At 43.9% G+C, this 426921-nt stretch carries 412 protein-coding genes, 4 tRNA genes, 1 other RNA gene, 9 pseudogenes, 2 riboswitches and 7 other annotated features (2 of these 435 running past the window's edge); of the genes and pseudogenes, 328 read left to right on the top strand and 98 right to left on the bottom strand.

All coding sequences use genetic code 11. The features are described from left to right. The 8 genes from NST56_RS16465 to glgP all read left to right on the top strand — a co-directional run. Positions 1–40 (top strand) — tRNA-Asn (locus NST56_RS16465) (it extends 35 nt beyond the left edge of the window). A gap of 3 nt (positions 41–43) precedes the next feature. After that, positions 44–134, top strand: a tRNA-Ser gene (locus NST56_RS16460). Positions 135–138: 4 nt separating this feature from the next. Further along, positions 139–210 (top strand) — tRNA-Glu (locus tag NST56_RS16455). A 238-nt stretch (positions 211–448) separates the two neighbouring features. Beyond that, on the top strand, positions 449–2329 hold the full coding sequence (gene glgB / locus NST56_RS16450; RefSeq protein WP_339177837.1) for a 1,4-alpha-glucan branching enzyme: 1881 nt from the start codon (positions 449–451) through the stop codon (positions 2327–2329). After that, positions 2329–3471, top strand: coding sequence for a glucose-1-phosphate adenylyltransferase (locus NST56_RS16445; RefSeq protein ID WP_326196386.1), 1143 nt, complete (start codon positions 2329–2331; stop codon positions 3469–3471). The genes glgB and NST56_RS16445 overlap by 1 nt, the downstream gene beginning before the upstream one ends. Positions 3472–3495: 24 nt before the next feature. After that, positions 3496–4527, top strand: coding sequence for a glucose-1-phosphate adenylyltransferase subunit GlgD (gene glgD, locus NST56_RS16440; protein ID WP_010331611.1), 1032 nt, complete (start codon positions 3496–3498; stop codon positions 4525–4527). Beyond that, a complete protein-coding gene (gene glgA / locus NST56_RS16435; protein WP_326331656.1) occupies positions 4524–5978 on the top strand; it encodes a glycogen synthase GlgA in 1455 nt (484 codons plus the stop codon). Before glgD ends, glgA begins: the two co-directional genes overlap by 4 nt. After that, positions 5965–8361 (top strand): glycogen phosphorylase GlgP, encoded by a 2397-nt coding sequence (glgP, locus tag NST56_RS16430; RefSeq protein ID WP_339177828.1) that lies wholly within the window; start codon positions 5965–5967, stop codon positions 8359–8361. The genes glgA and glgP overlap by 14 nt, the downstream gene beginning before the upstream one ends. 30 nt (positions 8362–8391) lie before the next feature. Here glgP and NST56_RS16425 read toward each other — a convergent pair whose 3' ends face one another. Together NST56_RS16425 and NST56_RS16420 are read right to left on the bottom strand one after the other, a co-directional pair. Continuing rightward, positions 8392–8859: a tryptophan-rich sensory protein gene (locus NST56_RS16425; RefSeq protein WP_339177825.1), complete on the bottom strand. Its 468-nt coding sequence runs from the start codon at positions 8857–8859 to the stop codon at positions 8392–8394. A gap of 170 nt (positions 8860–9029) precedes the next feature. Further along, the gene (locus tag NST56_RS16420; RefSeq protein WP_010331607.1) at positions 9030–9749 is read right to left on the bottom strand and encodes a yteA family sporulation protein; all 720 of its coding nucleotides are present in this window, start codon (positions 9747–9749) and stop codon (positions 9030–9032) included. A gap of 291 nt (positions 9750–10040) precedes the next feature. On the opposite strand from NST56_RS16420, the gene NST56_RS16415 reads away from it, so the two are divergent. From NST56_RS16415 to NST56_RS16370, 10 genes are all read left to right on the top strand, one after another. Next, a complete protein-coding gene (locus NST56_RS16415) occupies positions 10041–11456 on the top strand; it encodes an isochorismate synthase MenF (RefSeq protein WP_339177822.1) in 1416 nt (471 codons plus the stop codon). Then, entirely contained in the window at positions 11453–13195 is a 1743-nt protein-coding gene (gene menD, locus NST56_RS16410) for a 2-succinyl-5-enolpyruvyl-6-hydroxy-3-cyclohexene-1-carboxylic-acid synthase (protein WP_339177820.1), read from the top strand. The genes NST56_RS16415 and menD overlap by 4 nt, the downstream gene beginning before the upstream one ends. Continuing rightward, positions 13183–14007: a 2-succinyl-6-hydroxy-2,4-cyclohexadiene-1-carboxylate synthase gene (gene menH, locus NST56_RS16405; protein ID WP_339177818.1), complete on the top strand. Its 825-nt coding sequence runs from the start codon at positions 13183–13185 to the stop codon at positions 14005–14007. The genes menD and menH overlap by 13 nt, the downstream gene beginning before the upstream one ends. A gap of 33 nt (positions 14008–14040) precedes the next feature. After that, positions 14041–14859 (top strand): 1,4-dihydroxy-2-naphthoyl-CoA synthase, encoded by an 819-nt coding sequence (gene menB / locus NST56_RS16400; protein WP_010331603.1) that lies wholly within the window; start codon positions 14041–14043, stop codon positions 14857–14859. Positions 14860–14952: 93 nt separating this feature from the next. Continuing rightward, positions 14953–16413: an o-succinylbenzoate--CoA ligase gene (locus NST56_RS16395; protein WP_268445259.1), complete on the top strand. Its 1461-nt coding sequence runs from the start codon at positions 14953–14955 to the stop codon at positions 16411–16413. Then, positions 16410–17525, top strand: a complete 1116-nt coding sequence (gene menC, locus NST56_RS16390) for an o-succinylbenzoate synthase (protein ID WP_326218200.1) — start codon at positions 16410–16412, stop codon at positions 17523–17525. The genes NST56_RS16395 and menC overlap by 4 nt, the downstream gene beginning before the upstream one ends. A gap of 276 nt (positions 17526–17801) precedes the next feature. Then, entirely contained in the window at positions 17802–18725 is a 924-nt protein-coding gene (locus NST56_RS16385; protein ID WP_229146398.1) for a zinc ABC transporter substrate-binding protein, read from the top strand. A gap of 18 nt (positions 18726–18743) precedes the next feature. Continuing rightward, a complete protein-coding gene (locus NST56_RS16380) occupies positions 18744–19496 on the top strand; it encodes a metal ABC transporter ATP-binding protein (protein ID WP_010331599.1) in 753 nt (250 codons plus the stop codon). 5 nt (positions 19497–19501) lie between these two features. Beyond that, complete coding sequence (locus tag NST56_RS16375; RefSeq protein ID WP_326332241.1) at positions 19502–20809, top strand: metal ABC transporter permease; 1308 nt, start codon at positions 19502–19504, stop codon at positions 20807–20809. Beyond that, positions 20799–21686, top strand: coding sequence for a metal ABC transporter permease (locus NST56_RS16370; RefSeq protein ID WP_339177811.1), 888 nt, complete (start codon positions 20799–20801; stop codon positions 21684–21686). Before NST56_RS16375 ends, NST56_RS16370 begins: the two co-directional genes overlap by 11 nt. 22 nt (positions 21687–21708) lie before the next feature. Here NST56_RS16370 and NST56_RS16365 read toward each other — a convergent pair whose 3' ends face one another. From NST56_RS16365 to NST56_RS16355, 3 genes are read right to left on the bottom strand one after another with little or no spacing between them, the layout of a single operon-like run. Further along, positions 21709–21867, bottom strand: a complete 159-nt coding sequence (locus NST56_RS16365; RefSeq protein ID WP_010331596.1) for a DUF1540 domain-containing protein — start codon at positions 21865–21867, stop codon at positions 21709–21711. 53 nt (positions 21868–21920) lie between these two features. After that, positions 21921–22964: a cytochrome d ubiquinol oxidase subunit II gene (locus NST56_RS16360; RefSeq protein WP_339177809.1), complete on the bottom strand. Its 1044-nt coding sequence runs from the start codon at positions 22962–22964 to the stop codon at positions 21921–21923. Between the two features lie 42 nt (positions 22965–23006). Beyond that, positions 23007–24338 carry a cytochrome ubiquinol oxidase subunit I gene (locus NST56_RS16355; protein ID WP_010331594.1) on the bottom strand — a complete coding sequence of 444 codons (1332 nt, stop codon included), beginning with the start codon at positions 24336–24338 and terminating at the stop codon, positions 23007–23009. A gap of 201 nt (positions 24339–24539) precedes the next feature. On the opposite strand from NST56_RS16355, the gene NST56_RS16350 reads away from it, so the two are divergent. Then, entirely contained in the window at positions 24540–24788 is a 249-nt protein-coding gene (locus NST56_RS16350; RefSeq protein ID WP_010331593.1) for a type B 50S ribosomal protein L31, read from the top strand. Between the two features lie 110 nt (positions 24789–24898). After that, positions 24899–25462 (top strand): carbonic anhydrase, encoded by a 564-nt coding sequence (locus tag NST56_RS16345; protein ID WP_010331592.1) that lies wholly within the window; start codon positions 24899–24901, stop codon positions 25460–25462. Here NST56_RS16345 and yidD read toward each other — a convergent pair. After that, entirely contained in the window at positions 25459–25686 is a 228-nt protein-coding gene (gene yidD / locus NST56_RS16340; RefSeq protein ID WP_010331591.1) for a membrane protein insertion efficiency factor YidD, read from the bottom strand. The two genes, NST56_RS16345 and yidD, sit on opposite strands and share 4 nt — an antisense overlap. 127 nt (positions 25687–25813) lie before the next feature. On the opposite strand from yidD, the gene NST56_RS16335 reads away from it, so the two are divergent. Beyond that, on the top strand, positions 25814–26287 hold the full coding sequence (locus NST56_RS16335) for an S-ribosylhomocysteine lyase (protein ID WP_339177806.1): 474 nt from the start codon (positions 25814–25816) through the stop codon (positions 26285–26287). A 120-nt stretch (positions 26288–26407) separates the two neighbouring features. After that, entirely contained in the window at positions 26408–26851 is a 444-nt protein-coding gene (locus NST56_RS16330) for a FixH family protein (protein ID WP_339177805.1), read from the top strand. Here NST56_RS16330 and ytzI read toward each other — a convergent pair. Then, positions 26845–26994, bottom strand: coding sequence for a YtzI protein (gene ytzI, locus NST56_RS16325; RefSeq protein WP_326157631.1), 150 nt, complete (start codon positions 26992–26994; stop codon positions 26845–26847). The two genes, NST56_RS16330 and ytzI, sit on opposite strands and share 7 nt — an antisense overlap. A gap of 124 nt (positions 26995–27118) precedes the next feature. Here ytzI and NST56_RS16320 point away from each other — a divergent pair, with 124 nt between their 5' ends. The 3 genes from NST56_RS16320 to ytkD all read left to right on the top strand — a co-directional run bounded on the left by NST56_RS16320 (position 27119) and on the right by ytkD (position 28809). Beyond that, on the top strand, positions 27119–27556 hold the full coding sequence (locus NST56_RS16320; RefSeq protein WP_010331587.1) for a Dps family protein: 438 nt from the start codon (positions 27119–27121) through the stop codon (positions 27554–27556). Positions 27557–27713: 157 nt separating this feature from the next. Next, positions 27714–28118 (top strand): holin family protein, encoded by a 405-nt coding sequence (locus tag NST56_RS16315; protein ID WP_010331586.1) that lies wholly within the window; start codon positions 27714–27716, stop codon positions 28116–28118. A 214-nt stretch (positions 28119–28332) separates the two neighbouring features. Beyond that, a complete protein-coding gene (ytkD, locus tag NST56_RS16310; RefSeq protein ID WP_168748590.1) occupies positions 28333–28809 on the top strand; it encodes an RNA deprotection pyrophosphohydrolase in 477 nt (158 codons plus the stop codon). A 24-nt stretch (positions 28810–28833) separates the two neighbouring features. Here ytkD and NST56_RS16305 read toward each other — a convergent pair whose 3' ends face one another. The 3 genes from NST56_RS16305 to NST56_RS16295 are packed head-to-tail and all read right to left on the bottom strand — an operon-like array spanning position 28834 to position 31420. Further along, positions 28834–29646, bottom strand: a complete 813-nt coding sequence (locus tag NST56_RS16305) for an ABC transporter permease (RefSeq protein WP_339177800.1) — start codon at positions 29644–29646, stop codon at positions 28834–28836. After that, a complete protein-coding gene (locus NST56_RS16300) occupies positions 29621–30403 on the bottom strand; it encodes an ABC transporter ATP-binding protein (protein WP_010331583.1) in 783 nt (260 codons plus the stop codon). The genes NST56_RS16305 and NST56_RS16300 overlap by 26 nt, the downstream gene beginning before the upstream one ends. A 12-nt stretch (positions 30404–30415) precedes the next feature. Further along, positions 30416–31420 (bottom strand): ABC transporter substrate-binding protein, encoded by a 1005-nt coding sequence (locus tag NST56_RS16295; protein ID WP_339177797.1) that lies wholly within the window; start codon positions 31418–31420, stop codon positions 30416–30418. Positions 31421–31569: 149 nt separating this feature from the next. On the opposite strand from NST56_RS16295, the gene NST56_RS16290 reads away from it, so the two are divergent. Then, positions 31570–32343 (top strand): prolyl oligopeptidase family serine peptidase, encoded by a 774-nt coding sequence (locus tag NST56_RS16290; protein WP_339177794.1) that lies wholly within the window; start codon positions 31570–31572, stop codon positions 32341–32343. 51 nt (positions 32344–32394) lie between these two features. Next, positions 32395–32637: a DUF2584 domain-containing protein gene (locus NST56_RS16285; RefSeq protein WP_024122585.1), complete on the top strand. Its 243-nt coding sequence runs from the start codon at positions 32395–32397 to the stop codon at positions 32635–32637. A 38-nt stretch (positions 32638–32675) separates the two neighbouring features. Here the strand turns inward: NST56_RS16285 and pckA are convergent, their stop codons facing one another. Beyond that, on the bottom strand, positions 32676–34259 hold the full coding sequence (gene pckA, locus NST56_RS16280; protein WP_339177791.1) for a phosphoenolpyruvate carboxykinase (ATP): 1584 nt from the start codon (positions 34257–34259) through the stop codon (positions 32676–32678). Positions 34260–34456: 197 nt separating this feature from the next. Further along, positions 34457–34596, top strand: a riboswitch (SAM riboswitch). 168 nt (positions 34597–34764) lie between these two features. On the opposite strand from pckA, the gene metK reads away from it, so the two are divergent. The 3 genes from metK (at position 34765) to alaP (ending at position 39543) form a co-directional block, all read left to right on the top strand. Then, positions 34765–35967 (top strand): methionine adenosyltransferase, encoded by a 1203-nt coding sequence (metK, locus tag NST56_RS16275; RefSeq protein ID WP_010331578.1) that lies wholly within the window; start codon positions 34765–34767, stop codon positions 35965–35967. Between the two features lie 149 nt (positions 35968–36116). Continuing rightward, complete coding sequence (gene asnB, locus NST56_RS16270; RefSeq protein WP_010331577.1) at positions 36117–38015, top strand: asparagine synthase (glutamine-hydrolyzing); 1899 nt, start codon at positions 36117–36119, stop codon at positions 38013–38015. A gap of 136 nt (positions 38016–38151) precedes the next feature. Continuing rightward, positions 38152–39543, top strand: coding sequence for an alanine permease AlaP (alaP, locus tag NST56_RS16265; protein ID WP_339177787.1), 1392 nt, complete (start codon positions 38152–38154; stop codon positions 39541–39543). 256 nt (positions 39544–39799) lie between these two features. On the opposite strand, the gene NST56_RS16260 is transcribed toward alaP, so the two are convergent. Further along, positions 39800–40315, bottom strand: coding sequence for a gamma carbonic anhydrase family protein (locus tag NST56_RS16260; RefSeq protein ID WP_339177786.1), 516 nt, complete (start codon positions 40313–40315; stop codon positions 39800–39802). A 50-nt stretch (positions 40316–40365) separates the two neighbouring features. Here NST56_RS16260 and NST56_RS16255 point away from each other — a divergent pair, with 50 nt between their 5' ends. Further along, the gene (locus NST56_RS16255; protein ID WP_168748584.1) at positions 40366–41145 is read left to right on the top strand and encodes an alpha/beta hydrolase; all 780 of its coding nucleotides are present in this window, start codon (positions 40366–40368) and stop codon (positions 41143–41145) included. Positions 41146–41162: 17 nt separating this feature from the next. Further along, positions 41163–42266: a tetraprenyl-beta-curcumene synthase gene (gene tbcS / locus NST56_RS16250; RefSeq protein WP_268445282.1), complete on the top strand. Its 1104-nt coding sequence runs from the start codon at positions 41163–41165 to the stop codon at positions 42264–42266. Here tbcS and NST56_RS16245 read toward each other — a convergent pair. Further along, entirely contained in the window at positions 42256–42840 is a 585-nt protein-coding gene (locus NST56_RS16245) for a class I SAM-dependent methyltransferase (RefSeq protein WP_010331572.1), read from the bottom strand. The two genes, tbcS and NST56_RS16245, sit on opposite strands and share 11 nt — an antisense overlap. Continuing rightward, a complete protein-coding gene (locus tag NST56_RS16240; RefSeq protein WP_339177781.1) occupies positions 42837–43805 on the bottom strand; it encodes a TIGR01212 family radical SAM protein in 969 nt (322 codons plus the stop codon). The genes NST56_RS16245 and NST56_RS16240 overlap by 4 nt, the downstream gene beginning before the upstream one ends. Before the next feature lie 161 nt (positions 43806–43966). Between NST56_RS16240 and NST56_RS16235 the strand changes: the two genes are divergently transcribed. The 12 genes from NST56_RS16235 (at position 43967) to NST56_RS16180 (ending at position 54416) form a co-directional block, all read left to right on the top strand. Continuing rightward, positions 43967–44239 (top strand): YtzC family protein, encoded by a 273-nt coding sequence (locus NST56_RS16235; RefSeq protein WP_010331570.1) that lies wholly within the window; start codon positions 43967–43969, stop codon positions 44237–44239. 153 nt (positions 44240–44392) lie between these two features. Then, positions 44393–44530: a hypothetical protein gene (locus NST56_RS16230; RefSeq protein WP_010331569.1), complete on the top strand. Its 138-nt coding sequence runs from the start codon at positions 44393–44395 to the stop codon at positions 44528–44530. A gap of 33 nt (positions 44531–44563) precedes the next feature. Next, positions 44564–44956: a GntR family transcriptional regulator YtrA gene (gene ytrA / locus NST56_RS16225; RefSeq protein WP_168748581.1), complete on the top strand. Its 393-nt coding sequence runs from the start codon at positions 44564–44566 to the stop codon at positions 44954–44956. Then, the gene (gene ytrB, locus NST56_RS16220; RefSeq protein WP_010331567.1) at positions 44949–45827 is read left to right on the top strand and encodes an ABC transporter ATP-binding protein YtrB; all 879 of its coding nucleotides are present in this window, start codon (positions 44949–44951) and stop codon (positions 45825–45827) included. The genes ytrA and ytrB overlap by 8 nt, the downstream gene beginning before the upstream one ends. Continuing rightward, positions 45821–46807, top strand: coding sequence for an ABC transporter permease subunit (locus tag NST56_RS16215; protein ID WP_010331566.1), 987 nt, complete (start codon positions 45821–45823; stop codon positions 46805–46807). The genes ytrB and NST56_RS16215 overlap by 7 nt, the downstream gene beginning before the upstream one ends. Before the next feature lie 31 nt (positions 46808–46838). Further along, on the top strand, positions 46839–47819 hold the full coding sequence (gene ytrD, locus NST56_RS16210; protein ID WP_010331565.1) for an ABC transporter permease YtrD: 981 nt from the start codon (positions 46839–46841) through the stop codon (positions 47817–47819). A gap of 14 nt (positions 47820–47833) precedes the next feature. Beyond that, positions 47834–48529, top strand: coding sequence for an ABC transporter ATP-binding protein YtrE (ytrE, locus tag NST56_RS16205; protein WP_339177773.1), 696 nt, complete (start codon positions 47834–47836; stop codon positions 48527–48529). Next, positions 48519–49829 carry an ABC transporter permease YtrF gene (gene ytrF / locus NST56_RS16200; RefSeq protein WP_339177771.1) on the top strand — a complete coding sequence of 437 codons (1311 nt, stop codon included), beginning with the start codon at positions 48519–48521 and terminating at the stop codon, positions 49827–49829. Before ytrE ends, ytrF begins: the two co-directional genes overlap by 11 nt. A gap of 101 nt (positions 49830–49930) precedes the next feature. Continuing rightward, complete coding sequence (locus tag NST56_RS16195; protein ID WP_010331562.1) at positions 49931–50626, top strand: response regulator transcription factor; 696 nt, start codon at positions 49931–49933, stop codon at positions 50624–50626. Further along, positions 50619–51623: a sensor histidine kinase gene (locus NST56_RS16190; protein WP_010331561.1), complete on the top strand. Its 1005-nt coding sequence runs from the start codon at positions 50619–50621 to the stop codon at positions 51621–51623. Before NST56_RS16195 ends, NST56_RS16190 begins: the two co-directional genes overlap by 8 nt. Positions 51624–51724: 101 nt before the next feature. Then, positions 51725–52486, top strand: coding sequence for a bacitracin ABC transporter ATP-binding protein BceA (gene bceA, locus NST56_RS16185; RefSeq protein WP_168748575.1), 762 nt, complete (start codon positions 51725–51727; stop codon positions 52484–52486). Beyond that, the gene (locus NST56_RS16180) at positions 52476–54416 is read left to right on the top strand and encodes an FtsX-like permease family protein (RefSeq protein WP_339177767.1); all 1941 of its coding nucleotides are present in this window, start codon (positions 52476–52478) and stop codon (positions 54414–54416) included. The genes bceA and NST56_RS16180 overlap by 11 nt, the downstream gene beginning before the upstream one ends. A 38-nt stretch (positions 54417–54454) precedes the next feature. Here NST56_RS16180 and NST56_RS16175 read toward each other — a convergent pair whose 3' ends face one another. After that, the gene (locus NST56_RS16175) at positions 54455–55201 is read right to left on the bottom strand and encodes an LMBR1 domain-containing protein (protein ID WP_339177764.1); all 747 of its coding nucleotides are present in this window, start codon (positions 55199–55201) and stop codon (positions 54455–54457) included. A gap of 189 nt (positions 55202–55390) precedes the next feature. Here NST56_RS16175 and NST56_RS16170 point away from each other — a divergent pair, with 189 nt between their 5' ends. After that, positions 55391–56584, top strand: a complete 1194-nt coding sequence (locus tag NST56_RS16170) for an MFS transporter (protein ID WP_268472164.1) — start codon at positions 55391–55393, stop codon at positions 56582–56584. 30 nt (positions 56585–56614) lie between these two features. Here NST56_RS16170 and NST56_RS16165 read toward each other — a convergent pair whose 3' ends face one another. Further along, the gene (locus NST56_RS16165; RefSeq protein WP_095714559.1) at positions 56615–57400 is read right to left on the bottom strand and encodes a blue-light photoreceptor; all 786 of its coding nucleotides are present in this window, start codon (positions 57398–57400) and stop codon (positions 56615–56617) included. 402 nt (positions 57401–57802) lie between these two features. On the opposite strand from NST56_RS16165, the gene NST56_RS16160 reads away from it, so the two are divergent. The 3 genes from NST56_RS16160 (at position 57803) to NST56_RS16150 (ending at position 61409) form a co-directional block, all read left to right on the top strand. Then, on the top strand, positions 57803–58138 hold the full coding sequence (locus NST56_RS16160; protein WP_003223352.1) for a DUF4257 domain-containing protein: 336 nt from the start codon (positions 57803–57805) through the stop codon (positions 58136–58138). A gap of 103 nt (positions 58139–58241) precedes the next feature. Further along, positions 58242–58456: a binding site (T-box leader), on the top strand. 109 nt (positions 58457–58565) lie between these two features. Continuing rightward, positions 58566–60980 carry a leucine--tRNA ligase gene (leuS, locus tag NST56_RS16155; protein ID WP_326190905.1) on the top strand — a complete coding sequence of 805 codons (2415 nt, stop codon included), beginning with the start codon at positions 58566–58568 and terminating at the stop codon, positions 60978–60980. A gap of 117 nt (positions 60981–61097) precedes the next feature. After that, the gene (locus tag NST56_RS16150) at positions 61098–61409 is read left to right on the top strand and encodes a rhodanese-like domain-containing protein (protein WP_229146448.1); all 312 of its coding nucleotides are present in this window, start codon (positions 61098–61100) and stop codon (positions 61407–61409) included. 23 nt (positions 61410–61432) lie between these two features. Here the strand turns inward: NST56_RS16150 and melA are convergent, their stop codons facing one another. From melA to NST56_RS16125, 5 genes are read right to left on the bottom strand one after another with little or no spacing between them, the layout of a single operon-like run. Next, positions 61433–62731, bottom strand: a complete 1299-nt coding sequence (melA, locus tag NST56_RS16145) for an alpha-galactosidase MelA (protein WP_339177757.1) — start codon at positions 62729–62731, stop codon at positions 61433–61435. Between the two features lie 21 nt (positions 62732–62752). Further along, positions 62753–63583, bottom strand: a complete 831-nt coding sequence (locus tag NST56_RS16140) for a carbohydrate ABC transporter permease (protein WP_268472169.1) — start codon at positions 63581–63583, stop codon at positions 62753–62755. Continuing rightward, positions 63580–64491 (bottom strand): sugar ABC transporter permease, encoded by a 912-nt coding sequence (locus tag NST56_RS16135; RefSeq protein ID WP_168748569.1) that lies wholly within the window; start codon positions 64489–64491, stop codon positions 63580–63582. Before NST56_RS16135 ends, NST56_RS16140 begins: the two co-directional genes overlap by 4 nt. Then, complete coding sequence (locus tag NST56_RS16130; protein ID WP_168748568.1) at positions 64484–65761, bottom strand: ABC transporter substrate-binding protein; 1278 nt, start codon at positions 65759–65761, stop codon at positions 64484–64486. The genes NST56_RS16135 and NST56_RS16130 overlap by 8 nt, the downstream gene beginning before the upstream one ends. Positions 65762–65771: 10 nt before the next feature. Beyond that, positions 65772–66830, bottom strand: a complete 1059-nt coding sequence (locus tag NST56_RS16125) for a LacI family DNA-binding transcriptional regulator (RefSeq protein WP_339177749.1) — start codon at positions 66828–66830, stop codon at positions 65772–65774. A gap of 246 nt (positions 66831–67076) precedes the next feature. Between NST56_RS16125 and NST56_RS16120 the strand changes: the two genes are divergently transcribed. The 10 genes from NST56_RS16120 (at position 67077) to NST56_RS16075 (ending at position 77935) form a co-directional block, all read left to right on the top strand. Continuing rightward, the gene (locus NST56_RS16120) at positions 67077–67976 is read left to right on the top strand and encodes an alpha/beta fold hydrolase (RefSeq protein ID WP_339177746.1); all 900 of its coding nucleotides are present in this window, start codon (positions 67077–67079) and stop codon (positions 67974–67976) included. Between the two features lie 265 nt (positions 67977–68241). Beyond that, positions 68242–69036, top strand: a complete 795-nt coding sequence (bioW, locus tag NST56_RS16115; protein ID WP_268447718.1) for a 6-carboxyhexanoate--CoA ligase — start codon at positions 68242–68244, stop codon at positions 69034–69036. Next, the gene (gene bioA / locus NST56_RS16110) at positions 69008–70354 is read left to right on the top strand and encodes an adenosylmethionine--8-amino-7-oxononanoate transaminase (protein WP_268447717.1); all 1347 of its coding nucleotides are present in this window, start codon (positions 69008–69010) and stop codon (positions 70352–70354) included. Before bioW ends, bioA begins: the two co-directional genes overlap by 29 nt. Continuing rightward, positions 70344–71516 carry an 8-amino-7-oxononanoate synthase gene (bioF, locus tag NST56_RS16105; RefSeq protein WP_268472181.1) on the top strand — a complete coding sequence of 391 codons (1173 nt, stop codon included), beginning with the start codon at positions 70344–70346 and terminating at the stop codon, positions 71514–71516. The genes bioA and bioF overlap by 11 nt, the downstream gene beginning before the upstream one ends. Beyond that, positions 71513–72214 (top strand): dethiobiotin synthase, encoded by a 702-nt coding sequence (bioD, locus tag NST56_RS16100; protein WP_268472183.1) that lies wholly within the window; start codon positions 71513–71515, stop codon positions 72212–72214. The genes bioF and bioD overlap by 4 nt, the downstream gene beginning before the upstream one ends. Continuing rightward, complete coding sequence (gene bioB, locus NST56_RS16095; protein ID WP_268447714.1) at positions 72211–73218, top strand: biotin synthase BioB; 1008 nt, start codon at positions 72211–72213, stop codon at positions 73216–73218. Before bioD ends, bioB begins: the two co-directional genes overlap by 4 nt. Before the next feature lie 89 nt (positions 73219–73307). Then, positions 73308–74492, top strand: coding sequence for a cytochrome P450 (locus tag NST56_RS16090; RefSeq protein ID WP_339177740.1), 1185 nt, complete (start codon positions 73308–73310; stop codon positions 74490–74492). 85 nt (positions 74493–74577) lie between these two features. Beyond that, on the top strand, positions 74578–75351 hold the full coding sequence (locus NST56_RS16085) for an NAD(P)-dependent oxidoreductase (RefSeq protein WP_339177739.1): 774 nt from the start codon (positions 74578–74580) through the stop codon (positions 75349–75351). 203 nt (positions 75352–75554) lie between these two features. Then, a complete protein-coding gene (locus tag NST56_RS16080) occupies positions 75555–76415 on the top strand; it encodes a carbohydrate ABC transporter permease (protein WP_168749488.1) in 861 nt (286 codons plus the stop codon). A gap of 23 nt (positions 76416–76438) precedes the next feature. Then, positions 76439–77935 (top strand): extracellular solute-binding protein, encoded by a 1497-nt coding sequence (locus NST56_RS16075; RefSeq protein ID WP_339177736.1) that lies wholly within the window; start codon positions 76439–76441, stop codon positions 77933–77935. Positions 77936–77976: 41 nt separating this feature from the next. On the opposite strand, the gene NST56_RS16070 is transcribed toward NST56_RS16075, so the two are convergent. Further along, a complete protein-coding gene (locus tag NST56_RS16070) occupies positions 77977–80292 on the bottom strand; it encodes a helix-turn-helix domain-containing protein (protein ID WP_268472190.1) in 2316 nt (771 codons plus the stop codon). 206 nt (positions 80293–80498) lie between these two features. Here NST56_RS16070 and rmgP point away from each other — a divergent pair, with 206 nt between their 5' ends. From rmgP to NST56_RS16040, 6 genes are all read left to right on the top strand, one after another. Beyond that, positions 80499–81464, top strand: coding sequence for a polygalacturonan/rhamnogalacturonan ABC transporter permease (rmgP, locus tag NST56_RS16065; protein ID WP_229146464.1), 966 nt, complete (start codon positions 80499–80501; stop codon positions 81462–81464). 7 nt (positions 81465–81471) lie between these two features. Next, positions 81472–82593, top strand: coding sequence for an unsaturated rhamnogalacturonyl hydrolase (gene rmgQ, locus NST56_RS16060; protein WP_268472192.1), 1122 nt, complete (start codon positions 81472–81474; stop codon positions 82591–82593). Continuing rightward, entirely contained in the window at positions 82590–83093 is a 504-nt protein-coding gene (locus NST56_RS16055) for a lipoprotein YteS (RefSeq protein ID WP_268472194.1), read from the top strand. The genes rmgQ and NST56_RS16055 overlap by 4 nt, the downstream gene beginning before the upstream one ends. A gap of 12 nt (positions 83094–83105) precedes the next feature. Continuing rightward, positions 83106–84395, top strand: coding sequence for a Gfo/Idh/MocA family oxidoreductase (locus tag NST56_RS16050; protein WP_268472196.1), 1290 nt, complete (start codon positions 83106–83108; stop codon positions 84393–84395). A 21-nt stretch (positions 84396–84416) separates the two neighbouring features. After that, positions 84417–85085, top strand: coding sequence for a YesL family protein (locus tag NST56_RS16045; protein WP_268472198.1), 669 nt, complete (start codon positions 84417–84419; stop codon positions 85083–85085). 63 nt (positions 85086–85148) lie between these two features. Further along, positions 85149–85331: a sporulation protein Cse60 gene (locus tag NST56_RS16040; protein WP_003325003.1), complete on the top strand. Its 183-nt coding sequence runs from the start codon at positions 85149–85151 to the stop codon at positions 85329–85331. Between the two features lie 41 nt (positions 85332–85372). Here NST56_RS16040 and NST56_RS16035 read toward each other — a convergent pair whose 3' ends face one another. Then, entirely contained in the window at positions 85373–86905 is a 1533-nt protein-coding gene (locus tag NST56_RS16035; protein ID WP_069487046.1) for a BCCT family transporter, read from the bottom strand. Positions 86906–87098: 193 nt separating this feature from the next. Further along, positions 87099–88361 carry an NAD(P)/FAD-dependent oxidoreductase gene (locus NST56_RS16030; RefSeq protein ID WP_010331531.1) on the bottom strand — a complete coding sequence of 421 codons (1263 nt, stop codon included), beginning with the start codon at positions 88359–88361 and terminating at the stop codon, positions 87099–87101. Between the two features lie 205 nt (positions 88362–88566). Here NST56_RS16030 and NST56_RS16025 point away from each other — a divergent pair, with 205 nt between their 5' ends. After that, positions 88567–90204 (top strand): polysaccharide biosynthesis protein, encoded by a 1638-nt coding sequence (locus NST56_RS16025; RefSeq protein ID WP_010331530.1) that lies wholly within the window; start codon positions 88567–88569, stop codon positions 90202–90204. Positions 90205–90270: 66 nt separating this feature from the next. Continuing rightward, entirely contained in the window at positions 90271–90990 is a 720-nt protein-coding gene (locus NST56_RS16020; RefSeq protein WP_339177724.1) for a pseudouridine synthase, read from the top strand. Positions 90991–91113: 123 nt separating this feature from the next. Here NST56_RS16020 and NST56_RS16015 read toward each other — a convergent pair whose 3' ends face one another. Continuing rightward, complete coding sequence (locus NST56_RS16015) at positions 91114–91335, bottom strand: DeoR family transcriptional regulator (RefSeq protein ID WP_003152337.1); 222 nt, start codon at positions 91333–91335, stop codon at positions 91114–91116. A 285-nt stretch (positions 91336–91620) separates the two neighbouring features. On the opposite strand from NST56_RS16015, the gene NST56_RS16010 reads away from it, so the two are divergent. Both NST56_RS16010 and NST56_RS16005 read left to right on the top strand, forming a co-directional pair. After that, on the top strand, positions 91621–92331 hold the full coding sequence (locus NST56_RS16010; RefSeq protein WP_168748550.1) for an ABC transporter ATP-binding protein: 711 nt from the start codon (positions 91621–91623) through the stop codon (positions 92329–92331). Next, positions 92328–93485: an ABC transporter permease gene (locus tag NST56_RS16005; protein ID WP_339177722.1), complete on the top strand. Its 1158-nt coding sequence runs from the start codon at positions 92328–92330 to the stop codon at positions 93483–93485. Before NST56_RS16010 ends, NST56_RS16005 begins: the two co-directional genes overlap by 4 nt. Positions 93486–93520: 35 nt before the next feature. On the opposite strand, the gene NST56_RS16000 is transcribed toward NST56_RS16005, so the two are convergent. Next, complete coding sequence (locus NST56_RS16000; RefSeq protein ID WP_168748548.1) at positions 93521–94819, bottom strand: NCS2 family permease; 1299 nt, start codon at positions 94817–94819, stop codon at positions 93521–93523. Between the two features lie 96 nt (positions 94820–94915). Here NST56_RS16000 and pepV point away from each other — a divergent pair, with 96 nt between their 5' ends. Further along, entirely contained in the window at positions 94916–96310 is a 1395-nt protein-coding gene (pepV, locus tag NST56_RS15995) for a dipeptidase PepV (RefSeq protein ID WP_168748547.1), read from the top strand. Between the two features lie 33 nt (positions 96311–96343). On the opposite strand, the gene cysK is transcribed toward pepV, so the two are convergent. Further along, positions 96344–97279, bottom strand: coding sequence for a cysteine synthase A (gene cysK, locus NST56_RS15990; protein WP_029441392.1), 936 nt, complete (start codon positions 97277–97279; stop codon positions 96344–96346). A 148-nt stretch (positions 97280–97427) separates the two neighbouring features. Here cysK and thpR point away from each other — a divergent pair, with 148 nt between their 5' ends. The 5 genes from thpR to NST56_RS15965 all read left to right on the top strand — a co-directional run bounded on the left by thpR (position 97428) and on the right by NST56_RS15965 (position 103055). Continuing rightward, positions 97428–97979 carry an RNA 2',3'-cyclic phosphodiesterase gene (gene thpR, locus NST56_RS15985; RefSeq protein ID WP_168748546.1) on the top strand — a complete coding sequence of 184 codons (552 nt, stop codon included), beginning with the start codon at positions 97428–97430 and terminating at the stop codon, positions 97977–97979. 23 nt (positions 97980–98002) lie between these two features. Then, positions 98003–98917 (top strand): hypothetical protein, encoded by a 915-nt coding sequence (locus tag NST56_RS15980; RefSeq protein ID WP_029441391.1) that lies wholly within the window; start codon positions 98003–98005, stop codon positions 98915–98917. Between the two features lie 48 nt (positions 98918–98965). Continuing rightward, the gene (locus tag NST56_RS15975; RefSeq protein WP_339177712.1) at positions 98966–99895 is read left to right on the top strand and encodes a YegS/Rv2252/BmrU family lipid kinase; all 930 of its coding nucleotides are present in this window, start codon (positions 98966–98968) and stop codon (positions 99893–99895) included. A 25-nt stretch (positions 99896–99920) separates the two neighbouring features. Then, entirely contained in the window at positions 99921–102056 is a 2136-nt protein-coding gene (gene pulA / locus NST56_RS15970) for a type I pullulanase (protein WP_168748544.1), read from the top strand. Between the two features lie 201 nt (positions 102057–102257). Next, positions 102258–103055: a phosphotransferase family protein gene (locus NST56_RS15965; protein WP_168748543.1), complete on the top strand. Its 798-nt coding sequence runs from the start codon at positions 102258–102260 to the stop codon at positions 103053–103055. Here the strand turns inward: NST56_RS15965 and NST56_RS15960 are convergent, their stop codons facing one another. Further along, positions 103056–103334 carry a YtzH-like family protein gene (locus tag NST56_RS15960; protein ID WP_010331520.1) on the bottom strand — a complete coding sequence of 93 codons (279 nt, stop codon included), beginning with the start codon at positions 103332–103334 and terminating at the stop codon, positions 103056–103058. 196 nt (positions 103335–103530) lie between these two features. Here NST56_RS15960 and trmB point away from each other — a divergent pair, with 196 nt between their 5' ends. The 3 genes from trmB (at position 103531) to NST56_RS15945 (ending at position 106871) form a co-directional block, all read left to right on the top strand. Further along, a complete protein-coding gene (gene trmB / locus NST56_RS15955) occupies positions 103531–104172 on the top strand; it encodes a tRNA (guanosine(46)-N7)-methyltransferase TrmB (RefSeq protein WP_168748542.1) in 642 nt (213 codons plus the stop codon). Positions 104173–104242: 70 nt separating this feature from the next. Then, positions 104243–105088 carry an MBL fold metallo-hydrolase gene (locus NST56_RS15950; RefSeq protein WP_268445393.1) on the top strand — a complete coding sequence of 282 codons (846 nt, stop codon included), beginning with the start codon at positions 104243–104245 and terminating at the stop codon, positions 105086–105088. An 82-nt stretch (positions 105089–105170) separates the two neighbouring features. Further along, on the top strand, positions 105171–106871 hold the full coding sequence (locus NST56_RS15945; protein WP_326218163.1) for an NAD-dependent malic enzyme: 1701 nt from the start codon (positions 105171–105173) through the stop codon (positions 106869–106871). Positions 106872–106924: 53 nt separating this feature from the next. Here NST56_RS15945 and NST56_RS15940 read toward each other — a convergent pair whose 3' ends face one another. Then, positions 106925–107242: a PepSY domain-containing protein gene (locus tag NST56_RS15940; protein ID WP_010331516.1), complete on the bottom strand. Its 318-nt coding sequence runs from the start codon at positions 107240–107242 to the stop codon at positions 106925–106927. A gap of 157 nt (positions 107243–107399) precedes the next feature. Here NST56_RS15940 and NST56_RS15935 point away from each other — a divergent pair, with 157 nt between their 5' ends. After that, positions 107400–108473: a M42 family metallopeptidase gene (locus NST56_RS15935; protein WP_168748539.1), complete on the top strand. Its 1074-nt coding sequence runs from the start codon at positions 107400–107402 to the stop codon at positions 108471–108473. A gap of 58 nt (positions 108474–108531) precedes the next feature. Here NST56_RS15935 and NST56_RS15930 read toward each other — a convergent pair whose 3' ends face one another. Then, the gene (locus tag NST56_RS15930; RefSeq protein WP_010331514.1) at positions 108532–108978 is read right to left on the bottom strand and encodes a YtoQ family protein; all 447 of its coding nucleotides are present in this window, start codon (positions 108976–108978) and stop codon (positions 108532–108534) included. A gap of 77 nt (positions 108979–109055) precedes the next feature. Here NST56_RS15930 and NST56_RS15925 point away from each other — a divergent pair, with 77 nt between their 5' ends. From NST56_RS15925 to motS, 13 genes are all read left to right on the top strand, one after another. Next, a complete protein-coding gene (locus NST56_RS15925) occupies positions 109056–109172 on the top strand; it encodes a hypothetical protein (RefSeq protein WP_125825412.1) in 117 nt (38 codons plus the stop codon). Positions 109173–109211: 39 nt separating this feature from the next. Continuing rightward, positions 109212–109535, top strand: coding sequence for a thioredoxin family protein (locus NST56_RS15920; RefSeq protein WP_010331513.1), 324 nt, complete (start codon positions 109212–109214; stop codon positions 109533–109535). Positions 109536–109550: 15 nt separating this feature from the next. Further along, positions 109551–110360 (top strand): DUF1444 domain-containing protein, encoded by an 810-nt coding sequence (locus NST56_RS15915; RefSeq protein WP_026014592.1) that lies wholly within the window; start codon positions 109551–109553, stop codon positions 110358–110360. Between the two features lie 16 nt (positions 110361–110376). Further along, positions 110377–110982 carry a YtpR family tRNA-binding protein gene (ytpR, locus tag NST56_RS15910; RefSeq protein WP_168748537.1) on the top strand — a complete coding sequence of 202 codons (606 nt, stop codon included), beginning with the start codon at positions 110377–110379 and terminating at the stop codon, positions 110980–110982. A gap of 160 nt (positions 110983–111142) precedes the next feature. After that, a complete protein-coding gene (locus NST56_RS15905; RefSeq protein WP_339177699.1) occupies positions 111143–114019 on the top strand; it encodes a DNA translocase FtsK in 2877 nt (958 codons plus the stop codon). 245 nt (positions 114020–114264) lie between these two features. Beyond that, positions 114265–115563, top strand: a complete 1299-nt coding sequence (gene murC / locus NST56_RS15900; RefSeq protein ID WP_339177696.1) for a UDP-N-acetylmuramate--L-alanine ligase — start codon at positions 114265–114267, stop codon at positions 115561–115563. A gap of 161 nt (positions 115564–115724) precedes the next feature. Further along, positions 115725–116147 carry a DUF948 domain-containing protein gene (locus NST56_RS15895; protein ID WP_148962358.1) on the top strand — a complete coding sequence of 141 codons (423 nt, stop codon included), beginning with the start codon at positions 115725–115727 and terminating at the stop codon, positions 116145–116147. Positions 116148–116177: 30 nt separating this feature from the next. Further along, on the top strand, positions 116178–116633 hold the full coding sequence (locus NST56_RS15890) for a YtxH domain-containing protein (protein ID WP_010331507.1): 456 nt from the start codon (positions 116178–116180) through the stop codon (positions 116631–116633). Between the two features lie 24 nt (positions 116634–116657). Then, positions 116658–116984, top strand: coding sequence for a bacillithiol system redox-active protein YtxJ (gene ytxJ, locus NST56_RS15885; RefSeq protein WP_010331506.1), 327 nt, complete (start codon positions 116658–116660; stop codon positions 116982–116984). Between the two features lie 234 nt (positions 116985–117218). Then, entirely contained in the window at positions 117219–118295 is a 1077-nt protein-coding gene (locus NST56_RS15880) for a bifunctional 3-deoxy-7-phosphoheptulonate synthase/chorismate mutase (protein ID WP_024122514.1), read from the top strand. 281 nt (positions 118296–118576) lie between these two features. Next, entirely contained in the window at positions 118577–119581 is a 1005-nt protein-coding gene (gene ccpA, locus NST56_RS15875) for a catabolite control protein A (RefSeq protein WP_024122513.1), read from the top strand. 69 nt (positions 119582–119650) lie between these two features. Further along, complete coding sequence (gene motP / locus NST56_RS15870; RefSeq protein WP_168748534.1) at positions 119651–120469, top strand: flagellar motor protein MotP; 819 nt, start codon at positions 119651–119653, stop codon at positions 120467–120469. Beyond that, a complete protein-coding gene (gene motS, locus NST56_RS15865) occupies positions 120459–121169 on the top strand; it encodes a flagellar motor protein MotS (RefSeq protein ID WP_168748533.1) in 711 nt (236 codons plus the stop codon). Before motP ends, motS begins: the two co-directional genes overlap by 11 nt. Positions 121170–121198: 29 nt before the next feature. Here motS and NST56_RS15860 read toward each other — a convergent pair whose 3' ends face one another. From NST56_RS15860 to acuA, 3 genes are read right to left on the bottom strand one after another with little or no spacing between them, the layout of a single operon-like run. Beyond that, positions 121199–122365, bottom strand: a complete 1167-nt coding sequence (locus tag NST56_RS15860; RefSeq protein ID WP_168748532.1) for an acetoin utilization protein AcuC — start codon at positions 122363–122365, stop codon at positions 121199–121201. Beyond that, the gene (locus tag NST56_RS15855) at positions 122362–123006 is read right to left on the bottom strand and encodes an acetoin utilization AcuB family protein (RefSeq protein ID WP_168748531.1); all 645 of its coding nucleotides are present in this window, start codon (positions 123004–123006) and stop codon (positions 122362–122364) included. Before NST56_RS15855 ends, NST56_RS15860 begins: the two co-directional genes overlap by 4 nt. Before the next feature lie 26 nt (positions 123007–123032). Continuing rightward, positions 123033–123665 (bottom strand): acetoin utilization protein acetyltransferase AcuA, encoded by a 633-nt coding sequence (gene acuA / locus NST56_RS15850; protein ID WP_168748530.1) that lies wholly within the window; start codon positions 123663–123665, stop codon positions 123033–123035. Between the two features lie 160 nt (positions 123666–123825). Here acuA and acsA point away from each other — a divergent pair, with 160 nt between their 5' ends. From acsA to NST56_RS15835, 3 genes are all read left to right on the top strand, one after another. Next, complete coding sequence (gene acsA, locus NST56_RS15845) at positions 123826–125547, top strand: acetate--CoA ligase (protein WP_339177684.1); 1722 nt, start codon at positions 123826–123828, stop codon at positions 125545–125547. 54 nt (positions 125548–125601) lie between these two features. Then, positions 125602–125843, top strand: a binding site (T-box leader). A gap of 48 nt (positions 125844–125891) precedes the next feature. Continuing rightward, the gene (tyrS, locus tag NST56_RS15840; RefSeq protein ID WP_168748528.1) at positions 125892–127160 is read left to right on the top strand and encodes a tyrosine--tRNA ligase; all 1269 of its coding nucleotides are present in this window, start codon (positions 125892–125894) and stop codon (positions 127158–127160) included. A 131-nt stretch (positions 127161–127291) separates the two neighbouring features. Next, a complete protein-coding gene (locus tag NST56_RS15835; protein ID WP_268448336.1) occupies positions 127292–127420 on the top strand; it encodes a hypothetical protein in 129 nt (42 codons plus the stop codon). 21 nt (positions 127421–127441) lie between these two features. On the opposite strand, the gene rpsD is transcribed toward NST56_RS15835, so the two are convergent. Next, the gene (rpsD, locus tag NST56_RS15830; RefSeq protein ID WP_010335313.1) at positions 127442–128044 is read right to left on the bottom strand and encodes a 30S ribosomal protein S4; all 603 of its coding nucleotides are present in this window, start codon (positions 128042–128044) and stop codon (positions 127442–127444) included. A gap of 292 nt (positions 128045–128336) precedes the next feature. Here rpsD and NST56_RS15825 point away from each other — a divergent pair, with 292 nt between their 5' ends. Further along, on the top strand, positions 128337–130082 hold the full coding sequence (locus NST56_RS15825) for a diguanylate cyclase (RefSeq protein WP_339177680.1): 1746 nt from the start codon (positions 128337–128339) through the stop codon (positions 130080–130082). 44 nt (positions 130083–130126) lie between these two features. On the opposite strand, the gene NST56_RS15820 is transcribed toward NST56_RS15825, so the two are convergent. After that, a complete protein-coding gene (locus NST56_RS15820) occupies positions 130127–130615 on the bottom strand; it encodes a GAF domain-containing protein (RefSeq protein ID WP_168748526.1) in 489 nt (162 codons plus the stop codon). 129 nt (positions 130616–130744) lie between these two features. Here NST56_RS15820 and refZ point away from each other — a divergent pair, with 129 nt between their 5' ends. Next, a complete protein-coding gene (gene refZ, locus NST56_RS15815; RefSeq protein ID WP_010335311.1) occupies positions 130745–131380 on the top strand; it encodes a transcriptional regulator RefZ in 636 nt (211 codons plus the stop codon). On the opposite strand, the gene hisJ is transcribed toward refZ, so the two are convergent. After that, positions 131364–132170, bottom strand: coding sequence for a histidinol-phosphatase HisJ (gene hisJ / locus NST56_RS15810; RefSeq protein WP_339177672.1), 807 nt, complete (start codon positions 132168–132170; stop codon positions 131364–131366). The genes refZ and hisJ overlap by 17 nt on opposite strands. Positions 132171–132366: 196 nt before the next feature. On the opposite strand from hisJ, the gene ezrA reads away from it, so the two are divergent. Continuing rightward, positions 132367–134055: a septation ring formation regulator EzrA gene (ezrA, locus tag NST56_RS15805; RefSeq protein WP_168748524.1), complete on the top strand. Its 1689-nt coding sequence runs from the start codon at positions 132367–132369 to the stop codon at positions 134053–134055. A gap of 89 nt (positions 134056–134144) precedes the next feature. Here ezrA and brnQ read toward each other — a convergent pair whose 3' ends face one another. Continuing rightward, entirely contained in the window at positions 134145–135485 is a 1341-nt protein-coding gene (gene brnQ, locus NST56_RS15800; RefSeq protein ID WP_168748523.1) for a branched-chain amino acid transport system II carrier protein, read from the bottom strand. 192 nt (positions 135486–135677) lie between these two features. Between brnQ and NST56_RS15795 the strand changes: the two genes are divergently transcribed. The 5 genes from NST56_RS15795 (at position 135678) to NST56_RS15775 (ending at position 141719) form a co-directional block, all read left to right on the top strand. Further along, positions 135678–136823, top strand: a complete 1146-nt coding sequence (locus tag NST56_RS15795) for a cysteine desulfurase family protein (RefSeq protein ID WP_268472230.1) — start codon at positions 135678–135680, stop codon at positions 136821–136823. A gap of 3 nt (positions 136824–136826) precedes the next feature. Further along, entirely contained in the window at positions 136827–138032 is a 1206-nt protein-coding gene (thiI, locus tag NST56_RS15790; protein ID WP_010335307.1) for a tRNA uracil 4-sulfurtransferase ThiI, read from the top strand. 92 nt (positions 138033–138124) lie between these two features. Next, on the top strand, positions 138125–138340 hold the full coding sequence (locus NST56_RS15785; RefSeq protein ID WP_010335306.1) for an alpha/beta-type small acid-soluble spore protein: 216 nt from the start codon (positions 138125–138127) through the stop codon (positions 138338–138340). Between the two features lie 177 nt (positions 138341–138517). Then, positions 138518–140107 (top strand): acyl--CoA ligase, encoded by a 1590-nt coding sequence (locus NST56_RS15780; protein ID WP_168748520.1) that lies wholly within the window; start codon positions 138518–138520, stop codon positions 140105–140107. A gap of 19 nt (positions 140108–140126) precedes the next feature. Then, the gene (locus tag NST56_RS15775) at positions 140127–141719 is read left to right on the top strand and encodes an amidohydrolase (RefSeq protein WP_339177663.1); all 1593 of its coding nucleotides are present in this window, start codon (positions 140127–140129) and stop codon (positions 141717–141719) included. A gap of 35 nt (positions 141720–141754) precedes the next feature. Here NST56_RS15775 and NST56_RS15770 read toward each other — a convergent pair whose 3' ends face one another. After that, the gene (locus NST56_RS15770) at positions 141755–142558 is read right to left on the bottom strand and encodes an NAD kinase (protein WP_010335303.1); all 804 of its coding nucleotides are present in this window, start codon (positions 142556–142558) and stop codon (positions 141755–141757) included. A gap of 184 nt (positions 142559–142742) precedes the next feature. Here NST56_RS15770 and sppA point away from each other — a divergent pair, with 184 nt between their 5' ends. From sppA to NST56_RS15700, 14 genes are all read left to right on the top strand, one after another. Next, positions 142743–143750, top strand: a complete 1008-nt coding sequence (gene sppA / locus NST56_RS15765) for a signal peptide peptidase SppA (RefSeq protein WP_268472236.1) — start codon at positions 142743–142745, stop codon at positions 143748–143750. 12 nt (positions 143751–143762) lie between these two features. Then, the gene (locus NST56_RS15760) at positions 143763–144257 is read left to right on the top strand and encodes an RDD family protein (protein ID WP_010335301.1); all 495 of its coding nucleotides are present in this window, start codon (positions 143763–143765) and stop codon (positions 144255–144257) included. Between the two features lie 75 nt (positions 144258–144332). Then, positions 144333–145013, top strand: coding sequence for a DUF2953 domain-containing protein (locus NST56_RS15755; RefSeq protein ID WP_339177659.1), 681 nt, complete (start codon positions 144333–144335; stop codon positions 145011–145013). A 13-nt stretch (positions 145014–145026) separates the two neighbouring features. Next, on the top strand, positions 145027–145482 hold the full coding sequence (gene ytfJ / locus NST56_RS15750; RefSeq protein WP_168748516.1) for a GerW family sporulation protein: 456 nt from the start codon (positions 145027–145029) through the stop codon (positions 145480–145482). A gap of 109 nt (positions 145483–145591) precedes the next feature. Continuing rightward, positions 145592–146095 carry a thiol peroxidase gene (gene tpx / locus NST56_RS15745; RefSeq protein ID WP_010335298.1) on the top strand — a complete coding sequence of 168 codons (504 nt, stop codon included), beginning with the start codon at positions 145592–145594 and terminating at the stop codon, positions 146093–146095. Between the two features lie 61 nt (positions 146096–146156). Beyond that, positions 146157–147143 (top strand): class I SAM-dependent methyltransferase, encoded by a 987-nt coding sequence (locus NST56_RS15740; protein WP_268445448.1) that lies wholly within the window; start codon positions 146157–146159, stop codon positions 147141–147143. A 343-nt stretch (positions 147144–147486) separates the two neighbouring features. Next, positions 147487–148674, top strand: a complete 1188-nt coding sequence (locus NST56_RS15735) for an acetate kinase (protein ID WP_268445451.1) — start codon at positions 147487–147489, stop codon at positions 148672–148674. Positions 148675–148754: 80 nt separating this feature from the next. Next, the gene (locus tag NST56_RS15730) at positions 148755–149267 is read left to right on the top strand and encodes a molybdenum cofactor biosynthesis protein B (protein WP_339177652.1); all 513 of its coding nucleotides are present in this window, start codon (positions 148755–148757) and stop codon (positions 149265–149267) included. A gap of 167 nt (positions 149268–149434) precedes the next feature. Beyond that, positions 149435–150646, top strand: a complete 1212-nt coding sequence (locus NST56_RS15725) for an argininosuccinate synthase (RefSeq protein WP_010335293.1) — start codon at positions 149435–149437, stop codon at positions 150644–150646. Next, entirely contained in the window at positions 150643–152028 is a 1386-nt protein-coding gene (gene argH / locus NST56_RS15720; RefSeq protein ID WP_168748514.1) for an argininosuccinate lyase, read from the top strand. The genes NST56_RS15725 and argH overlap by 4 nt, the downstream gene beginning before the upstream one ends. Positions 152029–152092: 64 nt before the next feature. Continuing rightward, positions 152093–152224: a hypothetical protein gene (locus NST56_RS15715; protein ID WP_010335290.1), complete on the top strand. Its 132-nt coding sequence runs from the start codon at positions 152093–152095 to the stop codon at positions 152222–152224. A gap of 128 nt (positions 152225–152352) precedes the next feature. After that, positions 152353–153120, top strand: a complete 768-nt coding sequence (locus NST56_RS15710) for an SDR family oxidoreductase (protein ID WP_010335289.1) — start codon at positions 152353–152355, stop codon at positions 153118–153120. A gap of 63 nt (positions 153121–153183) precedes the next feature. Beyond that, complete coding sequence (locus tag NST56_RS15705) at positions 153184–153867, top strand: metal-dependent hydrolase (protein WP_010335288.1); 684 nt, start codon at positions 153184–153186, stop codon at positions 153865–153867. A 117-nt stretch (positions 153868–153984) separates the two neighbouring features. Next, positions 153985–155304, top strand: coding sequence for a CBS domain-containing protein (locus NST56_RS15700; RefSeq protein WP_010335287.1), 1320 nt, complete (start codon positions 153985–153987; stop codon positions 155302–155304). A gap of 19 nt (positions 155305–155323) precedes the next feature. On the opposite strand, the gene NST56_RS15695 is transcribed toward NST56_RS15700, so the two are convergent. Beyond that, positions 155324–155626 carry a YtpI family protein gene (locus NST56_RS15695; protein ID WP_010335286.1) on the bottom strand — a complete coding sequence of 101 codons (303 nt, stop codon included), beginning with the start codon at positions 155624–155626 and terminating at the stop codon, positions 155324–155326. A gap of 130 nt (positions 155627–155756) precedes the next feature. Between NST56_RS15695 and nrnA the strand changes: the two genes are divergently transcribed. Further along, positions 155757–156698, top strand: a complete 942-nt coding sequence (nrnA, locus tag NST56_RS15690) for a bifunctional oligoribonuclease/PAP phosphatase NrnA (RefSeq protein ID WP_010335285.1) — start codon at positions 155757–155759, stop codon at positions 156696–156698. A 17-nt stretch (positions 156699–156715) separates the two neighbouring features. Here nrnA and NST56_RS15685 read toward each other — a convergent pair whose 3' ends face one another. The 3 genes from NST56_RS15685 to ytrH form a co-directional block, all read right to left on the bottom strand. Further along, complete coding sequence (locus NST56_RS15685) at positions 156716–156907, bottom strand: hypothetical protein (RefSeq protein ID WP_010335284.1); 192 nt, start codon at positions 156905–156907, stop codon at positions 156716–156718. Between the two features lie 100 nt (positions 156908–157007). Next, positions 157008–157511 (bottom strand): sporulation membrane protein YtrI, encoded by a 504-nt coding sequence (gene ytrI, locus NST56_RS15680; RefSeq protein ID WP_010335283.1) that lies wholly within the window; start codon positions 157509–157511, stop codon positions 157008–157010. After that, positions 157508–157849, bottom strand: coding sequence for a sporulation membrane protein YtrH (gene ytrH / locus NST56_RS15675; RefSeq protein WP_010335282.1), 342 nt, complete (start codon positions 157847–157849; stop codon positions 157508–157510). Before ytrH ends, ytrI begins: the two co-directional genes overlap by 4 nt. A gap of 140 nt (positions 157850–157989) precedes the next feature. On the opposite strand from ytrH, the gene dnaE reads away from it, so the two are divergent. The 7 genes from dnaE (at position 157990) to NST56_RS15640 (ending at position 168300) form a co-directional block, all read left to right on the top strand. Next, the gene (gene dnaE / locus NST56_RS15670; RefSeq protein WP_339177646.1) at positions 157990–161337 is read left to right on the top strand and encodes a DNA polymerase III subunit alpha; all 3348 of its coding nucleotides are present in this window, start codon (positions 157990–157992) and stop codon (positions 161335–161337) included. A gap of 136 nt (positions 161338–161473) precedes the next feature. Next, a complete protein-coding gene (maeB, locus tag NST56_RS15665) occupies positions 161474–162706 on the top strand; it encodes an NADP-dependent malic enzyme (RefSeq protein WP_268448319.1) in 1233 nt (410 codons plus the stop codon). 333 nt (positions 162707–163039) lie between these two features. After that, positions 163040–163912, top strand: coding sequence for an acetyl-CoA carboxylase, carboxyltransferase subunit beta (gene accD / locus NST56_RS15660; RefSeq protein WP_010335280.1), 873 nt, complete (start codon positions 163040–163042; stop codon positions 163910–163912). After that, entirely contained in the window at positions 163897–164874 is a 978-nt protein-coding gene (gene accA / locus NST56_RS15655; RefSeq protein WP_010335279.1) for an acetyl-CoA carboxylase carboxyl transferase subunit alpha, read from the top strand. The genes accD and accA overlap by 16 nt, the downstream gene beginning before the upstream one ends. Positions 164875–165059: 185 nt before the next feature. Then, positions 165060–166019 carry a 6-phosphofructokinase gene (gene pfkA / locus NST56_RS15650; RefSeq protein ID WP_010335278.1) on the top strand — a complete coding sequence of 320 codons (960 nt, stop codon included), beginning with the start codon at positions 165060–165062 and terminating at the stop codon, positions 166017–166019. Between the two features lie 43 nt (positions 166020–166062). Next, complete coding sequence (pyk, locus tag NST56_RS15645; protein ID WP_339177641.1) at positions 166063–167820, top strand: pyruvate kinase; 1758 nt, start codon at positions 166063–166065, stop codon at positions 167818–167820. Between the two features lie 96 nt (positions 167821–167916). Next, complete coding sequence (locus tag NST56_RS15640; protein WP_024122457.1) at positions 167917–168300, top strand: FxsA family protein; 384 nt, start codon at positions 167917–167919, stop codon at positions 168298–168300. Between the two features lie 31 nt (positions 168301–168331). Here the strand turns inward: NST56_RS15640 and ytvI are convergent, their stop codons facing one another. Further along, on the bottom strand, positions 168332–169447 hold the full coding sequence (gene ytvI, locus NST56_RS15635; RefSeq protein WP_339177639.1) for a sporulation integral membrane protein YtvI: 1116 nt from the start codon (positions 169445–169447) through the stop codon (positions 168332–168334). Between the two features lie 95 nt (positions 169448–169542). Between ytvI and NST56_RS15630 the strand changes: the two genes are divergently transcribed. From NST56_RS15630 to coaE, 10 genes and pseudogenes are all read left to right on the top strand, one after another. After that, positions 169543–170007, top strand: a complete 465-nt coding sequence (locus NST56_RS15630) for a DUF441 domain-containing protein (protein WP_010335274.1) — start codon at positions 169543–169545, stop codon at positions 170005–170007. 330 nt (positions 170008–170337) lie between these two features. Further along, complete coding sequence (gene citZ, locus NST56_RS15625; RefSeq protein WP_010335272.1) at positions 170338–171456, top strand: citrate synthase; 1119 nt, start codon at positions 170338–170340, stop codon at positions 171454–171456. Positions 171457–171616: 160 nt separating this feature from the next. After that, on the top strand, positions 171617–172888 hold the full coding sequence (icd, locus tag NST56_RS15620; protein WP_010335271.1) for an NADP-dependent isocitrate dehydrogenase: 1272 nt from the start codon (positions 171617–171619) through the stop codon (positions 172886–172888). Between the two features lie 43 nt (positions 172889–172931). After that, on the top strand, positions 172932–173870 hold the full coding sequence (gene mdh / locus NST56_RS15615; protein ID WP_010335270.1) for a malate dehydrogenase: 939 nt from the start codon (positions 172932–172934) through the stop codon (positions 173868–173870). Positions 173871–174096: 226 nt separating this feature from the next. Beyond that, the gene (gene phoP / locus NST56_RS15610; RefSeq protein ID WP_010335269.1) at positions 174097–174819 is read left to right on the top strand and encodes a two-component system response regulator PhoP; all 723 of its coding nucleotides are present in this window, start codon (positions 174097–174099) and stop codon (positions 174817–174819) included. Further along, positions 174812–176551, top strand: a complete 1740-nt coding sequence (locus tag NST56_RS15605; protein ID WP_339177636.1) for an ATP-binding protein — start codon at positions 174812–174814, stop codon at positions 176549–176551. Before phoP ends, NST56_RS15605 begins: the two co-directional genes overlap by 8 nt. 249 nt (positions 176552–176800) lie before the next feature. Further along, positions 176801–179443 (top strand): DNA polymerase I, encoded by a 2643-nt coding sequence (gene polA / locus NST56_RS15600; RefSeq protein WP_339177633.1) that lies wholly within the window; start codon positions 176801–176803, stop codon positions 179441–179443. 24 nt (positions 179444–179467) lie between these two features. Beyond that, positions 179468–180295, top strand: a complete 828-nt coding sequence (gene mutM / locus NST56_RS15595; RefSeq protein ID WP_010335266.1) for a DNA-formamidopyrimidine glycosylase — start codon at positions 179468–179470, stop codon at positions 180293–180295. A 153-nt stretch (positions 180296–180448) separates the two neighbouring features. Continuing rightward, a pseudogene (gene ytaF, locus NST56_RS15590) lies at positions 180449–181099 on the top strand (sporulation membrane protein YtaF); the annotation flags it as partial. Positions 181100–181114: 15 nt separating this feature from the next. Continuing rightward, positions 181115–181708, top strand: a complete 594-nt coding sequence (gene coaE / locus NST56_RS15585; RefSeq protein ID WP_268505236.1) for a dephospho-CoA kinase — start codon at positions 181115–181117, stop codon at positions 181706–181708. 36 nt (positions 181709–181744) lie between these two features. Here coaE and NST56_RS15580 read toward each other — a convergent pair whose 3' ends face one another. Both NST56_RS15580 and NST56_RS15575 read right to left on the bottom strand, forming a co-directional pair. Beyond that, the gene (locus NST56_RS15580) at positions 181745–182587 is read right to left on the bottom strand and encodes an aldo/keto reductase (protein WP_168748504.1); all 843 of its coding nucleotides are present in this window, start codon (positions 182585–182587) and stop codon (positions 181745–181747) included. Between the two features lie 24 nt (positions 182588–182611). Next, the gene (locus NST56_RS15575; protein ID WP_339177628.1) at positions 182612–183802 is read right to left on the bottom strand and encodes an MFS transporter; all 1191 of its coding nucleotides are present in this window, start codon (positions 183800–183802) and stop codon (positions 182612–182614) included. 184 nt (positions 183803–183986) lie between these two features. Here NST56_RS15575 and NST56_RS15570 point away from each other — a divergent pair, with 184 nt between their 5' ends. The 9 genes from NST56_RS15570 to thrS all read left to right on the top strand — a co-directional run bounded on the left by NST56_RS15570 (position 183987) and on the right by thrS (position 193373). After that, complete coding sequence (locus NST56_RS15570; RefSeq protein WP_339177626.1) at positions 183987–184367, top strand: winged helix-turn-helix transcriptional regulator; 381 nt, start codon at positions 183987–183989, stop codon at positions 184365–184367. A 206-nt stretch (positions 184368–184573) separates the two neighbouring features. After that, a complete protein-coding gene (locus NST56_RS15565) occupies positions 184574–185596 on the top strand; it encodes a glyceraldehyde-3-phosphate dehydrogenase (RefSeq protein WP_010335261.1) in 1023 nt (340 codons plus the stop codon). 237 nt (positions 185597–185833) lie between these two features. Continuing rightward, positions 185834–186214 carry an adenosylmethionine decarboxylase gene (gene speD / locus NST56_RS15560; protein ID WP_003223584.1) on the top strand — a complete coding sequence of 127 codons (381 nt, stop codon included), beginning with the start codon at positions 185834–185836 and terminating at the stop codon, positions 186212–186214. A gap of 275 nt (positions 186215–186489) precedes the next feature. Next, positions 186490–186948 (top strand): transcriptional regulator NrdR, encoded by a 459-nt coding sequence (gene nrdR / locus NST56_RS15555; RefSeq protein ID WP_010335260.1) that lies wholly within the window; start codon positions 186490–186492, stop codon positions 186946–186948. A 112-nt stretch (positions 186949–187060) separates the two neighbouring features. Then, positions 187061–188482, top strand: a complete 1422-nt coding sequence (gene dnaB, locus NST56_RS15550; RefSeq protein WP_268472253.1) for a replication initiation membrane attachment protein DnaB — start codon at positions 187061–187063, stop codon at positions 188480–188482. 27 nt (positions 188483–188509) lie between these two features. Beyond that, positions 188510–189442, top strand: a complete 933-nt coding sequence (dnaI, locus tag NST56_RS15545) for a primosomal protein DnaI (RefSeq protein WP_095714234.1) — start codon at positions 188510–188512, stop codon at positions 189440–189442. A 38-nt stretch (positions 189443–189480) separates the two neighbouring features. Beyond that, entirely contained in the window at positions 189481–190122 is a 642-nt protein-coding gene (locus NST56_RS15540) for a TVP38/TMEM64 family protein (protein ID WP_168748501.1), read from the top strand. A 78-nt stretch (positions 190123–190200) separates the two neighbouring features. Beyond that, positions 190201–191046, top strand: a complete 846-nt coding sequence (gene ytxC, locus NST56_RS15535; RefSeq protein ID WP_010335258.1) for a putative sporulation protein YtxC — start codon at positions 190201–190203, stop codon at positions 191044–191046. 395 nt (positions 191047–191441) lie between these two features. Beyond that, positions 191442–193373 carry a threonine--tRNA ligase gene (gene thrS / locus NST56_RS15530; RefSeq protein ID WP_010335257.1) on the top strand — a complete coding sequence of 644 codons (1932 nt, stop codon included), beginning with the start codon at positions 191442–191444 and terminating at the stop codon, positions 193371–193373. Positions 193374–193411: 38 nt separating this feature from the next. On the opposite strand, the gene NST56_RS15525 is transcribed toward thrS, so the two are convergent. After that, entirely contained in the window at positions 193412–194197 is a 786-nt protein-coding gene (locus NST56_RS15525; RefSeq protein ID WP_339177619.1) for an HAD family hydrolase, read from the bottom strand. A 172-nt stretch (positions 194198–194369) separates the two neighbouring features. Between NST56_RS15525 and lytS the strand changes: the two genes are divergently transcribed. From lytS to lrgB, 4 genes are all read left to right on the top strand, one after another. Then, on the top strand, positions 194370–196151 hold the full coding sequence (gene lytS / locus NST56_RS15520; protein WP_268445487.1) for a two-component system sensor histidine kinase LytS: 1782 nt from the start codon (positions 194370–194372) through the stop codon (positions 196149–196151). Continuing rightward, entirely contained in the window at positions 196129–196854 is a 726-nt protein-coding gene (locus tag NST56_RS15515; RefSeq protein ID WP_229146524.1) for a LytTR family DNA-binding domain-containing protein, read from the top strand. The genes lytS and NST56_RS15515 overlap by 23 nt, the downstream gene beginning before the upstream one ends. A gap of 134 nt (positions 196855–196988) precedes the next feature. Next, on the top strand, positions 196989–197429 hold the full coding sequence (lrgA, locus tag NST56_RS15510; RefSeq protein WP_010335253.1) for an antiholin-like murein hydrolase modulator LrgA: 441 nt from the start codon (positions 196989–196991) through the stop codon (positions 197427–197429). A gap of 21 nt (positions 197430–197450) precedes the next feature. Continuing rightward, positions 197451–198146 (top strand): antiholin-like protein LrgB, encoded by a 696-nt coding sequence (gene lrgB, locus NST56_RS15505; protein ID WP_010335252.1) that lies wholly within the window; start codon positions 197451–197453, stop codon positions 198144–198146. A 31-nt stretch (positions 198147–198177) separates the two neighbouring features. On the opposite strand, the gene NST56_RS15500 is transcribed toward lrgB, so the two are convergent. Next, complete coding sequence (locus NST56_RS15500; RefSeq protein WP_229146527.1) at positions 198178–198810, bottom strand: hypothetical protein; 633 nt, start codon at positions 198808–198810, stop codon at positions 198178–198180. A 340-nt stretch (positions 198811–199150) separates the two neighbouring features. Then, positions 199151–199281: a sequence feature (ribosomal protein L20 leader region), on the top strand. 56 nt (positions 199282–199337) lie between these two features. Between NST56_RS15500 and infC the strand changes: the two genes are divergently transcribed. The 4 genes from infC to NST56_RS15480 are packed head-to-tail and all read left to right on the top strand — an operon-like array spanning position 199338 to position 200786. Beyond that, positions 199338–199859, top strand: a complete 522-nt coding sequence (gene infC / locus NST56_RS15495) for a translation initiation factor IF-3 (RefSeq protein WP_071543361.1) — start codon at positions 199338–199340, stop codon at positions 199857–199859. A 12-nt stretch (positions 199860–199871) separates the two neighbouring features. Next, the gene (rpmI, locus tag NST56_RS15490) at positions 199872–200072 is read left to right on the top strand and encodes a 50S ribosomal protein L35 (protein WP_003222418.1); all 201 of its coding nucleotides are present in this window, start codon (positions 199872–199874) and stop codon (positions 200070–200072) included. Between the two features lie 31 nt (positions 200073–200103). After that, positions 200104–200463 (top strand): 50S ribosomal protein L20, encoded by a 360-nt coding sequence (gene rplT, locus NST56_RS15485; protein WP_003222420.1) that lies wholly within the window; start codon positions 200104–200106, stop codon positions 200461–200463. Between the two features lie 53 nt (positions 200464–200516). Further along, complete coding sequence (locus NST56_RS15480; protein WP_339177609.1) at positions 200517–200786, top strand: DUF1294 domain-containing protein; 270 nt, start codon at positions 200517–200519, stop codon at positions 200784–200786. Between the two features lie 16 nt (positions 200787–200802). On the opposite strand, the gene ysdB is transcribed toward NST56_RS15480, so the two are convergent. Continuing rightward, positions 200803–201195: a sigma W pathway protein YsdB gene (gene ysdB / locus NST56_RS15475; protein ID WP_010335249.1), complete on the bottom strand. Its 393-nt coding sequence runs from the start codon at positions 201193–201195 to the stop codon at positions 200803–200805. Between the two features lie 187 nt (positions 201196–201382). Between ysdB and NST56_RS15470 the strand changes: the two genes are divergently transcribed. From NST56_RS15470 to NST56_RS15395, 16 genes are all read left to right on the top strand, one after another. Continuing rightward, entirely contained in the window at positions 201383–202468 is a 1086-nt protein-coding gene (locus tag NST56_RS15470) for a M42 family metallopeptidase (protein WP_339177606.1), read from the top strand. A 198-nt stretch (positions 202469–202666) separates the two neighbouring features. Continuing rightward, positions 202667–203638: a glycoside hydrolase family 43 protein gene (locus NST56_RS15465; protein WP_339177603.1), complete on the top strand. Its 972-nt coding sequence runs from the start codon at positions 202667–202669 to the stop codon at positions 203636–203638. A gap of 179 nt (positions 203639–203817) precedes the next feature. Then, positions 203818–205308, top strand: coding sequence for an L-arabinose isomerase (gene araA / locus NST56_RS15460; RefSeq protein ID WP_268472258.1), 1491 nt, complete (start codon positions 203818–203820; stop codon positions 205306–205308). 15 nt (positions 205309–205323) lie between these two features. Beyond that, the gene (araB, locus tag NST56_RS15455; protein ID WP_339177599.1) at positions 205324–207009 is read left to right on the top strand and encodes a ribulokinase; all 1686 of its coding nucleotides are present in this window, start codon (positions 205324–205326) and stop codon (positions 207007–207009) included. Between the two features lie 12 nt (positions 207010–207021). Further along, complete coding sequence (gene araD, locus NST56_RS15450; protein ID WP_326128780.1) at positions 207022–207711, top strand: L-ribulose-5-phosphate 4-epimerase; 690 nt, start codon at positions 207022–207024, stop codon at positions 207709–207711. Then, complete coding sequence (locus tag NST56_RS15445; RefSeq protein ID WP_333512126.1) at positions 207689–208507, top strand: HAD-IIA family hydrolase; 819 nt, start codon at positions 207689–207691, stop codon at positions 208505–208507. The genes araD and NST56_RS15445 overlap by 23 nt, the downstream gene beginning before the upstream one ends. Continuing rightward, on the top strand, positions 208504–209688 hold the full coding sequence (gene egsA / locus NST56_RS15440; protein ID WP_339177591.1) for a sn-glycerol-1-phosphate dehydrogenase: 1185 nt from the start codon (positions 208504–208506) through the stop codon (positions 209686–209688). The genes NST56_RS15445 and egsA overlap by 4 nt, the downstream gene beginning before the upstream one ends. 30 nt (positions 209689–209718) lie before the next feature. After that, positions 209719–211020, top strand: a complete 1302-nt coding sequence (locus NST56_RS15435; protein ID WP_339177589.1) for an ABC transporter substrate-binding protein — start codon at positions 209719–209721, stop codon at positions 211018–211020. A 35-nt stretch (positions 211021–211055) separates the two neighbouring features. Further along, positions 211056–211997: a sugar ABC transporter permease gene (locus NST56_RS15430; RefSeq protein WP_010335239.1), complete on the top strand. Its 942-nt coding sequence runs from the start codon at positions 211056–211058 to the stop codon at positions 211995–211997. Then, positions 211998–212843 (top strand): arabinose ABC transporter permease AraQ, encoded by an 846-nt coding sequence (gene araQ, locus NST56_RS15425; protein WP_026014752.1) that lies wholly within the window; start codon positions 211998–212000, stop codon positions 212841–212843. Between the two features lie 18 nt (positions 212844–212861). Then, positions 212862–214364, top strand: coding sequence for an alpha-L-arabinofuranosidase AbfA (gene abfA, locus NST56_RS15420; protein WP_339177585.1), 1503 nt, complete (start codon positions 212862–212864; stop codon positions 214362–214364). 153 nt (positions 214365–214517) lie between these two features. Further along, a complete protein-coding gene (locus NST56_RS15415; RefSeq protein ID WP_003222447.1) occupies positions 214518–214844 on the top strand; it encodes a PadR family transcriptional regulator in 327 nt (108 codons plus the stop codon). After that, positions 214841–215395 (top strand): DUF1700 domain-containing protein, encoded by a 555-nt coding sequence (locus NST56_RS15410; RefSeq protein WP_326190963.1) that lies wholly within the window; start codon positions 214841–214843, stop codon positions 215393–215395. Before NST56_RS15415 ends, NST56_RS15410 begins: the two co-directional genes overlap by 4 nt. Further along, positions 215392–216285 carry a DUF4097 family beta strand repeat-containing protein gene (locus NST56_RS15405; protein ID WP_339177581.1) on the top strand — a complete coding sequence of 298 codons (894 nt, stop codon included), beginning with the start codon at positions 215392–215394 and terminating at the stop codon, positions 216283–216285. The genes NST56_RS15410 and NST56_RS15405 overlap by 4 nt, the downstream gene beginning before the upstream one ends. Before the next feature lie 110 nt (positions 216286–216395). Continuing rightward, complete coding sequence (gene cstA / locus NST56_RS15400; protein WP_339177578.1) at positions 216396–218192, top strand: carbon starvation protein CstA; 1797 nt, start codon at positions 216396–216398, stop codon at positions 218190–218192. 33 nt (positions 218193–218225) lie between these two features. Next, entirely contained in the window at positions 218226–218609 is a 384-nt protein-coding gene (locus NST56_RS15395) for a VOC family protein (RefSeq protein ID WP_010335233.1), read from the top strand. A 37-nt stretch (positions 218610–218646) separates the two neighbouring features. Here NST56_RS15395 and NST56_RS15390 read toward each other — a convergent pair whose 3' ends face one another. The 4 genes from NST56_RS15390 to sspI all read right to left on the bottom strand — a co-directional run bounded on the left by NST56_RS15390 (position 218647) and on the right by sspI (position 222884). Beyond that, complete coding sequence (locus NST56_RS15390) at positions 218647–219981, bottom strand: (Fe-S)-binding protein (RefSeq protein ID WP_339177575.1); 1335 nt, start codon at positions 219979–219981, stop codon at positions 218647–218649. Next, positions 219978–221390, bottom strand: coding sequence for a glycolate oxidase subunit GlcD (gene glcD, locus NST56_RS15385; RefSeq protein ID WP_339177572.1), 1413 nt, complete (start codon positions 221388–221390; stop codon positions 219978–219980). Before glcD ends, NST56_RS15390 begins: the two co-directional genes overlap by 4 nt. Before the next feature lie 103 nt (positions 221391–221493). Beyond that, a complete protein-coding gene (locus NST56_RS15380; protein WP_339177570.1) occupies positions 221494–222600 on the bottom strand; it encodes a sugar diacid recognition domain-containing protein in 1107 nt (368 codons plus the stop codon). Positions 222601–222668: 68 nt separating this feature from the next. Next, positions 222669–222884 (bottom strand): small acid-soluble spore protein SspI, encoded by a 216-nt coding sequence (sspI, locus tag NST56_RS15375; RefSeq protein WP_010335228.1) that lies wholly within the window; start codon positions 222882–222884, stop codon positions 222669–222671. Between the two features lie 120 nt (positions 222885–223004). On the opposite strand from sspI, the gene NST56_RS15370 reads away from it, so the two are divergent. Further along, positions 223005–223751, top strand: a complete 747-nt coding sequence (locus tag NST56_RS15370) for an RNA methyltransferase (protein ID WP_168748483.1) — start codon at positions 223005–223007, stop codon at positions 223749–223751. Positions 223752–223775: 24 nt separating this feature from the next. Here the strand turns inward: NST56_RS15370 and NST56_RS15365 are convergent, their stop codons facing one another. Further along, the gene (locus NST56_RS15365) at positions 223776–224024 is read right to left on the bottom strand and encodes a hypothetical protein (RefSeq protein ID WP_081720845.1); all 249 of its coding nucleotides are present in this window, start codon (positions 224022–224024) and stop codon (positions 223776–223778) included. 83 nt (positions 224025–224107) lie between these two features. Here NST56_RS15365 and pheS point away from each other — a divergent pair, with 83 nt between their 5' ends. Both pheS and pheT read left to right on the top strand, forming a co-directional pair. Continuing rightward, positions 224108–225142: a phenylalanine--tRNA ligase subunit alpha gene (pheS, locus tag NST56_RS15360; RefSeq protein WP_059335559.1), complete on the top strand. Its 1035-nt coding sequence runs from the start codon at positions 224108–224110 to the stop codon at positions 225140–225142. 15 nt (positions 225143–225157) lie between these two features. Next, complete coding sequence (pheT, locus tag NST56_RS15355; protein ID WP_339177566.1) at positions 225158–227572, top strand: phenylalanine--tRNA ligase subunit beta; 2415 nt, start codon at positions 225158–225160, stop codon at positions 227570–227572. A gap of 36 nt (positions 227573–227608) precedes the next feature. Here pheT and rnhC read toward each other — a convergent pair whose 3' ends face one another. Next, positions 227609–228550, bottom strand: a complete 942-nt coding sequence (rnhC, locus tag NST56_RS15350) for a ribonuclease HIII (protein WP_268445530.1) — start codon at positions 228548–228550, stop codon at positions 227609–227611. Positions 228551–228683: 133 nt separating this feature from the next. Here rnhC and zapA point away from each other — a divergent pair, with 133 nt between their 5' ends. The 14 genes from zapA to NST56_RS15280 all read left to right on the top strand — a co-directional run bounded on the left by zapA (position 228684) and on the right by NST56_RS15280 (position 245059). Beyond that, on the top strand, positions 228684–228941 hold the full coding sequence (zapA, locus tag NST56_RS15345; RefSeq protein ID WP_010335221.1) for a cell division protein ZapA: 258 nt from the start codon (positions 228684–228686) through the stop codon (positions 228939–228941). 6 nt (positions 228942–228947) lie between these two features. Beyond that, positions 228948–229481 (top strand): CvpA family protein, encoded by a 534-nt coding sequence (locus tag NST56_RS15340; protein ID WP_010335220.1) that lies wholly within the window; start codon positions 228948–228950, stop codon positions 229479–229481. Positions 229482–229554: 73 nt separating this feature from the next. Beyond that, on the top strand, positions 229555–231267 hold the full coding sequence (gene polX / locus NST56_RS15335) for a DNA polymerase/3'-5' exonuclease PolX (RefSeq protein ID WP_103671721.1): 1713 nt from the start codon (positions 229555–229557) through the stop codon (positions 231265–231267). 20 nt (positions 231268–231287) lie between these two features. Beyond that, complete coding sequence (locus NST56_RS15330; protein ID WP_339177559.1) at positions 231288–233645, top strand: endonuclease MutS2; 2358 nt, start codon at positions 231288–231290, stop codon at positions 233643–233645. 14 nt (positions 233646–233659) lie between these two features. Then, entirely contained in the window at positions 233660–234064 is a 405-nt protein-coding gene (locus NST56_RS15325; RefSeq protein WP_010335217.1) for a DUF350 domain-containing protein, read from the top strand. A gap of 187 nt (positions 234065–234251) precedes the next feature. Then, on the top strand, positions 234252–235934 hold the full coding sequence (locus NST56_RS15320; RefSeq protein ID WP_339177556.1) for an AMP-binding protein: 1683 nt from the start codon (positions 234252–234254) through the stop codon (positions 235932–235934). A 118-nt stretch (positions 235935–236052) separates the two neighbouring features. Beyond that, on the top strand, positions 236053–236637 hold the full coding sequence (gene fadR / locus NST56_RS15315) for a fatty acid metabolism transcriptional regulator FadR (protein WP_251187590.1): 585 nt from the start codon (positions 236053–236055) through the stop codon (positions 236635–236637). Between the two features lie 14 nt (positions 236638–236651). Further along, positions 236652–237428, top strand: a complete 777-nt coding sequence (locus tag NST56_RS15310; RefSeq protein ID WP_010335214.1) for an enoyl-CoA hydratase — start codon at positions 236652–236654, stop codon at positions 237426–237428. Between the two features lie 14 nt (positions 237429–237442). After that, positions 237443–238216 (top strand): electron transfer flavoprotein subunit beta, encoded by a 774-nt coding sequence (gene etfB / locus NST56_RS15305; protein ID WP_168748476.1) that lies wholly within the window; start codon positions 237443–237445, stop codon positions 238214–238216. A 35-nt stretch (positions 238217–238251) separates the two neighbouring features. Continuing rightward, positions 238252–239229 (top strand): electron transfer flavoprotein subunit alpha/FixB family protein, encoded by a 978-nt coding sequence (locus NST56_RS15300; RefSeq protein WP_339177551.1) that lies wholly within the window; start codon positions 238252–238254, stop codon positions 239227–239229. A 205-nt stretch (positions 239230–239434) separates the two neighbouring features. Continuing rightward, positions 239435–240922, top strand: coding sequence for an alpha-N-arabinofuranosidase (locus tag NST56_RS15295; protein ID WP_326332317.1), 1488 nt, complete (start codon positions 239435–239437; stop codon positions 240920–240922). Between the two features lie 313 nt (positions 240923–241235). Next, complete coding sequence (gene trxA, locus NST56_RS15290) at positions 241236–241550, top strand: thioredoxin (RefSeq protein ID WP_003222500.1); 315 nt, start codon at positions 241236–241238, stop codon at positions 241548–241550. Between the two features lie 135 nt (positions 241551–241685). Next, positions 241686–243458: an excinuclease ABC subunit UvrC gene (gene uvrC / locus NST56_RS15285; protein WP_010335210.1), complete on the top strand. Its 1773-nt coding sequence runs from the start codon at positions 241686–241688 to the stop codon at positions 243456–243458. 64 nt (positions 243459–243522) lie between these two features. Beyond that, a riboswitch (Lysine riboswitch) is annotated at positions 243523–243702 on the top strand. Positions 243703–243826: 124 nt separating this feature from the next. After that, entirely contained in the window at positions 243827–245059 is a 1233-nt protein-coding gene (locus NST56_RS15280) for an aspartate kinase (protein WP_095714268.1), read from the top strand. Between the two features lie 41 nt (positions 245060–245100). Here the strand turns inward: NST56_RS15280 and NST56_RS15275 are convergent, their stop codons facing one another. Next, positions 245101–245547, bottom strand: coding sequence for a YslB family protein (locus tag NST56_RS15275; RefSeq protein WP_010335208.1), 447 nt, complete (start codon positions 245545–245547; stop codon positions 245101–245103). 292 nt (positions 245548–245839) lie between these two features. Between NST56_RS15275 and sdhC the strand changes: the two genes are divergently transcribed. From sdhC to NST56_RS15215, 12 genes are all read left to right on the top strand, one after another. Next, positions 245840–246448 carry a succinate dehydrogenase cytochrome B558 gene (gene sdhC / locus NST56_RS15270; protein ID WP_003237652.1) on the top strand — a complete coding sequence of 203 codons (609 nt, stop codon included), beginning with the start codon at positions 245840–245842 and terminating at the stop codon, positions 246446–246448. 35 nt (positions 246449–246483) lie between these two features. Continuing rightward, positions 246484–248244 (top strand): succinate dehydrogenase flavoprotein subunit, encoded by a 1761-nt coding sequence (gene sdhA / locus NST56_RS15265; RefSeq protein ID WP_326227478.1) that lies wholly within the window; start codon positions 246484–246486, stop codon positions 248242–248244. A 2-nt stretch (positions 248245–248246) separates the two neighbouring features. Then, positions 248247–249008, top strand: coding sequence for a succinate dehydrogenase iron-sulfur subunit (gene sdhB / locus NST56_RS15260; protein WP_010335203.1), 762 nt, complete (start codon positions 248247–248249; stop codon positions 249006–249008). A gap of 57 nt (positions 249009–249065) precedes the next feature. After that, positions 249066–249509 carry a thioesterase family protein gene (locus tag NST56_RS15255; RefSeq protein ID WP_229146566.1) on the top strand — a complete coding sequence of 148 codons (444 nt, stop codon included), beginning with the start codon at positions 249066–249068 and terminating at the stop codon, positions 249507–249509. A 115-nt stretch (positions 249510–249624) separates the two neighbouring features. Beyond that, the gene (gene gerE / locus NST56_RS15250; RefSeq protein ID WP_003184172.1) at positions 249625–249849 is read left to right on the top strand and encodes a spore germination transcription factor GerE; all 225 of its coding nucleotides are present in this window, start codon (positions 249625–249627) and stop codon (positions 249847–249849) included. A 238-nt stretch (positions 249850–250087) separates the two neighbouring features. Beyond that, positions 250088–250528, top strand: a complete 441-nt coding sequence (locus tag NST56_RS15245; RefSeq protein ID WP_010335201.1) for a MarR family transcriptional regulator — start codon at positions 250088–250090, stop codon at positions 250526–250528. Positions 250529–250535: 7 nt separating this feature from the next. Continuing rightward, positions 250536–251354 carry a glutamate racemase gene (gene racE / locus NST56_RS15240; RefSeq protein WP_339177541.1) on the top strand — a complete coding sequence of 273 codons (819 nt, stop codon included), beginning with the start codon at positions 250536–250538 and terminating at the stop codon, positions 251352–251354. A gap of 115 nt (positions 251355–251469) precedes the next feature. Then, positions 251470–252570: a spore germination protein GerM gene (gene gerM, locus NST56_RS15235; RefSeq protein ID WP_029441379.1), complete on the top strand. Its 1101-nt coding sequence runs from the start codon at positions 251470–251472 to the stop codon at positions 252568–252570. A 110-nt stretch (positions 252571–252680) separates the two neighbouring features. Then, positions 252681–253418, top strand: a complete 738-nt coding sequence (rph, locus tag NST56_RS15230; RefSeq protein WP_010335199.1) for a ribonuclease PH — start codon at positions 252681–252683, stop codon at positions 253416–253418. 12 nt (positions 253419–253430) lie between these two features. Further along, positions 253431–254027: an XTP/dITP diphosphatase gene (locus NST56_RS15225; protein WP_168748466.1), complete on the top strand. Its 597-nt coding sequence runs from the start codon at positions 253431–253433 to the stop codon at positions 254025–254027. 14 nt (positions 254028–254041) lie between these two features. Next, positions 254042–254551 (top strand): YfcE family phosphodiesterase, encoded by a 510-nt coding sequence (locus NST56_RS15220; RefSeq protein ID WP_010335197.1) that lies wholly within the window; start codon positions 254042–254044, stop codon positions 254549–254551. A gap of 130 nt (positions 254552–254681) precedes the next feature. Then, positions 254682–254755: transfer RNA gene (locus NST56_RS15215), tRNA-Arg, on the top strand. A 57-nt stretch (positions 254756–254812) separates the two neighbouring features. Here NST56_RS15215 and NST56_RS15210 read toward each other — a convergent pair. Further along, a complete protein-coding gene (locus NST56_RS15210; RefSeq protein WP_339177535.1) occupies positions 254813–255640 on the bottom strand; it encodes a YsnF/AvaK domain-containing protein in 828 nt (275 codons plus the stop codon). A 217-nt stretch (positions 255641–255857) separates the two neighbouring features. On the opposite strand from NST56_RS15210, the gene NST56_RS15205 reads away from it, so the two are divergent. Then, positions 255858–257123 (top strand): DUF1668 domain-containing protein, encoded by a 1266-nt coding sequence (locus tag NST56_RS15205; protein WP_326190981.1) that lies wholly within the window; start codon positions 255858–255860, stop codon positions 257121–257123. Between the two features lie 190 nt (positions 257124–257313). Here the strand turns inward: NST56_RS15205 and NST56_RS15200 are convergent, their stop codons facing one another. Next, entirely contained in the window at positions 257314–257769 is a 456-nt protein-coding gene (locus NST56_RS15200) for a GNAT family N-acetyltransferase (protein ID WP_268505195.1), read from the bottom strand. 170 nt (positions 257770–257939) lie between these two features. After that, the gene (gene cotQ, locus NST56_RS15195) at positions 257940–258266 is read right to left on the bottom strand and encodes an inner spore coat protein CotQ (RefSeq protein WP_326190983.1); all 327 of its coding nucleotides are present in this window, start codon (positions 258264–258266) and stop codon (positions 257940–257942) included. 450 nt (positions 258267–258716) lie between these two features. Continuing rightward, positions 258717–258966, top strand: a binding site (T-box leader). A 121-nt stretch (positions 258967–259087) separates the two neighbouring features. On the opposite strand from cotQ, the gene ilvB reads away from it, so the two are divergent. The 13 genes from ilvB to yihA all read left to right on the top strand — a co-directional run bounded on the left by ilvB (position 259088) and on the right by yihA (position 276183). Continuing rightward, positions 259088–260812 (top strand): acetolactate synthase large subunit, encoded by a 1725-nt coding sequence (gene ilvB / locus NST56_RS15190; protein ID WP_326203188.1) that lies wholly within the window; start codon positions 259088–259090, stop codon positions 260810–260812. Beyond that, positions 260809–261327: an acetolactate synthase small subunit gene (gene ilvN, locus NST56_RS15185; protein WP_010335192.1), complete on the top strand. Its 519-nt coding sequence runs from the start codon at positions 260809–260811 to the stop codon at positions 261325–261327. The genes ilvB and ilvN overlap by 4 nt, the downstream gene beginning before the upstream one ends. A 23-nt stretch (positions 261328–261350) precedes the next feature. Further along, positions 261351–262379 carry a ketol-acid reductoisomerase gene (ilvC, locus tag NST56_RS15180; protein WP_010335191.1) on the top strand — a complete coding sequence of 343 codons (1029 nt, stop codon included), beginning with the start codon at positions 261351–261353 and terminating at the stop codon, positions 262377–262379. Beyond that, positions 262366–263922, top strand: coding sequence for a 2-isopropylmalate synthase (locus NST56_RS15175; RefSeq protein ID WP_326205670.1), 1557 nt, complete (start codon positions 262366–262368; stop codon positions 263920–263922). Before ilvC ends, NST56_RS15175 begins: the two co-directional genes overlap by 14 nt. Before the next feature lie 20 nt (positions 263923–263942). Then, entirely contained in the window at positions 263943–265040 is a 1098-nt protein-coding gene (gene leuB / locus NST56_RS15170; RefSeq protein ID WP_339177525.1) for a 3-isopropylmalate dehydrogenase, read from the top strand. 51 nt (positions 265041–265091) lie between these two features. Then, positions 265092–266510 carry a 3-isopropylmalate dehydratase large subunit gene (gene leuC, locus NST56_RS15165; protein ID WP_010335188.1) on the top strand — a complete coding sequence of 473 codons (1419 nt, stop codon included), beginning with the start codon at positions 265092–265094 and terminating at the stop codon, positions 266508–266510. Positions 266511–266522: 12 nt separating this feature from the next. Continuing rightward, positions 266523–267122, top strand: a complete 600-nt coding sequence (leuD, locus tag NST56_RS15160) for a 3-isopropylmalate dehydratase small subunit (protein WP_339177521.1) — start codon at positions 266523–266525, stop codon at positions 267120–267122. A gap of 121 nt (positions 267123–267243) precedes the next feature. Then, positions 267244–268248 carry a DNA damage checkpoint antagonist DdcA gene (gene ddcA, locus NST56_RS15155; protein ID WP_339177519.1) on the top strand — a complete coding sequence of 335 codons (1005 nt, stop codon included), beginning with the start codon at positions 267244–267246 and terminating at the stop codon, positions 268246–268248. 227 nt (positions 268249–268475) lie between these two features. Then, on the top strand, positions 268476–269750 hold the full coding sequence (gene tig / locus NST56_RS15150) for a trigger factor (RefSeq protein ID WP_326333886.1): 1275 nt from the start codon (positions 268476–268478) through the stop codon (positions 269748–269750). 271 nt (positions 269751–270021) lie between these two features. Continuing rightward, positions 270022–271284, top strand: a complete 1263-nt coding sequence (gene clpX, locus NST56_RS15145) for an ATP-dependent protease ATP-binding subunit ClpX (protein WP_010335184.1) — start codon at positions 270022–270024, stop codon at positions 271282–271284. A 151-nt stretch (positions 271285–271435) separates the two neighbouring features. After that, positions 271436–273094: an ATP-dependent protease LonB gene (lonB, locus tag NST56_RS15140; protein WP_010335183.1), complete on the top strand. Its 1659-nt coding sequence runs from the start codon at positions 271436–271438 to the stop codon at positions 273092–273094. A gap of 180 nt (positions 273095–273274) precedes the next feature. Continuing rightward, positions 273275–275599, top strand: coding sequence for an endopeptidase La (lon, locus tag NST56_RS15135; RefSeq protein WP_168748380.1), 2325 nt, complete (start codon positions 273275–273277; stop codon positions 275597–275599). After that, positions 275596–276183 carry a ribosome biogenesis GTP-binding protein YihA/YsxC gene (gene yihA / locus NST56_RS15130; RefSeq protein WP_010335181.1) on the top strand — a complete coding sequence of 196 codons (588 nt, stop codon included), beginning with the start codon at positions 275596–275598 and terminating at the stop codon, positions 276181–276183. Before lon ends, yihA begins: the two co-directional genes overlap by 4 nt. Positions 276184–276208: 25 nt before the next feature. Here yihA and NST56_RS15125 read toward each other — a convergent pair whose 3' ends face one another. Then, positions 276209–276706 carry a hypothetical protein gene (locus NST56_RS15125; RefSeq protein WP_229146585.1) on the bottom strand — a complete coding sequence of 166 codons (498 nt, stop codon included), beginning with the start codon at positions 276704–276706 and terminating at the stop codon, positions 276209–276211. Positions 276707–276935: 229 nt separating this feature from the next. Here NST56_RS15125 and hemA point away from each other — a divergent pair, with 229 nt between their 5' ends. The 8 genes from hemA (at position 276936) to cotN (ending at position 286588) form a co-directional block, all read left to right on the top strand. Beyond that, the gene (gene hemA / locus NST56_RS15120; protein WP_010335179.1) at positions 276936–278303 is read left to right on the top strand and encodes a glutamyl-tRNA reductase; all 1368 of its coding nucleotides are present in this window, start codon (positions 276936–276938) and stop codon (positions 278301–278303) included. A gap of 7 nt (positions 278304–278310) precedes the next feature. After that, on the top strand, positions 278311–279141 hold the full coding sequence (locus NST56_RS15115) for a cytochrome c biogenesis protein (protein ID WP_010335178.1): 831 nt from the start codon (positions 278311–278313) through the stop codon (positions 279139–279141). Between the two features lie 36 nt (positions 279142–279177). After that, positions 279178–280119, top strand: coding sequence for a hydroxymethylbilane synthase (hemC, locus tag NST56_RS15110; RefSeq protein WP_010335177.1), 942 nt, complete (start codon positions 279178–279180; stop codon positions 280117–280119). After that, on the top strand, positions 280109–280897 hold the full coding sequence (hemD, locus tag NST56_RS15105) for a uroporphyrinogen-III synthase (protein ID WP_268445594.1): 789 nt from the start codon (positions 280109–280111) through the stop codon (positions 280895–280897). The genes hemC and hemD overlap by 11 nt, the downstream gene beginning before the upstream one ends. Continuing rightward, positions 280894–281868: a porphobilinogen synthase gene (hemB, locus tag NST56_RS15100; protein ID WP_010335175.1), complete on the top strand. Its 975-nt coding sequence runs from the start codon at positions 280894–280896 to the stop codon at positions 281866–281868. Before hemD ends, hemB begins: the two co-directional genes overlap by 4 nt. A gap of 29 nt (positions 281869–281897) precedes the next feature. Next, positions 281898–283190, top strand: coding sequence for a glutamate-1-semialdehyde 2,1-aminomutase (gene hemL / locus NST56_RS15095; protein ID WP_268472285.1), 1293 nt, complete (start codon positions 281898–281900; stop codon positions 283188–283190). Between the two features lie 135 nt (positions 283191–283325). Further along, positions 283326–285530: a LysM peptidoglycan-binding domain-containing protein gene (locus NST56_RS15090; protein ID WP_339177512.1), complete on the top strand. Its 2205-nt coding sequence runs from the start codon at positions 283326–283328 to the stop codon at positions 285528–285530. A 32-nt stretch (positions 285531–285562) separates the two neighbouring features. After that, on the top strand, positions 285563–286588 hold the full coding sequence (gene cotN, locus NST56_RS15085; RefSeq protein WP_168748373.1) for a spore coat protein CotN: 1026 nt from the start codon (positions 285563–285565) through the stop codon (positions 286586–286588). Positions 286589–286607: 19 nt separating this feature from the next. Here the strand turns inward: cotN and NST56_RS15080 are convergent, their stop codons facing one another. After that, entirely contained in the window at positions 286608–286799 is a 192-nt protein-coding gene (locus NST56_RS15080) for a hypothetical protein (RefSeq protein WP_010335171.1), read from the bottom strand. Between the two features lie 166 nt (positions 286800–286965). Continuing rightward, positions 286966–287187: a binding site (T-box leader), on the top strand. A gap of 59 nt (positions 287188–287246) precedes the next feature. On the opposite strand from NST56_RS15080, the gene valS reads away from it, so the two are divergent. The 16 genes from valS to rpmA all read left to right on the top strand — a co-directional run bounded on the left by valS (position 287247) and on the right by rpmA (position 301677). Then, a complete protein-coding gene (valS, locus tag NST56_RS15075) occupies positions 287247–289889 on the top strand; it encodes a valine--tRNA ligase (protein ID WP_010335170.1) in 2643 nt (880 codons plus the stop codon). Positions 289890–289948: 59 nt separating this feature from the next. Beyond that, the gene (locus NST56_RS15070; RefSeq protein ID WP_339177507.1) at positions 289949–291241 is read left to right on the top strand and encodes a folylpolyglutamate synthase/dihydrofolate synthase family protein; all 1293 of its coding nucleotides are present in this window, start codon (positions 289949–289951) and stop codon (positions 291239–291241) included. A 140-nt stretch (positions 291242–291381) separates the two neighbouring features. Next, positions 291382–292128, top strand: a complete 747-nt coding sequence (locus NST56_RS15065) for an A24 family peptidase (protein WP_339177506.1) — start codon at positions 291382–291384, stop codon at positions 292126–292128. Between the two features lie 132 nt (positions 292129–292260). Continuing rightward, entirely contained in the window at positions 292261–293259 is a 999-nt protein-coding gene (locus tag NST56_RS15060) for an SPOR domain-containing protein (protein ID WP_010335167.1), read from the top strand. 150 nt (positions 293260–293409) lie between these two features. After that, positions 293410–293979, top strand: coding sequence for a Maf family nucleotide pyrophosphatase (locus tag NST56_RS15055; RefSeq protein ID WP_010335166.1), 570 nt, complete (start codon positions 293410–293412; stop codon positions 293977–293979). 36 nt (positions 293980–294015) lie between these two features. Further along, the gene (gene radC, locus NST56_RS15050; RefSeq protein WP_168748368.1) at positions 294016–294711 is read left to right on the top strand and encodes a DNA repair protein RadC; all 696 of its coding nucleotides are present in this window, start codon (positions 294016–294018) and stop codon (positions 294709–294711) included. A 91-nt stretch (positions 294712–294802) separates the two neighbouring features. After that, the gene (gene mreB / locus NST56_RS15045) at positions 294803–295816 is read left to right on the top strand and encodes a cell shape-determining protein MreB (protein ID WP_010335164.1); all 1014 of its coding nucleotides are present in this window, start codon (positions 294803–294805) and stop codon (positions 295814–295816) included. A gap of 30 nt (positions 295817–295846) precedes the next feature. Continuing rightward, positions 295847–296719 (top strand): rod shape-determining protein MreC, encoded by an 873-nt coding sequence (gene mreC, locus NST56_RS15040; RefSeq protein WP_010335163.1) that lies wholly within the window; start codon positions 295847–295849, stop codon positions 296717–296719. After that, the gene (mreD, locus tag NST56_RS15035) at positions 296716–297234 is read left to right on the top strand and encodes a rod shape-determining protein MreD (protein WP_010335162.1); all 519 of its coding nucleotides are present in this window, start codon (positions 296716–296718) and stop codon (positions 297232–297234) included. Before mreC ends, mreD begins: the two co-directional genes overlap by 4 nt. A 52-nt stretch (positions 297235–297286) precedes the next feature. Next, positions 297287–297967, top strand: coding sequence for a septum site-determining protein MinC (minC, locus tag NST56_RS15030; RefSeq protein ID WP_168748367.1), 681 nt, complete (start codon positions 297287–297289; stop codon positions 297965–297967). Position 297968: 1 nt separating this feature from the next. Beyond that, on the top strand, positions 297969–298775 hold the full coding sequence (gene minD / locus NST56_RS15025) for a septum site-determining protein MinD (RefSeq protein ID WP_010335160.1): 807 nt from the start codon (positions 297969–297971) through the stop codon (positions 298773–298775). Between the two features lie 149 nt (positions 298776–298924). Beyond that, positions 298925–299719, top strand: coding sequence for a M23 family metallopeptidase (locus NST56_RS15020; RefSeq protein WP_268448728.1), 795 nt, complete (start codon positions 298925–298927; stop codon positions 299717–299719). Further along, entirely contained in the window at positions 299712–300578 is an 867-nt protein-coding gene (locus NST56_RS15015) for a M50 family metallopeptidase (RefSeq protein ID WP_010335158.1), read from the top strand. The genes NST56_RS15020 and NST56_RS15015 overlap by 8 nt, the downstream gene beginning before the upstream one ends. 57 nt (positions 300579–300635) lie before the next feature. Beyond that, positions 300636–300713, top strand: a sequence feature (ribosomal protein L21 leader region). 13 nt (positions 300714–300726) lie between these two features. Then, positions 300727–301035 carry a 50S ribosomal protein L21 gene (rplU, locus tag NST56_RS15010; RefSeq protein ID WP_003222620.1) on the top strand — a complete coding sequence of 103 codons (309 nt, stop codon included), beginning with the start codon at positions 300727–300729 and terminating at the stop codon, positions 301033–301035. A gap of 3 nt (positions 301036–301038) precedes the next feature. Then, positions 301039–301380, top strand: a complete 342-nt coding sequence (locus NST56_RS15005) for a ribosomal-processing cysteine protease Prp (RefSeq protein ID WP_026014751.1) — start codon at positions 301039–301041, stop codon at positions 301378–301380. Positions 301381–301392: 12 nt separating this feature from the next. Then, entirely contained in the window at positions 301393–301677 is a 285-nt protein-coding gene (gene rpmA / locus NST56_RS15000) for a 50S ribosomal protein L27 (protein WP_003222623.1), read from the top strand. 119 nt (positions 301678–301796) lie between these two features. On the opposite strand, the pseudogene NST56_RS14995 reads toward rpmA, so the two are convergent. Next, positions 301797–301919: pseudogene (locus tag NST56_RS14995) on the bottom strand (hypothetical protein). 77 nt (positions 301920–301996) lie between these two features. Here NST56_RS14995 and NST56_RS14990 point away from each other — a divergent pair. Genes NST56_RS14990 through pheA form a run of 4 tightly spaced genes read left to right on the top strand, consistent with a single transcriptional unit; the run spans position 301997 to position 305269 of the window. Continuing rightward, on the top strand, positions 301997–302575 hold the full coding sequence (locus tag NST56_RS14990) for a sporulation initiation phosphotransferase B (protein ID WP_168748364.1): 579 nt from the start codon (positions 301997–301999) through the stop codon (positions 302573–302575). A 34-nt stretch (positions 302576–302609) separates the two neighbouring features. Further along, the gene (gene obgE, locus NST56_RS14985) at positions 302610–303896 is read left to right on the top strand and encodes a GTPase ObgE (RefSeq protein ID WP_268445625.1); all 1287 of its coding nucleotides are present in this window, start codon (positions 302610–302612) and stop codon (positions 303894–303896) included. A 54-nt stretch (positions 303897–303950) separates the two neighbouring features. Continuing rightward, the gene (gene thrR / locus NST56_RS14980) at positions 303951–304394 is read left to right on the top strand and encodes a transcriptional regulator ThrR (protein ID WP_010335153.1); all 444 of its coding nucleotides are present in this window, start codon (positions 303951–303953) and stop codon (positions 304392–304394) included. A 17-nt stretch (positions 304395–304411) separates the two neighbouring features. After that, on the top strand, positions 304412–305269 hold the full coding sequence (pheA, locus tag NST56_RS14975) for a prephenate dehydratase (protein WP_010335152.1): 858 nt from the start codon (positions 304412–304414) through the stop codon (positions 305267–305269). Between the two features lie 21 nt (positions 305270–305290). Here the strand turns inward: pheA and NST56_RS14970 are convergent, their stop codons facing one another. After that, complete coding sequence (locus NST56_RS14970) at positions 305291–305833, bottom strand: transcription repressor NadR (protein WP_339177492.1); 543 nt, start codon at positions 305831–305833, stop codon at positions 305291–305293. After that, entirely contained in the window at positions 305799–306980 is a 1182-nt protein-coding gene (locus NST56_RS14965; RefSeq protein WP_339177490.1) for an IscS subfamily cysteine desulfurase, read from the bottom strand. The genes NST56_RS14970 and NST56_RS14965 overlap by 35 nt, the downstream gene beginning before the upstream one ends. Positions 306981–307082: 102 nt before the next feature. Here NST56_RS14965 and nadB point away from each other — a divergent pair, with 102 nt between their 5' ends. The 6 genes from nadB (at position 307083) to NST56_RS14935 (ending at position 313446) form a co-directional block, all read left to right on the top strand. After that, positions 307083–308678 carry an L-aspartate oxidase gene (nadB, locus tag NST56_RS14960; RefSeq protein ID WP_339177487.1) on the top strand — a complete coding sequence of 532 codons (1596 nt, stop codon included), beginning with the start codon at positions 307083–307085 and terminating at the stop codon, positions 308676–308678. Then, positions 308632–309501, top strand: coding sequence for a carboxylating nicotinate-nucleotide diphosphorylase (gene nadC / locus NST56_RS14955; RefSeq protein WP_326218089.1), 870 nt, complete (start codon positions 308632–308634; stop codon positions 309499–309501). The genes nadB and nadC overlap by 47 nt, the downstream gene beginning before the upstream one ends. Further along, positions 309488–310591, top strand: coding sequence for a quinolinate synthase NadA (gene nadA, locus NST56_RS14950; protein ID WP_339177483.1), 1104 nt, complete (start codon positions 309488–309490; stop codon positions 310589–310591). The genes nadC and nadA overlap by 14 nt, the downstream gene beginning before the upstream one ends. A 117-nt stretch (positions 310592–310708) precedes the next feature. After that, on the top strand, positions 310709–311872 hold the full coding sequence (safA, locus tag NST56_RS14945; protein WP_010335146.1) for a spore coat assembly protein SafA: 1164 nt from the start codon (positions 310709–310711) through the stop codon (positions 311870–311872). 148 nt (positions 311873–312020) lie between these two features. After that, a complete protein-coding gene (locus tag NST56_RS14940; protein ID WP_339177479.1) occupies positions 312021–312623 on the top strand; it encodes a YhcN/YlaJ family sporulation lipoprotein in 603 nt (200 codons plus the stop codon). A 103-nt stretch (positions 312624–312726) separates the two neighbouring features. After that, entirely contained in the window at positions 312727–313446 is a 720-nt protein-coding gene (locus NST56_RS14935; RefSeq protein ID WP_339177477.1) for a YebC/PmpR family DNA-binding transcriptional regulator, read from the top strand. A 46-nt stretch (positions 313447–313492) separates the two neighbouring features. Here the strand turns inward: NST56_RS14935 and NST56_RS14930 are convergent, their stop codons facing one another. Both NST56_RS14930 and NST56_RS14925 read right to left on the bottom strand, forming a co-directional pair. Then, complete coding sequence (locus tag NST56_RS14930; RefSeq protein ID WP_268445646.1) at positions 313493–314947, bottom strand: alanine/glycine:cation symporter family protein; 1455 nt, start codon at positions 314945–314947, stop codon at positions 313493–313495. A gap of 268 nt (positions 314948–315215) precedes the next feature. Then, positions 315216–315542, bottom strand: coding sequence for a DUF5412 family protein (locus NST56_RS14925; protein ID WP_268505345.1), 327 nt, complete (start codon positions 315540–315542; stop codon positions 315216–315218). 204 nt (positions 315543–315746) lie between these two features. Between NST56_RS14925 and NST56_RS14920 the strand changes: the two genes are divergently transcribed. Further along, positions 315747–315869 carry a hypothetical protein gene (locus NST56_RS14920; protein WP_339177470.1) on the top strand — a complete coding sequence of 41 codons (123 nt, stop codon included), beginning with the start codon at positions 315747–315749 and terminating at the stop codon, positions 315867–315869. Between the two features lie 41 nt (positions 315870–315910). On the opposite strand, the gene NST56_RS14915 is transcribed toward NST56_RS14920, so the two are convergent. Next, entirely contained in the window at positions 315911–316561 is a 651-nt protein-coding gene (locus NST56_RS14915) for a phosphotransferase (protein WP_339177467.1), read from the bottom strand. 237 nt (positions 316562–316798) lie between these two features. On the opposite strand from NST56_RS14915, the gene iolG reads away from it, so the two are divergent. From iolG to yajC, 9 genes are all read left to right on the top strand, one after another. Continuing rightward, positions 316799–317824 (top strand): inositol 2-dehydrogenase, encoded by a 1026-nt coding sequence (gene iolG, locus NST56_RS14910; protein ID WP_010335139.1) that lies wholly within the window; start codon positions 316799–316801, stop codon positions 317822–317824. 84 nt (positions 317825–317908) lie between these two features. After that, entirely contained in the window at positions 317909–319216 is a 1308-nt protein-coding gene (locus NST56_RS14905; RefSeq protein WP_168748356.1) for an MFS transporter, read from the top strand. Between the two features lie 47 nt (positions 319217–319263). Then, a complete protein-coding gene (locus NST56_RS14900; protein WP_268448746.1) occupies positions 319264–319773 on the top strand; it encodes an intercompartmental signaling factor BofC in 510 nt (169 codons plus the stop codon). Positions 319774–319911: 138 nt separating this feature from the next. Then, the gene (gene ruvA / locus NST56_RS14895) at positions 319912–320517 is read left to right on the top strand and encodes a Holliday junction branch migration protein RuvA (RefSeq protein ID WP_010335136.1); all 606 of its coding nucleotides are present in this window, start codon (positions 319912–319914) and stop codon (positions 320515–320517) included. 10 nt (positions 320518–320527) lie between these two features. Then, the gene (gene ruvB / locus NST56_RS14890; RefSeq protein ID WP_010335135.1) at positions 320528–321532 is read left to right on the top strand and encodes a Holliday junction branch migration DNA helicase RuvB; all 1005 of its coding nucleotides are present in this window, start codon (positions 320528–320530) and stop codon (positions 321530–321532) included. Next, entirely contained in the window at positions 321525–321725 is a 201-nt protein-coding gene (locus tag NST56_RS14885) for a DUF2905 domain-containing protein (RefSeq protein WP_010335134.1), read from the top strand. Before ruvB ends, NST56_RS14885 begins: the two co-directional genes overlap by 8 nt. Positions 321726–321751: 26 nt before the next feature. Further along, positions 321752–322780 carry a tRNA preQ1(34) S-adenosylmethionine ribosyltransferase-isomerase QueA gene (gene queA / locus NST56_RS14880; protein ID WP_339177457.1) on the top strand — a complete coding sequence of 343 codons (1029 nt, stop codon included), beginning with the start codon at positions 321752–321754 and terminating at the stop codon, positions 322778–322780. A 26-nt stretch (positions 322781–322806) separates the two neighbouring features. Next, on the top strand, positions 322807–323952 hold the full coding sequence (tgt, locus tag NST56_RS14875) for a tRNA guanosine(34) transglycosylase Tgt (RefSeq protein ID WP_010335131.1): 1146 nt from the start codon (positions 322807–322809) through the stop codon (positions 323950–323952). A 47-nt stretch (positions 323953–323999) separates the two neighbouring features. Beyond that, positions 324000–324266, top strand: a complete 267-nt coding sequence (gene yajC / locus NST56_RS14870; protein ID WP_010335130.1) for a preprotein translocase subunit YajC — start codon at positions 324000–324002, stop codon at positions 324264–324266. Between the two features lie 55 nt (positions 324267–324321). Here yajC and NST56_RS14865 read toward each other — a convergent pair whose 3' ends face one another. After that, the gene (locus tag NST56_RS14865) at positions 324322–324711 is read right to left on the bottom strand and encodes a TIGR04086 family membrane protein (RefSeq protein WP_229146619.1); all 390 of its coding nucleotides are present in this window, start codon (positions 324709–324711) and stop codon (positions 324322–324324) included. A gap of 196 nt (positions 324712–324907) precedes the next feature. On the opposite strand from NST56_RS14865, the gene NST56_RS14860 reads away from it, so the two are divergent. Beyond that, entirely contained in the window at positions 324908–325564 is a 657-nt protein-coding gene (locus NST56_RS14860; protein WP_010335128.1) for a DUF421 domain-containing protein, read from the top strand. Positions 325565–325566: 2 nt separating this feature from the next. On the opposite strand, the gene spoVB is transcribed toward NST56_RS14860, so the two are convergent. Further along, a complete protein-coding gene (gene spoVB, locus NST56_RS14855; protein WP_339177452.1) occupies positions 325567–327123 on the bottom strand; it encodes a stage V sporulation protein B in 1557 nt (518 codons plus the stop codon). Between the two features lie 115 nt (positions 327124–327238). Here spoVB and NST56_RS14850 point away from each other — a divergent pair, with 115 nt between their 5' ends. The 8 genes from NST56_RS14850 (at position 327239) to dtd (ending at position 336626) form a co-directional block, all read left to right on the top strand. Then, positions 327239–327535 (top strand): post-transcriptional regulator, encoded by a 297-nt coding sequence (locus NST56_RS14850; protein WP_010335127.1) that lies wholly within the window; start codon positions 327239–327241, stop codon positions 327533–327535. A 37-nt stretch (positions 327536–327572) separates the two neighbouring features. After that, positions 327573–329786 (top strand): protein translocase subunit SecDF, encoded by a 2214-nt coding sequence (gene secDF, locus NST56_RS14845; RefSeq protein WP_339177449.1) that lies wholly within the window; start codon positions 327573–327575, stop codon positions 329784–329786. Between the two features lie 160 nt (positions 329787–329946). Then, complete coding sequence (locus NST56_RS14840; protein WP_010335126.1) at positions 329947–330444, top strand: cation:proton antiporter regulatory subunit; 498 nt, start codon at positions 329947–329949, stop codon at positions 330442–330444. Positions 330445–330520: 76 nt separating this feature from the next. Further along, positions 330521–330856, top strand: coding sequence for a lipopolysaccharide assembly LapA domain-containing protein (locus NST56_RS14835; protein WP_010335125.1), 336 nt, complete (start codon positions 330521–330523; stop codon positions 330854–330856). A 66-nt stretch (positions 330857–330922) separates the two neighbouring features. Further along, positions 330923–333283, top strand: coding sequence for a single-stranded-DNA-specific exonuclease RecJ (recJ, locus tag NST56_RS14830; RefSeq protein WP_339177444.1), 2361 nt, complete (start codon positions 330923–330925; stop codon positions 333281–333283). A gap of 5 nt (positions 333284–333288) precedes the next feature. Further along, a complete protein-coding gene (locus tag NST56_RS14825; protein ID WP_010335123.1) occupies positions 333289–333801 on the top strand; it encodes an adenine phosphoribosyltransferase in 513 nt (170 codons plus the stop codon). A gap of 167 nt (positions 333802–333968) precedes the next feature. Beyond that, the gene (gene relA / locus NST56_RS14820) at positions 333969–336173 is read left to right on the top strand and encodes a GTP diphosphokinase (protein WP_010335122.1); all 2205 of its coding nucleotides are present in this window, start codon (positions 333969–333971) and stop codon (positions 336171–336173) included. Positions 336174–336185: 12 nt separating this feature from the next. Then, positions 336186–336626, top strand: a complete 441-nt coding sequence (dtd, locus tag NST56_RS14815) for a D-aminoacyl-tRNA deacylase (protein ID WP_229146639.1) — start codon at positions 336186–336188, stop codon at positions 336624–336626. A 27-nt stretch (positions 336627–336653) separates the two neighbouring features. On the opposite strand, the gene NST56_RS14810 is transcribed toward dtd, so the two are convergent. Further along, complete coding sequence (locus NST56_RS14810; protein ID WP_339177438.1) at positions 336654–338207, bottom strand: SH3 domain-containing protein; 1554 nt, start codon at positions 338205–338207, stop codon at positions 336654–336656. A 132-nt stretch (positions 338208–338339) separates the two neighbouring features. Here NST56_RS14810 and NST56_RS14805 point away from each other — a divergent pair, with 132 nt between their 5' ends. The 5 genes from NST56_RS14805 (at position 338340) to NST56_RS14785 (ending at position 343054) form a co-directional block, all read left to right on the top strand. Further along, on the top strand, positions 338340–338510 hold the full coding sequence (locus NST56_RS14805) for a YrzK family protein (RefSeq protein ID WP_010335119.1): 171 nt from the start codon (positions 338340–338342) through the stop codon (positions 338508–338510). Positions 338511–338566: 56 nt separating this feature from the next. Beyond that, positions 338567–338797, top strand: a binding site (T-box leader). A gap of 89 nt (positions 338798–338886) precedes the next feature. Beyond that, the gene (gene hisS, locus NST56_RS14800; protein WP_339177435.1) at positions 338887–340161 is read left to right on the top strand and encodes a histidine--tRNA ligase; all 1275 of its coding nucleotides are present in this window, start codon (positions 338887–338889) and stop codon (positions 340159–340161) included. A gap of 13 nt (positions 340162–340174) precedes the next feature. After that, positions 340175–341953, top strand: coding sequence for an aspartate--tRNA ligase (gene aspS / locus NST56_RS14795; protein WP_339177432.1), 1779 nt, complete (start codon positions 340175–340177; stop codon positions 341951–341953). A gap of 60 nt (positions 341954–342013) precedes the next feature. Beyond that, positions 342014–342206: non-coding RNA, 6S RNA (gene ssrS, locus NST56_RS14790), on the top strand. 83 nt (positions 342207–342289) lie between these two features. Next, the gene (locus NST56_RS14785) at positions 342290–343054 is read left to right on the top strand and encodes a tRNA threonylcarbamoyladenosine dehydratase (RefSeq protein ID WP_229146653.1); all 765 of its coding nucleotides are present in this window, start codon (positions 342290–342292) and stop codon (positions 343052–343054) included. A 42-nt stretch (positions 343055–343096) separates the two neighbouring features. On the opposite strand, the gene NST56_RS14780 is transcribed toward NST56_RS14785, so the two are convergent. Next, positions 343097–344362, bottom strand: coding sequence for a replication-associated recombination protein A (locus tag NST56_RS14780; protein ID WP_326218079.1), 1266 nt, complete (start codon positions 344360–344362; stop codon positions 343097–343099). 201 nt (positions 344363–344563) lie between these two features. Here NST56_RS14780 and cymR point away from each other — a divergent pair, with 201 nt between their 5' ends. From cymR to NST56_RS14675, 21 genes are all read left to right on the top strand, one after another. Beyond that, complete coding sequence (cymR, locus tag NST56_RS14775) at positions 344564–344980, top strand: cysteine metabolism transcriptional regulator CymR (protein WP_003225879.1); 417 nt, start codon at positions 344564–344566, stop codon at positions 344978–344980. A gap of 19 nt (positions 344981–344999) precedes the next feature. After that, positions 345000–346142, top strand: coding sequence for a cysteine desulfurase family protein (locus NST56_RS14770; RefSeq protein WP_268445692.1), 1143 nt, complete (start codon positions 345000–345002; stop codon positions 346140–346142). Positions 346143–346170: 28 nt separating this feature from the next. Next, on the top strand, positions 346171–347286 hold the full coding sequence (gene mnmA, locus NST56_RS14765) for a tRNA 2-thiouridine(34) synthase MnmA (RefSeq protein WP_286058251.1): 1116 nt from the start codon (positions 346171–346173) through the stop codon (positions 347284–347286). A 47-nt stretch (positions 347287–347333) separates the two neighbouring features. Continuing rightward, positions 347334–347990, top strand: coding sequence for a tetratricopeptide repeat protein (locus NST56_RS14760; RefSeq protein WP_081720842.1), 657 nt, complete (start codon positions 347334–347336; stop codon positions 347988–347990). A 24-nt stretch (positions 347991–348014) separates the two neighbouring features. Continuing rightward, complete coding sequence (locus NST56_RS14755) at positions 348015–350411, top strand: ATP-dependent RecD-like DNA helicase (RefSeq protein ID WP_339177426.1); 2397 nt, start codon at positions 348015–348017, stop codon at positions 350409–350411. Positions 350412–350514: 103 nt separating this feature from the next. Then, on the top strand, positions 350515–350994 hold the full coding sequence (locus NST56_RS14750; protein WP_229146667.1) for a PRC-barrel domain-containing protein: 480 nt from the start codon (positions 350515–350517) through the stop codon (positions 350992–350994). A gap of 10 nt (positions 350995–351004) precedes the next feature. Next, a complete protein-coding gene (locus NST56_RS14745; RefSeq protein ID WP_010335110.1) occupies positions 351005–351196 on the top strand; it encodes a hypothetical protein in 192 nt (63 codons plus the stop codon). Positions 351197–351217: 21 nt separating this feature from the next. After that, on the top strand, positions 351218–351352 hold the full coding sequence (locus NST56_RS14740; RefSeq protein ID WP_010335109.1) for a YrzQ family protein: 135 nt from the start codon (positions 351218–351220) through the stop codon (positions 351350–351352). A gap of 114 nt (positions 351353–351466) precedes the next feature. After that, positions 351467–352528: an AI-2E family transporter gene (locus tag NST56_RS14735; protein WP_326333912.1), complete on the top strand. Its 1062-nt coding sequence runs from the start codon at positions 351467–351469 to the stop codon at positions 352526–352528. A gap of 333 nt (positions 352529–352861) precedes the next feature. Continuing rightward, the gene (gene alaS, locus NST56_RS14730; RefSeq protein ID WP_268445706.1) at positions 352862–355498 is read left to right on the top strand and encodes an alanine--tRNA ligase; all 2637 of its coding nucleotides are present in this window, start codon (positions 352862–352864) and stop codon (positions 355496–355498) included. 84 nt (positions 355499–355582) lie between these two features. After that, positions 355583–355849, top strand: coding sequence for an IreB family regulatory phosphoprotein (locus tag NST56_RS14725; RefSeq protein ID WP_003225903.1), 267 nt, complete (start codon positions 355583–355585; stop codon positions 355847–355849). Between the two features lie 7 nt (positions 355850–355856). Further along, positions 355857–356273 (top strand): Holliday junction resolvase RuvX, encoded by a 417-nt coding sequence (ruvX, locus tag NST56_RS14720; protein ID WP_010335106.1) that lies wholly within the window; start codon positions 355857–355859, stop codon positions 356271–356273. Between the two features lie 17 nt (positions 356274–356290). Next, complete coding sequence (locus NST56_RS14715; RefSeq protein ID WP_010335105.1) at positions 356291–356572, top strand: DUF1292 domain-containing protein; 282 nt, start codon at positions 356291–356293, stop codon at positions 356570–356572. A 126-nt stretch (positions 356573–356698) separates the two neighbouring features. Further along, positions 356699–357781, top strand: coding sequence for an endolytic transglycosylase MltG (mltG, locus tag NST56_RS14710; protein ID WP_339177418.1), 1083 nt, complete (start codon positions 356699–356701; stop codon positions 357779–357781). A gap of 151 nt (positions 357782–357932) precedes the next feature. After that, the gene (locus tag NST56_RS14705; protein WP_168748337.1) at positions 357933–358586 is read left to right on the top strand and encodes an O-methyltransferase; all 654 of its coding nucleotides are present in this window, start codon (positions 357933–357935) and stop codon (positions 358584–358586) included. A gap of 5 nt (positions 358587–358591) precedes the next feature. Then, positions 358592–359521, top strand: a complete 930-nt coding sequence (locus NST56_RS14700; protein WP_268445710.1) for a peptidase U32 family protein — start codon at positions 358592–358594, stop codon at positions 359519–359521. An 18-nt stretch (positions 359522–359539) separates the two neighbouring features. After that, positions 359540–360808 (top strand): U32 family peptidase, encoded by a 1269-nt coding sequence (locus tag NST56_RS14695; RefSeq protein WP_095714641.1) that lies wholly within the window; start codon positions 359540–359542, stop codon positions 360806–360808. A 6-nt stretch (positions 360809–360814) separates the two neighbouring features. After that, the gene (gene udk, locus NST56_RS14690; protein ID WP_010335100.1) at positions 360815–361450 is read left to right on the top strand and encodes a uridine kinase; all 636 of its coding nucleotides are present in this window, start codon (positions 360815–360817) and stop codon (positions 361448–361450) included. 248 nt (positions 361451–361698) lie between these two features. Then, positions 361699–362172, top strand: coding sequence for a transcription elongation factor GreA (gene greA / locus NST56_RS14685; protein WP_010335099.1), 474 nt, complete (start codon positions 361699–361701; stop codon positions 362170–362172). A gap of 53 nt (positions 362173–362225) precedes the next feature. After that, positions 362226–363980, top strand: a complete 1755-nt coding sequence (locus tag NST56_RS14680; protein ID WP_326330907.1) for a penicillin-binding protein 2 — start codon at positions 362226–362228, stop codon at positions 363978–363980. A 64-nt stretch (positions 363981–364044) separates the two neighbouring features. Continuing rightward, positions 364045–364755, top strand: a complete 711-nt coding sequence (locus tag NST56_RS14675; RefSeq protein ID WP_229146681.1) for a YrrS family protein — start codon at positions 364045–364047, stop codon at positions 364753–364755. A gap of 34 nt (positions 364756–364789) precedes the next feature. Here the strand turns inward: NST56_RS14675 and NST56_RS14670 are convergent, their stop codons facing one another. After that, positions 364790–364993, bottom strand: coding sequence for a YrzA family protein (locus tag NST56_RS14670; protein WP_010335096.1), 204 nt, complete (start codon positions 364991–364993; stop codon positions 364790–364792). 192 nt (positions 364994–365185) lie between these two features. Here NST56_RS14670 and NST56_RS14665 point away from each other — a divergent pair, with 192 nt between their 5' ends. The 5 genes from NST56_RS14665 (at position 365186) to NST56_RS14645 (ending at position 368985) form a co-directional block, all read left to right on the top strand. Beyond that, positions 365186–365827 carry a class I SAM-dependent methyltransferase gene (locus tag NST56_RS14665; protein WP_268505168.1) on the top strand — a complete coding sequence of 214 codons (642 nt, stop codon included), beginning with the start codon at positions 365186–365188 and terminating at the stop codon, positions 365825–365827. 20 nt (positions 365828–365847) lie between these two features. Next, complete coding sequence (mtnN, locus tag NST56_RS14660) at positions 365848–366543, top strand: 5'-methylthioadenosine/S-adenosylhomocysteine nucleosidase (RefSeq protein ID WP_168748332.1); 696 nt, start codon at positions 365848–365850, stop codon at positions 366541–366543. A 62-nt stretch (positions 366544–366605) separates the two neighbouring features. Further along, on the top strand, positions 366606–367529 hold the full coding sequence (locus NST56_RS14655) for an O-acetylserine dependent cystathionine beta-synthase (protein WP_168748331.1): 924 nt from the start codon (positions 366606–366608) through the stop codon (positions 367527–367529). A 1-nt stretch (position 367530) separates the two neighbouring features. Continuing rightward, the gene (locus NST56_RS14650; protein WP_339177406.1) at positions 367531–368670 is read left to right on the top strand and encodes a bifunctional cystathionine gamma-lyase/homocysteine desulfhydrase; all 1140 of its coding nucleotides are present in this window, start codon (positions 367531–367533) and stop codon (positions 368668–368670) included. Between the two features lie 84 nt (positions 368671–368754). After that, positions 368755–368985 (top strand): YrhC family protein, encoded by a 231-nt coding sequence (locus NST56_RS14645; RefSeq protein WP_339177402.1) that lies wholly within the window; start codon positions 368755–368757, stop codon positions 368983–368985. A gap of 32 nt (positions 368986–369017) precedes the next feature. Here the strand turns inward: NST56_RS14645 and NST56_RS14640 are convergent, their stop codons facing one another. Together NST56_RS14640 and fdhF are read right to left on the bottom strand one after the other, a co-directional pair. Continuing rightward, positions 369018–369500: a DUF1641 domain-containing protein gene (locus tag NST56_RS14640; RefSeq protein WP_010335090.1), complete on the bottom strand. Its 483-nt coding sequence runs from the start codon at positions 369498–369500 to the stop codon at positions 369018–369020. 19 nt (positions 369501–369519) lie between these two features. Then, positions 369520–372462 carry a formate dehydrogenase subunit alpha gene (gene fdhF / locus NST56_RS14635; RefSeq protein ID WP_339177399.1) on the bottom strand — a complete coding sequence of 981 codons (2943 nt, stop codon included), beginning with the start codon at positions 372460–372462 and terminating at the stop codon, positions 369520–369522. Positions 372463–372779: 317 nt separating this feature from the next. Here fdhF and NST56_RS14630 point away from each other — a divergent pair, with 317 nt between their 5' ends. The 7 genes from NST56_RS14630 (at position 372780) to cypB (ending at position 379813) form a co-directional block, all read left to right on the top strand. Further along, entirely contained in the window at positions 372780–373148 is a 369-nt protein-coding gene (locus NST56_RS14630) for a DUF2294 domain-containing protein (protein WP_010335088.1), read from the top strand. 263 nt (positions 373149–373411) lie between these two features. After that, positions 373412–374212 carry a formate/nitrite transporter family protein gene (locus NST56_RS14625; protein ID WP_339177395.1) on the top strand — a complete coding sequence of 267 codons (801 nt, stop codon included), beginning with the start codon at positions 373412–373414 and terminating at the stop codon, positions 374210–374212. 395 nt (positions 374213–374607) lie between these two features. After that, on the top strand, positions 374608–374757 hold the full coding sequence (locus NST56_RS14620; protein WP_003237348.1) for a YrzI family small protein: 150 nt from the start codon (positions 374608–374610) through the stop codon (positions 374755–374757). Positions 374758–374924: 167 nt separating this feature from the next. Then, on the top strand, positions 374925–375080 hold the full coding sequence (locus NST56_RS14615) for a hypothetical protein (RefSeq protein ID WP_128568485.1): 156 nt from the start codon (positions 374925–374927) through the stop codon (positions 375078–375080). 178 nt (positions 375081–375258) lie between these two features. Next, the gene (locus NST56_RS14610; protein ID WP_339177392.1) at positions 375259–375816 is read left to right on the top strand and encodes a class I SAM-dependent methyltransferase; all 558 of its coding nucleotides are present in this window, start codon (positions 375259–375261) and stop codon (positions 375814–375816) included. Positions 375817–376038: 222 nt separating this feature from the next. Next, entirely contained in the window at positions 376039–376629 is a 591-nt protein-coding gene (locus NST56_RS14605) for a TetR/AcrR family transcriptional regulator (protein WP_168748327.1), read from the top strand. Positions 376630–376645: 16 nt separating this feature from the next. Continuing rightward, entirely contained in the window at positions 376646–379813 is a 3168-nt protein-coding gene (gene cypB / locus NST56_RS14600) for a bifunctional cytochrome P450/NADPH--P450 reductase CypB (protein WP_339177390.1), read from the top strand. Between the two features lie 324 nt (positions 379814–380137). Here cypB and NST56_RS14595 read toward each other — a convergent pair whose 3' ends face one another. The 5 genes from NST56_RS14595 to NST56_RS14575 form a co-directional block, all read right to left on the bottom strand. Then, positions 380138–380425, bottom strand: a complete 288-nt coding sequence (locus NST56_RS14595; RefSeq protein ID WP_268445734.1) for a YrhK family protein — start codon at positions 380423–380425, stop codon at positions 380138–380140. 448 nt (positions 380426–380873) lie between these two features. Next, on the bottom strand, positions 380874–382781 hold the full coding sequence (locus NST56_RS14590) for an acyltransferase family protein (RefSeq protein WP_339177384.1): 1908 nt from the start codon (positions 382779–382781) through the stop codon (positions 380874–380876). A 129-nt stretch (positions 382782–382910) separates the two neighbouring features. Further along, a complete protein-coding gene (rsiV, locus tag NST56_RS14585; RefSeq protein WP_229146698.1) occupies positions 382911–383768 on the bottom strand; it encodes an anti-sigma-V factor RsiV in 858 nt (285 codons plus the stop codon). Next, on the bottom strand, positions 383768–384268 hold the full coding sequence (sigV, locus tag NST56_RS14580; RefSeq protein WP_010335079.1) for an RNA polymerase sigma factor SigV: 501 nt from the start codon (positions 384266–384268) through the stop codon (positions 383768–383770). The genes rsiV and sigV overlap by 1 nt, the downstream gene beginning before the upstream one ends. 247 nt (positions 384269–384515) lie before the next feature. Further along, positions 384516–385343: a TrmB family transcriptional regulator gene (locus tag NST56_RS14575; protein WP_010335078.1), complete on the bottom strand. Its 828-nt coding sequence runs from the start codon at positions 385341–385343 to the stop codon at positions 384516–384518. Positions 385344–385495: 152 nt separating this feature from the next. Here NST56_RS14575 and NST56_RS14570 point away from each other — a divergent pair, with 152 nt between their 5' ends. Then, positions 385496–386128, top strand: coding sequence for a LysE family transporter (locus NST56_RS14570; RefSeq protein ID WP_010335077.1), 633 nt, complete (start codon positions 385496–385498; stop codon positions 386126–386128). 301 nt (positions 386129–386429) lie between these two features. Here the strand turns inward: NST56_RS14570 and NST56_RS14565 are convergent, their stop codons facing one another. Further along, positions 386430–387803 carry an amino acid permease gene (locus tag NST56_RS14565; protein WP_229146701.1) on the bottom strand — a complete coding sequence of 458 codons (1374 nt, stop codon included), beginning with the start codon at positions 387801–387803 and terminating at the stop codon, positions 386430–386432. A gap of 692 nt (positions 387804–388495) precedes the next feature. On the opposite strand from NST56_RS14565, the gene NST56_RS14560 reads away from it, so the two are divergent. The 6 genes from NST56_RS14560 (at position 388496) to NST56_RS14535 (ending at position 396285) form a co-directional block, all read left to right on the top strand. Next, entirely contained in the window at positions 388496–391306 is a 2811-nt protein-coding gene (locus NST56_RS14560) for a sigma 54-interacting transcriptional regulator (protein ID WP_339177379.1), read from the top strand. 191 nt (positions 391307–391497) lie between these two features. Continuing rightward, on the top strand, positions 391498–391938 hold the full coding sequence (levD, locus tag NST56_RS14555) for a PTS fructose transporter subunit IIA (RefSeq protein WP_010335074.1): 441 nt from the start codon (positions 391498–391500) through the stop codon (positions 391936–391938). Continuing rightward, positions 391938–392438 carry a mannose/fructose/sorbose PTS transporter subunit IIB gene (locus NST56_RS14550; RefSeq protein ID WP_010335073.1) on the top strand — a complete coding sequence of 167 codons (501 nt, stop codon included), beginning with the start codon at positions 391938–391940 and terminating at the stop codon, positions 392436–392438. Before levD ends, NST56_RS14550 begins: the two co-directional genes overlap by 1 nt. 4 nt (positions 392439–392442) lie before the next feature. Next, positions 392443–393246, top strand: coding sequence for a PTS fructose transporter subunit IIC (gene levF, locus NST56_RS14545; protein WP_339182248.1), 804 nt, complete (start codon positions 392443–392445; stop codon positions 393244–393246). A 20-nt stretch (positions 393247–393266) separates the two neighbouring features. Beyond that, the gene (gene levG, locus NST56_RS14540) at positions 393267–394094 is read left to right on the top strand and encodes a PTS fructose transporter subunit IID (protein ID WP_168748318.1); all 828 of its coding nucleotides are present in this window, start codon (positions 393267–393269) and stop codon (positions 394092–394094) included. 142 nt (positions 394095–394236) lie between these two features. After that, complete coding sequence (locus tag NST56_RS14535) at positions 394237–396285, top strand: GH32 C-terminal domain-containing protein (RefSeq protein WP_268450287.1); 2049 nt, start codon at positions 394237–394239, stop codon at positions 396283–396285. Between the two features lie 105 nt (positions 396286–396390). On the opposite strand, the gene yraA is transcribed toward NST56_RS14535, so the two are convergent. Together yraA and NST56_RS14525 are read right to left on the bottom strand one after the other, a co-directional pair. Then, complete coding sequence (gene yraA / locus NST56_RS14530) at positions 396391–396900, bottom strand: cysteine protease YraA (RefSeq protein ID WP_010335069.1); 510 nt, start codon at positions 396898–396900, stop codon at positions 396391–396393. Between the two features lie 307 nt (positions 396901–397207). Beyond that, the gene (locus NST56_RS14525; protein WP_339177371.1) at positions 397208–398257 is read right to left on the bottom strand and encodes an NAD(P)-dependent alcohol dehydrogenase; all 1050 of its coding nucleotides are present in this window, start codon (positions 398255–398257) and stop codon (positions 397208–397210) included. Positions 398258–398741: 484 nt separating this feature from the next. Here NST56_RS14525 and NST56_RS14520 point away from each other — a divergent pair, with 484 nt between their 5' ends. From NST56_RS14520 to NST56_RS14510, 3 genes and pseudogenes are all read left to right on the top strand, one after another. Next, entirely contained in the window at positions 398742–399146 is a 405-nt protein-coding gene (locus NST56_RS14520; RefSeq protein ID WP_010335066.1) for a MerR family transcriptional regulator, read from the top strand. A 70-nt stretch (positions 399147–399216) separates the two neighbouring features. Then, positions 399217–399410 (top strand): annotated as a pseudogene (locus NST56_RS14515) (aldo/keto reductase); the annotation flags it as partial. A 135-nt stretch (positions 399411–399545) separates the two neighbouring features. Next, a complete protein-coding gene (locus tag NST56_RS14510) occupies positions 399546–399824 on the top strand; it encodes an HPr family phosphocarrier protein (RefSeq protein ID WP_010335065.1) in 279 nt (92 codons plus the stop codon). A gap of 200 nt (positions 399825–400024) precedes the next feature. Here NST56_RS14510 and NST56_RS14505 read toward each other — a convergent pair whose 3' ends face one another. Next, positions 400025–400429, bottom strand: coding sequence for a CotD family spore coat protein (locus tag NST56_RS14505; protein WP_339177364.1), 405 nt, complete (start codon positions 400427–400429; stop codon positions 400025–400027). Between the two features lie 290 nt (positions 400430–400719). Between NST56_RS14505 and NST56_RS14500 the strand changes: the two genes are divergently transcribed. The 4 genes from NST56_RS14500 (at position 400720) to NST56_RS14485 (ending at position 403616) form a co-directional block, all read left to right on the top strand. Continuing rightward, a complete protein-coding gene (locus NST56_RS14500) occupies positions 400720–401418 on the top strand; it encodes an aspartate/glutamate racemase family protein (protein ID WP_229146726.1) in 699 nt (232 codons plus the stop codon). 526 nt (positions 401419–401944) lie between these two features. Then, the gene (locus NST56_RS14495; protein WP_339177361.1) at positions 401945–402598 is read left to right on the top strand and encodes a VOC family protein; all 654 of its coding nucleotides are present in this window, start codon (positions 401945–401947) and stop codon (positions 402596–402598) included. A 250-nt stretch (positions 402599–402848) separates the two neighbouring features. Next, positions 402849–403208 (top strand): SH3 domain-containing protein, encoded by a 360-nt coding sequence (locus tag NST56_RS14490; RefSeq protein ID WP_010335061.1) that lies wholly within the window; start codon positions 402849–402851, stop codon positions 403206–403208. A 51-nt stretch (positions 403209–403259) separates the two neighbouring features. Continuing rightward, a complete protein-coding gene (locus NST56_RS14485; RefSeq protein ID WP_024122261.1) occupies positions 403260–403616 on the top strand; it encodes an SH3 domain-containing protein in 357 nt (118 codons plus the stop codon). Between the two features lie 442 nt (positions 403617–404058). On the opposite strand, the gene NST56_RS14480 is transcribed toward NST56_RS14485, so the two are convergent. Next, positions 404059–405162: a 2-methylaconitate cis-trans isomerase PrpF family protein gene (locus NST56_RS14480; RefSeq protein ID WP_198098302.1), complete on the bottom strand. Its 1104-nt coding sequence runs from the start codon at positions 405160–405162 to the stop codon at positions 404059–404061. Between the two features lie 142 nt (positions 405163–405304). On the opposite strand from NST56_RS14480, the gene NST56_RS14475 reads away from it, so the two are divergent. Both NST56_RS14475 and NST56_RS14470 read left to right on the top strand, forming a co-directional pair. Further along, complete coding sequence (locus NST56_RS14475; RefSeq protein WP_198098303.1) at positions 405305–406174, top strand: LysR family transcriptional regulator; 870 nt, start codon at positions 405305–405307, stop codon at positions 406172–406174. 114 nt (positions 406175–406288) lie between these two features. Next, positions 406289–407605 (top strand): citrate:proton symporter, encoded by a 1317-nt coding sequence (locus NST56_RS14470; protein ID WP_339177355.1) that lies wholly within the window; start codon positions 406289–406291, stop codon positions 407603–407605. A gap of 276 nt (positions 407606–407881) precedes the next feature. On the opposite strand, the pseudogene NST56_RS14465 reads toward NST56_RS14470, so the two are convergent. Further along, positions 407882–408883, bottom strand: a pseudogene (locus tag NST56_RS14465) (aldo/keto reductase). Between the two features lie 114 nt (positions 408884–408997). Between NST56_RS14465 and sigZ the strand changes: the two are divergent. Then, positions 408998–409559 (top strand): annotated as a pseudogene (gene sigZ, locus NST56_RS14460) (RNA polymerase sigma factor SigZ). Positions 409560–409644: 85 nt separating this feature from the next. Continuing rightward, positions 409645–410400 (top strand): metal-binding protein ZinT, encoded by a 756-nt coding sequence (locus tag NST56_RS14455; RefSeq protein WP_339177352.1) that lies wholly within the window; start codon positions 409645–409647, stop codon positions 410398–410400. Between the two features lie 635 nt (positions 410401–411035). Here NST56_RS14455 and nikE read toward each other — a convergent pair. The 7 genes from nikE to NST56_RS14420 all read right to left on the bottom strand — a co-directional run bounded on the left by nikE (position 411036) and on the right by NST56_RS14420 (position 416894). Further along, positions 411036–411872 (bottom strand): nickel import ATP-binding protein NikE, encoded by an 837-nt coding sequence (gene nikE, locus NST56_RS14450; protein WP_339177350.1) that lies wholly within the window; start codon positions 411870–411872, stop codon positions 411036–411038. A gap of 31 nt (positions 411873–411903) precedes the next feature. Then, positions 411904–412731 (bottom strand): nickel import ATP-binding protein NikD, encoded by an 828-nt coding sequence (gene nikD / locus NST56_RS14445; protein WP_339177347.1) that lies wholly within the window; start codon positions 412729–412731, stop codon positions 411904–411906. Between the two features lie 18 nt (positions 412732–412749). After that, complete coding sequence (gene nikC, locus NST56_RS14440) at positions 412750–413580, bottom strand: nickel ABC transporter permease subunit NikC (protein ID WP_339177345.1); 831 nt, start codon at positions 413578–413580, stop codon at positions 412750–412752. After that, positions 413577–414521 (bottom strand): nickel ABC transporter permease subunit NikB, encoded by a 945-nt coding sequence (gene nikB / locus NST56_RS14435; RefSeq protein ID WP_268472326.1) that lies wholly within the window; start codon positions 414519–414521, stop codon positions 413577–413579. Before nikB ends, nikC begins: the two co-directional genes overlap by 4 nt. 9 nt (positions 414522–414530) lie before the next feature. Continuing rightward, positions 414531–416147: a nickel ABC transporter substrate-binding protein gene (gene nikA, locus NST56_RS14430; RefSeq protein ID WP_339177342.1), complete on the bottom strand. Its 1617-nt coding sequence runs from the start codon at positions 416145–416147 to the stop codon at positions 414531–414533. 370 nt (positions 416148–416517) lie between these two features. After that, a complete protein-coding gene (locus tag NST56_RS14425; protein WP_024122253.1) occupies positions 416518–416607 on the bottom strand; it encodes a YjcZ family sporulation protein in 90 nt (29 codons plus the stop codon). Between the two features lie 170 nt (positions 416608–416777). Beyond that, the gene (locus tag NST56_RS14420) at positions 416778–416894 is read right to left on the bottom strand and encodes a YjcZ family sporulation protein (RefSeq protein WP_010335054.1); all 117 of its coding nucleotides are present in this window, start codon (positions 416892–416894) and stop codon (positions 416778–416780) included. Between the two features lie 758 nt (positions 416895–417652). Between NST56_RS14420 and NST56_RS14415 the strand changes: the two genes are divergently transcribed. The 4 genes and pseudogenes from NST56_RS14415 to NST56_RS14400 form a co-directional block, all read left to right on the top strand. After that, positions 417653–418030 carry a GntR family transcriptional regulator gene (locus NST56_RS14415; protein ID WP_010335052.1) on the top strand — a complete coding sequence of 126 codons (378 nt, stop codon included), beginning with the start codon at positions 417653–417655 and terminating at the stop codon, positions 418028–418030. Beyond that, on the top strand, positions 418030–418890 hold the full coding sequence (locus NST56_RS14410; RefSeq protein ID WP_339177338.1) for an ABC transporter ATP-binding protein: 861 nt from the start codon (positions 418030–418032) through the stop codon (positions 418888–418890). Before NST56_RS14415 ends, NST56_RS14410 begins: the two co-directional genes overlap by 1 nt. 1 nt (position 418891) lies before the next feature. Then, complete coding sequence (locus NST56_RS14405; RefSeq protein WP_326227305.1) at positions 418892–419500, top strand: ABC-2 transporter permease; 609 nt, start codon at positions 418892–418894, stop codon at positions 419498–419500. Positions 419501–419724: 224 nt separating this feature from the next. Continuing rightward, positions 419725–419862, top strand: a pseudogene (locus NST56_RS14400) (XtrA/YqaO family protein); the annotation flags it as partial. Between the two features lie 11 nt (positions 419863–419873). Here NST56_RS14400 and NST56_RS14395 read toward each other — a convergent pair. Further along, the gene (locus NST56_RS14395; RefSeq protein WP_010789291.1) at positions 419874–420140 is read right to left on the bottom strand and encodes a hypothetical protein; all 267 of its coding nucleotides are present in this window, start codon (positions 420138–420140) and stop codon (positions 419874–419876) included. A 203-nt stretch (positions 420141–420343) separates the two neighbouring features. On the opposite strand from NST56_RS14395, the gene NST56_RS14390 reads away from it, so the two are divergent. Together NST56_RS14390 and NST56_RS14385 are read left to right on the top strand one after the other, a co-directional pair. Continuing rightward, positions 420344–420631, top strand: coding sequence for a ribonuclease domain-containing protein (locus NST56_RS14390; RefSeq protein WP_339182245.1), 288 nt, complete (start codon positions 420344–420346; stop codon positions 420629–420631). Continuing rightward, a complete protein-coding gene (locus NST56_RS14385; protein ID WP_010335048.1) occupies positions 420597–420872 on the top strand; it encodes a barstar family protein in 276 nt (91 codons plus the stop codon). Before NST56_RS14390 ends, NST56_RS14385 begins: the two co-directional genes overlap by 35 nt. A 32-nt stretch (positions 420873–420904) precedes the next feature. Here the strand turns inward: NST56_RS14385 and NST56_RS14380 are convergent. Further along, positions 420905–421177 (bottom strand): annotated as a pseudogene (locus tag NST56_RS14380) (ImmA/IrrE family metallo-endopeptidase); the annotation flags it as partial. A gap of 239 nt (positions 421178–421416) precedes the next feature. Here NST56_RS14380 and ant(6) point away from each other — a divergent pair. Further along, a complete protein-coding gene (gene ant(6) / locus NST56_RS14375) occupies positions 421417–422271 on the top strand; it encodes an aminoglycoside 6-adenylyltransferase (protein WP_326227303.1) in 855 nt (284 codons plus the stop codon). Positions 422272–422365: 94 nt separating this feature from the next. Here the strand turns inward: ant(6) and NST56_RS14370 are convergent, their stop codons facing one another. The 3 genes from NST56_RS14370 to NST56_RS14360 all read right to left on the bottom strand — a co-directional run bounded on the left by NST56_RS14370 (position 422366) and on the right by NST56_RS14360 (position 424384). Beyond that, positions 422366–422680: a hypothetical protein gene (locus tag NST56_RS14370; RefSeq protein ID WP_326227301.1), complete on the bottom strand. Its 315-nt coding sequence runs from the start codon at positions 422678–422680 to the stop codon at positions 422366–422368. 337 nt (positions 422681–423017) lie between these two features. Then, entirely contained in the window at positions 423018–423545 is a 528-nt protein-coding gene (locus tag NST56_RS14365; protein WP_339182243.1) for a PadR family transcriptional regulator, read from the bottom strand. Then, complete coding sequence (locus NST56_RS14360; protein ID WP_339182241.1) at positions 423542–424384, bottom strand: sialate O-acetylesterase; 843 nt, start codon at positions 424382–424384, stop codon at positions 423542–423544. The genes NST56_RS14365 and NST56_RS14360 overlap by 4 nt, the downstream gene beginning before the upstream one ends. Positions 424385–424609: 225 nt before the next feature. On the opposite strand from NST56_RS14360, the pseudogene NST56_RS14355 reads away from it, so the two are divergent. After that, positions 424610–424735, top strand: a pseudogene (locus tag NST56_RS14355) (hypothetical protein); the annotation flags it as partial. Continuing rightward, positions 424731–424868 (top strand): annotated as a pseudogene (locus tag NST56_RS14350) (phage terminase large subunit); the annotation flags it as partial. The pseudogenes NST56_RS14355 and NST56_RS14350, both read left to right, overlap by 5 nt. A 75-nt stretch (positions 424869–424943) precedes the next feature. On the opposite strand, the gene NST56_RS14345 reads toward NST56_RS14350, so the two are convergent. Together NST56_RS14345 and NST56_RS14340 are read right to left on the bottom strand one after the other, a co-directional pair. Beyond that, positions 424944–425405: an SMI1/KNR4 family protein gene (locus tag NST56_RS14345; protein WP_010335042.1), complete on the bottom strand. Its 462-nt coding sequence runs from the start codon at positions 425403–425405 to the stop codon at positions 424944–424946. A 12-nt stretch (positions 425406–425417) separates the two neighbouring features. Beyond that, positions 425418–426921: the 3' portion of a T7SS effector LXG polymorphic toxin gene (locus NST56_RS14340; protein ID WP_339177331.1), read on the bottom strand. It continues 269 nt past the right edge of the window; 1504 of the gene's 1773 nt are visible here — the last part of the coding sequence; its start codon lies beyond the right edge, outside the window — the gene reads right to left on this strand; it ends in the stop codon at positions 425418–425420.

The raw sequence follows: 426921 nt of genomic DNA, 5'->3' as shown, positions 1-426921 counted from the left end.
AACCGATCGGTCGCAGGTTCGAATCCTGCCTGTGGAGCCATATGGAGAAGTACTCAAGTGGCTGAAGAGGCGCCCCTGCTAAGGGTGTAGGTCGTGTAAGCGGCGCGAGGGTTCAAATCCCTCCTTCTCCGCCATGACGGCCCGTTGGTCAAGCGGTTAAGACACCGCCCTTTCACGGCGGTAACACGGGTTCGAATCCCGTACGGGTCATCTTGAAACCTTGCATATCCTGCAAGGTTTTTTTATTTTCCTAAAACGATATAATATACATCTGATTTTGTTTTTTATTTTTATACAGATTTACAACAAAAAACTCCATATCTCTTGTTTTTCTTCAGAAAATGAAGTTTTATGTCAATAAATATAAGCGCTTTCTAGAAAGGGCTTTTTTTTATTTCTCCGAATAAATAATATAAATGAAAACTATGATGTCAGAAAGGATGATTACATGGCCGCTGCCAGCCCAACAGCACATGATGTTTATCTTTTTCACGAAGGCAGTCTGTTTAAAAGCTATCAGCTGTTTGGCTCGCATTATCGCGAGCTGAATGGCCAAACTGGGTATGAGTTTTGTGTGTGGGCGCCTCATGCGTCAGAAGTTCGAGTGGCTGGGGATTTTAACAGTTGGTCAGGTGAGCTTCATGTGATGCAAAAAGTTAATGATAACGGCATTTGGACATTATTTGTTCCAGGTTTGAAAGAAAAGGAACGATATAAGTATGAAATCGTGACAAATAGCGGAAAGACTATGCTGAAGGCAGACCCGTATGCTTTTTATTCAGAGGTGAGACCGAATACGGCGTCTCTTACTTACGATCTTGCAGGGTACAGCTGGCATGATCAAAAGTGGCAAAAGAAGCAGAAAGATAAAACGATATATGAAAAGCCGGTTTTTATTTATGAGCTTCACCTTGGTTCATGGAAGAAGCATTCCGATGGCACGCTTTACTCCTATGAAGAATTAGGCCAGTCTCTTATTCCTTATATCAAAGAGCAGGGGTTTACCCATATCGAGCTGCTGCCCGTTTATGAACATCCTTATGATCGCTCTTGGGGTTATCAAGCAACGGGGTATTACAGCCCGACAAGCCGATTTGGCACGCCTCATGATTTGATGAGGTTTGTGGATGAATGCCATCAGGCAAACATCGGCGTCATACTTGATTGGGTCCCCGGACATTTTTGTGAAGATTCTCATGGGCTTTATATGTTTGATGGAGCGCCTCTTTACGAATATCAAGAAGAGCGTGACCGGGAGAACTGGCTGTGGGGCACCGCTAACTTTGATTTAGGAAAACCGGAAGTTCAAAGTTTTTTAATTTCTAATGCGTTGTACTGGGCGGAATTCTATCATATAGATGGTTTTAGGGTCGATGCCGTGGCCAATATGCTGTATTGGCCAAATCAGGCTGAACGCCATATGAATCCCTATGCAGTTGCATTTTTAAAGAAGCTGAATCAAACAATGCGGGAGGCATATCCGCATGTCATGATGATAGCGGAAGATTCCACCGAATGGCCTCAAGTAACAGGTTCTGTTGAGGAAGGGGGACTCGGCTTTCATTTTAAATGGAACATGGGCTGGATGAATGATGTGCTGAGATACATGGAGACGCCTTTTGAACAAAGGCGGCACTGCCATCAGCTCGTGTCTTTTTCCTTGCTTTATGCTTTTAGTGAACATTTTGTCTTGCCATTTTCTCATGATGAAGTCGTGTATGGGAAAAAATCACTTCTTCATAAAATGCCTGGTGACTATTGGCAGAAATTTGCCCAATATCGGCTTTTACTCGGTTATATGACCGCTCATCCCGGTAAAAAACTCATTTTTATGGGTTCGGAATTTGCTCAATTCGATGAATGGAAAGATACAGAACAGCTTGATTGGTTTTTGAACACCTTCCCCATGCATCAGAAAGCAAGTGTTTTTACTCAAGATCTTCTCCGCTTTTATCAAAAAAGCAAAATCCTTTATGAAAATGACCATCGTGCTCAATCATTTGAATGGATTGATGTCCACAATGAGGAGCAATCAATTTTCTCTTTTATTCGGTACGGCAGACGGCACGGTGAGGCGCTTATCATCTTATGTAATTTTACACCCTCGGTCTATCATCAATACGATGTAGGCGTTCCCTTTCTTACCCAATATATCGAAATGTTGAACAGTGACAATGAAAAATATGGGGGCTCAGGTCAATTGAATAAAAAGCCGTTAGCAGCCAAATCTGGAGCTGTTCATCAAAAACCGTACTATATCACGATGACAATCCCCCCTTATGGCATTTCGATAATGCGGGCGGTGAAAAAAAGAGGAGAGATAAAATAATGAAAAAACAATGTGTGGCTATGCTCCTTGCCGGCGGAAAGGGCAGCCGTCTCAGCGGGTTAACAAAAAATATGGCAAAACCGGCCGTATCTTTTGGGGGAAAATACCGGATTATTGATTTTACGCTCAGCAACTGCTCGAATTCAGGCATAGACACAGTAGGCATCTTAACGCAATATCAGCCATTGGAGCTGAATTCCTATATTGGCATTGGCAGTGCATGGGACCTTGACAGGCACAATGGGGGCGTTACAGTATTGCCTCCTTATGCTGAGTCATCCGAAGTGAAATGGTATAAAGGGACGGCAAGCGCAATTTATGAAAATCTCAATTACCTGAACCAGTATGATCCCGAGTATGTGTTGATCTTATCAGGCGATCACATTTATAAAATGGACTACGGCAAGATGCTTGATTTTCATATAGAAAAGAAAGCGGATGTGACCATCTCCGTGATTGAAGTGGGATGGGAAGAAGCAAGCCGATTCGGCATCATGAAAGCAAATGAAGACGGGGTCATCACACATTTTGATGAAAAGCCTAAATTCCCAAAGAGCAATTTGGCATCCATGGGTATTTATATTTTCAATTGGCCGCTCTTGAAGCAATATCTTGAGATAGATGACCGGAATCCGTATTCAAGCCATGACTTCGGCAAAGATATCATTCCTCTGCTTTTGGAGGAGAAAAAGAAGCTTTCCGCTTATCCGTTTAAAGGATATTGGAAGGATGTCGGAACGGTGCAGAGCTTATGGGAGGCTAATATGGATTTGCTGAAAGACCAGTCTGAGCTGGGGCTGTTTGAACGCAATTGGAAGATTTACTCTGTCAACCCGAATCAGCCTCCGCAATTTATTTCCCCTGAGGCGCAGGTTCATGACTCACTTGTGAATGAGGGGTGTGTTGTTTATGGGAATGTGTCTCACTCCGTTCTTTTTCAAGGGGTCACCGTCGGTAAGCACGCAACGGTCAAGCGTTCAGTGATTATGCCGGATGTGACAATCGGTGAGCATGTCGTGATTGAGAATGCCATCGTGCCTAAGGGATTGGTGCTTCCAGATGGCGCTGTGATTAAATCTGAAACAGACATTCAGGAGGTGCTGCTTGTATCGGAGGAATTTGTAGAGAAAGAATTGATTTAATGACTGAAGAGGAGGCAGAATCAGTTGATCAATAATCAAATGTTAGGTGTTATAGATGAAACCACATATAAGCATTCTCTTCAGGATTTAACCGCACAGCGGTCACTTGGTGCGATTCCTTTTGCTGGCAGGTACCGTTTGATAGATTTTATGCTGTCCAATATGGTGAATGCGAATATTAGGAGTGTAGCGATTTTTCCGAAGTATCGCTACCGGTCTCTTATGGATCATCTTGGAGCCGGGAAGGAATGGGATTTGCACCGAAAAAAGGACGGCCTCTTTTTTTTCCCGTCACCGCATTTGCATGATGAGTATGATGAATTCGGTTCATTCCGCCAGTTTTCTGATCATCTCGATTACTTTCATAGAAGTACACAGCAATATGCCATCATCACTAACAGCCATACTGTATGCAACATTCAATTTCAATATGTGTTAAAAAGACATCAGGAGGTGGGCTGTGACATTACCGAGGTCTTTCAGGACGGTCAGTCGCTCCAAATCTATATCATGTCTTCTAAACTCTTGAAAGAATTGATCTACGGACATGTTGAAAAAGGATATAGAACCATTCAAGAAGTTGTTGAAAAAGAAGCTTCCGCATTGACCATTTGCCCATACGAATATTCGGGGTATGCGGCCGTTATTGATTCTGTAGAAAAGTATTATACCCATAGCATGGAGCTTATTCAGCCGCGTTTTTGGCAGCAGGTGTTTTTGCCACAGCAGCCGATTTATACAAAAGTGAAGGATGAGCCCCCAACAAAATACGGGAAGTACAATACCGTTAGAAATTCTTTAGTGGCAAACGGCTGTGTGCTTGAGGGAGAGGTCGAAAACTGCATCTTGTTCAGGGCGGTGCATGTCGGGAAAGGCACGAAGCTGAAAAATTGCATTATTATGCAAAAAACGCAGATTGGTGAGAATTGTTTGCTGGAGCAGGTGATTGCTGATAAGGATGTCAAAATCGGCAATGCGACTGAAGTCTCGGGAACGGAGGAGCAGCCGCTCGTATTAAAAAAAGGATTGGTGCAAGGAGAGCTGATGAATTCTTGAAGGTGTTATTTGCTGTCTCAGAATGTACCCCGTTTGTAAAATCAGGAGGCTTGGCCGATGTGGCCGGCGCGCTGCCCAAAGTGCTTTCTCGTCTTGGGAACGACGTAGCGGTGATCATGCCGAAATACAGTCAAATCCCTGAGGCCTGGCAAAAACGCATGAAGAAAACAGCTGAATGTACAGTTGCTGTTGGCTGGCGTCAGCAATATTGCGGAATTGAACATTTGGCTGAAGATGGTGTGAATTATTATTTTATTGACAATAAATATTATTTTTCAAGAGACTCCCTTTACGGGCATTTTGACGACGGGGAGCGGTTTGCTTATTTTTCAAGAGCTGTGCTGGAAGCGGCAGAAGCAGTAAATTTTCAAGCTCATATCATTCATACTCATGACTGGCATACAGCTATGGTCAATTACTTGTTGAAAGAGGAATACAGCAAGCACCCCTTTTATGAGCAGATGAAAAGTGTGCTCACGATCCATAACTTGCAGTTTCAAGGTGTTTTCCCGCCTGAGGTGACACATGACTTGCTCGGGCTGGACATGAGTCATTTTCATTATGAAAGATTAGAATGCAATGGATTTGTTAATTTTATGAAAGCGGGGATTATTGCTGCTGATCATGTAACAACGGTGAGCCCGACTTATAGAAATGAAATCTTAACGCCTTATTACGGCGAGCAGCTTGAGCCAGTTTTGCAGTATAGGGAAAAGGATTTAACAGGGATCTTAAACGGTATTGACGACTCTTTCTATCAGACAGAGAGCAATCCGTATATTGAAGTGCATTACGATCCTGAACATCTTGATTTAAAGGAAGAAAATAAAACGAAGCTCCAGCAGCGGATGGGCCTTCCGGTACGGGAAGATATTCCGCTGATCAGTATGGTAACAAGGCTGACCAAACAGAAGGGGCTTGATCTTGTTAAGAGAATGATGCACGAGCTGCTGGAGGAGAGAGACATACAGCTGATTGTGCTCGGTACGGGGGAACGGGAATTTGAGGACTACTTCCGGTACATTGAATTTGCATTTCACGATAAATGCAGGGCGTATATTGGGTTTGATGAGCCGCTCGCCCATCAGATTTATGCGGGCTCAGATTTGTTTTTGATGCCCTCGAAATTTGAGCCGTGCGGTCTGGGGCAGATGATTGCGCTTCAATATGGCACTATTCCGATTGTCAGAGAAACGGGCGGGCTTTATGATACAGTCCGTTCCTACCGGGAGGAAGAGGGAACAGGCAACGGTTTTACGTTCTCAGCCTTTAATGCTCATGATCTGAAATTTACGATCGAGAGGGCGCTGTCGTTTTATCGCCAAAAGGATGTATGGAAGAGCATCATGAAAACTGCAATGAATACAGATTACAGCTGGAAACAATCAGCAAAACAATATCAGCGCATTTTCGAGCATGTGACAAGGAGTGGACGGGATGTTCTCGAGTAAAGAACGCTTTGCAGCCTTATTTTTAAAGCGTCTGGAAATGACGTGCGGGAAAAGCTTTCAAGAATCTTCCAAGCTTGATCAATATAAAACCTTAGGCAATATGATCAGAGAGTACATCAGCGCTGATTGGATTCAGACAAATGAAAGAAGCAGGTCCAATTCCGGAAAGCAGACATATTATTTGTCGATTGAATTTCTTCTCGGGCAGCTCCTTGAACAGAATTTAATGAATCTCGGTATTCGGGATGTAGTGGAAGCGGGTCTGAAAGAGATCGGCATCAGTCTAGACGAGATCCTTTATATGGAGAGCGATGCGGGGTTGGGGAATGGCGGTCTGGGGCGATTGGCTGCTTGCTTCTTAGATTCTCTGGCTTCGTTAAATTTGCCTGGGCATGGGATGGGTATTCGGTATAAGCATGGCTTATTTGAACAAAAGATTGTTGACGGGCATCAAGTTGAGCTGCCTGAGCAATGGCTGAAAAACGGAAATGTATGGGAAGTAAGAAATGCTGATCAGGCGGTTGACGTGCCGTTTTGGGGCGAGGTGCATATGACTGAAAAAAACGGCCGTCTGCATTTTCGTCATGAACAAGCAACAATCATTACCGCCGTTCCTTACGATATCCCGATCATCGGATATGATACGGGCACAGTCAACACGTTAAGACTTTGGAACGCCGAGCCTTATGCGCATTATCACGGCGGCAATATTTTGTCTTATAAACGGGAAACAGAAGCTGTATCTGAATTTTTGTATCCTGATGACACGCATGACGAGGGTAAGATATTACGGCTGAAGCAGCAGTACTTTTTAGTGTGTGCCAGTTTAAAAAGCATAGTGAACAATTATCGCAAAACGAATCAATTATTATATAGCCTGCATAAAAAAGTAAGCATTCATATTAATGACACCCATCCTGCACTTGCTGTGCCAGAGCTGATGCGGATTTTGCTTGATGAAGAGAACATGAGCTGGGAAGATGCCTGGCATATCACGGTACATACAATTTCCTATACGAATCATACGACACTGTCAGAAGCGCTTGAAAAATGGCCGATTCATTTATTTAAGCCGTTACTCCCGCGAATGTATATGATTATTGAAGAGATTAATGAGAGGTTTTGCAGAGCGGTTTGGGAGAAGTATCCCGGTGACTGGAAAAGGATAGAGGATATGGCGATTACGGCCCACGGAGTTGTCAAAATGGCTCACCTCGCAATAGTGGGAAGCTACAGTGTCAACGGAGTTGCCAAAATTCATTCCGACATATTAAAGGAACGGGAAATGCGTAATTTTCATTTGATGTTTCCGAATCGGTTTAACAATAAAACAAATGGAATTGCCCATAGACGCTGGCTGTTAAAAGCCAACCCCGGCTTGTCCGCCATGATAACAGATGCGATAGGCAATGAATGGATAAAACATCCGGAATCCCTGATTCAGCTCGAACCGTACGCTACTGACCCCGCTTTTATTGAGCAGTTCCAAAATAACAAAAGCAGAAAAAAGCAAGAGCTTGCTGATCTGATTTTTTGCACGGCCGGAGTGGCAGTGAATCCGGACAGCATATTTGACGTGCAGGTGAAACGGCTTCATGCGTATAAACGGCAGCTGCTGAATGTTCTTCATATTATGTATTTGTATAACCGCCTGAAGGAGGATTCGGGATTTTCAATTTATCCGCAAACCTTTATTTTCGGAGCAAAGGCTTCACCAAGCTATCATTACGCGAAGAAAATCATTAAACTGATTCATTCCGTTGCGGAGAAGGTAAATTATGATCCGGCGGTGAGGCAACTGCTCAAGGTCGTTTTTTTAGAAAATTACAGGGTTTCTATGGCGGAGCAGATTTTTCCGGCATCAGATGTAAGTGAACAAATCTCGACTGCAAGCAAGGAGGCGTCCGGTACAGGAAATATGAAGTTTATGATGAATGGCGCGCTGACAATCGGCACGCATGACGGGGCGAATATTGAAATTCTGCAACGCGTCGGAGCTGATTGTGTTTACACATTTGGTTTGAAGGCGGATGACGTTCTTTCCTACCAGGAAAACGGAGGCTACAGATCAAGGGAATATTATCAGCATGACCGCAGAATCAGGCAGGTTGCCGATCAGCTGATCAACGGCTTTTTTGAAGGTGAACCTGATGAATTTGAATCCATTTATGATTCGCTGCTGCCGCATAATGACGAGTATTTTGTGTTGAAGGATTTCAGCTCATACGCGGATGCTCAGGAGCGTGTTCAAGCTGATTATCAAGATCGGCGAAAATGGTCAGAGCGTTCAATCTTAAACATTGCCCATTCAGGCTATTTTTCAAGCGACCGGACAATTCATGAATATGCGAAACACATTTGGAGAATTAAGCCGATGGTGTAAAAAAGCCGCTATTTGAGCGGCTTTTTTTGTTCAAAGATTCATTGAATAGATCGTAAAGGATAAGACTGTTGCAAAGGCACTCCATAAAAAATAAGGCACAAGAAGCCAGCTTGCGGCCCTGCTGTATACTTTTGCAATGATGATCACAACCAGTGCTGTTATGGTGACAAGCAGGCAGTCAATGGATGCGGCAAGGAGATTCTTTTGCGTAAACTGAAAATAACTGAATGCCTGATTCAGCACATAATTGATCAAAAACGCCAGCCAAAAGCTTTTCGCTTGTCTAAATGACCTTTTGGCATAAACAATGGCAGCCGAAAGAGAAATCAGTGCAAACAGGATGGCCCAGATGATGCCGATCGTTGACCCGTTTGGTGTCCAGTCTGGCTTTTTCAGTGAATGATACCAATTTTGGTCGATCGGAAATAGATAGTCTGCGGCTGAAAACAGCACGTATGTAAGGATAAAAACCACGATTGCGCCGATCATCTTTTTCATGTGTTTCCTCCGGTATGTATTTATTTTACATGTACTTTCTCTTTATCTTGGATAGACACCCCCGCGGTATGCGGGGGTGATGATGTAGATGAGCTGAAGTTATACGGTTTGTATACAAATGCAGACATTAACTTTTGAAAACATAAAAGCGAACCTCTTTCCCGGGGGTGTCAATCTGCATGGAGGTCGCCAAACGTCGTCATGATGCCTTCTTCATCCAGCTCTTCCTCATAACGTTCATGTGCCCTGCTTGGATACACCGTAATTTCTTTGCCTGTAATATCTGTGGCAATGAAATTCTCATATGATTCTGTATTGCCGATATTTTCTTCGGCATTCATTGTCATATCATCATAGCTGAGCGGCGGATTTTCCATGTCCTGCGGTGTTTCTGAGTTTCCATATTTTTCAACGTCCTGGTAGGAGTCTTCACTGTCATAAGGCGCTCTGATTTCTTCATCATCGTCAAATTCAAATTGACCGAAGGGTGTTTCTTCCTCAATCGGACGGTCTTTGGAAACGACATCCTGTGATGAATACTCTGCGAGCGTCGTGGCAGTCGGAAGCGCTTCAAGACGTTCATAAGGGATTTCTTTTCCGCTGACCTCACAAATCCCGTACGTGCCGTTTTCTATGGCCTTCAATGAATGCTCAATGTCCCGGAGGTGCTCCCGTTCATGCAAATCAAGAGCAATGTCTTTTTCACGCTCATAAAGCTCTGTCGCCTGATCGCCTGGGTGGTTGTCATATGCAGAAAGCTCACCCCATGAATCATACGGAAAGGCAGAATTGAGCTGAAAGTGGTCATTGTCTTTGAAGCGGTTCAATATATCTTCCTTCGTTTCTTCAAGTTCCTTTTTTAAATGCTGAAGCTGTTCGTTTGTAAGCAATATAATCGCCTCGTTTCTCTGTAATGCATACCTTTAGTATGGACAGATCGCCTGAGAACTTTCATAAATCCCTTGTGGAGGAATATAGGAGATTTTCCTTATATGGTAAGCGGATACAACCTTTGCTATCAGTGGAGAAAGAAATTTAAGGTTTGTTTCTTTTTCATTTCTGGAATTAGGTTTATAATAGGTAAGGCAGGCCATTTGGACTGCATGATCTGTGTATTTGACACAATGTAGACACAGGTGTATGGTATTAAAAGCATTTTAAGAATTATGGAGGAATGTCTCATGGTGACAACGGTGCAGCGTACGTTCCGAAAGGAAGTTCTACATGCATTATATAAAGCCAAAGAAGTCAACCATGCTGTCTTAATAAGCTATTCGAGACAAATTGAGTCTCTTGACCCTCTATCATTTTTCAATTACGGAGCAAAAAAATATACAGGCAATCGATTTTTTTGGTCAGAACCTGAAAGTGAATTGACAATAGTCGGTCTTGGCAAAGAAGCTGTTTTCCATACGAATCAAAAAAACGACGAGCGGTATCGTGAGGTTTTTGAACAATGGGAGCGCTTTAAAAAGACGGCTTTTCATATTTATGAAGAAGAAAAGCTGCAGCACTCTGCAGTGGGACCTGTTTTATTCGGAGGATTTTCCTTCGACCCTTACGAAGAAAGAGGTACTGAATGGGACCATTTCTCGGAAGGGGATTTCTTTGTGCCTTCGCTTATGCTGACGATAACTGCTGAAGGCCCATTCCTGACAGTTAACAGATGGGTAAGCGGAGAAGATGATGCAGAAGCTGTTTTGGAAGGCTTAAAATCTTTTGCAGCGGAATTTATGATCCCTGATTTCAATCAAGAAGATCAGGCTGTGATGACAGCATCTCAGGAGCTGGATAAGTCTGATTGGCTGAAAGCAATCGAAACGGCAACAAGCCAAATTAAAGAGAAACAATATGATAAAGTGGTTCTTGCCAGAGAGCTGCTGCTCACGTTTGATGGTCCGGTCAAAATTGAACCGGTGCTTAAAACGCTTTTGACCGATCAGCAGACAAGCTATGTTTTTGCAATCGAACAAGAAGGCAAAACCTTTGTCGGCGCTTCTCCGGAAAGACTAATCAAAAGAGACGGGAACACTGTCATGTCTACTTGTCTGGCAGGTTCTATAAAGCGCGGCTCCGATGAAGAAGAAGACCGCCGCATCGGCCTTGAATTATTAAACGATGAGAAAAATCTGCTGGAGCATGATATTGTTGTAGGCATGATTCATAACGCTTTTGTATCAAGCTGTTCGGACGTTGAAAAGCCTGACAAACCTGTATTGTACAAAACGAAAAGCGTCCAGCACTTATTTACGCCGATTGTCGGGCAGCTTCGTGATTCGGCTTCGCTATTTGACTTAATAGAGAAATTGCATCCTACTCCGGCGCTTGGGGGAGCACCTCAGAAAAAAGCGGGAGAAGTGATTAGAGAGATCGAACCGATGTCCCGCGGCTGGTATGCGGCTCCTGTCGGCTGGATTGACAGTCAGGATAACGGAGAATTTGCTGTTGCCATCCGTTCAGGGCTGATTGAAGGCAGCACAGCACGCCTGTTTGCCGGGTGCGGCATTGTGGAAGACTCTGAACCGCAATCGGAATACGAAGAAACACAGATGAAATTAAAGCCGATGATCTCTGCACTGGGAGGTGAGAGACGTTGACAGTGAACCCGATTACTCATTACATCGGAAGTTTTATTGATGAATTCGCCCTTTCCGGAATTACGGACGCTGTCGTTTGTCCAGGCTCAAGATCCACACCGCTGGCAATTCTTGCAGCCGCGCATCCGGATATCAACGTCCATATCCAAATTGATGAAAGATCTGCCGGATTTTTTGCATTGGGGCTGGCAAAAGCACAGCAGCGTCCCGTGCTTCTGATTTGCACATCAGGAACGGCCGCGGCCAACTTTTATCCGGCTGTAATTGAAGCCCATTATTCAAGAGTACCGATTATAGTGTTAACTGCTGATCGGCCGCACGAGCTGCGTGAAGTAGGCGCACCGCAGGCCATTAATCAGCACTTCTTATTCGGTAACTTTGTTAAGTTTTTCACAGACTCTGCTCTTCCCGAAGAGTCGCCGCATATGCTGAGATATATCCGAACGCTGGCAGGACGTGCCGCCGGGGAAGCACAAAAGCGTCCAATGGGTCCTGTGCACGTGAATGTACCGCTTCGTGAGCCGCTGATGCCTGATCTTTCTGATCAGCCGTTTGAAAGAATGAGAACTGGGCGTCACGTGTCAGTGAAAACGGGTACGCAATCGGTGGACCGGAACTCTCTGTCTGACGTGGCTGCAATGCTGAAAGAGGCCGAAAAAGGCATGATCGTCTGCGGAGAACTTCACAGTGATGCTGATAAACAAAACATTGTGGAGCTGTCAAAAGCGCTGCATTATCCAATTTTAGCTGACCCGCTGTCTAACCTGCGGAACGGCGTCCATGATAAAAGCACCGTTATTGATGCGTATGACTCATTTTTAAAAGATGATGAGCTGAAGTCAGCACTGCGGCCTGATGTCGTGATCCGTTTCGGACCGATGCCTGTTTCAAAGCCGGTTTTCTTGTGGCTGAAGGATGACCCAGCCATTCAGCAGATTGTGATTGATGAGGATGGCGGCTGGAGAGACCCGACACAGGCAAGCGCACATATGATTCACTGCAGCCCGTCTAGTTTTGCCGAGGCGATCATGGCTGAACATACTGGAGTGGACCGAACTTTGGAATGGCTGGAAAAATGGCAGATTGTGAACCAGCGTTTCCGTGAGCATTTGCAAACGATCAGCAAAGAAGAGGTTTCATTTGAGGGCAACCTCTACCGAATCCTCCAGCATCTTGTGCCCGAAAATAGCTCGCTGTTTGTCGGAAACAGCATGCCAATCAGGGATGTTGATACGTTTTTCGAAAATCAGGACCGCAATTTCCGTATCTATTCAAACCGTGGCGCAAATGGGATTGATGGTGTCGTCTCTTCTGCCATGGGTGTTTGTGAAGGAACAAAAGCGCCTGTGACACTCGTGATCGGGGATTTGTCTTTTTATCATGATTTAAACGGGCTGCTGGCGGCTAAAAAATTGGACATTCCGCTTACTGTGATCCTCGTGAACAATGACGGCGGAGGGATTTTTTCATTTTTACCGCAGGCATCTGAAAAGACACACTTTGAAGATTTGTTCGGCACGCCGACCGGGCTCGATTTCAAGCATGCTGCTGAGCTTTACGGAGGCACGTATTCATGCCCGGCTTCGTGGGATGAATTCAAATCATCATACGCACCGCAGGCTGACAAGCCCGGCCTTCACATTATAGAAATCAAAACGGATCGCCAATCAAGGGTTCAGCTTCATCGTGATATGCTGAATGAGGCTGTGCGGGAAGTGAAAAAACAATGGGAACTGTAAACATAACTGTTGCAGACGGCGTCCGATATGCTGTGACAGACGATCGGCCCAGTGCTTCTGATGCCGTAGTCTGTCTGCACGGGTTTACCGGCAGCAAAGAATCCTGGGCCTTTCTCGACCAGTTGCTGCCTAATTCTCGTGTCATCAAAATTGATTGCTTAGGGCACGGGGAAAGTGATGCCCCGCTGAATGGAAAAAGATATAGCACGAGCCGGCAAGTTTCAGACCTTGCCGAGATATTTGATCATTTAAAACTTCACAAAGTGAAACTTATTGGTTATTCTATGGGGGGAAGGCTTGCTTATTCCTTTGCCATGACATACCCCAAACAGATATCAGCGCTTGTCTTCGAAAGCACGACGCCCGGCCTTAAAACCCTCGGGGAACGGAAAGAACGAATCTTGCGGGATCGGAAGCTTGCGGATTTTATTTTGCGTGACGGGATCAAAGCCTTTGTGGACTATTGGGAAGGCATCCCTTTGTTTTCGACGCAGCAGCGGCTTGCTGATGAGGTTCGGCAAAGGATACGATTGGGCCGTCTGAGAAACAATAACATTGGGCTGGCCAACAGTTTAATCGGTATGGGCACCGGTTCACAGCCTTCCTGGTGGAGCCGGTTAAAAGATGTTGCGGCGCCTGTGCTTCTCATCTGCGGAGAATGGGACGAAAAGTTTTGCGCCATTAATCAAGAGGTGCATAAGAAGCTTCCATCTAGTAGAATAGAGATTGTTCCTGAAGCAGGCCATACAGTGCATGTGGAACAGCCGCATTTTTTTGGTAAAATAGTGAGTGAGTTTTTAACAAATGTATAACTCGGTACATGGAAAAATAGAGGAGGTCATATCATGGCTGTAGAATGGAAAACTGAACGTACATACGATGAAATATTGTATGAAACGTATAATGGTATTGCAAAAATAACAATCAACCGCCCTGAGGTACATAACGCCTTTACACCTAAAACGGTTGCTGAAATGATTGATGCATTTGCTCGCGCGAGAGATGATCAAAACATCGGCGTTATCGTGCTTGCCGGTGCCGGAGACAAAGCGTTTTGTTCTGGCGGAGACCAAAAAGTGCGCGGACACGGCGGTTATGTAGGCGACGACCAAATTCCGCGTTTAAACGTACTGGATCTTCAGCGTTTAATTCGTGTCATTCCGAAACCTGTTGTTGCGATGGTATCCGGATATGCGATTGGCGGAGGACACGTGCTTCACATCGTATGTGACTTGACAATCGCTGCCGACAATGCGATTTTCGGACAAACCGGCCCTAAAGTGGGAAGCTTTGACGCAGGTTACGGTTCAGGCTACCTGGCTCGCATCGTAGGACATAAAAAAGCCCGTGAAATCTGGTACCTTTGCCGTCAGTACAACGCGCAGGAAGCGCTGGATATGGGACTTGTCAACACAGTTGTTCCTTTGGAACAGCTTGAAGAAGAAACGATTAAATGGTGTGAAGAAATGCTTGAGAAAAGCCCGACCGCACTTCGTTTTCTTAAAGCTGCGTTTAACGCGGACACAGACGGACTTGCTGGAATTCAGCAGTTTGCAGGGGATGCAACCCTTCTTTACTACACTACTGATGAAGCGAAAGAAGGCCGTGATTCCTTTAAGGAGAAACGCAAACCGGATTTCGGCCAATTCCCGCGTTTTCCGTGATCAGCAGATACGTATGAAACTAACAGCTTGAGCCATTGCGGTCCAAGCTGTTTTCTCTTTTAAATCAAGTAATTTCACCTCGGAGATGATGACATGCTGACAGAACAGCCCAACTGGCTCCTGCAACGGGCACAGCTAACACCTGATAGAATCGCTCTCATTTATGGAGATCAAACCGTGACATTTGCTGAATTATTTGCCGCATCCAAACGAATGGCGTCACAGCTTTCAGCTCATTCTTTTCGAAAAGGGGACACCGCGGCTCTTCTGCTCGGAAACCGGGCGGAGATGGTATATGCTGTTCACGCTTGCTTTTTGCTCGGCGTAAAAGCGGTCTTGCTGAATACAAAGCTGTCTAAACATGAAAGGCTGTTCCAACTGGAGGATTCCGGCGCCCGCTTTTTACTGACGGACGAAAGTTTTGACATGCAGGATTATGAGCAAATGGTTGAAACCATTAATGTCGATGAACTGGTAAAAGAAGAGGCACAGGATATTGAAATTGAGCCGTACATGCAAATGGACGCAACGGCGACGCTCATGTATACCTCCGGGACAACGGGCAAGCCCAAGGGAGTTCAGCAAACGTTTGGAAATCATTATTTCAGTGCGGTGTCTTCTGCTCTTAATTTGGGTATAACAGAAAAAGACCGCTGGCTTATCGCGCTGCCGCTCTTTCATATCAGCGGACTGTCAGCGTTATTTAAATCTGTGATTTATGGTATGACGGTCGTGCTTCACCAGCGTTTTTCAGTAAGTGATGTATTGGATTCTATCGACAGGCATCAAGTTACGATTATTTCTGCGGTGCAGACAATGCTGGCAAGTCTTTTGGCAGAAACAAACCGCTGCCCGTCATCCATCAGATGCATCCTGCTCGGCGGAGGTCCTGCGCCGCTTCCTTTGCTAGAAGAATGCCGAGAGAAAGACTTCCCCGTTTTTCAATCATATGGAATGACGGAGACATGCTCACAAATCGTTACTCTCTCGCCGGAATTCAGTATGGAAAAGCTCGGATCAGCAGGAAAACCGCTGTTTTCATGCGAAATCAAAATTGAGCGGGACGGAAAAGCGTGTGAGCCGTTTGAACACGGTGAAATTATGGTGAAAGGCCCGAATGTCATGAAGAGCTATTTCAACCGGGAAAGCGCAAATAAAGCATCCTTTCAAAATGGCTGGCTGAAAACAGGCGATCTCGGTTATTTGGACGGTGAAGGATTTTTATATGTATTGGACAGGCGTTCAGATCTTATCATTTCAGGCGGAGAAAATATTTATCCCGCTGAAGTGGAGTCTGTGCTGCTTTCTCATCCGGCTGTTGCAGAAGCCGGCGTTGCAGGCGCGGAGGACATAAAATGGGGAAAAGTGCCTCATGCTTATCTTGTGCTCCAGCAGCCTGTCAGAGCTGAAGAACTGACCGCATTTTGCAAAGAACGATTGGCGAAATATAAAGTTCCGGCAAAATTCTTTGTATTAGACCGCCTGCCGCGCAATGCGTCGAATAAGCTATTGCGAAATCAGCTGAAGGATGCGCGTAAAGGAGAACTGTTATGATCGAAATAGAAAAAATTACGCTTTATCATTTGAGCATGAATCTAAAAAAACCGTTTAAAAACAGTATTGAGACACTTCAGGAGCGCAAATTTTTGATCGTGGAAGCCATCGATATATCCGGAGTTACAGGATGGGGGGAAGTATCTGCGTTCTCCTCACCGTGGTACACCGAGGAAACGATTGGTACTTGTCTGCATATGCTGAAGGATTTTTTTATTCCTAATGTCGTCGGACGTGAATTTAGCCACCCATCTGAAGTGCCGGACAGCTTGGCGCGCTACAAAGGTAATAGGATGGCAAAAGCGGGGCTTGAATCAGCTGTTTGGGATATTTATGCAAAAAAGAAGGGAATTCCTCTTGCGGAGGCATTAGGTGGGACAAGAGACAAAGTCCCTGCCGGGGTTGTTGTCAGCTTAGCGCCTCTTGAGGATATGCTGAAAGAAATTGAGGCTTATCAAAAAGAAGGCTATCAAAGAATTAAAATTAAAATTCAGCCAGGACAAGATGTGGAACTGGTAAAAGCCATCCGCTGCCGCTTCCCTGGCATCCCGCTGATGGCTGATGCGAATTCCTCTTATGAACTCAAGGATATCAGCCGCTTAAAGGAGCTTGATGAATATCATTTAATGATGATTGAACAGCCGCTCCAAGCTGACGATATTGTTGATCACCGCCACTTGCAGAAGCATATGAAAACGGCGATTTGCCTTGATGAAAGCATTTGCTCAGCTGATGACGCGAGACGGGCGATTGAGCTGGGAAGCTGTAAAGTAATTAATATCAAGCCTTCTCGCGTCGGCGGATTGACGGAAGCTCTAAAAATCCATGATCTGTGCAAAGAGCACAATATGCCGGTTTGGTGCGGAGGAATGCTGGAGACTGGCATTTCAAGAGCGCAAAACGTGGCGCTGGCTTCCTTGCCTCAATTTACAATACCGGGCGATATTTCGTCATCTTCAAGGTATTGGGATGAGGATATTGTGACCCCTGATATCCGTATCGATAACGGATTTATTTCTGTGTCGAAACAGCCTGGTTTAGGGGTTGAAGTAAATCAGGAAATAATGAGAAAATATGTGACCAAAATGGATGTTTTCACACAGCATGGATGAGAAAAAGACATTTTATCAATTTGAGAGAATGTGAGTGTGCTGTTATAGTAAAAGCGTTGAATACATCCCTTCTCGTTTAGACCGGCTGCTGAACCAGCCGGTTTTTTTATGTGAAAATGTCTTGACAGAAATGGACAAACGCGATAATTTTGCACTAAGGAAACTTTTTGTCCTGTATAAACAAAACATGCTTATGTCTAATTAAATGTCACATGTCTAAGAAAACACATCATATGATAAAACAACAGGACATCGATGGCAAAGAGGAGGGAGCAAATGAAAAAACGAGGGCTGATAGCGGCATTGATCCTTGCATGCCTTGCGTTATCGGGCTGTGGATCAGAGTCTTCCGGTAAAAGCTTTGATCAGGGACTGCAAGTGACGGCAACGACATCTCAGATTGCGGACGCTGCTGAAAAAATCGGCGGAACGCATGTTAAGGTCACTTCTTTAATGGGACCGGGAGTAGACCCCCATCTTTACAAAGCGTCACAAGGTGATACGAGAAAATTAACATCAGCAGACGTTGTGCTTTACAGCGGCTTGCATCTCGAAGGGAAGATGGAAGACATTCTCCGTAAAATCGGTGAACAAAAACAAGCTGCAGCGGTCGCCGAAGCGATTCCGAAAAGCAAGCTTATTTCTGCGGGGAAAGGGAAGATGTATGACCCTCACGTCTGGTTCAGCATCCCATTATGGATTTACGCAATTGATGAAATCGAAAAGCAATTCAGCAAAGCGATGCCTGAGCATGCAGATGACTTTAAGAAGAACGCAAAAGAGTACAAAGATAATTTGCAAAATTTAGATAAATGGGCGCGTCAGGAGATTGCGAATATTCCGGAGAAAAGCCGTGTCCTTGTAACCGCCCACGATGCGTTTGCGTATTTTGGGAAAGAGTATGGATTTAAAGTAGAAGGCCTGCAGGGACTCAGCACAGATTCAGATTATGGCTTAAAGGATGTACAGGACCTGGTTGAGCTTTTGGCAGAAAAACAAATTAAGGCTGTTTTTGTAGAAAGCAGCGTGTCTGAAAAATCAATTAATGCTGTGGTGGAAGGAGCTAAAGAAAAAGGCCATTCGGTGTCAATCGGCGGTCAGCTCTATTCAGATGCAATGGGTGAAAAGGGGACAAAAGAAGGCACATACGAAGGCATGTTCCGCCATAATATCAACACGATTACGGAAGCGCTTAAATAAGGAATAGAGGTGAAAAAAATGTTTCCTGTTGAGCTGGAAAATGTAACAGTCGCTTATGATAAAAAGCCCGTTCTGCAAGAGATTTCGCTGCAGGTGCCGGAGGGGAAATTAATCGGTATTATCGGCCCAAACGGCGCTGGAAAGTCCACCTTGATCAAAACGATTCTCGGTCTTGTGCCCCGTGCCTCAGGAGACATCTCCATTTACGGCGAAACTTATAAACAACAGCGGACAAGAATCGGATATGTGCCGCAGCGAGGTTCGGTTGATTGGGATTTTCCTACCAGCGCTCTCGATGTCGTGCTGATGGGAAGGTACGGACGAATCGGCCTGCTGAAAAGACCGAAAAAGGCAGATGTGGAAATGGCTGAATCGGCTTTAGAAAAAGTCGGCATGCTCGATTATGCGAAAAGGCAGATCAGCCAGCTGTCAGGGGGCCAGCAGCAGCGGGTATTTCTTGCCCGGGCACTTTGTCAGGACGCCGACATTTACTTTATGGATGAACCGTTTGCCGGCGTGGATGCAGCGACGGAGCGGGCAATTATGACTCTTTTGGCGGAGCTTAAGGATAAAGGCAAAACCGTACTTGTCGTCCACCACGACCTGCAAACCGCCGAAGACTATTTCGATTGGATATTGCTGCTTCATTTAAGGAAAATCGCCTTCGGACCGGCAGAGGACGTGTTTTCGATTGAAAACCTTCAAAAAACGTATGGAGGAAGGCTGACATTTCTAAAAGATAAAGTGCTGGCAGAAGGTAATAAGGGGTGAGCGCATTGATAGAAAGTTTGTGGCTGCAGCTCCAGCATCCGAATACACAGTGGGTGTTGGCTGGGACGCTTTTGCTCGGCGCAGCAAGCGGCGTGTTGGGGAGCTTTGTGCTGCTTAGAAAACAAAGTTTAATCGGAGATGCGATGGCCCATTCTGCCCTGCCGGGTGTGTGTCTCGCTTTTCTGTTCACCGGAGAAAAATCGCTCCCTTTCTTTTTGCTCGGTGCGGCGCTTGCAGGGCTTCTCGGAACGTGGATGATTCAGCTGATACCGCGGCTTTCAAAAACAAAAGAGGACTCGGCAATCGGGATCGTTCTCTCTGTGTTCTTTGGCGTCGGCATTATACTGCTGACATATATTCAGCAGCTGGGCTCGGGAAGCCAAAGCGGACTTGATTCCTTTCTGTTCGGCCAGGCTGCTTCATTAGTCAGACAGGATATCATTCTTATTGCGGGAGTATCCGCCGTTTTATTGCTGCTTTGTACGGTCTTTTTTAAGGAATTTAAAATCATTACCTTTGATATCGCATTTGCAAAGGGATTGGGATTGCCGGTGCGTTTTTTAAACGGACTATTGGCCTGTCTTATTGTCTGCGCTGTTGTGATAGGGCTTCAAACTGTAGGTGTTATCTTAATGGCAGCTATGCTCATTACTCCTGCGATTGCCGCAAGATATTGGACCGAGCGTTTAACGGGCATGATCATAATTGCCGGGATGGCAGGCGGGATGAGCGGCGTGTCCGGAACGTTGCTGAGCACAACAATGGAGGGCATGGCGACAGGGCCTTTGATGATTTTATCGGCGACGATCATTTTTCTTTTTTCAATGATTTGCGCACCTAAGCGGGGATTGGCTGCTAAAGGGATAAGATTAATAAGGCTGCGAAGAAAAACAAACCGGGAGCAGGTGCTTCTAACGATTTTTGAGCAGTATGAACATAGTGAAATATATGTAACAGAGGAAAGTGTACGAAAGAAGAGGCGGCTTTCACCTTCATTATGTCATAAAGTTTTGGAAGATTTGGAAAAAGAGAGGTGCGTTGTGCGGATTGGAAACGGGATTTGGCAAGTGACACAGGCTGGGATAGAAAAAGGTTATCTTACGGCTTTAAAATATCGGATGTATGAAATGTACCTCATGCATGAAATGGATATGGAAAATGCAGATGCGGATCAGGATGATTTTGTGCCGGACCGGTTGCCGGAGGCCACAAGAGATAGACTTCTTTCACTTTTGAAGCTGCATGGCAGGATGCCTGAGCTCCGTCAGCCATACCCTGAAATTGAAAAGGGGAAGATTGCCAATGAGCTTTGAAGCGTGGATTATAGCGACGGGCATACTAGTCGGTGTCAGCTGTGCGTTGATCGGAACTTTTCTTGTATTAAGGAGAATGGCAATGCTGGCCGATGCCATCAGCCATACTGTTTTGCTTGGAATTGTTGGTGCTTTTCTTGTGACAAAAAGCCTGGACGGGATTCCTATGTTCATCGGGGCAGCCGTGTCAGGACTGTTAACAGCATTTTTGGTACAGCTTCTTCACAGCAAAGGGGTTCAATCAGATGCCGCCATAGGAGTTGTTTTTACCTCCTTATTTGCAGTTGGTGTCATTTTGTTATCAGTATATGGAGCGAATGTCCATCTCGATATTGAACATTCGCTAATGGGAGAAATCGCTTTTGTGCCATGGAATACGGTCACGATATTCGGAGTGGACATCGGGCCAAAAGCGTTTTGGATGCTGGTTGCTGTGCTGCTTATCAACATAACGATGGTCAGTGTGTGTTATAAGGAGTTTAAAATTGCTTCGTTTGATCCGCAAATGGCTTTGGCCATCGGGATACCGGTTATGCTGATTCATTACCTCCAGATGGGTATGCTGTCGCTAACGACCGTTGCCTCCTTTGATTCGGTCGGCGCCATATTGGTTGTGGCGATGCTGATTGTACCGCCTGCTGCTGCCCATCTATTAACGGACCGGCTGCTTTATATGCTGATTATCAGCGCGGTCATCGGAGGGCTGTCAGCTCTATTGGGCTATATCTGCGCAACATGGCTCAATGTTTCCATTTCCGGAGCGATGGCGGCAATGACAGGGTTTTTTTATGCTGGTGCCTTTTTATTTTCGCCATCAAACGGAGTGATGACGAAAAAGATGAGAACGCTCAAAGCACAAAAAGAAAGAGCTGTCTAATGCCAGCTCTTTCTTTTCATTTTTATAAATCTTGTGGTTTAAACGTTTTGCAGTCTGTTTCCCGGCTGTTTTCGGCAGTTTCGCCAGTATGGCTGACAACATAAATGGCATCGGCTGTGCATCTGTTGCCTTTGTCCCAATAAGAACAGTTGTTGACCTCGCATAGGATTTTCTGGTCCATGCCATCCCCTCCTTATAAAGGTTCAAGCTTAGTATAGCCGGTGGGCTTGGGCCCTATTCCTCCTGCTGGCGGATATACCGTTTATCCTTCATAAACAGCTTCCAGAAGAAATAGAAGCCCGGGAAGAGGATAATGAATGCAACGATATATGTCATAAACAGCGCTCTGAACGTGGCGGGCTCGGTGAAACCGGACATGATCGTCACGTCAGGATAAATCATATAAGGGAGGTGGGCGCGGCCGTACGCGTAGCTTGCCAGGAAATACTGTATCGCAATCGCGACAAGCGCCAGTCTGGGTTTCCCAATCTTTTTGCCGAAGCTTTTGTTAGGCAGAAAAAGAGCCATGCCTGCGATGATGAATGTAATAAACGACGCAATAATCCAGGAAAAATCATTCATCATTCCAGTATAAAGCCAGTTTGCTTCATTCCGCATCGTTAGCATAATGCATATGGCAAATAGAAGCGATATCGGACCGGTGATTAAGGCGCTTTTTCTGTATGCCGTGTAGGCGTCCTGTTCCTCAGCCACATTCGAAACATCCGCAAGCAGCAGGGAGGATAAAAATAAAGTGCTTAAAATCGCAAACCCTATAAATGAATAGGCGTTTGGGCTTGTCAAAATGGTAGACATATTCAAGCTGTATACCCCGTCTGTTCTTTCGATAAATCCACCATGTGTCACCGGAAGAACCAAAATCAGAACAGCGGGAATAATAAAACCGGAGATGCCGGAAATATATCTGAGCAATTTCCTTTCCTTCGCTGTGTTTGAAAAAACGAGAAAACCGCTTCGGATTGCTAAAAGCAATAAAATAATGCTGCCGGGAATTAATAAAACAGTTCCGAGCACAAACGTTGCACCTGGAAAAAAGCTGAAAAGCGCAACGACGATGGCCACGATAAAGACGTTAGTGACCTCCCAAGTCGGCGACAGAAAGCGATTCGCGATATCAGTCGCCTTCATATGCTCCTTGTTTAAGTAGATCATAGACCAAAATCCCGCTCCAAAATCCATTGTGGCCATGACGGCGTAAATAAACACAAAACCCCAAATAATTGAGATGGCGATCAGAGCGTCCGTTGAAATGTCCATTTGTCGATCTTCCTTCCATTTAGTTTCCTGCTTGCGAAGCTATTAAGACTCCGCCGTATTTAAATCCTCATCCACAGGGTGCTTTTTGAAATAGTAAAGCAGTACATAAACGACAGCTGCGCCCAACACGGCGTAAACGAAGGTGAAAAACAGGAAAAGCACTCCGATCGAGCCTGTCGTCGTGACAACATCTGATGTCTTCAGCAGATGATAGATGACCCACGGCTGTCTCCCCGTACATGCGAAAATCCAGCCAAATTCAATACCAATCATGCTGAGAGGACCGGCTGTCATGAAAATCACCAGCAGCCAGGTTGGAAAACGATCTTTCTTTAATACTTTTCTCCAGACGACACCGATAATGGAATAAAGAATAAGAAGCATTCCGACACCGACCATCGCATTAAATAACGTGTGAATAAAAAGCGGCGGCCATTCGTCTCTCGGAAACGCATTTAATCCTTTTACAACAGTGTCAAAACTGTTGGCTGCCAAAAAGCTTAATGCCCACGGAATCTCGATTGCCCATTTCACTTTTTCCTCCTCCGGATCGGTAAATCCTCCGATTGCAAGCGGGGCATGGGATCTTGTTTCAAAAAGGCCCTCTGCTCCGGCGAGCTTTTCCGGCTGATATTCATGCAGCATTTGTGCTGATTCGTGCCCGTTTAAGGCAGTTATCAATGAAAAGATACCGCCGACCGTCAGCGCGAGCAGCAGGGCTTTCCGGTGAAAGCGATAGACGTTTTCTTTTTTTCTGGACCGGATCATTTTGTATGCGGCAACAGAAGCAACGATAAAGGCTCCTGTCATGAACGCAGACAGAACGACATGGCCGGCGGTTACAAAAAAGCTTGGGTTAAAAAACGCGGCCCACGGATCAACATCAGTTATCTTTCCGTTTGTCATTTTAAATCCGGCTGGTGTTCCTTCAAAGGCATGGACATTCGTGATCAGAATGGCGGACGCCGCGGCCCCGATCAGCACAAAAACAACAGCGATAATCCTCATAACCGGCGATAAACGGTCTGCGGCATATACATAAATCGACATAAAAAGGGCTTCGATAAAAAAAGCGTAGATTTCAATTTGGAATGGCAGCGACATGACCCGGCCGACGACTTCCATAAAACCCGGCCATAAAAGCGCGAGCTGAGTACCGGCAATGGTTCCGGTCGGAATGGCGACCCCCAGCAAAACAGCCTGTGCTTTCGTCCATCTCTTCGCCATGATGGCATAATGGTCATCCTTCGTTTTTTGATAGATCAATTCAGCTATTAAAATCATGAGCGGCAGACCGACTCCCAAGGTTGCGAAAATGATATGAAAGCCCATTGTCGTACCAAAAAGACTCCTAGCCAAAACTAAATCATCCACAATAATAAACCACCTTTCACAAAACGATCTGTATGTAATATGGGTTTATTATTTGCTTCCTCGGTTAGATTATTCTTCCTGTTCTTAAAAGCTTGAGGTTTATGAAGCGAAAGATCGGGAAACATGTAAGGAGATTGACAAAATGTTTGTTAGGTTATAAAATAAAACGTAATTATTACGATTTAATAAGGAGAGATAGACATGAAGGAAGGAATTCATCCAAAGAATCACAAAGTAATATTTCAGGATGTAAACAGCGGATACCGCTTTTTGAGCAGGTCTACCAAAACATCGGAAGAAACAGCGGAGTGGGAAGATGGAAACACATATCCGGTTATTAAAGTAGAGGTAAGCTCAGATACTCATCCGTTTTATACAGGCCGCCAGAAATTCAATGAAAAAGGCGGAAGAGTCGAGCAGTTCAACAAAAGATACAACATGGGAAAATGAGGCAGCCGCAGGGCATGCCTTTTTTTCTGGTCTCAACATCATGCCGGTAGGATGACGAAAGGCAGTGGCTGTGATATATTGGAGAAAAAAGACCGGAAAGGAATACCGCTATGAGTCTTCTCAATGATATTCTTGAATTTAATAAAACTTTTATTGAACATAAAGATTATGAAAAGTATCAAACATCAAAATTCCCAGATAAAAAAATGGCGATTCTTTCTTGCATGGACACTCGTTTGGTTGAATTGCTGCCGCATGCGATGAATATGCGAAATGGTGACATCAAAATTATAAAAAGTGCCGGTGCGCTTGTCACTCACCCGTTCGGAAGCATTATGAGAAGTTTACTGGTAGCAGTGTACGAACTGAACGCCGATGAAGTCTGTGTAATCGGACACCACGATTGCGGCATGAGCAAAATCAGCAGCGAAAGCATGCTCAATAAAATAAAGGAAAGAGGAATACCGGAAGAACGCATCGAAACATTGAAATACTCCGGAGTCGACTTTGATCAATGGTTTAAAAGCTTCGATTCAGTAGAAGCGAGCGTAAAAGACAGCGTGGACGTCATTAAACATCATCCGCTGTTCCCGGAAACTGTGCCTGTCCATGGTTTAGTCATTAATCCTGAGACAGGAAAACTGGATGTTGTCGTAAATGGCTATAACGATTAATCTTTGCGCTTTTTTTCTGGGACGGGGTCGACACCGCCCGGATGAAATGGATGGCATTTTAAAATCCGTATGAGAGTCAGCCATCCGCCTTTAAGGGCGCCGTGTGTTTTAATGGCTTCGATTCCATATTGTGAACAAGTCGGATAAAAGCGGCATGTTGGCGGCGTCAGCGGCGAGATGAATTTTTGGTACCCTCTGATCAGAGCAATAAATATGGTTTTCATGTGTCTTCAGCAACCTTTCTGATGCAAGTATAAGAAAAATAACGCGGTTTGAAAAGTTATTCGATAATTCTTATCGGAAAGGTATGTTATAATAAATATACATTTTAAAAAAAGGGAGAGTGCCATTATGCCTTCAGTAGAAAGTTTTGAACTTGATCATAATGCTGTTGTTGCCCCATACGTAAGACATTGCGGTGTGCATAAAGTAGGAACAGACGGCGTTGTAAATAAATTTGATATTCGTTTTTGCCAGCCGAATAAACAGGCAATGAAGCCTGATACAATCCATACCCTCGAGCATTTGCTTGCGTTTACGATTCGCACTCATGCTGAGAAATATGATCATTTTGATATTATTGATATTTCACCAATGGGCTGCCAAACCGGATACTATCTTGTTGTCAGCGGAGAGCCGACTCCTGCGGAAATCGTTGATCTGCTTGAAGACACAATGAAGGAAGCGGTAGAAATTACCGAAATTCCGGCTGCCAATGAAAAGCAGTGCGGCCAGGCGAAGCTTCATGACCTGGAAGGCGCAAAACGTTTGATGCGTTTCTGGCTGTCACAGGGTAAAGAAGAATTGCTAAAAGTATTTGGCTAAATAGAAAAAAGACCTTTTTGCTTTCGGGCAAAAAGGTCTTTTTTGTGACGTTGCAGATTTTGTATACCATTTGCTGTAAGCGTTTGCTACTATTGAGGTAAACACGAAAAGGGTGATGGAATGAAAAAGATGGTCGCTGCAGTACTTTTTTCTGCTGTTTTTTTATTGAATGGGTGCGGATCAGAGGAGAACAAAGCACATACAGCAGCTGAGACGCCTGAGGTATTAGATGTAAAACTCACCGGGCCGGAAAAAGTGAAGCCGGGAGAGAATGCTGCTTATGAAGCGGCGGTTTCTTACGGAGATGAAGCGGTGACAGATGCTGATGAAGTGGAATTTGAGGTATGGAAAGACGGAGAAAAAAATGACAGCAAGATTTTTAAAGCCAAACAGGAAGATGGCGTATACCGATTGGAGACGGAGTTTAAGGAAGATGGCGTATACACTGTACAATCTCATGTAACTGCAAAAAAACAGCACAGCATGCCAACCTTAAAAGTCGAAGTCGGAGACGCCGATGCTGCCATCAAGAAACCTGAAGAAAATCAATCACACCATCATTGACCTTTTGGATCTGAACCGGGAGCATTTTCTTCTTGAGGAGGGTCAATCGTGTGCTTTACATTATAGGCTTTTACAGTCGTCCAAACGCTTACGAGCAAAACAGCCAGCACAATCAGAATACTTATCGTGATGAGAAGCGTCATGATTCCACCTCCCGTTTTCAATAATTGTAACATAGTGGAAGACATTGTGTCAGACGGGTAAAATAAAGGTTTTAGCGTACGATATGAAGGGTATACACTTCATATAAACAAGGAGGACGATAATATGTCAGAACAATTAATTCAAGCCGTGAACAAACAAGTAGCCAACTGGACAGTCATGTATGTGAAACTACATAATTATCACTGGTATGTAAAAGGAAAAGATTTCTTTACACTTCATGAAAAATTTGAGGAGCTTTATAACGAGACTGCAACTTATATTGATGATTTGGCAGAGCGTCTTTTGGCTTTGAACGGAAAACCGATCGCGACAATGAAAGAATCTTTGGAAACTGCTTCAGTAAAAGAAGCGAACGGGAACGAAACAGCAGAACAAATGGTTCAGAGTGTGTATGATGATTTTACAGTTATCGCGGAAGAACTGAAAAGCGGCATGGACTTAGCCGATGAGGTCGGAGACGAAACAACAGGGGACATGCTTCTTGCAATTCATCAAAATATTGAAAAACATAACTGGATGCTGAAAGCTTACCTTGGATAATAGAAAAGAAAGGCCGGATATCTTGTGAAGATGTCCGGTTTTTGTTTGCTCGCAAAAATAGGCGACAACTAGTCCATTTTTCTGAAAAATCCAATCCGTTCGGCATGCTTTCCATAGAATATGGTAAGGCCGTTTCTGTGAAAGGATGTTGGGATAAATGGATAGAGACTTTGGCATCTTTTCGTTAATTGCAGTCAGCGTTTCAGCAGCGGGGTTTTTCTTCGGAGGTTTTCAGTACTCATTCCTCATATTGCTGTCTCTTATGGCAATTGAATTTATCAGTACGACCTTGAAGGAAACAATTATTCACAAACTGGTGTTAAAGAAGGTTTTTGCCCGTTTTGTCAAAAAATTAGTTACGTTGGCTCTGATCTCTGTCTGCCACTTTTTTGACCAGCTGCTAAATACACAGGGATCGATACGTGACTTGGCCATTATGTTTTATATTCTTTATGAATCTGTGCAAATTGTTGTGACAGCCAGCTCTCTCGGTATACCCGTTCCAGAAATGCTTGTGGATCTATTAGAAACGCTAAAAAATAAATTCAGACGCAAACCGTAACTTTTAACTGTTCGCGGGTCATAATAAAGCCCAGAGCGCCAGTCATTTACACATTTTAACAAGAGATGGGGCCGAAAGCTGTACGAGCTGGTCTAACGTTTCAGATCCGGATGGCGCGCTGGGTTTCCCTTATTTTTTGATAAAAAGCTACCGAAGAAACGTAACTGTGGTATGATGTATGGAAGATAGCTAGGAACGGATTTGAGGGATAAACATGTACGAGTTTAAAGATTATTATCAGAATACTGTTCAGCTCTCCTTTGACAATCAGCCCTTTTCGGACAGCCCGAAGCATGTCTGGGTCATCTGCCGTTTTGGTGACAAATGGCTTTTGACAGAACATGAGGACAGAGGCTTTGAGTTTCCGGGCGGGAAAGTGGAACCGATGGAGTGCGCGGAAGAGGCGGCGCTTCGAGAAGTAAAGGAAGAAACAGGGGCGAGAGTGAAAAGCCTCAAGTATCTCGGACAGTATAAAGTTCTCGGAAAAGAAAAGGTTATTGTGAAAAATATATATTTTGCAGATATAGAGAAGCTTGAAAAGCAAGCCGATTACTTTGAAACGAAAGGACCGGTTCTGTTTCAAGAACTTCCGGAAAACCTGCCCCGTAATAAAAAATTCAGCTTTATTATGAAGGATTCTGTGCTTCCCATCAGTTTGAAAAAGCTGAAAGAAGCGGGATGGATCAATTAAAAACCCGGCTATCTGCCGGGTTTTTTATGTTCTGCCCTTCGTCCATTTCTTTTCTAACAGTTCTACGGCCTGATACATCAGAGTGGCAAATATAGCAATAATCAACAAGCTTAAGAAGACGAGTGTAAAATTGAAGACTTGGAATCCGTAAATAATCATGTATCCTAATCCGACCTTTGAAACAAGAAATTCGCCTACGATGACACCGACCCACGATAAACCGACGTTTACCTTCAATGTTGAAATAATAGCGGGCGAAGATGCGGGAAGAATCGCTTCTTTAAAAATAACCCACTTGTTTGCGCCGAATGTTCTCATTACTTTAATATAGTTCTCATCCACCTCTTGAAAGGCGGTATAAACGACGATGGTTGTAATAATGACGCTAATGACCGCTCCCATCGCGATAATGCTGACAAAGCCGGGACCGAGCGCGACAATCAGAATAGGTCCGAGCGCCACTTTCGGCATAGCATTTAAAATGACCAGATATGGATCTAATATCCTGGCAAGCCGATTGGACCACCATAACAACGCGGCAAGACACGTGCCCAGGAAAGTCCCCAGTAAAAAGCCAAGCACCGTCTCAAATAAAGTAACGCCGATATGCGACAGCAATGAGCCGTCAGCAAGCTTTTCAATCAGTAAGCGCCACACGGCTGACGGCGAGCTGAAGATCAGAGGATCAATCCAGCCCTGTCTGCTTGCGATTTCCCATCCGGAGAAAAAGAGGATAAATATCGCCAGCTGAAAAGAATGCACATTCCATTTCTCTTTTTTCTGTTTGAATTGAAATTGCTCATGAAGCAGATCAATTGTTTCTTTGCTGTTTCTCAAGAGAATTCAGCTCCTTCCATATCGTTTGAAACAGCGTCTGGAAGGATGGCTCCTGACGGGCGTCAAAAGGCATCATCGCAGCCAATTCTCTAGGGATTGTAAAAATTTGATGAATGGTGCCCGGCTGATTAGAAAATAAAAAGATGGTATCACTCATCGCAATCGCTTCCCCTATATCATGAGTGACAAGCACCGCTGTTTTTTGATACTCCTTTAATGTGCGGAAAACGAGGTTTTCCAAAGACAGCTTCGTCTGAAAATCAAGCGCGGAAAATGGCTCATCAAGCAAAAGCAGACTAGGGTTTGGGGCAAGAGTTCTTGCTAGAGCGGCCCGCTGCCTCATCCCGCCTGACAGCTCCTTAGGGTATTTCTTTTCAACATCAACGAGACCCAGCTCCGGCAAAAGACCGAGTGCCGCGGCCTTGTTTTCTTCAGTAAGTGTGTCGGCGATTTTCAAACCGAGGAGCACATTTTCCTCAATGGATTTCCAGGGAAATAAGTAATCCTGCTGAAGCATGTAGCCAATGTTATGTTCTTTTTGATTCGGCTCACGGCCTTCAATCAGAACTCTGCCTTCCGAAGGTTCGATCAGGCCTGCAATTATGGAAAGCAGTGTTGTTTTTCCGCAGCCGCTCGGACCGAGAAAGGAGATGAAATCGCCTTTATCGGCATCGAAATGAATGTCTTGTACGGCCGTCGTTTTTTCTTTCATAGAAAAATAAGTATGGGTTACATGGTCGACATGTAAAAAAGACATAGATGGCGCCTCCTATTTTTCTGAGGTGACTTTTTCGGCGATTTGTTTGTTCACAAGTTCACTGTATGGAATATGCTTTGGCAGTTCACCTGACTGATCCATAATCGTTTGGAGCAGTTCCCATTCTTTTTCGTTGAGAAGCGGGTCTGGAGAATACGAATGTTGTTTTTTGTAGCGTCCGATGGACATTTCGATGACATCTGGATCTGTATCGTCAAATTCATTTTTAATCGCTTCTGTAATGTCCTTTGCTGAGTGTTTACCTATCCACTGCTGCGCTTTATAAATAGCTCTCGTAAATTTGACGGCTGTATCCTCGTGTTTCTTTAAATAGCTTTGTTTTGCCATAAATGTCGTATAAGGAACCTGGCCTGATTCTTCTCCGAACGAAGCAACGATGTGGCCGATGCCTTCTTTCTCAAAGAGTGAAGCAGTTGGCTCAAAAAGCTGGACATAATCACCGGTTCCAGAAGCAAAGGCATTGGATATATTGGCGAAGTCTATGTTTTGGATAAGGTCAATATCCTTATGCGGGTCAATGTGATGTTGATTCAGCACATACTCGCCGACCATTTGCGGCATACCGCCTTTCCTCTGGCCGAGAAACGTCTTCCCTTTCAGCTGGTCCCAGTTGAAATTTTCGGCATCTTCCCTTGCGACAAGGAACGTTCCGTCTGTCTGTGTCAGCTGTGCGAAGTTAATGACAGGGTCTTTAGCTCCTTGCGCTTTGACATAAATGGATGTTTCTGATCCGACAAGCGCAATGTCCGAGCCGTTTGAAAGAAGCGAAGTCATCGTTTTGTCGCCGCCCCAGGTCGTATTGACGTCGACATCAAGGCCTTCATCCTTGAAAAAGCCTTTAGATTCTGCAACATATAAAGGTGCATAAAAAATGGAATGGGTCACTTCGGCTACTTTTACTTTCGTGAGTGTTTCTTCCTGCTTGCAAGCACTCAGGGCAATGATGAGAAACACACTGCAAACGCAGAAACAGCCCAGCCTTAACCATTTGTTCACATGACAACCTCCTTATTTAGCATCAAGTTAATATCCTTTTTTGCTTTACATATCGTATGATGGGTATAAAAATGTGTGAATGCCTAATTCGGCGTGACAGGATTTATTTTTAAAGACAGGAAAGAATAAAGAAAAAGGAGGCGGGCGCATTGATTGTTGAGAAAAGAAGATTTCCGTCGCCGAGCAAGCATGTGCGCTTGTATTCCATCTGCTACCTTTCAAATGGCTTAAAAGTGAAAGGGCTGCTGGCGGAGCCGGCGGCACCTGGGCGATATGACGGATTTTTATATCTGCGCGGCGGCATCAAGAGCGTTGGAATGGTCAGACCGGGCCGAATTATCCAGTTTGCGTCCCAAGGATTTGTTGTATTTGCCCCATTTTACAGGGGGAACCAGGGAGGAGAAGGCAACGAGGATTTTGCAGGAGAAGACAGAGAGGATGCTTTTTCTGCTTTTCGCCTGCTTCAGCAGCATCCTCAAGTAAAAAAGGGCAGAATTCATATCTTCGGTTTCTCCCGAGGCGGCATAATGGGAATGCTTACTGCGATTGAAATGGGACGGCATGCGGCTTCATTCGTTTCGTGGGGAGGCGTCAGTGATATGAATCTTACATATGAGGAGCGGCAGGATTTGCGCAGAATGATGAAAAGAGTAATTGGGGGAACGCCGAAAAAAGTGCCTGACGAATACAAATGGCGAACGCCTTTTGATCAAGTGAACAAAATTGAAGCCCCCGTTTTATTAATTCACGGAGAAAAAGATCAAAACGTTTCCATTCAGCATTCCTATTTATTTGAGGAGAAATTAAAACAGCTGCACAAGCCTGTAGAGACGTGGTATTACAGTACATTCACACATTATTTTCCGCCGAAGGAAAACCGGCGTATTGTGCGGCAGCTCATGCAGTGGATGAAAAACCGCTGACGGTGAAATATGTTATGATATAGAAAAAAGAGAACGAAAGGGGATTTCAATTTGGGAATGCCTGTGGAATTTAATACATTAATTGTGACAAAAGGAAAAGAAGTTCGTATAGATGAAAATATATTCAGATTAGAGAAAGACGGGTATCGCATTTATCCGATGGAGATTCCGATGGATGTGAGCAAAACAAAGTTTGGTGAAAAGTCAGGCACAGCTGAAGTGCAGAAGCTTGAATGGACAGACGGGCGGACAATCATTACGTACAAGCTGACTTCCTTGCATACAGTCAATTAAAACAAGCCAAGAGCTGAATTGCTCTTGGCTTTTGCTTTTTAAACGAGTGGCCCGCCTGCTTGCGCAATGGCATCTGTATTTGTGAACTTTTTGAAGTTTTCTTTGAATTCGTTTGCCAGATACGCAGCCTTTTCTCTGTATTCCTCTTTGTTATTCCACGTGTTTTCCGGCAGAAGGATGTGATCGGGAACACCTGGAACATGAACCGGGATGTGCAGGCCGAAAATATCGTCAGTGGTCATTTGTACATTTTCTAATTTGCCTTCAATCGCTGCTTTTACCATCGCCCGTGTGTATGAAAGCTTCATGCGTTCCCCTGTGCCATAGCCGCCGCCGGTCCAGCCTGTGTTGACAAGGTAAACGTCTGCGCCGTGTTCGTCGATCTTTTTGCCGAGCATTTCCGCATATACATGAGCCGGGAGCGGAAGGAACGGTGAACCGAAGCATGTGGAGAATGTCGTCTCAGGAGACGTGACGCCGCGTTCGGTTCCGGCTAGTTTACTCGTATAACCGCTTAAGAAGTGGTACATAGCCTGCTCCTTCGTCAGCTTGCTGATTGGCGGCAGAACGCCGAATGCATCAGCCGTCAAAAATACAATCGCTGACGGGTGGCCCGCAATGCTTGGAGACACAATGTTGTCGATCATATGAATCGGGTAAGCGGCACGTGTGTTTTCTGTATAGAAGGAATCATCGTAATTGGCTACACGCGTATCTTCATCTACAACAACATTTTCGAGAACGGATCCAAACCGAATCGCTTTAAAAATCTGCGGTTCCTTTTCTTCGCTTAAATGAATGCACTTGGCATAGCATCCGCCTTCGATATTGAAGACACCAGTATCCGACCAGCCGTGTTCATCATCACCGATCAGTTTCCGGTCAGCATCCGCCGAAAGGGTGGTCTTTCCTGTTCCCGACAGGCCGAAGAAAAGCGCGACATCGCCTTTTTCACCGACATTAGCGGAGCAATGCATGGATAAAATATCTCGCTCAGGCAGCAGGAAATTCATGATGGAGAAAATCGATTTTTTCATTTCTCCGGCATACTCCGTTCCGCCGATTAAAATCGTCCGCTTTTCGAAAGAAACAATAATAAAGGTTTCTGAATGTGTGCCGTCTGTTTTTGGGTCCGCTTTGAAATGCGGAGCGGAAAGAATGGTAAACGGCTGTTCGACTGTTTTTTTATCATTGTCTTCAGGACGGATAAACAGCTGTCTGGCAAATAAATTGTGCCATGCAAATTCATTAACGACCGTGATCGGCAGTCTGTATTTTTCATCAGCACCGGCAAATCCTTCAAAAACAAACAGCTCATCTCGTTGTTTCAGATAGCTGACAACTTTCGTGTACAGCCGGTCAAATGCTTCCTCGGAAATAGGCTGATTCACCGGACCCCAATCGACCTTACTCTTTGTGCTTGCTTCTTCTACAATGAATTTATCTTTCGGCGAACGTCCAGTGTAAGCGCCTGTGGTCGCCCGGACAGCACCCGTGGATGTCAAAATGCCTTCGTTACGGGAAAGTACTTTTTCTGTAAGCTGAGCTGCAGATAAATTATGCTGCACATTAGGACTTGTTAATAAGGCTTGCAAATCAGCGGTTAAATCAACTGAGTTCATAAGAAACCTTCCTTTATCATTTTATTTGTGTTTTGCTAATTGTGAATTAGTATAACATATATTTTCAAATAGTCTATACTATTTATCGTTTTTTGTGTGTGCACTTCCATTGTTTTCCGCAATAAAGGCGTCTATTTCTCCTGATTCATATTGACATTGCAAACCCTTTTACGATAAGATATTTCATTGAGCGGATACTCTTATCCCGAGCTGGCGGAGGGACAGGCCCTATGAAGCCCAGCAACCGGTTTCTCTATTATTCATTATGTTCAAACTGCGTGAGACAACCAAGGTGCTAACCTGATGCAAGGTTGAATGATTCCTTGAGCGATAAGAGTGAAAGGCACAAAGACCAAACCCTTTCCTCGAACGGAAAAGGTTTTTTTATTTCATAAATATGCCAATTAACATCTCTAATATAAACGTAACATTGTATAAGAGGGAGCGAGTTCCGTATCATATATATAAGGTCTTTCGGGAGGCCTTGTGCAGGAGGAAGCAAATCATGAGTAAAAATCGTCGTTTATTTACATCAGAATCTGTTACGGAAGGGCATCCGGATAAAATCTGTGACCAGATTTCTGACAGCATCTTAGATGAAATTTTAAAGAAAGACCCTAACGCGCGTGTTGCTTGTGAAACGTCTGTGACAACTGGTTTGGTTCTTGTCAGCGGAGAAATCACAACTTCTACGTATGTTGATATTCCAAAAACGGTTCGTGAAACGATTAAAGAAATCGGATACACACGTGCAAAATACGGATTTGATGCGGAAACATGTGCGGTCCTGACATCAATTGACGAGCAGTCTGCTGATATTGCAATGGGTGTAGACCAAGCGCTTGAAGCCCGTGAAGGCACAATGAGCGACGAAGAAATCGAAGCAATCGGAGCGGGTGACCAAGGTTTAATGTTCGGTTATGCGTGCAACGAAACGAAAGAGCTTATGCCTCTTCCGATTTCACTTGCTCATAAACTAGCCCGCCGCTTGAGTGAAGTGCGTAAAGAAGATGTTCTTCCTTACCTTCGCCCTGACGGCAAAACACAGGTAACGGTTGAGTATGATGAAAATAACAAACCTGTCCGCATTGACGCGATTGTTATTTCAACTCAGCACCATCCTGAAATTACGCTTGAGCAAATTCAGCGCAACATTAAAGAACATGTCATCAATCCGGTTGTTCCTGAAGAATTAATTGATGAAGAAACAAAATACTTCATTAACCCTACAGGCCGATTCGTCATTGGAGGACCTCAAGGGGATGCGGGGCTTACAGGACGTAAAATTATCGTTGATACGTACGGCGGCTACGCACGTCACGGCGGCGGCGCGTTCTCTGGTAAAGATGCGACGAAAGTAGACCGTTCAGCTGCTTATGCTGCAAGATACGTTGCGAAAAACATCGTTGCGGCTGAGCTTGCAGATTCATGCGAAGTGCAGCTTGCATACGCGATCGGTGTTGCACAGCCTGTGTCCATCTCAATCAATACATTTGGTTCCGGAAAAGCTTCAGAGGAAAAACTGATTGAAGTTGTTCGCAATAACTTTGATTTACGACCTGCCGGCATTATCAAAATGCTTGATTTACGCCGTCCGATCTACAAACAGACTGCTGCGTACGGCCACTTTGGACGCCACGATGTTGACCTTCCGTGGGAGCGTACAGACAAAGCGGAACAGCTGCGTAAAGAAGCGTTAGGAGAATAATTTTATAGCCGCTTACTGGTTAAGCGGCTTTCCCTTTTTTATCGATGTATCCATGTTTATTTTTTTACATAACTGTGAAACCAAATACTGTTCACAGCGTCTATAAATAGGGGTTCAATGATGACAATTTTAAATATGGAGGCAATACTATGTGTGGATTTGTCGGGGTTTTTAACAAGCATCCGTTAACTCAAACCGCTGATCAAGAAGAACTAATCAAACAAATGAACCAAATGATCGTTCACCGCGGTCCTGACAGTGATGGATATTACCATGATGAGCACGTTGGATTCGGATTCAGACGGCTCAGCATTATTGATGTGGAAAATGGCGGACAGCCTTTATCATATGAAGATGAGAAATATTGGATTATTTTTAACGGGGAAATCTATAACTATATCGAACTGAGAGAAGAGCTTGAAGCAAAGGGCTATACTTTCAACACAGATTCGGACACAGAGGTTCTTCTTGCGACTTACCGTCACTATAAAGAAGAAGCGGCTTCCAAGCTGCGCGGCATGTTTGCCTTTCTGATTTGGAATAAAAACGATCATGTGCTTTATGGAGCAAGAGATCCATTCGGCATTAAGCCGTTGTATTACACAACGATCAATGATCAGGTTTATTTTGCCTCAGAGAGAAAAAGTTTAATGGCAGCTCAAAATGATATTGAAATAGATAAAGAAGCATTACAGCAGTATATGTCTTTCCAATTCGTTCCTGAGCCAAGCACGCTTGATATTGATGTGAAAAAAGTAGAGCCGGGTTCTCAGTTTACAATCCGCCCTGACGGCGATATCACATTCAAAACGTATTTCAAGGCGCGTTTCCAGCCTGTTCAGACGGAAGAAGATAAACTTGTCAAAGAAGTCAGAGACGCTATCTATGACTCTGTAAAAGTTCATATGAGAAGTGATGTGCCTGTCGGTTCATTCCTTTCAGGCGGAATCGATTCTTCGTTTATTGTATCCGTTGCGAAAGAATTTCATCCAAGCTTAAAAACATTTTCAGTCGGATTTGAACAGCAGGGCTTCAGTGAAGTTGATGTAGCGAAAGAAACTGCCGCTGCACTGGGCATTGAAAATATCAGCAAAGTCATTTCTCCGGAAGAATATATGAACGAGCTTCCTAAAATCGTATGGCACTTTGATGATCCGCTTGCAGACCCGGCTGCGATTCCATTGTATTTCGTGGCGAAAGAAGCGAAAAAACACGTAACAGTTGCGTTATCTGGCGAAGGTGCGGACGAGCTATTTGGCGGATACAACATCTACCGTGAACCGCTTTCTCTTAAACCGTTTGAACGCATTCCGTCCGGCTTGAAAAAGATGCTTCTGCACGTAGCGGCGGTTATGCCTGAGGGAATGAGAGGAAAGAGCCTGCTTGAGCGCGGCTGCACTCCGCTTCCGGAGCGTTATATCGGCAACGCGAAGATCTTTGAAGAATCCGTGAAGGAACAGCTGCTGAAGCACTATGATTCTAGCCTTTCGTATCGCGATGTGACGAAGCCTTACTTTACAGAAAGCAGCTCATACAGCGATATTAACAAAATGCAGTATGTCGATATCCACACTTGGATGCGAGGCGACATTTTGCTAAAAGCGGATAAAATGACAATGGCGAATTCTTTGGAATTGCGTGTGCCGTTCCTTGATAAAGTCGTATTTGACGTTGCTTCTAAAATTCCTGATGAATTGAAAACAAAGAATGGTACGACGAAGTATCTCCTTCGCAAAGCTGCTGAAGGAATTGTGCCGGATCACGTATTGAACCGCAAAAAGCTCGGTTTCCCTGTACCGATCCGTCATTGGCTGAAAAACGAAATGAACGAATGGGTGCGCAGCATTATTCAAGAAAGCCAAACGGACGCTTATATCCATAAGGATTACGTTCTTCAGCTTCTTGAAGACCATTGTGCCGACAAGGCTGATAACAGCCGTAAAATTTGGACAGTGCTCATCTTTATGATCTGGCACAGCATCAATATCGAAAAACGGTATATGCCTGAAGAGTTGAGCCATCAGCCTAAAGAAGTCATCTTTGTTTAACAGATAAGGCTTTCGATTCGTCGAAAGCCTTGTTATTATACCAGTATTTCTCCATCATCATTGATTACCCTGCACATTCGTGCGAAATATTCAGAAGAATGATTTAATGATATTTTTTTCTAGGGGAGAAGGGAACATGCAAAAACAAAAACAAGAATTGCATCGCGGTCTTGAAGAAAGGCATATTTCTTTAATGTCTTTAGGGGCTGCCATAGGAGTGGGACTCTTCCTTGGCTCCGCATCAGCTATCCAATTAGCAGGGCCAGGTATTTTGGTGGCATATGCCTGCAGCGGTCTGGTTATGTTTTTTATTATGAGGGCGCTTGGGGAAATGGCCATTCAAAAGCCGGTCGCGGGCTCCTTCAGCAGGTACGCACGTGACTACTTAGGTCCGCTCGCAGGCTACTTAACCGGGTGGAATTACTGGTTCTTATGGGTTGTAACCTGTATGGCGGAAATCACCGCTGTCGGAATTTATATGGGATACTGGTTTCCGGATGTGCCAAATTGGATTTGGGCATTGTCGGCGCTGGTGATTATGACTGGTGTCAATTTCCTGGCCGTGAAGGCGTATGGAGAGCTGGAGTTTTGGTTCGCTTTGATTAAAATTGTCGCGATCCTTTCTATGATTGCTGTCGGTTTATTAATGATCATTGCAGGCGTCGGCAATGGAGGCATTGCTACAGGCATCAGTAATTTATGGAGCAACGGTGGATTTTTTCCTCATGGAATAAAAGGGGTTTTATTGTCACTTCAAATGGTGATGTTCGCGTATTTAGGCATTGAGATGATAGGGGTGACGGCCGGCGAAGTCAAAAACCCGCAAAAGTCATTAGCGAAAGCGATTGATACGGTATTTTGGCGTATCCTGATTTTTTACGTCGGTGCTTTATTTGTGATCATGTCCATTTATCCGTGGCAGGAAATCGGCTCACAAGGAAGCCCTTTTGTACTCACGTTTGAAAAAGTGGGGATTCCATATGCGGCAGGCATCATTAACTTTGTCGTTCTGACGGCAGCGCTGTCTTCTTGCAACAGCGGCATATTCAGCACCGGACGTATGCTCTTTAACTTAGCGGAGCAGAGCGAGGCGCCAAAAGCATACGGTAAGCTGACCAAAGGCGGCATTCCGGGTAAGGCCGTACTGGCTTCTGCGGGTGCGTTATTAGTCGGTGTGCTGTTAAACTATATTGTGCCTGCGAAGGTATTTACTTGGGTCACAAGCATTGCCACGTTCGGGGCGATTTGGACATGGGCGATCATCTTGCTTTCTCAGATCAAATATCGTAAGGGCATGCAGCCAAAGGATCAAAAGCAATTAAAATATAAAATGCCTTTTTACCCATTCACGTCCTATTTATCATTGGCCTTTTTAGCATTTGTCATTATCCTGATGGCTTATAGTCCGGAAACAAGAGTCGCCGTTATTATCGGTCCGATTTGGTTTCTGATTTTGATAGCCGTTTATTATGGCAAAGGCTTTCATAAGAAAAACGCAGCTGTGTCAACTGAACAACAGATCAGCTGACAAAGAGAGCTCCCGGCGGGCTCTTTTTTGTTTAAGTAAAGCTACTCATAGAGAGCAGAGAATAGGAATAAGTTTTTTGCAGAGACTGCTTACAGTGGCGTCTCATTTTTTATGATAAGATAAAAGTCACACGTTTGTTTTGATATGTGAACGTTTTATGGAAAATTAAAAACCCGAACTGCTATTTGGTTCGGGTCAGCGATGGTTATCGCTTAAATAATATTTTGAAAAATGGTAAAGTAAAACGAAGCTGGTCTTACATTTGCTGAAGTGATTTATAATATTGACCTTTTGTTACATATTCAGACCGTATTCTTTGCATGTCTTTTCGGTCTTCATCCGTCAAAGGGCGGATGACTTTTGCCGGGCGGCCGAAGGCAAGATGGCGTGGCGGAATGATTTTTCCCGGTGGAACAAGACTGCCGGCACCGATAAAGGCGCCTTCACCGATTTCGGCTCCATCTAAGATGATTGAACCCATGCCGATTAAGGCGTTCTTGCGGATCACGGCGCTATGGAGTGTAACCTGATGGCCTATCGTGGCGTCATCTTCAATGAAAAGCGTCCGGTTCGGGCTTTGATGGAGGCAGCTTAAATCTTGGATATTGACTCTGTTACCGATTCTGGTCGGGGCTACATCTCCTCTTATGACCACTGAGAACCAAATGCTGGATTGTTCTCCGATGACCACATCACCGGTAATTGTTGCATTATCGGCTACAAAAGCCGTTGGGTGGATTTTTGGCGTGTATTCCTTATAAGGGTAAATCATATATCTTTCATCCTTCTTTCTCTATTTAATTTTTGTATGAGGTGAACCGCATGTGGACCTGGAAAGCAGACAGACCTGTGGCAGTGATTGTTATAATCCACGGGGCAAGTGAACATCATGGACGGTATAAATGGCTGAGTGAAATGTGGAGATCTTCGGGTTATCACGTTGTAATGGGTGATCTGCCGGGACAAGGGACAACCACCCGGGCCAGGGGTCATATTCACTCATTTCAAGAATACATTGATGAAGTAGATACTTGGATCGATAAAGCGCGAACCTTTGAACTGCCTGTTTTTCTTCTCGGCCACAGCATGGGCGGCCTGATCGCGATTGAATGGTTTAAACAGCAGAGAAACCCCCGCATTACGGGAATTATTTTATCATCACCGTGTCTCGGGCTGCAAATTAAAGTCAATAAAGTGCTTGACCTTGCATCAAAGGGGCTGAATGTCATCGCTCCGTCGCTTAAAGTTGATTCAGGATTATCGATTGATATGGCGACACGGAATGAAGATGTCATCGAAGCAGGCCAGAACGATCCTCTTTTTGTCACGAAGGTTTCTGTCAGATGGTACAGAGAGCTGTTAAAAACTATCGAGTCTGCCATGGTGCCGACAGAGGCTTTTCTAAGGGTGCCGCTTCTAGTCATGCAGGCCGGAGATGACAAGCTGGTCGACAAAACGAAGGTCATCAAGTGGTTTTCAGGGGTTGCTTCCCACAATAAGTCATATAGGGAATGGGAAGGGCTTTATCATGAAATATTTAATGAACCGGAAAGAGAAGACGTTTTTAAAGCCGCAAGAGCATTTACTGATCAATATATTTGAACTGGGGGGTGCATGTGTTGACAGTACCGGAACATCCTTTTGGACTGATGGCCAAAGTATATCGTGAAATTTTTCCGCTCGTTCATCAAGAACTGAACATATGGAAGCAAAAATCAGAAGCAATTAAGAACAGTGAATTAAAAGCACAGGCAACCGCAAGTATTCGAGATAAAACGTTTCACTGTGAAGGCGGCGGCATATTGGCCTTATTGTCAGGGAATCATAAGCAGAAATGTGTTGAGTTCATCATCGCATACCAAACGATTAGCGACTACCTAGACAATTTGTGCGACCGCAGCACCTCACTTGACCCGGAAGATTTCCGAATGCTTCACACTTCTATGCAGGACGCATTGACAGTGGGGGCTGAACCACAAAATTATTATCAATTCAGGGACGAGCAGGATGACGGCGGATATTTGCAGGAATTGGTGAAAACGTGCCAGCGTGTCCTTGGGTCTATTGAACACTACGACATGATTAAACCTTATCTGCTTGAGCTTTGCGGCTATTATTGCGATTTGCAGGTGCATAAGCACGTTGTAGAGCATGAGCGCGTCCCGCGCCTTGAAAAGTGGTTTACCCAATATGAATCAGAGCTTCCTGAGATGGAATGGTATGAATTCTCAGCTTGTGCAGGCTCCACGCTGGGCATTTTCTGTCTTGTCGCATATTCGTTTCAGCCTGATTTTACTGAAAGCACCGCAAAAAAAATCCGCAACAGTTATTTTCCTTACATACAAGGTCTTCATATTCTGCTTGATTATTTGATTGACCAGGAGGAGGACTTGCTTGAAGGGGATTTGAATTTCTGCTCGTATTATCAGTCGCATGAAGAAATGATGAATCGGCTGCAGCACTTTATTCAGAAAGCCGATGAACATCTGCACGGCATTCCGCACGAAAACTTCCACCGCTTAATCAACCGCGGCTTGCTGGGTGTCTATTTGTCTGATGATAAAGTGGCGGGCCAAAAGGAAATGGGCCGGCTCGCGAAGAAGCTGATCAAAGCAAGCGGAAAAACCTCCTTTTTCTTTTATATCAACGGCAGAGCCTACAGAAAGTTTCAAAAGATAGCCTGGATGAAAAACTCAAAGAAAAAAGCTCAAATCATTTGCTGATTTGAGCTTTTTTTTCGATCGCAATAATAAACGGCGGGTCATTTTGCTGATTGATAAATCCGTATGTTAAGACACGGGCTGCTTGCTGATCCAAGTCCCGGCAAAAGTCGAGCACGTCGTTTTTTTCAGTTTTGCCTTCCGGATGGCCGTGATAGACGACCAAAACAATCAGGCCTTCATCTTTCATGATGCTGAGAAGCTGTTCAATTGCTTGAATCGTTGAATTGCCGTTTGTCGTAATCGATTTGTCCCCGCCTGGCAGATAGCCAAGGTTAAACACAGCGGCCGCTACTTTCCCGTGTGTTTCCTGCGGTAGTGATTCAGCAATTTTGTCATGGCTTTTATGAAATAAAGTTGTCCGGTTTTGATAGGTGTCACCGAGCCGCTCCTTCGTATTGGCCACTGCTGATTCTTGTATATCAAATGCGTATACATGGCCGTTTTCACCGACAAGTTCAGCTAAAAACAGGGTGTCGTGCCCGTTCCCCATTGTGGCGTCAACAACAATGTCTCCGTCCCCTGCGGCCATTTTCAGCAGCTCTTTACTGTAGGGAAGAATCTTTTTCAGAATCATAAGGCTGATTCCTCCTGGAGACGCTGAAAGAACTTACCTTGGTAGCTGCCGCGATTTTCAAGTTCTTTATTGATAGCGCCGAGCACTTCCCATTTGTTCACACTCCACATTGGCCCAATCATCAATTCAATCGGCCCGTCACCAGTGATACGGTGTACGATCATTTCTGGCGGGATGACCTCAAGCTGGTCACAGACGAGCTGCACATAATCGTCTTGAGAGAGGAATTCCAGCTTTCCCTTTTCGTATTGTTTCACCATCGGCGTGCCCTTCAGCAGGTGCAGCAAATGGATTTTAATACCCTGTACGTCCAAATTTGCCACTGCTTTTGCCGTTTCCATCATCATGTCCCGGTCTTCAAGAGGAAGTCCATTAATAATATGCGAGCAGACGCGTATGCCGTGTTTTCTTAGCTTATTCACACCTTCAACGTAGCAGTCAAAGTCATGTGCCCGATTGATCAGAAGAGCTGTCCGTTCGTGAACTGTCTGAAGCCCGAGCTCCACCCAAAGATACGTGCGTTCATTGAGTTCTGCCAAATACTCAACAACGTCATCCGGCAGGCAGTCCGGCCGTGTGGCGATTGAAAGGCCGACCACATCGTCGAGCGCGAGAACAGACTCGAATTTCTCTCGAAGCACGTCAACTGGCGCATGTGTATTGGTGAAAGCCTGGAAATAAGCGATATATTTCCCGTCCTTCCATTTTTCGTGCATGCGGTTTTTAATGTCGTGGAATTGCGTCATTAAATCATCGGCCCGGTTTCCTGCAAAATCACCGGAGCCCGCAGCGCTGCAAAAGGTACAGCCGCCGTGAGCGACAGTGCCGTCACGGTTCGGGCAGTCAAAGCCGCCGTCAAGCGCTACTTTAAATACCTTATGCCCGAAATGATCTCTGAGATGATAATTTAATGTATGATAGCGTTTTTCCGTATTTGAATAAGGAAAAGGATTGTTCTGAATCACGATTAATGTGCCTCCTTGCGTACAATTGCATCCTAAAATTGTAGCACGCATTTCAGATGAGAACAAATGAATATCGACCATAAATTTCTTTATTGAATCATGTCTGATGAGGCTACACTATGGATGATGGATTGTTTCCATTACCAAGAGGAGGGGTTACTGTGGCAACAAGACAATCAGTAGATGAACATCTCCAACAATGTATGCAGGCGTATGATTATGCTGAAGAACAGCTGAAAATCGCTTCTAAACAAGAGCATTATAACGACCAAGAATACAGCGATGCGCAAATGCAGATTGAAAATGCGGTAAATGCCTTGAATAAACTATGGCTGTCATCAAATGATCAGCAGAGAGAACAGCTGTACAGAATGAGGCTTCAGCTTCAAGCTTTGCAAAATAATATGATCTTGCAGCACCCTCTTGATGTGTAAGAAACGGACCCTTTTGATAAGGGTCCGTTTTTTTGTAAAAAAGGATTGACTTTGCACTGCAAAGTATTTATTGTATTAAGTGTACTAATTGGAGTAATACACTATAGACACTAATGAAAAGTCATTTATATATTGAATTTAAGGGAGGCAGTTATGAAACATAAAAAACAAAACAAACGTAACGTGCCAATGCTGATCGCGGCATCTATGATCGCTTGTTCTTTTTTTCTTGTCCTTGTGATGATCGGTTTTGAATGGCAAAAAAGTATAATTGATTCGTTTTATTTATGAAAGGTTCAGATCGTATAGAAAGTAGGGAAGTAAATGATTCAAATCGATCCAAGAAGCTCAACGCCCATTTACGAACAAATTATTCAGCAAATGAAAGAGCTTTGTTTGAAAGGGATCATGAAGCCTGGTGATAAGCTTCCTTCTGTCAGAGAATTGGCGACGATCATTATTGCGAATCCGAATACTGTCAGCAAAGCGTACAAAGAGCTTGAGCGAGAGGGTATTATTGAAACGCTGCGGGGCAGAGGGACCTATATATCGGAAAATGCAAAAACGACACTGGTTGAAGGGAAGATGACGATGATTAAAGAGCAACTTAAACAGCTCATCATCGATGCACATTATGCGGGGGTTGAGCTGGAGAAACTGCAAGAATGGATAAAGGAAATCAGCGCTGATGTGAAAGGGGGTAAGAGTGATGATTGAATTAAGACAGCTGTCAAAGACGATTGACGGCAATCAAGTATTAAAAGACGTTTCTTTAACAATTGAAAAAGGGGAAATTTTCGGGCTGCTCGGCCGGAACGGATCGGGTAAAACGACGATGCTCCGTTTAATCCAACAAATTATTTTCGCGGACAGCGGAACGATTCTGTTTGACGGCGTAGAAATCAAAAAGCATCCGAAGGTGAAACAGAATATCATCTACATGCCTGTTCAAAATCCTTTTTATGACAAGTATACATACAAGCAGCTTGTTGACATCCTGAGAAGGATTTATCCGAAGTTTGATGTCACCTACGCGAATGAGCTGATGAACAGATACGAAATTCCGGAAACGAAAAAGTACCGTGAGCTGTCGACGGGCTTGAAAAAACAGCTGTCACTCGTTCTATCGTTTGCGGCGAGACCGGCGCTGATTCTTCTTGATGAGCCGACGGACGGAATAGATGCAGTGACAAGGCATGATGTACTGCAGCTGATGGTCGATGAAGTGGCTGAGCGTGATACGAGCATCCTGATCACCTCCCATCGCCTTGAGGATATTGAACGGATGTGCAACCGAATTGGTTTTCTCGAAGATAACAGACTGACCAACGTCATGGATATTGATGAGTTAAAAGAAGAATACATTAAAATTCAAATGGCCTTCGATACAGATGTCAATTTGGCCATCAGAGAGCAAAACATTCCGATGCTCGATCAGGCCGGTGTGTTCTATACGGTGCTGATCCCGAAAAGCGATGAGAAGAAAAAGAGCTTTTTGAGAGAGCTGAAGCCAAAAGTGTGGAATGAGCTTCCTGTCAACCTGGAAGAAGTGTTCATTGCGAAGTTTGGAGGGAAGCGGAGATGGTAGACCGAGGTCTCCTCTATCGAGAGTGGAAGCAGAATCAAGTGGTGATTTTGTTAAGTATTGTGTTTTTGGTGCTGGCAAATCCTTTAACGATTTATCACTCATATTCTTTAAACGAGTCATGCCTAGCACATTCAGATCCAAAACTATGTGCATTTTTTGTAGATTACCACATAGACAGCATGATTCAAATCAATTGGGTGATAGGGATTATACTGGCAGTATGTTTGGTTGGGCTTGAACGTTCGAGAGGTACGATGGACTTTTTGTTAGGTCTTCCATATAAAAGAAGCCAAATTTTTCAAACGAAATTTTGGCTAGGCGCAGTTGTCCTTGTGCTTTCGCAATTAGTCGGATTTTTATTAGCATGGCTGCTTATTCTTTTCTTAAAACCTGAACAAGTAAACTTTTTTGAACATGGAAGCATTGGTGTTATGATCACTAGCATTATGTTTTACTCATTAGTAATGGCCGCTGGGACGTTAACTGGAAACGCTTTTGCTCAGTTGTTGACAGCTTTTGCAACTTCTGTATTGCCATATTTGATTATCGTTTTGCCATTTTCTAATATTGAGATTATCTCAGGGGTTCAAATTTGGAAAATATTACCTAATATTGAATATTACTTCGATTTTGAAAATAATTTGATGGACTTTTCCCCAATTGCTTATGTGGATTCAAGTTGGGTGGCGGAAAGTAAATACTTATTACTAATCCCTGCAGTAATGAGTATTCTCTTTTATTTCATTGGTTATAAAAGTTTTATAAAACATCATAATGAGCGTAATGGATACTTTTTCTTATGGAAAACATTAGATCGACCTATCCAAATCCTTGTCATCGTGTTAGGAATCCTGGGTTTTGGTATAGTGGGGCATTCTGCTGGTGAATCCATAGCGGGTTACATTATCGGAATGATTATCGGAGGAATTGTAGGATTTTTGATCAGTTATTTTTCCATCTTTAAAAAAGTAAGACATTAAGATAACGGCTTAAAGTTTGGAGGGAAGTAAAATGCCGGATTCCGGTCTGCTTTATAAGGAGTGGAAACAAAATAAAGTCGCCTTAGTTATCACCATTTTGGTTTTTATACTAGGTAATCCCTTATCGATTTTAAATATGTATCTCATCTATCAAGGCTGTGTCACTGGAAAAGAAAATTGGGTCGGCCCCTGCGTATTCAGCGTTGATTATTTAAACAGCACATTTATCTCAGTATTTTGGATTTGGGGAGTCGTTTTGGCGGTCAGCCAGCTGGGGATTGAACGAAGCAAGGGCTTGTTTGATTTTACTTTAAGTCTTCCATATACACGCGGGCAGATATTTAACGCAAAGTTTGTGCTCGGCGGAATGATGATTGTGGTTCCGCAATTCATAGGATATGTTTTATCCGTTCTGCTGCTATTGCTTTTGAAACCTGATCAGGCCGTTTATTTTCACAACTACAGCTTGGGAATGATCATTGTCAGCATGCTGGCTTATTCTTTGGTTATGGCTGGCGGAGCTCTGACGGGCAATACTTTTGCACAGCTTTTGGTTTCAGCTACTGTTACGATTTTGCCTTTTTTGCTCATGACTCTTCCTGCTATCAACCTGGAAATCCTTCTTGGCGGAACAGTAGAGTTTATACATGGTCCTGTGCCCGAATGGGTGCAGTATCTATTCCCGGTTACTTACGTTGTGCCGAACTGGGTTGAGGATTCTCCATATTATTTAGTGATTCCAGCCATCATGACGATCATCTTTTACATTATCGGCTACATCAGTTTTGTCAAACTGTCTAATGAACGGAACGGATATTTCTTTTTATGGAAACCGCTTGACCGCCCGGTACAGGTCATTGTCATTATCATTGGAATCATGGGCTTCGGGTATTTTGGATTTGCCGCAACGGAAAGCTTCGCCGGCTACATATTTGGCATGGCTGCTGGCGCCGTGATTGGTTTTCTTATCAGCTATTTTGCGATTTATAAAAAAAACAAAAAACATTTATAAGGGAGAGAGAAAAGATGATTGATGTTCAGCATATTAACCATTCTTTCACGATCGGAAAAAAGGGCCGTGAGAATGAAGTGCCTGTCTTAAAAGATGTCTCGTTGACTGTGGCGAAAGGAGAAATCGCCTGTATCGTCGGACGAAGCGGGTCAGGGAAATCAACGCTTCTGAATTTAATATCAGGCTACATCTCACCGACTAAGGGGCGGATTGTGATTAACGGAACTGATGGCACGGGCTTTAATGAAAAGGAATGGGCTACGTTCCGCCTTGAACACTTTGGGTTTATATTTCAAAGCTTTCAGCTCATCCCGGGCTTAACGACGTATGAAAATGTGGAAATGCCGCTGGCGTTAAAAGGGATCAAGCCGTCAGAGCGCAAGAAAAAGGTACAGGATATGCTGAAACGCGTCGGTCTTGAAAACCATGCTGCTCACTATCCTAATGAACTGTCGGGCGGACAGCAGCAGCGTGTCAGCATTGCGAGAGCGCTGATTTTAAATCCGTCGATTATTTTAGCGGATGAGCCGACGGGAAGCCTTGATTCAGAAACGGAACAGGAAGTGCTTGAATTGATTCAGCAGCTGAACCGTGAGCGGGGCATTACATTTGTGATTATTACCCATGATGATGAAGTAGCTTCAATCGGACACTCAAAATTCCAGCTGCATGACGGTGTGTTAAAAGGAGGTATTACCGTTGAGATTTAAGGATCAGGTTCATTTTATCAGAAGAAATATGAAGAAAAACAGGCTCCGCGTCTTTATGACCATTCTTGCGACAACAATGGCGTGTGCGTTTTTAGTTGTGCTGTCGTCGGTTGGATTCGGGATTCAAAAGACAATCACAGATATGACAATGAGCCAGCAAATTGTGACTAAAGTCAGTGTAATGGGCAAGGAAGGGGATAAGCCTATTAATAAAGCTGATTTAGAGAAGTATGATCATGTAAGGTCAGTTGTAGAACGAACGCAAGTGTATGAACCAAACAAAGCAACTTTAGGAAATCGCACAAATGAAAGCTCTAATCTCATCTTTACCAATATGAACGATGAATTAAAAGCAAATATGGAATTAGAAAAAGGAAGAGTCGCAAAGTCGGAAAATGAAATCGTAGTAGGATACGACTTTGCAAAGAGATTATTGACGAAAAAAGAATCTGAAGAATATAACAAAAAAATCGAGGAAGCAAATGGAAACCCCGAGGATATAGAAGAACCAAAGGGTTATACGAAAGACATCCTGAACAAAACGATTGAATTAAGTGTATCAAAAACAGACCCTAAAACAGGGGATGTTACGAAAACAAAAACATATGACTTTAAAATTGTCGGTATTACAAAAAAACCATCTCAAGATTGGATGGAGGATTCAAACATCTTCCTTAGTGACCAGTTCAAGAAGGACTTTTCGGAATTTTTGGACTTCAAGGGCGGGAATGTTGAAAAAAATGTTGGCGTTTATGCTGATAAATTTGAGAATGTGGAACAGCTGACAAATGATCTAACAGATGACGGATACTATGTCACATCAGTTACTACCGAGCTTGAAGGAGCCAACACGTTCTTCATGGTCTTTAAAATCGGCCTGATCTTTGTCGGATGTATCGCGGTTATCATTTCAGCCATTGGAATATTTAACACGATGACGATGGCGGTTACAGAAAGAACGCAGGAGATCGGCATTATGAAAGCCATTGGGGCAAGTCCGTCTATCATTCGCCGAATGTTCTTGATGGAAAGTGCGTATATCGGAATTTTAGGCTGTGTGATCGGGATTATCATTTCTTACGGCGTGAGTTACCTTGTCAATCTGGCCGTTCCGATGATTCTCGCGGCGACAAGCGGAGGCGAAGCGGGCGATCTGAATTATACGTTTTCTTATATTCCGCTCAGCCTTGTCATCATTGCGGTTGTGATTTGCGGCGGTGTCGCTGTGATCTCGGGTATGAACCCAGCCCGAAAAGCAACAAAAACCAACGTGCTGACAGCATTAAGAAGAGAGTTGTAATCAAGAAAAGCCGGCTGAACCAGCCGGCTTTTCTGTATAGCGCATCAACAAGATTTGCTATACACTTGACATAAAAAAAAGGAAAAAGTGCGGTGAGTCCATTGTTTAAACTTTTGCTGATAGAAGATGATAAATCGCTGTTTCATGAAATCAAGGAGCGTTTAACGGGATGGTCCTATGATGTATACGGCATTCAGGATTTCAGCCAAGTGATGCAGGAATTTGCGTCAATCAAACCCGATTGCGTCATTATTGATGTTCAGCTCCCTAAATTTGACGGGTTTCATTGGTGCCGGCTGATCCGTTCCCGGTCAAATGTTCCGATTCTCTTTTTATCCTCCCGTGACCACCCTGCTGATATGGTCATGTCGATGCAGCTGGGAGCGGATGACTTTATTCAAAAGCCGTTTCATTTTGATGTGCTGATTGCGAAAATCCAAGCCATTTTCCGGCGTGTATACCACTATAATACGGAGCCCGGCACGCTGAAAACATGGTGCGGGGCTGCTGTAGACGCGGAGCAGAACCTCGTCAGCAATGACAAAGGCTCTATTGAACTGACTAAAAATGAAATGTTTATTTTAAAACACTTAATTGAACAAAAAAACAAGATTGTCAGCCGCGATGAGTTAATCAGAAGCCTGTGGAACGATGAGCGCTTTGTCAGCGATAATACGCTGACCGTCAATGTCAACCGCCTGCGGAAAAAATTGGACGAATTGCAGCTTGGAACATATATCGAGACGAAGGTCGGCCAAGGCTACATGGCGAAGGAAGAGGATCATTTCTATGATTAAAGCATTCCTGATCGAAAGACGAAGCTGGATTGCCGCATTTTTGCTGCAGCAAATTCTGATTTTGTTGATTGCCTTTGTCGATCCGTCTATTCCATTTAAAAATGTTCTTTATATTGTTTATTTGTGTGTCCTGATCTTTGTTGTGTTTGTTATCATCCGTTTTCGGAAAGAAACCGCATTCTTTAAAAGCCTCGAAGAATGGGAAAATAATCTTGATGTCACAGCCATAAGTGAACCGGAGACGCCGTTTGAAGAGTTGATTGAAAAAAGCATCTCCGGACAAACAGAACATTTGAAGCACTCTGCATTGCGGAATCGCATGGCATTAGAAAACGAAAAAGATGAACTGATGGCGTGGATACATGAGGTCAAAACACCATTAACAGCGCTGCATTTAATCATCGATCGGATGGAAGACCCTTCATTAAAAGCCCAGCTATCGTATGAGTGGCTGCGCATCCATCTGCTTCTTGATCAGCAGCTTCATCAAAAGCGCATGTCCTTTATCGAAAATGATCTGTCTTTAGAGATGATCAAGCTTAAGCCCTTGATTATCAAAGAGATCAGAGACTTGCAATCGTGGTGTATACAGAAAGGAATCGGGTTTGATATTCAGCTGGAGGCAGAGAAAGTCTTGAGCGATGCGAAATGGCTGGCTTTTATCATCAGGCAGCTGCTGACCAACGCCGTAAAATACAGTGAAGCAGCTGATATTGTGATCAACAGCTATGAGAAAGACGAGCGGAAGGTTCTTGAGGTAAAAGATTTTGGAAGGGGCATTGACAGGAAAGACGTCTCACGAATTTTTGAAAAAGGGTTTACATCTACAACCGATCATCATAATCAATCTTCTACGGGCATGGGGCTGTATCTGGCAAAGAGAGCCGCAGAACCGTTGCTGATCGATATCGATGTGCATTCAGAGCTTGGAGCTGGAACAACCTTTACCTTAACCTTTCCGAAACGAAATCAATTCGAACGTGTCATTAGCGTGTGACGAAAATGTCACATGCTTTTCTTTTTTATTCGCCTAATCGAAGGAAAAGCCCGTCGATCCTTTTTATAATAACAGTATCCAATATAAAGGAGACTACGGACATGATGATTTTAGAAGCAAATAAAATTCGAAAAAGCTATGGTAACAAGCTGAATAAACAGGAAGTGCTGAAGGGCATCGATATTCACATTGAAAAGGGCGAATTCGTCAGCATTATGGGTGCCTCAGGGTCGGGCAAAACCACTTTGCTTAACGTTCTGTCCTCGATAGATAAGGTCAGTCACGGAACGATCAACATTAACGGAAACGAAATGACGTCCTTGAAGGAAAAGCAGCTGGCTGAATTTAGAAAACAGCACTTAGGCTTTATCTTTCAGGATTACAATTTGTTAGACACATTAACAGTGAAAGAAAATATCCTTCTGCCGTTATCGATCACGAAAATATCAAAAAAGGAAGCACACCGCAAGTTTGAGGAAGTGGCGAAGGAATTGGGAATTTATGAATTGCGGGATAAGTACCCGAATGAAATTTCCGGCGGCCAGAAGCAGAGAACATCCGCCGCAAGAGCGTTTATTCATGACCCGAGCATTATTTTCGCTGATGAGCCGACTGGCGCGCTCGATTCGAAATCAGCCTCTGATTTATTAAATAAACTGAGCCAGCTCAATCAAAAACGCAGCGCCACAATTATTATGGTTACCCATGATCCCGTTGCAGCGAGTTACTGCGGCAGAGTCATTTTTATTAAGGATGGTTTGATGTATACGCAGCTGAATAAAGGGGGCCAAGACAGGCAGACGTTTTTCCAGGATATCATGAAAACACAAGGCGTGTTAGGCGGGGTGCAGCATGAACATTAATCAGCTCATTCTGCGAAATCTGAAAAAGAATATCAGGAATTATTACCTCTATGTGTTTGCCTTAATCTTTAGTGTGGCGCTTTATTTCGCATTTGTCACACTCCAATATGACCCGTCCATTAATGAAGTAAAAGCTTCTATTAAAGGCGCCGCGGCTATTAAAACCGCTTCAATTTTGCTTGTGGCTGTTGTATCAATCTTTATTTTGTATGCCAATACCATTTTTATTAAAAGACGGAGTAAAGAGATCGGGCTGTTTCAACTAATCGGAATGACAAAGCACAAGATCTTTCGTATCTTAAGTGCGGAAAATATCATGCTGTATTTCGGCTCGTTAGCCATCGGGGTTTTTGCCGGATTTTCAATATCAAAGCTTGTGCTCATGATCTTGTTCAAAATCGTAGATGTCAAAGCTGATGCGAAACTGCATTTTTCTGGGCAAGCCTTGGTGCAAACAATCATTGTGTTCTGCGGCATTTATCTTTTGATTATGATCATGAATTATACGTTTATCAAAAAACAAAGCATTTTATCTTTGTTTAACGTAACGTCTTCCACTGAGGATAAAGTGAAGAGAATCTCTTTTTTCCAGATGCTGATTGGTGCGTTGGGCATCGTGTTGATTTTAACGGGATACTACGTGTCTTCTGAGCTGTTTAGCGGAAAATTCAAGACCATAAACGAACTGTTTTTCGCAATGAGTCTTATCTTAGGTTCCGTCATTATCGGGACATTTCTCTTTTATAAAGGATCGGTTACGTTTATCTCGAACATCATTCGGAAAAGCAAGGGCGGCTACTTGAATATCTCAGAGGTTCTGTCACTGTCATCAATTATGTTCAGAATGAAATCGAACGCGTTGCTGCTGACGATTATCACAACCGTTTCAGCGCTCGCCATCGGGCTGTTATCCCTTGCTTATATTTCGTATTACTCGGCAGAAAAAACTGCTGAACAAAATGTAGCGGCGGATTTTTCATTCATGAATGAGAAAGATGCCAAACGATTTGAAAGCAGTTTGAGTGAAAATGACATGTCGTACGTCAAAAAAGAAATGCCTGTCCTGCAATCGTCTTTTGATCTCACAAATATCATGGATGGAACTTCGAAAGAGATGCAGAGCGATCCCGCCAACACACAACTCGCTGTTGTTAGCGATAAAGATGTAAAAGGCGTGGATGTGGCGGCTGGGGAAGCGGTTTTCTCAGGCTACACCGACTTGCTGCAAAGAATAATGGTTTTAAAAGACTCCGGCAGCATTAAAGTCAAAAGCAAGCATGAGACACAATCATTACACTATAAAGGATTAAGAGAAGAGTTTCTTGTATCCTACACGTTTACAAGCGGGGGAATGCCTGCAGTCATAGTAGATGACAACCTGTTTAAACAGCTGAACAAAGATAAAGACCCTCGCATTCAGCTGGCGCAATCTGAATTTATCGGCATCAATATGAAACATGGAGATCAGCTTGAAAAAGCAAATGAGCTTTTTCAAAAGGTGAACAAGAAAGATCTACATTTATCAAGGCTGGATACAAGTATTGCGCAAAAATCTCTTTTTGGTATGGTCATGTTCATCGTTGGTTTCTTAGGATTAACATTTCTCATCACCTCAGGGTGTATCCTTTACTTTAAACAAATGGGTGAAAGTGAAGAAGAAAAACCGAACTATACCATCCTAAGAAAACTCGGTTTTACACAGGGAGACCTGCTGAAGGGGATACGCATCAAACAAATGTATAACTTCGGCATTCCATTGGTGATCGGCCTCTTTCACAGTTACTTTGCCGTTCAATCCGGCTGGTTCTTATTCGGATCAGAGGTATGGTCGCCGATGATTATGGTGATGGTGTTATATACTGCACTCTATTCTATTTTCGGTATTCTGTCGGTTCTTTATTATAAAAAGGTGATTAAGTCGGCATTGTAAAACAGTAAAAGCTCCAGAGAAACTGGAGCTTTTACTGTTTATCGTTTCGGCGCCCGATACCCGGCTGCCTCAGCCTCTTCCACTGAACAAAACATGTCAGCAGGGTCTGTCGTCCGGTCATAGTATGTACTGCCCGGCGTATGATAGATGCCGTTTTTGCTGCCTTTGATAAGACAGCCTTCTGCTGTATCAGCTGAGCTGGTTTCGTTGCTTTTATTCGTGCTGGTTGAAGAATGTTCGCTGTTTTCTTTCGTGCTGGCTGTTCGGTTTTGTGCCTCTTTTAATTGCTTTTCAAGTTTTGTTTTATCTTGTTGAAGGGTTTCATTTTCAGCCTTTGCTGTTTTGGTATCTTCTTTGAGCTGTTTTTGTTTTTCTTGAAGTTCTTTATTTTCTGCTTTTAATGATTTCTGAGTCTTTTTTAATTCACTATTTTCTTTCTCCAGTTGCTTGAGCTTGTCTTGATCTTTTGTATTGTCTTTCAGTTTCTTTGCTTCAGAGCTGATGGCTTCATACTCTTTCTCAAGTGCTTCATGCTCTTTTTTAAGACTTTTATATTCAGTGTTTAGAGCTGAATATTTTTTATCAGCATTTGCTGTGGCAGCGTAAGGTTCTGACAAAGCTGCTCCGGTGAAGAGCAGAATGAGGCCTCCAATGAAAAGCGGCCAAAAGAGTTTTTTAGAGAATCGTTTTTCCTTTTTCAGCACATATCTGACGAGATGGTATACTCCATAGCCAAGTGAAAAGAGAAATGCAAAAAAACCGAGGAATGCGAATGCCATTTCCATGAAATTTACCCCTTTTTCTATTTATTTTACAATTTTTGAGTAATATTTGTTAGATTTTTTCACACTCATCTGTTGAAAAATATGAGATAGACAGATAGAATGAATGTGCTATGATAACTGGATTCGTACGGAGCCTTTTGAGGTTTCCGTTTTTTCATGAGCTTTTATAGATAAGAAAGGGGGATCAGTATGCCGCGCGCATTGAAAATTTTAGTGATAGGGATGTTTATTAATGTGACGGGGGCATCCTTTTTATGGCCGCTTAACACGATCTATATTCATAATCATTTAGGAAAGTCGTTAACGGTCGCGGGGATTGTCCTTATGCTGAATTCCGGCGCCAGTGTGGCAGGGAATTTATGCGGCGGGTTTTTGTTTGATAAAATCGGCGGGTTTAAATCCATCATGCTCGGAATTGCGATTACGTTAGCAAGTCTGGTGGGTCTCGTCTTTTTTCATGATTGGCCGTTTTATATTGTGCTGCTTACAATTGTAGGGTTTGGTTCGGGTGTTGTTTTTCCGGCCAGTTACGCAATGGCTGGATCAGTGTGGCCTGAAGGGGGAAGAAGGGCATTTAATGCGATTTATGTCGCGCAAAACGCAGGCGTTGCCGTCGGTTCTGCGCTTGGCGGCGTGGTGGCGTCTTTCTCGTTTTCATACGTATTTTTGGCGAATGCCGCGTTGTATGTGGTTTTTTTCTTTATCGTATATTTCGGATTTCGAAACATTCAGACGAAGGATGTGTCTCAAACGTCTGTGCTTGATTATGACGCTGTAAGCAGCAAAACGAAATTTACGGCTCTGGTCATATTGAGCAGCGGGTATGTGCTCGGGTGGCTGGCATATTCTCAATGGTCTACCACCATCGCATCGTACACGCAAAGTATCGGAATGTCTCTTTCTTTATATAGTGTGCTGTGGACGATTAACGGAATTTTAATTGTGGTTGGACAGCCGCTTGTCAGCTTTTTTGTGAAAAAATGGGCTGAATCGCTAAAAGCGCAAATGATCATTGGTTTTGTCATTTTTATTGTGTCTTACAGCATGCTGCTGACTGCGAAGCAATTTCCAATGTTTTTGGCTGCCATGGTGATCTTGACCATCGGGGAAATGCTTGTTTGGCCTGCGGTGCCAACGATTGCCAACAAGCTTGCGCCTAAAGGGAAAGAAGGGTTTTATCAAGGGTTTGTGAACAGCGCTGCGACAGGTGGCAGAATGATAGGGCCTTTGTTCGGAGGTGTGCTCGTCGATCATTCCGGCATTCACGCTCTCGTTTTATCTCTTTTGGTTTTGCTTATGATCAGCATAGTCACGACGATTTTATACGACAAACGATTAAAATCAGCTGATAAAGCGAATAAGCAGGCTTCAGTTTCTTCATAAGAAAGATCCCGCCGGATGAGCGGGATCTTTTTACATAATCGGAAGCACGTTCACGGCATCCTTTACATTAGAATATGTTTTCAGCGATGAGAAATTAGCATCCAGTTTATTCATCTTCATGGCCAATTCGGGCTTTATGCCGGTAATGATTAATTCTGTTCCGGTCAATTTCAGCAAATGGCTCAGCTTGAAAATCTGGTCGGCGGTTTGTTCATTTACTTGGGCCAATCCTGATAGATCAATAATCAAATAATCATCTTTGGATGTTGATAAAATATTCGTCAATGTGCTGACGATGGAATTAAATCGCTCCTCTGTCAGGTTGCCGACTAGCGGAAGAGCCGAAATGCCGTTGCGAATCGGCACAATAGGAGTTGAAAGTGCAGTAATTTCTGTGAGGGAATCCTCGAGAAGCTGTTCATACTCTTTTTGCTTGGTAATGTCATTTTGAATTCCGACAAAATAGGTTTTGTCTTCTATTTCCAGCGGATCAATATATAACTCATTCCAGAACATCGTTCCGTCTTTTTTGTAGTTTTGAATCTGAACTGTAACCGGCTCTTTATTTTGTAAACCGGCTCTGATGTTATCCACTTCACCAGCGTCTGTATCTTTCCCCTGTAAGAAGCGGCAGTTCTTTCCTAAAATTTCCTCGGCCTCATAGCCGGTCATTTGAACAAAGCCTTGGTTTACGTAGACAATCGGATTATCTTCAAGTGCAGGATCTGTAATCACTACACCGACTCGCGCGTGATCAAGCGCTTTTTTGATAACGTCCAGCTGTCCTTTTATTCCGAATGATTGAAAACTACCCATATAATTCCCCCTTAGGCCGCCAGCTTGCTGTGCGAAAGCCTGATATTCCCCTTTTTTTAATGAATTCTACAGTAACCGTAGCACAACACATGTTCTGATTCAAGCAAGCGCAGTTTGTTGTTTGTCATTCGGGCTTGTCCTCGTATACACTAAAAATAAGAACAGAGTTTGAACATATGAACGGAAAGGTTTCTACATGCTAAATAGGTGACTAGGTAAATGTCACTGGGTGAAAAATGAATCTAATGCATCAAGCTTACCGATCATGTGTTCACATATAATGGAAGAAACAAGCTTTTTTCAGATTTGCCAGTATGTAGATATCGAAAATCATCGGAATCGTTTAAGGGGGCTGGATGGCCTGAAGTCGCTTTACGAAATAAGGGCTTTAGGAAGGTGATGATGAAGATGCTGCATCAGGTATTAATTGCTTGTGTAATTGGAGGAATCATGGGGATTCTCGGTCATGTGAAAAAGAGAGGCAGACTGGAGAAACCCAGGATGACAAAGCGGTTTATCTATCTTGGATTTTTGGAAGATTGGTTTATCGGCATGACGGCTTCCATTTTACTTGTACTATCCGCTGACCCCGATTCAGGAATTCAACTTGTCATCTTATCCATAATCTCAGGCTACGGCGGTGAAGCTGTTCTTAGAAGCTTTGATTTTGTAAGAGAAATGAACAGCGGCGGCGAACCGGCCGAGTCGAAACGTCAAACCAAAACTCCACCAGAATAATTGTCCTCAATCTTCGCCCGTTCAGGGTACATTCCCATTGTATACAAACCTGCTTGCACTTATGAACAGAATTCTATAAAATACAGTTAAGATTACGGTTGCGAAAAGAACAATGAAGAGGAGCAGTAAGAAGCAGATATTGTTTCAGAGAGTTGACGGCTGGTGAAAGTCAATCAAGTTTGTTTCCGAACTCACCTCAGAGTTGCAGCGGTGAAAAGCCGCTGACGCATAACTGCGTTAAAAGTATCAAGTGAGTGCGGCGTCTGCCGCGCTAACGAGGGTGGTACCGCGGGAAAACGAAAGTCTCTCGTCCCTTTTAGGGATGAGGGAGTTTTTTTTAGTTTGGGAATATTCTGAATATAATCCTCCCTGTCCCGTCAATACTTGAACATAAAACGCCGTATTCAATCAGAAGGAGGTTTTTACTTTGAGTTTTCAGCACAAAGAGATAGAAAAGAAATGGCAAAATTATTGGCTGGAAAACAAAACATTTGCCACTCTTGATCATAATGAGAAACAAAAATTTTACGCGCTGGACATGTTTCCTTATCCGTCTGGAGCGGGTCTTCACGTCGGACACCCTGAGGGCTATACAGCGACGGATATCCTCTCTCGCATGAAGCGTATGCAGGGGTATGACGTCCTTCATCCGATGGGCTGGGACGCATTCGGTCTGCCGGCTGAGCAATACGCCCTCGACACCGGGAATGATCCGGCAGTGTTTACGAAGCAGAATATCGATAATTTCCGCCGCCAAATTCAGGCGCTCGGTTTTTCATATGATTGGGATCGTGAAATCAACACGACAGATCCTGAATACTATAAATGGACACAATGGATTTTCTTAAAACTATACGAAAAGGGTCTTGCTTACGTTGATGAAGTGCCGGTTAACTGGTGCCCCGCACTCGGTACGGTTCTAGCCAACGAAGAAGTCATTGACGGAAAGAGTGAACGCGGCGGCCACCCGGTCGAAAGACGCCCGATGAAGCAGTGGATGCTGAAAATCACAGCTTATGCGGACAGGCTTCTTGATGACTTGGAAGAGCTTGATTGGCCGGAAAGCATTAAAGACATGCAGCGCAACTGGATCGGCCGTTCTGAAGGTGCGCACGTTCATTTTGGCATAGATGGACATGATGAATCATTTACGGTGTTTACAACAAGACCTGATACATTGTTCGGCGCTACATACACTGTCCTTGCTCCGGAGCATGCTTTGGTAGAAAAAATCACAGCTGCTGAGCAAAAAGAAGCTGTCGAAGCTTATATCAAAGAAATTCAATCAAAGAGTGACCTTGAGCGCACGGATCTCGCGAAAACAAAGACAGGCGTCTTCACTGGAGCTTATGCGATCAATCCTGTAAACGGTGAAAAACTGCCGATCTGGATCGCAGATTACGTTCTTGCTTCATACGGAACTGGTGCAGTCATGGCTGTTCCCGGTCACGATGAGCGTGATTTTGAATTCGCCAACACATTCGGCCTTCCAGTCAAGGAAGTCGTGAAAGGCGGAAATGTTGAAGAAGAAGCGTACACAGGTGACGGCGAGCATGTGAACTCTGATTTTCTGAATGGACTTACTAAACAGGAAGCGATTGAAAAAATGATCGCTTGGCTGGAAGAAACGAAAAACGGCGAAAAGAAAGTCACTTACCGTCTGCGCGACTGGCTCTTCAGTCGCCAGCGCTACTGGGGCGAGCCGATTCCGATCATTCATTGGGAGGACGGAACGTCAACAGCTGTGCCGGAGGAAGAACTGCCGCTGATTCTGCCGAAAACAAACGAAATCAAACCGAGCGGCACCGGCGAATCACCGCTTGCGAACATTAAAGAGTGGGTTGAAGTCACAGACCCTGAAACAGGGAAAAAAGGAAGAAGAGAAACGAATACAATGCCGCAATGGGCGGGAAGCTGCTGGTATTTCTTGCGCTACATTGATCCGCACAATCCGGATCAGCTGGCATCACCTGAGAAAATGGAAAAATGGCTTCCGGTTGATATGTATATCGGCGGCGCGGAGCATGCTGTGCTTCACCTTCTGTATGCCCGTTTCTGGCACAAGTTCCTATACGATATCGGTGTAGTGCCGACGAAAGAACCGTTCCAAAAGCTGTATAACCAAGGAATGATTCTCGGTGAAAACAACGAGAAAATGAGTAAATCAAAAGGGAACGTTGTCAACCCTGATGAAATCGTTGCATCTCACGGCGCTGATACGCTGAGATTGTACGAAATGTTCATGGGACCGCTTGATGCTTCAATTGCCTGGTCTGAATCAGGCTTAGACGGCGCACGCCGCTTCCTTGACCGCGTATGGCGTCTGTTTGTTGAAGACAGCGGAGAGCTAAATGGCAAAATCGTTGAAGGCGCCGGTGAAACATTGGAGCGCGTCTATCATGAAACAGTCATGAAAGTGACAGATCACTATGAGGGCCTGCGTTTTAACACAGGTATTTCTCAGCTGATGGTCTTTATCAACGAGGCCTATAAAGCGTCAGAGCTGCCGAAGGAATATATGGAAGGCTTTGTGAAGCTCCTATCTCCAATCGCGCCTCATCTCGCGGAAGAGCTGTGGGAGAAATTGGGCCATAGCGGTACGATTGCATATGAGGCTTGGCCTGTATATGATGAAGCTAAACTTGTTGACGATGAAGTTGAAATTGTTGTTCAGCTGAACGGAAAAGTGAAAGCGAAACTACAGGTTCCTGCAGATGCGACGAAGGAACAGCTGGAACAGCTTGCTCAAGCAGATGAAAAGGTCAAAGAGCAGCTTGAAGGCAAAACCATTCGAAAAATTATCGCAGTGCCTGGCAAGCTTGTCAATATTGTGGCAAACTAATCTTGGAAAAATCCCCTTTGTCAAAAAGGGGATTTTTTTCATCAGTTCTCTGAATAGCAATCGTCCGGCTGAGTTTGATATACTGAACATGATTATTGGTGAATAGGAGTGTTTTCTTTGGAAATAAAAGAAATCAGCACAGCTGCTTTGAAAGAAAAAATCGAGGCGGATGAAGAATTGTATTTGATTGATGTCAGAGAAGATGAAGAGGTTGCGGAAGGCATGATCCCGCAAGCGGTTCATATTCGCATGGGAGATATTCCTGAAAAAATGGACACCCTCGATAAAGACAAAGAGTACACTTTTATCTGCCGCTCAGGAATGCGCAGCATGAATGTCTGCAAGTATTTGGATGAGCAAGGCTTTAAAACAGTCAACGTAGAAGGCGGCATGATGGCCTGGGAAGGCGAAACGAAACCGAAAAACTAGGGGAGAGATCACCCCTAGTTTTTTTATTTGTATGCTGGAAGCCAATCGCCGTGCGCTTCAAATAAATCATCACACATCGAAATAATGTCATTGATGGACAGCTCTGCACTTGTATGCGGGTCAAGCATAGCTGCCTGGTAGACAGCTTCTTTTTTCCGTGTAACAGCAGCTTCAATGGTCATCAGCTGTGTGTTGATATTCGTTCTGTTTAACGCTGCGAGCTGCTCAGGCAGTTCTCCTGCAAAGCATGGGGTTATCTTTTTTCTGTCGGCAACGCATGTCACTTCGACGACCGCTTTGGAAGGAAGGTTTGTGATAAGCCCGGTATTTAACACGTTTCCTCCGAAGGTGAATGGCTGATTCGTTTCCATCGCTTCTATTATTCTTGAGCCATATTCTTTTGAACGTTTATGGGTGAGGTTTTTATTGTTAACAATGTCATCCCTCATTTTCTCCCAATCTTCTATCTGTTTCACGCATCTTCTTGGATATTCGTCTAGCGGGATCTGCAGCTCGTTGATTAATTCAGGATAGTTTCGCTTAATAAAATAAGGATGGTATTCTGCGTTGTGCTCTGATGATTCCGTGACGTAATAACCGAACTTATCCATCAATTCAAACCGCACCATATCTTGATGCTTTGTTTTTTGCTTTTCTCTCGCTCTCTTTTTGATTTCGGGATATAAATCAGCGCCGTCCTTTTTCACTTCCAACAGCCATGCCATATGATTGATGCCTGCGATTCGTTCTTCAATCCCAGCGTGCTCCATACCGAGAGATTTAAATAAATCTCTTGTACACACTTGGACGCTGTGGCACAGCCCGATCGTTTTCACATCCGTATAGCGAAGCATAGCGCCAGTCAGGGAGGCCATTGGGTTTGTATAGTTTAAAAACCAGGCGTCGGGGCACATTTCCTCAATATCTCTTGCGATATCAAATAACACAGGGATAGTCCTGAGTGATCTGAATATCCCGCCGATGCCCACCGTGTCGGCAATTGTCTGCCGTAATCCGTATCGTTTAGGAATCTCAAAATCGATGACTGTGCTTGGTTTATAGCCTCCGACCTGTATGGCATTAATCACATAGCCCGCATGCTGCAAAGCCAGTTTTCTGTCATCATAGCTGTTGATAACGACGCTCGGATTATAGCGGTCTCTCAAATTTTCGAGCATAAGCTGAGATTCCTGCAAGCGTTTTGCATCAATGTCGTAAAGCGCAAATTCAAACCCATTTAACGCCTCCGTTAACAAGCAGTCTCCTAAAACATTTTTTGCGAAAATTGTGCTCCCTGCACCGATAAATGTGATTTTTTTCATGTCGCTTCCTCCTTTAATTCATTATCCTTTTACCGCTCCTGATGACAGTCCGGCAATAAAGTATTTTTGCAGCGCCAGAAACAGAATGACCATCGGCAGCATCGCCATGATGGCAGCTGCGGCGACCAAATGCAGATTGTTGGCGTTTTCTCCGAAAAACCCGGCCATTGCGACGGTGAGTGTCTGCACCTTCTGATCCTGTAAAAAGAAAATAGCAAATTGATAGTCATTCCATATAAAGACACAAGAAATAATACAGATGGTGGCAGTGATCGGCTTCAGCAAAGGAAACACGATCATAAAAAAGATTTTCAGCATTCCCGCTCCATCCATTCTTGCCGCTTCTTCAAGCTCTTTTGGAATGGTTGAACGGATAAAGCCGGAATACAAAAACACGGTTAACGGCATATACGCCGCTGTATTGATCAAAATGGCGACTGCGTGTGTATTGACCATACCGGCGTCCACGACCATTCTGTATAAAGGCACCATGGACGTTAACGGAGGGATGATCATAATTGAAATCAGCAGCGCGAAAACGGCTTTATTCAGCTTGGTTTCCCGCCTGGCAAGAGGGTAGGCGGCAAGTGAGCCGAATATGATTAATAACAATGCCGAAACGCCTGTGATGATGATTGTGTTGATAAACGAGTTGCCTAGTGAAGCACGCTCCCATGCCTCAGAAAAATTTTGAAAGGAAATATCAGCTGGAAACAGCCATTTGGAACTGTAATCTCCTTTTGCTTTCAATGAAGTGGTCAGCAGAATATAAAAAGGAATGAAATGCGCACAGGCTACAATGGCAGCGAGAAGTGTAATCAACCGCAGTTTGTTTGAGCGGGCGGCTCTCATGACATTTCCGTCTCCTTTCTTTTAAAGTACGCAAGCGCACAAAAGCTGATGATCAAAATGACAAATGCCATAAATATGCCTTGTGTCGCAGCGTAACCGGCATCCTGCCGTTTAAAATACAGGTCATACATAAATGTTGACATCGATTGCGACGCGTTTCCGGGTCCGCCTGCAGTAAGCGCGATGATCACGTCAAACAGCTTTAAGCCCCCAATAATGTTGATGACCATATTGATCGTAATCGATGGCATTAACAGGGGCAGGGTGATGCCGAAAAACTGCTGGCCCCGTGTTGCGCCATCCATTTCCGCTGCTTCGTAGTAATCTTTCGGAATGCTTTGCAGGCCTGCCAAATAGACAATCATGGCGATGCCGACATATTGGTACGTGTTAATCATGACGATGATCCATGGGTTCGAAGACGGACTGGCAAGCGCGTTGATCGGGCTGATGCCGAAAACGCCAAGCAGGTCATTAAGCGCGCCACCGTCATAAGAAAAGAAGAAGTACCAAATGTAGCCCATAATGAGCGGACTGATCATAACCGGCAAATACACAATTGTTCTTGTTATCGCTTTCATTTTTATGCCTTGATTCAATAGCAGAGCGTACAGGAGCCCAATAACGTTTTGAAAAAAGGTGCTCCCGAGTCCGTATAGCAACGTGTTTTTTAAGATATGCCATGTGTCCGGATCAGCAAACAGCCTTTCATACTGAGCGAAACCGACCCACTGATAAACCTGAGAAAATCCGTTCCAGTTTGTAAAGGTGATAAAAGCGCCTTTTATAAACGGATAAATCATAAAGATCAAAACGGAGAGCAGAGCCGGAATATACATCCACCAAAGTGAGGACTGTTTATTCGGCTTGACCTGTTTCACATGTGCGTCTCTGGCGATCTCACTCATTGTTTTCAGCTCCCTGTGTTTCAGATTGCTCCCGGAGTCGTTTATATTCTCTTCCCAGCTTTTTAGAAATCTCGTTGGGTGTCAAAATGTCTGCCACAAGCTCCTGGCCGACCGTTCCCATCACATCCCACATCCCGTTCGGCAAGTACAATCGGTCGAAGTAAGGTTCGACTTTCATATTCTGATAATGCTGATAGTCTTTGGCATAGAAAATGTCAGCTTTTACATTGGCCAGCCCTGAAGGAAGCGAGGTGGCTTCAGCCATTTCTTTCGCATGGGCGGGACGAGCCATAAAGGCGATAAATTGCTTTGCTTCCTTTAAATGAGGCGAGTCTTTCCATGCTGCCAGTGTATAGCGCTCGCCGCCAATCCATATCGGGTCATCACCGGAGTGTATAGCTGGTGTCGGGATAATCCCAACCTTTACATTCGGGTTAATTTGGGCGACGTCTTGACCAAGAGTGCCGCCCTGCATGGTAAAAGCGATTTTATTTTGAGCCATTAATTCAATGAGCTGTGATTTTTTTGCTGTTACGGCATCGATATTGATGAGTTTTTCTTTCTGCATTTGTTTGAGGGTATCTGATAGATAAGTAAATTTGCTCCAATTGAAGGTGCCGTCAATGAGCTGTTTCTTTTCATTATGGGCAGGGTCTGTGATGAGAAGAGGTGTTGCGAATTGGTCATAATATTGGGCGAAAGAGCTTTTGTCATATCCGGCGAACCAGAAAGGAACGATTTCTCCATTGCTTTTTTCTTTAATCGTTCTCAATGCTTTTATAAAATCATCCATCGTTTCGGGCGGATCGATGCCGAAGCGGTCTAATATATTGCGGTTGTATGCCAGGCCGTCCTTTGCCTGATTGATCGGATATGCGTATACCTTTCCGCTCTTGTTTTTAAGGATGCTGTTTAAATTCGGGTCAAGTTTCTGAGTCCAGTCCATATCCCGGAGATCGGCTGTATACTCCCCGTACCTGATTTTCCCCCAGCCATGAGTATCAAAGAGGTCAGGCAGATCATTGGCGGCCATTCTGACACGCATCATATTTTCATAGTCATTGCCTGGGAAATGAATGCTAACGCGAATGCCGCTTTCCTTTTCGAACGCTGCGGCTAGTTTTCTGAATGTGTTTCTTTCACTGTCCGTTGACATCGTAGAATAAATGGTTAACGTCTTTTTGCCCGTATCTGCAGTGCTTTCTTCAGATGAGCAGCCCGGCAAAATCAGCAGAATAAGAGAGAGAAATAAAACAAATATGTGTTTCATCTTTTCCTCCTTATGATCTTGATGAACGTTTTTCTTGCGTCACCTCCTTAGCTGTGTATCCGCAGCTTTGCCTGATGATCAGTGTTGTCGGCAGGGTGACTTGATGAGGAATTGTTCGTCCCTTAAAGCGGTCGAGAAGCTGTTTTACGCCTGTGCGGCCCATTTCCTCTGTATACACTTTCACCGTGGTTAAAGGTGTGCTGGCAAACTCGGCTTCTTCAATGCCGTTAAAGCTGACAATGGCTGTATCCCGCGGCACATGCAGATCGGCTTCCCGAAGTGCTTTTAATGCCCCGATAGCCATAGAATCACTTGCGATAAAAAAGGCTTCCGGCAGATTGCCTTGATTGATGGCTTTTTTCATCAGACGATAGCCCTCGCGCATGCTGTAATCGCCGACCAAGACGTGTTCAGGCTGAGGATGGGCGGACTGCAAAAAGGCAGTCTGGCGTTTGTCTTCAATTGTTCTGCGAATGCTTTGGCCGTCCCTCAGTGTATGCTCCTTCTCCTGCCCGCCGATATAGCCTAGTCGTTTGTAACCTAAATCGAAAAGGTGATCAATTGCCTGGTGTGCGGCGGCTTCAAAATCAATCCCAATCGAGTCGTATATCTGCGGATCTGGAGAATGATTGATAAACACGGCATGCTCCAATCGGCCGCTGATATGTTGAACGGCTTCGTCATGGACACGGCCGATCACAATGATACCGTCTAATTCCCGAAACATATGCTCCTGGAAGGAACCGAGATGGATGGAGTTTGTAATGAAAATTTCCTGTTCAAAGCATTCTTTTTCAATCCCTTTGCGAATAGAAGAAAAATAAGGATCCTGCCGTTCTTCATCGGGAGATAAGCAGCTCAGGACCCCGATAAGCGGCTGGGCGCGCTGTTTTTGTCCGCGGGCTTTTCGGCGTTTAGCGACAGTTTGATAGCCTAGCTCTTCAGCGATACTGATTACTCTTTGCCTCGTTTCACCCGCAACAGAAAGCGAATGATCTTCATTTAAAATTCTCGAAACAGTAGCACTTGAAACGTTGGCTTTTAAGGCGATATCTTTTATCCGAACCATGGTTGCTCCCTTTCATTTGATGAGATTTACTAAAACGAAAGACATATTTTACTCATGCGTTTTTGATAAATTGATACTATCATATGAAAGTAAGCGGTTACAATAATGAATTTCAGAATATTTTGTTGTATTTAGTGAAAGTTTAGTAAACTACGATTTTTGTTTCTATATGCTGTGTGAAGAAAATAAAGGGAAAAACAAATCTGTCTCGTACATTGAAGATAAGCGAAGAGGAAGGGTGATGGGATGAGTAACGAAAAAAGAGAGCTGTTGTTTCGATTGCTTGGTGATTTGCCTGATTGGAAGGATACGGGTGCGGAAACGCTGCGTATTGAGGAAAAAGAGGAATATATGATGGAAACGCTGTTGCTTGATATAAATGGGCTTGAAAAGGTGCCTGCATATTTTGTGAAGCCGAAAGCGGCAAAAGGACGGTGCCCGGTTATATTCTTTCAGCATTCACATGGAGGGCAGTATGACCGGGGAAAAAGTGAACTGCTTGAGGGAGCAGATTATTTGAAGGCGCCCTCGTTTGCTCGGGAGCTGACTTCTCTCGGATATGCGGTATTGGCAATCGACCATTGGGGATTTGGAGACAGACGGGGAAAAACAGAAAGCGAGATTTTTAAAGAGATGCTTCTCACAGGCAGGGTGATGTGGGGCATGATGATTTACGACAGTATAAGAGCCATTGATTATGTGCAGAGCCGTCCTGATATTCAGCCTGACAGAATCGGAACGATCGGCATGTCTATGGGGGGCTTGATGGCTTGGTGGACAGCGGCGCTTGATGAACGGGTTAAGGCATGTGTGGATTTATGCAGTCAGGTTGACCATCATGTACTGATTGAAACACAGAACCTTGACCGGCATGGCTTTTATTATTACGTTCCGGCGCTTGCCAAGCACTTTTCTGCATCAGATATCCAAAGCCTGATCGCACCACGTCCGCACCTTAGTCTTGTCGGCATACATGATCGGTTAACACCGGTTGAGGGTGTGAACAAAATCGAAATTGAATTAACAGCTTTGTATGCTGAGAAAGGGGCTTCTGATCGTTACCGTATGGTGCGCTCCGCTTCAGGGCATTTTGAGACAGCTATGATGAGACATGAAGCCCTTCGGTTTTTGAGAAAGTGGCTGTGACAGTGACAGTGAAAAAGGGCAGGCTTTGAGTGTTTGTCTGAAATGATTCTATACAGGTGAGGAGGCGAGCGTCTGCCCGTCTCTTCTTTTTCTAGTGGATTAATACAGGTATTAGGAATTTACATGATAAATAGATTTTTAATGGCGTTCTGATATTGACAGAATTGTATATACATAATAGTATTCTATTTGTTAACCTCGATTTATAAATGGTTAACAAATAGTCTGCTTTCTTCTGTAATCAAAGCTGAAAGGGCGAGAAGGTATGCAAGAAGAAACATTTTACAGTGTCAGAATGAGAGCTTCTATGAATGGGTCTCACGAAGATGGTGGAAAGCATATATCCGGCGGAGAACGGCTTATCACGTTCGATAATATGAAACATACGGTGAATGCCTTACTAGAAAAAGGCTTATCCCACTCAAGAGGAAAACCGGATTTTATGCAAATTCAATTTGAAGAGGTTCATGAGCCTGTAAAGACGATTCACCCATTACCAATCAAGACAAATGAAGTGGAATCCCCAGAAGAGGGACAAAGTCTTGCCCGATTCTTATTGGAGAGAGCGGGTGTTTCAAAAAAAGTGATTGAAAAAGCATATAAACACATTCCTGAATGGCGGGGTATCAGGGGAGCGGTGGTGGTTGATATTCACTCTGGCAACCGAATTGATCAAACACTAGAAAAAGGTGTACGGGTGTCCAGAATGGATTGGCCGGACGCCAATTTTGAAAATTGGGCGCTCCGCAATAACATGCCTTCCAATTCAAGAATAAAAGAGGCCCTTGCGCTTGCTTCAAAGGTGAGTGATCATCCGGCCGCTGTTGCAGAATTATGCTGGTCGGATGACCCTGATTACATAACAGGCTATGTTGCAAGTCATAAACTGGGCTATCAGCGTATTACAGCAATGAAAGAATACGGAAATGAAGAGGGCTGCCGCATCTTTTTTGCTAACGGCTCAGAAGATGTAAATAGTTACATAAACTATCTGGTAAAGCAGCCTATTTTCATTGATTGGGGGGAAGATGATGACTCAAGATTTGATAGAAAAAAGTAAAAAGCATCTTTGGCTGCCTTTTACTCAAATGAAAGACTATGATGAACATCCCTTGATCATAGAGAGCGGCAACGGAATCAAAGTAAAAGACATAAACGGCAAGGAATATTATGACGGCTTTTCTTCCGTTTGGCTTAATGTGCACGGGCACCGCAAAAAGGAATTAGATGAGGCCATCATAAAACAGCTTGGAAAAATTGCTCACTCCACATTATTGGGCATGACCAACGTTCCGGCGACCGAACTTGCCGAGACATTAATTGAGATCAGTCCGGAGAAGCTAACGCGTGTTTTTTATTCAGACAGCGGTGCAGAAGCGATGGAAATTGCTTTAAAAATGGCGTTTCAATATTGGAAGAACATCGGAAAGCCTGAGAAACAAAAATTTATCGCAATGAAAAATGGATATCACGGCGATACGATTGGTGCCGTCAGTGTTGGTTCTATTGAACTGTTCCACCACGTCTATGGCCCGTTAATGTTTGACAGTTATAAAGCTCCGATCCCTTATGTATACCGCTCTGAAAGCGGTGATCCTGTGCAGAGCCGTGATGAGTGTCTCTATGCGCTTGAACAGCTGCTAAAGGAACACCATCGCGAAATTGCAGCGCTTTCTATTGAATCAATGGTTCAAGGAGCATCCGGAATGATTGTGATGCCGGAAGGATACTTGTCAGGGGTGCGCCAGCTTTGTACAGCTTACGATGTCTTAATGATTGTTGATGAAGTTGCCACTGGTTTTGGCCGGACGGGGAAAATGTTTGCATGTGAGCACGAAAATGTTCAGCCTGATCTAATGGCTGCCGGAAAAGGCATTACAGGAGGCTATTTGCCGATAGCTGTCACCTTTGCCACCGAAGACATCTACCATGCATTCTACGATGATTATAAAGAACAAAAAACCTTTTTCCACGGTCACTCCTATACAGGAAATCAGCTTGGCTGTGCGGTTGCTCTTGAAAACCTGAGATTATTTGAATCTGAAAACATCGTTGAACAAGTTGCGCTAAAAAGTGAAAAGCTCCATTTGCTTCTTCAAGACTTGCATACTCTTCCTCATGTTGGGGATATTCGGCAGCTCGGCTTTATGTGCGGTGCAGAGCTTGTTCAATCAAAGGAAACTAAACAGCCTTATCCTGCTGATCGGCGTGTGGGGTACAAAGTTTCTTTGAAAATGAGAGAGCTGGGGATGCTGACAAGACCGCTCGGCGATGTGATTGCATTTCTGCCTCCGCTTGCCAGTACAGCTGAAGAGCTAGAAGCAATGGTGTCTATTATGAAAGAAGCGATCCAAGAGGTAACGAGCCTTGAGCATTGACAGCTGGTTAAGCAGCCGGTTAGACAAAGCGAAGGGAGCCGGCGTATACCGTACACTCAGAACAATGAACGGGCCTCCAATTCCAGAGGGAACGATGAATGGCAAAAATCAAACGGTCTGGTCGTCAAACAATTATTTAGGTCTGGCAAACCATAACCGTTTGATCTCTGCAGCCCAAGCAGCACTGCAGCAATTTGGAGCAGGAAGCAGCGGCTCGCGTTTAACGACAGGCAATTCGATCTGGCATGAAAAACTCGAAAAAAAGATTGCCGGTTTTAAACGGACAGAAGCGGCTTTACTGTTTTCAAGCGGCTATTTAGCCAATGTCGGTGTTCTTTCTTCGTTACCTGAAAAAGGCGATGTCATTTTAAGTGATCAGTTAAATCATGCAAGTATTATCGATGGCTGCCGCCTGTCTAAGGCTGATACGTGTATTTATCGTCATATCGATATGGCGGATCTTGAAGAAAAGCTGAGAGAAACACAGCGGTACCAGCGCCGTTTTATCGTCACAGACGGGGTATTCAGCATGGATGGCACGATTGCCCCTCTTCGTCAGATCATCGCCCTTGCTAAACGCTATCATGCTTATGTCATTGTTGATGATGCGCATGCAACAGGTGTTTTGGGTGAATCAGGAGGAGGGACGAGTGACCATTTCGGTGTGTGTCCTGACATTGTCATCGGCACGCTAAGCAAAGCTGCCGGAGTGGAAGGAGGTTTTGCTGCCGGTTCAGCTGTAATCATCGACTTTCTGCTGAACCATGCCAGAACGTTTATCTTTCAAACCGCTATTCCGCCGGCAAGCTGTGCAGCTGCCCATGAGGCGTTAGACATCATTGAAGCCAGCAAGGATAAACGGGAGCTTTTATTTTCTTATATCCAGATGATCAAAACGAATCTGAAGCACATGGGCTATACGGTGAAGGGGCATCATACACCGATTATTCCGGTGGTCATGGGCGATACCCGAAAAACGGTCACATTTGCTGAAAAATTGCAGGACAAGGGAATCTACGCCCCTGCCATTCGGCCGCCGACCGTAGCGCCAGGAGAGAGCCGTATCCGCTTAACCATCACAGCTGGGCACAGTATAAGGGATATTGATCATTTGCTGGAAGCATTTCGTTCAATTGGAAAGGAGCTGAACATCATTCCATGAGAGGTTTTTTTGTAACAGGAACAGATACAGAAGTTGGGAAAACGGTGATATCCAGCGGTCTTGCAGCTTTATTGCGAGAAAATAAGATGGATGTCGGAGTATTTAAACCATTTTTAAGCGGGATTTCTCGTCATCATCCGAATAGTGACACAAGCCTGCTGAAAGAGTTGTCGCAAACGAGTCTCTCACATGAAGAGATTACGCCTTTTGCATTCAAAGAGCCGCTAGCTCCATACGTTGCAGGAAAGATGGAGGGAAAGGCTGTCAAAATGCAAGAAGTCTTACGCCATTGGGAGCGGATAAGAGAAAAACATGAATGCTTCATCGTAGAAGGTGCGGGCGGAATTTCTGTGCCATTGGGAGAGGATTTTTTAGTCAGTCATGTCATGAAAGCGTTGCAGCTTCCTCTGATCATTGTGGCGCGTCCTCATCTCGGAACAATTAATCATACCTTTTTAACTGTCCAATATGCGAAAAGGATGAGTCTTCCAATTGCCGGAATTGTCATCAATGGGATCAGTGATTCTCCTGATCATGATGAAAAAACCAATCCTGAGATGATTGAGCGCTTATGCGGTGTGCCGATTTTAGGGGTAACGCCTAAGCTTGCCAACGTGACGAAAGAAACGGTTCTTCATATGGTAAAAGACCATATCGATCTATCATTACTGATGAATCAAGTGGGGGTAGGAGAATGAATCAATGGATGGAACTCGCAAACAGGGTGCTGGGCGGAGCAGAGGTGACCAACGAAGAGGCGCTTTCTATTTTAAACTGTCCAGATGAAGACATCTTGCTTTTGATGCATGGAGCTTTTCACATCAGAAAACGATTTTATGGAAAAAAAGTGAAGCTCAATATGATTATGAATGCAAAATCAGGGCTCTGTCCGGAGAATTGCGGCTATTGTTCCCAGTCTGCGATTTCGAAAGCGCCGATTGAGACTTACCGGATGGTGAAAAAGGAAACCCTTCTGGAAGGCGCAAAGCGGGCGCATGATTTGAACATAGGTACATACTGTATCGTGGCAAGCGGCAGGGGGCCGTCCAACAGAGAGGTCGATCAGGTCGTAGAAGCAGTACAGGAAATAAAAGAGACGTATGGGCTGAAAGTTTGTGCGTGTCTCGGGCTGTTAAAGCCGGAGCAGGCGAAACGGCTGAAAGCAGCCGGAGTAGACCGCTATAATCATAATGTCAATACATCTCAGAGAAATCATTCAAACATTACCACGTCACATACGTACGAGGACAGGGTCAATACGGTTGAGATTGCAAAAACCTCCGGCATGTCTCCATGTTCAGGCGCCATTATTGGGATGAAGGAAACGAAACAGGATGTCATCGATATCGCACAAAGCTTGAAGGTCCTTGACGCCGATTCCATTCCAGTGAATTTTTTGCATGCGATTGACGGCACACCATTAGAAGGCGTAAATGAATTAAACCCGCTGTATTGTTTAAAAGTGCTGGCGCTGTTCCGTTATATTAATCCGTCAAAAGAAATCCGCATTTCTGGTGGAAGAGAGGTCAATCTCCGCTCATTGCAGCCATTGGGGCTGTACGCCGCCAACTCCATCTTTGTCGGAGATTATTTAACGACTTCTGGACAGGAGGAGACGGAGGATCATAAAATGCTGAGTGATTTAGGATTTGAAGTAGAATCGGTCGAAGAAATGAAAGCCAGTTTAAGTGCAAATAGCTGAAAGCAAGAATAGAAGCAATCGGTGTCATGTCGATTGCTTTTATTTTTATAGAGTCAAAATGATGATGTCAGAATCATGAGAGGGAGCATATGACAATTCCAATTTCACTTACACCTTCTGCGTTTTTTAAAAACCCTTATCCTTATTACGACACATTACGTTCTGCACACCCTTTATATAAAGGGAATGTTTTAAAGTATCCAGGCTGGTATGTCACGGGATATGAGGAAGCGGCAGCAATTCTGAAAGATACCAGATTCAAAACACGTGTCCCGCTGCCCGAGACGTCTATGAAATATAAGGATCTAAATCATGTCCAGAAGCAGATGATGCTGTTTCAGAATCAGCCTGATCATAGGCGTCTGCGTCTACCGGTCAGCGGGGTATTTACTCCGAGAATGACAGAGTGCTATCGCCCATTTATAAATGAAACTGTCCATCATTTGCTTGATCAAGTGCAAGGTGAAAAAAAGATGGAGCTGATTTCTGACTTTGCTTTTCCTTTGGCAAGCTGCATTATAGCTAAGATCATAGGTGTGCCGGCAGAAGAAAGGGATCAATGTAAAGAGTGGGCGTCAAGCCTCGTTCAAACAATTGATCTAACCCGATCAAGAAAGGTGTTAACAGACGGCAATCAGATTACAGCAAAGATGAAGGAGTATTTTAGAGAGCTCATTCAAAAACGGAAACAAAATCCGCAGCATGATGTGATCAGCATGCTGCTGAAGGAAGAACAGGCTGATAAGCTGACGGAAGAGGAAGTGGCATCAACGTGTATATTGCTGGCAATCGCCGGACACGAAACAACAGTGAATCTCATCAGCAACTCAATTCTTTGTCTGCTGCAGCATCGAGAACAGTTTTTGCAGCTCAAAGAAAACCCAGCTCTAATTCATACCGCAGTTGAGGAATGCTTACGCTATGAAAGCCCCACACAAATGACAGCCCGTGTTGCGTCAGAAGAGATTGAAATGAATGGCGTAACGATTCGTCAAGGGGAGCAAGTCTATGTTCTGCTGGGGGCTGCCAATCGAGATCCAAAAGTATTCGCGCATGCCAATGAGTTCGATATCACCAGAAGCCCTAATCCCCATCTTTCATTCGGGCAGGGCCACCATATTTGTATAGGTTCTTCGCTGGCACGGTTAGAAGCACAAATTGCAATCAACACTCTTCTGCAGCGCATGCCAAGCCTGCAGCTCGCTGTTTCTGAAGTGCGATACCGGAAGCTAATTGGTTTTAGAGCGCTTATGGAGCTGCCAGTTACTTTTTAATGAAGGCTAAAGGAAGCCATGTGAATGCTGAAAAAGTGTCATCCCCTGGGAAAATGGGCAATCTATAAAAAAGGGGAGTGAACATATGAGAAAAGTGCTGATCGCTGGCGGAAATGGTGTGATTGGGCGGATATTGGCTGAAGGGCTTATGTCTGAGTACGAGGTGACGGTGCTGGATAAAGACCGTTACGATGGCATAACACACGCTATTCAGGCAGACGCGTCAAACTATGAAGATCTATTGAAGAAGATTCCGAGAGATACAGATGTGATCGTGAATTTACTCGCTGTCAAAATCAAATATAATGTCATGGATGTAGCTGAATTTGAAAAAATGACGGATATTTTTTATAGAGCAAGCTACTATTTGTGCCGAGCGGCAGCAGAACTTGGGATTCCAAAGGTTGTTTTCGCCAGCAGCAATCATGTGACAGATGTGTACGAAAAGGACGGGCATTCACTCTTAGGGCGGGAAATCACAACCGACGACTATCCGCTGTCAAAGAATCTCTACGGCGTCCTAAAGCTGACCTCGGAACATATCGGCCACCTGTTTTATCTGGAAAATAAGCTTTCTGTTATCAACCTTCGAATCGGAACTGTCGTTACAGATGAAATGGATACACTGCATGAGAAAGACCGGACGAAAAAAACGCTTCTTTCCCATCCGGACCTGCTGTCGATTTTTAAAGCAGCCATTGAGACGAATATCCGTTACGGCACTTATTACGCCGTCTCTGACAATCCCGGCAGGCCGTGGTCAATAGAATCCGCGGTTCAGGAGCTTGGGTTTACACCTCAAATCAATACGGCCGAGCTTCTGAAAGAGGAAGAAGAGAACGGCAATAACAGAGCATAATCATTTTCTAAGATTATGCTCTTTTTCTTTTATGATCGGTTTCAAGCCAATTCCGATGCCGCTGGGCAAGGGACAGTGTTCAAATGATTATAGACATGGCAATCACACATTTGCTACATTTTAGACACGATATCGTCACATGCTGCAGCTCGTTTTAACAAAATGACAACGCTTACAAAGGGGTGGGAACGATCGCACATTCACTGAAAAATCGCCTGTTTGATATTTTGATTTACGGATTTTTGCTGATGTTCGCTTTAATATGCATACTTCCGTTTATTCATGTCATTGCGGCATCCTTTGCCACAGTAGAGGAAGTGGTTTCAAAAAAGTTCATTTTAATACCGACCACTTTTTCGCTCGATGCCTATCGTTACATTTTTTCGACAGATATCATTTATAAAAGCTTGCTCGTTTCTGTGTTTGTGACAGTTGTAGGCACGGCGGTCAGCATGTTTCTTTCTTCACTGATGGCTTACGGTTTATCTCGCCGCGACTTAATTGGGCGGCAGCCGCTCATGTTTCTCGTCGTATTTACGATGCTCTTCAGCGGCGGAATGATTCCGACTTTCCTGGTGGTCAAATCGCTTGGATTGCTTGATTCTTACTGGGCCCTTATTTTGCCGACAGCGATTAATGCCTTTAACTTGATCATTCTGAAAAACTTCTTTCAAAACATCCCGGAGAGCCTGGAAGAGTCCGCAAAAATTGACGGCTGCAATGACTTGGGCATTTTCTTCAAAATTGTGCTGCCGCTGTCTCTTCCAGCGATCGCAACGATTTCACTGTTTTATGCGGTGACGTACTGGAATACGTATATGACGGCGATCTTGTACTTAAATGATTCAGCTAAGTGGCCGATTCAGGTGCTTTTGCGCCAAATCGTTATTGTATCAAGCGGGGTACAAGGGGATATGTCGGAAATGGGCTCGGGCAGCCCGCCGCCTGAGCAAACGATCAAAATGGCAGTGATAGTGGTAGCGACCATTCCGGTTCTGCTGGTCTATCCATTTATTCAAAAGCATTTTGCAAAAGGCGCTTTACTGGGTTCTGTCAAAGGATAAAAAATATGAAACGGAGGGGTATGATGGGAAACAAATGGAGGGTGCTTTTGTTTGTACTTGTGTTTGCTTTTGGAGGAGTGCTGGCGGGCTGTAAAGGGGCTGATCAATCATCAGCTGAAGGCAAGACGGACTCGGATTCAAAGGTAAAGCTGTCTATGATGGCGATTTTGTATCACCAGCAGCCGCCGAAAGACAGGGCGATCAAAGAAATTGAAAAGCTGACAAATACGGAACTGGACATCACGTGGGTTCCTGATGCGGTGAAAGAAGACAGACTGAATGCGGCGCTTGCAGCAGGCAATCTCCCGCAAATCGTGACAATTCAAGACATTAAAAATTCGTCTGTCATGAATGCCTTCAGATCGGGAATGTTCTGGGAAATAGGCGATTATATCAAAGATTATTCGAATTTAAACAAGATGAATAAACTCATTAATAAAAATGTCACAATCGATGGCAAGCTTTACGGGATATACAGAGAGCGTCCCCTCTCGAGACAAGGCATTGTCATACGGAAGGACTGGCTGGACAATTTGAATTTGAAAACGCCGGAAACGCTGGATGATCTTTATGAGGTTGCCAAAGCGTTTACAGAGAAAGACCCGGACAAGGATGGAAAAGATGATACATTCGGATTGACTGACCGAAATGATCTAATTTACGGCGCTTTTAAGACGCTTGGCTCATATGAAGGCATGCCGACAGACTGGAAGGAATCAAATGGAAAATTTACGCCTGATTTCATGACGAAAGAATACAAAGACACAATGGATTACATGAAAAAACTGCGTGATAACGGCTACATGAATAAAGACTTTCCAGTCACAAGCAAAACCCAGCAGCAGGAGCTGTTTTCTCAAGGCAAGGCCGGCATCTATATCGGGAATATGGTGGACGCTGTTAATTTGCGTGACAATGCCTCTGATAAATCAATGGAGCTGGAGATCATTAACCGCATAAAAGGCCCTGACGGAAAAGAGCGTGTATGGGCGTCAGGAGGGCATAACGGTGTATTTGCTTTCCCGAAAACGAGTGTGAAATCAGAAGCCGAGCTGAAACGGATTTTAGCGTTCTTCGACCGAATAGCCGAAGAGGATGTCTACAGTCTGATGACTTACGGCATTGACGGGGTCCATTACAATAAAGGAAAAGGCAAAACATTCACAAGAAAAGAAAGCCAGGTAAAAGATTGGCAGACTGATATTCAGCCGCTGTCCGCCTTAATCGCCATTGATAAAGCTTACTTAAAAAACACCGGTGATCCGCTGCGGACAGCGTACGAGGAGCTGACGGAAGACAATGAAAACATCATCGTCTCCAATCCGGCAGAGAGCTTGTATTCCGCCGCGGAGTCAGAACGCGGAGATGAACTGAAAAAAATGATAGACGATGCCACCTATAAATATATGATTGGAGAAATCACAGAAAGCCAGTTTGATAAAGAGGTTGAAAAATGGGAATCAAGCGGTGGAAAGCAGATTATTCAGGAATACGAGGAAGCGTTTAAAAAAACAAAGTAATAGTGAAAAAACCCAAAACATGCAAGCGCGGTTTTGGGTTTTTATATGCTTCTTTTTTGCTGGCGATAATTGCCGGGTGTGATGCCTTCCAGCTTCTTAAAGGATCTGATAAAGTTTTGCGAGTTTTTGTATTTGAGCTTTTCCGCTATGTCTTTCACCGCCATGTCGGATTCAGCCAGCCAGCTTTTTGCCATATGGTGACGGTAATTCGAGACATACTCGCTGAATGAAATGCCCATTTCTTTTTTGAAAATGCTGCTTAAGTAGTTCGGGTTGTAGTGCAGCCTGCGGGCAATTTCGTCCAGCGTTAAATCGGATTCAAACTCATGGTGGATGATATGGATAATGTTGTCGGAAATATTTTTGTACTGTGCATCGGCCCGGGCATTTACTTTGTCTGTCATCGGATCAATGAACTCTTGCTTCAGCCAGTTTTCGGTATCCTCGAATGTCTTCAGCTCAAAAATTTGGTCATACAGCATTTTGTTTTCTTCAAGCTCGAATAGTTCAATTCCGAGCACATGCATCAGCTCAATGACATGGTTCAGAAAACGGGCGATTGCAATCTGAAATTGGTACGGATTGGTGTTGTGTGTAAAAATCGACTGTAAAATCGCGTGCAGGCATTTGTCTGCTTTCTCCTTGTCACCGGCTTTTACAGCATCGAACAGCTCATGCTGAAGCTGCTTCGGAAAGTGGGTTTTGAACGTTTTTTTCTGATCCAGATCTTCATAAAAGATAATCGATTTGTTTTCTGCTTTCAGCCGGTATTTTAACGCTTCTGAGCCTTCCGCATAAGCGTTTTTTGCCATAGCTAATGCACCAAACGGCTGGCTGACGCCGATGCTGACAGACAGGTGCAGCTCAGCTTCAACTGTATCCTGAATCATCCGGGCAGTATCATTCAGCTCGGCTATAAATTCCTCTTTTGTCCCGCTTTCATTCATCAATATGGTTGCCTGCTGTTTATCAACTACCGCTGGTGCAAGACGTTTTTCCGCCGGGATGTTCCGCTCAATCAGGCTGTTGACGGCAAACAACAGAAGATCCATATCTTTTTTCTCATACGGTGTCTGATTCAGCGTGTCAATTTGGAGCACCAGCAAGGCGAGGTGACGCCAATTTTGTTTTAAGCCGAGGCTTTCAAAGCGGTTATTGACCTCCTCATCCGTCAGCTTTCCAAGCATAAGCCTGACCATAAAATATTGCTGAAGATGAGTGGCCTGCTGTCTCATTGTTTCTTCAAGGTCGTCATTTCTGTTTTTGAGATGCTTGAAGCTTTGCTCGATTAATTCAAACTCATTTTGATGAGGCTGTTTTTCTGGGAAGGCGCCGTGCCGCGCAAATGAGTCATAAAGCAGCCGGATCGGTTTATAAAAATGCCGGGAGCCCAGCCAAGAAAACAACAATGAAAGCGCTAACAAAATAGAGCATACCGTAAAGGTGATCCAGCCGATTGACTTGGCTTCTTTTTTTAGTTCGGGCAGAGAAACGAGAGAAAAATAAGTCCATGTGTTATAGTCTGATTTTTGATAGGTCACTTTATATTGAATGCGGTCAATGACTGTTTCAAACTGTCCGCTTTTGGAGTTTTCCGCCAGCATTTTTTTGACAAAGTCGTCGTTCTGAAGAGAATCACCTATTTCAGACATGTTGTTGTGAAGGATGATACGGCCTTTTTCATCAATGATAAACACGCTGTTTGCGCTTGAATAATCAGGCATATTTTTAACGAGCGAACAGCTTGGGATGCTTGCGGCTGCCAGTCCCTTTGTGTTTGTGCTGTTCAGCGGGAGCTGCTTAATCAAATTGATATTATACCGGCAGCTTTCTGAAGCGCCTTCCTTTGTGGAGATCAAACGGTTGTTTTTTTCCAGCGTCCAATAGGACCGGCTCGCTTTGTTTTTCGAATAGGCTTCGGCTGCTTCATGAAGGGAGTCCGTATTCATGCGGTATAAACCGGAATTGTTCATGTACCAGTTTTTCATATAGCTAACAAGCGTCATGTTGGACAAATCGGTATCAAAGCTTTGCAAATAGTTGAGCTCTTGGTTCACTTGGTCATAAATTTGAAATTGGTCAGAGTGCAAAGGCTCGGACAGTGTGCGGAGGAGAGGCGGCGAACTCACATAGTGGGTTAAAGAATGATCGACGGTTTTTAGGATGTGCTCGATGCTTAGCTGGGTCTGCTGGAGTGTGTCGAGTTTTTCCTCCGAAACGTTGGAGATGGCCGTTTTCTGAGAGTGCTCGTACGAAAACAAACCGACCAAAATGACGGGAATGGTGCTGAGTAAACAAAAAAACGTGATGAGTTTGTAATAAAACTTGTATTGACTTCTTTTCATAAAACCCCCCATTTCATAACACCTTAATACAATTAATCCAAAGATTGATAGATATTGTCAATAATCATTTTCTAATATCGGTGTCTTTTCTTCAGGTAGAGAGGCGGAACCCTTGATGACAAAGGGCTCAGGCAGAATGTGATCATATGATTGTAGACGGACTTTTGCAGGCTGCGCTACAGTGAAAACAAGAACCCGTGAAAGGAGGCTTTGAAACGATGAAAACAGCAGAAGCGCAAGCACCGGCTGTTGACGCAGTCATGTTTAAAAAAGAAAAAAGAAAGCGCTTACTAAATAAGCTGATGCAGCAGAAGTATTTGTACTTTATGATTTTGCCGGGATGTATTTATTTTTTGCTTTTTAAGTATGTTCCAATGTGGGGAATCGTGATTGCGTTTCAGGATTACCAGCCGTTTCTCGGCATTTGGGGCAGTGAGTGGGTCGGGCTGAAGCATTTTATCAGGCTGTTTACTGAGCCTACCTTTTTTGTCCTGTTAAAAAATACGCTCGTGCTCTTTGCCTTGAACCTGGTCATCTTTTTTCCGGTGCCGATTTTATTAGCGCTTCTTCTAAACGAAGTGCGGATCGCACTCTTTAAAAAATTCGTTCAGACGCTGATTTATATTCCGCACTTTATGTCCTGGGTCATTGTTGTATCGCTGTCATTTGTGCTTTTGACAGTAGACGGAGGCCTGATTAATGAACTGATTACGTTTTTTGGCGGCGAAAAAATCAATTTTCTGCTGAATGAAGAATGGTTCCGTCCGCTGTATATTCTGCAGGTCATCTGGAGAGAAGCGGGCTGGTCAACGATCATCTACTTGGCTGCAATGACAGCGGTTGATCCCCAGCTTTATGAAGCGGCAAAAATGGACGGAGCGGGGCGGCTGCGGCAAATGTGGCATATTACGCTGCCGGCTATCAAAAGCGTCATCGTCGTTTTGCTGATTTTGAAAATCGGGGACACGCTGGAACTTGGCTTTGAGCATGTATATTTGCTGTTAAACGCCACAAACAGAGAAGTCGCGGAAATTTTTGATACGTACGTTTATACTGCAGGGCTGAAACAGGGCCAATTCAGCTACAGTACAGCGGTCGGCGTATTTAAAGCAGCGGTCGGGCTGATTTTGGTCATGCTTGCGAATCGTTTGGCAAAGAAATTCGGCGAGGAAGGAATCTATTAAGAAAGGGATGGGATCAATGGATCGATCAATCGCTGTAAAATCACCTCTTACGTACGCGGAGGCATTGGCAAAAACCATTATGAACACGTACACAGTGGAGGAGCTGCCGCCTGCAAACCGCTGGCACTACCATCAAGGTGTTTTCTTATGCGGTGTATTGCGGCTGTGGGAAGCAACCGGACAAAAGCGATATTTTGAGTATGCGAAAGCTTATGCAGATCTCTTAATTGATGATTATGGCAATCTATTATTCAGAAGAGATGAGCTGGACGCCATTCAAGCTGGTCTTATTCTTTTTCCATTATACGAACATACGAGTGATGAGCGGTATGTAAATGCCGCAAAAAGGCTGCGAGGACTATATGGAACGCTGAACCGGACGTCTGAGCAGGGGTTCTGGCATAAAGACGGCTATCCTTATCAGATGTGGCTTGACGGCTTATATATGGGCGGGCCGTTTGCGCTGAAATATGCCAATCTGAAGCAGGAGCCAGAGCTGTTTGATCAGGTCGTGCTGCAGGAATCACTGATGAGGAAGCATACGAAGGACTCAAAAACAGGACTCTATTATCACGCCTGGGATGAAGCGAAAAAAATGCCTTGGGCGAATGAAGAAACAGGCTGTTCGCCAGAATTCTGGGCGCGTTCTATCGGCTGGTACGTCATGTCTCTCGCTGACATGATTGAAGAGCTGCCGAAGAAGCATCCAAACCGTCGCGTATGGGAAAAAACGCTTCAGGACATGATTGAAAGCATTTGCCGCTATCAAGACAAGGAGACGGGGTTATGGTACCAAATCGTTGATAAGGGCGACAGGTCCGATAACTGGCTGGAAAGCTCAGGATCCTGCCTGTACATGTACGCAATCGCAAAAGGAATCAATAAAGGATATCTTGACAGAGGTTACGAAACAACACTGTTAAAGGCGTATCAAGGCTTGATTCAGCATAAAACCGAAACAACAGAAGACGGTGCGTTTCTCGTCAAAGATATTTGTGTCGGAACGTCTGCCGGTTTCTATGACTATTATGTCAGCCGCGAAAGAAGCACAAACGATCTGCACGGGGCCGGTGCGTTTATTTTGGCCATGACAGAGACGGAGACTCTTTTTAGGACAGCAGAAAAATGACGACAGGTTTACGTACGGCTTTCTGTGTGATCGTCTCAGTGCTCTTTTTGGCATCATGCTCAAGCAGGCCGGACGGATTGCATGTCATCCTCTTTTCTGATCTCCAGGCAGGCGTACAAGAAAAAATAAAAGAGGCAGCTGGGCAGGGGACCGGGAAGGTGGATATCTTTCCCGCTTTGCCGGAAAAGCTGCTGACTGAAGTTACGGCTCACGAGGGTGACGTCTTTATCGTGCCTGAAGACTTGTTTGCAGCATACGATGATCCAGAAAATTTTCAGCCGTTAGACGAATTGCCAGTGGGAAAAACATCTCCTTATACAGCCGTAAATCAAAAAACGGGAGAAAAAACAGTCTATGCCGTTCGGATTGAGAAAGGGGAAAAACAGCTGAACGGCTATTCTTTTCGGCTGAATCGAAATATGGCGGCGTTTATCCCTGTATACTCCGAAAAAACAGAGGAAGCGCTGCAGCTGATTTCCCAATTAACAGAAGTCCGATAGGGGTGGGGACCATTGAAAAGCATCGTCATTTGCGGAGTAAGCAGCAGAGCCCTCAGCATGTTTATCAAACCGCTGCTCAAACAGTTTTCAACCATTTATGAAATTACGGGATTACTGGATGCCGATCCGAAACGATTCGCCGTCTGCAAAGAGGCATTTCCGGAGCTTGCACACGTACCGGAGTATAAAGAAGAAGATTTTGACAGTATGATGAGCGTTTCGAAGCCAGACATTGTTATTGTGACAGGAAGGGATGACACCCATGTCACCTATATATTGAGAAGCCTTCAGTGGGATACGGATGTCATAACGGAAAAACCGATGGTAACGACGGTGCAGGATGCAAAGCGGGTGCTTGAGGCAGAAACGAAAAGCAAAGGGAAGGTTACTGTCGCGTTTAATTACCGCTACAGCCCGTATCACCGGAAAATCAAAGAGATGATTTTAGAAGGAAAAATAGGAAGGGTCACCTCTGTGGATTTGAATTGGTATATTGATACCTATCACGGCGCCAGCTATTTTAAACGCTGGAACCGATCCAGGCAATTTTCCGGCGGTCTTTCTGTCCATAAATCCACTCATCATTTCGATCTGGTGAATTGGTGGCTCGGCCAAAACCCGGCGGAGGTATTTGCTTACGGCGAGTTGAATTACTACGGGCCGGACAGTGAGTGGAATCCGCTGCCGGAAGAAGATGGGCGTTTTTGCGGCACATGCCGGGTCAAAGAGAAATGCCATTACTATGCAAGATGGCATCCCCGTGCTTCTAAAGCTTCTGTAAAGGATGATCATCTCAAGGCGGATGCAGACCAATCAAGCTTATATACCGCATATCGCCCTGACGCGTGCATTTTTGACGATGAGATCGACATTGAGGATACCTATGTGGCGGCTGTCAAATATGACGGCGGTGCGCTGTTAAGCTACTCGATCATATTTTCCGCTCCATACGAAGGCTATCGCCTTACGATAAACGGCACAAAAGGACGTATTGAATCAAATGAATTCCATGAGCCTTCCAGAATCCCGTTTGCTTTTCCCGAGCAGACAATTGAGTATTATCCGCTTTTTGAATCGAAGCAAACCATTCAAGTCGTCAAAAATGAGGGAGGGCACGGCGGAGGAGATCCGCTTTTGCTCGCTGATCTATTTATAGGCAAAGATCCGCTGCGCCAGTATGACATTTTGGCCGGAGCCGAAGCCGGAGCCTATTCTATCGCGGTCGGTGAGGGAATATGGCGCTCCGTTGTTGAAAAGAAACCAATTGATATTAAACAGCTTTTCCACATGCAAAATGTATAAAAGCGAAAAGGAGGGGCTTTCGTGGAGCATGACGGATCAATGGCACGGGTGCTGCGTTTTTGTGAATGGATCATGAGGTTTGCGTATACCAATTTGCTTTGGCTGCTTTTTACCATCATCGGTCTCGGAGTGTTCGGTGTCATGCCCGCGACTGCTGCTTTGTTCGCTGTCATGCGAAAATGGATTCAGGGTCAGGATCACATTCCGGTGCTGCCGACATTTTGGCGGGAATACAAAGCTGAGTTTCTCCGTTCCAATTTGATCGGTGCTGTATTGGTATTAATCGGTTTGATCATTTATATCGATTTGGCCTTTATTTACCCGAGCCACTTCTTATTGCATATCCTGCGCTTTGCTATTATGATATTCGGCTTTCTGTTTGTATCAATGCTTTTTTATGTGTTTCCGCTGCTCGTCCACTTTGAATGGAAGAAGCGCCTGTATTTTAAGTTTTCCCTCTTGCTGAGTGTGGCGTACTTACAATATACCCTCGTCATGCTTGCGCTGACTGTTGCGCTCTTTTTCCTGCTTGCTTATCTGCCGGGAATTGTCCCTTTTTTCAGCGTCAGTCTCATCAGCTACTGCCACATGAGGATTGCTTATGCCGTCTTGGTGAAGCTGGAGCAGCAGGATCATGAGCCGGCAAAGAAACATCCTACACCAGAAGCTTTATATCCGGAGACGAGATAAACATTTCTCTATCATATATTGATTCCAAACGGAATAGAGTGATAGAGAAAGGAGAGCGGATAAATGCTGAAGGTGGCAGTGTTTGATGAAGAGCATGAAAAAGATTTGCAAACGGAGATCAATTCGTTTTTAAAAGGAATATCGGAAGAGCAGCTGGTTGATATCAAATATACGGTTTCAGCGGCGTGCGACCCTGAAGGCGAGCAGCTCTACTGTTTTTCCGCACTCATTCTATATCGAAAATAAAAAAGATCTTTCCGCGTACTGCGGGAAGATCTTTTTTATGGTTAAGCCTTTTTCACTCTTGGGCTTCTCGGTTTCTGGAATTTCTCTGCTGCTCTGATTTCTCTTCGTTCTCTTGCCAATGCTTTATAAAGAGCAGCAATCATGAGCAGGATAACAATTGAAAACGGCAGTGCCGCCAAAATCGCTGTGTTTTGCAAAGCAGCAAGTCCACCGGAATACAAGAGCGCAGCTGCCATAGCAGACTGAATGATACCCCAGCTGAGTTTGACTGAATTAGCCGGGTTTAATGAACCGTATGTCGTCTGCATACCAAGGACAAATGTCGCTGAATCAGCTGATGTAATAAAGAACACGGCGATCAGAATCAATGCCAGGATAGACGTGATCATTGTCAGCGGATAGTGATCCAGTGTTCCGAACAGCATCGTTTCGGAAGACTGCTTCGCCACATTAAAGATACCTTTTTGCTGAAGGTCCATTGCGGAAACACCGAAAATGGAGAACCATAGGAAAGCCAAAATACATGGTGCCACCAGGACGCCGATCAAAAATTCACGGATTGTCCGGCCTCGGGATACACGAGCGATGAAAATGCCGACAAATGGAGACCAGGAAATCCACCATGCCCAATAGAAAATCGTCCAGCCGTTGATCCATTCACGTTTGCCTGGATCGTTCGGCGCCAGTCTGAAGCTCATTTGAACAATGTTTTGAATATACTGCCCAATTGAATCTGTAAGTGAGTTCATGATCAAAACGGTAGGTCCGACAACCAGCATAAACAGCATCAGCAATCCGGCTAGTACCATATTGGTGTTGCTTAAATACTTAATGCCTTTTCCGAGTCCGCTCCAAGCCGATAGTAAAAAGAGCACTGTTACAATAACAATCAAAATCAATTGAACGATAAAATGATTCGGAATTCCGAATAGGTAATTCAATCCGCCGTTAATTTGAGTTGCGCCGATCCCCAGACTCGTTGCAACGCCGACAACTGTAGCGAAAACAGCGATACAGTCAATCAGTTTACCGATCGGGCCGTTTACTTTATCGCCGAGAATCGGAGTCAGTGTGCTGCTGATTAATCCAGGCGCGTCTTTGCGGAATTGAAAATATGCGATACATAATGCCACGACGGCATAAATGGCCCAAGCGTGCAGTCCCCAGTGGAAAAACGTGTACCGGAGCGCATCTCTGAAGGCTTGGGGGGTTTCTGTTTCACCTGATGGAGAGCTAATTGCGTAATGGCTGATCGGTTCAGCCGCACCATAGAATACTAAGCCGATTCCCATGCCTGCACTGAACAGCATGGCAAACCAAGATAATAACCCGAATTCCGGTTTTTCATCCGGTTTCCCCAGTTTAATTTTTCCAATCGGGCTGACAATTAAAAAGAGACAGAACCCGACAAACAAAGAGACAACTAATAGATAATACCAACCAAATGAATCTGTTATAAACGATTGTGCCGATTGAGACACGTTTTGCAGGCTGTCCGGAGAAATAACGCCCCACAAAACGGCAGCGGCTGTGATGACAATCACAATCCAAAATACACTAGAAATATTCTTCAAACATTCTCACCCTCTGACTTTTTTGTGTACGCCTATATCTTCCTCGCAGGCTTAGTATGGTCGTACGATGGCAGATCATTCCTTCCTGTAAATTACCCCGCAATCAGGTGAAACAAAACAAATCTCACCCTATCATTTTTGCGGGAAATTTTCAAATGTCCGGCATGCTGTAAGTGTTTGGGAAATCTCGTGTTTAAGTAAGGGAAAATCGTCCGGCATTCAGTCCGGCAAGTCTGCCTGTGACGAGCGCAGATGTAATATTGTATCCGCCTGTATAACCGTGAATATCTAAGATTTCGCCGCAAAAATACAGGCCGTCCATTTTTTTAGACGCCATCTTTTTCGGGTCAATCTCCTTCACCGATACACCGCCTCCTGTGACAAACGCTTTGTCAAGTGACAGCGTGCCGTTTGCGAGAACGGTAAATTGCTTGCAGTCTTTGACAAATTGTCTGAAAGGCTCCTTCGGCAGCTCAGAAAATGATATGTTTGGCGAAATGCCGTTTTTTTCGAGCAGGAAAAGGAGGTAGCGCTCCTGCATCCAAGGCTTCAGCACATTTTTTAACGCTTTTTTCGGCGCATCCTTCAGCTCCTTGTGCATCTTTTGGAATAACGTTTCTTCATTGATATCCGGAAACAAATCAATTCTGACGGGCACTTCCGGCTGTTTTTTCAGCTCTTTCACGATAAACTGGCTGCACCTGAGTATGGCGGGGCCTGAGAGGCCGAAATGAGTAAACAGCATGTCCATCTTATGTGTGACAATGGCTTTGCCCTTTTTGTTTAACACACTGACGGCGACATCTCTGAGCGATAAACCCTGCAGTGTTTTTTTCTTAATAAACGGCTCGGCAGATGTGACGGGCACCTCTGTCGGGAACAGCTCTGTTATTGTGTGGCCTGCGGCTTCGGCCCATTCATAGCCGTCACCCGTGCTGCCGGTATGAGGAACGCTTTTTCCGCCAACCGCGATAATGACTGCCTGACTATGAATCACTTCGCCATTATTCGTCACAATGCCTGCCGCATGTCCATCTTCATATGTAACAGATTTGATTTTTTCGTTCGTTCTAATCGTCACACGCAGCTGTTTCAGCCTGTTTAACAGCGCGTCGACAACACTTTGCGCTTTGTCTGTCACCGGAAACATCCGGCCGTGATCCTCTTCCTTCAGTTTGATCCCGAGATTTTCAAAAAACTTGATAATATCTTCATTATTAAATTCGGAAAACGCACTGTATAAAAAACGGCCGTTGCCGGGGATGTGCTTAATAATTTCTTCGACAGGAAGGCGGTTCGTCACATTGCAGCGGCCGCCACCGGATATGGCAAGTTTGCGGCCTAACTTGTTTCCTTTATCTATTAACAAAACGTCAGCGCCCTGTTCCCCGGCTGCAATGGCAGCCATCAGACCTGAAGGGCCTCCGCCGATTACAATTACGTCATACTGCTTCATCTTTATCATCAACTTTCTTTTTACATTTCGTGTGCGGAACGCTGTCCGCAGTACTATTATAGCGAAAGACAGGTTCTGCTTAAACGTATTTTGCCGCAAACTTGTATTCTTCCCTGAGATTGCTTTTGTATTTATTACCGTCTATATGCCCATTTGTGGTAAAATAGAAAAGTTGAATCTTCGTAGAAAATGGTGATGAGGAAACATGTCAAGCAAACTGTTAAGAGGCACGTTTGTGTTAACGCTCGGTACATATATTTCACGGATACTGGGAATGGTTTATTTAATTCCTTTCAGCATCATGGTCGGAGCGACAGGCGGTGCGTTATTTCAATACGGATACAATCAATATACTTTATTTTTGAACATTGCCACAATGGGCTTTCCAGCCGCCGTTTCTAAATTTGTTTCCAAATATAATTCCAAAGGGGATTATGAAACAAGCAGAAAAATGCTGAAGGCGGGCATGTCGGTTATGCTTGTAACGGGAATGATTGCCTTTTTCATATTATATTTATCTGCTCCGTTTTTTGCGGAAATATCGCTAGGGGGCAAAGATAATAACGGTTTGACGATTGATCATGTCGTATATGTCATCCGCATGGTCAGCTTAGCGCTTTTAGTTGTGCCGATTATGAGTCTTGTGCGCGGATTTTTCCAAGGTCATCAAATGATGGGGCCGACGGCTGTCTCTCAAGTTGTTGAGCAGATTGTCCGTATTATCTTCTTATTGAGTGCTACCTTCTTGATTTTGAAAGTCTTAAACGGCGGCCTTGTGATCGCTGTCGGTTATGCAACCTTCGCAGCGCTGATCGGTGCCTTCGGCGGGCTGATCGTATTGTATATTTATTGGAACAAGCGAAAAGGCAATCTGCTGGCGATGATGCCGAATACGGGGCCTACAGCAGATTTAAGCTACAAGAAAATGTTTTTCGAGCTCTTCAGCTATGCCGCTCCCTACGTGTTTGTCGGACTAGCTATCCCTTTGTATAACTATATTGATACAAATACGTTTAACAAAGCGATGATTGAAGCGGGACATCAAGCGATCAGTCAGGACATGATGGCCATTCTGACACTTTACGTGCAGAAGCTCGTGATGATCCCGGTTTCTCTAGCGACGGCATTCGGACTGACCTTAATTCCGACGATCACAGAATCGTTTACAAGCAGAAACTACAAGCTGTTAAATCAGCAGATCAATCAGTCGATGCAGACGATCCTGTTTTTAATTATTCCGGCTGTTGTCGGTATATCGGTATTAGCAGGTCCTGTGTATACGTTCTTTTACGGATCAGAGAGCCTTCATCCTGAATTGGGGAAAGACATCCTGTTTTGGTATTCGCCGGTTGCGATCTTGTTCTCTTTGTTTACTGTCAACGCCGCCATATTGCAGGGCATCAATAAGCAAAAATTTGCGGTTGTCAGTCTGGTGATCGGTGTCGTGATCAAACTTGTGCTGAATGTCCCGCTGATTAAGCTGATGCAGGCTGACGGCGCTATTTTAGCTACGGCACTCGGGTATACTGCCTCACTGATATACGGATTTACCATGATCAAACGGCATGCCGGCTATTCGTACAAAATATTAGTGAAGCGGGGCCTTCTGATGCTGCTCTTGTCAGCAGTGATGGGGATAGCCGTTAAAGTCGTCCAGTGGGTGTTAAGCTTTTTCATCTCCTTCGAGGATGGCCAGCTGCACGCTGCGATCGTCGTGCTGATTGCGGCTGTGATCGGCGGAGCTGTCTACCTGTATTGCGCTTATCGTTTAGGTTTTTTACAGAAAATATTCGGCCGCCGTTTACCGGGGTTCTTAAAGAAAGGCAGACATGCCGCTGAGTAACAGAATATGTTGAAACGAGAGGGCTCGCTTGATGCGGGCTTTCTTTTATAGAAAGGAGAGATTGGCATGAGACTAGATAAGCTGCTTGCCAACAGCGGGTATGGCTCGAGAAAAGAGGTCAAATTGATTGTAAAAGCGGGAGCCGTCATGGTCGACGGAAAGCCGGCAAAAGATGTCAAGGCACACGTGGACCCTGATGCACAGGAGGTGACCGTTTATGGCGAGCCGATTGATTACCGCGAGTTTATTTATATCATGATGAATAAACCGCAGGGCGTGCTGTCAGCGACTGAGGACAGCCGGCAAAAGACAGTGGTCGATTTGCTGACGCCGGATGAACTTAGATTTGAGCCGTTTCCTGCCGGCCGGCTAGATAAGGATACAGAAGGATTTCTTTTGCTGACAAATGACGGTCAGCTCGCTCACAGGCTTCTATCGCCGAAAAAGCATGTTCCGAAAACGTATGAAGTCCACTTAAAGTCGCAAATTTCGCCAGAAGATATCACCAGCTTAGAGAATGGGGTATTTATTGAAGGCGGCTACAAAACAAAACCGGCACAAGCAGAAATAAAGGCAAACGACAAAGAGCATACCGTGATATATCTGACGATAACAGAAGGAAAATTTCATCAAGTCAAACAGATGGCAAATGCTGTCGGCAATGAAGTCATTTATCTGAAGCGGCTCTCAATGGGACGCGTATCCTTGGATCCTGATCTAGCGCCGGGAGAATATCGTGAGCTTACAGAAGAAGAACTTGAAAGGCTGAACGAGCCGCAAGTATGAAAAAATCCCGCATCTCACATGCGGGATTTTTATTATATATAAGCATACAAAAACAAGGCTGAGAACGTCCTCGCCCTGTATCTATCAGGCCGCTCACAGGGCGGCCCTATGTAATTTTTAATGTTATGAGGTAATCTTTACTTTCTTTCTCGTTGTCTCCCATTTGCCACGGCTTGGACTATGAACAAGATCATTATATGCTAACACATTTAAGTCTCTTTGAATCGTTCTAGGTGTAATGCCGAATTCGTCAACCAGTTCCTGTGTTGTCACAAGACCTTTTTCTTGGATAAACATGTAAACTGATTTAATTCGAGTTAGCATACGGTTTGTTGAAGGTTTCAAAAAACCACTCCCTATCATAAGATCGGATGGACTTGACTAACCACAACTCACGAAATCAACTGCGTACGAATAGCAACTAAGGCAGACATCTGTAATGTTTAAATAATTCGCCTTCATTATACACGATTTCGCCGCAGTGAATCTAGGAATAAGTATGATAAATTTTTTCCAATTTGAGTTTGGCTGCCATCCTTGTTGGATTACTATGTACTGCAGCACAATATTATTATGGTTAAAGAAACTTTTTTTATTCTGTTTCGTATGTGACTTAGGGGGTGAGTGAGAGTGAGAATGTTGTTGGAAGCATCGATAGAGCAAGCAGGGTATACAAGCCGAAAAAAAGTGCTCACCGATGTTTTATTGGAAGTCAGAGAAGGGGAGCTTGTCGGATTAATTGGAGCGAACGGAGCTGGGAAAAGTACAGCCATCAAGGCGATACTCGGCCTCTCGCAAGACTTTAAAGGGACGATTGCTTGGAATGATTGCTCGTTTGCTTATATTCCAGAGCACCCGTCCTTTTATGAGGAATTAACGCTATGGGAGCATCTCGATCTGATCAGCACTTTGCACGGCATTGATCAGAGTGAATTCGAATATCGGTCTCAAAGTCTTCTTGAAACCTTTTCGCTTGATCATGTCAAGCATGAGCTGCCGGTGACATTTTCAAAGGGCATGCAGCAAAAGCTGATGCTGATTCAGGCCTTTCTTTCTAAGCCTGATATGTATGTGATTGATGAACCGTTTATCGGCCTTGACCCGATTTCGACAAAACGCTTTGTGGACATGCTGAAGGCTGAGAAAGAAAGGGGAGCTGGCATTCTCATGTGCACACACGTACTTGATACCGCTGAAAAAATCTGCGACAGGTTTTACATGATTGATAAAGGTTCTTTGTTTCTTCATGGAACTTTAAAGGATATTCAAGCGCAGACAGGGTTAGACGGGCAGTCATTGCTTGACTGTTTTTATACGGCGATTCAAGGAGGAAAGGCATGAAGGGGCGGTCTCTCTTTATTCGAAGATGGCTGGATTTTTATCGATATCAGTTTAAGGTGCTGCATGCTGTCATTGATTGGACGGTTGCGCTCTACATTGTCCTGCCGGCGCTTGCTTTTGTGATTTATCAGTATGTGGAGTGGGCGAACGGAAGCGGCCTTCTTTACGAGTGGTCTGAGAGGGTCGAATGGAGATGGTTATACGCTGTCGGTATACTGATTGTTTGTACAGGCTCCATACATACGTTTTTACTGGAAGCGGACCAAGTGTTTTTACTGCAAAAGAAAGCGATCATACGCCAGATGAAACAATACGCATTGGTGTATTCCTTATTGTTCACGCTCGCCAAATGGCTCCTGCTCTTTTTTCTTTTACTTCCCTTTATCATTGATTCTGTACGGGTCACGATTTCAGAAAGCGCTTCTCTATTGATCTATGCATTCGGTCTTCATACGGTCTTTTTATCCTTGAAGCAGGAAAGGATCAGAAAACCAAGATCTATTTGGAGGCAGATCACGGACTTTATTCTCAAGGCTGTGCTTTTTGCGTGTTCGTTTCTCATGATTACCTTTACTGAGTGGCACTTGCTTTCGCTTGTCGGTGTTTTGTTTTTTATTTTTGCTTACATACGCAGTTTGAAAAAGACGGCTTCGTTTTCGGCTTTTGAGGCTGAGGTGCTTGAGGAGAGAAAAATCAGGCTCACTCTTGCAGGTCTTGTAATGATGACAAGCCAGGATGTGAGAATGCCGAGAGTAAAGGACAGGATGAGGAGAAAACCACTATTATTCCGGAATTCAAAAAGGATATTTAAGAAACGGACAACGTATACAATCTATAAAGAACTGTTTTTTAAAGTCATGCTGAGGAATGGGGAGTATGCGAGGCATCTGTATATGCTTTTGTCGGCTTTTACAATTTTAACAGTCGTTTCCCCCATCTTTCTTAAGGTGATGGCGCTGCTGGTTTATACAGGTGTTTGCCGTTACGTGCTTTCGCTAATTTTTGACAAAGTGATGGATGCGCCGATCTTAATTGGAGCTGATAAGGAAAGTGACGAATATTACCGGGCCAGAAAAAGCTGTGTGAACACGCTGCACTATGCTTGTGTTTCCTGCTGCTTTTTAGCGGCCGTTATCTCTTTTTTGATGAAATAAAAACCCAAACGGATGCCGTTTGGGTTTTCTGTATGTTATAGAATAAATAGCTGGATGAAAAACAGAACGGCAAAAACAAGGACGAGCGGATGAATGTCTCTCCATTTTCCCCGTGCTGCTTTCACAATCGGATACGAAATAAAGCCAAGGGCAATTCCTGTGGAAATGCTTGATGTAAGAGGCATGGTCAGAACAACGAGAAATGCCGGAAATGCCTCGTCCATCTCCTCCCAGTTAATATTCGACACCGAACCCATCATCAGGCTGCCGACAATAATCAAAGCCGGTGAGGTGATGGCGGATATGCCGGATAAGGCGCTGACAAGCGGACTGAAAAACATCGAAGCTGCAAACAATACCGCGACAGTGAAAGACGTAAGACCTGTTCTTCCCCCGGCTGCGACGCCAGCTGAAGATTCGATAAACGCGGTTGTCGGACTTGTGCCGAAAACAGCACCGACTGTGGTCGCCGTTGAATCAGCCAGCAGCGCTTTTCGCGCGTTCGGGAGCTTGTTGTTTTTCATCAATCCGGCCTGCTCGGCCACACCGATCATTGTACCGGTCGTATCAAAAATCGTTACCAGCAGAAATGAAAACACGACAGCGTACAGGCCGTGATGGATCACATCGCCAAAAGCGGAGAACGGATTTGAAATAATCAATCCCTCAGGCAAATGCGGAAAAGACATAAAGCCTTTAGGAAAATGCAGCTGGCCGGTAAAAAACGCAATCAAAGCGGTAGCCGCCATTCCGATAAATAACGCTCCGCTTACATTCAGCACCATCAAGATCACACTGATCAATAAGCCGATCAGCGTTAAGGTAACCGCTGGCGAATGAAGGTTGCCGAGTGTGACCAAATTTGATTTATCAGCTGTAATAATTCCCGCCTGCCGTAAACCGATAAACGCAATAAAAAGCCCGATCCCTGTTGTGATGCCGTATTTTAAATTGTTTGGAATCGCTTCTATCAGTTGTTTTCTTAAAGGCGTTAACGATAGAATAATGAAGAGAACCCCCGCTGTGAATACTGCGCTGAAAGCTGTTGCGTACGTGATGCCGCCGCCGCTTGCGCCTACAACGTGATAGGCTAAGTAAGCGTTTAAGCCCATGCCGGGCGCAATGGCAATCGGATAATTTGCAGCCAGGGCCATCCACAGCGTTCCGACAATGGAGGCGATAATCGTTGCGGTAAAGACCTGGTCAAAAGGAACTCCGGCATTAGCTAAAATAACCGGATTCACCACTACAATATAGACCATCGTGAAAAAGGTCGTCAGTCCAGCTATGATTTCTTGTTTAATCGATGTTTGCTGCTCTTTTAGATGAAACATAGTATCCTCCAATTACGAACGTTTTAACAAAACACCATTAATATTATTCGTTTTATTTAGTTTTTGCAAGTGATTTATTGCAGAAAGGGGATCGTTATGAACTGGGAAGTCGAAGTGATCAGAAAAAAAGATGATTTGATTCGCGATACGCAGGAATTCTTGAGAATCAACAGTGTAATGGACGAGTCAACAGCCGGGCCCGGCAAACCATTTGGAGAAGGGGTAAATGCCAGCTTGACCTCTTTGCTTGAGCTTGGAGAAAAAGAAGGATTTACCACAAAAAATCTTGACGGGTTCGCCGGTCATATCGAATGGGGTGAGGGTGAAGACATTGTCGGCGTTCTATGCCATGTTGATGTTGTACCGCCCGGAGACGGATGGACAAGTGACCCGTTTTCAGCGGACATCCGAAACGGACGGATTTATGCAAGGGGTGCCATTGACGACAAAGGTCCGACGATGGCTGCGTTCTACGCGCTGAAAATCGTCAAAGACATGAATCTGCCGCTGTCCAAACGTGTCAGAATCATTATCGGAACAGATGAAGAAAGTGATTGGAGATGTGTGGAGCATTATTTCAAGCACGAAGAAATGCCGACTCTCGGTTTTGCGCCAGATGCTGACTTCCCGATTATTAACGCGGAAAAAGGGATTATTGATGCTTCACTTCTCATCCCGCACCACCATACAAATAAAGCCGCTTCAGAAACAGTTCTTGCCTCGTTTACATCAGGTCTTCGCTTAAACATGGTGCCAGACGCTGCGGAAGCCGTTCTCGAAGGATCAAATATAGAAGAGGTTCTTGCCTCATTTCAAGACATGCTCCGCGTGACGGATCAAAAAGGTGCAGCTGAGATTGAGAACGGTCAGCTGATATTGCGCATGCACGGACTTTCCTGCCATGCGATGGAACCAAACAATGGAGTGAATGCCGGCATCAAACTGGCAGAATTTTTAAGCCAAACTGAGCTGGATGAAGCAGGACAGCGTTTTGTTCAAGTTGTGACAGATAAATTCTCAGATGATACAAGAGGAAAGAAACTGAATATCGCCTGTGAGGATGACATTAGCGGAGAGCTGACATTAAATGTCGGAACACTGCGCTATACAGAAGGGCAAGGAGGCGAGCTCGGAATCAATATCCGCTATCCTGTAACAGCAGAAAGCAAAATGATCCGCGATGCATTTGAAAGCGCAAGTGAATTTGAGCTTGGAGAATTTAAAGACAGCAAGCCCCATCATGTATCAGCAGACCATCCGCTAGTCAAAACGCTGCAAAAGGTATATGAAGGCCAATTGGGCAAAAAAGCTGATTTAATTTCAATCGGCGGGGGAACTTACGCGAGATCTTTGGAGGCCGGCGTTGCATTCGGACCGCTGTTCCCCGGACGTCCCGACAGTGCGCATCAAAAGGACGAATATATTGAAATTGATGACCTCCTCAGAGCGACTGCTTTATATGCGCAGGCCATCTACGAACTTGCAAAATAAAAGGACCGGCTTCTTCTGAAGCCAGTCCTTTTTTTACACAAATGACCATAAATCAGTTGATAAATAGCGTTCTCCGGTATCAGCTGTCATACAGACAACAACTTGATCAGGAGAGAGACGTTTGGCTGCTTCAATCGCTGCGAAGCAGGCAGCGCCTGAAGAAGGCCCGACGAGAATTCCTTCCTCCGCAGCAAGGCGTCTGGTTGTCGTATACGCATCCTCATCAGTAATTTTGATAATTTCATCATACACATCTTGATTTAAAACGGGAGGAATGAAGCCTGGGCTTGTCCCTACCAGCTTATGTGCACCCGGTTTTCCGCCAGATAATACCGGGGACCCCGCAGGCTCGACAACATGAACCAAAATATCCGGAAACAGTTCTTTTAGCGCTTCACCGGTTCCTGTAATGGTTCCGCCAGTACCGGAAGAAGCTACAAAAGCGCCTAGCGGTTTTCCGATTTCTTTTATTGCCCGGGCAATTTCAAGAGCAGTTGTCTTTCGATGCGCATCAGGATTAGCAGTATTATCAAACTGCATTGGAATGAAGCTGTTCGGAATTTGTTCGGCGAGCTCTTTTGCTTTTTTTATGCTGCCGGGCATTCTTTCCGATCCGGGAGTTAACACAACCTCTGCACCGTAGGCTTTGAGGAGGTTGATCCGCTCCTTCGTCATTGTATCGGGCATTACTAAAATCGCTTTATAGCCGCGAGCCGCCGCATTCATGGCGAGTCCGATTCCAGTATTTCCGCTGGTCGGCTCAATGATAACTGAGCCAGGCTTGAGTAAGCCGTTTTGTTCTGCTTCTATGATCATATTGTAAGCGGCTCTGTCTTTCACACTGCCGCTTGGATTGAAAAATTCAAGTTTTAAATAGACTTGTGCTGCGTTTTCCGGCTGAAGCCGATTCAATCTCACAAGCGGAGTATCTCCTATAAGATCAGAAGTGTTTTCAACGATTTTCAACATTGTCATTCCTTTCTGAATAAAACAAGTGTCATATAATATCCTAACATAATAAACGTTTGCGCGAGAGTGTTTTCATATGCGGTTCCTCTATTCGCGCAGCCTCTTTATTGATAAAATAATAGCAATCAAAGAAGGGAGTGTCAGACGGATGTCAGATATCCGGCCTCATTATTTCATCGGCGTGCCCATTCCGCCGGAAATTGCAAATCCGATTTACCAGGCTGCAAAAAACGAGCCAGCGCTCACATTTCAAAAATGGGTGCACCCGCTTGACTACCATATCACGTTACTTTTTCTCGGTGCGGCGGATGAAGCGCAAATCAATCAGCTTGAAGGCTCGCTTGCCGAGATCGCTTTAGATGCCAATCCGTTTACAATTGAATTTGACAAAATAGATGTGTTCGGAGACCGAAGGCAGCCGCGCGTATTGCATTTGGAGCCGAAGAAGAATACAGCGCTCGAAACACTGAGGGCGCATACAAAACAAGCTGTTCTTCAAGCAGGCTTTAAAGTGGAAAAGAGAGCGTATCATCCCCATATGACGCTGGCAAGAAAATGGACAGGTCAAGAGGGATTTCCGGCGCATGTCCCGTTTAAAAGCGGTGAAGTTTCAACGGCTATTGAACGATTTTCACTATTTCAGATACACTTAAATCAATCACCAAAATATGAGGAAAAATTCAAATTTCCTTTAACTTAATTCATGCGGAGTGGAGAAACAAAATGGCACAAATCATCAAAATATATGATTATATATCGAGATACGAACTTGATCCGTACCATTATATGAATCAGTTTATACGGTTGAAAAAAGAGCGCTGGCTTTCACTATTAGAAGCAGCGGAGCGCCAGCATGAAGAAAGACAAGCCAATGCTGAACAGCCGGAACCGGTGCAGAAACGTAAGAAATTTTCATTGAAAAGAAAAAAAGAAGAGATAGAAGCCGATATACAAGAAGAGAGACACCAATGGTTTGAGGAAGAAGACGATCTAAATGTAAGGCTGCCGAAAAGCAGGATGGCGCTTGCTTCCTTTTATAAAAGACATTTATATGAATTTCAGCTCAAATGGGCAAGCTCTACGCTTTCCGAGATGTCAAATCTGTCAAACCAGGTGAAGCAGGACCGCATTTTGCTTTTTCTGGCCCAGCAGCTTCCAGATTCTTATTTTATTATGTATAAGCCTGTGCTCAAAATTCAGCAGGCGGCAGTAGAATTAAGCATAGTGATCATTTCACCTCTTGACATTTACTGCGTTTCTTTTATAGATGCAGAGGAAGACAGTGTGTACATAGGATCTAAACATCGTTTTTGGGAGAAGAAAACAGGCTCTCAGACTGAATCGGTATTAAATCCGGCGTTGAGTCTGTTTCGGACGGGATCTGTTGTGTCGAAGATCGTAAAGGAAAAAGGCGCTGATATTCCGGTATCGAAATTACTCCTGAGCAGAACGTCATACATCGATTACCCCGAACCGCCGTACGGTCTGGAAATAGTGGACAAACGGGGCTTGGCGGAATGGATGGAGAAGCAGAAGAAAAACACTGCTCCGATAAAACATCATCAATTAAAGGCTGCAAAGGCTATGTTGTCTTATTGCCTGTCAGACTCCTATCGCAGGCAAGAGTGGCTGGAGTAAAGCAGAACGATTTGAGCGGTTTTCTCATAACATAAGCAGGTGAGAAAGATGAGCCAATGGTTTTTTATTATTAATCCGGCAGCAGGGCACCGAAAAGGCCTGCGTGTTTGGAAGTCGATACAAAAGGAATTACTGAAACGAAAGATTGAGCACCGCTCATTTTTAACTGAGCATCCGGGACACGCCGAGGTTCTCGCCCGGCAAATTTCAACGATGCAGGAATATAAGCTGAAACGCCTGATTGTTATTGGCGGAGACGGAACGATGCACGAAGTCGTCAACGGACTGAAAGATGTTGATGATATCGAACTGAGTTTTGTGCCGGCTGGCGCGTACAATGATTTTTCCAGAGGATTCTCGATTAAGAAAATAGACCTGATTCAGGAAATCAGACAGCTGAAGCGTCCGTTAACGCGAACGTTTCATTTAGGAAGCGTTAATTTGCTTCAGGATAAATCGCAGGTTCTTTATTTTTTGAATCATATCGGAATCGGCTTTGACGCATACGTCAATAAAAAGGCATTAGAATTTCCATTCAAACGGGCGATCCATTTTCTGCGCCTCCGCTTTCTTGTCTATCCGCTATCCCATTTGTACGCGTCGGCTACCTTTAGGCCGTTTTCGTTGGCTTGTACAATTGAAGGAGAGACACAGGAATTTCATCATGTCTGGTTTGCGGTCGTCTCCAATCATCCGTTTTACGGAGGCGGCATGAAGGCGGCCCCGCTTGCGAATCCTCGCGAACAGGCATTTGATATCATCATTGTTGAGAATCTGCCGTTTTTGAAAAAGTATTGGTTTTTATGCTTGATGACATTTGGAAAACACACCAAAATGGACGGCGTGACGATGTTTAAAGCGAAAGACATTTTGTTTTACACGAAGGACAAAATTCCGTTCCATGCTGACGGAGAAATCATGGGTACAACCCCATTCCGTCTGGCATCGAGCCCCTCACCGTTACGGATCAAAACATAAACGTTTTTGGAGGAGAGAGATTCTGATGGTCAGTATCCAACGCCGCTTTGAAGCGTATGCCGATGAAATGAATATCATTACGGTTTTGATCCCTGCTGATCAAAAAGATACCTTTACGCCGCCTTTTCAGTTAGAGACAGATACAGGGGAAATTCCTCTGACAGTCACGCAGGAATGGAAAATAGAAGGGAAATACAAGTATGTATGTGTAGCTGAGCAGCCGGTCACTTTCGGGAAAACGCATTATGTCAAAGCATCCTGCGGCGGAGTAACGGATCTCCAAATCGGGGCGGTGATCAGGACGGACCCGTTTGATGCTGCATTTTATTATGACGGAGAGCTCGGAGCTGTTTACACTTCGGATTATACTGAATTTAAAGTATGGGCGCCTGCTGCGACGTCAGCTGCCGTCAAGCTGTCGCATCCCGAAAAAAGCGGGCATACGTTCCAAATGACAAGAATGGAAAATGGAGTATACGCCGTTACAGTGGCTGGAGATCTGCACGGCTATGAGTATGTGTACCGGATCTGCAACAATTTAGAATGGACAGAAACGGTGGATCCGTATGCAAAGGCTGTGACGGTCAACGGAGAGAAGGGGGTCGTGCTACGCCCAGATCAAGCAAACTCGGCTCCTTCGCTTACACCATTTTCAGACCCCGTTGATGCCATTATTTATGAGATGCACATCCGTGACTTCTCCATTCATGGAAACAGCGGTATGAAGAACAAGGGGAAGTATGCGGCGCTTGCTGAAACTGGCACTCAAACGAAAAATGGCAGTTCTACAGGACTTTCTTATTTAAAAGAGCTTGGCGTTACGCATATCGAGCTTTTGCCGGTAAACGATTATGCCGGAGTTGATGAAGAAACCCCGCTTGCCGCCTACAATTGGGGCTATAATCCGCTTCATTTTTTCGCCCCGGAGGGAAGCTATGCCTCCAATCCTCACGACCCTCAGACAAGAAACAAAGAAGTTAAACAAATGATTCACACCCTGCATCGGCATGGCCTGCGTGTCATCCTGGATGTTGTTTATAACCATGTATACCAAAGAGAGCACTCGCCCTTTGAAAAAACGGTGCCCGGTTATTTCTTCCGGCATGATCAATTCGGGATGCCTTCAAATGGCACCGGCGTCGGGAATGACATCGCCTCAGAAAGGCGGATGGCGAGAAAATTCATTACGGATTGCGTCATGTATTGGCTCAAGGAATACGATGTCGACGGCTTCCGCTTTGATCTGCTCGGCATTTTGGATATCGAAACGGTTCTTCATATAAAAGAAAAAGCATCTGAGGTAAAGCCCGGAATCCTTCTCTTTGGGGAAGGCTGGGATTTGGCAACACCGCTGCCGCCTGATCAGAAAGCGACATTGGCGAATGCCTCAAAAATGCCGGGCGTCGGTTTTTTTAATGATTCGTTTCGTGACGCTGTTAAAGGGAATACCTTTCAAATCGCGGCAGCGGGTTTTGCCCTTGGGAACGGCGAAAAAGCGGAAACAGTCATGCATGGGATTGCCGGATCTTCCGGATGGAAAGAGACCGCTCCGCTTGTGTCGGCGCCGAGCCAATCTATCAATTATGTAGAGTCGCATGACAACCACACATTTTGGGATAAAATGAGCCTCGCGCTTCCACAAGAAAGTGACAGCCGAAAGAGAAGCCGGCAAAAGCTGGCGACTGCAATCATTCTGCTGGCCCAGGGAGTTCCGTTTATTCACAGCGGACAGGAATTTTTCCGGACGAAGCAGGGGGTGGAAAACAGCTATCAATCCAGTGACAGCATCAACCAGCTGGACTGGTCGCGGCGTGAAACATTCAAGCAAGATGCTGATTATGTCCGCAGGCTGATTTCGCTCAGAAAAGCGCATCCGGCATTCCGGCTTACGTCATCAGCGGATATTCAGCGCAGCCTTGAATGCCTGGCTCTCAAAGAGCACCTTATTGTATACCGGCTGTTTGGCCTCGGCGCAATCGACGAATGGGAAGAAATCATTGTCATCCATCATGCCAGCCCTGATTCTGTTACATGGCAGCTGCCGAAAGATAAGGCTTACCGGCTTCTATGTGATACTGACGGGTTTTGCGCTGATCCGGGAGAAATCAAGAAAGCGGTTGCTGTAAACGGCATTGGAACGGTTATCTTATATTTAGCATGAGATCTTACGAGTTTTGCTTGACGAAGTTTGTGCTATAGCGCTAAAATTTAAAAGACGGCTATTGATTAGCATATGAGACTCTCAATAGCTGTCTTTTTTATTTTTCATACGATTCGTACGAAAAAGGCATTCGCTGGATACACTGAAGACGAATAGGCCTTATTCTAAAATATTTTAAGAAATGATGGGTTGAACATTGATATGAACTGGTTGGGACAATTACTAGGTAGCGATTGGGAGATCTTCCCCGCCGGAGGAGCTACAGGAGATGCATATTATGCGAAACATAACGGGCAGCAGCTTTTTTTAAAACGTAATAGCTCACCTTTTTTAGCTGTTTTATCCGCCGAAGGCATTGTTCCTAAGCTGGTTTGGACAAAACGGATGGAGAATGGGGATGTCATTACGGCCCAGCACTGGATGACCGGCAGAGAGCTGAAGCCGAAAGACATGAGCGGACGGTCCGTTGCTGAATTGCTTCGTAAAATACACACATCAAAGGCCTTGCTGGACATGCTGAAGAGACTTGGAAAGGAACCGCTGAATCCAGGGGCTCTGCTGTCTCAGCTTAAACAGGCTGTATTTGCTGTGCAGCAAACTTCGCCGCTGATTCAAGAAGGGATTACGTATTTAGAAGATCATCTGCATGAAGTGCATTTCGGTGAGAAAGTCGTTTGCCATTGTGATGTCAATCATAATAACTGGCTATTGTCTGAAGACAACCAGCTGTATTTAATTGACTGGGACGGCGCCATGATCGCTGACCCGGCGATGGATCTAGGGCCATTGCTGTACCACTACGTTGAAAAGCCAGCTTGGGAGAGCTGGCTGGGCATGTACGGCATCGAGTTAACGGAAAGCCTTCGGTTAAGAATGGCATGGTATGTGCTATCTGAAACAATCACTTACATTGCCTGGCATAAATCCAAAGGAAACGATAAAGAATTCCATGATGCAATGGAAGAACTGCATATGCTGATGAAGCGGATTGTTCAATAATCAGGAATATGAATCCATTTCCTCTACCCATTGAGACAAGCTGTTCTGATGCTCTTGTATGTGTGAGTCGATGGATTTGGACGATATTCCTGATTGGCTGTATCGGTACACATCTTCCAGCACGTTTTTTAAGTGTGAATCGATCTCGGTGTTTGCCATCAGCGATTTAATCACACGTTCAAGCTGTTCGTACTCTGCGACGGTTCCGCAGCAGTCTAATTGATGGTCAGTCAAAATGTCCTTCAATAGATCAACTTGATTCTCGTAATTTAAACCCATAAAACGGTACACATCCCTTCAGTATCTTACGGGTTAAATTGTTCAAAACAGGATGGTTTTATGCATGAGACACGAGTGTTCCGACAGACGGGAACCTCTTTTTTTATGTGAAGGCACACCTTTAAAAACAAGCTTGCGGGTCTTTTTAATTCATGGTATGTTGTTAGTCGAAATAATAGATAGAGGTGTCAATCATATGAGAATGCGCCACAAGCCTTGGGCTGATGACTTTTTGGCTGAAAACGCAGATATTGCCATCAGCAATCCTGCTGATTATAAAGGAAAATGGAATACAGTGTTTGGCAACGACAATCCGATCCATATCGAGGTCGGTACAGGAAAAGGGCAATTTATTTCCGGAATGGCCAAACAAAATCCCGACATTAATTATATTGGCATTGAGTTATTTAAAAGCGTCATTGTAACTGCTGTCCAGAAAGTAAAAGATAGCGAAGCGCCGAATGTGAAACTTTTGAATATAGACGCGGACATGCTGACAGACGTGTTTGAGCCGGGTGAAGTCAAACGGGTGTACTTAAACTTTTCTGATCCTTGGCCGAAAAAACGCCACGAAAAACGCCGTCTCACGTATTCCCATTTTATCAAGAAATATGAAGAAGTGATGGGGAAAGGCGGAGCAATTCATTTTAAAACAGACAACCGCGGTCTGTTTGAGTACTCGCTGAAAAGCTTCTCGGAATACGGATTGCTGCTGACATATGTCAGTCTTGATCTGCATAACAGCGATATGGAAGATAACATCATGACAGAATATGAAGAAAAATTCTCAGCACTCGGCCAGCCGATTTATCGGGCTGAAGTTGAATGGAGAGCGTAAAACAGACTCTGACGCAGGAGTCTGTTTTTTTTATGCGCTGTTTGCTACGATGATGACAGGGGGGATGAAGATGGAAACGATGAAAATTGGAAACACGACGTTAACCTGGCTTGACGGAGGGGTGACTCACATGGACGGAGGAGCCATGTTTGGTGTTGTTCCAAAGCCGTTATGGTCAAAAAAATATCCAGTCAATGAAAAAAACCAGATTGAACTAAGGACAGATCCGATTCTTATTCAAAAGGACGGGAAAAACGTGATCGTCGATGCCGGTATCGGGTCCGGCAAGCTGACTGAAAAACAAAAAAGAAACTACGGTGTGACTCAAGAATCCAATGTGAAAACATCATTAGCAGCGCTCGGATTAACAGTTGAAGATATTCACGTGATCGCCATGACACACCTTCATTTTGATCATGCGTGCGGATTGACGGAATACGAAGGCGATAAACTGGTTCCGGTTTTTCCAAATGCCGTTATTTATGCTTCATCTGTTGAATGGTATGAAATGCGCCATCCGAATATCAGATCGAAAAATACCTACTGGAAAGAAAACTGGGAGGCTGTTGCCGCCCAAGTGAAAACCTTTGAAAACACCTGCACCATAACAGAGGGGGTTACACTGCATCATACCGGGGGCCACAGTGACGGCCACTGTGTTCTTGTATGTGAGGATGCGGGTGAAACCGCGGTACATATGGCGGATTTGATGCCGACACACGCCCACCGCAATCCATTATGGGTGCTGGCTTATGATGATTATCCGATGACCTCTATACCGCAAAAGCAAAAGTGGCAGGCGTATGCAGCGGAAAAAGACGCATGGTTTATTTTTTATCATGATGCCGAATATCGCGCATTGAAATGGGATGGGGACGAAAGGATTACAGAATCACTCAAACGAAAGAAACAATAGCATATTTTCATGTTTACCCTGCATGATTTCCGGCTAATAAAGCAAACCTAGTACTAATTATGCTCAGAAAGGAAGAGGCAGGGTGAAACAATTCGAAGTAACGAACGAAGGAGAAATTCAGACAACATTAAGAGGCCTTGAAGTACTCTCTGTTCCTTTTTTGAACAAAGGAGTAGCTTTTACAAAGGAGGAAAGAAAAGCGCTCGGATTGAATGGCTTTTTGCCGCCGAAGGTATTAACCATTGATGAACAGGCAAAAAGAGCGTACGAACAGTTTTCCTCACAGCCGGATGATTTAAGTAAAAATGTTTATTTGACAGCACTGCACGATCGAAATGAAACGCTGTTTTACCGTTTGTTAAATGACCACTTAGGGGAAATGCTCCCGATTGTATACACGCCGACAGTAGGTACGGCCATTCAGAGATACAGCCATGAATACAGGAAGCCGAGAGGGCTCTATCTGTCAATTGATGACCCGGAAGGAATGAAAGAGGCCTTTAAACAGTTTAAAGACAAAAGTGATGCCATTGATTTAATTGTGGCAACCGATGCGGAAGGGATTTTAGGAATCGGAGACTGGGGAGTAGGCGGTATCGCGATATCAATTGGCAAGCTTGCAGTATACACGGCAGCTGCGGGAATTGATCCAAGCAGAGTGCTGGCTGTCGTTTTGGATGCGGGCACAAATCAAGAGAGCCTCCTGAACGACCCGCTTTATGTCGGCAACCAGCATTCCAGAGTGCGCGGTGAACGCTATGACCAATTTATTGATGAATATGTCTCACTTGCGAGAGAGACATTCCCGAATGCATTGCTTCACTGGGAGGATTTCGGAGCGAAAAATGCGCGCAGCATCCTGAAACGCTATAAAGATAAAGTGTGTACGTTTAATGATGATATCCAAGGGACAGGCGCTGTCTCACTTGCGGCAGTTTTATCCTGCGCAAAAGCATCAAAAGTGCCGCTGAAGGATCACAGAGTCGTGATATTCGGGGCGGGTACGGCCGGAATCGGAATTGCTGAACAGCTGCGTGAAGCATTGGTGCGCGAGGGGCTTAGTGAGGAAGAATCATACCAGCGCTTTTGGTGCATAGACCGGAACGGGCTGTTAACAGATGATATGGATCAGCTTCTTGATTTTCAAAAGTCTTATGCCCGTCAGGCTGATGAGGTGAAAGATTATCAGCGCAACGGAGAAGGCGGAGGTATTGATCTCCTTGAGGTGGTCCGTCAGGCGAAACCGACGATTCTCATCGGTACATCAACAGTTTCCGGTGCATTTACTGAAGAAATTGTAAAAGAAATGGCTTCACACGTAAAACGGCCGGCGATTTTGCCAATGTCGAATCCGACGACTCTTTCTGAAGCAAAACCGCAAGATTTAATTGAATGGACGGAAGGCCGTGCGCTTATCACGACAGGCAGTCCGTTCCCGCCTGTGGATTATAACGGCGTGACGTATCATATCGGACAGGCCAACAACGCACTTGTCTTCCCGGGGCTTGGGCTTGGTACAATTGTCACCAAATCAAAATTGATTACAGACAGCATGTTTGAAGCGTGTGCCCGTGCGATCGCAAGTATGGTCAATGTTGGAGTGCCTGGCGCACCGATGCTTCCGAAGGTGGAAGATTTACGGACTGTATCGGCAACGGTTGCAGTTGAAGTTGCTAAAACCGCCATTAAGGAAGGCGTGGCCACTGAAGAGCCTGAGGACATCATTCAGGCTGTGCAGGACGCGATGTGGTATCCGGTATACAAACCGATTCGAGCGATATAATATAAAGAGCCGCTGCATGGGCAGCGGCTCCTCTCTTTTACGCTTGTCCGGTGTTAAGACGCGATTGTATCAATGACATCTACAATTCTCCCCGTTTTCGCATCCACCATCACTTCATATTGCTCTAGTTCTCCAAAAGCTGACCGTGTAACACCGGTCTTGTACACCTGCACGGTTTCCCCATTCACATTGTAGGGCTCCGGCTGGGTGTAGATCCATGATCCATCAATCGGCCCACGCTGTTTAAAAGCGGATTTTACGATACGAAGCGCTCTTTCTGAAGAAATATAAGGCTTCATCACATATTGTTTCACAACAACAGCCGTACAAATGCCAAGTCCTGCTCCTAAAAGAAGATGACGCAATTTCAAAATAAAGCACCTCCTGATTGATCGTACTTTCATTATACAGAAACCGCCAAATCCTGTTAAGCGATACGCGGCTCATTGAGCAGATTCAATCAGAGTGCTTGGAAAACAGAATTTTTTCTAATAAAATAAAAGAACTACATAGAAATGAGGGGAAAACATGAATCAAGAAACGAAAGCGCTTTTCCAAACACTGACGCAGCTTCCCGGAGCGCCGGGCAATGAGCATCAGGTCCGTGCGTTTATGAAGCAGGAGCTTGCCAAATATGCCGATGATATCGTTCAGGACAGACTGGGAAGTGTTTTCGGAGTCAGAAAAGGCGGAGAGGACGCGCCGAAAATCATGGTGGCTGGACATATGGATGAAGTCGGATTTATGGTGACATCCATTACAGATAACGGATTACTGAGGTTCCAAACGCTCGGCGGCTGGTGGAGTCAGGTACTGCTGGCGCAAAGAGTAGAAATACAAACAGATAACGGCCCTGTTCCGGGGGTTATTTCAAGCATACCGCCGCATCTGTTAACAGATGCTCAGCGAAACCGTCCGATGGATATCAAAAATATGATGATTGATATCGGAGCAGATGATAAGGAAGACGCCATCAAAATCGGTATTAAACCGGGCCAGCAGGTAGTCCCTGTATGCCCGTTTACCATTATGGCCAATGAAAAGAAAATATTATCAAAAGCGTGGGATAACCGGTACGGCTGCGGATTGAGCATTGAATTGCTGAAGGAATTGCAAGGAAAAGAACTGCCGAATACGCTTTACGCTGGCGCAACCGTTCAGGAAGAAGTCGGCTTAAGAGGCGCGCAAACAGCGTCTCATATGATCAAACCGGATTTGTTCTTCGCGCTTGACGCCAGTCCGGCAAACGACATGAGCGGCGATAAACAGCAGTTTGGGCAGCTTGGGAAGGGCTTTTTGCTGCGCATCCTTGACAGAACAACTGTTATGCACCGAGGAATGAGAGAATTTGTTTTGGATATGGCTGAAACGCATCAGATTCCATATCAATACTTTGTTTCCGGCGGCGGTACAGATGCAGGCAGAGTGCATATTTCAAACAGCGGCGTTCCGTCGGCAGTTATCGGAGTCTGCTCCCGCTACATTCATACAAATGCGTCTATTATCCATATTGATGATTACGCCGCGGCAAAAGAAATGCTGATAAAGCTCGTAACTGCCTGTGACAAGCAGACGGTTGAAGCAATTAAAGAAAATATGTAAAACCTGTAGAAAAAGCTTGTTGAGCAAGGCTTGTAAGCCATGTCGACAAGCTTTTTTCTTATTTTGTTTCAAATACATACGAAAGTGCTTTAATCGCTTGGTTCACCGTTTCAACGGTAATATTCGCTTTGTTTGAAAGCTCTTTTAATGGGTGATGGAGCGATTCAGGACGAATAATGATCAGGGGTTTACCTTTTGCGATAGCATAGGAAGCATCCATTGCTGTGTTCCATTGTTTGTACTTTTCGCCAAACAAGGCAATCACAAAGTCTGCTTTATTCATCAAGACAGCCGTTCTGAAGTTATTGATATCAGAAGCCTTGTCGTCCTTATAGACTGCGTTTGGCTGAGCGCCCATAATTTCTTCTCCGATATTGTCCGAACGGTCGTGGTGCTCCATCGGGCCGACAAACGTAATCGGAAGCTTCAGTGATTTTGTTTTCTCCTTGATTTCCTCACGCCAATTGCTATGGATTTCCCCGGCTAAATAGACGATAAACTCCAAACGGGATCCCTCCTTTTGTATGTCCATTTGTCAATTTTACCCTCATGTACAAAATGTTAAACGAAACGTGCTTGATAATGCAAATAAAATATGATAATGATAATGGGAAAGCTTATCTTACATATTCATTCGTTGCATATAAGTGGTTTTGCCGCAAGCAGTTTGGTATGATCCAAATGGACGAGTATCGATAAATTAACATGTAAGAACATAAACAACTGGAGGGATATGTGATGAAAAAAATCGAGACAACGCAAGAACTGGAAAAAGCGGTAAAGGATGATTGGGCTGTATTTATGTTTTCTGCCGACTGGTGCCCGGACTGCCGTTTTGTAGAGCCTTTTCTACCGGAATTGGAAGCAGATTTTCCTGAATTCACTTACTACTATGTAGACCGCGACAAATTTATTGATACATGCGCAGAGTGGGAGATTTACGGCATTCCAAGCTTTGTTGTGTTTAATGAAGGAAAAGAAGTGAATCGTTTTGTGAGCAAAGACCGTAAAACAAAAGAAGAAATTGAACAGTTTTTAACTGACTCTCTCGCAAAAGCGTAAAGGAGGATATCCGGTTTGAAAATGACCTCAAGGAAGCTGTCAGACATATTGAAACAGCGCCTTCAGCACGAGAATCGCTCCTTTTTATTTGACAGAGAAAAAGACACCCTCCGTGTTGAGGATGAAACAACTAAAAAAGGAATTACGCTTGACCTGCCGCCGATTATTGCAAAATGGGAACTGAAAAAAGACGAAGCCATTGACGAGATCGTTTATTATGTATCAGAAGCCATGGCAGCTATGGAAGGAAAGTCGCAGGAAATAACCGGGAAGGAAAGCCGTATTTATCCGGTCATCCGCTCAACCTCTTTTCCGGACAAGTCCAGCGAAGAGATTCCGCTTATTTATGACGAGCATACCGCAGAAACAAGAATTTATTACGCGCTTGATCTGGGCAAAACCTATCGTTTAATTGATCAGCGCATGCTGGAGAAAGAAAACTGGACGAAGGAGCGTATCAGAGAAACGGCTGCGTTTAACCTCCGCTCCCTGCCGACGGTTGTCAAAGAGGATACTGTTGCCGGCAATCTCTTTTACTTCTTTAGAGCAAACGACGGTTACGACGCTAGCCGGATTCTGAACGAAGCCATTTTAAATGAGTATAAACAAAATGCTAAAGGTGAGCTAGCGATCTCTGTTCCGCATCAGGACGTTCTGATACTTGCTGACATTCGGAATGAATCAGGGTATGATATTTTAGGACAAATGTCGATGAGCTTCTTTGCAGGCGGCACCGTTCCGATTACGGCGCTTTCTTTCCTATACAATGAAGGAAAGCTGGAGCCGGTGTTTATCTTGGCAAAAAGCCGTCCGAAAAAGGATTAGAAAGGATTTTTTACTTATGAACGCTTTTTATAATAAAGAAGGTGTGGGAGATACACTTCTGATCTCTCTAAAAGACGTAACACGCGAGCAAGTAGGCTATGAAAAATACGGCGACGTCGTCAAAATTTACAATAGCGAAACAAATGAAACGACGGGTTTTAACATCTTTAACGCGTCTTCATACTTAACCATTGATGAAAACGGCCCTGTTGCCCTTTCAGAAACATTCGTTCAAGATGTGAATGAAACGTTAAACAGAAACGGCATTGAAGAAACATTAGTCGTTGATTTATCGCCAAAGTTTGTCGTCGGATATGTTGAATCAAAAGAAAAACATCCGAATGCTGATAAACTAAGCGTTTGTAAAGTCAATGTAGGGGACGAAACGCTTCAGATCGTATGCGGCGCGCCTAACGTTGACCAAGGCCAAAAAGTTGTTGTTGCCAAAGTCGGCGCTGTGATGCCGAGCGGGCTTGTCATCAAGGATGCTGAGCTTCGAGGCGTACCGTCCAGCGGAATGATCTGCTCCGCAAAAGAGCTTGCATTGCCTGACGCTCCTGCTGAAAAAGGAATTCTTGTATTAGAAGGAGACCATGAGGCTGGAGACGCATTTCAGTTTTAGACTCCCATAAATACGCCGAAAAAATCGAATCATGTAAAAAAAGCCGCTAAGCTCTTGTTTAGCGGCTTTGTTTTGCTGAAAGCTTAATCTTTTCTGGGCCGACAAGCAGTGGTATACTAAAAATCGTCCCAGAAAACTATAAGGGAGTTAGAGATGACTTATGAGTTGGCTTCATAAATTTTTTGATTTGTTTTTAGGAGAGAGTGAGGAGGATGCTGAACGGGAGACAAAACCCGCTCAAGTTCCGAAACAGCAAGAATCGCATCACTCCGAAGGACAATTAAAACGATTGGAAGATCCTAAAATATATTACGAATATCCTAAAGGCAAGTTCCGTTTTCCGGTTGTGCCTGACGGATACCAAAAAAATGATTTGAGAAGGCGCCGCCCGCCATCGGAGGAACCGCAAGCCGCGCCTCGTTCGGGAGCTGCTCAGCACAGAGACCGCACAAATAATGAAAAAGAGCACCGTACATATGAAAAATCAGAGCCGGCCAAGAAACCGTTTAAACCGACAAATATCCCTTCGCCTGTATATGGATTTAATCAAAAACCATCTGTGAAAAAGGACATGCCGAAACAATCTGCGGAAAAAAAAGGTGAGCAAAAGAAGCCGGAACCTGTGAAGGTAACACTGCTTTCAGAAGAAATCGAACGCGAACGCAGCTATTCGATGCCGGACCGGCCGCCGCAGCAACAGAAGGAACCCCTCTTTTCACATGTCCGATTGGATGAAGAGCCTTCTGGCGTCCAAAAAAGTACGAATGAAACAATGGCAAAGCACTCAGCAGAGGAGCTGTCAGACAAAAAAGTAACCGCTGGAGAAAAAATGGCTCCAAAAGCTGCTGAGATGCCGTCAGAAGAAACAGAGCAAATGAATGATCAGCAGGAAGAATCTTTCTTGCACGAAGAAACATCTTGGGAAGAGACTGTGACAGGTACCGGAATGGAGGCAGAAACCCTGTCAGCCAACGGTGTAAATCCCCATGAAGAAGCTGTGCTAGAAACTGCTGACACCGTCTCAACTAAACAAACAGAGATCCAAGAGCCTGAAAAGGAAGAGCATTTCTTACCCGATGAGCGGTATGGGGAAGAGACTGTGACTGGTGCTGGAACTGAGGCGGAAGAGCCGTCAGCCAACGAAGGAAACGTTCATCCAGAAACTGCTGAAACCTTCTCAGCCCCAGCAGAACAAATGGAAATCCATGAGCATGAAAAGCCTCTTGTGCATAATGAACGATACGAGGAAGAGGCTGTGCCAGAAGAAGCCCTGCAAGAAGCAGAGGAACAGTCAGACAGCGATACAGCTGTTCACGAAGAAAGCATTCCGGAAGTTGCATCAGCTCAAATGATAGAGGAAAACAACCAGCCTGAAGCATCCGTGGCCCAGATAGAAGGTGATTCACAACCGGAACATAGCACAGAAGAGGGTTCTCCATCCTATTCTGCGGCGGATGATAGCCCTGCGGCAGAAAGACGCACGGCTACAGCAGAACAGCAGAACAGAGCCAAGAAGCCTAGTGACAATCCTAAACGAAGTCCGGCACTTCAGAAGGGACCGTCTGTTCCTTTTAATGTTATGATGCTGAAAAGCGATACGCATAAACAGCAAAAAGCAGGGGAGCGCCGCGGAAGCTATGTGTTCCCGAATGTCTCACTGCTTGATGTGCCGCCAGCACAAGTTCAGGACGATGCTGCGTGGATAGAAGAGCAGCGTCAGCTCCTTGATTTAACTTTGAAAAACTTTAACGTTCGGGCCAATGTGGTTCATGTAACGCAAGGGCCGTCAGTCACAAGATTTGAAGTACACCCTGAACCAGGTGTAAAGGTAAATAAAATCACCAATCTGTCTGATGACATTAAACTCAGCCTGTCCGCAAAAGATATTCGAATTGAGGCGCCGATTCCGGGGAAAAACACGATCGGAATTGAAGTGCCGAACCGTACGAGCAAGGTGGTTGATTTGCGCCAGATGATTCGCAGTTCCGCTTTCAGGACGAGCACATCACCGCTTACGTCAGCACTCGGATTGGATATTTCGGGGAATCCTGTTGTCATTGATCTGAAAAAAATGCCGCACGGTCTTATCGCCGGAGCTACAGGATCGGGAAAAAGCGTGTGCATCAATACCATTTTAGTGAGTCTGCTTTATAAAGCTGATCCGAGTGAAGTGAAGGTGCTGCTGATTGATCCGAAAATGGTGGAGCTTGCGCCTTACAACAAGATTCCTCACCTCGTCAGCCCTGTCATTACAGACGCCAAAGCGGCCACAGCTGCTTTAAAATGGGTTGTTGAGGAAATGGAGCGGCGCTATGAACTGTTTGCCCATTCCGGTGTTCGCGATATTGACCGTTTTAATCAATTAACCTCCGATCACCAAACGGGCGAAAAACTGCCGTATTTAGTTGTGGTCATTGACGAGCTTGCGGATTTGATGATGGTAGCTCCAAATGATGTAGAAGAAAGCATTGCCCGGATTGCTCAAAAAGCAAGAGCCTGCGGAATTCATTTGCTTGTCGCGACTCAGCGCCCGTCAGTCGATGTCATTACCGGTCTGATAAAAGCGAATATCCCGACGAGAATTGCGTTTTCTGTCTCCAGCCAGGTTGATTCCCGAACAATCATTGACATGGCTGGTGCGGAAAAACTTCTCGGTAAAGGAGACATGCTCTTTTTAGAGAACGGTTCTGGAAAACCGGTCCGTCTTCAAGGCAACTTTGTATCGGACCGAGAAATTGACCGTGTTGTTTCCCATGTCAGAAACCAGCTGCCGCCAGCTTATTTGTTTGAACAAGAAGAATTGGTCAGACAAGGCTCTGCCTTAAAGGAAGAGGATGAACTGTTTTATGAGGCGTGTGAATTTGTTGTTGAGCAAAACAGTGCAAGCACGTCAAGCCTGCAAAGAAGATTCAGAATCGGATATAATCGGGCTGCAAGGCTGATTGACATGATGGAAGCAGAAGGTATGATCTCTGAAGCGAAAGGAAGCAAGCCTCGAGAGGTGCTGATCACTGCAAGTGATTTAATAAACGAATAATATAGGTTCATTTTCACAGCAAACATGGTATGATAATGGATAGATCATTAAACACCTATGCCGCTTTACAGCAGATGGGCATAGAAATTGTGATATTCAGGTTTAATCGGAAAGAAATAACCGGATACTGAACATAACAAAAAATATAAGGATACGCCGCAGGCGGCTTTTCAGCCGCCGCGGTCGCAAATTGAAATGAACGTCATATACTGGGGAACAGATAGACGTTTGTTGGAGGTACAATTATGACTGTTTATCATTTTGTTGGAATAAAAGGGACGGGTATGAGTCCGCTTGCCCAAATACTTCATGATAATGGATATACTGTCCAAGGATCGGATATCGAAAAATTCATTTTCACACAAACGGCGCTTGAAAAGAGAAACATCACCGTTCTTCCTTTTAGCGCGGATAACATCAAACCCGGCATGACAGTTATCGCTGGAAACGCATTCCCAGACACGCATCCTGAGATTGAAAAAGCGCTGTCTGACGGAATTCCGGTGATTCGTTATCATAAGTTTTTAGGTGACTATATGAAAAAGTTCACCAGTGTCGCGGTTACTGGTGCGCACGGCAAAACGTCAACTACGGGGCTGCTGGCACACGTCATCCAAAACGCAAAGCCAACGTCTTTCTTAATCGGGGACGGAACAGGCGCAGGAAATGAAAACAGCGAATACTTCGTATTTGAAGCGTGTGAATACCGCCGTCATTTCTTAAGCTATCAGCCTGACTACGCAATTATGACAAATATTGATTTTGATCATCCTGATTACTTCTCAAATATTGACGATGTGTTTGACGCTTTTCAGGAGATGGCTCTTCAAGTTAACAAAGGCATTATTGCCTGCGGTGACGATGAGTATCTGCCGAAAATCCATGCGAACGTGCCTGTCGTTTATTACGGCACGGGAGAAGAAAATGATTTTCAAGCGAGAAACATCGTAAAAAGTACAGAAGGGACAACTTTCGATGTCTTTGTCCGCAATACATTCTATGACACATTTTATATTCCTGCGTACGGCCATCATAATGTATTGAACTCATTGGCGGTCATCGCGTTGTGCCATTATGAAGAAATTGACGCCAGTGTTATTAAGCATGGCCTCAAATCATTTGGCGGCGTGAAACGCAGATTCAATGAGAAACAGCTCGGAAACCAAGTGTTAATTGATGACTACGCTCACCATCCGACAGAAATAAAAGTGACGATTGAGGCGGCAAGACAGAAATATCCTGATCGTGAAATTGTTGCGGTATTCCAGCCTCATACATTTACGCGGACACAGCAATTCCTTGATGAATTTGCAGATAGCCTGAGTGCGGCAGACTGTGTGTATTTATGCGATATTTTCGGGTCAGCCCGGGAAAACGCAGGGAAGCTGACGATCGGCGACCTGCAGGGAAAAATTAATAATGCCAAGCTGATTGAAGAAGATGATACATCTGTTTTAAAAGCTCATGATAAAGCCGTTCTTATCTTTATGGGAGCAGGAGATATTCAAAAATATATGAAAGCCTACGAAAACGTCATGGCATAATAAAAAGCAGTGATCTCACTGCTTTTTATTTATCTGAAGAGAAATCCTCTTAAAGGATTTTCAACTGGAATGGAGAATAATATGTATACAGCCCAACACATATGTTTATGATTTTACATAACGGGTAAACAGCAGTATATCCTGCAGCAAGGAGGCCTAAGATGATAATCATTCTTTATTTAAGCGTTGCATTAATCGCTGTAGCATTTCTTGTCTTAGTGATCTATTTGTCTAAAACATTAAAGTCACTGCAGCTGACATTAAAACATGTCGCATCCACGCTAGAAGGGCTGGAGGGACAAATGAAAGGCATTACCACTGAAACTGCCGAGCTTTTACATAAGACCAACCGCTTGGCTGAAGACATTCAGGAAAAATCAGAAAAGCTGAACACGGTCGTTCATGCTGTTCAAGGGGTGGGAACCTCTGTACAGCAGTTCAATACATCAATGAAGCAGGCGGCAGGTTCTGTATCGGCATCAGTGAGAGAAAACCAAGATAAAATCAATCAGGTTGTAACCTGGAGCCAAGCAGCGATGGAAATTTGGGAGAAGTGGAAGCAAAAGAAAAAATCAGCTCTTTAAGAGAGAAAAACACTTTGAGGAGGAATAATGATGAGCAAAGATGGAATTAATAGTAAAGATTTTTTAATCGGTACTTTAATCGGAGGAATCATCGGAGCCACCACTGCGCTTTTCCTAGCACCTAAATCTGGGAAAGAACTTCGCGACGATCTCGGAAATCAAGCTGTCGCTCTGCGGGATAAAACAGATAAAATGACGGCAGACGCAAAAGAAAAAGGCACTCAATATGTCAGCATTGCAAAAGACAAAACATCTAACATCACGCAGCTTGTTGCAGATCAGTCAGGACAAATCATGAACAAGGTCAAAGATTTAAGAGACCGTTCAAATTCTGCAAATACCGAGTCATCAGCTGCTATGCAAGATATGAAAAACGAAGCGAAGCAGGCGGCTGACGAAGCAAAAGATCAAGTCCTCCAAACGAAAGAAGACGTAAAAGACGAGCTGAAAGATGCACAAAAACAGGCCGAGCACATCAACCGCTGAGCCCGGAAGGAGCAGACTTGACTAATGGCAAAACAGCTTATCCAATCTGAGGAAGAGTTTAAACGTATTGCAGAAAAGGAAGGCACTTTCTTGTTTTTTAAGCACAGCTTAACATGCCCGATCAGCCAAGCCGCATTTCACGAATTTGATGCCTTTGCAAATCAGCATGAAGAAGTGCCGGCTTACTATCTGCAAGTACAAGAGGCACGGCCTCTGTCAAATTTCATCGCAGAAACATACGGAGTCAAGCACGAAAGCCCTCAAGTTTTCGTGATCCAAAACGGTGAAGTAAAGTGGCATACCTCACATTCACAAATTACAGAAGCGGCGATTGAGCAGCATCTGTCCTAGAAAAAAAGCGTCCAGATATGATCTGGCGCTTTTTTTTTGAAAAAACTATTGATCATTTTCGTCACATCATGTACGATAGCATCATACATTACTTTATCACTTAAAAGCGTTTGGGTAATAAAGTAGACTTTTTTAAAAATTTTGTATTTCAGTATTTCTATTTGGTTTTACTTATAGTAAGATGCATGTTAACTACAAAATAAAAAATGAATGTGCAGGGAAAGGATGAAAAAAATGAGCAACACAGAGTTAGAGCTTCTAAGGCAGCAAGCAGACGAATTAAACTTGCAAATTTTAAAATTAATCAACCAGCGCGGAAATGTTGTGAAAGAGATCGGTAAAGCGAAAGAAGCGCAGGGTGTTAATCGCTTTGATCCTGTCAGAGAACGTACAATGTTAAATAAAATCATTGAAAACAATGACGGACCGTTCGAAAATTCTACTATCCAGCACATTTTTAAAGAAATCTTTAAAGCAGGTTTAGAGCTTCAGGAGGAAGACCACAGCAAAGCGTTGCTTGTTTCCCGCAAGAAAAAACCTGAAGATACAATCGTTGATATCAAAGGTGAAAAAGTCGGAGATGGCCAACAAAGATTTATCGTCGGACCATGTGCGGTTGAGAGCTATGAGCAGGTAGCAGAAGTGGCTGCGGCTGCTAAAAAACAAGGGATTAAAATTCTTCGCGGAGGAGCTTTTAAGCCTCGTACGAGCCCATACGATTTCCAGGGCCTCGGTGTAGAAGGACTTCAAATCTTAAAACGTGTAGCGGACGAATTTGATCTGGCTGTTATCAGCGAAATCGTAACTCCGGCTCATATTGAAGAAGCGCTTGATTATATTGATGTAATTCAGATCGGTGCGCGTAATATGCAGAACTTTGAATTGCTCAAAGCTGCAGGTTCCGTGAAAAAACCTGTCCTGCTGAAACGCGGACTTGCTGCAACGATCTCGGAATTCATCAATGCAGCTGAATACATTATGGCACAAGGCAATGATCAAATTATTCTTTGTGAGCGCGGTATCAGAACATACGAAACAGCGACGAGAAATACGCTCGATATTTCAGCTGTGCCAATTCTGAAACAGGAAACACATTTGCCGGTCTTTGTTGATGTGACACATTCAACAGGCCGCCGTGACCTCCTTCTTCCGACAGCTAAAGCCGCTTTAGCGATCGGTGCTGACGGCGTTATGGCAGAGGTTCACCCTGATCCATCAGTCGCACTTTCTGACTCTGCTCAGCAAATGGCAATCCCTGAATTTGAAAAATGGCTGAATGAACTGAAACCAATGGTGAAAGTCAACGCCTAATGGAATGAGATCAATACAAAAGGCCGCATATGCGGCCTTTTTTTGCGCTTTCTCGTTTATTTAATTATAAAACTCAAGTATACGTTTTCATCATCTATAAAAACGTGTATAATTTCATGAGAAGTAATTAAATTTGATGAATAATGAAAAATAATGTAGACTACTGACTTACGCTTACAAATCATAAACGACATAAATTCGGACATTATGACATTTCTCTACATAAAGTGTTTATGCTATAGATAAGGATAAGTGTATCCAGTAAAAGGAGTGGTTTTAGGATGAGCAATATTACGATCTACGATGTAGCGAGAGAAGCTAATGTAAGCATGGCGACCGTTTCCCGTGTCGTGAACGGTAACCCGAATGTAAAACCGACAACGAGAAAAAAAGTCTTGGAAGCCATTGACCGTCTCGGCTACCGTCCAAACGCGGTGGCAAGAGGGCTTGCAAGCAAAAAAACAACAACTGTAGGTGTCATCATTCCTGATATCTCAAGCATTTTCTATTCAGAGCTTGCGCGAGGAATTGAAGATATCGCGACAATGTATAAATATAACATCATTTTGAGCAACTCTGACCAAAACTTGGAGAAAGAGCTGCACTTATTAAACACAATGCTCGGCAAACAGGTCGACGGCATCGTATTTATGGGCGGAAACATTACGGACGAGCATGTAGCGGAATTTAAGCGTTCCCCAGTGCCGATTGTGCTTGCCGCTTCTGTTGAGGAGCAAGGTGAAACACCATCAGTCGCAATTGATTACGAGCAGGCGATTTATGACGCGGTGAAGCTTTTGGTTGATAAGGGGCACACTGATATTGCATTTGTTTCTGGCCCGATGACAGAACCGATCAACCGCTCAAAGAAACTGCAAGGCTACAAACGGGCGCTTGAAGAGGCGAATCTTCCGTTTAATGAACAATTTGTTGCTGAAGGTGATTACACGTATGATTCCGGACTTGAGGCGCTTCAGCATCTCATGAGCCTGGACAAAAAGCCGACAGCGATTCTTTCTGCAACTGATGAAATGGCGCTCGGCATTATTCATGCCGCACAGGATCAAGGCTTGTCCATTCCTGAGGATCTCGACATTATCGGCTTTGATAATACGAGATTAAGCTTGATGGTTCGACCGCAGCTTTCAACAGTAGTTCAGCCGACATATGATATTGGCGCGGTTGCGATGAGACTGCTGACAAAGCTCATGAATAAAGAGCCGGTGGAAGAGCATATTGTCGAATTGCCGCATCGTATAGAGTTAAGACAGTCAACCAAGTCATAAGAAAAACAAGAAAGCAAGCTTCACCTCTAAGGTGAATTCTTGCTTTTTTCGTATGAGTGAGGAGAAATGATGAAACGTTTTGATTATCTTACACCTGTTGGTTTTGTGTTAGGAACGATTATTATTGTAATTGGAATTATTTCCGGGTCGGGAGTAAGCGGTTTCCGCTCTTTTCTAGATCTGACTTCTTTCTTTATCGTAACAGGAGGGCTTTGCGCCGCTGTTTTTATCAGTTTTCCGCCGAGGGAGCTGAAAAAAACGCCAACTGTGTTAAAGCAGGCATTTATCCGCCAGGAAGACAATGTAAAGGACCTTGTGAAAACCTTCGTTTCCCTTTCCGACCATGCGCGAAAACATGGGCTTTTATCATTGGATGACCAGACTAGAGAAATCAGAGACCCATTCTTGAAAAAAGGGCTGCTTCTGGCGGTTGACGGCTGGGATGAAGAAACGATTCGGCTTGTCATGGATTCAGAAATTGCAGCAATGGAGGAACGGCACCGCAAAGGGCGCCGCGTTTTTGAAAAAGCGGGAGAATTCGCTCCGGCATGGGGCATGATCGGGACACTAGTCGGGCTGGTGCTGATGCTCAAAAATTTAAATGACCCTGATATGCTTGGACCCAATATGGCCGTTGCACTTTTGACGACCTTATACGGTTCATTGCTGGCAAACATGGTATTTAATCCGATTGCGGCTAAGCTTGAAGAAAAAACAGAAAGTGAAATCTTCATCAAACAGGTAATGGTGGAAGGCATTATCGGGATACAATCCGGAAAAAATCCGCGCAATCTGGAAAGCCAGCTCGTCGTTTTCAGCTCTCGGGAAGAATGGCGGAAGCAGCCTAATCAAGTCAAGACAAAAAAGGGATCTGTACATGAAGCTTAGAAGAGAGCGCTTTGAACGAAGGAATGGAAACAGGAAAAACAATCAGTCATCCTCCGGCTGGATGGTAACCTTTACAGATCTGATTACGCTGATTCTTGTGTTCTTTATTTTACTTTTTTCGATGTCGCAGATTGATCTGCAAAAATTTAAAGCAACGGTGAACTCGATCCAAAAGGATGGCAGCGGGCTTCAGCCAGACCAAACAGCCATCGATCAAAAAGACACGCCGTCAGCCGATGCGAAAAAGCAAGAGAATCAGCAGGATCAACTGCTACAAAAAGTAAATGCATACATTCAAAAGCATCAGCTAAAGTCAAAAATGACAGCAAAGCGGGATGAACGCGGGGTCGTGCTCGTTCTTCAGGAAGCGGTGCTGTTTGATTCGGGTGAGGCTGACGTGTTGAATAATGCCGAAACGCTTCTTCACCAAATTGCAGTTCTTCTTCAGACTATTCCAAATGATATTCAGGTGGAGGGCCATACAGACAGCCGAAATATCTCAACGTACAGGTATCCGTCCAACTGGGAGCTATCCGCAGCACGGGCAAGCGGGGTCATTCAATACTTCACATCAAAAGAGGAACTCCCGTCGAAACGGTTTATCGCTGTTGGATATGCGGATACAAAGCCTGTAAAAGATAACAAAACAAATGAGCATATGAAGGAAAACCGGCGTGTGGAAATCGTCATCAAAAAATAAAAAACGACCTCATCGTGAAGGTCGTTTTTTTATTTTGTTTTTTCCTGGCGCTCTGATCGTATCGCATATAACGCTTTGCTGACGGTTTGGGCATTTTTTTCTGTAATTTCTGGCTTGCGTGGAATCGGCGGATATAAATCGGCGGGATCGCTCCAACTGGACGGAAGGGTGACTGGGCATTGCTTTTGCCATTTTGCGATCCATTCAGGTGGTATGTCATGTCCCGGATCGATTCCTTTCATTTCAAGCCATACTCGGGCCCAGGCACGGGGCACCACTCGCCAAATATCATATCCGCCTCCTCCGACGGCGATCCATCTTCCGCCGCAATATTGATGCGCTAGTGCGTGAGCAAGCCGCGGAATTTCATTGTAAATGGAAATCGTTGCCGACAAATGAGTCAGCGGATCGTAGTAATGGGCATCAGCGCCATTTTGGCTGATAATCACATCCGGCTGAAAATAAGCGGCGATTTCTGAAGCTGCTGTCTGGTAGGCTTCAATAAATGAATCATCCTCCGTAAAAGCATCAAGCGGGATATTAAAGGAATATCCGTAGCCTTTTCCGCTGCCTTTTTCCTGAATCTGACCGGTTCCGGGGAATAAATACCGTCCTGTTTCATGAATGGACAGGGTGCATACGTTGGGGTTATCATAAAATGCAAATTGCACACCGTCTCCGTGATGGGCGTCCGTATCAATATACAGCACCCTGGCTTGATATTTTTTCTGAATATATTGAATCGCTACAGCGCTGTCATTGTATATGCAAAATCCTGAAGCCCTTCCACGAAACCCATGGTGCAAGCCTCCCCCAAGGTTGGCAGCATGCAGTGCTTGCCCTGACATGACATAATCCGCAGCCGTTAAGGTGCCGCCGACTAATAGTGAGGCCGCTTCATGCATGCCTGCAAAGACAGGTGTATCTTCCGTACCGAGCCCATAGCTTTCCCCTTCTTCGGCTGGAAGTTTTCCGGCGCCGGCAAGCTTTACTGCCTGGATATAATCGTCAGTGTGAACGAGAGCCAGCTCATCTTCCGCCGCAAGCCGCGGACTGACGATATCTCCCTCGTCAAAGGCATCCATTGATTTGAGCAAATCATATGTCAGGAGAACACGCTGCTGATTAAAGGGGTGCTCCTGGTGAAACATATAGGTCTGATAAGAGGGAGAATAAATGAACACACTATCCCTCATAGCTGATCCCTATGCTCTGACGGCCATACGATGAGATGCCCGTTTTTTTGCAATTCCTGCAAAAACGGCAGCGGATTCATCGTCTTGACACGGAATACAAGCACCTTTGCGCCGGAATCGTCATGAGGATAGACAAGAACGCTCAGTATTTTCACCTGAAGTCTTTGGCAGAGGCTGCTGATATCGGCGAGGCTCTTTGTGATGTCATTTACTTTTATCTCAATCTGCGATCCGGGCTGGTCAGCGCCTGTCAGCTTTACAAAAGTCCGCAGCAAATCGGTTTTTGTCAGAATGCCGATTAACTTTTGATGCTGCACGACAGGAAGGCAGCCAATGCCATGCTCGTAGAAGACTGCTGATATTTCTTCAACAAAATCAAGCGGATGGGCGCATACTACGTCTTTTTTCATAATTGATTCAACGCTTCGTGTGAGAAAACGGCTGCGTTTGCTTTCTTCAAAAATGCTGGGGCTGGCCTGTTTCATATCTCTGTCTGTAATCATCCCAATTACATGGCGGTCTTCGTTAATAACAGGTAAATGCCTGATATGAAATTCTTTCAGCTTGTGTATTGCCGTTTCAAGCGTATCCGTTTTCGTTAATGTGATGACATCCTTTTTCATGATTTGCTCAACAATCATTATCTTTTCCCCTTTGTCTGTGTCAGTTAATACATATAACGATGATAAAAACGGAGCCTGTCAAATTGTTCAATTGATTCCTGGCTGACGTTTTTTCCGATGCGCGCCATCAGGCAGTTCGCAGGATGGGAGCTGATTTCGGGCTCGTCGGTTGCAAACCAGACCAATCCGCCTGCGTTCATCATTTTCTCCATGATCTTTCTGTACTCCCACACATCTTTTTTCATCCCTTTTAAATCCCAATGCCAGTAGTACTCTGTCGTCATCACAATGTAGTTCTCCATTTGTTCGTCCATCATGCTGACGGTCAGAAGCGTTTTTCCGACAGAACATCCCCGGTATGCCGGCGCCACCTCAATGGCTCCGAGCTCAAGCAAATCCTCCATATTTCCTTCTGACCACCTTTCGAGCGGATCAGGGTATAAATACGTCACATAGCCGACAATGGTTTGGCCGTCTCTGGCAATGATAATGCGTCCCTCAGGAAGGCCAGCAATATCGACTAATGCTTCATGCTGTTCCCGGGGCGGCCGAAATGCGGTCAAATCCTTATGAAACTCATAACCTGCCAATTCCTCTGGAGAGACAGGGCCTTCTATCAGTAAGGAGCCGGTTGCTGTTTTGATGTTTGCAGAGTGATATGTTTTATGATGTTCCACTGATTCACCGTCCCATCAATTTCTATAAAAAATACATGCCTCCTTTAAGAATAACAAATTATAAAGCGTTTTCAACATGGTTTATATTTTAAAAATTGAGAAGAATATGAATATATACTATAATAAATGTGACAACTTCAGCAAAGGGGGATGTTTGGACATGAATTTGAAAGCGTTGCCAGCAATAGAGGGGGATCATAATTTAAAAAACTATGAAGAAACGTATCGGCAATTTGATTGGTCCGAAGCAGAGAAACATTTCTCTTGGCATAAGACAGGGAAATTGAATGCGGCTTATGAAACGATAGACCGTCATGCCGAATCTTTTCGAAAAAACAAAGTTGCGCTTTATTATAAGGACGCAAAACGGGATGAAAAATACACATTTAAAGAAATGAAAGAAGAAACAAACAGAGCCGGGAATGTGCTGAGACGGTATGGAAATGTGGAAAAAGGGGACCGCGTTTTTATTTTTATGCCGAGATCACCCGAGCTTTATTTTATTATGCTAGGTGCCATCAAAATCGGCGCAATCGCCGGGCCGTTATTTGAAGCGTTTATGGAGGGGGCTGTTAAGGACCGGCTTCAAAACAGCGAGGCAAAGGTTGTTGTCACGACGCCTGAGCTTTTGGAAAGGATTCCGGTTGACAAGCTGCCTGATTTACAGCGTATATTCATAGTCGGTGGCCAGGCTGAAAAGAGCGGAGCAAACATCATTCATTATGATGAAGTGGCTAAGCATGAGAGCACAAGACTGGACATTGAATGGATGGACAAAAAAGACGGCTATTTGCTTCACTATACATCAGGATCTACGGGTACGCCAAAGGGTGTGCTTCATGTCCATGAGGCAATGGTTCAGCAGTATCAGACAGGAAAATGGGTCCTTGATTTAAAGGAAGAGGACATTTATTGGTGCACGGCCGACCCAGGCTGGGTGACTGGAACGGTGTACGGGATTTTTGCGCCGTGGCTGAACGGAGCGACAAATGTGATTGTCGGCGGACGATTCAGCCCGGAAAGCTGGTATGGCACGATTGAGCAGCTTGGTGTAAACGTCTGGTACAGCGCGCCGACTGCCTTTCGAATGCTGATGGGAGCCGGAGATGATATGGCTGCCAAATATGATCTGACTTCACTCCGTCATGTGCTGAGTGTCGGTGAACCTTTAAATCCGGAAGTAATCAGATGGGGGCATAAAGTCTTTAACCAACGGATTCATGATACATGGTGGATGACAGAAACGGGCGGACAGCTAATCTGCAACTATCCTTGCCTGGATATAAAACCAGGCTCGATGGGAAAACCGATTCCCGGTGTAGAAGCAGCAATCGTTGATAATCAGGGGAACGAGCTTCCGCCGTATCGAATGGGGAACCTCGCCATTAAAAAGGGCTGGCCATCTATGATGCACACGATTTGGAACAACCCTGAAAAATACGAATCTTATTTTATGCCGGGCGGATGGTATGTGTCGGGCGATTCTGCCTACATGGATGATGAAGGGTACTTTTGGTTCCAAGGCAGAGTGGACGATGTCATCATGACCTCCGGTGAGCGCGTCGGGCCATTTGAAGTGGAAAGTAAGCTTGTCGAACATCCAGCAATTGCGGAGGCGGGGGTCATTGGTAAACCTGATCCGGTGCGCGGGGAGATCATTAAAGCCTTTATCGCTCTCAGAGAAGGGTTTGAGCCGTCTGATAAACTGAAGGAAGAAATCCGTCAATTTGTCAAACAAGGTCTTGCAGCCCATGCTGCTCCGCGTGAAATTGAATTTAAGGATAAGCTTCCAAAAACACGAAGCGGTAAGATCATGAGACGTGTGCTGAAGGCATGGGAGCTGAATCTTCCGGCCGGAGACCTGTCAACGATGGAGGATTAAAAGGCGCCGTTGACACGGGATTTTATTTATGTTAAAAATGATATAGCTTCATATGAAAAGGTAAAGATTGAGACAAGTAGAATATCCTTACGTTCCAGAGAGCTGATGGCCGGTGAAAATCAGCACAGACGGATATATCGAATACACTCATGAACCGCTTTTGCAAACAAAGCCGCTCAGGCTTTCAGTAGTGAAAGAACGGACCTGATCCGTTATCAGGCAAAGTGATAAGAGCAAAAAGCTGTATGTATGCTCTTATTAGTAGGGTGGTACCGCGATAATCAATCGTCCCTTCGTTTACACGAAGGGGCGTTTTTATTTTATTTAAAAAGGAGCCTTATCTCATGACAAACTTACTTGAAGACTTATCCTTCCGCGGATTGATTCAGCAAATGACGGATGAAGAAGGACTGAACAAACAGCTGAACGAAGAAAAGATCCGCCTGTACTCAGGCTTTGATCCGACAGCGGACAGCTTGCATATCGGGCACCTGCTGCCAATTTTAACACTCCGCCGTTTTCAGCTTGCGGGGCACCATCCGATTGCGCTTGTGGGCGGCGCGACGGGTTTAATCGGCGATCCGAGCGGAAAAAAAGCAGAGCGTACGTTAAACACGGCTGATATCGTTGTCGAATGGTCGCAAAAAATCAAACATCAGCTTTCAAGATTTCTTGATTTTGATTCAGCAGAAAACCCGGCTGTTATGGCAAATAACTACGACTGGATCGGAAACATGAATGTGATTGACTTCCTTCGTGACGTCGGCAAAAACTTCGGCATCAATTACATGCTGGCAAAAGATACAGTCAGCTCCAGAATCGAATCCGGCATCTCTTACACAGAATTCAGCTACATGATTCTTCAATCTTATGATTTCTTAAACCTGTACAGAGAGAAAAACTGTAAGCTGCAAATCGGCGGAAGCGATCAATGGGGCAACATCACAGCTGGCCTTGAGCTGATCAGAAAATCTGAAGAAGAAGGAGCAAAAGCGTTTGGTCTTACCATTCCGCTTGTAACGAAAGCGGACGGCACAAAATTCGGAAAAACCGAAGGCGGCGCAATTTGGCTAGATAAAGAAAAAACGTCTCCATATGAATTCTACCAATTCTGGATCAATACAGATGACCGTGATGTTGTGAAATACTTAAAATATTTTACGTTCCTTTCAAAAGAAGAAATCGAAGAATACGCTGAAAAAACTGAAACAGCGCCTGAAAAGCGTGAAGCGCAAAAACGCCTGGCAGAAGAAGTGACAGCGCTCGTTCACGGACGCGAGGCACTGGAGCAAGCGATTAATATTTCCCAAGCATTGTTCAGCGGCAATATTAAAGAGCTTTCTGCCCAAGACGTAAAAATCGGTTTTAAAGATGTGCCTTCTCTAGAAAAAGACAGCGCTGAAGAACTGTCACTCGTAGATGTGCTGGTTGAATCGAAACTGTCACCGTCTAAACGACAAGCCCGTGAAGATATTAAAAACGGAGCCGTTTACATTAACGGTGAACGCCAGACAGAAATTGACTATATCTTATCTACTGAAGACCGCATTGAAGATCAGTTTACTGTGCTTCGCCGCGGAAAGAAAAAATACTTCCTTGTCACGTATAAATAAGAAAAAAACATCCTTTGCTTAATTGGCAAAGGATGTTTTTGGTTTAGTGCATAGGAATTTGAGGGAAAGAGTATATTAGATAGGGCAAACACGACCATTCACCACCTTTTCAATAGGAGGGAGAGCTCACCGTGAATCTCATGTGTACGATCGCCAAAGAAAGAATGCAGCGGGATTATTGGGAGCAGCAGGCCAAAGAAAGTGTTGTCCAGCAGGAAACGGTAGAAGAAGCAGACGAAAAAAACCCCCCGACCGCATAGCGGCAGGGGGTTTTTAAACGATTAACGAGAGTAGAACTCAACGATAAGCGCTTCGTTAATTTCCGGAGCAAGTTCAGAACGCTCTGGAAGACGAGTGAATGTACCTTCAAGCTTTTCAGCATCGAAAGTAAGGTATTCAGGAACGAAGTTGTTTACTTCAACTGATTCTTTGATGATTGAAAGGTTTCTTGATTTTTCGCGAACACCGATTGTTTGACCAGCTTTTACTTGGTAAGACGGGATGTCAACGCGGCTTCCGTCTACAGTAATGTGACCGTGGTTAACCAATTGGCGAGCTTGACGGCGAGTACGCGCTAAACCTAGCTTGTACACAACGTTATCAAGACGGGAATCTAAAAGAATCATGAAGTTTTCACCGTGTTTACCAGCTAGTTTGCCAGCTTTGTCAAACAGTGTGCGGAATTGACGTTCGTTTACACCGTACATGTGACGAAGCTTTTGCTTTTCTTGCAATTGCAAACCGTATTCTGATAATTTTTTACGTTGTCCTGGGCCGTGTGGACCTGGAGCGTAAGGGCGTTTTTCTAATTCTTTTCCTGTTCCGCTAAGAGAGATTCCTAGACGGCGGGACAGTTTCCAAGATGGACCTGTATAGCGAGCCATAATGTGACTCCTCCTTTGGTTTTATTTTGTGGAAAATAAAAACCGTCTGTTCTATTCGACCATGCACATTTTGTTTTCATGTATCCTCGCTCCAGCAGCAGAGAGTTACACGATACACCTTATTGATAAGGAACAAAATGAAAACATAGAAGCTGAACAAAAAGGCTGCAATATTTCACACAAAGGTCATTATATAATTTATTTGTTTTGAAGTCAACCATTCGTTCATTATTGCTTCGCTGTTGTGATATAATAAACAAAAATTAGTGGTAAACTTTTTAGGTGATAAAACATGATAGAAGAAACAAAAGATCAATTACCCGCCTTTCGTTATCATATGCTCGATTTTTTATTAGCCAAATCTGAAAAGGTCTCATTCACCGACTCTCTTTTATGGCTGACTTCGGCTATTCAAACATATTTTCCATCACTTTGCGTATCCCTTTTACCTTCTCCATCTGATCACATGGCACAAATGGCACAGGATGAAGTGCATTTTTCCGCATTGAAAATAAATGCGTCATTTTTTGTTATTGAAGATCATGTCTCCGGCAGGAGCTTTCATTTAACATGCAGGCAGGACGGAGTGTTTCCGGAAGAGCTTCCGGATTTGATTTCTTCTTTTTTGAATCAGTCAATGAAACAGGAAAGACTTTATATCAAAACAGTCTATCAAAAAAAGATATACAAGATGACCGAACTGTTCCATTCGCTGCTCGATCAGACGGAAGTGCTGAAGAAGCTTCTTGAAAGCTTACACACCACGTTTCCCCTGTTTCAATTTTCTCTGTTTATTTCCCATGATCAGGACCAATGTTTAGGTGTTCCTGCAACAGAGCTGTATATGGAAGGGGAGGATGCCGATTCCTTTGCGCTTAAAGTCTATCTATCCGGGGACATTTTGCGGAAAAATGAAACGACCGCTTACATTCCAATTAAAGGGCAGCAGGGAACGTACGGCGTTCTGATGGCAGATGGGGCGGGAGACAGCCCTCTTACCGACGCGTACCTTGATGAAATGTCACTGATAGCAAATGCGGCGGGAAAGGCGTTTGAAAATGCCCAGCTCTATGAACAATCCAAAACAAGTATTGCAAACTTGGAATTAATTAATGAAACAACGCGCCGTCTTAACCAGCGGCTGACGCTGACGGATACGATGAACGATCTTGCTGTGAGAATGGCTGAATCATTTCATGCTGAAGAAGTGGGTTTTTTCCATATTGACCATTTTGAACAGCAGACACTGCTTCCCGGGAGCACAGCATTTTTTAAAGAAACGAAGTCGTCTGATATATATAATGAAATAAAGGAAAAACTGTACGAAGGAGAAAAGGGTGTTTTTATCGGAAATGGACAGTCTGTTTTCGGAAAAGCCGGATACGGTTCGCTTATGGCTGTTCCGATGATTGAGAATGACCGGCTCCTGGGATTTGCCGTTTTGCTGAAAAAGGAAATGTACGCTTTTACCTTTGAAATGTACAAGCTGTTCCAAGCGCTGATTCATCACGCCACGCTGGCTGTGACCAATTCGATGCTTCGCGACCGCCTTGAGCATCTTGTGAAAACGGATCAGCTGACAGAGCTGTATTCAAGAGTCTATTTAGATGAAAAAATCCAATACAGCATGAAAATTCATCAAAAAGGCGTGTTTATTCTTGTTGATATTGATAATTTTAAAAATGTAAATGATACGTACGGACATCAGACAGGGGACGAGATTTTAATACAGGTCGCTTCTGTCATCAAAAGCAATATCCGAAAACATGATGTTGGCGCCCGCTGGGGGGGCGAGGAGCTGGCGGTTTACCTTCCGAATGTGACAGTAGCCGTCGGGAAACGGATTACCGAAAGGCTTGTTTGTGCAGTGAGAAAAAGCACAAAGCCTGAGGTGACGATTTCATGCGGGATCTCTTGTTGGGATTCAGAAACGAAAAAGTCCTTGAAGGAACTTGTTCACGAGGCCGACGAAGCGCTTTACACCGCAAAACGCAGCGGGAAAAACCGTTTGATGATTCACGAGTCGATAAAAAAATGAAAAAAGCCCAAAACGCTACATGTTTTGGGCTTTTGTTGTATGCATTACACTAAAGCTTTTTCAAGGGTTTTTACAAATTGTGAAAGATACTTTTCATCGATCTCATCAAATCGGTTCTTGACAGGGCTGTCAATGTCCAAGACGCCGACTAGGTTCCCGTCTACATGAATCGGAAGCACAATTTCTGATTGAGATGCTGCATCACAGGCAATATGTCCCGGAAATGCGTTTACATCTGCAACTCGCTCCACTTTTCCATTTGCGTATGCTGTTCCGCAAACGCCTTTACCGAAAGGAATACGGACACATGCCGGCAGACCTTGAAACGGCCCTAACACAAGCTGTCCTTCCCCTTCCTTAGCAAAATAGAAACCAGCCCAGTTGACCTCAGGCAATGAATGATAAAGCAGTGCTGACGCATTTGCGTAGTTTGCAATTTGATCTGTTTCATCTTCTGTTATGGCTTCGAGCTGTTTTAGAAGAAGCTGATAGTCTTTTTCTTTATCTCCGGATTGTTGTTCGACATGAAACATGGGAAACCCTCACTTTTTCTATAATATAAAACAAAATCCCGGCTTTTCTGCCGGCATTTGTCGATAAGTTCTTACAGGAACAGCCGGTCTTCTCCTTGAATTTGTAACAAGAGGAAGGAGTGAGCCGGTATGAAAGTAAGCACCAAAGACAAAATTATTGAATCTGCTGTCATGCTCTTTAACCAAAAAGGATTTTCTGGCACATCTGTCCGTGAAATCGCAAAGTCAGCTGATGTAAATGTTGCGCACATCTCCTACTATTTTAAAGGCAAAGGAGGCTTGATGGAACACTTAGTTTCAGAGTTTTACGAAGGCTACAATAAAACACTTGAAACAGCGGCAGGCAACATCTCTTTTCAAAGCACGCAGGAACAGCTTCTCCAATTGGTTTTCGATATTTTATCCTATCAGCATAACAACCGTCAATTAACTCGGTTTGTCTACCGGGAAGTCACCATTGATTCCACTTTAATAAGAGAGATTATGTCGACGTACCTGATGAAGGAAAAGTATATCTTCCAGCTGATTATTGAGGAAGGAGAAAAACAGCGAGAACATTTAACGCTGCCGCTGCCTCATTTTATTCTTCAATTAAAATCTCTCTTGATGATGCCCTATCTCCAGCCTCAATACATTTCAGAAGTGCTCTATATGCAGCCGCACGAGCCGTACTTTTATAAAATGTATTTTGAAGAAATTAAGATTTGGATCAGAAGCGTATTCCGGACAGGAGACATGCGGTCACAAATTAGCGCAGTTCAGTAAACTTCACATATGCGTATCCGACATCACCCGCTTGATGGGCATCAGACCCGAACACAAGCGGGATGTTTTTTTGCTTCGCCACCTCAATCATCCAGTCCTCCAGATAAATATCCCCCGCGTATTTTTTTCTCAGACCTGATGTATTAAAGTCCAGCTCCATTCCATTTTTCTCGACAGCGCTCAGGCACTCAGAAACAAGTTTCCGAATATGATCGGACATTTTATAAGGAAACAGCCTGATGAATTTTTTGACGAGTGTGATGTGACCGACTCTTTTTGGCTTATAGGTGCCGAGAGATGCTACAATAGAAGAATAAATGCTGCGGTAATACAGTTCATATACAGCTTCGATGCTTCCGCACTCTGAGATCAGCTCTTTAAATGTATGCTCATCATAGTCGAGGCACAGATAGGACGAGCCCGTGCGCAAAAAATGAACGGATAAGATGCTGTCATCTAAAAATGGGCCGTATGCATCTAGAAACGATTTGATTTCACCTTCGTATTCAGCGATATAGTCGACCTCGAGCCCGGTCCGTATGTCAAGCTGTCCGCGATATTCTCTTTTTAAACCGGAAATTTCATTAATATAGTGTTCCAAAGAGGCTTGCGCCATCGCGCTGTCTTTTTGCGGTGTCGGGTCGGTAAAAGAGGGAGGCAAAGGAGCGTGCTCTGTAAACGTAATCGATTGAAAGCCTTTTTTTATCGCTTCCTCCGCATATTGCCTGAGTGTGTCTGTTGTTCCGTGAGGGCAAAATGGTGTGTGAATATGTCCGTCTCGCTTTAGCATTGGTGTCACCCCGTGAAAAAATAGTCAAATCCTGCCGATTTTGCACAAAAAGTTTTTGATTTCTGCTCAAAAAATGTTGGTTACATGGTATCATAATAACAATGAAAACGACAGTTTTTCTCAATACATATCCTGAAATCTTTCTGAATAAATAAAACACCCTGACAGATTAAGGTTAACAGCAAGGGGGCTCATTATGGAGTTTGTCATTGGATTATTAATTGTACTGCTCGCGCTGTTTGCAGCGGGCTACTTTTTCAGGAAAAAAATCTACACGGAAATTGATCGTTTGGAATCTTGGAAGATTGAAATTCTCAATCGATCGATAGTGGAAGAAATGTCCAAAATTAAACATCTGAAAATGACGGGGCAGACAGAAGAGTTCTTTGAGAAATGGCGTGAAGAATGGGATGAGATTGTCACTGCCCATATGCCGAAAGTTGAAGAGCTCCTTTATGATGCCGAAGAATGCGCGGACAAATACCGGTTTAAAAAAGCCAATCAAGTGCTCGTTCATATCGACGATCTCCTGACAGCGGCGGAATCGAACATTGAAAAGATACTCCGGGAAATCAGCAATCTCGTCACAAGTGAAGAAAAGAGCCGCGAAGAGATTGAACAGGTAAGAGAACGCTACTCAAAGTCCCGAAAAAACTTGCTGGCATACAGCCACCTTTACGGAGAGCTTTATGACAGCCTTGAAGCAGATCTTGACGAGATCTGGAGCGGGATCAAACAGTTTGAAGAAGAGACAGAGGGCGGGAACTACATTACTGCAAGAAAAGTTCTCCTTGAGCAGGATCGCAATCTTGAAAGGCTTCAGTCGTACATAGATGATGTGCCGAAACTGTTAGCCGACTGCAAGCAGACGTTGCCGGGCCAGATTGCAAAGCTCAAAGACGGATATCGCGAAATGAAAGAGAAAGGGTATAAGCTTGAGCATATCCAGATTGATAAGGAACTGGAAAACCTGTCAAATCAGCTGAAACGGGCAGAACATGTTTTGATGACTGAGCTGGATATTGATGAAGCCTCTGCCATACTGCAGCTCATAGACGAAAATATTCAATCTGTTTACCAGCAGCTCGAGGGTGAAGTTGAAGCAGGCCAATCTGTGTTAAGCAAAATGCCTGAGCTGATCATTGCTTATGATAAGCTGAAAGAAGAGAAGGAGCAGACAAAGGCGGAAACTGAACTGGTGAAGGAAAGCTATAGACTGACAGCAGGTGAGCTAGGCAAACAGCAGGCCTTTGAAAAGCGCATTGATGAAGTCGGCAAGCTGCTTGCGTCAGTAAAAGATAAGCTGGATGCAGAGCATGTCGCCTACTCTCTTTTAGTTGAAGAGGTCGCATCAATTGAGAAGCAAATTGAAGAAGTGAAAAAAGACCATGCGGATTATCGTGAAAAGCTGCAGGCTCTTAGAAAAGAAGAACTGCAGGCGAGAGAGACGCTCAGCAATCTGAAAAAAACCATTTCTGAAACTGCAAGACTGCTGAAGATAAGCAACATCCCGGGCATCCCGAGCCATATTCAAGAGATGCTGGAAAACGCGCATCATCACATTCAAGAGACGGTCAATCAATTAAACGAAATTCCTTTAAATATGGAAGAAGCCGGAGCCCATCTGAAAGAAGCGGAAGATATCGTGAACAGGGCAAGCCGGGAATCAGAGGAATTGGTAGAGCAGGTTATGCTGATTGAAAAAATCATTCAGTTCGGAAACCGATTCAGAAGCCAGAACCATATCTTATCTGAACAGCTGAAAGAAGCGGAAAGACGGTTTTACGCTTATGATTATGAACAGTCCTATGAAATTGCGGCTGCAGCTGTAGAGAAAGCTGCGCCGGGTGCTGTAAAAAAAATAAAAGCTGATTTATCCGCTTAACATTCAGATCGTAAAAAGAGCCCGCAGTTGATGAGCGGGCTCTTTTTTATTAAAAAAACGCCTGCGCAGTAACGCAGGCGACCATGATATTAACTTATTTCTTTAAGCTGTTGTTTGGGTGTACCGATGAAAAAGGTAAGAATATAGCCGATAATTGCTCCAATAATTCCAGGAATTACCCACCCAATACCAAGGCTGTATAGCGGGAGATTCTCATTTAAAAACGTATTTAGAGCTCCGAGCGAAAAGCCGGCTGCTTTAATACCGTCTAAAATACTGAATAATCCTGTGCCGATTAAGCATGCAATGTAAACTTCACGTCTTTCTTTAAAGAGCTTATCAATAAATGAAAGAACGATAATGACAATGGCAAGCGGATAAATAGCTGATAAAATAGGAACTGAAAAAGCGATAATTTGAGCAAGCCCGAAATTAGAGATAATCAGGCTGAATAAAGTGACAATGGTAACGACAACTTTATATGATAGTGCAGGGATGAGCTTTGAAAAATACGTGCCGCAGGAAGTGACAAGCCCAACGCTTGTAGTTAAACACGCGACTGTGATAGCTGACCCAAGTACGATATTTCCCAATGAACCGAATAAATAATGGGACGACGCTGATAGTATTTTAGCTCCTTCACCAACAGGTCCGATTGCGTTCGTGCTTGTTGCACCTAGGTAAGCCAGAGAAACATAAATGAATGTCAGCCCTAATGCAGCAATTATTCCGGCTTTAATACAGGCTGCGGCAAGAGCTTTTGATTGTGTAACGCCTCTGCTTTTCACAGCATTTACAACGACAACACCAAATACGATGGAAGCAAGCGCGTCCATTGTTTTGTAGCCTTCCAAAAATCCTTTAAATACCGGTGTACCTGTATATGCTTCTGTAACTGCACCCAAACCGCCCATTGGCGTGATAATCGCTTTGAGAACAATCACTAAGATAATTGTAAATTTAATAGGCGTGAGAATTTTTCCAATTCGATCCACGACTTTGGTTGGGTTTAGCGCTAAATAGTAAGTAATGCCGAAAAAGATAAGTGTAAAAATTAATAAAGACAGTCTTTCAGGAACGCCAGTCAGAAACGGAACTGCACCAATTTCATAAGAAACGGTTCCTGTTCTTGGGATGGCGAATAATGGTCCGATTGATAAATAAAGCACAACAGTAAATACTGTACCGAATGCAGGGTGAGCTTTATCAGCAAGTCCTTTAGCATCCTTACCGGTTAATGCAATAGCAATAATTCCGAGAAGAGGTAGGCCTACCCCGGTCAGTAAAAATCCGCCGATGGCTTTCCAGACATTATGTCCGGCTGCTTGTCCAAGTTCCGGCGGATAAATCATATTTCCTGCTCCAAAGAATAGCGCAAATAGCATGAAACCAATAATAATGGTATCTTTGACAGGCAGTGAGTGTTTCATGAAAATCCTCCTAATAATTATGTTAAAATATTCTGTCAATTAATTGTCAGATAATATGACGAAACGAACAAATCTTATTATATGGTAAAAAATTTAGAAGTCAATACTAGCTTTTTGTAATTTTCTATTAAATTTTGTTATGGTAACATAAATATCATACCTTGTACCGCTTTCATAAAGGAGTAAAAAAAGATGATATATTTAGATAATAGTTCAACGACCAAACCTAATCATGAAGTCTTGAACGTTTATGAACAGACTAGCAGCCGATATTTTGGCAATCCTTCATCTTTGCACCGATATGGAGCCGAAACAGAACAGCTGCTTCAGGCAGCCAAAAATCAAATAAAAAGAGCCTTGGGCCTAAAGAATTATGATATTGTATTTACGTCAGGTGCTACAGAAGCTAATAATGTGGCTTTAAAAGGAGCCGCTTTGTCAAAGATAAAAACAGGCAAACATATCATTGCCACTTCTATTGAACATCCATCCGTTACTGAATCTTTGGAGCAGCTGACAGAGCTATTCGGATTTGAAGTAACTTATCTTTCAGTAAATGAAGATGGATTTGTTTCCATTAAGGAGCTGAAGGATGCGATTCGGCCGGATACCGTGCTTGTCAGCATGATGCATGTAAACAATGAAGTTGGCTCCGTGCAGCCCATTGAAGAGGCCGGGGAAGTGCTGAAGCAGTATCCGAACATTCTGTTTCACGTTGATTATGTGCAAGGCATCTTTAAAGTTCCCTTGGCGATCGAGAATGCCGGCATTGATCTTTGTTCAATATCTGGCCATAAATTCCACGGACTGAAGGGGACAGGTGCACTTTTTGTAAAGGAAGGAACGCGTCTTATCCCGCTGATAACAGGCGGCACTCAGCAAAAAGGCATACGTGCAGGAACCGAGCATACAGCAGGTGCGGTTTCACTGGCCAAAGCCATCAATCTTGCGGCTGATGATTATCATCATCACCTTGAAAGAATGGTGGCCGCAAAGGAATTGTTTATGAAAAAGCTGAGTGATTCAGACGGTGTTGTCTTAAATACTCCTCAAAGCAATAGCGCCCCGCATATCATTAATTTTTCTGTGCCGGGCATAAAAGCGGAGGTGCTTTTGCACATGCTGGAGGAAAAGGATATATTCGTTTCAACGACATCAGCCTGCTCGGCAAAGGAACATAAACCGAGCAAAGTCCTGTTACAGATGGGCAAGGGAGAGCAGATCGCCGGAAGCAGCATCAGAATCAGCTTAAACTACAGCCAGACAAGCGATGTGACAGAGCCATTTATGAACGCGCTTGTGCCTGGCATCAAAAAACTAAAAAAAATGATGAGGTAGAACATGAATTACGATCATATATTAATTCGTTTTGGGGAGATATCAACCAAAGGGAAAAACAGAAAAAGCTTTATTGAACGCTTAAAGCAAAACGTCAGGCTTGTCCTGAAAGACTATCCAACATTAAAATACTTTTCTAATCGGGATCGTATGACGATTACATTAAATGGGGTGGACCCTGAGGCTCTTTTTCCTCACTTGAAACAAGTGTTTGGCATTCAAAGCTTCAGTCTGGCTATTAAGTGTGAGAGCCGTCTTGATGATATTAAGACAACTGCCCTGCAGGCGATCAAGGATCAATATCAGCCTGGAGATACATTTAAAGTCGCGACAAAGAGAGCGCATAAACAGTTTGAATTAGATACAAATGAAATGAACGCGGAAATCGGCGGCCATATTTTGCGAAATACAGAAGGTCTGACAGTTGATGTCCGCAATCCAGACATTCCGCTCAGAATTGAAATCAGGGAGGAAGCAACCTTTTTGACGATTCGCAATGAAAAAGGCGCCGGCGGTCTTCCGGTCGGTTCAGCGGGGAAAGCGATGCTGATGCTTTCCGGCGGCTTTGACAGCCCGGTAGCCGGTTTTTACGCTATGAAAAGAGGACTGTCAGTAGAAGCTGTCCATTTCTTCAGCCCGCCATACACAAGCGAACGTGCGAAACAAAAAGTGATGGATTTAGCGAAGTGTCTGTCTCGCTTCGGAGGAAGCATGACGCTTCATATCGTCCCGTTTACAAAGACGCAAGAGCTGATCCAAAAACAAATTCCTGAAAACTATACGATGACGGCAACCCGCCGCTTAATGCTTCAAATTGCCGACAGGATCAGAGAAAAAAGAAACGGGCTCGCGATTATTACGGGGGAAAGCCTCGGGCAGGTAGCGAGCCAGACGCTTGAAAGCATGTACGCGATTAATGCGGTAACGTCTACACCGATTCTGCGTCCGTTAATCGCCATGGATAAAACAGAAATCATCGAGAAATCACGGGAAATCGGCACATACGAAACAAGCATCCAGCCATTTGAAGATTGCTGCACGATCTTTACGCCGCCAAGCCCGAAAACACGCCCGAAAAAAGAAAAAATCGAACACTTTGAGAGCTTTGTGGATTTTGAACCGTTGATTCAAGAGGCGGTTGATCACATTGAAACGATGACATTATATAGCGAACAAGAAGCAAACGATAAATTCGCAGAACTCTTTTAACTAAGAGCCGGCTCCTGTATACAATTACCAAAGATTTTCTGTATGAAGCCATGTGTTTTGACACATTCTATACTCACAAGGAGGTGAGACACATGGCACAAAACAGTCAAAACGGTAACAGCAGTAACCAACTCCTAGTACCAGGAGCTGCTCAAGCCATCGACCAAATGAAATTAGAAATCGCTTCTGAATTCGGTGTAAACCTTGGAGCAGAAACAACTTCTCGCGCTAACGGTTCTGTTGGAGGAGAGATCACAAAACGTCTTGTATCTTTTGCTCAACAAAACATGGGCGGAGGACAATTCTAATTGACAATTTCACATAATGGCTTAAGAGTGGGGCTTTTCCCCACTCTTTTTCGTTTTTTTATAAAAAAGGACCAGCGGCCTATAAAAACCTATGTTTATAGAGCTTGTTTTTAGGCATATCCTTACGGAAACGGCATGTATTTATGTATAATGGGTGGAGAAAGTGAGGAGTTGTTCGTGTTGAAACGAGAAGATTTAATTGCCCCAATGGAATACAATTTAGTTAATGAAATCGAAAAGTTCAGTGCAACTGGACAAAAAACCGCCCTATTATGGGAGGATGAATCAGGCAAACAAAACGCATGGTCGTATGAAAAGCTTATGGAAGAAACAAATAAAATCGGTGCGGCTCTGGCGGATCTTGGATTTAAAAAAGGAGACAAGCTGATTGTAATGGTGCCGCGTGTGCTCGAAGCCTATGCCGTTTATCTGGCTATCTTGAAATCGGGGATGGTCGTGATTCCTTGTTCAGAAATGCTTCGCGCGAAAGATCTTGAGTATCGGATTGAACACGCTGAGGTAAAAGGTGCAATCGTGTATTCAGAATTTATTGGCGCTTTTCGTGATGTCAGTACTGCAGACCGCCTGATTAAGCTGTCTATTGGCGAAAATGATGCCGGATGGAAAAATCTATTAACGATTGATGCGGATGGAAGCCGTTTTCAAACTGCTGATACAACAAGAGAAGATATGGCATTCTTGTCTTATACTTCCGGAACAACGGGACAGCCGAAAGGTGTTGTACATACACATGGATGGGCATTTGCTCATTTAAAAACATCAGCCGGCGCTTGGCTTGATATTTCTGAACAGGATACCGTATGGGCGACTGCTGCGCCAGGCTGGCAAAAATGGGTGTGGAGTCCGTTGTTGGCGGTACTCGGAAGCGGAGCAACAGGTTTTGTGTATCAAGGCAGATTCAAAGCCGAAAAATATTTAGAACTTTTAAACCGCTACAAAATCAATGTCTTCTGCTGTACGCCGACGGAATACCGCTTAATGGCGAAGGTTGAAGGCTTGGACCGCTATGATCTTTCTGCCCTGCACAGTGCCGTTTCCGCAGGTGAGCCGCTCAACCGTGAAGTCATTGATGTGTTTCAAAAGCACTTCGGCATTAAGGTGCGGGACGGATACGGCCAAACAGAAAGCACGCTTTTAGTCGGTGTCTTAAAGGATATGGATATTAAACCGGGAAGCATGGGAAAACCGACACCGGGAAATCAGGTGGAGATCATCAATGAAGACGGTGAAATCTGCAAAACGGGTGAGGTTGGCGATATCGCTGTTCACCTCAGCACCCCGGCGCTCTTTAAAGAATATTTTAAAGATCCGGAAAGAATGAAAACACAAATTCGCGGCGATTATTTCCTAACAGGAGACAGAGCAAGAAAAGATGAGGATGGTTACTTCTGGTTTGAAAGCCGAAATGACGATATCATTATCAGCTCTGGCTACACGATCGGGCCATTCGAAGTGGAAGACGCGCTCGTGAAGCACCCTGAAGTCAAAGAATGCGCTGTTGTCGCAAGCCCGGATGAAATCAGGGGCTCCATCGTTAAAGCATACGTTGTCCTCCAAGATCACGGAAAACGCAGTGATGAGCTTGTCAAAGTTCTGCAAAACCATGTGAAGACCATTACTGCTCCATACAAATATCCAAGAGAGATTGAATTTGTGGAAAGCCTGCCGAAAACGGCTTCTGCAAAAATCAGACGAGTGGAATTAAGAAAACGTGAAGAACAGCTCAAAGCCAATAAAAAGGCGTAAAGAAAGAGAGTGAACGTGAATGAAGGCGATATGGCACGGCGGTTTCATTTATACGATGCTCGAAGAAGGCCACCAAACGGAGGCTGTTTATGTAGAGGATGGTGTTATAAAAGGCACCGGCAGCTATGAGAGTCTGAAGAAGAAATACAATTCGCCGGAAACACAAGACATCAGTTTGAATGGAGCAGTCATGTTTCCGGGGTTTGTGGACAGCCATTTGCATCTGATCGGGCATGGAGAAAAACAGCTCCAGCTTGATTTATCTTCCTATACATCTAAAGAAGCTGTGCTGCAGGCTGCGAAGGCAAGAGAAGAGAGCCTGTCTAAAGACGATTGGCTCATTGGAGAGGGCTGGAATGAAAATCGATTCGAGAAGCCGGCTTATTTGACGAAGCATGACCTTGATCCTTTATTCCCAGAAAGGCCTGTCTTGCTCAAGCGGGTATGCAGGCATGCAATAGCGGTTAATTCTGCGGCGCTGCAAGCCGCAGGGATTTCAAAAGCCACTCCTGATTCCGATGGCGGCGTGATTGAAAGAGATGCAGACGGCGAGCCGACGGGGCTTCTGTTTGATAAGGCACAGGATCTGATCCTGCAAGCCGTTCCGCCTGTATCTCAGCACTATGTTGATCAGGCGCTTACAGCGGCCATTCAGGATTGCTGGACAAAAGGCCTGACAGGCGGCCATTCGGAAGATTTGTCCTATTACGGCGATGTGTCCGTTCCGATGAAAGCTTATGAGACGGCCGCGGCAAGCGGGAAGTATCCGTTTCGCTGTCATTTGCTCGTTCATCATGAAGCGGTTGATCGGTGGGAGCAAATGAAGAAGCCGTCTGGCCCGTACGTTGAATTCGGTGCCATGAAAATATTTTCTGATGGAGCGCTTGGCGGGAGAACAGCTTTGTTAAAAGAGCCGTATCATGACGATCCTTCCACAAACGGTGTTCAAGTTCATGATGATGAAACACTCAGCCGCCTCGTTCAAAAAGCGAGAGAGAAAGGAATGGAGGTTGCCGTTCATGCCATCGGCGACCTTGCCTTTGAAAAAGTGCTGCAGGCTGTCGAGCAGCATCCGCCAAAAAGAGGCCGGCTTGATCGTCTGATTCATGCTCAGGTGCTGAATGATGAGTTGATTGAAAAAGCAGCAAGGATGCCGATCGCTCTTGATCTTCAGCCTCATTTCGTCGCCAGTGATTTTCCGTGGGTGATTGACCGTCTTGGAGAAGCCCGGATGAAAACAGCCTTCGCTTGGAAAACACTGATCTCTAAAGGCATTTTATGTGCGGGGGGTTCTGATGCTCCAATTGAGCCTGTTGAGCCGCTTCTCGGCATTCAGTCTGCGGTGCTCCGGACAAGCAGCCGCGAACAAAACGGCCCGACCTATAACGAAAGCGAGTGTTTAACAGTATATGAAGCTATCAGGCTTTATACAGCAGGAAGTGCTGAGATCATATACAAAGAGCAGACACGGGGGAAAATAGCTGAAGGGTATGACGCGGATTTTACCATTCTCAGCGAAGATCCGTTTACCACTGACCCGAAACAGCTTCATCTTTTAAAGATAGAAAAAACCGTTATCAACGGTCAGATTGTATATGAGAATCACCAATAAAAAAGGACAGGGGAATAGCCTGTCCTTTTCATTTTCTATAAAAATGTCCGTTTTACTTTCTCCCAAAAAGAATTGTCCTTTAGTTTCACTGTTTTTATTTTTTTATCAGACAGCTTGATTTCAATCGTTTTCACGTTTCTTGTGCTGAGTGCTTCATTGTCCAAACCGATAATCGGGTGTTCATTTCCGGCTTGCACCACACGAAGCGTCAGCTTTCGCTCAGAGCTGAGGACAAACGGAGAGCCTAGAGTGCGGTAGGTATTATTGTTCAGTGAAGCAAGCTCCGTCACCTGCATGCAGGGAAGCAGCGGATCAACGACGGCTCCGGCCACAGACTTATTATAAGCTGTGCTGCCTGTAGGCGTGGAAATAATCATTCCGTCTCCTCTGAACGTTTCGAAGTGCAGATCGTCAATCAGCACATCCATCACAAAGGTTTTAATAATGCTCGATCGAATGGAAACTTCGTTTAAACAATGAAAAGGACTGGTGTGATCCACTGTCACTTCAATCAGCGGGTATTTTCTGACCTCAATTTGTTCAAATGTCATCGCATCCACCATTTTTTCATGCTCATCACTGTTAAAATCACAGTATAAATGAGCTTTCCCCTTTTTGGTAATGCCGACGTATAAGCAGTCGTCACGGAAATTCGTCTTTCTGACCGCCTGCAAAAATGTACCGTCTCCGCCTACACTGGCAATAATATTGGCGTCAGAAGGCTGATTGACAACAGTAAATCCGTTCTCTTCAGCCAATTGTGTTAAGGAACTGACTTGTTTGTTTGTTTCCTGGTCCTGTTTGTGAAAAAAATAAACATTACGGCGATGATCGGTCATATCCCATTTCCCCTTTGCTGTCATATTTAAGTTTTTCTGCCATCCAGTATTTGTGATAAAATACCTTTGGTCATAAGTGTACCATGTTTGCCGGCAGCCCGTTAAGCCGGAGCTTTCTCATTAATGAAACATTTTTTCATTTCAATCGTATAATGAGAGAGTTTGGGGAAAAGGAGGAGAAAAAATGAATGCAAAAAGATGGATCGCATTAGTGATCGCCCTTGGAATTTTTGGCGTGTCCATCATCGTCAGTATCTCAATGAGTTTCTTTGAAAGTGTTAAGGGTGCTCAAACAGACCTTACGTCACTGACAGATGAATCCCAGGAAGTGACGCTTGAAAACGGAAGCCTTTCCAGCAAAATCGCTGTTTTGGAGGTCAGCGGCACCATTCAGGATAATGGTGATTCAAGCAGTCTGCTCGGTTCAGAAGGGTATAACCACCGAACATTCTTGAAAAACCTTGAGCAGGCAAAAGAAGATGATGCGGTTAAAGGGATCGTACTCAAGGTAAACTCTCCGGGAGGCGGAGTGTATGAAAGTGCCGAAATACATAAAAAACTGGAAGAAGTAAAAAAAGAAACAAAAAAACCAATCTATGTGTCAATGGGATCGATGGCAGCTTCCGGCGGGTATTATATCTCAACAGCTGCGGATAAAATTTTTGCGACACCGGAAACCCTGACAGGATCTCTTGGGGTTATCATGGAAAGCGTGAATTACTCAAAGCTGGCTGATAAGCTCGGCATCTCTTTTGAGACCATTAAAAGCGGGGCTCACAAGGATATTATGTCTCCTTCCCGTGAGATGACAAAAGAAGAAAAAAATATCATGCAATCTATGGTTGATAACTCTTATGAAGGCTTTGTCGATGTCATTTCAGAAGGCCGCGGCCTATCGAAAACACAGGTAAAGAAAATTGCGGACGGACGCGTGTATGACGGGCGGCAGGCGAAAAAACTGAACCTTGTGGATGAACTTGGATTTTATGATGATACAATTGCGGCCATGAAAAAGGACCATAAAAACTTGAAAAACGCTTCTGTCGTCTCTTACGAGGAAAGCTTCGGATTAGGCTCTCTGTTTTCCATGGGAGCGAACAAGATGTTTAAAAGTGAAATTGATTTTCTGAATATGAGAGAAGTTCTTTCACAATCCGGTTCGCCGAGAATGATGTATCTCTATGCGAAGTAGGAGGGATCAATAATGGATGCGACATATGAAGAGTTAGAGCGCAGCGACATTGCAGGCCCGGATCAAGCGGAACAGCTCACACACGCATATGCGGGCTTTTGGGTCCGTTTTTGGGCTTTCCTGCTTGATTGGCTCGTTGTGTGGGGATTAAACCATTTAATCGTTTCTCCCATCTTTACTTTACTGGATCTGCCGAAAACATCCGGCATGTTTACCATCTCAGCCTACAGTATTACAACGCTTTTCGTTTATCTGGCATATTTTACGCTGATGACCAAATACTTCAGGCAAACGCTCGGAAAAATGGTGTTCGGCCTCAAAGTAATTTCTGTCAAGCAGGGGCATAAGCTGACATGGAGCACTGTGATTTTCCGTGAAGTGGTCGGGCGGTATATTGATAAAATTTGGATCTTATATATCGTCATCGCTTTTTCTCCTAAAAAACAGGGGATTCACGATTATATTGCTGATACAACTGTGGTGCACGAAAAATTATATCGTAAATAACAGATAAACCCGGACCCCGTCCGGGTTTATTTTTTGCTGAATGGGCGATAATGCTTCCTAGAGGAAGTGAAGAATATGGTATATGTGCTGTCAGCCATTCTTATTCTTATAGGTATCGTGCTGCTTCTCAGAATGAAAATTTATGTTGCCGCGGAGTATCTTCATGCTGATGATAATGACAAGCTGACCTTGAAAATTACTGCGCTGTTTGGCCTGGTTCGGATTAAAAAAACAATTCCGGCGATTAAGGTGAACAAAGATGACGGAACAGTCGATATCAGACAGAACACAAAATCGAAAGTGAAAAAAAGCAGCAGTAAGAAAAAAATCACGTTTGATGATGTGCAGCAGAGCATCAATAAAATTGAAATGTTTCTGCATCATGTCACTAAGTTAAAAAAAATCAGCGCTTCTTTTATGGCGCATTTGCATATCACAAAACTCGAATGGGTCACAGTCGTCGGGGTTCATGACGCCGCGGTGACAGGTGTGTTAACAGGTGGCGTATGGGGAGTCAAAGGCGGTATTGCAGCTATGCTTCATGACCATTTAGACTTTGTGAATAAGCCTGTTTATGACGTGATTCCATCGTTTCAAGTCCCTGTTTCCAAGACCCATTTTCAGTGTATATTCTTTTTTCGCTTTGGACATGCTATGCTTGCAGCTTTCAAATTCGTTAAGTACGGACGGGAGCTTTCTGTATTAAAGAAGAATCCGTCAGCTCGAATGACTTCAAAGAAAGATTCATCAGTTTAAGGAGGAAGCGTATATGGCAGACCATCCCATCCAAGGTTTAATGAAAACAGCAATGGAAAACCTGAAGGAAATGATTGATGTAAACACAATCATCGGAGATCCGGTTGAAACACCGGATGGAAGCGTGATTTTAACCGTTTCTAAAGTTGGATTCGGATTCGCCGCAGGCGGCAGTGAGTTTGGCGGCAAACCGGCTGTGAAAAAATCGGAAGACGATGAAACAAGAGAGCAGAAACTACCCTTCGGAGGCGGAAGCGGGGGCGGTGTGTCTATTACGCCGATCGCGTTTTTAATTGTCGGTTCGACTGGCATCAGAATGCTTCATTTAGATGAAAATACTCATTTGATTGAGAAAATTCTGGACGCAGCCCCTCAAACACTGGAGCGCATACAGCAAATGTTTAAGAAAAATAACAAGAATCAAAACCAAGGCCAAAATCAAAACCAAATGAACAATATGAATTATTAAAGAAGGGTTAACTGCGGCGGCCGCAGTTAACTTTTTTTTGGCATATACTTTGCAGTTTGCAAGAAACTTTACTATGATAGAGACATACATACAAAAGGGAGGAATTATAATGGCTGAAATTACATTCAAAGGCGGTCCGGTTACGCTTGTCGGACAAGAAGTGAAAGTAGGAGATCAAGCCCCTGATTTCACAGTGCTGACTAACAGCCTTGAAGAAAAATCGTTAGCTGACATGAAAGGAAAAGTAACGATTATTTCTGTTATCCCTTCAATTGACACAGGCGTTTGCGATGCGCAAACCCGCCGCTTTAACGAAGAGGCTGCAAAGCTTGGAGATGTTAACGTTTATACAATCAGTGCGGATCTTCCATTTGCACAGGCGCGCTGGTGCGGAGCAAACGGAATTGACAAAGTGGAAACTCTGTCAGACCACAAAGACATGTCATTTGGCGAAGCGTTCGGTGTATATATAAAAGAACTTCGTCTGCTTGCGCGTTCCGTATTTGTGCTTGATGAGAACGGAAAAGTCGTTTACGCTGAATATGTAAGCGAAGCAACGAACCACCCGAATTATGAAGAGCCGATTGAGGCTGCCAAGGCATTATTGAAGTAAGCAGGTGAAAAAAGCTCCAGGCTGCCGCCGGAGCTTTTTTCATGGCAAGGAGGAACACATTATGCAAAACGATCATGTAGGTGCGGTATACGAGCTGCTGGATGATGCAGCGATTATCATAAAAAATGAATTGCAGATTTCATATATAGAAGCGCTTGCCGAAGCGGGAGAAATGTATTTTCTTCAAAAAACGGATCAGCTGAAGCTGCCGAATGAGAAGGCTGTAAAGCTTAAAGCACTGCTTGAAAAAGCCAAATTTGACACATATGAACACGAGTGGGTGCGAAAAGCATTCCAGCTTGCCGTCTTAAAGGGATTAAAGGATATATCCCATCCAAACAGACAAATGACGCCAGACACTATCGGACTGTTTATCAGTTACTTGGTAAATAAGTTTATGGCAGGGAAAAAGGATGTTACACTTCTTGATCCGGCTGTTGGAACGGGAAATCTTCTGTTCACCGTGTTAAACCAGCTGTCAGAGAATATGGCGAAAAGCTATGGCGTAGAAATAGATGACGTGCTTTTGAAAATTGCCTATGGCCAGGCGAACCTTCTGAAAAAAGAGCTGGAACTGTTCCATCAGGACAGCCTCGAGCCGCTGTTTATCGATCCGGTTGACACAGTGATATGCGATCTGCCGGTTGGCTATTATCCGAATGACGAGGGGGCAAAAGCCTTTGAACTGAAAGCGGATGAAGGCCATTCCTTCGCTCATCATTTGTTTATTGAGCAAAGCGTCAAGCATACGAAACCCGGCGGCTACCTGTTCTTTATGATCCCGAATCATTTGTTTGAAAGCTCTCAAAGCGACAAGCTGAAGCAGTTTTTCAAGGACAAAGTTCATATTAATGCACTATTGCAGCTGCCAAAATCAATTTTTAAAGATGAAGCCCATGCCAAAAGTATTCTTGTGCTTCAGAAAACAGGTGATGAGACGAAAGCGCCGAACCAAATTCTGCTTGCGAATCTGCCGTCCTTCTCCAACCAGAAGGCGATGCTCGACATGATGGCACAAATAGATGCGTGGTTTACAAAGGAAAAATAGAAAAATGAAAACAGTTTGAGCTCCGGTCTGAGGAAGCTTAAGCTGTTTTTTTGTATGAACATCAGGGGAAAGATAGACGAATTGAATAAGGTTTCAACACACAAAATACGAAAGGAGAAACTGCAGGATGAAAGCGTTAATCAATGTTTAGCGCATAGGTAATGTGTCTGAAAATAACGACTTCTTTTTGTAAGCGTTATCAATACGGAAGTTGACTTGAAAAGCCGACATGACAATGTTTAAATGGAAAAGTCAGATATTTTTCGGGAGAAATTGATGATTTCACCGGGAAAAAAGTACGAAAAACGAAGATGTTGATACAGAGTAAAAAGGAGCGTCAATCATGTCCAAAATTATTGCAATTAACGCAGGAAGCTCGTCTTTGAAATTTCAGCTTTTCGAAATGCCTTCAGAAAAAGTTTTAACGAAGGGTTTAGTTGAACGAATCGGTATCGCCGACAGTGTGTTCACGATTTCTGTAAACGGCGAAAAAAATACAGAAGTAACTGATATACCTGATCATGCGGTAGCGGTTAAAATGCTGCTGAATAAGCTGACGGAATTCAGCATTATCAAAGATTTAAATGAAATTGACGGAATTGGACACCGCGTGGTACACGGCGGAGAAAAATTCAGTGATTCCGTTTTATTAACTGACGAAACAATTCAGGAGATTGAAGATATTTCTGAATTGGCGCCGCTGCACAACCCGGCAAATATCGTTGGAATTAAAGCCTTCAAAGAAGTGCTTCCAAATGTTCCTGCGGTTGCTGTTTTTGATACGGCATTCCACCAAACAATGCCTGAACAGTCTTACCTGTACAGCCTGCCATACGAATACTATGAAAAATTCGGTATCCGTAAATACGGCTTCCACGGCACTTCACATAAATATGTGACGGAGCGTGCGGCAGAGCTTCTCGGCCGTCCGTTAAAAGATTTACGCCTGATTTCCTGCCACCTTGGCAACGGTGCAAGTATTGCGGCTGTTGAAGGCGGAAAATCAATTGATACATCTATGGGCTTCACGCCGCTTGCGGGTGTGGCAATGGGTACACGCTCTGGAAACATCGACCCTGCCCTGATCCCATACATTATGGAGAAAACGGGCCAAACCGCTGACGAAGTACTGAATACATTAAACAAAAAAAGCGGACTGCTTGGCATCTCCGGTTTCTCAAGCGATCTTCGTGACATCGTTGAAGCAACGAAACAAGGAAATGAGCGCGCGGAAACTGCGCTTGAAGTCTTCGCGAGCCGTATCCACAAATACATCGGTTCTTACGCTGCCAGAATGAGCGGTGTTGATGCGATCATCTTTACTGCCGGTATCGGTGAAAACAGCGTAGAAGTCAGAGAACGCGTTCTTCGCGGTCTAGAATTTATGGGCGTATACTGGGATCCTGCGCTTAATAACGTACGCGGTGAGGAAGCGTTCATCAGCTACCCTCATTCTCCAGTAAAAGTTATGATCATTCCGACTGATGAAGAAGTCATGATTGCACGCGACGTTGTTCGTTTAGCTAAATAATGCAAAAAAGCACATTCTCTTGAATGTGCTTTTTTGTTGAAGCATGATAAAGGTAGACAAAAATACAAAGAGGTGAGCCAATGAGTGTTCAAGAGCATAAACAAGAGGCACCCGATATTGTCCGGTGTAAAGTGATTACGGTCAGTGATACGAGAACGGAAGAAACGGATAAAAGCGGCAGGCTGATGATCTCATTTTTAGAAGAAGCCGGCCATCAGATTGCTGCATATGAAATTGTAAAAGACGAAAAGGATGCCCTGCAGCAGGCTGTGCTCGCGGGCTGCATGGATGAGCAAACGGACGCGGTTCTCTTAAACGGAGGGACAGGCATAGCAAATCGGGACGTCACCATTGAAGCCATTATGCCGCTGTTTTCGAAAGAGCTGCCCGGCTTTGGAGAAATATTCAGGATGCTCAGTTATACAGAAGACATCGGCTCCAGTGCAATCATGTCGAGAGCCACAGCCGGCGTTATCCAACATACAGCCGTTTTTTCAACGCCAGGCTCCAGCGGTGCGGTAAAGCTGGCAATGAATAAGCTGATTATTCCGGAGCTCGCCCATGTGGTCAGAGAAATCAGAAAAGACAAGTAAATGAATAAATACTATGAAACTTCACCTGAAAAATGGGTGAAGTTTTTTTAATAAAAGGCTTGAAAAAAAGGAGCTTACTTGTTAAAGTGTATACATACAAAATGTATTTTTATTAAATATAATTTATTTTTATACAAAAGAAACAGGGTTGAGAGGAGATTTTTATTATGGCAGAACAGAAAAAAGTCGTATTAGCATACTCAGGGGGTCTTGATACTTCCGTCGCGATAAAATGGCTTCAAGAGCAAGGGTATAATGTTATCGCCTGCTGCCTGGACGTCGGCGAAGGCAAGGATTTGGCGTTTGTTCAGCAAAAAGCGTTGGAAGTCGGCGCAACAAATTCTTACGTGATTGATGCAAAAGAAGAATTCGCCCAGGATTACGCGCTGTTATCTTTGCAGGCTCACACGATGTATGAAGGAAAATATCCGCTCGTGTCCGCATTGTCTCGTCCGCTTATTGCAAAAAAATTAGTCGAGATCGCAGAAAAAGAAGAGGCACAGGCGATTGCGCACGGATGCACAGGAAAAGGAAATGACCAGGTGCGTTTTGAGGTATCAATTAAATCTTTGAATCCTGACCTTGAAGTCATCGCCCCAGTTCGGGAATGGCAATGGTCTCGTGAAGAAGAAATCGAATATGCGGCAAGCCGCGGCATTCCGATTCCGATCAATCTTGACAGCCCGTATTCCATTGACCAAAATCTTTGGGGACGTGCAAATGAGTGCGGCATTTTAGAAGATCCGTGGGCCGCTCCGCCAGAAGGAGCATACGACCTTACAGCGCCGCTGGAAAAAACACCGGATACACCGGAAGTCATTGAAATCGCATTTGAACAAGGTGTGCCTGTATCCATCGACGGCGTCTCTTACTCCCTTTCTGAATTAATTTTAAAACTGAACGAAATTGCAGGCGCGCATGGGGTCGGACGTATCGATCACGTGGAAAACCGCCTTGTCGGCATTAAATCCCGTGAAGTATATGAATGCCCGGGTGCGATAACACTTATCAAAGCACACAAGGAACTGGAAGATTTGACATTAGTGAAAGAGGTCGCGCACTTTAAACCGGCCATCGAACAAAAGCTGTCAGAAATCATTTACAACGGCTTATGGTTCTCCCCTTTAAAAGACGCGCTGCACGCTTTCTTAAAAGAAACGCAAAAACACGTTACAGGCATCGTTCGCGTGAAGCTGTTTAAAGGCCATGCCATTGTAGAGGGGCGTAAATCAGAATACTCTCTATATGATGAAAAACTTGCAACATATACTAAAGACGATGCGTTTGACCACCATGCGGCAATCGGATTTATCGAGCTCTGGGGACTTCCGACAAAAGTGAACAGCATCGTGAAAAAGAAGGAGCAGATTAAAGCATGAAGAAGCTTTGGGGAGGCCGATTCCAAAAAACACCTGAAAAATGGGTCGACGAATTCGGCGCGTCCATATCATTTGACCAACATTTAGTCACTGAAGACATTACAGGGTCTCTCGCACATGCTGCCATGCTGAAAAAATGCGGTATCCTGACAGAAGAAGAAGAGATGAAAATCCGTGAGGGACTGAAAACCCTTTTGCAAAAAGCAGAAGACGGGGCATTAGAGTTCTCAGTTGATTATGAAGATATTCATTTAAACATTGAGAAAATGCTCATTGACGAAATCGGCCCTCTCGGCGGCAAGCTGCATACCGGAAGAAGCCGGAATGACCAGGTGGCAACTGACATGCATTTGTACCTGAATAACCATGTCGCCCATATTATCGAGCTGATAGAGGCATTCCAAGGTGCGCTCATTGATAAAGCAGAAGCAAATGTTGAAACCATTCTGCCGGGCTACACTCATCTTCAGCGCGCCCAGCCGATTTCATTCGCTCACCATCTGCTTGCGTATTTCTGGATGCTGGAGCGCGACAAGGAACGTTTTCAGGATTCAATGAAGCGGATCAACAAATCTCCGCTCGGCTGCGGAGCGCTCGCGGGTACCACCTTCCCGATCGATCGTGAGTATTCAGCAGAGCTGCTCGGCTTTGATTCCATTTATGAAAACAGCCTCGACGGCGTCAGCGACAGAGATTTCATTTTGGAATTTTTAAGCAACAGCAGCATGCTGATGATGCACCTTTCCCGTTTCTCTGAAGAAATCATTCTGTGGTGCTCCCAGGAGTTTAAATTCATCGAGCTAGACGATACGTATGCAACAGGAAGCAGCATGATGCCGCAGAAGAAAAACCCGGATATGGCTGAGCTGATTCGGGGCAAAACGGGGCGCGTATACGGTGACATGATGGGGCTGTTTACGATCATGAAAGGCCTTCCGCTCGCTTATAACAAAGACCTGCAGGAAGATAAAGAAGGCATGTTTGACACGGTGAAAACGGTCGAAGGCAGCCTGCAAATCTTCACAGGTATGATTCAAACAATGACTGTTAACAAAGACGTCATGAAGCAAGCGACAAAACAAGACTTTTCAAATGCGACCGAACTGGCTGATTATTTAGCGAAGAAAGGAATGCCATTCAGAGAAGCGCACGAAGTGGTCGGAAAGCTTGTGTACACATGCATCGAAAAAGGAATCTATTTAAGTGACATGCCGTTTGACGATTTTCAGAAGGCGAGCGATCTTTTCGAGGATGATATATATACTGTTTTGGACCCTTATCATGCGGTCGAAAAAAGAATGAGCGCAGGAGGCACGGGCTTCAAACAAGTTGAGCAGGCACTTGTAAAAGCGAAAGCTTGCGTGGCAGCCGGAGTTTGTTAAAATTTCCTTCATAAAATCCCGTCATAACAGCCAACCTACCTCTATAATGATGGGAGGCAGAAGGATGAAAAAAGAACCGGAACGCTATATTTATGATGAACAAGAAAGCCAGGAGACAACAAGGCTCATTTCCGAAGCATATCAAAGCGGTTATGTGGATATCCCGGATCAAGAGCCTTCATCTTCTGCGGAATAAGCTGTCTGTTAAAGACAGCTTTTTTTGTATGGCAAAGTGTAAAAAGTGATATTGACGGCCTTTTATAGTAAAGTAGAAGAAGAAACACTTTATTGAAAAGCGGCGACGTTGCTTTGGGAGGTATTGATGTGCGACATGCTTTAATTACTGCCGGTTCGAAGGGATTAGGCCGCAAAGTGACTGAAACATTGCTTGCAAAGGGGTATTCAGTAACAGTGAATTACAGGCAGGATGAAGAGGCTGTCAGCCGCCTGAAGGAAGCCTGTCCTGACTATCTTGACCGGCTGCAATTTGTAAAAGGTGATGTCACCAAAAAAGAGGATTTGCTGCGCATAGCAGACGCTGCCTTGGACCGTTTCGGGAGAATCGACTTTTTGATTAACAACGCGGGGCCATACATATTTGAACGAAAAAAGTTAGCCGATTATACCGATGACGAATGGTACGGTATGCTGGAAGGAAATTTAAGCGCTGTCTTTCATTTATTCAAAGCAGTTATTCCGGTCATGAGAAAACAGCAATTCGGGCGTATCATCACGTACGGATTTCAAGGCGCGGCACACGCACCGGGCTGGCTTCACCGCTCCGCGTTCGGCGCCGCAAAAGTGGGGTTGGCTTCTTTAACAAAAACAATTGCGATAGAAGAAGCTGAATCGGGAATAACCGCTAATATGGTTTGCCCGGGCGACATTGTCGGCGACATGAAGGAAGCGTCAATAGAGGAAGCCAGACAGCGTATCGGCAAAGAAAAAACGCCGATAGGAAGATCAGGCACCGGTGAAGATATCGCCAGAATCATTGCCTTTTTGTGCGAAGAGAACTCAGACCTGGTGACAGGAACTGTGATTGAAGCAACCGGGGGCCTCAATGTCATTAACAAGAATCAATCCACATAAGTTTTTCAGCATCTTAAAAAGGGAAAATGAAATCACCAAATACAAAGTGACGAGGTGAAGGAAATGAAAGTAACGTATCACGGACATTCTGTAGTTGCAGTAGAAACGAATAATCATCATATTTTATTTGACCCGTTTTTGACAGGAAATTCGTTAACCGATTTAAAACCTGAGGATGCAAAAGCGGACGCTATCTTATTGACTCACGGCCACAATGACCACGTGGGCGACACTGAGCAAATCGCAAAGCAAAATAACGCACTGGTTGTGGCACCGAATGAGCTGGCCGTATATTTGGGATGGAAAGGGTTAAATGTTCACCCCATGCACATCGGCGGCTCCCATCAATTTGATTTTGGGAAAGTGAAGCTTACACAGGCCTTTCATGGATCTGCCATCACTGACGAAGAAAATAAAACGATCACCTACACAGGCATGCCATCCGGTATTCTGCTGACTGTTGAGGGCAAAACGATCTTCCACGCCGGCGATACGGCTCTTTTCTCTGACATGAAGCTGATCGGGGAACTGAACCATATTGATCTTGCCTTCTTGCCGATTGGCGACAACTTTACGATGGGGCCTGAAGACGCCAAGCTAGCTGCAGAATGGCTGCGTGCAAAACAAGTTGTACCGGTTCATTACAATACATTCCCGGTCATCGAGCAAGACCCGGAAGCATTTGCAGACAGCCTGCCGGGCGGAGTCGGAAAAGTCATGGCCGTCGGTGAAACGATTGAGCTTTAAACGCTGAAAGCATCTCCTGAAAATCAGGAGATGCTTTTTATTTTCCTGCCTCATTGCGAATCAATCATCCGAGCCCTTATAATAAAAGCAGAAGACTGTCCCTTAGAGGTGAAAGGTTTGGCAACTAAGCATGAACAAATTTTAACATATATTGATTCGCTGCCCGTAGGTGAAAAAATCTCTGTGCGGAGAATCGCAAAGGAAATGAAAGTAAGCGAAGGCACGGCGTACAGAGCGATCAAGGAAGCAGAGAATAAAGGCTTTGTCAGTACGATTGAACGTGTCGGAACAATCAGAATTGAACAAAAGAAAAAAGAAAATATCGAAAAGCTTACATATGCTGAGGTTGTAAACGTCATAGACGGACAAGTGCTCGGAGGCCGGGCGGGGCTCCATAAGACATTGAATAAATTTGTCATCGGCGCAATGGAGCTGGACGCGATGATGCGGTATACGGCAGCCGGGAATCTTTTGATTGTCGGAAATCGAATCAATGCACACAGACAGGCACTTGAGGCAGGCGCCGCTGTACTCGTAACGGGCGGATTTAACACAGATGACAGCATCGTGCAGCTGGCAGATGAGCTTGAGCTGCCGATTTTATCCACGAGCTATGACACCTTTACAGTCGCCGCTATGATTAACCGGGCGATTTATGACCAGCTGATCAAAAAAGAAATCGTTCTGGTGGAGGACATTTTAACGCCCGCTGACCGTACGATATATCTTTCACCTAAGGATAAACTTGAAAAATGGTACGAGAAAAACTTTGAAACGGGCCATGGGCGGTTCCCGGTTGTCGACGAACAAATGAAAATCCACGGGATCTTGACTTCGAAAGATATCGCAGGTCACGACCGGAATGCACCCATTGAAAAAGTCATGACAAAAAATCCGGTTACAGTTATTGGGAAAACGTCTGTCGCCTCAGCGGCGCAAATGATGGTATGGGAAGGGATCGAAGTGCTCCCCGTCACTGACGGACACCAAAAGCTGATTGGCATGATCAGCCGCCAAGACGTGCTGAAAGCTCTTCAAATGATTCAAAAGCAGCCTCAAGTCGGGGAAAAGCTTGATGATATTGTCTCAAGAGGATTTAAAGATGAGGATGATGATAAACAGGATCAGACGGTTTATCAGTATGAAGTAACACCGCAAATGACAAATCAGCTGGGGACGATTTCTTATGGCGTGTTTACGACCATTTTGACGCAAGCGGCCAATCGGTTTTTGCGCTCGAAAAAACGCGGCGAACTAGTGATAGAAAGCATCACCATTTTCTTTTTGAAGCCTGTGCAGATGGAGTCGGTCATCGAAGTCAAGCCGCGCATTTTAGAGGCTGGAAGAAAGTTCGGAAAAATGGAAGTTGAAGTGCACAGCCAAGGCCATATCGTGTCTAAAGCAATGCTGATGGTTCAGCTGATGGAAAGAAGCTAAGGGACGTCTCAGGCGCCCCTTACGCGTGATCTCTTTCAGCTTCTTTGGCGTGAAGGGGATTGTAATGGCTGTAGGCTTTATAACCTGCCCATGCGCTTCCGGCTCCGATGACGATAAAGATCCCGCCGATTACTAACGTTAATACTGAATGGAATAATATCATTTGATTGAGTCCGTAAAACAGCACCAGCGATCCTAATGCCATGCTGGATTTTGCTGAAAAGATTTCTTTTTCCAAAGATTGCTTTGTCCGTACGCCTTTTACTTTATAGTACACATAAAAGCAGGCTGAAAGCCCAATCAAAAAAACAAGAACCAGCATAAATGAAATCCTCCATCGTAAAAGTTTACAAACCCATTCTATACAAAAACGGGCTTGGTTTTGATGTTATTTTTCTTTTCCGTCGGCAGAGAATGTGATTTAATGAAAAAAAACAATAAAGGAGTATCAAATGAAAACAGAATTGATCAGAACCATATCATTATATGACACGATTATCTTACATAGACATGTGCGCCCTGACCCGGATGCCTACGGATCTCAGTGCGGACTTACGGAAATCCTGCGTGAAACGTATCCTGAAAAAAATATTTTTGCGGTCGGCACGCCAGAACCGTCCCTCTCTTTCTTATATACCCTCGATGAGGTGGACGATGAAACATATAAAGGCGCCCTTGTGATCGTCTGCGATACGGCAAATCAGGAAAGAGTCGACGATCAGCGTTATTTATCAGGCGCCAAACTAATGAAAATCGACCACCATCCGAACGAAGATCCTTACGGCGATCTTCTGTGGGTCGATACGAATGCAAGCTCAGTAAGTGAAATGATTTACGAGCTGTATTTAGAAGGAAAAGAGCACGGCTGGAAGCTGAATACAAAAGCCGCAAAGCTGATCTATGCCGGCATTGTCAGTGATACCGGACGCTTCTTATTTCCCAATACAACGGAAAAAACATTACAATATGCAGGCGAGCTTATTAAGTATCCGTTCTCTTCTTCAGAGCTGTTTAATCAATTGTATGAAACAAAACTGAATGTGGTGAAGCTTAACGGCTATATCTTTCAAAATGTGTCTTTGTCTGAAAATGGCGCTGCTTCTGTTTTCATCAAAAAGGACACTCTGGAAATGTTCAACACAACAGCTTCTGAAGCGTCGCAGCTTGTCGGGACGCTTGGAAATATCTCAGGCATTCGCGCATGGGTGTTTTTCATAGAAGAAGACGATCAAATCAGAGTCAGATTCCGTTCAAAGGGGCCTGTTATTAACGGACTCGCCCGGAAATATAACGGCGGAGGGCATCCTCTGGCTTCAGGCGCCTCCATTTACAGCTGGGATGAAGCGGAACAGATTTTAGCTGATCTGGAGACGTTATGTAAAGAACACAAGTAGAGGGGAGACCCTCTCTCTTAGTGTTCATCTGTGACGGGGATGAACCAGCAGCCGAACTCAGTAAGGTCCTCGTAGACTTGGAGATTATGAGATTGAAGTTCTTTTTTGATGAGGGAAGCGAGTGAGTTTGTTTCGGCATATGCAGAAAAACCTTGTCTGAGTCGGGCTGCTTGATCTTTTGCTAATTGACGGTCACTGTAAACCTCCATTTCCCTTCCTCCTCCTTTCGCTATTAAGCCTCATTTATAGTTTATAAAAAAGAATGGGAAAAAGCGACAGGAGTTTGAAAAATTTAAGAAAATTCCATATTTACGTCGCGAATGATATTTCAATTTCTACAGAAAGCCTTGTGTAAATAATTAATTCCTTGACAGCTGCCTCATATTTTTTTTCATTGATCGTATAGACTTTATTTTCAATTGTCCGTTTTAAAAGCTCCTTCGTTTTATAGACGCTTTCTATATCCTTTGTAATGACCTCTGAAATATCATCCTTCACATGCTCCTCGAATTTTGTTTTATCCGGCTGCGAGATTTTGTATTTTTCTCCATTTAATAATTTTACATCGACGCTTTGAATAAGCAGTTTTCTTTTATTATCTTCATTTAGTTTGTGGAGGTCTTCCTGATAGATGGAAATTTGGTTGTTCAAGTCTTTGACGTGCTCTTTTTGTTTTTCGATGAGGGAAACCTGCTCCTCTTGGAATGTTCCGTATGTAAACAGGAAAAAAAACCAGCTGATCACGGCTCCGCACATCATACCAGCAAAAAAACGCTGCCATCCCGGTTTTTTGTAATGCTGCGGCACCCTCATGAAGAAATATGCTCCTGCGTCAGCCATGAAATAATAAGCCAGCCGCTTTGCGCCCCGCCCATGGCCGAGATAATGAGAAGAATCTGCTTGAATAAATCTCTCGTATTGCCTTCAAGAATACCTCGTTCAAAGCTGTATACCGCATCAAATGTACCACCGATTGCGGCGACCAGCGCCCAAATTTTTAATCTGTTCGCAAGCTTTGAAATAACCGTAAGCGGGGCTTCGCCTGCCAAATATGCTCCAAGGCCTCCGATGAGTGCGCCTCCGATCAGCACCCCTAATGCGATAAAATAACTGTTGATAAAATTTACCATAAAGCCAGCTTCCTGATCCATCTTAATCACCTCACCTTTTATATCATATTGAGCTTTCGGGACAAGTATGATGAGGACTCGAAAAAGAACATTTGTTTCTTTTGAAAACCCGACTTATAATGAAGAAAGAAATGGATCGTAATGGAGAAAGAGGTGATAGCATGTCTTTTGTTCACCTGCAAGTGCATAGCGGGTACAGCCTGCTAAACAGCGCCGCGGCTGTGGAAGAGCTCGTCAGTGAAGCTGACAGGCTCGGATATGGGTCTTTGGCGCTGACAGATGATCATGTCATGTACGGAGCTATTCAATTTTATAAAGCATGCAAGGCGAGGGGGATTAACCCGATTATCGGCTTGACGGCTTCTGTTTTCACAGATGATGACGAGCTCGAAGCCTACCCGCTCGTCCTGCTGGCAAAATCAAATACAGGCTATCAAAACCTGCTGAAGATCAGCAGCGTCCTGCAATCGAAATCAAAAAACGGCCTGAAGCCAAAATGGCTTAACAGCTATCGCGAAGGTATTATCGCAATTACCCCTGGCGAGAAGGGCTATATTGAAATGCTGCTTGAAGGAGGTCTGTTTGACCAAGCCGCTCAAGCAGCACTTCATTTTCAGTCTATATTCGGAAAAGGCGCTTTTTATTTATCCTTTCAGCCGTTTAAAGAAAATAAATTCTTATCTGAGCAAATCCTCCGGCTGTCTGAAGAAACGGGTATTCCGGTCACGGCGACAGGCGATGTTCATTACATAAGGAAAGAAGATCAGGCTGCCTATCGCTGTTTGAAAGCGATAAAGTCAGGTGAAAAGCTTACTGAGGCATCAGACGAAGAGATGCCGGATCTCGATTTGAAATCCATTGATGAAATGCGTGTTCTATATCAAGAGCATCCTGAGGCATTGCAAGCATCTGTTGAGATTGCAGAACAATGCCGGATTGACGTCAGCCTCGGACAGACCCGCCTGCCGTCATTTCCGACTCCAGACGGTACATCCGCGGATGATTATTTGACGGATGTTTGTATGGCAGGGCTCCGCAGCCGCTTTGATACACCTGACGAACGGTATATTCGACGACTTCAATATGAGCTTGATGTCATCAAGCGAATGAAGTTCAGCGATTATTTTCTGATCGTATGGGATTTTATGAAGCACGCCCACGAAAACGGGATTGTGACAGGACCGGGAAGGGGTTCTGCGGCGGGATCGCTCGTGGCTTATGTTCTCTATATCACGGACGTTGACCCGATCAAGCATCACCTGTTATTTGAGAGGTTTTTAAACCCGGAGCGAATCAGTATGCCGGATATTGATATCGACTTTCCGGATACGAGAAGGGACGAGGTCATTCAGTACGTTCAGCAGAAATATGGCGCCATGCATGTCGCCCAAATTATTACCTTCGGGACGCTGGCGGCAAAAGCAGCGCTTCGGGACGTCGGAAGGGTATTCGGTGTAAGTCCGAAGGAAGCGGATCAGCTTGCGAAGCTTATTCCTTCAAGGCCAGGCATGACCTTGGATGATGCGAGAAAACAATCACCGGAGCTGAATAAGCGGCTCAGTGAATCAAGTTTGCTTCAGCAAGTCTTTACGATTGCCAGAAAAATAGAAGGTCTTCCGAGGCATACGTCAACCCACGCGGCCGGCGTTGTCCTGAGTGAGGAACCGTTAACAGATGTTGTCCCGCTTCAGGAAGGACATGAAGGGATCTATTTAACGCAATACGCGATGGATCACCTCGAAGATCTGGGCCTTTTGAAAATGGATTTCTTAGGCTTGCGCAACCTGACACTCATCGAGTCCATCACTTCAATGATTGAAAAAGAAAAAAATATGAAAATAGATCTTTCGAGTATTTCTTATCAAGACGAAAAAACATTCTCTCTGCTGTCAAAAGGGGATACGACAGGGATTTTTCAGCTTGAATCCTCAGGAATGAGAAGCGTTCTGAAAAGGCTTAAGCCCTCAGGATTAGAAGATATTGTCGCGGTAAACGCGCTGTACCGGCCCGGCCCGATGGAAAACATTCCGTTATTTATCGACCGTAAGCATGGCCGCGTGCCGGTCCATTATCCCCACGAAGATTTAAGAGAGATATTGGAAGATACGTATGGCGTCATCGTTTATCAAGAGCAAATTATGGTGATTGCGTCACGTATGGCAGGATTTTCTTTAGGAGAGGCGGACCTGCTCAGACGTGCAGTCAGCAAAAAAAAGAAAGACATTCTTGACCGGGAGCGAAGCCATTTTGTTGAAGGGTGCTTAAAAAAGGAGTATTCTGTAGACACTGCAAATGAAGTCTACGATTTAATCGTCAAATTCGCAAACTATGGCTTCAACAGAAGCCATGCGGTGGCATACAGCATGATCGGCTGCCAGCTTGCTTATTTGAAGGCTCATTATCCTTTATATTTTATGTGCGGATTGCTTACAAGCGTCATTGGCAATGAGGATAAAATAGCTCAATATCTATACGAAGCGAAGGGGAGCGGGATTCGTATCCTTCCTCCGTCAGTGAACAAAAGCAGTTATCCGTTTACAGTTGAAGGCGGAGCTGTCAGGTACAGCCTCCGTGCGATAAAAAGTGTAGGCGTCTCAGCAGTCAAAGATATATATAAAGCCAGAAAAGAGAAACCATTCGAAGATCTTTTCGACTTCTGCTTTCGTGTGCCGTCAAAAAGCGTAAACCGCAAAACGCTTGAAGCGCTCATATTTTCTGGTGCAATGGATGAATTCGCTCAAAACCGGGCCACACTGCTCGCATCGATTGACGTTGCGTTAGAGCATGCCGAGCTTTTCGCCGCGGACGATGACCAAATGGGATTGTTTTTAGATGAATCGTTTTCCATTAAACCGAAGTATGTGGAGACCGAGGAGCTCCCGCTTGTGGATATTCTTGCATTTGAAAAAGAAACGCTCGGTATTTATTTTTCAAATCATCCGCTCTCTGCCTTCCGAAACCAGCTGACAGCGCGCGGAGCGGTATCCATTCAGCAGGCTCAGCAGACTGTTAAAAAGCAGGTTTCACTCGGTGTCCTGCTGACGAAAATCAAAACGATTCGGACAAAAACAGGTCAAAACATGGCGTTTTTAACGTTAAGCGATGAGACCGGTGAGATGGAAGCCGTTGTGTTCCCTGAACAATTCAGACAGCTTTCTCCCGTTTTAAGAGAGGGCGCTCTATTGTTCACAGCAGGGAAATGTGAAATCAGGCAGGAAAAAGCCCAGTTTATTATGTCCAGAGCGGAATTGCTGGAAAATATGAATGCTGAAAAAGCGCCATCGGTTTATATTAAAATAGAAAGCAGTCAGCACAGTCAGGAGATCCTGACAAAGATAAAGCGCATTTTGCTGGAGCATAAGGGGGAAACCGGCGTTTATCTCTATTATGAAAGGCAAAAACAGACGATAAAGCTTCCTGAGGAGTTCCATATCGAGGCGGATCACCAGGTATTATACCGCTTAAAAGAGCTGTTAGGGCAAAAAAACGTCGTTTTAAAACAGTGGTAACCATTCTCTTTTTGTTATACAATTGGAGCAATTATGTTACTCTGTTTAAATATTCTGATAGATCAACTCCGCAGAATGCAGCAATCAATGCAGCAGCATACGAATCAAAAAATTTCATTAAGGAGTGTTTAGGAGAATGTCATTAAGAGAAGAAGCATTACATCTGCATAAAGTGAACCAGGGAAAACTCGAATCCAAATCTAAAGTAGAGGTTAAAAATGCGAAAGATTTAAGCCTTGCTTATTCCCCGGGTGTAGCAGAACCATGTAAGGATATTCATGAAGACATTAACAAAGTATATGATTATACAATGAAGGGGAACATGGTAGCAGTTGTGACAGACGGTACAGCTGTGCTCGGCCTTGGAAATATCGGCCCTGAAGCCGCACTCCCTGTAATGGAAGGTAAAGCCGTTCTTTTCAAAAGCTTTGCCGGCGTAGACGCGTTCCCAATTGCTTTGGGCACAAATGATGTTGATAAAATCGTTGAAACCGTTAAATTGCTAGAACCGACATTTGGCGGTGTCAACCTTGAAGATATTGCGGCGCCAAACTGCTTTATCATTGAAGAGCGTTTGAAAAAAGAAACGAACATCCCGGTTTTCCATGATGATCAGCACGGCACAGCGATTGTAACAGTAGCGGGCCTTGTAAACGCGCTGAAATTGTCTGGAAAATCCATGTCTTCCATTAAAGTTGTGGCTAACGGAGCCGGTGCTGCAGGTATTGCAATCATCAAACTTCTTTACCATTTCGGCGTGCGCGACATCGTGATGTGCGATTCAAAAGGAGCCATTTATGAAGGGCGTCCGAACGGTATGAACGATGTTAAAAACGAAGTGGCGAAATTCACAAACCAAGACCGTAAAGACGGCTCTTTAGAAGATGTGATCGCTGGTGCTGACGTATTTATCGGTGTGTCTGTCGAAGGCGCGCTAACAAAAGAAATGGTACAAAGCATGGCGAAAGATCCGATCATTTTCGCAATGGCAAACCCGAATCCGGAAATTATGCCGGAAGATGCACGTGAAGCTGGTGCGAGCGTTATCGGAACAGGCCGTTCAGATTTCCCGAACCAAGTAAACAATGTGCTTGCCTTCCCGGGCATTTTCCGCGGAGCACTTGACGTGCGCGCCACTCATATTAACGAAGAAATGAAGATTGCAGCGGTTGAAGCCATTGCTTCACTCGTATCAGAAGATGAGCTTAGCCCTGAGTACGTCATCCCTGCACCGTTTGATAAACGTGTTGCGCCTGCTGTGGCTAAGGCTGTGGCAAAAGCGGCGATGGAAACAGGAGTGGCAAGAATTACTGTAGATCCTGAAGAAGTTGCAGAAAAAACCAGGAAACTTACGATTATTGGCGAATAATTTTAATTCATTCCAAAAATGGCAGCGCGTTGGCGGAGACCGGCGCGCTGTTCTCAAGTTAAACTTGCGGCTGAAATTTTTTTGGGGTTAGGTCTTAAAAAAATTTCAGCCGAGTTTAACATGAATTATGAATACGTTACCAACCTTGCTGTTTCAACGACTTCTTAGGTTTACCATGAGCTGTTCGCACACCTCTGCGGATAGAAAGTTGTCGAATTGAGGATGACAGCGTTTGACAAAAAAAGTACAATAGTTTCGGTAAAGTTATTAGCAAGTCTATCTGTCTGGATGGCATGCGGTGAAGAGAACCCTTCACAAAAGGGAGGTAATCATTTGTTAAAGGATATATTCACTAAAAAGAAAAAGTATGCTTCCGTACCGTCAGAACAAGCGAAGCACGATGTTCCGGAAGGCATTATGACAAAATGTCCTAAGTGTAAAAAAATCATGCTCACTAAAGAGTTGGATAAAAATATGCGGGTATGCATGAACTGCGATTATCATTTCCCGATGAACGCAAAACAGCGTATCGAAAGCTTGATGGATGAAAAGTCCTTTGAAGAATTCAATCAGGGGATGTTATCGGAAAACCCGCTCGGTTTCCCGGGATATCTGGAAAAGCTTGAAAAGGATCGCGAGAAAACATCCTTAAACGAGGCTGTTGTGACAGGCAAGGGCACGATCGGGGGATTTCCTGCTGTTGTCGCGGTAATGGATTCTACATTCCGAATGGGCAGCATGGGCTCTGTCGTCGGCGAAAAAATCACGCTTGCGATTGAAAAAGCAAAAGCCGATAAAGTTCCGTTTATTATTTTTACTGCTTCCGGCGGTGCAAGGATGCAGGAAGGCATATTAAGCCTTATGCAAATGGCAAAGACAAGCTCTGCCTTAAAATTATTCAGTGAGGAACAGGGGCTCATTATCTCAGTCATGACGCACCCGACTACCGGTGGGGTATCTGCAAGCTTTGCTTCTCTTGGCGATTACAATTTCGCGGAGCCTGGCGCGCTGATCGGTTTTGCCGGAAGAAGGATTATCGAACAGACAATAGGCGAAAAACTGCCGGAGGACTTCCAAACAGCGGAATTCTTATTAAAACATGGACAGCTTGATGCGGTTATTCACCGCGACGACATGAAAAAAACGTTAGAAAATCTGCTGGATATGCATCAAACAGGAGGTGACATTGAGTGGCTGCAAGATTAGAATTTGAAAAACCGGTGATTGAATTGCAAACCAAAATCGCCGAATTGAAGAAATTCACCCAGGATTCAGAAATGGATCTGAGTGCAGAAATCGAACGGCTTGAAGACCGTCTAGCTAAGCTTCAGGATGATATTTATAAAAATCTGAAGCCTTGGGACCGGGTTCAAATCGCACGTCTGCCGGATCGTCCGACAACACTTGATTATATTCAATACCTGTTTACAGACTTTTTTGAATGTCACGGAGACAGAGCGTACGGAGACGATGAAGCCATTGTCGGCGGTATTGCCAAGTTTCACGGCCTGCCTGTGACAGTTATCGGTCATCAGCGCGGGAAAGACACGAAGGAAAACCTTGTCCGCAACTTTGGAATGCCTCATCCTGAGGGCTATCGTAAAGCACTTCGTCTGATGAAACAGGCTGATAAATTTAACAGACCGATTATCTGTTTTATTGACACGAAAGGGGCATACCCTGGACGAGCAGCTGAAGAAAGAGGACAAAGCGAAGCAATTGCCAAAAACCTCTTTGAAATGGCCGGCCTTAGAGTGCCTGTTATTTGTATCGTCATCGGTGAAGGCGGAAGCGGCGGAGCTCTGGGTTTAGGTGTGGGCAACCACTTGCATATGCTAGAAAACTCTACTTATTCTGTTATTTCTCCTGAAGGTGCTGCGGCACTCTTATGGAAGGACTCCAGTCTTGCCAAAAAAGCAGCGGAAACCATGAAAATCACTGCGCCAGACTTAAAGGAATTAGGAATTATAGATCATATGATAAAAGAAGTAAAAGGCGGAGCGCACCACGATATTAAGCTGCAGGCAAGCTACATGGATGAAACCCTTACACAATCGTTAAAGACTTTGCTGAAGCTGAATGAAGAAGAATTAATTCAGCAGCGCTATGAAAAATACAAAGCAATTGGGAAAGTATCGATTGAAGATCAATATATCGGGGTAAACTAAATAAACGTGAAGCCTTTGGCTCACGTTTATTTTTTGTGACATTCCTTAAATTTTATTTAAAAACAATTTATTTAATTGTATAATAGGTAAGGTTTCATAGGGAGGATGGAGATCCCTTTTCATTGTTTTTAGGGCAATGATCATGTTATGTTTTAATCATATATGTTTGCTGAGGTGAATGGAGAATGAAACGTATAGGGGTATTAACGAGCGGCGGGGATTCCCCGGGAATGAATGCAGCAGTTCGCGCAGTTGTCAGAAAAGCGATTTATCATGACGTTGAAGTTTACGGCATTTATAACGGATACTCAGGATTGATCAACGGAAAGATTGAAAAGCTAGAGCTCGGTTCTGTAGGTGATATTATTCATCGCGGAGGAACAAAGCTTTATACAGCAAGATGTCCTGAATTCAAAACGGTTGAAGGCCGTGAAAAAGGGATAGAAAACTTGAAGAAGCTTGGTATCGAAGGGCTTGTCGTTATCGGCGGAGACGGCTCATACATGGGTGCGAAAAAATTAACGGAGCACGGGTTTCCATGTGTAGGTGTACCGGGTACAATTGATAATGACATTCCGGGTACTGATTTTACAATCGGTTTCGACACAGCTTTAAATACAGTAATTGACGCAATTGATAAGATTCGCGATACAGCGACTTCTCATGAACGTACATATGTGATCGAAGTAATGGGCCGCCACGCCGGAGATATTGCATTATGGGCCGGACTTGCAGGCGGTGCGGAATCAATCTTGATTCCTGAGGCTGATTACGACATGCACGAAATCATTGCCCGACTAAAACGCGGTCATGAGCGCGGGAAGAAACACAGTATTATTATCGTTGCCGAAGGGGTAGGCAGCGGTGTTGAATTCGGGAAACGCATTGAAGAAGAAACAAATCTTGAAACTAGGGTATCGGTATTAGGCCATATCCAGCGCGGCGGTTCTCCAAGTGCTGCTGACCGTGTTCTGGCAAGCCGACTTGGCGCGTATGCGGTTGAACTGCTGCTTGAAGGAAAAGGCGGACGCTGTGTAGGTATACAAAACAATAAGCTTGTAGACCATGATATTATAGAAATACTGGATAAAAAACACACAGTTGAGCAAAACATGTATCAGCTTTCAAAAGAACTGTCTATTTAAGACTGCAGCAGAAGGCTGAAGATTTTAGAAGGAAGTGAACGAATTGAGAAAAACAAAAATTGTTTGTACCATCGGTCCGGCAAGTGAAAGTATTGAAATGCTTACGAAATTAATGGAGTCAGGAATGAATGTGGCTCGTTTGAATTTTTCTCACGGAGATTTTGAGGAGCACGGAGCACGTATTAAAAATATCCGCGAAGCGAGCAAAAAGCTCGGCAAAAACGTTGGAATCCTGCTTGATACAAAAGGCCCTGAAATCCGTACACATACAATGGAAAACGGTGCTATTGAGCTTGAAACAGGCAAAGAGCTTATCGTTTCAATGGACGAGGTAATTGGAACAACTGATAAAATTTCAGTGACGTATGAAGGTTTAGTAGAGGACGTTGAAAAAGGCTCAACGATTCTTTTAGATGACGGACTTATCGGTCTTGAGGTACTTGAAGTGAATGCCGCTAAACGCGAAATCAAAACAAAAGTACTAAACAACGGAACACTGAAAAACAAAAAAGGCGTTAACGTACCGGGTGTCAGCGTCAATCTTCCTGGTATTACTGAGAAAGACGCGAGAGACATCGTTTTCGGTATTGAGCAAGGGGTAGATTTCATCGCTGCGTCTTTTGTACGCCGTTCTACTGACGTGCTTGAAATCCGTGAACTTCTTGAGGAGCATAACGCTCAGGAAATTCAAATTATCCCTAAAATTGAAAACCAAGAGGGCGTAGACAACATCGATTCTATTCTCGAAGTGTCTGACGGCTTAATGGTTGCACGCGGAGACTTAGGTGTGGAGATTCCAGCTGAAGAAGTGCCGCTCGTGCAAAAAGAACTGATCAAAAAATGCAACGCACTGGGCAAACCGGTTATTACAGCCACACAAATGCTTGATAGCATGCAGCGCAACCCGCGTCCGACTCGTGCGGAAGCGAGTGACGTCGCAAACGCAATTTTCGACGGCACAGATGCAATCATGCTTTCTGGTGAAACAGCTGCCGGAAACTATCCGGTTGAAGCGGTTCAAACGATGCACAATATCGCATCACGTTCTGAAGAGGCGCTGAATTACAAAGAGATTCTTTCAAAACGCAGAGACCAAGTAGGCATGACGATTACTGATGCAATTGGCCAATCTGTTGCACATACAGCCATTAACTTGAATGCTACTGCGATTGTGACTCCGACTGAAAGCGGCCATACAGCGCGTATGATTGCTAAATACCGCCCGCAGGCACCGATTGTCGCTGTGACTGTAAATGAGTCTGTTTCCAGAAAGCTCGCTCTTGTATCCGGCGTTTTCGCAGAAAGCGGTCAAAATGCAAGCTCAACTGATGAGATGCTGGAAGATGCTGTGCAAAAATCATTACACAGCGGAATTGTGAAAAATGGTGATCTGATCGTCATTACAGCAGGCACTGTCGGTGAGTCAGGAACAACGAATTTGATGAAAGTTCATACTGTCGGCAATATCATCGCTAAAGGCCAAGGTATCGGACGCAAATCAGCTTACGGTCCGGTTGTCATTGCGCAAAACGCGAAAGAAGCCGAACAAAAAATGACTGACGGCGCGGTTTTGGTTACAACTAGCACTGACCGTGACATGATCGCGTCTCTTGAAAAAGCGTCTGCTCTAATTACAGAAGAGGGCGGCTTGACAAGCCATGCTGCAGTAGTCGGATTAAGCCTCGGCATTCCGGTTATTGTTGGTTTGGAAAATGCGACATCGATTTTGACAGATGGCCAGGATATTACGGTTGATGCTTCTAGAGGAGCAGTCTATCAAGGCCATGCGAGTGTACTTTAATCACATCTGAAAAGGGAAGGGAGCGTATTCCCTTCCTTTTTCTCTATTTGGCACTATTTTTGAACGAAGGCGTTTTACACATGTGGGGGGCTGGAGATGAGGTTTTTATTTTTGCTTTTTATTGTGTTTCCGGCAATTGAAATCGGCATATTTCTATTTTCGGGCAAGCTGATCGGCATTCTTCCGACGGTCCTTTTGATGATTCTGACCGGGATCATTGGGGCAGCAGCTGCCAAAAAACAAGGAACTGAAGTTTACTTCAAGGTTCAGCGTGACCTTCAATATGGCAAGATGCCTGGTGAAGCGATTGCTGACGGCCTGTGCATCTTTATTGGCGGCCTTTTGCTGATGCTTCCAGGCTTTTTATCAGACCTGGCCGGCGCATGCCTGCTTATCCCGTTCACCCGCAGCTGGTGTAAGCCGATCCTGTTCAAATGGCTGAGAGGCATGTCGAAGAATAAGCGGATCATTATAAAATGAAAAACGGCAGCCTGCATCATGGGCTGCTGTTTTATTTTTGCTGGATCGTGATGTAGGACCATATTTCTTTTAAGGCACCTGTTGTAATAAAGGCCTGTATGACAACGAGAACAGCAGGACCGGCAATCAATCCTAAAAATCCGAACAATTTAAATCCGGCGAAGAGGGCAATGAGTGTTGCCAACGGGTCTATTCCGATTGATTTGCTTAATATTTTCGGCTCTGTCAGCTGACGCTGAACAAGTACAACAAGGTACAGAACACCAATTCCAATTGCTTGGGGAAGCTGGCCTGTAATTGATAAATACAAAATCCACGGCACGAAGACGGATCCTGCTCCTAAATACGGGAGAAGATCGACTAGTCCGATTAAAAAAGCAATCGTTGCTGCATGTTCAACCTTTAAGAGAGAAAGACCAAAGAATACAATAATCATTGTAAGGAGTACAAGAACAGCCTGCGCTTTAATAAAACCGGTCATTGCTTTTTTTAACTCACTGCTGATCGCCTTTCCGTTTTCTGTTATTCGATCGGGCAGCACTGATACGAGCATCGCTTTCAGTTTGTGCCAATCCTTTGTCATGAAAAATGTAGCAAGAAGTGAAAATATCAAAACAGCCGCGGTATTCGGAAGCAGCGCGAAAAATTTCGGAATCATTTCCAGAATGTGAGACAGCAGCAGTCCAGCATTTTTGGCAGCGGAGTCTCCAAGTGCCTGAATGTGCGTGACGATGGAAGCCTGCTGGTTGGTCTCCAATTCATGAAATAAAACTGTCAGTTCGTGATAGAGCGGCTGGATATGAGTGGTAAACAGCTTTTCACAATAAGAGATAAACGTGCTGATATGAGGCGGAAGGGTTTTTGCAAGATACGCAGTTCCTGTTACAATTTCTGCTACCACAATGGTCAGCACACCGAACGCTGCCAGCAGAAAAAAGGCAAGCACGCAGATGACATTTAAAGTTCGCGGGAATCCGGTCACCTTGTCCAAGTAGTCTACAACAGGGTGAATCGCTGTTGAAAGAATAAGGGCAATGAGGAACGGATATGTTAACGGAAATGAATAATAAACAGCAGCTGCCGATCCTGCGGTAAGCGACACGACAAAGAGGGTTCTGAAAAAAATAGTAATATAGGATTGATTCACAAAAACGATCCTCCTCTCGTCAGCATGTCCTATTGTTATGTTTATTCACGGTCCGGCTGAATATGAATACATTCATTTTAAAGGAGGGATGACGCATGTTTACACAAGCGAATTTATTTTTAATATTACTCTTGGCTATTGCACTTATCGCAAAAAATCAATCGCTGCTTTTTGCTGTATCCGTCCTTTTGATCATCAAAATCGTGGGACTTGACCAAAAATTTTTTCCGACTATCCAGTCAAAAGGCATCAACTGGGGCGTGACCGTCATCACAATAGCTGTTCTTGTACCAATCGCCACAGGAGAGATTGGATTTAAACAGCTTGGTGAGGCAATGCGTTCTTCTTATGCATGGATTGCATTGGGGGCGGGAATTGCCGTTGCGCTGATTGCCAAAAATGGCTTAACCCTGCTGGAAAATGACCCTCACATCACCACTGCTCTTGTTATCGGAACCATACTTGCAGTCGCGCTTTTTGGCGGAGTCGCAGTGGGTCCGCTGATCGGAGCGGGGATTGCTTATATTGCGATGCAGCTCGTAAAACTGTTCACTTCATGAAAAAAAGCGGCTTGCTGCCGCTTTTTTTCATGCCGAAAACCCGCAAATAAAGGCGTTTTTTCGGGAAAATCATAAAATGAAAAAAAAAATTATAGGTAAACATTTAACAAATGTCTGATTATTGTTTATAATAGGAATAGGCACAAACTTAAAAAAGCTTATAAGAATTTGTTATGTTCTTTCATAAGCAAAGGGTTTCAGCACCAGCAGGCTGTAAAATGTAAGCATTTTCTTTTGGGGGGAGAAATACTTACAACATGCTTTTTAAGTTAGCCTCATGTTTTTACAACACTCTTAAAGGGGAAATTTATTGAAAAGGAGATGTTATATATGACAGCGACACGCGGTCTTGAAGGGGTTGTAGCAACAACATCATCTGTTAGTTCGATTATTGATGATACCCTTACATATGTGGGGTATGATATCGATGATTTGACAGAGAATGCGAGTTTTGAAGAAATCATTTACTTACTTTGGCACTTAAGGCTGCCAAACAAAAAAGAGCTTGATGAGTTAAAACAGCAGTTAGCAAAAGAAGCTGCCGTTCCGCAAGAAATTATTGAGCACTTCAAATCTTATTCCCTCGAAAATGTTCATCCCATGGCTGCTCTTCGGACAGCGATTTCTTTACTAGGCCTGCTTGACAGCGAGGCTGATACCATGAACCCGGAAGCCAACTACAGAAAGGCGATCCGCCTTCAGGCAAAGGTGCCTGGTCTGGTTGCAGCGTTTTCCAGAATCCGCAAAGGTCTTGAGCCTGTTGAACCAAGAGAAGACTACGGCATTGCCGAGAATTTTCTCTACACATTAAACGGTGAAGAGCCTTCGCCAATTGAGGTTGAAGCTTTCAACAAAGCGCTGATTTTACATGCCGATCACGAGCTGAACGCGTCAACGTTCACAGCAAGGGTCTGCGTCGCAACACTTTCTGATATCTATTCAGGCATTACTGCCGCAATCGGCGCACTGAAGGGCCCGCTTCACGGCGGAGCTAACGAAGGCGTCATGAAAATGCTGACAGAAATTGGCGAAGTGGAGAATGTCGAGCCTTTCGTTCGCGCCAAGATGGAAAAGAAAGAAAAAATAATGGGCTTCGGCCATCGCGTTTATAAGCATGGCGATCCACGCGCCAAACATTTAAAAGAAATGAGTAAACGCCTGACCAACCTGACTGGCGAAAGCAAATGGTATGACATGTCGATTCGCATCGAAGAAATCGTGACATCAGAAAAAAAGCTTCCGCCTAACGTTGATTTTTATTCCGCTTCTGTTTATCACAGCCTCGGAATTGACCATGACCTGTTTACACCGATTTTTGCTGTGAGCAGAATGTCCGGCTGGCTCGCTCATATCCTTGAGCAGTATGACAATAACCGCCTGATCCGCCCGCGTGCAGATTACACAGGCCCTGACAAACAAACTTTTGTTCCGATTGAAGAAAGAGCCTAAAGAACCATGGGAGGCTGGCTTATGGTAATGAAGTTAGCCTCTTGTTCAGAACATCAAAGATAGTTTACACTTTAGAATGTTAAGAAAAATCATTTTGTTTTCTATATAAGAAAAATAAAATGTTTTCTAAATATGAATTACATACTGGGAGGTTTTTATTGTGGCACAAGGTGAAAAAATTACAGTCTCTAATGGAGTATTAAACGTACCAAACAACCCGATTATCCCGTTTATTGAAGGAGACGGAACCGGTCCTGATATTTGGAATGCGGCTTCAAAAGTTTTGGAAGCCGCAGTAGAAAAAGCATATAAAGGTGAAAAGAAAATCACGTGGAAAGAAGTTTATGCCGGAGAAAAGGCTTATAATAAAACAGGTGAGTGGCTTCCTGCTGAAACATTAGATGTCATCCGCGAATATTTCATCGCGATTAAAGGCCCGTTAACGACACCTGTCGGCGGCGGTATCCGTTCATTGAACGTAGCGCTAAGACAAGAGCTTGACCTATTCGTTTGCCTGAGACCTGTAAGATATTTTACTGGAGTCCCGTCCCCGGTAAAACGCCCTGAAGATACTGATATGGTCATCTTCCGTGAAAATACAGAAGATATTTACGCAGGCATCGAGTACGCAAAAGGCTCTGAAGAAGTGCAAAAGCTCATCAGTTTCCTGCAAAATGAATTGAATGTCAACAAAATTCGTTTCCCTGAAACGTCAGGTATCGGTATTAAGCCTGTTTCTGAAGAAGGAACAAGCCGTCTGGTCAGAGCGGCAATTGATTATGCGATTGAGCACGGCCGCAAGTCTGTAACGCTTGTACACAAAGGAAACATCATGAAGTTCACGGAAGGCGCCTTCAAAAACTGGGGCTATGAGCTTGCAGAGAGAGAATACGGCGAAAAAGTCTTCACATGGGCTGAATATGACCGCATTGCTGAAAAAGACGGAAAAGACGCCGCTAATAAAGCGCAAAGCGAAGCAGAAGCAGCAGGCAAAATCATTATCAAAGACAGCATTGCTGATATTTTCCTTCAGCAGATTCTGACACGTCCAAGCGAATTTGATGTTGTTGCAACAATGAACCTTAACGGAGACTATATTTCTGACGCTCTTGCGGCGCAAGTAGGCGGAATCGGTATTGCTCCTGGTGCGAACATCAACTACGAAACAGGACATGCGATTTTCGAGGCGACACATGGAACGGCTCCTAAATACGCCGGACTTGATAAAGTAAACCCATCTTCAGTTATTCTTTCAGGTGTGCTGCTTCTTGAGCATTTAGGATGGAATGAAGCGGCTGATTTAATCATTACATCTATGGAAAAAACAATCGCTTCTAAAGTCGTAACTTACGATTTTGCCAGATTAATGGACGGCGCGACTGAAGTTAAATGTTCAGAGTTCGGAGAAGAATTAATTAAAAACATGGACTAAGCTAGGAAAAAGCCTAAAATTAGCCATAAAGGAGAAGAGAGACATGGGAAATACTCGTAAAAAAGTTTCTGTTATCGGAGCAGGTTTTACCGGAGCGACAACAGCTTTCTTAACCGCTCAAAAAGAGCTGGCGGACGTTGTTCTCGTTGATATCCCGCAATTGGAGAACCCGACGAAAGGAAAAGCCCTTGATATGCTGGAAGCCAGCCCGGTTCAAGGCTTTGACGCGAAAATTACGGGTACATCTAATTATGAGGATACCGCGGGTTCTGACATTGTTGTCATTACAGCCGGTATCGCAAGAAAACCTGGTATGAGCAGGGATGATTTAGTCTCTACAAACGAAAAAATTATGAGAAGCGTAACACGAGAAATCGTGAAATATTCTCCTGACTCTATCATTGTGGTTTTGACAAACCCTGTTGATGCAATGACATACGCAGTATATAAAGAGTCTGGCTTCCCGAAAGAGCGCGTGATCGGCCAATCTGGTGTGCTTGATACGGCAAGATTCAGAACGTTTGTGGCTGAGGAATTAAACTTGTCAGTGAAAGATGTGACTGGTTTTGTTCTCGGCGGACACGGTGACGATATGGTGCCGCTTGTACGTTATTCTTATGCTGGCGGTATCCCGCTTGAAACCCTCATTCCAAAAGACCGGATTGACGCCATTGTGGAGCGCACAAGAAAAGGCGGCGGCGAGATCGTGAATCTTTTAGGAAACGGAAGCGCGTATTATGCGCCTGCGGCTTCTCTGACAGAAATGATCGAAGCGATCTTAAAAGATCAGCGCCGCGTCCTTCCGACAATTGCTTATCTTGAAGGGGAATACGGCTATGAAGGCATTTACCTTGGTGTTCCGACAATTGTCGGCGGAAACGGACTTGAACAAATCATTGAGCTTGAATTGACAGAGTACGAAAAAGAACAGCTGAATAAATCAGTTGAATCTGTCAAAAATGTGATGAAAGTATTATCCTAAAATAAAAAGAGAAAGGCTGGTTTAATCGAAGCCTTTCTCTTTTTATTAAGAAATGAAAGCGCTTCCTTATATTCCTCAGCTGCCTCTTGTATTTTTCTTTTAAAATGATGTAAAAGGCGAATTGTCGGAATGTCCGGCTTTCGATAAAATAAAATCATGAAACATGGTAAGATGACATAAAATAGAGAAATAGGATGTCGGGGAATTAAGATACTGGAGGCACAGCATGAACAAGAAAATTTTAGTTGTGGATGATGAAGAATCTATCGTTACACTTTTGCAGTACAATTTGGAGCGATCAGGCTATGAGGTTATTACTGCTTCGGATGGAGAAGAAGCACTCAAAAGGGCGGAAACAGAAAATCCTGATTTGATTGTGCTAGATGTGATGCTTCCAAAGCTGGATGGAATTGAAGTATGCAAGCAGCTGAGACAGCAAAAACTCATGTTTCCTATTTTAATGCTGACAGCGAAGGATGAAGAATTTGACAAAGTATTAGGGCTTGAGCTTGGTGCTGATGATTATATGACCAAGCCTTTCAGCCCTCGAGAAGTCAATGCAAGAGTAAAAGCTATTTTAAGGCGTTCTGAAATGGCTGCACCCTCTAATGACATGAAAAACGAGGAAACCGAAGGGCAGATTGTTATCGGCGATTTGAAGATCCTGCCCGATCACTATGAAGCTTATTTTAAAGAAAATCAGCTTGAGCTGACACCGAAAGAATTTGAGCTGCTTTTGTATTTAGGCAGACATAAAGGCAGAGTGCTGACGAGAGATCTGCTTTTGAGCGCTGTCTGGAATTACGATTTTGCTGGAGATACAAGAATTGTTGATGTGCATATCAGCCATCTTCGAGACAAAATTGAAACGAATACAAAAAAACCGATCTATATTAAAACCATTAGGGGATTGGGGTATAAATTGGAGGAGCCAAAAATGAATGATTAAATATCGTGTGCGCCTTTTTTCTGTGCTCGTTGTCTGTATGATTGTGGTGTTTAGTGTACTCGGGCTGTTTTTACAGCAGCTCTTTGAATCTTCTGATCAAAAAAAATCGGAGGAACACATTGAAAAGGAAGCCAAATGCATGGCTTCGCTGCTTGATGCCGGCAATCTGAATGACCAGGCAAATGAGAAAGTCATTAAAGATGCAGGCAGTGCGCTTGATGTAGAAGCCTCCGTTATCGATACAGAAGGAAAGGTGCTGTACGGGTCTGACGGCAGCGCGGCGGATTCTTCGCAGGTGCAGGCGCTTGTCTCCGGTCATGAGGGAGTTCTCGCGAAAGAGGAGAATATGCTTTATTATGGGCTTTCGCTTAGGAGCAAAGGCGAAAAAACGGGGTATGTGCTGCTTACTTCCCGTGAAGAAAGCTCAGGTCTGAATGGCGAGATGTGGGGCATGCTGACAGCCAGTCTTTGTACCGCTTTTATTATTATTGTTTTCTTTTATTCTAATATGACCTCTCGCTACAAAAGATCTATTGAAGCAGCCACAAACATGGCAACAGAGCTGTCCAAGGGGAATTACGATACCCGTACATACGGCGGTTATATCAGGCGTTCTGACAAGCTTGGCCGTGCCATGAACAGCCTTGCCGTTGATCTGATGGAAATGACGAGGACGCAGGAAATGCAGCGCGACCGTCTGCTGACTGTGATTGAAAACATCGGCTCCGGGCTGATTATGATTGATGGAAGAGGTTTTATCAATCTCGTCAACAGGTCTTACGCGAAGCAGTTTCATGTCAATCCGAATCAGATGCTGCGCCGTCTTTATCATGATGCATTTGAACATGAAGAAGTGATCCAGCTTGTCGAAGACATTTTTATGACTGAGACGAAGAAATGCAAGCTATTAAGACTTCCGATCAAAATTGAAAGGCGATATTTTGAAGTGGACGGCGTTCCTATTATGGGGCCGGATGATGAATGGAAAGGGATCGTGCTCGTTTTTCATGACATGACGGAAACGAAAAAATTAGAGCAGATGAGAAAAGATTTTGTGGCCAACGTTTCTCATGAGCTGAAAACACCGATTACATCGATCAAAGGGTTTACGGAAACGCTATTAGACGGGGCGATGGAGGATAAAGAGGCGCTTTCAGAATTTCTCTCGATTATTTTAAAGGAAAGCAAAAGGCTTCAATCATTGGTGCAGGATTTGCTAGATCTTTCTAAGATTGAGCAGCAAAACTTTACGCTCAGCATCGAAACGTTCGATGCAGCGAAAATGCTGGCTGATATTGAGACGCTGCTTAAGCATAAAGCGACGGAGAAAGGTATCTCTTTACAGCTGAACGTTCCGAAAGACCCTCTCTATGTAGCGGGCGACCCGTACCGGCTAAAACAGGTGTTTTTGAATCTCGTAAACAATGCATTAACCTATACACCGGAGAAGGGATCGGTAGCTATCAATGTCAAGCCGGGTGAAACAGAGATTCAGATTGAAGTTTCCGATACCGGGATCGGCATCCAGAAAGAAGAAATCCCCCGCATCTTTGAACGGTTTTACCGCGTTGATAAAGACAGAAGCAGAAACTCAGGAGGGACCGGTCTCGGTCTTGCGATTGTAAAGCATTTAATAGAGGCTCATGAAGGGAAAATCGATGTGACTAGCGAGCCGGGCCGCGGTACTGTGTTCACTGTGACGCTGAAGCGGGCTGCTGAAAAGCCTGTCTAATGTTTACAAAGCTTTAACAATATCTTCATGCACTGTTAAACCTATGCTGGTAGGATGTAGTAGAACCCCTTCATCCAAGGAGCCAATTTTGACGGCGGGAACCTTTTTGTGTTCCCGTCCTTTTTTGTGTGTTCTCATCGGTTCGCGTATTTTCCTTTCAAATTGAACTTTGTTAAAATAAGAGAAGCTATAGACTATTATTATGAGATGAATGGAAGCAGGAGCTGTTGCTTCTTAGGAGGATATTGAATGACGGAACGAAAAAAATTAGTGCTTGTAGACGGAAACAGTCTGGCTTACCGGGCGTTTTTCGCATTGCCGCTGTTAAGCAATGATAAAGGAATTCATACAAATGCAGTTTACGGTTTTGCGATGATTTTGATGAAAATGCTTGAGGATGAAAAGCCGACGCATATGCTGGTTGCGTTTGATGCCGGGAAAACGACGTTTCGCCACGGCACATTTAAAGAGTATAAAGGCGGAAGACAGAAAACCCCGCCTGAGCTTTCAGAACAAATGCCGTTTATCCGCGAGCTGCTTGATGCCTATCAAATCAGCCGCTACGAACTGGAACAATACGAAGCTGACGACATTATCGGCACACTCGCGAAATCGGCTGAAAAGGAAGGCTTTGAGGTAAAGGTTTTCTCGGGAGATAAGGATTTAACACAGCTGGCAACAGATCAGACGACGGTTGCCATTACGAGAAAAGGAATTACCGATGTTGAGTTTTACACACCAGAGCACGTCCAGGAGAAATACGGACTCACGCCTGACCAAATTATTGATATGAAGGGTTTAATGGGGGATTCCTCTGACAACATCCCGGGTGTGCCGGGTGTCGGGGAGAAAACCGCGATTAAGCTGTTAAAGCAATTCCATTCTGTTGAAAAGCTGCTCGAATCAATTGATGAGGTAAGCGGAAAAAAACTCAAGGGAAAGCTTGAAGAATTTAAGGATCAGGCCTTGATGAGCAAGGAATTGGCGACGATTATGACCGATGCGCCGATTGAGGTATCCGTTTCCGGCCTGGAATATCAAGGCTTTAATCGTGAACAGGTCATTGCCATCTTTAAGGACCTTGGGTTCAATACGCTTCTTGAACGGCTCGGGGAAGACGGTGTAGAGGCGGAGCAGGATCAGTCCCTAGAAGAAATTGATGTTAAAACAGTCACCGACGTGACTAGCGATATATTGGTTTCTCCATCTTCATTTGTCGTTGAACAGATTGGCGATAATTATCATGAAGTGCCAATTCTCGGATTTTCGATAGTGAACGAAACGGGAGCCTACTTTATTCCAAAAGACGTTGCTGTCGAGTCTGATGTGTTTAAAGAATGGGTGGAAAATGACGATCAGAAAAAATGGGTCTTTGACAGCAAGCGGGCTGTCGTGGCTTTGCGCTGGCAGGGCATTGAGCTGAAAGGTGCGGAGTTTGATACGGTTCTTGCCGCTTATATCATTAATCCGGGCAATTCGTATGACGACGTTGCCAGTGTGGCTAAGGATTACGGCTTGCATATCGTTTCAAGTGATGAATCAGTTTACGGCAAGGGAGCAAAACGCGCCGTGCCGGCAGAAGGCGAACTGTCTGAGCATCTCGTCAGAAAGGCTTTAGCCATTCAAAGCCTCCGGAAAAAGCTCGTTCAGGAGCTGGAGAACAACGATCAGCTTGAGCTGTTTGAGGAGCTAGAAATGCCGCTGGCGCTTATTCTCGGAGAAATGGAATCAACAGGCGTTAAGGTTGATGTTGACCGCTTAAAACGAATGGGAGAAGAACTGAGCGCCAAGCTGAAGGAATATGAAGAAAAAATTCATGAGATTGCGGGCGAACCGTTTAATATCAATTCTCCTAAACAGCTCGGTGTCATATTGTTTGAAAAGATCGGCCTGCCAGTTGTGAAGAAAACGAAAACAGGCTATTCAACATCTGCTGATGTGCTTGAAAAGCTGGCTGACAAACATGATATTGTCGACTATATTTTACAGTACAGACAAATAGGCAAGCTGCAATCGACATACATCGAAGGGCTTTTAAAGGTGACAAAAAAAGATACACACAAGGTGCATACACGCTTTAACCAAGCCTTAACGCAAACAGGGCGCCTCAGCTCGACTGATCCAAACCTGCAAAACATACCGATCAGGCTTGAGGAAGGGCGCAAGATCCGCCAGGCCTTTGTTCCGTCTGAAAAAGACTGGCTCATTTTTGCGGCTGATTACTCGCAAATCGAGCTGCGGGTGCTTGCCCACATTTCAAAGGATGAAAATTTGATCGAAGCCTTTACAAACGATATGGATATTCACACAAAAACAGCAATGGATGTGTTCCATGTCGCTGAGGATGAAGTGACATCGGCGATGAGACGCCAGGCGAAAGCGGTCAACTTCGGGATCGTATACGGCATCAGTGATTACGGGCTTTCACAGAATCTCGGCATTACGAGGAAAGAAGCCGGGGCATTCATCGACCGATATTTGGAAAGCTTCAAGGGTGTCAAAGCGTATATGGAGGACTCGGTGCAGGACGCGAAGCAAAAAGGCTACGTAACCACGCTGCTGCATCGCCGCCGCTATATCCCTGAACTGACGAGCCGAAACTTTAATATCCGCAGCTTTGCGGAGCGGACGGCAATGAATACACCAATTCAAGGAAGTGCCGCGGATATTATTAAAAAAGCCATGATTGATATGGCAGCCAAGCTGAAAGAAAAGCAGCTGAAGACAAGGTTGCTGCTTCAAGTGCACGATGAACTGATTTTTGAAGCGCCGAAGGAAGAAATTGAAATACTTGAAAAGCTTGTTCCAGAAGTGATGGAGCATGCGCTTGCATTAGATGTGCCGTTAAAGGTGGACTTTGCTTCAGGCCCATCCTGGTACGATGCGAAATAAACAGAGATAAAGGAAGTGATGGATGTGCCGGAATTACCAGAGGTTGAAACCGTCCGGCGCACTCTGACCGGGCTTGTTAGAGGAAAAACAATCAAATCGGTAGAGATCAGATGGCCGAATATCATCAAACGGCCTGCCGAACCGGAGGAATTTGCGCGAAACTTAGCGGGAGAAACCATCCAGTCCATCGGAAGACGGGGAAAGTTTTTACTGTTTAACTTGGATCATTATGTCATGGTCTCCCACCTTCGTATGGAAGGAAAGTACGGCCTTCACCAAGAGGAGGAGCCGGACGATAAACACGTGCATGTCATTTTTACGATGACGGACGGAACCCAGCTGCGTTACAGGGATGTTCGGAAATTCGGAACCATGCATTTATTTAAACCGGGAGAGGAAGCAGGGGAGCTGCCGCTTTCTCAGCTCGGACCCGAACCGGATGCAGAAGAATTTACGAGTGCGTATTTGAAAGCGCGGCTGGAGAAAACAAACCGAGCTGTCAAAACTGCTCTTCTGGATCAGAAAACGGTCGTCGGACTCGGAAACATTTATGTGGACGAGGCTCTGTTCAGAGCGGGCGTTCATCCCGAGACAAAAGCAAATCAGCTGTCAGATCAAAAAATCAAAAAACTTCATGCTGAAATTAAAAATACCCTTCAGGAAGCGATTGATGCCGGCGGAAGCACTGTCCGGTCGTATATCAATTCCCAAGGAGAAATCGGAATGTTTCAGCTGCAGCATTTTGTGTACGGAAAAAAAGATGAGCCCTGCAAAAATTGCGGAACAATGATTACAAAAATTGTCGTCGGAGGCAGAGGCACGCATTTTTGCGCCAAGTGCCAGAAAAAATAGAATAATGCTTCATCGTCCAAGCTGTCGGTGCATATATCAGTAGCTCTGTTATAGAGGAAGTGCCGTTTTTCGGAAACACGGATTTATCACTTTTCCATATACATGATTGTGATGAATCTCCGGGCATTTAACATCTGATACAAGAGCACCAACAGAAAGGAAGAAACGAATATGCAAATGGTTTCTATACTGCTGCTGGCGTTAGCTGTCAGCTTGGACAGTTTTTCAGTCGGATTTACGTATGGATTGCGAAAAATGAAGATACCGCTAAAGGCCATTATCGTCATTGCCTTCTGTTCCGGCACTGTTATGTTTATTTCCATGCTGATCGGAAGCTTTCTCACCAAGTTTTTTCCCGTATATGTGACTGAGAAGCTTGGCGGGTTAATATTGGTTGGAATCGGCGTATGGGTTTTATACCAATTTTTCAGGCCGGCAAAAGACAAAGAATACCTATTGCATGAAAAAACACTGCTTAATTTAGAGGTTCGGTCATTGGGCATTGTGATCCATATTTTGAGAAAACCGATGAGTGCGGATATCGACAAATCTGGTGTGATTACTGGAATTGAAGCGGTGTTATTGGGATTCGCCCTGTCGATTGATGCCTTCGGAGCAGGAATGGGAGCGGCCATTCTCGGTTTTTCTCCCATTGCGATGAGCATAACCGTCGCGATTATGAGTTCGCTGTTTGTGTCAGTCGGCATTAATGCCGGACATATTCTGTCTAAATGGAGATGGATTGATAAAATGGCATTTTTGCCGGGGCTTTTGCTGATCACGATCGGGCTCTGGAAATTGTAAAAAGGAGTGGATCTCTTGACCTTAGTCATTGGTTTAACGGGAGGAATAGCAAGCGGCAAAAGTACGGTTGCCAATATGCTGATAGATAAAGGAATCACTGTCATAGATGCGGATATTATTGCAAAACAAGCGGTAGAAAAAGGGATGCCGGCCTACCGGCAGATCATTGACGAATTTGGTGAAGACATTCTGCTCGAAAATGGTGATATAGACAGAAGAAAGCTTGGAGCGCTGGTCTTTACAAATGAACAGAAGCGTCTTGCTTTGAATTCAATTGTTCATCCTGCGGTCAGAGAGGAAATGCTCAAGCGGCGTGATGAGTCCATCGCAAATCAGGAGACATTTGTGGTATTAGATATCCCGCTATTGTTCGAAAGCAAATTGGAGTCTTTAGTTGATAAAATTATTGTGGTCAGTGTGACAAAAGAGCTTCAGCTTGAGCGTCTGATCAAGCGCAACCAATTGACGGAAGAAGAAGCGCTTAGCCGGATCCGCTCCCAAATGCCATTAGAGGAAAAAGTGTCAAGAGCGGATAACGTAATAGACAACAGCGGCACACTCGAAGAGACAAAACAGCAGCTTGAGGAAATTCTCAGCTGCTGGGCATAACAAAACACCGTTCATTGATGAACGGTGTTTTTGTGATTAAAAATCGAAATTGTCCGGATCAGGACCGACGCGCAGATTTTCATTCAACGCATCAATTCGGTTCATGTCTTCCTGTGATAATTCAAAATCAAATATGTTCGCGTTCGCTTTAATTCGATGTTCCTTTGTTGATTTAGGAATGGTGATGATGCCGTGCTGTAAATCCCAGCGTAAAATGATTTGCGCGACGGATTTGTTATAAGCTTGCGCGATGTCTGTCAGTTCGGGATGATCAAGCAATTGCCCCTGCATTAAAGGTGACCATGCTTCCATTTGTATGCCTTGCTTTTTGCAATAAGCCATCAGCTCTTTTTGTGTGAGACGCGGGTGGAATTCCACTTGGTTGATCATAGGCTTCATTTCAGCATCCTTCAGCAGATCCTCCAGGTGATGGATTTGGAAATTGCTCACACCGATCGCTTTGACACGGCCTTCTTTATACAAGGTTTCAAGCGCTCTCCAAGCTTCTTTGTATTTGCCTTCAACAGGCCAGTGAATGAGGTATAGATCTAAATAGTCCAACCCGAGTTTTGACAGGCTTGTTTCAAATGCAGCCAATGTTTCCTCATACCCTAAATCTGCATTCCACACTTTTGATGTGACAAATAAATCCTCTCTGGTGATGCCGGCTGCTTCAATTCCTTGACGGAGACCTTCCCCGACTCCCGCTTCATTTCCATAGATAGCGGCAGTATCAATACTGCGGTAACCGTGAACAATGGCGGTTTTCACGGCATTGACGAGTTCTGACCCTTCTTCCACTTGGAATACACCGAGGCCGAACCACGGCATTTTCACCCCGTTATGAAGTGTTGCTGTTGCTTGTAAATGTGTTGTCATGTTTGTTTCCTCCTTATTGAAATGTTAGGCTGCCTGCCGATCCTGTTTTTCCAGAAGGCGGCTCCAGCCTGTTATGATAACGGCTCCTGCTACCATTAAAGCTCCAATCCATGCGGTATGAATCAGTCCGATGGAATCAGTAATTACGCCTCCCAAAAATGATCCTAGGGCAATTCCTGCGTTAAATGCTGCAATATTAATCGCGGATGCTACGTCTACTGCGCTCGGTACAAAACGTTCAGCCAGCATGACGACATATACTTGCAGGCCGGGCACATTCATAAAGGCCAATAAGCCCATAAAGAGAATCGTAATGAGGCCAGCAATTTTATAAGGAGCCGTAAATGTTAACGTAAACAGGACGAGCGCCTGAATGATAAACATATAAAACAGCGCGCCGATCGGATTTCGATTGGACAGCTTTCCGCCAATCATATTGCCGATGGCAATGGCAACTCCGTATACGAGCAGGATAATGGCTACCGTGCCGGCCTTAAAGCCTGTCACTTCCTGAAGCAGGGGAGACAGATAAGTGAACACAACAAATGTCCCTCCGTATCCTAATGCTGTTATGACAAATAAAAGCAGTAAACGGCCATTTGTCACAAGCTTGAATTGATCCCGCATCGTTGTTTTCGTCCCTTTTCGTAAATTGGAAGGGACAAGAATGCCATTTGCAATGACAGCGATAATGCCGACGGCAATAATAACCATAAAGGCGAACCGCCAGCCGAGCTGCTGGCCGATAAACGTGCCGAAAGGAACGCCGGTAACGGTTGCGACGGTAAGTCCTGTAAACATAATGGAAATCGCACTCGCCCTTTTATTTTCAGGGACAAGATCGGCTGCGATTGTCGAGCCGATCGACATAAACACACCGTGTGAAAAAGCGGATATCACACGTGCTGCTAATAGAACTCCGATGCTGGAGGCTGACGCGGCCATCGTATTTCCGGCGATAAATATGATCATGATCCAAAGCAATAGCGTCTTTCGTGACATGCTTGAGGTCAATGAAGTTAAAATAGGCGCGCCGAACGTAACGCCAAGTGCGTATAGGGAGACGGTCAATCCTGCTGTTGTTACAGGAATGTGTAAATCGTCAGAAATTAACGGCAAAAGGCCGATGCTGATAAATTCGGTTGTCCCTATCGCGAATGCACTAATGGCGAGAGCCAGAAGTGCAGGAATGCTGCTTTTATTGGCTGAAGTCATTCATGTTCCTCCTTTGCTGTTATGTGTTGTATGATTGAAATTCTGCCGAGCAAGCTATATAAATATAAAGAGCAGATTCAAATCAGCCGGCAAATGTGAGTATGAAAGATATCATCAAAAAAGAAAAGTACGTACTTTTAAGTGCTATAGTCACTTTTTGGTGCCTGTAAGGAGAGTGAACCGCATGGAGAGGAAAAAATATAACATTTCAGTTGAAGCGACTCTTGAAGTAATCGGCGGGAAATGGAAATGCGTGATTTTATGCCACCTGACGCACGGAAAAAAACGAACAAGTGAGTTAAAACGGTTAATGCCGAATATTACTCAAAAAATGCTGACCCAGCAGCTGCGTGAGCTGGAAGCAGACGGTGTCATTAACCGGATCGTGTACAATCAGGTTCCTCCTAAAGTGGAATACGAACTGAGCGAATACGGCCGCAGCTTAGAAGGCATATTAGATATGCTCTGTGCTTGGGGAGCGAACCATATAAACAAGATATACGGCGATACTTTCTCGGTATTAGAAGAAAGTGTGCTCAATGATAAATTGAAACAGGAATCATAAGAAAATAAAGCAGGCAGTGCGCAGCGCTGGCTGCTTTTTTTATTCTTCATCCTCATATTTTGTGCAAGAAAACGCACGATACATCATAAATTAGCGTTATAATCGTTGATTTTTATCAATATGTACTGGCGAATTCTTTTTAATGTGTTATACTAATTTTAGATGACAACAAATTAGAGTGACATAATTGATGAGGGGTGACCAACATGAAGGTAAAAGTAGCGATAAACGGGTTTGGAAGAATCGGAAGAATGGTCTTTAGAAAAGCAATGTTAGACGATCAAATTCAAGTAGTGGCTATTAACGCCAGCTATTCGGCTGAAACGCTGGCTCATTTAATAAAGTATGACACAAATCACGGACGGTACGAAAAAGAAGTTGAGGCTGGAGAAGACAGTCTGATTGTGAATGGAAAAAAAGTACTCTTGTTAAACAGCCGTGATCCGAAACAGCTGCCTTGGCGGGAATATGATATTGACATTGTCGTTGAAGCAACAGGGAAGTTTAATTCAAAAGAAAAAGCGATGGGACATATTGACGCGGGCGCGAAAAAAGTCATTCTGACCGCTCCGGGGAAAAATGAAGACGTTACCATTGTGATGGGTGTTAATGAAGATCAATTTGATGCTGAACGCCACGTGATTATTTCAAACGCGTCATGCACGACAAATTGCCTTGCACCGGTTGTGAAAGTGCTTGATGATGAATTTGGCATTGAGAGCGGTCTAATGACGACAGTACACGCTTATACGAACGATCAAAAAAATATTGATAATCCGCACAAAGATTTGCGCCGCGCCCGGGCATGCGGTGAATCCATCATACCGACGACAACAGGCGCGGCAAAGGCACTTTCGCTTGTGCTGCCTCACCTGAAAGGAAAGCTTCACGGTCTCGCTTTGCGTGTGCCTGTTCCGAACGTCTCATTAGTTGATCTTGTTGTCGACTTGAAAACGGATGTAACGGCAGAAAAGGTAAACGAAGCATTCAGGCAGGCTGCCAAAACGTCAATGTACGGAGTGCTTGATTATTCGGATGAACCGCTCGTGTCGACAGATTATAATACGAATCCGCATTCGGCGGTTATTGACGGGCTTACGACAATGGTGATGGAAGACAGGAAAGTAAAGGTTCTCGCATGGTATGACAATGAATGGGGCTACTCATGCAGAGTAGTTGATCTCATCCGCCATGTGGCGGCACGAATGAAACATCCATCTGTTGTATAGAATAAGGTCATGGACACAATTTAAGAAAAAACCCTTAACAGCAAATTTCTGAAAAAACGCTTCTTGCAAATTAGACTTAAACACAGTATACTATTTTTCGTGAACTTCTTGCTTGAGACTGTTTCGGGATTACTTAAAGGGTTAGGACCTCTCCGGACTAACTTTCCCCCGTGGTAAATAGCCGACCCAGTTGTTGGAACTTCACTTTTTAATTCTTGTTAAGGGGGGTCCATGACTATGGAAACAATGGGGCGTCACGTTATCTCCGAGCTATGGGGATGCGATTTTGATAAGCTGAATGACATGGATTTTATTGAAAAAACGTTTGTAAATGCTGCTTTAAAATCAGGAGCTGAGGTGCGCGAGGTTGCATTTCACAAATTTGCACCGCAAGGCGTAAGCGGAGTCGTTATCATTTCTGAATCACATTTAACGATTCACAGTTTTCCTGAGCACGGATATGCAAGCATTGATGTTTATACTTGTGGAGACTTAGATCCTAATGTCGCTGCTGACTACATTGCAGAGGCATTACATGCTGATACAAGAGAAAACATTGAAATACCAAGAGGAATGGGGCCTGTGCAGATTAAACAGGCGCAAGCGAAAGTACTATAAAGTAAACACGAACACAAAGGGAGCTGGAGCTAGAAAGCCGTTACGCGCTTTTTAGCTTATGCTCCTTTTATTTTTATGAACAAACAGGGGCGGCCAGCTTTTTCTTTTTTCGTTTTTTTTGTAAAATAAGAAAGAGATATGTCATAAACCGCCTGATGCTGTTAGATACAGCCTAAACAACGGCTCTCCCGACAGATGCCTGTCACATCACTTTTTATAGCCGGAGGCTGCCGAATATACATTGCAGGGAACGAAATAGTTGGGAGCTGATTTTATTGAAATGTCCTTCATGCCAGCATAACGGAACACGAGTCCTCGATTCACGGCCTGTGGATGACGGAAAATCCATTCGCAGAAGACGTGAATGCGAAGCCTGCCATTACCGCTTTACTACCTTTGAGAAAGTGGAGGAAACCCCGCTTATCGTTGTGAAAAAAGAAGGCGTGCGAGAGGAATTCAGCAGGGAAAAAATGCTGCGGGGCCTTATTAAAGCATGTGAAAAAAGGCCTGTTTCACTCAAGACGCTGGAAGATATGTGTTTTGACATTGAAAAAGAACTGCGCAACCAAGGCTGTTCCGAAGTGAAAAGCGAGTTCGTCGGAGAGATGGTCATGGACCGCCTGGCTAAGGTTGATGAAGTCGCATACGTGCGGTTCGCGTCCGTCTATCGGCAGTTTAAAGATATTAATGTCTTTATCGATGAATTAAAAGATTTAATAAAGAAAGAGCGTTAAAGAGCTAAAAGGATTCTTCTAGCTCTTTTCTCATGTGCAAAATTGGCATTTGATAGATATTCGAAACGGTGTAAAATGAGGGTAGAAACATAATCGGAAGGTTTGAGAATGTATGGCTGACTATTGGAAAGATGTACTGCCTGTAGACCCTTATGTGGTGAAAAGCAAATCAATGCTGCAGGATATTGACAGACAAATTATTACACAACTGTACCAGCCCTTAATCGGCCCTGTTGCATTCTCTCTTTATATGACATTGTGGGGAGAACTTGAACAAAACCGACTGTGGGGCGGAGAATCCACACATAGACAGCTGATGGGAATGACTCAGTCCAATTTGAAAACGATCCATCAGGAACAGGGAAAGCTCGAGGGCATCGGATTGCTGAAAGTATATATGAAAGAATCCGAGCGGCAGGAGCGCCTCTTTATATATGAACTGCTGCCGCCGCTGCGGCCGAATGAATTTTTCGAAGACGGCATGCTGAACGTTTTTTTATATAACAGAGTCGGAAAAACAAAATATCAGCAGTTAAAACAATTTTTTACGCATCCGGCGATTTCAGAAGATGCCAAAGAAATTACAAGGCCGTTTAACCATGCGTTTGAATCGCTGCAGCCGAGTGAATGGAAGCTTACATCCGACATGGAGGAAACGGTGAGACTGGCGACGGGAAGAGAGTATACAACTGTCGGACAGGCTCCGTCCTATACCGTTACAGAGGATGTGTTCGATTTTGATTTGTTTTTAGCGGGGCTTTCGGAGACGATGATTCCGAGAAAAGCAATGACACAGCAGGTGCGGGAAACGATTAAAAAGCTTTCTTATTTGTACGGCATTGATCCTTTGCAGATGCAAAACGTCGTCATGAGCGCGATCGATGAGCATGAAGTGATTACCACCGAAGCTTTAAGAAAAGCGGCAAGCGACTGGTACCAAATCGAGAGGAACGGACAGCTGCCGGACTTAGTGGAGAAAACACAGCCGGTACATCTGCGTGAAGGCGCAAAACCGGCAGAAGAGGATTCGCTGGATAGTGAGCTGATCGCATTGCTCGAGGTCATCTCACCGAAAAAGCTTCTTCAGGATATCGCGGACGGAACCGAACCGTCAAAAGCAGATTTGAAAATTATAGAAGAGATTATGTTTGAACAGAAGCTGGAACCAGGCGTCACAAATGTGTTAATTTATTATGTCATGCTGAAAACCGACATGAAGCTGTCGAAAAACTATATACAAAAAATTGCCTCCCATTGGGCGCGCAAAAAAGTCAAAACGGTCAGAGAAGCGATGAAGCTTGCCATAGAAGAAAACCGCCAGTATCTTGAATGGGCTGAAGGTAAAACGAGCCAAGCTTCTAAACGAAATCAAAAAGTGATTCGCGAAGAAAAACTTCCTGACTGGATGAAAGAAAAGAAATCGGCGTCCGATTCTGAAACCGGACAGCAGATGCTACATGAACAGGACTTGGAAAAACAGAAGAAAAAGATGATGGAAGAAATGAAAAAACTGAAAAAATACTCTGCCTATTAAGAGCAGAGATGCGGGGTGAAGTAATACATGGAACCAATCAGCCGTTCCCTGCAGGGCGTAACCGGCAGACCGGATTTCCAAAAGCGTCTTGAACAAATGAAGGAAAAAGTGATGAAGGATCAAGACGTTCAGGCATTTTTGAAGGAAAATGAAGACGTCATCGATCAAAAAATGATTGAAAGAAGCTTAAATAAGCTTTATGAATATATTGGACAGAGCAAGCACTGCTCTTATTGTTCAGAAGACGAAAACAGCAATAATCTGTTGGAGGGCTACCATCCGAAGCTTGTGATGACCGGCCGCTCTATTGATATCGAGTATTACGAATGTCCAGTCAAACGAAAGCTCGATCAGCAGAAAAAACAGAAGTCTCTCATGAAAAGCATGTATATTCAGCAGGATCTTCTCGGAGCGACGTTCCAGCAGGTCGATATTAATGACCCGAGCAGGCTTGCAATGTTCCAGCATGTCACGGATTTTCTGAAAAGCTATAATGAGACGGGAAAAGGGAAAGGATTGTATTTGTACGGCAAGTTTGGCGTAGGAAAAACCTTTATGCTCGCCGCTATTGCCAATGAGCTGGCGGAAAAAGAGTATTCCTCCATGATCGTCTATGTGCCCGAATTTGTCAGAGAGCTGAAAAACTCGCTTCAAGATCATTCATTGGAAGATAAGCTGAACATGGTAAAAACAACGCCTGTACTGATGCTCGACGACATCGGAGCGGAATCGATGACGAGCTGGGTCAGGGATGAAGTCATCGGGACAGTGCTTCAGCACAGAATGTCTCAGCAACTGCCGACTTTCTTCTCTTCTAATTTCTCGCCTGATGAGCTGAAACATCATTTTACGTATTCGCAAAGGGGAGAAAAGGAAGAAGTAAAAGCGGCTAGATTAATGGAGCGGATTTTATATCTGGCTGCTCCGATCCGTCTTGACGGAGAAAACCGCCGCCATTAATAACCGCTGCGGTTCAAAGGGGAAGGAACTGAGAGGGTATGAAACTTAAAACGGCTGTTAAATGGCTGGCAGTGCTTGCGGGAGCAGGCTTGATTTTTTGGGCCAATAAAAGGTATTTAAATCTATCTCCGAAGGAAATCCGAATATGGGTTTTATCGTTTGGCATCTTTGCACCGCTTATCTTTATCGGGATATCGATCGTCAGGCCGCTTGTATTATTTCCGGTATCAGTTATTTCTATTGCGGGCGGTCTCGCCTTTGGCCCGATTCTCGGCACGCTTTACACACTATTCGGGTCGATGTGCGCTTCGGCTGTCTCATTTTTTGCAGCCAGTCTGTTTGCGGCAAAAACGAACAGCCATCATGAAAGGCTGGAAAACATCCAGAAACAGATGGAGGAAAACGGTTTTTTCTATATCTTTCTTCTGCGGATCCTTCCGATTAATTTTGACTTCGTCAGCTATGCGGCAGGGCTTTCTAATGTCAAGGCGCTGCCCTATTTTGCGGCGACGGCTGCGGGAATCATCCCTGGGACCGTTGCGCTGAACGTGCTGGGAGCAAGCTTTTTCACGGGCAATTTGCCCGCCTTCTTTCTCGTCCTCGGATTTTATATCATTTTTATGGCGCTGCCACTTATCTTCAGAAAGAAAATGCAAAACTTGTTTCAAGAATCAAATTAAGATTTGCCTGTGACCTTTACGTCTATTTTAAAAACATCCCCCATATACTTGTAACAGATGCCGTAAGGGGGGACAAACATGCTTGAAATAATCTTTGAAGATGACCATGATACAGCCGCTTTTTTACATCTCATTCAGCATTCGGACGATCGGGAAAACATCATTGTCCGTGAAAGTATACGAAAAATCGAGATTGAAAAAGCTGAGCCGGCTTTCTCTATTCAGCGTTTTATGGAGCCGATTCTGGTCAAGTTTTTTTTAGAATGCAAAGAAGACGAGCATATGCTGTCTTTGATTGAAGAGACGTATTGTTTCACGGACCAGGATGAGCAGCAGCAAATCCTTCAGCTCGCACACAGTATTATAGAGGGGGAAGCTGATGTTCTTCCGTTTGAACCGATGAAGCCGCCGCGCAAGCAGTATATTTTAGATGAGCTCCGAACGATTTGTTTAGAGGACGAAGTATTTTCAATTCGTTCCTTTCAAATCTTTCGCCTCGGAAAGTACTACGAACAGCTTAGAGAAACTGTGGAAGCGGCAATAGACGAATATAAGATGGAGCAGGAGTACCAAAACTTTATTCAGACACTCAGAGACTACGTAATGGCTAAGCCTCCGCGAATCAAAAAGGTGCACATTGTCCATGACGGTTCGTTTACACTGTGGGAGATGCGCTATGTGCCGGAACGGGAAAAAATGAAATACATAGACAGGCGATTTGTCCGGGATCACCCCATGTACATTGACTCCCATTTGCTTGCGCCGCTGATCTCCATCGCACCTGATGAGGTGGTTCTCTATACAGACCAGCCTGAGCATATGATGGTAAGGACGATTCAAAACGTATTTCAAGAACGTGTGCAAATGCTTCCGCTTCAGGCGTTTTCAAACGCTGAAACACCGGTCAAGCACTCGGAGGGATAAGTGCCGGCAGCCTGTAAACATAAGGCTGCCGCTTAAAAAAAGGAAATACAATCGTGTTGATTTTTTAGAACGAACAATTTATAATACATAGGAGATTAAGATTGACACACGTACTGATAAGGACATGAAGGAATGATACCGGCTTGAAGAGAGGGAAGTCACGGCTGCAAGCTTCCCAGCTAAGGACCATTCGCTTTACCGCCTTTGAACCTCAGCTGTGAACACCTTTAGCAGGGACAGTAATGGCTGACGGGAACTCCCGTTACAGAGTTTAGAGCCGCAAATGCCGGTGTATGGGCTTGCGGAAAAAAGGGTGGAACCACGATTCCGTTTATTCAACCTCGTCCCTTTCATAGGGGGCGGGGTTTTTATATGCAAAAAAAGGAGTGACAAAGATGTCAGATATGGTAAAAATCACATTTCCTGATGGAGCAGTCAAGGAGTTTGCGAAAGGAACAACAACAGAAGATATCGCGGCATCCATCAGTCCGGGATTAAAAAAGAAATCATTAGCCGGAAAACTGAACGGAAAAGAAATCGATTTGAAAACGCCGATCAACGAAGACGGCACTGTGGAAATCATTACTGAAGGATCAGAAGAGGGTCTTGAGATTATGCGCCACAGTACGGCTCACTTACTGGCGCAAGCGATTAAACGCATTTACAAAGATGTGAAATTCGGTGTGGGTCCTGTTATCGAAAACGGTTTTTACTATGATGTAGAAATGGAAGAAGCGATTACACCGGAGGATCTGCCGAAAATCGAGAAAGAAATGAAAAAAATCGTCAATGCGAACCTTCCGATCGTTCGAAAAGAAGTCAGCCGTGAAGAAGCGAAAGCCCGCTTTGCGGAAATCGGCGATGATCTGAAGCTTGAACTGCTGGATGCGATTCCTGAGGGAGAAACCGTATCGATTTATGAGCAGGGCGAATTCTTTGACCTGTGCCGCGGCGTACACGTTCCGTCAACAGGAAAAATCAAAGAATTTAAGCTGTTAAGCCTTGCAGGTGCATATTGGCGCGGTGACAGCAATAATCAAATGCTTCAGCGTGTATACGGAACAGCTTTCTTCAAAAAAGCTGATCTTGACGAGCATCTTCGCATGCTTGAAGAAGCAAAAGAGCGAGACCACAGAAAGCTTGGCAAAGAATTAAAGCTGTTTGCGAATTCTCAAAAAGTCGGACAAGGTCTGCCGCTTTGGCTGCCAAAAGGCGCGACAATCCGCCGCACGATCGAGCGCTATATTGTCGATAAAGAAATCAGCCTCGGCTATGAACACGTTTATACCCCAGTGCTTGGAAGCAAAGAGCTGTATGAAACATCAGGACACTGGGATCATTATCAAGAAGGCATGTTCCCTCCGATGGAAATGGACAATGAAACACTTGTGCTCCGTCCGATGAACTGCCCGCACCATATGATGATTTATAAAAACGATATTCACAGCTACCGTGAGCTTCCGATTCGTATCGCTGAACTTGGCACAATGCACCGCTACGAAATGTCAGGTGCGCTGTCAGGTCTTCAGCGGGTGCGCGGCATGACACTGAATGATGCTCACATCTTTGTCCGTCCGGATCAGATTAAGGATGAGTTTATCCGAACTGTTCGTTTGATTCAGGACGTATATGAAGATTTCGGCTTGCACGATTACACTTTCCGTCTGTCTTATCGTGATCCGGAAGACACAGAGAAATATTTTGATGACGATGAAATGTGGAACAAAGCGCAATCTATGCTGAAAGCGGCAATGGACGAAATTGGCCATGACTATTACGAAGCAGAAGGCGAAGCTGCATTCTACGGCCCTAAACTTGATGTTCAGGTGAAAACAGCGATCGGCAAGGAAGAAACATTGTCTACTGTTCAGTTGGACTTCTTGCTGCCTGAACGCTTCGATCTGACATATATCGGAGAAGACGGCAAGCAGCATCGACCGGTTGTTATTCACAGAGGTGTGGTATCAACAATGGAACGCTTTGTTGCATTCCTTATCGAAGAGCATAAAGGCGCACTTCCAACATGGCTTGCGCCGGTTCAGTTCCAGGTCATCCCGGTTTCTCCGGCTGTGCATTTGGATTATGCGAAGCAAGTACAAGAGCGCCTGCAGCGTGAAGGCTTGCGTGTAGAAGTCGACAGCCGTGATGAAAAAATCGGCTACAAAATCCGCGAAGCGCAAATGCAAAAAATACCGTATATGCTTGTGGTCGGTGACCAAGAAGCAGAAAACGGAGCGGTAAACGTCCGTAAATACGGAGAGCAGAAGTCTGAAACCATTTCACTTGATGATTTTGTGAAAAAGGCTGTAGCTGAAGCGAAGAAATAATAAAAAAAGCATGATCTCATGAAAGAGATCATGCTTTTTTATTTATGTTCTAAAATAGGAAACAAATCATGAAGGCTGCTGATGATGTAATCAGGCGTCACTTCTGTTTCATTTTTCTTATCCGTCCGATTGATCCATACGGTTTTGATACCGGCTCTGGAAGCGCCTAAAATATCTGTATTCAGGTTATCGCCGACCATGACGGCATCCTCCTTTTGGATATTCATCAGCTGAAGGCAATGCTCGAAAATAGAAGCGTCGGGTTTCCCTTTGCCAAAAGCGCCTGAGATGACAATTTCATTGAAATAAGGGGCGAGGTCAGGCACGCCGGCGAGCTTCTCTTTTTGCAGACTCGGATCGCCGTTAGTCAAAAGCAGCAACTCATATTTTCCTTTTAATTGATCAAGCACATCGAATGTTTCATCGTATACAAACGGGCGTTTTCGGCGCTCCGCTGCAAAAAACTCTCCCAAATATTCACCATATGCCGGATCGTCGACACCCAGCGCTTTCAGGCCGTTTGTCCATGCGTTTCGTCTGTACTCCGGCACTATCTTATTCAGCTTCTGAAACCCTTCACTGATCGGCTCAGAGAAATTCGACCAGAGCCCTTCAAATGGGTTAATGCCGATCATCACCGTATAAGGATATGTCTCGTAAGACATGTACAATTCTCTCGCCGCTTCCCGAACAGCTTCTTCAAATTCCTGCGGGTCAAGACCATATTTTTTCTCGGCCTGTAAACATGTTTCTGCAAATGTTGTTCTGACGCTTTTCTCATCCCAAAGTAGTGTATCATCTAAATCAAAAAATACGGCTTTCATGATCTTCTCCTCTGCTTCAGATTCAATTCTTTCTGCCAAAATGCTCATGTTTATTCTACAATAGATAAAAGCCTTGTGAAATATGTTTTCAGACGATTTTAAAAAAACAGTCAGCCATGAAACGATTTGCCGAAAAATGATAAAATGAAATGGGAAAGAACAGGTGACATAAATGATTCAATTAATGATTATGATGCTGGAAAGGGTAGGAATTATTGTTATATTGGGATTTATTCTGGCTCACACTAAACTTTTCAGACAGGCTCTTCAAAATCCGGAGGGCTACAAAGGAAAGGCTGCACTGATTTCTATTTTTTCTCTTTTCAGCATCATCAGCAATTACACCGGCATCGAAATTCAAAAACATATGATTGTGAACAATGATTGGGTGTTTACAATAGATCCGTCTGGCTCTATTGCGAATACCCGTATTTTAGGCGTTGAAATAGGAGGGCTTTTGGGCGGGCCGTTTGTTGGAGCGGGAATCGGTTTATTAGCAGGCCTTCATCGGTTTTCGCTCGGCGGCAGCACGGCTTTAAGCTGTGCGGTCTCGTCTGTTTTAGCCGGGATTCTAGCGGGATGGATCGGCCGGTATTTTACGAAGCGCTACCGAATGCCGACACCGCGTATCGCAGCTCTCGTCGGAATCGGTATGGAGTCCTTGCAAATGGTCATTATTTTGCTGATGGCAAAGCCGTTCACTGACGCTTGGGAGCTTGTCAGCATGATCGGGATCCCGATGATCCTCATTAACGGAACAGGCAGCTTTATTTTCCTGTCGATTATTCAAGCCATTATTCGCAAGGAAGAACAGGCAAGAGCGCTTGAAACGCACAGGGTGCTGACCATTGCCGATCAGACGCTTCCTTTTTTCCGTCAAGGGTTAAATGAAAGCTCTTGTAAAAGTGTAGCGTCCATCATTCATAAGATGACTGGAACAGATGCGGTATCTCTGACGGATAATGAGAAAATACTTGCGCATGTCGGAGCGGGAATGGACCATCATATCCCATCTAAAAGCTTGATCACAGGTCTGTCTAAAAAGGTAATTAAAACAGGGCGCATCATGAAGGCTACTTCACAGGAAGAGATTGAATGCACCCATCCGGAATGCCCTTTGCACGCGGCGATTGTACTGCCTTTGACATCAAACGGGAACACAATCGGAACATTAAAAATGTATTTTAAAAGCCCGGCCGGTCTCAGTCAGGTAGAGGAGGAGCTTGCCGAGGGGCTTGCCATGCTGTTTTCGACACAGCTTGAGCTCGGTGAGGCTGAGCTGCAAAGCAAGCTTCTGAAGGATGCGGAAATCAAAGCGCTTCAAGCACAGGTTAACCCCCATTTTTTATTTAATGCCATCAATACGATTTCTGCTTTATGCCGGACAGATGTTGAAAAAACCCGTAAGCTTTTGCTGCAGCTTAGTGTGTACTTTCGTTCTAATCTCCAAGGAGCAAGACAGCTGCTGATCCCGCTTTCAAAGGAGCTGAATCATCTTCAAGCCTATCTGTCATTAGAACAGGCGCGTTTTCCCGGGAAATATGAGATTGAGCTTGATATTGACAGCAGACTGGAGCCAATTGAGATTCCTCCGTTTGTCTTACAGGTGCTTGTTGAAAACGCATTGCGGCATGCGTTTCCCAAAAAACAAGACATGTGCAAGGTAACGGTTTGTGTCTTATCTGATGAGTCATCCGTCTATATGAAGGTCACGGATAATGGTCGTGGAATTCCGCCGGACGTCTTGCCGGAACTTGGGAATAAACCGCTGCCTTCTAAGGAAGGAACAGGGACTGCGCTTTATAATCTGAATCAGCGGCTGATTGGTTTATTCGGCCAGCAGGCTGCATTACATATCAAGAGTGAGGTACATAAAGGGACAGAGGTTTCCTTTCAAGTGCCTATGCAACAAATGAAAGAGGGAGAAGAACATGCTCAGGGTGTTAATAGTTGATGATGAGATTCTGGCAAGAGATGAACTGGCCTATTTACTCAAAAGGACAAATGAGGAATTAGAAATCAATGAAGCAGAAAATATTGAATCAGCATTTGACCAAATGATGGATCAAAAGCCTGATTTGCTGTTTTTAGACGTTGATTTATCCGGTGAGAATGGCTTTGATATCGCAAAACGATTGAAGAATATGAAGCATCCTCCGGCGGTTGTGTTCGCGACGGCCTATGACCAGTATGCACTTAAAGCTTTTGAAGTGGACGCTCTCGATTACTTAACCAAACCTTTCGATGAAGAAAGGGTTCGGCAAACAATGAAAAAGTATAAAAAGGTAAAGCGGGAGATTGCTGAACCAGAACAGACCGGCCATGCCAGCCAGCATAAATTAGCCTTATCTGTCGGTGAATCGATTGTGATTGTGGATACGAAGGATATAATCTTTGCGGGAACCGAAGATGGCCATGTCAATGTAAAAACCTTTGATGCTTCTTATTCAGTCAATGATACGCTCGTTGTCATTGAAAAAAAGCTTCCGGAACCTGATTTTCTCCGCGTCCATCGAAGCTTTGTCGTTAATACTGAGTACATCAAAGAGATCCAGCCTTGGTTTAATTCCACCTATAACCTGATCATGAAAGACGGATCGAAAATACCGGTCAGCCGGACATATGCCAAGGAATTAAAAAAGCTGCTCCATATTTGACGGGGCGGCTTTTTGTATTTCATCCTTTTTATGCTGCAACTCACCTTAAATATTCGGCAAGTTATCATGTAAGCGCTTAATAGAGAGAAATACTTATTTATAATGAGGGTACAAAAGAGAAAGAGGTGAAGAAAATGAGTGCTAAAAAAGTGTACGGATTTTTAACACAAGCATTTATTTTTGCCGTCATTATGATGGTTTCCAATATGATTGCCGCTTTTGTCCCAATTCCTATACCGGCGTCAGTTGTAGGATTGGTCTTATTATTTCTCCTATTATGCTTGAAAGTGATTAAACTGGAACAAGTAGAAACGCTCGGAACGTCTTTAACCTCATTGATCGGATTTTTATTTGTTCCATCAGGTATATCTGTTATGAATTCTCTTGGTGTGATGCAGCAATACGGCCTGCAAATCGTCCTTGTCATTCTTCTCGCAACGATTATTTTATTGGGGGCAACAGGATTGTTTTCTCAGCTTATTCTTACATTGAGCGGAAAACGCAAGACTGCCGATGACATAAAAGCAAAAACAGTGCAGCCGCCGCAGAAGAAAAACGAACTTGTTCATCATTAAAAGAAACAGGAGGTTCATGAAATGGAAAGCACAATGAGTCCTTATTTCGGAATTGTCGTATCACTGGCCGCTTTCGGCATCGGCACCTTTTTATTTAAAAAAACAAAAGGGTTCTTCCTTTTCACTCCATTGTTTGTTGCGATGGTGCTTGGAATTGCATTCTTGAAAATCGGCGGTTTCTCTTACGCTGACTATAATAACGGGGGAGAAATCATTAAGTTTTTCCTGGAACCTGCGACGATTGCCTTTGCCATTCCATTGTACAAACAAAGAGATAAACTGAAAAAATACTGGTGGCAAATTATGTCCTCCATTATCGCAGGCTCTATCTGCTCTGTCACGATTGTCTATTTGCTTGCAAAAGGGATTCACCTTGATGAGGCTGTTATGAAAAGTATGCTTCCGCAGGCGGCAACAACGGCGATTGCGCTTCCTTTATCAAAAGATATTGGCGGCATCAGCGATATCACAGCTTTTGCGGTCATCTTTAACGCCGTCATTGTGTATGCGCTCGGCGCTTTGTTTTTAAAGGTATTTAAAGTGAAGAATCCCATTTCAAAAGGGTTGGCTCTCGGAACGTCCGGACACGCACTCGGTGTAGCCGTCGGGATCGAGATGGGTGAAGTCGAAGCCGCGATGGCAAGTATTGCTGTTGTCGTTGTCGGGGTCGTAACGGTTCTGGTCATTCCTGTGTTTATACAGCTGATTGGAGGTTAAGCCAAGGCTGACAGCCTTGGCTTTTTCTATTTTATGGTGCGTCTTCCGGATCGATATATCCTTGTTTAATGCCCCATTCCACTTGATCGTCATGCCACTTTTTTCGTTCTTCATAACCATAGCCGTCGTCATCAGGGAGCTCAGAAGCCGGCTGTTGAATGGCATCATCTGTCTGGCTCGGGGAAGATGGCGCATTTTGACTGTTAGATGAGGATGCCTCATTCTGCTGACGCTGTTCCTGCGCTTGCCGTTCTTTTTCGGCATTTGCTTCCTGCTGTTTTTGGATTGCTGCCTGACGCTGCCTTTCAAGCTCAGCTTGTCTTTCTGCTGCTGCCTGTGCCAATCGTTGCCTTTCCGCTTCTTCCTCCTGTTGTTTTTTTCGTTTCGCTCGCTGCTCTTTTTCTCGTTTTTTCGCTGCAGTGATTTGTCTTTGTTTCTCGGCTTCTTGCTTCGCCTTCAGCTTTCCTAATTCAGTTGCAAGTGGATTCACCATTTTCAATGAAACGGGTTTTAGGTTTTTCAGCTCTTTCTCCAGCTTGTTTTCATGAAACGCTGCGGCTGTGATAACAGTCTCTTCTTTTGGCTCTGAAGATATGCTGTTGCTATTGGAGCAGCCGGTTACTATCAATGTCAAAAATAGAGTAAGCTGAATCGGTTTGTTCATGTGTCGGACTCCCTTCTGGTTCTTATATCGGCTTTTTTAGTATGAGGTTCACTTTGTTTAGCATTTTTTCCTATATGTGGTTTTTGATAAACTGTGCAATAAGGAGAAGGATGGGGGGAGTATATTGGATCTTCGTATGGCTCAGCCAATGCTGTTTAACAAAATCCTTCATGATTGTCTGGAGGGTTCAGAACACATGCATGCTGGATAAGAATAAAAGATTTTCTTTTTCTCTCTTGCACTCATAAATAACCCGTGTTACAATGAGAAAGTTGTTCCGGGTAAGTCATCCTTGACTAAACATCCGGCATTGTGTAGAATAGTTATTGAATTGAATATAAATCACAAGCAGAAGCACCCGCTTCTCACCTGATTGACACATTCATGTAGTTGGCAGGTTGACCGTACATTTTTATTGATACAGATGTTCGTAGTGTGGGTGTTTTATAATGCCCGCACTTTTTGTTTGCCTGCAGAATGCAGTCAAAAGAGTGTGAATCAATTCGAAGAAACTATGGAGGTGGCTCATTATTAGCAAAGATCAATTGGTTAATGAGGGTATCCGTGCACGTGAGGTCCGCTTAATCGGACAAAATGGCGACCAGCTTGGAATCAAGTCCCGTCAGGAAGCACTTGAAATAGCCGGCCGCGCAAATCTTGACCTTGTGTTAGTTGCAGCAAATGCAAAACCGCCTGTCTGCCGCATCATGGACTACGGAAAGTTCAGATTCGAGCAGCAGAAAAAGGACAAAGAAGCACGCAAAAATCAAAAAATCATTAACTTAAAAGAAGTTAGATTAAGTCCGACAATCGATGAGCACGACTTTAACACGAAGTTGCGCAATGCGATTAAATTCCTTGAAAAAGGCGATAAAGTGAAAGCTTCTATCCGCTTTAAAGGACGCGCAATTACTCATAAAGAAATCGGCCAACGTGTACTAGACCGTTTTTCTGAAGCATGTGCTGAGGTTGCGACAGTCGAAACAAAACCAAAAATGGACGGCCGCAGCATGTTCCTCATGCTCGCGCCGAAAAACGAAAAGCAATAAGGAGGAAATCCCATGCCAAAAATGAAAACTCACCGCGGATCTGCTAAACGTTTTAAAAAGACAGGTTCTGGGAAGTTAAAACGTTCTCATGCATACACAAGTCACTTATTCGCCAACAAATCTCAAAAGCAAAAGCGTAAGCTTCGCAAGAGTGCTGTTGTAAGCGCAGGAGACTTCAAACGTATCAAACAAATGCTTGCTAACATCAAGTAATCGGACAAGGAACAATTAGGAGGGAAATTTAATGCCAAGAGTAAAAGGCGGAACTGTTACACGTAAGCGTCGTAAAAAGGTTCTTAAATTAGCAAAAGGTTATTTCGGTTCAAAACATACATTATACAAAGTAGCTAACCAGCAGGTCATGAAATCTGGAAACTATGCTTTCCGTGACCGTCGTCAGAAAAAACGTGATTTCCGTAAGCTTTGGATCACTCGTATCAACGCAGCTGCTCGCATGAACGGTCTTTCTTACAGCCGTTTAATGCACGGTCTTAAGCTTTCTGGTATCGAAGTAAACCGTAAAATGCTTGCTGATCTTGCTGTAAACGATCTTACTGCATTCAATCAGCTTGCTGATGCTGCTAAAGCTCAATTAAACAAATAATGATATAGAGCCGCTCTCTAAGAGCGGCTTTTTTATATAAAGGATGAGGGAACATGATGATTGCTGTATATCTAGTTCTGATCAATCTGTGCGGTTTTTGGGTGATGGGCGCAGATAAACGAAGAGCGCAGCACCACAAATGGAGAATTTCTGAAGATCGGCTGTGGCTGATTGCCATTGTGTTTGGAGCGCTTGGTGTCTGGTTCGGCATGCAGACCTTCAGACATAAAACGAAGCACACATCATTTCAATACGGTGTGCCGTTTCTTTTGGTAATTGAAGCGGTGTTGATCGGTATTTATTACAGTCCGTTTGATTTATAAAAAAGCAGAAAAGCGTTTAGCGCTCTTCTGCTTTTTTTGCAAGTTTTATGGGCTGATCCCAGTCAATTTTGCAATCCGGATATCGTTCCAGTACTTTTTCTTCAATGTTCTCAAAATCTTTTGCAGAGAAGTTTTTCAGCTTTTCAGGAGACTCTGTCCATACGAAGATGGTGTGGATGAACAGCGGATGATCCTTGGAAGGAATATGCTTTTCTCCTTCAAAAAGCACGCCTTTATACGTCAATTGAAAGTTCTTTCGGGTATTGTTCTGTTCATCGATAATATAAAAAAGTTCTTTTGATTGGGCCAGCTTCAGTCTTCTCTTTGGATTGGCGACATATTTGACCAAGGCATAAATACAGTAAGCAAATAAAGCAAGCAATAGTATCCGGAGAACCATGATAAACATTGTGTGAAGGCACCTCCCTCATTGTGATGATCTGATGTAATACGAAGTGCATAGAAAAAGGTTTCACTTTTTCTAAAAGAAGTTTGTTAAAAAAGATATACCCGCTTTTTAAGTGAAATAGTCGTATGGTTACCGTCAGGTTTTGTATAATAATAATGCAGGACATATGAGGGAGGTTTTTGGAATCATGGCTAAATTGGATGAAACATTAACCATGCTGAAGGAATTAACTGATGCAAAAGGTATTCCGGGAAATGAAAGAGAAGTAAGGCAAGTGATGAAATCATACATAGAACCATTTGCTGATGAAGTGACAACTGACCGGCTTGGCAGTTTAATTGCGAAAAAAACAGGCGCGGAAAACGGTCCGAAAATTATGATTGCCGGGCATTTGGATGAAGTCGGTTTTATGGTGACACAAATCACCGATAAAGGCTTTATCCGTTTTCAAACTGTCGGCGGCTGGTGGTCTCAAGTCATGCTGGCTCAGCGTGTCACCATCGTGACGAAAAAGGGAGAGGTCACAGGGGTTATCGGATCTAAGCCTCCGCACATTTTATCTGCTGAGGCGAGAAAAAAACCGGTAGACATCAAAGAGATGTTCGTTGATATCGGGGCTTCAAGCCGTGAGGAAGCATTGGAATGGGGCGTACTCCCAGGCGATATGATCGTTCCGCATTTTGAATTTACGGTAATGAACAATGAAAAATTTCTTTTAGCAAAGGCGTGGGACAACCGTATCGGCTGTGCGATCGCCATTGATGTTTTGAGAAATTTAAAAAACACAGATCATCCAAATGTTGTGTATGGCGTTGGAACTGTACAGGAAGAAGTTGGCCTAAGAGGAGCGAAGACCTCTGCGCACACGATACAGCCTGATATTGCTTTCGGTGTTGATGTAGGGATAGCCGGAGATACGCCAGGGATTTCTGAGAAGGAAGCGCAAAGCAAAATGGGAGAAGGACCACAGATTATTCTGTACGATGCATCTATGGTCTCCCACAAAGGACTTCGTGACTTAGTAGTCAATACAGCAGAAGAAGCAGGCATTCCATATCAATTTGATGCGATCGCCGGTGGAGGAACTGATTCCGGGTCCATTCATTTGACGGCAAACGGTGTTCCTGCGCTGTCCATTACCATTGCTACACGATACATTCATACGCACGCTGCCATGCTGCATCGTGACGATTATGAAAACGCGGTAAAATTAATCACCGAAGTCATTAAGAAGTTAGATCGCCAAACGGTTGACGGTATTACGTACCAATAAAGATACGGAAGAATCCGCCTTGTGAGGCGGATTCTATTTTTTTGTCTGTACAAATTATGGCGGAGTGACTAAAATGAAAGAAGATACCGAAAATTTCCTGAATCTGATCACGTACGATATGCCGCCCATTTGTAAGGAAAGGAGGATTCAATTTCAGGTTTTGTAAGCGCTTTCTAAAATAAAGGAGGTTTGACAAAATTGAAAAAGAAAAAAGCATGGAAACGGTTCTTTCACTTTTCGAGTGCTGCTCTGACAGCGGGTTTGTTATTGACTTCCACTTCTCCGGCATCTGCTGCATTCTGGGGAGCGTCTAATGAACTGCTTCATGATCCAACGATGATCAAAGAGGGAAGCTCGTGGTACGCGTTTGGAACAGGTCTTACGGAAGAAAGAGGGCTGCGGGTTCTCAAATCTTCGGATGCTAAAAACTGGACCGTGCAAAAATCGATTTTCAGCACACCTTTATCTTGGTGGTCCGCTTATGTGCCGAATTACGGCCAAAACCAGTGGGCGCCGGACATTCAATATTATAACGGGAAGTACTGGCTGTATTATTCAGTATCTTCTTTCGGAAAAAATATCTCTGCCATAGGCCTTGCTTCTTCAACAAGCATCAGCTCGGGAAGCTGGAAAGACGAAGGCCTGGTAATCCGGTCAACGAGCTCCAATAATTATAACGCCATCGATCCGGAACTCACCTTTGACAAGGATGGCAACCCATGGCTTGCGTTCGGCTCGTTTTGGAGCGGAATCAAGCTGACCAAGCTGGATAAGAACACGATGAAGCCTACCGGGTCGCTTTATTCCATCGCGTCGAGGCCAAGTAATGGCGGAGCGCTGGAAGCTCCTACCCTCACATATCAAAATGGTTATTATTATTTAATGGTTTCATTTGATAAATGCTGTGATGGAGTAAATAGTACGTACAAAATTGCTTATGGAAGATCTAAAAGCATAACAGGGCCTTATCTTGATAAAAGCGGAAAAAGTATGCTGGAAGGAGGGGGCACCATCTTAGATTCCGGCAATGAACAATGGAAAGGGCCTGGAGGTCAGGATATTGTAAATGGAAACATACTCGTGCGCCATGCCTATGACGGGAAAGATAACGGCATTCCAAAGCTATTAATCAGTGATTTGAATTGGAGTTCAGGCTGGCCGTCCTATTAAACTGAAAGCCAGGTGAACACCTGGCTTTTTTTAAAAGAAAAGATTGACAGTATCCTACTGAATTACTATAATGAAGTTGTTCGTACAAATTAATAATAATTCACTAGTTTTCGTTTATTAGTACGTATCTATCATTCTGGAATTGGAGCGTTTTATTTTATAAGAAAGGGGCAGTTAACATGCTTCAGACAAGAGATTATGAATTCTGGTTTGTAACAGGAAGCCAGCATCTTTATGGAGAAGAAACGCTGCAGCTGGTCGACCAGCATGCAAAAAGCATTTGTGAGGGACTTAGCGGCATTTCTTCCAGATATAAAATTAAGCATAAACCTGTTGTCACTTCCTCGGAAACCATCAGACAGCTGTTAAGAGAAGCGGAGTACAGTGAAACATGCGCCGGAATCATTACATGGATGCACACATTTTCTCCCGCAAAAATGTGGATAGAAGGCCTTTCCTCTTACCAAAAACCGCTTATGCATCTGCACACTCAATACAATCGGGATATTCCATGGAATACGATTGACATGGATTTTATGAACAGTAACCAATCCGCACATGGCGATCGCGAGTACGGGTACATCAATTCTCGTATGGGACTGAGCCGAAAAGTTGTCGCAGGCTATTGGGATGATGAAGAGGTGAAGAAAGAAATTTCTCAGTGGATGAATACGGCGGCTGCGCTAAATGAAAGCAGACATATCAAGGTTGCCAGATTCGGAGATAACATGCGTCACGTTGCAGTAACGGACGGCGACAAGGTGGGAGCGCATATTCAATTCGGCTGGCAGGTTGACGGCTATGGCATCGGGGATCTCGTCGAAGTGATGAATGGAATTACGGACGATGAGGTCGAAACACTCTATGCAGAGTATGACAAGCTTTATGTCATCAGCGAGGAAACGAAACGAGACGAAGCAAAGATAGCGTCCATTAAAGAACAGGCGAAAATTGAACTTGGCCTAACCGCTTTTCTTGAACAAGGCGGATACACGGCTTTTACGACTTCATTTGAAGTGCTGCACGGAATGAAACAGCTGCCTGGGCTGGCTGTTCAGAGGCTTATGGAAAAAGGCTACGGATTCGCCGGAGAAGGTGATTGGAAGACGGCTGCTCTCGTCCGGATGATGAAAATCATGGCTGAAGGTAAAAGAACGTCCTTTATGGAGGACTATACGTACCATTTTGAACCTGGAAATGAAATGATTCTTGGCTCACACATGCTTGAGGTATGCCCGACAGTTGCTTTGGATCAGCCGAAAATTGAAGTTCATCCGCTGTCTATCGGAGGCAAGGATGACCCGGCGCGGTTTGTATTCAATGGCATCAGCGGATCAGCCATTCAAGCGAGTCTGGTTGATATCGGAGGGCGTTTCCGTCTCGTGCTCAATGAGGTAAACGGACAGGAAATTGAGAAAGATATGCCGAATCTGCCTGTCGCCCGTGTTCTCTGGAAGCCTGAGCCTTCATTAAAAACAGCGGCGGAGGCATGGATTTTAGCCGGCGGCGCACACCATACCTGCTTGTCTTACGAATTGACAGCGGAGCAATTGATGGATTGGGCGGAAATGGCGGGGGTTGAAAGTATCTTAATTTCTCGTGATACATCGATTCACAAGCTGAAACATGAATTGAAATGGAACGAGGCGCTTTACAGGCTTCAAAAGTAGAGAGGGGGATGTCACTTGGCTTACACAATAGGTGTTGATTTCGGAACATTATCAGGAAGGGCGGTTCTCGTTCACGTCAAAACTGGAGAAGAGCTGGCCGCTGCTGTCAAAGAATATCCACACGCTGTCATTGATACCGTACTTCCCAAAACGGGTCAAAAGCTGCCGCGGGACTGGGCGCTTCAGCATCCGGCAGATTACCTGGAAGTCTTGGAAACAACGATTCCGTCATTACTTGAACAGACTGGTGTTGATCCACAAAAGATCATCGGGGTCGGAATTGATTTTACGGCATGTACGATCTTGCCTGTCGACAGTGAAGGGCAGCCATTATGTATGCTGCCGGAATTTGAAGAGGAGCCGCACAGCTATGTGAAGCTTTGGAAGCATCATGCCGCCCAAAAGCATGCTGATCGGCTCAACCAAATCGCCGAAGAAGAAGGAGAAGCTTTTTTACAGCGCTACGGAGGAAAGATTTCATCAGAATGGATGATTCCGAAGGTGATGCAGATTGCCGAAGAAGCGCCGCACATTTATGAAGCAGCTGATCGGATGATCGAAGCAGCTGACTGGATCGTGTATCAGCTGTGCGGCTCGCTGAAGCGAAGCAACTGCACAGCCGGTTATAAAGCGATTTGGAGTGAGGAAGCGGGATATCCTTCAGAGGATTTCTTTGAAAAACTTCACCCTGCAATGAAAACGATTACAAAAGACAAGTTAGCGGGATCGATTCACTCAGTAGGGGAAAAAGCAGGCGGGCTGACGGAAAAAATGGCACAGCTGACTGGTCTTCTTCCGGGAACAGCGGTTGCTGTTGCGAATGTTGACGCTCATGTGTCTGTTCCTGCTGTCGGTATCACAGAACCAGGAAAAATGCTGATGATTATGGGAACCTCAACATGCCACGTTCTCTTAGGAGACGAGGTAAACATTGTGCCCGGCATGTGCGGGGTCGTGGACAACGGCATTCTGCCGGGATTTGCGGGGTATGAAGCCGGTCAGTCCTGTGTGGGTGATCATTTTGACTGGTTTGTAAAAACGTGTGTCCCGCAAGCATATAAAGACGAAGCTGAGAAAAAAAACATCAGTATTCACGAGCTGCTGAGCGAGAAAGCAAATCTGCAAGCGCCGGGTGAAAGCGGCCTGCTTGCCCTGGATTGGTGGAATGGAAACCGTTCAACTCTAGTTGATGCTGATCTAACAGGGATGCTGCTTGGCATGACGCTGCTGACAAAACCTGAAGAGCTTTACCGAGCGTTAGTTGAAGGAACAGCATACGGCACAAGGATGATTATTGAAACATTTAGAGAAAGCGGTGTGCCAATTGAAGAGCTGTACGCAGCTGGCGGTATTGCTGAGAAAAACCCGTTTGTCATGCAGATTTATGCGGATGTCACAAACATGGATATTAAAATCTCAGGTTCACCGCAAGCCCCAGCCTTAGGCTCTGCCATTTTCGGCGCGCTTGCGGCCGGTAAAGAAAACGGCGGCTATGATGATGTCACAGAGGCAGCGGCGCACATGGGGAAACTGAAAGATATATCCTATACGCCAAATGCTGAACATGCCGCCGTATATGAAAAGCTATACGCTGAATATAAAGAGCTGGTTCAATATTTCGGAAAAGAGAATCATGTCATGAAGCGTCTAAAAACGATAAAAAATCTTCAATTTTCATCTGCCGCACAAAAGAATTCATAAAGGGTGATGAGCATGCTTGAAACGTTAAAAAAAGAGGTGCTGGCTGCCAACCTGAAGCTTCAAGAGCATCAGCTGGTGACCTTTACGTGGGGAAATGTAAGCGGTATTGACCGTGAAAAAGAGTTAATCGTCATTAAACCGAGCGGAGTCGAATACAGCGAGCTGACAGCTGATGACTTGGTTGTTTTGAATTTGGAAGGTGAGGTCGTAGAAGGCTCGCTCAAACCTTCTTCTGATACACCCACTCATGTTTATTTGTATCACGCGTTTCCGAATATCGGCGGGATTGTCCATACCCATTCTCAATGGGCGACAAGCTGGGCGCAAGCCGGAAGGGACATACCCCCTTTAGGCACGACACATGCCGATTATTTCGACAGTGCGATTCCGTGTACAAGAGAAATGTACGATGAAGAAATTATCCATGACTATGAACTGAATACAGGCAAAGTGATCGCGGAGACCTTTCAGCATCATAAATACGAGCAGGTGCCGGGTGTGCTCGTTAATAACCACGGCCCGTTCTGCTGGGGCACAGACGCCTTAAACGCCATTCATAACGCGGTGGTGTTAGAAACGGTTGCGGAAATGGCGTATCACTCTATGATGCTGAACAAGAATGTCAGCCCGATCAATACTGTTCTCCACGAAAAGCACTTTTATCGAAAACACGGAGCAAATGCGTATTATGGCCAGTCATAATCCCGCAGTGTCACCGGCCGGTTTTCTGATTGACTTGGACGGTACCGTATTCAGAGGAAACGAACTGATCGATGGAGCAAGAGAAGCCATCAGTACACTTCGAAATATGGGAAAGAAAATCGTCTTTTTGAGCAACCGGGGAAATATCTCCCGTGCCATGTGCAGAAAAAAACTGCTTGGTGCCGGTATAGATGCAGATGTAAGCGAAATTGTCTTGTCATCAAGTGTGACAGCAGCCTTTTTAAAAAGAAACTATCGTTTTTCAAAGGTATGGGTGCTTGGAGAACAAGGTTTGATAGACGAACTGAGGCTGGCGGGTGTCCAGACAGCGGATGAACCGAAGGAGGCAGATTGGCTTGTCATCTCGCTTCATGAAACACTCACCTACGAAGACTTGAATCAAGCCTTTAAAGCGGCCGCCGCAGGCGCTCGTATAATGGCCACGAACAAAGATTGCTATTTTCCAAATGAGGACGGAAATGCCATCGACGTTGCCGGAATGATCGGGGCGATAGAAGCTTCTGCTCAGGCGAAGACGGAGCTTGTCGTCGGAAAGCCATCATGGCTGATGGCGGAGGCTGCCTGTACTGCGCTGGGGCTTTCCGCGCATGAATGTATGATTATAGGAGACAGCATTGAATCTGATATCGCAATGGGAAAGCTGTATGGCATGAAGAGCGCTTTAGTGCTGACTGGTTCAGCGAAACCGGGAGAACAGCGTTTATATACGCCGGATTATGTACTGGAGTCCATTAAGGATGTAACCAAACTGGCTGAGGAGGGGATTCTGCTATGAATCATATCGCAGCTGGCGTTCAGCGTGCTTTTGAACACGCGGGGGAGATGACATGTCCTCTAGGAGTAGAAGAGATTGTTCTTGAAAAACAAGCAGCCGATCGGTTGTTGGATTATGTAAAAAGAAGGAATGATCAGCGTATCGTCCTTGTCTGTGATCGGAATACGCACCGCATAGCGGGGATCGAGTTAGAAGACCGCTTGATAAAGGAAGGGCTTCAGGCGGAGTGCCTGATTATTCCGGAAAATGAAGCAGGAGATGTGGCGGCAGATGAACGATCACTCATTCATGTGCTGGTCCACACGAAAAAATCGACAGATATCATGATTGCAGTCGGTTCGGGGACTATCCATGATATCGTGCGTTTTGCCGCCTTCCAGAGAGGTCTGCCGTTTATTTCTTATCCGACCGCCCCATCTGTTGACGGATTTACATCAGCTGGTGCGCCCATTATTTTATACGGTACGAAAACAACCATCCAAACGAAGGCCCCGTCCGCGCTGTTCGCTGATCTTGATATCTTAAAAGCGGCGCCGCAGCCTATGGTGGCGGCCGGATTTGGGGATATGCTAGGCAAAATGACGTCTTTGGCTGATTGGAATATTTCTCATCAGCTCGCTGGTGAGCCTTATTCACCAATAGGCGCAAAGCTCGTACAAGAAGCACTTGATGCCTGTATCGAACACGCTGAAGACATTGCAATGAAAACGGAAGCGGGCATCAGGGTTCTGATGGAGTCCTTAATTGTATCGGGACTTGTCATGCTGGCTTTGGACCATTCCCGCCCTGCTTCAGGAGGGGAGCATCATATTTCCCATTGGATTGAGATGGAATTAATGGAGAAAAAACGGCCTCAGATTCTCCATGGGGCAAAAGTGGGCTGTGCGGCCGTTTTATTGACTGACACGTACAGAAAGCTGATCCAGGCTGAAGGGCTGAACGAATTTTCTCCGCGTCAGCGGGAAGTCATTCAATCGGCTTATGAAACGCTGCCGGAAGGAAAAAAGCTGGCCGGCTTGCTGAAATCTGCCGGAGGCCCTGCGTATTTTGACGAAATCGGTGTCGGGCAGGATTCCGTCAAGAATGCCTTCAGACACGCGCACACCTTAAGAGACCGCTGCACCGGATTAAGACTCATCAATGAAAACAAAACGCTTGTCAATCATGGTCTTTATGAATAGCCCGCACCTCGAATGGAAGGGGTAACGTAGATGAAAAAGATGACTGCCTGTTTTCTTGCGCTCATGATGGTTTTGACATTATTCATCGCTGGGTGTTCAGCGGAACGGTCATCCGGTAAACCGGGTGAAACGGAGCTGACTTTTTGGACATTTAACGGACTTCATGAGCAGTTTTATGTGGAAATGGTGAAAGAGTGGAATAAGAAATATCCTGACCGTCAAATTAAACTGAATACGGTCGTTTATCCGTATGGCCAAATGCACGATAATCTGTCGATTTCCTTAATCGCCGGGGAAGGCGTGCCTGACATTGCAGATGTCGAATTGGCCCGGTTTTCAAACTTTCTGAAGGGCTCCGATGTCCCGCTTGCCGATTTGTCCCCGCTTATTGAGAAGGACAGGGATAAATTCGTAGAGGCGCGTCTTACGCTGTACAGCAAAAACGGCAAGCTGTACGGGCTGGATACTCATGTAGGGACGACGGTGATGTTCTATAACATGGATATTATGAAAAAGGCCGGCATCAACCCGGATGATATTAAAACATGGGATGATTACCGCAAAGCCGGACAGAAAGTGCGCAAAGCGACCGGAAAGCCGATGGGAACGGTGGAAACAAATGATTCAGCAACGTTTTTATCAATGATTTCACAGCAAAACTCAGGGTATTTTGATAAAAACGGAAAGCTGATCCTGAATAATGTCACCAATGTAAAAACGCTTCAGTATTTAAAAGACATGATTAATGATAAAACAATGATCGCCGCACCGGGCGGCGGGCATCACAGTGAAGAATATTACGGTTTTATGAACCAAGGCGGAGCGGCTTCTGTTCTGATGCCGATTTGGTATATGGGAAGATTCATAGATTATATGCCTGATCTGAAAGGGAAGATTGCCATTCGGCCGCTTCCGGCATGGGAAGAAGGAGGCGATCGTTCAGCAGGTTTGGGCGGCACAGCCACCGTTGTGCCAAAGCAGGCCAAACATGTCGAATTAGCGAAAGAGTTTCTCGCCTTTGCGAAGGGTTCTGAAGAAGGAAACAAAAAGCTTTGGAGTGTGCTCGGGTTCGATCCGCTGCGCTGGGATGTCTGGAGCTCCAAGGAATTAAAAGAGAAAAACAAATACACGGATTACTTCCAAAACGGAACAGGCATTTTTTCTGTGCTGCTCGATATCAAGGATGAAATCAATCCGATTTATTTACATGAGGATTTTGCCAAGGCTTCAGACCTTGTCAACAGAAGCGTATTATTCGACGCGCTCAAATCTCAGCAAAAGACGCCAAAACAAGCCTTGGACAGAGCGGCAGGTGAACTGAAACAGAAATAGAATCCCATTCAAAAAGTGAAAGCGGGGAGGTTCTCATGAAACCTGTGAAAACGGGAACGGCTCATCCCGTTCCTTCGGCTGCGAAAGAATCAGGCTGGCGAGGTATTTTTTATTCGAAAAAAGCGGCGCCTTATCTGTTTACAGCGCCATTTGTATTATCCTTTCTTGTTTTTTTTCTATACCCCATCATTAGTGTCTTCATCATGAGCTTTCAAAGAATATTGCCTGGAGAGGTGACGTTTGTCGGGTTATCCAATTACACCGCGCTTAACAACCCGACGTTTTATACCGCCCTTTTTAATACGCTGGAGTATACATTTTGGACGCTGATTGTGCTGATTCCAGTTCCATTGCTTCTGGCCATATTCCTGAATTCAAAGCTGGTCAAGTTTAGAAATATATTCAAATCAGCACTATTCATTCCGGCATTGACTTCCACCATTGTGGCAGGGATTATTTTTCGTCTAATCTTTGGAGAAATGGAAACGTCTCTGGCCAATTCCATCTTACTCAAACTCGGCTTTTCACCGCAGAACTGGATGAACAATGAACATACCGGCATGTTTTTGATGGTGCTGCTTGCTTCGTGGAGATGGATGGGGATCAACATCCTTTACTTTTTGGCCGGACTGCAAAATGTGCCGAAAGAGCTGTACGAAGCCGCTGATATTGACGGAGCAAATACGATGAAAAAATTTATGCACATTACGCTGCCGTTTCTGAAGCCTGTATCCGTCTATGTCTTAACCATCAGCATCATTGGCGGGTTCAGGATGTTTGAGGAAAGCTACGTCCTTTGGCAAAATAATTCCCCGGGTAATATCGGCCTGACGCTTGTCGGATATTTGTATCAGCAGGGCCTTGCTTACAATGAAATGGGATACGGGGCGGCCATTGGCATTGTGCTTTTGATTGTCATACTTGTTGTCAGCCTGATTTCATTAAAACTGTCAGGCTCGTTTAAGGGGGAGGGGTAAATGTTGCGGCACAGTCCTCAGTTTCGGGTGTACAGAATCGCGCTTACTCTATTTTTTATCATGCTGAGCCTGTTGTATATTTTCCCGATTTTCTGTCTGCTTTTAGGATCATTAAAGCCATCATCTGAGCTTTTACGGGTGGGGCTGAATGTTGACATTGATCCAAAAGTGATGAGTCTTGATAACTATACATTTTTGTTTAACGGCGGCAGCATTTATTTTAAATGGTTTTTTAACAGCCTTGTGCTTGGTCTATTAACGACAGTGCTAACCTTGTTTTTCTCTTCGATGATCGGGTACGGACTGGCGGTTTATGAATTTAAAGGAAGAAATATTATTTTTGTTCTTGTGCTGATTATTATGATGGTCCCGCTTGAGGTGATGATGCTCCCGTTGTTTAAGCTTACAGTCGGGCTGCATTTGATCGATTCGTATACGGGTGTCATTTTGCCGTTTATCGTTTCGCCGGTAGCTGTTTTCTTTTTCCGGCAATATGCACTCGGCCTTCCAAAAGACCTGCTGGATTCAGCGAGGATGGACGGATGCACGGAATTCGGCATCTTTTTCAGGATTATGGCGCCTCTGATGAAACCGGCATTCGGAGCGATGATCATTCTCCAGTCTTTAAACAGCTGGAACAACTTCTTATGGCCTTTGATTGTGCTTCGGTCTAAAGAAATGTTTACGCTTCCAATCGGGCTTTCCAGCTTGCTTAGCCCTTACGGAAACAACTACGACATGCTCATATCCGGCTCAGTATTTGCCATCTTGCCGGTGATTATCATTTTCTTGTTTTTCCAAAAGTACTTTATCTCCGGTCTGACAGTAGGCGGAGTCAAAGGATAATGAAGGAGGAAACGTGTAATGAAAAAAGCGAAAGTGATTGTGGACAAAGAATATAAAATTGGTGAAGTCGACAAACGGATTTACGGGTCGTTCATCGAGCACATGGGGCGTGCTGTATACGAAGGTATATATGAACCTGATCATCCTCAGGCTGATGAAAACGGATTTCGTAAGGATGTTCAGGCGTTGATCAAGGAATTGCAGGTTCCGATCATCCGCTATCCGGGCGGAAACTTTTTATCAGGGTATAATTGGGAGGATGGCGTCGGACCTGTCGAGAACCGCCCGAGACGCCTTGACTTGGCATGGCAAACGACAGAAACCAATGAAGTGGGAACGAATGAATTTTTAACTTGGGCAAAAAAGGTGAACACAGAAGTCAATATGGCTGTTAACCTCGGCACGCGAGGGATAGATGCTGCCCGCAATCTCGTAGAATACTGCAACCATCCGAAAGGCTCTTACTGGAGTGATTTGAGAAGATCGCATGGCTATGAACAGCCGTACGGCATCAAAACGTGGTGCTTAGGCAACGAAATGGACGGCCCGTGGCAGATCGGGCATAAAACCGCTGACGAATACGGACGGCTAGCGGCGGAGACTGCCAAGGTCATGAAATGGGTTGACCCATCAATTGAACTCGTTGCCTGCGGCAGCTCAAACAGCGGCATGCCGACGTTTATCGATTGGGAAGCGAAGGTGCTGGAGCATACGTATGAGCATGTAGACTATATCTCTCTCCATACGTATTATGGAAACCGGGATAACAATCTGCCAAACTATCTGGCCCGTTCTATGGATCTTGATCATTTTATTAAATCTGTCGCTGCAACCTGTGACTATGTAAAAGCAAAAACACGCAGCAAGAAAACAATCAATCTCTCTCTGGACGAATGGAACGTATGGTATCACTCAAATGAAGCTGATAAAAAAGTCGAGCCGTGGATTACTGCGCGTCCGATTTTAGAGGACATTTATAATTTTGAAGATGCCTTATTGGTGGGCTCATTGCTCATTACGATGCTGCAGCACGCAGACCGTGTGAAAATCGCGTGTCTTGCACAGCTTGTGAATGTCATCGCGCCGATCATGACGGAAAAAGGCGGAGAAGCATGGAGACAGCCGATTTTTTATCCGTACATGCATGCTTCTGTCTACGGCCGAGGAGAGTCACTGAAACCGCTTATTTCTTCACCGAAGTATGACTGCGCTGATTTTACTGATGTGCCGTATGTTGACGCTGCTGTTGTGTACTCCGAAGAGGAAGAAACACTCACCATTTTTGCGGTAAACAAAGCTGAAGAGCAGATGGAAACTGAGATTTCCCTCAGAGGCTTTGAATCGTATCAAATCGCAGAGCACATCGTACTTGAGCATCAGGACATCAAAGCGACAAACCTGCATAACAGAAAAAATGTCACCCCGCATTCCAACGGAACGTCTTCCGTCAGCGAGAACGGCTTAACTGCACATTTCACGCCGCTTTCATGGAATGTGATCCGTCTGAAAAAACAGTCATAAGAGAAACAAAAACCGGAGATCACTCTCCGGTTTTTGTTTTTTTTTACATTGGATATGATTCAGTACCTTGTAATGTTCAATAGTAGGTGTTACGATATGGTTAACCGGTGGAAAAAATAAACAAAATGAAAAAGCCTCAAGGAGGATCTTATGATGAATGCTCAATTTAAAAAGGGAGCATTGGAGCTATGTGTGCTCGTATTAATATCTGAAAAAGACCAATACGGATATGAGCTTTCTCAAAACATTTCCAGGCACATGGCGATTGCAGAAGGCACCTTATATCCTCTACTCAGAAGACTGACGAAAGAAGAGTATTTAGAAACATATATGGCGCCGTCTTCCGAAGGGCCTGCCAGAAAATATTACACGATGTCAAAGCTTGGTTTCATGCGAATGAAATTGCTGCTGGCAGAATGGGATCAGTTCACAGCATCTGTCAATCAAATCATTGATGCGGCAAGGGGAGGAGAACGATGAATCAAGAATTGTTTTTACAGGAGTTAAGTAAAGCGTTACAGCCGCTTTCTGAAGAAGAGCGGAGTGAGATCTTATTTGATTTTGAAGAACATATTACCGAAGGGATGAAAGAAGGCAGGCTAGAAGCTGATATCATCAGGGAACTCGGCTCTCCAAAACAAATTGCAAAGGAATTGGTTCCAGATGTCACGGAAACTGCTCCAGCAGTGCAGCGCCCTAAGAAGAACCTCTTTCACATGGTGTGTTCAGCAGCAGCGATAAGCATGTTAAATTTGATTTTCGTGCTGGGACCGGCTATTGGCATTTTTGGAGTGTACGTGGGTCTATGCGGGGCGGCGCTTGCACTTTCTGTGTCACCGATTATGTTTGTAGGTATGGTAATGTTTCATACGAATACGCACATGATGCTGGAGTTCTTTTTATCGCTCGCATTTGGCAGTCTGGGACTGCTATCTTGTATAGGGCTTTGGTATTTAGGCAAGCTGCTGTATAGCATGAGTTTACGATATATCAGATACAACCTAAAGCTAGTGACGGGGGCGCAGGCATGAAAAAGATCATAATTGGATTGATGGCAGTATTTGCAGTTGGGGTAATCGGAGCTGTCATCTCTGCAGCTGCTTCGGATTTTACAAATGAAGAGGTGAAAGCTGAAGAAACCTATGATGCTGCAGATATTAAAAAAATTAAGGTAACAACGAGCTCGATGAATGCAGAGGTCAAAAGCGGACAAACAGATGATATTCAGGTAGCTGCTCAAGGAAAAATCAGTGATAAAAGTAAAAAGCTGTTCGATGTGAGCCAAGATGGCAAATCGTTAACGATTAATCAAAAAGAGCACAGGAATAGCATCTCCTTTATACCGTGGAACAGCGAAAAGGATATGAAAATCACAATCATTATTCCGGAAAAGAAGTATGATGAGATAACCGTAACGACAACCTCTGGCGATATTCTGATTGAAAATGTGCAAATGGATCAATCAGCGGCTGACTCTACATCAGGAGATATTGAGCTGAAGGACTCACGCATTGAAAACGAGATGACGGTAAAAACAACGAGCGGAGATGTTCAAGCAGACCAAAATTCATTGGGGCAAGGTGAGGTAAAGACAACAAGCGGATCAATAGAAAGCAGCCGCACAACATCTAAAAAGATGAGCTATAAGACAACCTCCGGGGATATTGATCTTCTTCAGGGGCAAAAGAACGAAGACATCAGCATCAATACAACGAGCGGAGATGTGTCCGTAGAGTATCAGAAAGAACCGGCATCTTTGGCAGTAGATTTTCAGACTGACTCAGGTGATTCGTCAGTTAATTTAGATCAAATCATGTATCAAGAAAAATCAGATCTTCGTATTACAGGCTATATGGGTGAAAGCGGAACCTCTAATCTTTTAAACGTTCGTACAACATCAGGAGACTTTGAATTAAACTAACAGCCTCAAGCCGGCCCATTCAAGCCGGCTTTTTTGTATAGGAAAAAATGACCGCTTTTCACCATGAAATTATGATATATTTATGAAAACAGCAAAGGGGTTGGGGAGAAATGAATGCGGTTACAATTGTGATAGCGTCAATGTGTATATTGGCTATCGCCTATCGTTTATACGGAACATTTATGATGGTGAAGGTTCTCAAAGTGAATGATGAAAAGCCAACGCCTGCACATGCGCTTGAGGATGGAAAAGACTATGTGCCTACGAATAAATGGGTTTCATTCGGTCATCATTTCGCGGCCATTGCGGCGGCCGGGCCGCTGGTCGGACCGATTCTCGCGGCGCAGTTCGGTTATTTGCCGGGATTATTATGGCTGTTAATCGGGGCGGTGATAGGTGGAGCCGTTCATGATATTGTTGTGCTGTTCGCGTCAATGCGTAAAAACGGAAAGTCACTGTCAGAAGTGGCGAAGGATGAGCTTGGTCCTGTTGCCGGTTTTTGTACGGGCCTGTCGATGCTGTTTATTATTACCATTACGATGGCGGGCCTGTCGATGGTTGTGCTGCATGCGCTTGAACGGAATCCGTGGGGGACTTTTGCTGTAGGGATTACGATACCGATTGCGATGGGCGTCGGCTTGTTGTATAAGAAAACAGGGAATTTAAAGCTGGCGTCTTCTATTGGTTTTATATTTTTAATGGCTGGAGTGTTTATCGGCCCTTGGGTGCAGACTACCGCATTTGGTGATCTGTTAACCCTTGATACGAAAACGCTCGCAATTGCGTTGCCGATTTACGCATTTTTTGCAGCGGCGCTGCCGGTCTGGCTGTTGCTCGCACCGCGCGATTATTTAAGCAGTTTTATGAAAATCGGTGTGTTTATCGCTTTAATTGCGGGTGTGTTTGTTGTGAATCCGTCCATTCCTTTTCCGGCTTTTACGGAGTTTGTAAAAGGCGGCGGGCCGGTGCTTGCGGGTCCTGTCTGGCCATTCATCTCGATTACGATAGCCTGCGGCGCGATCTCGGGGTTTCATGCCTTTGTCGGTTCCGGCACCACGCCGAAAATGCTTAATAAATGGAGTGATATGAAGCCGGTTGCTTTCGGTGCAATGCTTGTTGAGTGTCTTGTCGGCATTATGGCGCTGATTGCGGCGACTGCATTGCAGCCTGCAGATTACTTTGCGATCAACAGCACGCCTGAGGTTTTCCGTACGCTCGGCATGGATGTTGTGCATTTGCCTGACTTGAGCAGGGACATCGGTTTGGACTTAGAAGGCAGAACAGGGGGAGCCGTCACGCTTGCTGTGGGAATGACTTATATTTTTACCGGAATTCCGTTTTTCAGCCATCTAGCCTCATACTTTTTCCAATTTGTCATTATGTTTGAAGCAGTGTTTATTTTAACGGCGATCGACGCCGGCACGCGTGTGGCACGCTATTTGATTCAGGACTTCTTCGGAGAGGTGTATAAGCCGCTGAAGAAAACGGACTGGATTCCCGGAGCTGTATTTGCCAGTGCGCTTGCCTGCTTTATGTGGGGCTATTTGCTTTACTCAGGTGATATCGGATCCATATGGGCGCTGTTTGGCGTATCCAATCAGCTGATGGCTTCAGTAGGTCTGATTATCGGTGCAACCATTGTGCTGAAAATCGCCGACAAACGCCGTTATATCCTAACCTGCCTCATTCCGCTCGCCTATTTATATGTGACTGTGAATTACGCGGGCTATTGGATGGTGCGTTATGTGTATCTTAATCCAGACGCTGCGGGGTACAGTGTCCTGAATGGCGTTTTATCTATCATCATGCTGCTGTTAGGCTTCATCATTATCGTGGCGGCAGTGAAAAAATGGGCGCAGATGTGGAGAGATCCTAGCTTAAGAATGGAAGCCTCTATACCGGGATAGAAGGAAAAATGGAAACCTTAAGGGGGAAAAGATATGAATTTATCAATGAAGTATATCATCCTGTATGTATCGGACAGCCAGCGCTCGATTCATTTTTATCAGCATATTTTGGGGCTGCCGATCCGCGCAGAACACGGCACATATGTAGAGTTTGATACCGGCTCGACCATTTTGGCGCTCAATACACGAGAAAGTGTCAAGGAAATGACGCCGTTAGAGATACCGGAAACACCCGTTTCTTCACAAACATTTGAAATCGGGTTTGTCACTGAAAATGTAGAAGCGGTCATCAAAAAAGTAAGAGAACACGGTGTAACCATTATCGGGGAGCCTAAAGTGAAGCCATGGGGACAGACGGTCGCTTATATCGCCGATCCCGACGGACATTATATTGAAATTTGCAGTCCGATGGAATAAAGCACAAAGCCCAAAACAGACACTGTTTTGGGCTTTCTTATGATGTTAGCGGCCCGGCGGCTTCCAATAGCAAATCAGCAAGGTGAACAGCTCGAACCCTGCCGCTTAATCCCTCTCGTTCAATGCCGAGCTTCATCTGTAAAAGACAGCCTGGATTGGCGGTCACAATGACCGCTGCTTCAGTTGCTTTGACAGCAGCCATTTTACTATCCAGTATTTTCATTGACATGTCTGCTTCGACAATATTGTAAATTCCCGCTGATCCGCAGCAGCTGTCCGCTTTATCCATTTCTCTGAATTCAGCTCCCTTGATGCTTTGAAGAAGCTTTCGGGGCTCCAAAGATGTATGCATTACATTTCTCAAGTGGCACGAATCTTGATAGGTAATCAGCTTCGGTGTCTCAAACTGCAAGTCTTGCTGGTGAAAATCAAGCTCAATCAAAACGGATGAAAAATCTTTTAGCTTCTTAACAAATGAAACAGCCCGCTCCGCCCATTCGGGGTCATCCTTCAGCAAATGGCCGTATTCGGTGAGAAAGGCTCCGCAACCGCCCGCGTTTGTAATGACAGCATCTACGTCTAGCGCTTCAAACGCGGCTATGTTTTGTTTCGCAAGCTCCTGTCCTGCATTTTTTTCACCGCTGTGTCCATGCAGTGCGCCGCAGCATGCCTGCTCAGGCGGGATGACAATTTCACAGCCTGCCAGCTGCAGCAGTTTCAGCGTGGCATTGTTTGTCGGCAAAAACATCGTATCCATTAAACAGCCTGAAAAAAAGGCGACCCTTTTTTTAGCTGGGCCGGCCGCCGGCAATAAACGCGGCCGTTGCTTCATTTCTTCACGTTTAGGCACATCCGGAAGAACGGCTTCCATCGTGCGCAAATGCTCAGGCAGAATACGGAGCATGCCGGTTTTTCGCACAGCTGCCTGCAGCCCTGACCGCTGGTACAAACCGATGAGACTCACAGCCGAACGCATCCGGTTTTGATGCGGAAAGAGCTCCTGAAAAGCCGCTTTTCTCATCACACGTGTGCTGAGCGAGTGTTTTTTATTTTGGTGGATAATATCTCTTGCTTCCTCCAGCAGCTGTCCGTATTTAACGCCTGATGGGCATACCGGTTCACATGCGCGGCAGCCGAGGCAAAGAGACAGTGAACGCTCGACATCTTCATCGGGTTCAATCACACCGTCGGCGACTGCTTTCATTAAGGCGATTCGCCCGCGCGGCGAGTGAGATTCCTGAAAACCGGATTCGATATAGGTCGGGCAAGAAGGCAGGCAGAATCCGCAGCGCATACAATTCAAAAGTTCGCTCTCATCCATACGCTCTTTAAACTCACGTTGGATCTGTTTCATTTCTTTTTCTGTTGTCATCTTTCCGTCACCACACGTTTTCTGGCATCTTTCGCAAACACTTTGCCCGGGTTTAAGATGTTTTTTGGATCAAAAGCCGCTTTTATTGCTTTCATCGCGGCGATACCTTCTTTTTTCAGCTTCATTTCCAAGTAAGGCGCTTTCATGGCCCCGACCCCGTGCTCCCCGGTAATCGTGCCGCCAAGCTCAATCGCTTTTTCAAAAATCTCGGCAAAAGCCTGTTCGACTCGCTCCATTTCATCCTTATTTCTTATGTCTGTCGTGCATGTTGGATGAAGGTTTCCATCCCCGGCATGGCCAAAGGTGCAGATCGAAATATCGTATTTCGCGGCAATGTCATTAATGGCTTTCACCATATTCGCGATTTCTGAACGCGGTACAGTGGCATCCTCCAAAATGGTGGTCGGCTTTAAGCGGGCAAGTGCAGAAAGCGCTGAACGCCGGGCTTCAGTGAGGGCGAATGCTTCCTCATCTGTCTGTGCAGTTTGAACGGAGACGGCAGCGCCTTTTTTGCAAATTGCCTCGATGTTTTCCATGTCACGAGCCACGGTTTCAGCTGTCCCGTCTTGTTCGATCAAAAGAACCGCCTTCGCATTTGTCGGCAGGCCGATCTTGGCATAATCCTCAATCACCAAAAGGGTAGGCTGATCGAGAAATTCAAGCGTAGCCGGTATGATTTTTTCGGCAATAATGGCTGACACCGTTTGAGCAGCAGCATCAATATTTTCATAAAGGGCGAGCAGCGTCTTCTTTGTTTCTGGCTTTGGCACGAGTTTGAGAATCGCTTCTGTCACAATGCCGAGTGTCCCTTCTGAGCCGACAAAAAGGCGCGTGAGATCATACCCGGCTACATCCTTTGCAAGCTTTCCGCCGGTGCGGATCATATCTCCGTTTGCCAAAACAACCTCCAGCCCCATGATGTAGTCACGGGTGACGCCGTATTTTAAGCCGCGAAGACCGCCGGAATTTTCATTGATGTTTCCTCCGATGGTTGATATTTTCATAGAGCTCGGATCAGGCGGATAGAACAATCCCTTGCTTTCAACCGCACGGATCATATCCAAGGTAATCACGCCAGGCTGGACTGTGGCCGTCAAATTTTCTTCGTCAATCTCAAGAATTTGATTCATATGTTTAAAGAGAAGAACAAGCCCGCCTTCAGTGGGGCACGTGCCCCCGCACAGGTTTGTCCCCGATCCTCTTGGAACAATCGGCACACGATGCTCACTGCAAATGTTCAAAATACGTGATACTTCATGTGTATCTCTCGGCGCAATCACAGCATCCGGCATAGACTGAAATTGCGGTGTCGCATCATATGAATACACGAGACGGCCGGCTTTCGAGTCATCGTAGTTTTCCGGTCCGACGATTTGGATCAGCTGTTCTTTTACGTCTTTGGTGATCATGTTCACCCATCCCCCTGTCAAAAAACGCTTTCAATCTATTGTAAAGGAAAAAAAGAGAAGCCTTCTATGGAGAAATATACAAAATATGAAACTGAAACTCTCTCTATTTTGTATCTTGATCTAAAAAATAAAGCGCGACGTACATCGTGACGATGTCCTCTGTACGCTGAAAGCTTAAACCCGTCAGCTGTTCAGCCTTTGACATGCGATAGCGGAGCGTGTTGATATGTATATGCATCTCTTCAGCCGTTTTTTTCAGGGACAAATCGTGATGGAAGAGCGTTCGTATCGTATTCATAAGCTCTTCGTTTCGGAGCGCTTCCTGGAGCACTCTTTGCGGAAATTCATGTCGTGTGCCCGGGCTGATCTCAGTCAGGCACATGTCAAGCTTAAGATCTTCCTCACATACGGCTGTTTTGCGTTTAAGGCTGACGGCCAGCGCTTTTTCAGCCTGTTCATATGACTGCGGCAGGCCGGAGCCGCTGACAGCCCTCCCAACGCCGGAAGCTGCTCGGCTGTTTCCGAGGCGTTCAGCCAATGAACAAATAAGCTGAATTTGCCGCAAAAGCTGCTCCTTTTGTTCATGGTTCGGCACTTCGTGATTAATCAGAATACGTTCATTTCCCCATCTGATGAATAGATCGGATGGAAACACTGATTTCCAGGCGCGTGCCATTTGATCAATATCGCCGGGAGACCATTCGTGCCCTTGAATGAGGATCACCTGGCGGAGGGAGGTAAGGTCAACGCCAAGAATCTGCGCCTTTTCGAGAAAACCCGGAGACCATTCTTTTAATTGCAGCCAGTCGATCATAAAGGATTCCAGCATTCTCTCGCGCCACTGGGTCTGCTCCAAATGCCACGATTCTTTAATGAACAGCTCTGTCATTTTCCTGAGCAGCTCTCCATACGGCTGAATCTCAGCAGGCTCTCCCGTCAGTCCAAACACGGCGATGACATCACGCTCAGAAAATACGGGGAGGTTCAACCCCGCCTTTACCCCTTTGAGTCTCTTTTCATCTTCTTTTGTAATGATCACATTGCGTTTCTCTTTCGCACAGATGAGCGCTCCTTCATGAAATAGCCCGACTCGCTCATCATTTGTGCTTGCCATAATGAGGCCGTCTGTGCTGACAATAATGACTTCACGTTTGTACATTTTTTTCACTTCGGCAATGATTTTTTTCGCTAACAGCGGTTGTAAAAACATGGCGGCGATCCCCCTCATGTTTTTATTATATAAGAAAAAAACCGGGCGCTGTCACCCGGTTTTGATGGCTATTGGGCAGGTTTTAATCCGCCTTCCAGCGTCTTTAACATTTCTTGTTTCTCACTCTCGGATGCGTGCTGCCAAATGACTTCAAACAAAACGCCGAGTCCCGGAAGCATTTTTTCTTCACCACTTTGAATCGCGTCCACTATTGTGTGCTCAAGCTGCTCCTGATCATTGCCCGTTACATTGGCAATGACGGCATGACGTAAATTAAGATCCATATGAAGCGCTCCTTTTTTTCTAAAATGTAATACGTATATTCTAACCCCGCACCCGGTTTATTATGTGCTGTTCTTGCGATATAATAACATCATGTTAAAAAAAGGAGAGCCACACAGACAGTGAAACAAATAGAATCGGCAAAAAACCAAAAAGTGAAGGATTGGAAAAAACTTCATACAAAAAAAGAACGAACAAAAACGAATACCTATTTGATTGAAGGAGAACACCTTGTTGAAGAAGCCTTAAAGAGCCCGGGTGCGGTGAAAGAAATCCTTGTCAAGGATGAAGCGGACATCCCGCCGAACCTTGATATAGGCATTCAGTGCTACGTGCTGAGCGAAGACGCGTTTTCAGCTGTAACAGAAACGGAAACACCGCAGCGGATCGCCGCTGTTTGCCATATGCCGGAAGAAAAGCTCGCGTCGCCTAAACGTGTGCTGCTGATTGACGCTGTTCAAGATCCGGGGAATCTCGGCACGATGATTCGCACGGCGGACGCAGCCGGTTTGGATGCGGTCGTGCTCGGTGACGGCACGGCGGATGCGTTTAACGGAAAAACGCTGCGGTCCGCGCAAGGCTCCCATTTTCACATTCCTGTTGTGAGAAGAAATTTACAATCATACGTGGATGAATTAAAAGCAGAGGGCGTAAAAGTGTACGGCACAGCACTGCAAAACGGGGCGCCTTACCAGGACATTTCACCATCCGGTTCATTTGCTTTAATCGTCGGCAATGAAGGGGCGGGGGTGGATGCAGGGTTGCTGGAAAAAACAGATTTGAACCTGTACGTTCCGCTGTACGGGCAGGCTGAATCACTGAACGTTGCAATTGCGGCGGCTATCCTGGTGTACCACTTGCGAGGATAGTGTTGCGCCGAGCGGAGTATTTCACTATAATAGAACATAATATTTGAAAAACCGTGACAGAGGATCTCGATTTCTGATCAACTGCCTTCCAGGGAGAAAATGCCGCAGACTGAGAGCATTTTTAATGCAGCCGGAAATTGGTTTCGCCTCTCGAGTTGTCACCGGGACCGCGCAGCTTGCGCGTAAAGGTGAACCGGAATCTGATTCCGTTATGTCAATGAAGCTGACGACAGCATCAGTCTGTCTGAAATAAGGGTGGTACCGCGGCCACAACTCGTCCCTTGTCCTACAAGGGGCGGGTTTTTTTGTTTTCCAAAGACATATAACGGTTTGTTTACATAAAAGGAGGATGCAAAATGGAAGAAAAGCTAAAACAGCTGGAACAAGAAGCTTTAGATCAAGTAGAAGCGGCAAGCTCATTGAAGGTTGTCAATGATATTCGGGTTCAATATCTCGGAAAAAAAGGGCCGATCACAGAAGTGCTGCGCGGAATGGGCAAGCTTTCTGCGGAGGAGCGTCCGAAAATGGGCGCTCTTGCCAATGAGGTAAGAGAACGAATCGCCAATGCGATTGCAGCTAAAAACGAAAAGCTTGAGGAAGAAGAAATGAAACAGAAGCTAGCGGGACAGACAATTGACGTCACACTCCCGGGTAATCCTGTCGCAATCGGCGGACGCCATCCGCTCACTGTTGTCATTGAAGAGATTGAAGATCTATTTATCGGCATGGGCTATACCGTTGAAGAAGGCCCTGAGGTCGAGACGGATTACTACAACTTCGAAGCGCTTAACCTGCCGAAAGAACACCCTGCCCGCGATATGCAGGACAGCTTTTACATCACAGAGGAAATGCTGATGAGAACGCAAACCTCTCCTGTTCAGACACGGACGATGGAAAAGCACAAAGGCAAAGGGCCTGTTAAAATCATTTGCCCTGGAAAAGTATACCGCCGCGATAATGATGACGCAACGCACTCTCACCAATTTATGCAGATTGAAGGGCTCGTTGTTGATAAAAACATCAGCATGAGTGATTTAAAAGGAACCCTTGAACTCGTTGCGAAAAAAATGTTCGGGCAAGACCGTGAAATCAGACTGCGCCCAAGCTTCTTCCCATTTACCGAGCCTTCAGTAGAAGTAGACGTAACGTGCTTTAAGTGCGGAGGAAACGGCTGCTCTGTATGTAAAGGAACAGGCTGGATTGAAATCCTCGGCGCCGGCATGGTTCACCCGAATGTGCTGGAAATGGCCGGCTTTGATCCGAAGGAATATCAGGGCTTTGCGTTCGGAATGGGTGTTGAGCGCATCGCGATGCTGAAATACGGCATCGATGATATCCGCCACTTCTACACAAACGATGTCAGATTTATTTCGCAGTTTAAACAGGCGTAAGAGGAGGATGCTAGAATGTTTGTTTCTTATAAATGGTTAGAGAATTATGTTGATTTAAAAGGCATGGATCCGGCTGTTCTTGCTGAGAAAATAACAAGAGCCGGTATTGAAGTTGAAGGAATTGAGTATAAAGGGGAAGGCATTAAAGGCGTTGTCATCGGCCATGTGCTGGAGCGCGAGCAGCATCCAAACGCCGATAAGCTGAATAAGTGCCTTGTAGATATCGGAGCGGAGGCACCTGTACAGATCATTTGCGGCGCGCCAAACGTGGATAAAGGGCAAAAAGTTGCAGTCGCTACAGTCGGAGCGGTGCTTCCAGGCAATTTCAAAATCAAAAAAGCCAAGCTTCGCGGCGAAGAATCAAACGGCATGATCTGTTCCTTACAAGAGCTCGGTATTGAAAGCAAGCTTGTGGCGAAGGAATATGCGGAAGGCATTTTCGTTTTCCCAAATGATGTTGAAACAGGAAGTGATGCGTTAGCGGCTTTACAGCTTGATGATGCTGTCTTAGAGCTCGGTTTAACACCGAACCGCGCCGATGCGATGAACATGCTTGGAGTTGCTTATGAGGTTGCGGCGATTTTAGACACAGAGGTAAAGCTTCCGCAAACGGATTACCCAGTCGCTTCAGAACAAGCGTCAGACTACATTTCTGTCAAAGTTGAAGACCGGGAAGCAAATCCGCTGTATGCAGCAAAAATCATTAAAAACGTAAAAATTGCTCCGTCACCGCTTTGGATGCAGACAAAGCTGATGAATGCAGGCATTCGCCCGCATAACAACGTCGTTGATATCACAAATTTTGTTTTATTGGAGTATGGACAGCCGCTTCACGCGTTTGATTATGACAGATTCGGCTCTAAGGAAGTCGTCGTCAGAAAAGCTGTTGAAAATGAAACGATTTTAACACTTGACGATCAAGAACGAAAACTGTCTGCCGATCACCTTGTCATTACAAACGGGTCTAAAGCACAAGCTGTTGCTGGTGTCATGGGAGGAGCAGAATCAGAAGTTCGGGAAGACACAACAACGATTTTGCTTGAAGCTGCGTTTTTCAACGGGCAGACGGTTCGCAAGGCTTCAAAAGATCTTGGTTTGAGAAGTGAATCGAGTGCAAGATTCGAAAAAGGCATTGATCCTGCGCGTGTGCGTCTTGCGGCAGAACGCGCGGCACAGCTGATCCACCTGTATGCCGGCGGTGAAGTGCTTGCCGGAACCGTTGAAGAAGACCATCTCACAATCGAAGCAAACAACATTCATGTATCGGCTGACAAGGTGAACAGCGTTCTCGGCATGACGATCAGCAAAGAAGAACTGATCAGCATTTATAAGCGTCTTGGCTTTACTGTCGGAGAAGCAAATGACTTGCTCGTTGTGACTGTTCCATCACGCCGAGGTGACATTCGAATCGAAGAGGATTTGGTTGAAGAAGCGGCAAGATTGTACGGCTACGACAACATTCCGTCCACACTTCCTGAAACAGCGGGAACTACAGGCGGATTGACGCCTTACCAGGCAAAACGCCGTAAAGTCAGACGTTTCCTAGAAGGGGCCGGCTTATCACAAGCGATTACCTACTCATTAACAAACGAGAAAAAAGCGGCGGCATTTGCGATTGAAAAATCGTTTAACACTGTCCTTGCGCTTCCAATGAGTGAAGAAAGAAGCATTCTCAGACACAGCCTTGTTCCGAATCTGCTTGAATCCGTTTCTTACAACCTGGCAAGACAAACTGATTCGGTTGCATTGTACGAAGTCGGTTCCGTTTTCCTGACGAAGGAAGAGGATACGAAACCTGTTGAAACGGAGCGCGTGGCAGGTGCGGTAACCGGTTTATGGCGCAAGCATCTGTGGCAGGGCGAGAAAAAACCAGTCGATTTCTTTGTCGCAAAAGGAATTGTAGAAGGGCTGTTAGATAAACTGAACGTCCTGGACAGCATTGAATTTGTGCAATCAGAAAGAAAACAGTTGCACCCGGGCAGAACTGCGAATATTCTTTTAAACGGTTCTCTTATCGGCTTTATTGGCCAAGTCCATCCTTCACTGGAAAAAGAACTGGATATTAAAGAAACGTACGTGTTCGAACTTGATCTTCACACGCTGCTTACAGCAGACACGGCGCCGCTCGTGTACACGGCGATTCCGAAATATCCGTCTGTGACACGTGATATCGCGCTTGTGACAGATAAATCAGTGACAAGCGGCCAGCTCGAGAGCGTCATCAAAGAGGCGGGCGGGAAGCTTCTGAAAGAAGTAATCGTCTTTGACGTCTACGAAGGCGAGCATATGGAGGAAGGCAAAAAGTCAGTCGCTTTCTCACTCCAATATGTAAATCCAGAGCAAACGCTGACTGAAGAAGAAGTGACAAAAGCGCACGCCAAAGTCCTGAAAGCGTTGGAAAACACTTATCAGGCCGTATTGAGAGGCTAATAAAAAAGCTTGCAGAGATTCTCTGCAAGCTTTTTTCTATGAACGTTTTTTATCTGCCAGGCGCTGCGCTTTCTGGGTATTGGCAAAATGAAGCTTTGTAAAGGTTCGGAGAGCGGGTACCCCTTTTTTGATGATCAGTTTGGCGGCCGCTTCATCTACATGAGGGCCGGCCCCTTTCGGCAGTGTCATCCCCGCCTCGCGCGAAAGCTTATCCATTTCCATTAAAAAGGAATATCTCGCAATAATCGATGCAGCAGCGACTGACAGGTGAATGCCTTCAGCTTTTGTGCTGAAATAGGTGCGCTCCTGTACAATATCTCTTCCCTTTAAATGGTTGTAGTAGACGCCGGGCTCGGCGAATTGGTCGATCAGGATCGCCTCAGGCTTTACTCCGTCCATTTTTCGTAAAAGATGGGTAATGGCTTGATTATGCAAGAGAGCTTTCATTTTTCCCTGACTCATGCCTCTTTCCTGCATGCTGTTGTACTTTTCGTTTTTTAAAACGAGCAGGCTGTACGGAATGGTTTTGATCAGGCTTCGGGCGATCTCAATGATTTGCGGATCCTTTAAGTGTTTAGAATCCTTTACACCGAGTTCCTTCATTAAAGGAAGCTTTGTTTTGTCAACGTATGCGCACACAACCGTCATTGGTCCAAAGTAATCTCCGGTTCCGACCTCGTCAGAACCGATGACAGACATGCCTGCGATGTCTGTGGGAGGGGCGTAGCGTGAATCAGCCGGCTTTTTTGGTGTTTTCTTCTTTTCCTGCGGCTCAGCAGTTCCCCAGCGGGCAGATTCTGTCTCTGCGTTTTTTCCCTGAAACAATACCTTACCTGACTTATAGGCTGTAATGGTACAGCCTGCCGGTTTTGCCTGAAAAATGGCACCCTGCGGCACAGATGCAGTAAGTGAACTGTTATACGCTGTTTTCATTTGGTCAATAGCAGACATTGGTACTTTTATCACAGAATGGGACACGTAATAATCTCCTTTTTTTACACGTTTCGCTGTATCTACCAGTGTATCATAACAGCGGGAGGCTCGTCTTTCCATTCAATTAATAAACGTGTTATGATAGGAACTAGGATTCTCACGGAATGGAGGAGAAACGTTGTCTGACGGCGAAAAAACGAAAACAACCGTTGACATTTACGGCCAGCACTTCACTATTATCGGTGAAGAAAGCAGAGCCCATATGAGATATGTGGCCGGAATTGTTGATGATAAAATGAGAGAAATCAATCAAAAAAATCCATATCTTGATATAAATAAACTTGCAGTGCTGACAGCGGTAAATGTGGTGCATGACTATGTGAAATTAAAAGAGGAATATGAAAAACTGGAGCGTCAGCTTAAAGAAAAGGATTGAACAACTATGCTAGATATCATCATCTTAATCTTGCTCCTGATGGGGACTTTACTGGGATTAAAACGCGGTTTTATCCTCCAGTTTATCCGCTTGACGAGCTTTATTCTTTCGATCGCGTTTGCGTCTTTATTCTATAAGAATGTCGCGCCGCATTTGAAGTGGATTCCCGCGCCCGATTTTTCAGCGGGACAGCCAGCGTTTTCTTTTTTCTCGGGAAATTTGGAAGCAGCCTATTATAATGCGATTGCATTTGTCGTTCTGTTTATGATCGCTAAAATCTTACTGAGAATCATCGGCTCATTCCTAAGTATTATAGCGAGCATTCCTGTGATTAAACAAATCAACCAAATGCTCGGCGCTGTTCTCGGTTTTCTGGAAGTCTATTTATTTACATTTGTGCTTCTGTATGTTGCTTCCGTACTTCCGATAGACGGCTTACAGCAAATGATGGGGCAATCGTCTCTCGCAAATGTCATGATTAACCATACACCGTATTTGTCAGGGCTTTTACAGGAGCTCTGGACGCAATACGGAGGATAAAAAACTTCTCTTGTCCGGAGAAGTTTTTTTCAAGTATGATGGAAACATATGTGAAGGTCTGGGGGTTTATTCTATGCATAAAAAAGATATTATCCGGCTGCTGGAAACCATTGCAGTCTACATGGAACTGAAAGGGGACAACCCGTTTAAAGTTTCGGCATTCCGAAAAGCAGCGGCAGCCCTGGAACAGGACGACCGCAGTTTATCAGAAATGGACGACATGATGTCGCTGTCCGGTATTGGGAAAGGCACGTACAGCGTCATAAAAGAATATATAGATGAAGGAAAGTCAAGTACGCTCGAATCTCTGCAGCAGGAGGTGCCGGAAGGGCTGGTGCCTTTATTGAAGCTGCCGGGGCTCGGCGGCAAAAAAATCGCAAAGCTGTATAAAGAGCTCGGCGTACATGATGCAGAATCATTGAAGGAAGCCTGCGAGCAGCAGAAAGTCCAAGGGCTTGCGGGATTCGGCAAGAAATCAGAAGAAAAAATATTGCAGGCGCTCGGGGAAGCCGGAAAACAGCCTGAACGTTTTCCGATTGGCTATGCGCTCCGGGTTGCGCGGGAAATTGAAGAGCATCTTTCTCGATTGACAGACATCATCAAATATTCCCGTGCCGGAAGTCTCCGAAGAGCACGCGAAACCGTCAAAGATCTGGATTATATTATTGCGACGGATCATCCCGCTGAAGTAAGAGAGCAGCTGCTTGCGCTGCCAAACATCAAAAGCGTCATTGCCAGCGGAGACACGAAGGTATCCGTCATTCTTTCCTTTGAATATGAAACCAGTGTCGATTTCCGTCTCGTGACGGAAGAACAATTCCCGACAACTCTTCATCATTTTACGGGATCGAAGGACCACAATATCAAAATGCGGCAAATAGCAAAAGAACGCGGCGAACGGATCAGTGAGTACGGTGTCGAGACGGTTGAAACAGGAGAAATCAAAACCTTCCCGAGCGAACGGGAATTTTACGCACACTTCGGCTTGCCCCTGATTCCGCCGGAACTCCGTGAAAGCGGACAAGAGGTGGAAACCTACAATGACAGCATTGAACTCATAGAGCACGAGCAAATTAAAGGCGATCTCCACATGCACTCCACATGGAGCGATGGTGCCTTTTCGATCAGGGAAATGGCTGAAGCATGCATGAAAAAAGGCTATCAGTACATGGCCATCACTGATCACTCCCAATATTTAAAGGTCGCCAACGGGCTGACTGCTGAAAGGCTCAAGCAGCAGGCGAAAGAAATTGACGCGCTGAATGCTGAATTTGAGAACTTCCGTATTTTTAAAGGCGTTGAGATGGATATTCTTCCTGACGGCACACTTGATTATGATGACGATGTGCTGGCGGAAATGGATCTTGTCATTGCATCAATCCATTCAAGCTTTAATCAGCCGGAGCACGTCATTATGAAGCGGCTTGAGACGGCACTGACCAACAAGCATGTCGACATTATCGCACATCCGACCGGACGCCTCATCGGCAGACGTGCCGGTTACGAAATCGATATCGACAAACTGATTGAGCTCGCGAAGAAAACAAATACGGCGCTTGAACTCAACTCTAACCCTGCGCGTCTTGACCTGCGGACAGAGCATTTAATCAAAGCAAATGAACAAGGGGTTACATTGGTCATTAATACCGATGCCCATAACATCGAGATGTTAAACGATATGAAAACCGGCGTCACTGCCGCGCGCAAAGGCTGGACGGAAACGAAAAACGTCCTGAATGCCCGGTCGCTTGAAGACGTACAGGCATTCCTGAAGCGCAACGATTAAGTAAGGAGGCTCACACAACCGTGCAGCAAAAAGTATTATCATCTCTTGAATTCCATAAAGTGAAAGAACAGGTAATCGAGCACGCCGCTTCTTCGCTCGGAAAAGAAATGCTTCTCCAGCTAAAGCCTTCTGCTTCGATTGACGAAATCAAAAAACAGCTGGATGAGGTAGATGAAGCCTCTGCGATCATCCGGCTGCGAGGCCAGGCGCCGTTTGGCGGTCTTACCGATATCAGAGGGGCATTAAGACGGGCAGAAATCGGCAGCGTTCTCAGTCCCTCGGAATTCACTGAAATATCAGGGCTGCTTTACGCAGTCAAACAAATGAAACATTTTCTCGGACAAATGGCTGAAGACGGAGTCGACATTCCGCTGATGCAGCAATATACTGAACAGCTCATTACACTGCCCGATTTAGAACGAGAAATCAATTCCTGCATAGATGATCACGGCGAAGTGCTTGACCACGCGTCAGAAACGTTAAGAGGTATCCGCACGCAGCTCAGAACGCTCGAATCGAGAATCAGAGACCGTTTAGAATCAATTCTGCGTTCCTCTTCCGCTTCGAAAATGCTGTCTGATACGATTGTTACCATCCGAAATGACCGCTTTGTTATCCCGGTCAAACAAGAGTACAGATCGAGCTACGGAGGTATTGTGCATGACACCTCTTCTTCTGGCGCAACCCTGTTCATTGAACCGCAGGCGATTGTAGATATGAACAACTCGCTTCAGCAGGCGAAAGTGAAAGAAAAACAAGAAATTGAACGGATTTTACGCGTGCTGACAGAGCATACGGCAGAGCACACAGAGGAGCTTTTTCAAGATTTGCAAGTCCTGCAGACGCTAGACTTCATTTTTGCAAAAGCGAGATACGCAAAAGCGGTCAAAGCAACAAAACCGACCATGAATGACAGTGGCTTTGTCCGTCTGAAAAAAGCGCGCCATCCGTTGCTTCCGCCTGATCAAGTGGTCGCCAATGATATCGAGCTGGGCGGCGATTTTTCAACGATCGTGATTACAGGGCCGAATACCGGGGGGAAAACAGTTACCTTAAAAACACTGGGGCTGTTGACCTTAATGGCGCAATCGGGCCTTCATATTCCGGCAGATGAAGGATCGGAAGCCGCTGTATTTGAGCATGTGTTCGCTGATATCGGCGATGAACAGTCGATCGAGCAAAGCTTAAGTACATTTTCTTCCCATATGGTGAACATTGTCGGCATTTTAAAGCAAGTCAACGAAAACAGCCTTGTGCTCTTTGACGAACTGGGCGCGGGTACAGATCCGCAAGAAGGCGCGGCACTCGCCATGAGCATCTTGGATGAAGTCCACCGCACCAATGCCAGAGTATTAGCGACTACGCATTATCCGGAGCTAAAGGCGTATGGCTATAACAGAGAAGGCGTCATGAACGCCAGTGTCGAATTTGACATTGAGACCCTTTCACCAACCTATAAGCTCTTAATCGGTGTACCGGGACGAAGCAACGCCTTTGAAATTTCTAAACGGCTCGGGCTTCCGGACCATATTATCGGACAGGCGAAATCAGAAATGACGGCCGAGCATAATGAGGTCGATACGATGATTGCGTCTCTTGAACAAAGCAAAAAACGGGCGGAAGAAGAGCTTTCTGAAACAGAGTCGATCAGAAAAGAGGCCGAAAAGCTGCATAAAGAGCTGCAGCAGCAAATCATCGAACTCAACAGCAAAAAAGACAAATTGATGGAAGAGGCCGAACTTCACGCGGCTGAAAAAGTTAAAGCGGCCACAAAAGAAGCTGAAGACATCATTCACGAATTACGCTCGATTAAAGAAGAACACAAATCCTTCAAGGATCACGAACTAATCAACGCGAAGAAACGATTAGAAGACGCTATGCCGACCTTTGAAAAGTCCAAAAAACCGGAAAAACCGAAAACGCAGAAACGCGTCTTGAAGCCTGGGGATGAAGTAAAAGTCCTTACGTTCGGGCAGAAAGGTACATTGCTTGAAAAAACCGGCGGCAATGAATGGAATGTTCAAATCGGCATTTTGAAAATGAAAGTGAAAGAAAAAGACCTGGAATTTATCAAATCGGCTCCGGAACCAAAAAAAGAAAAACACATTACAGCGGTTAAGGGCAAAGATTACCACGTATCGCTTGAACTTGATCTTCGCGGCGAGCGCTATGAAAATGCACTCAGCCGTGTTGAAAAATACTTGGATGACGCGGTGTTAGCGGGATATCCAAGAGTGTCCATTATCCATGGCAAAGGTACCGGTGCTTTAAGAAAAGGCGTGCAGGATCTCCTGAAAAATCATCGCAGCGTTAAAAGCTCCCGTTTCGGTGAAGCTGGTGAGGGAGGATCAGGCGTTACAATTGTTGAACTAAAATAAAAGGGAGTATGGCCATGAGTGATTTTTGGGAAAACGAGCTTGTGGAAATCGCGGCGTATTACAGTGTCGCGGTTCTCTGCCTCGTCCTCTTTTTGACTGTGTTTGAGCTGGTGACAGCTTATAAAAACTGGGAAGAGATTCAAAATGGTAATCTCGCTGTGGCAATGGCAACCGGCGGGAAAATTTTAGGGATAGCAAATGTGTTCCAGCACTCTATCTCTCAGCACAATTCTCTGCTGCAAATGATCGGCTGGGGTGTATACGGGTTTGTTATGCTTTTGATCAGCTACTTCATTTTTGAGTTTTTGACACCGCGGTTTAAAATTGATCAAGAAATTGAAAACGATAACCGGGCTGTCGGCTTTATCTCATTTGTCATTTCTGTCGGGCTTTCATTTGTTGTGGCAGCCGGAATATAAGGGGACGGAGAATAGATGGAAAAGATTGCAAAAATACTGCTCGCCGCGGCGGGAATCTTTTTGTTGATTGGTCTTATATATCTGTTCATATTTTGAGAAAAAGAAAGATTTTCCTTTCTTTTTCTTTTTTTTGCCGTCCATCTGCTATAATAATAGGGTGAACTCTAAAACCGAAAGGGGAGGTTATATGCAGTCTCAAAAGCCGTGGCTAGCCGAGTATCCCGAAGATATCCCGCATGAGCTTCCGTTGCCGACCCAAACCCTGCAATCCATCCTGACAGACTCCGCCGCACGATTTCCTGACAAAACAGCCGTATCTTTTTTCGGAAAAAAACTCACCTTTCATGACATTTTGACGGATGCTCTTAAACTCGCAGCTTTTCTGCAGCAAAATGGCCTGCAAAAAGGAGACAGAGTGGCTGTCATGCTGCCTAACTGTCCGCAATCCATCATTTCCTATTATGGGGTGCTGTTTGCCGGCGGTATCGTAGTGCAGACAAACCCGCTCTACACCGAGCATGAGCTCGAATATCAGCTGAGAGACGCAGAGGCCAGCGTGATCATCACCTTAGATTTGCTCTTCCCGAAGGCAATAAAAATGAAAACGTTATCAATTGTAGATCAGATTTTGGTGACGAGTATAAAAGACTATTTGCCGTTTCCAAAAAATATTCTCTATCCGCTTACGCAAAAACAAAAAGTGCACATTGACTTTGATGAAAACGACAATATTCATACCTTTGCTTCAAGCATGAAGCGGGAAAAAACAGAGCTAATCACAATTCCGGACATTGACCCCGAGCATGATATCGCTGTTCTGCAATACACCGGAGGAACGACGGGAGCGCCAAAAGGAGTCATGCTTACGCACAGAAATATTTTAGCCAATACCGAAATGTGTGCGGCATGGATGTACAACGTAAAGGAAGGCGATGAAAAAGTGCTTGGCATAGTCCCGTTTTTTCATGTCTATGGGCTGACAGCCGTGATGAATTATTCGATTAAACAAGGATTTGAAATGATCCTGCTTCCCAAGTTTGATCCGCTGCACACGCTCAAAATTATCGATAAACAAAAACCGACACTGTTCCCAGGCGCGCCGACGATTTATATTGGCCTCTTGCATCATCCTCAATTACAGCAATACGATCTGTCATCTATTAAAAGCTGCCTCAGCGGATCAGCCGCTCTCCCTGTTGAGGTGAAGCAGCAATTTGAAAAGGTGACTGGCGGAAATCTTGTGGAGGGATATGGTTTATCCGAGGCATCTCCGGTGACACACGCTAATTTTATCTGGGGGAAAAACAAACCCGGCAGTATCGGCTGTCCCTGGCCGAATACAGACGCAGCCATTTACTCTGAGGAGACTGGCCATTTTGCCGCTCCGTATGAGCATGGTGAGATCATCGTAAAAGGCCCGCAGGTCATGAAGGGATACTGGAACAAGCCGGAGGAAACGGCTGCAGTCTTAAGGGACGGATGGCTCTTCACTGGGGACATGGGCTATATGGATGAAGAAGGATTTTTCTATATAGCCGACCGGAAGAAGGACATTATTATCGCAGGCGGCTACAATATTTACCCGCGTGAAGTTGAAGAAGCGCTGTACGAACATGAAGCGATTCAGGAAATTGTCGTTGCAGGCGTGCCTGATTCGTACAGAGGGGAAACGGTAAAAGCGTTTGTCGTATTAAAGAAAGGCGCACAAGCCGATGCAGCAGAGCTGGACGCTTTCGCCAGAGCCCGTCTTGCACCCTATAAAGTGCCGAAAGCCTATGAATTCAGAACAGAGCTCCCGAAAACAGCGGTTGGGAAAATTTTAAGAAGGCGTTTACTTGAAGAAGAAACCGAAAATCATCCTATCAAGTAACAAATAGAGCCATGAAAAAGAGAACATTAATGAATAAACTTGACAAAGCGGAAAATCCTTCTTATCATAAAATTATGAATGAATAGTCATTCATTTATATAGGAAGGAACGATGAAAATTGAAGCAAAAACGGCCAAAGTATATGCAGATTATTGATGCAGCAGTTGAAGTCATTGCGGAAAACGGCTACCACCAGTCACAGGTATCTAAAATCGCCAAACAAGCCGGAGTGGCGGACGGCACCATCTATCTTTATTTTAAAAATAAAGAAGACATTTTAATTTCTCTGTTTAAAGAAAAAATGGGCCAATTCATTGAGCGGATGGAAGAGGACATAAAAGAAAAGGCAACAGCAAAAGAGAAATTGGCGCTCGTGATTTCAAAACACTTCTCACTTTTGGCGGGCGACCATAACCTCGCTATTGTCACTCAGCTTGAGCTCCGCCAATCCAATTTGGAGCTCCGGCAGAAAATTAATGAAATATTAAAAGGCTACTTAAATATTTTAGACAGCATTCTGACGGAAGGAATACAATCAGGCGAGTTAAAAGAAGGCCTTGATGTCCGTCTCGCCCGGCAGATGATTTTTGGAACGATTGACGAAACCGTGACGACCTGGGTGATGAATGATCAAAAGTATGATCTGGCTGCTTTGTCAGACAGTGTTTTAGAATTACTGGTATCCGGAATTCACAATAAGTAAAGGAGTTCTGTCCTATGAATGCAATATCACTCGCAGTTGATCAATTTGTTGCAGTTATGACCATTCACAATCCGCCGGCAAACGCGCTTTCCAGCCGTATATTAGAAGAGCTGTCCTCCTGTCTAGATCAGTGTGAAACAGATGCCGGCGTGCGATGCATTGTTATTCACGGCGAGGGAAGGTTTTTCTCCGCCGGCGCTGATATCAAAGAATTTACATCACTGAGAAACAGTGAGGATTCCTCACTGCTGGCTGAACGAGGCCAGCAGCTGATGGAGAGAATTGAGAGCTTTCCAAAACCAATTATCGCGGCGATTCACGGAGCTGCCCTCGGCGGCGGGCTGGAACTTGCAATGTCCTGCCATATCAGAATCGCGGCAGAAGATGCCAAGCTGGGGCTTCCGGAGCTTAACCTCGGCATTATTCCCGGTTTTGCCGGAACACAGCGGCTCCCGCGATACATTGGTACAGCAAAAGCATTGGAACTCATTGGATCAGGAGAACCGATATCGGGAAAAGAAGCGCTTGACCTCGGACTTGTGACAATTGGAGCAAAAGATGAAGCAGAAGTGCTTGAAAAAGCGAAAACGCTTGCCGCCAAATTTGCAGAAAAAAGCCCGCAAACGATGGCGTCTCTGCTTGAGCTTCTCTATACAAACAAGGTGTATTCCTATGAAGGCAGCTTAAAGCTTGAAGCAAAGCGGTTTGGAGAAGCGTTTGAGTCGGAGGACGCCAAGGAAGGCATTCAGGCATTTCTCGAAAAAAGAAAGCCTCAGTTCAAAGGCGAATAAAAGGGGATATGATCATGAATCTATTTGTACTGATGAAACGGACGTTTGACACAGAAGAAAAAATCGTCATTGACGCGGGAAAGATTCAAGATGACGGAGCTGAATGGATTATCAATCCGTACGATGAGTACGCGATTGAAGAAGCTATTCAGCTGAAGGAAAAACACGGCGGCACCATCACTGTTGTTACTGTTGGCGGCGAAGAAGCGGAAAAGGAGCTGCGTACAGCGCTTGCCATGGGATGTGACCAAGCCGTTTTAATCAACATAGAAGATGATCTCGAAGAACCCGACCAGTATTCCATCTCTCAAGTTTTATACCACTATATGAAGGATCAGGAGTTTGACCTCATTCTCGGCGGAAATGTCGCGATCGATGGAGGCTCAGGACAAGTGGCGCCACGTCTGGCTGAGCTTCTAGACATTCCGTGCATCACGACGATTACTAAACTCGATATCAATGGAAGTGACGTAGAAGCAGAAAGGGACGTTGAAGGGGATGTTGAAAAAATCAAAACGACTCTCCCTTTGCTTGTCACAGCTCAGCAAGGCTTAAATGAACCTCGCTACCCATCGCTTCCGGGAATTATGAAAGCCAAGAAAAAACCGCTTGAAGAGCTTGAGCTGGATGATCTGGACTTGGATGAAGAAGATGCTGAACCAAAAATGAAAACAATTGAACGTTTTCTGCCGCCGAAAAAAGAAGCCGGGAAGCTTCTGCAGGGTGAGCCTGCCGAACAGGCAAAAGAGCTCGTATCATTGCTCCGCAGCGAGGCGAAAGTCATTTAGCGCTTGCACATTCAAAGAAACAGGGGGATGTTAGAATGGGAAAAAAAGTGATCGTACTCGGAGAAATGCGTGACGGAGAACTGCGAAATGTCACCTTTGAAGCAATCTCCGCTGGAAGAACCATTTCAGATGATGGAGAAGTAATCGGTGTTCTTATAGGAGAAGACGTATCACAGCATGCAGAGGAGCTTATCCACTACGGTGCAGACAAAGTTCTCACAGCTGAGGACCCAAAGCTTAAGGCATATACGGCAGACGGATACAGCCAAGTGATGCGAACCATTATTGAAAAGGAAACACCTAATGCGGTCGTATGCGGACACACTGCAATGGGGAAGGATCTGTCGCCGAAGCTTGCAGCCCGGCTCCAAACAGGATTGATTTCTGACGCTACAGATGTAAGCGTTACCGGAGAAAACGTCGTTTTTACAAGACCGATTTACTCAGGGAAGGCATTTGAACGCGTCATTTCAACGGATCCGATGACGCTTGTGACGATTCGCCCCAACAACATTCAAGCGTTAGAAAAAGACACCAGCCGGGCAGGCAGCATGGAAAGCATCGAAGTTTCCCTTACAGATCTCCGTACCGTCATACAAGAGATCGTCAAAAAAACAGCGGACGGCGTTGATCTCTCTGAAGCGAAAATCATTGTGGCGGGCGGCCGCGGAGTAAAAAGCAAGGAAGGCTTTCAGCCGTTGCAGGAGCTTGCCGAGGTGCTGGGCGCAGCAGTCGGCGCTTCACGCGGGGCGTGTGACGCTGATTATTGCGACTATGCTCTCCAAATCGGACAGACCGGAAAAGTTGTCACTCCCGATTTGTATATCGCCTGCGGAATTTCAGGCGCTATCCAGCATTTGGCAGGTATGTCCAACAGCAAGGTGATTGTCGCCATCAATAAAGATCCAGAAGCCGATATTTTTAAAATAGCTGATTACGGTATCGTAGGCGATTTATTTGAAGTCGTCCCATTACTGACGGAAGAATTCAAACAGCTGAATATTCACTCATAAAGGGAAGCCCCGGACTGCAGAAGTTCGGGGTTTTTGAATACATACGTACAAATCATTATTAATAAAAAAAGTCGTTGACATGTACGGACATATATAATAAGGTTACTTTAAAAGCGCTTACATTCATGCTGACTCCTCAGTCCAAACACAAATCCTATATTTGACTGTGGTGCTTTTCATATTTGTATGAAAGGAATGATCAAGCATGTCTGAACATACAGCAGTGATTCAAACGGATATTGTAAAAGGAACGATCAACAAAAATATATACGGTCATTTTGCTGAGCATTTAGGAAGAGGGATTTATGAAGGGATTTGGGTCGGAACGGAATCAAGCATTCCTCATATAAACGGTATAAGAAAAGATGTGTTAGAAGCGCTGAAACAGTTGCGTATTCCTGTCCTCCGATGGCCGGGCGGCTGCTTTGCGGATGAATATCATTGGGCCAACGGTGTGGGTGACCGCAAGACGATGCTCAACACTCACTGGGGCGGCACAGTTGAATCAAATGAATTCGGGACACATGAATTTATGATGCTGTGCGAGCTGCTTGAATGCGAACCTTACATTTGCGGCAATGTAGGGAGCGGAACAGTTCAGGAAATGGCGGAATGGATCGAATATATGACCTTTAAAGAAGGCACGCCAATGTCAGATTGGAGAAAACAAAACGGAAAAGAAGAGCCTTGGAAGTTGAAATATTTTGGAGTGGGCAATGAAAATTGGGGCTGCGGCGGCAACATGCACCCAGAGTACTATGCCGATCTATACCGCCGTTTTCAAACGTATGTCCGCAATTACAGCGGCAATGAAATTTATAAAATTGCCGGCGGTGCAAACGTTGATGATTTTAATTGGACGGACGTGCTCATGAAAAAAGCAGCTGGCCTGATGGACGGGCTAAGTCTCCACTACTACACGATTCCGGGAGATTTCTGGAAGGGCAAAGGATCGGCCACAGAATTTACAGAGGACGAATGGTTCATCACAATGAAAAAGGCCAAATACATTGATGAATTGATTCAAAAACACGGCACAATTATGGACCGGTACGATCCGGAGCAGCGGGTCGGACTGATTATTGACGAATGGGGCACATGGTTTGATCCTGAGCCAGGCACGAACCCAGGCTTTTTATATCAGCAGAACACCATTCGTGACGCGCTGGTCGCAGCTTCTCACTTTCACATTTTCCATCAGCATTGCCGCCGGGTGCAAATGACCAACATCGCGCAGACGGTAAATGTTCTTCAAGCTATGATTCTGACTGAGGGGGAACGAATGCTATTAACGCCGACATACCATGTGTTTGATATGTTTAAGGTACATCAGGATGCCTCTCTTTTAGATACTGAAACAACGTCCGCTGACTATGAATGGAAGGGAGAAACGCTGCCTCAAATCAGTGTGTCGGCATCAAGAAATGCGGAAGGCGATATAAACGTCAGCATCTGTAACATTGATCATCAAAATAAAGCAGAGGTGGAGATTGAGCTGAGAGGTCTTCACAAGACTGGGGATCATTCCGGCGTTATCCTGACTGCGGAGAAGATGAACGCCCATAACACGTTTGATGACCCGGAGCACGTAAAACCTGAATCGTTCAGCCGTTATTCTGTAAATAAAAACAAATTGAAAGCAAAGCTGCCGCCAATGGCAGTTGTCTTACTCACATTACGGACTGATTCTTAACCAAAAAAAGGAGCGCCGATCCATTAGAGGACAGCGCTCTTTTTTGTTTTGAAACAGCTCCGAAAGGGCATGGTAAAGTATATGACGGTTATAGAAGGGATGTTGTCCTATGCTTCGTACAATTTTAATGATCATCGGCGCAATTGTGGTGATCGGAGCGATTATCAGATTCGTGTTTTAATTTCGAAATGCCCCATTCTATGAGTAAACCGATTGTGATCAGGAAAAAATAATTTATAAGCATTTAAATAGCGTGAACGAATGGGAGATGCTATACTAAAAATCATCATTTCACAATTGGAGGAATTCAATAATGGCTATCGTAAAAGCAACTGATCAATCTTTCTCAGCTGAAACAAGCGAAGGCGTCGTACTGGCTGATTTCTGGGCCCCTTGGTGCGGACCTTGTAAAATGATTGCACCTGTTCTTGAAGAATTGGATCAAGAAATGGGCGACAAACTAAAAATCGTGAAAATCGATGTAGATGAGAACCAAGAAACAGCCGGCAAATACGGCGTTATGAGCATCCCGACACTTCTTGTCTTAAAAGACGGAGAAGTTGTTGAAACATCTGTCGGCTTCAAACCGAAAGAAGCGCTTCAAGAGCTTGTAAACAAACATCTTTAATTTTCGGCTGCTTACATGCCAGAGCGATTCCAATTGAGGGATCGCTTTTTTTATTCGCCAATTGTGAATCATGGAGAAAAACACCTGTTCGTGTTAAACTGGAAGCAAAGGACTAAATATAAGGAAGGGTAACATATGAACAAACAACTGAAAGAAAAACTCGCCCTCCTTCCCGATCAGCCAGGGTGTTACTTAATGAAGGACCGTCAGCAGACAGTGATCTACGTAGGAAAAGCAAAAGTGCTGAAAAACAGAGTGCGCTCCTACTTTACCGGCTCTCATGACGCAAAAACACAGAGGCTTGTGACGGAAATTGAGGATTTTGAATATATCGTGACGTCCTCCAATCTTGAAGCGCTTATTTTAGAAATGAACTTGATTAAAAAGCATGATCCGAAATATAACGTCATGCTGAAAGACGATAAAACCTATCCTTTTATAAAACTTACCCATGAACGCCACCCAAGGCTGATTGTCACCCGCAACGTCAAAAAAGACAAAGGGCGCTATTTCGGACCGTATCCGAATGTGCAGGCCGCAAGGGAGACAAAAAAGCTGCTCGACCGTCTCTACCCTCTCAGAAAATGCTCCAAGCTTCCGGACAGAGTGTGCCTTTATTATCACCTCGGACAATGTCTCGCTCCGTGTGTAAAGGACATTTCAGAAGAGACAAACAGAGAACTGGTAGAGAGCATTACCCGTTTCTTAAGGGGCGGCTATAACGACGTCAAAAAAGAGCTTGAAGAGAAAATGCTTGAGGCGGCTGAGAACCTTGAGTTTGAACGGGCAAAGGAACTTCGTGACCAAATCGCTCATATCGATTCAACGATGGAAAAACAAAAAATGACCATGAACGACTTAGTCGACCGTGACGTGTTCGCTTACGCTTATGATAAAGGCTGGATGTGCGTACAGGTCTTTTTCGTACGGCAAGGAAAGCTTATTGAACGTGACGTCAGCATGTTTCCGCTTTATCAGGAAGCAGATGAAGAGTTCCTTACCTTCATCGGGCAGTTCTATTCAAAAAACAACCATTTTCTGCCGAAGGAAATTTTAGTGCCGGACAGCGTTGATCAATCGATGATTGAGCAGCTGTTGGAAACAAACGTCCATCAGCCGAAAAAAGGGGCGAAGAAAGAATTGCTTATGCTGGCACATAAAAACGCAAAAATCGCGCTTAAAGAAAAATTCTCTTTAATCGAACGTGACGAGGAGCGTTCATTCGGTGCTGTGCAGAAACTCGGAGACGCCTTAAATATTTATACCCCGCACAGAATCGAAGCGTTCGATAACTCGAATATACAAGGGACTAACCCGGTTTCGGCGATGATTGTGTTCATCGATGGCAAACCATACAAAAAGGAATACCGCAAGTACAAAATCAAAACTGTCACAGGGCCTGATGATTACGGCTCAATGAGAGAGGTTGTCAGACGAAGATATACGAGAGTGCTTCGTGAAAACCTGCCGCTGCCTGATCTGATCATTATAGACGGAGGGAAAGGCCAGATCAACGCGGCCCGTGACGTCGTAGAAAACGAACTCGGCCTGGACATCCCGATTGCCGGTTTGGCAAAGGATGATAAACACAGAACCTCCAATTTATTAATCGGTGATCCGCTTGAGGCGGTTTACCTTGAACGAAACAGCCAGGAATTTTACCTGCTTCAGCGCATTCAGGATGAGGTGCACCGATTTGCGATCAGCTTCCACAGACAGATCCGCGGGAAAAGCGCATTTCAATCTGTTTTGGACGACATACCGGGTATCGGAGAAAAAAGAAAGAAAATGCTGTTAAAGCATTTCGGTTCCGTCAAAAAAATGAAGGAAGCAAGCCTTGAGGACATCAAAAAAGCAGGGGTTCCCGAAGCGCCGGCACAGCTGCTTTATGACAAATTGCAAAAATAATGTTGTCCTTTTGAAAAAGTTCTGATAAAATGTGAACTAATTTCATAATTAGATCGTGTAATATGGTGAAGATAGAGGTGCGAACTTCAAGAGTAAGCCTTTGGAGAAAGATGGATTCTGAGAAAAAGGCTGAAAGGGGAGCGTCGCCGAAGCAAATAAAACCCCATCGGTATTATTTGCTGGCCGTGCATTGAATAAATGTAAGGCTGTCAAGAAATCATTTTCTTGGAGGGCTATCTCGTTGTTCATAATCATCTTGATGATTAATTGATAAGCAATGAGAGCAGTTCCTCTCATTGCTTTTTTTATTGTGGACAAAGCGCTCTTTCTCCTCACCCGCACGAACCAAAATGTAAAGGGTGGTTAACATGGGTCTCATTGTACAAAAATTCGGAGGTACTTCCGTCGGCTCAGTCGAAAAAATTCAAAATGCAGCAAATCGCGTCATTGCGGAAAAACAGAAAGGCCATCAAGTCGTCGTTGTCGTATCAGCTATGGGGAAATCCACTGATGCATTGGTCAGCCTCGCAAAAGACATTACTGATCAGCCGAGCAAACGTGAAATGGATATGCTGCTGGCAACAGGCGAGCAGGTTACCATTTCCCTGCTTTCCATGGCGCTGCAGGAAAAAGGCTATGACGCCGTTTCCTATACAGGATGGCAGGCGGGGATCCGCACCGAGGACGTCCATGGCAACGCCAGAATTACGGATATAAACACGTCTGCCTTAGAAAGCCAGCTTCAAAAGGGAAAAGTAGTTGTTGTGGCAGGATTTCAAGGCATGACAGACGACAGTGAAATCACGACTTTGGGCAGGGGCGGTTCAGACACAACAGCAGTGGCTTTGGCTGCCGCATTAAAAGCGGACAAATGTGATATTTATACCGACGTGCCCGGCGTGTTTACAACCGATCCGCGCTACGTGAAATCAGCGAGAAAGCTTGCCGGCATCTCTTACGATGAAATGCTGGAGCTTGCCAATTTAGGCGCCGGTGTTCTTCATCCAAGAGCTGTTGAATTCGCGAAAAATTACCAAGTGCCGTTAGAAGTGCGTTCAAGTACAGAAACAGAAGCGGGAACATTAATTGAGGAGGAATCATCCATGGAGCAGAACCTTATCGTAAGAGGCATCGCGTTCGAAGATCAAATCACAAGGGTAACCATCTACGGGCTGACAAGCGGACTGACCACTTTGTCTACCATTTTTACAACTCTTGCAAAACGAAACATTAATGTGGATATCATTATCCAAACGCAGGCGGGAGACCATGAGACCGGTATTTCCTTCTCTGTTAAATCAGAAGACGCGGACCAGGCTGTTGCCGTACTTGAAGAGTACAAAGACGCGCTTGAATTCGAAAAAATTGAAACTGAAAGCAAATTGGCGAAAGTATCCATTGTTGGATCAGGCATGGTATCAAATCCCGGTGTAGCGGCTGAAATGTTTGCAGTACTGGCGGAAAAAAACATATTAATCAAAATGGTCAGCACATCTGAAATCAAAGTTTCAACAGTAGTGAGCGAAAATGACATGGTAAAAGCGGTGGAAGCACTGCACGATGCGTTTGAACTCTCGAAACATCCTTCAGCTGTGTCATGACAACCAAAAAGGCGGGACTCATGCAGTCACCGCCTTTTTCATTAAACAGGGTCTTTCATATCCCATTTAACAGTCAGAACCACTTTATCGGCTCTCTTTTTTACTTGTTCGTATGATTCGGCAATCTGATCATTCATCAATTGAATTTGCTCGGCGATGAAGCCAGCTTCCAGCTGAAAGCACGGTTCTTTCTGATATTTGAGCCGATTGGAAATGATTTGTCCTTCAAGCTCGAATTCTAGCTCCTGTTTCTTTGCGCTAACGTTTGTGAGGGTTCCCCAGCCTGCTTCTTCAAAGAAAGCCGGAAATTCCTCCCATGATTCAAGAGGAAACTTTCGGGCGAGATGTTTCCCTGCCCAATACATCATGGAAGAGTAATCTTGGCCAAGCATGTCTGGGAGAACAATCTCTCGTATCAGTTCATAGGCATAGGCGTTCATTTCAATTTCTTTTAGATTATGTATTGATGCTTCATATTTAGACTTCATATCTGTCTCCCCTCTCTCCTTCGTATATTATAGCCCAAACAGGGGGGAGGATTACAGAATGATCCTGTAATTCTCATGAAAAATTAAGAAAGAATTATATATTGATAAAATAAAATTTTTGAATCAACTAATCAATTCGGAAAATTAGAATTTATGTACGCGTTTTCTTGACGCCCTTTTGTGGTAGGAGTAAAATGAAATTGTCAATAAATCTTAATAAAGTGCTTACAATTGAAAGAAGTGGGGGAAGAGATTTAGCACATTTCGCACTTATCAAACAGGGGGTAAAGTAATGTCTGGGAACAGAGAGTTTTATTTTCGAAGATTGCATTCCTTGCTTGGCGTCATACCGGTCGGCATCTTTTTGATTCAGCATTTGGTCGTCAACCAGTTTGCCGCAAGGGGCGCGGAAGCATTCAATAATGCTGCTCATTTTATGGATAGTCTGCCTTTCAGGTATGCTCTGGAAATCTTTATTATCTTCTTACCTTTAATTTATCATGCAGTTTATGGTGTGTACATAGCGTTTACTGCGAAAAATAACGCAGGCCAATATAGCTATATGCGAAACTGGCTCTTTGTCCTGCAGCGTGTAACGGGTATCATCACCCTCATTTTTGTGAGCTGGCATGTGTGGGAAACACGCATTGCTGCACAGATGGGCGCTGAGGTTAACTTTGACATGATGGCGAATATCTTGAGCTCACCGGCTATGCTGGGCTTTTACATTGTAGGTGTACTATCAACCATTTTCCACTTCTCGAACGGTTTATGGTCTTTCGCTGTTACATGGGGCATCACGGTAACGCCTCGTTCTCAAAGAATTTCGACATACGTTACGCTGATTATTTTTGTTGCACTGTCTTACGTAGGCTTAAAAGCGATTTTTGCATTTGTATAAGAGAGTACTAGATTACTAGAGGGAGAGGGGCTATCATGAGTCAATCAAGCATTATCGTAGTCGGCGGGGGTCTTGCCGGCCTCATGGCGACAATTAAAGCAGCGGAATCAGGAATGGCGGTTAAGCTGTTTTCCATCGTTCCTGTGAAACGTTCTCATTCGGTTTGTGCCCAAGGCGGCATCAACGGAGCGGTCAATACAAAAGGGGAAGGTGACTCTCCGTGGGAACATTTTGACGATACTGTATACGGGGGAGACTTTCTTGCCAATCAGCCGCCGGTTAAGGCGATGTGTGAAGCGGCGCCGTCAATCATCCACTTATTAGACCGGATGGGCGTCATGTTTAACCGGACGCCTGAGGGGCTGCTTGATTTCCGCCGATTTGGGGGTACACAGCACCACAGAACAGCTTATGCAGGGGCGACGACTGGCCAGCAGCTGCTTTATGCTCTGGACGAGCAAGTGCGCAGATACGAGGTTGCAGGTCTGGTCACAAAATACGAAGGCTGGGAATTCCTTGGCGCTGTATTAGATGATGACAGAACCTGCCGCGGAATTGTCGCCCAAAACCTGACAAACATGCAAATTGAATCCTTCCGTTCAGACGCTGTGATTATGGCGACGGGCGGACCGGGAATCATTTTCGGTAAATCCACAAACTCCATGATTAATACAGGGTCTGCTGCATCGATTGTTTATCAGCAGGGAGCGTATTATGCAAATGGAGAATTTATTCAGATCCACCCGACAGCCATACCGGGGGATGATAAATTAAGGCTGATGAGTGAATCTGCACGCGGTGAAGGCGGACGTGTATGGACATACAAAGACGGTAAACCGTGGTATTTCCTTGAGGAAAAATATCCTGCATATGGAAACTTGGTGCCGCGTGATATTGCGACACGCGAAATATTTGATGTGTGTGTGAATCAGAAACTCGGCATCAACGGCGAGAACATGGTATATCTCGATTTGTCTCATAAAGATCCAAAAGAGCTTGACATTAAGCTCGGCGGCATCATTGAAATTTATGAGAAGTTTATGGGAGACGATCCGCGCAAACTTCCGATGAAAATCTTCCCTGCGGTTCATTATTCAATGGGCGGCTTATGGGTTGATTACGATCAAATGACAAATATTCCGGGACTGTTTGCCGCTGGAGAATGTGATTACTCCATGCACGGCGGCAACCGCTTGGGAGCAAACTCCCTCCTCTCCGCGATTTACGGAGGAATGGTAGCCGGACCGAATGCTGTTAAATATGTAAACGGCTTAGAATCTTCCGCAGAGGATCTGTCTTCATCGATATTCGATGCCCACGTGAAAAAAGAAGAAGATAAATGGGCTGAGATTATGAATATGGACGGAAACGAAAATGCGTACGTCCTCCATAGAGAGCTCGGGGAATGGATGACGGCGAATGTGACGGTTGTCCGCCATAACGACAAGCTGTTGAAAACAGATGACAAAATTCAGGAGCTAATGGAGCGGTATAAAAAGATTAACATCAATGACACGACAAAATGGAGCAACCAGGGAGCTATGTTTACACGCCAGCTTTCAAACATGCTTCAGCTTGCCAGGGTGATTACACTGGGTGCTTACAACCGTAATGAAAGCAGGGGCGCCCATTATAAACCGGATTTCCCTGAGCGTAATGACGATGAATGGCTCAAAACAACAATGGCTAAACATGTAAGCCCGTATGAAGCGCCGGAGTTTGAGTATCAGGATGTCGATGTATCACTGATAACGCCTCGGAAACGGGATTACTCGAAGAAGAAGGTGGCGAAATAATCATGAGTGAGAAAAAGACCATACGATTTATTATCACACGTCAAGATACACCCGACAGCACGCCTTACGATGAAGAATTTGAGATTCCATACCGCCCGAATCTGAACGTTATTTCCGCTCTAATGGAAATCCGCCGGAATCCGGTTAACGTGAAAGGTGAAAAGACGACTCCTGTTACTTGGGATATGAACTGTCTTGAAGAAGTATGCGGCGCATGTTCAATGGTCATAAACGGAAAGCCCCGCCAGTCGTGTACGGCGCTTGTTGACCAGCTTGAACAGCCGATCCGCTTAAAACCGATGAAAACATTCCCGGTCGTGCGTGATTTGCAGGTTGACCGCAGCAGAATGTTTAATTCGCTGAAAAAAGTAAAAGCATGGATACCGATCGACGGCACGTACGATTTAGGACCGGGACCGAGAATGCCGGAAAAACGCCGCCAGTGGGCATATGAATTATCAAAATGCATGACGTGCGGTGTCTGCCTGGAAGCCTGCCCGAATGTAAACAGTAAATCGAAATTCATGGGGCCTGCTCCGATGTCTCAGGTCCGTTTGTTTAACGCCCATCCGACAGGTGCCATGAACAAATCTGACCGGCTGGAAGCACTGATGGAAGAAGGGGGCCTTGCAGACTGCGGCAACTCGCAAAACTGCGTTCAATCCTGCCCGAAAGGCATTCCGTTGACCACTTCTATCGCTGCCTTAAACAGGGATACAAACTTACAAGCATTCCGCAATTTCTTCGGAAGCGACAGAGTATAAGAAGAAAAAACCTCTTCCGCATGGGAGAGGTTTTTTAACAATAAGGAGATGAGTGAAATGAAGCTTCCTGCTTACATTGACATGCCGTTTCAAAAATGGAAAGAATCCTTTTCTTTTTTTAATGAAGTTTCTGTACGATTTTCTGAGACAGATATGTTTGGACATATGAATAATGTAATCCCTTTCATCTATTTTGAAGAAGCGAGGATATCTTATTTTAAACATTTGAATATGATGAAACAAAATAAGCAAACCATGACCGTGGTCGCCAGTCAGCAATGTGATTATCTGCGCCAAGTCATGCCTTATGAAGACTTGCGTATTTATGTGAAAACAAGCGCTGTCGGCAGTTCATCCCTCACTTTGCATTACCTCGGAGAAAATAGCGTAGGGGAGCCCTGCTTCACCGGAGCTGTTGTCATGGTTCAAGTGTCAAAGGAAAGCGGAAAGGCTGTCAGCTGGACGAATGAGGAGAAAGAAAAGCTTCTCCATACACCATAAACTAATTCTTCTGTAAACGTCACCTCCTGAGCCCTCCTGACATATGATATCTTGACTATATCAAAACCCATTCGTTTCAGATTCGCTCTCACCTTAGCAAGGAGGGTTACAATACTTGAAGGAGAAAGAATTTCAATCGAAGCCGCTGCTAACGAAAAGAGAAAGAGAAGTGTTCGAATTGCTCGTTCAAGATAAGACAACAAAGGAGATTGCAAGCGAGCTATTTATCAGTGAGAAAACCGTTCGAAACCATATTTCAAATGCCATGCAGAAATTGGGTGTGAAAGGGCGTTCGCAAGCCGTTGTTGAGCTTCTTAGAATGGGTGAGCTAGAGCTTTAATCCTTGCCGGTATTCCTTCTTTTCAGGAGGGAGCCGGTTATTGCTGTTTGTCTGAAAAGTTCCGAATTCCTATTTTAAACCAGGATGATACGATATAAAACGAGATTTCAATTTGCTTTCATTTGCCTAATGTCCCTCTATTTCTCGTCCCGCGAGTCTTGCATTTTCTATAGAAAAGAAGGAAAATAGACACGGAACGCTATTGTGCGTAAGAGATCCTTGAGTGAGGGATGGACAAATGACATCAAAACCTTTGGAGCATGTTGCGGACATTGAAAAGTCGCTCCGCCACATTGCCGCGATCATTAAACAAAAAGGAAGAGAAATCCTAAACCAATACGCAATCACGCCGCCGCAATTTGTCGGTCTGCAATGGCTTTATGAATTAGGAGACATGACAATCGGCGAACTATCGGGGAAAATGTATCTGGCATGCAGCACGACGACGGATCTCATCGACCGTATGCAAAAAAATGAGCTTGTCGAGCGGGTAAAGGACCCGGCGGACAGACGTGTCGTCAGGATACACCTTCTGCCAGAAGGAGAACGCATTATCCAAGAAGTCATTACAAAAAGGCAGGAATACCTGCGTGATATGTTCGAAACGTTTACAGATGAAGAAATAGCCATCTTCGAAAAATCATTGATGAAACTGCAGCAAGAAATGAAGAGAAAATGAGGCGATTTTGTTGGAACAACCAATAGGAGTCATTGATTCCGGGGTTGGCGGGTTAACCGTTGCAAAGGAAATCATGAGACAGCTACCAAAAGAAAATATAATCTACGTAGGGGATACGAAACGGTGTCCGTACGGGCCGCGTCCTGAAGAAGAAGTGCTTCAATACACGCGGGAGCTGACAAATTATTTGTTGAAAAACCACCACATTAAGATGCTGGTGATCGCCTGCAACACCGCGACAGCAATTGCACTGGAAGACATCCAGCGCGACGTCGATATTCCGGTGGTCGGGGTGATCCAGCCTGGTGCGCGGGCAGCGATAAAAGTGACGGGAAACCAGCATATCGGTGTGATCGGCACAGAAAATACCATTAAGAGCAATGCTTATGAAGAAGCCCTTCTGGCATTAAATGCCGAACTGAAGGTTGAAAATCTTGCCTGTCCGTTGCTTGTGCCGTTTGTGGAAAGCGGAAAGTTTCTGGACAAAACAGCAGACGAGATTGTCAAAACATCACTATCTCCGTTAAAAGATACATCGATTGACTCGCTGATTTTAGGCTGCACCCATTACCCTATTTTAAAAGACGCGATTCAAAGATATATGGGAGAGCATGTGAATATTATTTCGTCAGGCGATGAAACAGCCCGGGAAGTAAGTACGATTCTATCGTATAAAGGACTACTGAATCAATCTTCGTTTACCCCGAATCATCAATTCCTGACTACAGGAGAACGGGATCAGTTTGCGAAAATAGCAGATGACTGGTTTGGCCATGAAGTAGATCACGTAGAATGCATCTCTTTGCGAGAACCAATTAGAAGATAGTTTTGCCCCGCAACGGCGTGTTGCGGGTTTTTTGTGTTTTTAATGGAATTCATCGGTCTATTTCCCGCTGAGGCTCGTATACATAGTAGTACAAACAGCCTTAGGAGGGAAAAGTATGCTGAAAAAAGGACCTGCAGTCATTGGTGCCACTTGTCTCACCTCTGCCTTGCTTTTATCCGGGTGCGGTTTATTTCAATCCGATAAGACAGCCGAGGAAATCGATCCGCCTCAAGACGTTACATACGTAAATGATGAAGCGGGGACCGATTCAAATACAACAGCAGCCGAAAAAACAAAAAATGAAAAAAGTGATACCGAAAAAGCGAATCAGGACTCTTCTACAGTGATGAGGGAGCTTTATCTCATTGATAAAAACGGTTATGTCGTTGCGCAAACGATGCCTCTTCCGAAAAGTGAAGGAACGGCTAAGCAGGCGCTTGAATACCTTGTGCAGGGCGGGCCTGTGTCAGAGATTCTGCCGAATGGCTTCAGAGCCGTTTTGCCGGCTGACACAACTGTTAACGTAGACATCAAAAAAGATGGCACTGCTATAGCGGACTTCTCGAAAGAATTTAAAAACTATAAGAAGGAAGATGAACAGAAAATCGTCCAATCGGTGACGTGGACGCTGACTCAATTCAGTTCAATTGATAAAGTGAAGCTGAGAATCAACGGCCATGAACTGAAGGAGATGCCTGTAGGCGGCACGCCGATCTCAGACGATTTAAGCCGTAAGGACGGGATTAATTTGGAAACTGCCGGCGTCAATGATCTCACAGCTACACATCCGCTGACAGTCTATTATTTAGCGGAAAACGATGACAGTGAATATTACGTGCCGGTAACAAAACGAATTGACAATTCCAAAACAGACGACATTACAGCGGCTATTAATGAACTGGCTGAGGGCCCGAGCAAGGCGAGCGGCCTGTTGACGGATTTCAGCGAAGATGTGAAGCTGGTCAGTAAGCCGAAAATCAAAGATGGACGTGTAACGCTAGATTTTAATCAATCCATTTTCGGAAGCGCCGATGAAAAGACGAAAATGATTTCTTCAGAAGTGCTCAACAGCATTGTGCTGACTTTAACAGAGCAGCCGGATGTAAAAAGCGTATCCGTTAAAGTGAACGGGAAAGCCGAACTCGTGAACGAAAAAGGCGAAAAACTTTCAGAAGCGGTATCCAGACCGTCTCAAGTGAATACGGGTAGTTTTTAAATTGGGATTTTTGATATACTAGAAAGAAAGAGGTTAGCGTTCCGGCTGCCTCTTTCTTTATTCAATTCCGGGACAAAAATGGTTTATGTACATACAATCGGAGGTAAAACATGAGACATGACGGAAGACAACATGATGAGCTGCGTCCAATTACATTTGATTTGGACTTTATCAGCCATCCGGAAGGGTCTGTTCTAATAACAGCGGGAAATACAAAAGTAATCTGCAACGCATCTGTAGAGGATCGCGTACCACCGTTTTTGCGGGGCGGAGGCAAAGGGTGGATTACAGCTGAGTACAGCATGCTGCCGCGGGCTACAAATCAAAGAACGATCAGAGAATCTTCCAAAGGGAAAATTTCCGGCAGAACGATGGAAATTCAGCGTTTGATCGGCCGTGCGCTTCGGGCAGTCGTTGATTTAGAGAAACTGGGTGAACGTACGATTTGGATTGACTGTGACGTCATTCAGGCGGACGGAGGAACAAGAACGGCTTCCATTACCGGAGCATATCTTGCCATGGCGATCGCAATTGGCAAGCTGCTCAAAGCGGGAACAATTAAAACAAACCCGCTCACTGATTTCCTGGCAGCGATCTCTGTCGGAATTGATAAAGAGCAGGGAATTTTGTTAGATTTAAATTATGAAGAAGATTCTGCTGCTGAAGTTGATATGAATGTCATCATGACAGGCAGCGGCCGCTTTGTGGAGCTTCAGGGAACAGGGGAAGAGGCAACCTTTTCACGTGAGGATCTGAATGGCCTTCTCAGTCTTGCAGAAAAAGGCATTCAGGAACTGATTGACAAGCAAAAAGAAGTACTGGGCGATTCTCTTCCAGAGCTGAAATAATGACAGAAAGGCTTGATCATCATGAAAGAAGCAATTATTGCGACTCACAATCCGGGAAAAGTGAAGGAATTTAAAGAAATTCTTGAGCCGAGAGGGTACGAGGTAAAATCATTAGCTGAAATTGGATTTACAGAAGAGATAGAAGAAACAGGCCATACGTTTGAAGAAAATGCGATTCTAAAAGCGGAAGCGGTGGCAAAAGCAGTGAACAAAATGGTCATTGCAGACGACTCGGGTTTGTCCGTTGATAATTTAGGAGGCCGCCCCGGCGTCTATTCAGCACGATATGCAGGGGAACAGAAAGATGACCAGGCGAATATCGATAAAGTGCTGAGTGAGCTGAAAGGCATCGAAAAAGAGCAGCGTACGGCCCGTTTTCGCTGCGCGCTTGCCGTGAGTATTCCGGGAGAGGAAACAAAAACTGTTGAGGGGCATGTTGAAGGGTATATTGCCGAGGAGCCGAAAGGAGAATACGGCTTTGGCTATGACCCGATCTTTATCGTCAAAGATAAAGATAAGACAATGGCAGAGCTGACAAGTGATGAAAAAAATAAAATCAGCCACAGGGCTGACGCACTTAAAAAGCTGTCGAAGCTGTTGGAGGCATAAGGGGGAGCGTATATATGAACGTGCTGATTATCAGTGACAGCCATGGACTTGAAGAAGAACTCCAAACCATCGCGAAACGTCATGAAGCGGATGTTGATCTCATGATTCATTGCGGAGACTCTGAGCTTGAAACCGGCCATCCGGCGTTAGAGCCTTATTCCGTTGTAAAAGGCAATTGTGATTTTATCGGCGATTTTAAGGACGAGCTCCTGCTGACGGCCGGTTCCAAAAAAATATTGGTTACGCATGGACACCTTCATGGTATTAAACAGACCTTGCTAAACGTATACTATCGTGCAGAGGAGCTTGGAGCGGAAATCATATGCTTCGGGCATTCACACATCGCAGGAAGCGAAATGCTGCGCGGAAAACTGATGATTAATCCAGGCAGCATCCGCCTTCCAAGGGTGCGCAGCACAGAAAGCTATGCTATACTGTCTTTAGAAAATGATACAGCGACAGTGCGTTTTTATAACCAAGCAGGCGATGAAATCATTGATTTGCAACACCGTGTAACCCTATGAAATATCACATGAGGAAGAAAATTTTCTTCCTCATGAAAAAAATTCTAAAAAACCGTTGACTTATCATTGCAACCCATATATAATAAATCTTGTCGCTGATAGTTAAAGCGAAAACAAAAAAACAAAACGTGTCCCAGTAGCTCAGCTGGATAGAGCAACGGCCTTCTAAGCCGTCGGTCGGGAGTTCGAATCTCTCCTGGGACGTACCAAGAAAAAACCTCAAATCCTTTAAGGATTTGAGGTTTTTGTTTATGATGATTTTTATTTGTTATTTAACGTATCATCATCCAGATCGCGGACATTTCCTTCTTTATTCAGACGAGGTTCTTCTTTTTTTACAGTTTCAGAAATATGCTCATTTTCTTCGACAGTCCGTTTCCCGATAACCACTTCGTCCGTAACAACGGGTTTTTTGGTCACTTCAAGTTTTTCCTCAACGATAGGAACTCTGACCGTTTCTGAGTCATTTACGGGAGAAGCGTCTGCCGTGTTATCATCCACCGGACGGCGTTCAACGTAAATTTCATCATGTCTTACCGGAACGTCTATATCTCTTTGTTCTGTTTTGACTTCTTTTCCGATTTCCACTTCACCGGTTTGGATATCTTCTTTATCCACTTTCAGCTGTTCTTCTCGAAGCGGCAGGGTCTTTTCTTCTTTTGTTGTATAGTCCACTGTCTCATTTGCATTTGCAAAGCCGCCTGAAAGGGCATTGCCGTTATCAATAGGCGTATCTAAGTCTGCGTCTGTATCAACGGCTACGAGAAGCTTTCCGTCATCCAGGTCCTCTTGGTACTTGTCTATTTCGTCATTTGAGATATCCAGATCTGATAATGCTTTGCTGTGTGCGCCTGTATCATCCATTGTGAAATAATCTTTCAGTTTATCGAAAAAGGATTCAGAATCACTATCATTAGCTTCAAGGGCTTGATTTACTTCTGTCCCTGTACGAGATTCGAGATAATCGGTATCCCGGCGATTTGTGACAACAGAAATATCGTCAGAATCATACCCCTTTGTTAGTAAGCCTTCAATCACTGCAATGGTCTCTTGTGGAGTTTCGTATACACCAACTACACTTTTTGTCATATTAATCTCCTCCTTTATGATTTTGCATTATATCGTTCATGTCGTTTGTAATTCCCGCTGCTCTTTAAAATAAACAAGATTGAAAACATCCGAGTTTTTTAGAGAAAACTCGGATTAGAATTTCCTGAAAAATGAATATACAGGAAAAGATATGAAAAAAATCGTAGTCTTGCCGATATTTGTTATGTGAAACAATAAAATAAGGGAGTGTTTTCTTTTGAAAAAATGGTTCATTGTTTTTTTCTTATTCGTGATTACGCTGTTTCAATCGCTCCAAACAGTTAGCGCGGAAACAGTTGAATGGAAAGAAAGAGCAGATTTGCCTGAGCCGCGTGTCGGCGCAAGCAGCGGTGTAGTAGATGGAAAGATATATGTGATAGGTGGCGGAACAGTAAAATCAGGTACTTATGGAAATCAAACGTTTGTCTACGATCCTAAAACAAATGAATGGACAAAAAAAGCGGACATGCCCACGGAGAGGGGAGGAGCTGCGACTGTTACAGTTGACGGTAAAATTTATGTCATGGGTGGAAGGTCAAACGATGGAGTTGTCAAGACAGTAGAAGTATATGATCCAAAAAAAGATACGTGGGAAAAATTGGTTGACTTACCCTTTGAAAAAATGGTTCCAGCCTATAAGATTTATGCAGAAGCTATTGGAAAGAAAATTTATGTTGTAGGTTCTGCAAGTAACTCGTATGCAACGACTTACAGTTATGATCTAGAAACGAAGAAATGGGAGGAAAAACAAAAATTAAATTATGAAGTAACCGGAGCAGTAACCGGAGCTTCTACAGCAGTAATTGATAATAAACTATATATTCTTGGCGGAACTCATTATATACCCCAAATCGTTTATGTTTATGATCCAGAAAAAGACACATGGGTAGAAAATGGTAAAGGATTCACAGCAGGATATTATTCTGCGCTTGCTTATAAAGGAAAAATTCTGATGACTGGAGGTGTAAACCGAATAAAGGTGTACGATCCCAAAAGTCAATCAGTTACAGCTGTGACAAACCCTAAAGTCCCCTACAGAATGGCTCATTCTTCTGCCATTATTGATGATACTCTCTACGTAATCGGTGGAAGAGAGGAAACATCCAGTTTTACTGGAAGTGCATTCTCTAAATTTAAATCAGTTATGTCAATCTCATTAAAGGATTTAAACATACCAACCGATGGGGCTGAGAATCCAGGAGATAAGGATAATGGATCAACAACACCTTCTGAGGATAATTCAGCAGAAGACGGAGACGCCCTCCTTGTTGTCACCATGGTAAACGGTTTGCAAAAAGAATATCAGCTGTCCATGAAAGAAGTGAACGGTTTCCTCAAATGGTATAAGCAGCGTGACGCTGGAGAGGGACCGGGCTTTTATGAAATTGATGAGCATGACAACAACAAAGGGCCTTTTGAAAGTAAAAAGGATTATGTTGTGTTTAAAAATATTTTGATGTACGAAGTGAATAAATATAAATAATAATTCAATCATCCAGTACAATGCTGGATGTTTTTTTGTGTGATAAGCAATCGAGAAAGTTGTCTAGAAGGAAAAAACGTAGCAGATTGCTAATGTAGAATGCTGCCTAGATAGCAGAAGATGAATTGTAACCACAAAAAAAGACAGATAAGACAGAAACATAGTCCCGCACTTATCTATCCTTTATATTTCACAATTCCTTTGTCATAAACACGCTGTTCGGATCTTCCGTATAGTCTGCAAACGGCTGGCAATACCGGAAACCGAAGCTTTCATAAAGTTTTCTTGCCGGCTCGAAAGAAGCCATCGACCCCGTTTCCAAACTCAAGCGCTGATAGCCGCGCCGCTTGGCTTCTTCTATAATGTGCTGAAGAACCTTGCTGGCGACGCCCTTTCTTAAATGGGAAGAAGAGGTTCGCATCGACTTAATTTCTCCATGCCGGCGGTCCAGTTCTTTTAGTGCTCCGCAGCCGGCCAATTCATTGTCGTCCCATGCGCTCCAAAATGTAATCTCAGGTTTTTTCAGCCTTTCTATGTCCAGGGCATGAATACTTTCAGCCGGAGACATGAGAGTCATGCTATGTAAATGCTCACTTACTAATTCGATCACTTGATGTCCGGTCAAATCATCTACTTTAATATGCAAAATGAATTCCTCCTCAAAAACCGTCACTGTGAACATACTTATCCTTTATCTTAAAATATATCCTTTTTGCTTCCAAATAGTAAGATAGGAAACCTCACATTCTATTAGCTTTATTTAAAGATGAATAAATTAATAAGTGCCGAACATAGATGTTCGGCACCTGATGATATTTAATATCGAAATCCTCCGTGTACACCAGATGCTCCGCTGAACCCTCCGGCGTGCGTCGCCGGGATACTAAAACCGCCGCCATGGCCGCTATAGCCGGCACCTGAAAATTGCTGCCCGTAAAATCCTGAAGCATATGGAAATGAAGAGTACATAGCAGATGGGGTGCTTAGCGGGCTGTATGTCTGACTGAACGGCTGTCCGTATCCAAAGCCTCCAAATGGCTGGTGGCCTTGCTGATAAAAGCCAGGGGCTGCCGGATAAAATGGCTGGGGAAAGCTTGGAAAACCCCCGGGAAATCCTTGGATGTCTGCAAATGATTTATTCATCGTATCACCTTTTCTTTGCAAGATACCACCAGTGTATGACGAAAAATAATGAAAGAGCCTATCCGAACTGAAATTGTTTTTTTGCGAGAAGATCTTTCATATATACGTCTCAACGAAACAATAACACGTCATATTATGTGACATATTTATATGAAATTGAAAAATTTGAGTGTAAACTTGATAGATTAATAAAAAAATTACAAAAACTTTTATCTTTTGAAATGCCTTATATACCAATAATGAAAGCGTATACAGTATAGTTTGATTAATCTAAATTGTCTAATAATTTTAAAAAAGGCTGTTGACACTGCGTCCAAAGCGGCGTAATATGAGTTCAACAAAAGATAAACGCAAGTTTCACAAGCGCAAATGATTGCAGTAGGATACTAAAAAAATGAAAAAAAAAACGATCTTCTTGGACGGCAGAATAGATGTTCAAGAGACTCAATATGAAAAGCGCAGATGAGGATAAGTAGCCTTGAAAAAGCTTTCCACAGAGAACCGGATTAGCTGAGAACCGGCGAAGCTTTACAAGGTGAACTCGCCTCAGAGTGCCAGTCTGAAATCACAGTAGGACTTGGCCGGGTGAACGATGATGTTTACTCGTTATTAAAACGGATAGGAATATCCATGAGACGGCCGTATCAAAGGCCGTAAACAAGGGTGGTACCGCGGAAAGAAGAGCCTTTTCGCCCCTTTTGGCTATCGCATTCACTGCGCGGCTGATTGTGGGCGGAAGGGCTTTTTTTATTGAATAATCAGCTATAAAGCTAATAATTGATGATCTTTAGAGGATGAAAATCCAAAAGGAGGAACTAAAAATGGGGACTAATGTACAGGTGGATTCAGCATCTGCCAAATGTACACAGACGATGAGCGGAGCGTTAATGCTGATTGAATCATTAAAGAAAGAAAAAGTAGAGATGATATTCGGTTATCCGGGCGGAGCTGTACTTCCGATCTACGATAAGCTGTACAATTCGGGAATGGTACATATCCTTCCCCGACACGAGCAAGGCGCTATTCATGCAGCGGAAGGATACGCGAGAGTTTCTGGAAAACCAGGGGTCGTTATTGCGACATCAGGTCCGGGAGCGACAAACCTTGTTACTGGACTTGCGGATGCTATGATTGATTCACTGCCTTTAGTCGTCTTTACAGGACAGGTGGCAACCTCCGTTATCGGTACCGACGCTTTTCAGGAAGCGGACATTCTAGGAATTACAATGCCGGTTACAAAACACAGCTATCAGGTCCGCCAGCCGGAAGATCTGCCGCGCATCATTAAAGAAGCATTCCATATTGCGACAACGGGAAGACCGGGACCTGTACTAATCGATATTCCGAAAGATGTTGCAACAATTGAAGGGGAATTCAGCTATGATCACGAGATGAATCTCCCGGGATATCAGCCGACAACGGAGCCGAATTATTTGCAGATCCGTAAGCTTGTGGAAGCCGTAAGCAGCGCAAAGAAACCGGTTATCCTAGCGGGCGCGGGCGTATTGCACGGAAAAGCGTCAGAAGAATTAAAAAATTATGCCGATCAGCAGCAAATTCCGGTCGTACACACGCTTTTAGGGCTCGGGGGGTTCCCGGCAGACCATCCGCTTTTCTTAGGAATGGCGGGTATGCACGGTACTTATACAGCGAACATGGCCCTTCATGACTGTGATCTATTAATCAGTATCGGCGCCCGTTTTGATGACCGCGTCACCGGAAACCTGAAGCATTTTGCGAGAAACGCAAAGATTGCCCACATTGATATTGATCCGGCTGAAATCGGAAAAATCATGAAAACACAGATTCCGGTTGTTGGCGACAGCAAAGTTGTCCTGCAAGAGCTGATCAAACAAAACGGCAAACAAGGCGATTCAAGCGAATGGAAAAAACAGCTTGCCGAGTGGAAAGAAGAGTATCCGCTCTGGTATGTAGACAATGAAGAAGAAGGCTTTAAACCTCAGAAACTGATTGAGTACATTCATCAATTTACAAAGGGCGAAGCCATTGTCGCAACGGATGTCGGCCAGCATCAAATGTGGTCAGCACAATTTTATCCGTTCCAAAAGGCAGATAAATGGGTGACATCAGGCGGTCTTGGTACGATGGGTTTCGGCCTTCCGGCAGCGATTGGCGCACAGCTGGCCGATAAAGATGCAACCGTTGTGGCGGTGCTTGGAGACGGCGGTTTTCAAATGACGCTTCAGGAACTTGATGTTATTCGCGAATTGAATCTGCCGGTTAAAGTTGTGATCTTGAATAACGCTTGTCTCGGAATGGTAAGACAGTGGCAGGAAATTTTCTATGAAGAGCGTTATTCAGAATCTAAATTCGCTTCACAGCCTGACTTTGTCAAATTGTCAGAAGCATACGGCATTAAAGGAATCAGAATCTCCTCTGATGCAGAAGCGAAGGAAAAGCTGGAAGAGGCATTAACATCAAAAGAACCGGTTGTCATTGACGTTCGGGTTGCCAGTGAAGAAAAAGTATTCCCGATGGTGGCTCCGGGGAAAGGGCTGCATGAAATGGTGGGGGTGAAACCTTGAAAAGAATTATCACATTGACTGTGGTGAACCGCTCCGGCGTGTTAAACCGGATCACCGGTCTATTTACAAAAAGACACTACAACATTGAAAGCATTACAGTTGGACACACAGAAACAACAGGCGTTTCCAGAATCACCTTTGTCGTTCACGTTGAAGGAGAAAATGATGTTGAACAACTGACAAAACAGCTTAACAAACAAATTGATGTGCTGAAAGTCACTGACATCACAAATCAATCAATTGTCCAAAGGGAGCTGGCCTTAATCAAGGTCGTTTCCGCACCGTCAACGAGGACAGAGATTAACGGAATGATAGAGCCGTTCAGAGCTTCTGTCGTTGACGTCAGCAGAGACAGCATCGTTGTACAGGTGACTGGCGAATCGAACAAAATTGAAGCGCTGATTGAATTACTAAAGCCTTATGGAATCAAAGAAATTGCGAGAACAGGTACAACGGCTTTTGCGAGGGGCACTCAGCAAAAGGCGTCATCCAATAAAACAATATCTATTGTATAAAACATAACAAGGGAGAGATTGAAATGGTAAAAGTATATTATAACGGTGATATCAAAGAGAACGTATTGGCTGGGAAAACAGTAGCGATTATCGGCTATGGCTCACAAGGGCATGCACATGCGCTGAACCTGAAAGAAAGCGGAATTGACGTGATTGTCGGTGTCAGACAAGGAAAATCTTTCACTCAGGCGCAAGAAGACGGACATCGAGTATTTACAGTAAAAGAAGCTGCGGCTCAAGCTGAAATCATTATGGTTCTTCTTCCGGATGAACAGCAGCAAAAAGTATATGAAGCTGAAATCAAAGATGAGCTGACTGCAGGCAAATCATTGGTCTTCGCTCACGGATTTAACGTTCATTTCCACCAAATTGTTCCTCCGGCAGATGTTGACGTATTCTTGGTAGCGCCTAAAGGTCCTGGACATTTGGTTAGAAGAACATATGAGCAGGGAGCAGGCGTACCGGCGTTGTTCGCGATCTATCAGGATGTGACAGGTGAAGCGAAAGATAAAGCTTTGGCATATGCAAAAGGAATCGGCGGAGCAAGAGCAGGCGTTTTGGAAACGACATTTAAAGAAGAAACAGAAACGGATCTGTTCGGTGAGCAAGCTGTACTTTGCGGAGGATTAACGTCCCTGGTAAAAGCTGGTTTTGAAACATTAACTGAAGCTGGTTATCAGCCGGAACTCGCATATTTTGAATGTCTTCATGAACTGAAATTAATCGTTGACCTTATGTATGAAGAAGGATTGGCAGGCATGAGATACTCTATTTCTGATACTGCTCAATGGGGAGACTTCGTATCCGGGCCGCGTGTTGTAGACGCAAAAGTAAAAGAATCAATGAAAGAAGTCTTAAAAGACATCCAAGACGGAACATTTGCAAAAGAGTGGATCGTAGAAAACCAAGTAAACCGTCCTCGTTTCAACGCTATCAATACGAGCGAAAACGAACATCAAATCGAAGTGGTGGGAAGAAAGCTTCGTGAAATGATGCCGTTTGTCAAACAAGGCAAGAAGAAGGAAGCGGTGGTCTCCGTTGCGCAAAATTAATTTTTTCGATACGACGCTTCGTGATGGTGAACAGTCCCCTGGTGTGAACTTAAATACACAGGAAAAACTTGCCATAGCAAAGCAGCTCGAAAGACTCGGGGCAGATATCATTGAAGCGGGATTTCCCGCTTCGTCCCGAGGTGACTTTTTAGCTGTGCAGGAAATCGCAAGAACCATTAAAAATTGTTCTGTGACAGGTCTTGCCCGCTGTGTAAAAGGTGATATTGATGCTGCATGGGAAGCGTTAAAAGACGGTGCTCAGCCAAGAATTCACGTATTCATTGCCACATCGGACATTCATTTAAAACACAAGCTGAAAATGACGCGTGAACAGGTCATTGAAAGAGCGGTTGAAATGGTGAAATACGCAAAAGAGCGTTTCCCGATTGTTCAATGGTCTGCTGAGGATGCCTGCCGAACTGAACTGCCGTTTTTAGCAGAAATCGTAGAAAAAGTGATTGATGCAGGGGCTACTGTCATCAACCTTCCGGATACAGTCGGCTATTTGGCTCCGGCTGAATACGGGAATATCTTTAAATATATGAAAGAGAACGTTCCAAACATACATCAAGCAAAGTTGTCAGCTCACTGCCACGATGATTTGGGAATGGCAGTCGCCAATTCTCTCTCAGCGATCGAAAATGGCGCTGATCAAATTGAATGTGCGATTAACGGAATTGGTGAAAGAGCCGGAAACGCTGCATTAGAGGAAATCGCAGTTGCCCTTCATACCAGAAAAGATTTCTATCAAGTCGAAACAGGCATTACGCTAAATGAAATAAAACGCACTAGTGATTTAGTAAGTAAGTTCACAGGTATGGTTGTTCCGCGAAATAAAGCGGTAGTGGGCGACAATGCATTTGCTCATGAATCAGGCATCCACCAGGACGGCTTCTTAAAAGAAAAATCAACATACGAAATTATTTCACCAGAGCTTGTCGGTGTAACGGCAGATGCGCTTGTCCTAGGCAAGCATTCAGGACGCCATGCATTTAAAGACCGGCTGACAGCATTGGGATTCCAATTTGATAGTGAAGAGATTAATAAGTTCTTTACGATGTTTAAAGAGTTGACTGAGAAGAAAAAAGAAATCACGGATGAGGATCTTGTCTCTCTTATTTTAGAAGAAAAAGTAACAGACCGCAAGATTGGGTATGAATTTCTTTCTCTGCAAGTCCATTATGGAACATCTCAGGTCCCTACAGCTACGGTTTCTTTGAAAAATCAAGAAAACGCCCAGCTTATTCAGGAAGCGGCTACAGGAGCCGGTAGCGTGGAAGCGATATACAATACCCTTGAACGCTGTATCGATAAAGATGTGGAGCTCTTAGACTACCGCATTCAGTCCAATAGAAAGGGCGAAGACGCATTTGCCCAGGTTTATGTAAGAGTAGTAGTAAACGGAAAAGAATCCGCAGGGCGGGGCATAGCGCAAGACGTATTAGAAGCTTCGGCGAAAGCCTATCTGAACGCAGTCAACCGTCAATTGGTTTTCCAGTCTAATATGAACGGACTGCAAAACCATACAGCTGTCGGATCATAATAGAAAGGAGAACGGTTAACTTGAAGAAACGGATTGCTCTATTGCCCGGAGACGGGATCGGCCCTGAAGTATTAGAATCAGCGACAGACGTGCTGAAAAGTGTTGCCGAACGCTTCAGCCATGAATTTGAATTTGAATACGGCCTTATTGGAGGAGCGGCAATTGACGAACACAACAACCCTCTCCCAGAGGAAACCATTGCGATTTGTAAAAAGGCTGATGCTATTTTGCTCGGTGCTGTCGGCGGCCCGAAATGGGATCAAAACCCTTCGGAACTGAGGCCAGAAAAAGGGCTGCTCGGCATTAGAAAACAGCTTGACCTGTTTGCGAATTTGCGGCCTGTGAAAGTGTTTGAAAGCCTTTCTGACGCTTCGCCTTTGAAAAAAGAATATATTGATAACGTTGATTTCGTTATCGTTCGTGAACTGACAGGCGGTTTGTATTTCGGCCAGCCGAGCAAACGCTATGTAAACAGTGAAGGTGAGCAAGAAGCGGTAGACACACTGTTTTATAAGAGGAAAGAAATTGAACGCGTGATTAGAGAGGGCTTTAAAATGGCGGCTGCCAGAAAAGGCAAGGTTACCTCTGTTGATAAAGCGAACGTTCTTGAATCAAGCAGGCTGTGGCGCGAAGTGGCTGAAGACGTCGCAAAAGACTATCCTGAGGTGAAACTTGAGCATATGCTCGTTGATAACGCGGCAATGCAGCTGATTTATGCACCGAATCAATTTGATGTCGTGGTGACTGAAAATATGTTTGGTGACATTTTAAGCGACGAAGCGTCCATGCTAACAGGTTCTCTCGGAATGCTTCCGTCAGCGAGCCTATCAAGCTCAGGACTCCATTTGTTCGAGCCTGTACATGGCTCTGCACCTGACATAGCAGGGAAAGGAATGGCAAATCCATTTGCGGCTATATTGTCAGCGGCAATGCTTTTGAGAACATCTTTCGGGCTTGAAGAAGAAGCGAAAGCTGTAGAAGATGCGGTCAACCAGGTTCTTACCTCTGGAAAAAGAACAAGAGACTTGGCAAGAGGTGAAGAATACAGCAGCACTCAGGCCATTACAGAGGAAGTTAAGACAGCATTGATGAGTGAAAATACAATTTCTAACGTGTGACAGCTTATGGTGTAAGCGGTCTTAGTTCATAGGTAGAGGGAGGAAATAAAGATGATGCCTCGAACGATCATCGAAAAGATTTGGGATCAGCATATTGTAAAACATGGTGAGGGAAAACCGGATCTTCTCTATATTGATTTGCATCTCATCCATGAGGTGACATCCCCTCAGGCATTTGAAGGGTTGAGACAAAAGGGAAGAAAGGTCAGAAAACCGCAAAATACTTTCGCGACGATGGACCACAACATTCCAACCGTCAATCGCTTTGAGATAACGGATGAAGTTGCGAAACGACAAGTGACAGCGCTTGAGCGGAACTGCGAAGAGTTTGGCGTACGCCTTGCCGATCTTCACAGTGTAGATCAGGGGATTGTCCATGTAGTCGGGCCTGAGCTTGGCTTAACGCTTCCGGGAAAAACGATTGTATGCGGCGACAGTCATACTTCTACTCACGGTGCATTCGGCGCCCTGGCATTTGGAATCGGAACGAGTGAGGTTGAACATGTTCTTTCTACACAGACACTGTGGCAGCAGCGTCCGAAAACGCTTGAGGTGCGTGTAGACGGGACACTGCAAAAAGGGGTAACCGCAAAGGATGTCATTCTTGCTGTTATCGGTAAATACGGCGTGAAATTCGGCACCGGTTACGTCATTGAATACACTGGGGAAGTATTCAGAAACATGACGATGGATGAGCGGATGACCGTTTGCAACATGTCAATTGAAGCCGGAGCAAGAGCAGGTTTGATTGCGCCTGACGAAGTGACATTTGAATATTGCAAAAATCGCAAGTATACGCCAAAAGGAGAAGAATTTGATAAAGCCGTAGAAGAATGGAAAGCGCTGCGCACTGATCCAGGCGCTGTTTACGATAAATCAATAGTGCTTGACGGCAATGACATTTCTCCTATGGTGACATGGGGTATCAACCCGGGAATGGTTCTTCCTGTCGATTCTGAAGTTCCGGCACCGGAAAGCTTTTCAGCGGAAGATGACAAAAAAGAAGCGATTCGCGCTTATGAATATATGGGGCTGACACCTCATCAGAAAATTGAAGATATCAAAGTGGAGCACGTATTTATCGGTTCCTGTACTAATTCACGCATGACTGACCTCCGCCAGGCTGCCGATATGATCAAAGGAAAAAAGGTAGCTGAAAGTGTTAGAGCAATCGTCGTGCCTGGATCTCAGAGCATAAAACTACAGGCTGAAAAGGAAGGGCTTCATCAGATCTTCTTAGACGCTGGATTTGAATGGAGAGAATCAGGCTGCAGCATGTGTTTGAGCATGAATAATGACGTTGTTCCTGAAGGAGAGCGCTGTGCGTCAACCTCTAACCGCAACTTTGAGGGCAGACAAGGAAAAGGCGCGAAAACACATCTCGTCAGCCCTGCGATGGCTGCGATGGCCGCCATTCACGGCCATTTCGTGGATGTCAGGAAGTTTTATCAGGAAAAAACAGTTGTGTAAGGAGTGCACGAGATGGAACCTTTGAAAACACATACGGGGAAAGCGGCCGTATTAAATCGTATTAATGTTGATACAGATCAGATCATTCCGAAACAATTTCTGAAGAGAATTGAAAGAACGGGCTACGGCCGTTTTGCATTCTTTGACTGGAGATATGATGCGAATGGTGAACCGAACCCGGAATTTGAACTGAACCAGCCGGCTTATGAAGGGGCATCCATTTTAATAGCGGGAGAAAACTTCGGCTGCGGGTCATCGCGTGAACACGCTCCGTGGGCGCTTGATGATTACGGCTTTAAAATCATTATTGCACCGTCATTTGCTGATATTTTCCACCAAAACTGCTTTAAAAACGGTATGCTGCCGATTCGCATGCCATATGACAATTGGAAAAAGCTTGTCGGACAATACGAAAATCAGTCACTGCAAATGACAGTCGATCTTGAGAATCAGCTTATTCACGACAGCGAAGGCAACCAGATCTCATTCGAAGTCGATTCGCATTGGAAAGAAATGCTGATCAACGGCTATGATGAAATTTCATTAACGCTTTTACTTGAAGATGAAATCAAGCAATTTGAGTCGCAGAGAAGCTCTTGGCTTCAAGCTTAAAAAAGCTGCCCGGCAATTTGTCCGGCAGTTTTTTTTTGCCTGGCAGAACCTTTCCTTTCTTGTTTTTGTGTACGGGTGTTGATACACTTGAACAAAATAAATGCCTGAAAGGAATATAGGTATGACGCATGACAAGAAAAACGCAAAAATTATTCCTTTTCCTCATCTGAAAGACCGTCTGGTGGAAAAAGGAATGTCCTCGCTGAAGGAGAAAAAGTATCAAGAGGCGCTGGAACTGTTTTCAGAAGCAATGAAATATGATGATACTGAATCAGATCTTCACTTGGGCATGGCCATTTGCTTTTTGGAGCTGGGCGAATTAGAAGAGGCAAAACGTGTATGCGAAAAGATGCTGAAAGAAGGATATGGCCAGTATTTTACAGTTTTACAAGTGTACATGACGATCTTAATACAGCTTAAGAAATACGAAGAAGTAAAACGCACGATTGAAGCCGTCCTTGAGGAAAATCAGCTGCCTGCGGAAAGCGCCGAGCAATTTTATAAACTGCTTGATTTCAGCCGTAAAATGACCGATCCAGAGCGAGAGGACGAGGCTTGGGCAGAAGAGTATGAAGATGTGATCGACACGGAGAAAGTGTTAGCCAGCCCAGAGGAACAAATGAATTTGATCCATTCATTGAAAGACCGCAATGTAGCGAAGTATACGGGGCTGTTAAAAACAATTCTTGAAGATCCCGCTGCTCACCCGATTATCAAGACGATGATCGTGATGTTAATGGCGGAACACGACTACAGCAAACCGGTCCACATTACAAAATTCGGAGACTCTATGACAATCGAGCCGAGCAAGACTGTCCCGCCTGATGCCTCCCCGATTTTGCACCGCGTTCTCCGGGTGCTGGATGAAACGCTTGGGAATGAAAATCCAACCCTGTATGCAGCGGTAGAAGAACTGTGGAGAAGACATTTGTACGTTTTATATCCATTTCAGCCTAAATTGCTGTCTGCTGATCTTTGGGCGGCGGCCCTGCATAAAGTCGGCTATGAAATGCATGGGATTGAGATTGAAAGCGAAGAGTTGCATATGATGTATGAGTTTACCGACAGAGAACTTGATGAAGCGTGCACAATGATTAAAGATATTGAAGAAATTTCTTATTTGTAAATCACGCCATATAGTTGAAAGCGGTATGTGTTATGTTATAATATAATGGTTGTATTTGTGTATAACGGGTTATTAGAAATACGGTTGGACAGGCTTTACAGTTCATTATTAAAATGGATACATAATGATTCTGATCTTTGGCAGCTTCGTTTTTGTTGGACGAAGCCGAATGATTGCTTTAGAATGGAAGACCGACACAACCTGAATAGATTTTTGGAGGGAAACACATGTCTGTAAAATGGGAAAAACAAGAAGGCAACGAAGGCGTTTTAACTGTTGAAGTTGATGCTGAAACATTTAAAACGGCACTTGATGATGCATTTAAAAAAGTAGTTAAGCAAGTTTCAATTCCTGGATTCCGTAAAGGGAAAATTCCTCGCGGTTTATTCGAACAGCGCTTTGGCGTAGAAGCTCTTTACCAAGATGCTTTGGATATTCTTCTTCCTGTAGAATACCCTAAAGCGGTTGAAGAAGCTGGAATCGAGCCTGTAGACCGTCCTGAAATCGATGTTGAAAAAATCGAAAAAGGCGAAAGCTTAATCTTCACTGCAAAAGTAACAGTGAAACCTGAAGTGAAGCTTGGCGAATACAAAGGCTTAGGCATCGAAAAAGACGACACAGTTGTAACGGACGAAGATGTTCAAAACGAACTAAAAGCGCTTCAAGAGCGTCAAGCTGAGCTTGTTGTAAAAGAAGAAGGCGCTGTTGAAGAAGGAAACACTGTTGTTCTTGACTTCGAAGGATTCGTTGACGGCGAAGCATTCGAAGGCGGAAAAGCTGAAAACTATTCACTTGAAGTGGGTTCTGGTTCATTCATTCCTGGCTTCGAAGATCAGTTAGTCGGCCTTGAAACAGGTGCTGAGAAGGATGTTGAAGTAACATTCCCTGAAGAGTACCACGCTGAAGATCTTGCCGGCAAACCAGCTGTCTTCAAAGTGAAAATTCACGAAATCAAAGCGAAAGAGCTTCCTGAGCTTGACGATGAATTCGCAAAAGATATCGATGAAGAAGTGGAAACACTTGCTGAATTGACTGAAAAAACGAAGAAACGTTTAGAAGAAGCAAAAGAAAACGAAGCTGACGCTAAATTGCGTGAAGAACTTGTTCTGAAAGCTTCTGAAAACGCTGAAATCGATGTTCCTCAAGCGATGATCGATACTGAGCTTGACCGCATGCTGAAAGAATTCGAACAGCGTCTTCAAATGCAAGGCATGAACCTTGAGCTTTACACTCAATTCTCAGGTCAAGACGAAGCTGCGTTAAAAGAGCAAATGAAAGAAGATGCTGCAAAACGCGTTAAATCTAACCTGACTCTTGAGGCGATTGCGAAAGCGGAAAACCTTGAAGTAACAGATGAGGAAGTTGATGCTGAGCTTTCTAAAATGGCTGAAGCATACAACATGCCTGTTGAAAATATCAAACAAGCCATCGGTTCTACTGACGCGATGAAAGAAGATTTAAAAGTTCGCAAAGCAATTGATTTTCTTGTAGAAAACCGTTAATATGGTGCATAATAATAGTAATAATAAAACAGGGCGCGAATCATTCGTGCCTTGTTTTGTACAATTATGATATATCTCTTTTTCTTGGGGCAAGATAGTTAATGCAGGGCTGTTTTTTGTCATACATATAGAATGTGCAAGTCAGAAACACAATGTTACCGTCTTTTTGGAAAGTATGGTAAAATGCAATACATACTCGTTCGTTTCAAGAATCATTTTCTTTTGCTCTGCCGGTAAAAGAAAAAGTGAGACAAGATTAAGGGGTGAAAGAATGTTTAAATTCAACGAGGAAAAAGGACAATTAAAATGCTCGTTCTGTGGAAAAACACAAGATCAGGTTCGTAAGCTTGTAGCTGGACCTGGTGTATATATATGTGACGAATGTATCGAACTCTGCACTGAAATTGTGGAGGAAGAACTCGGAACAGAAGAAGAAGTAGAATTTAAAGATGTGCCGAAGCCGCAGGAAATCCGTGAAATTCTGAATGAATATGTCATCGGCCAGGATCAAGCGAAGAAATCACTCGCTGTTGCTGTGTATAACCACTATAAGCGCATTAACTCCAACAGCAAAGTGGACGATGTCGAGCTTTCGAAAAGTAACATTTCATTAATCGGCCCGACAGGAAGCGGTAAAACCCTTCTTGCGCAAACGTTAGCCCGTATTTTAAATGTGCCGTTTGCGATTGCTGACGCTACGTCCCTGACAGAAGCTGGATATGTGGGTGAAGATGTAGAAAATATTCTCTTGAAACTCATCCAAGCTGCTGACTACGACGTGGAAAAAGCGGAAAAAGGCATTATTTATATTGATGAAATCGATAAAGTGGCAAGAAAGTCTGAAAACCCGTCTATCACACGCGATGTGTCAGGTGAAGGTGTGCAGCAGGCGTTGCTGAAAATTCTTGAAGGAACTGTGGCGAGTGTGCCACCTCAAGGCGGACGTAAGCACCCTCATCAAGAGTTTATTCAAATTGACACAACAAACATTTTGTTCATTTGCGGCGGTGCCTTCGATGGTATCGAACAAATCATCAAACGCCGTTTAGGACAAAAAGTGATTGGCTTTGGTTCTGATAATAAGGTTGCAGATCTGGAGAAAGAAGACCTTCTTTCAAAAGTGCTTCCAGAAGACTTGCTCCGTTTCGGATTAATTCCGGAGTTCATTGGACGTCTTCCTGTTATTGCAAGCCTTGAAAAGCTTGATGAAGAAGCATTGGTTGCGATCTTAACAAAACCGAAAAACGCTCTTGTGAAGCAGTTTAAGAAAATGCTTGAGCTGGATAATGTTGAGCTTGAGTTTGAAGAAGAAGCGCTGTCTGAAATTGCCAAAAAAGCAATTGAGCGTAAGACTGGAGCACGCGGACTCCGTTCTATCATTGAAGGCATTATGCTTGATGTGATGTTTGACCTGCCTTCCCGTGATGACATTGAAAAATGTGTGATTACTGGAGCGACTGTAACGCATGGAGAGCCGCCTCGCCTTTTGTTAAAGGACGGTACTGAGGTTAGCCAAGATAAAACGTCTGCTTAAAAATGAAAAAGAACCTCCTGAGTGGTAACATTCAGGAGGTTTTTTGTTGTGTAAACTCTTCCGGAAAACGTTTATTCCCCTCTTCTGTGGGAGATACTAGCAATCAGAGGAATGAATTGGATACATAAATTGTTTTTCAGGAGGGACCACCATGAGTTGGACAGGGATCGCATTATTTATTCAGCTGTTTTTTGGGATCATCATTGGTTTGTATTTTTGGAATTTGCTTAAAAATCAGAGGACACAAAAAGTCACGATAGATAAGGAATCAAAGAAGGAAATGGAGCAGCTTCGCAAAATGAGGGCTATCAGCTTGTCCGAACCGTTATCTGAAAAGGTGCGCCCCAAAAGCTTTCAAGATATCGTCGGCCAGGAAGACGGGATTAAAGCGTTAAAAGCGGCGTTGTGCGGACCGAACCCCCAGCACGTCATTGTCTATGGACCGCCGGGAGTCGGAAAAACAGCTGCTGCACGGCTTGTGTTAGAGGAAGCCAAAAAACATAAGCAATCACCTTTTAAAGAGCAGGCTGTTTTTGTGGAACTCGATGCGACAACGGCTCGATTTGATGAAAGAGGAATTGCGGATCCGCTTATTGGATCTGTACATGATCCGATATACCAAGGGGCCGGAGCGATGGGACAGGCGGGTATTCCGCAGCCGAAGCAGGGGGCTGTCACGCATGCCCACGGCGGTGTATTGTTTATTGATGAAATTGGGGAGCTGCATCCTATTCAAATGAATAAAATGCTGAAGGTGCTTGAGGACCGGAAAGTCTTTTTAGACAGTGCTTATTACAGCGAAGAAAATACACAAATACCGAACCATATTCACGATATTTTTCAAAATGGGCTTCCAGCCGATTTTCGTTTGATCGGTGCGACAACTAGAATGCCAAATGAAATCCCTCCGGCAATCCGATCCCGCTGTCTAGAAGTGTTTTTCCGCGAGCTTGAGAAAGATGAGCTGAAATCAGTTGCCAAAACAGCCGTGGATAAGATTGAAAAGAATATTTCTGAAGAGGGACTTGATTTGTTGACCAGCTATACACGGAACGGCCGGGAAGCAGTCAATATGATTCAAATCGCGGCGGGAATGGCGGTGACCGAGGACCGGAAGGACATCACCATTGAGGATATAGAATGGGTGATTCATTCCAGTCAGCTTACCCCTAAGCACGAGCAGAAAATCGGCTCTGCACCGCAAATCGGCATTGTAAATGGACTCGCAGTGTATGGCCCTAACAGCGGTTCGCTGCTGGAAATCGAAGTGAACGTAACACCGGCTCAGGATAAAGGGTCAATTAACATTACCGGAATAGCAGAAGAAGAAAGCATCGGCAGCCAATCAAAATCAATTCGCCGGAAAAGCATGGCAAAGGGCTCGGTTGAAAATGTGCTAACCGTATTGCGTACAATGGGAATGAAGCCTTCTGACTACGATATCCACATTAATTTTCCGGGCGGCATTCCGATTGACGGGCCGTCAGCAGGTATTGCCATGGCGGCGGGAATTTTTTCAGCCGTTCATAAAATTCCGATTGACAACAAGGTAGCTATGACAGGCGAGATCAGTCTAAACGGACTTGTAAAACCGATTGGAGGCGTGATCCCGAAAATTAAAGCCGCAAAACAGTCAGGTGCCAAAAAAGTCATTATCCCGTATGAAAATCAGCAATCAATTTTAAAACAGATTGAAGGAATTAAAATTGTGGCGGTGAAAACGTTCCAGGAAGTGCTTGATGAAATTTTAGTGAACCCGCCTACTGAACAAAAACCTTTAAACATGCAAATGAATAAAGAATCAGTCTGACCCTATTTTTAAAATAGGGTTTTTTTTATGAAGGACATCTTTTCCTTTTTCAGATGAGAAAGAAAGGGTATACTACGAGGAGACTGTGTTATAGAAAAGCTGAACCATGCCGTTTATTGTACAAGGATGAAAAAGTTGTATTATAATGGTTCATACTAAAGTCACGGAGGTGTCAGTCACATGGCAGAAGAATTAAAACGCAGCATCCCGCTCCTCCCTTTAAGAGGTTTATTAGTGTACCCGACAATGGTTTTGCACTTAGATGTAGGACGTGACAAGTCGGTTCAGGCCCTTGAACAGGCAATGATGCATGATCATATGATATTTTTAGCTACTCAGCAGGATATTTCGATAGACGAACCGGGTGAAGACGAAATTTTTACTGTCGGCACCTATACGAAAATTAAACAAATGCTGAAGCTTCCAAACGGTACAATCCGTGTGCTGGTGGAAGGTATACAGCGCGCCCAGATCATTGATTACAATGAGCATGAGGATTATACGTCGGTAGACATTCAGCTGATCCAAGAAGATGATTCAAAAGATACAGAAGACGAAGCGCTGATGCGGACTTTGTTGGACCACTTTGATCAGTACATAAAAATTTCGAAAAAAATCTCAGCCGAAACGTACGCCGCGGTTACTGATATCGAAGAGCCGGGCAGAATGGCAGACATTGTTGCTTCTCACCTGCCTCTTAAACTAAAGGATAAGCAGGATATTTTAGAAACGGCCGATGTCAAAGACAGACTGAATAAGGTCATTGATTTTATCAACAATGAAAAAGAAGTGCTTGAGATCGAGAAAAAAATCGGCCAGCGTGTCAAACGTTCAATGGAGCGTACGCAAAAGGAATATTATTTGCGCGAACAGATGAAGGCGATCCAAAAAGAGCTAGGCGATAAAGAAGGCAAAACAGGTGAAGTTCAATCGCTGACCGAAAAAATCGAAGAAGCGGGTATGCCTGACCATGTGAAGGAAACGGCTCTTAAGGAATTAAACAGATATGAAAAAATTCCGTCCAGTTCTGCCGAAAGTTCTGTTATCCGCAATTATATTGACTGGCTGGTCGCTCTCCCATGGACGGATGAGACAGAAGATAAGCTTGATTTAAAAGAGGCTGAACATCTTTTGGACAAAGAACATCATGGACTTGAAAAAGTGAAAGAGCGTATTTTAGAGTATTTGGCGGTTCAGAAGCTGACAAAATCCTTAAAAGGCCCGATTCTCTGTTTGGCAGGACCTCCGGGGGTCGGAAAAACGTCCTTAGCCAAATCGATTGCTAAAAGTATGGATCGGAAATTTGTTAGAATTTCACTTGGCGGGGTGCGCGACGAATCAGAAATTCGCGGGCACAGACGGACATATGTCGGGGCAATGCCGGGACGTATTATTCAAGGCATGAAAAAAGCCGGCAAGCTGAATCCGGTATTCTTACTGGATGAAATTGATAAAATGTCTTCTGATTTCAGAGGCGATCCGTCATCCGCAATGCTTGAAGTGCTTGATCCAGAGCAAAACAGCACCTTCAGCGACCACTACATTGAGGAGACCTTTGATCTGTCAAAAGTGCTCTTTATCGCTACGGCTAACAATTTGGCGACAATCCCGGGACCGCTTAGAGACAGAATGGAAATCATTAATATTGCGGGCTACACGGAAGTGGAAAAACTTGAAATTGTAAAAGATCACCTTCTTCCGAAGCAGATCAAGGAGCATGGGCTCAAAAAGAGCAACCTGCAGCTGCGTGATCAGGCCATTCTTGATATTATCCGTTATTATACGAGAGAAGCAGGTGTGAGAAATCTCGAGCGCCAGCTTGCTGCCATCTGCCGCAAGGCTGCAAAAGCCATTGTTTCTGAAGATAGAAAACGAATTACAGTTACGGAGAAAAATCTTCATGACTTTATCGGAAAACGAATGTTCAGATACGGACAAGCAGAAACGGAAGATCAGGTGGGCGTAGTCACGGGGCTGGCTTATACAACTGTCGGCGGAGATACACTGTCGATCGAAGTATCGCTTTCTCCAGGGAAAGGCAAACTGATCCTGACGGGTAAGCTTGGCGATGTCATGAGAGAGTCTGCTCAGGCGGCTTTCAGCTACGTGCGTTCAAAAACAGAAGAACTTGGCATTGAACCTGACTTTCATGAGAAGTATGATATTCATATACATGTTCCTGAGGGTGCGGTGCCTAAAGATGGTCCGTCTGCCGGTATAACAATGGCGACTGCGCTTGTTTCTGCTTTAACAGGACGGGCGGTATCGCGTAAAGTCGGAATGACTGGCGAAATTACACTTCGCGGGCGCGTGCTGCCGATCGGCGGACTGAAAGAAAAAGCGCTCGGGGCACATAGAGCGGGATTGACGACGATTATTGCACCAAAAGATAATGAAAAAGATATAGAGGATATTCCAGAAAGCGTCAGAGAGGGGCTCACATTTATATTGGCATCCCACTTAGACGAAGTTCTGGAACATGCCCTAGTAGGAGAGAAGAAATGAAAGTCACAAAGTCAGAAATCGTAATCAGTGCAGTTAAACCTGAACAGTACCCTGAAGGGGGGCTTCCGGAGATTGCATTGGCCGGAAGATCGAACGTAGGAAAGTCATCTTTTATCAATTCATTGATTAATCGTAAAAATCTTGCGAGAACATCATCAAAACCGGGAAAAACACAAACATTAAATTTCTACATTATTAATGACGAATTGCATTTTGTTGATGTACCGGGTTACGGTTTTGCCAAAGTATCAAAATCCGAGCGTGAAGCTTGGGGCAGAATGATTGAAACCTACATCACGACACGCGAGGAATTGAAAGCAGTTGTGCAGATTGTTGATTTGCGGCATGCACCGTCTAATGATGATGTGCAGATGTATGAATTCTTAAAGTATTACGGCATTCCTGTTATTATTATCGCTACAAAAGCAGACAAGATTCCGAAAGGAAAATGGGACAAACACGCGAAGGTTGTCCGACAGACATTAAATATTGATCCGGAAGACGAGCTGATTCTCTACTCCTCAGAAACGAAAAAGGGGAAAGACGAAGCTTGGGGAGTGATCAAAAAAATGATAAACCGGTAGAGATTGATCTCTGCCGGTTTTTTATTTATCGTATAGATTTTTTTCGTTTTATCAATAATAACAATAAACTGATTCCGATAAACACAAACGGCCAATACTCTTTCAGCAGGGCCGTGGGAATATGCGCAGACTCAAGCCAAGCCATAATCTGTTTGAAAAAGTAAAGAAACAGGGAAAAACAAATCATCGAAACAGCTTCATATACATATTCTGTTTTCTGAACGGTTGAAACGAGCAGCGAGAAGCCGACCATGAAGAGAAGCATTTCAAAATCATCCGGCCACCATGTCCACTTTGGCTTAACGAAAAAGTGCAAACCGATTCCGAAGAGAAGCAAGCCGATAAAGAAATGCGGGGAAACTGCTTCTTTTTTTCCTTGGTATATAAAGGCTGCGCCTAACAGCATAAGAAGAACAGGCCATTGATCCTGTCCTGAAAACAGTTCGGCTTGGCCGCTTTCAAGCCATGCGTATACGGAAGCGGCGAGCAGCAGACAAGGAAATAAAATTGATTTTTGTTTCATGCATATCACCTTCTTGTTATCTAGAGCTGATTTTTAGTAAATTTCTGCTGTTTTTGTTATTGTCAATAGGAACATATTTTGTTCGTGAAGCTTTTTCTAATATAGCACAAGATTTTTGAAATCTGTTCACATTTTGCGAAAGAAACTATGTTATAATTATTATAAATAATGAATTCTATGTTAGAATGATTATAAATAAAGTTTGGGTGTTGGGGGTGTAATAAAAGCTATGCATATACTTGTTGTGGGAGTAGATTATAAATCCGCCCCTATTGAGATACGTGAAAAAGTAAGTTTTCAGCCGAATGAGCTTGCAGAAGCGATGGTGCAGCTAAAAGCAGAGAAAAGCATTCTCGAAAATATCATCGTATCAACCTGCAACCGCACCGAAATTTATGCGGTAGTCGACCAGCTCCATACCGGCCGTTATTATATAAAGAAATTTTTAGCTGACTGGTTTCACTTAAGCAAAGAAGACCTGTCTCCGTTTTTAAGATTTTATGAAAGCGATGCGGCTGTTGAGCATTTGTTCCGTGTAGCCTGCGGATTGGATTCTATGGTGATCGGTGAAACGCAAATTCTCGGCCAGGTGCGCGATAGCTTCAAAACAGCTCAGCAAGAAAAAACGATTGGCACGATTTTTAATGAGTTGTTTAAGCAGGCAGTTACAGTGGGTAAACGGACTCACGCCGAAACAGACATTGGCTCTAATGCAGTGTCTGTTAGCTATGCGGCCGTTGAGCTTGCGAAAAAAATCTTCGGAAACCTTTCAAGTAAGCATATATTAATTCTCGGTGCGGGAAAGATGGGCGAGCTTGCAGCCGAAAATCTGCACGGACAGGGGATCGGAAAAGTGACCGTCATTAACAGAACATACTTGAAAGCGAAAGAACTTGCAGACCGTTTCTCCGGTGAAGCGCGAAGCTTAAATCAGCTTGAAAGCGCGCTTGCAGAAGCCGATATTTTAATCAGCTCTACCGGTGCGAGTGATTTTGTTGTGTCTAAAGATATGATGGAAAACGCGAATAAGCTTCGCAAGGGCCGTCCTTTATTTATGGTGGACATCGCCGTGCCAAGAGACTTGGATCCCGCTTTGAACGATCTTGAGGGCGTCTTCCTTTATGATATAGACGATCTTGAAGGGATCGTAGAAGCGAACCTGAAAGAGCGGAGAGAAACCGCTGAGAAGGTTGAACTGTTAATCGAAGAAACCATTGTGGAATTTAAACAATGGCTGAACACACTCGGTGTAGTGCCTGTGATTTCAGCACTGCGTGAAAAGGCGCTGGCAATCCAGTCTGAAACGATGGACAGCATCGAACGGAAGCTGCCACATTTGACGACAAGAGAGAAAAAACTTTTGAATAAACATACGAAAAGTATCATTAACCAAATGCTGCGCGACCCAATATTAAAGGTGAAAGAACTTGCGGCAGAGGCTGATTCTGAAGAAAAGCTGGCTTTATTTATGCAGATTTTTGATATTGAAGAAGCTGCGGGCCGGCAAATGATCAAAAGCGTTGAAGGCAGCCAAGAGGTCCATTCTTATAAGAAGGCTGAATCAAGAGCGGGGTTTGCCCCACTTGTAAGTGAGTGAAAGCTGAATGATTGATACTGCAATGGCAAGGCTTAATGAAGGGACAATCGTCATTTACGCATTAAGTGTACTCTTTTATTTTATAGATTTTCTTCAACACAACCGGAAGGCTGGGAAAATGGCCTTCTGGTTGCTTTCTATTGTCTGGACTCTGCAAACCGTGTATTTAGCCTATTTTATGTGGGTGACGGGGAGGTTTCCGGTATTAAATGTGACGGAGGCGCTTTATTTTTATGCTTGGGTGCTTGTCACACTGTCACTTGTGCTGACAAAGCTGCTGCGTGTTGATTTTATTGTGTTTTTTACAAATGTAATAGGGTTTGCTATGATCGCCATTCATACATTTTCACCGACGGAGCAGCAGTCAGCGGCTTTTTCAGGTCAGCTCGTATCAGAGCTATTAGTGATTCATATTACAATGGCAATTCTTTCTTACGGCGCTTTTTCCCTTTCCTTTGTATTTTCTGTGCTCTATTTGTTTCAATATCATTTGTTAAAAAAGAAAAAATGGGGAAAGTGGCTGTTGAGAATAGAAGATTTGTCTAAGCTTGATTATATGGCGTACGTACTGAATGTCATTGGCGTCCCGATGCTCTTGCTGAGTTTGATTCTCGGCGTCATTTGGGCGTATGTGTCACTTGAAACGCTGTATTGGTTCGACGCCAAAGTGCTTGGTTCGTTTGTCGTCCTGCTTCTGTACAGCTACTATCTCTATATCAGGCTGATTAAAGAGCTCCAGGGGAAGGTCGCTGCACTGTGGAATACGGCTTGTTTTCTCGTGCTAATGATCAATTATTTCCTGCTCGGAAGCCTGTCTCAATTCCATTGGTTCAGTTAAATAATGTGCCCAAGCAGATTCGGGAGGAAAGAAAAAATGAGAACGATAAAAGTAGGTTCCAGACGGAGCAAACTCGCTATGACCCAAACAAAATGGGTCATCCGCAAACTGAAGGAAATCAATCCTTCTTTTGCTTTTGACATAAAAGAAATCGTCACAAAGGGTGACCGGATTGTCGATGTTACCCTGTCAAAAGTGGGAGGAAAAGGGCTGTTTGTTAAAGAAATCGAACAAGCGCTTTTAAACGAAGACATTGATATGGCGGTTCACAGCATGAAGGATATGCCTGCCGTTTTGCCTGAAGGCCTTGTGATCGGCTGTATTCCTGAACGGGAAGATCCTCGTGACGCTCTTATTTCAAAGAATCGTGTAAAGCTTTCTGAATTGAAGGAAGGTGCTGTTATCGGCACAAGCAGTTTAAGAAGAAGCGCACAGCTTTTGATTGAGCGCCCTGACATTACAATTAAATGGATTAGAGGTAATATAGATACGAGACTTCAAAAGCTGGAAAACGAAGATTACGATGCAATTATTTTAGCTGCGGCAGGGCTTTCCAGAATGGGCTGGAAGCAGGATGTCGTAACTGAATTTCTTGAGCCTGAGCGCTGTCTTCCAGCTGTTGGCCAGGGCGCTCTTGCAATTGAGTGCCGAGAATCGGATCAAGAGCTGTTAGCGTTATTTTCTCAGTTTACGGATGAGTACACAAAACGGACTGTACTGGCAGAGCGTGCCTACTTAAACGCAATGGAGGGCGGCTGTCAGGTGCCGATCGCCGGCTACTCGGTGATAAACGGCCAGGATGAAATTGAACTGACAGGGCTTGTGGCTTCACCCGATGGAAAAATGACTTTCAAAGAAACTGTCACCGGAAACGACCCGGTGGAAGTCGGTAAGCGCTGTGCGGCTCTCATGACTGATAAAGGCGCTAAAGCTTTAATCGATCGCGTAAAACGGGAGCTTGATGAGGATGGTAAATGATGTTCCTTTGAAAGGAAAAACAGTGCTTGTCACCCGCAATAAGACGCAGGCAAAATCGTTTCAGCAGAAAGTGGAGAAGCTTGGCGGAAAAGCGGTACTGACCTCGTTGATCACGTTTCGCCGAGCTCTGCCGAATGATCTGGCGGAACAGGTGCGAATTGATCTTGCCGTACCCGGCTGGCTTGTGTTTACGAGTGTAAATGGAGCCGATTTCTTTTTTTCTTATCTAAAAGAAAATCAGCTAATTGTTCCCGGTCATAAAAAGATTGCGGCTGTTGGTGAAAAAACCGCACGCCGTTTGGAATCGTATGACGTATCGGTTGATGTAATGCCTCATGACTATATTGCAGAACAATTGGCGGACGCTCTTAAGCAGCATGCCGAACCGTCAGAACGGATTACGGTCATAAAAGGCAATTTATCTCGCGATGTGATAAAAAAAGAGCTTACGCCTCTTGGCTTTGTTGTGAAGGAATGGGTCGTATATGAAACCGTTCCTGATGAAGATGGCATCAAGGAATTAAAAAATGCCGCGAATCAGCATTCATTTGATTTTGTGACATTTACAAGCTCATCAACCGTACATACATTTATGCATGTTCTGGGAGAAGGATTAAAAAAATGGCAGGCACACCAGACGGCCTGCATCAGCATCGGACCGTTAACGAGGGACGCTCTGCTGTCGTACGGAATCACGTCGTATATGCCTGATACATTTACAATTGACGGTATGCTTGATTTAATGTGCCGCATGTCTAGAAAGGAAGATAGAATATGAGTCAATCATTTAACAGACACCGCCGTTTGCGGTCATCAAAAGCAATGAGAGAGATGGTAAAAGAAACTCGTCTGCATCCATCTGATTTTATTTACCCGATCTTTGTCGTTGAAGGTTTAGAAGGAAAAAAAGCTGTTCCTTCAATGCCTGATGTTTATCATGTATCTTTAGATCTATTAAAGGATGAAGTGGCTGAGCTGGTCAGTCTCGGAATTCAATCCGTTATTGTTTTCGGCATACCTGAAGAAAAAGATGATTGCGGAACGCAAGCTTACCATGATCATGGGATTGTGCAAGAAGCAATTGCGGAAATTAAAAAGCATTTCCCTGAGCTGGTTGTCGTCGCTGATACATGCCTATGTGAATATACAGATCACGGACATTGCGGTCTCGTCAAAGACGGACAGATCTTGAATGATGAATCCTTGGAGCTATTGGCGCAGACAGCTGTCAGCCAAGCAAAAGCCGGAGCGGATATCATTGCGCCTTCTAACATGATGGACGGATTTGTGACGGTTATCAGAGAAGCGTTAGATAAAGAAGGATTCATCAATATTCCGATCATGTCTTACGCTGTGAAATATTCAAGTGAGTTTTACGGTCCGTTCCGTGATGCAGCAAACAGCACGCCTCAATTTGGCGACCGCAAAACGTATCAAATGGATCCTGCCAACCGTTTGGAAGCACTCCGTGAAGCACAATCAGATGTTGAGGAAGGTGCGGACTTCCTGATTGTGAAACCTTCACTTTCTTATATGGATATCATGCGGGATGTAAAAAATGAGTTCACATTGCCGCTTGTGGCTTATAATGTAAGCGGAGAGTACTCTATGGTGAAGGCTGCAGCTCAGAACGGCTGGATCAAGGAAAAAGAGATTGTCTTAGAAATTTTGACAAGTATGAAGCGTGCGGGTGCCGACCTGATTATCACGTATCATGCAAAAGACGCAGCAAAATGGCTTGCGGAGTAATCTTATTCAGTTGACAGGAGTTGAGGCAGATGAGAAGCTATGAAAAATCAAAAACGGCTTTTAAAGAAGCGCAAAAACTCATGCCGGGCGGTGTAAACAGCCCCGTTCGCGCCTTTAAATCGGTAGATATGGACCCGATTTTTATGGAGCGCGGAAAAGGCTCTAAAATCTATGATATTGATGGAAATGAGTATATTGATTACGTCTTGTCATGGGGGCCTTTAATTTTAGGACACACAAATGATCGTGTTGTAGAGAGCCTTAAAAAAGTGGCTGAATACGGGACAAGCTTCGGGGCTCCGACTGAGGTGGAAAATGAATTGGCGAAGGTCGTCATTGACCGAGTTCCGTCAATAGAAATTGTAAGGATGGTCAGCTCGGGAACCGAGGCGACCATGAGCGCGCTTCGTTTGGCAAGAGGATATACAGGCCGCAATAAGATTTTGAAATTTGAGGGCTGCTACCATGGACACGGAGATTCTCTGCTGATTAAAGCGGGTTCAGGAGTGGCAACACTCGGTCTGCCTGACAGCCCGGGCGTACCTGAAGGCATTGCGAAAAACACCATCACTGTTCCGTACAATGATTTAGAAAGTGTAAAGCTTGCATTCCAACAGTTTGGTGAAGATATTGCAGGCGTCATCGTAGAACCGGTTGCCGGAAACATGGGTGTGGTTCCGCCGCAAGAAGGCTTCCTGCAAGGTCTGCGGGATATTACTGAACAGTACGGCACGCTGCTGATTTTTGATGAAGTCATGACTGGCTTCCGGGTCGATTACAGCTGCGCACAAGGTTATTTCGGTGTAACGCCTGATCTGACTTGCTTAGGGAAAGTGATCGGGGGCGGACTTCCTGTCGGCGCTTATGGCGGTAAAGCCGAAATTATGGAGCAAATTGCTCCAAGCGGTCCGATTTACCAGGCTGGTACGCTGTCAGGCAACCCGCTTGCAATGACGGCTGGACTCGAAACATTAAAGCAGCTCACGCCTGAATCATACAAGACCTTTATGAAAAAAGGCGACAGACTGGAAGAAGGCATTTCAAAAGCGGCAGAGGCGCACGGTATTCCGCATACCTTTAACCGCGCAGGTTCAATGATTGGTTTCTTCTTTACAAATGAATCTGTCATCAATTATGAAACAGCCAAAGCATCAGATTTGAAGCTGTTTGCCAAGTATTATAAAGGAATGGCAAACGAAGGTGTGTTCCTTCCGCCATCTCAATTCGAAGGACTCTTCCTCTCGACGGCTCATACTGATGAGGATATTGAAAAAACAATTCAGGCAGCTGAGAACGTATTCGCTGAGATCAGCCGCGGATAAGTACAATCAAAACCGGTATCAAGGATTTCCTTGTACCGGTTTTTTCTGTGCATCCTCATTCATATTTTCTCCAATTCATACATACACCTTTAGTGACATCTAATTTTAAGGATTAGATGAAAGGAGGATATGAACTTGCCGCAAAATCATCGATTGCAATTTTCTGTGGAAGAAACGATCTGTTTCCAAAAAGGACAGGAAGTTTCTGAACTGCTTTCCATTTCATTAGATCCTGATATTAGGGTTCAGGAAGTGAATGATTACGTTTCAATCAGAGGATCGCTTGAACTTACAGGTGAGTACAACATAGATCAAAGCAAAAATGCTGAGGAGTTTTATACTGATAAGCGGTTTGTCGAGGAGGTCAGAACGAGAGAGGATGGAACAGCGGAACTGACTCATTGTTTCCCTGTCGATATTACCATCCCGAAAAACAAAGTCAGTCATTTACATGAAGTTTTTGTGTTTATTGATGCATTTGACTATCAACTAACAGACTCGCGCATCCTTACGATCCAAGCTGATCTAGCAATAGAAGGCCTTCTTGATGACACAGCGGACAGGGAGCCGGACATTCCTCTCTATGAAGCTCCTAGTGAAGGTTTTTCTGAGCCGCCAGAGTTTCAAGTCTCAGAAGCGGAGCCATTTGTTTTAGAAGCAGAGAACAGCGAAGATAGTAAGTCGGAAGAAGCGCCAGCCGAGGCGCCAGAGCTTCATGTTTCGGAAGCGGGGTTTCGTGAAGAGCAGGAAAATGAAGAGGAAGAAGCTGAGCGGTCAGAGCCATTTGCTTTGGAGGACAGCGAAGAAATAAAAGCGAATGAAGCGCCAGCCGGGGCGCCAGAGCTTCATGTTTCGGAAGCGGGGTTTCGTGAAGAGCAGAAAAATGAAGAGGAAGAAGCTGAGCGGTCAGAGCCATCTGCTTTGGAGGACAGCGAAGAAATAAAAGCGAATGAAGCGCCAGCCGGGGCGCCAGAGCTTCATTTCTCGGAAGCGAGGCTTCGTGAAGAGCAGGAAAATGAAGAGGAAGAAGCTGAGCGGTCAGAGCCATTTGCTTTAGAAGCAGAGGGCAGCGAAGGTATAAAGACGGAAGAAGCGCCAGCCGAGGCGCCAGAGCTTCATGTCTCGGAAGCGAGGCTTCGTGAAGAGCAGGAAAATGAAGAGGAAGAAGCTGAGCGGTCAGAGCCATTTGCTTTGAAGGACAGCGAAGAAATAAAAGCGAATGAAGCGCCAGCCGAGGCGCCAGAGCTCCTTGTCTCGAAAGCGGGGCTTCGTGAAGAGCAGGCGAGTCAAGAGAAAGAAACTGTACGATCAGAATCACCTGCTTTAGAACCAGAGGGCAGCGAAGATATAAATGCGGCAGAAGCGAAGCAGCCGGAGCTCATTCTTTCAGAGGCAGGGCTTCGTGAGGAAGTAGAGACAATAGAAGCAGAGTCCCCAAAGGCTGCTTCAGGAAGAGAGATCCGCAAAAAAGCAGAGATGGAAGAAGAGCAGGCTGAACTGTCAGAACCGCTTGTTTTAGAGACGGAAAAATCACCTGCTGCAGAGGCTGAGCGTGGAGAAGAAAAAATAGAACAGCGAGATTCTCCTATTCTTGAGCATGCTCGGCGTCAAGAATCACAAGAAACAGAATCGGAGCTATCGGATCACATCGAGCCTGCACTCCGACAGGATGCAGAACAACTGGAGGAAGTCCGGGAAACGGTACCTGAAAACGTTGTTTCTTTAGAAGAAGAAAGCAGAGAGCAGGAGAAAGTGCCAGCTGCACTTTTAAAGGAAGAAGCAGCAGCTCCAACCCTGCATTTTAATCAAAAGATAAGTGCTGAAGAGGAATCTCAGGAAGAAGAGCTCACTCCGGCCTATCGTACCTTCCTGCCGGAACAAGATTCAGAAGAGCATTCCTTCTATTCAGCACCTAAGCTGCTGGAGGAAGAAGAGCAGAAGGAAGAAAGCTTTGAAATTGAAGTGAGAAAAACTCCTTCACCTGAAGAACCTGAGGAAGAGACGTCTTTTCATTCTTACCAGCTGCCTGACACTTCCGACCCTGAAAGGAAGGAAACAGATGCTGTTGCTAGGGATGTTCCTGCTGCTCAAACGAAGGAACCTGAAACAAAGGAAAATCATAATTCTCTTTATTTAACAAAACTCTTTACGAGAGAAGAGGATGAGTTTTCTAGAATGAAAATATGTATTGTTCAGCAGGAAGATACCATTGAACGTTTATGCGAACGGTACGACATTACCTCCCAGCAGCTGATCAGGATGAATTCTTTGGCGCTGGATGATGAATTGAAAGCAGGGCAGATTCTTTATATCCCTCAATACAAAAGCAGCCATGCGTAAGCCGTAAGCGATCGGAAAATGTGGTGAATGGAATGGAAGATGTCCAATCGGTTCTTCAGGAATACGGACTGACGGCTCAATTTATTGAGCCAGTCAGTCCTCGTGTGTGGAAAGTGTATTCAGATTATGGGGTATTTGCGCTGAAAAAAATGAAATCGGTTCGCGGCAGACATTTTACAGATCAAATGGTGGCAATTGAGGAAAAAGGCTTTCATTCCTTTGTTCCTATTTACAGAACAAATGGGGGGGAGTTTTTCTCCGGGGGCGTACAAACGGGAGACTCCTATTACTTAATGCCTTGGCTCCAATTTGACCAAGAGGAAGAGCGGGATCAGAAACATGGCTATCTATTTAGAGAAACAGCCCGCCTCCACGAAAGAACTGCGCAAGAAATCAAGGTCAGGCGTGAAGACATTGAACGCCACTATGAACAAACGAGAAAAAAGTGGGAAAATGAAAAGATCATTTATGAACAGTTTGTAGACAGAGCGGAGAAAGAATGGTACCTTTCTCCCTTTGAACTGCAGGCTGTAACCTATTTTTCAGAAACCATTTCCGCTGTAAACTTTGCGCTTGAGCGGATTAAGGACTGGTATGAAGCGGCAAAAGAAAAGGGCACCTCAAGGGTTGTCATTAACCACGGCAGCCTGTCTATTCACCATTTTCTGTACAATGATGCAGGAACCGGATATTTTACGAATTTTGAGAGAGCGTCTGTGGGGCCGCCGCAAAACGACTTGCTCGGCTTTTATACACGAATGTTCAGCGGTTTTCCAAAAGCTTGTCCTGAGTGTGTCGATTGGTTTTATGCATATACGAAAGCATTTCCTCTGCATGAGGCTGAAATCAGTCTTTTTCTCAGTTACATGGCTTATCCGGCAGCGGTGTACAAAGTGCTGAACCGCTATCAGACCGGGAAAAGACGCCGTGAAAAAGATGAATGTACACACTTATTAAAGGCATACTGGCAAATGAAAAATATAGAGCCGTTTGTGATGAAAATTCATCAAATTGAACAAGAGAAAAAATTTCAGGCGGAAAACGAGTCCACGTCTTAATTGGCGCGGACTTGTTTGTTTATATCCATTCCAAATGAAGCGCACAGGCTAAAAAAATCAATAGTGCGAGCAGCAAGACATCAAAGGTTGTCGGAAAGAAAATGGTTCTGATACCCTGGAAAATCGTTATCGGAATAATCACTTGCGCGGATACAAGCCGAATTTGCCTGACCCACGGCGGCAGGGAATAAGAGCTGAAACGTTTCTTCACGGTGCATCCTCCTCTACGCATTTACAAGCATCATATGTATACTTGGTCAATAGGTGCCTGCCCATCTTGTATAAGAAGCAGTATTTTTGGAAAAGATGATTGACGAATCAAAAACACTTTTACTATAATAAAGAACATAAATAAAGAATATAATGAGCTGATAGATACACCTGCTTAGAACGGGAAGAGTACAAGAAAGACGCATGCAGAGAGAGAAGCCGCTTGCTGAAAGGCTTCTTATGTTGTTTGATTGGAAGGTCGCCCGGGAGCACAATTTCTTGAAGGAAGAGTAGAGAAATTCGGGAGACCCCCGTTATCCGTTGAAGCGCATGAACTGACAAGGTTCATGAAAAAAGGTGGTACCGCGAAAGAGCTTTTCGTCCTTTTCCCAAGGATGAAGGGCTCTTTTTTCGTTCTCAGCCATTTTACACATGCTGGAGGGTTATGATGGAAACGAATGAACAAACAATGCCGACAAAATACGATCCGGCTGCGGTTGAAAAAGACCGATATGATTTTTGGCTAAAAGGTAAGTTTTTTGAAGCGGGCAGTGACCAGACGAAAGAGCCGTACTCTGTTGTTATTCCGCCGCCAAATGTAACAGGAAGACTTCACCTTGGCCACGCGTGGGACACAACGCTGCAAGACATTGTAACAAGAATGAAACGCATGCAGGGCTATGATGTGCTGTGGCTTCCGGGTATGGACCACGCCGGTATCGCGACACAGGCTAAAGTTGAAGCGAAACTTCGTGAAGAAGGCACAAGCCGCTACGATTTAGGCCGTGAGAAATTCCTTGAAGAAACATGGAAGTGGAAGGAAGAATATGCTGACTTCATTCGCAGCCAGTGGGCGAAATTAGGGCTTGGCCTAGATTATTCCCGTGAGCGCTTTACGCTTGATGAAGGCTTAAACCGAGCGGTTCGCGAAGTATTCGTTAAACTTTATGAAAAAGGCTTGATCTACAGAGGCGAATACATTATAAACTGGGACCCTGCAACAAAAACAGCTTTATCCGACATTGAGGTCATTTACAAGGACGTTCAAGGCGCATTCTATCACATGAGCTATCCGCTTGCTGACGGATCAGGTTCAATTGAAATCGCGACGACACGTCCAGAAACGATGCTTGGTGATTCAGCCGTTGCGGTACACCCTGAGGATGAGCGCTACAAGCACCTGATCGGGAAAACGGTTATTCTGCCTATCACAAATCGTGAAATACCGATTGTTGGCGATGACTACGTTGATATGGAATTTGGTTCAGGTGCAGTGAAAATTACGCCTGCCCATGATCCGAACGACTTCGAGCTTGGCAACCGCCATAACTTAGAGCGCATTCTTGTCATGAATGAAGACGGCACGATGAATGAAAATGCGCTGCAATATCAAGGCATGGATCGCTTCGAATGCCGCAAAAAGCTCGTTAAAGATTTACAGGAGGCAGGCGTTCTCTTCAAAATCGAGGATCATCTGCACTCTGTCGGGCATAGTGAACGAAGCGGAGCAGTTGTTGAACCGTACCTTTCTACCCAATGGTTTGTGCGCATGCAGCCGCTTGCTGATGCAGCAATAGAATTGCAAGAGAAAGAAGAAAAAGTCAACTTTGTTCCTGACCGCTTCGAAAAAACGTATTTGCATTGGATGGAAAATATTCGCGACTGGTGTATTTCCCGTCAATTATGGTGGGGCCACCGCATTCCTGCCTGGTATCATAAAGAAACCGGCGAGTTATATGTCGGTCTTGAAGCGCCAGATGACAGCGAAAATTGGGAGCAGGATACAGACGTGCTGGATACTTGGTTCAGTTCTGCGCTCTGGCCGTTCTCCACTATGGGTTGGCCTGATCTGACAGCTGAAGATTTTAAACGCTATTATCCGACTGACGTTCTTGTTACAGGCTACGACATCATTTTCTTCTGGGTGTCACGCATGATTTTCCAAGGAATTGAATTTACTGGAGAACGTCCGTTTAAAGATGTTTTAATCCATGGTTTAATCCGTGATGAGCAGGGCAGAAAAATGAGTAAATCTCTTGGCAACGGTGTCGATCCGATGGACGTGATTGACAAGTACGGAGCCGATTCCCTTCGCTATTTCCTGGCGACTGGAAGCTCTCCTGGCCAAGATCTTCGCTTCAGCTATGAAAAAGTGGAATCAACTTGGAATTTCGCCAATAAAATTTGGAACGCTTCTCGATTTGCGTTAATGAACATGGACGGCATGACATATGATGAGCTTGATCTTTCAGGTGAGAAATCAGTAGCTGACAAGTGGATTTTAACGCGTTTAAATGAAACGATCGAAAGTGTGACACAGCTAGCTGATAAATATGAATTTGGTGAAGTCGGCCGCCATTTATATAACTTTATTTGGGACGATTTCTGTGATTGGTATATTGAAATGGCGAAGCTTCCTCTATACGGAGAAGATGAAGCGGCTAAGAAAACAACCCGTTCCATCCTTGCTTATGTTCTGGATCAAACGATGCGCCTGCTTCATCCGTTTATGCCATTCTTAACGGAGGAAATTTGGCAGCACCTGCCTCACCAAGGAGAATCCATTACTGTGAGCACATGGCCTGTTGTTGTGCCTGAGCATACAGACACTGAAGCTGCTGCTGACATGAAGCTTCTCGTTGAACTGATCCGTTCAGTGCGTAATATCCGCAGCGAAGTAAACACACCGATGAGCAAGCAAGTTGAACTGTACATTAAAGCGAGCACGGACGAGGTCGCAGCCCGTCTCGAAGCAAACCGTTCATATGTTGAACGCTTTACAAATCCGAGCGTACTGAAAATCGGTACAGATATCGAGGCAGTTGATAAAGCAATGACGGCAGTTGTCACAGGTGCAGAGGTTATACTTCCGCTTGAAGGTTTAATTAATATCGATGAAGAAATCGCCCGACTGCAAAAAGAATTCGATAAGCTGACGAAAGAAGTCGAACGTGTTCAAAAGAAACTTGGAAACGAAGGATTTATAAAAAAAGCGCCTGCGCACGTAATTGATGAAGAGCGTGAGAAAGAGAAAGATTACGTGGCGAAGCGTGACGCTGTTCAAAAACGAATGGCTGAGCTTAAGGGCTAATGAAAAGCCGAGGCGGTTTCTTGAGAAACCGCCTTGTCTTATAAAAGAGGGGATTATCATTGTTTACTGCATATGAACAAGCGCGCAGCTGGATTCACAGCCGTCTAAAATTCGGAGTGAAGCCCGGTCTTGATCGAATGAAGCAGCTGATGGAGCGATTGGACCATCCTGAAAAGAAAATCCGCGCGCTCCACGTGGCGGGAACAAACGGCAAAGGATCAACTGTTGCTTTTATCCGTTCTATGCTGCAAGAAGCGGGATACACTGTCGGTACGTTTACGTCGCCTTATATCATTACATTTAATGAGCGCATCAGCGTAAACGGCACACCTATTACAGACGAGGAGTGGGTCACACTCGTCAATCAGGTGAAACCGATCGTTGAAGAGCTTGACCAAACTGAACACGGTCAGCCGACAGAATTTGAAATTATGACGGCTTGTGCATTTTTATATTTTGCTGCGTATCATCAGGTCGATTTTGTTATTTTTGAAACAGGTCTCGGCGGAAGGTACGATTCTACTAATGTTGTCGAACCGCTTTTAACTGTCATCACAAGCATCGGTCACGACCATATGAACATTTTAGGAAACACCATTGCAGAAATCGCAGGAGAAAAAGCCGGGATTATTAAAGATGGCATTCCGATGGTGACAGCCGTTACCCAGCCGGAAGCCTTACAGGTAATCCGACATGAAGCTGAACGAAAATCTGCTCCTTTTCAGTCATTGCATGATACATGCAGGATTTATAATGAAGAGGCTCTTCCAGCGGGAGAACAATTTTCTTTTAAAACAGGAGAAAAGTGTTATGCAGATATTCGAACATCTCTCATCGGCACGCATCAAAGACAAAATGCGGCTTTGTCCATTTTGGCTGCCGAGTGGCTTAACAGGGAAAACATTGCTGAAATTAGTGATGCTGCTATAAGAACCGGGCTCGTTAAGGCTGCTTGGCCGGGCAGATTAGAGTTGGTTCAGGAACATCCGCCGGTATACTTAGACGGCGCCCATAATGAAGAAGGGATCGATAAGCTGACTGAAACAATGAAGCAGCGTTTCCCGGATTCCGACATTTGTGTGGTGTTCAGCGCGTTAAAGGACAAGCCGTATCATGACATGATTAAGAAACTGGAAACCATCGCGCACTCGATTCATTTTGCTTCTTTTGATTTTCCGCGTGCTTCACTTGCGAAAGACCTGTATGATGCTAGTGAAATCGGCAGCAAAAGCTGGAGTGAAGATCCGGAGCAAGTGATCAAATTAATAGAAAGCAAAAAAGGCTCAAATGATATCGTGCTCATTACGGGATCACTATATTTTATTTCTGACATTCGAAAAAGAATGCTGTAATGACTTTGTCCCGGCAGAATCAATAATGATATTCTGCCGGGATTTTTTCTGTCAAAATCTAAAATTGCTTATTATAGTTCAATATGCTAACCGTGCTACAATCCATAGCATAATCTAATGAGAGTAAAGGTGTGTTGTCTATGATTCCGATTCTTTTTGTCCTCGGCCTTATCCTCGGTTCATTTTATTACACGGCAGGATGCCGTATCCCCTTACACATGTCCATCATAAACCCGCGTTCGGCATGTTCTTTTTGCCGGAGAAGCTTAACCCCGGCAGAATTAATCCCTGTTTTATCTTTTGCTCTGCTAAAAGGCAAATGCAAAAGCTGCGGCCAAAAGCTCTCTCTTATGTATCCAGCGGCAGAGCTCTCGACAGCGTGTTTATTTGCAGCCGCGGGATTTCGTTTTGGTTTGTCTTGGGAACTGATTGTTGCGTTGCTGTTTCTGTCTCTTCTTATCATTGTTTCTGTGACAGATATTCACTTTATGTTGATTCCAAATCGCATATTGCTATTCTTTCTTCCCTTTCTGGCGGCTGGCAGAATCATTTCTCCGCTTTATTCATGGTATGAAGGCTTCATAGGTGCGGCTGCCGGTTTTCTTTTGCTGTCCTTTATTGCCGTCATCACTCATGGAGGAATAGGGGGAGGGGATATTAAATTACTTGCCGTCATCGGACTTGTGCTTGGTGTGAAAATGCTTGCTATCGCGTTTTTCTTTTCCGTACTTATAGGAGCATTGTACGGAACTGCCGCTATACTGTTCGGAAGGCTGGGCAGAAAACAGCCGATTCCCTTTGCACCGGCAATTGCGGCAGGAAGCATTTTCGCTTATTTATACGGTGACTCTATCATTTCCTTTTATGTCAAAATGGCGTTAGGGTGACTGATGAAAAATTTGACGAACGTTTTTTGGACAAGACGACAAAAGTCTTGTTCTTTTTTTTTTCGCCTGTGCTAAAGTGTGTAGCATGAAAAGCCACAAGAACGGTCACACAAATGAAGGGAGGAAGCAAAATTGAAAAAAAGGAAGCAAAAAAAAATCAGTAAAGCGGAAGAAAAAGCCCTTAAGGTGACGATTAATGGAAAAGAAGAAACAGTTTACGAGCAGGAGACACCGAAGACAGAGCAAGAAAAAAACATGACGTTTTCAAATTGGGAGGAAAAGAGAAAGGCGGAGCAGGAGGTTGCAGCCTCCCATGAACATCCTGATGAAGATGAATTTAACTGGGATTCAGAGGAGGATAAGGTGTTTAAAGATGATCCCAAAGTTGTTCCGCCCTATCAAAAGAAAAAATCGAAGCTCTATTCAAAAGGAAAGACAGGGGCGGCCAAGCCGGTAAAAAGAGTGGCGGCAACGATTGCCTTTGCAGCGGTTTTAGGCACCGGCTTAGGGTTATTTGCATTAAATATATCAGGCAATAAAGAAGCGTCGGCGCCAGCCTCTTTAGATGACTCTTTAGGCAGCCAGACGGCAAAAGCAGGAGATACAGCTGCGGAGAAACAAAGCACCGCCGGAGAAAAACAAGCGGCACAAACGGAAGGTACATATAAAACATATGCAGTGCAAGCAGGAAAGTTTTCAAATGAAAAGGGTGCAGAGACGTTAACTGAACAGTTGACTGAAAAAGGATATTCCGCCATTTCTCTGTCAAAGGATGACGGGTACACGTATGTCATCGCGGGCCTGGCAAGTGATAAGGCTGTATCACAGCAGGTAGGGCAGCTTTTAATCGACAGCGATTTTGAAGCCTGGGGGGGCAAGGAACTATCCTTATCAATAGAGTCGGATATGACAGGTCCTTTCAAGAAAACAGCGGAGCTCTCAGCGAAGGCGATCTTGGGAGAAGATATTACAAAAGCGAGTGTTGAAAAAATAAAAAATTCGCTCGGTAAAACAGAAGCAGCTGAAACGGGAGAGAAAAAAGCAATTTTGCAGGCGTTAAAGGAATTAGAGGACCCAAGTGCTGAAGCCGGATGGAAGGCTCAGCAGCAGCTTTTAGCCGTAATTAAATAATAGAAAGTGCCTGAGCCTTCGTCCTTAGTGACAGGCTTTTTTTATTTTGTCATGAAAAAGTTATTTTTCTGAAATTGTGGCGAGCCTCGTGATTTGGTAGGATAAATGAGTATCTTTTTTTCTTAAGCAAACCCTGAAAGGATGACGAACATGGCTAAGCCGCTTATACTTGCATCACAATCTCCGCGAAGAAAAGAACTCCTCGATCTGCTTCAGATTCCCTACACCATTATTGTCAGTGAAGTAGAGGAAAAATTAAATCGAAACTTTTCACCTGAAGAAAACGTCCAATGGTTGGCAAAACAAAAAGCTAAGGCTGTGGCCGATCTCAATCCGGGCGCAATTGTAATCGGTGCTGATACAATGGTATGTCTTGACGGTGAGTGCCTCGGCAAACCGCAAGATCAAGAAGAAGCCGCTGCTATGCTCCGCAGGCTTTCCGGCCGGAGTCATACCGTGATAACCGCTGTCAGTATTCAAACCGCAAATCACAGCGAAACGTTCTATGACAAGACAGAAGTTGTGTTTTGGCCCCTCAGTGAAGAAGATATTTGGACTTATATTGAAACAAAAGAGCCGATGGATAAAGCAGGTGCTTACGGCATCCAAGGAAAAGGCGCACTTTTTGTAAAGAAAATAGACGGAGATTATTATTCAGTCGTAGGGCTCCCTATATCAAAAACAATGAGAGTTCTGAAGGATTTTGATGTAGAAGCCTGACGGTTTTATAAACGGGAAGGGAAAGAAAAGGAGGGCTTGATCATACACGATCTGCCATTTAAACTCAAAGATTTCCCAAAGAAAGAAAAGCCTAGAGAACGGCTGCTGAAAGTCGGAGCCGAGAACTTAGCAAACAACGAACTTTTGGCTATTTTATTGCGGACAGGCACAAAGAACGAATCTGTTATGAACCTTTCAAACCGGCTTCTGCGTTCGTTTGACGGGCTGCGCCTGCTGAAAGAAGCTTCAGTTGAAGAACTGTCCAGCATCCCGGGAATCGGTCTTGTGAAGGCTGTGCAAATACTGGCAGCAGTTGAACTGGGAAGCCGTATTCATAAATTAGCCAATGAAGAACATTTTGTAATCCGCTCCCCGGAAGACGGCGCAAATCTGGTCATGGAGGATATGCGCTTTTTAACCCAGGAGCATTTTGTCTGTTTATATTTAAATACAAAAAACCAAGTCATCCATAAACGCACTGTTTTTATCGGAAGTCTGAATTCATCCATTGTCCACCCCCGGGAGGTGTTTAAAGAAGCGTTCAAACGATCTGCCGCTTCCTTTATTTGTATCCATAATCATCCTTCGGGGGATCCGACGCCGAGCAGGGAAGATATTGAAGTGACAAGACGGCTGTTTGAATGCGGAAACCTGATTGGCATCGAGCTGCTTGACCATTTGGTGATTGGCGACAAAAAATTTGTGAGTTTAAAGGAAAAAGGATATTTGTAACACTTTTTTTTTCGTCGAATTAAGCTATAATAGAGTTTATGAGTTTTTCCCTTTAGGGTATTTTTGCTTTAAGAAAGGAAGATACATACATATGTTTGGAATTGGTACAAGAGACCTTGGTATAGATCTTGGAACTGCGAATACGCTTGTTTTTGTAAAAGGTAAAGGAATTGTTGTGAGGGAGCCGTCAGTCGTCGCGCTGCAAACGGATACGAAATCGATTGTTGCTGTCGGAAATGATGCGAAAAATATGATCGGACGGACGCCTGGAAACGTAGTGGCTCTTCGCCCGATGAAAGACGGCGTTATCGCTGATTATGAAACAACGGCTACCATGATGAAATATTACATCAATCAGGCCATTAAAAATAAAGGCATGTTTGCCAGAAAACCTTATGTGATGGTTTGTGTGCCATCCGGCATTACTGCGGTTGAAGAGCGTGCTGTTATCGATGCGACAAGACAAGCCGGAGCGCGTGACGCGTATCCGATTGAAGAGCCGTTTGCTGCGGCTATCGGCGCCAATCTCCCGGTTTGGGAACCGACTGGAAGCATGGTTGTTGATATCGGGGGCGGAACGACAGAAGTTGCAATTATTTCCCTCGGAGGTATTGTAACATCTCAATCCATCCGCGTTGCCGGTGATGAAATGGACGATGCGATTATCAACTACATCAGAAAAACATACAACCTGATGATCGGGGACCGCACAGCTGAAGCGATTAAAATGGATATCGGCTCTGCTGAATCCGCAGAAGAATCCGATAAAATGGAAATCCGCGGCCGTGACTTGCTGACAGGTCTGCCGAAAACGATCGAAATTACCGGGAAAGAAATTTCTAATGCTTTGCGTGACACGGTGTCAACCATTGTAGAGGCAGTGAAAAGCACACTTGAAAAGACACCGCCTGAGCTTGCCGCAGATATCATGGACAGAGGTATTGTGTTAACCGGCGGCGGAGCGCTTCTTCGTAATTTGGACAAAGTCATCAGCGAAGAAACAAAAATGCCGGTCCTTATCGCTGAAGACCCGCTTGATTGTGTAGCGATCGGGACAGGAAAAGCACTGGAGCACATCCATCTTTTCAAAGGAAAAACAAGATAATCGGGAGTTCAATAGAAGAGGTGTAACACGATGCCGAATAAACGGTTAATGCTATTACTTCTGTGTATTATCATATTGGTGGCTATGATTGGATTTTCGCTGAAGGACGGCCGTAATACCACCTGGCCTGAGAAACTGATCGGTGATACGACGGGAGTATTTCAAAACATTTTTCATACGCCTGCCGAATTTTTTGCAGGGATATTTGAGAACATTAGTGATTTAAAAAACACATACGAAGAAAACGAGCGTCTGAGAGAAAAGCTTGACGGGCAAACAAAATATGAAGCCAAGCTTCAAGAACTTGAAGACGAAAACAAATCCCTGCGTGACGAACTCGGCCATGTGAAATCAATAAAAGATTACAAGCCGATTTTGGCGACAGTCATTGCCAGAAGCCCTGATAACTGGGCGAAACAAGTGACCATTAACAAAGGGACACAGCAAAACGTAGCGAAAGATATGGCGGTAACGAACGAAAAAGGCGCATTAATCGGGAAGATTAAAAGCTCAGGCCTTAATAACTTTACGTCTACGGTCCAGCTTTTAAGCGATACTGACCGTAATAACAGAGTCGCAACAACCATTTCCGGGAAAAAAGGCAGCAAAGGCTATGGTTTAATCGAGGGCTATGATAAAGACAAAAAACGGCTTAAGATGACCATAATCGAACGCAAGGATAAACAAGACGTGAAAAAAGGCGATCTGATTGAAACGTCAGGCACAGGAGGCGTATTTCCAGAAGGGCTGACAATCGGTGAAGTGACTGAGATCGAGTCTGACTCTTATGGATTAACGAAAGTTGCCTATGTAAAACCTGCTGCTGATCTTTCTGATTTAAATAATGTGATCGTTGTTAATCGTGATGTACCGACTGTCGATACAGAGGAGGAAGGATCGTGAAACGTTTCCTTCTCCCTTTCGTTATGATGTTGGTTTTTTCGGCGGAAAGCATCTTTACTGATCTGGTGCATTTCCCATTTGTTACGGATGACCAGGTGCTCGTCCCGCGTTTTCTGATGCTTGTGCTAATTTTTATGTCAGCTTTTATCAATCAAAAACACGCGGTGATCTACGGTTTTATTTTCGGCTTTCTATATGATATGAATTATACAAGTCTATTAGGTGTTTATATGTTTGGCTTTGCGGGGCTAAGCTATTTGGCGTCAAAAGCGTTTAAAGTGCTGCACACAAACGCATTTGTCGTCATCCTGATTGCTGTTCTCGCTGTTTGTCTGCTAGAATTTTATGTGTTCGGTATTCAGTCGCTGATTCACAAAGACATTATGACGTTTAATGGGTTTGTGCTAGACCGGTTTATACCGACAGTTTTATTAAATATGATAAGCGCACTCATCCTGGTTCTCCCATTTAGATTATTTTTTATGAGTCTAAAGAAAGAATTGAGAGATGAGTAAAAAGGATTTTATCTTTTTTTGACGAAATGAGTATGTTGTTGAGGTGAATATTGTGAAGACCAAAAAGCAGCAATATGTAACGATAAAAGGAACAAAGAATGGTTTGACATTGCATCTTGACGATGCATGTTCTTTTGATGAGCTTCTCGATGGTCTTCAGAATATGCTGTCAATTGAACAATATACAGATGGAAAAGGCCAGAAAATCAGCGTTCACATTAAGCTGGGTAATCGATGCTTATATCAGGAGCAAGAGGAACAGCTGACCGAAATAATTGCGTCAAAAAAAGATTTGTTTGTTCATTCTATTGAGAGTGAAGTCATTACTAAAAAAGAAGCACAGCGTATGAAAGAGGAAGCGGAAATTATTTCTGTCTCAAAAATTGTCCGTTCAGGCCAAGTGCTCGAGGTGAAGGGCGATTTGCTTCTGATCGGAGATGTGAATCCGGGCGGGACAGTCAGAGCCGGCGGAAACATTTTTGTTCTGGGTTCGCTAAAAGGAATTGCCCACGCCGGATTTAACGGAAATAATCATGCGGTTATTGCTGCCTCTGAAATGCTGCCGACACAGTTAAGAATCAATCACGTGTTAAATCGCTCCCCAGACCACATTCAAAAAGGGAACGAAATGGAATGTGCTTATTTAGATACAGACGGAAATATGGTCATTGAACGCCTTCAACATTTGGCTCATTTAAGACCTGATCTAACAAGGCTTGAGGGAGGAATGTGAATTGGGTGAGGCTATCGTAATAACTTCGGGAAAAGGCGGAGTAGGTAAAACAACAACATCTGCTAACCTCGGTACCGCCTTAGCCATTTTAGGGAAGCGTGTATGTTTAGTAGATACTGATATAGGACTGCGCAACCTGGATGTAGTAATGGGTCTTGAAAATAGAATTATTTATGATCTCGTAGACGTTGTAGAGGGCAGATGTAAAATGCATCAGGCGCTCGTAAAGGATAAACGTTTTGATGATTTGCTCTATTTAATGCCCGCTGCTCAAACGAGCGATAAAACGGCTGTTGCTCCTGAACAAATCAAAACTATGGTCCAAGAGCTCAAGCAGGAATTTGATTATGTCATCATAGACTGCCCCGCAGGAATTGAGCAAGGATACAAAAACGCCGTTTCCGGGGCTGACAAGGCGGTAGTGGTCACAACGCCTGAAATTTCAGCTGTTCGAGATGCTGATCGCATTATAGGGCTATTGGAAAAAGAAGAAAATATTGAACCGCCGCGGCTCGTTGTAAACAGAATTAGAAATCACCTGATGAAAAACGGTGACACGATGGATATCGATGAAATCGTTCAGCATTTGTCGATTGATTTGCTCGGTATCGTTGCCGATGATGATGAAGTGATTAAGGCATCTAACCATGGCGAACCAATTGCAATGGATCCGAAAAACCGCGCTTCCATCGCATATCGAAATATTGCCCGCCGCATTTTAGGCGAATCTGTTCCTTTGCAGGTGCTTGAAGAGCAAAACAAGGGAATGATGGCTAAGATTAAGTCATTTTTCGGAGTAAGATCTTAATTTCATAGAATAAAAGAGAAGAATCTGACAAAGCAAATGCTGTGTCAGGTTTTTTTGTTTCTGACTGCTCTGTGCTGAAGGTAAATCGAATAATTGCCGTGGACAAGACATATGATGTACAAACCCAACGAATGCAAAGGATGATGGCAATGAGTCACAGAGCAGATGAAATCAGAAAACGATTAGAGAAAAGAAGGAAACAGGTTTCCGGCTCAAAACGTTTCCCTACTCAGACAGGTTCCGAAAAGCAAAAACCGCCGTCTTGGGTCATGGTATCTGATCAGGAAAAACATGGGGCTATCCCGGTATATGAAGATGGCAATTCGAATTTCAGCGGAAGACACCCTTTGGTGAAAACAGACTCAATGATTCTGAAATGCCTTCTATCGGCCTGCCTTGTTCTGGTTTCTGCCATAGCCTATAAAACAAACATTGGACCCATCAGCCAGATCAAGCCGGTCGTTGCACAAACCTTCGAAACAGAATTTCAATTTGCTTCAGCAAGCCATTGGTTTGAAACGAAATTTGGCAGCCCGCTTGCATTTCTCTCTCCTGAAAAGAAAAATAAGGAACAGCAGGTTGAAGTGAGTCAAGATCTTGTTGCACCCGCATCTGGTAAAGTTCAGCAGGATTTTCAGGACAACGGGGAAGGCATTAAAGTCGAAACAAGCAGTGATACAATCGATTGTATAAAAGAAGGCTATGTTGTTGAAGTCAGTAAAGACGGTGAGACGGGGCTTACAGTAAAAGTGCAGCATGCTGACAATACCTACAGCATTTATGGTGAACTGAAAGACGTGGATGTCGCTTTATATGATTTTGTAGATAAAGGCAAAAAGCTCGGTACGATTAAACTCGATGATCATAACAAAGGGCTCTATTATTTTGCCATGAAAGACGGCGACAAATTTATTGATCCGATTCAGGTGATCTCATTTGAATAAATGGCTTGACCTCATCTTGAAAATTCATGTTCATCCTTTTCTTTGGATTATCATGGCGCTGGGGCTGGTTACAGGGCATATGAAAGCATTGCTATGTTTGCTTGTGATTGTCCTGATCCATGAGCTGGGGCATGCCGCTCTGGCCGTGTTTTTTTCTTGGAGAATCAAGCGTGTTTTTTTGCTGCCATTTGGAGGAACGGTTGAAGTGGAAGAGCACGGAAATCGGCCGTTAAAGGAAGAGTTTGCGGTTATTATTGCCGGACCTCTTCAGCACATTTGGCTCCAGCTTGCGGCTTGGATGCTTGCAGGCCTCTCAATAATTAATCACGAGACCTTTGAACTGTTTACATTTTATAATCTATCTATTTTATTTGTGAATCTGCTGCCGATTTGGCCGCTTGACGGCGGCAAGCTGTTATTTTTATTTTTTTCAAAGCATCTGGCTTTTCAAAAAGCGCACCGGCTGAATCTAAAGACTTCACTTGTGTGCTGCCTGCTTCTCGCATGCTGGGTTTTATTTGCGGTTCCTCTGCAAATCAGCGCATGGGTTTTGTTTGTCTTTCTCGCTGTTTCTTTGTTTGAGGAGTACAGGCAAAGACACTACATCCATGTGAGGTTTCTCTTGGAAAGATATTATGGGAAAAACCGAGAGCTTGAAAAATTGCTTCCGCTTACCGTTAATGCTGAGGATAAAGTCTATCATGTAATGGCGGAATTCAAACGAGGCTGTAAGCATCCCATTATTATAGAGAAGTCAGGAGAGAAGTTAAGCCAGCTGGATGAGAATGAAGTGCTGCATGCCTACTTTGCTGATAAACGGACAAATTCCTCCATGGAGGAACTGCTGCTGCCTTATTAAAATCGATTGACAAACGCCTTGTATTTTGATATATTTTTTAATGTTATGGATGTAGCACCAATGCTACAACCGCTCAGTACAGGTGTTAAGAGTTGTTTTACAGCCCCCTGGTATCTGGCGAGTCTTAGTCTAATAGGAGGTGCAGAGAATGTACGCAATCATTAAAACAGGCGGTAAACAAATTAAAGTTGAAGAAGGCCAAACTGTTTACATCGAGAAACTTGCTGCTGAAGCAGGTGAAACAGTTACTTTTGAAGACGTTTTGTTTGTTGGCGGAGACAATGTGAAAGTCGGCAACCCTACAGTTGAAGGCGCAACAGTAACGGCTAAAGTTGAAAAACAAGGCCGCGCGAAAAAAATCACTGTTTTCAGATACAAAGCAAAGAAAAACGTTCATAAAAAACAAGGTCATCGTCAGCCTTACACTAAAGTGACGATCGAAAAAATCAACGCGTAAGCCATGATTCAGGCAACAATCAGAAGGTCCCGTGCTGACAAAAGCGTATTGTCTTTTGAAATGACGGGCCACGCGAATTTTGCTGAACATGGACAAGATCTCGTCTGTGCCGGAGTGACAGCTGTTGTGTTTGGATCCGTTAACGCGGTCATCGCGTTGGCGGGCTTCGAGCCGCTTCTTGATATAGGAGAAGATGGGGGTTATTTTTACTTTGAATTCCCTGAATCTCTCGATCCGGAGGCGCGCCAAAAAGCTCAGCTGCTGATTGAAGGCATGATTGTTTCGTTAGAGACAATCGAACGGGATTACAAAGATCACTTGCGTGTGACCACAAACATAATATAGGAGGTGAGCTACATGCTTAGATTAGATCTTCAGTTTTTCGCTTCTAAAAAAGGAGTAGGTTCTACAAAGAACGGACGTGACTCTGAGGCTAAACGTTTAGGTGCTAAACGTGCTGACGGTCAATTCGTAACAGGCGGTTCTATCCTTTACCGTCAACGCGGAACAAAAATTTACCCAGGTGAAAACGTGGGCCGCGGCGGAGATGACACTCTTTTTGCGAAAATCGACGGAACTGTTAAATTCGAACGTTTCGGACGTGACCGCAAAAAAGTGAGCGTATATCCTGTAGCTCAATAATGATTCAAAAACTCCGGTCGATAATGACTGGAGTTTTTTTTGCAATATGCGGAGTAAGCATCAAGAATGTTATGCAGAGTATGTGCGAGCAGACCCCGCCAAGAATGAGAACGAATGTCTCAAACCCACTGGATATGTTCCCCAAGCAGTAATACATAAAATGTTCTGCCTGGCTGAAAATCAACCTAAGCCAGAAAAAAGGAACATGATATTTCTGGGAAAAACAATTGTTTTTCTATCAAAGCCTTCTCTGTTATAATTCATAATACACACTTATACAGACTCCTAAATAAGAAATCAAATGATTGGGAGTGCGAAAATGAAGGATGTTTCAAAAAATCAAGAAGAAAATATAAGCGATACAGCTTTAACAAATGAACTGATTCATCTTCTCAGCCATTCCCGGCATGATTGGATGAATAAGCTGCAGCTTATTAAAGGAAACTTAAGCTTGCAGAAGTATGACCGCGTCTTTGAAATCATTGAAGAAATGGTGATAGACGCTAAACACGAATCAAAGCTCTCAAACCTGAAAACACCGCATTTAGCGTTTGATTTTCTTACGTTTAATTGGAAAGCCCAATGTATGACGCTTGAATATGAAGTTCTCGGGGAAATTAAGGATTTGTCAGCTTATGATCAAAAATTGGCGAAACTGATGAGAAAGCTGTTTCATCTGTTTGAACAAGCAGTTACTAGAGGCAGTGAAAATCATTTAACCGTTTCGCTTCAAACCGATCATCCTGACAGACAGCTGATACTGTACCTTGATTTTCACGGAACTTTTGCCAATATATCTGCCTTTGATGATTTTCGGCAAAATGGATATGAGGACTTTGATATCATGCGTTTTGGGATCACAAGCCACGAATGTCTAATTGAAATTGGGTTGAACTAGCGGTGTTTTTTAACGGTTTAGAACGGAGGACATTATGTTTGTAGATCAGGTGAAAGTGTATGTAAAAGGCGGCGACGGAGGCAACGGGATGGTTGCGTTTCGCCGTGAAAAATATGTGCCGAAAGGCGGCCCTGCCGGCGGAGATGGCGGAAAGGGAGGAGACGTCGTTTTTGAAGTGGACGAAGGTCTCCGTACTCTTATGGATTTTAGATATAAAAAACACTTTAAAGCGATTCGCGGCGAGCATGGCATGTCAAAAAACCAGCATGGACGAAATGCGGAGGATATGGTCATTAAAGTTCCGCCCGGCACAGTTGTGACAGACGATGATACAAAGCAGGTCATTGCCGATTTAACCGAGCATGGACAGCAGGCAGTCATCGCAATGGGCGGAAGAGGCGGAAGAGGAAACTCACGCTTTGCCACACCGGCAAACCCTGCACCTCAGCTCTCAGAAAACGGTGAACCGGGAAAAGAACGCTATGTTGTTCTTGAATTAAAAGTGCTTGCAGATGTCGGGCTTGTCGGATTCCCAAGTGTAGGGAAATCGACTTTATTGTCCGTCGTTTCATCTGCCAAACCGAAAATTGCGGATTATCACTTTACGACACTTGTACCGAATCTTGGCATGGTCGAAACAGATGACGGACGGAGCTTCGTTATGGCCGATTTGCCTGGACTGATTGAAGGGGCTCATCAAGGCGTCGGGCTTGGCCACCAATTTTTGCGCCATATTGAGCGGACCCGCGTCATCGTTCATGTCATTGATATGTCCGGTTTGGAAGGCCGCGATCCGTATGAGGATTATGTGACGATTAATCAGGAATTGAGCGAGTACAATTTGCGTCTCACGGAGCGCCCGCAAATTATTGTCGCGAATAAAATGGACATGCCGCAGGCGGCTGAAAATCTTGAAGGGTTTAAAGAAAAGCTGAAGGATGATTATCCGGTGTTCCCAGTCAGTGCAGTGACAAGAGAAGGTCTTCGCGAGCTTTTGTACGAAGTCGCCAATCAGCTGGAAAACACTCCGGAATTCCCGCTGTATGACGAGGAAGAGCTTACGCAAAACCGTGTCATGTACACGATGGAGAATGAAGAAGTGCCATTCAGCATTACGCGAGAACCTGACGGAGTCTTTGTGCTTTCAGGAGACAGTCTTGAGCGGTTATTCAAGATGACTGATTTCTCACGTGATGAATCTGTTAAACGATTTGCAAGACAGATGCGGGGGATGGGTGTTGATGAAGCACTCAGAGAACGCGGGGCCAAAGACGGAGACATTATCAGACTTCTTGAATTTGAATTTGAATTTATTGATTAATAATGGGTGAGAGCCTGGATATCAGGCTCTCTATTTTCAAAAGGGGGGATGCAAGTGAAAGAGGAGACATTTTATCTTGTCCGTGAAGATGTGTTGCCTGATGCGATGAGAAAAACATTGGAAGTCAAAAAACTGCTGGATCGAAAAAAAGCAGAATCAGTGGCAGACGCCGTTCAAAAGGTAGATTTAAGCAGAAGCGCATTTTATAAATACAGAGATGCCGTTTTTCCTTTTTATACAATGGTTAAAGAACAAATTATCACACTTTTCTTTCATTTAGAGGATCGCTCAGGTGCGTTATCTCAGCTCCTTCAGGCGGTGGCTGACTCTGGAAGCAACGTTCTTTCCATTCACCAGACCATTCCGCTTCAAGGGAGAGCAAACGTAACGCTGTCTATCAGTACATCCGCAATGGAAGAGGACATTCATACATTAATGAACAAGATGAGAAAGTTTGACTTTGTAGAAAAGGTTGAAATATTAGGTTCAGGAGCGTAAGGGGAGAGAATATCGTCATGAAAGTCGGTTACTTAGGTCCAGCAGCTACATTCACACATCTAGCAGTCAGTTCTTGTTTTCTAAATGGCGCCGAGCATGTTGCTTACCGCACAATACCGGAATGTATAGATGCGGCAGTTGCAGGTGAGGTTGATTTCGCTTTTGTACCTTTAGAGAACGCATTAGAAGGATCAGTAAACTTAACAATAGACTATTTAATACATGAACAGCCTCTGCCTATCGTAGGTGAAATGACATTGCCGATACATCAGCACTTACTCGTTCATCCTTCCAGAGAGAATGCGTGGAAAGACCTGAACAAAATTTATTCGCACTCACATGCGATTGCGCAGTGCCATAAGTTTCTCCATCGGCATTTTTCTTCCGTCCCGTATGAATACGCCAATTCAACTGGAGCGGCGGCAAAGTTTGTCAGTGACCATCCCGAGCTGAATATCGGGGTGATTGCCAATGAAATGGCGGCTTCTACATACGGATTAAAAATCGTAAAACGGGATATCCAGGACTATAGAGACAATCATACGCGATTTGTCATTCTGTCTCCTGATGAAAATATAACCTTTGAAGTGAATTCAAAATTGAATTCAAGACCAAAAACAACACTGATGGTGATGCTTCCCCAGGATGATCAATCCGGAGCGCTGCATAGAGTGCTGTCTGCTTTTTCTTGGAGAAACTTAAACCTGTCAAAAATCGAGTCCCGTCCGACCAAAACCGGGTTAGGGAATTATTTCTTTATTATTGATATTGAACAGGCGTTTGATGAAGTATTAATCCCTGGAGCTATGCAGGAGCTTGAAGCGCTCGGGTGCAAAGTAAAGCTGCTTGGTACATATCAATCTTATCAATTATAAAAAGCCCTAATAGGGCTTTTTTTAGTCTTCAATCAAAATGCCGGCTTCCTCGAGCGCTTGACAGGCTTGATCGATGCGATGTTCATCCGGCGCTGTCAGTGTATGGAGATGCACACCATCTGTCAGCTGTGATAAGTAGGCGGCATTTGTGGAATTGATCTTTTTGATGAAATGTTTGACTTCTTTTCGCGTGCCGACTTGGATTGCTGCAGTTAAATCGCCGTATACAGGGTGCTCAATTTTTACGTCTTTTACAGTTACCCCTTCATCCACGATGAGCTGCAATTCTTCTTCTGTCCGTTCAGGTCCGTGCAAACACGCTATGATTCTTTCTGCCTGCTGATGCTTTTGAGCGGTGGCGTCCAGATAGACATACCCTTGGCTTGTGGCGATAATCGGCTCATTTTTCGCTTTTAAAAGCGAGATATCCTGAACGATCACCTGTCTTGAAACATTTGCTTTTTTGGCGAGCTCTCCTCCTGTCAGCGGCGATTGGGATTCCTTCAGCCACAAAAGAAGCTGCTCACGCCTATTGGCGCCCATGAGCTTTAATTCTTCGGTCAATATGATATTCTCCTTTCCTTTGTTCCAAAAGCGCTGTAAACGTATGTAATAACATATCCAGCTGTTCAGTGGTTGTGTTTCTTCCGAAAGAGATCCGGATAAATTGCAAGGCTTCCTGTTCTGTTTTTCTTAACGCTTTCATCGTTTCAGACGGCCCGTGATAACCTGCAGAACAAGCGCTTCCCGTTGAAATGCAAATATTATTCCGATTACATTCTAACATAACATATTGTCCTTCAAATGAGCCAAAAAAACACCCGATAATATGGGGCAGACATTCTGTGTTTGCACCGTCTGCCGCAAGGGTTACAGGGAGAGACCGAATACGGATTTGTTCTAAAAAGTATTGTCTCAGCATTTGATTGTGGGATATCTGTTTTTCCATTTCACTTGCGATCAGCTCCGCTGCCGCTGTAAAGGCTCCGATACCCGGTACGTTTACCGTGCCTGCTCGAAACCCATTCTCGTGAGCGGTGTCAGGGTATACCGGCTTCCAATTAACGTCCGGTCGAATATAGACGGCTCCGACTCCTTTAGGGCCGTGGATTTTGTGACTGGAGACAGAGAGAGCATCCACCCCCATTTCCTCAGTATTGATGGGCAGTTTGCCGAATGTTTGAACCGCATCACAATGAAGAAAAATTTTCCTGTTGTGAAGAAACGATGACAGGTGTTTAATGGGCTGAATGATTCCTGTTTCTGAATTGGCATGCTGAATAGAAACCAGGCCTGTGTCCGGTCGAATATGGGCTGCCAATATTTCCTCGGTAATAAGTCCATATTCATTAGGCTTAATGATTGTCACGTCAAAGCCATGATTATGCAGAAAAGCAGCACAGTTATGGATTGATTGATGTTCCATGGCCGTCGTAATAAAATGTCTTTTTGTTTTTGGCAGGCCGTTTAACAATGATTGAATGCTAAGAAAATTAGATTCAGTGCCGCCGCTTGTAAAATATATCCCATCTGTTTCTCCGCCGATTATGGCAGCTATTTTCCCCCGGCAGTACTCCAGTATATGCTTTGCTTTTCCCCCAGCATCATGCAAACTGCTGGCATTTCCGTACATTTCAATGCTGAGCTTCTGAAATACGTCCAGAGCTTCCTCGCAAATTGGCGTGGTTGCTGCATAATCTAAATAAATCATCCGGTCTTTCCTCCATATGTTCTTCATAAAAAACTCTTGAGTTTATTTTATCCTTGTGTAAATATAGGTGTCAAGACAGGTGTAAACAACAGGAGGTGGCATATGTCTATAAAGACGATTGCGGTCATTGGTTCAGGAGCGGCAGCACTTGCCCTGGCTTCTGCACTTCCGCCATCATACCAGGTGACTGTCATCACGAAAAAAAGCATAAAAAACAGCAATTCAAGACATGCACAGGGAGGAATTGCTGCGGCTTATGCAAAAGATGACTCGATTGCGTCTCATATGGAGGATACGCTATATGCAGGCTGTGGACATAACGATCTAAACATCGTATCAGACGTTTTACTTGAAGGAAAAACCATTATCGAGAACTTTCTGGAGAATGACTTTCCATTTGACCGGAATGAACAAGGCCACGTCAGCCTCGGCAGGGAAGGAGCCCATACGAACAACCGCATTTTTCATGCAGGCGGAGACGCTACAGGCAGCATGCTCATTGATTATTTGCTGAAACAAATCAAAAGCCAAATCGAAGTAATCGAGAATGAAACAGCGGTTGATATGCTGATGAAGGATGGGCGCTGTGTTGGTGTCGTGACGAAAGACAGCCGCGGTCGGATCAATTTGCGGCATGCAGATGAGGTTGTGCTGGCAGCTGGCGGATGCGGAAGCTTGTTTCAGCACCATACGAACGATCCATCTGTCACTGGTGACGGTCTTTCCCTTGCTTATCGGGCCGGAGCGGAATTAACTGATTTAGAGTTTGCCCAGTTTCACCCTACACTGCTTGTCAAAAATGGCGTCTCGTGTGGGCTTGTTTCTGAGGCAGTCAGAGGTGAGGGCGGTTGTTTAACAGACCAAAACGGCCGCCGCATTATGGCCGGACGGCACCCACTGGAGGATTTAGCACCACGGGACGTCGTCTCGCGGATCATTCATGAAGAAATAGCAAAAGGAAAACGTGTGTATATCGATTGCAGTGCTATTTCTGACTTCGAAGTGCGTTTTCCCACGATCACCTCTATTTGCGAAAAGGCAGGAGTCGATATTCATAAAAAGAAAATACCTGTTGCGCCGGGAATGCATTTTTTAATGGGTGGCGTTTCAGTCAATCGGTGGGGAGAAACAACTGTGCCCGGGCTTTACGCGATAGGGGAAACAGCATGCACCGGCTTACACGGAGCCAATCGTCTTGCGAGCAATTCCTTGCTGGAGGCACTTGTGTTTGGGAAACGAGCAGCAGAACACATCATGAGAAAACCGGTTGATAACAGGTATAGTCAATTCACCAGTGAAGCCAGAGGAGTTTATGAGGTGCCGAATATTGAGCTTTCTGAACTGCAAAACAGAATGACAAGCGATATGTCCATAATAAGAGAAAAAGACAGACTGATTGAGATGAGCAATTGGCTATATGGGCTCCCTTCTCAGAACTTAAATGTGAAGGATATCACAATTCCGCAGCTGGAGCTTTCTCACTTGTGGCAGGTTGCAAAGCTGATGACCTCGTCTGCTCTATTGCGGGAAGAAAGCAGGGGGGCGCATTTTCGAATTGATATCCCTCAGGCTGATGCAGGCTGGCAAGGACTCCAAATTGTCCATACAAAAAAGGGAACAAGAATGAGAAAAAACGAAGGGATTTGGAAAAATGAATCTTTTACAGCTGAAAAAATTGCTGAATCACTTTTTTCATGAGGATATAGGGACGGGAGATCTTACATCACAGTCCATCTTTGAAGGACAGAACTGTGAGGCCTCAATTGTTGCAAAGTCAGACGGCATTTTCGCCGGAGCTGCGGTGATCAAAGAAGGATTTGCTTTATTAGATGAAAAGGTTCAGACGTGTTTGCACAAAAAAGATGGAGATCATTTGCAAAAAGGTGATGTGATTGCCGTCTTACGCGGGCCGGCGGCTGCTCTTCTTTCTGGAGAGAGGGTAGTATTAAATCTTATTCAAAGGCTGTCGGGGATTGCGACGATGACAAGACAGGCTGTTGCACAGCTTGATGATGATCACATTAAGATTTGTGACACAAGGAAAACGACGCCGGGGTTAAGAATGCTTGAAAAATATGCGGTCAGGGTCGGAGGAGGATATAACCATCGATTCGGCCTATACGACGGAATCATGATCAAAGATAATCACATTGCAGCTTGCGGTTCCATTGTAAAGGCGTGTGAAAAAGCGCGACAGGCGGCAGGGCACATGGTGAATATTGAAGTGGAAATTGAATCTGAGGAGCAGCTCAGAGAAGCCATTCTTGCTGAAGCTGATGTCATTATGTTTGACAATTGTCCGCCTGATACTGTCCGCCATTTTGCAAATATCACACCGGATCACATTAAAACCGAAGCTTCCGGAGGCATTACATTAGAATCTCTGCCCGCTTTTAGAGGAACGGGTGTGAATTATATTTCTTTAGGGTTTCTGACTCATTCGGTCAAAAGCTTAGATATCAGCATGGATGTGGCGTTAACAAATCAGCCAGTGGAGGAGTGCGATTATGTCAATTCTTGATGCAATGAAGCAATTTGAAATGATGCCTGATCATTATAAAGGTCTGTCAATGGGGGAGATGGAGAGACGTGTTGCCGCCATCAAAGAAAAGTTCGGGAGCAGGTTGCTTATTCCAGGCCATCATTATCAAAAGGATGAAGTGATTCAATTTGCTGACCAAACGGGCGATTCTCTCCAGCTTGCCCAAATGGCGGAAAAAAATAAGGATGCGGAATATATTGTATTTTGCGGCGTACATTTTATGGCAGAGACCGCTGATATGCTGACGGGTACGGACCAAACGGTCATCCTGCCAGATATGAGAGCGGGCTGTTCCATGGCTGATATGGCTGATATGCAGCAGACGAACAGGGCGTGGGAGAAACTTCAGCATATATTCGGCGACACGATCATACCATTAACTTATGTGAATTCCACAGCGGAGATCAAGGCATTTGTCGGAAAGCACGGGGGAGCGACTGTAACCTCATCCAATGCAAAAAAAGTGCTTGAATGGGCGTTTACACAGAAAAAACGCATTTTATTTCTGCCTGATCAGCACTTAGGTAGAAACACCGCTTATGAACTGGGTATCCCGCTTGAAGACATGGCTGTCTGGGACCCGATTCAAGATCAATTGGAAAACGAAGCAGAACAAAACGATATCAAGGTTATTCTTTGGAAAGGCCACTGCTCTGTTCATGAAAAATTCACTGTGAAAAATATAAATGATTTGAGAGAACGAGATTCTGACATCCGGATTATTGTTCATCCCGAATGCTCTCATGAAGTTGTAATGCAAAGTGACGACAGCGGATCAACGAAGTATATTATTGATACCATCAGCCACGCTCAGCCGGGAAGCAAGTGGGCAATCGGTACAGAAATGAATCTTGTTCAGCGACTGATTCAAGAGTATCCCGACAAACAGATCGAATCTTTGAATCCGGATATGTGTCCGTGTCTGACGATGAATCGAATTGATCTCCCGCATTTGCTCTGGTCTTTAGAACAAATCGAAAAAGGAGAACCAGCAGGCGTGATCAAAGTGCCGAAAGTCATTCAGGACGATGCCCTTCTTGCGCTGAATCGAATGCTTTCCATTACGTAAATCAGAAATATTTCCCCTCCTGTACTCATAACTTCTTTTGAGCAGGCATATGTTGTGAAGAAACATATTGTAATCACACAACTGAACTGTTCACGTTTTGCATAGGAGGGGAAAACGTTGAAAATCCATATCGTTCAAAAAGGCGATTCACTCTGGAAAATAGCTGAAAAATACGGAGTTGATGTTGAGGAAGTGAAAAAACTCAATACGCAGCTCAGCAATCCAGATTTAATCATGCCTGGGATGAAAATAAAAGTGCCGTCTGGAGGTGTTCCGGTCAGAAAAGAGATAAAAGCTGGCAAAAGTCCGGCGGCATCCGGGAATGAGAAGAAAGAACACCCATATTCCAAGGAGAAGCCTAAATCCGTTGTCGACGTAGAAGACACAAAACCGAAAGAAAAGCAGTCAGTTCCTTTTGTCCCGCCGATGCCGAATTTGCATGATAATGTGTATCCTGAAGCTGATGTAAACGATTATTATGATATGAATCAGCTTTTTCAGCCTTGGTCACCTCCTAAACCGGAGGAGCCTAAAAAGCATCATGACGGAAATATAGATCATATGTATCACATGCAAGATCAATTTCCACAACAGGAGGCAATGAGTAATATGGAAAATGCAAATTATCCGAATATGCCTAATACGCCTAAAGCGCCAGATGTAGGCGGTCTGGAAGAAGAAAACATCCACCACACTGTTCCGAATATGCCGGCAGTTCAGCCATATTATCCGTATCCAACCCATTTTGTACCATGTCCGGTTCCTGTCTCACCGGTTCTGCCTGGTTCCGGCCTGTGCTACCCATACTATCCTGCACATGCATTTCCGATGCATCAGCCTTATGGCTATCAGCCAGGTTTTGCTTCACCTTCGCAATATGATCCGGGTAAATATGATAACCAGCATCATGAAAACAGCCATCACGGGCATTACGGATATCAGCCTTCGCACGGCGCGCCTCAATATGCATCGCCGGCTTATGGATCTCCTTATGGGCATATGCCATATGGCCCTTATTATGGCGCTCCTCAAGTGATGGGTGCTTATCAGCCAAATATGGCGCATGGTTATATGCCGCCATTTAAGGATCATGATGATTGCGGGTGTGACGATGATCAGCAGCCATACTTCTCAGCACCTGGTTATCAGGGAGGCGCATATGGAACGCCTTATATGCCTTACGGAGGAGCAAATCCGAATCCGTATGGAGCCGGAACATCCATGCCAAATCAGCCTTCAACAAATCAGATGTTTGGACGGCCGGAAGAAGAAAGTGAATGATTGCTCGGGACGATGTAAATCGTTCCTTTTTTTAGTTATTGTTTTGTACAAGACGAATGGTCATAACTGACACGCTTAACATATCCCCCTGATGCGCATGATAAAAACGAGCACAACATGCTCAATCAGTCCTCGGGGGGTTTTTCCATTGGGTAGAAAGTTAACAATTGCAGGCCTCATTTTGATGACAGCCGGATTAACAGCATGCGGCGCAAATAATGATGCCCTTAATGATACGCGTAATAACGGTAATAACGGTAATACCCGTCCAATCGGATATTATACAAATGAGAACGACGCTGACAGACAGGGAGACGGGATGGATCACGACGGCCCGGTCTCTGAATTGATGGAAGACCAGAACGGCCGTGACCGAAACACAACCAATGTAAACGACCGTGTTACTGCCGATGATCGCGTCCCATTGACAACAGACGGAACATATAACAACACTAATAACAGAAACATGAACCGAAATGGGACGAACAACAACGGGTATGTCAACCAAGAGAACAGAAGACTTGCCGCAAAAATCGCCAATCGTGTGAAACAAGTCAAAAACGTCAATGATACACAAGTCATGGTTACGGATGACAAAGTCGTGATCGCAGTCAGAAGCCACGCTGATTTCACAAAGTCTGACAGGCAAAATGTCACAAAAGCCGCACGAAACTATGCGGATGGCCGTGACATTCAAGTATCTACAGATAAAGGACTGTTCACAAGACTTCATAAAATGAACAGACGCTAGGACTAAGAAGGCTGCCGGAGAGTGATTCCCGGCGGTCTTTTTCTTTACAACGGATTGCAATACCCATTAAAGTGTACATAGAAATATCAAGGAAGGTGAAAGCATGGCTGGCCATTCTAAATGGAAAAACATACAAAAAAGAAAAAATACGCAAGATGCAAAGCGCGGTAAAATATTTATGAAGCTTGCTAAAGAAATCTATGTGGCTGCGAAGCAAGGCGGAGCCGATCCTGAAGCAAATTCAGCATTGCGGCTTGTAATTGAAAAAGCAAAAGGCGCCAATATGCCAAATGAAAATATAGACCGTGCCCTTAAAAAAGCCGCAGGAAGCCAGGACGATAGCAGCTATGAGGAAATCACCTATGAAGGCTACGGCCCATCAGGGATTGCCGTCATGGTGGAGTGCTTAACTGATAATAAAAACCGTACGGCGACAAATGTGCGGACAGCTTTCAATAAAAACGGCGGAAGTCTCGGAGAAAGCGGATGTGTAGCATTTTTATTTGAACGGAAGGGATACATTGCAATTGACCGTACAGAGCGGCAAATAGAAGAGGATGAACTGATGCTTGATGTCATAGAAGCGGGCGGCGAAGAGCTGCGGACAGAGGAAGAATACTTTGAAGTATTATCAGCGCCTGAACGTTTTGAAAAGGTAAAAGCAGCACTTGAAGCGGATTATCCAGTCGATTCAGCTGAGGTGACCATGATACCGAAAACATATGCAGACGCTGATGACGAGGCTGTTGAAAAACTGGAAAAATTGATCGATACGCTTGAAGACGATGATGATGTTCAGGCAGTGTATACCAATTACCAGTAATATGAAAAGACCGGCGCAAAGTGCTCTCAGGCCGGTCTTTTTTATCTTAGGAGACGTGCTCTTTTTCGTATGTGTATTCTTTCTCCCAGAAATCAGCGTTTTTGATGCCGAGTGTTTTAGGATCAAAGACTGGGTCTAACCCTTGTTTCTTCTGTTGCTCATAATCCTTTAACGCAATAAGCGCTGGCTTGGCGAGCAAAACAATGGCAATGACGTTCAGCCAAACCATAATGCCAAGTCCCGCGTCACCTAGAGCCCAAGCGAGTGTAGCGGTTTTGACCGCACCGTAGAATGTCGCGGCTAAAATGATCAGTTTTAAGCCAAGCATAGCCCACTTGCTTTCTCTGCCTCTCGCTAAATACGCGATATTTGTTTCAGCGATGTAGTAATAAGCCATAATGGTTGTAAAAGCGAAGAAGAACAAAGCAATAGCGACAAAGCCTGCACCAAAGCCGGGCAGCACACTGTCAATGGCGGCCTGAGTGAAGCCCGGTCCAGCTTCTACGCCTTTCAGGTGATTGACAATAAATGATCCGTCGGCAGCCTGTGTATTGTACATACCGGTAAATAAAATCATGAATGCAGTAGCGGAACATACAAATAAAGTGTCGATATAAACAGAAAATGCCTGAACCAATCCCTGCTTTACTGGATGGGACACCTCTGCAGCGGCAGCGGGATGAGGGCCTGTTCCTTGGCCGGCTTCGTTTGAATAAACGCCTCGTTTGACGCCCCATGAAATGGCCATGCCGATGAGACCGCCGAATGCGGAATCTAACGCAAATGCACTTCTGAAAATCAAAGAAATCACAGCAGGCAGTTCAGAAATATTCATCACAATGATGATCAGGGAGAGCAGAATGTATCCGACTGCCATAAACGGGACAATCATTTGTGCTGCACTGGCAATACGTTTTACACCTCCGAAAATGATAAAACCTAATAAGAGAACAAGAAAACAGCCAGTAATGGCAGGAGATATGCCGAATGCATTTTGGACGCCCGCTGCAATGGAGTTGGACTGGACCCCTGGCATAAGGAGAGCCATTGCAATCAGTGCCGCAGCCGCAAATAAAACAGCAAACCACTTAATGCCTAATCCTTTTTCTATATAATAAGCGGGTCCGCCTCGATATTGGCCGCCTTGTTTCACTTTATAAATTTGGGCAAGAGTAGATTCAACAAAGGCGCTCGAAGCACCGATAAAAGCAATGGCCCACATCCAGAACACCGCGCCGGGTCCACCGAAGGCAATTGCTGTTGCCACACCTGCAATGTTTCCGGTTCCCACCCTGCCGGACAGCGCGATTGATAATGCTTGAAAAGAAGATACCCCTGCCTCTGAGCTCTTTCCTTGAAACATCAGCACAATCATTTCTTTGATGTGTCTGACTTGTAAAAAACGGGTCACAATAGAAAAGATCAAACCAATTCCTAATAAAGTATAAATGACGGGTGTACTCCATAAGACCGCGTTTAAACTAGCAACAAAATCTGCCATCAAGCTTCCTCCTCATGTCGTTTCGATTTCATTTTATAAAGAGGATTTTGGGTTAATTGAACTATTTTTACAATCAATCTGTCACATTATATAACGTGTAATGATCATAAGAGGGGTGAATGGGGTGAAAAAAAGCGCAGCGTATGAAGTACGCCGCGCTTCTGTTTAAAAAGGCATGTCACCAATTGTAAACAGTCCTAGAGAAATAAATAGCCAAGCTCTGCCGTTGCGCATATAAAAGGCAAGGCGATAAGGATATTTCATCATCTTACCTCACTGATGCTTGCGGCGGCTCCTCACGAATCCAATGATTATCCTTTCGCCAATCATAAGTTTCATCGATATCAAGATGTAAAGTCTGGCCGCCGATTTTTACTGTATTGTTGTTCAACCACTTAACAGCTGGTCTGCTGTCAGGATAATTCCAGTAGATTGTTTTATTGACAAGTGTTTTTTCATTCACGAGTTCGCCTCTGGCGGCATCTAAGCCTAAGGTATTTTTGGATACATAAGTGTTTAGCGTATAGCTTCCGTCCGGAGATTCCACTGATTGTACAAGGCTGCCTTTCGGAACGTTTTTGAGTGAAAAAAACATCCAATAAACGGCACCGCCGAAGAACAGAAGACATGAGAATATAATAAGAGGGACTTTACTGCGTGTTTTGATGTGACTCTCTCCCTTTTTTTCTCTCATTTTACCATATCAAGGATTTTATACGATCTTTACATTTCTTTAAAATTTCCTCAATAAAGTGCAGGTATGATAAAGGAAAATAGATAAAGGGTGGGGGAGACAGAAATGGAAAACACATATTGTCATTCCAGCGAAAAGAACTCAGACGCGGTTTATTTGAGTGTGAGAGGATATCGCATCAAGCTGTCGCCTGAACAAATGAAATTGATTTCTGCTCTCAGAAAGTAAAAATAAAATGATAAAGGCAGCCGCATAAGCGGCTGCCTTTTCTATGAAGAATATTTTCTTTTTCGTTGTGCTACGTGCTTCTGAAACCAATCTTTTTTATATAAAAAAGCGATAAGCTCAAGCCAAAAGCCCGGGATTTTTTTCGGGAAAATCGGCTTTTTATAAAGCGTATGATACGCCGTTTTTAAATCGTCCCACTGTGTGCACGTTTTCGTCTGTTCAAATCTCGCGACATCTATGACCCGCACTGCTCCGGTTTCTGTCAGAATCAGATTGCGCAAATGAATGTCTGACGGGTTGAGACCGGCTGCACGGGCGTCAGAAAGTGCGTCCTCTACCTGCTGAATCATATCGTCGCTGATCGCGATGCCTTTTTTCAGGCAGTTGTAAAAAGTATCGCCTTTAATATATTCCATTAAAATAAATGAATCACCAGTTTCATAAATGTCAGGGTAGAATGCGGATCCGGCTAATTTTTCATAAATCGCTGCTTCTTTGACGGCTGTCGCTTGATACTCCGGAAAGAATACCTTCAGCGCCATTTTTCGGTCACCTTCTGTTATGGCAAACACATAGGCGCTTCGTCCCTTGCCGATTAATGTCAATTCCTCGGGTTTCTCTTTGACTTTATCAAATCTGCTGTTTTGGCGGTATATGACTGAATGGGCCAGTGCCTCTGCTTTTGTCAGCATTTCATTCACCTTCTTTGCTCTATTTTATGCAGTTGTTTATAGGAAAATCCAAAACTGTTCAGGAAAAAGAGCCTAAATATAGTGTATCTGGTCTTGGGAAAGAAGGCTACCTATAAGCTTTGATTGTGATAAAAGAGACATGAAAACGTTTATGCCACTCCTTGAAAAGCGCTTACAAATGGGATACTATTAATTTGAAATAAAGCGCTTTCGTAAACTTTCAAGGGGGAACACGCTATGACGAAACAGATGGTGACAGGAATTATCGGTGCAGGGCGCATCGGCAAACTTCATGTTCAAAATATACATCGGATTCCTCATATGAAAATAAAAGCGGTTTCTGATATTTCTGCAAGCTGTTTACAGGATTGGGCCGCCAGTCACCACATTGAATACATAACCGCTGACTATAGAGATTTATTACTTGATCCTGATATTGACGCTGTTTTTATCTGTTCGCCAACAAACACACATACGCAAATCATCAGAGAAGCAGCTGAGGCGAAAAAACATATTTTTTGTGAAAAACCAATTAGTTTTTCTCCCGATGAAACGAAGGAGGCACTTGCGGCTGTCCGGAAACATGGGGTTAAACTGCAAGTCGGATTTAACCGCCGTTTCGACCCTCATTTTAGGAAAATCAAAACCATTGTCTCAAATGGTGAAATCGGCACGCCTCATTTATTAAAAATTACGTCACGGGACCCTGAACCGCCGAATGTTGATTATGTCCGCACATCAGGCGGCTTCTTTATCGATATGTCGATTCATGATTTTGATATGGCCAGATACATCATGGGAAGTGAAGTGACGGAAGTGTATGCAAAAGGAGCGGCTTTGGTGAATCCGTCCTTTGCAGAGCTGGGGGACATTGATACGGCTGTCATTACCCTGACATTTGCAAACGGTGCCATGGGTGTGATAGACAACAGCCGTCAAGCTGTGTACGGATATGACCAGCGTGTCGAGGTTTTCGGCACGAAAGGCTCGGCAGCAGCGGACAATAGCAGGCCGACGACGGTAGAAGTGTCGACCGCTGACGTTGTCATGAAGGATAAACCGCATTTCTTTTTCCCTGAACGCTATAAGGAAGCCTATGTAGAGGAGATTCTTCAGTTTGCAGAAGCCATCCAAACAAATCGAGAGACTGCCTGCACTGGCGATGACGGCTTTCAGGCGGAACGAATAGCAAGGGCGGCTCAGCAGTCGCTCGCTTTAGGCATGCCTGTCACCATTGAACATACTGAAAAAATTGTTTTTTAATATTCAGAAAGAAAGGATTACAATACAGCAAGCTTGGGTATATACATTCCATTGATACTTTAGAAAAAGTAGGCGGTGGAAATCATGAATACAGCACATGCTAAAGGAAATGCTCTGAACAAAATTGGGATTCCTTCTCACATGATTTGGGGTTATATTGGTGTGGTCATCTTTATGGTTGGAGACGGACTTGAGCAAGGATGGCTGTCTCCTTTTCTTGTTGATCACGGTCTCAGTATGCAGCAATCTGCTTCTCTATTTACGGTGTATGGCATTGCGGTCACGATTTCGGCTTGGCTATCAGGAACCTTTGTCCAGACTTGGGGGCCAAGGAAAACGATGACGGTCGGTTTACTAGCTTTTATCCTCGGTTCAGTTGCTTTTATCGGCTGGGCGATTCCTCATATGTACTATCCGGCTCTCTTGGGCAGCTACGCGCTTAGGGGCTTGGGATACCCGCTGTTTGCATACTCGTTTCTAGTATGGGTATCATACAGCACCTCTCAGCAAATCCTTGGTAAAGCCGTCGGATGGTTTTGGTTTATGTTCACGTGCGGCCTAAACGTGCTTGGGCCGTTTTATTCAAGCTATGCGGTTCCGGCGATTGGAGAAATCAATACGCTTTGGAGCGCTCTCTTATTTGTGGCAGCAGGTGGAGTTCTCGCATTGTTTTTTAATAAAGATAAATTTATGCCTGTACAGAAACAAGATCAGCCGAAATGGAAAGAGCTGTCGAAGGCATTTACAATTATGTTTGAAAATCCTAAAGTCGGCATCGGCGGCGTGGTCAAGACAATTAATGCTCTCGGACAATTCGGATTTGCGATATTTCTTCCGACATATTTAGCGCGTTACGGCTATTCTGTTTCAGAGTGGCTGCAAATTTGGGGAACGCTGTTTTTTGTCAACATTGTATTTAACATCATTTTCGGCGCAGTCGGAGACAAACTGGGCTGGCGAAATACAGTCATGTGGTTCGGCGGTGTCGGCTGCGGTATTTTTACACTGGCGCTTTATTACACGCCGCAATTGATCGGCCATCAGTACTGGGTGCTGATGATCATTGCCTGCTGCTACGGTGCGGCACTGGCCGGATATGTTCCGTTAAGCGCGCTTTTGCCGACGCTTGCGCCTGATAACAAAGGTGCTGCCATGTCCGTGTTAAATCTGGGATCGGGTCTATGCGCCTTTATTGCTCCCGGCATCGTGAGCCTTTTTATCGGTCCGCTTGGCGCAGGCGGCGTGATATGGATTTTTGCGGCATTATATTTTCTCAGTGCTTTCCTGACACAGTTTCTGACGATTTCGGAACGAAACGCCGATATGTATCCAGAAGAACGGCTTGTCAGGAAAAATGTGCAAACAAATTTTGAGAAAACGGTTAAGCAGTAGCCTCTTTGGTCAGACTAGTCATAAACGTGTGCAAAGAGGTGTAAAAGGTGAAACGGTTTAGCACTGCGTATCTGTTGCTGGGTTTATTTTGCTCAGCCGCAGCTTTTGTAATGGGTGCTCCCAGCGCGTTAGGGGCAGAAGTGGAGCACTATGAACCGCTGCAGGTACATGTGCAGCTTGAAAAAGTGTATTTGGATGGAGAGGTCAGCATCGAGCATAAGCATGAAAAGGTGCTCTCCATGGATGACTTTTGGGCGGATTATGCGGGATGGACGCTGGTCGAACATAAAAATGGGTACGTTCTATTTCGGAAGCAGGTGGACGATATTTCTCCGCTCAGCAAGGTGAATGGGTATATCGGCGTTTCTGACAGCGGAGTAATTTCCACCTTTCATGGACGGCCGGAGTCGGATGCTGAACCCATTCAATCTTTTTTTCAAATTGACTTAGAAAGACTGGAGAGCCATATGCAAAAAAATCTCGAAAAAGGCATTCCGTTTCGGACGAAAGCGGAGTTTCAAGATGTCATAGAACATATCAAGACGTACAGCGGGTGACCACTGCTGATTGAAGACATGTGCTCATGTCTTTTTTTTCGTGGAACAATGAAAGACAAGCGAACATATGTTAACTTTTCATTAAGCCTTTGGCTGTTTTTATGGTACAATGAAGAACAGTCAAAGAGGTGAATGTTCGTGATCGAATTTGTTAAAGGGACGATTGATTATGTTTCTCCCCAATATATCGTGATAGAAAACGGCGGCATCGGCTATCAGATTTTTACGCCAAATCCGTTTATATATAAGGAGAGAAGTCAAGAAACCATTTTTACGTACCATCATGTAAGAGAGGATGCGTTTTTACTATACGGCTTTTCAACAAGGGAGGAAAAAGCGCTCTTTACAAAGCTGTTAAATGTGACCGGTATCGGTCCAAAAGGGGCACTCGCCATTCTGGGCTCAGGTGACCCGGGAGCGGTCATTCAAGCAATTGAAAATGAAGATGAAGCCTTTTTAGTCAAGTTCCCAGGCGTCGGCAAAAAAACTGCGCGCCAGATTATCCTTGATTTAAAAGGAAAGCTGGCTGACGTCGTGCCTGAAATGATTGAGAACCTGTTCAATCATGAAGAAAGACTTGATAAACAAACGGCAGAAACGGCGCTTGAAGAAGCACTCGAGGCCCTCAGGGTACTCGGTTATGCCGAAAAAGAAATCAAAAAGGTACTTCCTCACTTAAAAGAGGATATTGGTCTGACAACAGACCAATACGTAAAAAAAGCATTACAAAAACTATTGAAGTAAGGTGATGTTCATGGATGAACGGCTCGTCTCAAGTGAAGCAGACAACCATGAATCAGTGATAGAGCAAAGCCTGAGGCCTCAGCGCCTGGTTCAATATATCGGGCAGCATAAGGTAAAAGAGAATTTGCGTGTTTTTATAGATGCCGCAAAAATGAGACAGGAAACGCTTGATCACGTTCTTTTGTACGGTCCGCCTGGGCTCGGAAAAACGACGCTTGCTTCCATCGTTGCCAACGAAATGGGAGTGGAGTTGCGGACCACTTCGGGCCCTGCGATTGAAAGACCGGGTGATTTGGCTGCGATATTAACGGCGCTCGAGCCGGGGGATGTATTATTTATCGATGAGATACATAGGCTGCACAGATCGATTGAAGAAGTGCTTTATCCGGCAATGGAAGATTTTTGTCTTGATATTGTCATTGGAAAAGGGCCTTCTGCCCGTTCAGTCCGTCTTGATCTTCCGCCTTTTACATTGATCGGCGCCACGACAAGAGTAGGGCTTTTGACGGCGCCGTTAAGAGATCGATTCGGCGTTATGTCGCGGCTTGAGTATTATACGCAAGAAGAGCTGGCTGATATTGTTACGAGAACGGCTGATGTGTTTGAGGTTGAAATTGATCAGCCGTCAGCGCTTGAGATTGCCAGAAGATCAAGAGGAACGCCGCGGGTGGCGAACCGCCTGCTGAGAAGGGTCCGGGATTTTGCACAGGTGTTAGGCGACAGCCGGATTACAGAAGAGATTTCTCAGGACGCTTTGGAGCGGCTTCAAGTTGACCGTCTCGGCTTGGATCACATTGATCACAAGCTGCTGATGGGAATGATCGAAAAATTTAACGGCGGTCCAGTAGGGCTAGATACGATTTCAGCCACGATTGGCGAAGAACCGCATACGATTGAAGATGTGTACGAACCGTATCTTCTGCAAATCGGTTTTATCCAGAGAACGCCGCGGGGGAGGATCGTCACACCTGCCGTTTATCATCATTTTCAAATGGAGGCCCCCCGATATGACTGAATTTCCTAAGATCATTATGATTCTTGGTGCTGTTTTGCTTATCATCGGAGCAATTTTGCATTTTGTTGGCAAGATGCCGGGAGATATTTTTGTGAAAAAAGGAAATGTCACGTTTTTCTTCCCGGTTGTCACTTGTATTATCATAAGTGTGGTATTATCAATCTTGCTTAATCTTTTCGGCAGAATGAAATAACAAAAGACTAGAATAAAGGTGAAATTATGAAAGTTGATTTATTTGATTTTGAACTTCCGGAATGTTTAATTGCACAGGTGCCATTGGAACAGCGTGACGCTTCAAGGCTGATGGTGCTTGATAAACATACAGGAGAGCTGACAGACAGCTCGTTTAAACAGATTATCAGTTTCTTTAAAGAAGGGGATTGTCTCGTCCTGAACAATACCCGCGTTTTGCCTGCCCGGTTATTCGGAACAAAAGAGGATACAGGGGCAAAAGTAGAACTGCTTTTGCTGAAACAGGAAGCCGGTGACAGGTGGGAAACACTCGTCAAACCGGCAAAAAGGGTAAAAAAAGGAACCGTTGTAACATTTGGAGACGGTAGATTAAAAGCTGTCTGCACGGAAGAGCTGGAGCATGGCGGCAGAAAAGTTGAGTTCCATTATGACGGTATTTTTTATGAGGTGCTGGAATCACTCGGAGAAATGCCGCTTCCGCCATATATTAAGGAACAGCTTGATGACAGAGAACGCTACCAAACGGTGTTTTCAAAAGAAATTGGATCTGCCGCTGCTCCTACAGCCGGCCTTCATTTCACGGAAGACATTTTACAGCAGCTAAAGGACAAAGGCGTTCAAATTGAGTTCATCACACTGCATGTCGGACTCGGAACGTTTCGTCCGGTCAGTGCCGATGAAGTGGAAGAGCATAATATGCATGCAGAGTTCTATCAAATGTCAGAAGAAACGGCCGCGGCTTTAAACAGCGTAAGGGAAAAGGGCGGACGGATTATTTCTGTCGGCACGACCTCAACCCGCACGCTTGAAACGATTGCCGGTGAACATGATGGGCGATTTAAAGCATCAAGCGGATGGACATCTATTTTTATTTATCCAGGCTATGAATTCAAAGGCATTGACGGAATGATTACAAACTTTCATTTGCCGAAATCGTCATTGATTATGCTGGTCAGTGCGCTTGCAGGCAGAGAAAACGTCCTGCGTGCGTATAACCATGCGGTTGAAGAAGAATACCGTTTCTTCAGCTTCGGCGACGCAATGCTGATTATATAACTTGAGAACAGGAGGCCTCATAAAAAGTGGCTGAACAACCAATACGCTATGAATTTATAAAAGAATGCAAACAAACAGGGGCGCGTCTGGGCAGAGTGCATACTCCCCACGGCTCCTTTGAAACGCCTGTTTTTATGCCGGTCGGCACACTGGCGACAGTTAAAACAATGGCGCCTGAAGAGCTAAAGGCAATGGACGCTGGCATCATTTTAAGCAACACATATCACTTATGGCTCCGCCCGGGGCACGATATTGTAAAAGAAGCTGGCGGACTCCATCAATTTATGAACTGGGACCGCGCAATTTTAACAGATTCAGGCGGTTTTCAGGTCTTTTCATTAAGCAAGTTTCGTAATATAGAGGAAGAGGGCGTTCACTTTCGCAATCACCTAAATGGAGATAAGCTGTTTTTATCCCCGGAAAAAGCGATGGAGATCCAAAACGCACTCGGCTCTGATATTATGATGGCATTTGATGAATGCCCTCCATATCCGGCAGAATACGATTACATGAAACGGTCAGTTGAGCGGACAAGCCGCTGGGCCGAACGTTGTCTGAATGCCCATGCCCGTCAGGACGAGCAAGGCCTGTTTGGTATTGTTCAAGGGGGAGAATACGAAGATTTGCGTACACAAAGCGCGAAAGACTTGATTTCCCTTGATTTTCCGGGATATGCTATAGGTGGATTGTCCGTGGGTGAACCGAAAGACGTTATGAATCGGGTGCTTGAATTTACGACTCCGCTTTTACCGAAGGATAAGCCGAGGTATCTGATGGGAGTTGGTTCTCCAGATGCTCTGATTGACGGAGCGATCCGCGGAGTAGACATGTTTGACTGTGTGCTGCCTACCCGTATTGCACGGAACGGCACGGTGTTTACTGCTGAAGGCCGGCTCAATATGAAAAACGCAAAATTTGAGCGAGACTTCCGTCCGATTGATGAAGAGTGTGATTGCTACACATGCAAAAATTACACACGGGCGTATATCAGACACTTGATTCGCTGCAATGAAACGTTTGGACTCCGATTAACAACTTACCATAACCTTCATTTTCTGTTACACTTAATGGAGCAGGTAAGACAGGCTATTCGCGAGGATCGTCTGGGTGATTTCAGAGAAGAGTTCTTTGAGCGTTACGGCTATAATAAGCCAAATGCGAAAAGCTTCTAATATAAAAAGCCATAATGGCAAGTTTGTTTCAGAAAGGGGGGAAAAAGATGACAGGTACTTTAGGTACAATCGTTCCTATTATTTTAATGTTTGCGGTTCTTTATTTCTTGCTGATCCGTCCACAGCAGAAGCAGCAGAAAGCTGTGCGTCAAATGCAGGAGGAACTGAAAAAAGGCGATTCAGTCGTGACAATCGGTGGATTGCACGGTACAGTTGACTCTATCGACGAAAGCAAAGTCGTCATTAAGACTGGTGATAACACACGTCTTACTTTCGACCGCCGCGCGATCAGAGAAACTTCTGCTGCTGAATAACAGCAGGAGTTCATACATAGCAAACAAAAAAGAGCGGGTAGCCCCCGCTCTTTTTTTATGAGGAAGATCTGCTTCCTCTCAAATTCACTCCGAAAATACCGCCAAGCATACATACGCCTAAAAACCCAAGATGGAAGAGCAATTGTTCTACTGTAAATGTTTTTCCGAATCCTAAATATTGAAACAGTAAAATAATCAAGGAAAAGCTCAAAGCAGTCAATGCCCCAATCAGCCAGCCTCTTTCCTTCCCTTTCCCGCCAGATATGAATCCGCCGATAAACAAAGAAAGGAATGATACGGCGGTGATCAGCCAGTTGAATGATGATTCTTCAAGCGAGGTTGCTGTCAGTAAAAGTGAAACGGCTAAACTCGTTAGGAGCATGGCTGAAAATATGGCGATTAAGCCGTAGAGTATGCCTTTTCCAACTTGTTTCGTTTCCTCCATGAATTTCTCCTCCCTGCCTATCTATAAAGGCTTCTGTTCTTATTAAACAAAGCTTCAGACATGCTGATGGCTCGTCTTTGTAAAAATGTATTCCCTAGATCCGTGAATTAGACGTAAAAGCTTTATGAAATACGATCACTTTTTCTTACATAAATCGTTTGTTTTGTTGCATGCTATGATGAGTTGGAGGTGCATCATGGAAGAGCTTCTTACTATAACGTTTCGCACAGTCATATTATATTTTGTGATCCTGATTATTTTTCGTCTCATGGGCAAGCGGGAAATCGGAGAGCTTAGTATATTAGATCTCGTTGTCTTTATCATGATGGCTGAAATTGCCGTCCTGGCCATAGAAAACGTAGATGACCATCTGTTTCATACCATTTTGCCAATGCTTGTGCTAATGATGATCCAAGTGACATTTGCATACCTATCCTTAAAAAACCGGCGTATTCGTCAGCTGCTTGACGGCAAGCCGACCATTATCATTAAATACGGAAAAATTGACGAAGACGCTATGAAATCACAGCGTTATAATTTTGATGATTTGATGGTTCAGCTTAGAGAAAATAATGTCGAAAGAGTAGCTGATGTATCATTTGCTATATTAGAGCCGTCAGGCAAATTGACTGTCGTAAAAAAACAAAAAGATGATGAACATAGACAGCTGGAGATGCCGCTTATCATTGACGGTGACATTCAAACTGAGAACCTGGCTCGGATCGGCAAAGATAGCAAGTGGCTTGAGGAGAATTTATTGAAACAGGGATACACGAGTCCTTCAGGTATATCATTTTGTTCGTTTACTGACGGTGAATTTTTTATTGATGAAAAAGATGGGCACCGCCCCTGACTTCATCGGACGATCAGGCGTCCGATAATAGGGATGCGGCGAAGCTCATCTTTTTTGATTAATCGGAAAACGAGCAGCAAGATGATATAGAAAACAGCACTGATCGCAATCCATCCGACAACATTCACAACCTCCGACTCTCCGAAGCGCACATATTGTTTGACAGCAGTGCTGAGGAACCCGCATATAAAAATAACCGCGAAGCAGAGCACGTACTCTTTTATTTTGATGCTGATTGGCAGCACCTTGCTCACTGTCGCTGCATGCAAAAGGGTGACGAGCACCATGCCCGTTACAATCGCTAATGCAGCACCCATGATGCCGAGAGACGGTCTCGTGGCAAGGACGAAAATGAGGCCTGTTTTCACAAGAGCTCCGATCAAGCTGTTCATCATTGCGGCCCCTGCTAAATTGAGCGCCTGCAGCACAGCCTGAAGCGGACCCTGGAAATAATAAAGTAGAAAAAACGGAGCCATGACTTTTATAAACACGGCTGCGCCTGAGGACCCATACATCACGCTCATCAGCTCATCCGCAAACACATATAAAATCACAACTGAAATGCCCCCGCTAAGCAGGCACAGCCGCATGGCCTGCTCCAATCGATATTCAACCACCTGAAGTTTTTTCTGTTCCATTCCTTCACTTATCGCAGGAACAAGCGCGGTCGACAAAGAATATGTAATAAAGCTGGGCAGAGTCAGCAGCGTCATGGCAAAGCCGGTCAGTTCCCCGTATTGCTTTGTTGCCGCAACTGTCGCCACTCCGGCAATTGCAAGGCTTTGTGCTACAACAATGGGTTCAAAAAACCATGAAAGGTTGCCGATAAAACGGCTGCCGGTTGTAGGAAGGGAGACACTCATTAATTGGGAAAAAGTTTCTTTTCCATTTTTAATCGATTGGAAAAAATGTTTTCTGATTTTAATTGTCTTTTTGAATTTAAAACAAATGAATAAATAAACGAGTGACGCCAGCTCTCCTGCAACTGAAGAAAGCATGGCTCCCGCTGCGGCATATTCAATTCCGTAAGGGAGAAAAATCGTCGTGCATACAGCCACGAGAGAAATACGGATGACTTGTTCTAGGACTTGTGAAACGGCAAGCGGGTTCATATTTTGTTTTCCTTGAAAATACCCTCTCAGCACACTGGATATGGCGATAATCGGCACGACCGGAGTAATGGCCAAGAGGGGGTACAGCGTCCTCTGATCTGTCAGCATGGTTTCCGCCATGACCGGGGCGAAAAATAAAAACAACGGTGTGAAAATTAGGCTGAGAATCCCAGTGATGGTAAGAGACATGACTAAAATATTTTTCGTTTTTTGATGATCTCCGCGTGCGCTGGCTTCAGCGACTAGCTTACTGATTGCGACGGGAAGACCGAATTGAGTTAATGTAGTGGCTAAGAAAAAGGTAGGAGCTGCCATCATATAGAGCCCGACCCCTTCTTCGCCTATGAAACGGGCGATGACCACCCGGTTGACAAAGCCGAGCATTCTTGTGACCATCCCTGCTGCGATAAGGATAAGAGTGCCCTTTAAAAACGTCTGTTTCGCCATTTTTACCCCCTGCCTTCTCAAACTACCTGGAATCATATACAATAAAGATATGCGTATATATCGTCCAAGCATGACAAGTCTTCTTGAAAAACAATAAAAAAGGAGCGTGGAATTCGTGGATAAGCATCCAGCCGATCTATATAAAGACCACGTAAGGCCGTTTCTTTACAGCAAACTGGAAGAGTTTAAGATTCTGGGATATGATGATGTTGAACTCGATAGTTTGTGGTCATACTTAAAAAACAAGAAGTGGAAAAAGAAATCGGAATTGCACATCTATGAACTGACAAGAGATATTTTATCAGTGAAAATTGGAGAATTTATGAACTATGCAACTGTTGAGTCTTTTAAAACGTCTAATTGGCTGGGCAGTGAAGAAGGTCAGGAAGCATTAGAAGAACTACTGAGGTAGCAGTTGATCTGCATAGGTTTAAGGGAGGATATACATAATGAAAAAAGGACGCTTGATTGCGTTTTTCCTTTTCGTTCTATTGATTGGCACGGGTCTGGGCTACTTTACGAAGCCTGCCGCAAACAATATTACGTTAGGATTGGATTTGCAAGGCGGATTTGAGGTGCTGTATGACGTACAGCCTGTAAAAAAAGGTGACAAAATTACAAAAGACGTTCTGGTCAGCACAGTAGAGGCTTTGAACCGCAGGGCGAATGTCCTCGGTGTCAGTGAACCGAACATCCAAATTGAAGGAAATAACCGGATTCGTGTTCAGCTCGCTGGTGTGACAAACCAAAACAGAGCGCGGGAAATTCTGGCGACTGAGGCTCAGCTTTCTTTCAGAGATGCAAATGATAAAGAATTGCTGAATGGTGCGGATCTCGTCGAAAACGGCGCACAACAAACTTATGATAGTACAACAAATGAACCGATTGTCACTATCAAATTGAAAGATGCTGATAAATTCGGAGAAGTGACGAAAAAGGTCATGAACATGGCGCCGAACAACCAGCTTGTTATTTGGCTGGATTACGAAAAAGGTGACTCCTTTAAAAAAGAAGTTCAGAAAGAGAACCCTAAATATGTTTCCGCACCGAATGTAAGCCAGGAATTAAACACAAAAGATGTAAAAATCGAAGGGCATTTTAAAGTCCAGGAAGCGAAAGATTTAGCCAGCATTTTAAATGCCGGGGCGCTGCCTGTGAAACTGACTGAAAAATACTCAACATCAGTAGGCGCACAATTCGGACAGCAGGCGCTGCATGATACGGTATTTGCAGGTATTATCGGAATCGCTATTATTTTCCTATTTATGCTTTTCTATTACCGCCTGCCAGGATTGATTGCGGTGATTACGCTATCAGTTTATGTATACATTACACTCCAGATTTTTGACTGGATGAACGCTGTTCTCACTCTTCCGGGAATAGCCGCACTCATTTTAGGCGTTGGGATGGCTGTAGATGCCAACATCATCACCTATGAGCGGATTAAGGAAGAGCTTAAGCTAGGAAAATCCGTCCGTTCTGCCTTCCGCTCAGGAAACAGACGGTCATTTGCGACGATTTTTGACGCGAATATTACAACCATTATTGCAGCGGTTGTGCTCTTTGTCTTTGGGACAAGCTCTGTTAAAGGGTTTGCGACAATGCTGATTCTGTCGATACTGACAAGCTTTATTACCGCAGTCTTCTTATCAAGATTTCTGCTCTCGCTTCTTGTGGAAAGCAGATGGTTAGACCGCAAAAAAGGCTGGTTTGGCGTCAAAAAGAAACATATTGTGGACATCCAGGACACAGATGAAAATACAGAACCGTATACGCCGTTCCAAAAATGGGATTTTACGAGCAAGCGAAAATTTTTCTTTATTTTCTCAAGTGCAGTTACCGTTGCCGGGATTATTATTCTGCTTGTATTTAAGCTGAATTTGGGCATTGACTTTGCGAGCGGCGCCCGGATTGAAGTGCAAAGTGACCATAAGCTGACGACAGAGCAGGTGGAGAAGGACTTTGCATCACTTGGCATGGAACCTGACACGGTTGTCTTGTCAGGCGAAAAGAGCAATATTGGTGTTGCCCGCTTTGTAGGAGTGCCTGATAAAGAAACCATTGCAAAAGTGAAAGATTACTTTAAAGACAAGTACGGAGCCGAGCCGAATGTCAGCACGGTGTCACCTACTGTTGGTAAAGAGCTGGCGAGAAACGCATTGTACGCAGTAGCCATTGCTTCAATCGGAATCATTATTTACGTTTCCATCCGATTCGAGTACAAAATGGCAATTGCTGCAATTGTTTCACTGCTTTATGATGCTTTCTTTATCGTCACATTTTTCAGCATTTCAAGGCTGGAGGTAGATGTTACCTTTATTGCAGCCGTTCTGACGATTGTCGGTTATTCAATTAACGATACAATCGTTACATTTGACAGGGTTCGCGAGCATATGAAAAAGCGCAAGCCGAAAACGTTTGCCGATTTGAGCCATATCGTAAACCTAAGCTTGCAGCAAACCTTTACAAGATCAGTTAATACTGTATTAACTGTAGTAATTGTAGTCATAACACTGCTGATCTTTGGGGCATCTTCTATTACAAACTTCTCAATCGCTCTATTGGTTGGGCTGTTAACAGGTGTTTATTCATCCCTCTACATTGCCGCGCAAATTTGGCTTGTTTGGAAAGGGAAAGAATTAAAAAAAGGTACAGAACAATAGTGTAAATGGTCAGGCTGTCCTTTATGGGCAGCCTGATTTTTTGGCGTTTGATTGATCTTAAAATAGACATTTGCTATAATGACATACGCTTACAATTAAACATATAAATGGTGTGAAGAGGATTTGTGACAGGTTTTCATATATGTGGGAGGGTTTGGCTATGAAGGTTCGCGAGTCGGAGCTGCCGGGTATCGGGCAAAAAGTTGAGATTGTCACCAGAAACCAAGATAAAATATCAATTATTATTCATGACGACGGCAGAAGAGAGCTGTATTATTTTGACGAAAATGATCATGAAGAATGTGTGACATCCGTACAGTTTGATGATGCGGAAGCGAGGCAGATTTCTGCGATTCTGGGCGGGATGGCATATAAACCGAAAGCGTTAGAAACCGTGGAAGTAGCTCTTGACGATTTGATCATAGAATGGTTTAAAGCAGAAGCTGGAGCACCAGCCGTTCACAAGACCATCGGTGATTTGGACGTGCGGCAGGAATATCAAGCGACTGTCATTGCTATATTAAAAAAGAATCAGGCAAAGCAATTGAATCCTGGGTCTGAAACAGTGATAGAAGAAGGAGATACACTCGTCATCTCTGGAGAGAGAGAAGGACTGAAGAGGCTGATTCGTGAAAAATTAACCGCATTGGGGGCTTGACCTCACGTCAAGCCATGTTTAAAACGAATGTGAATAGGGAAACTAACCTCAATAAGTGAAGTTTGGGGGTAATCGAATGAACAAACAATGGACGATTATATTTGCACTTATTTTTACATTGCTTGTCGCTGTATTCGCAGTCATTAATGTAAGATCCGTAGAAGTTGATTACCTGTTTGGCAGATCAGAGTGGCCGCTTATTCTCGTCATTTTAGGTTCAGTACTGATGGGGGCGCTGATCGTTTTTTCTGCCGGGATTTTTCAAGTCATGAAATTAAAGAGAGAAATAAAAGCGCTGCGGAAAGAAAACAAAACCGCACAGGACGTGATACATAACAAAGAGGATGCTCATTTGAATGATGTCCAAGCCGACACACAGGATGCATCCGCCATTATTGAGAAAAAAGACTAGTTTTCGAATTATATTTGAAACCCCTCAGCCTGCTCTAGTATAATAGGGTGGTTGAGGGGTGAATTTATGTTAGCGTCAAAAATGCGATGGGAAATCCAGAGACCAGATCAGGAAAAGGTCAAATCACTCACAGAACAATTGGACATAACACCTCTTGTTGCGTCGCTGCTTGTAAAAAGAGGCTTTGATACGGCAGAAAGCGCGAGACTGTTTTTACATACAAAGGATGCCGAATTCTATGATCCCTATGAGATGAAGGGGATGAAAGAAGCGGTTGAACGAATAAAACAGGCGATTTCACAACAAGAACAGATTATGATATATGGCGATTATGATGCCGATGGAGTTACCAGTACGTCAGTGATGCTGCACACTTTGCAAAAGCTGTCAGCGCAAGTTGATTTTTATATACCTGACCGGTTTAAAGAAGGCTACGGCCCCAATGAACAGGCGTTTCGTTCGATTAAAGAACGAGGCTTCTCACTCATTATTACGGTTGATACGGGGATTGCCGCTGTCCATGAAGCGAGGGTAGCAAAGGAACTTGGCTTAGATGTCATCATTACCGACCACCATGAGCCTGGACCAGAGCTTCCGGATGTTCATGCGATCGTTCACCCGAAGCAGCCTGGCTGCACCTATCCTTTTAAGGAGCTTGCAGGAGTGGGAGTAGCGTTTAAGCTTGCCCACGCATTATTGGGCGAATGGCCAGATGAACTTCTTGACCTGGCGGCAATTGGCACCATTGCCGATCTAGTTCCGCTGCATGATGAAAACAGATTAATTGCAACATTAGGTCTCGAAAAGCTCCGGCGGACGAACCGGCTTGGCTTAAAAGAGCTGATTAAGCTCTCAGGCGGAGACATCGGAGAAGCGAACGAAGAAACCGTCGGATTTCAGCTCGCACCGCGACTGAATGCAGTCGGAAGAATTGAACAGGCCGATCCTGCTGTTCATCTGTTGATGTCAGAGGATCTGTTTGAAGCGGAAGAGCTTGCCGCTGAAATCGATCAGCTTAATAAAGAACGGCAAAAGATGGTCAGTAAAATGACGGATGAAGCGATTGAAATGGTTGAACAAGAAGGGCTTAATCAAACTGCAATTGTCGTGGCAAAAGCAGGGTGGAATCCCGGAGTCGTCGGAATTGTAGCTTCAAAGCTTGTAGACCGTTTTTACCGCCCGGCCATTGTCCTTGGAATTGATGAAGAAAAAGGGATCGCCAAAGGTTCGGCACGAAGCATTAGGGGATTTAATTTGTTTGAAAGCCTTTCTGAATGCAGAGATATTCTTCCGCACTTTGGAGGCCATCCAATGGCGGCGGGCATGACGCTGAATGCCGAGGATGTGGCGGAATTGCGGAACAGGCTGAATGAGATAGCTGACCATACGCTTACGGAAGAAGATTTTATTCCTGTACAGGAAGTAGACCTCGTATGCAGCGTGGAGGACATTACGGTTGAAAGCATCACAGAGATGAATCTGCTTTCTCCCTTCGGCATGCTGAACCCGAAACCGCATGTGATGGTAGAAAACGCAGTGCTGGAAGATGTCCGCAAAATCGGGGCGAATAAAAATCATGTCAAAATGACGATTAGAAACGATTCCTCCCAGCTTGACTGCGTCGGTTTCAATAAAGGCGAGCTTGAGGAAAATATTGTGCCCGGCTCAAAAATTTCGATTGTGGGCGAAATGTCGATCAACGAATGGAATAACAGAAAAAAACCGCAGCTGATGATCAAGGATGCGGCTGTTGCTGAATGGCAGCTGTTTGACTTAAGAGGAAAACGCACGTGGAAAGATACGGTTTCCGCCCTTCCGTCTGATAAACGAGTCATTGTCTCCTTCAAAGAAGAAACCAAAGCGCTTCTTCAGTCTGAAGATTTTCGCCATGACGTGCACGTTATCAGTTCTGAAGACCAAGCGAAGGCATGTGAACTTGACAATGCATATATTGTATTACTGGATTCTCCGCCTTCGCTGGACATGCTCGCACGTTTGCTGGAAGGCAAAGCGCCTGAGCGGATTTACTTCATCTTTCTCAATCATGAGGAACACTTTTTATCATCTTTTCCGGCAAGAGACCACTTTAAATGGTATTATGCATTCTTGCTGAAAAGAGGTACTTTTGACTTGAATAAACACGGCTCAGAGCTTGCGAGGCATAAAGGCTGGTCCGTTGAAACAATCAATTTCATGACAAAGGTGTTTTTTGATCTCGGTTTTGTTAAAATAGAGAATGGTGTGCTGTCTGTAATAAGCGGAGCAAAAAAACGCGATTTAACAGACTCGCAAACATATCAAGCAAAACAGCAGCTGATGGAGCTGGATCAAAAGCTGAATTATTCTGCGGCTGAAGAGCTGAAGGAATGGCTGAATAAGCTGATGAAACAAGATTCAGAGGCTTATGAAAGTACGAGGAGGACATAAAACAGATGGATTTAAAACAATACGTAACAATTGTACCGGATTACCCGAAAGAGGGCGTGCAATTTAAAGATATTACGACACTGATGGATAAAGGCGATGTCTATCGCTATGCAACAGATCAAATTGTTGAATATGCAAAAGAAAAACAAATTGATTTGGTTGTGGGTCCAGAGGCACGCGGCTTTATTATCGGCTGTCCGGTTGCCTACGCGCTTGGCGTCGGCTTTGCACCGGTGCGCAAAGAAGGCAAATTGCCGCGTGAGGTCATCAAAGTGGATTACGGTTTGGAGTATGGCAAAGACGTATTAACGATCCACAAAGATGCGATTTTACCAGGCCAGCGTGTGCTTATTACAGATGACCTGCTTGCAACAGGCGGCACAATTGAAGCAACAATCAAACTTGTCGAGGAGCTTGGCGGCATTGTAGCTGGTATCGCTTTCTTAATCGAGCTTTCTTACCTTGATGGCAGAAATAAACTTGATAATTATGACATCTTAACATTAATGAAATACTAAAGATAACCTCATAAAGGAAAAAGCACTCGATACAGGGTGCTTTTTTCCTATTGTTTTGCATTTATTTGATATATTATTTGGTGATTTGAACTTCTGCTCTTTACATCTATCGTTTTTTTCTTGATAATAAACTACAATACAGTTTACATTTTAAAAAAGGTGATTCCATGGCGAACGAACAAGTATTGACTGCCGAGCAAGTTATTGATAAAGCGCGCAGTTATCTATCCGATGAGCATATCGCATTTGTCGAAAAAGCATACCTGTACGCTGAAGATGCTCATCGCGAGCAATACCGCAAATCAGGTGAGCCTTACATTATACATCCGATTCAGGTTGCGGGAATTCTCGTTGATCTTGAAATGGATCCATCCACAATCGCGGGCGGATTTCTGCATGATGTAGTGGAGGATACTGATGTGACGCTTGATGACCTGAAGGAAGCATTCTCCGAGGAAGTGGCAATGCTTGTGGACGGTGTAACGAAGCTCGGTAAAATTAAATATAAATCTCAAGAGGAACAGCAGGCGGAAAATCATCGCAAAATGTTTGTCGCTATGGCTCAAGATATCCGGGTCATACTGATCAAGCTGGCGGATCGTCTTCACAATATGCGGACGCTGAAACATCTTCCCCAAGAAAAACAGCGGAGAATTTCTAATGAAACGCTGGAAATCTTTGCTCCTTTGGCTCATCGCCTCGGGATTTCAAAGATTAAATGGGAACTGGAAGATACGGCGCTCCGTTATTTGAATCCTCAGCAATATTACAGAATTGTCAACCTCATGAAGAAAAAACGCGCAGAACGCGAGCTTTATGTCGACGAGGTTGTCAATGAGGTGAAAAAACGTGTCGAAGAAGTCAACATTAAGGCTGACTTCTCAGGCCGGCCGAAGCATATTTACAGTATCTATAGAAAAATGGTGCTGCAAAATAAGCAATTCAACGAAATTTATGATCTGCTTGCTGTCCGGATTCTCGTGAACAGCATAAAGGACTGCTACGCGGTGCTCGGCATTATTCATACATGCTGGAAGCCGATGCCCGGCAGGTTCAAAGATTATATCGCAATGCCGAAGCCGAACATGTATCAATCGCTTCATACAACAGTTATAGGGCCTAAAGGCGACCCGCTGGAAGTGCAGATCCGCACCTTTGAAATGCATGAAATCGCGGAATACGGGGTTGCGGCTCACTGGGCTTATAAAGAAGGAAAAGCAGCGAGTGAAAGCGCGACATTTGAGAAAAAGCTTTCATGGTTCCGCGAAATTTTGGAATTCCAAAATGAATCAACAGATGCCGAAGAATTTATGGAGTCGCTCAAAATCGATTTGTTCTCGGATATGGTGTACGTCTTTACGCCAAAAGGAGATGTCATCGAGCTTCCGTCCGGTTCTGTCCCAATTGATTTCTCTTACCGGATTCACTCTGAAATCGGCAATAAAACAATCGGTGCGAAGGTCAACGGAAAAATGGTGACCCTTGACCATAAGCTCCGGACAGGTGATATCGTAGAAATTCTCACCTCCAAGCATTCCTATGGTCCGAGTCAGGATTGGGTGAAGCTTGCTCAAACCTCACAGGCGAAGCATAAGATCCGTCAATTCTTTAAGAAACAGCGGCGCGAAGAAAATGTCGAAAAAGGCCGTGAATTGGTTGAAAAAGAAATTAAAAATCTGGACTTTGAAGTGAAGGACGTCCTGACACCGGAGAACATCCAAAAAGTTGCAGATAAATTTAACTTCTCAAATGAAGAAGACATGTACGCAGCGGTCGGCTACAATGGCATCACAGCCCTGCAGGTGGCGAACCGGCTGACAGAAAAAGAAAGAAAACAGCGTGATCAGGAAGAACAAGAAAAAATTGTTCAGGATGTCACTGCTGAGCCTAAACCGTATCCGCAAGGAAGAAAGCGTGAAGCTGGCGTTCGCGTCAAGGGGATCGACAATCTTCTTGTGCGTTTATCGAAATGCTGCAATCCTGTGCCTGGTGACCATATTGTCGGTTTTATTACAAAAGGCAGAGGGGTTTCCGTCCATCGCGACGACTGCCCGAATGTCAAAACGAATGAAGCGCAGGAGCGGCTGATCCCCGTAGAGTGGGAACATGAGTCACAGGTGCAAAAACGCAAGGAATACAATGTTGAGATCGAGATTCTTGGGTATGATCGCCGCGGATTGCTTAACGAGGTGCTTCAGGCAGTGAATGAAACGAAAACAAATATTTCTTCTGTCTCTGGCAAATCGGACCGCAACAAAGTGGCAACCATTCATATGGCTATTTTTATCCAGAACATCAATCATCTGCATAAAGTCGTCGAGCGCATTAAGCAAATAAGGGATATATATTCTGTGCGCCGCGTCATGAATTAAAGGAGTCAGAAAATGAAATTAGTCGTTCAGCGAGTAACAGAAGCAAGCGTAACCGTTGATGGAGATGTGATCGGCCAAATTGGACAAGGCATTATGGTCCTGGTTGGCATTACTCACGATGATACAGAAGAGGATGCTGCTTACTTAGCGGAAAAAATGGTGAATCTTCGCATTTTCGATGACAATGATGGAAAAATGAATTTGTCGCTTCTGGATACAGGCGGAGAGGTTTTGTCTGTTTCACAGTTTACGCTTTACGGAGATACGAGAAAAGGACGGCGCCCGAACTACATGAACGCCGCAAAACCTGATAAGGCTTTGGGTCTTTATGAAAAATGGAATGACTTGCTTCGTGAAAAAGGAATCAAAGTAGAAACCGGAAAATTCGGCGCTATGATGGATGTAAAGCTCACAAACTCCGGACCGGTTACATTGATTATGGATTCAAAATAAAAAAAAGCTGCCTTTTGGCAGCTTTTTTTATTGAAAATATTTCTCCAATCCGCTCTCAATTCCGTCTGTTACTTTTTCTTGGTATGAATTGCTGTGTACAATGGCTTCTTCCTGCGGATGGCTTACATATCCTAGCTCGTACAACATAGCGGGCTGTTTGTTTTCGCGGAGCACATAATAATCTCCGAATAGTACCCCGCGGTCAGGAATTGAAGATCGCTTAACCACTTCAGAGTGTACATCTGCTGCCAGATTTTGATCCTTTGCAGGACTGTAGTAATAAGCTGTGCTGCCCCTTGTAGAAGTATCCGCAAAGCTGTCGTAATGAATGCTGATGAAGGCGTCTGCGTTGCGGTAATGAGACGTCGAGACTCGTGACTGTAAGCTGACAAATGTATCATCCTGCCGTGTCACATACACGTCTGCTCCTGCTGATCTAAGTTTGCTGGCCAGCAATTGCGCCGTTTTGATCGTCAGTTTTTTCTCGAATTGGCCTGAATAGCCGACTGTTCCGCTGTCTTTTCCTCCATGCCCCGGATCGACAACAATCGCTTTATTTTTCAGCGACCCGCTTCCGGAAGCGGAATCAGCGACAGGCGGCTCCCCAGATTCTTCAGCGCTCTTAGACGTCTGCACAACCCAGTTGGCGACATAAGCGGTCTGCCCATTGTCAAGTCTTACTTCATACCAGCTGCCCTTTGATCCGGTAATGGTGTACGCATCGCCTTTGGCTGTGCGTTTAACGATAGAAGCTGACGTTGAGGCATCGCTTCTTAAATTCGTTCCTTCGTATACGATATAGGCTTTTTTGGTACTGTCTGAACTGCTGACATCAGCTGAATTTTCATCCGGGTGAGAACTGGTCACAATGTAATGGCTTGCGACCCAGCCTTTTAGCCCATTCACTTCAATATGGAGCCAGCCGTTTTTCTCTTCGAGGATTGTAAGTTTCGTTCCTCGTGAAAGTTTTGTTATAATCGCTGCATCATGTGAATCGGAGCCTCTGACATTCAGTGAAGAAACGCCAACCGTTCCCGTTGTTGAACCAGATGATTCTGTCTGATCACTTTCCTCAGACGCTGAACTGCCGCTGCCTGATGTGACGTATTCGGATGATACCCATCCGGTGGAATTTCGATATGAAATCTTGACCCAGCCGGAATCCTTTTCAATCACTGAGGCTTGGCTGCCCTGCGGGAATTTGCCGATGACTTCGTATGATGTACCAGGGCCTGTTCTCATCCGTAAATCGGGATCTGTTGATGTAACAGTTTTACTGCTGTCAGTGGAGCTTGTGCCTGCCTGTTTTTCCTTAGTAATAAGCCAGGAGACAACCCACCCTTTTTCTCCGGAACCAAGCTGTATTTGCACCCAGTCTCCGTCTTCCTTCAAGATGGGGTAGCGTTCTCCTTTTTTCACCTCCGCCATGATGCCGTAGCTAAGTCCCGGGCCGCTTCTGACATTCATTTCATCTGTTGCGATGACCGCTTCTCCCTGAGCGGCTGTAACGGCAGAAAATGGCGGGAAAAGCGCCCCGGCGACGATAATACATACAATAAGAACAAAGTGTTTCTTGCTCATTGTGTCCTCCTTTCTAATGATCTAAAAAAAAGCATTCTTTTTTAATATCGTAAAGTCCTTTCTGATTTTTAAATAAAAATAAAATGATTTGTTTATACTAGGCATAAATACAATGAAAAAGGTGTGCAAATCATGAAATATCATCCAAAAATGGGGCGTGCATTTCACGACGGCGAAGGAAACCTGCATTTCAGTGATCATGCCGATCCAGATACAATTGGTTATCTCACTGAAACGGCAACTGAATTTGGTCTTATGTCCAAAGAAGCATCACAGCAGAAAAACAACCGGAATAAAGCTTGACAGAGTACAGCAATGCCATTATTATAATAGAAATCGAGTACATAATAAATTAAATTGTTGAACCAATAATGGAGAAGAGTAGGTCAGATTGCATGGCTAGAGAGGAACCGCCCCAGGCTGAAAGCGGCTCCCATTGCGTCTTTCTCGAAACAACACTCCGGAGGTTTCCTGCTGAACGCGTGATACCGTCATTAGGCAGTGAACGTGAACCTGCGTTAAAGGATCGAGCGGGAATACGAAAATATTCCAACTAGGGTGGCACCACGGGTATAACTCTCGTCCCTACTATAAGTGTATAGTAGGGGCGGGAGTTTTTTTTATTTTCATCATTGACGATAAATGTATATTTTATAAGGAATACATAGGAGGTCTACACATGGGATATAACATTCCAAGAGGAACACAAGATATTCTGCCTGGAGAATCAGAGCGCTGGCAGTATGTTGAACAAATCATGAGAGACACTTGCCGAACTTATCAATATAAAGAAATCCGCACGCCGATTTTTGAGCATACAGAACTGTTCGCCAGAGGCGTCGGGGAGTCTACGGATATTGTGCAAAAAGAAATGTACACCTTCCAGGACCGCAAAGGCAGAAGCCTGACGCTTCGCCCCGAGGGAACTGCTGCAACAGTTCGCGCTTTTAATGAAAATAAATTATTTGCAAATCCTGTTCAGCCGACAAAGCTGTATTATGTCGGGCCGATGTTCCGTTACGAACGTCCGCAGACGGGCCGTTACCGCCAGTTTTATCAGTTTGGCATCGAAGCGATCGGTTCGAAAGACCCTGCAATAGATGCTGAAGTAATGGCGCTGGCGATGGGTATTTACCAGAAGGCCGGCTTGAAAAACGTCAAGCTTGTGATAAACAGTCTTGGCGATCGGGACAGCCGCAAAAGCTACAGAGAAGCGCTCGTGAAACACTTTGAGCCGCACATCGAGGAATTTTGTTCAGACTGTCAGTCACGCCTGCACACCAACCCGCTCAGAATTTTGGATTGCAAAAAGGACCGGGATCATGAGCTGATGAAATCGGCACCTTCTATTCTTACTTACTTAAATGAAGAATCAGCCGCTTATTTTGAAAAAGTGAAGCAATATTTAAACGATCTCGGCATTTCTTATGAAATTGATCCTAACCTTGTGAGAGGGCTGGATTATTATAACCATACCGCATTTGAAATCATGAGCAATGCGGAGGGCTTTGGCGCGATTACAACGCTTGCCGGCGGCGGACGCTATGACGGATTGGTCGAACAAATCGGCGGACCAGAGGCGCCCGGCATCGGATTTGCGATGAGCATTGAACGCCTGCTTGCCGCAATTGATGCTGAAAAAAGAGAACTGCCGGTTGACCAGGGAATTGACTGCTATATCGTGACGCTTGGCGAAAAAGCGAAGGATTATTCCGTTTCGCTGGTATACAAACTGAGAGAAGCCGGCATTTCCAGTGAGATTGATTACGAAAATAAAAAAATGAAAGGCCAGTTTAAAACAGCTGACCGCCTCAACGCCAGATTTATTGCGATTTTGGGAGAGGATGAGCTTGCTCAAAACAAAATCAATGTAAAGGATGCAAAAACAGGCGAACAGATTGAAGTGGCTCTTGATGAATTTATACATGTGATGAAAGCAAACCAAAAGGGATAAGGAGTGGAACGCATTGTTTGGAAGAACATATTATTGCGGCGAAATGACTGAAAAAGCAATTGGCGAATCTGTAACGCTGAAAGGCTGGGTCCAAAAAAGACGGGACCTCGGCGGATTGATTTTTATTGACTTGCGTGACCGTACTGGAATTGTTCAAGTCGTTTTTAACCCTGATGTATCAAAAGAAGCACTTGCTATTGCGGAAGGCATCAGAAACGAATACGTTCTAGATATTCAAGGAAAAGTGGTTGCGCGCGAAGAAGGCACAGTGAATCAGAATTTGAAAACAGGCGCGATTGAAATTCACGCTGATGCAGTGACTGTATTGAGTGCGGCGAAGACACCTCCGTTTGCTATTTCTGATCAAGCGGAAGACGTATCAGAGGATGTTCGTTTAAAACACCGTTACTTAGATTTGCGCAGACCGGCTATGTTTCAAACAATGCAGATGCGCCATAACGTGACAAGAGCTGCTCGGAGCTTTTTAGATGAAAACGGGTTTCTTGATATTGAAACGCCTATTTTAACCAAAAGCACACCTGAGGGCGCACGTGATTACTTGGTGCCGAGCCGTGTGCATGAAGGTGAGTTCTATGCGCTGCCTCAATCTCCGCAGCTATTTAAACAGCTTCTGATGGTCTCAGGTGTGGAACGCTATTATCAAATTGCCCGCTGCTTCCGCGATGAGGACCTGCGTGCGGACCGCCAGCCTGAGTTTACGCAAATCGATATTGAAATGTCCTTTATGAGCCAGGAAGACATCATGTCATTGGCTGAGGATATGATGGCAAAGATTATGCGGGAAACGAAAGGTGTGGAACTCAAGCTTCCTCTTCCTCGAATGACGTATGACGAGGCGATGAACAAATACGGTTCTGATAAACCGGATACTCGCTTTGACATGCTTTTAACAGATGTGTCTGACATTGTAAAAGATACTGAATTTAAGGTGTTCTCATCAGCTGTGGCAAACGGCGGTGTAGTCAAAGCCATCAACGTAAAAGGCGGAGCCGGCGATTACTCAAGAAAAGACATTGATGCTCTAGGTGCGTTTGCCGCAAATTACGGAGCGAAAGGACTTGCTTGGGTGAAGGTCGAAGCAGACGGAGTGAAAGGCCCAATCGCCAAATTCTTTGATGATGAAAAGCAGTCTAAGCTAATTGAAGCGCTTGAAGCCGCTGAGGGTGACTTGCTGCTGTTCGGAGCGGATAAATTCGAAGTTGTTGCCGCATCACTCGGCGCCCTGCGCTTAAAGCTTGGGAAAGAACGCGGACTCATTGACGAAAACCTCTTCAATTTCTTATGGGTGATTGACTGGCCGCTTTTAGAGCATGATGCGGAGGAAGGCCGTTTTTACGCAGCGCACCATCCGTTTACAATGCCTGTCCGTGAAGACCTTGAGCTGATTGAAACAGCGCCTGAGGACATGAAAGCGCAAGCCTATGACCTCGTCTTAAACGGCTATGAGCTTGGCGGAGGATCGATCCGTATTTTTGAAAAGGATATTCAGGAAAAAATGTTTACACTGCTTGGCTTCACAAAAGAAGAAGCAGCCGAACAGTTTGGATTCCTTCTTGAGGCATTTGAATACGGCGCTCCTCCGCACGGCGGAATTGCGCTTGGCTTAGACCGTCTCGTTATGCTTCTTGCCGGACGGACGAATTTGAGAGATACCATCGCCTTCCCGAAAACGGCAAGTGCAAGCTGTCTGATGACAGATGCGCCGGGAGAAGTAAGCGACGCACAGCTTGATGAGCTTCATCTTTCTCTCAAATCAAAAGTAAAGAACTGAATGTGCAGTTCGATTCTTGAAAATCAAAATTGTCTGTGATATGATTTTGACAAGTTAAATAAAGTCCTGATGTGTTAGTTGTACACCTAGTTTTGACCGAACATTTTTTTGATTTGGGAGCCCGCATTTTTAAATGGCGTACATGCCTCTTTTCATTCGGTAAAGAGGACTTACAAGATTTAAAAGAGGGCACCCACCTGCTGAGAGCGGGTTCAAAACAAAGGAAAGCTGCAACGGCACAATTGGGACTTTATTTTTTATGCGCAGAAAAAACGGCTGTTTGTGTAACAGCCATTTATCATAGGAAAACCAGATTACGAATGTGGAGTGAGGTTCTTGTTACACCAGTTTTCACGCAATGAATTAGCTATTGGAAAAGAAGGCCTTGAAACGCTGAAAAACAGCACAGTTGCTGTGCTCGGAGTTGGGGGCGTCGGATCGTTCGCAGCGGAGGCGCTTGCACGTTCAGGCGTCGGGCGCATCCTGCTTGTTGATAAGGATGATGTGGACATTACAAACGTAAACCGTCAGCTTCATGCTCTTCTTTCTACTGTCGGTCAGCCGAAAGTAGATTTAATGAAAGCGCGGATTGCGGACATTAACCCTGAGTGTGAAGTGATTTCATTAAAAATGTTCTATACGGAAGAAACGTATGAGCAATTCTTTGAGTATAACCTTGACTATGTGATTGATGCGTCAGACACCATTCATTATAAAATCCATTTAATGAAAGAATGTCTGAAACGTGATATTCCGCTGATCTCCAGCATGGGTGCTGCGAACAAGACAGACCCGACACGTTTCCAAATCGCTGATATTTCTAAAACGCATACTGACCCGATCGCAAAGGTGGTTCGTACGAGACTCCGTAAAGAAGGCATCAAAAAGGGCGTTCAAGTCATTTTCTCCGATGAAAGCCCGATTGTGATCCGGGAAGACGTCAGAAAAGAAGTCGGAAATGACGATGCGAAAATTCGCAAAGCCAAAATGCCGCCGTCCTCTAATGCTTTTGTGCCGTCTGTTGCAGGCTTGATTATGGGCGGTCATGTTGTCATGGATCTTTTGAAAGAGATTGAAATTAAACGCGTGAAGGATAAATAATGGAATAAAAAACAGCCTTGAAGCATATTCAAGGCTGTTTTTTTATTTTCTTTTTACTAATTTATCGTACACCTGCTTTAACGCAGATTCAAATTTACCAGTCTGCTTCGGTTTGTAATATTGCTTGTTCTTTAAAGGATCAGGGAGGTACTGCTGTTCAACCCATCCATTTTCATAATTATGAGGGTATTTATAGTCGATGCCTCTTCCTAGTTCCTGTGCCCCTTTATAATGCGCGTCTTTTAAATGTTTTGGGACATCGCCGATTTTTCCTGCTCTGATGTCCGCGAGCGCTTCATCGATAGCTAGAATAGCTGAATTGGATTTCGGCGAGAGGCAGAGCTCAATGACCGCATTGGCCAGCGGTATGCGCGCTTCAGGGAACCCAATCCGTTCGGCGGTCTGAACTGCGTGCAGCACCCTCGGCCCTGCTTGCGGGCTGGCTAAGCCGATATCTTCATAGGCGATAACCAACAGTCTTCTCGCGATGCTTTCCAAGTCACCCGCTTCAATTAATCTAGCCAAATAATGAAGAGCGGCGTTGGCATCAGAGCCTCGGATCGATTTTTGAAAGGCGGACAATACGTCATAATGCGCATCACCGTCTTTATCGTGAGAAAAACTCTTTTTCTGCAGGCATTCTTCCGCAGTCTCTAATGTAATGTGAATCACGCCGTCCGCAGACTCCTTTGTTGACAATACAGCAAGCTCAAGCGCATTTAAAGCGGAACGGACATCGCCCCCGCATCCTTGGGCAAAATGCTCCATCGCCTGATCATCAATAGAAACGGAGTATGTGCCAAGCCCCCGGTGCTCATCATGAAGAGCCCGATCCAAAGCCTGTTTAATCAATTCGGGTGTTAATGGCTCAAGCTCAAAAATCTGCGTGCGGCTTCTGATGGCCGGATTTATGGCGTGATATGGGTTAGCTGTAGTGGCGCCGATTAAAATAATCATGCCATTTTCTAAATAAGGCAATAGAAAATCCTGTTTTCCTTTATCAAGTCTGTGGACTTCATCCAAAATCAAAATGACCTGGCCAGACATTTTGGCTTCTTGAGCTACGATCTCCATATCCTTTTTATTGTTAATAACGGCATTCAGCTTGCGGAAAGCAATACTTGTTGAACCGGCGATTGCTGTTGCGATTGAGGTTTTTCCAATTCCGGGCGGCCCGTACAAAATCATCGATGACAAATGTTTTGCCTGAACCATTCTGCCGATAATTTTATCTTCAGCCACCAGATGCTGCTGGCCGATAATATCCTCTATTTTCGTCGGACGCATCCGATATGCCAATGGCTTCATCATCATCTCTCCTTACTTAATTACAGGGTAACGGAAATCCGGAAATTAGAAAAGGGGGAAGCCGCGTTTCCGCCGGCTTCCATGAAAATTCGAACAAGGTATGCTATAATAGCAGTTGGTCTATTATTTAATAAACGGACGAATTATATAGAAATTACCATTATATATGTGGAAAATCATGAAATAACAGAGGTGTTCATGTTGAAAATATCAACTAAAGGAAGATACGGTCTCACCATTATGATCGAGCTCGCGAAAAAGCATGGCGAAGGCCCGACTTCATTAAAAAGCATCGCACAGACGAATAATCTGTCAGAGCATTATTTAGAGCAGCTGGTATCACCGCTCCGAAATGCGGGCTTAGTCAAAAGCATCAGAGGCGCTTATGGTGGATACGTATTAGGAAGTGAGCCGGATGCCATTACAGCTGGAGACATCATCCGCGTGCTTGAAGGCCCGATCAGCCCTGTGGAAGTGCTCGAAGACGAGGAGCCTGCCAAACGGGAGCTGTGGATCCGCATACGGGACGCTGTCAAAGAAGTGTTAGACAGCACAACATTAGAGGACCTTGCCAGCTACACAGATGGAGAGCAAGAAGCTTATATGTTCTATATTTAGATCAGAGGTGTAAAACAAAATGGAACGGATTTATTTGGATCACGCCGCAACGTCTCCGATGGATGATCGCGTGTTGGAGAAAATGATACCGCATTTCTCCGGAAATTTCGGCAATCCATCCAGCATTCATTCATTTGGAAGGGAATCACGGAAATGGGTGGACGAAGCAAGAGCGCACATTGCAGCTGAAATTGGTGCGGCAGAACAGGAAATTATTTTCACTAGCGGGGGAACGGAAGCTGACAACTTAGCGATAATGGGAACTGCGCTTGCCAGAAAAAATCAGGGAAAACATATCATCACGACAAAAATTGAGCATCACGCCGTGCTTCACACATGTGAAAAACTGGAGGAAGACGGATTTGAAGTGACATATCTGGATGTTGATCAAAACGGCAGAGTCAGTGCAAATCAGGTGAAAGAAGCACTACGTGATGATACAATCCTTGTGACGGTGATGTATGGAAATAACGAAGTCGGAACTGTGCAGCCGATCGATGAAATCGGCCAGCTGCTGAAGGAACACACGGCTTATTTTCATACCGATGCTGTTCAGGCATTCGGGTTTTTTTCAATTGATGTGAAAAGCAGCCATATTGACCTTCTGTCTGTTTCTGGGCACAAGCTCAACGGGCCAAAAGGGACAGGCTTTTTATATGCAAGTAAAGATGTAAAGCTTTCTCCGTTGTTATTCGGAGGAGAGCAAGAAAAAAAACGCCGTGCCGGAACAGAAAATGTTCCGGGAATTGTCGGGCTGAAAGAAGCGGTCAAGCTGTCGGGCGAAGATCGGGACGAAAAAAACGAGAAGTATCAATCGTTTAAAACAATCATAGCCGGCACGCTTAAGGATGCCGGTGTGGCATTCGAGATCAATGGAGATCAAGAGCATAGCCTTCCGCATGTCATGAACCTTTATTTTCCCGGTGTATCTGTGGAGGCACTGCTGGTAAATCTTGATATGGCGGGAGTCGCGGTCTCCAGCGGATCAGCGTGCACGGCTGGTTCAGTCCTGCCGTCACATGTTCTGACTGCCATGTTTGGTGAAGAGAGCGACCGGCTGACGTCCTCAATTCGAATCAGCTTCGGTCTCGGCAATACGGCTGAGCAAGTGAAAACCGCTGCCAAACATGTGGCTGCTGTTGTAAAGCGGCTGACACAATAAGGCGGACTTAATTATTGGAGTGAATGAAATGGAAAAACGGCCGGAGGATACAAGAGTCGTTGTCGGCATGTCCGGCGGAGTAGACTCATCTGTGGCGGCTCTGCTGTTAAAAGAACAGGGCTATGACGTAATCGGAATCTTTATGAAAAACTGGGATGATACGGACGAAAATGGTTTCTGCACGGCGACAGAGGATTATGAAGATGTGATCCGCGTCTGCAATCAAATCGGAATTCCGTACTATGCCGTTAATTTTGAAAAGCAATATTACGAGAAGGTATTTCAATACTTCCTCGATGAATATAAAGCAGGCAGAACACCAAACCCGGATGTGCTGTGCAACAAAGAAATTAAATTCAAGGCATTTTTGGAGCATGCACTGTCACTTGGCGCCGACTATTTAGCGACTGGCCACTATGCAAGGGTCGACAGAAGCGGCGGCAAAGTCAGAATGCTGCGCGGCATTGATGAAAACAAAGATCAAACGTACTTCTTGAATCAGCTGACAGAAGATACGCTAAGCAAAGTGATGTTCCCGATCGGCGAGCTTCAAAAGAGCCGTGTGCGTGAAATTGCCAAAGAAGCAGATCTGGCAACGGCGGCGAAAAAAGACAGTACAGGCATCTGTTTTATCGGCGAACGCAATTTCAAAACATTCCTCAGTCAATATCTCCCTGCGCAGCCGGGTGATATGATGACGATGGACGGTGAAGTAAAAGGACGCCACGACGGATTAATGTACTACACGATCGGTCAGCGTCACGGCCTTGGAATCGGCGGAAGCGGCGAGCCTTGGTTTGCGGTCGGTAAAGATCTTGAAAAGAACATCCTTTACGTCGACCAAGGGTTCCACAACCCGCTCCTCTACTCCGATAAAATCACAGCGACTAATATCAGCTGGGTTCGTTCGGATATAATGGATGGCGAAGAAATTTCCTGCACAGCCAAATTCCGTTACCGTCAAGAAGACCATAAAGTTACAGTTCGAATGACTGGAGAAGGCGAAGCGGAGGTTATTTTCGACGAGCAGGTTCGTGCTGTCACACCGGGACAAGCCGTTGTCTTCTATGATGGCGAAGAATGCCTTGGCGGCGGAACCATTGATGACGTATATAAAGATGGCACAAAATTGTGGTATGTATAAAATGAAAAAACCTCAACAGCGAGTTGGGGTTTTTTAATGAAAGGAAGATGACTGTGGATTACAATGAAGCCGGTATAGCGGCAATGCAGGAAGGCGATTACGAAAAAGCGGCAGAGGCTTTTACAAAAGCGATTGAAGAAAACAAAGAAGACGCAATTCCGTATATTAACTTTGCGAACCTGCTTTCATCCGTAAATGAACTGGAACGGGCTTTAGCGTTTTATGATAAAGCGCTTGAATTAGACAGCAGCGCCGCCACTGCTTATTATGGAGCAGGAAATGTCTATGTGGTAAAAGAAATGTACAAAGAAGCAAAAGACATGTTTGAAAAAGCGCTGCGTGCCGGAATGGAGAACGGTGATCTTTTCTACATGCTCGGAACGGTTCTCGTAAAGCTTGAGCAGCCTAAGCTCGCTCTGCCATATTTACAAAGAGCGGTCGAGCTGAATGAAGACGATACAGAAGCGCGTTTCCAATTCGGGATGTGCTTGGCGAACGAAGGCATGCTGGACGAAGCACTCAGCCAATTCGAAGCTGTAACAGAGCAAGACCCGGGGCACGCGGATGCGTTTTATAATTCCGGTGTCGCTTATGCTTATAAAGAAAATCGTGAAAAAGCGCTTGAAATGCTGGACAAGGCAATCGAAATCCAGCCGGATCATATGCTGGCGCTTCATGCAAAAAAACTAATCGACCCATCATAAAAAGCTCAGGAGGAGGGACGGCTCGTGCAGCAGCACCCGGATCAGCTGAAAATGGAGGAGGAGCCCTTTTTAAAAGGGACAGTAAACACCGTCATTTATCACAATGACGCCAATTTATATACGGTTCTGAAAGTGAAAGTCACAGAGACCTCCGAAGCTATTGAAGATAAAGTCGTATCCGTGACGGGCTACTTCCCTGCGCTTCAAGAAGAAGAGACCTACACGTTTTACGGAAAAACCGTTACTCACCCAAAGTTCGGACTGCAATTTCAAGCTGAGCACTTCAAAAAGGAGATCCCGACAACAAAAGAAGGCGTCATTCAGTATTTGTCGAGCGATCTGTTTGAAGGAATCGGTAAAAAAACCGCTGAAGAGATTGTGAAAAAACTGGGTGACAGAGCGATTAATAAAATTTTGGCTGATTCTTCAGTCCTTTATGATGTTCCGAGACTGTCAAAAAAGAAAGCTGACACCCTTGCCGGTGCTTTGCAGCGGCATCAGGGACTGGAGCAAATTATGATTTCGCTGAATCAATTTGGCTTCGGCCCTCAGCTGTCTATGAAAATCTATCAGGCCTATGAATCCGAGACGCTGGAAAAAATTCAGGAGAACCCTTATCAGCTTGTGAGAGACGTGGAAGGCATCGGGTTTGGAAAAGCAGATGAGCTCGGCGGAAGAATGGGGCTCTCAGGGAATCATCCTGAGCGGGTAAAAGCGGCTATTTTATACACGCTAGAAACGACATGCCTGTCAGAAGGGCATACGTACATAGAAACGAAACAGCTGATTATCGAAACCCAAACGCTGTTAAACCAGTCAGCGGCAGATGGGCAGCGCATTGCAGAAATGGATGCCGCTAACGCGATTATTGCGCTTGGAGAAAATAAGGATATTGTTATAGAAGATGAACGATGTTACTTTCCGTCGCTGTTTTTAGCTGAACAAAATGTGGCAAAGCGTGTGAAACAGATCGCAAGCCAAACTGAATATGACGACCAGTTTCCTGAATCGGAATTTCTGATGGCTTTGGGAGAATTGGAAGAGCGTATGAATGTTCAGTACGCGCCGAGTCAGAAGGAAGCGATACAAAAAGCGCTGTCGTCACCGATGCTTCTTTTAACGGGAGGACCGGGTACAGGAAAAACAACGGTAATCAGAGGCATTGTGGAATTGTATGGAGAACTTCACGGTGTTTCACTTGATCCGTCGGATTATAAAAAAGATGAAGCCTTTCCGATTGTGCTGGCCGCGCCTACAGGCAGAGCGGCGAAACGAATGAGTGAGTCAACTGGTCTTCCGGCTGTTACGATACACCGGCTGCTCGGCTGGAACGGTGCGGAAGGATTTACTCATACAGAGGACCAGCCAATTGAAGGGAAGCTTTTGATTATCGATGAAGCGAGTATGCTCGATATATGGCTTGCGAATCATTTGTTTAAAGCGATCCCTGATCATATTCAAATTATCATTGTCGGAGACGAAGACCAGCTGCCTTCCGTCGGACCCGGTCAAGTGCTCAGAGACCTTTTGGCATCCCAGGTGATTCCGACTGTAAGACTGACAGACATCTATCGACAAGCGGAAGGATCGTCCATTGTCGAGCTTGCCCACGAGATGAAAAACGGGCTGCTTCCAAATAACCTGACTGCTCCGACAAAGGATCGCTCCTTTATTCGCTGCGGTGGTTCGCAAATTAAAGAAGTGGTTGAGAAGGTTGTCGCGAATGCATTGAAAAAAGGATATACGGCAAAAGATATTCAGGTCCTCGCCCCGATGTATAGAGGGAAAGCTGGAATCAATGAGCTGAATGTGATGCTGCAGGATATTTTAAACCCTCCAAAAGAAAAGCGGAGGGAAATTAAGTTCGGCGACGTTGTCTATAGAACCGGGGATAAAATTTTGCAACTTGTCAATCAGCCGGAAAACAATGTGTTTAACGGCGACATTGGAGAAATCACTTCCATTTTCTATGCGAAGGAAAACACAGAAAAAGAAGACATGGCTGTTGTCTCTTTTGACGGCAATGAAATGACGTTTACGAAAAAAGACTTCAGTCAGTTTACTCATGCGTATTGCTGCTCTATTCATAAATCGCAGGGCAGTGAATTTCCGATCGTGGTTCTTCCTGTAGTGAAGGGCTACTATAGAATGCTCAGAAGAAACCTTCTATATACCGCTATCACGAGGGCGAAGAAATTTCTCATTTTATGCGGGGAAGAGGAAGCGCTGGAGTGGGGCGTGAAAAATAATGACGCGACTGTCAGACAGACCTCACTAAAAAACAGGCTGTCAGCGCAGGTGGCTGAAATGGATGCTGAGCTTGCAGCTTTGCAAAAAGAGCTCCCGTTCAGCGTGCACGACGCAAATATCGGAATGGAAGGCATTACGCCATTCGATTTTATGAAAGAAGAACAGCTGTAAAAGGGGCTCCCGTGTTTGCGGGGGCTTTTTTCATTGGGGGTGGAAGTGATTTCATCGTATGTGTCAAAGGTGAAAAGCAAAACCTAAGCCTGTTCAACAAAAGGTGGTTGATCACACTTTGAGAACATGCCATGAGGTAGAAGGATTTCCTGTATATTCAGAACAAACTTCTGTTTATCTTGGGACGATTTCTGATATTTGTTTTTCTCTTGAAGGAAATTGTCTCGGATTTATTCTTGAACAAAAACGTCTTTTTCATAACCATCATGCGCTTTTACGTGCATGTGATATCAGTTGCATTCTTCATGACCGGATATTGGCTGCAGTCAATGCAGAGCAGCTTCTGCCTCTTCCGAAATCATGCTTCACATATGAGCAGATGAAAATGAAGCTCGTGAAATCGCAAGAGGGTGATATTTTGGGGATGCTGGAAGATGTATACTTTTGTTTGGACAGGGGCATAATCGTAGCATATGAACTCTCGGACGGTTTCTTTTCTGACTTGGCGGGATGTAAACGCCACATCCAAAGAGCAGATTCGCTTGTAGAGGTGCGGAAAGACGAGATCGTTCTGAACGGATAGAGGTGTGAGTATGCTTATATGCCCGAACTGCAAAAGTAAGGACATCGGGAAAATCGGCGTGAACCAATATTATTGCTGGGGCTGTTTCATTGAGCTGACAGTGGTCAAGGGGAAGATTGAAACTCATCAAGTGGAAGAAGACGGAACGCTAAGCAGCCTGGATGATTTGTTTTCTGAGGATGAACGCAGCATCAATTTTTAATATCGAAAGGAGATGCGCAGGATGAATCGGACAATGACTTCTCTTTTGGCGATGGGAGCTGGGGCTCTCGTGTACCGAATGGCGACTCAATCTGACATGCTGAATAATAATCGAAGCATGAAGCGGATGAGAAAAAAAATGATGAAAATGTTTTAAGGAAAGAAGGATACTCTCTTTAGAGTATCCTTTTTATATAAGCCAGCAGTGAAGGGAAAACATAAAAGAATAATTCCTTATAATCCTCAAAAGATATAGGAGAGGTGAAAGCAGATGCTCCAGAAACCGGTGCAGCTTTTGTTATGGGTGGCCATTTGTTTATTGGTCCTGTTAACAGTCTATGTCTTTTGTATGCTTGATATGTTATGGTCACCCCTGTGGCTCGTCATAAAATCAATCTTTATTCCCTTGATCATTTCTATTTTTATTTCTTATTTATTACTGCCGGTCACTGAGTGGCTTCATGACAAAGGTCTGCCAAGGACATTAAGCATTTTGGTCATTTATGTTCTTTTTTTTGGCGGGCTGGGATGGGCATTATATAAGGGTGTGCCCGTTTTAATTGTTCAGCTGACGGATTTATCAGAAAATATACCTATGTTTGCCGAGACGTACAATGGGCTCCTTCTTCATGTGCATAATCATACAGATGACTGGCCGGACGGCATGCATCACCGCATAGACAAAATGATTAGGCAGACGGAGGCGTTTTTCGCCGGCACAATCGAAGGGGCAATCAGCGGAATCCGTAAAGTGCTCGACTATTTCTTAATCGCGGCAACAATTCCTTTTCTCGTGTTTTATATGGTTAAGGACATCGAATTAATGAAAAAAACGGTGTGGTATTTGACGCCGAAGTCGTGGAGGAAGCGGGGCAGCGCTTTTTTGCTAGATGTAGATGATTCTCTCGGTGATTACATTCGCGGCCAGCTGCTCGTCTGCTTGATTCTCGGAGCCGTAGCCGGTATTACGTTTTGGATATTTGGCCTTCCGTATCCGCTGATACTAGGTCTTATCTCGGGTATTACGAATGTCATCCCGTACTTCGGGCCCTTTATCGGCGCTATTCCTGCGCTTTTAATTGCGATGACGATGTCTGTGAAGGCCGTCCTTGTCGTTGTCATTACAGTGTTCGTGCTTCAGTTTTTGGAAGGAAATGTCCTCAGTCCGTTCATTGTCGGCAGAAGCCTCAAGATGCACCCTGTAGTGATTATGCTTGCGCTTCTTGCCGGAGGAGAGCTGGCGGGGATTGTCGGCATGATTCTGGCAGTGCCTGCTGCGGCTGTTTTAAAGGTGATGATGATCCATTTTCTGCGGATGCGGACGGAGCATTGACATTGGCGTGCCGCTTGTCTATAATTTCTCGTAGAATACATACGAATCTCGAGTGACGGATCTGAGTACGCCGAAGCCCTGTTAAAGAGAGAAGCTCCGTAAGCTGAAAGGAGCTTTATCAGAAGATCGGAGGAAGCTAATCCTGAGTGCAGTTAATCGCTGCCGCACATCCTGCGTTATGGGATGAAAGGTGACGGGCGAATCATAAGGCCCGTAATCAGGGTGGTACCGCGAGACAGCTCTCGTCCCTGTGTAAACGTGTGGTTTGCATAGGGGGAGGGCTTTTTTGCTGTCACTGAAGAGAATTTCGATTTTTATAGAGGAGGAAATACAATGAAACACTTAACTTCTGCTGAAGTGCGTCAAATGTTTTTGGATTTCTTTAAAGAAAAAGGACATGCTGTAGAGCCGAGCGCGTCATTAGTGCCGCATGAAGATCCTTCACTGCTTTGGATCAACAGCGGTGTTGCAACGCTGAAAAAATATTTTGACGGCCGCGTTGTGCCGGAAAATCCGAGAATCGTAAACGCTCAAAAAGCAATCAGAACAAACGATATTGAAAATGTGGGTAAAACCGCGCGCCATCACACATTCTTTGAAATGCTTGGAAACTTTTCCATCGGCGATTACTTTAAAGAAGAAGCGATCACATGGGCTTGGGAGTTTTTAACGAGTGACAAGTGGATTGGTTTTGATGAAGAGCTTCTTTCTGTTACGGTTCATCCGGAAGATGAAGAAGCATATGAGTTCTGGGCGAAAAAAATTGGTATTCCGGAAGAAAGAATTATTCGCCTGGAAGGGAACTTCTGGGACATCGGCGAAGGGCCGAGCGGACCGAACACAGAAATTTTCTACGACCGCGGTGAAGCGTACGGGAACGATCCAGATGATCCAGAGCTTTATCCTGGGGGAGAAAATGACCGTTACCTTGAAGTATGGAACCTTGTATTCTCTGAGTTCAACCATAACCCGGACGGCACCTATACGCCGCTTCCAAAGAAAAACATTGATACAGGCATGGGACTTGAAAGAATGGTATCTGTCATCCAGAATGTCCCGACAAACTTCGATACTGATTTGTTTGTCCCAATCATCAAAGCGACAGAAACGATTTCTGGTGAAGCATACGGCCAAGACAATGTAAAAGACACTGCATTTAAAGTCATCGCCGACCACATCAGAACGGTTGCTTTTGCTGTCAGTGACGGTGCGCTTCCGTCAAATGAAGGACGCGGCTATGTATTAAGACGTTTATTGCGCCGCGCTGTGCGTTATGCCAAAACGATCAACATCAACCGTCCGTTCATGTACGATCTTGTTCCGGTTGTTGCTGAGATCATGGCTGCTTTCTACCCTGAAGTCAAAGAGAAGGAAGAATTCATCTCAAAAGTCATTAAAACAGAGGAAGAACGCTTCCACGAAACACTGAATGAAGGGCTTGCCATCTTGTCAGAAATGATCAAAAAGGAAAAAGATAAGGGCAGCAGCGTCATTTCAGGTGCGGATGTGTTTAAACTTTACGACACGTACGGATTCCCAGTTGAACTGACTGAAGAATATGCGGAAGACGAGAACATGACAGTTGACCATAAAGGCTTTGAAGAAGAAATGAACCAGCAGCGCGAGCGGGCCAGAAATGCTCGTCAGGATGTCGGCAGCATGCAGGTGCAGGGCGGCGCATTACGCGACATAACAGAAGAAAGCACATTTGTCGGCTACTCCCAAACAAAGGCTGATGCCAATGTGATTGTGCTTCTGCGGGACGGCCAGTTAATTGACGAAGCGCATGAAGGCGAAACTGTACAGATCATTCTTGACGAAACACCTTTCTATGCGGAAAGCGGCGGTCAAATCGGCGACAAAGGCTTTTTACGCAGCGAGCAGGCAGTGGTAAAAGTGAAAGATGTGCAAAAAGCGCCGAACGGCCAGCATGTGCATGAAGGTGTTGTCGAGAGCGGAACCGTTCAAAAAGGCATGCATGTAACAGCTGAGGTTGAAGATCATATGAGAAGCGGCGTCATTAAAAACCATACGGCAACGCACTTATTGCACCAGGCATTGAAAGATGTTCTCGGAACGCATGTCAATCAGGCGGGCTCTCTTGTAACTGAAAACCGCCTTCGTTTCGACTTCTCACACTTCGGGCAAGTGACAAAAGAAGAGCTCGAACGAATTGAAGTTATTGTAAACGAAAAGATTTGGGCAAGCATCCCGGTCAGCATAGATTTGAAACCGATCGCTGAAGCAAAAGAAATGGGAGCTATGGCTCTGTTCGGAGAAAAATACGGTGACATTGTAAGGGTTGTTCAAGTTGGAGATTACAGCCTTGAGCTTTGCGGCGGATGCCATGTCAGCAACACAGCGGAAATCGGCTTATTTAAAATCGTATCTGAGTCTGGAATCGGAGCTGGCACTAGACGGATTGAAGCTGTAACAGGACAAGGCGCTTACGTAGAAATGAACAGCCAGATCTCCGTTTTGAAGCAGACTGCCGATGAACTGAAAACAAATATCAAAGAAGTGCCGAAACGCGTTGCTGCGCTGCAGGCTGAGCTGAAGGAAGCGCAAAGAGAAAATGAATCTCTTCTGGCGAAACTCGGCAACGTTGAAGCAGGCGCCATACTATCAAAAGTAAAAGAAGTTGATGGTGTCAGCGTGCTTGCGGAAAAGGTAAACGCCAAAGATATGAACCATCTCCGTACAATGGTTGATGAACTGAAAGCAAAAATCGGCTCTGCGGTCATCGTGCTTGGCGCTGTGCAAAATGATAAAGTCAATATTTCTGCCGGTGTTACTAAGGATCTGATTGAGAAAGGCCTTCATGCCGGCAAGCTTGTTAAACAAGCCGCGGAAGTTTGCGGCGGAGGCGGCGGAGGCCGTCCGGACATGGCACAGGCAGGCGGAAAGCAGCCGGAAAAATTAGAAGAAGCCTTGGCTTCTGTAGAAGATTGGGTGAAATCCGTTTTATAATTTGCCCATGTAGTGTAGAATGATGGTAAGATAAGGACCCCAGGCTGAACTTTGCCTGCGAATTTGGGAAAGAGGTGCAAAACGGTGAGCTCGTTTGATAAAACGATGAAATTTAATTTCTCCGATGATTCTGCCGAAACTAACGTAAATGAGGTGCTGATTACAGTGTATGACGCGCTTCAGGAAAAGGGCTACAATCCAATCAATCAGATTGTCGGATACTTGCTGTCAGGTGATCCCGCTTATATTCCTAGGCATCGTGACGCTCGCAATTTAATTCGCAAACTTGAAAGAGACGAATTAATCGAGGAATTGGTGAAGTCTTATTTAGAACAGCATAAAGAGGCGTAAATAAACAATGAGAATATTAGGGCTCGATTTAGGAACCAAGACACTCGGTGTTGCTCTGAGCGACGAAATGGGCTGGACTGCTCAAGGCATTGAGACCATAAAGATAAATGAAGCAGAGGGCGATTACGGATTACCTCGTTTATCTGAACTGACAAAAGACTATACTATAGATAAGATCGTGCTCGGCTTTCCTAAAAACATGAATGGAACTGTCGGACCGAGAGGCGAAGCCAGCCAAGCATTTGCGAAAGTGCTTGAAACCACGTACAATGTACCTGTTGTGCTGTGGGACGAGCGTCTTACCACAATGGCGGCTGAAAAAATGCTGATTGCCGCTGATGTCAGCAGGCAGAAACGAAAAAAAGTCATTGATAAAATGGCGGCTGTTATGATTCTGCAAGGATATCTTGACAGTTTAAATTAAAGCCAGAGGTGAATATAATGGAACACGGCGAAAAAAATATTACAATTGTTGACGATCAAGGAAATGAACAGCTTTGCGAAGTGCTGTTTACATTTGAAAACGAAGAGTTTGGCAAATCTTATGTTTTGTACTACCCAATTGAGACAAAGAATGACGAAGAAGTAGAAATTCTTGCTTCCAGCTTTACGCCAAACGAAGATGGTGAAGACGGCGAACTATTCCCGATCGAAACCGATGAAGAATGGGATATGATCGAAGAGACATTAAACACGTTTTTAGCGGAAGAAGACGAAGAGTAAAACCGCGCAAAAGCCGGAGCCTATACTGCTCCGGCTTTTTTTCTGCTTATCAAGAGACGTTTTTTTGTAATAAATTGCCGAAACAGCATGAATCATGTAGTATAAAAGCTGATGGGAGGAGACCTTATGTATATTAATCAGCAAAAAAAATCATTTCTAAATAAAAAAAGAATTGTACTGTCTTCCGTTATTGTGCTGCTTCTCATCATAGGCGGAGCATTTTTATATGGGAAATCACTGCTGGAACCTGTTGAAAAAAACAATAAAACGACAGTTAATATTAACATTCCGAGCGGATCATCTGTATCTGCGATCGCATCGATTTTGAAGGAAAACAATGTCATAAAAAGTGAAAAGGCATTTCAGTATTATGTGAAATATAAAAAAGCTTCGGGATTCCAAGCCGGGTACTATCATCTGAACAAAGGAATGGATCTGGATGCCATTATCAAGAAGCTGACAAACGGGGCTACAAGCTACGCCTTTCAAATTACGGTGCCTGAGGGGAAACAGCTGACACAAATCGCCACAGCCATTGCTGAGGAAACGAAATACTCAACAAAACAGGTCATGGCAAAGCTGGACGATAGAACGTTTATCAATCAGCTGAAAAAGGAATTTCCGGACACCGTTACAAACGATGTTTTTCAGAAAAATATAAAGCAGCCGCTGGAAGGATACCTATTCCCGGCTACATATCCATTCCACGATCCGGATACGTCGCTTGAGGACATCATAACTGAGATGATGAAACAGACAGATTCTTATGTGAAGACATACAAAACAGAAATGAAGAAAGAAAAGCTTTCTGTGCATAGGCTGCTGACGATGGCTTCTTTGATCGAAGAGGAAGCGACTGAAAAAGCCGATCGCCATAAAATATCCAGCGTCTTTTATAACAGGCTGAAAAAGAAGATGCCGCTTCAGACAGATCCGACCGTCTTGTATGCGGCTGGCAAACATAAAGACCGGGTGCTTTATAAGGACCTTGAAATCGATTCGCCGTACAATACGTATAAAAACACCGGTCTGCCGCCAGGTCCGATTGCCAATGCCGGAATGTCTTCTTGGGAAGCGGCGCTTCATCCGGATAAAACGGACTATCTGTACTTTTTAGCAAAATCAAACGGTGAGGTCGTATTTACGAAAACATTAAAAGAACATAATAAAGCAAAAGAAAAATATATTTCGGCAAAAAATCAGAAATAAAAGGAGAGCAAAAGCTCTCCTTTTATTCGCATTTCGTAAGGTTTTATGATAAAATATATCGGGTTGTTTACTAACGTATACAAGTTGTGCTCAGAGAGTGTCCTGTGTCAAAGACTGGGGCACTCCTTTTTAGAACGGGAGGCTGTTTGTTGTGACAGACCGCTATGAACAAATAAATGACTATATAGAAGCATTATTGAAGCCTCAGCCGGATAACGTGAGGAAGCTGGAAGCATATGCGGAAGAACATCATGTTCCGATTATGGAAAAAGCGGGCATAGAAGTGCTGCTCCAAATCTTGTCAGTCAAACAGGCGAAGAAAATACTGGAGATCGGAACGGCTATCGGTTACTCGGCCATTCGAATGGCGCTGGCACTGCCGTCTGCAGAAATATATACGATTGAACGCAATGAGACACGCCATGAGGAAGCTGTTCACAACATAAAGGATTTTCAGCTTGATGACCGAATCCATGTGTTTTACGGGGACGCGCTTGAATTAGCAGAAGCCGTTCATGTCACAGCGCCATATGATGTGATTTTCATTGATGCTGCTAAAGGTCAATATCAAAACTTTTTTCACTTATATGAACCGATGCTTTCGCCAGACGGGGTGATTTTAACAGACAATGTGCTGTTTAAAGGTCTGGTGGCAGAGGATTACAGCAAAATAGAATCAAAAAGAAGGCGCAGGCTGGTATCGAAAATCGATGAGTATAATCATTGGCTGATGAATCATCCGGATTATCAAACTGCGATTATCCCTGTTGGGGACGGGCTTGCGATTAGTAAAAAGAAGAGGTGAACGTCATGAAAAAACCAGAGCTCTTAGTCACACCGACAAGTACGGCAGACATTTTGCCGTTGATTCAGGCGGGGGCAACTGCGTTTTTAGTTGGGGAACAGAGATACGGTCTGAGATTAGCGGGGGAATTTTCTCGTGAAGAGGTAAGGAAAGCTGTAGACATTGCCCATAATGAAGGAGCAAAAGTATACGTTGCCGTAAACGGAATTTTTCATAACGATAAAGTGGGAGAACTTGGCGATTATCTTGCTTTCTTAGCGGAAACGGGCGTTGATGCAGCTGTATTCGGCGATCCTGCCGTTCTTATGGCTGCGCGTGAATCAGCGCCGGATCTGAAGCTTCATTGGAGCACAGAAACGACAGGAACCAACTATTACACATGCAACTACTGGGGACGTAAAGGCGCGGCTCGATCTGTGCTTGCCAGAGAATTAAATATGGACAGCATTGTCGAGATCAAAGAAAACGCAGAAGTTGAAATTGAAGTTCAGGTGCATGGAATGACCTGCATGTTCCAATCGAAACGTTCCTTGATCGGAAACTATTTCGAATACCAGGGCAAAGTCATGGACATTGAAAGAAAGAAAAAAGAATCCGGCATGTTCCTGCATGATAAGGAGCGCCATAACAAATATCCGATTTTCGAAGATGAGAACGGCACACATATCATGAGCCCGAACGATGTGTGTATCATTGATGAACTTGAAGATCTAATAGATGCGGGAGTCGATTCGTTCAAAATCGACGGTGTTCTGAAATCATCTGAATACTTAGTGGAAGTCACCAGCATGTACAGAGAAGCGATTGATCTGTGTGCGGAAAACCGTGACGAATATGAAGCGAAAAAAGAAGACTGGATCGAACGCATTGAAAACATTCAGCCAGTAAACAGAAAAATAGATACCGGCTTCTTCTTTAAAGAAACGGTTTATTAATGAAAAGGAGGTTACGCTATGACTGCCGTAAATGATAAGATTTCTAAAATAGTTGATGGTAAGCGTGTCATTACGAAAAAGCCAGAGCTTCTCGCGCCTGCGGGGAATCTTGAAAAACTGAAAATTGCTGTACATTACGGAGCGGACGCCGTCTTTATCGGAGGGCAGGAATACGGGCTTCGTTCAAATGCGGATAACTTTACGATTGAAGAAATCGCAGAGGGCGTGGAATTTGCGAAAAAATACGGCGCAAAAATTTACGTCACAACAAATATTTTTGCTCATAACGAGAATATTGATGGGCTTGAAGAATATTTAAAAGCTCTCGGCGACGCCAACGTTGCCGGCATCATTGTGGCCGATCCGCTTATTATCGAAACCTGCCGCAGAGTAGCGCCTCACGTTGAGGTTCATTTGAGCACGCAGCAATCTCTCTCCAACTGGAAGGCTGTTCAGTTCTGGAAGGAAGAAGGGCTTGACCGTGTGGTGCTGGCCCGTGAGACAAGCGCGCTCGAAATCAGAGAAATGAAAGAAAAAGTAGATATCGAAATTGAATCCTTTATCCACGGTGCGATGTGTATTGCATACTCCGGCCGCTGTGTCCTGAGCAATCACATGACAGCCCGCGATTCCAACCGCGGAGGCTGCTGCCAGTCATGCCGCTGGGATTATGATTTATATCAAACCGACGGGGCCAATGCCGTTGCTTTATACAGTGAAGAAGATGCTCCGTTTGCAATGAGTCCGAAAGACTTGAAGCTGATTGAGTCGATTCCGAAAATGATTGAAATGGGCATCGACAGCTTAAAGATTGAAGGACGGATGAAATCCATTCACTACGTAGCGACAGTTGTCAGCGTATATCGTAAAGTAATTGACGCTTATTGCGCTGATCCCGATAACTTTGTGATTCAAAAAGAATGGCTGGAAGAGCTTGATAAATGCGCCAACCGTGACACTGCGACAGCCTTCTTCGAAGGAACACCAGGCTATGAAGAGCAAATGTTCGGCGAGCACGGCAAAAAAACAACATTTGATTTTGTCGGCTTAGTGCTGAATTATGATGAGGATACACAAATGGTCACTCTTCAGCAGCGCAATTTCTTCAAAAAAGGTGACGAAGTGGAATTTTTCGGTCCGGAAATCGAAAACTTTACACATACGATTGAAACCATTTGGGACGAAGACGGAAATGAGCTAGACGCTGCCCGCCATCCCCTGCAAATTGTCAAATTCAAATTAGACAAAAAGATTTATCCGAGCAACATGATGAGAAAGGGGAAGTAATCACCCATGGGTAAGAGTCCAGTAGTCATTGGAATCGCAGGAGGTTCCGGTTCAGGAAAAACGAGTGTCACACGTTCAATTTATGAACAATTCAAAGGACACTCGATTTTAATGATCCAGCAAGACCTCTATTATAAAGACCAAAGCCATCTTCCATTTGAAGAAAGGCTGAATACAAACTATGATCATCCGCTTGCGTTTGATAATGACTATTTAATCGAGCATATTCAAGATCTATTGAATTACCGTCCGATTGAAAAGCCGATTTACGATTATAAGCTCCACACACGGTCGGAAGAAACGGTTCACGTAGAGCCGAAAGACGTGATTATTCTTGAAGGCATTCTTGTTCTTGAAGATAAAAGGCTGCGCGACCTGATGGATATCAAGCTTTATGTAGACACAGACGCTGACTTGCGCATCATCAGACGGATTATGAGAGATATTAATGAGCGCGGGCGCTCTATTGATTCTGTCATTGAACAATATGTGTCTGTTGTCCGCCCGATGCACAATCAATTCGTTGAGCCGACAAAGCGGTACGCTGATATTATTATCCCGGAAGGCGGACAAAATCACGTTGCAATTGATCTGATGGTCACAAAAATTCAAACCATTCTTGAACAAAACGCGATTTTGTAATACCATAGCATAGACATAAATAACTCTGACCATATTATGTATAGGCAGGAAGGGGATGTAAAATTCCCTTCTTTCCCTGTTTATAAACGCGAAATATTTGCAGAACCACAAGATTCAGTTTAAGATAAACAGTACCAATATGGGAGAGAAGAACGAGGACTGCCCTGTGTTCTCATTCTTGTATTTTTAGTTTATGCTCTCATACATAATCGAAGATGTTGAGGGACAACCAGAAGGAGTGAAGGGACATGGCACAAGAGAAAGTTTTTCCTATGACTGTAGAAGGAAAACAAAAACTTGAACAAGAATTAGAATATTTGAAAACGGTTAAACGAAAAGAAGTAGTAGAGCGCATCAAAATCGCGAGAAGTTTTGGGGATCTTTCCGAAAACTCTGAATACGACTCAGCGAAAGAAGAGCAGGCATTCGTAGAGGGCCGTGTAACGACTCTTGAGAATATGATCCGCAATGCGAAAATCATTGAAGATGACGGCGGCTCTAACGTTGTCGGTTTAGGGAAAACCGTCACTTTCGTCGAACTGCCTGATGGCGATGAAGAATCTTATACAATCGTCGGAAGCGCAGAAGCTGATCCGTTTGAAGGAAAAATTTCAAACGATTCGCCGATTGCTAAAAGCCTGCTTGGCAAAAAAGTAGATGATGAAGTCACAGTTCAGACACCGGGCGGAGAAATGCTCGTGAAAATTGTGAAAATTTCATAATATCCGTTTAACAAAGAAACACCTCGTCCACAATGTGGGTGAGGTGTTTTTTTATGAAGATATCGAAACGAATGAAGCTGGCTGTTCTGGCTTTTTTAATCGTGTTTTTTCTGCTTCTGCTGAGGCTGGCGGAAATTCAGCTGTTTTTCACAGAATCATTTTCTAAAAAGAAAATTAATTTAATACAGGAAAGTGTTAATCAGCGAACGGAGGAAGTACTCATTTCTGACGGCAGAGGATCGTTTTTAGATCGAAACGGCCAGGCACTGACTGGCACAAGCGAGCCTGCGGTTGTCTTGTTCCCTTTTCTGTTAACACAGGATTGGCCGATTAAAAAAGTCGCAGAGATTCTCGGCTTGTCTGAAGATGATTTGCATCAGACTCTTGCCAAATCGAAAAAACCAGTCATTTTACATCAAAAGAAAATCAAAACACTTTCGAAGGAATCTATTACAAAAATCAATTCTTTGAAATATCCTGGCATTTACGGCGTATATATGGAGAATGAAGACAAGCCCAGTCTTGCCTCGCATACGATAGGCACAACCAATCAAGATCCGGCGCTTCTCCGCAGTAAGTATCCTGATAAGGAAAACCTGCCGATTAAAACGAAAATCGGCACAACTGGTTTAGAGCGGACATTTGATGAGTTTTTGCTTCCGGAACAGGACACGAAGCTTTTGTATCATGTGGACGGAAAAGGAAACCCTTTGTTCGGCATGGACGTCAAATATACAGCTGAGGCCAACTCATTTTATCCGCTGCAAGTCAAAACAACAATTGATCACAGCATTCAAAAAGCGATAGAAGGCATACTAGATGATCAGGGGCTGAAAAAAGGAGGAGCGGTGCTGCTGGACATCGAAAAGAGCAGTGTATTGGGCATCGTAAGCAAACCGGATGCCGATGTGTCCAGGCAAAATACGCTTCAAAATTACATGCTGACGCCAATCTATCCCGGCTCCGTTTTTAAAACTGTGATAGCGGCAGCTGCGATTGAGCAAAACGCGGTAAAGCCGAGTCAAACCTTTAATTGCAATTTAAACTTGTACGGCGAACCGGGGGACGATAAAGGAACCCTGTCCTTTGAAGAAAGTTTCGCGCAAAGCTGCAATTACACGTTTACAAGTCTTGCCGAACAATTAATGGAGAAAGACCATTCCGTCATTGAAGACATGTCAGAAAAGCTGTCCCTTACAGATCGGGCAGGCTGGGAAGGAAAACTGTACCACGAGTCAGATTTCCGCCAATTCTATAATGAAAAAAGCGGCGTGATTTGGGGGGATGAAAAAGACAAATCAGTCAAAAAAGCAATTGCGCAAACAGCGATCGGGCAGAAAAATGTAAAGGTAACGCCGCTCGAGGTAGCTAATATGATGGCGACAATCGCCCGCGGCGGAGAAAAGCGGCAGATCAAAATCGCAGAGCAGATTGAATACAAAAATGGTACAACGCTTGTGAAGTTTAAAGATCAGAAGCTCAAAGGAGAAACGATAGACAAATATACGGCGCAGCAGCTTCAAAAAATGCTGCGGCGGGTGGTGGAATCTCCTTCCGGAACGGGCAGAAGGTTTCAGGATCTTTCGTATACTGTAGCAGGGAAGTCAGGCACCGCCCAGACAGGCAAGCTTTCTAAAGAAAAAGAAACGCTTTATGAAAAATGGTTTGCCGGGTATTTTCCCGCGGATAAGCCGAAATACGCGCTTGTCGTTTTACACATGGATACGCCGGGGGATAAGGCTCTGACAAATTCGGTGTTTTATGATATTGTTAAAAAAGTACACGAAATTGAAATCAATCAGAAATAGAACAACTTCTCAGCACATGATAAAATATATGCTGAGCCAAGAGGGATAAAGGAGTGCAGAATTATTGAGCAATAATCAATCTCGTTATGAAAACCGTGATAAGCGCAGGAAAGCTAATTTAGTGCTTAACATCTTAATCGCAATCGTATCTATTCTAATTGTTGTAGTAGCAGCCAATCTGTTCATTAACAGTCCTTCTAGCAAAGATGTCAGCAAGGATTCTGAAACGGCGCAAAAACAGGAATCTCCGGCTTCAGGAAAGACGGAAAAGAAATCGGATGAGGATATAAAAGACAGTAAGAAAGATACATCTGACAAAAGCGAAAAGGATTCTGAGAAATCTTCTGACTCTGATTCAGATTCCAAAAAAGATGATTCTTCTAAAAGTGATGACTCTGATTCAGATTCAGACTCAAGCTCAGATTCAGATGACCCGCTTAAAGACGCAAAAGTCACAGAAGGCGGCTCATCAAGTGATGTGGAAAAAACGTATGAAAATCCTGACTGGAAAGCAGTCGGAACTGAGCAAAAGGGTGAGCATGCCGCCACTTATGATTCAAGCTCACAAGACTGGGCCGAAATGCTGAAAGCCATATCATATGCAACCGGTGTTTCAACAGATAACATGACCGTACTCTGGCTCGGAAATAACGGCAGCCCTCAGGATGCCAAAGGTAAGATTTTAGATAAAACGAGCGGAGAGAAATACCAGGTAACGATTACATGGGTTGACGGAAAAGGCTGGAAGCCCACGAAAGTAGAAAAATTAAAATAAACAAAAGCAGCCGAATCTTTCGGCTGCTTTTGTTTTACACCTCAGCTGCGAAATGAACAACGGCGCTGTAAAAAAATTTTCCGTCTGCCACAGCAGTTTGATGCGAGACAGATTTCACACGCAGCATGATTGCTTTATTGTTTTCAATTTGTGTGTTGATTTTCTTTTCAAGCTCCTGCAGTGATGCCGCTTCGAAAAATTCTACTTTGTCTTTAATCAGTTCCAATTGAAAATTCATCTTTTGACCCCTCCGCCTTTACAAGTCATATGAAGTATAAGCCTTTTTATGCTATACACGCAATATATGACTGGATAAAAAACACAAAGTGTTTTAGTACCTACTTTCAAAAAGATGTGGTAAGATAGGAACTGTTCCATCATTAATTCATAGTATACTTATAGGAATTATAAAATATGGAGTGTGACAACTATGGGGCGTGAATTTATCCCTCTCTTTGAGGATTGGGCCGCAACTTATGATCAAACAGTTCAAGGTTTTGATATTCAGTATAAAGAGGCGTTCAGAGGCTATAATGACATTTTGGATGCCATTGTCAGCCGGTCAGGAATGCGTGTGTTAGAATTTGGGCCAGGGACCGGCAACTTGACAGCGAAACTGCTTGAAGCCGGAAAATCTGTATTTGGTGTCGAGCCATCTCCAGCGATGCGCAAGTTAGCATCTGACAAGCTCCGCGGCAGGGCAGAAATTGTCGACGGAGACTTCCTGACATTCCCTGAACCGACATTTCAGGCTGACACGATTGTCAGTTCATATGCTTTTCATCATTTAACTGACGAAGAAAAACGAGCCGCAATAAAGCAATATGGCAAATACCTTCACATGCATGATAAAATAGTGTTTGCCGATACTGTCTTTGAACATGAAGAAGCGTATAATCAAGCTATTGATAAAGCGCGTTCTCAGGGCTTTTATCAGCTGGCGAATGATTTAAAGACGGAGCATTATCCCACATTGGAAACGATGAAAGAGATGTTTACAGCTGAAGGTTTTGCAGTCCAATTCATTCAGCAAAACGATTTCGTGTGGATAATGGAGGCGATCAAACGGTAAAGTGAAGGGAATGTGTATAGATGAAACTAGCAGTCATCGGAGCAATGGAAGAGGAAGTAACCATCCTAAGAAACAAACTGGAAAATGCCAAAACAGAAACAATCGCGCACTGTGAATTTACAACAGGCCAATATGAAGGAACTGAAGTCATTCTGTTAAAATCAGGAATCGGAAAAGTGAATGCTGCGATCAGCACGACACTTCTGCTTGATCGCTACAAGCCTGATTATGTGATTAACACAGGCTCAGCTGGCGGATTTCATCATACACTGAATGTGGGAGACGTCGTCATTTCTACTGACGTTCGCCATCATGATGTAGATGTAACGGCCTTTGATTATGAATACGGACAGGTGCCAGGCCTTCCGGCTGCTTACGCCGCAGATGAAAAGCTGATCAGCATTACTGAAGAAGCGATTTCTGAGCTTGATGGCATTCAAGTTGCAAAGGGAACAATCGCAACAGGCGATTCCTTTATGAATGATCCGAAGCGGGTCGAAGAGGTGCGTGCGAGATTTTCTGATCTGTATGCGGTTGAAATGGAGGCAGCGGCAGTCGCTCAAGTGTGCCACCAGTTTCAAACGCCGTTTGTTGTGATCAGAGCATTATCTGATATCGCAGGAAAAGAATCACATGTTTCATTTGACCAATTTTTAGAGCAGGCCGCTGTTAACTCAACAGAGCTTGTGTTAAAAGTGATCAAACGAATTCATTAAAACGGGGGGAGTGTTCTCCTCCGTTTTCTCTAAAACAACCTCTATCAAGGAGGAGGACATATATGACAGTTATTACGGACATTACTGAGCTGATTGGGAATACACCGCTTCTCCGCTTGAAGAATTTTGATATTCCTGAAGGAGTGGCTGTATATGCCAAGCTGGAAATGATGAACCCTGGCGGCAGCATAAAAGACAGACTGGGAGACATGCTGATCCGTGACGCCCTAGAATCAGGCAAAGTAAAGCCTGGGGGAGTTATTATAGAGGCAACGGCCGGCAATACAGGTATCGGACTTGCCCTTAACGCCAGAAAACATGGCTTAAAGGCCATTTTCTGTGTCCCAGAACATTTCAGCAAAGAAAAGCAGCAGATTATGCAGGCGCTGGGAGCGTCAATCGTCCATACGCCGCGTAAAGACGGAATGCAGGGAGCTATTCAAAAAGCGATACAGCTGGAGACAGAAATTGAAAATTCCTATTGTGTTTTGCAATTTAAAAACCAAGTAAATCCATCGACTTACTATAAGACGCTTGGCCCTGAAATATGGAAAGCGCTTGACGGCAATATTCATACGTTTGTCGCAGGTGCAGGATCAGGAGGCACATTCGCGGGAACAGCATCCTTCTTAAAAGAGAAACATCCCGCAGTCAAAACAGTGATTGTCGAACCGGAAGGCTCCATATTAAACGGCGGAGAGCCTCATGCCCATAAAACAGAAGGGATCGGCATGGAGTTTATTCCTGACTATATGGATGAAAGCCATTTTGATGCAATATATACGGTAACAGATAAGAATGCCTTTAGGCTTGTAAAAGAAGCGGCTGAAAAAGAAGGCCTGCTGATTGGAAGCTCTTCAGGTGCAGCGCTTTATGCGGCATTGGAGGAAGCGAAAAAATCTTCTGCCGGAACAAATATTGTCACAGTATTCCCAGACAGCAGTGATCGGTATATCAGCAAACATATATACGAAGGAGGCATCTGATATGAAGAAAAAAACAATGATGGTACATGGCGGGATTACAGGTGATGAGAAAACAGGAGCTGTTTCCGTACCGATATATCAAGTGAGCACGTACAAGCAGCCAAAAGCAGGCCAGCATACGGGCTATGAATATTCAAGAACGGCCAACCCGACAAGAACTGCACTGGAAACGCTTGTGACAGAGCTCGAAGCCGGGGAAGCAGGCTATGCGTTCAGCTCTGGAATGGCTGCAATCACAGGTGTTATGATGCTGTTTAACAGCGGAGACCATGTTGTATTGACTGATGACGTGTACGGCGGCACATATCGTGTAATGACAAAAGTGCTTAACCGTCTCGGCATTGAATCAACTTTTGTGGATACAAGCAGCAGAGAAGAAGTGGAAAAAGCGATTCGTCCCAACACAAAGGCCATTTATATTGAGACACCGACAAATCCGCTTCTCAAAATCACCGATTTATCACTGATGGCAGATATTGCGAAAAAAGCGGGTGTTCTTCTAATCGTAGACAACACCTTTAACACCCCGTATTTTCAGCAGCCGCTTACTTTAGGCGCTGATATCGTGCTTCACAGTGCGACTAAATACCTCGGCGGACACAGTGATGTTGTCGGCGGTTTAGTTATTACAGCTTCGAAAGAGCTAGGAGAAGAGCTGCATTTTGTGCAAAATTCAACAGGCGGCGTGCTTGGCCCTCAGGATTCTTGGCTGTTAATGAGAGGAATCAAAACACTGGGGCTCAGAATGGAAGCAATTGATCAAAACGCCCGGAAAATTGCAAGCTTTCTTGAGCAACATCCTGCTGTTCAAACGTTATATTACCCTGGTTCTCCAAACCATCCGGGGCATGAGCTTGCGACATCTCAAGGATCAGGCTTTGGAGGCATGATCTCCTTTGATATTGGCAGTGAAGAGCGAGTGGATGCCTTTTTAGGCAAACTTAAGCTGTTTACAATTGCGGAAAGTCTGGGCGCTGTAGAAAGCTTAATTTCTGTTCCGGCTAGGATGACACATGCCTCTATCCCGAGAGAGCGCCGGCTTGAACTCGGCATTACGGACGGCTTGATCAGAATCTCTGTGGGAATAGAAGATGGAGAGGATTTGCTGGAAGATATCGAGCAGGCTCTTAACATTTTATAACAAATGGATAGATTTACTTTCTCTGTAAGCTGCCAGATTATATTATAATAGTCGTATACTATGAATCTGGCAGGTGATTCTCTTATGAAGAAGAATAGAATGAAATCATTAAAAGAAGACTACAAGCATTTCGCTTTTACCTTGCTTGCAGTCAGCACTTTTTTATATATAGGCGCGGTTCTTCCTGATCAGGGCTTAACGTTAGGCCAGAAATTGGTTATGTTTATGACGGATTGCGTGTTTTTAGCCGGCGCTTTCTTTTGCGCCGACCGTTCACTCGTATATAAGAAGCGCTTGGAAGAAGCCGACGAGTAAAAAAACAGCCATCAACTGATGGCTGTTTTTTGTTATTCTTCCCGCAGCTCTTTTCCCATGCCTTTTAAAAACTGAAGTCCGAAGCCGACTGCTCTGTTGATATCGGGATCGTTCATCGCTTTTAAGAGATCGAGAATGCCGACCTTCTTGTCTTCTTTTAAAAAGCTTTGCGCCTGTTCGGTTCCCGCCATCACGCTTTCTAATAGCTTGCCTGTAAACGCAGGATCAGCCTTTGTCAAAGCGCCTCCAGCCGCCATCATCGTGTTGATGAGGTTTGTGACCGGCTCGCGAGATACCTGGCCAAGCGCGATTTTGGCGATGTCTTCTTTCGCCCTCAGCATGCTTGCCGCTGCATCAAAGATACCAAGCTCATTAAGTTCACTCATTAACGTCATCGTTTTCGAGACGGCATCCTCATTTTCCGTCAACAGCTCCTTCAGCTCCTCAATTTTCTCAAGCTTGATTTGCTCCGCTGTTTTTGTTTCTTTTTTGATCGTTGTAATCGGAGTGGCCATTTTCGTTTCCCCCTTTCAATTAATCAGTCAAATGGACATAACCAGGACGATTCCATTTTCTTTCTGCCTCGACGCCGTTTTGCGGATTCCGTTTCTTGTTACGCGGGTTTGTTTTAGGAAGCGGTGTGCTTTCACAGCCTCCAAGCACCTCCATGCGAACCTTCGTCTGTTTGTAAGCAGGCGTGTTCGTGCGTTTATCTGCCGCAGGCCCAGTCAGGAAGTTAATCGCTGAATCCTTGTCTGTCGAGTTCATCGGCAGGTAGAGTTCATTTTTTCGCACACGGTCAGTAATGAGCGCATTTAATTTAACAGCTCCGAACGGAGAAACAAGGCGAACCAGTGAACCGTCACAAATGCCGCGCTCCTGTGCAAGCTCTGGCGATACTTCGACGAATACATTCGGCACTTTGGATTGAATGCCTTTCGATTTATTTGTCATATTTCCTTCATGGAAATGCTCAAGCATCCGGCCGTTATTGATGTGAAGATCATATTCTTCAGGGAAAGCGGCAGGTTCAGTCCAATCAGACAGTGCAAAACGGGCTTTTTTGTCTGGGAAATTAAATCCGTCTTCATACAGAAGCGGCGTGCTTTCACCTGTGAAGCTGCCCCATAGGAAGCTGTTCCAGCCTTCAAGCACCTCATAGCTGGCTTTTCCAAACAGAGGAGAAAGGCTGGCCATTTCAGAGAAAATGTCGCTTGGATGGCTGTAGTTCCAGCCGGCTCCTAAGCGGTTTGCCACTTCTTGAATAATCCACCAGTCCGGTTTCGCGTCTCCAAGTGTCGGAAGTGCTTGATACAATCGCTGCACACGGCGCTCTGTATTGGTAAACGTTCCATCCTTCTCAAGAGATGGAGCGGCAGGCAAGACGACATCGGCATATTGCGCCGTTCTCGACAGGAAAATATCCTGAACCACGAAGAAATCAAGGCTTGATAAAATATCATGCACATGGTTCGCATTCGAATCGACAAGTGCCATATCTTCCCCAACAAGGTACATGGCCTTCATCTTACCTTCTTCAATGGAATGAAGCATTTGGATATTGTCTAAACCTGGTTTTCCGTCAATCGCCACACCATAAGCCTTCTCAAATTTGGCACGTGCTTCGTCATCCGTAATATGCTGATATCCCGGAAGCCAGCCTGGCAATGTTCCCATGTCGCAAGCGCCTTGAACGTTATTGTGGCCGCGCAGAGGATAAGCGCCGGCACCCGGACGGCGGTAGTTGCCTGTTGCCAGAAGCAGATTCGAAATCGCTGCTGACGTATCGGAGCCGCCTGTATTTTGAGTAACACCCATTCCCCAAAGAACACAAGTGCCGTCAGCATCACGAATCATCTCGGCAATTTGAATGATGTTTTCTTTTGAGAGGCCTGTGATGCGTTCTGCATAATCAAGGGTATAGGTTTTAAGTGTTTCTTTATAGTCTTCAAAGTAGTTCACGTTCTCATCAATAAACGCTTGATCATGCCAGCCTTGGTCGATCATATATTTTGTAACGGCCATCAGCCATACTTGGTCTGTACCTTGTTTAGGGCTAATGAACAGATCTGACCGCTCAGCCATCTCATTTTTCCGCAGGTCGGCAACGATCAATTTTTGTCCGTGGAGTTTGTGTGCACGTTTTACTCGTGTAGCAAGCACCGGATGTCCTTCAGCCGGATTGGCGCCGACAATGATGACGAGACCGGCCTTGGCAATGTCTTTAATCGTGCCTGCGTCACCGCCCATACCGACAGTACGGAACAACCCGTCTGTTGCAGGAGACTGACAGTAGCGAGAGCAGTTATCGACGTTATTTGTTTCAAATACCTGACGCGCTAATTTTTGGATGACATAGTTTTCTTCATTCGTAATTTTAGAAGAAGAAATGAATCCGACAGAGCCTTTGCCGTATGTCTCTTTTATTGCACCTAATCTGCTTGCGACTAAATCGAGGGCTTCTTCCCAAGAAGATTCAACAAAAGCCCCGTTTTTACGAATTAAAGGCTTTGTAATCCGTTCTTCAGAATTGACGAAATCCCAGCCGAATTTTCCTTTGACACATGTAGAAATCGCGTTAACCGGAGCGTCGGAAACAGGCTGGACCTTTAAGATATCCCGTCCTTTTGTCCATACTTCAAAGGAGCAGCCGACGCCGCAGAATGTACATACCGTTTTCGTTTTTTTCGTTCTTGTTTCACGCATAGCCGCTTCAACTTCAGAAATAGCGAAAATGCTGCCGTACCCCGGTTCAACATTTTTGACAAGGTCAATCATTGGTTCCATGACATCCTGTTTGATACCTGTCATAAAGCCAGCCTGGCCAAGCATTGATTTTTCCATCAGTGCATTACACGGACAAACCGTGACACATTGGCCGCAGCTGACACAAGATGATTCATTGATGGGAACTCCTTCATCCCAAATAACCCGCGGACGATCGCGTTCCCAGTCGATAGAGAGCGTTTCATTGACTTGAAGGTTCTGACACACCTCAACACACTGGCCGCAGGCGATGCATTGGTTTGGATCATAGCGGTAAAACGGGTGAGACATATCAACCGCACAAGACGGATCTTCTTTTGGCGTATAAGGATATTTTTGATGCTCGATCCCCATCATTTCCGCTGTATTATGCAGCGTGCAGTTCCCATTGTTATTATCGCATACCGTACAATACAGCAAATGGTTTTCAAGCAGCCGGTCCATTGCTTCGGTTTGCGCCTCTTTCACGCGATTTCCCGAAAGATCAATTGACATTCCGTTTTCAGCGACCGTAGAGCATGAACGAACCAGCTTGCCGTCTGCCTCTACAATGCATGTATCGCATGTTTGAATCGGGTCAACCTCTGGGACATGGCAGATTTGCGGATACTCAATCCCATTTTCATTTAAAATATCTAAAATTGTGGCCCCTGCTCGTGCTTGAATTTCTGTTCCGTCAACGCGGACACTGATCGACTTATCGTCCATCATATTCATATTCCCCTCCATCTTTCTATCAAGAAGTCAAAAAAAGCCATGTATAGATACACCTGTCTTTCATTCACAGAAGGTGTAAACACACATGGCGGAATAGTTCACTAGCAAGTCTTACTAACAGACCAATCCTTGATTTTTATAAACCGATAGACTCATAACAAGATCCTATTACAAATCCATCAACACTGCTTTTATTATAAAGTGATATTTATTATAATACAATATGACAGGAAAATTTTAACCAAGTGAAATGTCCTGAGGGGAACCGGGAACGGCCTTTTATGAAGGCAAAATCGGAAGGGGTAATGAGCATGTCAAAGAAAATTCATGAGTTCAATGATATTATTCGAAAACTTCGCAAAGAATTGTTCGGAAAAGGACCTGAACGGATTCACACGGTATTTGTAGATAATATGGCCGTGTCAACGCTCTACGGCAACCTAAGCGCGAGCGAGCAGTTTATCGCCCGCACGCCTGAGGGAAGAGAGATGGTGCATGCGGCCCGGACAAGCCTGATTCAAGACCTTTACTCTAAAAAAACGCCGGAAGGAATGGAGGAACTGATCGGGGCTAAGCTTGTTCATTTGTTTTCTGACATCAAAATTGAAGAAAATATCGCCGTATCTGTATTTGTCTTTGATCGAAAAATTGATGACCAAAAAGAAGTCCTTTATAACTAGCATATTTGCCGTTGACACAAAATTGTCACATTTGTTATGATGGATTTACTGCAGTTATAGAAGGACAAAAGCAATGGAATATATGCACGAACTGTATATATTCTCTACCAACATCTTAATTCTGCTTGATGTTGTTGTATGGGTATGCAACAAGTTAGGCAGCATTCAAACACCTGAGTGATACAGGTTATTTGAGTGCTGCCTTTTTTGTTGCTTTTCTTTTGTAACTGTAAAAATGAAGAAACAATGGAGGCGTATGTAGTATGGGTTTTCGGAAACCGGATGAAATAGCAGAAGCAGCAATTGAAGCAGGGATGAAAAAGGTAAAGCTTCCGCTGCTGTCTCTCTTGGTGCTAGGGTTTTTAGGCGGTGCCTTTATCGCATTCGGCTATTTGCTTGATATCAGGGTGATCGGCGATCTTCCAAAAGAATGGGGAAGCCTGTCCAGTTTTATCGGTGCTGCGGTATTTCCTGTAGGCCTGATACTTGTGGTTCTTGCAGGGGCTGAACTGATTACAGGAAATATGATGTCTGTGGCAATGGCGTTATTTTCTAGAAAAATATCACTAAAGGATTTGGCGGTTAATTGGGTGATCGTCACCATTATGAATTTAATCGGCGCTTTGTTTGTTGCTTACTTTTTCGGTCATCTTGTCGGCTTAACCGAAACGGGACCATATTTGGAAAAGACGATTGCTGTCGCGCAAGGAAAGCTTGATATGAGCTTTGGCAAGGTTCTCGTTTCCGGCATCGGCTGTAACTGGCTGGTCTGTCTTGCAGTTTGGCTTTCCTTCGGTGCTCAAGATGGGGCAGGGAAAATTTTTGGCATCTGGTTCCCTGTCATGGCCTTTGTTGCAATCGGATTTCAGCACGTTGTCGCCAACATGTTTGTGATTCCGGCTGCCATTTTTGCCGGCTCGTTTACGTGGGGGCAGTTTATCGGTAACCTCATACCGGCTTTTATCGGCAATGTTATTGGAGGAGCCGTGTTTGTCGGATTCATCTATTTTATTGCATATCACAAGAAAGAGCGCTTAAGAAAAGAAATGAAGCAGGTCTCATAAACAAGGGACAAAGACAATCGATAAATCACACAATTTACGTCCATTTTTAGAAAAAGATGTTTACAAAATGGAATTTGGTGGATATACTTACAAAGTAAGAAAAAAGCAAAGGAGGCTGAATCAAAATGACAATGCGACAACGACGCAGACCAGTTAGTGGCTCACGTAATGTACAAGGAATCTATAATGGGTTATTCAGCCTGTGGAAGAGTTCGTGTCCTTCCTTAACCGATGCTTATCACACGCATTAAAATCGGAATCGTCGGACATACGCAACTCCCCGCAGGCAGTAGAGGATGGGTGTCTTCTTTTGTCTGCGGTTTTTTATGTGCCCGCAGCAGGGAAATGCCGCGGGTTATTTCGCTTGAAGCGGACTTTGAAAGGGGGTGAGCGATATGACGATTAACCTATTCTTTTTGACTTTAACGATCAACAAACGGTTTAAAAGCCCGGAAGAGTTCGAACGAGAACAGCAGATCGAGCAGATTTATGACGAAATGAAAGAATCTCAGCTGAAACATCTTTATTTGACAAACTGGCGCTAAGAGCAAATAAAAAAACAGGAAGGGAGAGATGACATATGCTTAAAATGGAACTATTAATGCATTATACGATGGAGAAGGATCAAGTGTAGCGAATGAAGCTGTCAAGGAAATGCTGTCCTGCATATCATAAAAAAGCAGCAGCACTTTATGTAAGGGCAGGTGATGGCATCATGAACTTTCAACAAAAAAGGCTGCCGTCGATAGGCCATGGTTATGCATCCATGCCGCATTCCTTCAAACACGGCTATGGCAATCCATTCCGTCAGCAGAGACTGGCGAACCAGCAGCAAAGGCTGTATATGTTCCCATATCAATGGCATTAAAAAGCGGGCAGAAAACATTTTGTTTTCTGCTTTTTTTGCGGGAAAAAATGAAAATGTTCAGTTCTGTTGAAACATTTCTAAACACATTGCCGTCTAGTTGATATCTTCATTCTGTATAAGAAATGAAGCGATGTTTATTTTTTCAATATAATAAATAAACACAGGAAACCAAAAGCAGGTGTTTAAGATGCTAGAAAACAAACTTTATAAACGATCCAACCTATTGAAATTATTTTCTAGGAAATATAAGCAAACGAAAACAATTGAGTATATGATGATTGATTCTATAAACATACAAGAAAATGACAGAATTTTAGAAATTGGAACCGGAAACGGCTCTGTCTTTAAGAAAATAACGGAAAAACTTGAAAAGGGAAGCATCAAAAGCATCGATTCTTCTAAGCGAAAAGTAAGACAGGTGTCCCGTGCAATCCGAAAGCAAGAGAAAACAGATCAGGGGGACATTCTCTATGGCCATCCGGAAAGGATCCCCTTTGAAGACCGTACCTTCAATAAAGTGTTTTCGTTACATACGGTTCAGACTTGTACTGATGTCAGGCTCGCATTAAGAGAGATTTATCGAGTGCTTCAAATTGACGGCCGATTTTACATCAGTATTGATAATAATGCAGAAAAAAGCGAGAAAAAATATATTCAATTGCTGCAAGATCAGCATTTTAGAGACATTTCTGTCATCGAACGTGATTCGTGTCTTTGTATAATTGCTGTTAAATAAAAAATTTCTCGGGAAATATATCCAGACTTCTGACATCTAGAGGATTGGGTATATTTTCTTAATTTTGTATATTTTGCATAGCTTTTATATTAAAAAAAGTTTTTTTCATATAAACTATAAACATAAGTATGGGTAAGAGGTGATTCCTAGAAGAGTGGATATCATTTATGAACAAGCGGAATGAACATTCATTCCTAAAAGAATCGGAGGTTTTAAGTTTACATGGCATCCGCACTTATCAGTAAATACGATTTGATCATGAAGGCATCGCTATCGCTTTTTACGGAAAGAGGATTTGATGCCACCACCATCCCAATGATAGCAAAAAGAGCTGAAGTTGGTACAGGCACGATTTACCGCTACTTTGACAGCAAAGAAACACTCGTCAATGTTTTGTTTCAAGAAAGCATTCAGCGCTTTTCAGAAAAGGTAAAGCGCAATTATTCAGAAATGCCTGTCAGAGAGGGCTTTCGCCACATATTTTGCTGTCTCGTTCAATTTACGAAGGAGAGCGACTACGCGCTTTTTTTCCTTGAGACGAAGAAGGATGCTCACTATTTAAATGAAACAAGCAAAAAAATGATAGAAAACCTGACTCAAATGCTTGACGATTTCTTTAACAAGGGAAAAACAGAAGGAGTGATCCGCTCCTTGCCCTCCAATGTATTAATTGCGATTGTATTAGGCGCATTTCTCAAGCTGTACCAGCTAATGCAACAAGGTGATATAGAGATGAATGCTGATTTGATTTCTGAATTGGAGCAGTGCTGCTGGGACGCGATTAAACTTCATTCATTGACTTCAGAAGAATAAAGAAAGGAAGATGTTTATGAAACAGGCAAGTGCAATACCTCAGCCGAAAACATACGGGCCTTTAAAAAACCTCCCGCATTTGGAAAAGGAACAGCTTTCTCAATCCTTATGGCGGATTGCTGATGAGTTAGGGCCGATTTTCCGTTTTGATTTTCCAGGTGTATCCGGCGTTTTTGTATCAGGCCATGAACTCGTTGCTGAAGTGTGTGACGAGAGCCGCTTTGACAAAAACCTTGGAAAAGGCTTGCTGAAAGTGCGTGAGTTCGGAGGAGACGGATTGTTTACAAGCTGGACGCACGAGCCGAATTGGCAGAAAGCCCATCGTATTCTGCTGCCGAGCTTCAGTCAAAAAGCAATGAAAGGCTATCATTCTATGATGCTGGATATCGCGACACAGCTGATTCAAAAATGGAGCCGGCTGAATCCGAATGAAGAAATTGACGTGGCGGACGATATGACCCGCCTGACGCTTGATACCATCGGGTTATGCGGATTTAACTATCGGTTTAACAGCTTTTACCGTGATACGCAGCATCCGTTTATCACCAGCATGCTCCGGGCTTTAAAAGAGGGAATGAATCAAACAAAAAGACTGGGCCTGCAGGATAAGATGATGATCAAAACGAGACAGCAGTTCCAAAAGGATATCGAAGTGATGAATTCGCTGGTCGACAGAATAATAGCAGAGCGAAAAGCATATCCGGATCAAAATATTAAGGATCTGTTATCGCTCATGCTTTATGCGAAAGATCCTGTAACGGGTGAGACACTGGATGATGAAAACATCAGATATCAAATCATCACATTTTTAATTGCTGGCCATGAAACAACGAGCGGCTTGCTCTCCTTTGCGATTTACTGCCTGCTTAAACATCCAGAAAAACTAAAAAAAGCTCAGGAGGAAGCCGATCGCGTGTTAACGGAAGACACGCCAGAATATAAACATATTCAGCAGCTGAAATATGTCCGGATGGTACTCAATGAAACGCTTAGGCTGTATCCGACAGCGCCTGCTTTTTCTCTTTATGCCAAGGAGGATACAGTTTTAGGCGGTGAATATCCTATCAGTAAAGGACAGCCCGTCTCCGTCTTGATCCCAAAACTTCACAGAGACCAAAACGCTTGGGGTGAAGATGCAGAAGATTTTCGTCCGGAACGGTTTGAGAACCCTGAGAATATTCCTCACCATGCGTATAAACCGTTTGGAAACGGCCAGCGCGCGTGTATCGGGATGCAGTTTGCGCTTCAAGAAGCGACAATGGTTCTCGGCCTTGTGTTAAAGCACTTTGAATTGATGAATCACACCGGTTATGAGCTCAAAATCAAAGAGGCATTAACAATTAAACCGGATAATTTTAAAATTACAGTGAAACAAAGGAAAACGGTCCAAATGAATGTTCAGAAAAAAGAACAGACTAGCACCGCGCAAGAAACGAAGGAAAACGAGACAAAACCTAAACACGGCACACCTTTACTCGTTCTTTACGGTTCAAATCTCGGCACAGCAGAAGGCATGGCAGGTGAATTGGCCGCTTACGGGCGCCGGCTCGGCTTTACAGCGGAAACTGCATCTCTTGATGATTACATCGGAAAACTCCCTGACCAAGGTGCTGTTGTCATTGTGACTGCCTCATATAATGGAGCGCCGCCTGATAATGCTGCTGGCTTTGTCGAGTGGCTGGGAGAGTTGGAGGAAGGTCAATTAAAGAATGTTTCCTATGCGGTATTCGGCTGCGGAAACCGAAGCTGGGCCAGCACGTATCAGCGAATTCCTCGCCTTATCGATGACATGATGGCATCAAAAGGAGCATCACGTTTGACATCCATTGGGGAAGGAGATGCGGCTGACGACTTTGAAAGCCATCGCGAGTCTTGGGAGAACCGCTTTTGGAAGGAAACAATGGAAGCCTTTCATGTGAACGAAATAACCGAGAAAGAAACGAAGCCTTCACTATCCATTACATTCCTCAGTGAAGCAACAGAGACACCGCTTGCCAAAGCGTATGGCGCGTTTGAAGGTATCGTTCTTGAAAACCGTGAGCTTCAGGCAGAAAGTAGTTTGCGTTCAACTCGTCATATAGAATTGGAGCTCCCTGACTCAAAAACGTATAAAGAAGGCGACCACATCGGAATATTGCCGAAAAACAGCCAAGAGCTGGTTCAACGGGTTCTCAATCGATTCGATTTGCAGCCGCACGCCGTGATAAAAATGAACGGCAGCCCGCATATGGCTCACCACCTTCCGCTGGATCGGCCAATCAGAGTGACGGAGTTATTATCATCCTACGTAGAGCTGCAGGATTCTGCTTCAAGGCTTCAGCTTCGTGAGCTGGCTTCATATACAGTATGCCCGCCTCATAAAAAAGAGCTGGAATTGCTTGTATCAAGTGATGAAATGTACAAGGAACAGGTTCTGACCAAACGTGTGACAATGCTGGATCTGTTAGAGGACTATCCGGCCTGTGAAATGCCGTTTGAACGGTTTTTAGAGCTTTTGCCATCACTAAAGCCGAGATATTATTCAATTTCAAGCTCACCGAAGGTCAAAGCAAATAAGATCAGTATGACGGTAGGAGTTGTAAAGACGACAGCTTGGAGTGGACGCGGAGAATACAAGGGCGTTGCATCCAATTATTTAGCCGGACTCCGTCAAGGTGATACGGTTGCCTGTTTCATTCGAACGCCGCAATCTGGATTCCAGCTGCCTGATGATCCCGAAACTCCTCTTATTATGGTGGGACCAGGCACAGGAATTGCGCCATTCAGAGGTTTCATCCAGGCCAGGTCCGTTCTGAAGAAGGAAGGAAGTGCGCTTGGCGAAGCTCATTTATACTTTGGGTGCCGCCGTCCTGATCATGACGATCTTTATAAAGAAGAGCTTGACCAGGCGGAAAACGACGGTTTGGTAACAGTCCATCGATGCTATTCACGAATGGAAGACGAGCCAAAAGTATATGTTCAGCACTTGCTAAAACAAGATGCACAGAAATTAATTTCACTGATCGAAAAAGGTGCGCACGTTTATGTATGCGGCGATGGTGCGCATATGGCTCCTGAAGTAGAGAACACACTGCGTGCGGCTTACGAAGGTGACAAAGGAGCAAGTCAGGAAGCGTCAGCAGAATGGCTGAAGAAGCTGCAAGATCAAAAACGTTATGTAAAAGATGTATGGACAGGAATGTAGGTAAAAATAAATCCCGCCAGAGATGGCGGGATTACTTTAGCATGTGAAAAAAACCGGCACGATATTGAAATCTACTGAAAAGGATGTTATAGGGAGTATCGCGCCGGCCTTACTATTATTATCGTCCGAAAGATATAAAACTTTAGGTTTTTTCTATTATTTTATATATAAATAGTTATAAAGTTATATATTTGTGTATTGGAGTTCGATTTTTTATTGACTTAATCAAGCGTTTTGCCTTCATCCTGCCGTTTGAGTTAGACTGTCCGATTGAGACCCGGCACTTGAATGCCCCACAGGTTTCAGACTGTTCGCTTCTTCAAACTAGTCAGAGGACACTCCTTGTTGATATTGACGCTCGAGATGCTTTCTGTAATGAAAATCATGAACCAGTCGAATCGTCGGTCTGATTAAAAGCAGGAAGCTGCCAACTGCAAACAGCCATATTCCTGCAGACATTAATTCATCGTAAAAGAAGAAAAAGCTGCCGATGAAAAATAAAGCGCCAATGATAAAATCGTTTACTGTATAGAGAACTTTATATCGTTTTTTGAAAAATGGCTCATACCGATTTATTTGCTTTTTCATTTCATTTTCTGCATTAGCTGCCACTATGATCCCCCCATTCTATATTTGCTTACCCTCACGGAAACGATAGGTAAACATAAGGTCTTCACAGCTAGAAATAAAGATTATTAGGACCATAAATAAGTCAGCCATTTCTCAAGTTAGGAAGGGAGATTGCGAGGTTTTTAGAGCTAATTATTTACATAAAGTGAAAAATATTGTAATATTAATGAATTATAAACGAAAGGGGTGACAGTATGACTAACGGATCGAATATTATTATCGTATTAAGTGAAATTGAGAACGAAACGGAAGGAATAATTTTAGAATGCAGAATATAAATTTCCAATAGATTAGGTTTTATGCCTGGTCCATGTCATCAATGTGACAGGCAATCCTTTTTTAAAAGCAATTTGTGCATGCGATGGGCCTGTAACGGGAATTGATCTATCGCAAAAAAAGAGGTCCTCAGCAGGACCTCTTTTTTGCTAATCTATTTAATTGCCTGAACGATAAGAGCGGTTAAAGCTTTAGCCCCCTGAGGAACCAAGTGTACGCCGTCAGGGGTGAAATACTCCGGATGCTGGAGAGCTTCTGCATGCCAGTCAACCAACGTAATATTGTCATGCGCTTCAGCCTGCCGCCGTAAAGATTCATTCACTTTGCTTTCCCATTGCCGGGGCACACGTGTATTGACAAGATAGATATGAGCTTTTGAGAAAGATGTAAGCAATTGATCGATTTGGCTGTTTGTAAAGTAGCCATTGGTTCCCAGCTCAATGATGACAGCTTTATTCGGCTGATTAAAAGACTTGTATTCCCGTGTCAATTCTAAAGCCTGAGACATTTGTCTTCCCACCTTCCCATCAATTGTGACATGTGAAAGTGACTGGCGAAGGCTGGAGGCGATATCAAGCATGACGGAATCCCCTATAGCTAATACTTCTTTATCAGTAGCTGCCGGCTCTTTCTGTTGCTGAGATTGCTTGTGTTTATTTTTACTAGTCTCTTGTTCATTATCTTTGTTTTGCTTTTGATCTTGATTGGAGTCTGTTGTCTTTTGTTCGGGATTGTTTTCACTGTCTTCATTGGCTTCAGCTTTCTTTCTATCCTCAGAAGCCTGGCTGGTATCACCGTTTGTTTCTTGTGAGCTATACGTCCATTTGGTGGGGTGCTTTTGCTCCCCGGCTAGCCCAGACAGCCCTCCCGCAAAAATAAGTGTAGCGAGAATGATGAGACCAATTGACATTTTGCTGACGACAGATGTCGTTTTCCATTCTCTGATTCTATGGATAAAAATACGGCCAAAAAATGATCTAAATCCCTGTGTCCGTATAGGCTCCTCGATAAAATGATAGGAAAGCTCGGCGAGTATAAATGTAGCGATGATCTTTAGCACGATATGCCATAAAACAGGGTTTCCGATTTCTTGAACTGGCGTGCTTAACACAATAACAGGGTAGTGCCAAAGGTAAATACCGTAAGACCTTGTTCCAAGCCAACGAAGAGGCCTCCATGAAAGCAGAATGCCCAAAAAGCTGCTCGGGTGGGATACACATGCAATAAGGACCGCTGCGGTAGTGCTTATTAAAAACATTCCGCCTCTGTAAAGAAAAGGTTCGTATTCATCTGTAAAATAGACACACAATACTAAAACACAAAACGCCGAAAGTTCAGTGACATGCAAAAGGCGCTTCAGTTTGTTTGACAGCCTGTTTGAAGACAGTCTTTTCATCGGCCATATTAGAGCCATAGCACATCCTATGAGAAGTTCAAACGAACGAGTATCTGTGCCGTAGTACACGCGACTCGGATCTCCGCCGGGTTCATACAGTACGCTCATCATCACGGCTGAACAGAGCGCAAGCAATGACACCGCCGCCGCCAGTTTAGCACGGTTTTTAAATATGTACATCCCAGCAACCAAGAACATCGGCCATACCATATAAAATTGCTCTTCAATGGCCAACGACCAAAGATTTTTAAGCGGTGACGGGGAGCCGAAGCTATCAAAATACGAGAGTTTATGAAAAATAAACCACCAATTACTCATGTAAAAGAGAGAAGAGATGGCATCTCCGCGTACAGTGTGCAATAGTTCCCGGTTGCACACGACGACCCAAATAACAGCAGAAATGATCATAAAATATGCCGCTGGCAGAAGCCGCCGCATTCGGCGCACCCAAAAGTCCCGAAAATCAAGGCTGATATCATTTCCATGTGCCGGTAATATGATAGAAGTAATTAAATAGCCTGATAATACAAAAAAGATATCAACTCCAATGAAGCCTCCGTTAGCCCAATTGAAGTTTAGATGATAAGCGATAACTGCCAGGACGGCAAAGGCCCGAAGGCCATCGAGTCCAGTGATGTAGCGGTGATGTTGTGTCTTGTGATACATGGTATTCCTCCAATAATGTGCAGATATTCTTGTTGCTTTGGCTGCGAGATTACGCCTTCTTGATAGTTGTCAGGTCCCTTTGCGAAAGGGAAAACTCCCATGCCAGAGGACGACATGGATGTTTTTCTGTTATCGAACATAACGTTCTCCCATGAGCAGATTTGAGATGACACTGGTCGGAATTTTAAACTCTGTAACGCCCATATAGCCGGGTGCAACTTCATATTCATCAAATGAAATCACAAGTTTATGGTCTTCTGTAATATAAAACGTTTGATCAGGCTGAATGTGTTTGAATGGTTCTGCAATCTCGTCAGTGACCCAATAGATTTTATTTGGATCTTCCTTCATTTGCTGTTTCATTTGTTCTTTGATGTTTTGGCTGATGACTTTGATATAGCGGTCATCTTTAAATAAGCTTTTTAAGGTAAGTAAGATATCGTTCTTTTTGTCAATTGTGATATAACGGCTTTGTGTGTAAGATGATGCTTGTGTTTTTTCAATATCACGCCGAATAGAAATTAAATCTGGCGTATCTGTTACTGTCTCGTAATCACTATAGATGCTGAGATGTCCTTTTTTGTTTTTGGATGTGGACTGTATAAATTCTTTGTATAGCTTCTTGCTTTCTTTCAAATATTTCTGGTTGATGCTGTTTTCAAGCTCTTTATTTGAAAGTCCCGAGAGAGCAGGCGTTTTGACATCGATGCTTGATTGATCTTTCTCTTCTTTGATCTCAATAAAAGTGATGGCTTTGACGATCTTGCCGATGACAGGGATTTTTGACATAGCTTGAGCTGCATCTGGGTTGATGTTGACAAGTGCAGTGAATAAAATAGCTGCCGCGACAGCTGCTGATGTCGGCCACATGACGATTCTTTTCTTTTTTGGTTTTTGCTGAAGGGCTTTTTCGACAATGATATCCAGTTCTTTAGGAATCTGAACATTTTTATATTCTTCTTTTAATTGCTGTAATCTCTTATCCATTAAGAAAGATCCTCCTTCGTCAACTGAATGCGCATCAGCTTCAATGCTCTGTAAAGGCGCGTTTTGACGGTATTCAAGTTTTCCCCTGTAATTTCCGCAATTTCTTCTAGTTTGAGGTCTTCAAAAAAACGCAAAATAATAATTGTTTTATAGTGGGACGGCAATTCGTCGAGCGCTTCATGAAGATCAGTGTCCTTATAGTGATCTTTCTTTCCTGAGCTTAAAAACTCTATCGTTTCGTCATCCATCACCTTTACCTTTTTTTGTTTTCGCAAAAAATCAATAGCTGTACGAACTAAAATTTTATAAAACCAGCTTTTTATCGTCTCAGGGTTTCTGACCGTTTCAACTGAGCTGAGCGCTTTTTTTATAGATTCCTGAATAATATCTAACGCGTCATCTTGATTTTTCACATAACTGAAGGCTAACCTGTAGAAATCTTGCTTATGGTCAGTTATACACGTGACAAGCAACGCTTTTGTTGTTTGTTTTTTCTTCATTGCAATAAAGGGCTCCTTTTCGAATATACGTATATCGTTGGATGTTACCTAGGATAGACGAGGCAGTTTAAAAAATAGTTTGCGCAGATATCATTTTTTTAAAAAATGATCAGGAGCGGGAGGGGAGGATCAATTGCTTAAAAATAAACGGAAAAGATCCTTTTAATTGGGGAGTGCATAAAAAAACATGGCTTGTGGAGACGAGCCATGTTTTTTGATTACATAATATACAGGAAGCATCAGTGTTCTATTCCAAGTAATGTTTTTTAAAATCTGAGTGGATTGAAAATTTGCGGCGTAACTGGATGAGGTTTTTTCCAAAACTATCTTCTAAAAGCCCTCTATGCTTCTTCATAATTTCCATGAGATACAGATCATGAATGATTACTTCTGTAATAGGCATGACTAACCCTACATGCATTGTCCATGCAGCGCGGCTATCGTTCCCAAGAGAGACAATACCTGCTACAACTTCTGAATCATCTCCGCTATAAACAAGCCACCGTCCGTCATACTCTTCTGTAATTTCACTGCTCATATCATGAAGATAAACATTAGCAAAATCAGATGCGATCTCTCCGTACGCAATAATTGTAACGATGACACCTTTATTTGCCGCCTGTTTAAGCTCTGATTCCACTTCTTTAAAATCCTCTTTCCATATTTCTAAGAGGATTCTTTTTTTTGCTGATGATATACAAGCCTTCACCTTTTCAAGAATTTCATTGCGGCCGGTGATATTCCAGATATTCTCCCGGTCATTTGCGGTCTGCTCAAATTTTTCAAAGTATTTTTCAGCCTGGTCAAAATTCTCTTCCGCTTTAAGCCGGCGGTTTTTAACCAGTTCTTTAGCGGGTACGGGGACATACTGGGGCGTATTTCCGTGACTTACAAAAATATCTCCCCTTAAGACAAGGCTTTCCAAGACTTCATATATTTTTGAACGAGGCACGCCAGAATTTTTGGCTACCGCATAGCCTGTTAAAGGCGATTCTTGCAATAAGGCAAGATAAGCTTTTGATTCATATTCGGTAAAATTGAGGTTTTTTAAAATGTCTAATATATTCTCCTTCATACATCCTCCAATATAAAAAGCAGTCGCTGCCTTTGTAATCGCTATTTTAACAAACCATATTGATTTTTTCCAAACGTATTGATACACTTTTTATAAGGAGTTACTTTTGTAGTCACTATATATGAGGGGATTCATTTAAAGGGGGAAAGAACATGCACAGCTTACTCGCATACATACCAATAGCTGCTATGATGGTTATCATTCCAGGAGCAGATACGATGCTTGTTATGAAAAATACCCTTAGGTATGGCGCAAAGGCTGGCCGTTATAATATTCTCGGATTGGCAACGGGACTTTCTTTTTGGACGGTTATTGCCATTCTAGGTTTATCAATGGTTATAGCCAAGTCGGTGATTCTTTTCACAACGATCAAATATTTGGGAGCAGCATACTTAATTTATTTAGGGATAAAAAGTTTTTTTGCAAAGAATATGTTCTCTTTAGACGACATGCAAGCCCAAGCAAAAACCGCAGCAATTTCTCCGAAACGATACTATAAATCTTCCTTTATGCAAGGGTCTCTTAGCAACATTCTCAATCCCAAAACGGTTTTGGTCTATGTCACGATCATGCCCCAGTTCATCAATCTGAAGGGAAATGTAAACCAGCAGCTTATTATATTAGCTTCGATTCTCACCCTTTTAGCGGTGTTATGGTTCCTCTTTCTCGTTTATATAATTGATTACGCAAAAAAATGGATGAAAAATCCCAAGTTCCAGAAAGCTTTTCAAAAAATAACGGGGATCATGCTAGTTGGGTTCGGTATCAAAACTGGTTTGAGTTGATGAGCGGCCATTTATACGGAGTCTATGGATAAATAAATAAGGATTAAATGATGAAGGTAAGTATTTTATTTTCCTCATAAGTGTATTGGTAGATATTCGTATGGAAAAACATCATGTCACTAACTGAGCGGGATCATAAAACAAGCAATATCCTATTGTTAGCAGAAAATATATAGAAGGCCCTTTAGTTTCTGCAGTTTACCTGATACATTGATTTCTATAAGGACAATAAGCTTTATTAGTGCCTCGCAGCACACAAAAAAGACAAGGGATCACAACTCCCTTGTCTTTTTTATGATATTCACTTAGTATTACGAACTTTATACGCAATCATCAATAAGAGAAACCAAACTGGAGTGACAAATAGAGAAACACGCGTATCTTTCGCGAGTGCCAGCACCACCAGTATGAACACTAGAAAAGCCAGTGTTACGTAATTGGATAATGGAAAAAGCGGCATTTTAAATGTATTCACCTTTGCGACATCTGGTCTTGTTTTCCGATATTTCAAATGGCAAATCACAATAATGCCCCAAATAAAGATGAAGCAGATAGTAGAAACACTTGTGATAAGCGTAAAGACTTGCTCTGGCATTATATAGTTCAGAATAACACCAATCAGAATGGCAATGGCTGAAAAGAATAAGGCATTGCTTGGTACATTTGAGGCAGTCAGCTTTTGCAATGGTTCAGGTGCATGATGATCCTTGGCAAGCGAGTATACCATCCGGCTTGTACTAAATAGAGCACTATTGCCAGCTGAAGCAGCAGATGTCAGTACAACAAAATTAATGATGCTGGCGGCTGCTATGATACCGACCGCTGAGAATACTTGAACAAATGGGCTTTCAGCAGGATTGATGATATTCCATGGATAAATACTCATAATCACAAGAAGAGCGCCAATATAAAAAAGTAAAATCCGAATAGGTATATTGTTAATGGCTTTAGGAATTACTTTTTCTGGGTTTTCTGCTTCGCCTGCAGTAAGCCCCACAAGTTCAATGCCCGTAAACGCAAACACGACCATCTGGAATGAGAGAATAAATCCATGTAAACCATTTGGAAACATGCCGCCGTGACTCCAAAGATTCGTGAAGGCGGCTGTGCTTGACTGTGTGGAAAATCCTTTTATGATCAAGACAATACCGATAACAATCAGTGCCAGTATTGCGATGATTTTGATTAACGCAAACCAGAACTCCAATTCTCCAAAAAGTTTGACAGTCGCGAGATTCATAATGAGCAACATCACAAGCGCAATGAACCCTGGCATCCATTGGGGTACATCAGGAAACCAATATTGGGTATAAAGTCCGACAGCTGTTAAATCAGCCATAGCAAGTGAGATCCAGCAAAACCAGTATGTCCAGCCAGTAATAAATGCTGCCATATTTCCTAAATAATCTCTTACAAAATCAACAAAAGAGTGATATCCCGCGTTAGATAGGAGCAGCTCTCCCAGTGAACGCATAATGAAAAAGAGAAATACACCCGTAATCATGTAAGCAAATAAAATAGAGGGGCCTGAAAAATGTATTGATTTCCCTGATCCTAGGAATAAACCAGTTCCGATTGCCCCCCCAATCGCTATGAGTTGTATGTGCCTGTTTTTAAGGCCTCTGGACAATTTTCGTTTGTGCAGAGAATGGTCCATAGTGGAATCGTCCGTCACTTTATGTTTTCCTCCAATAAAAAATATAAGTTATCTTGGTTGTTTAGGTACATAGCTTCCTAAATTTTTTATCTATCATTATAACAGGAAACGTAAATTATATTAAATTTTATTGATTTTTTTAATTAAATGTAACTAATTTATTATCTTTCTCTCTATTTTTATAAGGTGTCATATCCATCAGGAGGTGTAAAGGGTTTCTTTTCTATCGCTCTTCTACCGCTCTCATATATATTCCACTATTTTTATTAAAATAATAATGTGAGAAGAAGATAACTAGTTAACATTCAGACATGATAAGAGATTGAGTTCTTGGGTTGTTTGTCCTGATCTTTAAGATGTATTTTACGCAGTATCGGAACTTTGTCATCAATATGTTCCCGAAGAGTGATAAACTGTTTACGAATTATTACTTTTGAAGGGGGACAACCTGAGTAAATCATAGATCAAAAACACCAAAAATAAAAAGGGCGTCTGTTTAAACAAATAACGTAATTATTTTTAATCGGTGCAATCTGGTGAGACAGGATGCTGATTGTTTCCTGCATATAAAAACATTTAACGGAATATTCAAAAAGAAAGGATCCATGTGAATGCAAGGTCTTAAATGAGATAAGATTCCCTCAGTACAAGGCATAAAAACTGATGTCCGTTTTTTCCATTTTGACTAATAAGGACAAAGGATGATATAGATGAAAAGGATTGATAAAATATACCGCCAGCTGCTGCAAAATTTTCATAAGACTGACGTACATCATCTTCTAAACGTGCAGGGAAATTCAGCAAAGGAAATTGCTCAGCAATTAAAGATAGACCGATCCAATGTCAGTTTTGAATTAAACAATCTCGTGCGGTCCAAAAAGGTGATAAAGATTAAAACGTTTCCCGTGCGCTATATTCCGGTGGAAGTAGTGGAGAAAGCATTCAACAAAAAATGGGATACAGAGATAATGGAAGTTAAAGAGCTGAAGCAGTTTTCTGAAAACCCAAAAAAGATACATCAAAACATTTCTATGAATCCACTAGAACTTATGATTGGAGCAAAAGGGAGTTTGAAGAAAGCAATTTCTCAAGCAAAAGCAGCTGTCTTTTATCCTCCACACGGTCTGCACATGCTCCTCTTAGGGCCAACAGGCTCCGGTAAATCCCTTTTTGCGAACCGAATTTATCAGTTTGCGACTTATTCTGACATTTTGAAGCCTGGTTCTCCGTTCATCACATTTAATTGTGCAGATTACTATAACAATCCTCAATTATTACTCTCTCAATTATTTGGTCATAAGAAAGGAGCATATACTGGCGCGAACGAAGATAAAGCCGGTTTAGTTGAGCAGGCCGACGGGGGTATTCTGTTTATGGATGAAATCCATCGTCTTCCGCCTGAGGGACAAGAAATGCTGTTTTATTTCATTGACAGCGGATCTTATAACCGCCTTGGAGAAACTGAGCATAAACGAACATCGAAAGTATTATTTATTTGCGCAACTACCGAAAATCCTAATTCTGCCTTATTAAAAACATTTTTGCGAAGAATTCCAATGACGATTCATATTCCGTCGCTGGAAGAACGATCTCTTAAAGAGAGAGTTGACCTGACAACGTTTTTATTGGGAAAAGAAGCAGAGCGTATTAAGAAGAATCTAAGTGTGCATATCGATGTATATAATGCATTGATTCATTCTGCGAAATTTGGGAATGTGGGACAGCTGAAATCAAATGTACAATTAGTTTGTGCACATGGATTTTTACATAATCTTGACAGAGATGAAGTTGTGGAACTGACCGTTCGGGATCTCCCGGATGAAATCAAGCAAGATTGGATGTCAAGCAGCAAAAACATGAAAAGAAGCAGAACGATTTCTGAATATGTCAATATCACTACCATCATATCCCCGATAGTAGAAGATGAAACAACAAAAATTGATGATGATCTATCATTTAATTTGTATCATTTGATAGAAAAAAAGGTCGAAGTGTTAAACAAAGAAGGTTTGTCCAAAAAGGAAATAAACCAATATATTTTAACGGATATTCATTTGCATGTCAGAAGCTTTTTTAACCAAAGAGCTTTTCGAAATGACAATCTGCTGACATTTGTTGAGGACGACGTGATTCAAATGACAAAGCAATTAAAAGAAGTAGCAGAAGATGAATTAAATTGCACATTTGACCGTAAATTTATTTATTTCTTAAGTATGCATATCGATTCATTTTTAAAACGCGGTAAGCAAATTGATGTTTTAAATGCGCAGGAAACAGATGAAATCCGTGATACACATGTGAAAGAGTATGAGGTGGCGCTCATATTTAAAGACAAAATTCAGGAACACTTCAGAGTAACCGTCCCGGAAATAGAAGTCATCTACTTAACGATGCTGATTCATTCCATCAAAACGTTAAAAGAAAACAAAAGAGTGGGAATAGTGGTTGCCGCACATGGAAATAGCATGGCGAGTTCAATGGTTGAAGTAGCGACGGAGCTTTTAGGGAGCACCCCAATTGCGGCCGTCGATATGCCTCTTTCTGTTTCACCTGCGGAAATCATGGAACGCTTAGCGGAGAAAATGAAGCAGGTAGATGAAGGTGAAGGTGTTTTAATGCTTGTTGACATGGGGTCACTTGCAATGCTGGAAAGCAAGCTTGAAGAAAAAACAGGCATCAAAATTAAAACAATCAGCAATGTCACGACCTCAATGGTGCTGGACGCCGTCAGAAAGGTGAACTATCTGAATTTACATTTACATGCCATATATGATTCGGTCACAAAGGATTTTATTGAGTTATGGGATCGGCAGCCTGCCGCCTCACCAGGCAAAAAGAGGGCGTTGGTTTCGATCTGCACAACAGGCAGCGGAACGGCGAAAAAGCTGGAAGACATCTTAACAACAATCGTAAACAAGGCCTCTGATGCACCTATCCACATATTGACCGTATCATCGATTAAATTGGCAAACAGCATTAAAGAAATCGAAAAAGAGTATGAGATCCTTGCGACAGTAGGAACAAAAGATCCTAAAATCAATGCTCCGCATGTATCCTTGGAGGTCTTAATTGAAGGTGAAGGAGAGAAGATGATCCAACAGGCGATCACAAAAGGCACCATCCCGATGAGTAATGGATTATCGGGAACAAACATCATTGTACGGGAGCTTTGCGAGGATAGTTTGAAAAAGTATCTGGTTTTTTTGAACCCCCATCACATTATAGATATCTTATTAGAGTGGCTTCAAACCATTCAAGACGAGCTAGGCATCATTTTTAATAACACAGTGATGATTAAAGTGATTATGCATACGGCTTTTGCCTTTGAAAGGGTGATTAAACAGAATCCGATTGCCTTTTCCGAAGAAGACGAAATAACCGATCAGCTGAAAGAGATTTTTGAGGTAACAGAGCGAACATTAATCCCTTATGAAGAAAAATTAGGGCTGAACATAAGCGATGATGAAAAATTATATATAGCCGCCATTTTTGCTGAAGAAGTACATGGCCATATGTGTTAAAAGCGATTTTTTTACGTAAACCTGTATTAAATGGAACGCCATTTTAATACAGGTTTATTTTTGTATCCACAAGTGTTTCAATCAGCTTTCTTTATGTGCTGTAAAACAAATGAAAACGCTTAACACAGCTTCTTTGGCACGATACTTGCATTATAAATGGGTGTAGGAAAAAGGAAAGGAGCAAACGAGTTATGATTTCAGTCATTATTAGCGGACATGGGGACTTTCCCATAGCATTAAAAGAGTCTTCAGGCATGATATTCGGGGAAGAAAATCATTTGATAGCGGTGCCGTTTTTTAAAGGAGAGGGCATCCAAACGCTGCAAGAAAAATATCATCAGACGCTTCAGGATATTCCGAAAGAAAATGAGGTGCTGTTTTTAGTTGATATTTTTGGAGGTACACCGTATAACGCAGCGGCTTCCTTTATCGCTAAGGATCAAAGGATGGATATGGCTGCCGGCATAAACCTGCCGATCGTACTGGAGGTATTAAGCCTAAGAGAACACATGAAACTCAAAGAATTGCTGAATCACTTAAAAAAAATGAGCCAGCAAAGCTTTCAAGTTTGCAGTGAACATTTAGAAAAAGTGAAAACAGTCAGCGAAGAAAAAAGAGAGGATGAACTATGATGAACATTACATTGGCAAGAATTGATGACCGCTTTATTCACGGACAAATCCTGACAAGATGGATTAAAGTCCATGCAGCAGACCGAATCATCGTGGTGTCAGATGACGTTGCGCAGGATGAAATGAGAAAAACCCTGATCCTTTCGGTTGCTCCTTCCAATGTAAAGGCGAGTGCCGTATCAGTTTCTAAAATGGCAAAGGCGTTTCATAGTCCGCGCTACGAAGGGGTAACGGCGATGCTCTTGTTTGAAAACCCATCCGATGTTGTATCTCTCATAGAAGCAGGCGTCCCTATCAAAACCGTAAATGTCGGAGGTATGCGTTTTGAGAATAATCGCCGGCAAATCACCAAATCAGTCAGCGTAACGGAAAAGGATATAGAGGCATTTGAATTATTAAATGAATTAGGCGTCACACTGGAATTGAGGCAGCTGCCTTCTGATGCCAGCGAAGACTTTTTGGAGATTTTAAGAAATGTAACAAAATCATCAAGGGGATGAGATGATGACGTCAATACAAATTATTTTGTTGTTAATCATTGCAGCCATTACAGGTATAGCAAGTGTATTGGATGAAGGACAAACACACCGTCCGCTGATTGCCTGCACGTTGGTTGGCCTGGTGCTGGGTGATCTGAAAACAGGAATTATCTTAGGAGGAACGCTGGAGCTGATGGCGCTGGGCTGGATGAATGTCGGCCTTGCCATAGCACCGGATACAGCTATTGCCTCTGTGATTTCAACCATTTTGGTGATTACCGCTGATCAAGGCATTGGTGAAGGCATTGCCGTCGCTGTTGCTTTGGCAGCTGCAGGTCAAGCGCTTACTATTTTTGTCCGAACAATTACTGTCTTTTTCATTCACCGTGCTGATAAATATGCGAGGGAGGGAAATATCAAAGGAATTGAAATTATGCATATTACCGCTATGGTGTTTCAAGCGCTGCGTGTCATGATACCGACTTTGATTGTGGCCTTAATCAGTGTGAGCGCTGTTCAGGCGTTCTTGGGAAATATTCCGGAAGTCATTACCAAAGGGTTGCAAATAGGCGGAGGCATCATTGTTGTTGTGGGGTATGCCATGGTGATCAATATGATGAATATCCCTTATCTGAAGCCGTTTTTCTATATTGGTTTTTTGTTGGCAGCGTTTACCGATTTCAATTTAGTAGGGTTTGGCGCTCTCGGCCTTTGTCTGGCGCTTTTATATCAGCAGGTTATGCAAAAACATAGCGCACACGGAGCAGTCGCCGCAGCCACAGACGGCAGCAATGCCGCTGTCTATGATGATGATGATCTAGATGCATAAAGAACGAGGGGGGATGAAAAATGGAGAAAGAAAAAAGATTAACGAAAAAAGACATTTTCAGTATGTTTATCCGTTCGAATTTCTTGCTCGGCTCATTTAACTTTGAACGTGTGCAGGCAATGGGATATTGCTATGTGATGATACCGGCGATCAAAAAATTGTACGGTCCGGGAGCGAAAAGAAACGCAGCATTGCAGCGGCACTTGGAATGGTTTAATACACATCCGTGGCTGTCCGCACCCATATTTGGGGTGACAGCTGCCATGGAAGAAGAAATGGCGAACAATAAAGGAATTGACGGGAAAGCAATAAGCGGGATGAAAATCGGTTTAATGGGTCCGATAGCGGGTGTGGGTGACCCTATTTTCTGGGGAACCGTACGTCCCGTATTGGCTGCTTTAGGAGCTTCTCTTGCTTTAGGCGGAAACATTGCCGGTCCTCTGCTGTTCTTTTTCCTGCTGAATGCCATCAGATTAACCACAAAATATTACGGTTTAAAGTACGGCTATGTAAAAGGGATGGAGATTTTGCAGGATTTAACAGGGAATCGTATTCAAAAACTGACAGAAGGTGCATCCATCCTCGGGTTATTTGTGATGGGGGCTTTGGTCTCCAAGTGGACCACCATCAACATCCCAATCGTTGTTTCAAGAATTAAAGATGATAACGGAAAAGTTGACGTTCAAACTGTGCAAAATATTTTAGACAGCATTATGCCGGGGGTGCTGCCTTTAGGATTGACTTTATTAGTGGCATGGATGCTGCGAAAAGGAGTAAATCCGCTCCTTATTATAGTTGGCATATTTGTGATCGGTATTCTTGGCTATTGGGCTGGATTTCTGGCATAAGCGCTTAAATGGGTAAAAAGGGGAGAACCTGCAGAAGTCTTTCTCATAACCTCTTCATCATTCGATACAGCTTTTATCACGGATCCACTCGTGCAGATGTCTCTCTTGAATGTGTTCATATGTTAGAGAGGAGAGAATCAGAATGAAAAAGAAGCTTATTCAAGTCGTGATCCTGTTCACCATGCTGTTTACTATGGCATTACCAGTAAGTGCAGCCGATTCAAGCTACTATGATGAGGATTACCGTCCTCAATATCACTTTACACCAGAGGCAAACTGGATGAATGATCCAAACGGAATGGTTTATTATGCAGGGGAGTATCATTTGTTTTATCAGCATCATCCATATGGTCTGCAATGGGGGCCGATGCATTGGGGCCATGCAGTAAGCAAGGATTTAGTTCATTGGAAGCATCTCCCTATAGCGCTGTCACCGGATGAAAAAGGCACGATTTTTTCCGGAAGCACAGTGGTCGATTGGAATAATACAAGCGGTTTTCAAACCGGAAAGGAGAAGCCGCTTGTCTCTATATATACACAGGATCACGAAGACGGCCAAGTGCAAAGCATCGCCTATAGTAATGATAAAGGAAGAACGTGGACGAAATACTCAGGTAATCCGGTCATTCCTAACCCGGGAAAAAAAGACTTTCGCGATCCGAAAGTGTTTTGGTACGAAAAAGATAAAAAGTGGGTGATGGTGCTGGCAGCTGGTGACCGAATTCTCATTTATACATCGAAAAACTTGAAGCAGTGGACATATGCAAGTGAGTTTGGGCAAGGACAAGGTAGTCATGGAGGCGTATGGGAATGCCCGGATTTATTTGAGCTTCCTGTAGACGGCAATCCGAAACAAAAGAAATGGGTGATGCAAGTCAGTGTCGGAAACGGTGCGGTTTCAGGAGGATCAGGCATGCAATATTTTGTAGGGAGTTTCGATGGAACAACTTTTAAGAACGAAAACCCCCCAGACAAAGTATTATGGACCGACTACGGTAAAGACTTTTATGCAGCTGTTTCTTGGTCTGATACACCATCTTCAGACGGACGGCGGCTTTGGCTAGGGTGGATGAGCAATTGGCAATATGCCAACGATGTTCCTACATCTCCATGGAGAAGTGCAATGACTATTCCAAGAGAAGTAAAATTGAAAGCGTTCTCTAAAGGGGTCAGAGTCATTCAAACACCAGTAACAGAACTGCAATCCATCCGCGGGGCCTCACATGAGTGGAAAAATAAGAGCATATCGCCAGAGAGCAGTAATGTATTGGCGGGCCTATCTGGAGATGCTTATGAAATGAATGCAGAGTTTCAAGTGAACCCAGGTTCGGCTTCTGAATTTGGTTTTAAGGTTCGAACAGGGAGACATCAATATACAAAAGTCGGCTACCATCAAAAGAGCGGCAAACTGTTCGTTGACCGAAGCCAATCCGGAAACGTCACCTTCAATCCAACCTTTAACACTGGGAAACAAGCAGCTCCGCTGAAGCCGGTAAATGGAAAGATAAAAATGCGTATTTTTGTTGACCGCTCTTCAGTCGAAGTATTTGGCAATGACGGACAGCAGGTGTTGACTGACATCATTCTTCCGGATCGATCAAGCAAAGGTCTTGAATTATATGCTGTTAATGGCCGTGTTAAGGTAAACTCCCTAACGATTCATCCTTTAAATAAAGTATGGGGAGCGTCACCGTTTATATCCAATTTGACTGGCTGGACAACTGTAAACGGTACGTGGGCTGACACAATTGATGGAAAACAAGGACGATCAGACGGCGATTCCTTCATTATGTCTTCAGCATCTGGAGCAGATTCCACCTATGAATCTGACATTACAGTTAAAGATGGGAACGGAAAAGGGGCAGGAGCTCTTGTGTTTCGTTCAGACAAAGATGCACAAAATGGTTATGTAGCCAATGTGGATGCGAAACATGATCTGGTGAAATTTTTTAAATTTGAGGATGGTGTTGCCACTGTTATTGCTGAATATAAAACACCGATAGATATAAATAAAAAGTATCATCTGAAAACTGTGGCTCAAGGCACTCACTTTAAAATATATTTGGATGACCGTCTGGTGATAGATGCTGAGGATTCTGCATTCTCAGAAGGCCAATTTGGCTTGAACGTTTGGGATGCAACAGCAGCCTTCCAGAATGTCAACGCGGGAAGCTTGGATGTCAGAAGATAAAGAATTGAAAAGATGATACTTGAATCAAAGGACTTGTGATTAGAGAAGACCTAATACATCTTCTCTATAAAAAAGGCACAGACTCAAACCGTCTGTGCCTTTGTGTTATTTCAACAGTTTCAATGATTCGCGGTTAAATGCTTCCAAATCATCAGGTGTTCTACTTGTTACAATGTTGTGGCTAACGACTACTTCTTCGTCTTTGTAGTTTGCACCAGCATTGATCAAGTCTTTGCGGATGCTGCGGTAGCCAGTGATGTCTTTGCCTTTCAGAAGATCCGTATCAATGAGTACCTGCGGGCCGTGGCAAATAGCGAAAACAGGTTTCTCATTTTCTACGAATGCTTTCGCAAACTCACCTGGGCGGTCATCTCCGCGAAGCAAATCTGGGGAAAATCCTCCAGGAATCAATAGGGCATCGAATTCACTAGCATCTACATCGGAGATCGCTTTGTCGATCTTCACTCTCTCGCCATGTTTACCGGTAACTTCCTTGCCCGCTTCCAAATCAATGGCTACAACGCTATGCCCAGCTTCTTCGTATGCCTTTACCGGACTTGTATATTCAATATCTTCGAATTGGTCTGTAACGAGAACAGCGATTTTTTTGCTCATATTTATACCTCCTATGAAATCTTATATACCATAGAATAACAGGCAGGTACATCTTCCTTCAAAATATTTGCTTGTCAGATGTTCCTCGCAGAAGTCCTGCGAAGGCGTTGCTTTATAGGTTTTATGGTTTTATATCATTTATCACAATTTGGTAAAATTGCCGCCAAAACGAGGCTAAAGGATAGTACTCTTTTCAACCTGTTTCTTTTTTAAAAATAGACTTTTTAAATGATTTTCACGTCCTGTCTGAACAGTGCAGTAAACAAAAAATAGTATGGCTACCCCACCTTTTACAACTATTCCGAACTTATAATGTAGACATATCAATAACGAATCGATAGCGTACATCACTGCGAAGAACACGCTCATAAGCTTCATCCACTTGATCGGCACGAATTACTTCTATTTTAGGTGCAATGCCATGCTGAGCAGCGAAATCTAGCATCTCTTGTGTTTCTGGAATTCCGCCGACAAGAGAACCTGCAAGGCTGCGGCGGCCCATGATTAAGGAAAATACACTATATTTGTCCGGCTCGGCCGGTGCCCCTACATTGACGAGTGTTCCGTCTATTCGAAGCAATGATAAATAGGCATCTACATCAAGATTCGCGGATACCGTATTTAAGATTACGTCAAAACGCCCGGCCAATTCAGTAAATGTAGCTTGATTACTGGTTGCATAGTAATGGTCTGCCCCTAGTTCAAGAGCTTCCTCTTTCTTATTCATAGAGCGGCTCAGGACGGTTACCTCTGCACCCAAAGCATGCGCAAATTGAATCGCCAAATGACCAAGCCCGCCAACTCCTACAATCGCAACCTTTTTCCCTAGGCCGACGTTCCAGTGTTTTAGAGGGGAGTATGTTGTAATCCCTGCACACAATAGAGGGCTGGCGACATCCAGCTCCAAACTGTCCGGTATCCGAACAACGAACCTGTCAGTGACAACGATTTTTTGGCTGTACCCGCCATACGTCGGATTTCCATCATAGTCCAGTGAATTATAAGTTTGGACAACACCTTTAGTGCAGAACTGTTCCTCACCACTGAGGCAGTATTCGCATTCTCCGCAGGAGTCAACAAAACAGCCGACGCCAACGCGATCTCCGACAGCGAATTTTGTGACTTCTGCTCCCACAGCCTCCACAACTCCGGCGATTTCGTGACCGGGAACCATCGGAAAAATTCCTCCGCCCCATTCATCGAACGCACTGTGGATATCGGAATGGCAAATACCGCTGAATTTAATGTCGATTAAGACGTCGTGCGCCCGTAATTCTCTTCTTTCAATTGTAGTCTGTTCAAATTTCGCTTTAGCATTTGGTACGCTTAATACACGAGTTTTATGATGATTACACATACAGACCTTCCTTTCATATAGTCAGTTTCCAGATAAGAACATGTCACTTGATGTTTGTCAGGTGTGTTCAACATCACTTTAAACCTTGAAGTCCACTTTAAGGCAAGAGTTTTTTTAAGATAATAGAATAAGAGTAAGCACAAATATTGAAGAAATACTGCTTTTTATATAATTAAGTATTAAATTCTTTACAACCGATCATATAAAACGAACGCATCGAATCAATTGACTCGATGCGTTCGTTTTATCATGTATCATACCATTCATCTCATCATGAACAGGTCCGTCTCCAGGAGTAATGTCTACATGCAACCCACTGTCTTTTGTTACACCATGCCAATGTTTTGCGTACGGCGGAATATTCTCGACATCTCCTGAAGAATGAGATTGAGAAATACGTCAGCAGTTTCAATTTGTTTCTTCTTGACTTAAAGTGAACTTTAAGTGTTATCTTCAAAAACAGCAGGATAAAGAGGTGAAAAATATGAATATTACGCAAGTGGCAAAGCAGTTTGGCCTAACAGCCGCAACGCTCCGCTATTATGAACGTGTTGGATTGATCCCGCCGGTAAAACGAAAAGAAAGCGGCATCCGCGATTATGGTGAAGAAGATATCAAATGGGTTGAATTCATCAAATGCATGCGAAATGCTGGACTAACGATAGACGCGTTAATTGAATATACAACGTTATTTACTGAAGGAGACCGAACAGTAGAAGCCCGCAAAAATATCCTGGCGGACGAAAGACAGCGGTTGATAGAAAAGCGGAGAGAAATTGATGAAACAATAAAAAGATTAAATAAAAAAATTGAGGATTATGATGGGAAACTGCGCGAAAATGAGGACAAACTCAAAAGCAGACCCAAAATGGAAAGTTTTCATGGATAAGTGCAAGTAAGGCTAGAATGAATGAAACAATTCCTTCTTTGTTAACATTTATCATAAAAGAGCAGGGGAAATCGCGGAAAAACGCGGTGTTCCCCGTATCCATATCGCGTTTGCATGGCTGCTGCAGAAAGAGCCTGTAACGGTGCTACGAAAATGTCACACCTTGAAGATGCCGTAGATGCTCTTGCAGTTAAATTGACGACTCAAGAAGTTAGGTTTCTAGAAGAACCATATGTACCTCACCGAATAGTTGGTCATCATTAATTGTGCTCGAAAACGATATTGCTGGAAATCAACAAGATACTATGTTTCGGATTGAGAGAAAGAATAGAGGGCGTATGATAAAAACTGGCCTATTCCAATTCTTCAAGGAATTCTCAGGCCTAAGGAGCAGGGAGAATGATAGAAAAACAGTATACAATGATCGCGAGTACAGGCTTCGCACGTGCAGCGGCCTTGTTAGTACGTGCGGCTTGTCAATTTAGCTCCAGTATATATCTTGAATATCAAGGGCAAGCTGTCGATCTGAAAAATACACCCAAGTCCCTCATTGATGTGATGTCACTAGGAATTAAACCTAATACCCACATTAGGATAAGAGCTAATGGCTTTGACGAGAAACAGGCTTTACAAGTGATAGAAGATCATTTGCAAAAAAACAAGTTCACAAAGAAATGAGGTAGAAAACCTCTCTTTTTTTATCATTTTCAGGGACTCGCTCCAAGTCCCTATTTTTTATAGGAGCGTTTTGTTAAATGTCTATCTTTAAAGAAACAACTCATTTCTCTTATTTTAAAGCAGAAATCTTATAATTGGAAAGGATAGGGTAATAAAAAAGGCATCCATAAGGGTGCCTAAAATGAATCTTTACTGAATGATTACCTATTGCATCTTTTTACTGGTTTACAGCATGGATTTCTTAAGTCACTTCCACAATCATATTCCTCAACGATATTTTCATTCTCTACAGATTGTGTCACTGGATAATAATTTTCTACTCTTGTAACATTTCTATTAACATTAACAATATGAGTAGGCTGAACACGTCTAACAGTACGTTCATTGGTTGTCGTATTTACAACATTTCTTGTGGGAGAAACAATTGTTTCTACATTGTTGCCTCCGTTACCTCCATTACCTCCGTTACTTCCGTTACCCCCATTAAAACCATTGAAGCCATTGAAGCCATTGAAGCCATTGAAGCTATTGGTACCGTTGTTCCCGCGACGAGAGCCGAACATGAATTCGTCCACACTTCTAAACCCACCGTTGTTGCAGCTCATCAAAATCACCCTCTCAAAAAATCTTGTCTTACAATATAAGTTATGATGAAGAAAAAAGGTTGTCCTAGACAAGAAACTCATATTATAAAAAATCCGCTATTATTTTAGGATTTCGATACACATGACAAGAAAGGGGCATAGTTTTCTATCATTTTAATTATATTTCCACCGTAGCTACGGGCCTGGAAGACCAATCAATCATTTTATACTTGATAATAGCAGTCCTGGTATTAAAATGACTTATATATTAAAATACTAATAATATTTCGAATTTTAAATCGAGGTGGGCTATGAAAACGATTGGTCTTATTGGCGGAATGAGTTGGGAGTCGTCGGCTGAGTACTATCGAATTATCAATGAGGAAATAAAAAAGAAGTTAGGGGGGTTACATTCGGCAAAGTGTCTTTTGTACAGTGTTAATTTTAAAGAGATTGAACACTTTCAATCAGAAGGAGCTTGGAATAAAGCTGGTAAAACCTTGGGGGAAGCAGCAAGATCATTAGAAAAAGCCGGAGCAGATTTTATTGTAATATGCACAAACACTATGCACAAAGTAATTAGTTATATCCAAGCAATGATCACAATACCTATTTTACATATTGCCGATGCAACTGCTGATCAAATGAACAGACAAGATATTCGTTCAGCAGGATTACTAGGTACCAAATATACAATGGAGCAAAATTTTTATAAAACTCGTATTGAGACTCATGGCATTAATATTATTGTGCCTAATGATAATGAAAGAGAATTAATAAATAATATTATCTATCAAGAACTATGTTTGGGTGAAATTAAACAGTCATCGAAAAACATTTATCACACCATCATAAATAATTTGATGAATAGAGGAGCGGAGGGAATAATTCTCGGATGTACTGAAATTGGATTACTAGTAAAAGCTGAAGATTTCAAAGTGCCAATATTTGATACAACCTTAATCCATGCTCGAGAAGCAGTGAATAAATCTCTTTCGATTTCATCTTAGAATCAGTTCCTTCCTATACTCTAAAACCGTTTTTTAAGAGCGGTTTTTTTATTATGTTTATACAAGTCATAAAATAGAAGGCTCTTTATAGGGGTGATAATATTATGATCCTTTCCACTGAAAATTTTGTTTGAAGATATTGAAGACGGCAGCAAGGTCTCACTAACACAATAGATAGACTTTGAAAACAATTGCGTAGTGAGGTGAGTATATCTGTTCTTATATACTAAACGGTATACCTATCCAGTTTTAGACATGACACGGGTGACGAGTTCAGGAATCAGATGACAATCCTGAAGCCTATGCCTAGTCATAGATTGATGATGACCTTACTTCAGCTGTTACAGATTTTTGAAATAAAAAACCAAGGTGATTCATTTCATCCATCCTTAAAGCTAATGAATAATAATGAAAAACAAATTTATGTAGTTCTTTATTTTTCAGTCTAATGATGTAGATTAAATAAGCTAAATGTAGAAAGAATTTGTTTCTCATTTTAGATATATTAAGAGAGGGGGTGTGAATAATGAGAATAAAAAATCTTGAAATATTTGTTTCTCATTTTAATCAAACTGTAAGCTTTTATAAAGATATCCTTCAATTTAAAAGGCTGGCGTTAACTGATACATTAGCCACATTTCAAGTGGGAGAAAGCATTTTAACCTTGCATCAAGACGAAGTGAATCGCTATTACTATCATTTTGCGTTTAATATCCATTCGAATATTTTCGCAGAAGCTAAAGAATGGCTGAAAAAGAAGGTTAATTTACTTGAAGAAAATGGTGATGATGAAGTATGTTTTGCAAATGCAAAGGCAAGATCGATATATTTTGAAGATCCAGCAGGTAATATTGTTGAGTTTATTTCTCGATTAGAAACCTCTCCGGAAACGAGGTCAAAAGAATTCACGCCCGACAATGTAATAGGGATAAGCGAGATTGGTTTATCTACGAATCATGTTAAAGAATGTTTTGACTACCTTTTAAAGTTGGGAATCCGGCAAAGAAATGATGAACCTTTCTCAAAAAAACATTTACATTTCATGGGGGAGTATGAAGAAGGAGTCTATATTTTATTAGGTCCTGTCGGAAGACGGTGGATATTCTCGGATAAATACAGTATAGATGCACCACTTATGATTGAAACTGACCAAGGGATCATTAAAAATTTTGATGAGTAATCAAGCTTTTAATTGGTGTGTGACATATCTTTCATGCATTATTTTTGCTCGCATTGTCATCCCTATATTCCCAAATTTTATCCTCTCTTCTATCGGAAAATTCAGTAATAATGGCACTTCTCATATACCTGTTTGATGGTAATATGATCAATATATATAAACGAAAGGAGCGAAAATGGTCTGCCGAATCATTCCTGAACTGAATGTTAGAAAACCAGACGCAGGACATTTATTGTGAGGAGGATATAAGTTGAGAAAGTTAAAAATGGCAAGTTTATTAACCGTTATGATGGCGTCATTCTTCATTTTTTCTAGTCATGCACAAGCAGTTCAGTATTACACTGTCTCAACAAGCAGCGGTGCTCCCGTAAATATGCGCAGCGGCCCAGGTACAAGTTGGGGGATTGTAACGACTATTCCGAGCGGAACCCGCATCCCGATCTACTGCTACAAAACCGGTACAACTGTAACTGGAAAGTATGGAACGAGTAATATTTGGAACTACACAGAACGGACGCTTGCCAGCGGGGAGATCGTTCCTGGATTTGTCTCTGATACATATATGTATACAGGATCAGACGGCCCGGTAGTTCCTAAATGCAGCTGGTAGCATATGTTCTATCGTTCTTAAAATGAAGAAATTGAAGAAAGAGGGATGACATTGACTAAACTGAAAAAGCTGAGTATGTTAACCGTTATGATCGCATCATTATTCATTTTTTCCAGTCAAGCACTTGCCGTTCAGTACTTTACTGTCTCAACAAGCAGCGGTGCGCCTGTAAATATGCGCAGCGGTCCAGGTACAAACTATCCTATTATGCTTTCCATTCCTAGCGGTTCACGTGTTCCTTACTATTGTTACGCTTATGGGACGACTGTTACCGGAAAGTATGGAACGAGTAATATTTGGGATCAAATCCAGTGGAAAGATTCACGTGGTGTCGTGAACATTGGATATGTGTCTGACACATATGTCTACACAGGTTCAGACGGCCCTGTCGGTTACAAATGCAACTAGTTAAATACTCCGTAAAATAGAATCTCTTCTTAAGGGCCTATCTAGGAGAAACCATACCAACAACAATAGTTGGTATGGTTTTTCCTACGATTACGTCTTCCATATCTGCATTTGTGGTGATTTTCAAAAGAGATTCATGATGTTAGACACTGGTTGTTGTTGGACGACAAAATAACCAGCTGCTTTAGAGTGGTATCTAATGGTATAAAGTACGGAATTAAGATAGGAAAGAATCAATAGGAGAACGTAATATACAAACCTATTTTTCGTTGAAATCCCTAATATCACTTTGGTTAGACATCTCACATTGTCGTTCTCGTTAGTGAAAAGTTCTTTTTACGCTTCCTGAAATCTTCTCTAATTCCATAGTTAGTTTTACCTGTCCTATCATGAAAAATTTTAATCAATCCTTAACACGGGGGAGGCTTATTACAGAGTCCACCTACATCATTTGATAGTCACCATGTGTATAAACTGTTCCGTCCATAATACGTCGTGCGGTACGGACGATCTTTATACCAGTGGGCTCCAACATTGTTTCGATGATACCAGAAGGATGAGCTACCCGAACATTTGTAGAATGGATTTTTGCTATTCTTGCAGGGATTGTACCTTCCACTGAAAGCGCTCTTGTTGTACATATCGCCCCAGTGACCGCTAGTGCTTGATGAGGCTTTTGCATGGACATCATCCTGATGTGTAAGTCCATCTCAACGTTTGAATGCCAAGCACCTGTACTATCCTTATATTTCTCTGGTTTTGATACTATAGCCAGTTTGGGGACAGCCGGTGATAACTTTGTAGCTGAAAATCGACTGGCAAAGCCGCATTTCTCTGCAGCAATGGATCTTAATTCTTCAAATTGAGCCAACTGTAGATCAGTAAATTCTTCTGCAAGTTCCGTTCCATCCAGACCGATACTGCTCGCTTCCACAAAAACTAATGGATTTGCATAGTCGATAATAGACACCTCTATTGGGCCTTGACTTGTATCTAAAAGCTCCGAACTATTTCCAGTAGGCAATAAATGACCGGTAACTGAACCAGCGGCATTATGAAAGTTTAGATAGATTGGAGATCCAGATCCAGGTACTCCAGATATAGTAACATCTCCGTCATACTTGACCTGACCGTCTTCCACTTCCACTTCCGCAACGATCATTTTATTCGTATTGGTATTCAGTATCCTTACCGTAGTCATTGGTTCTGTCGCTTTTACAAGTCCTTCTTCGATAGCAAATGGACCAACAGCAGCGGAGATATTTCCGCAGTTCCCCTTAAAGTCCACCTTTTCTTCCAAAATGCTGACTTGACCGAAAGTATAGAGAACATCAATATCCGAAGTATATGCTTTCTTTATTATTGCCACTTTGCTAGTAAGGGAATTACCGCCACCCAAACCATCTATTTGTCTTTTATCAGGACTTCCCATAACATCAAGCAAAAAGGGCTCCCATTCGTTTTTATTGTTAGGCATGGCTGATTCATGGAAAAAAACGCCTTTGCTTGTTCCGCCTCTCATGATTGTTACATTCGTTTTGACCATCGTCATCATCCTCATCTTAAAGGTAGTATTTTATGTTTTTTAGTGTAGGAGTTGAAAAGACGAAAATAAAATATGAATTTTCTTAATATTTAACAAAAAAACTTTTATAATTGTGAAAGAAGGACTAGAAAGGAAGATGAAAATGGATGAAAAAGATTGGGTTTTATTGAGAATTCTTTACGAAGAACAAAGTGTAACAAAAACAGCAGAACGATTATTTACGTCACAACCTTCCATCACTTATCGGTTGAATAAGATTGAGGAGATTTTCGGAATTGAATTATTCACCAAAAGGCACAAAGGAATTACCTTTACTGCGGAAGGAGAACACTTAGTTTCTTATGCAAAAAGAATGCTACAGGAACTCCAAGATACCAAAGATAATATCTCTAATCTAAGCAAAGGGGTGCAAGGACATCTAAGACTTGGGGTTTCAAGCAATTTCGCTCAATATAAGCTCCCTAAGTTATTAAGGGAATTTTCCATTATGTATCCTAATGTCCAATATAGTGTACAAACAGGATGGAGCACAGATGTCATGAAGTTATTAGATGCTGGTATTGTACAAGTCGGTATACTGAGAGGAAGCCATCGCTGGAAAGGGGTGGAGGAACGGCTGACACGGGAAAAATTACATATCATCTCAAAAAAACCAATAACGATAGAGCAGCTTCCTTTTTTACCTTTTATCAAATATAAAACTGATGCTTCTTTAAAAACGATTATAGAAGATTGGATGCATACGAATCTAAAACAAGCCCCCATTATTGCAATGGAAGTGGATCGACAAGAGACTTGCAAAGAGATGGTAAAGCATGGTCTTGGTTACTCCATAGCACCAGAAATTTGCCTGCAGGAATCTGATCATTTGTACACAATGGAACTGTATAATGCTAAGGGTAAGCCTCTAATGAGAGATACTTGGCTAATGTACGATCAAAAATCATTAGGAATCAAACTCGTTAAAGCATTCATTGATTTTTTAAAGGGTGAACAAATGGTAACCATTTAAAGTTATGATAGAATTTTTTTTGGAACACAGTAAAAAAATATTTATTTAACTTATTACACCGTATAAGATATGTTAATCAAAAGTCATTTGAAAGCGTATTCTTGGAGGTGTAATATGCTTACTATTTTAGGTTTTTCGATGGTAACTGTTTTTACAATATTAATAATGACAAAGAAAGTCTCGCCTATTGTTGCCTTAACCATCACTCCCATTGTTTTTGCTCTTGTTGGAGGTTTTGGTAAGGATATTGGTGACATGATTTTAGAAGGAATTCAAACAGTTGCAAGCTCAGCGGCATTGCTATTGTTTGCAATTCTTTTTTTTGGAATTTTAATTGATGCAGGTTTATTTGATCCGCTAATAGAAAAAATTTTATCTATAGTAAAGGGGGACCCTGTGAAAATAGCGATAGGGTCTGCCGTCTTGGCAATGCTTATCGCTTTAGATGGGGACGGTACAACAACCTATATGATAACAGTCTCAGCAATGTTACCTTTGTATAAAAGAATTGGTATGAATCCCATGGTTATGGCGACATTAGCAATGCTGTCGTTGAGTATCGTTAGCGGAATGACTCCATGGGGCGGACCAGCTACAAGAGCGATTTCAGTGCTGGGTTTGGATCCTTCAGATTTCTTTGTGCCATTACTTCCGACCATGCTTGGAGGTATTGCTTGTGTGATATTTCTGGCTTTTCTAATGGGTAGGAAAGAGAGGAATCGAATAGGCATCGTTCAATTAGAGCCTAGACATATAACAAAGGACAGCTCTCAATCTTATATGGCTGCTACTTTGGAGAGCGAACAATTGAAAAGGCCACGCTTAATATATCTTAATTTATTCCTCGTTATAAGTATCATGGTGTTTATTGTGCTTGGAACTAAGCATCCGTCAGTTTTATTTTTAATTGGTTTTGTTCTTGCCCTTACTATAAATTATCCGAATGTAAAAATGCAGAAGGAGCGAATCGCCGAGCATTCTGGTAATGCCATAACCGTGGTATTATTGGTATTTTCAGCAGGAGTATTTGCTGGTATATTATCCGGGACAAAAATGGTGGATGCCATAGCAGGATCATTAGTATCCATCATTCCCTCATCAATGGGTCAGTTATTCCCAGGTATTGTAGCACTCACTAGTATTCCGTTTACTTTTGTTTTATCAAATGATGCATATTACTTTGGAATGGTACCTATCTTCGCAGAAGCTGCCTCAGCATATGGTATAGAACCAGTAGAAATTGCTAGGGCTTCTATAATGGGGCAGCCGGTTCATCTGATGAGTCCATTAGTTGCGTCAACACTACTGTTAGTAAGCATGCTTAAAATTGACTTGGGATCATTTCAAAGGTTTGCAGTTAAGTGGGCTGTAATTACATCATTAGTTATTACGTTGATAGCAATAATTACAGGGGCTATTACTATTTGGTAAAGAAACAATAATAATATTTAGACTGCCAATGAATAATTAGTTTGATTGATTTAAATACAGCTGAAAGGGATCCCTAGCTGATAAAGCCAGTTGTCTTTCCAGTTATTCTATTGTTTAGGGTTCTTTTTAAGAAGCGGCAGTGTTCTTGTCAATGTTTAGCCAGTATTTTCAGCATCATGTGGGAAAGACAAGAGACAAACAAGCTCTTGTCTTTTCTATATATGATAGTTCATCATAAATATTTAAGAAAAATGTCAGTATTGAGTAATGAATGTATCACCAGGCGTATGCTTCTGGTGTCTTTCCGCCAGGTCCGGGAAAGATATTATTTAACATGCAGAGAATCTCCTCATCCAGACTGATTTCAACGGCTTTTATCGTATCGCGCAGCTGCTCAACCGATCGTGGTCCGATGATCGGAGCAGTTAAAACTGGATTTGCCGGCACCCGTGCCAAAGCCACGTTTGCTTCTTTTTCTCCTAGTTCTTTGCATAAAGCTGAAAATTTCTCGAGTTGTGAGCGATGTTTTTCGATTAAATCTGCTCTTTTTGCTGTGCGGGTTCCGGCATTACTTTTCAGTGCTTTCCCGACAAGAAGCCCTCCTGCAAGGGGACTCCACGCCACTACACCTAAACCAAGATCCCGTGCAGCCGGCAGCACTTCCATCTCAGCTGTTCGTTCTAATAAACTATACTTATGCTATTCAGTGACGAGTCCCATGAATCGCCGTTTTTCAGCTTCAGCTTGTGTTTTACCTAATGCCAGCCTTCAAAGTTACTGGATCCAATATAGTCTACTTTGCCGGAGCGCACCTGAGTCTCAAAAGCCTCCCATATCTCACCCCACGGTGTCCGCCTATCGATTATGATGCATTTGGTACAATTCTATATGATCATTCTGAAGCCGCTTCAATGATTCTTCCAGATGGCGTCTGATTTTGTATAGAGACAAGCCCTTCCTATCATTTGGTCCGTCATTCGGTTCAGAAATCGGTTCATATACTTTTGTCGCCAGAACGACTTTCTCGCGGGGCTGTCCTCCTTGTGCAAGCCATTTTCCAATGATGCTCTCTGTCAATTCTGCGTTTTTGCCCCAGCCGTAAATATTTGCAGTATCAAAAAATTGAATGCCGTTATCAAGCGCTTCATCCATGATATGAAACGCAGTCTTTTCGTCTGTATCAACTCCAAAATTCATCGTGCCTAAACATAAACGGCTCACCCGCAATCCTGTTCTCCCTAAATAGGTATACTCCGCAACAAACCTCTCCTTTATCATTATTTTTTGCAACAGCTGCAATGCAATTGATTCAACAATGGTTTCACTCTCTGTTACGATTAAAAAGACGGAGCAAATGTAAAGCAGAAGCAAAATAATAGGAGTTTTTTTCAAATGAATATAGAGGATCTATGGGATAAATTTCATCAGCCGTTAAAAACATATATTTCGCATAGGGTTAACGATCAATCTATCGTTGATGACCTCTTGCAGATCGTATTTATGAAAATACAAGTGCATCTCCCAAATCTGATCGTTGAACAAAAGATCGATAGCTGGATTTATCGGATTACTAGAAATACGATTATTAATTTTTACCGTACAAAAAAACAAGCGAAATAATTGCCTGATGATCTACATTTTAATGACATTGCAGAGGAAGAAAATTTACCAAAGAAGCAGCTGTGTGTATTCGATAGACCATCAAACGGTTGCCTGAAAAGTATCGAGAGACGCTTGAGTTAACTGAATTTCAGGGGTTATCACAAAAAGAGTTGAGTGAAAAGCTCGGCATTTCTTACTCGGGAGCAAAATCAAGGGTACAACGCGTACGGGGAAAATTAAACAGCTGCTTGAGGGGTGCTGTCATATTCAAGCGGATCGAGATGGAAATATCGTAGACTTTCGTATTCTAAAGGAATTACTGATTAACCAAGTCAGAGATTCAGCAATATGAAGAGCATTTTCCCTTTGATATTGGCAAGAGATATATGTATAATATAAATCGTAATGTTTTCGTTTTAGTTGAAAGGAGTGTTGGAATGAACATTTTATTTTCTAAACGGCTAGGTATATTAACGATTGGTTCATTACTAATTTTGGCAGGATGTCAGACTTCAGGTTCTTCTGCAGGTGAGTCTACTAAAACAAGATCAGCCTCAGCAGTTGAAGAAGACTCTTCCAAAACGAAAGAGCAAACATCTGAGAGTCACACACACGAACATTCTCACGATCATAGTCATGCACATGATGAAGAGACAGAAAAAATTCATGAAGGCTATTTTAAAAACAGCCAAGTAAAGGATCGTTCACTTTCTGATTGGGAAGGAGACTGGCAATCTGTATATCCATACCTGCAAGATGGCACTCTGGACGAAGTATTTTCATATAAATCAAAACATGAAGGTGACAAGACAGCTGAAGAATATAAAGAGTATTATAAAAAAGGGTATAAAACAGATGTTGACCGTATTGTAATCCAAAAAGATACTGTATCGTTCTTCAAAAATGGAAAAGAATATTCAGGTAAGTATACGTATGACGGGTACGAAATTCTAACATATGATGCGGGCAATAGAGGGGTAAGATACATATTTAAACTAGCTAAAAAAGCTGAAGAACTTCCTCAGTATATTCAGTTTAGCGATCACAGTATCTACCCGACTAAAGCTAGCCATTACCATCTGTATTGGGGTGAGGACCGTGAAGCTTTACTTGATGAAGTGAAAAACTGGCCTACCTACTACCCGTCAGAAATGGACGGACACGATATTGCCCATGATATGATGGCGCATTAATTGAGAAGTAACCTGGCCATGAAGTATGGTATTTCTTTTGCACAAAAGGTCCATTTTTTACTGTGGAAAATTTGATTAGTCTTCAAGGAGGTTTAATGCAATACAATACCTCCTGTGTTAGCTGCTGACTCCTCGTCAGCAGCTTTTTTGCCCTCTTTCGTTTTTATCCGTTTCTTTCTCTTCGCAACGGGGATTGACGACTCATTACCAAAGTTAAGATACGATCAATATTAACTTGACGGTTGGGAAAAGCTTTTTGAAGATAGGGTGAAGAGTAAGGGAGAGTATGAGGAAAAAATGAAATGACTAAAGATGAAGAAGCACTTGGTAGTGGCTTTATTTTCTCTGGTATTATTTCAAAGTTCTGAGAGTGTATGTTATGCGAACACAATAACGAAAGCAAAAACAGTAAGAGAAAAAGAACCAATGGTTTAAAGCCAACGGTTCTTTTTCAATGTCATATTTAAAGCAGGAACATTGATTAAAATGTGGCATGTGTAGCCGTGAGTTGAAAGCAGTTAACGGTGCAACCGTTCTATTGAAATCAGCACTCCATGCTTTGAACAACAAGAGACATGCCGTACTTGTTAAAGCAAATATCATGAAAAAACGATGTAACCGGGAATGCTATATATCTACACGCGATTTTCTTCTTGTAGCGTCGTTCCTCTTCCTATCGAACGAAAGCGCGGGTGTTCGGCAAGTATGGAGCTTCTCATTTCTTTTACTGCTGGATGGTCTGATGCAAAGAACTGAAGTTTGGACTCGTATAGCTCAACTAATTTTCCGTTATCTAGAACACCTAATGTGTCACTCAATTGATAAGCGGCTTTCAAATCATGCGTAATAAAAAAATACGATAACCCAAACTCGTCTTTGAGCTCTTTTAACAAATCGAGTATAAGCGACTGGGTAACCATGTCCAGACTGCTGACTGATTCGTCTAAAACGATCAGTTTCGGTTTGAGCGAAATTGCTCTGGCGATATTGATCCGCTGCAATTGCCCGCCGCTGAATTGGTGCGGATATTTTGTTAAATCATTTTCACTTAGGCCTACTCTTTCCAACAACTCGATAATGGTTCGTCTTTGTTCCGCCGCAGTGAGGGTTTCATAGTTTTCTAATGGTTCTGCAATAATCTGCTCCGCCGTCATTCGCGGGTTGACGGACGAGTATGAATCTTGAAAGACAGCTTGTAGGTCACGGCGGATTTTTCGCCGGATCGATTTATCTACGCTATACATATCATGGCCTTGAAAAAGGATTTGACCTGATTGCGGCCGTTCTAAACCAAGCAACACTTTTCCCAATGTACTCTTACCGGCTCCACTTGGCCCAATCAAGCCTAAGCATGTACCCTTCTCAATCGAAAAGCTGACATCGGATAGGACTTGTTTAGATTGAAATTTCCATTTGAATAATGAACGCTCCGCATAACGATGAGAGACTTCTTTCACTTGTAATAAACTCACTTGTTCACCTCATTAAAATGCCGCTCTTTCGTCAAATTGACCCAATGGCACGTTCATCAATTGGCAATGTCAAACGTGCCCCTAATAGCTTCTTTGTATATTCATGCTTTGGTGCATCAAACAGCTGAAACACATCTGCTTTTTCTGCGATTCTTCCTTTCTGCATCACAGCGACTTCATCCGCCATTTCAGCAATGACGCCCAGATCATGAGATATAAGCAAAATCGCCGTTCCACATTCAGAGCGCATGGCGTCTAAATGTTTCAGCACGGCCTTCTGATTATTTACGTCTAATGCGGTTGTGGGTTCATCCGCAATGAGAATGCTTGGATGTAAGCATACAGCGGTTGCAATCATCACCCGTTGAAGCATTCCGCCGCTTAATTGAAAAGGGTAAGATTTTAAAAGTTTAATAGGATTGGATAAGCTCACATTATGCAACGCTTCGATTGCAAGCTCCTTTGCCTGCTTTTTGTTAAAAGACGTATGAGAGCGAATCGTTTCAATCATTTGATGACCAATCGTAAAAACGGGGGTAAAAGCGTTCATCGGATTTTGCATAATATAGGCAATTTCTTTGCCGCGTATTTTGCGCATTTCTTTATCTGCCAATCCGTTTAATTCTCGGCCTAGTAGTGAAATGCTTCCTTTCACCTTGGTTGTTTTCTGATCAAGCATCTGAAGAATGGACATGCCTGTTACTGTTTTTCCACATCCGCTCTCACCAATCAGGCCAAGGACTTGACCGCGCTTCAGTTCGAAATTGACGTTTTGCACTAGAGTAGAAACTCCTTTGTGCGTTTTGGCCTGTACATGCAAATCTCTAACTTGCAGCACCGGTGATTGTTCTGTTCCCAACTTCCTCATTCCTTTTTATTATCGACGTTTGACTCCGTATCTTTCTGATAAGCTCTCGCCCAATAAATTGAACGTTACAACCACAATCATGATCATCATCCCTGGATAAATCATCAACTCAGGGTTCGTCCGGATATACGATTTACCTTCATGAATCATCGCTCCCCATTCCGCAGCCGGTGGCTGGACGCCTAATCCAAGAAACGACATAGCGGATATGTCCATAATGGCCCAGCCCATTTCCAATGTACCCATGACAACGAGGGGAGGGAGCACATTAGGTATGATATGTTTTTTCAGAATCTTCCATTGTGATGACCCATTGATTTGTGCGGCTTTCATAAAGTTCTCCTCTTTCAGACTAAGCACCATTCCTCTAAATATTCTCGCATAATAGACCCATTGCACAAGCATGAGGGCAAGAATGACTTGAGGAAGTCCAGGTCCGAATATGCCCACTAGACCAAGAACTAAAATTAAGTTCGGAAAGGCCATCACACCATCACAACATCTCATTAACAGATGATCAATCCATCCGCCTTTATATCCCGAAATCGTACCGACGATGAGACCGATCACAAGTGAGGAAATAAAAATGAGCACTGCAAATCCCAAAGAAATTCGTGTTCCGTACAAAAGGCGGGATAAGTTGCATCTTCCTAAATGATCAGTTCCTAAAGGGAACTCCAAGGATGGAGGGTGCAGCTTATATGCCAAATGAACAGCAACAGGGTTATTCGGCGCAATCCAAGGGGCAAATACAGCGATGAGAAATAGAATTGATAATATGATAATACATGCCGTTATCACTTTTTGACTTTTACATATCATGCGTATGCTTGTGATCATCGATATTGCCCTTCTTTCCTGGAAATGCGCGGATCAATATACATTTGAATGAGATCAACGATTAAGCTACTCAATATAAAAAATGTGGCGGCTATGAACACATAGCATTGAATGACAGGGATGTCACGATTGAAAATGGCCTCAATAAAATAACGGCCAAAGCCAGGCCAAGAAAAAACCACTTCAACAATAATAGTTCCGGTGAGAAGTTTGCCAAGATTCATTCCTAGGCCTGTAATCATCGGAGAAATGGCCATTTTCAATACATGCTTAGCCATAATGCTTTTATTCTTCAAGCCTCTGATTTTTGCGTATTGTACATATGGTTCTTGCAGGTTTTCTATAACACTGGCGCGCAAAAGCCTCGTATACATTGCAATTAAAGGAAGCGCCAGCGTCATTGACGGCAGTACGAGGTGCTGCCATGTCCCAATTCCTTCTACTGGAAAAAGATCTAATTGAACAGAAAAGAAAAAAACCAACATATATCCTAACCAAAAAGTCGGAATGGATGCCCCGAAAAAGGAAATGAAGCGACTGATATGATCAATTGCGCGATTTCTTTTCATTCCCGCAAGGAAGCCGAGAGGCACACTGACAACCACAGCGATCAATAAACTACCAAGCGCAAGTTCGATCGTTGCTGGCATTCGGAGTGTAACCTCGTCCCAAACCGGCTTATTCGAAACATAAGAAATGCCGAAATCGAATTGGCATTTCTTCAAAATAGAGTTTACATATTGAATAAAGAATGGTTGATCTAAGCCAAACTCATGTCTTTTTTGCTCTAGGATGTCATCGGTTGGCTGGATATGCGCTGCGGCTACATACGCTTCAGCCGGGTCAACCGGTGAGAGTTGAATCATTCCAGTTGTCAGAAGTGTAGCTAAAAGAAACACTGGTATGATGGACATGATTCGTTTCAATATATAGATGCCCATAAAAGCCTCCTACTGCTTAATGCGAATACCTGTAAATGGATGTTCATCACGGTTGGCAGGGAAAGTAAAGTCTGTAATATTCTTTTGGTAGATCGCTGTCTTTTTTATATAAGAGATCGGAACGATGGCTCCCTGATCTTGAAGGGATGTTAAAATAGATGAGTAAAGATGTTGACGCTCTTTTTTATCAGTTGTTTCAGGAACTTTTGCCATCTGCTTCAATAGCTCATCCTTGTTTGGATATGCCGAAATCGCTTCATTAAATCCAAATCCTTTTGACGCGACAATGTTTACAAATGTATGCGGGTCATAAGGTGCGCCATAGTTGCTAAAGAAGTTCATATCAAATTCATTCGCTTTGAACCGTTTAACCTGAGTCGCCAATTCTACTCCTTCAAGATTCAACTTCACCCCGATCGCTGCCCACTCTGCTTGCAGCGTTTCTGCCATTGCTTTTTGAATGGATTCCGCTGAATCATACATTAAACTAAATTCAAGAGGCTTTCCGTCTTTCTCTCGCACCGTCTTGCCATTCGGAAGCTTCCAGCCTGCTGCATCTAATAACGCTCCCGCTTTTTCCGCATCATATTTCACTGGCTTTACATCAATATCAGACGTGTATGGTAAGGTTGTCGGCAAAATATAATCTGCTTTTTCTTCTAATCCGGAGGTAATGCCTTCCACCATGGCGTCTTTATTAAAACCATAGTGCAGGGCTTGGCGAACACGTTCATCAGAAAGCTGTTCTTTTTTTGTATTCATGACAAGCTGTCTCGTCGCCACCGGTTCGGAAAGGCTTGTTTCATATTGACCTGTCGATTGCAGCTGCTTATATGCATCCAAACTGATGACGCCTTCACCGTAAATTAAGTCCAGTTCACCTTTTTCAAATGCAAGTACTCTTGTTTCTGCATCTGGGATGACTTTCACCTTGATTTTCTCGACTTTAGGCTTTTCACCCCAATAATTTTCATTGCGTTTAAAAATCGCATATTCATCGGTTTTATGCTCTTCCAATACCCATGGGCCCGTCCCGACCGGTTTTGCTACACCTTTTGATGTATCGCCATCCTTAGGGAACCCAGCCTCACCTAAAAACCGAACAGGCCGTACAACTGCAAGCTCCTGAATGGTTGGATAATATGATTCAGTCAGTGTCAATTGAAATGTATGATTATCGATCACTTTTGTTTGAGCTATTTTTGTAATAAACCCTAACCAGCTATGTAACTCAGGATGTTTTAAAATGGAGTCAAAATTCTTTTTCACGATTTTTGCATTAAATGTTGTCCCATCAGAAAATGTTACATTCTTACGCAAATGAAACGTATACACTTTGCCGTCATGAGATATATCCCAAGACTCAGCCAAATGCGGTTTAAGCTTTCCGCCCGCTTCATAAGAGACCAAAGGCTCGTACACCATTGACTGCGTAAACAATTGGGAAGGATTATAGACATGTGGGTTTATTTCTCCTATATCTCTAGGCCAAGCAATTGTGACCATATTGTGAGGAGCTTTCTTCTCTGTTGGTCCTGCATTTGTACATCCTGCTAATAAAATAGAAAAGATGAGTATCGATACGAAAGTAAATTTAATTTTCAAACGAATCTTCCCGCTAAGCATCTGTATTTCCCCCTAATTGACGTTGATAATCATTTTCATTTTAAGGAGGCAGCATACCCTTGTCAATGTAAGAATATAGGTATTGTTTTGGAACCTGATGTTCTTGTTTTATATTGCTGCACTATATAACTTCAGCTGAGCGTATAAAAGGGCTCTGGATCAATATGAATGATGTAAGGTAAAACTGTGGACGTTTTAAAAAAGCTCATAGAGTTTCAGAAAGATGAAGATTTGTAATTTATATTTCCCTGGTACAGAAACTTTGTCAGCATAAGGTGAGATAATCACATTACAAAACGCCATAAAGATTTCTTATGGCGTTTAGCCGAACAGGGAGGTGCTGCTACGGAGGAGTTAGTCTAGATTTAACTTAATATCTAAAGAAAGCTGCTCCGACAATGATTAACAAGATGAATAACACTACGATTAACGCGAAGGAACTACCGTAACCATTAGACATATTGCCACCTCCTTTAGTGAGGATAGTATAAGATATGCCAAACAATAGTTTTCGACATAGATTTACGTCTAAATAAGAAAAAACAAATTTTTTGTCTAAAAAACAAATTTAAACGCCATAAAAGTTTCTTATGGCGTCAAACAGTACAGGGTGGTACTCCTGCATATCGGTTAAATAGGAACGCCTTCTGGATAGCCTCCGAAGAAAGCTGCTCCAACAATGATTAGTAAGATGAATAGCACCACGATTAATGCGAAGGAGCTACCACAACCATTTGAGTATCCCATATGTCCACCTCCAGTAAAAAAGGATAGTACATGATATGCGGATCGAGTTCCTTTGAAAGGGATGCTAGTTGAAATGAATTTTAAAATGATACTTTAGTCTAAATTGAAATAGAGATCATTATTAGGCAAGTATTGTCCACATCGGATCTTGCCAGAGTTAAGGCTGCCATAGAAGCAGAATGGAAGGCGTCGGACGGGAAATCAGGCTCAAGCCAAACAAGTGCGGCCAAGAAAAAAGACCATTAAGCCTAAGCAGCAAACAAGATAAAGGAGCGAACAATACCGATATAGACGGCATTTATGGAACGAAAACGAAATCGGGATTTGAGTCTCTCTTGAAATAACCTGGAGATAATACGTCGGCACGCAATTATATACCTGCTCATTTTTATATGCACCTCTACTTGGATATTATGTTCTAGGTAGGGGGCTTATTTTTGTTTGTATCTCAGGCTGTTACATTCCTCAAAAAAACTTTTGCTCATGGGAACTACATTAATGTTGTACATTATTAAAAATTTTATCCTAATTCTTATGTAATATGTGTTTCTTTCTGATTTGGAGTGTATACATAATTAGCAATTTAATTATAAATTTGAAGGAATAAACCTTCCACCTTACAAGTGATGAAGCATTATAGCCCTACACTTAACCAAACGATAAACTCGAAGGATTGGATTAAAAAAGAGTTGTAATCTGATATTAATTTGGGTATATTGTATATAAAGTATATATACAATATGACAGCGGGGTTTTATATGCAAATTATCATTTCCAATCATTCAAAAGAACCTATTTATGAGCAAATTTATACTCAAATTAAAAAACATATTTTGACCAATGAATTACAAGCAGGGCAATCCTTACCTTCAATGCGACAGTTAGCGAAGGATTTGGATATAAGTGTTATTACAACAAAACGTGCCTATGAGGAACTGGAGAAGAACGGATTCATATATTCGGTTGTTGGGAAAGGTTCTTTTGTATCGGAGCAGGACAGTGAGATGATGAAAGAGAGAAAAATGAAGGTAATTGAAGAGCAATTGTTGACGGCAATTCAAAACAGTAAAGAAATTGGCATCTCACTTACAGAATTAAAGGACATACTTACACTATTATATAGGGAGGAAGAATAGTGGAAAATATTATTGAATTAAAACATGTGTATAAATCATTTGGTGATTTTCAACTAAAAGATATTTCAATGACAGTTAAAAAAGGATTTATAACTGGGTTTATTGGTGGTAATGGTGTTGGAAAATCTACAACGATTAAACTTATGATGAACTTATTGCAACAAGATAGCGGGTCAATATCAATATTTGGGCTAGATCATAAAAAACATGAAAAAGAGATTAAGCGACGGATTGGCTTTGTCTTTGATGAAAATATGTTCTACTCACACTTAACATTTGCAGAAATGAAGAAGATGATAAGGCCCTGCTATATGAATTGGGATGATAGCCTATTTAATTACTATGTTGAAAAATTTGAACTGCCGTTAAATAAAAAGATTAAATCATTTTCTAAAGGAATGATGATGAAAGCTTCTTTATCAATAGCCTTATCACATCATGCAGAGTTAATTATTATGGATGAACCTACATCGGGGTTAGACCCAATATTTCGCAGGGAGTTTCTAGATATACTACATAATATAATGCAAGATGGAAAGAAAACGATCTTCTTTTCTACTCATATTACAACAGATTTAGACCGTATTGCAGATTATATTACTTTTATTCATAATGGCGAGCATATTTTCACAAAGAAATCGTATCAAATTCAAGAAGAGTACGCCATTGTAAAAGGAGGCATGGAGCTATTAGATCGAGATACAGAACAGGAGTTCATCTCCATTCGGAAATCTAATGCTGGTTTTGAGGCATTAGCAGCCAATAAAGCACGTATAGAAGATGTGTTTGGTGACTTAGTTTTGATCGAAAAACCAACGATTGAAGAGCTGATGTTCTATACAAAGAAAGGGGCTAAGTAAGGTGTTTCACTTAATAAGAAAAGATATCATTTTACAAAAGAAATCTCTTATGATATTACTGCCTGCTTTATTTGTTTATTTAACGTTAAATATATCATATATCTGGTCAGGTTTTTTATTTAGTATTGTCATAATAATGAACGCTTTTTCAATGGATGAAAAAGCCCGAATAAATACTCTGCTGAATTCATTGCCTTATACACGAAGGGAAATTGTTAGTTCAAAGTACATTGGGGTACTTATTTTTACTTTGATTATAGTTTTTACAATTTTCATAGGGAACTTGATCATTCATAGAGAACTAACAACATGGATAGATCTAATGTTTATCGTATGCCTTGTGATGGTATCTGCTTCATTTATCTTTCCATTTAGTTATCAGTTTAACAGCCAATATTTGTTCAAAGGCTCACTTATCTTACTTGGTATTTATATGGTATTAGTTAATACCTTGTTCCGAAATTTGAATGATATAATCAGAGAATGTGTTCGAATATTATTATCATTACAAAATCTTAATATTTATTTCTTAATTCTGTTTTCGGTTATGATTTTATATGTTTGTTCTTGGCTTCTATCGATACGTATTTATAAAAATAAAGTATTTTAAAGGAAGGGTGTAGAATTCTACAGAAAGAGTTTTTTACTGATTGGTTTAATCATCCCTACTCTCATATGTTGCAAAAGGAACGGTATCTTAAATCAATGTTTTTTCATTTCGCGTAAATGCATGATGAGGATTTCATTATTAATTACAAAAGGGGGGAGCATAGATTTTCTCTCACTGATTGATTAAATAAATGCTGGGTCAGCTTCCTGTAATACATGTTCAAACGGGGTACTGCGCATGTCTTAGAAGCTCCTGAGCATGGCAGAACAGTGAACCAAACTGTAAAGGGCAGCTTTGCGCGGATTAATCATCAGATAGATTTGAAAAAACCCACTAAAATGTGGGTTCTTTGTATGCGCTAACGGGGGAATAACTATTCTTCATCTTCAAAGAAACCGAATAGTTTTTCTTCATCATATTCATATTTACGTCCTAGATTATCTGTATCTCTTTCGTGCTGTAAAAGAACTTTATAGTTTTTTCCCTTTGAAGATTCGTTTTCAGTAACACTTAGGACGGTTACTTTATCGTTCTCATATGTCTTTGCAAAAAGTCTAATCTCCTCAATTGTATCCTTTAAATCTGTTTCATCACCATTAAAAAAGTCTAAAGAAACTTCAGTTGTGTATTTTTCAATCATGGCTAGCTCCTGCTTATATGTATTAGTTCTTTAAGGATAACGGAAAATCTAATCAACAGCTATCACTGGATGGTGAAAGAGGTTCAACAGTTGGCTCTATGGTTCAGCAACTCTAATGTGAAATGGGGTGTTGCTCAGTATGGATGAGATGGCGATCAATGGCCGGTGCCGGAAAATTACATAAATAAAGGAGAAGCAAGAAAATTAGGAAAGCAAAAAAGGTAAATTTATTAAAAGTAGCACCGGGGAAAAGTATCGGGGGAGATATTTACAAAAACAGAGAAAAACGTCTTCCTGAAGCTAAAAATACAGTGTGGCGTGAAGCTGATATAAACTATATCACAGGTTACAGAGGGAATGTCAGATTACTCTATTCGAATGATGGATTAATATATAAAACAACAGATCATTCTAAAACGTTAGTTAAAAATATAATAATGGAGGACATAGTTTTTAATGAAAAAAATAATTGTAGATGGAAAAGATTTTGAAAATAAAGAAGGGTTACATAATGCATTAAAAGATAAATTAGACTTCCCAGACTACTATGGGGAAAATTTAGATGCTTTATGGGATTGCCTTACAGGGTGGATAGAGTTGCCGCAAACTTTAGTTTGGAGACATTTTGAGTTTAGTAAAAAGTTTTTAGGTTCATACGCTGATGATACATTAGAAGTTTTACACGAGGCTCAAGAGGAATTAGAGGATGAGTTTAAAATAATAATAGAGTAGACTTTCTTTTTTGATTTTGTGAACTTGAAAAGAGTTGCTGGCATTGTTTTTTATCGCCTTCATGTCTATATATGGAAAACTTGCGCGAAATCATACCATTGTTCAACTCGGCTTTTTCGGCTGTCCAAGCATATATTATAAATTCCACTGTATTTTAGCGCGAAGCTTGTAACAGGTTTAAATGAGAGCCTGATATCTAAAGACTCGGAAATCCGTTCAAAATTAATTCGTTCAGGCTCTGTCATATCAATCTTCCTGTATAAGTTTTCAATCCAAACCTCTAAATGATTGTTTGTATACCTCAAGATGAAAAACCTCCTTAAAGACGACAATCTAAAAATTGGATTCGTGAAATATTATAGGGAAAACTAAGACTTTTTTCACGGGAAAATGCATCTAAGAGTTTCTTGAAGAGCTGCTAAGTAATTAATGACAATAATCGATAATGAAAAGTGTTTGTTTCATAATTAGAGCCATATTCGGTTTTAGAGTTAGAGGTATTTAGGCTGCAAAAAGAAAAAGTTGAAACGGAGGAATACATGCAATGCGGAGTGAACAGGTAATGATGGACATTTTTTTAGACTTTGCTTTGAATGATGAAAGAATCCGATTGGTAACTTTGGAAGGATCACGTACAAACAGAAATATTCTCCCCGACAACTTCCAAGACTATGACATTTCTTATTTTGTAACTGATATGGAATCTTTTAAAGAAAATGATCGGTGGCTTGAATTCTTTGGTACTCGGATTATGATGCAAAAACCCGAAGATATGGAACTTTTTCCTCCCGAATTAGGTAACTGGTTTTCATACATCATTCTTTTTGAGGATGGTAACAAATTAGATCTAACCCTTATTCCAATCAGTGAAGTAGAAGATTATTTTGCTAAGAACGATGGTTTGGTTGAGGTCTTGCTTGATAAGGATAATTTCATCAAAAATAAAGTAATCCCAAATGATCGTCAATATTGGATTAAAGAGCCTTCTGCAAGGGAATTTGATGATTGCTGTAATGAGTTCTGGATGGTTTCGACATACGTAGTAAAAGGATTAGCAAGAAAAGAAATACTTTTTGCAATTGACCATTTAAATGAGATTGTACGTCCTAATTTATTGAGAATGATGGCATGGCATATTGCATCCCAGCAAGGGTATACATTTAGTATGGGGAAGAACTATAAATTTATTAACCGTTACCTTTCAAATAAAGAATGGGAAGAGCTAATGTCTACATATTCTATGAATGGGTATCAAGAAATGTGGAAGTCGTTATTTACTTGCTATGAATTATTTAGCAAATATTCAAAAGTTGTATCAAAAAGTCTTAGATATAAGTATCCAGATTATGAAAAAGTTATCACGAAGTATACGGAAAGTATTTATAACTCATTAAAATGAATGCATAAACCCGCCTCCTTAGCGGGAGGTTTTCTTGTGTACAAAGAAGAAATTAAACTAATGAAAAAAGAAGAGTCTATCATAATACTCTTCTCTAAATTGTTTCAGTCTTCATTTTTCCTTTCCTTACAAATACCATGATTCCAGGGATGATCATAAGTATAGCTGGTATTAAGTAAAACCAATCAATACATATAAGTCCTCCAACTCCTGAGATAAAAAGTAAAACACTGCTCAACTTTGGTTTGAATAAGACAACAATTGAAGCGGTAAACCCAACGCATGAAAAGATCAAAGATACCCATGCCCCAACAAGGAGGTCGCTTGTCATTTCAAAGTATCTGATCAAATGAAAAAATAAATCAAGGTAGGCGATACCTAAAGCTAGAATAGATGCTACACCACCCAAAAGGCTCCCTATCAAACTTAAAAAAACTCAATGGTTCTCTTCACAATAAACGCTCCTTATGTAATCAGCAACTTCATTTTTATATATTAGAATATATAAGAAACATAAATGAGAAAGATAACGGTGTAAATCGTGGTTATTAATACGAAGGATTGAAAAGAAGAACACGCAGCAGATTCACTTGCTCTTGTTGGGGGCAAGTGTTGACAATCCTATTACTGGTTTAATTAAAGAAGGAGTATAAAACCTGTATCAATGATGTTACTAGATATCTACGACACAGGTTTTATATTTAGGTAACTACATTTAACATTGCATTTTTTTATTATGCAATCGTTCACTCTATTTCTGCTTTCAATTTTTCGAACCACTCTAAATTAACCAAGTGATGTGAACGGGAATTTTCGTTCATACGGCGAAAGTAATTGATTGTGCCGGGAATTTCTTGAGTGATGGACAGGTATTCATCAAGGAGCTCGATTCGAGTTTTAGTCTGGTCGATTTGTGATTGGATCAGATCCAGTAATTTATTTTTGTCGAATTCATCGGCAAAGAGTAACGCCCCATAAAATTGCAGGTTCACATATTCCGATTTGGTGCCGAATTTGATCATTAATTTCTCGAATTCTGCCCTTCCCGATTCTGTGACTTTAAAGTTACGGATTTCACGCCCACTGGTTGAGGGTTTCTCCTGAATCTGTTCAATAAAACACTTTTCTTCAAGTTGCTGCAGATTGTAATAAAATGAACCTTTCGTGAAGTTAACAATGTATTTGTAATGACGTTTTTCCATTAAGGCCAGAAGTTCATAGCCGTGAGCTCCGGGATTTTGGATAAGCAAGCCAAGGATAAGTAAGGGAATTATGGTTTCATCACCTCCGCCATCCGCGCCTCAAATTCCGCGAACGTGATTTTACCCGAAGCCAAATCCATACTATGAAGGTAAATCTGTTCTGTTTTAGAATAGTCACCATTCACTTTCAGTGATTGCTCCTCTCCCGAAATGGGTTTCAGGATATGGTACTTTTTCGAAAAAGCCTCGAAATAGCGGTAACCGAATTTGCGTTGTGAAACTGCGTCTAAATGAATGCCATCAGGATTCGCAGTCAAACCTGCTGCAGTAACAAAATAACAATTCTGTTGTTCATTAGCAAAACGCAGCAATTGTTCATTAACCTGTCGAAACTCAGTCGCGTGCTGCCCAAAGCCGGTCTTCCCAAGAAAGTCACCAAGCCCTCCAATAATCAACGGTACCTCATCAAGTTTCAACTCGTTTCTTAGCGTCTCGATGATAAGAGTTAATTTCTCGTAATACGTTTCATGTAGCGAACGATAACTGTCACTCTCACCTTGGTGCCAAAGGATTCCACAAATTTGACTGGACCGCAGGGCGAAGCGGGCTTCGGACAAAGCATGCTGAAAAAGGACGCCTTCCGGATGCCAGTCATTCAATGAACTGCCACCTTCCGCACAAGGGATCAAGCCAATTTCTTCATCGGGATGAGCTTTCGACCATGCATCTGCAAAAGATGCCGCCAAGCCAACGCCGGAAACCGGACGGTCGTAATTAATCGGCTCTGTCATCATCTGCCACTGTCCATTGCGCAGCACTTTTATTTTTTCATTATAGATAGGGTCTACTTCATTCAAAAATCCACGGCCCGCCATATTTGACTGCCCCAACATTAAAAAAGACTTTATCATCTCATTTTTCACTTCTTTACATCAATATTTTAGTCTAATTAGACTATAGCCAATTCAGTTTGTCTTGTAAAGTTTTAATAAGGTTTTACTTTTATTATGAGTATGTATGAAAAACAAACTAACATTGAAAATTTGGTGGATGTATTTGAGGAATAGCAAGTTCTTTTGCTTTTTCTTATCCAACTATCGGGGGCTTTAGTTCAATAACGATCTTCCACAATCTCAAAAAAGAAGAAAGAATTGGAGCATATGCGCTTAAATATTAACAAGAAAAAATTAGAGATTGAAGAACTTACAGAAGAAGATAAACCTTTTGAAATCACCATTGTGAACAAAGGTGATGACAGTGATTTAACAAGTAAATCCTCATTTTAAAGAATTTCTCTTTGTCTGGAATCAAAAATTTCAATTCTTAGTAGGTGGTTATGGATCATCCAGAAGCTATCATGTGGCACTCAAGATTGTTCTGAAATTGATACGAAAGCGAAACTAGAAGCATTTATTGAAGTGAAAAAGAGCCTCTCATATAATGAGGGCTCTATATTGCAATCCTTCTGACTTAATCGTCCCAGTCTTCATCTTCTTCCCAGTTTTCTTTAGATTCCTCAAGATCCTCCATTAAAAACTCTAAAAAGTTACGGGCCACAGTTCGACCGTAACCCTCTTGATTGTCCCAAAGGATAACCGGACATTCTCCATCATCATCCATTCTGTTTGTATCAAGACAATAAGAAAATTCATCTATATATTCGATAACCACAATTCCATCAATTAAATCATAGTACTTCCTGTATTCTTCAGTCACTGTAACCACTCTTGCAGTAGCTTTACCATGACCTAGTATATTCACTCCATAAACTCCACCAGATCCATATTTCTCAAGAAACCATTTATAACTGTTGGGTAATTTAACGTTTAGTTTTTCCTCTATAGCATTAATTTTATCATTGCTAATTCCACCCGTAAAATCGTCATCTTCTGCATTCTCTCTAATAAATTGCTCAACTTGTGAATAGTTCATTAAAGTCACCTCTTACTCTTGATTCTCGAATTGTTTAGCTCTCCATTTCCAATATCTCTTTCTAAAATTATTGTACTGTTTTTCAAGTATTGGATCATTTCTAAAGCTCTGTCCATTTCCCTTCAAGCCATGCAGCACTTTACTATATTTGTTGTGCCAGCTTTCGGGTATTTCAAGCATTGTACCACTCTCTTCTTGGATAAGGTGATGCAAATTAACTTTGGTTCCATCATTAGCGTAAGGAGCATCTCCTTTTTTCATTATCTGAAGATTCGTTTTCCCTGTATCTGGGTCTACTCTGTTAATATCAATGTCTTTCATTGTGTATACTCTACGGCTAACATCTCTAGGTTGTCCTTTAACTTTTACTTTGCCGTCTATTTCAACCGCACTATACTTTTCTTTATTTAACCAAGGAAGATTTATTTCCTTACCAGTAAACGGCTTTCTGCTTTCATCTAACTTTTTAGCAAGCTGAAGCAGCCTGTCTTTAGCGCTCACATCGTTGATGACATTATATGGCATGCCACCTGCTACAACAACATCTTCTCGCATAACAAACGGTTTAATTGCTGTTAGTGGATCAGGAGTTTCATCCAGTTTTTTAGACACTTTTTTTACTACAGCTTTTCCAGCTGTTTTCACTCCTATTTTAGCAACTGAACCAGCACCTTTTAAAGCAAAGATGTTTACTGCTGCATACGTAAACCAATGAGCCTTTGATTCTGTGTCTCCGTTCTTTACGTCTCTTACATAGGAGGTTATAATCGCATCTTTAATAGAGTTAAACGTGGAATCATAATAATAAACCGCAACTGCAGAATTAATAAGCATGTCGACAGGATGATTGTGTGCCATATAGTCTAATGTTTCAGCTGTCATATCATAAAGTGCTGTAACAGTCCCTTTGGCTCCAGCCATTAGCTCACGTGTGTTTTCAATCTGTGTGAAATATCTTTGTTGTTCTGCTGTTAGATTTTCATACCCAATTGTTTTGGCCATTGAATAGAATTCATCAGCATCTGCATAATCGTAATTCTTTAGTCTTTCTTTTAGTTTTTCAATCTCTCGTTCTTTTTCTTCCTTCTTCTTAATCGTCAAATAGGATTCAGTCTGTTTCTCAATATCACCTTTTTTCTTATGTATATCACTCTCACGATATGCCTTAGCGTTGTAGTGAATGGGTGTAGCGTTTTTGCCTTTGCCCGTTGCTTCTTGGAGCTTTTGGAAATCTGACTTGATGAATTGTTCATTTGGTTCTGAGAGACCATATTCTGTCAGTAAATCTTCGTCAAGGTCACCTAGTTTTTCAATTGTTTTCTTGCGTTTGTCATTGGCATCCGCAAGCTCATTCTTGAAGGTTTCTGTTGAAAACAGGTCGAGCGGGAGGATGTCGTCAATGTCGTTTAGGATATCTTTCATGGCTTTTTTCTGTTCAGACATAATCGACTTTGATTTTTTATGAGCGTTAGCCAGCTCATGTTCTAGAAAAGATTCATCAATATAAGCATCAGAG

It is taken from the genome of Bacillus sp. FSL R5-0560 (assembly GCF_037966305.1).
GTDB lineage: Bacteria > Bacillota > Bacilli > Bacillales > Bacillaceae > Bacillus > Bacillus mojavensis.
This window is presented reverse-complemented; position numbering and strand designations above follow the sequence as displayed.

What these genes read in the sequence shown, in the direction of transcription:
- NST56_RS16000 (WP_168748548.1), bottom strand. Translation starts at nt 94,819, where the DNA reads ATGTTTCATCTAAAAGAGCAGCAAACATCGATTAAACAAGAAATCATA.
- NST56_RS16385 (WP_229146398.1), top strand. Translation starts at nt 17,802, where the DNA reads ATGAAAAAACGAGGGCTGATAGCGGCATTGATCCTTGCATGCCTTGCG.
- egsA (WP_339177591.1), top strand. Translation starts at nt 208,504, where the DNA reads ATGAATCATATCGCAGCTGGCGTTCAGCGTGCTTTTGAACACGCGGGG.
- NST56_RS16365 (WP_010331596.1), bottom strand. Translation starts at nt 21,867, where the DNA reads ATGGACCAGAAAATCCTATGCGAGGTCAACAACTGTTCTTATTGGGAC.
- NST56_RS15715 (WP_010335290.1), top strand. Translation starts at nt 152,093, where the DNA reads ATGAAAAAAGAACCGGAACGCTATATTTATGATGAACAAGAAAGCCAG.
- NST56_RS14620 (WP_003237348.1), top strand. Translation starts at nt 374,608, where the DNA reads ATGACGATTAACCTATTCTTTTTGACTTTAACGATCAACAAACGGTTT.
- glcD (WP_339177572.1), bottom strand. Translation starts at nt 221,390, where the DNA reads ATGATCACCAAAGACGTAAAAGAACAGCTGATCCAAATCGTCGGACCG.
- NST56_RS15395 (WP_010335233.1), top strand. Translation starts at nt 218,226, where the DNA reads ATGAATTTATCAATGAAGTATATCATCCTGTATGTATCGGACAGCCAG.
- NST56_RS14625 (WP_339177395.1), top strand. Translation starts at nt 373,412, where the DNA reads ATGGGTTTTCGGAAACCGGATGAAATAGCAGAAGCAGCAATTGAAGCA.
- araD (WP_326128780.1), top strand. Translation starts at nt 207,022, where the DNA reads ATGCTTGAAACGTTAAAAAAAGAGGTGCTGGCTGCCAACCTGAAGCTT.
- polA (WP_339177633.1), top strand. Translation starts at nt 176,801, where the DNA reads ATGACGGAACGAAAAAAATTAGTGCTTGTAGACGGAAACAGTCTGGCT.
- NST56_RS14715 (WP_010335105.1), top strand. Translation starts at nt 356,291, where the DNA reads ATGGAACACGGCGAAAAAAATATTACAATTGTTGACGATCAAGGAAAT.
- NST56_RS15410 (WP_326190963.1), top strand. Translation starts at nt 214,841, where the DNA reads ATGAATCAAGAATTGTTTTTACAGGAGTTAAGTAAAGCGTTACAGCCG.
- NST56_RS14735 (WP_326333912.1), top strand. Translation starts at nt 351,467, where the DNA reads ATGCTCCAGAAACCGGTGCAGCTTTTGTTATGGGTGGCCATTTGTTTA.
- bioB (WP_268447714.1), top strand. Translation starts at nt 72,211, where the DNA reads ATGAATCAATGGATGGAACTCGCAAACAGGGTGCTGGGCGGAGCAGAG.
- sigV (WP_010335079.1), bottom strand. Translation starts at nt 384,268, where the DNA reads ATGAAGAAAAAACAAACAACAAAAGCGTTGCTTGTCACGTGTATAACT.
- NST56_RS16215 (WP_010331566.1), top strand. Translation starts at nt 45,821, where the DNA reads ATGGTAGACCGAGGTCTCCTCTATCGAGAGTGGAAGCAGAATCAAGTG.
- hisS (WP_339177435.1), top strand. Translation starts at nt 338,887, where the DNA reads ATGGGATATAACATTCCAAGAGGAACACAAGATATTCTGCCTGGAGAA.
- NST56_RS14605 (WP_168748327.1), top strand. Translation starts at nt 376,039, where the DNA reads ATGGCATCCGCACTTATCAGTAAATACGATTTGATCATGAAGGCATCG.
- NST56_RS15415 (WP_003222447.1), top strand. Translation starts at nt 214,518, where the DNA reads ATGAATGCTCAATTTAAAAAGGGAGCATTGGAGCTATGTGTGCTCGTA.
- NST56_RS16165 (WP_095714559.1), bottom strand. Translation starts at nt 57,400, where the DNA reads ATGGGTAGTTTTCAATCATTCGGAATAAAAGGACAGCTGGACGTTATC.
- mnmA (WP_286058251.1), top strand. Translation starts at nt 346,171, where the DNA reads ATGGAAAAACGGCCGGAGGATACAAGAGTCGTTGTCGGCATGTCCGGC.
- udk (WP_010335100.1), top strand. Translation starts at nt 360,815, where the DNA reads ATGGGTAAGAGTCCAGTAGTCATTGGAATCGCAGGAGGTTCCGGTTCA.
- NST56_RS16005 (WP_339177722.1), top strand. Translation starts at nt 92,328, where the DNA reads ATGAAGGGGCGGTCTCTCTTTATTCGAAGATGGCTGGATTTTTATCGA.
- citZ (WP_010335272.1), top strand. Translation starts at nt 170,338, where the DNA reads ATGACAGCGACACGCGGTCTTGAAGGGGTTGTAGCAACAACATCATCT.
- valS (WP_010335170.1), top strand. Translation starts at nt 287,247, where the DNA reads ATGGAAACGAATGAACAAACAATGCCGACAAAATACGATCCGGCTGCG.
- NST56_RS14650 (WP_339177406.1), top strand. Translation starts at nt 367,531, where the DNA reads ATGAAGAAAAAAACAATGATGGTACATGGCGGGATTACAGGTGATGAG.
- NST56_RS15055 (WP_010335166.1), top strand. Translation starts at nt 293,410, where the DNA reads ATGGCTAAGCCGCTTATACTTGCATCACAATCTCCGCGAAGAAAAGAA.
- melA (WP_339177757.1), bottom strand. Translation starts at nt 62,731, where the DNA reads ATGAAAAAAATCACATTTATCGGTGCAGGGAGCACAATTTTCGCAAAA.
- NST56_RS14920 (WP_339177470.1), top strand. Translation starts at nt 315,747, where the DNA reads ATGGAAAACACATATTGTCATTCCAGCGAAAAGAACTCAGACGCGGTT.
- hemD (WP_268445594.1), top strand. Translation starts at nt 280,109, where the DNA reads ATGGTAAATGATGTTCCTTTGAAAGGAAAAACAGTGCTTGTCACCCGC.
- NST56_RS15825 (WP_339177680.1), top strand. Translation starts at nt 128,337, where the DNA reads ATGATAGAAGAAACAAAAGATCAATTACCCGCCTTTCGTTATCATATG.
- NST56_RS14535 (WP_268450287.1), top strand. Translation starts at nt 394,237, where the DNA reads ATGAAAAAGAAGCTTATTCAAGTCGTGATCCTGTTCACCATGCTGTTT.
- levF (WP_339182248.1), top strand. Translation starts at nt 392,443, where the DNA reads ATGACGTCAATACAAATTATTTTGTTGTTAATCATTGCAGCCATTACA.
- obgE (WP_268445625.1), top strand. Translation starts at nt 302,610, where the DNA reads ATGTTTGTAGATCAGGTGAAAGTGTATGTAAAAGGCGGCGACGGAGGC.
- NST56_RS14905 (WP_168748356.1), top strand. Translation starts at nt 317,909, where the DNA reads ATGAATACAGCACATGCTAAAGGAAATGCTCTGAACAAAATTGGGATT.
- NST56_RS14930 (WP_268445646.1), bottom strand. Translation starts at nt 314,947, where the DNA reads ATGGCAGATTTTGTTGCTAGTTTAAACGCGGTCTTATGGAGTACACCC.
- nadB (WP_339177487.1), top strand. Translation starts at nt 307,083, where the DNA reads ATGTCTATAAAGACGATTGCGGTCATTGGTTCAGGAGCGGCAGCACTT.
- NST56_RS16085 (WP_339177739.1), top strand. Translation starts at nt 74,578, where the DNA reads ATGAGAAAAGTGCTGATCGCTGGCGGAAATGGTGTGATTGGGCGGATA.
- NST56_RS15115 (WP_010335178.1), top strand. Translation starts at nt 278,311, where the DNA reads ATGATTGATACTGCAATGGCAAGGCTTAATGAAGGGACAATCGTCATT.
- NST56_RS15895 (WP_148962358.1), top strand. Translation starts at nt 115,725, where the DNA reads ATGATAATCATTCTTTATTTAAGCGTTGCATTAATCGCTGTAGCATTT.
- alaS (WP_268445706.1), top strand. Translation starts at nt 352,862, where the DNA reads ATGAAACACTTAACTTCTGCTGAAGTGCGTCAAATGTTTTTGGATTTC.
- polX (WP_103671721.1), top strand. Translation starts at nt 229,555, where the DNA reads ATGCATAAAAAAGATATTATCCGGCTGCTGGAAACCATTGCAGTCTAC.
- queA (WP_339177457.1), top strand. Translation starts at nt 321,752, where the DNA reads ATGAAAGTTGATTTATTTGATTTTGAACTTCCGGAATGTTTAATTGCA.
- NST56_RS15980 (WP_029441391.1), top strand. Translation starts at nt 98,003, where the DNA reads ATGGCACAAATCATCAAAATATATGATTATATATCGAGATACGAACTT.
- tpx (WP_010335298.1), top strand. Translation starts at nt 145,592, where the DNA reads ATGGCTGAAATTACATTCAAAGGCGGTCCGGTTACGCTTGTCGGACAA.
- NST56_RS16360 (WP_339177809.1), bottom strand. Translation starts at nt 22,964, where the DNA reads ATGGACATTTCAACGGACGCTCTGATCGCCATCTCAATTATTTGGGGT.
- NST56_RS15255 (WP_229146566.1), top strand. Translation starts at nt 249,066, where the DNA reads ATGAAGCTTCCTGCTTACATTGACATGCCGTTTCAAAAATGGAAAGAA.
- NST56_RS16415 (WP_339177822.1), top strand. Translation starts at nt 10,041, where the DNA reads ATGGTGACAACGGTGCAGCGTACGTTCCGAAAGGAAGTTCTACATGCA.
- NST56_RS15860 (WP_168748532.1), bottom strand. Translation starts at nt 122,365, where the DNA reads ATGAGGGATAGTGTGTTCATTTATTCTCCCTCTTATCAGACCTATATG.
- NST56_RS15005 (WP_026014751.1), top strand. Translation starts at nt 301,039, where the DNA reads ATGATTCAGGCAACAATCAGAAGGTCCCGTGCTGACAAAAGCGTATTG.
- NST56_RS14745 (WP_010335110.1), top strand. Translation starts at nt 351,005, where the DNA reads ATGCTTATATGCCCGAACTGCAAAAGTAAGGACATCGGGAAAATCGGC.
- NST56_RS16425 (WP_339177825.1), bottom strand. Translation starts at nt 8,859, where the DNA reads ATGAAAAAGATGATCGGCGCAATCGTGGTTTTTATCCTTACATACGTG.
- NST56_RS14415 (WP_010335052.1), top strand. Translation starts at nt 417,653, where the DNA reads ATGCAAATTATCATTTCCAATCATTCAAAAGAACCTATTTATGAGCAA.
- NST56_RS15760 (WP_010335301.1), top strand. Translation starts at nt 143,763, where the DNA reads ATGGATGCGACATATGAAGAGTTAGAGCGCAGCGACATTGCAGGCCCG.
- NST56_RS16170 (WP_268472164.1), top strand. Translation starts at nt 55,391, where the DNA reads ATGCCGCGCGCATTGAAAATTTTAGTGATAGGGATGTTTATTAATGTG.
- NST56_RS16130 (WP_168748568.1), bottom strand. Translation starts at nt 65,761, where the DNA reads ATGAAACACATATTTGTTTTATTTCTCTCTCTTATTCTGCTGATTTTG.
- NST56_RS15220 (WP_010335197.1), top strand. Translation starts at nt 254,042, where the DNA reads ATGAACGTGCTGATTATCAGTGACAGCCATGGACTTGAAGAAGAACTC.
- nrnA (WP_010335285.1), top strand. Translation starts at nt 155,757, where the DNA reads ATGAAAACAGAATTGATCAGAACCATATCATTATATGACACGATTATC.
- ytpR (WP_168748537.1), top strand. Translation starts at nt 110,377, where the DNA reads ATGAACGCTTTTTATAATAAAGAAGGTGTGGGAGATACACTTCTGATC.
- NST56_RS15325 (WP_010335217.1), top strand. Translation starts at nt 233,660, where the DNA reads ATGAGTGATTTTTGGGAAAACGAGCTTGTGGAAATCGCGGCGTATTAC.
- nikC (WP_339177345.1), bottom strand. Translation starts at nt 413,580, where the DNA reads ATGATCACAAGCATACGCATGATATGTAAAAGTCAAAAAGTGATAACG.
- pulA (WP_168748544.1), top strand. Translation starts at nt 99,921, where the DNA reads ATGGTCAGTATCCAACGCCGCTTTGAAGCGTATGCCGATGAAATGAAT.
- NST56_RS14630 (WP_010335088.1), top strand. Translation starts at nt 372,780, where the DNA reads ATGTCAAAGAAAATTCATGAGTTCAATGATATTATTCGAAAACTTCGC.
- pheA (WP_010335152.1), top strand. Translation starts at nt 304,412, where the DNA reads ATGAAAGTCGGTTACTTAGGTCCAGCAGCTACATTCACACATCTAGCA.
- lon (WP_168748380.1), top strand. Translation starts at nt 273,275, where the DNA reads ATGGCAGAAGAATTAAAACGCAGCATCCCGCTCCTCCCTTTAAGAGGT.
- NST56_RS15065 (WP_339177506.1), top strand. Translation starts at nt 291,382, where the DNA reads ATGATTCCGATTCTTTTTGTCCTCGGCCTTATCCTCGGTTCATTTTAT.
- greA (WP_010335099.1), top strand. Translation starts at nt 361,699, where the DNA reads ATGGCACAAGAGAAAGTTTTTCCTATGACTGTAGAAGGAAAACAAAAA.
- NST56_RS15405 (WP_339177581.1), top strand. Translation starts at nt 215,392, where the DNA reads ATGAAAAAGATCATAATTGGATTGATGGCAGTATTTGCAGTTGGGGTA.
- clpX (WP_010335184.1), top strand. Translation starts at nt 270,022, where the DNA reads ATGTTTAAATTCAACGAGGAAAAAGGACAATTAAAATGCTCGTTCTGT.
- levD (WP_010335074.1), top strand. Translation starts at nt 391,498, where the DNA reads ATGATTTCAGTCATTATTAGCGGACATGGGGACTTTCCCATAGCATTA.
- ytxJ (WP_010331506.1), top strand. Translation starts at nt 116,658, where the DNA reads ATGGCAAAACAGCTTATCCAATCTGAGGAAGAGTTTAAACGTATTGCA.
- NST56_RS15020 (WP_268448728.1), top strand. Translation starts at nt 298,925, where the DNA reads ATGAGTCACAGAGCAGATGAAATCAGAAAACGATTAGAGAAAAGAAGG.
- mreC (WP_010335163.1), top strand. Translation starts at nt 295,847, where the DNA reads ATGCCGAATAAACGGTTAATGCTATTACTTCTGTGTATTATCATATTG.
- spoVB (WP_339177452.1), bottom strand. Translation starts at nt 327,123, where the DNA reads ATGGCGAAACAGACGTTTTTAAAGGGCACTCTTATCCTTATCGCAGCA.
- NST56_RS16075 (WP_339177736.1), top strand. Translation starts at nt 76,439, where the DNA reads ATGGGAAACAAATGGAGGGTGCTTTTGTTTGTACTTGTGTTTGCTTTT.
- NST56_RS16370 (WP_339177811.1), top strand. Translation starts at nt 20,799, where the DNA reads ATGAGCTTTGAAGCGTGGATTATAGCGACGGGCATACTAGTCGGTGTC.
- phoP (WP_010335269.1), top strand. Translation starts at nt 174,097, where the DNA reads ATGAACAAGAAAATTTTAGTTGTGGATGATGAAGAATCTATCGTTACA.
- NST56_RS15920 (WP_010331513.1), top strand. Translation starts at nt 109,212, where the DNA reads ATGAAAAAAATCGAGACAACGCAAGAACTGGAAAAAGCGGTAAAGGAT.
- ytkD (WP_168748590.1), top strand. Translation starts at nt 28,333, where the DNA reads ATGTACGAGTTTAAAGATTATTATCAGAATACTGTTCAGCTCTCCTTT.
- argH (WP_168748514.1), top strand. Translation starts at nt 150,643, where the DNA reads ATGAAGAAGCTTTGGGGAGGCCGATTCCAAAAAACACCTGAAAAATGG.
- NST56_RS14915 (WP_339177467.1), bottom strand. Translation starts at nt 316,561, where the DNA reads ATGCTGACAAAAGCAGAGGCACTGGCCCATTCAGTCATATACCGCCAA.
- NST56_RS15540 (WP_168748501.1), top strand. Translation starts at nt 189,481, where the DNA reads ATGAAACTTAAAACGGCTGTTAAATGGCTGGCAGTGCTTGCGGGAGCA.
- relA (WP_010335122.1), top strand. Translation starts at nt 333,969, where the DNA reads ATGGCGAACGAACAAGTATTGACTGCCGAGCAAGTTATTGATAAAGCG.
- NST56_RS14810 (WP_339177438.1), bottom strand. Translation starts at nt 338,207, where the DNA reads ATGAGCAAGAAACACTTTGTTCTTATTGTATGTATTATCGTCGCCGGG.
- etfB (WP_168748476.1), top strand. Translation starts at nt 237,443, where the DNA reads ATGAATCTATTTGTACTGATGAAACGGACGTTTGACACAGAAGAAAAA.
- iolG (WP_010335139.1), top strand. Translation starts at nt 316,799, where the DNA reads ATGACGAAACAGATGGTGACAGGAATTATCGGTGCAGGGCGCATCGGC.
- thpR (WP_168748546.1), top strand. Translation starts at nt 97,428, where the DNA reads ATGTCAGATATCCGGCCTCATTATTTCATCGGCGTGCCCATTCCGCCG.
- motP (WP_168748534.1), top strand. Translation starts at nt 119,651, where the DNA reads ATGAAACGTTTTGATTATCTTACACCTGTTGGTTTTGTGTTAGGAACG.
- NST56_RS14385 (WP_010335048.1), top strand. Translation starts at nt 420,597, where the DNA reads ATGAAAAAAATAATTGTAGATGGAAAAGATTTTGAAAATAAAGAAGGG.
- NST56_RS15580 (WP_168748504.1), bottom strand. Translation starts at nt 182,587, where the DNA reads ATGACAACACATTTACAAGCAACAGCAACACTTCATAACGGGGTGAAA.
- speD (WP_003223584.1), top strand. Translation starts at nt 185,834, where the DNA reads ATGGAAACAATGGGGCGTCACGTTATCTCCGAGCTATGGGGATGCGAT.
- ytxC (WP_010335258.1), top strand. Translation starts at nt 190,201, where the DNA reads ATGCTTGAAATAATCTTTGAAGATGACCATGATACAGCCGCTTTTTTA.
- lonB (WP_010335183.1), top strand. Translation starts at nt 271,436, where the DNA reads ATGAGTTGGACAGGGATCGCATTATTTATTCAGCTGTTTTTTGGGATC.
- ccpA (WP_024122513.1), top strand. Translation starts at nt 118,577, where the DNA reads ATGAGCAATATTACGATCTACGATGTAGCGAGAGAAGCTAATGTAAGC.
- ilvB (WP_326203188.1), top strand. Translation starts at nt 259,088, where the DNA reads ATGGGGACTAATGTACAGGTGGATTCAGCATCTGCCAAATGTACACAG.
- NST56_RS16230 (WP_010331569.1), top strand. Translation starts at nt 44,393, where the DNA reads ATGAAACATAAAAAACAAAACAAACGTAACGTGCCAATGCTGATCGCG.
- ruvB (WP_010335135.1), top strand. Translation starts at nt 320,528, where the DNA reads ATGGATGAACGGCTCGTCTCAAGTGAAGCAGACAACCATGAATCAGTG.
- cypB (WP_339177390.1), top strand. Translation starts at nt 376,646, where the DNA reads ATGAAACAGGCAAGTGCAATACCTCAGCCGAAAACATACGGGCCTTTA.
- NST56_RS14965 (WP_339177490.1), bottom strand. Translation starts at nt 306,980, where the DNA reads ATGATTTATTTAGATTATGCAGCAACCACGCCAATTTGCGAGGAAGCT.
- ilvC (WP_010335191.1), top strand. Translation starts at nt 261,351, where the DNA reads ATGGTAAAAGTATATTATAACGGTGATATCAAAGAGAACGTATTGGCT.
- NST56_RS14420 (WP_010335054.1), bottom strand. Translation starts at nt 416,894, where the DNA reads ATGGGATACTCAAATGGTTGTGGTAGCTCCTTCGCATTAATCGTGGTG.
- sdhC (WP_003237652.1), top strand. Translation starts at nt 245,840, where the DNA reads ATGTCTGGGAACAGAGAGTTTTATTTTCGAAGATTGCATTCCTTGCTT.
- glgB (WP_339177837.1), top strand. Translation starts at nt 449, where the DNA reads ATGGCCGCTGCCAGCCCAACAGCACATGATGTTTATCTTTTTCACGAA.
- NST56_RS14700 (WP_268445710.1), top strand. Translation starts at nt 358,592, where the DNA reads ATGAAAAAACCAGAGCTCTTAGTCACACCGACAAGTACGGCAGACATT.
- pfkA (WP_010335278.1), top strand. Translation starts at nt 165,060, where the DNA reads ATGAAACGTATAGGGGTATTAACGAGCGGCGGGGATTCCCCGGGAATG.
- leuD (WP_339177521.1), top strand. Translation starts at nt 266,523, where the DNA reads ATGGAACCTTTGAAAACACATACGGGGAAAGCGGCCGTATTAAATCGT.
- cotQ (WP_326190983.1), bottom strand. Translation starts at nt 258,266, where the DNA reads ATGAATAAATCATTTGCAGACATCCAAGGATTTCCCGGGGGTTTTCCA.
- NST56_RS14505 (WP_339177364.1), bottom strand. Translation starts at nt 400,429, where the DNA reads ATGAGCTGCAACAACGGTGGGTTTAGAAGTGTGGACGAATTCATGTTC.
- fdhF (WP_339177399.1), bottom strand. Translation starts at nt 372,462, where the DNA reads ATGATGGACGATAAGTCGATCAGTGTCCGCGTTGACGGAACAGAAATT.
- NST56_RS15880 (WP_024122514.1), top strand. Translation starts at nt 117,219, where the DNA reads ATGAGCAACACAGAGTTAGAGCTTCTAAGGCAGCAAGCAGACGAATTA.
- NST56_RS15565 (WP_010335261.1), top strand. Translation starts at nt 184,574, where the DNA reads ATGAAGGTAAAAGTAGCGATAAACGGGTTTGGAAGAATCGGAAGAATG.
- NST56_RS14495 (WP_339177361.1), top strand. Translation starts at nt 401,945, where the DNA reads ATGAGAATAAAAAATCTTGAAATATTTGTTTCTCATTTTAATCAAACT.
- NST56_RS14990 (WP_168748364.1), top strand. Translation starts at nt 301,997, where the DNA reads ATGAAGGATGTTTCAAAAAATCAAGAAGAAAATATAAGCGATACAGCT.
- rpmA (WP_003222623.1), top strand. Translation starts at nt 301,393, where the DNA reads ATGCTTAGATTAGATCTTCAGTTTTTCGCTTCTAAAAAAGGAGTAGGT.
- ytrE (WP_339177773.1), top strand. Translation starts at nt 47,834, where the DNA reads ATGATTGATGTTCAGCATATTAACCATTCTTTCACGATCGGAAAAAAG.
- NST56_RS15445 (WP_333512126.1), top strand. Translation starts at nt 207,689, where the DNA reads ATGCGTATTATGGCCAGTCATAATCCCGCAGTGTCACCGGCCGGTTTT.
- NST56_RS15965 (WP_168748543.1), top strand. Translation starts at nt 102,258, where the DNA reads ATGAACTGGTTGGGACAATTACTAGGTAGCGATTGGGAGATCTTCCCC.
- yraA (WP_010335069.1), bottom strand. Translation starts at nt 396,900, where the DNA reads ATGAGCAAAAAAATCGCTGTTCTCGTTACAGACCAATTCGAAGATATT.
- NST56_RS14500 (WP_229146726.1), top strand. Translation starts at nt 400,720, where the DNA reads ATGAAAACGATTGGTCTTATTGGCGGAATGAGTTGGGAGTCGTCGGCT.
- NST56_RS16025 (WP_010331530.1), top strand. Translation starts at nt 88,567, where the DNA reads ATGTCAAGCAAACTGTTAAGAGGCACGTTTGTGTTAACGCTCGGTACA.
- NST56_RS14935 (WP_339177477.1), top strand. Translation starts at nt 312,727, where the DNA reads ATGGCTGGCCATTCTAAATGGAAAAACATACAAAAAAGAAAAAATACG.
- pheT (WP_339177566.1), top strand. Translation starts at nt 225,158, where the DNA reads ATGTTTGTTTCTTATAAATGGTTAGAGAATTATGTTGATTTAAAAGGC.
- rmgP (WP_229146464.1), top strand. Translation starts at nt 80,499, where the DNA reads ATGAAAACAGCAGAAGCGCAAGCACCGGCTGTTGACGCAGTCATGTTT.
- NST56_RS14395 (WP_010789291.1), bottom strand. Translation starts at nt 420,140, where the DNA reads ATGATTGAAAAATACACAACTGAAGTTTCTTTAGACTTTTTTAATGGT.
- NST56_RS16040 (WP_003325003.1), top strand. Translation starts at nt 85,149, where the DNA reads ATGCTGAAGGTGGCAGTGTTTGATGAAGAGCATGAAAAAGATTTGCAA.
- NST56_RS16335 (WP_339177806.1), top strand. Translation starts at nt 25,814, where the DNA reads ATGCCTTCAGTAGAAAGTTTTGAACTTGATCATAATGCTGTTGTTGCC.
- NST56_RS15605 (WP_339177636.1), top strand. Translation starts at nt 174,812, where the DNA reads ATGATTAAATATCGTGTGCGCCTTTTTTCTGTGCTCGTTGTCTGTATG.
- NST56_RS14590 (WP_339177384.1), bottom strand. Translation starts at nt 382,781, where the DNA reads ATGTATCACAAGACACAACATCACCGCTACATCACTGGACTCGATGGC.
- cstA (WP_339177578.1), top strand. Translation starts at nt 216,396, where the DNA reads ATGAATGCGGTTACAATTGTGATAGCGTCAATGTGTATATTGGCTATC.
- NST56_RS16125 (WP_339177749.1), bottom strand. Translation starts at nt 66,830, where the DNA reads ATGGTTCGGATAAAAGATATCGCCTTAAAAGCCAACGTTTCAAGTGCT.
- sdhB (WP_010335203.1), top strand. Translation starts at nt 248,247, where the DNA reads ATGAGTGAGAAAAAGACCATACGATTTATTATCACACGTCAAGATACA.
- pheS (WP_059335559.1), top strand. Translation starts at nt 224,108, where the DNA reads ATGGAAGAAAAGCTAAAACAGCTGGAACAAGAAGCTTTAGATCAAGTA.
- NST56_RS14840 (WP_010335126.1), top strand. Translation starts at nt 329,947, where the DNA reads ATGAAGGTTCGCGAGTCGGAGCTGCCGGGTATCGGGCAAAAAGTTGAG.
- NST56_RS16160 (WP_003223352.1), top strand. Translation starts at nt 57,803, where the DNA reads ATGAAGATGCTGCATCAGGTATTAATTGCTTGTGTAATTGGAGGAATC.
- hemL (WP_268472285.1), top strand. Translation starts at nt 281,898, where the DNA reads ATGAGAAGCTATGAAAAATCAAAAACGGCTTTTAAAGAAGCGCAAAAA.
- NST56_RS14470 (WP_339177355.1), top strand. Translation starts at nt 406,289, where the DNA reads ATGCTTACTATTTTAGGTTTTTCGATGGTAACTGTTTTTACAATATTA.
- mreB (WP_010335164.1), top strand. Translation starts at nt 294,803, where the DNA reads ATGTTTGGAATTGGTACAAGAGACCTTGGTATAGATCTTGGAACTGCG.
- ddcA (WP_339177519.1), top strand. Translation starts at nt 267,244, where the DNA reads ATGACGCATGACAAGAAAAACGCAAAAATTATTCCTTTTCCTCATCTG.
- yidD (WP_010331591.1), bottom strand. Translation starts at nt 25,686, where the DNA reads ATGAAAACCATATTTATTGCTCTGATCAGAGGGTACCAAAAATTCATC.
- nikA (WP_339177342.1), bottom strand. Translation starts at nt 416,147, where the DNA reads ATGCTTAGCGGGAAGATTCGTTTGAAAATTAAATTTACTTTCGTATCG.
- NST56_RS16260 (WP_339177786.1), bottom strand. Translation starts at nt 40,315, where the DNA reads ATGATTTACCCTTATAAGGAATACACGCCAAAAATCCACCCAACGGCT.
- ytrA (WP_168748581.1), top strand. Translation starts at nt 44,564, where the DNA reads ATGATTCAAATCGATCCAAGAAGCTCAACGCCCATTTACGAACAAATT.
- nadA (WP_339177483.1), top strand. Translation starts at nt 309,488, where the DNA reads ATGTCAATTCTTGATGCAATGAAGCAATTTGAAATGATGCCTGATCAT.
- NST56_RS15770 (WP_010335303.1), bottom strand. Translation starts at nt 142,558, where the DNA reads ATGACCGATCATCGCCGTAATGTTTATTTTTTTCACAAACAGGACCAG.
- NST56_RS16380 (WP_010331599.1), top strand. Translation starts at nt 18,744, where the DNA reads ATGTTTCCTGTTGAGCTGGAAAATGTAACAGTCGCTTATGATAAAAAG.
- NST56_RS16395 (WP_268445259.1), top strand. Translation starts at nt 14,953, where the DNA reads ATGCTGACAGAACAGCCCAACTGGCTCCTGCAACGGGCACAGCTAACA.
- ytrD (WP_010331565.1), top strand. Translation starts at nt 46,839, where the DNA reads ATGCCGGATTCCGGTCTGCTTTATAAGGAGTGGAAACAAAATAAAGTC.
- ruvX (WP_010335106.1), top strand. Translation starts at nt 355,857, where the DNA reads ATGAGAATATTAGGGCTCGATTTAGGAACCAAGACACTCGGTGTTGCT.
- NST56_RS14425 (WP_024122253.1), bottom strand. Translation starts at nt 416,607, where the DNA reads ATGTCTAATGGTTACGGTAGTTCCTTCGCGTTAATCGTAGTGTTATTC.
- NST56_RS14560 (WP_339177379.1), top strand. Translation starts at nt 388,496, where the DNA reads ATGAAAAGGATTGATAAAATATACCGCCAGCTGCTGCAAAATTTTCAT.
- glgP (WP_339177828.1), top strand. Translation starts at nt 5,965, where the DNA reads ATGTTCTCGAGTAAAGAACGCTTTGCAGCCTTATTTTTAAAGCGTCTG.
- ysdB (WP_010335249.1), bottom strand. Translation starts at nt 201,195, where the DNA reads ATGTTTATCATGGTTCTCCGGATACTATTGCTTGCTTTATTTGCTTAC.
- NST56_RS14885 (WP_010335134.1), top strand. Translation starts at nt 321,525, where the DNA reads ATGACTGAATTTCCTAAGATCATTATGATTCTTGGTGCTGTTTTGCTT.
- NST56_RS16140 (WP_268472169.1), bottom strand. Translation starts at nt 63,583, where the DNA reads ATGAGAGCCGCCCGCTCAAACAAACTGCGGTTGATTACACTTCTCGCT.
- hemA (WP_010335179.1), top strand. Translation starts at nt 276,936, where the DNA reads ATGCATATACTTGTTGTGGGAGTAGATTATAAATCCGCCCCTATTGAG.
- NST56_RS16350 (WP_010331593.1), top strand. Translation starts at nt 24,540, where the DNA reads ATGAAGGAAGGAATTCATCCAAAGAATCACAAAGTAATATTTCAGGAT.
- NST56_RS15280 (WP_095714268.1), top strand. Translation starts at nt 243,827, where the DNA reads ATGGGTCTCATTGTACAAAAATTCGGAGGTACTTCCGTCGGCTCAGTC.
- rsiV (WP_229146698.1), bottom strand. Translation starts at nt 383,768, where the DNA reads ATGGATAAGAGATTACAGCAATTAAAAGAAGAATATAAAAATGTTCAG.
- NST56_RS15245 (WP_010335201.1), top strand. Translation starts at nt 250,088, where the DNA reads ATGACATCAAAACCTTTGGAGCATGTTGCGGACATTGAAAAGTCGCTC.
- NST56_RS15570 (WP_339177626.1), top strand. Translation starts at nt 183,987, where the DNA reads ATGGAGAGGAAAAAATATAACATTTCAGTTGAAGCGACTCTTGAAGTA.
- sspI (WP_010335228.1), bottom strand. Translation starts at nt 222,884, where the DNA reads ATGGATCTTAATTTACGTCATGCCGTCATTGCCAATGTAACGGGCAAT.
- NST56_RS14825 (WP_010335123.1), top strand. Translation starts at nt 333,289, where the DNA reads ATGGATTTAAAACAATACGTAACAATTGTACCGGATTACCCGAAAGAG.
- NST56_RS16445 (WP_326196386.1), top strand. Translation starts at nt 2,329, where the DNA reads ATGAAAAAACAATGTGTGGCTATGCTCCTTGCCGGCGGAAAGGGCAGC.
- NST56_RS15960 (WP_010331520.1), bottom strand. Translation starts at nt 103,334, where the DNA reads ATGGGTTTAAATTACGAGAATCAAGTTGATCTATTGAAGGACATTTTG.
- NST56_RS14680 (WP_326330907.1), top strand. Translation starts at nt 362,226, where the DNA reads ATGAAGATATCGAAACGAATGAAGCTGGCTGTTCTGGCTTTTTTAATC.
- lytS (WP_268445487.1), top strand. Translation starts at nt 194,370, where the DNA reads ATGATTCAATTAATGATTATGATGCTGGAAAGGGTAGGAATTATTGTT.
- NST56_RS15685 (WP_010335284.1), bottom strand. Translation starts at nt 156,907, where the DNA reads ATGGAGGTTTACAGTGACCGTCAATTAGCAAAAGATCAAGCAGCCCGA.
- NST56_RS16255 (WP_168748584.1), top strand. Translation starts at nt 40,366, where the DNA reads ATGTGGACCTGGAAAGCAGACAGACCTGTGGCAGTGATTGTTATAATC.
- rpmI (WP_003222418.1), top strand. Translation starts at nt 199,872, where the DNA reads ATGCCAAAAATGAAAACTCACCGCGGATCTGCTAAACGTTTTAAAAAG.
- NST56_RS14455 (WP_339177352.1), top strand. Translation starts at nt 409,645, where the DNA reads ATGAACATTTTATTTTCTAAACGGCTAGGTATATTAACGATTGGTTCA.
- NST56_RS16180 (WP_339177767.1), top strand. Translation starts at nt 52,476, where the DNA reads ATGAACATTAATCAGCTCATTCTGCGAAATCTGAAAAAGAATATCAGG.
- recJ (WP_339177444.1), top strand. Translation starts at nt 330,923, where the DNA reads ATGTTAGCGTCAAAAATGCGATGGGAAATCCAGAGACCAGATCAGGAA.
- ezrA (WP_168748524.1), top strand. Translation starts at nt 132,367, where the DNA reads ATGGAGTTTGTCATTGGATTATTAATTGTACTGCTCGCGCTGTTTGCA.
- menC (WP_326218200.1), top strand. Translation starts at nt 16,410, where the DNA reads ATGATCGAAATAGAAAAAATTACGCTTTATCATTTGAGCATGAATCTA.
- NST56_RS16320 (WP_010331587.1), top strand. Translation starts at nt 27,119, where the DNA reads ATGTCAGAACAATTAATTCAAGCCGTGAACAAACAAGTAGCCAACTGG.
- NST56_RS15340 (WP_010335220.1), top strand. Translation starts at nt 228,948, where the DNA reads ATGCTAGATATCATCATCTTAATCTTGCTCCTGATGGGGACTTTACTG.
- mltG (WP_339177418.1), top strand. Translation starts at nt 356,699, where the DNA reads ATGTATATTAATCAGCAAAAAAAATCATTTCTAAATAAAAAAAGAATT.
- NST56_RS16030 (WP_010331531.1), bottom strand. Translation starts at nt 88,361, where the DNA reads ATGAAGCAGTATGACGTAATTGTAATCGGCGGAGGCCCTTCAGGTCTG.
- yihA (WP_010335181.1), top strand. Translation starts at nt 275,596, where the DNA reads ATGAAAGTCACAAAGTCAGAAATCGTAATCAGTGCAGTTAAACCTGAA.
- NST56_RS15905 (WP_339177699.1), top strand. Translation starts at nt 111,143, where the DNA reads ATGAGTTGGCTTCATAAATTTTTTGATTTGTTTTTAGGAGAGAGTGAG.
- NST56_RS15430 (WP_010335239.1), top strand. Translation starts at nt 211,056, where the DNA reads ATGAAACCTGTGAAAACGGGAACGGCTCATCCCGTTCCTTCGGCTGCG.
- NST56_RS14360 (WP_339182241.1), bottom strand. Translation starts at nt 424,384, where the DNA reads ATGATAAAGTCTTTTTTAATGTTGGGGCAGTCAAATATGGCGGGCCGT.
- cotN (WP_168748373.1), top strand. Translation starts at nt 285,563, where the DNA reads ATGGAAGATGTCCAATCGGTTCTTCAGGAATACGGACTGACGGCTCAA.
- asnB (WP_010331577.1), top strand. Translation starts at nt 36,117, where the DNA reads ATGTGTGGATTTGTCGGGGTTTTTAACAAGCATCCGTTAACTCAAACC.
- nikB (WP_268472326.1), bottom strand. Translation starts at nt 414,521, where the DNA reads ATGGGCATCTATATATTGAAACGAATCATGTCCATCATACCAGTGTTT.
- brnQ (WP_168748523.1), bottom strand. Translation starts at nt 135,485, where the DNA reads ATGAAACACTCACTGCCTGTCAAAGATACCATTATTATTGGTTTCATG.
- sppA (WP_268472236.1), top strand. Translation starts at nt 142,743, where the DNA reads ATGAATGCAAAAAGATGGATCGCATTAGTGATCGCCCTTGGAATTTTT.
- rmgQ (WP_268472192.1), top strand. Translation starts at nt 81,472, where the DNA reads ATGGGATCAATGGATCGATCAATCGCTGTAAAATCACCTCTTACGTAC.
- alaP (WP_339177787.1), top strand. Translation starts at nt 38,152, where the DNA reads ATGCAAAAACAAAAACAAGAATTGCATCGCGGTCTTGAAGAAAGGCAT.
- abfA (WP_339177585.1), top strand. Translation starts at nt 212,862, where the DNA reads ATGAAAAAAGCGAAAGTGATTGTGGACAAAGAATATAAAATTGGTGAA.
- NST56_RS14510 (WP_010335065.1), top strand. Translation starts at nt 399,546, where the DNA reads ATGATAGAAAAACAGTATACAATGATCGCGAGTACAGGCTTCGCACGT.
- NST56_RS16020 (WP_339177724.1), top strand. Translation starts at nt 90,271, where the DNA reads ATGAGACTAGATAAGCTGCTTGCCAACAGCGGGTATGGCTCGAGAAAA.
- NST56_RS15380 (WP_339177570.1), bottom strand. Translation starts at nt 222,600, where the DNA reads ATGTTTTTACAACCGCTGTTAGCGAAAAAAATCATTGCCGAAGTGAAA.
- NST56_RS15515 (WP_229146524.1), top strand. Translation starts at nt 196,129, where the DNA reads ATGCTCAGGGTGTTAATAGTTGATGATGAGATTCTGGCAAGAGATGAA.
- NST56_RS15890 (WP_010331507.1), top strand. Translation starts at nt 116,178, where the DNA reads ATGAGCAAAGATGGAATTAATAGTAAAGATTTTTTAATCGGTACTTTA.
- yajC (WP_010335130.1), top strand. Translation starts at nt 324,000, where the DNA reads ATGACAGGTACTTTAGGTACAATCGTTCCTATTATTTTAATGTTTGCG.
- NST56_RS16345 (WP_010331592.1), top strand. Translation starts at nt 24,899, where the DNA reads ATGAGTCTTCTCAATGATATTCTTGAATTTAATAAAACTTTTATTGAA.
- rplU (WP_003222620.1), top strand. Translation starts at nt 300,727, where the DNA reads ATGTACGCAATCATTAAAACAGGCGGTAAACAAATTAAAGTTGAAGAA.
- tig (WP_326333886.1), top strand. Translation starts at nt 268,476, where the DNA reads ATGTCTGTAAAATGGGAAAAACAAGAAGGCAACGAAGGCGTTTTAACT.
- NST56_RS14805 (WP_010335119.1), top strand. Translation starts at nt 338,340, where the DNA reads ATGAAATATCATCCAAAAATGGGGCGTGCATTTCACGACGGCGAAGGA.
- dnaI (WP_095714234.1), top strand. Translation starts at nt 188,510, where the DNA reads ATGGAACCAATCAGCCGTTCCCTGCAGGGCGTAACCGGCAGACCGGAT.
- NST56_RS14575 (WP_010335078.1), bottom strand. Translation starts at nt 385,343, where the DNA reads ATGAAGGAGAATATATTAGACATTTTAAAAAACCTCAATTTTACCGAA.
- gerM (WP_029441379.1), top strand. Translation starts at nt 251,470, where the DNA reads ATGCTGAAAAAAGGACCTGCAGTCATTGGTGCCACTTGTCTCACCTCT.
- NST56_RS16245 (WP_010331572.1), bottom strand. Translation starts at nt 42,840, where the DNA reads ATGATTCTGAAAAAGATTCTTCCCTACAGTAAAGAGCTGCTGAAAATG.
- NST56_RS15695 (WP_010335286.1), bottom strand. Translation starts at nt 155,626, where the DNA reads ATGCTGGTTCTTGTTTTTTTGATTGGGCTTTCAGCCTGCTTTTATGTG.
- NST56_RS14770 (WP_268445692.1), top strand. Translation starts at nt 345,000, where the DNA reads ATGGAACGGATTTATTTGGATCACGCCGCAACGTCTCCGATGGATGAT.
- motS (WP_168748533.1), top strand. Translation starts at nt 120,459, where the DNA reads ATGAAGCTTAGAAGAGAGCGCTTTGAACGAAGGAATGGAAACAGGAAA.
- dnaE (WP_339177646.1), top strand. Translation starts at nt 157,990, where the DNA reads ATGTCTTTTGTTCACCTGCAAGTGCATAGCGGGTACAGCCTGCTAAAC.
- NST56_RS15525 (WP_339177619.1), bottom strand. Translation starts at nt 194,197, where the DNA reads ATGAAAGCCGTATTTTTTGATTTAGATGATACACTACTTTGGGATGAG.
- NST56_RS16175 (WP_339177764.1), bottom strand. Translation starts at nt 55,201, where the DNA reads ATGGAAATGGCATTCGCATTCCTCGGTTTTTTTGCATTTCTCTTTTCA.
- NST56_RS15640 (WP_024122457.1), top strand. Translation starts at nt 167,917, where the DNA reads ATGAGGTTTTTATTTTTGCTTTTTATTGTGTTTCCGGCAATTGAAATC.
- NST56_RS15125 (WP_229146585.1), bottom strand. Translation starts at nt 276,706, where the DNA reads ATGAAACAAAAATCAATTTTATTTCCTTGTCTGCTGCTCGCCGCTTCC.
- NST56_RS16300 (WP_010331583.1), bottom strand. Translation starts at nt 30,403, where the DNA reads ATGTCTTTTTTACATGTCGACCATGTAACCCATACTTATTTTTCTATG.
- hemC (WP_010335177.1), top strand. Translation starts at nt 279,178, where the DNA reads ATGAGAACGATAAAAGTAGGTTCCAGACGGAGCAAACTCGCTATGACC.
- refZ (WP_010335311.1), top strand. Translation starts at nt 130,745, where the DNA reads ATGAAAGTAAGCACCAAAGACAAAATTATTGAATCTGCTGTCATGCTC.
- leuC (WP_010335188.1), top strand. Translation starts at nt 265,092, where the DNA reads ATGATGCCTCGAACGATCATCGAAAAGATTTGGGATCAGCATATTGTA.
- thiI (WP_010335307.1), top strand. Translation starts at nt 136,827, where the DNA reads ATGAATTACGATCATATATTAATTCGTTTTGGGGAGATATCAACCAAA.
- NST56_RS15480 (WP_339177609.1), top strand. Translation starts at nt 200,517, where the DNA reads ATGATGATTGCTGTATATCTAGTTCTGATCAATCTGTGCGGTTTTTGG.
- pepV (WP_168748547.1), top strand. Translation starts at nt 94,916, where the DNA reads ATGAACTGGGAAGTCGAAGTGATCAGAAAAAAAGATGATTTGATTCGC.
- hisJ (WP_339177672.1), bottom strand. Translation starts at nt 132,170, where the DNA reads ATGCTAAAGCGAGACGGACATATTCACACACCATTTTGCCCTCACGGA.
- bceA (WP_168748575.1), top strand. Translation starts at nt 51,725, where the DNA reads ATGATGATTTTAGAAGCAAATAAAATTCGAAAAAGCTATGGTAACAAG.
- NST56_RS14835 (WP_010335125.1), top strand. Translation starts at nt 330,521, where the DNA reads ATGAACAAACAATGGACGATTATATTTGCACTTATTTTTACATTGCTT.
- NST56_RS14480 (WP_198098302.1), bottom strand. Translation starts at nt 405,162, where the DNA reads ATGGTCAAAACGAATGTAACAATCATGAGAGGCGGAACAAGCAAAGGC.
- NST56_RS15210 (WP_339177535.1), bottom strand. Translation starts at nt 255,640, where the DNA reads ATGACAAAAAGTGTAGTTGGTGTATACGAAACTCCACAAGAGACCATT.
- NST56_RS15630 (WP_010335274.1), top strand. Translation starts at nt 169,543, where the DNA reads ATGTTTACACAAGCGAATTTATTTTTAATATTACTCTTGGCTATTGCA.
- NST56_RS14670 (WP_010335096.1), bottom strand. Translation starts at nt 364,993, where the DNA reads ATGAATTTTCAATTGGAACTGATTAAAGACAAAGTAGAATTTTTCGAA.
- NST56_RS15705 (WP_010335288.1), top strand. Translation starts at nt 153,184, where the DNA reads ATGAAAGTAACGTATCACGGACATTCTGTAGTTGCAGTAGAAACGAAT.
- metK (WP_010331578.1), top strand. Translation starts at nt 34,765, where the DNA reads ATGAGTAAAAATCGTCGTTTATTTACATCAGAATCTGTTACGGAAGGG.
- rplT (WP_003222420.1), top strand. Translation starts at nt 200,104, where the DNA reads ATGCCAAGAGTAAAAGGCGGAACTGTTACACGTAAGCGTCGTAAAAAG.
- levG (WP_168748318.1), top strand. Translation starts at nt 393,267, where the DNA reads ATGGAGAAAGAAAAAAGATTAACGAAAAAAGACATTTTCAGTATGTTT.
- NST56_RS15295 (WP_326332317.1), top strand. Translation starts at nt 239,435, where the DNA reads ATGTCTGAACATACAGCAGTGATTCAAACGGATATTGTAAAAGGAACG.
- NST56_RS15855 (WP_168748531.1), bottom strand. Translation starts at nt 123,006, where the DNA reads ATGATTGTTGAGCAAATCATGAAAAAGGATGTCATCACATTAACGAAA.
- NST56_RS14860 (WP_010335128.1), top strand. Translation starts at nt 324,908, where the DNA reads ATGGAAGAGCTTCTTACTATAACGTTTCGCACAGTCATATTATATTTT.
- NST56_RS15275 (WP_010335208.1), bottom strand. Translation starts at nt 245,547, where the DNA reads ATGAAGTCTAAATATGAAGCATCAATACATAATCTAAAAGAAATTGAA.
- NST56_RS14865 (WP_229146619.1), bottom strand. Translation starts at nt 324,711, where the DNA reads ATGGAGGAAACGAAACAAGTTGGAAAAGGCATACTCTACGGCTTAATC.
- NST56_RS15925 (WP_125825412.1), top strand. Translation starts at nt 109,056, where the DNA reads ATGCAAATAAAATATGATAATGATAATGGGAAAGCTTATCTTACATAT.
- NST56_RS15300 (WP_339177551.1), top strand. Translation starts at nt 238,252, where the DNA reads ATGGGAAAAAAAGTGATCGTACTCGGAGAAATGCGTGACGGAGAACTG.
- hemB (WP_010335175.1), top strand. Translation starts at nt 280,894, where the DNA reads ATGAGTCAATCATTTAACAGACACCGCCGTTTGCGGTCATCAAAAGCA.
- mtnN (WP_168748332.1), top strand. Translation starts at nt 365,848, where the DNA reads ATGAAACTAGCAGTCATCGGAGCAATGGAAGAGGAAGTAACCATCCTA.
- pckA (WP_339177791.1), bottom strand. Translation starts at nt 34,259, where the DNA reads ATGAACTCAGTTGATTTAACCGCTGATTTGCAAGCCTTATTAACAAGT.
- lrgB (WP_010335252.1), top strand. Translation starts at nt 197,451, where the DNA reads ATGGAAAGCACAATGAGTCCTTATTTCGGAATTGTCGTATCACTGGCC.
- bioD (WP_268472183.1), top strand. Translation starts at nt 71,513, where the DNA reads ATGAGAGGTTTTTTTGTAACAGGAACAGATACAGAAGTTGGGAAAACG.
- NST56_RS15470 (WP_339177606.1), top strand. Translation starts at nt 201,383, where the DNA reads ATGGCTAAATTGGATGAAACATTAACCATGCTGAAGGAATTAACTGAT.
- NST56_RS16055 (WP_268472194.1), top strand. Translation starts at nt 82,590, where the DNA reads ATGACGACAGGTTTACGTACGGCTTTCTGTGTGATCGTCTCAGTGCTC.
- NST56_RS14665 (WP_268505168.1), top strand. Translation starts at nt 365,186, where the DNA reads ATGGGGCGTGAATTTATCCCTCTCTTTGAGGATTGGGCCGCAACTTAT.
- NST56_RS14740 (WP_010335109.1), top strand. Translation starts at nt 351,218, where the DNA reads ATGAATCGGACAATGACTTCTCTTTTGGCGATGGGAGCTGGGGCTCTC.
- menH (WP_339177818.1), top strand. Translation starts at nt 13,183, where the DNA reads ATGGGAACTGTAAACATAACTGTTGCAGACGGCGTCCGATATGCTGTG.
- NST56_RS14345 (WP_010335042.1), bottom strand. Translation starts at nt 425,405, where the DNA reads ATGAACTATTCACAAGTTGAGCAATTTATTAGAGAGAATGCAGAAGAT.
- araA (WP_268472258.1), top strand. Translation starts at nt 203,818, where the DNA reads ATGCTTCAGACAAGAGATTATGAATTCTGGTTTGTAACAGGAAGCCAG.
- mdh (WP_010335270.1), top strand. Translation starts at nt 172,932, where the DNA reads ATGGGAAATACTCGTAAAAAAGTTTCTGTTATCGGAGCAGGTTTTACC.
- trmB (WP_168748542.1), top strand. Translation starts at nt 103,531, where the DNA reads ATGAGAATGCGCCACAAGCCTTGGGCTGATGACTTTTTGGCTGAAAAC.
- NST56_RS15435 (WP_339177589.1), top strand. Translation starts at nt 209,719, where the DNA reads ATGAAAAAGATGACTGCCTGTTTTCTTGCGCTCATGATGGTTTTGACA.
- araQ (WP_026014752.1), top strand. Translation starts at nt 211,998, where the DNA reads ATGTTGCGGCACAGTCCTCAGTTTCGGGTGTACAGAATCGCGCTTACT.
- trxA (WP_003222500.1), top strand. Translation starts at nt 241,236, where the DNA reads ATGGCTATCGTAAAAGCAACTGATCAATCTTTCTCAGCTGAAACAAGC.
- NST56_RS15735 (WP_268445451.1), top strand. Translation starts at nt 147,487, where the DNA reads ATGTCCAAAATTATTGCAATTAACGCAGGAAGCTCGTCTTTGAAATTT.
- NST56_RS15740 (WP_268445448.1), top strand. Translation starts at nt 146,157, where the DNA reads ATGCAAAACGATCATGTAGGTGCGGTATACGAGCTGCTGGATGATGCA.
- NST56_RS15310 (WP_010335214.1), top strand. Translation starts at nt 236,652, where the DNA reads ATGAATGCAATATCACTCGCAGTTGATCAATTTGTTGCAGTTATGACC.
- NST56_RS15950 (WP_268445393.1), top strand. Translation starts at nt 104,243, where the DNA reads ATGGAAACGATGAAAATTGGAAACACGACGTTAACCTGGCTTGACGGA.
- acsA (WP_339177684.1), top strand. Translation starts at nt 123,826, where the DNA reads ATGAATTTGAAAGCGTTGCCAGCAATAGAGGGGGATCATAATTTAAAA.
- ytrI (WP_010335283.1), bottom strand. Translation starts at nt 157,511, where the DNA reads ATGAGGGTGCCGCAGCATTACAAAAAACCGGGATGGCAGCGTTTTTTT.
- cysK (WP_029441392.1), bottom strand. Translation starts at nt 97,279, where the DNA reads ATGTTGAAAATCGTTGAAAACACTTCTGATCTTATAGGAGATACTCCG.
- tyrS (WP_168748528.1), top strand. Translation starts at nt 125,892, where the DNA reads ATGACAAACTTACTTGAAGACTTATCCTTCCGCGGATTGATTCAGCAA.
- NST56_RS14520 (WP_010335066.1), top strand. Translation starts at nt 398,742, where the DNA reads ATGAATATTACGCAAGTGGCAAAGCAGTTTGGCCTAACAGCCGCAACG.
- NST56_RS14780 (WP_326218079.1), bottom strand. Translation starts at nt 344,362, where the DNA reads ATGAAGCCATTGGCATATCGGATGCGTCCGACGAAAATAGAGGATATT.
- NST56_RS14655 (WP_168748331.1), top strand. Translation starts at nt 366,606, where the DNA reads ATGACAGTTATTACGGACATTACTGAGCTGATTGGGAATACACCGCTT.
- NST56_RS16190 (WP_010331561.1), top strand. Translation starts at nt 50,619, where the DNA reads ATGATTAAAGCATTCCTGATCGAAAGACGAAGCTGGATTGCCGCATTT.
- NST56_RS15935 (WP_168748539.1), top strand. Translation starts at nt 107,400, where the DNA reads ATGAATCAAGAAACGAAAGCGCTTTTCCAAACACTGACGCAGCTTCCC.
- NST56_RS16120 (WP_339177746.1), top strand. Translation starts at nt 67,077, where the DNA reads ATGAGTAACGAAAAAAGAGAGCTGTTGTTTCGATTGCTTGGTGATTTG.
- NST56_RS15775 (WP_339177663.1), top strand. Translation starts at nt 140,127, where the DNA reads ATGAAGGCGATATGGCACGGCGGTTTCATTTATACGATGCTCGAAGAA.
- NST56_RS14925 (WP_268505345.1), bottom strand. Translation starts at nt 315,542, where the DNA reads ATGTTTTTTTCACTCAAAAACGTTCCGAAAGGCAGCCTTGTACAATCA.
- nadC (WP_326218089.1), top strand. Translation starts at nt 308,632, where the DNA reads ATGAATCTTTTACAGCTGAAAAAATTGCTGAATCACTTTTTTCATGAG.
- NST56_RS14645 (WP_339177402.1), top strand. Translation starts at nt 368,755, where the DNA reads ATGAAGAAGAATAGAATGAAATCATTAAAAGAAGACTACAAGCATTTC.
- NST56_RS16330 (WP_339177805.1), top strand. Translation starts at nt 26,408, where the DNA reads ATGAAAAAGATGGTCGCTGCAGTACTTTTTTCTGCTGTTTTTTTATTG.
- NST56_RS15785 (WP_010335306.1), top strand. Translation starts at nt 138,125, where the DNA reads ATGGCACAAAACAGTCAAAACGGTAACAGCAGTAACCAACTCCTAGTA.
- ytrH (WP_010335282.1), bottom strand. Translation starts at nt 157,849, where the DNA reads ATGGATCAGGAAGCTGGCTTTATGGTAAATTTTATCAACAGTTATTTT.
- NST56_RS14760 (WP_081720842.1), top strand. Translation starts at nt 347,334, where the DNA reads ATGACTGTGGATTACAATGAAGCCGGTATAGCGGCAATGCAGGAAGGC.
- bioA (WP_268447717.1), top strand. Translation starts at nt 69,008, where the DNA reads ATGACTCAAGATTTGATAGAAAAAAGTAAAAAGCATCTTTGGCTGCCT.
- NST56_RS15320 (WP_339177556.1), top strand. Translation starts at nt 234,252, where the DNA reads ATGCAGTCTCAAAAGCCGTGGCTAGCCGAGTATCCCGAAGATATCCCG.
- dtd (WP_229146639.1), top strand. Translation starts at nt 336,186, where the DNA reads ATGAAATTAGTCGTTCAGCGAGTAACAGAAGCAAGCGTAACCGTTGAT.
- ytrB (WP_010331567.1), top strand. Translation starts at nt 44,949, where the DNA reads ATGATTGAATTAAGACAGCTGTCAAAGACGATTGACGGCAATCAAGTA.
- NST56_RS14640 (WP_010335090.1), bottom strand. Translation starts at nt 369,500, where the DNA reads ATGGCCACTCCGATTACAACGATCAAAAAAGAAACAAAAACAGCGGAG.
- maeB (WP_268448319.1), top strand. Translation starts at nt 161,474, where the DNA reads ATGTCATTAAGAGAAGAAGCATTACATCTGCATAAAGTGAACCAGGGA.
- lrgA (WP_010335253.1), top strand. Translation starts at nt 196,989, where the DNA reads ATGAGTGCTAAAAAAGTGTACGGATTTTTAACACAAGCATTTATTTTT.
- NST56_RS14525 (WP_339177371.1), bottom strand. Translation starts at nt 398,257, where the DNA reads ATGTGTAATCATCATAAAACTCGTGTATTAAGCGTACCAAATGCTAAA.
- NST56_RS14550 (WP_010335073.1), top strand. Translation starts at nt 391,938, where the DNA reads ATGAACATTACATTGGCAAGAATTGATGACCGCTTTATTCACGGACAA.
- murC (WP_339177696.1), top strand. Translation starts at nt 114,265, where the DNA reads ATGACTGTTTATCATTTTGTTGGAATAAAAGGGACGGGTATGAGTCCG.
- rph (WP_010335199.1), top strand. Translation starts at nt 252,681, where the DNA reads ATGAGACATGACGGAAGACAACATGATGAGCTGCGTCCAATTACATTT.
- NST56_RS15820 (WP_168748526.1), bottom strand. Translation starts at nt 130,615, where the DNA reads ATGTTTCATGTCGAACAACAATCCGGAGATAAAGAAAAAGACTATCAG.
- NST56_RS14695 (WP_095714641.1), top strand. Translation starts at nt 359,540, where the DNA reads ATGACTGCCGTAAATGATAAGATTTCTAAAATAGTTGATGGTAAGCGT.
- menB (WP_010331603.1), top strand. Translation starts at nt 14,041, where the DNA reads ATGGCTGTAGAATGGAAAACTGAACGTACATACGATGAAATATTGTAT.
- secDF (WP_339177449.1), top strand. Translation starts at nt 327,573, where the DNA reads ATGAAAAAAGGACGCTTGATTGCGTTTTTCCTTTTCGTTCTATTGATT.
- NST56_RS15500 (WP_229146527.1), bottom strand. Translation starts at nt 198,810, where the DNA reads ATGAACAAACCGATTCAGCTTACTCTATTTTTGACATTGATAGTAACC.
- uvrC (WP_010335210.1), top strand. Translation starts at nt 241,686, where the DNA reads ATGAACAAACAACTGAAAGAAAAACTCGCCCTCCTTCCCGATCAGCCA.
- NST56_RS15575 (WP_339177628.1), bottom strand. Translation starts at nt 183,802, where the DNA reads ATGACTTCAGCCAATAAAAGCAGCATTCCTGCACTTCTGGCTCTCGCC.
- NST56_RS15730 (WP_339177652.1), top strand. Translation starts at nt 148,755, where the DNA reads ATGAGTGTTCAAGAGCATAAACAAGAGGCACCCGATATTGTCCGGTGT.
- NST56_RS16090 (WP_339177740.1), top strand. Translation starts at nt 73,308, where the DNA reads ATGACAATTCCAATTTCACTTACACCTTCTGCGTTTTTTAAAAACCCT.
- ytfJ (WP_168748516.1), top strand. Translation starts at nt 145,027, where the DNA reads ATGGCAGACCATCCCATCCAAGGTTTAATGAAAACAGCAATGGAAAAC.
- NST56_RS15755 (WP_339177659.1), top strand. Translation starts at nt 144,333, where the DNA reads ATGGTATATGTGCTGTCAGCCATTCTTATTCTTATAGGTATCGTGCTG.
- NST56_RS14570 (WP_010335077.1), top strand. Translation starts at nt 385,496, where the DNA reads ATGCACAGCTTACTCGCATACATACCAATAGCTGCTATGATGGTTATC.
- NST56_RS16135 (WP_168748569.1), bottom strand. Translation starts at nt 64,491, where the DNA reads ATGAGTGAGATCGCCAGAGACGCACATGTGAAACAGGTCAAGCCGAAT.
- dnaB (WP_268472253.1), top strand. Translation starts at nt 187,061, where the DNA reads ATGGCTGACTATTGGAAAGATGTACTGCCTGTAGACCCTTATGTGGTG.
- NST56_RS15725 (WP_010335293.1), top strand. Translation starts at nt 149,435, where the DNA reads ATGGCAGAACAGAAAAAAGTCGTATTAGCATACTCAGGGGGTCTTGAT.
- NST56_RS15795 (WP_268472230.1), top strand. Translation starts at nt 135,678, where the DNA reads ATGATATATTTAGATAATAGTTCAACGACCAAACCTAATCATGAAGTC.
- NST56_RS16070 (WP_268472190.1), bottom strand. Translation starts at nt 80,292, where the DNA reads ATGGGGGGTTTTATGAAAAGAAGTCAATACAAGTTTTATTACAAACTC.
- sdhA (WP_326227478.1), top strand. Translation starts at nt 246,484, where the DNA reads ATGAGTCAATCAAGCATTATCGTAGTCGGCGGGGGTCTTGCCGGCCTC.
- NST56_RS15390 (WP_339177575.1), bottom strand. Translation starts at nt 219,981, where the DNA reads ATGACAACAGAAAAAGAAATGAAACAGATCCAACGTGAGTTTAAAGAG.
- rpsD (WP_010335313.1), bottom strand. Translation starts at nt 128,044, where the DNA reads ATGGCTCGCTATACAGGTCCATCTTGGAAACTGTCCCGCCGTCTAGGA.
- ytzI (WP_326157631.1), bottom strand. Translation starts at nt 26,994, where the DNA reads ATGACGCTTCTCATCACGATAAGTATTCTGATTGTGCTGGCTGTTTTG.
- bioW (WP_268447718.1), top strand. Translation starts at nt 68,242, where the DNA reads ATGCAAGAAGAAACATTTTACAGTGTCAGAATGAGAGCTTCTATGAAT.
- thrS (WP_010335257.1), top strand. Translation starts at nt 191,442, where the DNA reads ATGTCAGATATGGTAAAAATCACATTTCCTGATGGAGCAGTCAAGGAG.
- NST56_RS14475 (WP_198098303.1), top strand. Translation starts at nt 405,305, where the DNA reads ATGGATGAAAAAGATTGGGTTTTATTGAGAATTCTTTACGAAGAACAA.
- NST56_RS15975 (WP_339177712.1), top strand. Translation starts at nt 98,966, where the DNA reads ATGAGCCAATGGTTTTTTATTATTAATCCGGCAGCAGGGCACCGAAAA.
- NST56_RS16315 (WP_010331586.1), top strand. Translation starts at nt 27,714, where the DNA reads ATGGATAGAGACTTTGGCATCTTTTCGTTAATTGCAGTCAGCGTTTCA.